At 53.9% G+C, this 459,140-nt stretch carries 442 protein-coding genes, 5 tRNA genes, 1 other RNA gene, 8 pseudogenes and 1 riboswitch (2 of these 457 cut by a window edge); of the genes and pseudogenes, 215 read left to right on the top strand and 241 right to left on the bottom strand.

The genetic code is table 11. The features are described from left to right. From RCA23_RS03835 to RCA23_RS03825, 3 genes and pseudogenes are all read right to left on the bottom strand, one after another. On the bottom strand, positions 1–66 hold the 5' end (the start) of the coding sequence (locus RCA23_RS03835) for an IS481 family transposase (protein WP_044048845.1). It extends 1,014 nt beyond the left edge of the window; the window shows 66 of its 1,080 coding nt (coding positions 1–66); the start codon lies at positions 64–66; the stop codon falls past the left edge of the window. Positions 67–126: 60 nt separating this feature from the next. Further along, positions 127–636: pseudogene (locus RCA23_RS03830) on the bottom strand (IS6 family transposase); the annotation flags it as partial. A gap of 31 nt (positions 637–667) precedes the next feature. After that, the gene (locus RCA23_RS03825; protein WP_236631390.1) at positions 668–1,576 is read right to left on the bottom strand and encodes an amidohydrolase; all 909 of its coding nucleotides are present in this window, start codon (positions 1,574–1,576) and stop codon (positions 668–670) included. 494 nt (positions 1,577–2,070) lie between these two features. Between RCA23_RS03825 and RCA23_RS03820 the strand changes: the two genes are divergently transcribed. Continuing rightward, complete coding sequence (locus RCA23_RS03820; protein ID WP_044049173.1) at positions 2,071–3,288, top strand: MFS transporter; 1,218 nt, start codon at positions 2,071–2,073, stop codon at positions 3,286–3,288. A gap of 865 nt (positions 3,289–4,153) precedes the next feature. On the opposite strand, the gene RCA23_RS03815 is transcribed toward RCA23_RS03820, so the two are convergent. The 11 genes and pseudogenes from RCA23_RS03815 to RCA23_RS03770 form a co-directional block, all read right to left on the bottom strand. Further along, the gene (locus tag RCA23_RS03815; protein ID WP_044049172.1) at positions 4,154–5,611 is read right to left on the bottom strand and encodes an amidase family protein; all 1,458 of its coding nucleotides are present in this window, start codon (positions 5,609–5,611) and stop codon (positions 4,154–4,156) included. A gap of 42 nt (positions 5,612–5,653) precedes the next feature. Beyond that, the gene (locus tag RCA23_RS03810) at positions 5,654–6,394 is read right to left on the bottom strand and encodes an SDR family oxidoreductase (protein WP_044049171.1); all 741 of its coding nucleotides are present in this window, start codon (positions 6,392–6,394) and stop codon (positions 5,654–5,656) included. An 8-nt stretch (positions 6,395–6,402) separates the two neighbouring features. Further along, entirely contained in the window at positions 6,403–7,857 is a 1,455-nt protein-coding gene (locus RCA23_RS03805; RefSeq protein WP_044049170.1) for an aldehyde dehydrogenase family protein, read from the bottom strand. Then, positions 7,854–8,876 (bottom strand): P1 family peptidase, encoded by a 1,023-nt coding sequence (locus RCA23_RS03800; protein ID WP_044049169.1) that lies wholly within the window; start codon positions 8,874–8,876, stop codon positions 7,854–7,856. Before RCA23_RS03800 ends, RCA23_RS03805 begins: the two co-directional genes overlap by 4 nt. Next, positions 8,873–10,444, bottom strand: coding sequence for a dipeptide ABC transporter ATP-binding protein (locus tag RCA23_RS03795; RefSeq protein WP_044051258.1), 1,572 nt, complete (start codon positions 10,442–10,444; stop codon positions 8,873–8,875). The genes RCA23_RS03800 and RCA23_RS03795 overlap by 4 nt, the downstream gene beginning before the upstream one ends. Next, positions 10,444–11,289, bottom strand: coding sequence for an ABC transporter permease (locus RCA23_RS03790; protein WP_052377014.1), 846 nt, complete (start codon positions 11,287–11,289; stop codon positions 10,444–10,446). Before RCA23_RS03790 ends, RCA23_RS03795 begins: the two co-directional genes overlap by 1 nt. Position 11,290: 1 nt before the next feature. Beyond that, complete coding sequence (locus RCA23_RS03785) at positions 11,291–12,238, bottom strand: ABC transporter permease subunit (protein WP_044049168.1); 948 nt, start codon at positions 12,236–12,238, stop codon at positions 11,291–11,293. A gap of 11 nt (positions 12,239–12,249) precedes the next feature. Beyond that, entirely contained in the window at positions 12,250–13,719 is a 1,470-nt protein-coding gene (locus tag RCA23_RS03780) for an ABC transporter substrate-binding protein (protein WP_236631389.1), read from the bottom strand. A gap of 495 nt (positions 13,720–14,214) precedes the next feature. Next, on the bottom strand, positions 14,215–15,381 hold the full coding sequence (locus RCA23_RS03775) for an amidohydrolase (RefSeq protein WP_044051256.1): 1,167 nt from the start codon (positions 15,379–15,381) through the stop codon (positions 14,215–14,217). 304 nt (positions 15,382–15,685) lie between these two features. Then, a pseudogene (locus RCA23_RS16720) lies at positions 15,686–15,772 on the bottom strand (IS6 family transposase); the annotation flags it as partial. A gap of 78 nt (positions 15,773–15,850) precedes the next feature. Further along, positions 15,851–16,549, bottom strand: a complete 699-nt coding sequence (locus RCA23_RS03770) for an IS6 family transposase (RefSeq protein WP_044049166.1) — start codon at positions 16,547–16,549, stop codon at positions 15,851–15,853. Positions 16,550–16,730: 181 nt separating this feature from the next. Between RCA23_RS03770 and RCA23_RS03765 the strand changes: the two genes are divergently transcribed. Continuing rightward, a complete protein-coding gene (locus RCA23_RS03765; RefSeq protein WP_044049165.1) occupies positions 16,731–18,338 on the top strand; it encodes an alpha-glucosidase in 1,608 nt (535 codons plus the stop codon). Position 18,339: 1 nt separating this feature from the next. Here the strand turns inward: RCA23_RS03765 and RCA23_RS03760 are convergent, their stop codons facing one another. The 7 genes and pseudogenes from RCA23_RS03760 to RCA23_RS03735 form a co-directional block, all read right to left on the bottom strand. Continuing rightward, positions 18,340–19,971: an alpha-D-glucose phosphate-specific phosphoglucomutase gene (locus tag RCA23_RS03760; protein ID WP_044049164.1), complete on the bottom strand. Its 1,632-nt coding sequence runs from the start codon at positions 19,969–19,971 to the stop codon at positions 18,340–18,342. Between the two features lie 35 nt (positions 19,972–20,006). Continuing rightward, positions 20,007–22,076 (bottom strand): glycogen debranching protein GlgX, encoded by a 2,070-nt coding sequence (gene glgX, locus RCA23_RS03755; RefSeq protein ID WP_081870883.1) that lies wholly within the window; start codon positions 22,074–22,076, stop codon positions 20,007–20,009. A gap of 14 nt (positions 22,077–22,090) precedes the next feature. Further along, positions 22,091–22,591 (bottom strand): annotated as a pseudogene (locus RCA23_RS03750) (glycosyltransferase); the annotation flags it as partial. Positions 22,592–22,644: 53 nt separating this feature from the next. Then, a complete protein-coding gene (locus tag RCA23_RS03745; protein WP_044049162.1) occupies positions 22,645–23,352 on the bottom strand; it encodes an IS6 family transposase in 708 nt (235 codons plus the stop codon). Positions 23,353–23,913: 561 nt separating this feature from the next. Next, a pseudogene (locus RCA23_RS16965) lies at positions 23,914–23,985 on the bottom strand (IS6 family transposase); the annotation flags it as partial. Positions 23,986–24,020: 35 nt separating this feature from the next. Beyond that, positions 24,021–24,551 carry a hypothetical protein gene (locus tag RCA23_RS03740; protein WP_052377012.1) on the bottom strand — a complete coding sequence of 177 codons (531 nt, stop codon included), beginning with the start codon at positions 24,549–24,551 and terminating at the stop codon, positions 24,021–24,023. 4 nt (positions 24,552–24,555) lie between these two features. Then, entirely contained in the window at positions 24,556–24,978 is a 423-nt protein-coding gene (locus tag RCA23_RS03735; RefSeq protein WP_044051253.1) for a hypothetical protein, read from the bottom strand. 197 nt (positions 24,979–25,175) lie between these two features. Here RCA23_RS03735 and RCA23_RS16715 point away from each other — a divergent pair, with 197 nt between their 5' ends. The 3 genes from RCA23_RS16715 to RCA23_RS16830 are packed head-to-tail and all read left to right on the top strand — an operon-like array spanning position 25,176 to position 26,241. Continuing rightward, positions 25,176–25,583 (top strand): transposase, encoded by a 408-nt coding sequence (locus RCA23_RS16715; RefSeq protein ID WP_044049161.1) that lies wholly within the window; start codon positions 25,176–25,178, stop codon positions 25,581–25,583. 21 nt (positions 25,584–25,604) lie between these two features. Then, positions 25,605–26,072, top strand: coding sequence for a transposase (locus tag RCA23_RS16710; RefSeq protein WP_268870336.1), 468 nt, complete (start codon positions 25,605–25,607; stop codon positions 26,070–26,072). Further along, the gene (locus RCA23_RS16830; protein WP_044049160.1) at positions 25,990–26,241 is read left to right on the top strand and encodes a transposase; all 252 of its coding nucleotides are present in this window, start codon (positions 25,990–25,992) and stop codon (positions 26,239–26,241) included. The genes RCA23_RS16710 and RCA23_RS16830 overlap by 83 nt, the downstream gene beginning before the upstream one ends. A 402-nt stretch (positions 26,242–26,643) precedes the next feature. Here the strand turns inward: RCA23_RS16830 and RCA23_RS03720 are convergent, their stop codons facing one another. Together RCA23_RS03720 and RCA23_RS03710 are read right to left on the bottom strand one after the other, a co-directional pair. After that, positions 26,644–27,135, bottom strand: a complete 492-nt coding sequence (locus tag RCA23_RS03720; protein ID WP_044049159.1) for a hypothetical protein — start codon at positions 27,133–27,135, stop codon at positions 26,644–26,646. A gap of 619 nt (positions 27,136–27,754) precedes the next feature. Beyond that, complete coding sequence (locus tag RCA23_RS03710) at positions 27,755–28,696, bottom strand: MraY family glycosyltransferase (protein WP_052377010.1); 942 nt, start codon at positions 28,694–28,696, stop codon at positions 27,755–27,757. A 1,152-nt stretch (positions 28,697–29,848) separates the two neighbouring features. On the opposite strand from RCA23_RS03710, the gene RCA23_RS03705 reads away from it, so the two are divergent. Then, on the top strand, positions 29,849–31,018 hold the full coding sequence (locus RCA23_RS03705; protein ID WP_081870882.1) for a glycosyltransferase family 4 protein: 1,170 nt from the start codon (positions 29,849–29,851) through the stop codon (positions 31,016–31,018). Next, positions 30,963–31,745 (top strand): ElyC/SanA/YdcF family protein, encoded by a 783-nt coding sequence (locus tag RCA23_RS03700; protein WP_044049157.1) that lies wholly within the window; start codon positions 30,963–30,965, stop codon positions 31,743–31,745. Before RCA23_RS03705 ends, RCA23_RS03700 begins: the two co-directional genes overlap by 56 nt. A 231-nt stretch (positions 31,746–31,976) precedes the next feature. Here the strand turns inward: RCA23_RS03700 and nusG are convergent, their stop codons facing one another. Then, complete coding sequence (gene nusG, locus RCA23_RS03695; protein WP_044049156.1) at positions 31,977–32,489, bottom strand: transcription termination/antitermination protein NusG; 513 nt, start codon at positions 32,487–32,489, stop codon at positions 31,977–31,979. Between the two features lie 399 nt (positions 32,490–32,888). Here nusG and RCA23_RS03690 point away from each other — a divergent pair, with 399 nt between their 5' ends. The 20 genes from RCA23_RS03690 to RCA23_RS03595 all read left to right on the top strand — a co-directional run bounded on the left by RCA23_RS03690 (position 32,889) and on the right by RCA23_RS03595 (position 54,789). Further along, a complete protein-coding gene (locus tag RCA23_RS03690) occupies positions 32,889–33,266 on the top strand; it encodes a MarR family EPS-associated transcriptional regulator (protein WP_044049155.1) in 378 nt (125 codons plus the stop codon). Between the two features lie 65 nt (positions 33,267–33,331). Further along, positions 33,332–34,345: an NAD-dependent epimerase/dehydratase family protein gene (locus tag RCA23_RS03685; protein ID WP_044051250.1), complete on the top strand. Its 1,014-nt coding sequence runs from the start codon at positions 33,332–33,334 to the stop codon at positions 34,343–34,345. After that, positions 34,342–35,073: a class I SAM-dependent methyltransferase gene (locus RCA23_RS03680; RefSeq protein ID WP_044049154.1), complete on the top strand. Its 732-nt coding sequence runs from the start codon at positions 34,342–34,344 to the stop codon at positions 35,071–35,073. Before RCA23_RS03685 ends, RCA23_RS03680 begins: the two co-directional genes overlap by 4 nt. Next, positions 35,066–36,331, top strand: a complete 1,266-nt coding sequence (tviB, locus tag RCA23_RS03675) for a Vi polysaccharide biosynthesis UDP-N-acetylglucosamine C-6 dehydrogenase TviB (RefSeq protein ID WP_044049153.1) — start codon at positions 35,066–35,068, stop codon at positions 36,329–36,331. The genes RCA23_RS03680 and tviB overlap by 8 nt, the downstream gene beginning before the upstream one ends. A gap of 5 nt (positions 36,332–36,336) precedes the next feature. Then, the gene (locus RCA23_RS03670; RefSeq protein WP_236631388.1) at positions 36,337–36,876 is read left to right on the top strand and encodes a GNAT family N-acetyltransferase; all 540 of its coding nucleotides are present in this window, start codon (positions 36,337–36,339) and stop codon (positions 36,874–36,876) included. A 3-nt stretch (positions 36,877–36,879) separates the two neighbouring features. Next, positions 36,880–37,119 carry a WxcM-like domain-containing protein gene (locus RCA23_RS03665; RefSeq protein ID WP_081870880.1) on the top strand — a complete coding sequence of 80 codons (240 nt, stop codon included), beginning with the start codon at positions 36,880–36,882 and terminating at the stop codon, positions 37,117–37,119. Then, positions 37,112–37,873 (top strand): WxcM-like domain-containing protein, encoded by a 762-nt coding sequence (locus RCA23_RS16645; RefSeq protein WP_201770474.1) that lies wholly within the window; start codon positions 37,112–37,114, stop codon positions 37,871–37,873. The genes RCA23_RS03665 and RCA23_RS16645 overlap by 8 nt, the downstream gene beginning before the upstream one ends. Then, the gene (locus RCA23_RS03655; RefSeq protein WP_044049152.1) at positions 37,870–38,964 is read left to right on the top strand and encodes a DegT/DnrJ/EryC1/StrS family aminotransferase; all 1,095 of its coding nucleotides are present in this window, start codon (positions 37,870–37,872) and stop codon (positions 38,962–38,964) included. The genes RCA23_RS16645 and RCA23_RS03655 overlap by 4 nt, the downstream gene beginning before the upstream one ends. 5 nt (positions 38,965–38,969) lie before the next feature. Continuing rightward, on the top strand, positions 38,970–40,487 hold the full coding sequence (locus RCA23_RS03650) for an O-antigen translocase (RefSeq protein WP_044049151.1): 1,518 nt from the start codon (positions 38,970–38,972) through the stop codon (positions 40,485–40,487). A 12-nt stretch (positions 40,488–40,499) separates the two neighbouring features. Beyond that, positions 40,500–41,549, top strand: coding sequence for a glycosyltransferase family protein (locus RCA23_RS16390; protein ID WP_169701320.1), 1,050 nt, complete (start codon positions 40,500–40,502; stop codon positions 41,547–41,549). 358 nt (positions 41,550–41,907) lie between these two features. Then, positions 41,908–43,074: a glycosyltransferase gene (locus RCA23_RS03640; RefSeq protein ID WP_044049149.1), complete on the top strand. Its 1,167-nt coding sequence runs from the start codon at positions 41,908–41,910 to the stop codon at positions 43,072–43,074. A gap of 320 nt (positions 43,075–43,394) precedes the next feature. Next, positions 43,395–44,474 (top strand): glycosyltransferase family 4 protein, encoded by a 1,080-nt coding sequence (locus RCA23_RS03635; RefSeq protein ID WP_044049148.1) that lies wholly within the window; start codon positions 43,395–43,397, stop codon positions 44,472–44,474. Beyond that, a complete protein-coding gene (locus tag RCA23_RS03630) occupies positions 44,474–45,544 on the top strand; it encodes an EpsG family protein (protein ID WP_044049147.1) in 1,071 nt (356 codons plus the stop codon). The genes RCA23_RS03635 and RCA23_RS03630 overlap by 1 nt, the downstream gene beginning before the upstream one ends. Positions 45,545–45,580: 36 nt before the next feature. After that, entirely contained in the window at positions 45,581–46,141 is a 561-nt protein-coding gene (rfbC, locus tag RCA23_RS03625; protein ID WP_044051246.1) for a dTDP-4-dehydrorhamnose 3,5-epimerase, read from the top strand. A 6-nt stretch (positions 46,142–46,147) separates the two neighbouring features. Continuing rightward, positions 46,148–47,209 carry a dTDP-glucose 4,6-dehydratase gene (rfbB, locus tag RCA23_RS03620; protein WP_044049146.1) on the top strand — a complete coding sequence of 354 codons (1,062 nt, stop codon included), beginning with the start codon at positions 46,148–46,150 and terminating at the stop codon, positions 47,207–47,209. Then, the gene (rfbD, locus tag RCA23_RS03615) at positions 47,206–48,060 is read left to right on the top strand and encodes a dTDP-4-dehydrorhamnose reductase (RefSeq protein ID WP_044049145.1); all 855 of its coding nucleotides are present in this window, start codon (positions 47,206–47,208) and stop codon (positions 48,058–48,060) included. The genes rfbB and rfbD overlap by 4 nt, the downstream gene beginning before the upstream one ends. Positions 48,061–48,260: 200 nt before the next feature. Beyond that, on the top strand, positions 48,261–50,024 hold the full coding sequence (locus RCA23_RS15910) for a hypothetical protein (protein WP_052377008.1): 1,764 nt from the start codon (positions 48,261–48,263) through the stop codon (positions 50,022–50,024). Between the two features lie 4 nt (positions 50,025–50,028). Then, the gene (locus RCA23_RS03605) at positions 50,029–51,384 is read left to right on the top strand and encodes a TolC family protein (RefSeq protein ID WP_044049144.1); all 1,356 of its coding nucleotides are present in this window, start codon (positions 50,029–50,031) and stop codon (positions 51,382–51,384) included. Then, positions 51,381–53,504, top strand: coding sequence for a peptidase domain-containing ABC transporter (locus RCA23_RS03600; RefSeq protein ID WP_052377007.1), 2,124 nt, complete (start codon positions 51,381–51,383; stop codon positions 53,502–53,504). Before RCA23_RS03605 ends, RCA23_RS03600 begins: the two co-directional genes overlap by 4 nt. A gap of 1 nt (position 53,505) precedes the next feature. Then, positions 53,506–54,789: an HlyD family type I secretion periplasmic adaptor subunit gene (locus RCA23_RS03595; RefSeq protein ID WP_044049143.1), complete on the top strand. Its 1,284-nt coding sequence runs from the start codon at positions 53,506–53,508 to the stop codon at positions 54,787–54,789. Positions 54,790–54,965: 176 nt separating this feature from the next. Here the strand turns inward: RCA23_RS03595 and RCA23_RS03590 are convergent, their stop codons facing one another. The 6 genes and pseudogenes from RCA23_RS03590 to RCA23_RS03560 all read right to left on the bottom strand — a co-directional run bounded on the left by RCA23_RS03590 (position 54,966) and on the right by RCA23_RS03560 (position 63,807). Continuing rightward, complete coding sequence (locus RCA23_RS03590) at positions 54,966–55,358, bottom strand: VanZ family protein (RefSeq protein ID WP_169701319.1); 393 nt, start codon at positions 55,356–55,358, stop codon at positions 54,966–54,968. A gap of 578 nt (positions 55,359–55,936) precedes the next feature. Further along, positions 55,937–57,388 (bottom strand): polysaccharide biosynthesis/export family protein, encoded by a 1,452-nt coding sequence (locus RCA23_RS03580; protein WP_169701318.1) that lies wholly within the window; start codon positions 57,386–57,388, stop codon positions 55,937–55,939. Continuing rightward, positions 57,348–59,477 (bottom strand): polysaccharide biosynthesis tyrosine autokinase, encoded by a 2,130-nt coding sequence (locus tag RCA23_RS03575; protein ID WP_052377004.1) that lies wholly within the window; start codon positions 59,475–59,477, stop codon positions 57,348–57,350. Before RCA23_RS03575 ends, RCA23_RS03580 begins: the two co-directional genes overlap by 41 nt. Positions 59,478–59,755: 278 nt before the next feature. Beyond that, a pseudogene (gene rfbA, locus RCA23_RS03570) lies at positions 59,756–60,559 on the bottom strand (glucose-1-phosphate thymidylyltransferase RfbA); the annotation flags it as partial. 203 nt (positions 60,560–60,762) lie between these two features. Then, positions 60,763–63,285 (bottom strand): ATP-binding protein, encoded by a 2,523-nt coding sequence (locus tag RCA23_RS03565; RefSeq protein WP_044049141.1) that lies wholly within the window; start codon positions 63,283–63,285, stop codon positions 60,763–60,765. Positions 63,286–63,327: 42 nt separating this feature from the next. Further along, a complete protein-coding gene (locus RCA23_RS03560) occupies positions 63,328–63,807 on the bottom strand; it encodes a putative pterin-binding protein (protein WP_052377003.1) in 480 nt (159 codons plus the stop codon). A 157-nt stretch (positions 63,808–63,964) separates the two neighbouring features. Here RCA23_RS03560 and RCA23_RS03555 point away from each other — a divergent pair, with 157 nt between their 5' ends. Next, positions 63,965–64,582: a response regulator transcription factor gene (locus RCA23_RS03555; RefSeq protein ID WP_044049140.1), complete on the top strand. Its 618-nt coding sequence runs from the start codon at positions 63,965–63,967 to the stop codon at positions 64,580–64,582. A 176-nt stretch (positions 64,583–64,758) separates the two neighbouring features. On the opposite strand, the gene RCA23_RS03550 is transcribed toward RCA23_RS03555, so the two are convergent. Then, the gene (locus RCA23_RS03550; RefSeq protein WP_044049139.1) at positions 64,759–65,457 is read right to left on the bottom strand and encodes an IS6 family transposase; all 699 of its coding nucleotides are present in this window, start codon (positions 65,455–65,457) and stop codon (positions 64,759–64,761) included. A gap of 135 nt (positions 65,458–65,592) precedes the next feature. Between RCA23_RS03550 and RCA23_RS03545 the strand changes: the two genes are divergently transcribed. Together RCA23_RS03545 and RCA23_RS03540 are read left to right on the top strand one after the other, a co-directional pair. Beyond that, a complete protein-coding gene (locus RCA23_RS03545) occupies positions 65,593–66,234 on the top strand; it encodes an ATP-binding protein (RefSeq protein ID WP_044049138.1) in 642 nt (213 codons plus the stop codon). 186 nt (positions 66,235–66,420) lie between these two features. Further along, complete coding sequence (locus RCA23_RS03540; protein ID WP_044049108.1) at positions 66,421–66,987, top strand: tyrosine-type recombinase/integrase; 567 nt, start codon at positions 66,421–66,423, stop codon at positions 66,985–66,987. Positions 66,988–67,181: 194 nt separating this feature from the next. Here the strand turns inward: RCA23_RS03540 and RCA23_RS03535 are convergent, their stop codons facing one another. From RCA23_RS03535 to dctP, 15 genes and pseudogenes are all read right to left on the bottom strand, one after another. Further along, entirely contained in the window at positions 67,182–68,609 is a 1,428-nt protein-coding gene (locus RCA23_RS03535) for an amidase (protein WP_044049137.1), read from the bottom strand. A gap of 272 nt (positions 68,610–68,881) precedes the next feature. After that, positions 68,882–70,420, bottom strand: coding sequence for a phage integrase SAM-like domain-containing protein (locus RCA23_RS03530; protein WP_169701317.1), 1,539 nt, complete (start codon positions 70,418–70,420; stop codon positions 68,882–68,884). Positions 70,421–71,089: 669 nt separating this feature from the next. After that, positions 71,090–71,254: pseudogene (locus RCA23_RS16700) on the bottom strand (IS6 family transposase); the annotation flags it as partial. Between the two features lie 462 nt (positions 71,255–71,716). Continuing rightward, positions 71,717–72,607 carry a DMT family transporter gene (locus RCA23_RS03525; RefSeq protein WP_044049136.1) on the bottom strand — a complete coding sequence of 297 codons (891 nt, stop codon included), beginning with the start codon at positions 72,605–72,607 and terminating at the stop codon, positions 71,717–71,719. 7 nt (positions 72,608–72,614) lie between these two features. After that, positions 72,615–73,178 (bottom strand): sarcosine oxidase subunit gamma, encoded by a 564-nt coding sequence (locus RCA23_RS03520; RefSeq protein WP_044049135.1) that lies wholly within the window; start codon positions 73,176–73,178, stop codon positions 72,615–72,617. Further along, positions 73,171–76,128 carry a sarcosine oxidase subunit alpha family protein gene (locus RCA23_RS03515; protein ID WP_044049134.1) on the bottom strand — a complete coding sequence of 986 codons (2,958 nt, stop codon included), beginning with the start codon at positions 76,126–76,128 and terminating at the stop codon, positions 73,171–73,173. The genes RCA23_RS03520 and RCA23_RS03515 overlap by 8 nt, the downstream gene beginning before the upstream one ends. Further along, the gene (locus tag RCA23_RS03510; protein WP_044049133.1) at positions 76,125–76,412 is read right to left on the bottom strand and encodes a sarcosine oxidase subunit delta; all 288 of its coding nucleotides are present in this window, start codon (positions 76,410–76,412) and stop codon (positions 76,125–76,127) included. The genes RCA23_RS03515 and RCA23_RS03510 overlap by 4 nt, the downstream gene beginning before the upstream one ends. 11 nt (positions 76,413–76,423) lie before the next feature. Then, a complete protein-coding gene (locus tag RCA23_RS03505) occupies positions 76,424–77,671 on the bottom strand; it encodes a sarcosine oxidase subunit beta family protein (RefSeq protein WP_044051237.1) in 1,248 nt (415 codons plus the stop codon). Positions 77,672–77,973: 302 nt separating this feature from the next. Beyond that, positions 77,974–78,984 carry an Ldh family oxidoreductase gene (locus RCA23_RS03500; RefSeq protein WP_044049132.1) on the bottom strand — a complete coding sequence of 337 codons (1,011 nt, stop codon included), beginning with the start codon at positions 78,982–78,984 and terminating at the stop codon, positions 77,974–77,976. Between the two features lie 120 nt (positions 78,985–79,104). Continuing rightward, positions 79,105–80,019 carry a dihydrodipicolinate synthase family protein gene (locus RCA23_RS03495; protein ID WP_052377002.1) on the bottom strand — a complete coding sequence of 305 codons (915 nt, stop codon included), beginning with the start codon at positions 80,017–80,019 and terminating at the stop codon, positions 79,105–79,107. Continuing rightward, positions 80,016–81,164, bottom strand: a complete 1,149-nt coding sequence (locus RCA23_RS03490; protein ID WP_052377001.1) for a mandelate racemase/muconate lactonizing enzyme family protein — start codon at positions 81,162–81,164, stop codon at positions 80,016–80,018. The genes RCA23_RS03495 and RCA23_RS03490 overlap by 4 nt, the downstream gene beginning before the upstream one ends. Positions 81,165–81,195: 31 nt before the next feature. Then, positions 81,196–82,464, bottom strand: coding sequence for an FAD-dependent oxidoreductase (locus RCA23_RS03485; protein WP_044049131.1), 1,269 nt, complete (start codon positions 82,462–82,464; stop codon positions 81,196–81,198). A gap of 145 nt (positions 82,465–82,609) precedes the next feature. Continuing rightward, positions 82,610–83,902, bottom strand: coding sequence for a TRAP transporter large permease (locus RCA23_RS03480; RefSeq protein ID WP_044049130.1), 1,293 nt, complete (start codon positions 83,900–83,902; stop codon positions 82,610–82,612). After that, positions 83,896–84,483, bottom strand: coding sequence for a TRAP transporter small permease (locus RCA23_RS03475; RefSeq protein ID WP_052377000.1), 588 nt, complete (start codon positions 84,481–84,483; stop codon positions 83,896–83,898). Before RCA23_RS03475 ends, RCA23_RS03480 begins: the two co-directional genes overlap by 7 nt. Positions 84,484–84,564: 81 nt before the next feature. Further along, complete coding sequence (dctP, locus tag RCA23_RS03470; protein WP_044049129.1) at positions 84,565–85,566, bottom strand: TRAP transporter substrate-binding protein DctP; 1,002 nt, start codon at positions 85,564–85,566, stop codon at positions 84,565–84,567. 198 nt (positions 85,567–85,764) lie between these two features. On the opposite strand from dctP, the gene RCA23_RS16960 reads away from it, so the two are divergent. Then, positions 85,765–85,932 carry a LacI family DNA-binding transcriptional regulator gene (locus tag RCA23_RS16960; RefSeq protein ID WP_081870876.1) on the top strand — a complete coding sequence of 56 codons (168 nt, stop codon included), beginning with the start codon at positions 85,765–85,767 and terminating at the stop codon, positions 85,930–85,932. A 20-nt stretch (positions 85,933–85,952) separates the two neighbouring features. Then, a complete protein-coding gene (locus tag RCA23_RS03465) occupies positions 85,953–86,774 on the top strand; it encodes a substrate-binding domain-containing protein (RefSeq protein WP_044049128.1) in 822 nt (273 codons plus the stop codon). A 318-nt stretch (positions 86,775–87,092) separates the two neighbouring features. On the opposite strand, the gene RCA23_RS03460 is transcribed toward RCA23_RS03465, so the two are convergent. Genes RCA23_RS03460 through RCA23_RS03425 form a run of 8 tightly spaced genes read right to left on the bottom strand, consistent with a single transcriptional unit; the run spans position 87,093 to position 94,972 of the window. Then, positions 87,093–87,998 (bottom strand): dihydrodipicolinate synthase family protein, encoded by a 906-nt coding sequence (locus RCA23_RS03460; protein WP_044049127.1) that lies wholly within the window; start codon positions 87,996–87,998, stop codon positions 87,093–87,095. 28 nt (positions 87,999–88,026) lie between these two features. After that, a complete protein-coding gene (locus RCA23_RS03455; protein ID WP_044049126.1) occupies positions 88,027–89,532 on the bottom strand; it encodes an aldehyde dehydrogenase (NADP(+)) in 1,506 nt (501 codons plus the stop codon). A gap of 12 nt (positions 89,533–89,544) precedes the next feature. Then, the gene (locus tag RCA23_RS03450) at positions 89,545–90,693 is read right to left on the bottom strand and encodes a fumarylacetoacetate hydrolase family protein (RefSeq protein WP_044049125.1); all 1,149 of its coding nucleotides are present in this window, start codon (positions 90,691–90,693) and stop codon (positions 89,545–89,547) included. Positions 90,694–90,731: 38 nt separating this feature from the next. Continuing rightward, complete coding sequence (locus RCA23_RS03445; protein ID WP_044049124.1) at positions 90,732–91,397, bottom strand: RraA family protein; 666 nt, start codon at positions 91,395–91,397, stop codon at positions 90,732–90,734. Positions 91,398–91,430: 33 nt separating this feature from the next. Then, entirely contained in the window at positions 91,431–92,159 is a 729-nt protein-coding gene (locus tag RCA23_RS03440; protein ID WP_044049123.1) for an SDR family NAD(P)-dependent oxidoreductase, read from the bottom strand. A 2-nt stretch (positions 92,160–92,161) separates the two neighbouring features. After that, entirely contained in the window at positions 92,162–93,016 is an 855-nt protein-coding gene (locus RCA23_RS03435; protein WP_044049122.1) for a fumarylacetoacetate hydrolase family protein, read from the bottom strand. 12 nt (positions 93,017–93,028) lie between these two features. Continuing rightward, positions 93,029–93,775 carry an SDR family oxidoreductase gene (locus RCA23_RS03430; RefSeq protein WP_044049121.1) on the bottom strand — a complete coding sequence of 249 codons (747 nt, stop codon included), beginning with the start codon at positions 93,773–93,775 and terminating at the stop codon, positions 93,029–93,031. 24 nt (positions 93,776–93,799) lie between these two features. After that, positions 93,800–94,972: a pyridoxal phosphate-dependent aminotransferase gene (locus tag RCA23_RS03425; protein WP_044049120.1), complete on the bottom strand. Its 1,173-nt coding sequence runs from the start codon at positions 94,970–94,972 to the stop codon at positions 93,800–93,802. 113 nt (positions 94,973–95,085) lie between these two features. Between RCA23_RS03425 and RCA23_RS03420 the strand changes: the two genes are divergently transcribed. Continuing rightward, on the top strand, positions 95,086–95,511 hold the full coding sequence (locus tag RCA23_RS03420) for an Lrp/AsnC family transcriptional regulator (RefSeq protein ID WP_044049119.1): 426 nt from the start codon (positions 95,086–95,088) through the stop codon (positions 95,509–95,511). On the opposite strand, the gene RCA23_RS16955 is transcribed toward RCA23_RS03420, so the two are convergent. From RCA23_RS16955 to RCA23_RS03400, 4 genes are all read right to left on the bottom strand, one after another. Further along, positions 95,508–95,723, bottom strand: coding sequence for an SDR family NAD(P)-dependent oxidoreductase (locus tag RCA23_RS16955; RefSeq protein WP_430903303.1), 216 nt, complete (start codon positions 95,721–95,723; stop codon positions 95,508–95,510). The genes RCA23_RS03420 and RCA23_RS16955 overlap by 4 nt on opposite strands. Then, entirely contained in the window at positions 95,720–96,238 is a 519-nt protein-coding gene (locus RCA23_RS16615) for a sterol desaturase family protein (protein WP_174422398.1), read from the bottom strand. The genes RCA23_RS16955 and RCA23_RS16615 overlap by 4 nt, the downstream gene beginning before the upstream one ends. Positions 96,239–96,679: 441 nt before the next feature. Continuing rightward, complete coding sequence (locus RCA23_RS03405) at positions 96,680–97,054, bottom strand: hypothetical protein (RefSeq protein WP_044049116.1); 375 nt, start codon at positions 97,052–97,054, stop codon at positions 96,680–96,682. 123 nt (positions 97,055–97,177) lie between these two features. Continuing rightward, complete coding sequence (locus RCA23_RS03400) at positions 97,178–97,504, bottom strand: DUF6626 family protein (RefSeq protein WP_044049115.1); 327 nt, start codon at positions 97,502–97,504, stop codon at positions 97,178–97,180. Positions 97,505–97,655: 151 nt separating this feature from the next. Between RCA23_RS03400 and RCA23_RS03395 the strand changes: the two genes are divergently transcribed. The 3 genes from RCA23_RS03395 (at position 97,656) to RCA23_RS03385 (ending at position 99,485) form a co-directional block, all read left to right on the top strand. After that, on the top strand, positions 97,656–98,282 hold the full coding sequence (locus RCA23_RS03395) for a hypothetical protein (RefSeq protein WP_044049114.1): 627 nt from the start codon (positions 97,656–97,658) through the stop codon (positions 98,280–98,282). Between the two features lie 419 nt (positions 98,283–98,701). Then, a complete protein-coding gene (locus tag RCA23_RS03390) occupies positions 98,702–99,160 on the top strand; it encodes a hypothetical protein (protein ID WP_044049113.1) in 459 nt (152 codons plus the stop codon). Further along, positions 99,153–99,485: a DUF3768 domain-containing protein gene (locus RCA23_RS03385; protein ID WP_044049112.1), complete on the top strand. Its 333-nt coding sequence runs from the start codon at positions 99,153–99,155 to the stop codon at positions 99,483–99,485. Before RCA23_RS03390 ends, RCA23_RS03385 begins: the two co-directional genes overlap by 8 nt. A gap of 222 nt (positions 99,486–99,707) precedes the next feature. On the opposite strand, the gene RCA23_RS03380 is transcribed toward RCA23_RS03385, so the two are convergent. Next, complete coding sequence (locus RCA23_RS03380; RefSeq protein WP_044049111.1) at positions 99,708–100,487, bottom strand: hypothetical protein; 780 nt, start codon at positions 100,485–100,487, stop codon at positions 99,708–99,710. Positions 100,488–100,668: 181 nt separating this feature from the next. Here RCA23_RS03380 and RCA23_RS03375 point away from each other — a divergent pair, with 181 nt between their 5' ends. The 15 genes from RCA23_RS03375 (at position 100,669) to RCA23_RS03305 (ending at position 114,178) form a co-directional block, all read left to right on the top strand. Further along, the gene (locus RCA23_RS03375; protein WP_044049110.1) at positions 100,669–101,487 is read left to right on the top strand and encodes a hypothetical protein; all 819 of its coding nucleotides are present in this window, start codon (positions 100,669–100,671) and stop codon (positions 101,485–101,487) included. 69 nt (positions 101,488–101,556) lie between these two features. Continuing rightward, on the top strand, positions 101,557–102,198 hold the full coding sequence (locus RCA23_RS03370) for an ATP-binding protein (protein ID WP_044049109.1): 642 nt from the start codon (positions 101,557–101,559) through the stop codon (positions 102,196–102,198). Between the two features lie 186 nt (positions 102,199–102,384). Further along, complete coding sequence (locus RCA23_RS03365; RefSeq protein ID WP_044049108.1) at positions 102,385–102,951, top strand: tyrosine-type recombinase/integrase; 567 nt, start codon at positions 102,385–102,387, stop codon at positions 102,949–102,951. Between the two features lie 618 nt (positions 102,952–103,569). Next, the gene (locus tag RCA23_RS03360; protein ID WP_044049107.1) at positions 103,570–104,226 is read left to right on the top strand and encodes an FCD domain-containing protein; all 657 of its coding nucleotides are present in this window, start codon (positions 103,570–103,572) and stop codon (positions 104,224–104,226) included. Beyond that, positions 104,187–105,686, top strand: a complete 1,500-nt coding sequence (locus RCA23_RS03355) for a sulfatase family protein (RefSeq protein ID WP_347721374.1) — start codon at positions 104,187–104,189, stop codon at positions 105,684–105,686. The genes RCA23_RS03360 and RCA23_RS03355 overlap by 40 nt, the downstream gene beginning before the upstream one ends. A 38-nt stretch (positions 105,687–105,724) precedes the next feature. After that, entirely contained in the window at positions 105,725–106,765 is a 1,041-nt protein-coding gene (locus tag RCA23_RS03350) for an ABC transporter substrate-binding protein (protein WP_044049105.1), read from the top strand. 11 nt (positions 106,766–106,776) lie between these two features. Then, positions 106,777–107,565 carry an ATP-binding cassette domain-containing protein gene (locus RCA23_RS03345; protein ID WP_044049104.1) on the top strand — a complete coding sequence of 263 codons (789 nt, stop codon included), beginning with the start codon at positions 106,777–106,779 and terminating at the stop codon, positions 107,563–107,565. A gap of 35 nt (positions 107,566–107,600) precedes the next feature. After that, positions 107,601–107,888: a hypothetical protein gene (locus RCA23_RS03340; RefSeq protein WP_201770473.1), complete on the top strand. Its 288-nt coding sequence runs from the start codon at positions 107,601–107,603 to the stop codon at positions 107,886–107,888. Continuing rightward, positions 107,885–108,706 (top strand): ABC transporter permease, encoded by an 822-nt coding sequence (locus RCA23_RS03335; protein WP_201770472.1) that lies wholly within the window; start codon positions 107,885–107,887, stop codon positions 108,704–108,706. The genes RCA23_RS03340 and RCA23_RS03335 overlap by 4 nt, the downstream gene beginning before the upstream one ends. Before the next feature lie 3 nt (positions 108,707–108,709). After that, the gene (locus tag RCA23_RS03330) at positions 108,710–109,504 is read left to right on the top strand and encodes an ABC transporter permease (protein WP_201770471.1); all 795 of its coding nucleotides are present in this window, start codon (positions 108,710–108,712) and stop codon (positions 109,502–109,504) included. Further along, positions 109,504–110,403 (top strand): aldo/keto reductase, encoded by a 900-nt coding sequence (locus RCA23_RS03325; protein ID WP_044049102.1) that lies wholly within the window; start codon positions 109,504–109,506, stop codon positions 110,401–110,403. The genes RCA23_RS03330 and RCA23_RS03325 overlap by 1 nt, the downstream gene beginning before the upstream one ends. After that, the gene (locus tag RCA23_RS03320) at positions 110,400–111,278 is read left to right on the top strand and encodes an amidohydrolase family protein (RefSeq protein ID WP_052376999.1); all 879 of its coding nucleotides are present in this window, start codon (positions 110,400–110,402) and stop codon (positions 111,276–111,278) included. Before RCA23_RS03325 ends, RCA23_RS03320 begins: the two co-directional genes overlap by 4 nt. Then, positions 111,271–112,002: an SDR family oxidoreductase gene (locus tag RCA23_RS03315; protein WP_044049101.1), complete on the top strand. Its 732-nt coding sequence runs from the start codon at positions 111,271–111,273 to the stop codon at positions 112,000–112,002. The genes RCA23_RS03320 and RCA23_RS03315 overlap by 8 nt, the downstream gene beginning before the upstream one ends. 43 nt (positions 112,003–112,045) lie before the next feature. Beyond that, positions 112,046–112,888: a fumarylacetoacetate hydrolase family protein gene (locus RCA23_RS03310; RefSeq protein ID WP_044051230.1), complete on the top strand. Its 843-nt coding sequence runs from the start codon at positions 112,046–112,048 to the stop codon at positions 112,886–112,888. Positions 112,889–112,900: 12 nt separating this feature from the next. Further along, positions 112,901–114,178, top strand: a complete 1,278-nt coding sequence (locus tag RCA23_RS03305) for an L-fuconate dehydratase (protein WP_044049100.1) — start codon at positions 112,901–112,903, stop codon at positions 114,176–114,178. 556 nt (positions 114,179–114,734) lie between these two features. Here the strand turns inward: RCA23_RS03305 and RCA23_RS03300 are convergent. Together RCA23_RS03300 and RCA23_RS03295 are read right to left on the bottom strand one after the other, a co-directional pair. Next, positions 114,735–116,273 carry a phage integrase SAM-like domain-containing protein gene (locus tag RCA23_RS03300; RefSeq protein ID WP_169701315.1) on the bottom strand — a complete coding sequence of 513 codons (1,539 nt, stop codon included), beginning with the start codon at positions 116,271–116,273 and terminating at the stop codon, positions 114,735–114,737. A 164-nt stretch (positions 116,274–116,437) separates the two neighbouring features. Further along, positions 116,438–116,514 (bottom strand) — tRNA-Met (locus tag RCA23_RS03295). A gap of 88 nt (positions 116,515–116,602) precedes the next feature. Here RCA23_RS03295 and RCA23_RS03290 point away from each other — a divergent pair. After that, on the top strand, positions 116,603–118,024 hold the full coding sequence (locus RCA23_RS03290) for an FAD-binding oxidoreductase (RefSeq protein WP_044049099.1): 1,422 nt from the start codon (positions 116,603–116,605) through the stop codon (positions 118,022–118,024). Positions 118,025–118,135: 111 nt separating this feature from the next. Here RCA23_RS03290 and RCA23_RS03285 read toward each other — a convergent pair whose 3' ends face one another. The 5 genes from RCA23_RS03285 to clpS form a co-directional block, all read right to left on the bottom strand. After that, entirely contained in the window at positions 118,136–119,464 is a 1,329-nt protein-coding gene (locus RCA23_RS03285; RefSeq protein WP_044049098.1) for a ferredoxin reductase family protein, read from the bottom strand. Positions 119,465–119,868: 404 nt separating this feature from the next. After that, positions 119,869–120,750 carry an oxygen-dependent coproporphyrinogen oxidase gene (gene hemF / locus RCA23_RS03280; protein WP_044049097.1) on the bottom strand — a complete coding sequence of 294 codons (882 nt, stop codon included), beginning with the start codon at positions 120,748–120,750 and terminating at the stop codon, positions 119,869–119,871. A gap of 8 nt (positions 120,751–120,758) precedes the next feature. Then, positions 120,759–121,562 carry an SDR family NAD(P)-dependent oxidoreductase gene (locus RCA23_RS03275; RefSeq protein ID WP_044049096.1) on the bottom strand — a complete coding sequence of 268 codons (804 nt, stop codon included), beginning with the start codon at positions 121,560–121,562 and terminating at the stop codon, positions 120,759–120,761. 39 nt (positions 121,563–121,601) lie between these two features. Next, complete coding sequence (locus tag RCA23_RS03270) at positions 121,602–122,552, bottom strand: class I SAM-dependent methyltransferase (protein WP_044049095.1); 951 nt, start codon at positions 122,550–122,552, stop codon at positions 121,602–121,604. A gap of 3 nt (positions 122,553–122,555) precedes the next feature. Next, positions 122,556–122,876, bottom strand: a complete 321-nt coding sequence (clpS, locus tag RCA23_RS03265) for an ATP-dependent Clp protease adapter ClpS (RefSeq protein WP_044051228.1) — start codon at positions 122,874–122,876, stop codon at positions 122,556–122,558. A 123-nt stretch (positions 122,877–122,999) separates the two neighbouring features. Between clpS and RCA23_RS03260 the strand changes: the two genes are divergently transcribed. From RCA23_RS03260 to RCA23_RS03250, 3 genes are all read left to right on the top strand, one after another. Next, positions 123,000–123,668, top strand: coding sequence for an HAD family hydrolase (locus tag RCA23_RS03260; RefSeq protein ID WP_236631386.1), 669 nt, complete (start codon positions 123,000–123,002; stop codon positions 123,666–123,668). 190 nt (positions 123,669–123,858) lie between these two features. Further along, complete coding sequence (locus RCA23_RS03255; protein ID WP_424452405.1) at positions 123,859–125,277, top strand: D-alanyl-D-alanine carboxypeptidase family protein; 1,419 nt, start codon at positions 123,859–123,861, stop codon at positions 125,275–125,277. A 68-nt stretch (positions 125,278–125,345) separates the two neighbouring features. Beyond that, positions 125,346–126,026, top strand: coding sequence for a fumarylacetoacetate hydrolase family protein (locus tag RCA23_RS03250; protein WP_044049094.1), 681 nt, complete (start codon positions 125,346–125,348; stop codon positions 126,024–126,026). Here the strand turns inward: RCA23_RS03250 and RCA23_RS03245 are convergent. The 5 genes from RCA23_RS03245 to RCA23_RS03225 all read right to left on the bottom strand — a co-directional run bounded on the left by RCA23_RS03245 (position 126,023) and on the right by RCA23_RS03225 (position 132,384). Beyond that, the gene (locus RCA23_RS03245; RefSeq protein ID WP_044049092.1) at positions 126,023–127,603 is read right to left on the bottom strand and encodes an ABC transporter ATP-binding protein; all 1,581 of its coding nucleotides are present in this window, start codon (positions 127,601–127,603) and stop codon (positions 126,023–126,025) included. The genes RCA23_RS03250 and RCA23_RS03245 overlap by 4 nt on opposite strands. Continuing rightward, positions 127,600–128,712, bottom strand: coding sequence for an ABC transporter permease subunit (locus RCA23_RS03240; protein WP_044051225.1), 1,113 nt, complete (start codon positions 128,710–128,712; stop codon positions 127,600–127,602). The genes RCA23_RS03245 and RCA23_RS03240 overlap by 4 nt, the downstream gene beginning before the upstream one ends. Further along, complete coding sequence (locus RCA23_RS03235) at positions 128,712–129,791, bottom strand: microcin C ABC transporter permease YejB (RefSeq protein WP_044049089.1); 1,080 nt, start codon at positions 129,789–129,791, stop codon at positions 128,712–128,714. Before RCA23_RS03235 ends, RCA23_RS03240 begins: the two co-directional genes overlap by 1 nt. A gap of 1 nt (position 129,792) precedes the next feature. Continuing rightward, on the bottom strand, positions 129,793–131,658 hold the full coding sequence (locus tag RCA23_RS03230) for an extracellular solute-binding protein (RefSeq protein WP_044049086.1): 1,866 nt from the start codon (positions 131,656–131,658) through the stop codon (positions 129,793–129,795). A gap of 207 nt (positions 131,659–131,865) precedes the next feature. Beyond that, positions 131,866–132,384, bottom strand: a complete 519-nt coding sequence (locus RCA23_RS03225; RefSeq protein ID WP_044051224.1) for a c-type cytochrome — start codon at positions 132,382–132,384, stop codon at positions 131,866–131,868. A gap of 119 nt (positions 132,385–132,503) precedes the next feature. On the opposite strand from RCA23_RS03225, the gene RCA23_RS03220 reads away from it, so the two are divergent. Beyond that, the gene (locus RCA23_RS03220) at positions 132,504–133,334 is read left to right on the top strand and encodes a prephenate dehydratase (protein ID WP_044049083.1); all 831 of its coding nucleotides are present in this window, start codon (positions 132,504–132,506) and stop codon (positions 133,332–133,334) included. On the opposite strand, the gene RCA23_RS03215 is transcribed toward RCA23_RS03220, so the two are convergent. Beyond that, positions 133,331–133,801, bottom strand: coding sequence for an SRPBCC family protein (locus RCA23_RS03215; RefSeq protein WP_044049081.1), 471 nt, complete (start codon positions 133,799–133,801; stop codon positions 133,331–133,333). The two genes, RCA23_RS03220 and RCA23_RS03215, sit on opposite strands and share 4 nt — an antisense overlap. 63 nt (positions 133,802–133,864) lie before the next feature. Then, the gene (gene nudC / locus RCA23_RS03210; protein WP_044049079.1) at positions 133,865–134,836 is read right to left on the bottom strand and encodes an NAD(+) diphosphatase; all 972 of its coding nucleotides are present in this window, start codon (positions 134,834–134,836) and stop codon (positions 133,865–133,867) included. Between the two features lie 88 nt (positions 134,837–134,924). Here nudC and ffs point away from each other — a divergent pair. The 5 genes from ffs (at position 134,925) to RCA23_RS16385 (ending at position 138,224) form a co-directional block, all read left to right on the top strand. Further along, positions 134,925–135,023: signal recognition particle sRNA small type (ffs, locus tag RCA23_RS16170), an RNA gene on the top strand. Positions 135,024–135,121: 98 nt separating this feature from the next. Next, a complete protein-coding gene (locus RCA23_RS03205) occupies positions 135,122–136,912 on the top strand; it encodes a DNA polymerase III subunit gamma/tau (protein WP_044049078.1) in 1,791 nt (596 codons plus the stop codon). A gap of 68 nt (positions 136,913–136,980) precedes the next feature. Next, entirely contained in the window at positions 136,981–137,325 is a 345-nt protein-coding gene (locus tag RCA23_RS03200; protein ID WP_044049076.1) for a YbaB/EbfC family nucleoid-associated protein, read from the top strand. A 16-nt stretch (positions 137,326–137,341) separates the two neighbouring features. After that, positions 137,342–137,935, top strand: coding sequence for a recombination mediator RecR (recR, locus tag RCA23_RS03195; RefSeq protein WP_044049074.1), 594 nt, complete (start codon positions 137,342–137,344; stop codon positions 137,933–137,935). 133 nt (positions 137,936–138,068) lie between these two features. Then, entirely contained in the window at positions 138,069–138,224 is a 156-nt protein-coding gene (locus RCA23_RS16385) for a hypothetical protein (protein WP_169701314.1), read from the top strand. A gap of 10 nt (positions 138,225–138,234) precedes the next feature. Here RCA23_RS16385 and RCA23_RS03190 read toward each other — a convergent pair whose 3' ends face one another. The 3 genes from RCA23_RS03190 to RCA23_RS03180 all read right to left on the bottom strand — a co-directional run bounded on the left by RCA23_RS03190 (position 138,235) and on the right by RCA23_RS03180 (position 140,857). Beyond that, positions 138,235–138,990: a cell cycle transcriptional regulator TrcR gene (locus RCA23_RS03190; RefSeq protein WP_044051223.1), complete on the bottom strand. Its 756-nt coding sequence runs from the start codon at positions 138,988–138,990 to the stop codon at positions 138,235–138,237. Between the two features lie 181 nt (positions 138,991–139,171). Further along, positions 139,172–140,140: an NAD(P)H-quinone oxidoreductase gene (locus RCA23_RS03185; protein WP_424450414.1), complete on the bottom strand. Its 969-nt coding sequence runs from the start codon at positions 140,138–140,140 to the stop codon at positions 139,172–139,174. Between the two features lie 36 nt (positions 140,141–140,176). Continuing rightward, positions 140,177–140,857, bottom strand: coding sequence for a COQ9 family protein (locus RCA23_RS03180; protein ID WP_044049068.1), 681 nt, complete (start codon positions 140,855–140,857; stop codon positions 140,177–140,179). A gap of 102 nt (positions 140,858–140,959) precedes the next feature. Between RCA23_RS03180 and rpsU the strand changes: the two genes are divergently transcribed. Further along, on the top strand, positions 140,960–141,160 hold the full coding sequence (gene rpsU / locus RCA23_RS03175) for a 30S ribosomal protein S21 (protein WP_044049067.1): 201 nt from the start codon (positions 140,960–140,962) through the stop codon (positions 141,158–141,160). 78 nt (positions 141,161–141,238) lie between these two features. Here rpsU and RCA23_RS03170 read toward each other — a convergent pair whose 3' ends face one another. From RCA23_RS03170 to pyk, 11 genes are all read right to left on the bottom strand, one after another. Continuing rightward, on the bottom strand, positions 141,239–141,697 hold the full coding sequence (locus RCA23_RS03170) for an Lrp/AsnC family transcriptional regulator (RefSeq protein ID WP_044049064.1): 459 nt from the start codon (positions 141,695–141,697) through the stop codon (positions 141,239–141,241). A 187-nt stretch (positions 141,698–141,884) separates the two neighbouring features. Then, positions 141,885–144,278, bottom strand: coding sequence for a phenylalanine--tRNA ligase subunit beta (gene pheT, locus RCA23_RS03165; RefSeq protein WP_044049062.1), 2,394 nt, complete (start codon positions 144,276–144,278; stop codon positions 141,885–141,887). Then, positions 144,278–145,003 carry a type 1 glutamine amidotransferase gene (locus RCA23_RS15905; RefSeq protein ID WP_052376997.1) on the bottom strand — a complete coding sequence of 242 codons (726 nt, stop codon included), beginning with the start codon at positions 145,001–145,003 and terminating at the stop codon, positions 144,278–144,280. Before RCA23_RS15905 ends, pheT begins: the two co-directional genes overlap by 1 nt. A 33-nt stretch (positions 145,004–145,036) precedes the next feature. Further along, positions 145,037–146,110 carry a phenylalanine--tRNA ligase subunit alpha gene (gene pheS, locus RCA23_RS03155; protein WP_044049061.1) on the bottom strand — a complete coding sequence of 358 codons (1,074 nt, stop codon included), beginning with the start codon at positions 146,108–146,110 and terminating at the stop codon, positions 145,037–145,039. A gap of 111 nt (positions 146,111–146,221) precedes the next feature. Then, positions 146,222–147,166: a lysophospholipid acyltransferase family protein gene (locus RCA23_RS03150; protein ID WP_430903283.1), complete on the bottom strand. Its 945-nt coding sequence runs from the start codon at positions 147,164–147,166 to the stop codon at positions 146,222–146,224. A gap of 97 nt (positions 147,167–147,263) precedes the next feature. Next, complete coding sequence (locus RCA23_RS03145; RefSeq protein ID WP_044049059.1) at positions 147,264–147,656, bottom strand: hypothetical protein; 393 nt, start codon at positions 147,654–147,656, stop codon at positions 147,264–147,266. A gap of 11 nt (positions 147,657–147,667) precedes the next feature. After that, positions 147,668–150,019 (bottom strand): S8 family serine peptidase, encoded by a 2,352-nt coding sequence (locus tag RCA23_RS03140; RefSeq protein ID WP_044049054.1) that lies wholly within the window; start codon positions 150,017–150,019, stop codon positions 147,668–147,670. Between the two features lie 206 nt (positions 150,020–150,225). Further along, positions 150,226–150,588: a 50S ribosomal protein L20 gene (gene rplT, locus RCA23_RS03135; RefSeq protein ID WP_044049052.1), complete on the bottom strand. Its 363-nt coding sequence runs from the start codon at positions 150,586–150,588 to the stop codon at positions 150,226–150,228. Positions 150,589–150,602: 14 nt separating this feature from the next. Continuing rightward, positions 150,603–150,803 (bottom strand): 50S ribosomal protein L35, encoded by a 201-nt coding sequence (rpmI, locus tag RCA23_RS03130; protein ID WP_044049050.1) that lies wholly within the window; start codon positions 150,801–150,803, stop codon positions 150,603–150,605. Between the two features lie 113 nt (positions 150,804–150,916). Then, positions 150,917–151,147, bottom strand: coding sequence for a hypothetical protein (locus tag RCA23_RS03125; protein WP_044049048.1), 231 nt, complete (start codon positions 151,145–151,147; stop codon positions 150,917–150,919). Continuing rightward, complete coding sequence (pyk, locus tag RCA23_RS03120) at positions 151,147–152,595, bottom strand: pyruvate kinase (RefSeq protein ID WP_044049046.1); 1,449 nt, start codon at positions 152,593–152,595, stop codon at positions 151,147–151,149. Before pyk ends, RCA23_RS03125 begins: the two co-directional genes overlap by 1 nt. Before the next feature lie 86 nt (positions 152,596–152,681). Between pyk and RCA23_RS03115 the strand changes: the two genes are divergently transcribed. Both RCA23_RS03115 and RCA23_RS03110 read left to right on the top strand, forming a co-directional pair. Then, positions 152,682–153,437: an N-formylglutamate amidohydrolase gene (locus RCA23_RS03115; RefSeq protein ID WP_044049044.1), complete on the top strand. Its 756-nt coding sequence runs from the start codon at positions 152,682–152,684 to the stop codon at positions 153,435–153,437. 5 nt (positions 153,438–153,442) lie between these two features. Further along, a complete protein-coding gene (locus tag RCA23_RS03110) occupies positions 153,443–153,736 on the top strand; it encodes a DUF1244 domain-containing protein (protein ID WP_044049043.1) in 294 nt (97 codons plus the stop codon). Here RCA23_RS03110 and RCA23_RS15900 read toward each other — a convergent pair. The 5 genes from RCA23_RS15900 to dgcN form a co-directional block, all read right to left on the bottom strand. Continuing rightward, on the bottom strand, positions 153,733–154,176 hold the full coding sequence (locus RCA23_RS15900; protein WP_052376996.1) for a hypothetical protein: 444 nt from the start codon (positions 154,174–154,176) through the stop codon (positions 153,733–153,735). The two genes, RCA23_RS03110 and RCA23_RS15900, sit on opposite strands and share 4 nt — an antisense overlap. 24 nt (positions 154,177–154,200) lie before the next feature. Beyond that, positions 154,201–156,348 carry an OmpA family protein gene (locus RCA23_RS03100; RefSeq protein WP_044049042.1) on the bottom strand — a complete coding sequence of 716 codons (2,148 nt, stop codon included), beginning with the start codon at positions 156,346–156,348 and terminating at the stop codon, positions 154,201–154,203. Positions 156,349–156,439: 91 nt separating this feature from the next. After that, the gene (locus RCA23_RS03095) at positions 156,440–157,300 is read right to left on the bottom strand and encodes a D-amino-acid transaminase (RefSeq protein ID WP_044049040.1); all 861 of its coding nucleotides are present in this window, start codon (positions 157,298–157,300) and stop codon (positions 156,440–156,442) included. Positions 157,301–157,304: 4 nt separating this feature from the next. Beyond that, entirely contained in the window at positions 157,305–158,267 is a 963-nt protein-coding gene (dgcA, locus tag RCA23_RS03090; RefSeq protein ID WP_044051219.1) for an N-acetyl-D-Glu racemase DgcA, read from the bottom strand. Positions 158,268–158,383: 116 nt separating this feature from the next. Continuing rightward, entirely contained in the window at positions 158,384–159,385 is a 1,002-nt protein-coding gene (dgcN, locus tag RCA23_RS03085) for an N-acetyltransferase DgcN (RefSeq protein WP_044049039.1), read from the bottom strand. Between the two features lie 286 nt (positions 159,386–159,671). Between dgcN and RCA23_RS03080 the strand changes: the two genes are divergently transcribed. Further along, the gene (locus tag RCA23_RS03080; protein ID WP_044049037.1) at positions 159,672–160,631 is read left to right on the top strand and encodes an L-malyl-CoA/beta-methylmalyl-CoA lyase; all 960 of its coding nucleotides are present in this window, start codon (positions 159,672–159,674) and stop codon (positions 160,629–160,631) included. Between the two features lie 101 nt (positions 160,632–160,732). Beyond that, positions 160,733–161,695, top strand: a complete 963-nt coding sequence (locus RCA23_RS03075; protein ID WP_044049036.1) for an acetyl-CoA carboxylase carboxyltransferase subunit alpha — start codon at positions 160,733–160,735, stop codon at positions 161,693–161,695. A gap of 14 nt (positions 161,696–161,709) precedes the next feature. Here the strand turns inward: RCA23_RS03075 and RCA23_RS03070 are convergent, their stop codons facing one another. From RCA23_RS03070 to RCA23_RS03060, 3 genes are all read right to left on the bottom strand, one after another. Then, on the bottom strand, positions 161,710–162,333 hold the full coding sequence (locus RCA23_RS03070; RefSeq protein ID WP_044049034.1) for an MSMEG_1061 family FMN-dependent PPOX-type flavoprotein: 624 nt from the start codon (positions 162,331–162,333) through the stop codon (positions 161,710–161,712). A 40-nt stretch (positions 162,334–162,373) separates the two neighbouring features. Further along, positions 162,374–162,763, bottom strand: a complete 390-nt coding sequence (locus RCA23_RS03065) for a VOC family protein (protein WP_044049033.1) — start codon at positions 162,761–162,763, stop codon at positions 162,374–162,376. A gap of 259 nt (positions 162,764–163,022) precedes the next feature. Continuing rightward, positions 163,023–163,751 carry a lysophospholipid acyltransferase family protein gene (locus tag RCA23_RS03060; protein ID WP_044049032.1) on the bottom strand — a complete coding sequence of 243 codons (729 nt, stop codon included), beginning with the start codon at positions 163,749–163,751 and terminating at the stop codon, positions 163,023–163,025. Between the two features lie 217 nt (positions 163,752–163,968). Here RCA23_RS03060 and RCA23_RS03055 point away from each other — a divergent pair, with 217 nt between their 5' ends. Further along, complete coding sequence (locus RCA23_RS03055; protein WP_169701313.1) at positions 163,969–164,631, top strand: zinc-ribbon domain-containing protein; 663 nt, start codon at positions 163,969–163,971, stop codon at positions 164,629–164,631. A 31-nt stretch (positions 164,632–164,662) separates the two neighbouring features. Here the strand turns inward: RCA23_RS03055 and RCA23_RS03050 are convergent, their stop codons facing one another. The 4 genes from RCA23_RS03050 to argH all read right to left on the bottom strand — a co-directional run bounded on the left by RCA23_RS03050 (position 164,663) and on the right by argH (position 170,337). Beyond that, positions 164,663–167,131: a DUF4175 domain-containing protein gene (locus tag RCA23_RS03050; protein WP_044049029.1), complete on the bottom strand. Its 2,469-nt coding sequence runs from the start codon at positions 167,129–167,131 to the stop codon at positions 164,663–164,665. 24 nt (positions 167,132–167,155) lie between these two features. Then, on the bottom strand, positions 167,156–168,421 hold the full coding sequence (gene lysA / locus RCA23_RS03045) for a diaminopimelate decarboxylase (protein ID WP_044049027.1): 1,266 nt from the start codon (positions 168,419–168,421) through the stop codon (positions 167,156–167,158). 85 nt (positions 168,422–168,506) lie between these two features. Further along, positions 168,507–168,824, bottom strand: coding sequence for a DUF2834 domain-containing protein (locus RCA23_RS03040; protein WP_044049026.1), 318 nt, complete (start codon positions 168,822–168,824; stop codon positions 168,507–168,509). A 124-nt stretch (positions 168,825–168,948) separates the two neighbouring features. Beyond that, a complete protein-coding gene (gene argH, locus RCA23_RS03035) occupies positions 168,949–170,337 on the bottom strand; it encodes an argininosuccinate lyase (RefSeq protein ID WP_044049025.1) in 1,389 nt (462 codons plus the stop codon). A 24-nt stretch (positions 170,338–170,361) separates the two neighbouring features. On the opposite strand from argH, the gene RCA23_RS03030 reads away from it, so the two are divergent. Continuing rightward, complete coding sequence (locus tag RCA23_RS03030; protein WP_044049024.1) at positions 170,362–170,913, top strand: TlpA disulfide reductase family protein; 552 nt, start codon at positions 170,362–170,364, stop codon at positions 170,911–170,913. On the opposite strand, the gene RCA23_RS03025 is transcribed toward RCA23_RS03030, so the two are convergent. Then, the gene (locus tag RCA23_RS03025) at positions 170,894–171,463 is read right to left on the bottom strand and encodes a DNA-3-methyladenine glycosylase I (RefSeq protein WP_044049023.1); all 570 of its coding nucleotides are present in this window, start codon (positions 171,461–171,463) and stop codon (positions 170,894–170,896) included. The two genes, RCA23_RS03030 and RCA23_RS03025, sit on opposite strands and share 20 nt — an antisense overlap. 90 nt (positions 171,464–171,553) lie before the next feature. Between RCA23_RS03025 and RCA23_RS03020 the strand changes: the two genes are divergently transcribed. The 3 genes from RCA23_RS03020 to phbB all read left to right on the top strand — a co-directional run bounded on the left by RCA23_RS03020 (position 171,554) and on the right by phbB (position 174,540). Beyond that, positions 171,554–172,339, top strand: coding sequence for an EAL domain-containing protein (locus RCA23_RS03020; RefSeq protein WP_044049022.1), 786 nt, complete (start codon positions 171,554–171,556; stop codon positions 172,337–172,339). Positions 172,340–172,533: 194 nt separating this feature from the next. Then, a complete protein-coding gene (locus RCA23_RS03015) occupies positions 172,534–173,712 on the top strand; it encodes an acetyl-CoA C-acyltransferase (protein WP_044049021.1) in 1,179 nt (392 codons plus the stop codon). A 105-nt stretch (positions 173,713–173,817) separates the two neighbouring features. Further along, a complete protein-coding gene (gene phbB / locus RCA23_RS03010; protein ID WP_044049020.1) occupies positions 173,818–174,540 on the top strand; it encodes an acetoacetyl-CoA reductase in 723 nt (240 codons plus the stop codon). 78 nt (positions 174,541–174,618) lie between these two features. Here the strand turns inward: phbB and RCA23_RS16165 are convergent, their stop codons facing one another. The 3 genes from RCA23_RS16165 to RCA23_RS03000 form a co-directional block, all read right to left on the bottom strand. Further along, positions 174,619–174,795 carry a DUF465 domain-containing protein gene (locus tag RCA23_RS16165; RefSeq protein WP_081870871.1) on the bottom strand — a complete coding sequence of 59 codons (177 nt, stop codon included), beginning with the start codon at positions 174,793–174,795 and terminating at the stop codon, positions 174,619–174,621. A gap of 117 nt (positions 174,796–174,912) precedes the next feature. Next, a complete protein-coding gene (locus RCA23_RS03005; RefSeq protein WP_347721373.1) occupies positions 174,913–175,662 on the bottom strand; it encodes a tRNA1(Val) (adenine(37)-N6)-methyltransferase in 750 nt (249 codons plus the stop codon). Beyond that, positions 175,662–175,877 (bottom strand): putative signal transducing protein, encoded by a 216-nt coding sequence (locus tag RCA23_RS03000; RefSeq protein WP_044049018.1) that lies wholly within the window; start codon positions 175,875–175,877, stop codon positions 175,662–175,664. The genes RCA23_RS03005 and RCA23_RS03000 overlap by 1 nt, the downstream gene beginning before the upstream one ends. A 58-nt stretch (positions 175,878–175,935) precedes the next feature. Here RCA23_RS03000 and RCA23_RS02995 point away from each other — a divergent pair, with 58 nt between their 5' ends. After that, positions 175,936–176,934 carry a polyprenyl synthetase family protein gene (locus tag RCA23_RS02995; protein WP_044049017.1) on the top strand — a complete coding sequence of 333 codons (999 nt, stop codon included), beginning with the start codon at positions 175,936–175,938 and terminating at the stop codon, positions 176,932–176,934. Positions 176,935–176,950: 16 nt separating this feature from the next. Here RCA23_RS02995 and RCA23_RS02990 read toward each other — a convergent pair whose 3' ends face one another. The 3 genes from RCA23_RS02990 to RCA23_RS02980 all read right to left on the bottom strand — a co-directional run bounded on the left by RCA23_RS02990 (position 176,951) and on the right by RCA23_RS02980 (position 181,234). Beyond that, positions 176,951–177,778: a 4-(cytidine 5'-diphospho)-2-C-methyl-D-erythritol kinase gene (locus RCA23_RS02990; RefSeq protein WP_044049016.1), complete on the bottom strand. Its 828-nt coding sequence runs from the start codon at positions 177,776–177,778 to the stop codon at positions 176,951–176,953. After that, positions 177,768–179,477, bottom strand: a complete 1,710-nt coding sequence (locus RCA23_RS02985) for a tetratricopeptide repeat protein (RefSeq protein WP_236631385.1) — start codon at positions 179,475–179,477, stop codon at positions 177,768–177,770. Before RCA23_RS02985 ends, RCA23_RS02990 begins: the two co-directional genes overlap by 11 nt. 104 nt (positions 179,478–179,581) lie before the next feature. Beyond that, positions 179,582–181,234 carry an electron transfer flavoprotein-ubiquinone oxidoreductase gene (locus RCA23_RS02980; protein ID WP_044049012.1) on the bottom strand — a complete coding sequence of 551 codons (1,653 nt, stop codon included), beginning with the start codon at positions 181,232–181,234 and terminating at the stop codon, positions 179,582–179,584. 309 nt (positions 181,235–181,543) lie between these two features. Between RCA23_RS02980 and greA the strand changes: the two genes are divergently transcribed. Next, positions 181,544–182,014, top strand: a complete 471-nt coding sequence (gene greA / locus RCA23_RS02975; RefSeq protein ID WP_044049010.1) for a transcription elongation factor GreA — start codon at positions 181,544–181,546, stop codon at positions 182,012–182,014. 34 nt (positions 182,015–182,048) lie between these two features. Here greA and RCA23_RS02970 read toward each other — a convergent pair whose 3' ends face one another. The 4 genes from RCA23_RS02970 to RCA23_RS02955 are packed head-to-tail and all read right to left on the bottom strand — an operon-like array spanning position 182,049 to position 185,267. Then, on the bottom strand, positions 182,049–183,305 hold the full coding sequence (locus RCA23_RS02970) for a molybdopterin-binding protein (protein WP_044049009.1): 1,257 nt from the start codon (positions 183,303–183,305) through the stop codon (positions 182,049–182,051). Continuing rightward, a complete protein-coding gene (mobB, locus tag RCA23_RS02965) occupies positions 183,302–183,799 on the bottom strand; it encodes a molybdopterin-guanine dinucleotide biosynthesis protein B (RefSeq protein WP_044049008.1) in 498 nt (165 codons plus the stop codon). The genes RCA23_RS02970 and mobB overlap by 4 nt, the downstream gene beginning before the upstream one ends. Further along, positions 183,796–184,401, bottom strand: a complete 606-nt coding sequence (gene mobA / locus RCA23_RS02960; protein WP_044049006.1) for a molybdenum cofactor guanylyltransferase MobA — start codon at positions 184,399–184,401, stop codon at positions 183,796–183,798. The genes mobB and mobA overlap by 4 nt, the downstream gene beginning before the upstream one ends. Next, positions 184,398–185,267 carry a formate dehydrogenase accessory sulfurtransferase FdhD gene (locus RCA23_RS02955; protein ID WP_044049005.1) on the bottom strand — a complete coding sequence of 290 codons (870 nt, stop codon included), beginning with the start codon at positions 185,265–185,267 and terminating at the stop codon, positions 184,398–184,400. The genes mobA and RCA23_RS02955 overlap by 4 nt, the downstream gene beginning before the upstream one ends. A gap of 54 nt (positions 185,268–185,321) precedes the next feature. Between RCA23_RS02955 and RCA23_RS02950 the strand changes: the two genes are divergently transcribed. Both RCA23_RS02950 and RCA23_RS02945 read left to right on the top strand, forming a co-directional pair. Beyond that, positions 185,322–186,023 carry an AzlC family ABC transporter permease gene (locus tag RCA23_RS02950; protein ID WP_044049004.1) on the top strand — a complete coding sequence of 234 codons (702 nt, stop codon included), beginning with the start codon at positions 185,322–185,324 and terminating at the stop codon, positions 186,021–186,023. Continuing rightward, a complete protein-coding gene (locus RCA23_RS02945) occupies positions 186,020–186,349 on the top strand; it encodes an AzlD domain-containing protein (RefSeq protein WP_044049003.1) in 330 nt (109 codons plus the stop codon). Before RCA23_RS02950 ends, RCA23_RS02945 begins: the two co-directional genes overlap by 4 nt. Here RCA23_RS02945 and RCA23_RS02940 read toward each other — a convergent pair. The 5 genes from RCA23_RS02940 to RCA23_RS02920 all read right to left on the bottom strand — a co-directional run bounded on the left by RCA23_RS02940 (position 186,322) and on the right by RCA23_RS02920 (position 190,628). Beyond that, on the bottom strand, positions 186,322–186,939 hold the full coding sequence (locus RCA23_RS02940; RefSeq protein ID WP_044049002.1) for a hypothetical protein: 618 nt from the start codon (positions 186,937–186,939) through the stop codon (positions 186,322–186,324). The genes RCA23_RS02945 and RCA23_RS02940 overlap by 28 nt on opposite strands. A gap of 4 nt (positions 186,940–186,943) precedes the next feature. After that, the gene (locus RCA23_RS02935) at positions 186,944–187,084 is read right to left on the bottom strand and encodes an aa3-type cytochrome c oxidase subunit IV (protein ID WP_044049001.1); all 141 of its coding nucleotides are present in this window, start codon (positions 187,082–187,084) and stop codon (positions 186,944–186,946) included. 102 nt (positions 187,085–187,186) lie between these two features. After that, on the bottom strand, positions 187,187–188,215 hold the full coding sequence (locus tag RCA23_RS02930; RefSeq protein WP_044049000.1) for an MBL fold metallo-hydrolase: 1,029 nt from the start codon (positions 188,213–188,215) through the stop codon (positions 187,187–187,189). A 9-nt stretch (positions 188,216–188,224) separates the two neighbouring features. Beyond that, a complete protein-coding gene (locus RCA23_RS02925) occupies positions 188,225–189,925 on the bottom strand; it encodes an acyl-CoA dehydrogenase family protein (RefSeq protein WP_044048999.1) in 1,701 nt (566 codons plus the stop codon). 88 nt (positions 189,926–190,013) lie between these two features. Then, positions 190,014–190,628, bottom strand: a complete 615-nt coding sequence (locus tag RCA23_RS02920) for a YqgE/AlgH family protein (RefSeq protein WP_347721372.1) — start codon at positions 190,626–190,628, stop codon at positions 190,014–190,016. Positions 190,629–190,761: 133 nt separating this feature from the next. Here RCA23_RS02920 and RCA23_RS02915 point away from each other — a divergent pair, with 133 nt between their 5' ends. Continuing rightward, positions 190,762–191,556 (top strand): protein-disulfide reductase DsbD domain-containing protein, encoded by a 795-nt coding sequence (locus tag RCA23_RS02915; RefSeq protein WP_052376994.1) that lies wholly within the window; start codon positions 190,762–190,764, stop codon positions 191,554–191,556. On the opposite strand, the gene RCA23_RS02910 is transcribed toward RCA23_RS02915, so the two are convergent. The 4 genes from RCA23_RS02910 to RCA23_RS02895 form a co-directional block, all read right to left on the bottom strand. Further along, positions 191,553–194,945 carry an efflux RND transporter permease subunit gene (locus tag RCA23_RS02910; protein WP_044048998.1) on the bottom strand — a complete coding sequence of 1,131 codons (3,393 nt, stop codon included), beginning with the start codon at positions 194,943–194,945 and terminating at the stop codon, positions 191,553–191,555. The genes RCA23_RS02915 and RCA23_RS02910 overlap by 4 nt on opposite strands. Positions 194,946–194,948: 3 nt before the next feature. Further along, positions 194,949–196,406: an efflux RND transporter periplasmic adaptor subunit gene (locus RCA23_RS02905; protein ID WP_044048996.1), complete on the bottom strand. Its 1,458-nt coding sequence runs from the start codon at positions 196,404–196,406 to the stop codon at positions 194,949–194,951. Between the two features lie 77 nt (positions 196,407–196,483). Then, complete coding sequence (moaB, locus tag RCA23_RS02900) at positions 196,484–197,026, bottom strand: molybdenum cofactor biosynthesis protein B (RefSeq protein WP_044048994.1); 543 nt, start codon at positions 197,024–197,026, stop codon at positions 196,484–196,486. Beyond that, complete coding sequence (locus RCA23_RS02895; protein ID WP_044048993.1) at positions 197,023–197,835, bottom strand: uracil-DNA glycosylase; 813 nt, start codon at positions 197,833–197,835, stop codon at positions 197,023–197,025. Before RCA23_RS02895 ends, moaB begins: the two co-directional genes overlap by 4 nt. Positions 197,836–197,994: 159 nt before the next feature. Here RCA23_RS02895 and RCA23_RS02890 point away from each other — a divergent pair, with 159 nt between their 5' ends. From RCA23_RS02890 to plsY, 3 genes are all read left to right on the top strand, one after another. Further along, a complete protein-coding gene (locus tag RCA23_RS02890; protein ID WP_044051216.1) occupies positions 197,995–198,939 on the top strand; it encodes an aspartate carbamoyltransferase catalytic subunit in 945 nt (314 codons plus the stop codon). A gap of 141 nt (positions 198,940–199,080) precedes the next feature. Beyond that, a complete protein-coding gene (gene pyrC, locus RCA23_RS02885) occupies positions 199,081–200,340 on the top strand; it encodes a dihydroorotase (RefSeq protein ID WP_044048992.1) in 1,260 nt (419 codons plus the stop codon). Continuing rightward, a complete protein-coding gene (gene plsY / locus RCA23_RS02880) occupies positions 200,337–200,945 on the top strand; it encodes a glycerol-3-phosphate 1-O-acyltransferase PlsY (protein ID WP_044048991.1) in 609 nt (202 codons plus the stop codon). Before pyrC ends, plsY begins: the two co-directional genes overlap by 4 nt. 32 nt (positions 200,946–200,977) lie before the next feature. On the opposite strand, the gene RCA23_RS02875 is transcribed toward plsY, so the two are convergent. The 3 genes from RCA23_RS02875 to RCA23_RS02865 all read right to left on the bottom strand — a co-directional run bounded on the left by RCA23_RS02875 (position 200,978) and on the right by RCA23_RS02865 (position 203,649). After that, a complete protein-coding gene (locus tag RCA23_RS02875; RefSeq protein WP_044048989.1) occupies positions 200,978–202,348 on the bottom strand; it encodes a glutamate--cysteine ligase in 1,371 nt (456 codons plus the stop codon). Between the two features lie 72 nt (positions 202,349–202,420). Continuing rightward, positions 202,421–202,933: a hypothetical protein gene (locus RCA23_RS02870; protein ID WP_044048988.1), complete on the bottom strand. Its 513-nt coding sequence runs from the start codon at positions 202,931–202,933 to the stop codon at positions 202,421–202,423. Continuing rightward, the gene (locus RCA23_RS02865) at positions 202,930–203,649 is read right to left on the bottom strand and encodes a 16S rRNA (uracil(1498)-N(3))-methyltransferase (protein ID WP_044048986.1); all 720 of its coding nucleotides are present in this window, start codon (positions 203,647–203,649) and stop codon (positions 202,930–202,932) included. The genes RCA23_RS02870 and RCA23_RS02865 overlap by 4 nt, the downstream gene beginning before the upstream one ends. Before the next feature lie 12 nt (positions 203,650–203,661). Between RCA23_RS02865 and ubiA the strand changes: the two genes are divergently transcribed. The 3 genes from ubiA to RCA23_RS02850 are packed head-to-tail and all read left to right on the top strand — an operon-like array spanning position 203,662 to position 206,883. Continuing rightward, positions 203,662–204,621 carry a 4-hydroxybenzoate octaprenyltransferase gene (gene ubiA / locus RCA23_RS02860; protein ID WP_044048984.1) on the top strand — a complete coding sequence of 320 codons (960 nt, stop codon included), beginning with the start codon at positions 203,662–203,664 and terminating at the stop codon, positions 204,619–204,621. 53 nt (positions 204,622–204,674) lie between these two features. After that, on the top strand, positions 204,675–206,561 hold the full coding sequence (locus tag RCA23_RS02855; protein WP_044048983.1) for an OmpA family protein: 1,887 nt from the start codon (positions 204,675–204,677) through the stop codon (positions 206,559–206,561). Next, the gene (locus tag RCA23_RS02850) at positions 206,554–206,883 is read left to right on the top strand and encodes a hypothetical protein (protein WP_044048981.1); all 330 of its coding nucleotides are present in this window, start codon (positions 206,554–206,556) and stop codon (positions 206,881–206,883) included. The genes RCA23_RS02855 and RCA23_RS02850 overlap by 8 nt, the downstream gene beginning before the upstream one ends. A gap of 9 nt (positions 206,884–206,892) precedes the next feature. On the opposite strand, the gene RCA23_RS02845 is transcribed toward RCA23_RS02850, so the two are convergent. The 12 genes from RCA23_RS02845 to RCA23_RS02785 form a co-directional block, all read right to left on the bottom strand. Continuing rightward, positions 206,893–207,360 (bottom strand): molybdenum cofactor biosynthesis protein MoaE, encoded by a 468-nt coding sequence (locus RCA23_RS02845; protein ID WP_044048980.1) that lies wholly within the window; start codon positions 207,358–207,360, stop codon positions 206,893–206,895. A 1-nt stretch (position 207,361) separates the two neighbouring features. Next, positions 207,362–207,607, bottom strand: a complete 246-nt coding sequence (gene moaD, locus RCA23_RS02840) for a molybdopterin converting factor subunit 1 (RefSeq protein WP_044051215.1) — start codon at positions 207,605–207,607, stop codon at positions 207,362–207,364. Between the two features lie 11 nt (positions 207,608–207,618). Then, the gene (gene pgsA, locus RCA23_RS02835) at positions 207,619–208,275 is read right to left on the bottom strand and encodes a CDP-diacylglycerol--glycerol-3-phosphate 3-phosphatidyltransferase (protein ID WP_044048979.1); all 657 of its coding nucleotides are present in this window, start codon (positions 208,273–208,275) and stop codon (positions 207,619–207,621) included. 128 nt (positions 208,276–208,403) lie between these two features. Continuing rightward, positions 208,404–210,260 (bottom strand): excinuclease ABC subunit UvrC, encoded by a 1,857-nt coding sequence (gene uvrC, locus RCA23_RS02830; RefSeq protein WP_044048977.1) that lies wholly within the window; start codon positions 210,258–210,260, stop codon positions 208,404–208,406. Between the two features lie 293 nt (positions 210,261–210,553). Further along, entirely contained in the window at positions 210,554–211,330 is a 777-nt protein-coding gene (locus RCA23_RS02825; RefSeq protein ID WP_044048976.1) for an SDR family oxidoreductase, read from the bottom strand. 11 nt (positions 211,331–211,341) lie between these two features. Next, a complete protein-coding gene (locus RCA23_RS02820; RefSeq protein ID WP_044048974.1) occupies positions 211,342–212,301 on the bottom strand; it encodes a calcium/sodium antiporter in 960 nt (319 codons plus the stop codon). A gap of 183 nt (positions 212,302–212,484) precedes the next feature. Beyond that, entirely contained in the window at positions 212,485–213,270 is a 786-nt protein-coding gene (locus tag RCA23_RS02810) for a S49 family peptidase (protein WP_044051214.1), read from the bottom strand. 50 nt (positions 213,271–213,320) lie between these two features. Continuing rightward, entirely contained in the window at positions 213,321–214,082 is a 762-nt protein-coding gene (locus RCA23_RS02805; RefSeq protein ID WP_044048971.1) for an ABC transporter permease, read from the bottom strand. Beyond that, on the bottom strand, positions 214,079–215,008 hold the full coding sequence (locus tag RCA23_RS02800) for an ABC transporter ATP-binding protein (RefSeq protein ID WP_044048970.1): 930 nt from the start codon (positions 215,006–215,008) through the stop codon (positions 214,079–214,081). The genes RCA23_RS02805 and RCA23_RS02800 overlap by 4 nt, the downstream gene beginning before the upstream one ends. Positions 215,009–215,108: 100 nt before the next feature. Continuing rightward, the gene (locus RCA23_RS02795; RefSeq protein WP_044048968.1) at positions 215,109–216,074 is read right to left on the bottom strand and encodes an ABC transporter permease; all 966 of its coding nucleotides are present in this window, start codon (positions 216,072–216,074) and stop codon (positions 215,109–215,111) included. Further along, entirely contained in the window at positions 216,067–217,074 is a 1,008-nt protein-coding gene (locus tag RCA23_RS02790) for an ABC transporter permease (protein WP_044048967.1), read from the bottom strand. The genes RCA23_RS02795 and RCA23_RS02790 overlap by 8 nt, the downstream gene beginning before the upstream one ends. 75 nt (positions 217,075–217,149) lie before the next feature. Next, a complete protein-coding gene (locus RCA23_RS02785; protein WP_044048965.1) occupies positions 217,150–218,859 on the bottom strand; it encodes a peptide ABC transporter substrate-binding protein in 1,710 nt (569 codons plus the stop codon). A gap of 271 nt (positions 218,860–219,130) precedes the next feature. Here RCA23_RS02785 and RCA23_RS02780 point away from each other — a divergent pair, with 271 nt between their 5' ends. The 3 genes from RCA23_RS02780 to RCA23_RS02770 all read left to right on the top strand — a co-directional run bounded on the left by RCA23_RS02780 (position 219,131) and on the right by RCA23_RS02770 (position 223,605). Next, complete coding sequence (locus RCA23_RS02780) at positions 219,131–220,942, top strand: dipeptide ABC transporter ATP-binding protein (RefSeq protein WP_044051213.1); 1,812 nt, start codon at positions 219,131–219,133, stop codon at positions 220,940–220,942. Positions 220,943–220,956: 14 nt separating this feature from the next. Further along, positions 220,957–222,123: a M20 aminoacylase family protein gene (locus RCA23_RS02775; RefSeq protein ID WP_044048964.1), complete on the top strand. Its 1,167-nt coding sequence runs from the start codon at positions 220,957–220,959 to the stop codon at positions 222,121–222,123. A gap of 156 nt (positions 222,124–222,279) precedes the next feature. Continuing rightward, a complete protein-coding gene (locus tag RCA23_RS02770; RefSeq protein WP_044048962.1) occupies positions 222,280–223,605 on the top strand; it encodes a surface lipoprotein assembly modifier in 1,326 nt (441 codons plus the stop codon). Between the two features lie 55 nt (positions 223,606–223,660). Here RCA23_RS02770 and RCA23_RS02765 read toward each other — a convergent pair. From RCA23_RS02765 to RCA23_RS02740, 6 genes are all read right to left on the bottom strand, one after another. Continuing rightward, positions 223,661–223,736: transfer RNA gene (locus RCA23_RS02765), tRNA-Trp, on the bottom strand. A 160-nt stretch (positions 223,737–223,896) separates the two neighbouring features. After that, positions 223,897–225,072, bottom strand: coding sequence for an elongation factor Tu (gene tuf / locus RCA23_RS02760; RefSeq protein WP_044048960.1), 1,176 nt, complete (start codon positions 225,070–225,072; stop codon positions 223,897–223,899). 119 nt (positions 225,073–225,191) lie between these two features. Beyond that, positions 225,192–225,788 carry a hypothetical protein gene (locus RCA23_RS02755; RefSeq protein ID WP_044051212.1) on the bottom strand — a complete coding sequence of 199 codons (597 nt, stop codon included), beginning with the start codon at positions 225,786–225,788 and terminating at the stop codon, positions 225,192–225,194. 73 nt (positions 225,789–225,861) lie between these two features. Then, positions 225,862–227,019 (bottom strand): M48 family metalloprotease, encoded by a 1,158-nt coding sequence (locus RCA23_RS02750; protein WP_169701312.1) that lies wholly within the window; start codon positions 227,017–227,019, stop codon positions 225,862–225,864. Then, the gene (locus RCA23_RS02745) at positions 226,979–228,217 is read right to left on the bottom strand and encodes a DUF898 family protein (RefSeq protein WP_044048959.1); all 1,239 of its coding nucleotides are present in this window, start codon (positions 228,215–228,217) and stop codon (positions 226,979–226,981) included. The genes RCA23_RS02750 and RCA23_RS02745 overlap by 41 nt, the downstream gene beginning before the upstream one ends. Before the next feature lie 94 nt (positions 228,218–228,311). Beyond that, a complete protein-coding gene (locus RCA23_RS02740; RefSeq protein ID WP_044048957.1) occupies positions 228,312–230,642 on the bottom strand; it encodes a DNA topoisomerase IV subunit A in 2,331 nt (776 codons plus the stop codon). Between the two features lie 182 nt (positions 230,643–230,824). Here RCA23_RS02740 and RCA23_RS02735 point away from each other — a divergent pair, with 182 nt between their 5' ends. The 5 genes from RCA23_RS02735 (at position 230,825) to RCA23_RS02715 (ending at position 234,357) form a co-directional block, all read left to right on the top strand. Beyond that, positions 230,825–231,655: an SDR family NAD(P)-dependent oxidoreductase gene (locus RCA23_RS02735; protein ID WP_044048955.1), complete on the top strand. Its 831-nt coding sequence runs from the start codon at positions 230,825–230,827 to the stop codon at positions 231,653–231,655. A 66-nt stretch (positions 231,656–231,721) separates the two neighbouring features. Next, a complete protein-coding gene (locus tag RCA23_RS02730) occupies positions 231,722–231,922 on the top strand; it encodes a twin transmembrane helix small protein (RefSeq protein ID WP_044048953.1) in 201 nt (66 codons plus the stop codon). Between the two features lie 2 nt (positions 231,923–231,924). Further along, complete coding sequence (locus RCA23_RS02725) at positions 231,925–232,497, top strand: cob(I)yrinic acid a,c-diamide adenosyltransferase (protein WP_044048951.1); 573 nt, start codon at positions 231,925–231,927, stop codon at positions 232,495–232,497. A 172-nt stretch (positions 232,498–232,669) separates the two neighbouring features. After that, positions 232,670–233,428: an electron transfer flavoprotein subunit beta/FixA family protein gene (locus RCA23_RS02720; RefSeq protein ID WP_044048949.1), complete on the top strand. Its 759-nt coding sequence runs from the start codon at positions 232,670–232,672 to the stop codon at positions 233,426–233,428. Continuing rightward, a complete protein-coding gene (locus tag RCA23_RS02715; RefSeq protein WP_044048948.1) occupies positions 233,428–234,357 on the top strand; it encodes an electron transfer flavoprotein subunit alpha/FixB family protein in 930 nt (309 codons plus the stop codon). The genes RCA23_RS02720 and RCA23_RS02715 overlap by 1 nt, the downstream gene beginning before the upstream one ends. 81 nt (positions 234,358–234,438) lie before the next feature. Here RCA23_RS02715 and RCA23_RS02710 read toward each other — a convergent pair whose 3' ends face one another. From RCA23_RS02710 to RCA23_RS02685, 6 genes are read right to left on the bottom strand one after another with little or no spacing between them, the layout of a single operon-like run. After that, positions 234,439–234,705, bottom strand: coding sequence for an HPr family phosphocarrier protein (locus RCA23_RS02710; RefSeq protein WP_044048946.1), 267 nt, complete (start codon positions 234,703–234,705; stop codon positions 234,439–234,441). A 9-nt stretch (positions 234,706–234,714) separates the two neighbouring features. Next, a complete protein-coding gene (locus RCA23_RS02705) occupies positions 234,715–235,104 on the bottom strand; it encodes a PTS sugar transporter subunit IIA (protein WP_044048945.1) in 390 nt (129 codons plus the stop codon). Continuing rightward, the gene (gene rapZ / locus RCA23_RS02700) at positions 235,101–236,012 is read right to left on the bottom strand and encodes an RNase adapter RapZ (RefSeq protein WP_044048943.1); all 912 of its coding nucleotides are present in this window, start codon (positions 236,010–236,012) and stop codon (positions 235,101–235,103) included. Before rapZ ends, RCA23_RS02705 begins: the two co-directional genes overlap by 4 nt. Next, positions 236,005–236,466, bottom strand: a complete 462-nt coding sequence (locus tag RCA23_RS02695; RefSeq protein WP_052376990.1) for an HPr kinase/phosphorylase — start codon at positions 236,464–236,466, stop codon at positions 236,005–236,007. The genes rapZ and RCA23_RS02695 overlap by 8 nt, the downstream gene beginning before the upstream one ends. A 4-nt stretch (positions 236,467–236,470) precedes the next feature. Beyond that, the gene (locus RCA23_RS02690) at positions 236,471–238,114 is read right to left on the bottom strand and encodes an ATP-binding protein (protein WP_169701311.1); all 1,644 of its coding nucleotides are present in this window, start codon (positions 238,112–238,114) and stop codon (positions 236,471–236,473) included. Positions 238,115–238,158: 44 nt separating this feature from the next. Continuing rightward, on the bottom strand, positions 238,159–238,860 hold the full coding sequence (locus RCA23_RS02685) for a response regulator transcription factor (RefSeq protein WP_044048939.1): 702 nt from the start codon (positions 238,858–238,860) through the stop codon (positions 238,159–238,161). 277 nt (positions 238,861–239,137) lie between these two features. Between RCA23_RS02685 and RCA23_RS02680 the strand changes: the two genes are divergently transcribed. Beyond that, positions 239,138–240,739, top strand: coding sequence for a phosphoenolpyruvate carboxykinase (locus tag RCA23_RS02680; RefSeq protein WP_044048937.1), 1,602 nt, complete (start codon positions 239,138–239,140; stop codon positions 240,737–240,739). 43 nt (positions 240,740–240,782) lie between these two features. On the opposite strand, the gene RCA23_RS02675 is transcribed toward RCA23_RS02680, so the two are convergent. Next, a complete protein-coding gene (locus RCA23_RS02675) occupies positions 240,783–241,598 on the bottom strand; it encodes a sulfite exporter TauE/SafE family protein (protein WP_236631384.1) in 816 nt (271 codons plus the stop codon). Positions 241,599–241,706: 108 nt separating this feature from the next. Here RCA23_RS02675 and RCA23_RS02670 point away from each other — a divergent pair, with 108 nt between their 5' ends. From RCA23_RS02670 to RCA23_RS02660, 3 genes are all read left to right on the top strand, one after another. After that, positions 241,707–243,365, top strand: coding sequence for an acyl-CoA dehydrogenase family protein (locus RCA23_RS02670; RefSeq protein WP_044048935.1), 1,659 nt, complete (start codon positions 241,707–241,709; stop codon positions 243,363–243,365). A 222-nt stretch (positions 243,366–243,587) separates the two neighbouring features. Then, on the top strand, positions 243,588–244,835 hold the full coding sequence (locus RCA23_RS02665) for a malonyl-CoA decarboxylase (protein WP_044048934.1): 1,248 nt from the start codon (positions 243,588–243,590) through the stop codon (positions 244,833–244,835). Position 244,836: 1 nt separating this feature from the next. Beyond that, positions 244,837–246,354, top strand: a complete 1,518-nt coding sequence (locus tag RCA23_RS02660) for a malonate--CoA ligase (RefSeq protein WP_044048933.1) — start codon at positions 244,837–244,839, stop codon at positions 246,352–246,354. A 7-nt stretch (positions 246,355–246,361) separates the two neighbouring features. Here the strand turns inward: RCA23_RS02660 and xylA are convergent, their stop codons facing one another. The 5 genes from xylA to RCA23_RS02635 form a co-directional block, all read right to left on the bottom strand. Further along, a complete protein-coding gene (gene xylA / locus RCA23_RS02655; RefSeq protein WP_044048932.1) occupies positions 246,362–247,663 on the bottom strand; it encodes a xylose isomerase in 1,302 nt (433 codons plus the stop codon). 81 nt (positions 247,664–247,744) lie between these two features. After that, the gene (xylB, locus tag RCA23_RS02650) at positions 247,745–249,199 is read right to left on the bottom strand and encodes a xylulokinase (RefSeq protein WP_044048931.1); all 1,455 of its coding nucleotides are present in this window, start codon (positions 249,197–249,199) and stop codon (positions 247,745–247,747) included. Positions 249,200–249,202: 3 nt separating this feature from the next. Then, positions 249,203–249,961, bottom strand: a complete 759-nt coding sequence (locus RCA23_RS02645) for an ATP-binding cassette domain-containing protein (RefSeq protein ID WP_044048930.1) — start codon at positions 249,959–249,961, stop codon at positions 249,203–249,205. 11 nt (positions 249,962–249,972) lie between these two features. Next, on the bottom strand, positions 249,973–251,286 hold the full coding sequence (locus RCA23_RS02640; RefSeq protein ID WP_044048929.1) for a sugar ABC transporter permease: 1,314 nt from the start codon (positions 251,284–251,286) through the stop codon (positions 249,973–249,975). Between the two features lie 160 nt (positions 251,287–251,446). Then, entirely contained in the window at positions 251,447–252,475 is a 1,029-nt protein-coding gene (locus RCA23_RS02635) for a substrate-binding domain-containing protein (RefSeq protein ID WP_044048928.1), read from the bottom strand. 218 nt (positions 252,476–252,693) lie between these two features. On the opposite strand from RCA23_RS02635, the gene RCA23_RS02630 reads away from it, so the two are divergent. From RCA23_RS02630 to RCA23_RS02615, 3 genes are all read left to right on the top strand, one after another. Continuing rightward, a complete protein-coding gene (locus RCA23_RS02630) occupies positions 252,694–253,968 on the top strand; it encodes an ROK family transcriptional regulator (RefSeq protein ID WP_052376989.1) in 1,275 nt (424 codons plus the stop codon). Further along, entirely contained in the window at positions 253,965–255,431 is a 1,467-nt protein-coding gene (locus tag RCA23_RS02625) for a CRTAC1 family protein (RefSeq protein ID WP_044048927.1), read from the top strand. Before RCA23_RS02630 ends, RCA23_RS02625 begins: the two co-directional genes overlap by 4 nt. A gap of 565 nt (positions 255,432–255,996) precedes the next feature. Further along, entirely contained in the window at positions 255,997–257,004 is a 1,008-nt protein-coding gene (locus RCA23_RS02615) for an alpha/beta hydrolase family protein (protein ID WP_169701310.1), read from the top strand. A 147-nt stretch (positions 257,005–257,151) separates the two neighbouring features. On the opposite strand, the gene RCA23_RS02610 is transcribed toward RCA23_RS02615, so the two are convergent. Next, positions 257,152–258,483, bottom strand: coding sequence for a cytochrome c peroxidase (locus RCA23_RS02610; protein WP_044051207.1), 1,332 nt, complete (start codon positions 258,481–258,483; stop codon positions 257,152–257,154). 144 nt (positions 258,484–258,627) lie between these two features. Beyond that, a riboswitch (cobalamin riboswitch) is annotated at positions 258,628–258,836 on the top strand. Between the two features lie 34 nt (positions 258,837–258,870). Here RCA23_RS02610 and RCA23_RS02605 point away from each other — a divergent pair. Both RCA23_RS02605 and RCA23_RS02600 read left to right on the top strand, forming a co-directional pair. Continuing rightward, positions 258,871–259,041 (top strand): CbtB domain-containing protein, encoded by a 171-nt coding sequence (locus RCA23_RS02605; protein WP_044048924.1) that lies wholly within the window; start codon positions 258,871–258,873, stop codon positions 259,039–259,041. Between the two features lie 9 nt (positions 259,042–259,050). Further along, on the top strand, positions 259,051–259,731 hold the full coding sequence (locus RCA23_RS02600) for a CbtA family protein (RefSeq protein ID WP_044048923.1): 681 nt from the start codon (positions 259,051–259,053) through the stop codon (positions 259,729–259,731). 7 nt (positions 259,732–259,738) lie between these two features. Here the strand turns inward: RCA23_RS02600 and RCA23_RS02595 are convergent, their stop codons facing one another. Beyond that, entirely contained in the window at positions 259,739–260,071 is a 333-nt protein-coding gene (locus tag RCA23_RS02595) for a DUF1636 family protein (RefSeq protein ID WP_052376988.1), read from the bottom strand. 80 nt (positions 260,072–260,151) lie between these two features. On the opposite strand from RCA23_RS02595, the gene cobW reads away from it, so the two are divergent. Together cobW and RCA23_RS02585 are read left to right on the top strand one after the other, a co-directional pair. After that, on the top strand, positions 260,152–261,243 hold the full coding sequence (cobW, locus tag RCA23_RS02590; RefSeq protein ID WP_044048921.1) for a cobalamin biosynthesis protein CobW: 1,092 nt from the start codon (positions 260,152–260,154) through the stop codon (positions 261,241–261,243). 3 nt (positions 261,244–261,246) lie between these two features. Further along, entirely contained in the window at positions 261,247–261,696 is a 450-nt protein-coding gene (locus RCA23_RS02585) for a GNAT family N-acetyltransferase (RefSeq protein WP_044048920.1), read from the top strand. A gap of 2 nt (positions 261,697–261,698) precedes the next feature. Here the strand turns inward: RCA23_RS02585 and RCA23_RS16380 are convergent, their stop codons facing one another. After that, positions 261,699–261,866, bottom strand: coding sequence for a hypothetical protein (locus RCA23_RS16380; RefSeq protein WP_044048919.1), 168 nt, complete (start codon positions 261,864–261,866; stop codon positions 261,699–261,701). Positions 261,867–261,946: 80 nt separating this feature from the next. On the opposite strand from RCA23_RS16380, the gene cobN reads away from it, so the two are divergent. Beyond that, positions 261,947–265,618, top strand: coding sequence for a cobaltochelatase subunit CobN (gene cobN, locus RCA23_RS02575; protein ID WP_044048918.1), 3,672 nt, complete (start codon positions 261,947–261,949; stop codon positions 265,616–265,618). Here the strand turns inward: cobN and RCA23_RS02570 are convergent. The 10 genes from RCA23_RS02570 to rsfS all read right to left on the bottom strand — a co-directional run bounded on the left by RCA23_RS02570 (position 265,580) and on the right by rsfS (position 274,135). Then, a complete protein-coding gene (locus RCA23_RS02570) occupies positions 265,580–266,527 on the bottom strand; it encodes an ornithine cyclodeaminase family protein (RefSeq protein WP_169701443.1) in 948 nt (315 codons plus the stop codon). The genes cobN and RCA23_RS02570 overlap by 39 nt on opposite strands. A gap of 8 nt (positions 266,528–266,535) precedes the next feature. Beyond that, positions 266,536–267,156, bottom strand: coding sequence for an HAD family hydrolase (locus RCA23_RS02565; protein ID WP_044048917.1), 621 nt, complete (start codon positions 267,154–267,156; stop codon positions 266,536–266,538). Between the two features lie 25 nt (positions 267,157–267,181). Next, on the bottom strand, positions 267,182–268,135 hold the full coding sequence (locus RCA23_RS02560; RefSeq protein WP_044048916.1) for a DMT family transporter: 954 nt from the start codon (positions 268,133–268,135) through the stop codon (positions 267,182–267,184). Between the two features lie 88 nt (positions 268,136–268,223). Continuing rightward, positions 268,224–268,658 carry a YaiI/YqxD family protein gene (locus RCA23_RS02555; RefSeq protein WP_044048915.1) on the bottom strand — a complete coding sequence of 145 codons (435 nt, stop codon included), beginning with the start codon at positions 268,656–268,658 and terminating at the stop codon, positions 268,224–268,226. Continuing rightward, positions 268,655–270,079 (bottom strand): Si-specific NAD(P)(+) transhydrogenase, encoded by a 1,425-nt coding sequence (gene sthA / locus RCA23_RS02550; protein ID WP_044048914.1) that lies wholly within the window; start codon positions 270,077–270,079, stop codon positions 268,655–268,657. Before sthA ends, RCA23_RS02555 begins: the two co-directional genes overlap by 4 nt. 3 nt (positions 270,080–270,082) lie before the next feature. Further along, positions 270,083–270,916: an S-formylglutathione hydrolase gene (gene fghA, locus RCA23_RS02545; RefSeq protein ID WP_044048913.1), complete on the bottom strand. Its 834-nt coding sequence runs from the start codon at positions 270,914–270,916 to the stop codon at positions 270,083–270,085. Positions 270,917–271,017: 101 nt separating this feature from the next. Continuing rightward, positions 271,018–271,953, bottom strand: coding sequence for an AEC family transporter (locus tag RCA23_RS02540; RefSeq protein WP_044048912.1), 936 nt, complete (start codon positions 271,951–271,953; stop codon positions 271,018–271,020). A gap of 114 nt (positions 271,954–272,067) precedes the next feature. Further along, positions 272,068–273,180, bottom strand: coding sequence for an S-(hydroxymethyl)glutathione dehydrogenase/class III alcohol dehydrogenase (locus RCA23_RS02535; RefSeq protein WP_044048911.1), 1,113 nt, complete (start codon positions 273,178–273,180; stop codon positions 272,068–272,070). 71 nt (positions 273,181–273,251) lie between these two features. Continuing rightward, positions 273,252–273,722, bottom strand: coding sequence for a 23S rRNA (pseudouridine(1915)-N(3))-methyltransferase RlmH (gene rlmH, locus RCA23_RS02530; RefSeq protein WP_044048910.1), 471 nt, complete (start codon positions 273,720–273,722; stop codon positions 273,252–273,254). Further along, positions 273,722–274,135, bottom strand: coding sequence for a ribosome silencing factor (gene rsfS / locus RCA23_RS02525; RefSeq protein ID WP_052376986.1), 414 nt, complete (start codon positions 274,133–274,135; stop codon positions 273,722–273,724). The genes rlmH and rsfS overlap by 1 nt, the downstream gene beginning before the upstream one ends. Positions 274,136–274,373: 238 nt before the next feature. Between rsfS and RCA23_RS02520 the strand changes: the two genes are divergently transcribed. The 12 genes from RCA23_RS02520 (at position 274,374) to RCA23_RS02465 (ending at position 286,753) form a co-directional block, all read left to right on the top strand. Next, the gene (locus RCA23_RS02520) at positions 274,374–274,907 is read left to right on the top strand and encodes a hypothetical protein (RefSeq protein ID WP_044048909.1); all 534 of its coding nucleotides are present in this window, start codon (positions 274,374–274,376) and stop codon (positions 274,905–274,907) included. Continuing rightward, positions 274,907–275,131 (top strand): helix-turn-helix domain-containing protein, encoded by a 225-nt coding sequence (locus tag RCA23_RS02515; protein ID WP_044048908.1) that lies wholly within the window; start codon positions 274,907–274,909, stop codon positions 275,129–275,131. Before RCA23_RS02520 ends, RCA23_RS02515 begins: the two co-directional genes overlap by 1 nt. Before the next feature lie 213 nt (positions 275,132–275,344). After that, positions 275,345–276,748, top strand: a complete 1,404-nt coding sequence (leuC, locus tag RCA23_RS02510; protein ID WP_044048907.1) for a 3-isopropylmalate dehydratase large subunit — start codon at positions 275,345–275,347, stop codon at positions 276,746–276,748. Then, complete coding sequence (gene leuD / locus RCA23_RS02505; protein ID WP_044048906.1) at positions 276,748–277,353, top strand: 3-isopropylmalate dehydratase small subunit; 606 nt, start codon at positions 276,748–276,750, stop codon at positions 277,351–277,353. Before leuC ends, leuD begins: the two co-directional genes overlap by 1 nt. 129 nt (positions 277,354–277,482) lie before the next feature. Next, a complete protein-coding gene (locus RCA23_RS02500; RefSeq protein WP_169701309.1) occupies positions 277,483–278,616 on the top strand; it encodes an endonuclease/exonuclease/phosphatase family protein in 1,134 nt (377 codons plus the stop codon). Positions 278,617–278,670: 54 nt separating this feature from the next. Continuing rightward, positions 278,671–279,777 (top strand): 3-isopropylmalate dehydrogenase, encoded by a 1,107-nt coding sequence (gene leuB / locus RCA23_RS02495; RefSeq protein WP_044048904.1) that lies wholly within the window; start codon positions 278,671–278,673, stop codon positions 279,775–279,777. Between the two features lie 83 nt (positions 279,778–279,860). Continuing rightward, positions 279,861–280,646, top strand: coding sequence for a HalD/BesD family halogenase (locus RCA23_RS02490; RefSeq protein WP_044048903.1), 786 nt, complete (start codon positions 279,861–279,863; stop codon positions 280,644–280,646). 91 nt (positions 280,647–280,737) lie between these two features. Further along, positions 280,738–281,442 carry a GntR family transcriptional regulator gene (locus tag RCA23_RS02485; RefSeq protein ID WP_052376985.1) on the top strand — a complete coding sequence of 235 codons (705 nt, stop codon included), beginning with the start codon at positions 280,738–280,740 and terminating at the stop codon, positions 281,440–281,442. After that, complete coding sequence (locus RCA23_RS02480; RefSeq protein WP_044048902.1) at positions 281,432–282,340, top strand: dihydrodipicolinate synthase family protein; 909 nt, start codon at positions 281,432–281,434, stop codon at positions 282,338–282,340. The genes RCA23_RS02485 and RCA23_RS02480 overlap by 11 nt, the downstream gene beginning before the upstream one ends. Then, entirely contained in the window at positions 282,337–283,827 is a 1,491-nt protein-coding gene (locus tag RCA23_RS02475) for an aldehyde dehydrogenase (protein ID WP_044048901.1), read from the top strand. Before RCA23_RS02480 ends, RCA23_RS02475 begins: the two co-directional genes overlap by 4 nt. Positions 283,828–283,868: 41 nt before the next feature. After that, a complete protein-coding gene (locus RCA23_RS02470) occupies positions 283,869–285,419 on the top strand; it encodes a trimethylamine methyltransferase family protein (RefSeq protein ID WP_044048900.1) in 1,551 nt (516 codons plus the stop codon). Between the two features lie 2 nt (positions 285,420–285,421). After that, positions 285,422–286,753: an NAD(P)/FAD-dependent oxidoreductase gene (locus tag RCA23_RS02465; RefSeq protein WP_044048899.1), complete on the top strand. Its 1,332-nt coding sequence runs from the start codon at positions 285,422–285,424 to the stop codon at positions 286,751–286,753. A 26-nt stretch (positions 286,754–286,779) separates the two neighbouring features. Here the strand turns inward: RCA23_RS02465 and RCA23_RS02460 are convergent, their stop codons facing one another. Next, the gene (locus RCA23_RS02460; RefSeq protein WP_044048898.1) at positions 286,780–287,535 is read right to left on the bottom strand and encodes an SDR family oxidoreductase; all 756 of its coding nucleotides are present in this window, start codon (positions 287,533–287,535) and stop codon (positions 286,780–286,782) included. 125 nt (positions 287,536–287,660) lie between these two features. On the opposite strand from RCA23_RS02460, the gene RCA23_RS02455 reads away from it, so the two are divergent. Together RCA23_RS02455 and RCA23_RS02450 are read left to right on the top strand one after the other, a co-directional pair. After that, entirely contained in the window at positions 287,661–288,839 is a 1,179-nt protein-coding gene (locus RCA23_RS02455) for an MFS transporter (RefSeq protein WP_044048897.1), read from the top strand. Between the two features lie 65 nt (positions 288,840–288,904). Next, positions 288,905–289,927, top strand: coding sequence for an aspartate-semialdehyde dehydrogenase (locus RCA23_RS02450; RefSeq protein ID WP_044048896.1), 1,023 nt, complete (start codon positions 288,905–288,907; stop codon positions 289,925–289,927). 81 nt (positions 289,928–290,008) lie between these two features. Here the strand turns inward: RCA23_RS02450 and RCA23_RS02445 are convergent, their stop codons facing one another. Then, the gene (locus RCA23_RS02445; protein ID WP_044048895.1) at positions 290,009–290,659 is read right to left on the bottom strand and encodes a carbonic anhydrase; all 651 of its coding nucleotides are present in this window, start codon (positions 290,657–290,659) and stop codon (positions 290,009–290,011) included. A gap of 148 nt (positions 290,660–290,807) precedes the next feature. On the opposite strand from RCA23_RS02445, the gene RCA23_RS02440 reads away from it, so the two are divergent. The 3 genes from RCA23_RS02440 (at position 290,808) to RCA23_RS02430 (ending at position 293,437) form a co-directional block, all read left to right on the top strand. Then, on the top strand, positions 290,808–291,197 hold the full coding sequence (locus RCA23_RS02440; RefSeq protein WP_044048894.1) for a hypothetical protein: 390 nt from the start codon (positions 290,808–290,810) through the stop codon (positions 291,195–291,197). A 114-nt stretch (positions 291,198–291,311) separates the two neighbouring features. Then, positions 291,312–292,691: a leucyl aminopeptidase family protein gene (locus RCA23_RS02435; RefSeq protein WP_044051203.1), complete on the top strand. Its 1,380-nt coding sequence runs from the start codon at positions 291,312–291,314 to the stop codon at positions 292,689–292,691. After that, entirely contained in the window at positions 292,688–293,437 is a 750-nt protein-coding gene (locus tag RCA23_RS02430; protein WP_044048893.1) for a C40 family peptidase, read from the top strand. The genes RCA23_RS02435 and RCA23_RS02430 overlap by 4 nt, the downstream gene beginning before the upstream one ends. Here the strand turns inward: RCA23_RS02430 and RCA23_RS02425 are convergent. Next, a complete protein-coding gene (locus RCA23_RS02425; protein WP_044048892.1) occupies positions 293,434–293,778 on the bottom strand; it encodes a DUF2794 domain-containing protein in 345 nt (114 codons plus the stop codon). The genes RCA23_RS02430 and RCA23_RS02425 overlap by 4 nt on opposite strands. Before the next feature lie 222 nt (positions 293,779–294,000). Continuing rightward, positions 294,001–295,584, bottom strand: a complete 1,584-nt coding sequence (locus tag RCA23_RS02420) for a Y-family DNA polymerase (protein ID WP_347721371.1) — start codon at positions 295,582–295,584, stop codon at positions 294,001–294,003. 212 nt (positions 295,585–295,796) lie between these two features. Here RCA23_RS02420 and gpmI point away from each other — a divergent pair, with 212 nt between their 5' ends. The 3 genes from gpmI to RCA23_RS02405 all read left to right on the top strand — a co-directional run bounded on the left by gpmI (position 295,797) and on the right by RCA23_RS02405 (position 299,338). Further along, positions 295,797–297,314, top strand: coding sequence for a 2,3-bisphosphoglycerate-independent phosphoglycerate mutase (gene gpmI, locus RCA23_RS02415; protein WP_044048890.1), 1,518 nt, complete (start codon positions 295,797–295,799; stop codon positions 297,312–297,314). A gap of 197 nt (positions 297,315–297,511) precedes the next feature. After that, a complete protein-coding gene (locus RCA23_RS02410; RefSeq protein ID WP_044048889.1) occupies positions 297,512–298,849 on the top strand; it encodes a S41 family peptidase in 1,338 nt (445 codons plus the stop codon). Between the two features lie 3 nt (positions 298,850–298,852). Continuing rightward, a complete protein-coding gene (locus RCA23_RS02405; RefSeq protein ID WP_044048888.1) occupies positions 298,853–299,338 on the top strand; it encodes an RNA pyrophosphohydrolase in 486 nt (161 codons plus the stop codon). Between the two features lie 11 nt (positions 299,339–299,349). On the opposite strand, the gene RCA23_RS02400 is transcribed toward RCA23_RS02405, so the two are convergent. The 4 genes from RCA23_RS02400 to RCA23_RS02385 form a co-directional block, all read right to left on the bottom strand. Beyond that, entirely contained in the window at positions 299,350–300,081 is a 732-nt protein-coding gene (locus RCA23_RS02400) for a metallophosphoesterase family protein (protein ID WP_044048887.1), read from the bottom strand. Next, positions 300,078–301,673: a phosphoglycerate dehydrogenase gene (serA, locus tag RCA23_RS02395; protein WP_044048886.1), complete on the bottom strand. Its 1,596-nt coding sequence runs from the start codon at positions 301,671–301,673 to the stop codon at positions 300,078–300,080. The genes RCA23_RS02400 and serA overlap by 4 nt, the downstream gene beginning before the upstream one ends. A 54-nt stretch (positions 301,674–301,727) precedes the next feature. Further along, a complete protein-coding gene (locus RCA23_RS02390; protein ID WP_044048885.1) occupies positions 301,728–302,870 on the bottom strand; it encodes a phosphoserine transaminase in 1,143 nt (380 codons plus the stop codon). A gap of 206 nt (positions 302,871–303,076) precedes the next feature. Continuing rightward, positions 303,077–303,574: a hypothetical protein gene (locus RCA23_RS02385; RefSeq protein WP_044048884.1), complete on the bottom strand. Its 498-nt coding sequence runs from the start codon at positions 303,572–303,574 to the stop codon at positions 303,077–303,079. 116 nt (positions 303,575–303,690) lie between these two features. On the opposite strand from RCA23_RS02385, the gene serB reads away from it, so the two are divergent. Then, positions 303,691–304,569: a phosphoserine phosphatase SerB gene (serB, locus tag RCA23_RS02380; RefSeq protein WP_044048883.1), complete on the top strand. Its 879-nt coding sequence runs from the start codon at positions 303,691–303,693 to the stop codon at positions 304,567–304,569. A gap of 60 nt (positions 304,570–304,629) precedes the next feature. On the opposite strand, the gene RCA23_RS02375 is transcribed toward serB, so the two are convergent. Next, positions 304,630–305,604, bottom strand: coding sequence for an asparaginase (locus RCA23_RS02375; protein ID WP_044051202.1), 975 nt, complete (start codon positions 305,602–305,604; stop codon positions 304,630–304,632). A gap of 162 nt (positions 305,605–305,766) precedes the next feature. Here RCA23_RS02375 and RCA23_RS02370 point away from each other — a divergent pair, with 162 nt between their 5' ends. The 7 genes from RCA23_RS02370 (at position 305,767) to RCA23_RS02340 (ending at position 311,533) form a co-directional block, all read left to right on the top strand. After that, on the top strand, positions 305,767–306,291 hold the full coding sequence (locus tag RCA23_RS02370) for an invasion associated locus B family protein (protein WP_044048882.1): 525 nt from the start codon (positions 305,767–305,769) through the stop codon (positions 306,289–306,291). Positions 306,292–306,361: 70 nt separating this feature from the next. Beyond that, positions 306,362–307,552: a dual-specificity RNA methyltransferase RlmN gene (gene rlmN, locus RCA23_RS02365; RefSeq protein ID WP_044048881.1), complete on the top strand. Its 1,191-nt coding sequence runs from the start codon at positions 306,362–306,364 to the stop codon at positions 307,550–307,552. Between the two features lie 15 nt (positions 307,553–307,567). Then, positions 307,568–308,497: a threonine/serine dehydratase gene (locus RCA23_RS02360; protein WP_044048880.1), complete on the top strand. Its 930-nt coding sequence runs from the start codon at positions 307,568–307,570 to the stop codon at positions 308,495–308,497. A gap of 63 nt (positions 308,498–308,560) precedes the next feature. Then, positions 308,561–309,388, top strand: a complete 828-nt coding sequence (gene dapD, locus RCA23_RS02355; protein ID WP_044048879.1) for a 2,3,4,5-tetrahydropyridine-2,6-dicarboxylate N-succinyltransferase — start codon at positions 308,561–308,563, stop codon at positions 309,386–309,388. A gap of 75 nt (positions 309,389–309,463) precedes the next feature. Next, positions 309,464–309,811 carry a hypothetical protein gene (locus RCA23_RS02350; RefSeq protein WP_044048878.1) on the top strand — a complete coding sequence of 116 codons (348 nt, stop codon included), beginning with the start codon at positions 309,464–309,466 and terminating at the stop codon, positions 309,809–309,811. Further along, on the top strand, positions 309,811–310,941 hold the full coding sequence (dapE, locus tag RCA23_RS02345; RefSeq protein WP_044048877.1) for a succinyl-diaminopimelate desuccinylase: 1,131 nt from the start codon (positions 309,811–309,813) through the stop codon (positions 310,939–310,941). Before RCA23_RS02350 ends, dapE begins: the two co-directional genes overlap by 1 nt. A 22-nt stretch (positions 310,942–310,963) precedes the next feature. Next, positions 310,964–311,533, top strand: coding sequence for a TIGR04282 family arsenosugar biosynthesis glycosyltransferase (locus RCA23_RS02340; RefSeq protein ID WP_044051201.1), 570 nt, complete (start codon positions 310,964–310,966; stop codon positions 311,531–311,533). Here the strand turns inward: RCA23_RS02340 and RCA23_RS02335 are convergent. From RCA23_RS02335 to ade, 6 genes are all read right to left on the bottom strand, one after another. Continuing rightward, positions 311,530–311,940 carry a thioredoxin family protein gene (locus RCA23_RS02335; RefSeq protein WP_044048876.1) on the bottom strand — a complete coding sequence of 137 codons (411 nt, stop codon included), beginning with the start codon at positions 311,938–311,940 and terminating at the stop codon, positions 311,530–311,532. The genes RCA23_RS02340 and RCA23_RS02335 overlap by 4 nt on opposite strands. 22 nt (positions 311,941–311,962) lie before the next feature. Beyond that, positions 311,963–312,694, bottom strand: coding sequence for a cytochrome c biogenesis CcdA family protein (locus tag RCA23_RS02330; protein WP_347721370.1), 732 nt, complete (start codon positions 312,692–312,694; stop codon positions 311,963–311,965). 55 nt (positions 312,695–312,749) lie between these two features. After that, complete coding sequence (locus RCA23_RS02325; RefSeq protein ID WP_044048874.1) at positions 312,750–313,619, bottom strand: DMT family transporter; 870 nt, start codon at positions 313,617–313,619, stop codon at positions 312,750–312,752. A gap of 145 nt (positions 313,620–313,764) precedes the next feature. Continuing rightward, a complete protein-coding gene (locus tag RCA23_RS02320) occupies positions 313,765–314,052 on the bottom strand; it encodes an HU family DNA-binding protein (protein ID WP_044048873.1) in 288 nt (95 codons plus the stop codon). A gap of 121 nt (positions 314,053–314,173) precedes the next feature. Beyond that, positions 314,174–315,649, bottom strand: coding sequence for an AMP nucleosidase (locus RCA23_RS02315; protein WP_044048872.1), 1,476 nt, complete (start codon positions 315,647–315,649; stop codon positions 314,174–314,176). After that, the gene (ade, locus tag RCA23_RS02310) at positions 315,636–317,450 is read right to left on the bottom strand and encodes an adenine deaminase (RefSeq protein ID WP_044048871.1); all 1,815 of its coding nucleotides are present in this window, start codon (positions 317,448–317,450) and stop codon (positions 315,636–315,638) included. The genes RCA23_RS02315 and ade overlap by 14 nt, the downstream gene beginning before the upstream one ends. An 86-nt stretch (positions 317,451–317,536) precedes the next feature. Between ade and arsC the strand changes: the two genes are divergently transcribed. After that, entirely contained in the window at positions 317,537–317,965 is a 429-nt protein-coding gene (gene arsC, locus RCA23_RS02305) for an arsenate reductase (glutaredoxin) (RefSeq protein WP_044048870.1), read from the top strand. 62 nt (positions 317,966–318,027) lie between these two features. After that, positions 318,028–318,783 carry a class II aldolase and adducin N-terminal domain-containing protein gene (locus tag RCA23_RS02300; RefSeq protein WP_044048869.1) on the top strand — a complete coding sequence of 252 codons (756 nt, stop codon included), beginning with the start codon at positions 318,028–318,030 and terminating at the stop codon, positions 318,781–318,783. A gap of 29 nt (positions 318,784–318,812) precedes the next feature. Here the strand turns inward: RCA23_RS02300 and RCA23_RS02295 are convergent, their stop codons facing one another. Further along, entirely contained in the window at positions 318,813–319,745 is a 933-nt protein-coding gene (locus RCA23_RS02295) for a GlxA family transcriptional regulator (RefSeq protein WP_044048868.1), read from the bottom strand. Between the two features lie 76 nt (positions 319,746–319,821). Between RCA23_RS02295 and RCA23_RS02290 the strand changes: the two genes are divergently transcribed. The 3 genes from RCA23_RS02290 to RCA23_RS02280 are packed head-to-tail and all read left to right on the top strand — an operon-like array spanning position 319,822 to position 323,837. Beyond that, complete coding sequence (locus RCA23_RS02290; RefSeq protein ID WP_044048867.1) at positions 319,822–320,982, top strand: acyl-CoA dehydrogenase family protein; 1,161 nt, start codon at positions 319,822–319,824, stop codon at positions 320,980–320,982. A 51-nt stretch (positions 320,983–321,033) separates the two neighbouring features. Continuing rightward, a complete protein-coding gene (locus RCA23_RS02285) occupies positions 321,034–323,061 on the top strand; it encodes an acetate--CoA ligase family protein (RefSeq protein ID WP_044048866.1) in 2,028 nt (675 codons plus the stop codon). Then, the gene (locus tag RCA23_RS02280) at positions 323,058–323,837 is read left to right on the top strand and encodes a carnitinyl-CoA dehydratase (protein ID WP_044048865.1); all 780 of its coding nucleotides are present in this window, start codon (positions 323,058–323,060) and stop codon (positions 323,835–323,837) included. Before RCA23_RS02285 ends, RCA23_RS02280 begins: the two co-directional genes overlap by 4 nt. A 62-nt stretch (positions 323,838–323,899) precedes the next feature. On the opposite strand, the gene RCA23_RS02275 is transcribed toward RCA23_RS02280, so the two are convergent. Next, positions 323,900–324,226: a hypothetical protein gene (locus RCA23_RS02275; RefSeq protein ID WP_052376984.1), complete on the bottom strand. Its 327-nt coding sequence runs from the start codon at positions 324,224–324,226 to the stop codon at positions 323,900–323,902. A gap of 95 nt (positions 324,227–324,321) precedes the next feature. Then, positions 324,322–324,747, bottom strand: a complete 426-nt coding sequence (locus RCA23_RS02270; RefSeq protein ID WP_044048864.1) for a hypothetical protein — start codon at positions 324,745–324,747, stop codon at positions 324,322–324,324. A 275-nt stretch (positions 324,748–325,022) separates the two neighbouring features. Here RCA23_RS02270 and RCA23_RS02265 point away from each other — a divergent pair, with 275 nt between their 5' ends. Then, a complete protein-coding gene (locus RCA23_RS02265) occupies positions 325,023–325,874 on the top strand; it encodes a Rossmann-fold NAD(P)-binding domain-containing protein (protein ID WP_044048863.1) in 852 nt (283 codons plus the stop codon). 3 nt (positions 325,875–325,877) lie between these two features. On the opposite strand, the gene dxs is transcribed toward RCA23_RS02265, so the two are convergent. From dxs to RCA23_RS02235, 6 genes are read right to left on the bottom strand one after another with little or no spacing between them, the layout of a single operon-like run. Beyond that, positions 325,878–327,806: a 1-deoxy-D-xylulose-5-phosphate synthase gene (dxs, locus tag RCA23_RS02260; protein WP_044051199.1), complete on the bottom strand. Its 1,929-nt coding sequence runs from the start codon at positions 327,804–327,806 to the stop codon at positions 325,878–325,880. A 13-nt stretch (positions 327,807–327,819) separates the two neighbouring features. Continuing rightward, positions 327,820–328,698 (bottom strand): polyprenyl synthetase family protein, encoded by an 879-nt coding sequence (locus tag RCA23_RS02255; protein ID WP_044048862.1) that lies wholly within the window; start codon positions 328,696–328,698, stop codon positions 327,820–327,822. A gap of 25 nt (positions 328,699–328,723) precedes the next feature. After that, on the bottom strand, positions 328,724–328,966 hold the full coding sequence (locus RCA23_RS02250; RefSeq protein ID WP_044048861.1) for an exodeoxyribonuclease VII small subunit: 243 nt from the start codon (positions 328,964–328,966) through the stop codon (positions 328,724–328,726). Further along, on the bottom strand, positions 328,959–329,888 hold the full coding sequence (locus RCA23_RS02245) for a histone deacetylase family protein (protein WP_044048860.1): 930 nt from the start codon (positions 329,886–329,888) through the stop codon (positions 328,959–328,961). Before RCA23_RS02245 ends, RCA23_RS02250 begins: the two co-directional genes overlap by 8 nt. Beyond that, on the bottom strand, positions 329,885–330,598 hold the full coding sequence (locus RCA23_RS02240) for a response regulator (protein ID WP_044048859.1): 714 nt from the start codon (positions 330,596–330,598) through the stop codon (positions 329,885–329,887). The genes RCA23_RS02245 and RCA23_RS02240 overlap by 4 nt, the downstream gene beginning before the upstream one ends. After that, entirely contained in the window at positions 330,595–331,107 is a 513-nt protein-coding gene (locus RCA23_RS02235; RefSeq protein ID WP_044048858.1) for a MarR family winged helix-turn-helix transcriptional regulator, read from the bottom strand. Before RCA23_RS02235 ends, RCA23_RS02240 begins: the two co-directional genes overlap by 4 nt. A 162-nt stretch (positions 331,108–331,269) precedes the next feature. Here RCA23_RS02235 and RCA23_RS02230 point away from each other — a divergent pair, with 162 nt between their 5' ends. Then, positions 331,270–332,139, top strand: a complete 870-nt coding sequence (locus RCA23_RS02230; RefSeq protein ID WP_044048857.1) for a branched-chain amino acid aminotransferase — start codon at positions 331,270–331,272, stop codon at positions 332,137–332,139. Positions 332,140–332,237: 98 nt separating this feature from the next. Here RCA23_RS02230 and RCA23_RS02225 read toward each other — a convergent pair whose 3' ends face one another. Further along, positions 332,238–333,395: a HupE/UreJ family protein gene (locus RCA23_RS02225; protein WP_236631383.1), complete on the bottom strand. Its 1,158-nt coding sequence runs from the start codon at positions 333,393–333,395 to the stop codon at positions 332,238–332,240. On the opposite strand from RCA23_RS02225, the gene RCA23_RS02220 reads away from it, so the two are divergent. Beyond that, a complete protein-coding gene (locus RCA23_RS02220; RefSeq protein WP_044048856.1) occupies positions 333,394–334,206 on the top strand; it encodes a DUF4198 domain-containing protein in 813 nt (270 codons plus the stop codon). The genes RCA23_RS02225 and RCA23_RS02220 overlap by 2 nt on opposite strands. On the opposite strand, the gene queG is transcribed toward RCA23_RS02220, so the two are convergent. From queG to RCA23_RS02195, 5 genes are all read right to left on the bottom strand, one after another. Continuing rightward, positions 334,203–335,246, bottom strand: a complete 1,044-nt coding sequence (queG, locus tag RCA23_RS02215; RefSeq protein WP_044048855.1) for a tRNA epoxyqueuosine(34) reductase QueG — start codon at positions 335,244–335,246, stop codon at positions 334,203–334,205. The genes RCA23_RS02220 and queG overlap by 4 nt on opposite strands. After that, positions 335,227–335,892, bottom strand: a complete 666-nt coding sequence (gene fzlA, locus RCA23_RS02210; protein WP_044048854.1) for an FtsZ-binding protein FzlA — start codon at positions 335,890–335,892, stop codon at positions 335,227–335,229. The genes queG and fzlA overlap by 20 nt, the downstream gene beginning before the upstream one ends. Positions 335,893–335,945: 53 nt before the next feature. Beyond that, a complete protein-coding gene (mtgA, locus tag RCA23_RS02205; protein WP_081870867.1) occupies positions 335,946–336,689 on the bottom strand; it encodes a monofunctional biosynthetic peptidoglycan transglycosylase in 744 nt (247 codons plus the stop codon). A gap of 103 nt (positions 336,690–336,792) precedes the next feature. Next, positions 336,793–341,334 (bottom strand): glutamate synthase large subunit, encoded by a 4,542-nt coding sequence (gltB, locus tag RCA23_RS02200; RefSeq protein WP_044048853.1) that lies wholly within the window; start codon positions 341,332–341,334, stop codon positions 336,793–336,795. A 66-nt stretch (positions 341,335–341,400) separates the two neighbouring features. Further along, on the bottom strand, positions 341,401–342,834 hold the full coding sequence (locus tag RCA23_RS02195; protein WP_044051196.1) for an FAD-dependent oxidoreductase: 1,434 nt from the start codon (positions 342,832–342,834) through the stop codon (positions 341,401–341,403). A gap of 208 nt (positions 342,835–343,042) precedes the next feature. Here RCA23_RS02195 and RCA23_RS02190 point away from each other — a divergent pair, with 208 nt between their 5' ends. Further along, a complete protein-coding gene (locus tag RCA23_RS02190) occupies positions 343,043–343,855 on the top strand; it encodes an undecaprenyl-diphosphate phosphatase (RefSeq protein ID WP_044048852.1) in 813 nt (270 codons plus the stop codon). Between the two features lie 4 nt (positions 343,856–343,859). On the opposite strand, the gene RCA23_RS02185 is transcribed toward RCA23_RS02190, so the two are convergent. Further along, positions 343,860–344,840, bottom strand: a complete 981-nt coding sequence (locus RCA23_RS02185; RefSeq protein WP_044048851.1) for a complex I NDUFA9 subunit family protein — start codon at positions 344,838–344,840, stop codon at positions 343,860–343,862. Between the two features lie 194 nt (positions 344,841–345,034). On the opposite strand from RCA23_RS02185, the gene RCA23_RS02180 reads away from it, so the two are divergent. The 3 genes from RCA23_RS02180 (at position 345,035) to RCA23_RS02170 (ending at position 346,820) form a co-directional block, all read left to right on the top strand. Beyond that, positions 345,035–345,120 (top strand) — tRNA-Leu (locus RCA23_RS02180). 61 nt (positions 345,121–345,181) lie between these two features. Then, complete coding sequence (locus tag RCA23_RS02175; protein ID WP_044048850.1) at positions 345,182–346,336, top strand: DUF6538 domain-containing protein; 1,155 nt, start codon at positions 345,182–345,184, stop codon at positions 346,334–346,336. An 85-nt stretch (positions 346,337–346,421) separates the two neighbouring features. Continuing rightward, positions 346,422–346,820 (top strand): DUF2306 domain-containing protein, encoded by a 399-nt coding sequence (locus tag RCA23_RS02170; protein WP_044048849.1) that lies wholly within the window; start codon positions 346,422–346,424, stop codon positions 346,818–346,820. Positions 346,821–347,140: 320 nt separating this feature from the next. On the opposite strand, the gene RCA23_RS02165 is transcribed toward RCA23_RS02170, so the two are convergent. Further along, complete coding sequence (locus RCA23_RS02165; RefSeq protein WP_044048848.1) at positions 347,141–347,854, bottom strand: GNAT family N-acetyltransferase; 714 nt, start codon at positions 347,852–347,854, stop codon at positions 347,141–347,143. Then, the gene (locus RCA23_RS16950) at positions 347,851–347,961 is read right to left on the bottom strand and encodes a DUF6538 domain-containing protein (protein ID WP_430903221.1); all 111 of its coding nucleotides are present in this window, start codon (positions 347,959–347,961) and stop codon (positions 347,851–347,853) included. Before RCA23_RS16950 ends, RCA23_RS02165 begins: the two co-directional genes overlap by 4 nt. A 297-nt stretch (positions 347,962–348,258) precedes the next feature. Between RCA23_RS16950 and RCA23_RS02160 the strand changes: the two genes are divergently transcribed. The 5 genes and pseudogenes from RCA23_RS02160 to RCA23_RS02140 all read left to right on the top strand — a co-directional run bounded on the left by RCA23_RS02160 (position 348,259) and on the right by RCA23_RS02140 (position 353,749). Beyond that, complete coding sequence (locus RCA23_RS02160; RefSeq protein WP_044051195.1) at positions 348,259–349,233, top strand: site-specific integrase; 975 nt, start codon at positions 348,259–348,261, stop codon at positions 349,231–349,233. A 289-nt stretch (positions 349,234–349,522) separates the two neighbouring features. Further along, a complete protein-coding gene (locus RCA23_RS02155) occupies positions 349,523–350,449 on the top strand; it encodes a potassium channel family protein (RefSeq protein WP_044048847.1) in 927 nt (308 codons plus the stop codon). Positions 350,450–350,592: 143 nt separating this feature from the next. After that, positions 350,593–350,685, top strand: a pseudogene (locus RCA23_RS16695) (IS6 family transposase); the annotation flags it as partial. 1,433 nt (positions 350,686–352,118) lie between these two features. Next, complete coding sequence (locus tag RCA23_RS02145; RefSeq protein ID WP_044048845.1) at positions 352,119–353,198, top strand: IS481 family transposase; 1,080 nt, start codon at positions 352,119–352,121, stop codon at positions 353,196–353,198. A gap of 314 nt (positions 353,199–353,512) precedes the next feature. Continuing rightward, positions 353,513–353,749, top strand: a complete 237-nt coding sequence (locus tag RCA23_RS02140; protein ID WP_044051194.1) for an Lrp/AsnC ligand binding domain-containing protein — start codon at positions 353,513–353,515, stop codon at positions 353,747–353,749. 42 nt (positions 353,750–353,791) lie between these two features. Here the strand turns inward: RCA23_RS02140 and RCA23_RS02135 are convergent, their stop codons facing one another. Then, the gene (locus RCA23_RS02135; RefSeq protein WP_169701308.1) at positions 353,792–355,435 is read right to left on the bottom strand and encodes a M10 family metallopeptidase C-terminal domain-containing protein; all 1,644 of its coding nucleotides are present in this window, start codon (positions 355,433–355,435) and stop codon (positions 353,792–353,794) included. A 544-nt stretch (positions 355,436–355,979) separates the two neighbouring features. On the opposite strand from RCA23_RS02135, the gene RCA23_RS02130 reads away from it, so the two are divergent. From RCA23_RS02130 to RCA23_RS02090, 10 genes are all read left to right on the top strand, one after another. After that, positions 355,980–356,276 carry a hypothetical protein gene (locus RCA23_RS02130; protein ID WP_044048843.1) on the top strand — a complete coding sequence of 99 codons (297 nt, stop codon included), beginning with the start codon at positions 355,980–355,982 and terminating at the stop codon, positions 356,274–356,276. Between the two features lie 61 nt (positions 356,277–356,337). Further along, the gene (locus tag RCA23_RS16945) at positions 356,338–356,541 is read left to right on the top strand and encodes a helix-turn-helix transcriptional regulator (RefSeq protein WP_430903218.1); all 204 of its coding nucleotides are present in this window, start codon (positions 356,338–356,340) and stop codon (positions 356,539–356,541) included. Then, positions 356,541–357,470 (top strand): AAA family ATPase, encoded by a 930-nt coding sequence (locus tag RCA23_RS02125; protein ID WP_044048842.1) that lies wholly within the window; start codon positions 356,541–356,543, stop codon positions 357,468–357,470. Before RCA23_RS16945 ends, RCA23_RS02125 begins: the two co-directional genes overlap by 1 nt. 204 nt (positions 357,471–357,674) lie before the next feature. Next, on the top strand, positions 357,675–358,061 hold the full coding sequence (locus RCA23_RS02120) for a DUF3127 domain-containing protein (RefSeq protein WP_052376983.1): 387 nt from the start codon (positions 357,675–357,677) through the stop codon (positions 358,059–358,061). A 193-nt stretch (positions 358,062–358,254) separates the two neighbouring features. Continuing rightward, positions 358,255–358,878, top strand: a complete 624-nt coding sequence (locus tag RCA23_RS02115; protein WP_044048841.1) for a DUF6854 domain-containing protein — start codon at positions 358,255–358,257, stop codon at positions 358,876–358,878. A gap of 501 nt (positions 358,879–359,379) precedes the next feature. Then, complete coding sequence (locus tag RCA23_RS02110; RefSeq protein ID WP_044048840.1) at positions 359,380–359,757, top strand: cupin domain-containing protein; 378 nt, start codon at positions 359,380–359,382, stop codon at positions 359,755–359,757. Positions 359,758–359,829: 72 nt separating this feature from the next. Then, complete coding sequence (locus tag RCA23_RS02105; RefSeq protein ID WP_044048839.1) at positions 359,830–360,150, top strand: RNA-binding protein; 321 nt, start codon at positions 359,830–359,832, stop codon at positions 360,148–360,150. Positions 360,151–360,190: 40 nt separating this feature from the next. Beyond that, positions 360,191–360,535, top strand: coding sequence for a nuclear transport factor 2 family protein (locus tag RCA23_RS02100; protein WP_044048838.1), 345 nt, complete (start codon positions 360,191–360,193; stop codon positions 360,533–360,535). Then, the gene (locus RCA23_RS02095) at positions 360,532–360,858 is read left to right on the top strand and encodes a hypothetical protein (protein WP_044048837.1); all 327 of its coding nucleotides are present in this window, start codon (positions 360,532–360,534) and stop codon (positions 360,856–360,858) included. The genes RCA23_RS02100 and RCA23_RS02095 overlap by 4 nt, the downstream gene beginning before the upstream one ends. Before the next feature lie 17 nt (positions 360,859–360,875). Beyond that, positions 360,876–361,301, top strand: coding sequence for a GFA family protein (locus RCA23_RS02090; protein ID WP_081870864.1), 426 nt, complete (start codon positions 360,876–360,878; stop codon positions 361,299–361,301). Positions 361,302–361,575: 274 nt separating this feature from the next. On the opposite strand, the gene RCA23_RS02085 is transcribed toward RCA23_RS02090, so the two are convergent. Next, entirely contained in the window at positions 361,576–361,950 is a 375-nt protein-coding gene (locus RCA23_RS02085) for a hypothetical protein (protein ID WP_044048835.1), read from the bottom strand. A gap of 372 nt (positions 361,951–362,322) precedes the next feature. Between RCA23_RS02085 and RCA23_RS02080 the strand changes: the two genes are divergently transcribed. Further along, a complete protein-coding gene (locus tag RCA23_RS02080) occupies positions 362,323–362,721 on the top strand; it encodes an MAPEG family protein (protein ID WP_044051192.1) in 399 nt (132 codons plus the stop codon). Positions 362,722–362,894: 173 nt separating this feature from the next. After that, positions 362,895–363,545, top strand: coding sequence for a GDSL-type esterase/lipase family protein (locus tag RCA23_RS02075; RefSeq protein WP_044048834.1), 651 nt, complete (start codon positions 362,895–362,897; stop codon positions 363,543–363,545). Positions 363,546–363,813: 268 nt separating this feature from the next. Here the strand turns inward: RCA23_RS02075 and RCA23_RS02070 are convergent, their stop codons facing one another. Both RCA23_RS02070 and RCA23_RS15895 read right to left on the bottom strand, forming a co-directional pair. Then, positions 363,814–364,347 carry a CIA30 family protein gene (locus tag RCA23_RS02070; RefSeq protein ID WP_044048833.1) on the bottom strand — a complete coding sequence of 178 codons (534 nt, stop codon included), beginning with the start codon at positions 364,345–364,347 and terminating at the stop codon, positions 363,814–363,816. A gap of 1,457 nt (positions 364,348–365,804) precedes the next feature. Next, on the bottom strand, positions 365,805–368,069 hold the full coding sequence (locus RCA23_RS15895) for a tetratricopeptide repeat protein (RefSeq protein ID WP_052376982.1): 2,265 nt from the start codon (positions 368,067–368,069) through the stop codon (positions 365,805–365,807). A gap of 64 nt (positions 368,070–368,133) precedes the next feature. Here RCA23_RS15895 and RCA23_RS02060 point away from each other — a divergent pair, with 64 nt between their 5' ends. Further along, positions 368,134–371,409 carry a hypothetical protein gene (locus RCA23_RS02060; RefSeq protein WP_044048832.1) on the top strand — a complete coding sequence of 1,092 codons (3,276 nt, stop codon included), beginning with the start codon at positions 368,134–368,136 and terminating at the stop codon, positions 371,407–371,409. A gap of 570 nt (positions 371,410–371,979) precedes the next feature. Next, complete coding sequence (locus tag RCA23_RS16940) at positions 371,980–372,150, top strand: DUF6538 domain-containing protein (protein WP_430903212.1); 171 nt, start codon at positions 371,980–371,982, stop codon at positions 372,148–372,150. 50 nt (positions 372,151–372,200) lie between these two features. Here the strand turns inward: RCA23_RS16940 and RCA23_RS02055 are convergent, their stop codons facing one another. The 4 genes from RCA23_RS02055 to RCA23_RS02040 all read right to left on the bottom strand — a co-directional run bounded on the left by RCA23_RS02055 (position 372,201) and on the right by RCA23_RS02040 (position 375,820). Next, on the bottom strand, positions 372,201–372,782 hold the full coding sequence (locus RCA23_RS02055) for a hemerythrin domain-containing protein (protein WP_044048831.1): 582 nt from the start codon (positions 372,780–372,782) through the stop codon (positions 372,201–372,203). Between the two features lie 72 nt (positions 372,783–372,854). Continuing rightward, on the bottom strand, positions 372,855–374,009 hold the full coding sequence (locus tag RCA23_RS02050; RefSeq protein ID WP_044048830.1) for a DUF6538 domain-containing protein: 1,155 nt from the start codon (positions 374,007–374,009) through the stop codon (positions 372,855–372,857). Positions 374,010–374,070: 61 nt separating this feature from the next. Further along, positions 374,071–374,146: transfer RNA gene (locus RCA23_RS02045), tRNA-Thr, on the bottom strand. A gap of 42 nt (positions 374,147–374,188) precedes the next feature. Then, positions 374,189–375,820, bottom strand: a complete 1,632-nt coding sequence (locus tag RCA23_RS02040; RefSeq protein ID WP_236631380.1) for an ABC transporter permease — start codon at positions 375,818–375,820, stop codon at positions 374,189–374,191. A 93-nt stretch (positions 375,821–375,913) separates the two neighbouring features. On the opposite strand from RCA23_RS02040, the gene RCA23_RS02035 reads away from it, so the two are divergent. Next, positions 375,914–376,795 carry a hypothetical protein gene (locus RCA23_RS02035; RefSeq protein WP_052376981.1) on the top strand — a complete coding sequence of 294 codons (882 nt, stop codon included), beginning with the start codon at positions 375,914–375,916 and terminating at the stop codon, positions 376,793–376,795. A 15-nt stretch (positions 376,796–376,810) separates the two neighbouring features. On the opposite strand, the gene RCA23_RS02030 is transcribed toward RCA23_RS02035, so the two are convergent. After that, the gene (locus RCA23_RS02030) at positions 376,811–377,062 is read right to left on the bottom strand and encodes a DUF2312 domain-containing protein (RefSeq protein WP_169701307.1); all 252 of its coding nucleotides are present in this window, start codon (positions 377,060–377,062) and stop codon (positions 376,811–376,813) included. A gap of 111 nt (positions 377,063–377,173) precedes the next feature. Between RCA23_RS02030 and RCA23_RS02025 the strand changes: the two genes are divergently transcribed. Continuing rightward, a complete protein-coding gene (locus RCA23_RS02025) occupies positions 377,174–377,386 on the top strand; it encodes a hypothetical protein (RefSeq protein ID WP_044048828.1) in 213 nt (70 codons plus the stop codon). A 46-nt stretch (positions 377,387–377,432) separates the two neighbouring features. After that, positions 377,433–377,870, top strand: a complete 438-nt coding sequence (locus tag RCA23_RS02020; RefSeq protein ID WP_044048827.1) for a protein tyrosine phosphatase family protein — start codon at positions 377,433–377,435, stop codon at positions 377,868–377,870. Here the strand turns inward: RCA23_RS02020 and RCA23_RS02015 are convergent. From RCA23_RS02015 to RCA23_RS02000, 4 genes are all read right to left on the bottom strand, one after another. After that, on the bottom strand, positions 377,851–380,505 hold the full coding sequence (locus tag RCA23_RS02015; RefSeq protein ID WP_044048826.1) for an ATP-binding protein: 2,655 nt from the start codon (positions 380,503–380,505) through the stop codon (positions 377,851–377,853). The two genes, RCA23_RS02020 and RCA23_RS02015, sit on opposite strands and share 20 nt — an antisense overlap. Then, positions 380,506–380,775, bottom strand: coding sequence for a hypothetical protein (locus RCA23_RS02010; RefSeq protein WP_052376980.1), 270 nt, complete (start codon positions 380,773–380,775; stop codon positions 380,506–380,508). Beyond that, positions 380,772–381,143: a response regulator transcription factor gene (locus tag RCA23_RS02005; RefSeq protein WP_044048825.1), complete on the bottom strand. Its 372-nt coding sequence runs from the start codon at positions 381,141–381,143 to the stop codon at positions 380,772–380,774. The genes RCA23_RS02010 and RCA23_RS02005 overlap by 4 nt, the downstream gene beginning before the upstream one ends. Before the next feature lie 62 nt (positions 381,144–381,205). Next, a complete protein-coding gene (locus tag RCA23_RS02000) occupies positions 381,206–382,522 on the bottom strand; it encodes a helix-turn-helix domain-containing protein (RefSeq protein WP_044048824.1) in 1,317 nt (438 codons plus the stop codon). Between the two features lie 225 nt (positions 382,523–382,747). On the opposite strand from RCA23_RS02000, the gene RCA23_RS01995 reads away from it, so the two are divergent. From RCA23_RS01995 to aat, 9 genes are all read left to right on the top strand, one after another. Continuing rightward, the gene (locus RCA23_RS01995; protein ID WP_044048823.1) at positions 382,748–384,094 is read left to right on the top strand and encodes a substrate-binding protein; all 1,347 of its coding nucleotides are present in this window, start codon (positions 382,748–382,750) and stop codon (positions 384,092–384,094) included. Positions 384,095–384,199: 105 nt separating this feature from the next. Then, the gene (locus RCA23_RS01990) at positions 384,200–385,231 is read left to right on the top strand and encodes a branched-chain amino acid ABC transporter permease (protein WP_044048822.1); all 1,032 of its coding nucleotides are present in this window, start codon (positions 384,200–384,202) and stop codon (positions 385,229–385,231) included. Between the two features lie 4 nt (positions 385,232–385,235). Then, entirely contained in the window at positions 385,236–386,438 is a 1,203-nt protein-coding gene (locus RCA23_RS01985; protein ID WP_044048821.1) for a branched-chain amino acid ABC transporter permease, read from the top strand. Between the two features lie 11 nt (positions 386,439–386,449). Beyond that, positions 386,450–387,208, top strand: a complete 759-nt coding sequence (locus tag RCA23_RS01980) for an ABC transporter ATP-binding protein (protein ID WP_044048820.1) — start codon at positions 386,450–386,452, stop codon at positions 387,206–387,208. An 11-nt stretch (positions 387,209–387,219) separates the two neighbouring features. After that, positions 387,220–387,942 (top strand): ATP-binding cassette domain-containing protein, encoded by a 723-nt coding sequence (locus RCA23_RS01975; protein WP_044048819.1) that lies wholly within the window; start codon positions 387,220–387,222, stop codon positions 387,940–387,942. A gap of 67 nt (positions 387,943–388,009) precedes the next feature. After that, positions 388,010–389,953 carry an acetate--CoA ligase gene (gene acs / locus RCA23_RS01970; RefSeq protein WP_169701306.1) on the top strand — a complete coding sequence of 648 codons (1,944 nt, stop codon included), beginning with the start codon at positions 388,010–388,012 and terminating at the stop codon, positions 389,951–389,953. A 187-nt stretch (positions 389,954–390,140) separates the two neighbouring features. Further along, positions 390,141–390,623 (top strand): acetyl-CoA carboxylase biotin carboxyl carrier protein, encoded by a 483-nt coding sequence (gene accB, locus RCA23_RS01965; RefSeq protein WP_044048817.1) that lies wholly within the window; start codon positions 390,141–390,143, stop codon positions 390,621–390,623. After that, positions 390,623–391,975 (top strand): acetyl-CoA carboxylase biotin carboxylase subunit, encoded by a 1,353-nt coding sequence (gene accC, locus RCA23_RS01960; RefSeq protein ID WP_044048816.1) that lies wholly within the window; start codon positions 390,623–390,625, stop codon positions 391,973–391,975. Before accB ends, accC begins: the two co-directional genes overlap by 1 nt. Beyond that, entirely contained in the window at positions 391,972–392,613 is a 642-nt protein-coding gene (gene aat / locus RCA23_RS01955; protein WP_044048815.1) for a leucyl/phenylalanyl-tRNA--protein transferase, read from the top strand. The genes accC and aat overlap by 4 nt, the downstream gene beginning before the upstream one ends. Here the strand turns inward: aat and RCA23_RS01950 are convergent. The 6 genes from RCA23_RS01950 to RCA23_RS01925 form a co-directional block, all read right to left on the bottom strand. Then, entirely contained in the window at positions 392,577–392,936 is a 360-nt protein-coding gene (locus RCA23_RS01950) for a DUF2155 domain-containing protein (RefSeq protein WP_044048814.1), read from the bottom strand. The two genes, aat and RCA23_RS01950, sit on opposite strands and share 37 nt — an antisense overlap. Next, complete coding sequence (mlaD, locus tag RCA23_RS01945; RefSeq protein WP_044048813.1) at positions 392,936–393,382, bottom strand: outer membrane lipid asymmetry maintenance protein MlaD; 447 nt, start codon at positions 393,380–393,382, stop codon at positions 392,936–392,938. The genes RCA23_RS01950 and mlaD overlap by 1 nt, the downstream gene beginning before the upstream one ends. Before the next feature lie 4 nt (positions 393,383–393,386). Then, a complete protein-coding gene (locus tag RCA23_RS01940; RefSeq protein ID WP_044048812.1) occupies positions 393,387–393,770 on the bottom strand; it encodes an NADH:ubiquinone oxidoreductase subunit NDUFA12 in 384 nt (127 codons plus the stop codon). Positions 393,771–393,901: 131 nt separating this feature from the next. Continuing rightward, a complete protein-coding gene (gene clpX, locus RCA23_RS01935; protein WP_044048811.1) occupies positions 393,902–395,167 on the bottom strand; it encodes an ATP-dependent Clp protease ATP-binding subunit ClpX in 1,266 nt (421 codons plus the stop codon). A gap of 124 nt (positions 395,168–395,291) precedes the next feature. Next, a complete protein-coding gene (locus RCA23_RS01930) occupies positions 395,292–395,912 on the bottom strand; it encodes an ATP-dependent Clp protease proteolytic subunit (protein ID WP_044048810.1) in 621 nt (206 codons plus the stop codon). A 117-nt stretch (positions 395,913–396,029) separates the two neighbouring features. After that, the gene (locus RCA23_RS01925) at positions 396,030–397,019 is read right to left on the bottom strand and encodes a glyceraldehyde 3-phosphate dehydrogenase NAD-binding domain-containing protein (RefSeq protein WP_044051187.1); all 990 of its coding nucleotides are present in this window, start codon (positions 397,017–397,019) and stop codon (positions 396,030–396,032) included. A gap of 127 nt (positions 397,020–397,146) precedes the next feature. Between RCA23_RS01925 and RCA23_RS01920 the strand changes: the two genes are divergently transcribed. Then, positions 397,147–398,262 carry a CaiB/BaiF CoA transferase family protein gene (locus RCA23_RS01920; RefSeq protein ID WP_044048809.1) on the top strand — a complete coding sequence of 372 codons (1,116 nt, stop codon included), beginning with the start codon at positions 397,147–397,149 and terminating at the stop codon, positions 398,260–398,262. An 8-nt stretch (positions 398,263–398,270) separates the two neighbouring features. On the opposite strand, the gene RCA23_RS01915 is transcribed toward RCA23_RS01920, so the two are convergent. Further along, positions 398,271–399,416, bottom strand: coding sequence for a fatty acid desaturase (locus tag RCA23_RS01915; protein WP_044048808.1), 1,146 nt, complete (start codon positions 399,414–399,416; stop codon positions 398,271–398,273). Positions 399,417–399,752: 336 nt separating this feature from the next. Here RCA23_RS01915 and RCA23_RS01910 point away from each other — a divergent pair, with 336 nt between their 5' ends. The 3 genes from RCA23_RS01910 (at position 399,753) to RCA23_RS01900 (ending at position 402,884) form a co-directional block, all read left to right on the top strand. Next, positions 399,753–400,721 carry an ABC transporter substrate-binding protein gene (locus RCA23_RS01910; RefSeq protein ID WP_044048807.1) on the top strand — a complete coding sequence of 323 codons (969 nt, stop codon included), beginning with the start codon at positions 399,753–399,755 and terminating at the stop codon, positions 400,719–400,721. 64 nt (positions 400,722–400,785) lie between these two features. Further along, entirely contained in the window at positions 400,786–401,817 is a 1,032-nt protein-coding gene (locus RCA23_RS01905) for an ABC transporter permease (protein WP_044048806.1), read from the top strand. 11 nt (positions 401,818–401,828) lie between these two features. Continuing rightward, on the top strand, positions 401,829–402,884 hold the full coding sequence (locus RCA23_RS01900; RefSeq protein WP_044048805.1) for a betaine/proline/choline family ABC transporter ATP-binding protein: 1,056 nt from the start codon (positions 401,829–401,831) through the stop codon (positions 402,882–402,884). A 59-nt stretch (positions 402,885–402,943) separates the two neighbouring features. Here RCA23_RS01900 and RCA23_RS01895 read toward each other — a convergent pair whose 3' ends face one another. From RCA23_RS01895 to RCA23_RS01885, 3 genes are all read right to left on the bottom strand, one after another. Next, complete coding sequence (locus RCA23_RS01895; protein ID WP_201770470.1) at positions 402,944–403,957, bottom strand: restriction endonuclease; 1,014 nt, start codon at positions 403,955–403,957, stop codon at positions 402,944–402,946. A gap of 140 nt (positions 403,958–404,097) precedes the next feature. Further along, positions 404,098–405,045 (bottom strand): GTP-binding protein, encoded by a 948-nt coding sequence (locus RCA23_RS01890; RefSeq protein WP_081870863.1) that lies wholly within the window; start codon positions 405,043–405,045, stop codon positions 404,098–404,100. Then, entirely contained in the window at positions 404,997–406,640 is a 1,644-nt protein-coding gene (locus tag RCA23_RS01885; RefSeq protein ID WP_044048803.1) for an amidohydrolase family protein, read from the bottom strand. The genes RCA23_RS01890 and RCA23_RS01885 overlap by 49 nt, the downstream gene beginning before the upstream one ends. A 107-nt stretch (positions 406,641–406,747) precedes the next feature. Here RCA23_RS01885 and RCA23_RS01880 point away from each other — a divergent pair, with 107 nt between their 5' ends. The 6 genes from RCA23_RS01880 (at position 406,748) to RCA23_RS01855 (ending at position 413,350) form a co-directional block, all read left to right on the top strand. Beyond that, positions 406,748–407,677 carry a LysR substrate-binding domain-containing protein gene (locus RCA23_RS01880; protein WP_044048802.1) on the top strand — a complete coding sequence of 310 codons (930 nt, stop codon included), beginning with the start codon at positions 406,748–406,750 and terminating at the stop codon, positions 407,675–407,677. A gap of 228 nt (positions 407,678–407,905) precedes the next feature. After that, on the top strand, positions 407,906–409,477 hold the full coding sequence (locus RCA23_RS01875) for an ABC transporter substrate-binding protein (protein WP_081870862.1): 1,572 nt from the start codon (positions 407,906–407,908) through the stop codon (positions 409,475–409,477). A gap of 60 nt (positions 409,478–409,537) precedes the next feature. Then, positions 409,538–410,515, top strand: coding sequence for an ABC transporter permease (locus RCA23_RS01870; RefSeq protein WP_044048801.1), 978 nt, complete (start codon positions 409,538–409,540; stop codon positions 410,513–410,515). Beyond that, entirely contained in the window at positions 410,512–411,393 is an 882-nt protein-coding gene (locus tag RCA23_RS01865) for an ABC transporter permease (protein WP_044048800.1), read from the top strand. The genes RCA23_RS01870 and RCA23_RS01865 overlap by 4 nt, the downstream gene beginning before the upstream one ends. Then, complete coding sequence (locus RCA23_RS01860) at positions 411,390–412,379, top strand: ABC transporter ATP-binding protein (RefSeq protein ID WP_044048799.1); 990 nt, start codon at positions 411,390–411,392, stop codon at positions 412,377–412,379. The genes RCA23_RS01865 and RCA23_RS01860 overlap by 4 nt, the downstream gene beginning before the upstream one ends. Further along, on the top strand, positions 412,379–413,350 hold the full coding sequence (locus tag RCA23_RS01855; protein WP_044048798.1) for an ABC transporter ATP-binding protein: 972 nt from the start codon (positions 412,379–412,381) through the stop codon (positions 413,348–413,350). Before RCA23_RS01860 ends, RCA23_RS01855 begins: the two co-directional genes overlap by 1 nt. Before the next feature lie 22 nt (positions 413,351–413,372). Here the strand turns inward: RCA23_RS01855 and RCA23_RS01850 are convergent, their stop codons facing one another. Further along, entirely contained in the window at positions 413,373–413,777 is a 405-nt protein-coding gene (locus tag RCA23_RS01850) for a hypothetical protein (RefSeq protein WP_052376978.1), read from the bottom strand. A 90-nt stretch (positions 413,778–413,867) separates the two neighbouring features. Between RCA23_RS01850 and cobO the strand changes: the two genes are divergently transcribed. From cobO to RCA23_RS01835, 3 genes are read left to right on the top strand one after another with little or no spacing between them, the layout of a single operon-like run. Beyond that, a complete protein-coding gene (gene cobO / locus RCA23_RS01845; RefSeq protein ID WP_044048797.1) occupies positions 413,868–414,476 on the top strand; it encodes a cob(I)yrinic acid a,c-diamide adenosyltransferase in 609 nt (202 codons plus the stop codon). 20 nt (positions 414,477–414,496) lie between these two features. Continuing rightward, positions 414,497–414,844, top strand: a complete 348-nt coding sequence (locus RCA23_RS01840; protein WP_044051183.1) for a Lin0512 family protein — start codon at positions 414,497–414,499, stop codon at positions 414,842–414,844. Further along, positions 414,841–415,206: a Lin0512 family protein gene (locus RCA23_RS01835; RefSeq protein ID WP_044048796.1), complete on the top strand. Its 366-nt coding sequence runs from the start codon at positions 414,841–414,843 to the stop codon at positions 415,204–415,206. Before RCA23_RS01840 ends, RCA23_RS01835 begins: the two co-directional genes overlap by 4 nt. 20 nt (positions 415,207–415,226) lie before the next feature. Here the strand turns inward: RCA23_RS01835 and RCA23_RS01830 are convergent, their stop codons facing one another. Then, complete coding sequence (locus tag RCA23_RS01830; RefSeq protein ID WP_044048795.1) at positions 415,227–415,637, bottom strand: VOC family protein; 411 nt, start codon at positions 415,635–415,637, stop codon at positions 415,227–415,229. Next, positions 415,627–416,691, bottom strand: a complete 1,065-nt coding sequence (locus RCA23_RS01825) for an NAD(P)/FAD-dependent oxidoreductase (RefSeq protein WP_347721369.1) — start codon at positions 416,689–416,691, stop codon at positions 415,627–415,629. The genes RCA23_RS01830 and RCA23_RS01825 overlap by 11 nt, the downstream gene beginning before the upstream one ends. Positions 416,692–416,730: 39 nt before the next feature. On the opposite strand from RCA23_RS01825, the gene mnmC2 reads away from it, so the two are divergent. Together mnmC2 and RCA23_RS01815 are read left to right on the top strand one after the other, a co-directional pair. After that, a complete protein-coding gene (gene mnmC2, locus RCA23_RS01820; RefSeq protein WP_044048794.1) occupies positions 416,731–417,393 on the top strand; it encodes a tRNA (5-methylaminomethyl-2-thiouridine)(34)-methyltransferase MnmC2 in 663 nt (220 codons plus the stop codon). After that, complete coding sequence (locus RCA23_RS01815) at positions 417,390–418,262, top strand: DMT family transporter (RefSeq protein WP_044048793.1); 873 nt, start codon at positions 417,390–417,392, stop codon at positions 418,260–418,262. Before mnmC2 ends, RCA23_RS01815 begins: the two co-directional genes overlap by 4 nt. A gap of 47 nt (positions 418,263–418,309) precedes the next feature. Here RCA23_RS01815 and RCA23_RS01810 read toward each other — a convergent pair whose 3' ends face one another. Continuing rightward, entirely contained in the window at positions 418,310–420,304 is a 1,995-nt protein-coding gene (locus tag RCA23_RS01810; protein WP_169701305.1) for a transglycosylase SLT domain-containing protein, read from the bottom strand. A 122-nt stretch (positions 420,305–420,426) separates the two neighbouring features. Here RCA23_RS01810 and dapA point away from each other — a divergent pair, with 122 nt between their 5' ends. The 5 genes from dapA to RCA23_RS01785 all read left to right on the top strand — a co-directional run bounded on the left by dapA (position 420,427) and on the right by RCA23_RS01785 (position 426,325). Next, on the top strand, positions 420,427–421,299 hold the full coding sequence (gene dapA / locus RCA23_RS01805) for a 4-hydroxy-tetrahydrodipicolinate synthase (protein ID WP_044048792.1): 873 nt from the start codon (positions 420,427–420,429) through the stop codon (positions 421,297–421,299). A gap of 103 nt (positions 421,300–421,402) precedes the next feature. Next, entirely contained in the window at positions 421,403–421,879 is a 477-nt protein-coding gene (smpB, locus tag RCA23_RS01800; protein WP_044048791.1) for an SsrA-binding protein SmpB, read from the top strand. Positions 421,880–421,966: 87 nt separating this feature from the next. Next, entirely contained in the window at positions 421,967–422,824 is an 858-nt protein-coding gene (gene sseA, locus RCA23_RS01795; protein WP_044048790.1) for a 3-mercaptopyruvate sulfurtransferase, read from the top strand. Next, positions 422,824–424,008, top strand: coding sequence for an amino acid aminotransferase (locus RCA23_RS01790; protein WP_044048789.1), 1,185 nt, complete (start codon positions 422,824–422,826; stop codon positions 424,006–424,008). The genes sseA and RCA23_RS01790 overlap by 1 nt, the downstream gene beginning before the upstream one ends. Positions 424,009–424,189: 181 nt before the next feature. Next, positions 424,190–426,325 (top strand): transglycosylase domain-containing protein, encoded by a 2,136-nt coding sequence (locus RCA23_RS01785; RefSeq protein ID WP_044048788.1) that lies wholly within the window; start codon positions 424,190–424,192, stop codon positions 426,323–426,325. Between the two features lie 64 nt (positions 426,326–426,389). On the opposite strand, the gene RCA23_RS01780 is transcribed toward RCA23_RS01785, so the two are convergent. Both RCA23_RS01780 and RCA23_RS01775 read right to left on the bottom strand, forming a co-directional pair. Next, a complete protein-coding gene (locus tag RCA23_RS01780) occupies positions 426,390–426,995 on the bottom strand; it encodes an MlaC/ttg2D family ABC transporter substrate-binding protein (protein WP_044048787.1) in 606 nt (201 codons plus the stop codon). Further along, entirely contained in the window at positions 426,979–427,710 is a 732-nt protein-coding gene (locus tag RCA23_RS01775; RefSeq protein WP_044048786.1) for an MlaA family lipoprotein, read from the bottom strand. The genes RCA23_RS01780 and RCA23_RS01775 overlap by 17 nt, the downstream gene beginning before the upstream one ends. A 131-nt stretch (positions 427,711–427,841) precedes the next feature. On the opposite strand from RCA23_RS01775, the gene RCA23_RS16375 reads away from it, so the two are divergent. The 7 genes from RCA23_RS16375 to RCA23_RS01745 all read left to right on the top strand — a co-directional run bounded on the left by RCA23_RS16375 (position 427,842) and on the right by RCA23_RS01745 (position 433,653). Beyond that, positions 427,842–428,105, top strand: coding sequence for a hypothetical protein (locus RCA23_RS16375; protein WP_052376976.1), 264 nt, complete (start codon positions 427,842–427,844; stop codon positions 428,103–428,105). 47 nt (positions 428,106–428,152) lie between these two features. Then, positions 428,153–429,568: an ATP-binding cassette domain-containing protein gene (locus tag RCA23_RS01770; RefSeq protein WP_169701304.1), complete on the top strand. Its 1,416-nt coding sequence runs from the start codon at positions 428,153–428,155 to the stop codon at positions 429,566–429,568. Next, positions 429,558–430,847, top strand: coding sequence for an HlyD family type I secretion periplasmic adaptor subunit (locus RCA23_RS01765; protein WP_044048785.1), 1,290 nt, complete (start codon positions 429,558–429,560; stop codon positions 430,845–430,847). The genes RCA23_RS01770 and RCA23_RS01765 overlap by 11 nt, the downstream gene beginning before the upstream one ends. Before the next feature lie 66 nt (positions 430,848–430,913). Next, positions 430,914–431,378 (top strand): RidA family protein, encoded by a 465-nt coding sequence (locus RCA23_RS01760; protein WP_044048784.1) that lies wholly within the window; start codon positions 430,914–430,916, stop codon positions 431,376–431,378. Further along, positions 431,375–432,130 (top strand): glycerophosphodiester phosphodiesterase family protein, encoded by a 756-nt coding sequence (locus RCA23_RS01755; RefSeq protein WP_044048783.1) that lies wholly within the window; start codon positions 431,375–431,377, stop codon positions 432,128–432,130. The genes RCA23_RS01760 and RCA23_RS01755 overlap by 4 nt, the downstream gene beginning before the upstream one ends. Before the next feature lie 51 nt (positions 432,131–432,181). Further along, the gene (locus RCA23_RS01750) at positions 432,182–433,369 is read left to right on the top strand and encodes a GNAT family N-acetyltransferase (protein WP_044048782.1); all 1,188 of its coding nucleotides are present in this window, start codon (positions 432,182–432,184) and stop codon (positions 433,367–433,369) included. Further along, positions 433,366–433,653 carry a 4a-hydroxytetrahydrobiopterin dehydratase gene (locus RCA23_RS01745; protein WP_044048781.1) on the top strand — a complete coding sequence of 96 codons (288 nt, stop codon included), beginning with the start codon at positions 433,366–433,368 and terminating at the stop codon, positions 433,651–433,653. Before RCA23_RS01750 ends, RCA23_RS01745 begins: the two co-directional genes overlap by 4 nt. A gap of 153 nt (positions 433,654–433,806) precedes the next feature. On the opposite strand, the gene RCA23_RS01740 is transcribed toward RCA23_RS01745, so the two are convergent. Further along, on the bottom strand, positions 433,807–434,298 hold the full coding sequence (locus RCA23_RS01740) for a peroxiredoxin (RefSeq protein ID WP_044048780.1): 492 nt from the start codon (positions 434,296–434,298) through the stop codon (positions 433,807–433,809). A gap of 80 nt (positions 434,299–434,378) precedes the next feature. Here RCA23_RS01740 and RCA23_RS01735 point away from each other — a divergent pair, with 80 nt between their 5' ends. From RCA23_RS01735 to RCA23_RS01725, 3 genes and pseudogenes are all read left to right on the top strand, one after another. Then, entirely contained in the window at positions 434,379–435,584 is a 1,206-nt protein-coding gene (locus RCA23_RS01735) for an NAD(P)/FAD-dependent oxidoreductase (protein WP_044048779.1), read from the top strand. Then, on the top strand, positions 435,581–436,150 hold the full coding sequence (gene rsmD, locus RCA23_RS01730) for a 16S rRNA (guanine(966)-N(2))-methyltransferase RsmD (protein WP_044048778.1): 570 nt from the start codon (positions 435,581–435,583) through the stop codon (positions 436,148–436,150). Before RCA23_RS01735 ends, rsmD begins: the two co-directional genes overlap by 4 nt. A gap of 227 nt (positions 436,151–436,377) precedes the next feature. Next, positions 436,378–437,649, top strand: a pseudogene (locus RCA23_RS01725) (DEAD/DEAH box helicase); the annotation flags it as partial. A 329-nt stretch (positions 437,650–437,978) separates the two neighbouring features. On the opposite strand, the gene map reads toward RCA23_RS01725, so the two are convergent. Then, on the bottom strand, positions 437,979–438,788 hold the full coding sequence (map, locus tag RCA23_RS01720; protein WP_044048777.1) for a type I methionyl aminopeptidase: 810 nt from the start codon (positions 438,786–438,788) through the stop codon (positions 437,979–437,981). 76 nt (positions 438,789–438,864) lie between these two features. After that, complete coding sequence (gene sfsA, locus RCA23_RS01715; RefSeq protein WP_044048776.1) at positions 438,865–439,587, bottom strand: DNA/RNA nuclease SfsA; 723 nt, start codon at positions 439,585–439,587, stop codon at positions 438,865–438,867. Positions 439,588–439,632: 45 nt separating this feature from the next. Between sfsA and RCA23_RS01710 the strand changes: the two genes are divergently transcribed. The 4 genes from RCA23_RS01710 to RCA23_RS01695 are packed head-to-tail and all read left to right on the top strand — an operon-like array spanning position 439,633 to position 442,553. Then, positions 439,633–440,355: a competence/damage-inducible protein A gene (locus tag RCA23_RS01710; protein ID WP_044048775.1), complete on the top strand. Its 723-nt coding sequence runs from the start codon at positions 439,633–439,635 to the stop codon at positions 440,353–440,355. Beyond that, positions 440,352–441,077, top strand: coding sequence for a GNAT family N-acetyltransferase (locus RCA23_RS01705; protein WP_044048774.1), 726 nt, complete (start codon positions 440,352–440,354; stop codon positions 441,075–441,077). The genes RCA23_RS01710 and RCA23_RS01705 overlap by 4 nt, the downstream gene beginning before the upstream one ends. After that, positions 441,074–441,640, top strand: coding sequence for a peroxidase-related enzyme (locus RCA23_RS01700; protein ID WP_044048773.1), 567 nt, complete (start codon positions 441,074–441,076; stop codon positions 441,638–441,640). Before RCA23_RS01705 ends, RCA23_RS01700 begins: the two co-directional genes overlap by 4 nt. Before the next feature lie 7 nt (positions 441,641–441,647). Next, on the top strand, positions 441,648–442,553 hold the full coding sequence (locus RCA23_RS01695; protein WP_044048772.1) for an OmpA family protein: 906 nt from the start codon (positions 441,648–441,650) through the stop codon (positions 442,551–442,553). 2 nt (positions 442,554–442,555) lie between these two features. On the opposite strand, the gene RCA23_RS01690 is transcribed toward RCA23_RS01695, so the two are convergent. The 4 genes from RCA23_RS01690 to ilvD form a co-directional block, all read right to left on the bottom strand. After that, the gene (locus tag RCA23_RS01690; protein WP_044048771.1) at positions 442,556–442,903 is read right to left on the bottom strand and encodes a hypothetical protein; all 348 of its coding nucleotides are present in this window, start codon (positions 442,901–442,903) and stop codon (positions 442,556–442,558) included. A gap of 17 nt (positions 442,904–442,920) precedes the next feature. Further along, entirely contained in the window at positions 442,921–443,700 is a 780-nt protein-coding gene (locus tag RCA23_RS01685; protein ID WP_044048770.1) for a DUF6478 family protein, read from the bottom strand. Positions 443,701–443,875: 175 nt separating this feature from the next. Then, positions 443,876–444,319, bottom strand: a complete 444-nt coding sequence (locus RCA23_RS01680; protein WP_044048769.1) for a hypothetical protein — start codon at positions 444,317–444,319, stop codon at positions 443,876–443,878. A gap of 135 nt (positions 444,320–444,454) precedes the next feature. Beyond that, positions 444,455–446,188, bottom strand: coding sequence for a dihydroxy-acid dehydratase (gene ilvD, locus RCA23_RS01675; RefSeq protein WP_044048768.1), 1,734 nt, complete (start codon positions 446,186–446,188; stop codon positions 444,455–444,457). A 136-nt stretch (positions 446,189–446,324) separates the two neighbouring features. Here ilvD and RCA23_RS01670 point away from each other — a divergent pair, with 136 nt between their 5' ends. The 3 genes from RCA23_RS01670 to RCA23_RS01660 all read left to right on the top strand — a co-directional run bounded on the left by RCA23_RS01670 (position 446,325) and on the right by RCA23_RS01660 (position 449,470). Then, positions 446,325–447,206, top strand: a complete 882-nt coding sequence (locus RCA23_RS01670) for a CPBP family glutamic-type intramembrane protease (protein WP_044051179.1) — start codon at positions 446,325–446,327, stop codon at positions 447,204–447,206. A gap of 63 nt (positions 447,207–447,269) precedes the next feature. After that, a complete protein-coding gene (accD, locus tag RCA23_RS01665; RefSeq protein WP_044048767.1) occupies positions 447,270–448,190 on the top strand; it encodes an acetyl-CoA carboxylase, carboxyltransferase subunit beta in 921 nt (306 codons plus the stop codon). Then, complete coding sequence (locus RCA23_RS01660; protein ID WP_044048766.1) at positions 448,187–449,470, top strand: bifunctional folylpolyglutamate synthase/dihydrofolate synthase; 1,284 nt, start codon at positions 448,187–448,189, stop codon at positions 449,468–449,470. The genes accD and RCA23_RS01660 overlap by 4 nt, the downstream gene beginning before the upstream one ends. On the opposite strand, the gene zapE is transcribed toward RCA23_RS01660, so the two are convergent. Next, positions 449,467–450,522, bottom strand: coding sequence for a cell division protein ZapE (zapE, locus tag RCA23_RS01655; protein ID WP_044048765.1), 1,056 nt, complete (start codon positions 450,520–450,522; stop codon positions 449,467–449,469). The genes RCA23_RS01660 and zapE overlap by 4 nt on opposite strands. A 92-nt stretch (positions 450,523–450,614) precedes the next feature. Here zapE and RCA23_RS01650 point away from each other — a divergent pair, with 92 nt between their 5' ends. Further along, positions 450,615–451,871 carry an MFS transporter gene (locus tag RCA23_RS01650; protein WP_044048764.1) on the top strand — a complete coding sequence of 419 codons (1,257 nt, stop codon included), beginning with the start codon at positions 450,615–450,617 and terminating at the stop codon, positions 451,869–451,871. Here RCA23_RS01650 and RCA23_RS01645 read toward each other — a convergent pair. The 6 genes from RCA23_RS01645 to RCA23_RS01620 form a co-directional block, all read right to left on the bottom strand. Then, positions 451,866–452,795 (bottom strand): XdhC family protein, encoded by a 930-nt coding sequence (locus tag RCA23_RS01645; RefSeq protein ID WP_052376973.1) that lies wholly within the window; start codon positions 452,793–452,795, stop codon positions 451,866–451,868. The genes RCA23_RS01650 and RCA23_RS01645 overlap by 6 nt on opposite strands. Next, positions 452,785–453,237: an SRPBCC family protein gene (locus tag RCA23_RS01640; RefSeq protein ID WP_044048763.1), complete on the bottom strand. Its 453-nt coding sequence runs from the start codon at positions 453,235–453,237 to the stop codon at positions 452,785–452,787. The genes RCA23_RS01645 and RCA23_RS01640 overlap by 11 nt, the downstream gene beginning before the upstream one ends. A 276-nt stretch (positions 453,238–453,513) precedes the next feature. Next, positions 453,514–454,158, bottom strand: a complete 645-nt coding sequence (locus tag RCA23_RS01635; protein ID WP_044048762.1) for a LysE family translocator — start codon at positions 454,156–454,158, stop codon at positions 453,514–453,516. Positions 454,159–454,161: 3 nt separating this feature from the next. Then, positions 454,162–455,220 carry an isopenicillin N synthase family dioxygenase gene (locus tag RCA23_RS01630; RefSeq protein WP_081870858.1) on the bottom strand — a complete coding sequence of 353 codons (1,059 nt, stop codon included), beginning with the start codon at positions 455,218–455,220 and terminating at the stop codon, positions 454,162–454,164. Positions 455,221–455,312: 92 nt separating this feature from the next. Continuing rightward, positions 455,313–456,650: an ATP-binding protein gene (locus tag RCA23_RS15885; RefSeq protein WP_052376972.1), complete on the bottom strand. Its 1,338-nt coding sequence runs from the start codon at positions 456,648–456,650 to the stop codon at positions 455,313–455,315. Between the two features lie 311 nt (positions 456,651–456,961). Then, positions 456,962–457,036, bottom strand: a tRNA-Thr gene (locus tag RCA23_RS01620). 137 nt (positions 457,037–457,173) lie between these two features. Here RCA23_RS01620 and RCA23_RS16370 point away from each other — a divergent pair. From RCA23_RS16370 to hisD, 4 genes are all read left to right on the top strand, one after another. Continuing rightward, on the top strand, positions 457,174–457,323 hold the full coding sequence (locus tag RCA23_RS16370; protein WP_169701303.1) for a hypothetical protein: 150 nt from the start codon (positions 457,174–457,176) through the stop codon (positions 457,321–457,323). Next, positions 457,324–458,592, top strand: coding sequence for a UDP-N-acetylglucosamine 1-carboxyvinyltransferase (gene murA / locus RCA23_RS01615; protein ID WP_044048761.1), 1,269 nt, complete (start codon positions 457,324–457,326; stop codon positions 458,590–458,592). Beyond that, positions 458,589–459,047, top strand: a complete 459-nt coding sequence (locus RCA23_RS01610) for a DUF2948 family protein (RefSeq protein WP_044048760.1) — start codon at positions 458,589–458,591, stop codon at positions 459,045–459,047. The genes murA and RCA23_RS01610 overlap by 4 nt, the downstream gene beginning before the upstream one ends. Positions 459,048–459,112: 65 nt before the next feature. Beyond that, positions 459,113–459,140, top strand: the beginning of a protein-coding gene (hisD, locus tag RCA23_RS01605) for a histidinol dehydrogenase (RefSeq protein ID WP_044048759.1). Its footprint extends 1,274 nt past the window's final position; only the first 28 of its 1,302 coding nucleotides appear in the window; the start codon lies at positions 459,113–459,115; the stop codon falls past the right edge of the window.

The following is a 459,140-nucleotide window of genomic DNA, read 5'->3' as shown; positions in this document are numbered from 1 at the left end:
AAGCTGCTTTGCCAATTCCAAAACGCCAAGCTTGGGCTTGATTAGTTTACTTTCGATGTTCGTCATCTCTCTGACTCCTTTTGTTCAAATATACAAAATTGTCAGATTAAATCTCGTTCTTTACATCTCAGCCCGATTATTTACCCAGCGACCCGTTTCCTGCCGATCCGCGTTGCCAACAACTTTCATTGCAGCGCCGTAGGAACGTAGTTTGTCCGTCACAACTACTTCTGGCCCGCCGTAGCGCTTCATTACTTTTCTGAGAAATTTCAATGCCGCTTTGCGGTCTCGGCGCTTGGTAACATAACTTTCCAGTACCTCACCTTCGTGATCAACGGCTCGCCAGAGATAATGTGTCTCTCCATTTATCTTTACGAAGACCTCGTCCAAGTGCCATTGCCAGTTCGAATAAGATCGCATCCTACTGACCCGGTTTCTTCGTATCTCAGCAGCAAACATCGGACCAAATCTATTCCACCAAAACCGAACTGTTTCGTGGCTGATCTCAATGCCTCGTTCGTGCAGAAGATCTTCCACGTTACGGAGTGAGAGCGGAAAACGAACATACAGCATCACAGCCAAGCGGATGATCTCAGGGCTCGTTTTAAAGTACCTGAATGGGGAGTGTTTTGTCATACGGAGAGGCTACGAAACAGCCCGCTCCGTCTCAAGCTCGTTTTGTCTGACAGTGCCCTGCAAAATTATCGCACACCTCAAAATCCACGCTAAGCCCAAATTCTTCCGCAAGCGTGATAGCCTGTTTGCGTGCCTTGGTCTCAAGACTTTCCATACCTTCGTCACGAATTGTCCGCAACGTGGCGAAAACCTCGCCCTCACCGGGCGCCACGCCAAATGATGGTTCGCCAATTTTTACATGGGTAATCGTCACCAGTCGGAAATCATCGTCAAGTGGTCCTCCTTGACCAAGTGCATCAAGGGACGGGATCAGCTTGGCTATTGCCTGCGCTGGAGAAACGCCATCTTCAGGGTCGGCTGCATGGGCAGTTTTGCCCGCAAGCCTAATCTTAAGTCCTAAAGAGGCGCAGTTAATTAGCCCCTCGCAGGTGGAGACGTACCCAAACGGTCGTCCGGGTTCGATATGAATGGCGAATGCCCAATCGGCTTGGATTTCTTGATACGCTGGATCGGCGACTACAGCTTTTGCACCGCTACCATCCTCTTCTGCCGGCTGGAACATGAGAATGACACGCCCTTGTCCAACGGGTTGACGAGCAATCATGCGCCCCAATCCAAGCAACATTGTCATATGGCCATCATGACCGCAAACGTGACTTTTCCCAGGGGTTTGCGACGACCAAGCAATATTATTGCGTTCTTCAATTGGCAGAGCATCAAGCTCAGCACGGAAAAGGACTGTCGGTCCAGCTTTTCCGCTGTCAAAAACCGCAGCGACACCATGACCACCTAATCCAGTCAAAATGCGAGTTGGCAACATCGATCTCAGCGCAGCGGTGATCTTACTGGCTGTCTCCACCTCTTCCCCCGACAATTCGGGATGGCGATGAAGTTCACGGCGAAATTCAGTAAGTTCCGTGAGGTCAAGATCTGTTAGCATGCTTGCTCTGCTTTCGAATTGAGTTAGAGCCAATCATGCGTTGATAATTTGCATCAGTGGGTGCTGTCAACGTGCTAAAAATTCGCATCGGATTTCTGGTTCAGCCTAAATCTATTCGCACATAAATTGGCCGTACTCATACAGAGCAGCGGCGCGCTTCAGCTAGAAATTGAGGCGAGAATAAAGATGGCGTTCACTTAGGGCTGTACAAGCAATCTAACCCCACACCCAGCCTGTGTAGCGCCTTCAGCGGACCTGAGTGACGTCAGCAGGCAAACAGCCGCCTAACCGTATGTCAAACCAAACATGTTTGCAGCGATGCGCAGGCGTGCGGGCGCGTGGCAGAGTTGGTCAGTTTTACGTCCCTTTTCATCGGTATAAGTTACAAATTAGCGCTGCCCACCTGAAGGCAGTTTGCACTGACAATAACGCTTTACACTTTTCAGCAGAAGGTAATACTTGCAATCTGGAAGTAGTGACGGACACAACAAGTCATGGATGATTTGATCACCGATAGCAGATATTCTTGGGTGCGTCTTGGCCTCACGCTTTTTGTAGCAACCGTAATTAATGCCGGAATGTGGGCAATCATTGTTATTATGCCTGCTATTGAAGCGGAGTACGGCGGCACGCGGGCAATGGTGTCGCTGCCTTATACCCTTACGATGGTTGGGTTCGCGTTTGGAAACTATGTTATTGGTCGAGCCGTGGACCATTTTGGTATAACCGCGTCCTTGATTGTCGCTGCTATTATGACTGCCATTGGTTTTATTTTAGCAACGCTCTCGAGCTCTTTACTCATACTTTCGTTCACCCAGCTAATGGTAGGCTTTGCGTCGGCCGTGGGGTTTGGTCCACTCATTGCCGACATTTCGCATTGGTTTGTACGTCGTCGGGGTATCGCTGTCGCTATTGCGGCATCGGGCAATTACCTATCAGGTGCCATTTGGCCAATATTGTTGGCAAAGGTTCTCGCAGAAAATGGCTGGCGTGCTGTCTACATCGTGATGGCGGCTGTCACACTATTTGCTGTGATCCCTTTGTCGCTTGCTCTTCGTCGTCGTCTGCCTCAACAAGTGCAGACAGCAGCGCAAAATACATCGCTGGCAAATGCAAAGACAGTTGGTCTGTCTCCTCGTGCGTTGCAGTATTTGCTGGGTTTTGCTGGGATAGGTTGCTGTGTGGCAATGTCGATGCCTCAAGTTCACATTGTTGCTTATTGTGTGGATTTGGGCTTCGGTCCCGCTGTAGGCGCGCAAATGCTCTCCTTAATGTTGCTTTTTGGAGTTGTATCAAGGATCATTTCAGGACTCGTTGCAGATATATTGGGCGGCGTGCAAACTTTGCTAATCGGCTCATCTTTGCAATGTTTGGCCTTATTTTTGTATCTACCGTCGGGTGGGATGGTTTCGCTCTATGTTGTCAGCCTCGTTTTTGGGCTGAGCCAAGGTGGCATCGTCCCCAGCTATGCGCTGGTTGTCCGCGAATATATGCCGGCGAAAGAAGCAGGCGCCCGCGTTGGCTTCGTTATGATGGCGACTATTTTGGGGATGGCTCTAGGAGGTTGGTTGTCCGGTCTAACCTATGATTTGAGCGGCTCCTATACACTAGCCTTCCTTAACGGAATAATTTGGAATAGTGCTAATATCGCAGTCATCATTTGGCTAATTTTACGTAGTCGCGCCAGTATGTCAGCATCCGCAGCAGCCTGAAACACCAGTTTATTAAATTCCATTGAGACCTTACATACGCCCCACACCCAGCCCCTTTTGCGCTTTAAGCGAGCCACAGTGGCGCCAGCAGGCAAACAGCCGCCTAACCGCATGCCAAAACAAACATGTTTGCAGCGATGCGCAGGCGTGCGGGCGCGTTACAAAAATAGCTGGTATGGTCAACCAAAGGGGGGACAAAATCACAGCCAGGTGGATGATCTCTGGGCTTGTTTTAAAGCACCTGAATGGAGAGCATTTTGTCATACGGAGAGGATATAAAGCCGCCCTTCCCTTCTTAAGTTAGTTTCTCATGACGGCACCCTTAGCGTCCAACCCAGACATCATACGTCCATTTATGCGCCAGGACGCATGATGAACTAGTATCGTTTTAATTAAGAGATTGATGTATATTTTGTCACCCCAAGCCGTTACAATGTGACAATACAGGTTTCCAAAAAATCTGCTTTTATCCACCATGCACCAATTCTCTAGGCTATTACCGTTCTCACACCGCCATCAGTCGCAATCGCGCATGAAGACACTCTTGCGCGTCGCGGGGACCTGAAAAATATGCGGAATCAGCGCGCGTCCAAAGAAATCATAACAACCTGTGTTATCGAAGTCGGAAACACTCTTCATATTGATGTGTCTTAGTATCTTCCACGGCCCTCAAGAACAGCAAGATGGCCTTTCAGCAATGTACCTTGCGCAAACTCCAACGATACATAGCTCTCATAAGCGTGGACACTACCGACACGGCTTTTCGGGGTGTCGGTTTCCAGCTCTAAAACAATCCCGACATACATTGGACGCGGATTGGCACGAGGCGCTTGTTTCAACAAATGTCAGAAAGGCGCATCTATAATTACGTGCAACACTCACTCATGACTTGAGCCCAGAGTGTCGTACACATTGGCGGAATTTCTCGCTCAATCGCTTGCATCGCGTCCACGATCAAATCCTCTCGCCATCTTTGACCAGCGATTTGAACACCTATGGGCACAGGGCCATACGGCAATTGAGCAACATGGGTTGGAATGTTGCCGGCGGGTAGACCAAGGTAGCTCATAACAAACGACCAATGGGCCTGCCCCAAAACCTCGGTCACGCCTTCAACACCTTCGGTATCTCTGGCGGGTGCGAAGAAGGGTTGCAGCAGGAACGGCGACAAAACCAATGAATAGGTTTCCATAAACTCTGCCCATGCCCGTGCGTATCGGGACCGTTGCCCCAACATCGAAACAAGCTCTGTACCTTCAAAAGGCGGAAAGACTTTATGGTAATCATCGAATATTCCTTGCAGGATGTCTGATCCATGTTCTTGGATATCCGGTCCAAGCAAGGTTTTCACTTCACCCAACAATGACCTATACCCAATTTCACCAGTTTCACGTACCAAGGGCGGTTCGATTTCTTCGACCACGTATCCAGCATTGGTGAGTGCGGACGCCGCTCGGTCGATGGCGAGTGAGACGTCTTGATGCAGGCCAAAGCCAAAGTCATTTTTGCTGACAGCAACCTTGATGGGCGTCTCTGGCGCCGTCCCAGTCCATGGGAATGGGACATGAAGGGGATCACGTATGTCTGCTGCAATCAGCGTTGGCATCGACAGGTGCAGGTCATCAGCGGTTCGTGCGATGACCCCCTGCACCGACATGGATTGCGCCAATAGGCCCCTTTCGCGGGTTTGGCTTGGGTTCCAAGCGGGCACACGACCAAGCCCAGGTTTGACCGTCACAGCCCCGTTTGCAGAGGCCGGAAACCGAAGAGAGCCACCAATGTCGTTTCCATGCGCCAATGCGCCGATGCCAGCCATCACAGAGGCACCTGCGCCGCCTGATGATCCGCCCGCCGAAACATGGCGGCCCCACGGATTGTGCGTGCGCCCGAATAGCGGATTGTCGGTGTCTGCTCGGAATGAAAATTCTGGTGTGTTGGTGCGCCCTATGATGACTGCACCGGCGGCCCTTAGGTTGGCCACAACGGGAGCATCATCTGGCGCGATTACATCTTTGAAGGCAGCGACGCCATTGCTTGTCGCATGGCCTTTCTGGTCGACATTGATCTTGATCGTGACCGGCACACCGTGCAGCGGCCCCTTGGGCGCGTCGCTGGCATCCAACGCTTTCGCTTCGGCACGGGCGGCGTCTACGCAGACCTCAACAACGGCATTCAAATCTGGGTTCACGGCATCCAGGCGATCCAAGGCAGCTTCCACAACTTCAGACGCGCTCAACGCACCTCTGTGTGTCGCGGTCGCAATCTCTGTCGCGCTCCATTGCCAAAGCGGACGAGGATCAGAAGACTTATCATTCTGTGTCATATTGCACCCTTGTTTGCGTTTTCTGGTCTTGTGCTGCGCGCATTAAATACAACGGCCGCCGTCCACCGCCATGCAGACGCCCGTGACCATGCTGGCCTCGTCCGAGCACAAGAAGCAAGCGGCATTGCCCATATCGCTTGGCTCAGAAAACCGGCCGATTGGAATTGTGGACAGGAACTTTGCGCGGATTTCCGGTGTGTCTTCACCCATAAAGACCTTGAGCAGAGGCGTTTCTCCAGCGACGGGATTGATCGCGTTCACTCGGATACCTTGCGGTGCCAATTCGACAGCCATCGCCTTGGTTGCCGTGTTCATCCAACCTTTTGATGCATTGTACCAATTCAGGCGCGGGCGTGGGCTGACCCCGGCTGTAGAGGCAACGTTCAAAATTGCGCCCTGGCCCTGCTTTTTCATCACGGGAACAATGTTCTGTGCTGTTAGGAAAACTGATTTGCAATTCACGGCAAAAACTTTGTCAAAGTCCTGCTCGGTCACTTCTTCCAATGGTGCCGGGTAATGCGTGATTCCTGCGTTGTTTACCAAGATGTCCAAACGGCCATAGGCGCCGAGCGTCACGTCCACCATCGCAGCCACCGAAGCGCCATCTGCGACGTCGACCTGTATCCCAAGGCCTTTGACCTCTGCCGCGATCTCATGTGCGCCATTAACGTTCAAATCCGCGACAACAACGCGTGCGCCTTCCTCTGCGAACTTGCGGACAATCCCGGCTCCGAACCCTGATGCGCCTCCGGTTACAACGGCTACTTTGTCTTGTAATCTCATGTTCTGTCCTAACCGTGATAAGTGGCAACTGTTTTGACCGTCGAGAAACTAAAGAGCGCCTCGAACCCTTTTTCGCGCCCATGCCCTGAATGGCCAGATCCACCGAAGGGGAGTTCAACGCCGCCACCCGCGCCGTAGTTGTTTACAAAGACCTGCCCCGCGCGCAGCTTTTTCGCCATACGCATCTGACGCGCGCCATCACGGCTCCAGCAAGAGGCGACAAGCCCGTAGTCGGTTCCGTTTGCGATTGCGATGGACTCGTTTTCGTCCTTGAACGGAATGATAACCTGAACCGGACCGAAGATTTCATCCTGCGCGAGGCTATGGTCGGGCGCGACATCCGCAAAAAGTGTGGGCGCCACATAGGCCCCTGTATCAGGCGCGCTGTCTGAAATCACGCCCTGTGCCGCGATAGTGAGATCGGCACCCTTCTCTAGGAAGCTATTAACGATAGCCTTTTGGCGATGGGACACCAAAGGCCCAACATGTTTGTCTTCTAACGCTGGCGCTGCAATTAGGGCTCCATAGGCCTCGGTCATTCTGGTTGTGACTTCGTCCAACAGGCTGTCTTGAACCAGTATCCGCGAAGATGCAGAGCACGTTTGCCCGGCGTTCTGGATACCTGCGTTGACAAGGAATGGCAGGGCCGCGTCCAAATCTGCGTCTGCGAAAACGACCTGCGGTGATTTCCCGCCAAGTTCGAGCGTGACTGGTACGATGTTTTCTGCGGCCGCTTTCTGGATAAGCTTTCCAACACCGACGGAGCCCGTGAAGGAAATATGATGGACATCTTTGTGCGTTGAGAGCGCTGCGCCTGCCTCTGCACCAAGCCCCGAAACAACGTTTAGTGCACCATCAGGCAAACCCGCGTCGCGCGCAATTTCGGCAAAAGCGAGTGCTGTCAGGCATGCCTCCTCCGCGGGTTTCAAAACGCAGGCGTTACCCATGGCCAACGCCGCGCCAACAGATCGGCCGATGATCTGCATTGGATAGTTCCAAGGGACGATATGGCCCGTAACCCCATGCGGCTCGCGCAGGGTATAGACGGTGTATCCCTCCATATATGGGATGGTCTGACCATGAACCTTGTCGGCTGCTCCACCGTAAAATTCCAAATAGCGCGCCAAGGCGATAGCATCGTTGCGCGCCTGCGTCAGGGGTTTACCAACGTCCTGCGCCTCAAGTGTCGCCAATAGATCGACATGCTTCAGGACATACTGGCCGATTTTAGTGAGGATGCGTCCACGCTCCACCGCCGTGGCCGCCCCCCAATCACCGTTCAATGCAGCCTTTGCTGAATCCACAGCTGCGTCGACGTCCGCAGACGTTCCGCGCGCAATAGCGCAGAGTGTTGATCCATCAGACGGGTTGAGCAGGTCGAGGTATTCTCCCCCCGCAGGCGGCCGCCACTGGCCACCAATGAGGCACTGATCTGGCGCAATCCCATTCGGCATTTCGATCATCTTTGGGCTTTCCTCTTTCTATCATTCCAAGTGGGCAACACATCACCGGGCCGAGGCGTCGCTTCAAAAACCCCGCGCGCGATGGCCCGGGCGACGCAGACAGATGCCGCATGGCCAAGTTCAAACAACGCCATATCATCCACGACCAGACCAGCACCAGTGGAAACCGCAAACAGCAAGTCGCCGTCAAAGGGTGAATGTGCCGGTTGTATGGCGCGTGCAATTCCGTCATGCGCGGCCACCGCTAGTCGGTGACACTGTGCTTTGGTGAGTGCGGCATCGGTGGCAATGACCCCGATTGTCGTGTTGGCTCGGTCTTGACCCACTGCTGCGATCATCGCCATTTTTTGGCTTGGATCTGGGGTGACCAGATTGCTTCTTGGGTCGGGACCAACGCCACCAAATTCATCGCCCATCTCATGTGGCGCGGCCCAGAAATGATTGCCACCTGGTGTTGTGACCGACCCAACAGGATTAACAGCCATCAAGGCCGCAACGGTCCGTCCGCTGTCCAACATCACAGAAGCAGATCCCAGACCACCCTTAAAACAGCTGTCCAACGCACCGGTTCCAACCCCTGTGGACCCAAGATTGAAGTCCACTCCGGCTGCGTCCAAGGCAGCCCGCCCGAGTTTCGGATAGGGGTTGTCGGCCCAACCTTTGTTCCCACCATTGACCATATCAAAGAGAATGGCACCGGGAACAATCGGTACGGTCACTGGTCCCACGGGGAACCCGCGTTTCGCGCGCCGCAAACCGTCCACAACCCCATCACAGGCGGCCAAACCAAAGGCGGACCCACCTGACAGCACCAAGGCATCAATGCCAGCGACGGTTTTATCCGGTGCCAAAAGATCCGTTTCGCGCGTGCCCGGTGCGCCGCCCATAACATGCACACTTGCGACGAAGGGTACATCACTCGTTACAACCGTCACGCCAGATTTCAGATCTTGATCCTCTGCGTTGCCCACCAAAAGGCCGGTCACGTCGGTCAAAAGGTTTCTTGGCCCAGGTTTCATGGTACCACCTCAAGTTCGGGCAGGTGCGGGGCTGATGCGATTAGCTTGCGGGTATAGTCTTGTTGGGGCGCGGCAAAGACGTTTGCGGTTACACCCTCTTCGATGATCTGCCCTGACTTCATGACCATTACCCGATCAGCGATTGCTTTTACAACGGTCAGGTCATGCGTGATGAACAAGTAGGTAAGCCCAAGACTTTTGGAAATTTCAGTCAATAAGTCAAGTATTTGCGCCCGAACGGAAACATCCAAAGCAGACACAGCTTCGTCCAAAATGATAAGTTCCGGTTTGACGATCAAGGCCCGCGCGATCGCAATTCGTTGACGCTGACCACCTGAGAATTCGTGAATGAATTTAAACTGATCCGCAGCGGTTAGGCCGACCGACACGAGTGCCTCTGCGATCTCATCCGGCATTGCTTTGCGGCCAAGGCTAAAGAAGGGTTCGGCGATCAGTCGACCCACTTTGTGGCGTGGGTTGAAGGACCCGTAGGGGTCTTGAAAGACGACTTGCATTTTGCGCCGCGCCTCAGCGGAATGGTGCACGCTCTCACCTGCGATTAGAACTTCGCCGCCTTGCAGGTCTTCTAGTCCCAAAATCGCGCGTGTCAGCGTTGACTTGCCGCACCCGCTTTCCCCGACAAGACCAAGGCATTCGCCGCGTTTGATCTGAAAACTCACTTGATCAACCGCCCGAAACACGCCCGGTTTTCCAAAGGGTGTTTTGCGGGGTAATGGGTAGTCGCGAATGGCGTTTTGCACGGAAAGCAGAACGTTGTCTTCATGCGTCGTACCACGTTCTGGTCGGTGGGCAGAGGCCGCAAACAGTGCCTTGGTGTAGGGATGTTGCATTGTCTGAAACAGCGTCTTGGCCATGCCGCGTTCGACAACCTTGCCTTTGTTCATAATGACGATGGTGTCCGCAATGTCCGTCACAACCGCCAGATCATGGGTTATGAGCATCAACCCCATGCCATCCTTTTTTACCAGCTGTTTCAACAGCACTAAAATTTCGGCCTGTGTGGTCACGTCTAACGCTGTTGTAGGCTCATCCGCGATCAGCAGTTTTGGGCGCAATGCGATGGCCATTGCGATCACCACCCGTTGTCGCTGCCCGCCTGACAACTCGTGCGGGTAACGCGTCAAAGGGAACTTATCTTGCGGCAGTTCGCACCGTTCTAGCGTCTCGGCCGCGCGTTTCAGCGCCTCAGACTTTGTGACGCGTTCATGAATACGGATCGTTTCAGCCACTTGCTGGCCAATCGTTTGCAAAGGGTTTAACGCGGTCATCGGCTCTTGGAATACCATGCCAACGCTTTTCCCTCGCATGGCGCAAAGCGATGCTTCGTCAGCGTCCAAGACGTTCAAGCCATCCAGCTCAATCGTGCCACGAGATGTTGCACCGTCTGGTAAAAGTTGCATCACAGAGAACGCAGTAAGCGATTTGCCTGAACCACTTTCACCGATTATTCCACAGACCTGGCCCGGTGAAATCTCAATTGACACGGCTTCAAGGATTGACGTTCCATTGATGGATAAATTCAAATCTTGGATACGTAGGATGCTCATCATCGCGCCCTCCGAATCTTGGGATCAAGCAGATCACGCAAGCCGTCACCTGCAAGGTTTAAGCCAAGGACAGTGAGTAGGATTGCGAAGCCGGGGAAAAACGCGAGATGTGGTGATGTGTAGATCAGGGTCTGGCTTTCGGCCAGCATGCGCCCCCAGCTCGGGATTGGTGGTTGCGCGCCAAGGCCCACATAGCTTAGCCCCGCTTCGGCCAGAATGCCGAGAGAGAATTGAATAGTCCCTTGAACGATCAGAAGGTTGGTGATGTTCGGCAAAATGTGTTCCGCCGAAATTCTGGGCTGTCCTTTGCCGGCCACTCGCGCAGATAAGATAAAGTCACGCTGCCAAAGCGGCAATGCCGCGGCACGGCTGAGTCGGGCAAATACGGGTATGTTAAAAATACCAATGGCGATGATCGCGTTCACAGCCGATGGCCCAAAAATCGCAGTGATCATGATAGCTATCAACAACGACGGAAATGCAAAAACCAGATCGTTGCCCCGCATGATGATTTCGTCCAGCCAACCGCCATGGCGCGCAGCAGCGGCAAGCCCGAGCGGCACGCCCAAGCCCATTCCAATCCCGACCGCAATAAATGCCACCGCGATAGAGGTTTGAGCCCCCACCATGATCATCGAGAACGTGTCTCGCCCGAAATGATCCGTGCCAAACCAATGTGCGGCCGAGGGTGTTTGCAGCTTGTTTCCGATTTCCAGCGCAGTGACGTCATGCGGCGTCCAAATCAGTGAAACAAGCGTGCCAATGACAAAGACCGCAGTCAACCCAAGGCCGATCACCATGTTGCGTGAGCGTAGTGCACTGTGAAGGAAGCCGTTCTCGGTCATATTAGCTCCGAACCCTTAGGCGTGGATCGACCCACGCATAGGCGATATCAACAAAGAAGTTCACCAGAATGACTGCAAAGACCAGCAGCATGACAACGCTTTCAACAACAATAAGATCGCGTTGCGTGATGGCCTGAAACACTAGCCGCCCGAGACCAGGCAAAAAGAAAACGTTTTCGATAATAATTGCACCGGCGAGCAGGAATGAAAATTGAAGGCCAATGATCGTCAAAACTGGGATCATTGCGTTGCGCAGCGCGTGGCGCCACAACACTTGCCGACGTGTTAGCCCCTTGGCGCGGGCTGTGCGCATGTAGTCTTCTGAAAGTGTGTCCAACAACGATGATCGCATCACGCGGGACAAGATCGAAGCCTGCGGCAAAGCCAACGCAATCGCAGGCAAGGTCAGGGCTTTCATCGCTGGGAAAATGCCTGCATCCCAGCCCGGGAACCCACCGGCTGAAAACCAACGTAGATTGATGGCAAACAGAATGACCATCAGGATCGCAAACCAGAAATTGGGTATTGCGACGCCTAACTGCGTCGCACCCATTACGGTAATGTCAGTGACTGATCCTCTGCGGGCCGCCGCCAAAATCCCAACCGGGAACGCGACAACAACCGTAAGCATCAATGCATACAATGCCAGCGGCAGCGACACCTGCAACCTGTCCGACACAATGTCAGACACCGGTGTACGGTAGGTGTAGGACGTGCCCATGTCGCCACCAAGGAGACCACCAACCCAACCTAGATACCGTTGAGCCAGCGATTGATCGAGCCCCAGTTCCACCCGCAGGGCCTGAATGGTGTCAGGCTGCGCATTAATGCCCAACATGAAACTAGCTGGATCACCAGGAACAATTTCAATGCAGGCAAAGATGACCAGGCTCGCCACGATCAGTGAGAGGCACAGCGAACCTAGTCGTTTCGTTACATACGTGAGCATTTAGACGCAGATCAATCGGACCAAGAAACCGCAGTCAGGTCAATGGCCTGCGTTGGCGCGTCTTCCCAAATGCCAGTGAGTTTGGCATTTACGACAGAGGTCAGGGCCAGCTGGAACAGGTAGCCATTCACGTAATCCTCAGAGATGATGGTTTGCGCCTGCCTCAACAATTCAGAGCGTGTTGCAGGATCATTTTCAACACCCAATGCTTCGATCAGATCTTGAAATTCCGCGTTGTCATACTGAAAATAGTATTCTGGACGCGCATAGATTCCAATATCCATCGGTTCTGTATGGCTTACGATGGTTAGGCCAAAGTCATACCCACGGAACGCCTGCTCCAACCACTGTGCCCATTCGAGGTTTGAAATTTCCGTCTCGATGCCAATCTCGCGCAACTGGGCTGCGATGATCTCACCGCCACGGCGTGCATATGAGGGCGGTGGCAATTTCAACGTCGTCGTGAAACCATCTGGATAACCTGCCTCAGCCAACAGCGCCTTGGCCGCTTCCGGATCAAACAGCGCGTTGCCAGTCAGATCAACGTAGTCTGGGTTATGCGGCGCAAAGTGCGTTCCGATTGGCGTGCCGTAGCCAAACATTGCGCCATCGATGATTGCCTGACGGTCAATCGCCATGGACACGGCTCTGCGTACACGGACGTCATCGAATGGCTCCAATTTGTTGTTGATCGCAAGTATGGTTTCACCCTCGGTGTTGCCTGACAAAACGGTAAAGCGAGGATCAGCTTCGAATTGGGCCAGGTTCTCTGGTGCTGGATAGCTGTAGAATGCGTCAACATCTTCGGCCATCACGGCCGCAAATGCAGCGGTCGGTTCTGAAATGTACTTAAACGTTGCGCTTTCCAGTGCGGCAGGTGTTCCCCAATAGCTATCGTTGCGGACCAAAGAGATGCTGTCGCCCTGACGCCATTCTGAGAACTTGAACGCGCCTGTTCCCACCGGGTTGTTTTTGATGTCTGCAATGCTTTCTGGCGCAACGATCACAGCATCGCCCCAAGCCATATTGAATAAGAAGTTACCCTGTGGCGCGGAAAGCGTGACCTTCACCGTGGTCGCGTCAACGGCTTCTACGCTTTCGATACCATTAAACAGTGCTTTTTGGGCATTGGTGGAATCCTCTGCGCGTGCACGGTCCAATGAGAAGACGACGTCGCTCGCTTCGAATGATGTTCCATCATGGAACGTAACGCCGCTATGCAGCTTAAAGGTGTAGACTGTGCCATCTTCAGAAATGTCCCAGCTTTTCGCCAGACCTGGAAGAACAGCGCCATCTGACCCGAAGCGTGTCAGCCCTTCGAAGATGTTTGAGTAGACCACTTGGTCAATAGCGCCTGCAGCAGCAGATGTTGGATCCAGATGCGGTGGTTCAAGCTGTAGACCAATGGTTACATCTGTTTTCGCCGCATAGGCTGACGTTGCGATGAGCAGCGCAGCGCTTGATAGCAAGATTGATTTCATTGTTTGGTTCCCCGTCATGTTTTTCCTGGCCTACGTTTTAGCGGCCTTCGTTAAATTTCTTGGCCTAAGCGCTTATGCTCAGAAGAGCTGTCTTAAGGCTCATCTCAGTGTACTTTTTTCAACTACTGTGGCAATACCGTAGCTCTACGGTATCATCCTGCAATGGAAAACTTGACCCAACTTGCATTTGACTCCGGGCCTACTGTCGTCGTTTTGACCAAAAACAGGATCATTCGGGGTGCTGTCAGAAAAATAAGACCACGCATCAAATTGTAAGCATAACATAAATGTACGTGTTCAACAATTGGCGCCACTTTGGTGGAGCGACAAGGTTCAGCTTGAAATTGAGGCGTGATTAGCAGACAGATCTATGTCTGTATCGCAATCCTAACCTCTAACTGGAACGCCATTTGGACTGGACTTTCGTTTTGCCGTAAGCCTACGTCTGATGCTGTCAGGCACGTACTCAACCAAGTTCATGATGACAGTTCCTTTTCAGGACAATGGCATACGGCGTTCGGCCATAGTTACAAACCAACTGCAGCCAACCGGGATTACATCGTCGTTAAATTCATAAGATGGATTATGGAGATCAGCGCTGTCTCCGTTTCCAACGAATAAATATGCTCCAGGCCGCTCAAGTAACATTTCAGAAAAATCCTCTCCACCCATCGATGGTTCAAAATTGCGGTGTGCTACCCCACAAACAGACAGAGCTATTTCCGCCGCAAAATCCGCTTGGCGCTCATGATTTACCAATGGTGGCGGACCAGACATGTGAGTTACCTCTGCCACAGCACCGTAACCATCTGCTGTAGACTTTGTCAGAGCATCTATCCGAGCGCGTACGAAGCTCTGAACATCTTTCTCAAAGGTTCTTACAGTGCCACGTAAACGAACTGTGTTGGGTATAACATTATATGTATCAGTTTCGGTACGAAAACCGCAAACAGATACCACGATATTTTCCAAAGGATTAATATTGCGAGATGCAATCGACTGAAGCGCAACCACGATCTGTGCCGCTACTAATGTGCTGTCCACACTTTTATGCGGCATTGCGCCATGCCCACCTTTTCCATGTACAATTATTTCAAATTTATCAGGACAGGCCATTTGCGGACCTGTACGCACAGCAAATTCACCAATAGGAAGTCCCGGCATATTATGCATTCCATAAATTTCTTCGACGTTCCACTTATCCATTAGTCCAGCATCAATCATTGCACGAGCGCCACCACCACCCTCCTCCGCAGGCTGGAATGCTAGCACAATCTTACCGTCGAAATTGCGGGTTTCTGCCAAATATTTTGCAGCGCCTAGCAGCATAGAGGTATGCCCGTCATGACCACAGGCATGCATTTTTCCCGGTATGGTTGACGCGTGTGGCAAATCATTGACTTCTTGAATGGGCAAGGCATCCATATCAGCGCGAAATCCTATGGAACGCCCAGAAGTATTATTTTGACCATGGATTACTCCAACTACACCCGTTCCACCAAAACCGGTCACTATTTCATCAACTCCAAATTCTTTGAGTTTGGAGGCAACGAAAGCTGCCGTACGATACTCTTCAAAGCGTAGCTCTGGATGCGCATGCAGATCACGGCGCCAAGTCGATATTTCCTCAAACATTTCGGAAAAGCGATTTAAAATTGCCACCATTTTCTCCATCGGCCCAACAATAAAAATCAGTTCAGCTGCCATCTAAGGTAACAGCAAACTAAGTTTGTGAAAGAGCAAAACTACAACCCTTGCCTTTTGCTATAATAATTGTGCAAGAATATGATAAAAAAAGGGTGCTGTCAGACGAATGAGAACTCGCATCGAAGTATTGGCGCTGCCTGAATCTATGCGCTCAATAATTGGCGCCACTAAACGAGCGTAGCGGCGTGATTGAGGTGAATTGCGAGGGTTTTTAATCCCTAAACGCCATAGACCAAGGTTATTCGCTTTAACGAAGCTAAAGTGGAAAACGAACACCAAGGGCCACAGCCAAGCGGATGATCTCAGGGCTTGTTTTAAAGTACCTGAATAGAGAGTGTTTTGTCATAGGGAGCGGCTACGAAACAGCCCGCTCGGTGTTGTCAGACAAACTTGAACACCCGAAAAAGGCACCTCAAGTCAATCATCATGCGGCACAGAAATTGAACCACTCTGTGAGAGCGGTTGTGCGTTTTTGCTTATAAGTCTGTCTGTTTTCGAGATGTCTTTCGTGATTGAAGTGGTTGTATATCTGGGCGTGATAACTGGTAAATTTCTGAAGCATTGCACAACTTTTAAACTTCTGCATCGCTCGTTCTCGTCGTCGAAATGGCAGGTGCGAATTTTCGCATCTGTTGTTGGACCGGCCTCCACAAAGCTGTCTATCCGCAACGCCAATTTCACGAAAAGCGGCACCGTAAGATGGTAACTTATCCGTTGTGATGATCTTAGGTGAGCCGTGTTTACGCATTGCTTTTATGAGGAACTTCTTCGCTGCAGCCTTGTTGCGTCGCCTCGTGACGTAACATTCAAGAACTTCGCCTTCGTGATCAACGGCGCGCCACAAGTAAAAGCGTTCTCCATTTATTTTCACAAAGACTTCATCCAGGCGCCATTGCCAGTTTGAGTGGTGCCCTGCCCTATTCTTACGGATTTCTCCCGCGAACTTTGACCCAAAACGTTCAACCCAAAACCGAACTGTTTCGTGACAGATATCGACGCCGCGTTCATGCAAGATGTCTTCTACCTGACGAAAACTCAGCGGGTAACGTATGTAATACATAACCGCCAATCGGATGATTTTGGGAGACGTTTTGAAATATTTGAATGGATTATGTACTGTCATTTACCAAAAATAGGGATCAACCGCAAAACCGTCAAGTTTGTCTGACAATGCCATTATCGGTCCTCCGTTTCCTAAACATAGCGCTGGACCAGTTCAGATGGGGAGGCTCAAGACAGCAAAATTGATCCATGTACCCTAAAGAATATTTTATTTATAAAAGAGAAAATAGAAGGAATTACTAATGGAAGAATGGTGGCGCAGCGCCGTTATATATCAAGTTTACCCCCGTTCGTATCAGGATAGCACTGGAAACGGGATAGGTGATCTTGCGGGTATCACTCATCGGTTGGACCATATTGCCAACCTAGGTGTGGATTGCATTTGGCTATCGCCAATCTTTGCATCCCCTCAAGCGGATATGGGGTACGATGTATCCGACTACTTGTCTGTCGATCCGTTGTTCGGAGATTTGGCGGCATTTGACAAACTGATTACCGGTGCCCATGCACATGGGTTGAAGGTGATTGTTGATCAGGTCCTATCACATACGTCAGAACAGCATGCCTGGTTCAAACAATCTCGTCGGAGCCGCCAAAATGACAGAGCGGACTGGTACGTTTGGGCTGATCCGCAGCCAGATGGTTCACCCCCTACAAACTGGCACAGCCATTTCGGTGGTCCAGCTTGGGAATTTGATCCGCAGCGGGGACAATATTATTTGCATAATTTCCTTGCCTCACAGCCTGATCTGAATTTTCACAACCCCGATGTAGTGGATGCCATTCTGGACACCTGTAAGTTTTGGTTGGATCGTGGATTGGACGGCTTCAGATTAGACACCGTAAACTACTATTTCCACGATGAGAAACTACGGTCCAACCCACCTGCACAGGCAGCACCTCAGGTCATGGCGACGGATTTGTACGGGATGCAAAACAATATCTACAATAAAACACGCCCCGAGAATTTAAACTTTTTGGAACGCCTGCGTGCGCTGACCGATCAGTACGAAGATATCATGATGGTCGGCGAAGTTGGTGAAATGGGACGACGATCAATCGAGATTATGGGCGAATACACGCAAGGTACCGACCGTCTGCACATGGCCTACAGCTTTGCGATGTTGGGGCCCGATTTCAACGCTGAGCATTTCCGCAATTGCATCGAAGGTTTTCAAGAAGGCGCACCCGACGGTCATCCCTATTGGTCGTTTAGCAACCATGATGTGCCACGGCATGTGTCCCGTTGGGGAGGTTATTCCGTTTCCGAAGACGCGATGGCACGTCTAGCCTGCGCAATGTTGATGTCGTTCGAAGGTACAATTGGAATCTATCAGGGCGAAGAGCTTGGGCAGACCGAGACTGAATTGGTGTTCGAAGAACTGACCGACCCCCCCGCCATTAGGTATTGGCCAGCTGTCAAAGGGCGTGACGGATGCCGCACACCGATGGTTTGGGACGCGAACGCCGCGAATGCCGGGTTTTCGGATAGCGTTCCATGGTTGCCGGTAAAGCCACCGCAAACCGCAAATGCAGTTAAACAACAACCCGATGACGGGATTATGGCATTCTACAAATCCATGATTGCGTTTCGCAAAAACAGCTCTGTTCTCTCGCATGGTTCGACGCGTTTTATCGCGTTGGCGGAACCCTTGTTGGCATTCACCCGTACGCAGGGTGCTGAACATATCACCTGTGTCTTCAACCTGTCCAAAGACAAGCACACCATTTCCTTGATTGGTGCGGCTAATATCATCTGTGGGTCAAGCGCATCCATCGATAGTTCCATCCTAACTTTGGATGGCAACGGGTTTGCTTATCTGACCCACAGTGACATGGCGGTTATTTAGGTCACGTTATCACATCGGGTTTCGTGCGGCCGGTGATTGCCGCCAGATCTGACAGTTCCAAAGCTGCATCCCGAACCGGGTGCAGCACCTGCGTCGGATCATCATCCAGGTGATTTGCATCCGTTTGCAGCTGTTCCAGATAAATGCGGATTGTGGCACCACTGGTTCCGGTACCAGACAGACGGAACACCGCGCGCGACTGCCCGATAAATGAAACGCGAAAGCCTTGGCCGGCTGACGTTGATCCGTCCACAGGATCCAAATATTCAAACTCGTCTGCATTTTCGACTTCAAGGTCACCAAAGTTTTGACCCGATAAACCGTCAAGTTTTGCTCGCAGAGAGCCGAATAACTGCGTGGCTTTATCGCTATCCACATTTTCATAATCCAAACGGGAATAATAACAACGTCCGTACGTCGCCCACAAATCCGTCATCAAACCGGCCACAGATGTCTTTGTTTCTGCCAAAATATTCAGCCAAAGTAGCACAGCCCACAGCCCGTCTTTTTCACGAACGTGATCAGACCCGGTGCCTGCACTTTCTTCGCCACACAGTGTGACCTTGCCTGCATCTAACAGATTTCCAAAAAATTTCCAACCGGTGGGTGTTTCAAAACAGGGAATGCCTAGCCCTTCGGCCACACGATCTACAGCGCGCGATGTGGGCATGGATCGCGCCACGCCCGATAACCCGGCTCGATAAGCAGGGGCCAAATGCGCCTTGAAAGTCAACAGTGCCAAGCTATCAGACGGTGTAATATAGGTGCCAGGTCCCACGATCATATTGCGATCGCCATCCCCATCGGACGCTGCCCCAAAATCTGGGGCAGCCCCACTATACATTGTGTCCATCAGTTCCTTTGCCCAAATTGGGTTGGGATCAGGATGACCGTTGCCGAAATCAGAACGAGGCAAACCATTGATTACAGTTCCTTTGTCTGCCCCCAACATGTCTTCCAGAATAGTATGCGCATAAGGTCCAGTGACGGCATGCATTGCATCAAAGCACATGGTAAACCCACCCGCGAACAACGCGCGAATTTTATCGAAATCAAAAATCGTTTCCATCAAGGCTGCATAATCGGAAACAGGGTCGACGATGTCCACCGCCATGCCTTCGATATGAAGCGTGCCAAGCGTTGACAGGTCGATATTGTCCGCGGCGACGATCTTGTAACAATCTATCGTTTGGGTTCGGGCGAAAATCTTGTCCGTTATGGCCTCCGACGCTGGTCCGCCATTTTTGCCATTATACTTTAACCCGAAGTCTGCGTTTGGCCCGCCAGGATTGTGACTGGCCGATAGGATTAGCCCACCGTCAGATTCCAGCAGGCGGATCAAATGAGACGCCGCGGGTGTAGAAAGGATGCCGTCTTGCCCAACAATACACCGAACGGCCCCATTGGCCGATGCCATCCGCAAAATGATCTGGATCGCATCGTCGTTAAAGAAGCGACCATCACCGCCCACGACCAACGTCTTTCCTTCGATCCCACCTATTCCATCAAAAATTGATTGAACATAATTTTCCAGAAAATGAGGCAATCGGAACACCGCCGTCTTTTTACGCAATCCACTAGTTCCGGGTTTCTGACCTTCAATGGGTGTCGTTCGAACAGTTTGCATTGGCATGGTGTAATCTCCGTTGGTCAAGGGTGAATTTTGCTTTATATGGCGTCGGCCTCATTGGTAAACACGACAACGCTGTCCGCATCAATATACGTGCCGTCTAAGGACTGATTGTGCGCAGTATCAAAACTACGCGTCCAGATATCCCCTTCACGCAAACCCGGCAGGATCACTTCAACCGCAGGGCCACGGTTCAGAACGACCAGCAATGCACGTTGGCGATTTACGTAAGTCGGCGATCCTGCAGCGGTGCGGAGTTCCGCAATCAAAGTTCCTAGATCAGAATTGTCCCAATCTGATTGCTGCATTAGTTTTCCATCAGCGCGTCGCCAGAACAGATCGGATTCTCCATCATATTTGCGTTGACGTGAATGCAGGAACCGCGTCTGGCGCAGGATCGGGTGTGACTTGCGTAAAACAATAGCCTGCTGGCAGAACTCCAAAAAATCTTTGTCGATGCCCGACCAATCAACCCAGCCGATTTCATTGTCCTGGCAATAGGCATTATTGTTACCCTGCTGCGAATTCCCCAACTCGTCACCGGCCAAGATCATCGGCGTGCCTTGCGACAGCATAAGTGTCGTGATCAGGTTTCGCTTGCGCTGTTGACGGGCCGCACGGATGGCGGGATCATCAGTCGGTCCTTCAACGCCCATATTGTCCGACTGGTTGTTGGAATGGCCATCGCGGTTGTCTTCGCCGTTGGCCAGATTATGTTTGCTATTATAGCTGACCGTATCTTGCAGCGTGAATCCATCGTGAGCAGTCACAAAGTTCAATGAACTGTTCGCGCGCCGCCCATCATGGTCAAAATAGGGTGCAGATCCTACCAAACGTTCAGCCATACGCGTAAACGTACCACTGCCCCTGCGCCAAAATTCTCGGGTGTCGTCGCGGTATTTATCATTCCATTCCAAAAACGGCGACGGATAGGCCCCCAATTGATACCCGCCCGGACCAATGTCCCACGGTTCAGCAATCAACTTGACCTTGTTGAGCACAGGGTCCTGCCCGATGGCACGAAAAAACGGGCCATCGCGTTCAAACCCGCGTGCGGTGCGTCCCAGGGTGGAACACAAATCAAACCGGAAACCATCGACCTTCATGACTTCGACCCAGTACCGCAAGCTGTCCATCACAAGACGGATGACAAACGGGTTTTCAAAATCCAGCGTGTTCCCGCAACCGGAATCATCAGTATAGTAGCGCGGGTTTTCGTGTAGGCGGTAATAGCTGGCATTGTCCAAACCACGGAACATCAGCGTCGGACCCAGTTCGGACCCTTCGGCAGTATGGTTGTAAACGACGTCCAGAATGACTTCGATATCAGCAGAATGAAAACGGCGGACCATTTGCTGAAACTCAGCAATATCGCCCCCCTTCATGTAACGCGGGTCAGGGGCAAAAAAGCCGTAAGTCATGTACCCCCAGTAATTCGTGAGCCCTCGATCCAGTAAAAACTTGTCGTTCATGAAAGCCTGAACAGGCAACAGCTCCACCGCCGTAATTCCCAATTTGTTCAGGTGTTCCAACATTGGATCAGACGCCATGGCCGCATAGGTTCCAGGATTTGGAATCCGTGGATGCCCTGCGGTCAACCCTTTGACATGAGCCTCGTAAACTATGGTGTCTTTCAAATGATGACCCGGGGCCGTCACTGTCCCCCAATCGAAATACGGATCAACAACTACGCTACGCGGCATATATGGTCCACTGTCCTGTTTGTTGAAACTGAGGTCTTTGTTCTTGTGGCCCGGTTGATAACTGAACAACGCATCATTCCACGTGGGGTGCCCGGTCAGTTGCTTAGCATAGGGATCAATCAGCAGTTTGTTATGATTGAACCTGTGACCTTGCTCTGGCTTATACGGGCCGTCCATCCGGAAACCGTACTGCTGCCCCTTTCTAAGTCCGGGGATGTAACCATGCCAGACATGACCTTGTCTTTCAGGCAAAGCAATCTGGCGAACCTCGATCCCCGCGTTATCGAATAGGCACAAAGTTACGGTTGTGGCATGGCGCGAAAACACGGCAAAGTTCACCCCATCGGGGTCTAGGGTGGCACCCAATGGGGATGCCTTTCCTGCAAGGATATTAGAAACTGTCATGTTGCCTATGGTGACTAAAGTACAGATTCATACAAATCTTTGTATGTTTGGGCGGCTGCTTCCCATCCTACCGGTTGCTTCATCGCATTGCGTTGAATGGAGCGCCATACATCTTTATCGGAATACAGCGTCAGCAACCGATTAAACGCATTAGCAAAGGCATGTGCATTGATTGGAAAAAACTGGATGCCGGTCGCAACTTTTCGCACCATAGCAGCGGGAGATGCATTAATCACCGTATCCGCCAATCCACCCGTCAACGCTACCAACGGCACAGTACCATAGCGCAAACCATAAAGTTGGGTCAGGCCACATGGTTCAAAACGTGACGGCACTAGGATTGCATCACCACCTGCCATCATCTGATGCGACAGCTTTTCATCATATCCGATTTTGACAGACAGGTTTTGATGTTTTGCGGCAGCTTTTAACAATGCAACTTCGAGCGCAGGATCACCGGATCCCAAAAGAGCCAACTGACCGCCATTATCTAACAACGCAGGTAATGCATCCAACGGTGCTGTCAGACTAATGAGAACTCACATCAGATTGCTGGCGCAGCTTTAATCTATGCGCTCAATAGTTGGCGCCACTCAGCAAGAGCGGCGGTTCGATTGATCTTGAAATTGTCTCGTGAGTAGAAGTGGCGCTCCTGATTGAAATGGTTGTGGACTGAAGAGTGGACGGCAGCGAACTTTTGCAAACATCGCATCTGTCGAAAGCGGAGCATAGCGCGTTCTCGTCGTCGAAACGGCAAGTGGGAATTCTCAGCCCGATTATTTACCCAGCGACCCGTTTCCTGCCGATCCGCATTGCCAACAACTTTCATTGCAGCGCCATAGGAACGTAGTTTGTCCGTCACAACTACTTCTGGCCCGCCGTAGCGCTTCATTGCTTTTCTGAGAAATTTCAAAGCCGCTTTGCGGTCTCGGCGCTTGGTTACATAACTTTCCAGCACCTCACCTTCGTGATCAACGGCGCGCCAGAGATAATGTGTCTCTCCATTTATCTTTACGAAGACCTCGTCCAAGTGCCATTGCCAGTTCGAATAAGATCGCATCCTACTGACCCGGTTTCTTCGTATCTCAGCAGCAAACATCGGACCAAATCTATTCCACCAAAACCGAACTGTTTCGTGGCTGACCTCAATGCCTCGTTCGTGCAGAAGATCTTCCACGTTACGGAGTGAGAGCGGAAAACGAACATACAGCATCACAGCCAAGCGGATGATCTCAGGGCTCGTTTTAAAGTACCTGAACGGGGAGTGTTTTGTCATACGGAGAGGCTACGAGACCACCCTGCCCGTCTCAAGCTCGTTTTGTCTGACAGTGCCGTATCACTAGCTTACGATAACTTCCGGCCTTTAAACGGGGGTACCCCCGGGGTGGGGTCGGCTATATAGCCAATTGCAAACGCACCACCCATCAATTTTCGGCTTTATAAGACTTAATTTTGTCACAATACTGTCACAACGTGTCACAAATATCCGGCAATTTCTGGTTGACCAATAAAAACCAATTCACCACAGTAAACCCCGCAAGGATTTGTAAAAATATGCAAAACTAAGAAGAAGTTTGGTAGCGGCACAGGGACTTGAACCCCGGACACGCGGATTATGATGGAATGCGGTATAATTTAAACATCTAAAAACATATGCTTACAACAGCATTATCATGATGTGCTAATAAATGTGCTAAACTCTAACGCACAGAGTGCAGAATCCCCCTGTTCAACACTCACAATCTGCCTCAAAATCTGTGAGGCGTCCAGCAAATCATGTTGCGATAACTACCTATAAGGAAGCCCTGCCCGTCTCAAGTGGTTTTATCTTATAGTGCCTAACGTACGTCATTACTGCAAGTCGGATGACTTCAGGGCTGGTTTTAAAGTAGCAGAATGGAGAGTGTTTTTATTATATCATGCGTTAACGTCGCTCGTGCGACGTTAAGTAGCTTTGCCTGACACTGCCACAGATGTTAGCGGGCTGGACGTCTCGAAATTGTCTTTGTAAATAATCATGAGCCCCGCTACGGCAATAACACACAACGGGATAGTGATCATAAACGCTAAAAAATATAACTCATCAAGCAAATCTTTTAGGCCCGAAAAAAGAATAGTATTATCAATTGTACTGTTAAGCATATAAACTAAAATAATAAGACAAACGGCCTTAAACCCAACATTAAAATAGGCGGTCATGTTGAGAGATACAAAAAGCCAAAACAGCACAAAAACCCTCCCTTCTAAGACAGTTAAGAACTCTTCGGTGAGTGAATTTGTATCTAGTGTAGCAAACTGGTTAATTTTCAGTATAAAATACAAAGCTATAAACAATAAAACATATAAATTGATAAAACAGAATAAAGCCCTAAACGATGATGACTGACCAGTACGATCGGTTACTATAGGCTGACTTTTGGAAAAGGCTTCCAGGATGGCTACAATTTCAAGATCAGTTATTTTCTTCTCTACCATACCGTCAATCCGTAAGGTGAGGGCTAAATGTGAGTTCAAAGCACATCCAAATTAAACTTATGATAAGAATTGGACGCAGGGACTGTACTAAGGAAATTACTCCCCCTTCGGGATATTCAACCATATTGTACAAAACGAAGTGGTCATCAAAGTACATGGCTATAGCCCATGCAGTTAATGCCACCGTTACGTACTTAGCGTACGTTAAGGAATATTTCAGCGTGAACAAGATGCTAACCAAACCAAACGTTAAAATCGCCAAACGAATACTAGTGAGCTTTGTTGTAGCATGATTATTTAATACATGATTGGGAGCAAGAGGGTCTAAGGTTGCAGTTACCAATACAAAAAATGACAATAAACAAAAGGCATAACCTATAATTATAGAGACCCAGAACGCTTTGGGGAGCTGCAAGCTTTCAAACATGTATTCCTCCCCTTTCATCCAATAAGATTAACTCCTACAAAATCTAAATCAAAAAGCTAAGCTATCCTTGAGAAGACTAACCTATCCAGGAGTGTAGTTCCCCCCAACAACCCCTCTAATAAATGGACCTAATGTCCGCAAAATTCTTAGTAAGTTATATGTCGAGACCTCAGCATAACTGGAAGATTCCCAATAGCATGGATATTTGGTATCCTTGTTTCATGCAGAAACCTTTTGTCACCCAAGCTGAACTTTTTGTCTCCAGCAGTGATTTAGAACACCCCGCTCTCCATGCGTTTGACGACACGGAAGCGGTTTTGGACTTGTCTAAAATAGAACCGATATTATCCTCGATTTATGCCTCCAAGACGGGCCGTCCAAGCTACCCGCTTTTGACCCTGTTTCGAGGGTTGTTGTTGGGCGTGTGGTATCGCCTATCTGATGTTGAACTATCTCAATGCTTGTATCGTGATTTATTGTTTCGCAAATTCTGCCACCTTGAGTTAGGCGGCGATGTTCCTGAAGCTTCTACACTGGGACGGTTCCGCAACCATCTTGTCGAACACGATCTGTGGGAACGGTTATTGGGAGAGATCAACCGTTAACTTGAAGCCAAGAACATCATTTTGACGGAAGGTCGCATTAACATCATCGATGCAACCCCGATTGAAGCAGCGCAATCTGGCTCGGGAAAGGGCAAAGACGGCAAGCCCAAACGCGACCCAGATGGAGGCTGGCATGTAAAGAAAGATAGCCGCGGCACTCTAAAATCCACATATGGCTACTCGGTTCATACGGGTGTTGACGAGGACGGCTTCATCCAACGCCAGACAGTAATGGCTGGCAATGTACACGACAGCCAAGAGCGCGATACGCTTTTGTTGGGTGATGAGACTGTCCTTTATGCGGATGCGGCCTACAGTTCAAAAGAGACGCGCGATAAGTTAGAACGTTTTGGCATTGCAGATCAGGTGCAACGTAAGGGCTACCCTCTGGCTGGCAGGGCATTACATGCCCGAGAAGCGCAACCAACCGCTCTCAGAGCAAGACAGCAGGCGCAACGATGCAATCGCCGTTATCCGTGCTGGCGGTGAACGCCCCTTTGCCACTTACAAAAGCCGCTATGGCCTCGCGCGAACCCGTTTTATGGGACTGGCCAAAAATATGACCGCTTACGGTATCGCCGCTATCGCGCATAACCGGCGCAAAGGGGCCAAGTTCTTGACCCTCTACGGCCTGCCTGACCCGAATTATGCTGGATAAGTGCGGCCAAAACCCAGAAATGGGGCAATGAACCACGCCAAATTATCCATATCTAACCCTTAAATACGCAAATAGCTGATTTTAATGGAAGTCTGTCGGGAACGTGGTAATATCAAGCTGAAAAGTAGACCTTATACTGAGGTCTCATGTAGTTTAAGACTCAAAGTTAATTATGTAATTTTGAGTTTTTCAGCAGCTTTTAATTTATAAATACCGTTCCCCTAAGATGAATTCAGAGCAGTACTGCCTCCAGCATAGATATTAGTTTTGGCGTTGTCTCTGACAACAGCAAAATTTCACTTCTTCAAGGTACCCAGAGTACTTTAGTATGCCATAGTTAGCGATGAGTTGATGACGCGGCTCTGCCTAAACTTTGATTAAATAGCTTACACGCTGATAGAATTAAGCATCCTTGATTTGATCTTTATGAACAATGGCGATCCATATAAGACAAATTAAGAACAAAGGCCTAGACAGTTGAAATGCCGAAAAATATGGCCTTTCAGCTATTTGCGAGAAGCCTGAGAAAAGAATAGCAATGTCAATTGCGCTATTAAGCATATAAATAAATAGAATTGTACTAAGATACTTAAATCCATAATTATAATAGGCAGATATATTCAAAATCATCAGAAACACCAACACCACAGTAGCGCGTGTATTTAGTATAGATAAATATCCTTGATCGAGGAAATCTGTATTAATACCTTCAACAAGACTTCCTTTTACTAAGAGATACAATAAGAAACCCATTAGTATGTATAGATTGATAACCCCAAGTAATACTTTGAACGTCAAAGACTGGACAGGACGATCTTTTACTTTGGACAGAACATTTGAGGCATCCCGCAATAAAAGCTCGATTTCAATATTAATTATTTTTTTTCGTGACATACCGTCACTCCCTAGGCTGAGCGATAAATATGAGTTCGAAGCACATCCATATTAGACTTATGATAAAAATTGGACGAAGCAAGTGTACTACGTCAATTGAACTCCCTTCGGGATATTCAATCATACTGTACAAAATGAAGTAATCTTCAATGTACATGATGAAAGCCCATGCAGTTAATGCCACTGTTACGTACTTGGCGTATTTTAAGAACCTGCTTAGGATTACTGGATACGCAATTAATGCAAAAACTATAAACACCAAACGAACAGTAGTGAGCTTAATAGCAAAATAATATTGTGTGGCAATCTCGAGGTTAAATACATCTCCCGGTGAGATCAAAAACACATACAATACAAATAAACAATAAGAATAAGCTATACTTATTGCGATCCAAAACGCTTTAGAGAGTTGTAAACTTTTAAACACAGGGCCACCCCTTTTAACCGTCAAGGATTTGTAGGAGGTATTAACAAATTAATTAAAAATCAATAGTCAACATAAATACGAATTTTCATAAAAGGAAAATTTTCGAAATGAACACTTCTAGGAAATATTAGGATGTTTTCCTTACACCTTGCCCAAATTTTGCTTCCAGCAGACCAGGGTCGCCCACAGGGATTAGCGACGGAAACGGCGAATTAGGCTGGGCGCAGCTGCGTAACCTACAAACAACAGCAAGCCAAAGGCCAATACCGCTAAAAATGCATTCCAGTTTTGGTTCCAGAGCAGGACCCCCGCGATCGGCGGCGTAATGACGAAAGGCGCCAGAACCAGCGTTGTCAGCGGGTTTGCAATTTGGCGGCGGTTTTGACCTAAGACACATATTTCGAGGCCACGCATTATTATTTGATGAACATGTAACCGATCCGGTGCCGAAACATCCGCATTCCTGCGCAAACGGCGATAGACAGCAAGCGACGTATCGGCAGCTGGCCAGAAAAAGGTTAACAGAATTGCCCAAGGTGAGACATCTGGCGCATTAACCAGCAGAGCGATACCAAACCAACTCAGCACAAATCCAATAGTATAGGCACCAGCATCACCGAGGAATATTAGACCAAACGGATAATTTATGAGGAAAAACCCGAATACCCCCGCCGCCACGAACATAGGGAGGTGAACCATCGTCGAGTAGCCGGATATTTCTGCGATTTGGCTTAGCGCCAAAGCTGCGACGATGGCCGTAAGAGAAGCTAAGCCATTCACCCCATCAATCAGATTAAAGCTGTTTGAAATTCCCGCCGTAACCAAAATGGTAAGAGGGATGCCAACAGCCGAATACTCCATCAAGGGATCCAATACCGGGATTCCAGTCCGAGGCAGCCAAACGCCGAAAAGCCAAATCGTCAACAAACTTGAACTAATCGCGGCTAGCATGCGCCGTCGGGGGGACATGTGGAAACCGAAGTCCTCGGCAAGCCCTACAAAAAAAAGGAGAGAAGTAACAAGAACGAAGGCAGAGTATGTCCCTGAAATTGGCCCCAATCCGAAAATGGAGAACAGGCCAAGGGCGCCGAAAACCGCTATGCCTCCAACACGCGGGGTCGGGCGTGTATGCATTGATTGAACCGCACTCAGGTCGCAAGTCCGACCGCTGAGCCACGGAAGCCGCGAGCACACAAAGACTATCCCTACGCAAAGACCAAACGAAAGTGAGGTCAGGGCATATTCATGCAAATTCGAGGGCGGTATGGCATGGTTAAACAAGGTCGTCCCAATCAGTCAAAAGAGCAGATTATCGATTTGATATCACTCCAATAGACTAATCGGTCTCACACCGGCGATGTGCAGAAGTATAGTCTCGAGCACAAAAGTACAGAGCCAAACTGGGGCGATTTCAATTAGTTAAAATTGCTGGAAAATCGGTTTCAGGGCTTGAAGTGGGTATAAAAAATTAAAATTGCAGACCCCACATTAGGCATCTGAACCATAAGCGAAGAGACTATTACTGTATCCGCTCCATCCTCAAAGGATGCGGATTTTATGTTCTTTTCACATGACAAAGGCTCAAAACTCGTGACAAGAAAGTCTTGCCAAGCATTTTCTGAAGCACGGTTCATCCCGCCAGTACTAATTTGAAACATCCGTTTCTTTGTGGCTGTGAATTTACCTTTAGCCTGATGTAGGGCGCTGATATTTTTTACGCCATAATATCCGGTTGGTTAAACTTGAGATTAACGAAGATTGTATGACTAACAGATAATTATCTCTAAGCTCGTCCAACCTAATAGTAGTGACACTTACAAAATTATCCCAACCCTCAACATATTCATCGAATGATTTAACTTCCGGTGGAAAGGAAAAAATACGAGGCATTATTCAGGGCATTGGAATAAAAATAGAAACCGCCTTCACCACGATCAGACATCGTACCAAGAGGTCACAGCGATGCCTTACACTCGATGGCATGCTGCACATAATATTTAAGCTGGGCCAATGCGCCAAGCAAAACAGGGGAGCTTCTATACTTTTGTGCGTGGGACTATTCTTCTGCGCAGTAGAGGTTTTAGACCGACTAGCCTACCAAATCTACGACAGCCATAGATCCACTTTTTGACCTTTTGTTGAGAGGTGCGTGGAGTGACAGGGCAATATTCAAATGAATGAACCGTTTGTAATTTCAATAAGTTTCGAGCTGTTTAGGGGTGTTTGCAATGATGCCGATTGGGACATTTGTACGCGCTCCAGGAAGGCGATACCTTGCACATAATAATGACGGCGAACGCCACCTGGAACATATGGAATTTTCGGCGACCCGTGGTTGAAGCGTTGCTGGCTGACGGCAACCGGGTCACGGTTCTCGCGCCGTTGGATGATGCTGTGCGCGACCTTGAGCATCTCGGTTGCCATGTGCGTCCTCTGACGATGGGCGTGAAGGGTCTCAACCCTCTCGAGGATTTGAAACTTCAGTGCAGATTCAAACGGATATTTCGCGAGGAAGAGCCAGACGTTGTACTGAGCTATACAATCAAGAATAATGTTTTTGGCGCGCAGGCCGCGCGATCAGTGGGCGTGCCGTTTCTACCAAATGTGACTGGACTGGGCACTGCATTTTTGTCTAGCAAGCTACTGCAAACCATAACCGAGCAGTTGTACCGACGATCTTTCAGCACACTGACGACCGTATTTCTCCAAAACAAGGATGACCGTGACTTGTTTCTCAAGCGCTCTTTGGTTCGCCTAGATCAGGCCCAACTGCTGCCTGGCTCGGGCATTGATCTAGTCCGCTTTGCGCCCGCAGCGATGCTTCCCGTGGATCGCGCGCCTGTCTTCTTGATGATCGCCCGGCTTTTGCGCGATAAAGGTGTTCTGGAATTTATCGACGCAGCCAAGAAGATCAAGGCGCGCCATCCGAAAGCGCGGTTCCAACTTCTTGGAGCCGCTGGATCGGAAAATCGCAGCGCTATTGATCATGCAACGGTCGATGCTTGGGTAAAAGAAGGCGTGGTGGAATATCTTGGTACAACCAAGGACGTGCGCCCAGCGATTGCGGCAGCTTCGTGTGTGCTTCTGCCATCATACCGGGAGGGCGCACCGAGGACCCTTATTGAGGCGGCCGCAATGGCCCGCCCCGTGATCAGCACGAACGTTCCGGGATGTCGAGCTGTAGTCGACCATAATGTCTCAGGCTTTCTCTGCGATGTACGCAGTGCTGAGAGCCTCGCTGCCGCGATCGAGCGGTTTCTGTCGCTGTCGCCTGAGGCACAACAGGCCATGGGGCAATCCGGTCGGGCCAAAATGGAACAAAAATATGACCAGAGCATCGTGGTGGACGCTTACCGTGATGCAATTTCACGCATTGTGAGGCCCGGGAAGGTAAGTGTAAATGGATACGGTTTTCCTACTCATCTCAAAGCTGATCAGTACGCTTCTGCGTCCTGATATGTGGATTGTTATTGCGCTGGCCAATGTGGTTCTGGCGCTCATCACGCAGCGGCGGCGGCTGGCGCTTTGGGTCGGTGGGCTTACGCTTTTTGGGCTTGTGACGCTGGCAATCCTGCCGCTGGGCAACGTACTTCTCCAGCCTATTGAGCTGACCTACCCCGTAAACCCACCTCTGTCACAGGTCGATGGCATAATTGTGCTTGGTGGCGGTGAAAATGTCCGCGCCAGTACCTATTGGGGCCAGATGCAGTTTAACGAAGGCGGCGATTGCTTTGCCGCTAGTGTTGCACTCGCGCAGCGGTTTTCAGATGCACAGCTGCTGTTCACCGGCGGTAGCGGAGCGCTGCGCGACCTCGCCGGTGCCGCTGTTTCCGAAGCTTCCGTAGCAGAGCGCTTTTTTCTGGACCAAGGCATTGATCGGGACCGGCTCCTTTTGGAGGGCCTATCCCGCAACACAGCTGAAAACGCACGCCTAAGCCTGGCACTCGCCAACCCAAGTGCCGATGAGACCTGGGTGCTGGTCACAAGCGCTTTCCATATGCCGCGCGCTATACGGAGTTTCGAGGTCGCCGGATGGGGAGGCCTAATAGCCTGGCCCGTCGATTATCGCACATCGAAGTTTACAGATGGCATCGGCTGGGATCTCACGCGGAATTTGGAGGTCCTGAATACGGGGATCAGCGAGCAAGTTACACAATTGTCGTACAGGCCGACCGGGCGATGAGACAGCCCCCAATTCTGAACTTACTGCAGGTTGATGGGAGTAGTCTTTCAACCAACCCAGCACTTTCAGCTTCAATTGAAATTGCACATGACAGAATTGTCCGCTGCTTCACGAATTATAGATCAGGACACTTCGCAACCAATATTGGATTAAATTTCTCATCGAATCTGAAAGATCTGATGATTGCCATCAGAAAACAGGTTGGCATAAAGCGTTTCTGGGCTTAGAGCCTCAAACAGTCCGCAGCTGATCAGCCCCGACCGCCACGCGCGTCTGCCCACCCATGATCTCCATCAGCACCCAAACGCGCCGGTCCGGGGCAATGTCGTCGATTGTTGCGACAAAATCCGCGAATGGGCCGCTGGCAATGCGCACCTGATCACCGGGTTTCAACAGCTTTGGCGGCAGCAGCTTTCCAGCGCTATCACAACGCAGCATAAGCTGGCTTACGATATCCAATGGCACCATTGCAGGCTCATTACCGAAGCTAACCAGCCGCGTAATGCCGTATGTGGAATAGATCTTTCGCCAGAGCCCACCCGCGATGTCAAAGAACACGAACACATATCCAGGAAACATCGGCCGAAGGGTCGGGATAAACCGGCCCTTGCGATTTTGCGAGCCCTCCTCCATCGGCAGGAAAGTCCGAAACCCCTGCCGCCTTAGGTTGCGGTCAGCAATATGCGCGCAGTTTGGTTTGAGCTGCGCCAGGAACCAGCTCTCACCGCGGTCGTGATAGGTCATCGCGTCCCCCGTCTGTTGTTGCGACCTGATACCGCTCAAATCTGAGTAGACGCAAGTTAAAGTTCCTGAAGATATTTGAAGTCTTGGGAACCGACATATCTATCGAATTTTTTAGTGCTCTGATATTAAGAGATAATTACTACATTTCAATTTTACCCAATCGAAACAGTCTACTCATTTAGCAGTGTAACCTATGCTAAATAGTATTTGGGCACATCCTTTTTTATCAACTTCTATCCAACTGCTTTCAGATGAAGGCGGTTGGTGATGGTACAAATCTATACAGACCTTCATTGCATAAAATTCAGTTCAATTTTTTAGGCACACTTGAAAAACGGATCACACGAGGCGCCCCACAGGCAGTCCTCGTGCGGCAGCCTGACACAGAGCCCTTCAATTATGACCACACAACGCGACAAGCTGCGTGAAGATGTGCAGTTCAGGATTCTGCGTCTTTTGCAGGACAACCCCGAAATGAGTCAGCGCGAATTGGCCAAGGCCGTTTGCGTCAGTACCGGCGGTATTCATTATGTGCTCAACGCACTCTTAGATAAGGGACTTCTCAAGATGGAAAATGTCACCGCAGCCAAAGACAAGCGGCGCTATGCCTACGTGCTCACGCGCAGGGGCAAGGCCGCAAAGGCCGATCTGACCACGCGGTTTCTAATGCGGAAGATGGCTGACTACGAGCGTCTAAAGGCTGAAATCGACGAGGTTTGTGAGGACCTGTCGGACACGGAGATGGCCGAACTTGAGACCGTCTTGAAGGATTGCTGAAATGAAAAGTGACAACCCAAAAATCGAAAATGAGATTTCTATAAATGGCTAAAGGCGCCTCAAAAATGCGTGTCTTGATCACTGGGACGGCCGGGTTCATCGGATTCCATCTTACCAAGCTGCTACTGGCAGAAGGGATCGTCGTCTACGGCTTTGACGGGATAACCGATTACTATGATGTCGCCCTCAAGAAGCGGCGGCATCAGATGCTGCTGCAGAACCCTAACTTCGCCGCAACCGAAGGGATGCTGGAAGATAGGGCGCTGTTCGAACGTGTCGCCGATGAATTTGAGCCTGATGTAATCATCCACCTCGCGGCACAGGCCGGTGTGCGCTACAGCCTCGAAAACCCACGCGCTTATCTCGACGCCAATGTCATCGGCACTTTAAACGTTATGGAAGCAGCGCGCCGCCTGAATGTGCAGCACCTGCTGATGGCCTCGACCTCATCGGTTTATGGCGCGAACACCGAAATGCCATTCATCGAGACCGAAAAGGCAGACACGCAGCTGACAATCTACGCTGCAACCAAGAAGGCAAACGAGAGCATGGGCCATGCCTATGCCCATCTTTACGATCTGCCGACCACAATGTTTCGGTTTTTTACCGTTTACGGTCCTTGGGGACGTCCAGATCTAGCGCTCTACAAATTTGTGGATGCGATCCTCAATGGGCGCCCAATCGACATATACAACAACGGCGACATGCATCGCGACTTTACCTATGTCGACGATCTGGTGCGCGCGATAGGTCTCTTGATTGATGTGGCGCCCGTACGCCCGAAGGATGGCGTGGTGCCCGAGGGAGACAGCCTGTCACCCGTCGCCCCTTACCGGGTCGTGAATATCGGCAATTCCGACAAGGTGCGACTGTTGGATTTTATCGACGCAATCGAGGACTGTCTCAGGCAGAAGGCTGAGCGGAATTACATGGGCATGCAGACAGGCGACGTGCCTGCAACATGGGCGAATGCGGATCTCTTGAAAACCTTGACGGGGTATCAGCCACAGACAGATTTCCGCCACGGCATTGCGAAATTTGTGGATTGGTATCTCGACTATCACGGAGTGAAAAAATGACCCAGAAAAGAAACATTGCCGATTATAACTCTAGACTTTTCAACACGGGAAGAATTCGTCGCTTTTACCATATGGCCAGATTCGATTTTGTTGCCGATCTGATTAAAAGAAGGAAAATAAATGTTGAGCAATTCTTAGAGCTGGGATGTTTTGACGGTCGGCTTCTGCAGCACATACCGCAGCCAGATCATTATGTCGGTATAGATGCCAATGTGGAGGGTGGTCTCGATCTCGCAAAAAAAAACTATATCGATGATTCATCAAAGGTTTTCATTGAGTCACTTAGCCCGGAAAATCTGTTGACTTTTGAAAGTGATAGCTTTTCCGCGTTTGCCTCTCTCGAAACTTTTGAACATATCGATCCAGATCAATTAGATGCTTACTTGGACGAAGTGTCACGGGTTTTAAATGGCGATTTAATAATTACCGTTCCAAACGAAAAAGGCCCAGTACTCTTAGTGAAGAAATTGGTTAAGCGTATTATAGGAAGTAGGAGCGATCCTTATTCCCTGGCTGAACTCTTTTATGCTTCCATTGGACGGATGGAACGCGTTGCTCGACGCGAGCACAAAGGATTTGATTACAGCCGATTGGTAGATCAAATTGATCATAGGTTTGAATTAATTTCTGTTAAAGGGATTCCATTTCAATGGCTTCCACCAGTCTTAAACCTAACCGTAGCAATTCACGCTCGATCCCGCATAACATCGGTGGAATTAGATGGGTAAAAACATCGCCGTGATCGGCCTCGGCTACGTAGGCCTGCCGCTTGCGGTAGAGTTCGGTAAGAACCGGTCGGTAATTGGTTTTGATATCAATGCAAGCCGGATTGATGCACTGCGTTTGGGGCATGACGCGACGCTGGAGGTCGCCAATGACGAATTGGCTACAGCCGATCAGCTTGCATTCACCAGCGACCCCGCTGATCTGGCTGCTGCCTCAATCTACATCGTGACCGTGCCGACCCCGATAAATGCACACAAGCGCCCCGACCTGACCCCCTTGCTCAAAGCCTCAGAAATGCTGGGGTGCGTATTGAAGCATGGCGACATCGTCATTTATGAAAGTACGGTCTACCCAGGCGCGACCGAAGAAGACTGCGTGCCAGTTCTGGAGCGTGCGTCCGGCCTTACCTTCAACGTCGACTTCTTTGCAGGGTACTCACCCGAGCGGATCAACCCCGGCGACAAGGCGCACCGCCTGCCCGACATTTGCAAGGTGACGTCTGGCTCCACACCCGAGATCGCAGAAGAAGTCGATCAACTCTATGGCAGCATCATCACCGCCGGCACCTACAAAGCCGAGAGTATTGGCATTGCAGAGGCCGCCAAGGTGATCGAAAACACTCAACGCGACCTAAACATTGCGCTCGTGAATGAACTAGCGATGATCTTCAACAGGATGGGGATCGACACCAATGCGGTTCTGAAAGCGGCAGGCACAAAATGGAATTTCCTGCCGTTCCAGCCTGGGCTGGTCGGCGGGCACTGCATCGGGGTGGACCCGTATTACCTGACCCACAAGGCCGAGGCGATAGGCTATCACCCGCAGATCATCTTGGCCGGGCGGCGTATCAATGACGGGATGGGCGCGTATGTGGCCAGTCAGTTGGTCAAGGCCATGCTGAAACGCCGTCTTCAGGTGGATGGCGCGAGGGTGTTGATCCTCGGGCTGACGTTCAAGGAAAACTGCCCCGATCTGCGCAACACCCGCGTGATCGATGTGATTGCGGAACTGCGCGAGTATGGTGTGCACGTGGACGTGCATGACCCATGGGTCGATGCAGCAGATGTGCAGCAGGAGTACGGGCTGGCATTGGTCACGACCCCAGAACCCGCGGCATATGACGGCGTGATCCTAGCCGTGGCGCATGACAGTTATCGAGAGGCAGGCGCAGCCGCACTGCGCGGCTATGGTAGCCCTGGTCACGTGTTCTGTGACTTGAAGAGTGTTTTTGGGCGCGAAGAAAGCGATTTGCGGCTGTGAGGGACTTGTCGTCAATTGCCCGGGTTGAAGGGCCTAGCCTGACACTACGTCTGATACAGCCTGAGGACGCGGCCTATGTTCACAGCCTGCGGAACAATCCAGCATACAACACCCACCTGTCGACAGTAACCGGGACGGTTGATGATCAGCGGACCTGGATTGAGGGCTACAGGTCCCGGGAGGCCCAGGGGCAGGAATTCTACTACGTGATCGAGCGGAAAGATGGCACGCGCTGCGGACTTGTCCGACTTTACGATATCGAGGCGGAGAGCTTTACGTGGGGCAGCTGGATCTTGGACGAAAACAAACCGCGTAAGGCGGCGCTGGAAAGCGCCATTTTGATTTATGAGGTTGGTTTTGATGGGTTGGGATGTGATCACGCCGTTTTCGAAGTGCGCAATGATAACTCTCATACCCTGGCGTTTCATCGGAGGCTCGGCGCCCGTGAAATCGCTTCGGATGAACTTAACGTCTATTTCAACTACGAACAAAGTCAGTTCGCAGCGGACCAAACGCATTACCTCAAGAAACTGAGCGATAATTGATCGATGAATGAAGAATTTACAGCTAAAGGCAACGTTCAGATCATTGACCTGCCACAGATCCAGGACTCACGCGGCGATCTGACTTTTGTCGAAGGTGGCAATCATATCCCCTTCTATATCGCGCGGGTCTACTATCTCTATAATGTCCCCGTCGACGCCGAACGCGGTGGTCATGCCCATAGAGATCTGGAACAAGTTGTATTCGCACTGTCTGGCAGTTTTCGTGAGAACCGTGATGCCTGATCAAACTCGTGGAAGTCTCCTGCCAGTGAATGCTAACATTGCCAAAACCGCCACCATCGATCCACGAGTCGTTTTGGCCGGTGACGGAATCTTTGTGCGCGATCATGTACGACTAGATGCGGCATGCATCATTGGTGAGGGCGTGACAATTGGCCAGGGTGCCTGGGTCCGCGCTGGTGCCGTCGTCCTGCGGTCCGTGCCCGCCAATGCCATTGTCGAAGGCAATCCTGCGCAGATTGTAGGATACCGTAGTGGAGCCAATTCGGACATGCGACCCGATCCAAAACTAATCGACATTCACTGCCACAAGCACTTGGACCGACCGACGCGTGTCCCGCTGGATGTTAGCGACTGCGAGTTGTATCTAATGCGGCGCATCGCCGACGCTCGCGGTACATTGACCGTGGGCGAAGTGCCGACGGAGGTGCCATTCGTGCCTGAACGCTACTTCGCCGTGTTCGACGTGCCTACAGTAGAACTGCGCGGGGAGCATGCCCATAAGCAATGTCAACAATTTATGATATGCCTGCATGGGTCGTGTCGAGTACTTCTGGATGACGGGCAACAGCGCTGTGAAGTCATATTGGATCGCCCAGACATGGGGATATTCATGCCAGCGATGATCTGGGGCACACAGTATCTTTACAGCCCTGATGCAGTGCTGCTTGTTTTAGCTTCGCGTCCCTACGAGGCTGAAGATTATTTGCGCACTTATGACGAATTCCTTGCCGAACTGGGAAGGCGCAAGAAATGAAAATTCCCTTTCTTGATCTCGGGGCTGCATACCGTGAACTCAAGCCAGAAATTGACACAGCACTTTCGCGCGTCCTCGAAAGTGGCTGGTACATCCTTGGCCCAGAAGTCGAGGCGTTCGAAACTGAGTGGGCGGCGTATTGCCACGCGAAACACGCGGTGGGGCTCGCTAACGGTCTTGATGCTCTAGTTTTGGCTTTGCGCGCGCTGAATGTAGGGCCGGGCGATGAGGTGATCGTGCCCTCCAACACATATATCGCAACTTGGCTAGCGGTTTCCGCAGTTGGCGCTAAGCCAGTGCCAATCGAACCTAATCCAACAACCCACAACATTAACACTAAGCGTATCGCCGCAGCGATTACGCCACAGACCAAGGTGTTGTTGCCAGTGCATCTTTATGGCCAACCCGCCGACATGGATCCGATCCTCGACATCGCACAACGTCACGGGCTACGGGTGATCGAGGATGCTGCGCAGGCCCACGGCGCGCAATATAAGGGAAAGCGCATCGGAGCGCATGGCGATATTGTTTGCTGGAGCTTCTATCCGGGCAAAAACCTCGGGGCGCTCGGCGATGCAGGTGCCATAACAACGAATGACTCCGCATTGGCAGAGCGTGTTGCCCTTTTGCGCAATTATGGTTCCCGCCAGAAGTACGTAAACAAAGAGCCTGGCGTGAACTCACGCCTCGATCCCATCCAAGCTGCGGTCTTACGGGTTAAGTTGAGGGTTCTAGATGAGTGGACTGAACGTCGCCGTGCTTTGGCCTCGGACTATACATTGGGTTTGGCGGAAAGTGGCCTCATTTTGCCCCATGTACCTGATTGGGCAGAGCCGGCTTGGCACCTCTACGTGGTGCGCACGCCTGATCGTGATAGGCTGCAGGGTCGTCTGTCAGAAGCTGGCATCAGCACGCTGATCCATTATCCAATCCCACCGCATATGCAGAAGGCTTATGCTGACATGGAAATCATACCAGAGGCACTACCTCTGGCCCTCGACTTGGCCAGCGAAGTACTCAGCCTGCCTATCGGTCCGCAGCTGGGTTTAGACCGCGTGCAAGATATTGTTAATGCGCTCAAGAATGCTTGATCAGCATGTCTGATCTGTCGAGCTCCCGCAGCCTGATCAAATCGATGTTGGTCATTGGGTCGGCACAGGTGGTCAACATCCTGATTTCCATTGTCAGGATGAAAGTGCTGGCCGTTTTGCTTGGGCCCAGCGGCGTTGGCCTACTCAGCATTTACACTAGCCTGCGGGGGATGGTCACACAAACCACAGGCCTCGGCATGGAATCCAGCGGCGTTCGAGAAATCGCGTCCTCGCGTGGTGACGAGGCAACGCTCAGTCGCGTGCGTCGCGTCCTCTTTGCTGCGCACCTTATACAAGGGACATTGGCGATGATCGCCGTCTGGCTCCTGCACGAGCGCATCGCGATCTGGCTTTTTGGTGACGTTCTACGGGCGACAGAGGTCGGATTGATTGGGATTGCTATCCTCATTGGCCTGCTCGCTTCCGCACAAACGACTCTCTTGCAAGGACTGCGGAAGATTGGTGATCTGGGGCGTGTGACGGTGATTGGCGCCTTCGTCGGGACCCTCGTGGGCCTTGCAGCTGTCTGGCTTCAAGGTGAGCGCGGCCTCATTTGGTTTATCCTCGTGCAGCCACTGGCTGTAGTTTTAATTGCCCTGCACTACACACGTCACCTGCCCAAACCCATCGCTGCACGCCTGTCGCTTGTCGAGTTGTGGGAAGTCTGGAAACCCATGGCCAAGCTCGGTGCTGCCTTCATGCTCGGCGGGCTGGCGACGGCGGCGACGCTGTTGCTTGTGCGCGGCCTCATCTCTAAGGAGCTGGGGCTCGATGCCGCAGGGTATTTCGCAGCAGCCTGGGGCATTACCATGACTTATGTGGGCTTTCTGCTTGGTGCGATGGGGGCAGACTACTACCCTCGCCTGACCGAGGTCATCCACGACAAGGTTGCAGCGGTCCGGCTCATGAATGACCAGGCCCAGCTGGGCCTCGCCATCGGCGGTCCGGTCTTGTTGCTTCTTATAGGTCTGGCACCTTGGGTGATCACCCTTCTTTATTCCAGTGCATTTGAGCCAGCGGTTTCGCTTCTGCAGTGGCAAATGGTTGGTAATGTCTTCAAGCTCGCAAGTTGGGCCCTGGCATTTTCCATCATCGCCGCAGCGCGTGGCAAGACGTTTTTTCTCATGGAGCTGAGCTTTAACATCGTCTTTCTCAGCATGGTCCTCATCTTTCTGCCTCACGTCGGTTTGGAGGTGACGGCCTATGCCTTCGTGCTGGGTTACCTTGTCTATCTGACCATCGTCTATGTGCTGGCGCGCAACATTCACGGTTTCCGCTGGCAGACACTCTCTCTCGGCCTGCTGGGTCTGCATACGAGCCTTGGTGTTGCGCTGCTGGTACTGGCACTGATTGCCCCCTTTGCGGCGGCCGTGGCATCACCGCTTCTTGCTGCGGCGACGGGTCTATTCAGCCTTCGGGTCATACTAATTAAAACGGGCCCCGGGGGACGCCTCACCGCGCGCCTCACCCGCATCTACGAAGTCATTGGCTGGCCAATAGTACACAAAAACGAAACCAGATAACGAAAGCACTAAATGAAAGTTCTTCTGCTACACGAAATGAGTGGAGTACACACTGAACTCAAAAAAGGTCTCACAGCGATTGGCGTTGAAGCAAAAATCGCTACATTTGGAGATGGATGGAAACAGTATGGAACTGATATTGCGCTCGGAAATTTAAATGGCTTCGCTCGTGGATCTATCAGTAAGACAATTTGCCAACTACGGCTGGTACGACACCTAAGTAATTTTGACGTAATTCAATGTATTTCACCTACCCCTTTTTTTCGACCGTTAAACCGTATTCTCGTCGACCAAATGCAGCAATCAGGCGCTGATCTATTTTACATTGCAGCAGGATCAGACGCAGTCTATCGAAAGCATGTTCGAGACTTACCATACTACCCTCCACATGATTGGTATGAAAACGAACGCCAATATTCAGATTTAGATTATTTACTCAAGCAAACGCGTGCCATAATACCAGTCTGTTATGAATATGAATTCTGCATGAAAAGAGATGGCCGGAATCCACATAAAGTAATACCATTTCCCATCGACGTTTTAAATCACACGCAGTCGAAACTGGCCCAAAATCGAAGGATACGAATTTTTCATCCACTTAACAGGCTAAACCCAAGAAATGATTTTAAGGGATCCAAAATGATAAAGGACGTCTTTGACCGTCTTTCCTCAAAATTTCATGATGTGGCTGAATTTATCATAGCAGGTGGGCTACCACATCAAGAGTATGACGAACTAACAAATAGCGTGGACATAATTGTCGATCAGACAAATGGTATGAGCTACGGGATGAGTGCGGCTTTAGGTTTAGCAAAAGGTAAAGTCGTTCTTTCTGGGAATGAAAATATAACAAAAGTTTACAATCACTACCAAGATTGTCCAGTTATCAATATTACTCCAGATCCTAAATATCTTGAAAGACAACTAGAGGAGCTTCTTCTAAACAGAAGCTCAATACGTGAACTGGGTGAAAAATCACGTTTATTTGCGGAACAGCATCATGACCATAAGAAAGTTGCTCGCAAATATCTTGAAGCCTACGTAATGCAGAGCGGGCGATAGTGCTGCGACAGCTACTTTCATATGAGGGTGAATGATGCGCCAACCAAAAATTGATACTGTTATAAACATAACTCCCACACTAGGTTTTGGTGGCGTTAAAACACGCATAAAAAATATTGGCACTCAACTCTCACATTTCACACTTTGAACATCAGTTTTGCGCGATCGCAAGTGGTGGTGTCGCAGATGAACTGATTGCAGCTGAATTTACTGTGCATTTATTAAATATACAGTCAAAGATCCCGCCATTTACTGCGGTTTGGGCGTTGATAAGGGAGATGCGTACGCAACGCCCATCAATATCGCATTGACACGGCGCAAAAGCAAACTTTCACGGCCTTGTATCAGGAAAACATTCATGACCCGTATCCTATTCATCACTTGGGACGGTCCACAAAGTAGCTATCTTGAAGGGCTGTTTTGCTCCATCTTCAAGGGCCTTGCTGAACATGGGCATCATTTTCATGTCTTGCAGTTCACTTGGGCCAACACAGAGGCTGTTTTGCGTACTAAAGCAATCTGTGAGGCTGCTGGTATACCCTACCAATCCGCACTTATTTGGCGAAAAGTAGGGAGTGCAGGGCCTCTTTCTTCTGCCATTTTGGGACGCAGTCACATCTGGAATGCAATAAGAAATTGGAATATTGATACGTTAATGCCAAGAAGCCTGATGCCCGCATTAGCAGTGCTGGCGATGGGCTCTCGCAGGGGATTGAAATTGGTCTTTGATGCGGATGGTTTTGCCGCAGATGAACGTGTGGATTTCGGAGGGCTTTCTCCGAAAAGCGCCACTTACCGGATCTTGCGGGCGGTCGAGGCCCGCACCGCTAAAGTCGCCGATCAGGTCCTGGTCCGAACGCCTAGCGCCATCGAATTACTGGTTGATCGTTCAGGTGCTGACAGAGCAAAGTTTTATGTTGTCGGTAACGGTCGTGACCCAACACCCTACCTTCGTGACTGGCCACAGCGGACCGATAACGAGTTCCGACTTTGTTATGCGGGCTCGCTTGGTGGAAAGTACTACATCGACCAAATGATAGAAGTGGCCAAAGGCTTGCGTGCACATATACCCAACTTGGTGTTTTGTATCTTCACTAGTGACAAAACCAACCTTGACGTCGCCCTTGATCGATCTGGGGTCACCGAACGACACTGGATCCAAGTTTCGCGATTGCCTCCAGAGGAAATGCCAGCCGCCTTAATACAATGCGATCTTGCGCTAGCGCTGTTTCAGCGAGCCTTTTCGATGCAATTCGTTTTACCAATCAAGCTTGGAGAATACCTGTTGGCGGGTCTGCCGATAATAGGAACAGCAGGCGTTGGCCCGGTTGAGCCCTTGATTGAGGCAGGCGTTATGCTTCCGTTAAACGAAGACCTTTCCGAAGTTTGGCCCTGGGTACGAGACAATGTAATTTCTCAACAGATAGCAATTAGTAAGCGATCACATGCAATAGGCTTGGCTCATTTTTCTCTTCAGGCGTCGGTTGATAGCTATTTGGCCGCGTTAGAACAGAATACGGCATGAACCTCTCTCACATTTTATCTTTATAGTGCGATACCATATCTGAAAACTTGAGCTCATTAACAGCAGTTACTGAAAGGTGTAGTGAGGGCTTTTGGCTCATTTTTAAAAAAGAAAGAAGCAGGGTGTTCCATCTAACTAACCTTATACGCTCCTCACTGAAAGGTGATTTCGTTGGTCAAGTTACCAAAAAAATTTCCACCCACCTGTCCATCGGCCACCAACGATCACGTACCCACGGCCGAGGGCGGTATGGGGCTCAGCCATGGGCGGATTTCATGGCTGGTTTTGATGTTTGATGTTAGCGCTGCCGTGGAGTACGCATGAATATCCTACTTTTATCACGGTACACTCGTTTGGGTGCGTCCAGCCGGTTGCGCTCCATGCAGTATCTGCATGCACTGACACGAGAAGGTCTGCACGTTCAGGTCGCCCCCTTTTTCGATGATGCGTACCTAGAAGCACTTTATTCGAGAAAGGGAGCGCCCGGTTCAACGATGGGATATATGCTTCGACGCGTTAGGCACATGCGGCGCCACCCGGCGCCAGATTTGATCTGGCTCGAGAAAGAGGCTTTGCCCTGGATCCCTTGGCTCATCGAACGCGCACTGCTACCACGTGGGGTTCCAATCGTCAGCGATTATGACGACGCCATCTTTCATCGTTATGACCAACACCAGCGAGTAGCGGTCCGGGTGGCGCTCGGCCGTAAAATTGAAGGGGTAATGGCAGCCTCAAATCTCGTGATGGTAGGAAATCAATATCTTGCCGACCATGCGTGGCGTTCCGGTGCAAAACGCGTTGAGACAATACCCACCGTTGTAGACCTAGAAGCCTATGACGTTCACCCAGCCAAAAAAAGCAGTGATACAACTCGCATCGGCTGGATAGGAACCCCGCACACGTGGAAAGAATTAGCTCATCCCATTCACACCGTTTTGGAACCCTTGCTTAAGCAAAATCAGGCGCTATTCCGCGCGGTCGGCGCAGCCATGCAGCCTGAAACCGTTGGGTCACTAGAAATCCTACCTTGGACGGAAGACACCGAAGTTTCGCTGATCCAAAATATGGATATTGGCGTCATGCCACTGCCTGAAACGCCTTGGACGCGCGGCAAATGCGGTTACAAGTTGATCCAATACATGGCGTGCGGGTTGCCAGTTGTGGCATCGCCAGTAGGCGTCAACTGTGAGATCGTTGAACATGGCGTGAACGGCTTTCTCGCCGAAACTAATGAAGAGTGGCGCTCGGCCGTCGAGACCCTTCTATCGGATGCCGATCTCCGCCGTCGCATGGGAGCTGCCGGGCGCAAAAAAGTGGAAGACAGTTATTCTTTGCAAGTCTGGGGGCCGCGCGTGGCTCAGATGTTGCGCCAGGTCGCAGATGAGGGCCAGAAAGTCTGATGCTTTACCTTGGGCTGACCAGTTTTCTATTTCTCCTGCGCTTCGCGCTTGCAGGGCAAGGGACCGCGCGTAATCAGCTTTATTTTATTGTGCTGGCTTTGCTCTTTGTGTTCTCAGCATTTCGCTACCAAGTCGGATGTGATTGGAGTGGATATTATTATCAGTATCTGGGTGCCGCTGACTTCGATTGGTCATCTGTTACCAAAATTCGCGAACCGATCTGGTGGGCAATACTTGGCTGGATCAAGAGCATGGGTTTATCCTACCCCGTTGCCAACATCGCCTCCAGTACAGTTTTCTTTCTGGGTGTCCATGTTCTCGCTCAGCGGCAGCCTGATCCATTGGGGTTCTTGGTGCTGCTGTTTCCCATTCTGATTATCAACATGCCAATGTCTGGTATCCGCCAAGGTGCGGCAATCGGGCTTTTGTGTATTGCCTTCGTGGCATTCATCGATCGGCGTCCTTTGTGGTTTGCGTTTTGGGTAGTGTTGGCTGCAGGCTTCCATATTAGCGTACTGATTTTCATGTTGCTTCTGCCTGTGGCAACAGGGAGGTACACACGGAACCGCTTGCTGCTTGCCGCATTCCTTGCAATCCCAGGCGCGTTTGCCCTTGCATCAGGAGAAGCGGCAGAAGTTGCAACAAGCCGATACATCGGAACCGGTACTGACGCCGCGGGCGCAATATTTCGTGTTGGAGTACTCGGCTTGTCAGCCATGCATTTCTTTTTGTTTCTGCGCAAAAAATGGCTACAGACATGTCCAAAAGATTACAGCCTTACGAGCATTGGCGCGATTGGGATGGCGCTGGCATTTCTTCTCATTCCGGTTTCCACAGTGATCGGCGACAGGTTAGGTTACTATCTGATCCCCATCCAAGCGATGATCTTTGCGCGAATTCCAATTTTACCGATCCAGACTAATGCTAGGCTCCACGCCACTTTGCCGTATCTCGGACTGGCGCTGGTCTTCGCAGTTTGGTCGCAGCTTTCGTGGCATTTTAAGCAATGCTACATTCCCTATCAAAGCTGGATTTTTGGCTTTCCAGGTGGCGGCCCCTTTCAGTTCTAATATCCATCCGTTGCAACAGCAAAAGAGTATTGAATGATGAACGTCAAGAAGACTGACTTGGTAGGGGTATTGCTTATCGAGCCTGATCGTTTTGGCGATCATCGTGGTTTTTTTGCTGAAGCCTATAATCAACGACTATATGTTGGGCTTGGGATCCATGCCAACTTCGTGCAGGACAATCACTCACTTTCGGCATCCGTGGGTACGTTGCGGGGGCTGCATTTTCAGGTATCACCTCACGCTCAAGCCAAGTTGGTGCGCTGCGGGCGGGGAGCGATTTTTGATGTGGCTGTTGATATACGAAGGGGAAGTCCAACTTACGGGCAATGGACAGGCTGCAAGCTCAGCGCCGCAAATGGCGTACAGATGTTCATTCCAGCAGGCTTTGCGCACGGGTTCGTAACGCTCCAGCCCGACAGCGAAATTGTTTACAAATGCTCAGATTATTACGCACCAGAGACCGAAGGCGCGCTTCGCTGGGATGACCCAACCATTGGCATAATCTGGCCTTTGCAGGGTGATCCGATCCTTAGCAGCAAGGACGTTGTTGCACCTTCTCTGGTTGATCTAGACAGCCCGTTTATTTTTGAAGGGTAGCGGCATATGAAAATTCTTGTAACTGGTGGTGCGGGTTTTATCGGCTCAGCCGTGATCCGTTTGGCCATGTCCCACGGCCATGCGGTCGTCAACCTTGATGCGCTGACATATGCCGCTTGCCTCACGAATTTGGCATCTGTGGCAGACAGCTCGCTGTATGCGTTCGAGCAGGCTGATATTCGCGACCAGGCTGCACTGGACAAAGTTTTTTCCGTCCATCAACCCGACATCGTTATGCACTTGGCTGCGGAGTCGCATGTCGACCGGTCGATCGACAGTCCGGGATATTTCATCGAGACCAATATCACTGGGACCTTCAACATGCTGGAGGCTGCGCGCAAATACTGGGTCGAGTTTGGCAAGCCAGAAAACTTCCGCTTTCACCATATATCGACAGACGAAGTCTTCGGCTCGCTGCCCAGCGATCCTGCAGTACTGTTCACGGAGGACACGCCCTATGATCCACGCAGCCCCTATTCAGCATCAAAGGCCGCCTCTGACCATCTGGTGCGGGCGTGGCACGCGACATATGGCCTGCCTGTCGTACTCAGCAATTGTTCCAACAATTATGGACCCTATCACTTCCCTGAAAAGTTAATACCAGTGGTTATTTTAAACGCGCTCGCGGGGATCGCTCTGCCGATTTATGGCGATGGTAGCAATATCCGCGATTGGCTTTATGTCGAAGATCACGCGGATGCGCTGCTACTTGTCGCCACCAGGGGCGCGCTGGGACGCAGCTATAATATCGGCGGCGAAAACGAGCGCACCAACCTGCAACTGGTGCAAAACCTCTGCGCTATTCTCGACCGGTTGCGGCCACGTGAAGCGGGCAATTATGCCGATCTCATCACCTTTGTCACCGACCGGCCCGGCCATGACGCGCGCTACGCGATCAATCCCAGTCGCATCCGCGAGGAATTGGGCTGGCGGCCTTCGGTTACTATAGAAGAGGGGCTGGAGCTTACCGTGCGATGGTATCTGGAAAATGAGGACTGGTGGTCCCCGCTGCTGGCACGCAATGGCGTGGGAAAGCGGCTGGGGACGGACAAGAAAGTCGGACAGTGACAGACATTCTGGTTTTTGGCCGCACCGGCCAAGTGGCGACAAAGATTCAGGCATTGGGCGATGTTGTAACGCTGGGACGCGTTGACGTGGATCTATCTGATCCAGCAGCCTGCGCTGCCGCTATTCACGCCTACCGGCCCCGCGCAGTGATCAACGCTGCCGCCTACACGGCCGTGGACCGCGCCGAGAAAGAAGAGGCGCTGGCCACCACCATCAATGGTGCGGCACCCACCGCCATGGCGGGGGCCTGTGCGTCACTTAACATTCCCTTTGTGCATATCTCAACCGATTATGTCTTTGCAGGTAACTGCACACGCGCTTGGCTACCTGATGATATGACTGAACCGCAAAACGCTTATGGCCGGTCCAAACTGGCGGGCGAAGTAGGCATCCGAGCCTCAGGTTGCACGCACGCTATACTGCGCACATCTTGGGTGTTTTCTGCGCATGGCGACAATTTTGCCAAAACCATGCTGCGCCTGTCAGAAAGCCGCGACGAGCTCAGCGTTGTTGACGACCAGATAGGTGGGCCTACCCCCGCCCGCGAAATTGCCGCGGCTTGCCTGTCGATTGCGCAGCAGCTGTGCTGCAACCCCACCAAGACCGGAACCTATCATTTCAGCGGTGCGCCAGACGTTAGCTGGTGTACGTTCGCCCGTGAGATTTTTGCACAAGCGGGTCGGTCAACGCACGTTTCCCCAATCGCCACGCGGGATTATCCCACTACTGCCGCCCGACCACTGAATTCGCAGCTAGATTGCCAGACCACAGAACAGGTCTTTGGCATCTCCCGCCCCAATTGGCGTGGGAACTTCGCTGAGATTATCACAGATTTAGGGATCACCACATAACGTAATAAAAGTGTGACCTATGCTAATTAGTATTTCTTCATATCCATTATTGATCATCTTTTAACCAAATACCTTTAGATGAAGGCGCTTGGTCATAGTAAAATAAATTGTTGAGAAAACTTCTGGCTGTTCTGAATTGCACAGAATTTAAAACAGTTATTCAAGAACAGCTGAAAAAATATAAATAACCGGAATAAAACATGAGCAGTGAAGAAATCGCAGCCGTTGAAAAAAACGGCAATTATTGGCTCTCAGCGAGTAATACTGCTTATCATATTATTAATCCTAATGCTACAAGTCTAAAACCTATAGAAAGCGATGGTTATTATAGCCTCGCCAGGGGTGGCGACACATTTTATGTCTTAGATGCTAGTGGTAACAGTATTAAGTTGGATTTAAATGGTCGAACTATGTTCGACGACTTTACTGGAGTTGTTTCACAAGCTGGAAGTACCAATACATACACTCCAACTCATGTTGAGGAAAGTCCGTTTGTTTGGTATTGGGAAGATAAAATATTAGGACCTCATCCTGACGCAGCTTTTCTAGTTCTGGCTTCTAGGAATGATGTATCAGCAAGTTGGGATACTTCGTCCTTTCATAATAATAATATATGGGGATTTTTCTTCGACGAAACAGGCACCTATCAAGGACAAAGTGATGTTATAAAGCTTGCTTGGTTTCCAGACGCTCTCCAACGACCTGGATCACAATATGAATCACTCTTCGGCGATGATCTGAATAATGATGGGCTGATAACCCCAGGAGCAAGTCCTACTAACTTGCTTAACATCAGCGGCAACCAACATCACATCGATGATGGACATGGCGGCGAAAGCGTCATCTTAAAAAACGATAATGTTATAATAGGCCCAAACTCCAATGCTGGCTGGAGTGCTACCCAAGTTGAGAAAAATGGGGGCCACCTTGAAGTACTTTGGAAACATCCCACTGGTAACAAATATGATGTCTGGCAGGTTGATACGTCTGGTAACTTCGTCTCGAGTATTAAAACTAAGTTATGGGAAGATGAACTAAAGTTTAATCAAGATCTCAATGGAGATGGTGACACCGGTTTAGTAACAGTAGAAGCAATCGGTAATGCGCATCTCAAACATGGCGACAACACAATCAATGGCGCCCCACAATACTACATCGTTGACGGCAGTAATGACCCAATTGGCTTAACAAACGGAGGGCAAAAGGGTCCAACCTCCTATGCCGGCTGGAGTGCCACCCAAGTTATTGCGAGCGAGAGCGGCGGCTATGAGGTACTTTGGTCTCATACTGGAGGGAAACATGATGTGTGGAAGGTTGATACGTCAGGCAACTTCGAATCCAGTATTAAAGCTAACTTATGGGAAGATGAACTAAAGTTTGGCGTTGATATTAATTTGGATGGTATCGATAGTGGAAAAAAAAATAACATTTATGGCAGTGTTGGAAACGATACTTTCGATGGTGGAGCTGGAGATGATATTATAAATGGTAGAGAAGGGCATGATACGCTAATAGGTGGCGAAGGGAACGATTGGTTAAGTGGAGACGGTGGTTCAGGTTACGCTGGTAATGATATCCTATTTGGTAATGCTGGGAATGATGACCTTCGTGGCCGTGATGGCAATGATCAAATTGACGGTGGTACTGGCAATGATCAAATTGATGGTGGTACTGGCTCCGATACCATAATAACGGGCACTGGTTCGGATACAATCATCCTACGCATTGGTGACGGCGGCAACACATCATCAAACGCTGATATAATCACTGACTTCACAGACGGTAGCGACAACTTCGGACTTGATGATGGTTTGCTATTTTCGCAACTCGTGATCGTTCAAGGTTCTGGTGCTTATGCCAGTGATACTATCATTTCCAAAGGATCAGAGTACCTCGCAATCTTGCAAGGGATCGATGCAACCCTACTTTCAGATGCCGACTTTGAAACAGTAGATATCGCATAATAGAATGACAGAAAACTATCTGATCACTTCACTAAAACTCAAAACAAGTTTCATTTTCTTAGTGTGCGTTGCCCTAGTCGGCTGCATTGGTAACAACAATCCCACAGTGGAACCTTTCCAGCCAAGTTCTGTGCTCACGTACGATAAACCAATAGCTCTTGAAGCCAATTCGTCGGCCTTAGTTCAGGCCATTGTCAGCAATCCTGCTGTCTCCAGAGCCTTAACTTCAGCGGCAGTGGCAAAAGAGCGTGTGCCGATTACCCGATCACAAAAAAAGATGACGATGAGTGCCAGTGGTTCCTCTGGTTTTGAAGCTGACACAGATGATGGTTCTGAGGGAGTATTAATCGTTGGTGTTACAGCTCAAAAGCTTCTCAATGATAACGGCAAAACAGATCGTGCAATTTACCTCAGCGAGTTACTTGCTGAAACAGCCAAATTGGAAAGCCAGATTGCTTTTGATCAGGCATTACAACAAATCTTGGACGCCTATATTGCTCGAAGCACAGCTTTAGAAGTTGATCGCATCATTACGTACTACGTGGCTTTGTTTAACGAACGCGAAGACTTGGTCCAAACCGCAGTTGATGCAGGTGTCCTATCAAATTCAGATTACCTTGAACTACAATCTTTGAAAAATGAAATTCTCTCAGAACAAGCTCAATCTGTGTTTCAGTCAAATACGTCTGCCAGCTTTCTGAGAACTTCCCTAGGTAGTAATTATGACGCGGCAGTGGCTGAACTCGTAAACCGTTATACAGCAACAAGTGGTTCCAAGTTATCGACAGAAAATTCCAATCAGATCACTCTTCTAGGGTTGAAGAAATCACAAATTCAGACTGAAATTGAACTTCAAAAATTGTCCAATACGCTGACTACCAATTGGCAATCTACGGTTAGCAGCCCAAAATCACGTGGGGCGGGTAGCACCCTGTTTGCTGGTATCACTATGAGTTTGCCGATTAACGATGGTGACAGGTCTTTGGCAACAATAGCGGCATTGCAAAAAGAGTTTGAGGTGAATGCCTTGGAGGTTTCGACATATGAGCAAGAGGTAACCCTTGCTCAGCAGGGCCTTGATAATTTCTTTGTATATTATGAGGACCAGAAAATCCTTCTAAATGAGCGAAAGCGCATTGCTGAAGACCGTGTTGTTGAACTTGAGTTGAAGCTAAAAACGGGGAGAGCAGGAGTAAGCGCGCTTGCAAAAGAGTTTCTGGCTCTTGCTCGGACTGAAATGGCTATTGAGCGACTTGATTTCGATCGTAAGTCGCAGACGTTATCTGCTCTGAGTGTGACGGGGCAGACTTGCGAACTGGTTCGCCTTTGCGATGCTATTGGCAATGGGAATTCTAGATGACGGCGGTTGAAGCTACCGAATTAGATGCTCCAACCAATGTGCGTGACGCTTTTGTTGTTCACGCCTTATTGCAACGTCTGGGATCAAAAAACACTTACAACGAAGTGAAAGAGGCTGTTTCATCCAGCCCGCGGGAAGCCACGATAGCGTGGGCCAGTGACGCGATAAGTGGCTTTGGGTTCATTTGTAATTCTGGAAGCGCGAAAGTTTCTGAGATTTCTGCTGGGTTATGCCCAGCACTCTTGCTGGGCAAGGAGGGTTACCTCGCCATTTTAGAAAATGTGCGTGGTGATGACTTTACAATATTCGACGGAAAGACACGCAAAAAGCGCAAGCTGAATAAAGCAGAGTTCAAGCAGTGGTATTCTGGACAACTTGTATACGCCCAGCCTGAACTTGAAGGGCACAAGACGGTAAAAGCGCGGCTGAAAGCTCTCAGTCCATTGAAGACATTGGGAACGGCACGGTTCTCTTGGATTGCGATCGCAGCGTTGCTTTCAAATATCTTAGGCTTGTCTACCTCACTTTTTGTGATGGTGGTTTACGACAGAGTTTTACCTAACCAAGCGACACAATCGCTTTATGCTCTGGCCATTGGGGTAGGTTTTGCTGTCCTGTTTGATACGCTTCTGAAGGGCGCACGCAGCCGTATTGTGGAGCGTGCATCTGTGGGTGCTGATATTGCCGTGAATGAAGACATATTTGAGCAGTTTATCGAAGTTTCCAATACCAAAGACCGTAAGTCCGTTGGTGAGCTAGCCTCAGTTATGCGTGACTTTGAAGTTTATCGAGACTTTATGAGTTCAGCCACAATCCTGACTTTGATTGATTTGCCCTTCGTTCTTGTTTTTGTGCTTGTGATCTACATCATTGGGGGACCTTTGTTCCTCATTCCATTGATATGTATTCCTGTCATTTTGATCCTAATATTAGCGGTTCAGCCATTACTGGTTCGTAATTCAGCTGCTGTTTCAGCATCCGCACAATCGCGCCAAAGTTTACTTGTTGAGGTCTTGGGGGGCTTGGACGCGCTTCGGGTCAACGGTGCTTTTGCGCTGATGAAACGAAAGTTCCTTACGCAATCCAACTTTTATGCGAAGGCATCTCATCAGGCTAAAAGCTACGCTCAAATTAATGGAAACACGATCACGATAATCCAACAAATATCCCAAGTTGCGATCATTGTTTATGGATTCCATTTGTTTGCTGACCAAGTGATTACAATGGGTGCCATCATTGCGACCGTCATCCTATCTGGTCGGGCACTTGGACCGCTTGCAAAAGTTGGGCAAACGCTTGGACGGGCGAATGCTGCATTTGTAGCACGGGGTAATTTGAAGAGGTTTTTGTCTGCGGCGCGCACACACAGTGGTGGGAGTGCGCCTGCAATCAGGAACACACAGGATGTTGCAGTTGAAATAAGCAGTGCAACTCTGCGCTTGTCGGAAATGGGCCGCCCACTGCTCAACGGTCTTAACCTTTCTATTAAGAAAGGTGAAAAAGTTGCAATTGTAGGGCGTACAGGCTCTGGAAAGACGTCTTTAGTTAAGATGATTGTTGGGCTGCTAAAGCCTGAGAGTGGTTCGGTCACAATCAACGGCTCAGATATAAGGCAATATCCACGTGCTGATCTGTTCAGAGCAATTGGGACGGTATTCCAAGAGCCTTGGCTGTTTGCAGGGTCATTGCGTGATAACGTTGGTTTAGGCCAAGATGATTGCTCTGAAGAGCATATTTTAGAATGTTTAAAAGCAGCTGGTGCTGACTTTGTTGGGGATGGAACAACGGCTGCTCTGGAATTTGCCATTCAAGACCAAGGCAGCAATTTGTCGGGCGGTCAAAAGCAAGCGGTTATGATGGCCCGTGCACTTGCATTTAAGCCAGCTCTTTTGCTGTTTGATGAACCTACGAGTGCGATGGATGGCTTGACTGAGAGCAATGTAATCAAACATTTGTCAGAGCATTTAGACGATCGAACGCTTGTTATTGTTACCCATAAAATGCCTGTCGTGGCTATGTGTGACCGTGTCATTGTTATGGATCAGGGTAAGATTGTTGGTGATGGCACGAAGGACGCGTATTTTGAGCTTCTGAAAAAACAATCAGAGAAGAAGAACTAAGATGCGTCTCTCTCAAAACAACACGTCCAGTGGTCGTGAATACCTTCTGATTACGTTGGTCACTACCATTTTTGCAGTGTTCATAGTGTGGGCCAATTACACTCAATTGGATTTGGTGACGCGCGGCAGTGGTCGCGTCATAGCTGATGGCCAAAATAAGAACGTACAGTCCCCTGAGCGCGGGACAATAGCCACCTACGTGGTCGAAGAGGGCAGTTCGGTCACTGCAGGGCAAATTATTGCGACCATCAGCCCAATCGAAGCTGAGGGCGTCTTAGAGGAGCTGGAAGCTCGCCTAAGCAATCTGAGACTAAAGATGATCCGTTTGGATGCTGAATTGAATGGGAACTCCATTGCCAGCGTTCGCGGCAAGGCTACTGATTATTCAGATGCTCTTTTAGATGCTGAGATTGAACTTATGGCATCTCGGCGCGAAAGCCTGAACGCAGAATTGAAGAATTTGAAACAAGACAAACAACGCAAGGGTAAAGCTCTACTTAGCCTAAAGGCCGAAATTGATGGCCAACGTGTACTTCAAACGCTTTTGAGCAAGGAAATGCTTGAGGTATTACCATTGGTCGATGCTGGGGTCTTGGGAAGCTCGGAACGCTTCAGGCTTGAGCGAGAAGAAGCATCAATCCGAACACAGCTTCAGGTTCTTTCAGAGAGGGTTGCTCAGACTGAGTTGGAGATTGAGCAGATTGATAGCCAGCTAGGCGCTGTCCAAATTAATTATAACACTGAAATTTATCAGGAGCGATCTCAAGTTACTGGTGAAATTGCTGAGCTGGAAGTACGTCTTCCTGCTATCCGCCAACGCCTTAATGAAACTGAAATCCGCTCTCCGATTGATGGCATTGTAAATCGCGTATTTTTTAACTCTGTGGGAGCTGTAGTTTCCAGTGGGGAAGTGGTTGCTGAAATTGTTCCAACAGGGGGGCAACTGCTTATTGAAGCTTTCGTTGATCCAAAGGACATAGCTACAATTGAACCAGGCCAAGCTGCCAAGATTAGTCTCACTGCCTATGATCCATCCAAATACGGGTTTTTACTTGGAACACTTACCAAAGTGTCAGCAGATACGGTGTTTCGTGAGGAAACTAAGTCATCAGCTTACTCAGTTAATGTTTCTATTGATACGGAAATTTATGAGAGTGAAGATATGCCAGTTTCAATCGTTCCTGGCATGATTGCACAAGTTGATATTATTCGTGGAGAGCGCACGATACTTGAATATTTTTGGCAACCGATAGCAAAGATGAAAGACACAGCGTTTCGTGAATAAGCCCTTTTTACCCAAGTGTATTTTAAATCTGACCTACGCCTTTGATCCCTATAAATATAAAAATATTTATTGGTCCATTAGCACTAATGGCCAGTGACCGTATGGAGATCTGTCTGCATCTCAACCAAAATCATCAGCTAAATGTCATCTTCAGCCAGTCAGGCGTCTTTCATGGGCTAATTATTAACGTTGTTAATTTCACCTGACCGGCAAAGCCAAAGCCCCAGCTGGCGCGCAATCACCGCACCGACGATTGCACCAATCCCGTTTGCTACAAAATCTCCCAATGAGGCCTCCCGACCGAATAAGTATTGGATCAATTCTATCGAGCCGCCGCAGGCTATAACTCCCAGAACGACCCATGTTGTCAGTCTTGGCCGCGTTAGCGGAAGAGGGAACACCAGGCAAAAATACGCCACGACATGGTAGACTTTATCAACGCCAAAAGGGCCAAAAGAACCACTCAGTTGGATAGGCGCCAACGATAGCAAGGTAATGATCGCTAAAAATACGATCGTCACTGTGCTGCCAATCACTATTGGTCTTAGTTTTTGCTGCCCTTTAGCCACCAATCACCCCTTGCTGCATATGGTCCGCTCTTGACCTGTTCCAACCACACCCCAGATTTGTCTGCCCACGATCTCCATGAGGACTTAGGCGCGCTGGTCTGGAACCTCTCGCAGTTAATGTTCATCTCAGCGATTTTGGCGCAGTTCGCCTTCATCTGCGTCAAAAACCAACTTGCACCTCGATCGTGGAATTTCATCTGGCGACCTCATTAGAACTTTGCTGTCCGTATATCACCAAAACTTAAAGTAATCGCGGTAAGCATACTCGAGGGAGTGACATGTAGAAACTGAGGTCCGCAGCCAACCCCACAAAAAAGCGACGTAACAAAAGTGAATTAAGTGGTCCCTACAATTGAGTGCAATGCAAAAATTACTATCAAACTCAGGGCACCAAGGACAGCCATGCCTCCCAAAAGCGCTGTGGCACCTTCCATTTTTTGAGTGATTTCCACCATTACAAAATGGCCTCTTGCAAACATATTGTCACTTAAATCTTGAACAAATAGGTGCAATTCTTCGACAAAACTTCTCTCTCTCAGTCTGTTACACGGCTTCCTCCATGCCAAGCATTGAAAGTATCATTTAGTAGCCGGTATATTTATGTTGGGAAGACCAAGAGAGGGTATAATCTGCTTAATCATGCGATTCCAGTTTGTGATGGGCTGCGTTCCCACGAAAACAACGTCCTTGGGCCTTAGTTCCAGGCGTGTCGCAAGAAGGAAGTTGGCCGCATTTGTCGTATCTAGATGCAGTGCCGTAATCGGTGCAAAGTTTTTTAGGTCTGCCGCCCCCCTTAGAACATAAATCTGTTTAGGGTTTCCCGTCAGAGATGACACCCCACCGCCACTCTCTAATAATGCATCTGCAAGGACGGCCTTATGCTCGAAGGGTAATGTATAACGAGACTGCTGAAGTACTTCACCAATGACGTAAACATATTCCCTGGCAATACTTCCATACTCCATCTTGGAAAGGATGGTTCTAGCATTATTTGCTTTGATCCTAGTTTGTATTTCAAGCTCTTCCAATCTGTTTGCCCTAGCCTCCTGGCGGAGACCTAAAATTCTGTCGTATTCATCCGCAACATCCACAACAATAGTGTCACCATCTTTAAGCAATATTCTGTTAGTATCATTCTGTTTATATATTTCAGGACCAAAAATTTGGTAGATAGACTCGTTTCGATAAAGCCTAACAATAATAAAGGATTCGTCGCTAATAGTGAAACCACCGCTCTCATATATGGCCTCATCCAAATATAGAGGTTGCAAAGTAAGTGGCAATATTCCTGGTGATTTTACGTTACCGCTGATAGAAATTTTTTGAGAGTTAAATTCATTAATTTCAATGCTGAACGATGGAGATACGCCCGCTTCTAGAAGTCGTTGATAGACAGCGGATTCAGCTTCCTGAAGTGTTGAACCGCCGATAACAACTCGACCAATGTCAGGAATGGAGATAGCTCCGTCATCCTGAACCCTGAACCCCCGTTGACTGGTTTGTGATTCCATAAGGCCATTCAACACATCGCCGAGGCTCTCCTTTAGCTGCATGTTCAGAGTTAAAACATCGCCAACACCGATCATATAGGTCAGAGGCTCCCGCTCAAGCATACGCCACTCCATAACGCCATCGAGCCTTTGGGAGGCAAAAAATGGATCCTGAAGTTTATGATTTTTTTCTTCCAAGTTATCAGTAGATACAAAAGCAGTTGGCCAACTCTGAGGTGTATAAGGCGAGCTATTCGCCTCCAGAACTGTCTCCGGTGTCAGGTGAACAACACGAATATTCGCGCTAGCGTCGTCGCGCACGGAGGTGGGCTGATACGCAATACCGCATCCAGTCAGTGTGAGTGCAATAAAGACTAATATTGCGCGTTTCATAGACCTTCCAACTAAATTCTGTGTTGATCCGTTATCCACGTATTTGTGTCGGTTAAAATCGACCACGAAAGCGCCAAGTGCCGCCCAACAGTTTTTCTGGATATATTCAGCTTTCATAATATTCAGATCCGTATGCGCCGTATCCATATGAGCCTGTATAGCCATAAGTCTTTGTCTTGTGTGGGTCGATTTGGTTCAGAACCAGCCCGATTGTGTTGACGCCAATGCTTGAAAGCATATCAAGGCCTTGATCCACCTGCGCGCAGGTGGTTTTGTTCCACTCAACAACGTAAATATTGGCGTCACTAATGGCACCGATCAAGCGAGCGTCTGGAACCGCCAGCACAGGGGGGGAATCTATTATTATATAATCATAATATTCACGGAGTTCAGTAAGAAGTTCGGAGAAGCGTTGAGAGGCGAAGATGTCAGCGGCGTTCTTATCGCTCTTCGTGGCAGTGAGAATATCAAATCCTAACTCTTCAACATAGAGGCTCACTTCCTTCCACTTCTTATCACCCGCCACGAGATCGAGGAGGGCAACTGTATTGTCCCTATCGATTTCGACTGAGTGGACGCGTCTCCTGATATCAGCTTCGATTAAAAGAATGCGTTTACCAAGGCCAACCATGTTCTGAGCGAGGGCAAAAGACAGTATTGTCTTGCCCTCTTTCGGAACCGAAGACGTTAACATGATGACTTGTTTAACTTGATTTAGGTTAGACATGAGAATGGATGTGCGGAGATTGCGAACGGCCTCCGAAACCATTGAGTCGGGCTTAGTCTTGAGGTAGGAAATGATATTCTTTCTATCCCGGACAGGAATGAGGGGCACGGCCGACAGAACGCTGTAGCCACTTTGGTCACGCAACTCGTTTACCGATCGATAGCCTGAAAAGCGCAATTCCCAAAAGAGCACAAGACTGGCACCCATCATCAACCCAATAGCGCCACCAAGAAATAGAATTTTGCTTTTTATTGGACTGGACGGAGCCCTTTGAATTGCGGTGGAAAGGAGGCGCCCGTCGGCAGTTTCAAGTCCCAGTTGAACATTCATTTCTAGTAGACGGGTGAAAAAGCTTTCATAGAGGAGGCGAGCAGCCTCTGTCTCACGCTCAAGCTGCTGGAGGACAATCAGTTCTTGGGACTGCCGCTCGATCTGTTTCGCGAGGATAGACTCAGATGCTTCAAGAGCTGACAACTGCTTCTGTTCTCGCTCTGCCTCCACCTCGTTGTCGAGCATAAAATGCTCTACTTGCAGATTGAGGCCGTCTAGAGATATCTTATTATTGCGATACTCAGAAATCGCACGGTTTAGTCGAAAGTCATCTGCATGTTTGATGAGGGCTTGCAGATTACCGGCTTCTCTAAATGATAGGAGAACTGTCCGGGTGTCCGTTTTCTCTACAACAATCTCAGCTTGCTCCCACAGGCGCGTGCGCAGATCACGAAGTTGAATTTCGTGTGACTTAAGAACAGTGGGATTGACAAGTTCTGACTGACTGGAAAAATTAGCCAGTTCGGCCTTCAACTTTTCGAAGTCGTGCTTCAATTCAGATGTACGCCTGGAGAGAAACTCTGTGGCGCTTGCGAGTGCGTCCAATTTAATCTGGATCTGGTTTTCAATGTACAGCATCGCCATTTTGTTAGCCATGAGAACAGACAGAGCGGCTTCAGTCGTCGTGACTGAAATATTGATTACCCGCGTGTTCTTAGTATTTGAGAATGCCATAGTATTGAGCACAGAATTGATCACAATTGAACGGACTACCTCAGGAGATCGAGGCGTTTTTGGTTTTTCTGACGCCAAACCAAGGAGAGTGAAGAGTTGCGTTTTAATTTGACTGGACAGTCGAGGCTCTCGCAAGAGTGGATTGAAGGCAGGTTGGTTGATGAGGTCAAGCGAATCCACAAGTTTTTCGACAAGATCGCGCGACCGTAAAACCTCGAGCTCAGTGTTGATACCCGAGTCTGTTATTGGTCCATTCGACATGAGGCTTTCGATGTCAGTGAGTATTTTTTCGGGCTGGTGCTCTTTTAGTGCAATCTTTGCGGTCGCAGGATATAAGGGAACGGCAACGTGCCTGACATAAAAGTCTGCAACGCCTACAAAAAAAAGAACAAATGCCAGTACTGTCCATTTACCCCGCCACAGTGAGGCGGCCAGTTTCACTAGGTCAATTTCACCATCAGAAATTCTTTGGTTTGGAGTGTGGTTGGGGTTGTAGAAATTCAACTAGAATCAGCCTTGTGCATTTCTTCCATGACACCTGCAACGCCACCAGATTTGCGGCGTAGCGCCGTTATCTTTCGAGGGCTGAGAATCAAGCCAGTCTGGTCTTTCTCTTTGGCCAAACAATTTGATATTAAATTGCTTGGCGTTAAGCCGCCAAGATCCATCTCTGCGGAGCTGTTGGATATGTTTTCAGCATTGGTTATATTGTCACTAGGCACTGAGAGATGTAATGTCGTTGGACGTTCAACAAGATTTTTTTTCTGGGCGCAGTTCTTTTGTTTGGCTTCACCGATCCAGCCCATATCGAGGGCCACCCGGTCTGGAGATCCCACCGGAATGCCCTGCCGTTCTGTGAGTGTGCGTACAAAATTTCCAGCGTCCAACAAGCTGTCATGGGTGCCAGCGTCCATCCAGGCAAAGCAACTGCCCATTGTCTGTACGCTGAGCGCGTCATCGCACAGATAGCTTTTCAATAGGCTGGTGATCTCCAGCTCACCACGGGCTGAAGGCCGCACATTCTTGGCACGTTCGGGTGCTGTCTCATCCACGAAATAAAGCCCGGTTACCGCAAGGTTTGAAGGCGGCACAGACGGTTTTTCGATGATGCTTTTCACCGAGCCGTCTTTGTCAAAATCCACTACGCCATAGCGCTCAGGATCGGCCACCTGGTAGGTGAAGATAGTGGCACCACTGGTGGTTTTATCCGCTTCTTGCAGGAGGTCCGGCAGGCCGTGTCCACAGAAGATATTATCGCCCAGCACCATTACCGATGGGGCGCCGGCCAGAAACTGCTCTGCCAGAATAAAGGCCTGCGCCAGACCGTCAGGGCTGGGTTGCACTTTATACTGCAGCGAGATGCCCCACTGGCTACCATCGCCCAAAACGCGTTTAAACTGATCTGCATCATTGGGAGTGGTGATAACCATGACCTCACGGATACCAGCCATCATCAGCACGGTCAGGGGGTAATAGACCATCGGCTTGTCGTAGATCGGCAGCAGCTGTTTCGACACGCCCATAGTAATGGGATAAAGCCGTGTACCGGAGCCGCCAGCAAGAATAATACCCTTTCGTTGTGTCATTCACAACGATCCAGAATAATTTCCGTTAAGTTTGCCATATTGCTTTGCTTGTCCTGGGCACCCTCACGTGGTGCTACATACACAAACAATGTCACTCCCAACCTTTGCAAGCCACGGTGCGGTCAGGTAGCAGATAACTAAAAAGAAGACGTCACAGTATCAGAAAGGATAGGTCGCGCTACCAAAGCGTACTTATTTTAAGATCATGGGGTAAAATCGAAGAACGCAGCTTTTGATTGCTGGGCAATATTCCGAAGGCTTTGAATGCTATTAGTCAAATCTGTCAAGTCGCCTTCAAGGGTATGGCATTCAAGTTGATCGAGTGGCGTTTCTAGCACGTTTTGTCCCAACAACACTGCGGCACCTTTCATTTTGTGAGTAGCCTCCACTAATGCGACATGATCCTCGGCGAACACACCGTCGATGGACTGTTGGATAAATACGTCCAATTCTTCGAAGAATTTTTCACCAATGCGCAAGACTTTCTCGCGACCAAGGGTTTCAAATAACTCCGTTAGCACCGGTGAAAACTCATCAATAACCGCAAATTGATCATTAGAAACAATATCATAAATAATTTTTCGCAAAGCCTCAAGGCGAATTGGTTTGGTAAAAAAATTATCCATACCAGCTTGTTGCGCTTCCTCACCAAACTCGTCGCTGCCGTGCGCTGTTAGCCCAACAATACATGCCTTTGAATTTAGTTTACTATCAGCACGAATTCTGTGGGTTGTTTCAATGCCGTCCATTACTGGCATATTAATATCCATGAAGATGATATCAAATGATTGAATGTTAGCACAGTCTAGGGCTTCCACCCCGTTAGTGGCTCTACTCACAGAATGCCCCAAGCCTTTAAGCATATCGCCAAGAACTTCTCTGTTAACATTGTTATCTTCAACTACCAAAATACTAAGATTTTGATTTTCTTTGTGAGGAAAAGATGCTGGTTCAGCAACCTTACCATCAATTTTCCTTACTCTTTCCAGCGGCAAACTCAGTGTAAACTCTGCCCCTTTTCCAATATCGCTTTTTACCATAATATCACCGCCCATAAGACGCGCAATTTTACGAGAAATATGAAGACCCAATCCATCGCCCCTAACTTGGCTTTGGTCGCCTTGAGTAATGGCTACAAATTCTTCAAAAATCTTTTGATGATTTTCCGGAGCTATACCCAAGCCCGTGTCACTGATTATAAAGTGCACAAATGAAGTTTCAGGGCCATCACTTCCAGTAATTGAAAAGTTGATATTACCTTGATCCGTAAACTTGATGGCATTGCCTAACAAGTTGATCAATATTTGTCTAATTCTATGGCTGTCGCCCATAAAGTTTGACTCTATATTGTTAGCTAATTGTAGTCTTAGATCTAAATTTTTCTTTTTAGACAGTGGTTCGAGAACCTCAACCAAAGTTTCGGCCAAGTCAGGCAAATTAAATTCTTGAGAAGATAATTCTAATTTACCAACATCGATACGTGTGATGTTTAGCGCTTCATTAATGTGGTCGAGCAAAACTGTACTGGAGGATGTTGCAATCTGAATATAACGATCCTGTTTTTGCGAAAGCTTGGTTGTCTTCAGCAAATCCATGATACCAATTATGCCAGCAAGAGGGGTACGCATTTCGTGGCTCATTACCGCCAAAAACTGAGACTTAGCTTTGTCTGCACTCTCAGCACGATCACGCGCTTCGATTAAGGCTTTCTCAGTAATTTTACGATCACTGACATCACGAATATAGGCCATAAATATTGCATCATCATTTCGTTTAACAAAGGTCATGTTCAATTCGACTGGAAATTCTTCACCATTTTTTCGCCGTCCAGACAATTCAAAACGGGTGGGGTAGATAGCCTCTGAACTATCTTGCAACAAGGGCTGGTTCATTGCATTTTTATACGTGTCTCTTAGACCTTCCGGGAGGAAAATGTCTTCCATAGTTCTCCCAATAATTTCCTTGCGGGTCCACCCAAATACACCTTCTGCGGAAGCATTATATTCGATAATTTTACTGAAGCTATCCGCTATCACGATTGCATCCAATGAGCCGGCTACGGTTGCCGCTAATTGCCTGGAGGAAGCAGTAAGCGCAGCCGCACGGCGTATAGCAGATAGCAGCATACGGTCCATTAAAAGCAACAAGCTCGCCAACATAATTAAAAAACCAATAGCAAAACCACCAGTCCATGTAAGTTGTCTTGCAAATTTCATCCTGCGTTTCGTCGATTGCGCCGCCGCCAATTCTACGCTACGAAGTGAAATTTTACGTACTACCGGCCGAGCCTTTCGAAGTATATCTCGCAAGTCCAATAGATCAGACGGAGTTATTTGAGCAGGCTTGTCTGCAATTGCAATTGCACGCGTCTCAAATTGAAATAATGGTATCAAACCAGAAGCCGCTTGGCCTGGGTTTTGCCAAAAATTCAATAGGTAAGGATCATTTTTTAGAACAAACAACTTGCTAAGTACAATATTGATTTTCTGTCGGATCGCATCTCTCTGCAAATCCACATTAGCTATATTTTCGGTCAAAATTGAATCTAAATCCGCGATTTGAGTTTCAAATTGAGAGCTATGCCACCGAGTTTGGGTATTACCTTTAGAAACTGATAAATCTTGCAAGTCCGAAAATAATTTGGATACCATTAGCGCGAGCAAGATGGTTAGCAGACCAAGACCTACTAAAACTACGAAACGATACCCTTTTAATTCAGCATTCATCTGGAAACTTTAAGTCATATCACAACGTGAGACAAACCCATATCAATCCACCACTCTAATATGCGTCAATTGCCAAATGCTGCGGGCGAAGTTAACTTCAGTTTGGTATTTAGGATCACTGTCATAGGGGAAAACTACCCAATAGGGCCCATTTCTGCGGATCGGCATTATTTCACCATTTAAACGAGTAGAAATTATTGGTGCATTATCTTCAAGATCGGCAATCGTCATAGAGACCGTATAACCATCAAGTGCTATCATCTCAATGTTAATTCCCCTAAATTGCAAATGCTTCAGTAAAGCTTTGAGTGAAACTCCTGAGAAATGTATCTCACCACTCGACCAAATAGTGCTTGTCGCAAATTCTGTTTGAGCTAAGGCATCAAGTTCTTCTAAATTTAAGTGAATAGTCTCCGATTGCAAACCAGTCACTTGCAACGCATGTCCGTCCTGACCAAACGCTGGACCAATCAAAGTCATAAGAAATACAAAAAATGTTAGGACCAAACGAATTTTTATCATCAATACTTTTCCAAAATCACTCCCCAGTTAAAATGTCCCAAAAAGAAATGTGATGGATCAGGCATAAGAATATAATTATATACCAAAGTATAGATTTTCGATTAATTTGGCAAAATTTATGTATTAATCAGGATACAAATCAATCAATATATCCACTATGAAAAACATATTAATCGCTGATGATCATTTTTTAGTTCGCGACACCATCGCAGCTTATTTAGACGCAGCAGGTGACTTTAAAGTATTCACAGCGCACGATTTGGGCACTGCACTTGAAATTATGGACGGATTGGAATCTATCGATCTTTTGATACTAGATTATAACATGCCAGGTATGAATGGGCTTCAAGGGCTCGAACGCGCATGCAAATCGTATCCGGCCTGCAAGGTTGCGCTAATGTCTGGGGTAGCTAACCGCGACGTGGCAAATAACGCAATGAAACAAAATGCTAGAGGATTTATCCCAAAATCTTTGTCTGCTTCCTCCTTCATTAACGCAATTAGGTTCATTTTAGCAGGAGAGACGTACTTTCCTTTTGACTATGGAACAACTTCCTCGGAGGAGAAAAATTATGGTGACTTTGCCAAGATCTCTACACGTGAGATGCAAACACTTGAACAACTATGCATCGGACTGTCAAACAAAGAAATAGCACGGAACCTTGACATACAAGAAGTCACGGTGAAACTTCATGTTAAGAATTTGTTTTCTAAATTGGGGGTGTCAAACAGAACTCAAGCAGCTTTATTGGCGAAAGAACGACACATATTTTGATCTAGTTCTTCCAAGAGTGCGTTCAGGTGTGGACGTATCCCTTTTTGTAAGGATTAAATTGAGTAACGTTGGTGGTTCCAGTGAAGTGGTCCTACTTTTCCGAACAGGTTTACGGCTAAGTTAAGGTGTTGTCAGACAAAGTCTAACACGTCTCAAAGTACAACGATCACACAAATCTATGAAGCGCGGATTTGAAACCACTCAATGAGAGCGGCACTGCGTTTTTGCTTATAAGTCTGTCTGTTTTGAAGATGTCTTTCATGATTGAAGTGGTTGTATATTTGGGCATGATAACTGGTAAATTTCTGAAGCATTGCACAACTTTTAAACTTCTGCATCGCCCTTTCTCGTCGTCGAAATGGCAGATGTGAATTTTCACATCTGTTGTTTGCCCGGCCGCCACATAATTGACGATCTACAACTCCAATCTCACGAAGTGCCGCGCCGTAGGACGCCAGTTTATCTGTGATGATAATCTTAGGTGAGCCGTGTTTTCGCATTGCTTTTATAAGGAACTTCTTCGCTGCAGCCTTATTGCGTCGCTTTGTAACAAAGCATTCCAGAACTTCCCCTTCATGATCAACGGCGCGCCAAAGGTAAAAGCGTTCTCCATTTATTTTGACGAAGACTTCATCTAAATGCCATTGCCAGTTCGAGTGGTGCCCTGCCCTATTCTTACGGATTTCTCCCGCGAACTTTGACCCAAAACGTTCAACCCAAAACCGAACTGTTTCGTGACAGATATCGATGCCACGTTCATACAAGATATCTTCAACTTGGCGGAAACTCAGCGGGTAACGCATGTAATACATAACCGCCAAGCGGATGATTTTGGGAGACGTTTTGAAATATTTGAATGGATTATGTGCTATCATCAACCAGAATTAAGGATTAGCCGCTTGCCCGTCAAGTTTGTCTGACAATGCCACGTGTATGGCTAATTTCTGCCAACCTATGGGGCAGCATTACGCTGTCCCATAGATCTGCAAACTCACTGAAAGGATCTGAGGATGTCATTTGACCTCAAACATCTCCCGCAGACTTTTGCCGATTTGGTCATTGCCAACCCGCTGAATGCGGCTGTGATAAAGTCTTACTGCGAGCAACCACCAGCTAAACCTTTGTTGTTGGCTGGACCACCCGGCGCGGGCAAAACAGAAGCAGCGCGCGTGATAGCCCAAAGTCATTTTTTGCGTGCACAGGACCACTACATGCATTGGGAACACAACGCCGCAAGTCTCGGCAAAAACTTTGAAGATAAGATTATGGCCGAAGTAAACTATCAGATGTTTGGCAACGCTGACAAAGCGATGATTGTCATCAATGAGATCGACGAGATGGATCTGCGTAGTATGCAGCCAAAGTTTCGTGAGTTTATGGACACCAAACGCCATCTGATCCGTTTTGTGGCAACGACCAACCATAAAAACCGAATGATGGGCGCGATGCTGTCACGCTTTCGAGTGCTAGACCTAGATCCACCCTCAAACACCGATTGGGTGCCACGTGTATTAAGTATGCTGCAGGCGGAAGGCCTAAATCCAACAATACAGGATGTGGCCCAAATGCTGCAAAGTTTTAATGGCACTGCGCGTGATTTAATCGATCTCGTCGAGGAGACAGTTATAGCCAGCAAAGTGGCAACGCTTTGACCGCTGATATTACCCTGAGCTCAATCACACAGCCCAAAACCTCATATAATACACATAGTATGAGGTTTTAGCTTAACTCATTGTAAAATATGATCTTCAGGCGAGGCGTCTTTTCGGTAGGAAGACCAATACCTCAGACTTTATACTCAAAGCTAACATAACGTTAGATTTTGAGGGGAGTTTGCAATGCGCCAGGCACAAACACTAAATGAGGCTCAACTGCGCAGGGTTATACACTACTGCCGCAGCAGACGTCATCCAATTCGTGATGAGACCATTATACTGGTTAGTTTCTACGCAGGGCTCCGAGCCAAGGAAATCGCAGCACTCACAGTGGGCAACATATTTGATGAGGACGGTGCTGTTCGCACACAGTTCATCCTAAGCGCACAGCAGAGCAAAGGTGGGCAAACACGCACGGTGTATCTCAATCAGCGATTACGTAAGGCTCTCCGCGAGTATGGTGATTATATACGCCTCGCAGATCCACAGCGTCCGCTGTTTGCCAGTCAAAAGGGCGGTCACTTCTCGGCCAACACAATGTGCCAGCTGTTTCTGGACATATACAAAGCAATTGGGCTCAAGGACGCGAGCAGTCATTCAGGTCGCAGGACATATATTACCCGTTTGGCCAATAAGGGTGTAGGCGTACGCTTGCTTGCAGCTCTTGCAGGGCATTCGCATATATCCACGACACAGAGATACATAGATGTGAATTCTGAGCAATTGAGTGAAGCTGTGGAGTTGCTTTAGCAATCAGGCCTTAGCGGACCTTTGGGCAAGGTGCAGAAAATGGCGGCTACGAGCCCAATGTAGCCATAACTGCACTTTTTGGTTGCGATACTGAAATGGGCGAATGCTCAACTTCGTTCCGAGCGGAACTACCTTGATCCATTAATTATTCTTTAATCCCAGAACGACTGGTTACCTCTTCCAACGCCTTCGATCTAGTTGCCTGTTCGAGGATCAATTGGCAACTGCGCAGAAATTCCAACAGCCTGTTCAAATCGCTTTGCTACCCGCAGGAGAGAAGCCTCCCCCCTAGGCTTACCCATGATCTGAACACCAACTGGCAGTCCTTTGGATGTAAATCCGCAAGGAACGCTTATGGTCGGACACGCCGTCATGGTCAGGGCAAAGGTGATAGAAAACCAATCGATGTAAGTCTCGCACGGCTTGCCATCGATTTCGGTCACATATCGCTGCTCAACTGGAAATGGGGCAATGGATGCAGCTGGACAGATAAGAAAGTCATGGGTCTCGAAAAATGCAATAACCTTCTTGTAGAGTTCGATACGTACGCGTTCTGCTTCGAATATTTGTGATGGCGTGATGTTCAACCCGCGCTCAATATTGCCAATGATCTCTGGCGCAATCTGGCCGCGATGCTGCGCCAAAATGGGTTCCATCAGAGTTGCGAACAAGACTGCCCGAAGTGTTTGAAAGGCCTCAAGCACACCTGTGAAATCAGGGATGTCATCGGTTACATCGGCACCAAGATCCGTAAACACAGATGTTGAACGACCACAGACCTGCGCGATTTCTTTTTCCATCGAGACAATCGACAGGTCAGGGCTAAAAGCAACACGGTTGGGCATGCCTGATGCTTGCAGTGCCTCCACAAAGGAAGGTCCAGCATGATCAAAAGATAATGGATCATCAATCTGTTGACCAACACCCGCATCCAGCATCAACGCTAAGTCGTCAACGTTTCGGGCCATCGGCCCCTCCACCCAAAGCGTGTCCATGGCTGGCAGCCGGGTCCCACGTGGCACGCGGCCCGGCCCCGGTCGCAAGCCGACGATGCCATTGAACGCGGCTGGAGTGCGCAAACTGCCGCCTAAGTCATTCCCAGTCGCCAGCCAAACCGATCCACTGGCGAGAGCTGCTGCTGAACCGCCTGACGAACCACCTGCGCTTTTGCGCATGTCCCATGGGTTTCGCGTCAATCCGTTGACTGGGTTGAACGTGTGACCACCAGCCCATTCCGGGACATTGGATTTGGCCACAGCAATAGCGCCGTTGCCCTCCAGCTGTCGAACCGTTGCGTCAGAGGATTTCGCGACACTGTCAGCAAAGATTGGAGAGCCGTAAGTTGTTACCACGCCGCCAAGATCGTTGTAGTCCTTTACAGCGATTGGCAGGCCGCATAGTGATTTTGGATTGTCCGCATGCGCCTTGATATCGATTGCTTTTGCTTTTGCTTGTGCTTGCTCAAAACAATGAATAGGCAATGCGTTAACTTCGGCATCAACAGTTTCAATTCGCTGAATGGATGCGTCGACCAGGTCAAGTGGAGACACTTCCTTGGAACGGAGACGGTCGACGGCTTCGGTTGCTGTCATTTTAATCAATTCATTGGCCGTGTCGCTCATCTTGAAGTCCTGACTTTGTTTGGTTCAACTCGGAATTTGCTTTTCCTAAAAAGTTGCCACTAAAGGTCGCATTAGTACACAACTATTAATCTTCGTAGCTTTCGAAGGTCTGGAAAGTCCCGCAAAACAGCCATCCATGCACAGTTCAACCAATGGCTGCAATCCATTCGTCATTCTGATATACTTACAACATCCAGGTACATAAATGTGGACTCTAAGAAGTTGAGTGAAGCGGCGCAGCGCTTTAAGCATTGGCCCCTGCATAAAGCTGCCTAAACACCCAGAATAGCAGTAAGCCCTCGTTCTGACAGCTTATCCTGCTCAACAAGTTCAAGGGCTTTGAGGCGTATGTCTGGCGCAACACTGTAGGCGTCTTGATGTGTGCCCATAGCTGCAAGGGCGGACTTTTCTGATAGAGCCCCCCTGCTGAGCATTTCCAGTGCCTTCAGGCTGGCTTGCGCGTTCTTGACGTTTTCCTCATCGCTTGTAGCCTCACTGCGCTTTGAGCCAGACTTGGCCACAGCTGTAACTTTTGGTTCGTTGGGAAGCTTTTCTTCAATCTCCACATCATCAATTGCGCGCTGTAAATCTTCATCTGTGACGGCAAAACCGTTGGAGAGGTCAGCGGTGAAGTCTTTATGAGGGGTGTCATACCTCTTACCTGTGAGCATCTCTTTCTTCAGGCGCGGCGTGAGATGACTGTAATGGCGCTCAATCATCAAAATAGACGTGCCCATTTGAACAGCAAGCGTATGTACGTCCATTCCATCATTAAGCAATGAGAACGTGGCATAGGTGTGGCGCAAACTATAAAGCGTGCGATCTTGGCCCGTGCGAGGACAGGTCAACAGTCCAGTGTCTTTCATAAATATCTTAAAGGTCTGACGCAGGTTTGCGCTCGCCGTGCCATCAGGCAACCGAAACACAGGTTGTTCTAATCGTGCCTTTATCAACTGCTCAAAGCTCATATCAGCTATATCAGGGCATCTGCTTTGAATGCGCTTGAGATAGTTTATGGTACCTGCCCTACAGATGATATCACGGCGCCCTGTTTTACCCGTTACGCTCATCTCAAGGTATTTGAGACCCTTGTCTTCAAATAGACTGATATGCTTCCAGCATAGGTTCTCTGCTTCTGTGCCGTGCCGCATGCCTGTGTTGGCAAGAATGAGAATGTAGTCACGCAGCAGATGCCGCATATCGCGAGATTTGCCCTCTCGCCCTGCATCAATCCAGCTGGGTAACTTGCGTATAAGCGTTGCATACTCTTCACGGGTAAAGTCAGGGCGGCGCACACTGTCACGACCCTTGTTTACCAACACAGGCACTTGTGACTTGTTCATGTAGCCACGGGCAACAGCTTCATCAAATATTCTGTTTAAGGCAGAGTTATGTGTGTTGAGCGTGGACGACCTTGGCTCTCGTCCCATCTTTGCCTCACGCCAGCGCGCAAACTTTTGCAGCATCTCATAATCAATACTGGTCACAAAAATATCACCAAAGAAGGGAACCAGATACTTATCAAGCACGATTATATAATCACGAAAGCTCTTCTTACCCACGCCATTATCTAGCTGCTGCTTCATGCTAGCACGGCACAACGCAGCCACATCTGCAAAGCGTTTGGAGATCACAGGCAGCCCGTTCTTTTGCCTAAATCTATAGTCTAAATAGATCTCACGCGCCGCTGCCACAGCATCATTTAAAATGCGTTTCTTTGAGCTCACACGAACCTGTCGTCCGTCCATTGTAAATGCAATTTGCCAGACTTTGCTGTGCTTGCGTTTAAAAAGACGAACCTCACCATCCATCAACGTGGGTGTGTTTGGGTTCAACTTAGGCACTATCAACACCGTGTTTAACACTCAGATTCTGCACTAGAAAAAGTCAGAAAGCTAGAAAAAACTGTGCTATAGGTGTGCTACGCACAATATGCGTCAACCGAAAAGTTAAGCCGTTGATTGTATTGAAAGTTTGGTAGCGGCACAGGGACTTGAACCCCGGACACGCGGATTATGATGGAATGCGGCATAATTTAAACATCTAAAAACATATGCTTATAACAGAATTATCATGATGTGCTAATAAATGCGCTAAACCCTAACGCACAGAGTGCAGAATCTCCCTGTTCAACACGCACAATCTGCCTCAAAATCTGTATGGCGTCCAGCAAATCATGTTGCGATAACTACCTATAAAGCCGCCCTGCCCGCTTCAAGTGGTTTTATCTGATCGTGCCTAAATGCAGAACTGATGATCAAATTATGCAAAAATGAAGGCAAGATGTGCAGTAGATTACGAGTTTAAGATTTTTTTTCGAAAGGCAAATAATTGCTTATTACCGAACGCAGAATTAAATTTATTGCCAACATTCGGAAAGTATCGCTTTCATAGCACAAGGCGGGCAAAAACACCGTCGAAACGAGCAGCAATCGACCTAAGGCTTTCCTTTCTCCCACGGGAAGCCTTTATTTTTGGTAACTCCACCAAAACCGAACCGTTACATGACTTACGCCAACGCACCGTTCATGAAGAAGGTCCTCCACATTACGAAGAGAAAGCGGAAATCGAACGTACATCATTACTGCAAGTCGGATCACTTCAGGGCTGGTTTTAATGTAGCGAAATGGGGAACGTTTTGTCATTCGGCATGGTTACAAATTAGCCCTGCCCGCTTCAAGCAAGTTTACTCTGACAAAGCCCTCTGGCCTGTTCCACTACAGCAAGAACGAAGGTTTTTGGGATAGATCATTACGGCAGCGAACAAAACATAAGCGGCACCTGAGTGGAGATGCGTCCCTAGATGCGTATGAGATGCCAAAACCCAAAGGCATGTGGCGGCGGACGTTCTATCGCCTTCAGAGGGCCGCTCAGGCGGCGGAGAACCGTGCGGCGGATGACTTTATTATTGCTGTTAGGCGGTTGGTGAAGGTGGGGTAATTGCACTCTTAAAATATTTGAATGGATTTTCTGTTGTCATTCATAAAAATTAAGGGGCAACCAATGGGGCGTCAAGTTTGTCTGACAATGCCTCTGGCGGCGCCATTTGCGGGCCAATCCAGCGGTAGGCTACAGGGTCGTTTGCGATATTTGCCACAGCCAATCCCTTAATTTTTTCTTGCTAATATAGCGTTGAAAACAATAGCAGATAACAAAACCAATCCACCGTATAATGTGTTTACTGAAATAGTTTCTCCTAAGAAAAGCCATACCCACAAAGGCGCCAAAAGAACTTCTGATAATGAAAACATAGCAAGCTGTGCAGCTGGTAGAGCCTTCGAGCCCAAAGTATATAAAACCAGCCCGGCTCCAACTTGAAATATCCCCATTCCAATCGCTATGGATAAATCATTCTGAGACAGGCTGAAAGATGAGTTTAACCCCAAGCACATAACACCAGTAATTATAACTCCAAAAACTCCAGATAAGAACACAGCAGGCAACATTTCCACCGATTTGCCCCATCTCAAGGCGACAGTGAAAACTGCAAATGCTATTGCTGATCCTATTGCTGCAAGACTTCCGCGCAATTCCACTCCAGTAAGATCATCCGATACCATTATTCCAACACCCAACAAGGCAAAGATAATCATAATGAAAGTAGATTTTCTAATGGTTTCCCAAAGAAAGACCCAGCCTAGTACTGCGGCAAAAAAGGGAGCCGTAGCAACTAGCAACATTGCATTCGCTACCGACGTGGATTGTATTGAGTAAATACCACCTGAGTAAGCACCCACTAGTGATAAACCGGCTATGATGGCAGGTATGCCCGCAATGCGAATTTGTCTAAAGAGATTGCCAAACCGCAGGTACATTACCCCAAATAAAAAACAACTCAAACTAAAAGATCTAAAAAACAATATCTGCCAGACACTGGCATCTTCAATAAGCCTTATTCCAATGCCGACAGTTGACCAGAGCACTCCCGCCGAAATGACCAAAATCACCCCACCTAGGTGACCTTCATTAGCTTTGAAATCCGGTTTGGAAGTTTGCATGCTTTTTTTAAAGAGCCGAACGGGCGGCAGTCACCAAAGCATGGTGCAGAGAGCGCGCGTAAGAGCGAGGGCCAAGAACCGAGTAGTGGCTGGCAGTTTCAAAGCAGATGACCATACAGCTGAGATGCTCCAGAAGAGCACGCGTAGCACTCCCAGCCTCCATAGCAGCCAAGTTTACTCCGCTCAAACGCTCGAACACACCCCGGCACATCCCCTCCAGGTCAAAACGGCACCAACCATCTGTTTGCTCTGTCACCGACGCCAGTCCGGCCACTGCATCAACGAGTTGGTAGGACATGAGTTCATGCTCTGAGGTCTCCGCCGAGATCAGCCACTGGTCCTGTGCGAACCAGCTTGCCGCGTATAAGCCCTCTGCGGCATGCCTCCCGACCTCAGGTAAAGCAAAGCCCAGCATTGCTTCGGCAGCTTTTCGGCCTTCGTCCTCGCGCCCCTTGCGCAGGGCAAGCGAGGCAAGCGCCTGGTTCGGAACCTCAGTGATTGTTAGCCCATTGAACCGGTCGACACGCGGAGTTTCGCCCCAAAGCGGCGTGATAGTTTGAAGATTAAGCACGCAAGCGCCCTCCTTCGGGGTCAAAAAAGTGAGTGGAAATGACCTGAACCTTTACATCGGTTCCCCGCACGGGATCGACCACGCGGATAATCTCGCCCATGCGCTGATCACCGCCTTTGAGATAGGCCATTCCGATGGAGTGCCCCAGATGCGGCGAGATACAGGCTGATGTCACATGCCCCTGTTCGCTGTCGATCTGAACAGGCGCAGTTTCATTCACCAACTGGGAACCGGCGGTTATCACTTCGCTTTGGTTCACGGGCTTCAGGCCGACAAGGCGCAATCCATTGGGATCAGTCAGCCCCTCCCGCTGGTCCAGTGTACTGCCGATGCTGTCTTTTTTGCGGGATACCATGCGCCCCATACCCAGCATCAGTGCGGTGGCCCTGCCGTCGAGTTCGCGACCCGTCGGGTGGCCTTTCTCAATGCGCATGATGTCGAGCGCCTCAAGACCATAGGGAGCTACTCCAAGATCTTGCCCCAACTCTAGCATTCGGCGCCACAGCGCATCACCATAACGGGTGGGAACAGCCAGCTCGTAGGCCAGCTCGCCCGAGAATGAGATCCGAAACAGGCGTGCCCTCAGGCCGCCGCACAGCGTCACGGAATCGCAGGCCATGAACGGGAATGCCTCGTTTGAGATATCAAACTCGGAATCCACAATCCTCTGCAGCAGTTCGCGCGATTTCGGTCCAGCGATGGCATACTGCGCCCAAGCCTCTGTGGTCGAGATCAGCTGTACGTCCATGTCCGGCCACAAGCATTGACGGGCAAATTCCATGTTTCTCAGAACCGCCCCGGCATTGGCTGTTGTGGTCGTGATGACGAAGTGTTCTTCCGCCAATCGTGCAGCGGTGCCGTCATCGTAACAGGCGCCATCTTCGCGCAGCATGATGCCATAGCGCACCTTACCAACTGCCAGCTTAGCAAAACCATTGGCATAGACCCTGTTCAAGAATGACGCGGCATCCGCGCCCTGAACGTCAATTTTTCCCAGTGTGGTCACATCGCAGATACCCACATTCTTTCGCACGTTACAGGCCTCTCGGTCAGCGGACTGTCGCCAATGGGTTTCGCCCGGTTGCGGAAACCAACGCGCCCGCATCCAGTCGCCGGCAATGTCAAAGGGCGCATTGTGTTCCCTGGCCCATTTGTCAGTCGGGGTTTCACGCGTCGGGTGGAAGTGTTTGCCCACCGTACGCCCGCCGATTGTGCCCAGTGTAACTGGTGTGTAGGGCGGCCGGAAAATTGTCGTTCCCGTTTCGGGGATCGATTTGCCGGTCAGCTCGGCCATTATTGCCAAAGCATTGACATTAGCAGTCTTGCCTTGGTCAGTGCCCATGCCGAGAGTAGTGTAGCGTTTGAGATGCTCGACCGATCGGTAGTTCTCCTGATGTGCCAGCTTAACGTCCTTGACGGTCACGTCGTTCTGCAGGTCCAGCCAGGCCCGGCCCTTGCCATGGGGCACATGGTAAAGTGGCTGGAGGTTATAGGCGCTGTTAACGGCGCGCGGCAGCTTCAATGCGCTGGCGGCGATACCCAGGATTTCCAGTGCAGCCAAGGCTTCTTCCGCCCCGCTGCGCAATGCGTCTTCAGTCGAAAACAGGCCTTTGGCCGCCCCCGCCACCGACATGCCAACTGGGATGTTCTGGCCGGGAACGAAAGCTGCAATACTCTCATTCCAGACAGGCCGGCCGCCCTGGTGGCAGGTCAGGTGGACGTTGGGATTCCAGCCGCCAGACACACCCAAGGCGCCACAGGCTAGCGTTTCCTCGCGGCCATCCGCTTGACGGACCCGGATGCTGCTCAGGCCATGCCGCCCCTTGGTGCCGATAACATGCGCGCCACTGATCAGTCGCACACCCGTCAGTGTCGGCGCATCCAGCCGGGCATCGACGATAGCTGTGACATCAACACCTTTTGCCATCAGGTCTACCGCAGTGCGATGGCCATCATCATTGTTGGTGAAGACCGCCACCATCCGCGCGGGCGTCGCAGCCCAGCGGTTGGCATAGGCCCGCATCGATCCTGCCAGCATCACCCCCGGACGGTCGTTGTCCGGGAAAACAATTGGACGCTCGGTTGCCCCGGCACAAAGGATCGCGCGCTTGGAATATACCCGCCACAATGTCTGCCGCGGCTTGCCTTCCACAGGGGTGTGCAGATGGTCCTGCACCCGTTCGACCACACCGTAAATCCCGTGGTCAAAGGCCCCCATCGCCGTGCTTCGCGGCATTAGGCGCACATTGTCCATCGCGGTTAGCTCGGCCACAGCCTGCTCAACCCATTCGACCGCAGGCTTTCCGTCGACATCTTCCTGTTCGACGTTCAGGCGCCCGCCAAAACGGCAATCTTCATCCGCGAGGATGACGTTTGCGCCTGCACGGCCCGCGGTCAGTGCTGCCATCAGGCCAGCGGGCCCACCCCCAATCACCAGCAGATCGCAATGGAGAAAGCCCTTTTCATATTCATCCGGGTCATCTTCCCCAGACAGGCGACCAAGGCCTGCAGCTGAGCGGATGATGGGTTCATAGACTTTCTCCCAGAAAGCCGCCGGCCACATGAACGTCTTGTAATAGAAACCGGCGCTCAGAATATCCGAGAACAAATCGTTCAGGGCAAGCAGGTCGTAACGTAAGCTGCCCTTGTAGTTCTGTGAGCAAGCAACCAGCCCTTCGTACAGCTCCGCTACTGTAGCGCGTGTGTTTGGTTCCTGCCGGGCTCCACTGCGCAATTCGACCAGCGCGTTTGGCTCCTCGGAACCAGCGGTGAAGATACCACGCGGACGGTGATACTTGAACGATCGACCCAGGAAACGCACGCCATTGGCCATCAGGGCAGACGCAAGCGTGTCGCCCTCATACCCCTGATAGGTACGCCCATCGAAATTAAAGTTCAGTGGCTTTCCACGGTTGATCAGGCCGCCATTCAAACGGTTGGATTGGGTCATTTGCTGCGCCCCTGCTTGCGGGCCACATCGCTGGCCAGTTCGACATTAGTGATTTCATGCGTCACCGTGTTGCGTGTTACGACCAGCCACGAGCGGTCGCCATGCTCGTGATACCAAAGCTCGCGGTGCTCCCCGGCTGGATCATCACGCAGGTAGACGTATTCGAAAAACTGATCCATCGCGTCCTCGGCCTGCCAGCCGGGGCGGTCAATCAGGCAAGCATCACCGAGATAGGTGAATTCCTGCCGGTCACGCGGCCCCAAAAGAGGGTGATTGATAATCATTTGACCGCTCCTTACTGCCGGTTCGGGTTCGGGCCTTGGCCCTTTTCATCAAGCAGGTAGCCGGTCCGGAACCGGTCAAGACGATAGGGCTTGGCAAGTTCATGCGGCTGTTCGGTGCTTAGAAGATGAGCAAAGCATTCGCCGGCTGCGGGTGTTGCTTTGAATCCGCCGTAGCACCAGCCGCCGTTCAAATAGAGACCCTTGATCGGCGTTTCGTCGATCACCGCATGGCCATCCATGGTCATATCCTGCAAACCGCCCCATGCCCGCAAAAGACGAGCGCGCGACAGCATTGGGAACAAGGTCACAGCGGCTTCAATCACCGATTCAAAGACCGGCAGGTTGCCCCGCTGCGCGCAGGAATTGTACTTATCCAGGTCGCCTCCCATAACCAGGCCGCCTTTGTCCGACTGCGAAATATAGAAGTGACCTGCGCCATAATTGACTTGGCCGGGAATGATGGGCTTCAGCCCTTCAGACACGAAAGCCTGAAGAACATGGCTTTCGATTGGGGTGCGAATGCCTGCCATGTCCATCACTCGGCTGGTATTTCCAGCTACCGAGACACCAACCTTCTTTGCGCCGATGAACCCGTGGGTTGTCTCAATCCCCAAGACCTTACCTTGCTCAATCCGGAACCCCGTCACTTCGCAATTTTGAAGGATATCTACTCCGCGCCTGTCGGCCGACCGCGCATATCCCCAGACCACTGCGTCATGGCGGGCGGTGCCGCCGCGCCGGTGAAGATAGGCACCCGTGATAGGGAAACGTCCGTCGAAATTCATCGAGGGGTACATCTTGCGCAGCTTCTCAGGCCCCAAAATCTCGCCATCTGTGCCTTGCATCCGCATGATGTTGGTTTTGCGATAGTGGTCGTCCCTCTCCGCGTCGTTGTGGTGCAGGAACAGCACGCCACGCTGTGAGTGCATGACATTGAAGTTCAACTCCCGCTCCATCTTTTCCCACAGGCCAACACTGTGATCATAGAAGCGGGTATTTGGAGGCAAAGTGTAGTCACCACGCACAATTGTCGTGTTACGCCCGGCATTGCCGGACCCAATCCAGCCTTTTTCGACCACTGCGATGCTTTTCTCGCCATATTTCGTCACCAGGTAATGTGCAGTGGCCAACCCGTGGCCTCCGCCGCCAATGACAATGATGTCGTAATTGGGCTTGGGTTCCGGATTGCGCCAAGCAGGCTTCCAACCTCTTTGGCCATTCAAGGCCTCTCTGATGACTCTTAGCCCTGAGTAGCTCATGGCATTCTTTTCCTTTATGGCACCCAGTTCGTGGAACCGGTCAGTTTCAACGCTGATGGGGGCAATGCCGAATCCCATGTTCTGGAACGCTTAATGCTGATAGTTAATCGATTAACTTTCAATTCGTCAATCGCCTTCAACGCCAATAGAAGTCGCAGTTCAAGTATCGCTTACAGTGCTGGGCGTTCGCCCGGGTGGGCGGACGCGTGCCCGATACTTGCGTATCGGGCGGGTGAACGCGATCAAACGCGACACGCTCTAAAAGGTAACTCAGGCAACCCAATGGCAATCTTGTGCCTGATTCACGAATCGGGACGACTACAAAGCTCTTGAATTGTGGCGATAAGTTTCGCGTCTATGGCACGGTTGGTTGTATCACTGCGGTTGTTGTGGCGCCTTGCGCCCGGCAGACGCGATCCCGGAATTGCCTCGTATTTGTCAAAAAACTTTTCGCAATGGTCCTCCCAACCTTCACCGGCCAGTAGTGATGGCGAAAATGCCAGGAAAAACTCTCCCCCACGGGGAGGGCCACCATCACCGTTGTCGGCATCTTGCGCTTCAAAGCTAAACCGTTCACCGGTCGCACCAGCCGCCAAGAGTTCAACCATCGTTGCAATAGCAGAACCCTTGTGCCCTCCGAAGGGAAGCAACACGCCTTTCAAGATTGCTGCCGGATCGGTGGTTTCATTGCCATTTTCATCCAATCCGGTTCCAAGGGGGACCGAATGGCCATCTCTTGCGGCAATTGCAACATCGCCGCCTGCCATTGCGGAGGTTGCCATGTCGAATACAAATGGTGGTTTGTTTTTCCGTGGCCAGGCAAAAGCGAGCGGATTGGTACCAAATAAAGGCTTGTTTGAACCATGTGGTGCGACATTTGGCATATAACTTACACAAGCCATCCCTGCCAAATTTTGTTCGGCCAATGCCTCAACTTCTGGCCAAAGGGCGGCAAAATGATGCGTGTGGGTAAGAGTCATTACTGCGATACCGAACTCACTCGCTGCTTTCGCCAGCGCTGGAATACCTCGCTCGATTGCCAAGGGGGCATACCCATCGTCGCCATTCGCGTTAACAATTACAGGTGATTTGTTGGAAATCTGCGGATCGGCGGCGCCGTTGACCTTCCCACTACGTAGGGATGCCACATATCCGGGCACCCTGAACAAGCCGTGGGAATGAGACCCGTCTCGCTCAGCAGCAACAACCGTCCGGGTCAGGGCCCCGGCGTTTTGAGGGTCGCATCCATTTTGGGTGAATGCTTCTAGTGCGAGATCATGTATCTCACTCAGCGATAGGTTTACGACGGTCATTAGAAAAGCCTCCTCAGCCGGGCACGGAACGAAATCGAATTGTGTAGCGCAGTATTATTCATGACTTTCTTCTTTTGGTGTCTGGGCCATTGTTTATGGCGGGTGATGTTGCGGAATATCTCAATTCAACGGTCCCAAGTGTTTCGAGAACCGGCGGATGCATGCTGCGCCGAAATCAGTCGTTGGCAATGAGGGTTCTCGGCTGCCGCCAAGCTCAATTCCCAAACGCGCTGCGGCCAGCATCTTTCCATAGGTCAAGAAATGTGGAATTCCCTGCATGATAAAGCAGAGAACCGGCAATAGGTCGGCATATAGCTTATCGGCCCGCTCTTCGGTCCCAGCAGTGAATTCAGCGAAAATTTCGCTGGTCTTATCTACCGTATCAATCGCCGGGATCAGCCCACTGGCACCCGCGCGCAGGTTGTCAGGTAATTCCAGTCCGCAGCGACCATTGAAAAGCATCACGCTATCCCCGAGCTCTGACGCGACAGACTCAAGATTGACGGCGTCGCATTCCAGTTTCGCGATGGTGAAATTTTCGTGGTCATTCGCAAGCGCGATCAAGCTCTGGTTGCTTAGTCCGAAGCCAAGGAACTCCGGCGCGTTCTGAATCCCAACCGGGCAATCGACCGCCGAGATAATCTCGGAGAAGAAGCCCACCAACTTTGCATCGTCCATTTTCTGCGAGGGAGGCTGAAGCATCAGTGCCGACGCGCCGCTTTGAATTGCTCGCTTCGAAAACTCAATCTGCTCGGTGATCGTATCGCCATAGACGGTCGCCAAGAGCGGTTTGCGTCCTTCAATGCGCTCCGCGACGACTTCAAGGACCTCGATGCGCTCATCGAATGTCAGCTTCGAGACCTCCGTACCCAGCCCCAGAATCGCCACCCCGGCGGCCTGGGTGCCCAAAGCCGCATCCACCTGACGCCAAAACGGATCCTGGCGCAATACACCGCGATCGTCAAAGAACGCATAGAGCATTGGATAAATGCCGGGCGATACGACCGCAGGTGAATTGTCTTGCAATGCTATCATGTTACCTCCAAACCATTCTTCTTGTCGTAGGCTTCTGCGGCCCGACCAACGGCGTCCTCGTTCAGGGTAAATCCAAGACCAGGGGCGGACATGACCGGAATTTTCCCGACATTTGGCGCCAGATCCGGGCTTTCGACGATGTCCTCTTGCAGGAGCTGCCACATGATCTGATTGCCATCATCCAAATTAGGAACACCCGACGCAGCTTGTATCGAGGCGCAGGTGGTAATTCCGGTCTCCCAAACACCGTGAATACACACGTTGATGTCGAACACCTGAGCTATCGCAGCAACGCGGCGGAACCCAAGAATACCTCCAGTTTCGTGCAGACCCACAGTCAGCAGGCTTACCGCACCGCTGGAGCACATCGAGTGAGCCTCCTCTAGTGTGAACACGGACTGGTCGGCAGCAATTGGGACTGCGCAGGATTGTTTCAATGCCTTCAATGCCGGAACGCCGGCAATCGCCGAGACCGGCTGTTCAACCATCTCGAGATCATACTTGGCGAGCTTATTGATCATCACCTGGGCCTCCATCAAGTCCCAGGCCTCATTCGGGTCGATGCGAAGTCGCTTGTTGCCAATTGCATTTCTAACAGCTTCGACATTGGCCATATCTTTCTCGTTGGTGTATCCGGCCTTGAGGTAAATCACTTCAAAGCCGTCCTGCGCCAACTGACCGGCATGTGCTGCAACCTCTTCCGTACTGTCTCCCTGGACAAACCCCATGAAACTCACCGTGTCATGGATCTTCCCACCCAACAGGGCATGAACTGGCAGGCCCACCGATTTGCCAAGTGCATCCCAAAGGGCCAATTCAACACCCGCAAACGCAATATTGCCTATTCTTGGATGAGATTGGCTGGCGTAGTGATGTCCAAAATTTTGCGTAAAGAGCTGCTTCATCAAATTGATGATTTGAGTGATGGGCTGCCCCAGCAGGACCGTTTTGGCGGTTAGTAAGAGCGTGTGGATCGCCTCTGGTGACGTCATCGTCGGGGCGGTTTCGCCGTAGCCGACGACGCCCGCATCCGTTTCGATCTCAACCAGGATTGTTGTTTGACCAAGATTCTTGCCCATGGCCCAGACATAGGGTGTCTTGAACTTGGAAAAGAGCGGCGTGAGGCGAATATCTTTTATTTTCATGATCTTGTCTTCCGGTAGGTTTATCTTCGGTCTAGTGTGATCGAGTTACTGCATAGCTGGATGCGTCCAAGGGTGTGGGCTTGCCCATGATGAGATCAGCAAGCAACTCTGCCGACCCGGTGGCGAGGGTCCAACCCAGATGGCCGTGCCCGGTATTGACCCAAAGCCCCTTGCTGGATGTTTCGCCGATATAGGGCAGACCGTCAGCACTCATCGGGCGGAATCCAGTCCACGGCTCTCGCTTGCAGCCGTCAAGCGTCTGCGCAAGGTTGGGGTAAACGGATTTGGTCAGGCGATCGAGTTGCCGGATAATTTTGGGGCTTAGAGTGTCGTCATGCCCGGCGAACTCGGCAATTCCAACAGCACGCAATTTGCCATTTATTGGAACAATCCCGACATGCCTCCCTTCGTCGATAACGGGATGCGAAGGCAGGTCGTTGACGCCGGTTGTATCGTATGTAACCGAGTACCCTTTCACGGGGCGCACCAAGATTGATCTTGCGTCTTTTGCAACCAATTTTCTTGTATTGGCTCCAAGGGCCAGAATGGTATTCTTCGCCCGAATATTTCCGATTGTTGTACGCGCGCCGATGACCCTGTCGCCTGACATCAGCAGTTCATTGGCTTGACAACTAACATGTATTATCTGACCAGAAGCGACGAGGTCATCGCGGAGGATTTGACAGAATTTTCGCGAGTCCGCCACCACATCAGCGGAAAAACGAATTCCGCCTGCCAGCTGCGGGGCCAGCGCTTGAAGGTGCGGCTCAGCCTCAACAGTTTGATCAGGCGTCAGTGCCTCCCAATCTAGCCCGACCTCACTTAGGTGACGATTGGATCTGATCTGGGCTTCCAGACTTGGTTGGTCGCGGTAGATTTTGATGGTGCCACATTTTTTGGCTGCGAATTGGTCTGCGTATCCATTGTAGTATTCCTCAAAGACATCCATGGAGAAGAGAGACAGTTCGAGCAATCGGCGCGTATGGAGTTCGTGCAGATGCGGCTTTGAGTTCTTGAGAAATTGCAGGCCCCATTTGAACAGGGACGGGATAGCTTTTGGCTTGATCCGCAGTGCGGAATTTTGTGTCACGATTGACCTCAAAAGCGTGGGTAATATCCCTGGCGAATTCCATGGCATGGTCTGTGAAGGCACCAGCATCGCACCGTTTGCAAAGTTGGCACCGAGACCGACATCTTCGTTGGCCTCCACCAACACGACCGAGCAGCCGCGTTTGGCCAATCGGTGGGCCGATGTGATGCCAATCAGCCCACCGCCGATTATGAGCGCGTCCGCTTTCACGGCTTGTCCGTGATATGCGCGTAGGCGACGATTTCAACTTTGGCTTCCGGTGCTAGAATTTCAGCAACGACGACCGTCGCCCAGTTTGCAGGAACAGAGTTTTGCATACCAACTTCTTTCTATTCTGGCTGGTGTTTTGGCGGCGCTAGGAGCCGAAGAACATGTTCGGCAACCAAAGAGCGATTCCAGGGATAAATGTGGTGATCAGCAAAGTTGGCAGCCAAGCAAACACGATGAAAATCAGTGTCGGCCAGATCAGTTTTCGAACCGGCACGCCTGTCACTTGCGATCCGAGATACAGAAGCGGTGCCGTTGGCGGCGTGATGTTGCCCATGCCAAGATTAACACCAAGAACTGCGGCAAAGTGGATTGGATCCATTCCAGCCCCCACGGCGATGGGCAACAGAAGCGATGCGCTCAGGATGATTCCACTGATATCGTCCATCAGCATACCAATCAAAAGCATGACCAGATTGAGCATCAGGAAAATCATTATTGGGTTATCTGAAATGGAATAGATCAGATCCTCGGCGAGGCTGGGAATATCTTCGAAAATCAGGAAGCGACTGGCGATTAAGACTGTGAAGATCATGACCATGACCACGCCGACCATAATCGCCGAATGTTTCATACTTTCATAGAAAGTTTTGAGTGTCAGGCCGCGGTAGACGAAGAAGCCCACCGGAATGGCATAAATTACGGCGACGCCAGCGGCTTCGGTGGGCGTCATGATGCCACCATAAATGCCGCCCAGAATGATCAGTGGCATCAGGATCGCCGGTGTTGCGATGGCTGTCTTACCAGCAAGTGCACGGAAGAAACGGTCCGGAACTTCGGTAACCAGAATCTCGGTATCCTTCCGAAGGATCACGAAATTCACGATGATCAACAGGGTCATAAGGATCAGTCCTGGTACGACCGTTGCGAGGAAACACTCAAGAACGTTCAACTGACCGACCCAAGCATAGAGCAACTGTGCTCCGCTTGGCGGAATCAATAGGCCTAGAGGACTCGCACTGATCACCAATGCGCCGGAAATGCCTGCGGGATACCGTGCCTTGCGCAGATGCGGCATGATGATCGAGCCGATGCAGGTCAGTGTGGCGGCACCGCTGCCCGAGATTGCGCCGAACATCGCACTGGCCACGACCGAGGCAGCACTTAGCCCGCCGCGGAGATGGCCGAACATAAGCTCTGCAATCTCGACAATCGGCTTTGCAATTTTGCCCCGCTGCATAATATCGCCAGCCATGATGAAAAGAGGAATGGCCAGCAGGATAACTGAATTCATCTTCCAGTGGCCCGTCGCGAAGAACCCAGAGACATCGTACCCTCCGGTATAGGCCAGAACGATCAACACACCGCCAAAGGCCAATGGAACCGAGACGCCGATTGCCAGCAGGACGCAGATAAGGATTATGGCGATGAGGATTACCATGTCACAATCTCCTGCTCATCAGGCTCCGCCTGTCGCGCTTTCGCCATGGCCTCGGCATATCGTTCGGGGCCCACGCGCAGCATCAGGAAGATCGACAAGGCGCTGTAGAACGTCATAAACACGAACCCCACGAAAATTCCAAAGCGTGGAACAATAAACGGAATCTTCAGGGCGATGGTGGTTTTCCATCCAGGATATGCCGCGATCTCATCCGCAATCATCAGCCAAGCCCAGTAAACAAGTACCAGCGTTATCGACAACTCGATGATCTGGATCACGAGCTTGCGAAGCCACAGCAGTGTTGAATTTTCGGTGACTGTATCAAGAAGATCGGCGTTGATCTGTTTGTCGTAATAAGTGCCAAGCGCACTGCCCAGGAAGAAGATCCAGAAGCAGATTGGCATGAGCCATTCTTCGTAGGCAAAAAGATCGCGTTCCAGAACATAGCGAAACAGCACTACGAAAAAGAATGTGATCGGCAGTATCGGGAGAGCGACGCTCACCAGGACCGACTTGATCCGAACCATCAGCCGAACGAACCGGCTCAGACCGGGTGGCAATGCATCTTCAAATAGTACCATTTAAAGTTCACTCCCCGTTAAGAGGGGGATGCCAGACAATCACGGCATCCCCAATTTATGAGCAACCTAAGAAAATCTTGGTTAATTGGCCGTCAGTTCGTCGATAAGGTCCTGCCCAACCACGTCAGCCAGTTCCGGCCAAACGTTTTCCTGGATGTGGGCGACCATCGCAGCGCGCTCTTCAGGGCTGTACTCAAGGATTTCCCAGCCGGCTTCTTTCAACTGCTCGACGAAGCCTTCATTGCGCTCCCAGGCTGTGTTGATCGCAACGCTGGCGGCTCTCTCGGCGGCGGCCCGGATAACGTCACGCTGTTCCTGGTTCAGCTTCTCCCAGGACTTGCCACTGGCATAGAATGATGACGCTTCGATAGCCGTGTTCACGGGAATAAAGTATTTCCCAACTCCGGCGGCCGCGAAGGTCGAATAGGCCCATTCCGGCGTACAGCAGATCGCTCCGTCGATGACGCCAGATTGGAGCGCTGGCAGAACCTCCGCCCAGTTCATCGTTGTCGTCCGGTACCCGAGGCTTTCGGTGGTCTTTTTGGCGACCTCTGAACTCCAGACGCGGATGTTCATGCCCTTATCACCGAAACCGGCATAATCGGTAGGTTTTTCGTTCGCTACAATACCGACCAACCCTTCGCCAGTATTGGCAAGATAGACCAGCCCCAGGTCGTCCATGATCCCGCCCAGAATCGTATTCAGCTTGGACTCCGGGTCTCCATAGACCGCTTTCAACTCGTCAAAAGTTGTCACCAACCCTGGCAGGTTCATGAGTTCCAGCCGAGGATCGGCCTGAGCGTAGATGAACGCTTGTACAAGGTCGATATTGCCGCGAATTGCATCTTCGATCAGCTCTTCGCCGGACCCCAACTGTGAGGCCGGGAAATAGGAGATTTTCACGCCTACGTCTGCGTCTTCAATCTCTTTGATCATGTTTTCGACAATCCCGTGGCCAAAGTGGTTGACTGGATAGGTCCCAGCCAATTTCAGCCTGACCGTGTCGGCAAGGGCTGTTGTTGCAAGGAGCCCTGACAACGCCAGACCCGAGACTATACCGAATGCATATTTTTTGAGTTTCATAGTTTTCCTCCTGTTAAAACTGCGCTTGCGCTCCGGAATGCGTAAACTGCGTTCCGTCGGTGTCACTACAAGTTAATCGATTAACTTCTACAAATCAAATTAAATCGATTAACTTGAATTCTTCATGAGGCGGCTTACATTAAAAAGCGTTGGAAATTACTACCCTAGGCAATCATAACCATAGGTAAAATAGCAAGAATGCAGAAGCCGTCCCTTAGTCAAATCGCAAAACAGTTAGGACTTTCCACTGCAACTGTCTCTTTAGCGATGAAGGAAAACAGCCGAATATCAGACCAGACGCGTGCCAGGGTCAAAGAAGCACTGCGCGAACAGGCTATGTCTATCAGCGTTCCGGGGCAGGGTTGAGGAAGTCAAAGACCGACACGGTGGGTATCGTGCTTAATAACGTGTCCGACCCGTCCTTCAGCGAGCTTCTGGGATCGATTGAAGGTGAACTTGCCAAAGAAGGGAAAACGGTCTTCCTGTGCAATACGGATGAAAAGGTGGAGAGACAATCCGAATTTATCAGGAAAATGTCTGAGTACAATGCAGATGGCATCGTCCTGGTTCCAGCGATGGGAACTCAGGCGACCGACCTGGAAGAGATGAAGAAATTCAGCCCCCCAATAGTGTGTGTCTCGCGAGAGATCAGTGGCTATCCCATCGATTCAGTCGTGGTTGATGAGACACTTGCGGGTTACACGGCGGCAAAACATCTGCTTAACCTTGGTCACAGACGCATTGCCGCTGTTGGCGGCACAGTCAATATTTCCCCATTTAACCGTCGCATGAAAGGCATCAGGCAAGCATTTGACGAAGCGGGTCAAGAGTTTGATCGTGCGCTTGTTTTCGAATGCCGCCCTGTTCGTGCTCAGGGATACGAAGCAGCGGCGAGAATTCTGGATGTCGAAGATCCGCCGACTGCTGCCATCGGATATAATGCTATCGTCACCCTTGGACTGAAAGCCGGTTTGCAGAGGTTGGGAAAAAAAATCGGAGAAGATTTCTCGTTGATCGCGAACGAGGGGATCGATGAGTTGCAACACACCAATCCGCCGCTGAGTACGACAAGCATTGATCTGCAAGAGATGGGGAGAGTTGTCATTCAACATCTGCTAAGCCGTATCTCGGATCCGACAGCGCCAACTAAACTCACTCTCGTCCCGACAGAATTGATCCTGACTGATAGCGTTAGCTCACATCGTTAAAGTATGTCGCGTTCTATCGGATTGATTTCGACCAAGTGCTGAGCGTTCGACCGCCATGGCACGGGCGGAAGCGTGCCCAATACCTGCGTATCGGGCGGGTGAATGCGATCAAACGCGACACGATACTTCCCTCAGATATCGTATGCGGTTTCGATAGGTTGATAAGAAAGTGGGAGCAGCCTATGTCGCGAACGCGATAATCACAGGCTCTTCTCGCAAGTCACCAATCCAAGAGCTGTTCTCATCATGCCGAGATGATCGAGCGGGGCAGTTGCGTGCTATGTTCTTGGTCGAACGATGCAACCGCCCAGTCTTACTTCACTTGCCCCAGGACAGGACGAGCGGATCAATCGGCCGAAGAACATCCAAGAGCCCCGCACGGGTCTCGGGATGCAAAGGTGCAATCGGGTGGCGGCAGTAGTCAGAATTGATCACCCCCCCCTCCATCATCGCGGTCTTTGAGGCGCGCCAAAGGCACTGGCGGTTTTCAAAGTTGATCACCGGCAGCACCTGACGGTAGACCTCAGAAGCACCTTCGCGGTTGCCTTGGGCGTGCAAAGCCAGGATGGGCTTGATCTTGTCGGGAATTGTGGCAGAGGTCATGGTGCCAGTAGCCCCTGCATCCAAGTCTGCCATCAAAGTGATACCTTCTTCACCGTCGAAGGGGCCTTGGATCGCCTCACCGCCTACAGCAATAAGCTCGCGCAGTTTACCGGTTGCCGGAATGCACTCGATCTTAAAGAGCTTCACCATCTCGATTTCGCGGGCGATCCTGACCAGAAGCGGCACAGTCAGATCATTGCCGGCCATCGGCGCATCCTGCACCATGATCGGGATGCCCACCTCGCCGACCGCTTTAAACTGCTCAAAAATTTGCTCCGGCGTCCCCCGCAGTGTTGCCCCGTGATAGGGGGGCATCAGCATCACCATGCTGGCGCCAAGCGATTTCGCGAGACGCGTGCGCTCCAAGGCAATCTGGGTTGCGAAGTGGCTGACTGTCACGATCACCGGCACCCGGTTCGCCACATGTTCCAGCGACAATCGGGTCAGCACCTCGCGCTCTTCATCAGACAGCACAAACTGCTCGGAGTAATTCGCAAGGATGCAGATGCCATCGACACCCGCATCGATCATGAAGTCGAGCACACGCTTCATACCCTCGAGGTCAAGTGTTCCATCGTCATGAAAAGGGGTCGGGGCAACCGGCCAGATGCCTTTGTACATTTTAACCACTATTATTCACCTTGGACGTTCATTTCAGATCTTGAGGCAGCAGTGCCTCTGGCATGTTTTGGAAGCACACAGGCCGAAGGAAACGTCGGATCGACAGAGTGCCCACCGAGGTCGCACCAAAATTTGTCGAGGCCGGATAGGGGCCGCCATGGACCATCGTGTCAGATACTTCGACGCCGGTCGGAAAGCCGTTGACCAAAACTCGCCCCGCCTTGCGCTCAAGGATTGGCATCAAGGCCTGCGCCTGGGCGGTGTCGTCTTCATTCATATGGACGGTGCAGGTCAGCTGCCCTTTAAGTCCCTTCGCGACAGCGGTCATTTCGGCCGCATCTTCTGCTTCGACAACCAGGCCCAGCGGACCGAAGACTTCCTCGGCCAACACATCATTTGCCAACCACTCACGCGCAGTGACGCGGAAAAGGTACGGCGTTGCATTGCGCAGGTCGCAGGTGGTGGTGAGGATTTCCTGCACGCTGGAATTGGCGCGGATCCGGTCGCGCCCATCGCGATAGGCTGCGGCGATCCCGTCAGTCAGCATTGTCTGCGCGCCAACCTGCTCCAATGCCTTGGTAGCTGCCGCGACAAAACGCTCGGCATCTGCACCCGACTGCACGACGGCAATACCCGGATTGGTGCAGAACTGTCCGGCTCCCATAGTCAAGGAGCTGGACCAGCCCTCGCCCATTGCCTCAGCACGGGAAGAGAGAGAATGTGGCAGCAGGAACATCGGATTGACTGAGCCAAGTTCGCCAAAGAACGGGATAGGCTCTTCGCGGGATGCGCACAGATCGAACAGTGCCCGCCCGCCGCCCAGCGAACCGGTAAAGCCAACCGCCCTAACCAATGGATGCTGAACCAGCGCGGCTCCTACGTCCCGCTTGCCTCCTTGGATCAGGTTGAACACGCCAGGGTGCAGATCCATCGCCTTCACGGCCTTCTCGATTGCTTGAGCCACCAGCTCCCCCGTTCCCGGGTGCGCTGAGTGGCCTTTGACCACTACAGGGCAGCCTGCGGCCAATGCTGCTGCTGTGTCACCCCCTGCGGTCGAGAAGGCAAGTGGAAAATTCGAAGCACCAAAGATCGCAACCGGGCCGATGGGCCGCTGAACCATATACAGCTCAGGCCGCGGCAGTGGCTGCCGGTCAGGCAAGGCGCTGTCATGGCGACGGTCCAGATAATCGCCTTTCAGAACATGCTCCGCGAACAAGCGCAGCTGGCCGACAGTCCGACCGCGTTCTCCGATCAACCGCGCTTCGGGCAGACCGGTTTCCTGACAGCCAATCTCAGTGATTTGGTCGCCAAACGCTTCGATCTCGTCGGCGATCCGGTTCAGGAAGGCCGCACGTGTTTCCCGACTGGAATAACCGTAGGACCAGAACGAGTCTTCAGCCGCTTCACAGGCGCGCTGCACGAGTTTCGCGGTTCCCGCGGTAAAATTATGAGCCGGACCATGTGCAGGCTGTGAAGAAAAGGTGCTGTCGCTGTCGAGCCATTCGCCGGCAATTAGATGTTTTCCGTTCAGCATGAGTGTCTCCGTTCAGAGCAGGCCACGGCGGGCCAGATTGCGCATCAGATGCGAAGCTGCGAAGTCCCAGGGCGGGCATTCGGTCGAAAGGCGCACGGTATTGACCAGAGCACCCAGATCAGAGTTTGAAATGGTCACGATATCACCCATTTTGTGCGTGAAACCACCCCCGGGGTGATCACGGTCCTCGGTTGGAGCGAAAAGGGTTCCCATCATCAGCATGAACCCATCGGGATACTGATGGTGCGTACCATAAGCCTGCCCGACCAGGTCCAGCGGGTCGCGGCTGATCTCGGCCATTGTGCTGTGACCGTCCATCACAAAGCCATCCTCCCCGGTAACCCGCAAATCAAGTTCCGCTTTACGCACATCCGCGATCGAATAGGTTCCATCAAAGAGGCGAATGGCAGGTCCTACCGAGCTGGCGGCATTGTTGTCTTTTGCCTTTCCAAGCAGCAGCGCCGAACGGCCTTCGACATCGCGAAGGTTCACGTCGTTTCCGAGTGTGGCCCCCTTGACCTCGCCCCGGCTGTTTACCGCCAGAACCACTTCTGGTTCCGGATTATTCCAGCGCGACATTGGATGCAGGCCAACGCTTGCACCCCAGCCAACCGAAGACAGCGCTTGAGCCTTGGAGAAAACTTCCGCATCCGGGCCAATTCCGACTTCGAGGTATTGCGACCAGGCTTCCTCGGCGAGAAGCGCGTTCTTCAACTCAATTGCCTGGTCTGACCCGGGAACAATCCCGGTCAGGCTATCGCCTAAAATAGTCTCGCAGCGCCCGCGGATCGCCTTGGCCTTGGTAGGATCACCGAGTGCCTGCTCTTCAATCACCCGCTCCAACATTGAGGATACAAAGGTCACGCCACATGCTTTAACTGGCTGCAGATCGCAGGGCGCCAGAAAATAGGGTAATTTAGGATCAGGCCGTTCGACGGAATTCTCCTCGAGCTCGCCCAGCGTGCAAATTGCTTCGCCTGAGGCAGACTTGATCCAGCCCGCCGGATCGTCCTGCTCAAGCAGGTCGCGTACTGTTGCCACTTCACGCGAGGTCACATCGACAATGCATCCGTCGCGCAAGTAGCAAACCGAAGGCCCTGAAACCGCTGGATTCCAGACCCGCAGAACAAAACAGCCCTGGTCAGGCAAACCGATATGCATATTCGTATCTCCAAGTTCCGTTACGCCAGTTTGACCGCTCAGAAGCGCCCGTAGGTCAAGTAGGCTTCCTTCGGATCCGTCCCGCTACGGATAGCCGAGCGGACCTTGTTCTCGGTGTTCATCACTTCCTCTACCTCAGCCACGATCTCTTCAGCGATTTCACCTGGGATAAGGATGGCCCCATCAATGTCGGCAATCAGAAAATCCCCGGGCTTAACGACAACGTCACCGATCTGCACAGGGACTTCCATTTTGTCGACCGACCATGCGCCCACCACATCGCGGGCGGTGTAGAAGCGATGGAAAACGGGGAAACCGATGTTACGAATGAAATTGCTGTCCCGACACCCGCCATTGGTCACATATCCGCGCACACCGCGCATCTGGAGCGTCTCGGCAGACAGTTCCCCCATCATCGCGATGTCGTCGGTGTGGCCATTGCAAACTACGACATGGCCAGACGGCGCTGTTGAAAGGAAACCCGTCCAAGCCAGCAGAGCATCATCAGCACTAATCCCAGGTTTTGGTGTTCCTGAAATTGTGAAAACGGGACCAGCAAGAACATGAGTATCGTCAATCGGCCGGATGTCTTTGGGCAGAACAGTATTGTCGATCCCTCTCTCGCGCAGGGCGTCATAAACTGCTCCGCTGTAGCATTTTGCAAGGCGTTCGGTGAGAGCGGCTTTTTTGTCATTATCTGTCATGGGTTTTCCTCCAAGTGACTTAATTTACAAGAGTTAGTAGGTGGACCGGCCGCCTGACAAATCGAACACAGCGCCCGTGGTGAACGAGTTTTCAGGTGATACCGCCCAAACCATCATCTCCGCGGCCTCTTCAACTTTCAGAAACCGACCACGGGGAATTTTGGAAAGCATGTAATCGATATGCTCTTGGGTCATTTGATCGAAAATCCGGGTCCGGGCGGCGGCGGGTGTTACGCAATTGACCGCGATGTCGTATCCAGCCAACTCCTTTCCCAAAGACTTGGTCAGACCAATTACCGCCGCTTTGGAAGCTGAATATGCAGAGGCATTGGGATTGCCCTCCTTGCCCGCAACGGAGGCCACATTCAGAATGCGACCATAACCCTGCTCTTTCATACCTGGAACGCAGACCCGGTTCACATAGAAAGTGCCGTTGAGATTGACATCAATGACTTGTTTCCAAGCCTCAGGGTCATAAGCATCCAGGTGCGCATTCGGCCCGGAAATTCCCGCACTGTTGATTAGAATAGAAGGAACACCGAATGCCTCACAGGTGCGCGCATAGGCGGCTTCCACTGTCGCCAAATCATTGATTTTGCAGTCAACTGCCATTGCATTGCTGCCGAGGTCAGCCATGGCGTCCTTGTTGCCTGGATCTATATCCCAGCTGGCAACAAGCACACCTTTTTGGATCAGCAGCCGGGCCACAGCCAAACCAATTCCCTGCGCGCCACCGGTGACCACCGCGATCTGGTTTTCCATCGCTATGCCCCTTTGATTGCTGCCATGACGTTCTGGTGCTGCACGCCCAGACCTTCGATGCCGAGCTCCATATTGTCGCCAACCTTGAGATAAACGGGTTCGGGTTTGATCCCCATGCCGACACCAGGAGGGGTGCCAGTGGAGATAATGTCGCCTGGCTGAAGGCTCATGAATTGCGAAAGGTAGGAGACGAGGTGAGCCACGCCAAACACCATAGTGTTGGTGCTGCCGTCCTGTCGGCGCTTTCCGTTCACGTCCAGATACATTGATAGATTCTGCGGGTCCGGCACTTCGTCGCGGGTAACCAACCACGGTCCGATGGGCCCGAAGGTGTCGGCTGATTTGCCCTTAGTCCATTGACCCGCGCGCTTGTTCTGGAAATCACGTTCGGAAATGTCGTTGATCACGCAGTAGCCCGCAACATGGTCGAGAGCGTCTGCCTCATCGATGTATTTTGCCTCTTTGCCGATCACCACTCCCAGTTCAACTTCCCAGTCGGTGGCCTTCGAGCCAAGGGGGATTTCAACCGCGTCGTTGGGACCGCAAATTGCCGAGGTCGCCTTGGCAAAGATCACCGGCTCCGGCGGCACCTCCAGCCCGCTCTCCTCGGCATGGTCTGAGTAGTTGAGTCCAATACAGACGAACTTGCCCACACCGCCGACGCATGGACCATATCGGTCGACTTCAACGGCAGGCAGCGACGACAGGTCAGCTTCGGCAATGCCGGCCAGGCCTTGATCCGTCAGAACGTCACCAGCAATGTCATACACCAAGCCGGACAGATCGCGCACAACGCCTTCGGCGTCAACGATACCGGGTTTTTCCTGCCCTTTCGGGCCGTAACGTAAAAGTTTCATGATAGTCTCCGTTTAGAGGGCCCAGCCGCCGTCGATGATATGGGCTTGGCCCGTGGTAAATCCGCTGGCATCCGAGGCTAGGTAAACTGCAAGCGCTGCAATTTCGTCTGCTGCGCCAACGCGTCCCATGGGCTGGCGCGCAATGAATTGCTCGTGCGCTACCTCATAGTCGCCAGTTGCGCGCAACCTGTCATGCAACGACGGGCTATCCACGGTACCAGGGCAAATTGCATTGCATCGGATGCCTTGGGTTACGTAGTCAGCAGCGATCGCTTTGGTCATGCCGATAACCGCCGCCTTGGACGCGCAATAGACAAAACGATTTGGCACGCCCTTCAATGAAGATGCCACCGAGGACATGTTAATGATCGAACCCTTGCCTTGTTCAAGCATGCCCGGCAGAACTGCTTTACACAGGCGGTACATGGCCTTGGCATTCAGGTCGAAGGCAAAGTCCCAGTCTTCCTCGGTGCTTTCCAGGATATTGCCCGCATGGACAAATCCAGCGCAGTTGAACAACACGTCCAGCCTACCAGCTTCTGCCAATACTCGCTTAATGTCTTCTGGATTGGTGGCATCCAGTTTCCATGCTGTAATGCCGTCAAGCCCTTCAAGCTCGGCCAGAGCAGTTTCATTGATGTCGGTGGCAATGACCGAGGCACCGGCCTTGGCGAAAGCCTCAGCGCTGGCGCGCCCGATGCCCTGCCCGGCGGCGGTTATCAAGGTGGTCTTGCCCTCAAGGCTAAATTCATATGTCATGATATTGATCCCAGTTTCTAGACGTCACTTTGAAAGAAATGGTTCGAGCCGCACGAAGGCTTCTTCGAGAACATCGGCAGGTTGCGCGTAGCAGAGCCGCAGATAACCTTCCCCCTGGGGGCCGAACGCCACCCCGGGCGCCAGCCCGACTTTGGTTTGCTCAAGGATTTCACCTGCCGCGGCGAAGCTATCGGTCAACCCCTCAACCCGAAAGAAGCAATAGAAGGCACCATCAGGCTCAATGAATTCCACCCGCGAGAAGGCGCTGAGGCGCTCAGCAGTCATTTCATACCCTGCCTGGATCTTGCTCAGCAGGCTGGTAATTTCCGCTTCGCCGTCGCGCAGGGCGGCAATACCCGCTTCCTGGACAAAACCGGCTGTGCAGGAGGTGTTGAACTCGGTCAGCTGACCCAGCTTCGCCTCGAACGCGGCTGGCGCCGTAATCCAGCCAAGCCGCCATCCGGTCATCGACCAGCATTTTGAAAACGAATTGACGGAGACCAGCAAATCCTCAGGCTCTGCCATCGACAGGAATGAGGGTGCGTGACGCCCATGGCGGTAGAGCCGGGAATAGACGTCATCGGCAACGATCCAGATGCCGTGCCGGCGGCAATGCTCCAGCACCAGACGCTGCTCCTCGGTCGGCATGGTCCAGCCGGTGGGGTTGTTGGGCGAGTTAATCACCACCGCTTTGGTGCCCGGTGTCAGCGCCGCGATCAGCTCTTCCACGTCGAGCGCCCAATGACCGCCCTTCGGCGCAATTGCCACGCTCGCAATCTCTGCGCCGGTCGCCTTGAAAGCACCGATGATATTGGGCCAGCCCGGCTCAACTGTGACAACCCGGTCGCCGGGAGTCACAAGAAATTCAGCCGTCAGCATGAGGCCTTGCATTCCGGAAGGGGTGACTGTGACCTGAGCCGGTTTCAGACGGCTGCCCAGAAGTTCGTTGCTATAAGCACAAATCGCTTGCCGCAGCGCCATCGCGCCATTGTTCGGCTGGTACATATGATTGCCAGCCTTGAGCGCGGCAATTGCAGCGTCCACAATCAGTGAATTGGTCGGCCAGGCGCCTTCACCGAACCAGAGTGGTAACACGCCGTCTTGCTTCATTCCAAGCTCTGCAACCTCGCGGATCTTGGATGCCTCCAAGGCCCGCGCACGGTAAGATATCGAGTTTAATAGTGTTGTGTTGTCCATAGAAAAACTGTCAGCCAAAATGACCTGTCATGTCTATTGTTTAATCGATTGAAATATTAGGCAATGTGCCTATAACGTAAGCAACGTGTAAGTTGGAGCGGACTTTTACAACAATGCGAGATGAAATCGACGAGCAAATACTTGAAGCACTGCGCAGGGACTCGCGTCTGCCTGTCACTAATCTTTCTAGGAAGGTTGGCCGTTCGCGCACCGCAGTGCAAGCAAGGCTTTCAAGACTGGAGCAAGATCAGCAGATTCTTGGCTACACAATCAAGGAACCTTCGACGCTTGAAACAGATGGCATAGGAGCAATTGTAATGATCACCATGGAAATCCGAAGCAAGGGAGAAGCAGCGGTACATGAATTTGCCACCATGCCAGAGGTAGCAAATTGTTTAAGGGTCGTAGGAGAGCACGACTTCTTGCTTCTGATCAAGCCCATCAAAAAACTAAAACTAAATATCGTTTTGGAGCAGATTTATAAAATCGATGGTGTCAAGCGTACCGAGACGGTAATAGCGCTCTCCAAAGAGTTCTAAGGGTGTTCACAGGGTGCTCTGCGACGGCGTTCACAGACAAAGCCAAAGGTGTTGTCAGACAAAGCCTCAGTTACAATCACTGTTGCGCCGTGCTGTGCCATTGCGATCGCACCTGCGCGCCCGATTCCGGACCCAGCTCCGGTGACCAGAGCAACTTTGTCTTTCAGTAGAGGAAAGGCGCGCCGATCCACCAGCATTTGACCCGGTGTCAATTATTTTTTCCTTCGCGTTGTATGTTCGCATACATACGCTTCTTGGTTTCCCGCACGCGTTCGGTCGCTTCATGACTTCCATCATGATAGCTGCCGAACCAGTTGTCCCACGGCATCTCGGCATTGCCGTAGTTACATTCGAAATACCGGTGATGCAGTTGGTGGTGGAACGACCCGACCTTAAGGTGCGCTTTGTCTCCCAGCACCAGGTTTTCAAAGCCGGCATGACTGGTGGCGGTCGCCAGCACCAGCCAGTAGCCCAAAAACATGAAACGGAATTGAACGGGCGCTACCAGATCGCAAACGCTGAGGACCTGTCCATTGGTAGTCTGGTCCGCAAAAATCCAGGGCGCAAAACTGCAGGGTTTAAAAGTACCATGCCTTTTGCGACTCACGGGTTTGTCAAAATCGTCAAGGCAGTTGGCGGTTTGATCCAGATCCAGACCAGCTATCCCACGGTGAATTGAATGGTAACTCAGCAAGCCTAGGTGTGAACTGGAGGTGTTGCCAGACAAAGTCTAACGGGTCTCAAAGTACCACGATCACACAAATCTATGAAGCGTAGATTTGAAACCACTCAATGAGAGCGGCACTGCGTTTTTGCTTATAAGTCTGTCTGCTTTCTAGATGTCTTTCATGATTGAAGTGGTTCTGGATTGGAGCCTTGATTGAAACGAATTTCTGCAAGGTTTGGGTCATCTTTAAAATATCAACGCAGGTGCCTAGCTGAATTAATTCAATTTCAGATTAAACAATCAGGACTAATTCCATCTAAACTATGCCTGTCGACATAAAGTTCAACGAGCAAATCAAACACCTTCGTTTAACCCCATACCGTGCAGTTGCACGCCAAAACCCTGTGTAATCCACCAACCCGCGTTAGCTGCCACACTTAGCGGCACGATTAAGGTCGAGCCCGTAAGCCGCAGCACAGACGGCAACAGACACCACTGCGATCAACTGGCTCCAACGGGTGGTTGCGAACTCTGAGGTTTTAGACGATCAAAGTCAGCCTGTGACGTAGCAATACTGGTCGCTGTTGGCATGCCGGATGTATTTGTAGAAGACGGATCGGGCGGCGAACTTGGTGACTTTGGTGACTTTGGTATATTAGGCTTGGGCACTGACGCTATTGCTTTTCCCAAGCGCGATTTGGGTTTACTCTTAGCGCTGACTTTTCCACTTTTAAGCTTCGTGTCCAGTTTGTTGGCTAGAAAGCTTGCGGTGTTGGCAAAGGTTTTGATGTCATCAACTGCCTGCTCAAGGCTGCCGCTACCCGAGGACTTTTCAATAACATCGATTAGACGACGTAGCTCTTCACGGTCATCCATTACCATACCCCCTACCCCACATCCTTGGGGCCTGCAAAAGATCGCCTCGGAATGATAAGTACTGGCCTATAAAAAACCGCAGCGCAGATTTTCGGGGCTGTAAAACCCATTTCGGACAGATGCTCATACTGCCATCCGTTCGGGTGCACGCCACACAGCTTCCGCCTGCCTAGCAATGGCACTGTCACATAGGGCTTTGAGGTTGATCAGCTTTGCAGCCCAAGCCTTATGCTCCTCAGCATCTGACCCATTTAAGCGCGCCGCATAATACCCCAGTTTGTTGGAACAGATTGTCAGTGTCTCAACACTAGGATCAATGCGGTTGTAGCGCAGCACACGGATATAGCCCTCACTGCGCCCAAGCCAGCTGCGACAAAACTCTGGTGTGTTCTGCACAATACCAGTGGCGATCAATTCGTCTCGTAGGTGTTCTAGTAATCTTATGCTCATATGCGTCCTCCAATGCGCTGCTTGCACTGGTATTTATCTCTCTTGAGCGAAGATGCGGTGTTTGTGAGCCGTTTGGCGCGCTGTTCATCGGTGCGTAGCCTTTTCTGCCGGGTTTTCTTGTCTCGTAGATAAATACACGAGGAGATGGACGATGACATTTGAACAGCGCAAACCAGAACGACAGGCTTTGATCGAGCACCTGCTGGCACAAGACTGGAATGTGTTTGGCACGCTCAAGTTTGTGAATGGCAGAACCATTGGACGTAGCAGCGCTGATAAACTCCTACGCAGCTACTGGAACAAAATGGACCGTTTGATGTTTGGCAAAGCTGCTGAACGCCAGAACAAGCGAGTGCCACGCTGGTGCTTTGCACACGAAGGCTCAGACAGCGAGAACTTCCACGTTCACTTTGCGCTGCAGGCCCCGATCCTTGACGTGGATCATATGTGCTGTGTCCTCAATGCCGTGTGGGCGCAGCACCATGCTCAAACAGCGTCTTTGGCGAAGAACTGGATCATGCCAGTGCAGGACCGTGCTGCAGCGGCCAGTTACGTAACACGCGAATACTGGCGCATGGGCAGTGGCACGCTGCTAGATGAACTGTGTTGGGACAGAACACCGGCTGATACGATGGCACAGTATCATCATGACCAACAGGCACATCGCATTACACGGGCAGCCAGCCCACTCTGGCTTAGGCAAGCGCAACAGGCATTAAACGCACAAAAGGCACAATATGAGGCAAGCGGTGATTTGCAGATGATGGAGCGTGGCTAAGCCCCTTCGCGCAGCAAACACCTAAGCAGTTTAAACAATGTAATGTCGTAGGTTCATAACCTTGGCACATCCTTGTTCACGAGCAATTGTTCGAACTAACGAAGGTTCAAAAGAACACAGAAGTTCAACAAAAGCTCAAACGAATTTGATCAAACAAACAGACAGAGAAGAGCTAAACACAGCGTCAGCGGAGCAAACCGTTAGACGCTTTTTTTATGAGCGTAGGGTCGGTGTACGTGCGCTTCTTTTTATACACCAATCATTAAGCGCGAACACATATGATCAACACTGCACGTATATACGCAATCAAACAAAATAAAATATTAATACACAAATACATATACTTGACTGTCTTTCTGGTAGCCCAAACATCAAAGTGAACATACGCTTTAGCTGTAAACAAACAGCAAGGAGCGAACATGACACATCTCACAAAACTTACATTTAAAACAGTTGATCGTAGTGTGAAGCGCGATCCCATTACAGCGCGACGTGACAAGCTCTTAGCAGGGCTTAAAGAACAAAAGCTGGTTCATGCCGCCACACTCAAGAAACAAGATCATCTCGTTGAACGACACAAGTGGATGACCAATGACATTGGAGAGCGTGTACTGGTCAAAACGCATCGCCGCATTCGTCCATGGTTCTTTGAACAAGATGGCGGTTGGTATGTGCAGTGTCGTTATGGGGCGCGCGTGATCACAGCTGATGGCACCAACAATGCCGTGTTTGTGAAGTCATTGGCTGACGTGCTTGGGGTTCTTGATGCCTTGCTTAATGCAGCGGCGGCTGGGGAATTGGATACAGCCATTATCCAAGTGGCAGAGCGCAAACCCGCAGTCAAACCAGGCACTGCCAAAGCTGCAGCACATGCCTGACGCTAACACAGCTAAAATAGCAGCACTTAATGATCACGCACGGCAGACATTCGGGGAGTATCGTGTGATCGTCACTCAAGCTGTTGCCCAGCTGGGCAAGTGTGATGTCGACCACATTCTGAACGAGGTACGCAACTACAACGACTTAACGCCCATCAACGACCCCTTCCTCGAGCATGACTTCGGTTCAATTCAACTCGGGGAAAACACCATCTTTTGGAAGATCGATTACTACGACATTGACCTGCACATGCATTCACCAGATCCAAGTGATCCAACAGTTACAGCACGCATACTCACTATTATGTTAGCGGAGGAATATTGAAGCCAAACGCAGACCATCTCGACACAAACACAGCAAAACTGCCCTCGTCAAAGTGAGAACGCTTGGATATTTGCAGGTCAAACACTGTGTTTGAACATGCAGTGTTAACACTGCACTTGGAAACACAGTGTTTGGCAAAAATGGCAAACAGTACTGTTGCAAACACAGTGTTTGGATTATTTAACAATTAAATCAGAGGTATAATATTTTAAGCACACTATTTTACCTATTTTGCGCTTTGGGAAACTCGCCACAGCCAACGTTATCTATATATTGTACCGCCGTTCTTAAGTAGCGATTAACTTGGTTTGAGATAGTGATGCGCACGCGTTTGTTATGAGCTTGCCTGTCCAGCGCCCTGCGTGTGCGGGTCTCTTTCATCGTTGGTGTCGATAAGAAATTTGCCTTGTAACCTGCAAGCAGGCCTAACTCATAGGCAGAAGCATCAGGATTGGTGCAGCGCAGATCCCAAATGTTCAAAACACGGTGCAAGGTGTGAGACGACACATTTGCAAATATCGGATATTTGGCTGTTGAAGAGGGTTTTGTTCGCTCACCCGGCATAATCGCATGTGCTTGCATGTGCAGTCTTTTGATCTCTTCTTGTATTTGGCTCAACGGTCTTCTTAGATCAATTTGATATAAAATTATATCATCACCTTTCAAAACATCTTCGTTTTGCGCAAGCGAACTACGTTCTGCAAAAAGACCCTTGTGGGATCTCCACCATGTTAAAAAATCGCTTTTAAATATATTTCCAAAATCATTGTAGAGTGCTGCTGATTTACCTCTACCTAATTGCTTGCAGGTTTTAGCATAATCAATGTTGCGCTTCAAAAACGCCCACCACCAATAATAAATCGAAGCTTTATAGGGTGCTGCATCACGATACGGCAGATTACGCTGCACGCGGAACCTTGTACATCTAGTTTGCTCTATATTGGGCGGCGCAGTTAAGAAGATCATAGGTCGCTCTTCGCCCTTGGTCGTTCCCACAACCATGACTCCATCTCCATCATGATGAACATGGAGTCAAAAACTAGGACGGTTCCTCAATTATACGAGTCTTAGCATGACACTTAAATGCTGTGGCCCATTACCTGTCGATGGCAATGTTCATTAGCGGCGGGCTTTTACTCAACGGTTTGCACAACCCTGCAGACCTTAATTGAAAGGAAGACCTATGTCTGTTCAAACTCAAATCAAAACTGACATCCACAAGCGCCTTAATGCTATGCACACAGCACGCGCAACTTGGGAAGAAGGCACACTGCGCGCATCCAATGACGAACTCTATGCAATCCTCGAAAGCGTGTATGCGCTCTATGCTGAGCTCAAAACGGAAGTTGGCAAGCGGCGAGCATTCGCTGCCCTACTCACAGACTTGGAAGTCAAAACTCAGGCAAATACTAGTCTTGCCCTAAAAGTGATCCGCTATGTTTTTGGAACGCAAGGTCGTCGTGAAGATGCTTATGCACGGGTAGTCGCAATAGCCCATGACATGAAAAGCCCTGATCAAAGCTTCACCAGTTATGTGCAAGAATGTGGCGGTATAGAAGAAGTGCGCCGTGTGTCCACGTCGACAAAATCAACTGCCATGTCCAAAGAAGACTTCAAAAAGCTTGCCCTAGAGGGGCTGCAAGAAGTGCAGGTTGGTGTGTCGACGTTTGATCTGCCGACTTTTATCCAACCAAACACCGACTACGAGGAGGACTATGCTGTTGCCCTGGTACGCTGCAATGACAACGGCACGGGTACTATTGTTTATGGTTGCAATGAAGCAGGCGTCATCGACGCTGTTCTTGTATCCTCCGGCAAAGACCTTGATGAGCGCGCTCAAGAAAGCCTCGCCAAGCTTGATGCAGGCGATCTTGCCAGTAAGCGCGCACGCGACGTAAAAGAGTTCGCCTCTAAGATGATCCGCGTAGGCCCTAACACCACGATATCGGCATCGGGTGACGCCACTTACACAAACGGCGCTGCAAGCCATGTCTATGGCTAATTTATGCCAACCTATGGGGCAGCATCACGCTGTCCCATAGATCTCCAAACTCACTGAAAGGATCTGAGGATGTCATTTGACCTCAAACATCTCCCGCATACTTTTGCCGATTTGGTCATTGCCAACCCGCTGAATGCGGCTGTGATCAAATCGTACTGCGATCAACCACCCGCAAAACCTTTATTGTTGGCTGGCCCACCCGGCGCAGGCAAAACAGAAGCCGCGCGCGTGATAGCGCAAAATCATTTTCTGCGCGCACAGGGCCACTGCATGCATTGGGAACACAATGCCGCAAGCCTCGGCAAAGACTTTGAAGATAAGATTATGGCCGAAGTGAACTATCAAATGTTTGGCAACTCTGACAAGGCGCTGATTGTCATCAATGAGATTGACGAGATGGATCTGCGCAGTGTGCAGCCAAAGTTTCGTGAATTTATGGATACCAAACGCCATCTGATCCGTTTTGTGGCAACGACCAACCATAAAAACCGAATGATGGGAGCGATGCTGTCACGTTTTCGAGTGCTGGCCATAGATCCTCCCTCAAACACCGATTGGGTGCCACGTGTATTAAGTATGCTGCAGGCGGAAGGCCTAAATCCAACAATACAGGATGTGGCCCAAATGCTGCAAAGTTTTAATGGCACTGCGCGTGATTTAATCGATCTCGTCGAGGAGACAGTTATTGCCAGCAAAGTGGCAACGCTTTGACCGCTGATATTACCCTGAGCTCAATCACACAGCGCAAAACCTCATATAACGTACATAGTATGAGGTTTTGGCATAACTCATTGAAAAATATAAGCTTCAGGCGAGGCGTCTTTTCGGTAGGAAGACCAGTACCTCAGACTTTATATTCAAAGCTAACACAACGTTAGGTTTTGAGGGGAGTTTGCAATGCGCCAGGCACAAACACTAAATGAAGCTCAACTGCGCAGGGTTATACATTACTGCCGCAGCAGACGTCATCCAATTCGTGATGAGACCATTATACTGGTTAGTTTCTACGCAGGGCTCCGAGCCAAGGAAATCGCAGCACTCACAGTGGGCAACATATTTGATGAGGACGGTGCTGTTCGCACACAGTTCATCCTAAGCGCACAGCAGAGCAAAGGTGGGCAAACACGCACGGTGTATCTCAATCAGCGATTACGTAAGGCTCTCCGCGAGTATGGTGATTATATACGCCTCGCAGATCCACAGCGTCCGCTGTTTGCCAGTCAAAAGGGCGGTCACTTCTCGGCCAACACAATGTGCCAGCTATTCTTAGACATATACAAAGCGATTGGGCTCAAGGACGCGAGCAGTCATTCAGGTCGCAGGACATATATTACCCGTTTGGCCAATAAGGGTGTAGGCGTACGCTTGCTTGCAGCTCTTGCAGGGCATTCGCATATATCCACGACACAGAGGTACATAGATGTGAATTCTGAGCAATTGAGCGAGGCGGTGGAGTTGCTTTAGCAATCAGGCCTTAGCGGACCTTTGGACAAGGTGCAGCGAATGGCGGCTACGAGCCCATAGTAACCAATGCTGCAGGATGCATAGATGACCGCAAGTTGCGCAAAGCCGATATTGCGTTTGGGAAGGTTGGCCCATCGCGGTCATTGACCTTGGGTCTCTACATTAACGCGCAGCTTCACCAGACCGGACGTTCGCGCCCCCAATTTTTGGTCACGCGGGAAAGCTTTTATTCAAACCGACTGCTTGTACCACCGCCAGGTAAACTAAGAACTGTTAGTCAATCGAATGTTAATAAAGACACTTGCGATATGTGCGCTCACGCCAAGGTCAACGATTGCGCGGCGTTTGAGCGAGTGGCAATTTCCCACATTGGACTAACAGACAACTCCGGAGCATTTGTCCTTCTTCCACACCCGCGAGCGGAGCGGAGAATCGCTCTATTCGGAGAAATCAGTTCTTCGTTTCTTTGAGCAACGGGGTATTTTCGTCGGCACCGCGGAGATAAAATAGCTAAGTAAAGCATTGCACTACGCAATTTTTTCCAGCAATATAAAGAGTAAATCAATTAGTATTTACTAAGTACTCACTGTGTGCTTAGTATTGACCATGGAGAACATCATGCCTGCACCATTGCGCCAAATAGCCTACACAAAATTTCGGGAAAGTCTCTTTGAGCAATCGCTGAAGCCTGGCCAGTTCGTATCGCAGCGCGAACTTTGCAATCTTTTGGATCTACCGATGGGTGCGGTGCGCGAAGCCCTCAAGCGGCTTGAAGCTGACGGGTTGATTAGCTTGATAGCACAGCGCGGGATACAGATCGCTGACGTAAACGTAAAATTCATCAATGAAGCGTTCGAGTTTCGTATCCTAATTGAATCCGAAGCCGCGCGACGTATGGCAACGGACCCTGATCGAGCGGCGTTAAACGATCTGCGCAGCCGCACCACCGACACTATTGAGCAGGCAGAAGACGATAGTTCTGCTGAACTTTTGCAAAAAGGTTTAGACGTGGATTTGGAGTTGCACGCCTTATTGATAGGGGTCTTTTCAAACGAGCTTATCCATGAATCCTACCGGCTTTTGGAAGATAAAATCAGGCTGATCCGCCTTAATGGCAAATACACCTCCAAGCGGCTTAAGGTCGCGATGCTGGAGCACATTGAAATCATTGACGCTATTCTAGAAGGCAATGAAGAGGCGGCTGTTAAAGCGCTTAGAAACCATTTGAGTACGTCATGGCGCCGGTCTTTGGGTCAACCAGAGGATTTCTCATGAAGCGACCCAATATCCTCTTTTTGTTCTCGGATCAACACAACCAAAAGATTTCGGGTTGTTACGGCGACAAGGTCGTACAAACGCCCAATATCGACCGGCTTGCGGCGGAAGGTGTGCGGTTTAACAATGCTTATTGCCCTTCTCCTATTTGTGTACCAAGCCGGATGGCGGCGCTGACAGCGCGTTGGCCAAGCCGTCAAGATTGCTGGGCAAATGATGACATGTTGCGATCAGACCTGCCAACTTGGCTGCATGGTGCCGGGGCAGCTGGGTATCAGCCCGTTCTAATTGGGCGTCTCCACGCTATTGGCCCTGATCAGTTGCACGGGTATGGGGATCGCTCTGTCGGTGACCACAGCCCAAATTGGGCGGGCGGAGAACGCCAATCATTGGGTGTGTTAGATGGCACAAACGACCCAACGCCGGAATCACTTGAAAAGGCGGGCCCCGGTTACAGCGCCTATCAAGAAAAAGATGAAGACGTGACAAACGCAGCCGTCGGTTGGCTCAAGAACGAGGCACCAGCCCTAAATGCCGCTGGCAAACCATTTTGTTTAACGGTTGGTTTGATGCTGCCGCACCCGCCTTACGTGGTCGACCGCGATGCCTATCAAGCCTACGAGGGCAAAGTGCCACCGCCTGTACAACAAGCAGATAGCGATGAGCACGCGTTTCACGCCTGGTGGCGAAAAGAGCGCGGCATTGATGCTGTGACACCAGAACAAACTGAAACCGCACGAACCGCGTATTGGGGTTTGGTTCATCGCATGGACGAGATGATCGGTCGCGTCTTGGATGCGCTTGAAGATGCTGGCATGCTGGACAATACCTTGATTGTTTATGCCTCTGATCATGGGGACCATTTGGGCGAACGCGGCCTGTGGTGGAAACACACTTTCTTTGATGAATCGGTAAAAGTACCGTTAATTATGCGGCTGCCGGGCGTATTGCCCGCCGGAGAGGTGCGCGACCAAGTTGTCAACCTAGTGGATCTAAGCCAGACCATGCTGGAGGCGATGCATGCGCCGCAACTTCCCTATGCCAATGGCAAAAGTTTTTGGGACGTGGCGAAAGATTCTTCAGCGCCTTGGCTTAACGAAACGTTTTCAGAATATTGCACTGATCCGGTGCCACATTGGACGGGGGGGCGCGCTGTTCAGCAGCGTATGATCCGCTCAGATAACTGGAAGCTATGTCTTTACGACAATGAGCCACCGCAATTATTTGATCTAAAAAATGACCCACTAGAAAAAACCAATCTAGCCGACATGCCAACCCACCGCGAATTGCGCGATGCTTTGATGCAAAAACTCACGGACGATTGGAACCCTCAAGACATTGCCGACCGGATGAAAACACGCCGCGTCGAAAAGAATATTCTGCTTGAATGGGCGAAGAACGTGCAACCCACTAGCAGTAATATCTGGAGATTTTCTCCAGAAATCAATCGGTTGGAATAGGGCCGATAAAACAAAAGTAAATCAAGGGAGGATCTACAATGTTTAAGAAACTACTTATCTCTGCAGTAGCAGCGGTGACGATGTCGGGGGCTGCATTTGCCCAAGACGATTTATCGAAAATCCGCATCGGGGCCGCAGGCGCCGTTGACCACTCGCCGGTGTTTGTCGGTGTAGAACGCGGCATTTTTGCCGAACACGGGCTAGATGCTGAAGTTGTCATGTACCAATCTGGTGTTGATATGGTGAATGGCCTTTTGAATGGCGCGCAAGAAGTAAACGTTATGGGCTCCGTGCCGTATCTTAGTGGCCTTGCTCGGGATTTCCCGCTTGTTCTCATCGGGCATTTGCATGGAGATCCGAACCGGGACTCATATTCAGACAACCAGTCGATTATCGCTTCTGCTGCGTCTGGCGTTGCTGCCGGAGACATCGCCGCGCTGAAAGGCTTGAGGATTGGCTTACCGCGTGGCACCGGCGCTGAAGGATTTTTGCTCGGCGTGCTTGGAGCAGCAGGTTTAAGTGAAGCCGATGTTGAGTTGATCAACGTTCCACCAGCAGAACTGACAACGGCGCTCAACCAAAACGATGTTGATGCGGTCGCAATATGGCAGCCATGGGGTGCCACTGCGGTAACTAAAGTCGAAGGTTCGGTATTGGTGCAAGCAGGCGGTTGCCCACAATGTTATGACCCAGGCACCATCCTGACAACGCAGTCAATTGTTGCAAGCGATGCAGCAATGCTTCAGAAATTTATGGCAGCCTTTGCTGAAAGTCAGCAATGGGTAAGGCAAAATCCTGAAGGTGCGGCTGAAATCAATATGCGCTGGATCCAGGGTGTTGATCTTGAAACAATGACACTTGCGCTGAGCAGCGTGAATATTGACCCACGTATGTCGACCTATACAGCTCAAATGTATCAGGAAAAGACCATTCCATTCTTGATGGGACTTGGCCGGATCGAAGAGAACTTTGACCCAACTGGTGCGATCGACACGCGGTTCTTAGCAGGGGTACAAGCGAACACACCAGACGTGTTCTCTGATCTTGATCCGATCCCAGTTGACCGCCAAGCATACTGAGGTCTATGAAAATGTCCGAAACCCGAGAAATAAAGATCGCGATTGATGATGTGACGCTTGTTCATGTCAATGAAGAACGGCGCGAATCCAACGTTGCAATTGAGAACTTGAGCCTCGACATCCACAGGAACGAGTTTCTGTGCGTCGTTGGCCCCTCGGGTTGCGGCAAATCCACCTTATTGTCGGCCATCGCGGGGTTCATGCAACCCCGCGATGGCACAATCATGATGGATGGAGAATCAATCACTCAGCCCGGCGCGGACCGCGGTGTCGTCTTTCAGGAATATGCTTTGCTGCCTTGGAAAACGGTTCTGGATAATGTCGCGATCGGGCTGAAGTACCGTGGGGCGCCAAAGGCCGAGCGCGAAGAAACAGCGATGAAATACCTTACAATGGCGCGGCTCAGCGAAGCGGCGGCAAAGTACCCACACGAATTATCCGGCGGCATGCGCCAACGCGTAGCAGTTGCCCGCACCTTGGCGAATACACCCGAAATAATGATGATGGACGAACCGTTTGCAGCCGTGGATGCGCAGACACGCCTTTCCCTGCAAGAGGAACTTCTGCGAGTTTGGGACACGCATCCCATTACCGTTTTGTTCATCACACACTCCGTCGAAGAGGCTGTGTTCTTGGCTGACCGTGTCGTGGTGTTGACCCCGGGGCCCGGCCGTCTACGTGAAATTGTCGATATCGACATCCCGCGCGAGGCCCGCCATTGGGATACGATCTCCAACGATTCCAGGTTTGTTGAGCTGCGCGATCAAGTCATGAAACTGGTCAGAGATCCAAGCCGATGATCCCGTCCATTCACTCTGCTTGGCGAACGCCGCTTATGACGCTTATTGGCCTTGTCGTCGTGCTGGCCCTCGTGGCCGTGTTGGGCCGTGTCACATCTGCGCGGACCCTTGCAGGGATCGACCTTACCGGTCGCCCTGACGTGGTGATCAGCCTGTCGTTCACGCCAGAGCGGTTCCATCTTGAAAAATTCCAAGACGTCGGGCGCTACCAAGGCTGGTCAGAGGGGCAAGCTGTGATCCTATCTTCCGATCCCGAAGAGCTGCGGGGTTTGGCGCGGAGTTATTGGATTGGCGCGATCGAACCCCATGAGGTAGCACAATGACAAACGCAACGAATGATTTATCCAAAATGCGCAGACGCCCGATGATCTCAACTGCGCAGTGGCGCGGCGTTCTTGGGGTGGCTAGCGTTCTATTTGCTTGGCAGGTTTCTGTGTGGGTTATTGATTTACCCGCATATTTTTATCCGGCCCCCCGCGACGTTTTTGCGGCATTCATCGATTTGACGCAAAAGGGTATTTTACCAGAATATGTGGCCGACAGTGCAGTCCGTTATTCGGTCAGTGTGGCCACGGGGTTGGGCCTTGGCTTGGCGTTTGGTTTGTTGATTGGGCTGTCACGCTTCTGGTCTCGCCTTTTGGGACCAATCATCAATTTTTTCTATGCCATCGTTGAGGTTGCATGGATCCCGCTACTGGTCATTTGGATTGGGTACGGTTTCAACACCATCGTGATTGCGATTGCCTATGTTGTTTTTTTTCCTGTTCTCTACAACACCCTTACAGGTGTGCAGACTGTGCAACATGTTTTGATCAACGCGATGCAAACACTCGGCGCGACACGCTGGCAGGTGCTTGTCACAGTGATCATTCCCTCCGCGCTGCCTAACATCATCACTGGCTTTCGTGTCGGCGCGGGGTTTGCGTTTCGTGGGCTTATTTTTGCCGAAATGATTGCTGCAGGATCCGGAATTGGATTCCTCATTTTTGATGGCGCGACTACACGCCAAACTGATCGGGTCGTCGTTGGCATGATTATGATGGGTGTTATGTGGTTGCTCATTGATCGGCTACTTTTACGCCCCGTCGAACAAGCAACGATCGTGCGTTGGGGCCTTGTCCGCAACCAAGGGGGCAACTGACTCATGAATAATGCAATCCAAATGCCACCAAAGCCGCGTATCAATCCGGCGTTGGTCACAGGGCTTCTACCATTCATCGTCGTTTTGGCAGCATGGGCAATGGCACCACTCATTTCCGATATTCCGGCCTATAAACTGCCATCACCGGCGAAAGTTTGGGGCACATTCCAAGATATGCTGCTTAACGGAAGCTTGCTATCAGAGGTCTGGGCAAGCTTACAGCGGCTTGCGACAGGTTATATATTGGGCAATCTGATCGCCATTCCAGTTGGGCTTGCGATCGCTCTAAACCGCGCTGTCGCTGAAACCCTGACACCAGTCCTTAGTTTTTTTCAATCGATTGCGGGTATTGCGTGGGTACCGCTGGCCATTATCTGGTTCGGCGTTGGCGGCGGGTCCGTGCTTTTTGTGATTGTAAACACGATCTTCTTTTCTTCAATCTATTCAACTGTGATTGGCGTGCAGTCAATTCCACTAGTCCTGTATCGCGCGGCGCAATCACACGGAGCAAGCCGATGGGATGTTATCACAACGGTCGTTGTTCCAGGTGCATTGGTGCAGATCCTTGTCGGTTTGCGTACTTCGATGGCTTACGGTTGGCGGGCCCTTGTGGCCGCTGAAATGATTGCCGGAACAAACGGGATCGGCTACATGACCCTCGAAGCGGTACAGTGGTATCAAACAGAAATTGTCGTGTTGGGTATGATCCTCATTGGCGTTTTGTGGTTGACCCTTGATCGGCTGCTATTTGTGCCAATTGAACGCGTAACGGTGCGGCGCTGGGGCCTTGTTTCCTAATGGGAAAGCTCCCTGATCTTGGTCTCGGCACAGCCGCCCTTGCGCTTATTGACGCGTCAGAGGCCCAGCGGGCGCTATGGACCGCATTGGATAAAGGGATCAAGTACTTTGATACCGCCGCGCTTTACGGTGGTGGGCAGGCCGAGATTCGGCTTGGAGAAGTCCTAAAATCGCAGGCGGTAAGTGACATTTTCGTGTCCACAAAGGTTGGCAGGTATCGCGAACTCGGCGCTGCTGCGCCGGGCTCAGCAGGCACGCCTGATATTTGGAACTTTTCGGAAGCGGCTACCCGTGCCTCCATTCGGCGGTCACAGGATCGATTGGGTCGTGATCATCTGGATTGCGTTTTCCTACATGACATCGAAATGGATCCCGAGGCTGCATTGACGGAGGCTCTACCTGTTTTAAAAGACCTGCAAAGAAAGGGCGAGATCGGCATGATCGGTGCTGGATGCAATTCCAATGCTGGATTGCTTGCGGCCATCAATGCAGGCGCTGCGGATGTTGTTTTGGTGGCCGGGCGTTGGACCTTGCTTGACCGAAGCGCGGCACAAGACCTGTTGCCGTTATGTGAACATAAAGGTACCGCCGTTGTGGCCGGTGGCGTGTTGAACTCAGGCTTGCTCGCGAAGCGGCCGGCTGAAGGGGCATCGTTTGATTATCGCGCCGCGACCGTGACTGAGCGCCAAGCTGCAACTAAAATACATGATCTTGCACAGGTAAGTGCCATCCCTTTGATTAGCGCTGCTTTGGCTTTCCCCACCCGCCATCCGGCGGTTGGCACCCTTTTATTGGGTGTTTCATCGACCAGCCAACTTGAAGACAACTTGACTGCATTGAAGACCAATATCCCAGCCGAGTTTTGGGAAAACGTCGCGCAAATGGGTCTGCAACCATGAGAAATGCAAATGCGATAGACGCCCATGTCCACATTTGGGATGCCCAGCGTCGGGACGACATATTGATTTGTGATGCTCACCCTGAACTGAACGATAGAGCGACAAGCGATGCATTGAGCGCGCATTTAACGGGCAGTAGATTTAGCCGCGCGATTCTGGTGCAATCTGCCCCTGATAATGCTCATTCCGACTGGTTGATCGAGCATACAGCACGGTTGAGCACGATTGCAGGCGTGGTCGCGTGGATTGACCCAACGGCAAACGATGCTTTGGATCGCGCTGAGTGTCTTATTGCGCAACCGCGTGTTTGTGGGGTGCGGTTGATGCTCAACAGAATGACCACGCCCGCACAATTGCTAGCTGTGAGACCGATGGCGGTCTTGTCATTGCTAGCCAAAAATGACGTCACAATTGAATTGTTGGCCCTCTCTGCTCAGCTTGATTTTGCTTATGACCTTGCCGGTGCGATCTCTGGCAAGATTGTGGTGGACCACTGCGGTCTACCACCCCAAAACGCTATGGCAGATCAGATATGGCGTGACCGGTTACAAAAACTGGCCACACGCCCAAATGTTGCAACCAAATTGTCTGGTTTGATCGAACCCTATGCGATGATGCCACCTGACCACACTTTATTTGCAGTGATGGATTTCGTACTTGCCCAGTTTGGTACAGACCGCTTGATGGCCGCCAGTAATTTCCCGGTCGTGCAATTGACCGCGCCGGAACAAACTTGGGAGGCAAGCCTTGCGTCTTGGGTTCAGGCACATGGTTTCAGCCCCCCTGAACAGGCTTCCCTTTGGCACAATTGTGCTGCCACTTGGTATCCACGGACTAAACAAAACGTCAAATTGGAAAGCCCCGAAAATGACTGATCTCACATCTAAAACTGCACTTATTACGGCTGCTGGGCAAGGGATCGGCAGGGCAGCTGCTATTGAGTTGGCCAAAGCCGGCGCGCGCGTAATTGCAACCGATATCAACGAGGACACCCTCGCAGAACTTTCCGGCCTGTATGGCATTGACTGTCAAAAACTGGATGTGCTGGACGCGTTGCAAGTCGCAGATTTTTGCGCATCTTTTGGCCCCTGTGATATTCTTTTTAATTGCGCCGGCGTGGTTCACTCGGGCTCTGTTCTTGAAATGCCCGAGGCGGATCTGGACTTTGCCCTCGACCTGAATGTGCGAGCGATGGTGCGAATGGTTCAGGCTATTCTACCCAAAATGCTGGAGCGCGGCGATGGCACGATCATCAACATGTCTTCCGTGGCCTCTAGTGTGAAAGGCGTGCCAAATCGTGCGGCCTATACAATTTCAAAAGCGGCCGTGATCGGATTGACAAAGTCCATTGCTGCAGATTTTGTCGCCCAAAGTATTCGGTGCAATGCGATCTGTCCCGGCACAGTCGAAAGCCCGTCATTGCAAGCGCGGCTAGGCGCCGATGGTAACTATAAAAAAAACCACGCGGAATTTGTCGCCCGTCAGCCTATTGGCCGTATCGGAACGCCGCAAGAGATTGCCGAGCTTGTCGTGTACTTAGCTGGCGCCACCTACACCACGGGCCAAGCTTATGCCATCGACGGTGGTTGGACGATATGACAAAGGCAAAGGCAAAGGCAAAGGCAAAGGCAAAGGCAATATTATGAGATTTTTACGGTTTGGAACCCCTGGCTCCGAGAAACCTGCCCTGATTGATACCGACGGTACACTGCGTGATCTGAGTGGAGAAATTGCGGACCTCAGCGGTGCAATGCTGGACCCGATGAAGCTGACAGAGCTTGCCAAACTTGACACAAACTTACTGCCCGCGGTGTCTGGCAACCCACGGTTGGGGCCACCTGTGGCGGGCACAGGAAAGTTCATTTGCATCGGCCTGAACTATTCCGACCACGCTGCCGAAACCGGTGCGATCGTTCCGCCAGAACCTATTATTTTTATGAAAGCGACTTCCGCGATCTGCGGCCCGAATGACGCGGTTCATATTCCACGCGGTTCAACCAAAACTGATTGGGAGGTAGAACTGGGCGTCGTGATCGGTCGCACTGCGAAATATGTCACCGAAGCTGAGGCTCCAGGTTACGTGGCTGGTTATTGCACCGTGCATGACGTGTCAGAACGAGCGTTTCAGATTGAACATGAAGGCCAATGGACCAAGGGCAAATCGGCTGACACTTTCGGCCCTATTGGTCCCTGGCTCGTGACTCCAGACGACGTACCGAACCCGCAAAATTTGCCTATGTGGCTAACGGTGAATGGCAAAAAAATGCAAGATGGGTCAACCAACACAATGATCTACAGCGTGGCATTTTTGGTGTCCTACCTGAGCCGCTTCATGTCGCTACAACCGGGCGACATCATTTCTACAGGAACGCCACCCGGTGTCGGTATGGGCATGTCCCCACCGCGCTACCTTGCGCCAGGAGACAAGGTGGAGTTGGAAGTCGAAGGTCTTGGTCGCCAGCAGCAAACCATAACACAAGACTGATTGGAATATATCATGACCACAATCACCGGCCTGCAGACCATTGATCTGCGCTTTCCGACATCCCAATCGCTTGACGGGTCAGACGCAATGAACCCAGATCCCGACTACTCTGCCGCCTATGTGATCCTAGAGACGGATACAGAAGGGTTGTCGGGCCACGGGCTTACATTTACGATTGGGCGCGGGAATGAAATTTGCTGTGCGGCCATCGCGGCCACGAAGCACCTCATCGTTGGCCTTACGCTTGAGGACTTAAAGCAAGATCCAGCTGGGGTTTGGCGACGCCTAACTGGAGACAGTCAGCTACGCTGGATTGGCCCCGACAAGGGTGCCATGCACCTCGCAACGGGTGCTGTCGTCAATGCCTTGTGGGATCTGTGGGCGCGGGCCGATGATAAACCAGTTTGGCAACTGGTCGCAGAAATGACGCCCGAGCAAGTCGTGGGCATTGTCGATTTTAGATACCTGACCGATCAACTAACACCCAATGAGGCGCTGGAAATTTTGCGCCGCGCACAAGACGGAAAAGAAAACCGAATCGCGGATTTGAAGCAAAATGGCTACCCCTGTTATACAACTTCCGCTGGCTGGTTGGGTTACCCCGACGACAAGTTGCGCCGGCTATGCGTTGAAGCCCGAGAAGCAGGTTTTACCCACGTTAAGATGAAGGTCGGCCGCGATCGCGCAGAAGATATCCGGCGGCTCACGATTGCACGTGAAGCCCTCGGTGATGATATGAAAATGATGATTGATGCCAATCAGGTTTGGGAGGTCGACGAGGCTATCTCATGGGTGAGTGATCTCGCGTTTTCCAACCCTTTCTTTATTGAAGAGCCAACAAGCCCTGATGACATTTTGGGCCATGCCGCTATCCGCAAAGCCGTCGCACCGATCAAGGTCGCGACAGGCGAAATGTGTCAAAATCGGATAATCTTTAAGCAACTCATCGCAAGCGGTGCCATCGATATTGTCCAGATCGACGCCTGTCGCATGGGTGGGTTGAACGAAGTATTAGCTGTACTGTTGCTTGCCGCCAAGTTCGATCTGCCAGTTTGGCCACATGCAGGGGGTGTAGGCTTGTGTGAATACGTACAGCACCTTTCAATGATCGACTATATTGCGGTTTCCGGCAAAAAAGATGGTCGCGTCATCGAATATGTCGATCACCTGCACGAACATTTTGTGTCACCCTGCAAGATCAAGAACGCCGCATATATGCCTCCGACCGGGGCAGGCTTTTCAATCGAAATTAAAGAGCAAACGTTGAAAGATTTCGCCTTTGAAACCTGATGACTGAACCGATTTAAAGCGGCCCAATTTGTCGTCATGTTTCATTTTTACCAACCGCAATGCAGTCCTTAGCTCAACAGGCAGAAACCTCAACACTTGGAATTTGGACGTCAAGATATGACGCTAACATTAGCGCGCTGATCCGATTTTTGACAAAAAATTGCGAGGAATCAAAAACGCGATGGGGACTGCGCCAGCAGAATGCAACTCATTATCCTGTCGCAAGCTCCTGTCTTGTGGAGAGCTTTGCCAGTGTCGAGACACCAATGTCGGCTACCACAAATAAATAGAGTCGATGCTGCGCTGGTAGCGGGAGCCTGCTACCCGCCATTGCAGTTTGTCGCTGCATACGCAATGCGCTGAATGCAGACTTTCGAACAAAAAAGTTGAATGGCGGTTTCGTCCGCAAAACAGCCATCCATGCACAGTTCAACCAATGGCTGCAATCCATTCGTCATTCTGATATACTTACAACATCCAGGTACATAAATGTGAACTCTAAGAAGTTGAGTGAAGCGGCGCAGCGCTTTAAGCATTGGCCTCTGCATAAAGCTGCCTAAACGCCCAAAATAGCAATAAGCCCTCTTTCTGACAGCTTACCCTCTTCAACCAGTTCAAGCGCCTTGATGCGTAGGTCTGGCGCAACACTGTAGGCGTCTTGGTGTGTGCCCATAACTGCCAGGGCAGACCTTTCTGATAAAGACCCCCTGCTGAGCATTTCCAACGCTTTTAAGCTGGCTTGCGTGTTCTTGTCGTTTGTATCACTGCTCGCATTTACACTGCGCTTTGAACCGCCTTCAGCCACAGCAGTTGCTTTTGGTTCGTTGGGAAGCTTTTCTTCAATCTCCACATCATCAATTGCGCGCTGCAAATCTTCATCTGTGACGGCAAAACCGTTGGAAAGGTCAGCGGTGTAGTCTTTATGAGGGGTGTCATACCGCTTGCCCGTGAGCATCTCTTTCTTCAGGCGCGGCGTGAGATGGCTGTAATGGCGCTCAATCATCAAAATAGACGTGCCCATTTGAACAGCAAGCGTATGTACGTCCATTCCATCATTAAGCAGTGAGAACGTCGCATAGGTGTGGCGCAAGCTATAAAGCGTGCGATCTTGGCCCGTGCGAGGACAGGTCAACAGTCCAGTGTCTTTCATAAATATCTTGAACGTCTGACGCAGGTTTGCGCTGGCTGTGCCATCAGGAAGTCTAAACACAGGCACATCTAGTTTTGATTTGATCAACTGCTCAAAGCTCATATCAGCTATATCAGGGCATCTACTTTGAATGCGCTTGAGATAGTTTATGGTACCTGCCCTACAGATGATATCACGGCGCCCTGTTTTACCCGTTACGCTCATCTCAAGGTATTTGAGACCCTTGTCTTCAAATAGACTGATATGCTTCCAGCATAGGTTCTCTGCTTCTGTGCCATGCCGCATGCCTGTATTGGCAAGAATGAGAATGTAGTCACGCAGCAGATGCCGCATGTCCCGTGACTTGCCCTCTCGCCCAGCATCAATCCAGCTGGGTAACTTGCGTATAAGCGTTGCATACTCTTCACGGGTAAAGTCAGGGCGGCGCACACTGTCACGACCCTTGTTTACCAACACAGGCACTTGTGACTTGTTCATGTAGCCACGGGCAACAGCTTCATCAAATATTCTGTTTAACGCAGAGTTATGTGTGTTGAGCGTGGACGACCTTGGCTCTCGTCCCATCTTTGCCTCACGCCAGCGCGCAAACTTTTGCAGCATCTCATAATCAATACTGGTCACAAAAATATCACCAAAGAAGGGAACCAGATACTTATCAATTACGATTATATAATCACGAAAGCTCTTCTTACCCAAGCCATTATCTAGCTGCTGCTTCATGGTGGCACGGCACAACGCAGCCACATCTACAAAGCGTTTGGAGATCACAGGCAGCCCGTTCTTTTGCCTAAATCTATAGTCTAAATAGATCTCACGCGCCGCTGCCACAGCATCATTTAAAATGCGTTTCTTTGAGCTCACGCGAACCTGTCGTCCGTCCAATGTAAATGCAATTTGCCAGACTTTGCTGTGCTTGCGTTTAAAAAGACGAACCTCACCATCCATCAGCGTGGGTGTATTTGGGTTCAATTTAGGCACTATCAACACCGTGTTTAACACTCAGATTCTGCACTAGAAAAAGTCAGAAAGCTAGAAAAAACTGTGCTATAGGTGTGCTACGCACAATATGCGTCAACCGAAAAGTTAAGTAATTGATAGTATTGGAAGTTTGGTAGCGGCACAGGGACTTGAACCCCGGACACGCGGATTATGATTCCGCTGCTCTAACCAACTGAGCTATACCGCCTCTGGAAGCGGGAAATAGGCAATGCGGCGGCCCTCGTCAAGCACTTATCTGACTTGCTATTTCCTATTTTTTTGCCCTAGCATCGCTTATGGAACTTTTGGATCAAATTCGTGCCAGTATTGGCGACAAATACGTGGTGACAGGGCAGGACGCGCAGGCTTGGACTCGCGATTGGACAGATGTCTATCACTGGCAACCTTTGGCTGTGACCCGACCGGCCAATACCGAAGAGGTGCAAGCAATTGCGCGTGCCTGTTCTGCCCAAAATATCGCTATGGTGCCGGTTGGAGGCAATACTGGCCTGACCGGAGCGACAAAGGCGCAAGATGCGATTATGATCAGCCTCGATCGGATGAATGCCATTCGCGAAATTAAGCCCAATGCTCAAGTCGCCATCGTGGAAAGCGGCGCTGTGTTGGACAGTATTCACCAGGCAGCCGATGCCCATGATCTGGTTTTTCCGCTCATTTTTGGGGCCCGTGGCTCCGCGATGATTGGTGGCAACCTGTCAACAAATGCAGGTGGCTCTAATGTGCTGCGCTATGGCAATACGCGCGATCTCTGCCTTGGGCTGGAGGTCGTTCTGGCCGATGGGCGGGTGATGAACTTGATGTCGGAGCTGCGCAAGGACAACACCGGGCTCAATCTCAAACATATGTTCATCGGCGCTGAGGGAACGTTGGGCATTATCACAGCTGCGGTTTTACGCCTGTACCGAAAGCCTCTGGCCTATGTCACAGCCATGGTCGGCTTGCGCGAATTGGAAGATGCTCTGCCGCTGCTCATCCGGTTGCAAAATGAAACCGGTGGCGGGGTTGAAGCCTTTGAATTCATGCCAAGGCGGTATATCGAGCGGCATATTGAAAGAATTTCTGGTGCTGATGAGCCGTTTGAGGGCGCTCATGAAGTGAATATTCTGGTGGAAGTGGCCAGCACGCGCGCATCCGATTTACAGCCTGACGAGAGCGGCACGCCTAAATTGCAAGCCATTTTAGAAACCGCTCTTATGGACATGATTTCAAACGATAAGGCGCAGGACGCCGTTATCGCACAAAATGAAGCCCAGCGGCGCAGCATGTGGGCCCGCAGAGAGGCCGCGGCTGAAATCACCGTAGGCTTTCCCGGCGCGGTGGACACGGATGTCGCCGTCCCTCTTGAGGCGGTGCCAAGCTTTTTGAAGCAGATCACCGCCCGCGTCCAAAAGATTGATCCAGAAGGTTACGAATTCTACCTGTCACACTTGGGCGATGGGAATTTGCATTATACATTCTACCCTTCAGACCGGAGTGGTCGGCTCAAAGAACCGATTACGGAGGCGATTGAGGACGTTGTCCTTGGGTTGCAAGGCAGCTTTTCAGCCGAACATGGCATCGGTCTTTCCAAACGAAACTCGATGGCGCGGCGCAAGGATCCGGTGGCTTTGGAGATGATGCAGGCCATCAAAACCGCTCTAGATCCGAAAAACCTGATGAACCCTGGGAAAGTCTACCCGGAGCCAGACACCCGTTAGCTGCGCAGCATGACCGGCAAGCGGTGAAATGCCCTGCAACAAGACCCAAAAGATGGCGCAGCCCGGCGTTTCCGCCGGGCACAGATTTCTAGGTTATATAGGCTGATATCGTTAAGAACTCATAAGTAGAGGTCTTTTTACCGCCAGCTTTACATGTCGCGCAGCATCTAGGATCGGCCCGAAAATGTAATTCACATGCTCCATCCCATAAGCACCCCGGAAGTCGAAGTGTTCGCTATAGATCCGCCCACTCATGCCTGCCATGGCCCATGCACGAACGATCATGTTCTTTAACCCCTGCGGCCCGCATAGATAGACCTGGGTATCTTCGTTCATATCACGGATGATCTGTGCCAATCGCGGCGCTGTCAGCCCTTCGTTGCGATCGTCAGACAGGACAATCAAATTGAGCTGTGGCAAGCGTCTTGCATGGCGCTCTACATCCTCAATCGCACCAGCAGAGGCACGCGACCGGATGCCGAAAATCAAAGTCACGCGGGCCGCCACATCGGGCTGCATACGCTCAAGGGCGGAAAGGAAAGGTGTGATACCAACGCCGTCGGCAACCCAAAATTGTTCCTTTCGCTGGCTGTCAATCTGCGGCAAGAACCGTCCCACGCCGCGACCGAGGCGGAAACGATCACCGACTTTGACTGTTTTAACAAAATTATCAGTCCAATCCCCTGCCGCACGGATGACAAAACGCCGGGTCATCTCATCTCCACCGGCTATGGTAAACGGATGCGCTTCGGCACGCATGCTTTTGTGACCAAGCATCGCAAATTGACCAGGTTGAAACTTGGGCATTGGCCTTTTGGAACGGAATGTGACGTCAACACCGCCTTCAAATGGCGTTGCCCGCTCGACCTCAACCAAACGTGCTGGAACCAATTTACGCAGCAACGTTTGGCACCATGCGATTACTCCAACGATTGAAACTCCCGCCATCAATGTCCAAGGGGCGGCGCCCAAGGCCAAGGGGCTGGCGACAAAGAAAGTATGAAAAGCCGCCAAGAGGAACAAAGGCCCCATCAACATATGGCTCGCTTTCCAGATGTGATATGGGATCACCCTCACCATGGCCGCGAGTGTCAAAACAATCAGGCCAAGCATCGCAATCAGCCCTGCATCGCTGCCGCGCCCTGCCAGCGCTGGCAAAGCACCCAACCCGACGGGTGAGGCCAATGCCCAATGCGCCAGCCCCCCACCGATGGCGAAGAGCCCAAGCCAACGGTGCGATCCATAGGATTTGTCCGGCCCGCCCAAGATCCGGTCGACAATGCGCCAACGGGCCGCAAGGACCAGCACAAGCGCCATTGAGGTCATAGATAGAGCCCCAAATCCAGCGGGCAAAATATTTTTTGAAGGCACAAAAGGGGCCACAAATGCAATATGTGCAAAAACAAATATCATGGCCAATGTGAGGGTCTTTTTAGTCATCGAACAATCCAATCATATTCCAGTAAGCTGTCTTAAATTTCCGTTGCGCCAGATGAAGTCGGTAAAACCTAAAGTTCTGTTAATGCGTGGAGAGAGCTTCGATTGAATTTAATGGAGTTTTTACAAAAGATGTGTGCGGTTGGGTGATGCGTCCCTGATAGTTCAGAATTATGTCAAAAAAATGATTTAAAAATATAGTCTTATAAGACTTCATGGCGCCGCACCCGCCATATCTAAATTATCTGTTACGTTAATGTTAATTAAAATAAACGTAATATCAGATTAATTTTGTGAGGGCGCTGTGCACCTGCTTTTGCAGATGCAGCGCGGGTTTTCTTAACAAAGGACTACCGATATCAGTCAAGATAACCCAATCATACCAACGATCAGGCGGCCCGAGACTGTTAGGTCCATTTGGCCAAAGGCGGCAAGCTCATTAAGACGGCATCTGGATCATGGCCAGTTTCGAGACCAAATTTCGTGCCGCGGTCATAAAGCAGGTTATATTCGGCGTATAACCCACGATGAATCAGTTGAGCGTCGCGTTCCGCCTCGCCCCATGGCTGATTAAGCCGCGCTTCGACCAGTGGCGCATAGGCCGGCAAAAATGCCCGCCCGACATCTTGGGTAAGCGCAAAGTCTTTCTCCCAATCGCCGGTGCAGTGATCATCATAGAAAATGCCGCCTACACCGCGCGCGCGCTTGCGGTGGGGAATATAGAAATATTCGTCCGCCCAAGCCTTGTAGCGCGGATAGATATCTGCCCCATGCGGCGCGCAATAGGAATTTAAAACCCCATGAAACTGCGCTGTATCTTCCGCATATTCAATGCACGGATTAAGATCAGACCCACCGCCAAACCACCAGGCATGCGGCGTCCAAAACATCCGGGTATTCATGTGCACTGCTGGGCAATGCGGATTTTGCATATGCGCCACAAGCGAAATGCCCGCCGCCCAAAATCTTGGATCATCGCGCATGCCGGGGATCCCTTTGCGCGCCGCCATTGCCTCCTGCGCCCGCGCGCCCAATGTACCGAAAACTGTCGAGACATTGACCCCAACTTTCTCAAACACCCGGCCACCGCGCATCACACTCATCAACCCGCCACCAGCATCCGAGCCATCTTCAGCCGTGCGCTGCGTCGGGGTGACGGTGAATGTACCGCAGGGCGCATCTATCTCATGCTGCGCTTCTATCGCTTCAAAACGCGAAACAATATCGTCACGCAATTGGCGGAACCATGCGCTTGCAGCGGCTTTTTCGGAATCAAATGTCTCTGTCATGGCTCTCTTCAATGCAGCGATGTGCTCACCGCGTCAACCAGGCTGCGGCCGCCATCTACGGTTAATATTTCGCCTGTGACAAAGGACGAACTGTCTGAGGCTAAAAATTGCACAGCTTCCGCAACCTCTGTCGGACCCGCAATGCGCCCTTGTGGCGTCGCCGCCAAAATCGCGTCACGGTGATCTGGGTGTTCGCGGAGATGATCTTGCAAAGATGCGGACATGACAGAGCCAAAAGCCACCGCATTGACCCGCACGCGATCGGGCGCAAGGCTGACCGCCAAACATCGGGTCATTTGATCGAGCGCCGCACAGCTGACTGAAAATCCCATCAGGTCCGATTGCGTTCTTTGAGCCGCGATGGACGAAAGGTTAATGATTGTGCCCACACAGGGACGATCGCTGTCCTTGCCCTGTTTGATCATCCGCCGGGCCACCAATTGCGAGAGTTTAAATCCCGCCATAAGATTTTGGTCCAACATGATCTCTATACTTTCATCCTCTTGTTCCAGAGGAGAGGTGCGCAAGATCTGCCGTGCGCCGTTGACCAGAATATCGACTTGATCAAAAGCATCCAAAGTGGCCGAAAGCAAATTGGCAATGGTCAATTTTTCCCGCAGATCTCCAGAAAAATAGCGGATATTGCTGGCCTCATCCGCCATATCGCCCACTTCAGCGCGCAACCGTGCCTCATCCTTATCGGCAAACATGACATTGGCGCCCGCATCGGCCAAATGCCGGGCAATGGCCAAGCCCACACCATTGGCAGCGCCTGTGACAATGGCCGTTTTACCGGTGACTGAAAAAGACATGGGCTCTCCAGAGGTTGCGAATCTTACGCAGTCTAGCGGTTATTTCCGCTTTGGGCGAGATGCCTGGAACAGCTTAAATCGACCGTTGCCCGGAATCTCCAACACCTTTGCAAAACACTGTTCTAGCGTCGTTTCATACGGCAGATGGCGATTGGCCACCATGTAAACCGTACCCTTTGGCCGTAAACAACGCCGGGCGGCGGTGATAAATGCGCGACCCAAATCGGGATCGCCCTCTCGCCCGGAGTGGAATGGCGGGTTCATCACGACCGCATCATAAGCGCCCTTCCAATCGCGCGCGTCAGCCCAATGAAACGCAGCCCGCGGATCGCTGACATTGCGTTTGGCGCAGTCCAAAGCAAAGTGATCGGCTTCAACCAAATCAAGCCGCGTGACCGCATTGCGCTTTACAATCTGCGCCGACAAATAGCCCCACCCCGCGCCCAAATCCAGCACATCGCCTGCCAAATGCTCTGGCAAAGCCTCCCCCAGCAAAGCAGATGCAGGATCCACGGCCCCGGCGGAAAACACCCCCGATTGCGTGACGAATTCGCCAAAATTTTGATCCACCGCACGCAGGCTGGGCAATTGCGTACCGGCAAACCAAAACAGGCGCCCATGGGCCTTGGTGATCGTGCCTTGAACGGCGGCCAACTTACGGAGCGTCTTATAGTGGCTGTCTATGCCATCGGTTTTTTGCCCATCCACCACCACAATATCAGCGCAAGCGGCGGCCTGTGCGATAAGATCTGCAGTCTGTTGCTTCGAGCGCGTGCAACAGACCACCGCAAGCGCAAAGCGCCGCGCTGGGAGGGCGACATCACAGGAAAAACCTTGATTGTGCCAAGCGGCATTGAGCGCAACATGTGGCTGAATGATTAAAGGGGCTGAAAGTCCCGCCACATCGAAACCAACCGGCGGGTGCAGCAGGGCCACCGGCCCATCGCTGCGCGCGAGCCCGGTGTCAAACGCAAGGGAGAGGCGCGCCACGGGTTATTCTTTTTCCATGGTGCATTGCAGCGGATGTTCATGGCGCTGCGCCATATCCAGGACCTGCGCCACTTTGGTTTCTGCGATCTCACGGCTATAAACCCCAACCACTGCCAGGCCTTTTTTATGCACTGTAAGCATCAGTTCAAAACTTTCTTGGTGAGTCAGACCAAAAAAACGCTCCAGAACCATAATCACAAATTCCATGGGCGTGTAATCATCATTTAGGATGAGCACCTTGTAAAGCGGCGGGCGTTTGGTTTTTGGACGGCTGTCCAAGGCCACGCCGAAATCGCCCTCATCTTCGGGAGTATCTGCTGCCATGGTCCAATGCGCCGTCACAATATTTACCCTCTTATGGCCGATTTGCAAAATCGCTGTCTGACCCTCTATATAAAACTATAGCAGTTAATGGAAAGGGCCAGCTTGCCGAGCAGTATCAAAATTTTGGGCCTCGATGCCGACGACACGCTTTGGCAGAATGAGGAATTCTTTCGCCTCACCCAGGACCGCTTTGCCGATATGCTCAGCGCATATATGCCCCCCGACCCTCTGCACGCAGAGCTATTGGCCGCCGAGCGACGCAACTTGGGACGATATGGCTATGGGATAAAGGGGTTTATGCTGTCCATGGTCGAAACAGCAATTGACGTGTCCAAGGGCCAGGTCCCTGCCCATGTGATCCACGACATACTGACGATGGGACGAGACATGTTGAACCATCCCATTCATCTGTTACCTGGCGTTGCCGAATGCCTGCCACGGCTGGCCCAAGAGTATGCGCTGGTGCTCGTGACCAAGGGCGATCTTTTGCATCAGGAACAAAAATTGGCGCAATCAGGTTTGGGAGACCTATTTGAGGACGTCCATATCGTCAGTGAAAAACATATCACGACTTATCAAAGAATTTTCGGGGCGCAGCTGGCTGCGACGGCTATGGTTGGCAATTCCATAAAATCTGACATTCTACCCGCGCTCGCAGCCGGAGCGGCGGCGATTCATATTCCGGGACGCTATGAATGGGAGATGGAAAAAGCAGATGCGCCGCCCGAAGGCCCAAGGTTTTTTAAAGCTTCCTCGTTTAATAAGGTCAGCGCGCTTTTGATGGAAATGTGACTATTTCAAGGCAAAACTCGCGCAGCATACAAGATTTAGTGGGGAAATTCTAAATTTGCGCAAATGAGCGATCTTCAGTCCTTAAAATAGCCTTATTTTAGCTATTTTTTCACTGATTCGTTTGTGCTAGACTTCTCCTGAGCAAAGCACGGGAAAAATCCCGGCACATATAAAGAGCGAGGCAGCAGGCGTGAAACACCGGCTCATTCCCTATTTCATCGCAACTTTTCTTGCGGTGACCCTACTTCCGCCCGTGGCGGTGCAGGCCGCGCCCTATGCAGCGGTGGTTATGGATGCGCGAAATGGCAAAATCTATCATTCCCGCAACGCAGATACCCGTCTGCATCCGGCGTCCCTAACCAAAATGATGACGCTCTATGTCGCGTTTCAGGCGATTGAGAAAAACGAAATCTCCTTGGACAGCTACGTCACCGTGTCGCGCAATGCCGCGGCCGAGCCCCCGTCAAAACTCTGGCTCAAACGCGGCCAGAAAATCAAACTGCGCTATCTCATTCGCGCTGCGGCCATCAAATCGGCCAATGACGCGGCCACCGCAATTGGTGAGGCCATTTCAGGCTCAGAGGCCGCATTTGCCAAACGCATGACCCGCACAGCCCGCGCCATGGGCATGTCCCGCACAACGTTTAAAAACGCCCATGGTCTCACACGCTCCGGCCATCTGTCGACCGCGCGCGATATGACCATTTTGGGCCGTCATATGATTTATGACTACCCGCAATATTATAACCTATTTTCGCGGCGCAGTGCCGATGCCAAGATTCGCAAAGTGAATAATACCAACCGGCGCTTTCTCGCAGCCTATAAGGGGGCCGACGGGATCAAGACGGGTTACACACGGGCCGCTGGCTTCAATTTGGTCGCCTCCGCCGAGCGCGGCGGGGAGCGCATTGTCGCCACAATGTTCGGCGGATCATCCACAGCGGCGCGCAACAAACGTGTCGCGCAACTTTTAGATATGGGCTTTGACCGCGCGCCCTCAACCGCCAAACTTCAGCGCCCCAGCCTGCCGCCCTATGATCAAAACGAAAACGAGAATGGCGGGAAAACTCTGCGTCTGGTGACTGCCGTCAAACGCTCGCTCCGGCCCAAAATGCGACCCTTTGGCGAGGCCAGCGCTCCCGAGGAGCCACTTTTGGCAGCACTGCCCGATGTGCAGGTGCAACCCGATGACATCCTAACAGCCGTTCAATCAGCGACATCCGGCGCCGTGGCCGTGCAGGTCTCGGCCTCGACCTATGACCCGGAAATGTCCACAACCGCGCCGCGCGCCCGGCCGCCACAATTCTCTTTTGTGGCCGCGCCCGTGGCCGAGCAAGAAACCGAAACCGTAGCGCGCCGCGACTCCTCCGGCAGCCGCAATTGGGGCATCAATATCGGAAAATTCAGCTCCCGCTATGAGGCAGAACGGGTTCTACTCCGCATGGCCTTGGCAGAGATGACCACGCTGGACGGCGCCGAACGCAAAGTCAAAGCCCGCGCCAGCGGCTATGAGGCCCTGTTCACCGGCTTGACGCAACACAGCGCAGACCTCGCCTGCCGCAGACTCCATGCGCAGGAAATTTCCTGCGTCTTGGTGGACCCAAGCTAAAGCGCAGCCCCCCGCCCGCCCGCATAGAGCGGCTTGCTCTTATCCCGAATTTGCCGCATCCATGGCGCATGACAGATTTTATTTTTCGCATCCCGGCGCCCAGCGTCGAAATCTCAGGCCGCACCGAGCGCTTTGCTGTGCGGCGCATTTTCTGCGTCGGGCGAAATTACGCCGAACATGCTCGGGAATTTGGCAATGATGAACGCGATCCACCGTTCTTTTTCACCAAACCCGCGGATGCCATGGTGCCCAGCGGCGCCGCTTTGGCCTACCCGAGCTTGACGCAAGACCTGCATCATGAGGCGGAATTGGTGGTCGCGATCGGCACCGGCGGGCGGGATATCGCCGCCAAGGACGCTGAATCCCATATTTTCGGCTTTGCCTGCGGCAATGATTTAACCCGCCGTGATTTACAAGCCGTCGCAAAATCTCAGCGCCGCCCTTGGGATATGTCCAAAGCATTTGACGAGAGCGCCGTGATTGGCCCGATTGTCCCCGGGCAAAGCATCGCCCCTGAAGCTGCGATCCGCTGCCACGTGGATGGGCAGCTGCGCCAGAATGCAAAAATTGGGGACATGACCTGGCCCATCGCAGATGTCATCGCGGCCCTATCAACCCATGTGACCCTCGCCCCGGGCGATTTGATTATGACAGGCACGCCGGCTGGGGTTGGGCCAGTGGCACGGGGTCAGAGCTGCCGCGTTGAAATTGATGGATTGCCCGACGCAGAGTTTCGCTACACAGTTTAACCCAGGGCCGCCGCCAAGAGCGTTTGGGTATAGGGGTGCTTCGGGTTCTCAAAAATGTCCTGCGCCATGCCATGCTCGACAATATCGCCGTCTTTCATGACCAACACGCGATGCGACAAAGCACGCACAACCTTCAAATCATGGCTGATGAAGAGAAATCCAAGCTGGTATTTTTGCTGCAAATCACGCAATAGATTGACAATTTGCACTTGGACCGTGCGATCAAGCGCCGAGGTCGGCTCATCAAGCACGACGAATTTTGGGTTTAAAATCATAGCCCGAGCAATAGCGATACGCTGACGCTGCCCGCCAGAAAATTCATGGGGATAACGGTCCATCGTGTCCGGATCCAGCCCCACCTCGCGCAGCATCGAAGCCACTGCCTCGCGATGGTGACTGCGATTGCCACGGCTGTGGATCTCAAGACCCTCGGAGATAATCTCCATCACCGACATGCGCGGGCTCAGGCTGCCAAACGGATCTTGAAATACGATCTGCATATCACTGCGCAATGGGCGCATTTGCCGCCGGTTGAGGGCATCGATATCCTGACCCAAAAAGGAAATTTTATTTTTTGACGCGATGAGCCGCATAACCGCAAGAGCAAGCGAGGTTTTCCCAGAGCCGGATTCTCCCACCACCCCCAAGGTCTCCCCAGCCCGCACCGAAAGGCTGGCGGCATTGACCGCCTTCACATGCCCAACCGTACGGCGCAAAATCCCGCGTTGAATGGGAAACCAAACCCGCAGCTGATCGGTGCAAAGCAGCTCTGGGGCATCTTCAGCCACCGGCGCAGGCACGCCTATGGTCTCTGCATCGAGCAGCATTTTGGTATAGGCATGGCCCGGCGCATCAAAAATCTGCGCGCAAGGTCCAGTTTCCACCACTTCCCCCTGGCGCATCACCACCACGCGATCTGCGATTTTTCGCACGACGCCCAAGTCATGCGTGATGAACAACAGGCTCAGGCCCTCGCTGCGCTGTAAATCGGCCAAAAGTTCTAAAATTTGCGCCTCTATTGTCACATCAAGAGCGGTTGTTGGCTCATCGGCAATCAACAATTGTGGCTCATTGGCCAAAGCCATGGCAATCATCACCCGCTGCCTTTGCCCCCCCGACAGCTGATGTGGATAGGATTTGAGCCGCATCATCGGATCAGGGATACCGACCTTGCCCAGCAATTCCACAATGCGGTCCTGCAACGGCTGGCCGCGCAACCCTTGATGAACCGAAAGACTCTCGCCCAACTGTTTTTCGATGGTGTGCAGCGGGTTTAAAGAGGTCATCGGCTCTTGAAAAATAAAGCTGATATCATTGCCCCGAATGCGTTGCAGCCGGTCCTCTGGCGCGCCAATCATCTCTTCACCTTGATAGAGCACTGAGCCGCGCGCCACAGCACTTTCGGGCAAGAGGTCAACAGTGGCCAAAGCGGTCACAGATTTGCCCGACCCAGATTCGCCCACCACAGCGACAGTCTCTCCGGCGCCCACGTGAAAAGACACATTGCGCACCGCGGGCATCTCGCGACCGTCTTGGCGAAAATCAACCGTGAGACCGCGGATTTCAAGCAGGCTCATTGAAACACCTTGCGCGGATCAAAGGCATCGCGCACCCCTTCAAAAATAAAGACCAAAAGCGACAACATGATGGTAAAAACAAAAAATGCGGTGAAGCCAAGATGCGGGGATTGCAAATTAAGCTTCGCCTGCTGGGTGAGTTCCCCCAAAGAGGGCGAAGAGGACGGCAAGCCAAAGCCTAGAAAATCAAGGCCCGCCAGGGTTGAAATCGCGCCGGTAACAATGAAAGGCAGAAAGGTCAGCGTGGCCACCATCGCATTGGGCAGAATATGGCGCATCATGATGGTCCAATTGCTCACCCCAAGCGCTTCGGCCGCGCGCACATATTCAAAATTCCGCGCGCGAAAAAACTCTGCCCGAATCAGGCCCGTAAGCGCCGGCCAGCCGAAGATGATGGACAGGGTCGCCAAAAGCCAAAAGCTGCGCCCCAAGATCGCTGTCATAATGATGATGACGTAAAGCGATGGCAGAGCCGAAAAAATTTCAAGGAACCTTTGGAACAAAAGATCCGTCCAGCCGCCAAAATACCCCTGCACCGCCCCGGCGATGATGCCGATGATCGACGCGAAAACGGTCACCACCAGCGCAAAAACGATTGACAGTCGGAAGCCATAAATCACCCGTGCCAGCACGTCGCGGGTGGTGTCATCTGTTCCCAGCCAATGAGACGTATCCGGCGGCGACGGGGCTGCGCGGCCCAAATCATTCGGTGTGTCGTAGCTATAGGGCACGGGTGGCCAGAGCATCCAACCTCGGGAAAACTCCGCCACCTGCGCCCCAAAATCCCCCGCATCAATGGCGGCCATGGTCCCTTCGGGATCGTCAAAACAGATTTCTAAACCGCCGGAACGGATCAAGCATTGCACCTCTGGATCGCGGTAAGTGGCTTCGGTCTGAAAGTCGCCCCCAAAGGCCGTTTCGGGGTAAAACTGCGTCACGGGCATGAACAGCTCACCGCGATAACTGACCAATATTGGTTTGTCATTGGCGATAAATTCGGCAAATAAGCTGAGGCCAAAGAGCAGAGAAAAGATCCAAAAAGACCAAACTGCGCGCCGGTTTTTCTTGAAGTTATTGAGGCGGCGCCGGTTGAGAGGAGAAAGATTGATCATCCGCGGGCCTCAAAATCAATCCGCGGGTCAATGATGACATACATTAGATCCGACAAAATTCCAACGATCAACCCAAGCAGGCCAAAGGCGAACAAGGTGCCAAACATCACCGGATAGTCGCGTGATATCGCCGCCTCAAACCCAAGACGGCCGAGGCCATCCAGAGAGAAAATCGTCTCAATGAACAGCGATCCCCCGAAGAATACGCCAATAAACAAGCTTGGAAACCCGGCAATCACGATCAACATCGCATTGCGAAAGATATGACCAAACAACACGCGGTTCTCGGTCAGCCCTTTCGCACGGGCGGTCACGACGTATTGCTTGCGAATTTCATCGAGGAATGAATTCTTGGTCAACAGCGTCAGCGTGGCAAAACCAGAGATCACAGAGGCGAAAATCGGCAGGGCCATATGCCAAAAATAATCGCCGATCTTGGCCAAAAGGCTCATCTCCTCAAAACCATTCGAGGTTAGGCCGCGCAGCGGGAAAATCTGCCAATAGGAGCCGCCGGCGAAGAGCACCAAAAGCATGATGGCAAAGAGAAACGACGGGATGCCGTAGCCAACAATCACCAAGGCGCTGGTCACTGTGTCAAATGTGCTGCCGTCACGCATGGCCTTGCGCACCCCAAGAGGTATGCTTACCAAGTAGATCAGCAAGGTGGACCAAAGGCCCAAAGAGATCGACACCGGCATTTTCTCCAGCACCAAATCCACCACCTTGATGGAACGGAAATAGCTCTCACCAAAATCGAACTGCATATATTTCCACATCATGCGGGTGAAGCGCTCTAAAGGGGGGCGATCGAGGCCGAATTCACGCTCCAATTGTTCAATATACTCCTGGGGCAAACCGCGCGCGCCAGCATATTGATCATTGCCCGCGCTTTCGCCAATGCCCGCGTCATCGCCGCCAGTGATAGCGGCAAAGACATCCCCTTCACCTTCCAACTGCGCCAAGACCTGTTCGACCGGGCCACCTGGGACAAATTGGATCAGGGCAAAGTTGACAATCATCACCCCCAGAAGTGTGGGGATGACCAGCAAAAGCCTGCGGATAATATATGCAACCATGTTAGTTTAACACACCTGCGGCCTTTAGCTTTGCGGCTTTATCTGCATCAAACCACCAAAAATCCAGCTCGCCGCGTGCGAAGGGCGGCAGCGGGTCGGGGTAGCCATATTGATCGTAATAGGCAACCGTATGCACCGCTTTGAACCATTGCGGGATCCAGAAGCGTTTCGCCCGCAACACGCGATCCAGCGCGCGTATATTTGTGTTTAGCTCGGCTTTGCTTTGCGCGCGCACGGTTTTTTCGATCAAAGCATCAACGGCAGGGTCAGAAAGCCCCATCAAATTGCGGCTGCTTTGGTCCATGGCCTTGGTGCCAAAATATTGCTCCAAACCCGAAGAAGGTTCAAAACTCATACGCATCGAATGGGTGGTGACATCGAAATCATAGGCACGGGTGCGTTCACTTTCCTGCGCCGTATCCACACGGTTGAGGCGCGCATCAATGCCCAGAGCTTTCATATTCTCAATCATAGGATTGGTGATACGGTCAAAGGCGGGCGAGCTGTCGAGCACCTCAAGAGTGAAGACCTGTCCGGCTTTTTCGCGCATCCCATCGCTGTTGACGCGCCAGCCCGCCTCATCCATCAGCTGCGACGCCCGGCGCAGGTTTTTGCGATCCAATTGCCGCGCGCCGGAAACCGGTGCCATGACCGCCTCATCGGTGAGGATATCGGCGCTCAACAGGCCCTGATCTACCAAAGGTTGCAGCACGGCCCGCTCGCCCTCGCTCGGCACCCCTTTGGCCTCAAGCTCAGAATTGCCCCAAAAGGACTGCACCCTCTCGTAAAGACCATAGAACAACTGGGCGTTTGACCATTCAAAATTAAACATCATTGCTAAAGCTTCGCGCACTCTCCGATCTTGGAACTTTTCGCGCCGCAGGTTAAACACATAGGCCTGCGCCATGGCCAGATTGCCATCGGGCAATTCCGTTTTCACCACATGCCCCGCCTCAATGGCCTCAAAATCATAGGAGGTCGCCCATTGTTTTGAGCTGTTTTCAGATCTAAACGTGTAGAGTCCCCCCTTGAACCCCTCAAAGGCCGCAGCTGAATCTGCAAAATATTCAACTCTAATGCGGTCAAAATTATTCCGGCCGATATTGGCGGGAAGAGCTTCGCCCCAGTAATCATCGCGGCGGACATAGATCACGCGCTGGTTCACCTCATAGCTGTCAAGCACATAAGGACCGGTGCCGATGAAAGGAATAAGCGAGGAATCGTCCAAACGCGCGCCAGTGCTTTCGAACCAGGTCTTTGAGAACACAGGAATGCCGCCAGCCAAATCGATCACATCGCGGCGCGGCGCATCCTCTGTGAAGGTAAATTTGATCTGCAGCGGGGAGAGGATCTCGATCTCGGCCACCATACCCGACACAGCCGCGCGGTAGGAGGGTAAACCCTGCTCCATGAACAAATTAAAGCTGAACTTCACATCTTCAGCCGTCAAAGCCGATCCGTCCGAAAACCGCACATCATCGCGCAGGGTGAAAATGGCCCAATCGAGACTTTCGGGGTATTCAACGGTGGTACACAGGAAACAATAGCTCGCGGTTGCATCATCTGCAAAAGAGGTCATGACTGTTTCAAACGGGATCGCCGATAGGGCAGCTTGATTGCCCTTGCGGGCATAGGGGTTGAAGCTGTCAAAGGCCCCAAAAAACCATTGCGAAATTTCACCGCCCTTGGGCGCCGCCGGGTTCACATAATCCAAATGCGCAAAATCCGCTGGATATTTCAAATCACCAAAATACGAATAGCCATGACTGACGGTAATCGGATCATGCGCCTCTGCAGCAAGCCCGCCTGCGCTCGTCACAACCAGAGCTGCGCCCAATACCAGACTGTCACAAAACCCTAAAGTCATCTGCTTACCCCACTGTTTTTATCAAACTCACCAACAAAGTTTAACTTAGAGGTTTTTTCGCAATTGCGAAGGGGGCAGCGCATTATTTTCCGGCAAATCTGCGCCGGTACGGGCCCTCACAGCGCCCGAAATGCACAAAGGGCCGCCGAAAGGCAGCCCTGTCGCAGTTTCGTGCAGAAAATTGCAGCGACAACATCTTCTTTGCGGTTAGTCGCTGATGGTCTCAAGATAGGCGATTAAATTCGCGCGATCTTCGGGCTTGGACAAGCCATTGAAACTCATCTTTGTGCCTGGCGCGTATTTGGAGGGCTTGGTCAGGAAACCATCAAGGTTCTCAGGGCTCCAAGTCTCGGCCACGGCCACAAGGCTGCCGGAGTAGCCAAAGCCGTCAACCGAACCCACGGCCCGATCAACAACTGCGTAAAGATGCGGCCCAACACCATTGGCGCCCGCTTCCAATTTATGGCAAGCGGCGCATTTCTTGAACACTTTCGCGCCTTTCTCAAGGTCAGCTGAGGCCAGGAGGTCTTCCAACATAGGGCCGTCTTCGGCCTCCGCCTCGTCGTCTTCTTCACCGCTATCGGTTTCGATCCAAGCAACGCCATGGTATTCCCCATGGTGCGCAGGGCTATAAATTTTGTCAGCAATCCAGCCGCCAAGAACAAAAACAAGCAGAGCCGAACAGAGGGCGGCTGCAATTTTGGTCAAAGTCATCGTGTCAAACATGTCGCGATCCATCATTACAATTGGGTTGTATCCCTCTAGTCCCTTCCCCCCCTGTCGTGCAAGGTGTAGATGGCGCGACGAAACGCCCTTTTTCGCGGAATTTGCTCAGGAGACACAAAATGGCCGAAAAAATAGCCTTCCAAGGAGAACTCGGCGCCTATTCTCATGAAGCCTGTGTCGCCTCCCGGCCCGATCATGAGCCCCTCCCCTGCGCCACATTCGAAGACGTCATCGCGGCGGTAAAAACCGGAGCGGCAGAATTTGCCATGCTTCCTGTGGAAAATACCACCTACGGACGCGTCGCCGATATGCACCGCCTGCTGCCCGAAAGCGGTCTATTCATTAATGACGAAGTCTTTGTCCGCGTGCGGATCAACCTCTTGGCCCTGCCCGGCGTCGCTTTGAGCGATATCAAAGTGGCGCGTGGGCATTTGGTAATTTTACCACAATGCCGGAAATTTCTGGACGCCCATGGCATCCGCGGTGAAGCGGCCGCGGATAATGCCGGGGCTGCCGCCGATATTGCCGCGCGCAATGAACGCACCGCCGCAGCGCTGGCCTCTGAATTGGCAGGCCGCATTCATGGCCTGGAGATCTTGCAAAAAGACGTTGAAGATCAATCTCATAACACCACTCGCTTTTTGGTCATGTCCGCGCAAGACCGACCTGAGCGGCGCAGAGGTAAGATGCTGACCAGCTTTGTTTTTCAAGTGCGCAACATCCCCGCCGCGCTTTATAAGGCCATGGGCGGCTTTGCGACCAATGGGGTCAACATGATCAAATTGGAAAGCTACATGCTGGGTGGCGCCTTTCGCGCAACGCAGTTTTATGCGGATATTGAAGGCCATCCCGATGACCCTGAGGTGAAACGCGCCTTCGATGAGCTGGCATTTTTCACCGATATGATTCGCGTGTTAGGAACCTATCCGGCCGATCCAGGCCGGCCTTAACCGCTGTTGACCTGACCGCTTCGGCACATCTGCACGGCCCAATCATGAAGTCGGGATTTGAATTTCCGATCCAATGAGCCTTTTGCAAAGCGCATGGATTGCAGCAAGAGCCGAGCCGATAGGTTTTTGGGCTTCATTTCAACTAATACCAACAATCGGGAGCGGTTTGGCGCCAAAGTCACAACCGAAATCGCCACATCCCCCGTCAGCCCATCTGATTCGTTTGATAGGCCCAAACGCTCCGGCGCTTGCACCTCCGTCACCAAACAGCGCAGTTTTCGCGCCCGGCCGCGGAATTTGAAATCGATCTCCCAAGCCATGCCCGGCCCCACCTCCGGGCGATCATCCACCCGACGCATAGCGATGCCGCGTTGCTGCATCACACGTTGAAACTGCTCATGATCGCACAGGGCGGCAAAAACCGCCTGCGCAGGTGCTTCTATATCTTCTTGGCTTGAAAACTTCATCTGCTGCCTTGGGATTAATAATTTTCACACATGTTATTAATTCAATTTATTCAAAACTTCGGGTTACTCTAAATGATCTGCCAGCCAATGTTCCAGTAGAAAATGCGCAATCGCACCCTTTCGGGCCGGTTTAATTTCAGGATGCACCCCCTCGAACACGTCCAACATCTCTTCGCGGCTGACCCAGAGCGCGTCTTCAATCTCTTTGGGATCGATGACTATATCCGCATTCAACGCCTCGCCGGCACAGCCAAACATCAAAGACGCAGGAAAGGGCCAAGGCTGGCTGGCCAGGTAACGGACCTGCCCGACACGAATACCCGATTCTTCAAAAACCTCCCGACGCACAGCCGCCTCCAATGTCTCACCTGGTTCAACAAAACCCGCCAAAAGCGAATACATCCCGTCCGGCCAGGCATGCGAACGCCCCATCAGAACCTTATTTCCATGCGTAATCAGCATGATCACAACCGGATCAGTGCGCGGGAAATGCGAACGATTGCAGGCTGGGCAATTGCGCTGCCATCCCGCCATCGCCATATCAGACGGCGCGCCACAGGTGGCGCAATACCCATGGGTGCGGTGCCATTCCAAAAGCCCGCGCCCGGTGGCCGCCAGTTCAGCATCACGCGCGGACAATTGCGTCATAATCGCCCGTAATTCAGCGAAATACTCGCCATTCGTCAAAGCCGGATGCACCTGCTGCGACGGATCCAGAAAGGTATTCAAGGTTTCAGGCAGCTCTTCAGGCTCCCAAATGGAGATATCCGCCAAAAACAACGGCTCTTTGGCCTCATTCAGCCCCAAAAAGACCAGAGAATCGGCCGCGCGGCCTAAAGCCGGGTGATCCAACTCCAGCCAAGCCAAGCCCAGCGCGCCCTCCGCCTGGAGCTGCACTAGGGGCTTTCCACGCCAAAACAAGGTGGTTTTGGCCGAACTCAGCGCCTGAAGGTCCGCCTGGGCCTCTGGGCCGCGCAATTCTGCGGCCCGGTTGAGCGCAGAGCCCCCAAAAGTAACTGTTTCCGCATGGCGCATGTGCTCAATCCCAACTTTTTATCACCCGTGCATTCAATTCGCCCCAGCGATGAATTGCAATGTCAATTTCAAAGCCCTATACGGGGCACGAGAGGTTGGCGCGGGCAAGTGCCTCGCCAACCTGGTCAGATCCGGAAGGAAGCAGCCACAACGAGCCCCACTTGGGTCGATGTCCAACCTCTCACCCTCCCATCTCACCGGTAAAAATTGCCAGCATCCCATGCGGGGTTTGCTGGACCAATGCCGGCGCGGCCTGTAGCATCCCAGCAGGATTCGAGGGATATCATGACCGACACCGCTGCATATCAAGTTTTGGCGCGCAAATACCGCCCAGAGACCTTTGCCGATTTGGTTGGGCAGGACGCTATGGTCCAAACCCTGCGCAATGCCTTTGAAGCCGACCGCATCGCCCAAGCCTTCATCATGACGGGCATTCGCGGAACCGGCAAAACCACCACTGCGCGCATCATTGCCAAGGGCATGAATTGCATCGGTCCCGATGGCACAAGCGGCCCAACCATCGACCCCTGTGGCAGCTGCGAGCATTGCACGGCCATCATGGAGGGGCGCCATGTCGACGTGATGGAGATGGATGCCGCCAGCCGCACCGGCGTTGGCGATATTCGCGAAATTATTGATTCGGTGGCCTATCGTGCCGCCTCTGCACGCTACAAGATCTATATCATCGATGAGGTCCACATGCTGTCGACCAACGCTTTCAACGCGTTGCTCAAGACCTTGGAGGAGCCGCCTGCGCATGTGAAATTTATCTTTGCCACCACAGAAATTCGCAAAGTCCCCGTGACAGTTCTGTCGCGCTGTCAAAGATTTGATCTGCGGCGCATTGAACCGGATGTCATGATTTCGATGCTGCAGAGAATCGCAAAAGCAGAGGGCGCCGAGATCACAGAAGAGGCGCTGGGTCTCATCACCCGCGCCGCTGAAGGCTCGGCCCGCGATGCGCAATCGCTTCTGGATCAGGCCATCTCCCACGGCGCTGGAGAAACCACAGCCGATCAGGTCCGCGCCATGCTGGGTCTTGCGGATCGAGGGCGGGTTTTGGATCTGTTCGATCTGATTTTGCGCGGGGATGCGGAAGGTGCCTTGGGCGAGCTGTCTGCGCAATATGCCGCCGGCGCCGATCCTATGGCGGTCTTGCGCGACCTGGCAGAGGTCAGCCATTGGGTCAGCGTCATCAAGATCACGCCCGTGGCCGCCGAAGATCCCACGGTCTCGCCCGATGAACGAAGCCGAGGGCTGGTCATGGCAGAGCGGTTGCAGATGCGCATGTTAAGCCGAATGTGGCAAATGCTGCTCACCGCCCTAGAAGAGGTCGGGCGGGCACCCAATGCGATGATGGCTGCAGAAATGGCGTTGATCCGCCTAACCCATGTGGCCGATCTGCCCACGCCAGATGAATTGATCCGAAAGCTGCAAAACACGCCCGTTCCCACACCAGAACCCCAAAACGCTGGCACCCCTCATGGAGCGGGCGGGGGACCGCGCCAAAGCGCCCCGGCCACCGCCCCACAAGCGACCAACCCATCAGCCTATGGCGCGGACACGATGGCCCCTCGGGCCCAACGATCCAGCGGGACCACAGCCTCAGCCGCGCAGGCAAAGGCCCCCGCGGCAGAGACGCTGGCGCATTTTGCTCGGTTTGAGGATGTGTTGGAGCTGATCCGCCATCACCGCGACGTCAAACTCTTGGTTGATGTGGAAACCAGTTTAAAATTGGTCAGCTATAGCCCCGGCCGGATTGAATTTGAGCCGACAGAAAAAGCCCCGCGTGATCTGGCTCAACGACTGGGCAGCCGGTTGCAAACCTGGACCGGGCAGAGATGGGCCGTCTCTATCGGCACCAATGGCGCAAGCACCATCGCAGAGCTGCGCGATGCGGCCGCCCTTGAGCTCAAAGAGCAAGCCAAGGCGCACCCTTTGGTGCAAGCAGTCCTTGTCGCCTTTCCCAAGGCACAGATCAGTGACATTCGCACCGCCAAAGATATCGCGGCGGAGGCGCAGATCGACGCCCTGCCTGAGGTCGAAGATGAATGGGATCCCTTTGACGACGAATAATCCACTGCCAATGCCCCAGCCCTGCGCTGCGGGCCGCTTTTACAACACGCACAAGAAGAGGTGACACAATGCTAAACGGTCTCGGCGGCCTAGGCGATATGGCCAAAATGATGAAGACAGCTCAGGAAATGCAGGGAAAAATGACCCAATTGCAGGATGATCTGGCAAATATTTCGGTCACAGGCGAAAGCGGCGCCGGGCTGGTGACTGCAACGGCAAATGCCAAGGGCGTTTTGACCGGCTTAAATATCGATGCCAGCATTTTTGATCCGAACGAAAAAGAAGTGGTCGAAGACCTCATCCTTGCCGCGATTAAAGACGCACAGGCCAAAGCGGCAGACAGATCCGCATCGGAAATGAAAGCTCTGCAGCAAAGCCTTGGCCTGCCGACGGATATGAAACTGCCCTTTTAACCCTTAGGCCCAATCCATGAGCAACAGCAGCAAAGATCTCGACCATTTGATCGAATTGATGGCCAAGCTGCCGGGGCTTGGACCGCGTTCGGCGCGGCGTGCGGTTCTGCATATGGTCAAGAAACGTGCACTGTTGATGACGCCTCTGGCGGATGTTTTGGCTGAGGTGGCCGTCACCGTCCGCGAATGCCTAAATTGCGGCAATATCGGCACTGCCGATACCTGCGACATTTGCCAAAATCCCAAACGCGAGAATGGCGAGATTTGTGTGGTAGAGGAAGTTTCTGACCTTTGGGCCATGGAGCGCAGCCATATGTTCAAGGGCCGCTACCATGTGCTGGGCGGAACCCTTTCGGCACTAGATGCCATTGGTCCCGATGAGTTGCGCATTCCTCGGCTGTTACGCCGGGTCCGCGATGAGAATGTCACCGAAGTGATTTTAGCCCTCAATGCCACCATCGACGGGCAAACCACCGCCCATTATATCGCCGATCAACTGGGCGATGTACGCGTCTCAACCCTCGCTCAGGGCGTGCCAATTGGCGGTGAGCTGGACTATTTGGACGATGGGACGATCACGGCGGCCCTCCGGGCACGCAAAACGCTTTAAGCAAGACCTCTGCATAACGCCAGTTCACCACGCAATGAGGGCTGCGCCGGCCTGGGCGGGCGCATATGAGCGATGGTGAAATTACCGGAAAATCTGAGCTATAGCCATATATGCCAGTATACCCAGATGGTGAATGCGCCTGCCGGGGGGCAGGCTGGCGCAGCCCGGTGTTGCCACCGGGCATAATGTTTTGGTTTGTCGGCTGGGTTATGCGGAGGTCTTTTTAAGCAAAACCTCTGCATCGGCAAAAAGAAAGGCGGCCGAAGCCGCCTTGATTTTTTGTATTTAAGAGTCTCAATTCAACCCGGCTGCTCTTCACCATCGCCGCTTGGCAGATTGAAGAAACTGTCGGCATCCAACAAATCACCATGCTGACGCTCGTCTTCCTCCTCCTCTGGCGCATCGGCCAGGGTGAAGGTTTCCAGCCCTGAAATAGCGGCTGGAATGCGCGGCTCTTCGGGCATTCCAAGGCTTTGCTCGGTGCTGACCAGGCGGCGGCGCTCATCGTCAGACATCGCCTCACCATCACGCAATTTCTTGGCATTTGCCTTTTGCACCAAAGCATCCAACTCTGACTGCTTACACAGGCCCAAGGCCACCGGATCAATCGGGTTGATGTTGGTAATATTCCAATGGGTCCGTTCGCGGATGGCCTGAATGGTGGGCTTTGTTGTCCCAACAAGTTTCGAAATTTGACTATCAGAAAGCTCCGGGTGGAACTTAACCAACCAAAGGATCGACGCTGGGCGGTCTTGACGCTTGGACAGCGGCGTGTAGCGCGGACCACGGCGTTTTTCTTCTCCGACAGCGGCGGCATAATACTTCAAAGTCAGCTTATGCGCTGGATCGGCCTGCGCCTTATCCAGCTCTTCTTGTGTCAACTGATTGTTGCCAATTGGATCGAAGCCTTTTACGCCCGCAGCCACATCCCCATCGGCAATGCCTTGAATTTCAAGCTCATGCATTTCAACGAAATCAGCAATTTGTTTGAAGCTGAGGGTTGTATTATCCACCAGCCAAACTGCGGTGGCCTTTGCCATAATTGGTTTTGCCATTTCGGCCTCCATCCTAAACTTTAATCCCAGACATAGCTTCCTCAACGCCTCGCGGCGGTCCCGGGTTTTGGCGGGACGAGTTACCATGTTTGGGGAACTTGAAAGCTGTATAATCCCTTGCGCAGGAAAGGGAAAGCCCCCGCAGGACCATCAGCCCTTATTTATGATCAATGCGCGGAGTTCAAATTTCCAAAACGATTTTACCGATATGCTGGCTGGCTTCCATATGCGCATGGGCCTTATGGGCCTCAGCCAGCGGAAATGTGCTGTCGAGGATCGGGGCAATGCGCCCAGCCGCCAGATGCGGCCAGACCTCATCATGCAAGGCCTGCGCAATTTTAGCCTTGGCCAGATCACTTTGCGGTCGCAGGGTTGAGCCCGTCAACGTCAAACGGCGGGTCATCATTTGCACCAAATTAAGCTCCACCTTCGGCCCTTGCAGAAAGGCGATCTGTACCAAACGCCCGTCATCGGCCAAGGATTTGAGATTGCGCTGAATATAGGATCCGCCGACCATATCAAGAATGAGGTTCATACCCCCATAGGCTTTAAGCACCTCCTCAAAGACCTCATGACGATAATTTATCGCCCGCTCTGCCCCAAGGTCCTTGCACGCTTGGCATTTTGCCTCTGATCCAGCGGTCGCAAAGACCCTAGCCCCGAATAAATGCGCCAATTGAATGGCCGTTGTTCCGATGCCTGATGAGCCGCCATGCACCAAAAATTTTTCTCCAGCCTGCAACGCGCCGCGCTGAAACACATTGGAATAGACGGTGAAATAGGTCTCCGGCAGGCAAGCGGCTTGCTTCAGGCTCAAGCCACGCGGAATAGGCAAGCAGTGGTGGGCCGAGGTGGCGACAAACTCTGCGTATCCGCCTCCGGGCAAGAGCGCACAAACCTCATCGCCGACGGCCCATTCGGTCACGCCCGCACCCACTTCGGCAATGATCCCTGCCCCCTCCAGCCCCGGCAGATCACTGGCACCTGCAGGTGGGTTATAAAGGCCGGCACGCTGTAGCGCATCGGGCCGATTGACCCCGGCATAAGCCAAGGCAATCACCACCTGCCCATGACCTGCGCGCGGACGGGGGCGCGTGGTGACTTGCAACACGTCAGCTGCGCCGGGCGCCGTTATTTCAACAGCCGTCATTTGGGACATAGGTGCCCTCCTTTACAAAATTGCAGACTAAAACTTAGACGCCCGGCCGGGCAAATCATCGCGCATTTGGGGGGCCTTGATTTTTCCCAAAAGCCATAGCGGCCCCGCCAAAGCGGCACTCAAAGGCTTGTTGTCGCGAATCTTTGCCTTGGCCAGTTCGATTTGCATGACATTTTCAATGCGCCGATCCAAAAACGCCCAGGTCGCCGCATGGCCCGGGCTCTCATCGCCCAGCCAAAACAACACCGTTGCACCATAGACAGCGCTTAAGGTCGCGCGCTTTGAATACCAATTCACATCACGCGAGCTGTCTTGCAAGACATCCCAAATGTCATCGGCCGTTCCCCATATCAACTTGGCTCCCTCGCCCGCATGTTGCGGCAAAGCAAAGAGCGAGGTGGCGCGCCTCACCGCCTCTTTATCCGCAATTGCCTCAAGTCGCAGGCGCACCGCCAATGTAATTTTTTCTCTTATTTTCAATGAGTCGGTCGATGAGCCCTGATAGGCCGCGCGCATCTGTGCATCGCCTTGACGATGATAGGCAACGGCCAAATCCAGCGCGCCGCGCGGCGCGAGCATGGCCGCAAAACCCGGGTCCATTTTCAAATCCGCCACTGCGCAATCAAAGCTGGTCTGCGACCAGCCATCAAACACCACATGGGGCAGGATCGCTGCAAGAAGTTCTGATAAGTGTTGTTCGACTTTCATGGATCCCCCAAATATCTGGCCGCTAGACAAAGCAACAAGCCTGCGCTATTCAGCAGCCTCCTGCGATTTTGCAATTTAAACTAGAAAGGTGGTGAAAACCACATGCAGGTTAGTGTTCGCGACAATAATGTCGATCAGGCCCTTCGGGCTTTGAAGAAAAAGCTACAACGCGAAGGTGTGTTTCGTGAAATGAAGCTCAAGCAACATTTCGAGAAACCATCCGAGAAAAATGCACGCGAGAAGGCCGAGTCCATCCGTCGCACCCGTAAGCTGGCGCGTAAGAAAGCTGAACGTGAAGGGTAAATGATGTAAATCATTGCTCTGGGCTACGCGCTCCGAAACACATGAAAACCCCCGCGTTACGTGGGGGTTTTTTGTTGCCTAAAGCGGAAGTGCGGTGGTTTTAAACACGGTGCGCAGCGCAAAGCTTGACTGCATTTGCGTGACACCGGGTAACTTGGCCAGAAAGGTACGATGAATTTTGGCGAAATCATCCGTGTCTTTCGCCACGACTTTAAGCAAATAATCCGCGCTGCCGGCCATCAAATGACACTCCAAGACATCGGGAATCAGCGCCACTGCCTTTTCGAAGGCCACCAAAACATCTTCCGTTTGCCCGCTTAAAGTAATCTCCACAAACACGGTCGTGCGGCGGTCCACTTTGCGCGGATCCACCAGCGCCACATAATCGCGGATATAGCCTTCAGCCTCCAGGCGGCCGACACGCCTATGACAGGCGGAAGCGGACATATTGACCTGATCGGCCAAATCCGAATTCGAAATGCGGCCTTTGACCTGCAAAACTGATAATAATCGACGATCTGTAGCGTCTAGTTTCATATCTTCGCCAAATCTCTCGAACTGTCGCCAAAAGGAGGGTATTTTTACCACCCTAGGCTCAAATGGGTATAATCACAACAGTTCAATAATGCCCAAGGCGCTATGGCTTGGGACTGGACACTGGAAAGGTCAAGTAGATGTGGTCAAGATCCCAAACCCGACGCTAAAGTCCAGGCTTGGGCAACGGTCACCCGCGAAGGCTGCCGCCGGTGGCTTTGGTCACTTTCTCAACAATTTTTTCTGCAACCGCCTCAATATCGGCATCTTTCAATGTCGCATCTTTGGGTTGCAACCGGACCGTCACCGCCAGAGACTTCAATCCTGCCGCCAAAGAGCCGCCAGAAAACTCATCAAAGACGCGCACATCGTCAATCAGCACCTTATCGGCCCCTTTGGCGGCATTCACCAAGGTGATCGCCTCGACCGATTGATCCACAACAAAGGCAAAATCACGCTCCACCGCTTGCAAATCAGAGATATTCAAGGCCGGGCGTGTCGCCGATTTGGACTTTGGAACCGGAATATTTTTTGTATGTACCGCAAAGGCCACGACCGGACCCTTAACATCCAAAGCCGCAAGGATTTTGGGATGAACTTCCCCAAAGCCGGCCAGAGAGGTCTTGCCCAATGCCATGCGTGCGGATCGGCCGGGATGCCACCAATCAGACAGGCCGCGCTGAAACTGCACCTTAGATGGGGCGCCAATCGCCTGCAGCACAGCTTCCACATCCGCTTTGGCATCATAGATATCAACCGCGCGGCGGGTGCCATGCACATCTTTGGGGCCGGTGTGGCCCACTAAGAGTCCGCAGGCCAAAGTTTCTTGATCTTCCGGCTCGCCGCCATGCCAGACCGGGCCCACTTCGAACAAAGCCATGTCGTAAATACCGCGCGCCTGATTGCGCGCTGCCGCTTGTAGCAGCCCGGGCAAAAGTGACGGGCGCATATGGCTCATCTCAGAGCTGATCGGATTAGACAGCATGGTCTCATCTGCGCCACCGCCGAACATTTCCGCCGATTTGCGGTCAATAAAGCTATAGGTCACGCATTCATTATAGCCCAATGCAGCAATCATGCGCCGGGCGGTTTGCTCGCGGGTTTGGGACAGGGACAACACCGGCTTTGGCACACCCAAATCCACGCGCGCAAAGGGCTTGCCCACCAGTTTGGTCAAGGAGGCCATGCGTGCGACCTCTTCCACCAAATCCGCCTCGCCCATCACATCTGGGCGCCAGCTTGGCACATGCGCCATATCGCCCTCAAGACGGAACCCAAGATCAGTCAATGTTGAGCGCTGCATCCGCTCTGGAATATCCATACCCACCAGAGACTTAACCCGCTCCACATCTAATTTGAAAGCCCGTTCGGTATTGGGCACAGCGCCCGCTTGGATCACCTGGGAGGCCTCACCACCGGCGTGATCTACGATCATCCGCACCGCATGCTCCAAGCCCTCAAGCGTGAAGGCGGGATCCACCCCGCGCTCGAACCGATAGCGTGCATCAGAATTAATCTGCAACGCACGGCCCGCATAGGCAATTTGCACCGGGTTCCAATAGGCCGATTCGACGAAGACGTTAACCGTATCGTCGGAGCATCCCGTGTCAGCCCCGCCCATAATCCCAGCAATGCTTTGCGCGCCAGCGTCATCGCTGATCACCATTTGACCTTCGGAAAACTGATAGGTTTTCTCGTCCAGCGCCGCAATTTCCTCGCCACCCGCGGCCCGGTGCACCCGTAAATTTCCAGCAATTTTATCGGCATCAAACACATGCAACGGCCGGTTGCGATCCATGGTGAAGAAATTGGTGACATCCACCAGAAAGCTGATCGGCCGCAGACCGATGGCCCGCAACGCCTGTTGCAACCAATCTGGGCTTGGGCCATTTTTAACCCCGCGAATGACGCGGCCGCAGAAAATTGGACAGCCGTCCAGCGTATCCTCATCAATTGAGACTGAGAAATCAGTGACAAATTCAGCCGGCACCGGCGTCACATCGCGATCTTTCAATTTGCCCAATCCACGCGCCGCCAGGTCTCGAGCAATGCCGCGCACGCCTAGGGCATCAGGGCGGTTTGGCGTGATGGCGATTTCAATCACCGGATCGACACGCGCCGGATCGTTCTGCGCCAGCCAATCGGCATAGCTTTGCCCGACCTCGCCATGCGCCAGCTCGATGATCCCATCATGCTCGTCGCTCAGCTCCATCTCGCGTTCGGAGCACATCATGCCAAAGCTCTCAATACCACGGATCTTGCCAACACCAATTGTGGTGTCAATGCCCGGAACATATACCCCTGGCGCCGCCACGACCACTGTGATGCCTTCGCGCGCATTTGGGGCGCCGCAGATTATTTGCGTCACACCATCCGTTGTCTCCACCTGACAGACGCGCAGCTTATCCGCATCCGGGTGCTTTTCCGCCTTTGTCACCTTGCCAATCGTAAAAGCCGCCAGCTTCGCTGCTGGGTTTTCAATCCCTTCGACTTCTAGACCAAGGTCGGTCAAAGCATATGTGATCTCATCCAAGCTCGCTTGGGTCTCTAAATGGTCTTTCAACCAAGACAGTGTGAATTTCATTACTTTGCCCCTGTGGTTCTCTGGCGCGATGTGACATGTGCCAGCCAGTTTTGCAATTCCAACGTCCGGGTTGCAAGAGCTAGATCGCCCTGCCCATCCTGCTCTTCGCTGTCGGGCAATGATTTGCCGCGATCCGCCAGCCAAGTTGCGACGTCTGCGCGTGAAAATTCGGGATGATACTGCGTGCCCCAAAAGCTGATGTCCGCGGTTTCATAGGCAAAGGCCTGCACCGGCGAATGGGCGTTTCCAGCAAGAAGAACCGCCCCATTGGGCAGGCGCTGCACCTCGTCGCGATGCACGCAAGGCACGCGAAACTGGCTGGCTCGGCCCTGCATCATAGGGTGTTCCCGCCCGATGTCAGTCAAAGTGATGGCCTCCGCCAGCCCCTCTTCATCGCCACGAGGCGAGGCGGCGCATATGCCACCCAGCATAAAAGCGGCCAGCTGCATGCCGTTGCAAGAGCCCCAAATCGGCACCTGCCAACGGGTCACTTGCCTCCAGATATCCCGCAGGGCCTGCCCCTCCGGCGCATCAACACACCAGGCCACAGCTGACCCGGTAAACACCACCCCGTCAAATACCTCGTCAGGCAGGGCCTGCCCCAAATAGGGCGCGCAAAGGCTGCAGGTGATGCTCCCCGAAAGCTTCTGCAAGACCGCAGCAAAGCCCGGCCCCAAAGCCGGCAATCCCGGCCCATTAGAATCGACAATCAAAATTCGGGTCATGAGGTCACGCCCACAACGCCCCCTGGATCGGCGTCATCGGCTCAGCCCGCTGACCAACCCCGGCTTATCCAGCGCCGCAAAACCATAATGGCGCAGCCAGCGCAGGTCGCTGTCAAAGAAGGCGCGCAAATCCGGAATGCCGTATTTCAGCATCGCGATCCGATCAATGCCCATGCCGAACGCAAAGCCTTGGTATTTCGACGCATCAATTCCACCGGCCGCCAATACTTTAGGATGCACCATGCCCGAGCCCAAAATCTCAAGCCAATCATCACCCTCGCCCACTTTGAGCTGCCCATCGGCCCACGAGCAACGAATATCCACCTCCGCGGAAGGTTCCGTAAAGGGGAAATGCGAGGCGCGGAACCGCAACTCCACATCATCCACTTCGAAGAAGGCTTTCACGAATTCTTCGAGGCACCACTTCAGATTGGCCATGGAAATATCTGTGTCCAGCGCCAAGCCTTCGACCTGATGAAACATTGGCGTATGGGTCTGATCATAGTCTGCCCGATACACCCGACCAGGGCAGATCACCCGCATCGGCGCGCCCATTTTTTCCATTGAGCGGATTTGAACCGGGCTGGTATGGGTGCGCAGCACATGCGGCGGGCGGTCATCGCCCTCGGCTCTGTGGGTATAGAAGGTGTCCATCTCTGCGCGGGCCGGGTGGTGCCCGGGCATGTTGAGTGCGTCAAAATTATACCAATCGGTTTCAATCTGCGGCCCTTCAGCCACGGAAAATCCCATATCGGCAAAAATTGCGGTGACTTCTTCCCAGACTTGGGAAATTGGGTGGATGGTCCCCACCGGCCTCTGGCGCCCTGGCAGCGTGACATCCAACCATTCGGACTTCAAACGCTCCTCCAAAGCCGCATCCGCCATGGAAAATTTGCGCGCCGTGAGGGCAGAATTAACCTCATCTTTCAGAGCATTGAGCGCCGGACCGGCCACCTGCCGCTCTTCGGGCGACATTTTACCCAATGATCGCATTTGCAGGCTGATCTCACCCTTCTTCCCAACAGCTTGAACGCGCAGCTCTTCCAGCGCAGCTTCATCGGCCGCCGCTGAAATGAGGGCTAAATATTTTTCGCGCAGATCATCCATCGGATCCTCCAAATTATATTGCGCCCCGTGCTAGCGAGATTATGCGGCGCGAGCAAGGGCGCTTGCGCAAAACTTCCGGTCTCGCCGTGGGTTAGAGCCCTGGGAGATGACTTAGGCGCCCTTCCAACGTCCGAGCAGCCAATACCATTGATCGGGGTTGGCCAAGATGCGCGCTGACAGATTGTCATTGAAGGCCTGGGTCATCGTGATGCTATCCGTGGCGGGAATAGGGGCATCAAATTCTACAGAGAATTTTGTGCCATCCTCCATACGGGTGCCGAAAGCAGGCACCAGCGGTACATCATATTTGATCGCCAATTGCGCCGCGACCAGAGCGGTGAGCGCCGGTTGTCCCAAAAACGGCAACCGTTCCCCATCGGGATATTTCTCATCCAGTAAAATTGCGATGAAACCGCCAGATTGCACATGGCGCACCAGGGCGCGGGTGCCAATTTTCCCAGTGGCCAGAATAGGCTGCCCGCCAGCTGCGATGCCCGAATAGAGGCGCCGCTCATAATGTCGATTGGTTTGCGGTCGATAGACAGCGCCTGTCTCTAGCCCCAATGACTTGAGTGTTGAGCGCACCGCCTCCCATTGGCCAAAATGGCCTGAGACGATGATGGCCCCCTTTCCCTCTGCATGAGCTTTTTGCAGGGCTTCAAGCCCCTGGCCGGACACGGTGTTGCGGTGGTGTAGGGTTTGAAATTCGCTGCAATGCAGGATTTCATACAGGGTGCGCCCCATGTTGCGGCCCATATTTCGGCACAGATCCAAGCGCTCCCGGCGCGGCATATCCGGATAAACACGCCGCAATTCAGCCTCAACGCGCCGGCGTGCCAAGGGAAAGAATCGGACCAAGAGACCAACCAACCCTCCAAAAGCCTGAGCTCGGCGGTCAAAAGCGCGACCACGGGAGATGGTTAAGGCTGACAGCAGCGGGATATAGCGGACGTGCTGCCACAGGGTTTTGACCAAACGCGAAATCATCACCGTCGTATGATGGAATTCGAGCGACCCGCCAAGGGTAAAAGCGCCGTAAGGCGCGATCTCCAACATCAAGAGCCCTGGAAAGCACAGCGCCCTGAGGAAAGGTTGAAGGGCAAAATATGCAGTGACCTTTGGAGTATTGCGAGCGCTTCGGGAAATCTTAGCGTCATTTTCTTCGCATAGTTTTTTTGACAGCAAGCGGCTCGGGATAGATGATTTTGAAGCTTTTAACCGACACATCCTTCGGCACGTTCAGCATGATCAAACGCTGGTTGAGCACCGTGGCCCCCATTCCCGAGCCCTGTTTGTAGGTCACAATGACCTCTGCGCCCTTGGCGTCCAAGTGCTCAATCGTCAATTCACCTTCCACAGCTGCGTTGCCAAGAATATTGCTGGCGTAGACCGTGGGTTCTCCCGAGATGGGCAAATCCAAGCAATCCTGCACATCCCGTATTTGCTCTGCGGTCAGACGTTGTCCCTCAGGAAGAAAATCAGATGTGATTGTCCATTCCACAAAGCCAAAATCATTGGCTTGCGGATCTGCGCTGCAATTGAGCAAAAAGGCAGACGTTAAAATTGACGCGAAAAGCTTAATTCGACCCCCTCCAAATCTGACCTGTCCCAAGAGCCAAAACGTGCCCCAAAATTCAGCGTCCCGCCGTATGTGTCATGCTGCACCGCCACGAAGGGGCGCAGCCGCACAGATCGGTCAAGGCCATATGATTTATGATCATATAGAATTGTCCCATCTTTCAACATGCTGGCCGGCGTCATGAGCGACACGGTCCCCTGTGACAATGCGTAGTCATTTCGCACACCCACCGTTAAATCCGCCTCCGGTAGCTGCGTTTCGACACCCATCATCCAACTGTCTGCCCGCGCCGCGGACATGCCAAAGTCAGACTCAGTGGCCGCCCTGTCGGAATATCGGCTTTGTTCATAGCGCAAGAAAAATCGATTGGCCGCGTTGAGAGTTGCGTTCACCCCGAATTCAGCTTTCACAAGCCCGATAAGATCGCTTTGATCGTCCAGACCGAAATTAATCGCCTGCTCGCCAACTGAAATCGAAGAGATCAGATCTATCGCCCCGCCAAGCCGAACCTTACTTGCCAAACCAATCTCAAGAGATCGATCCGACCCTTGCCCTAAAGCGCCGCTGCCAAAAGATAAAAACGGCATCAAAGATGATATGGAACCCTGGCGGCACTCCCAACTCATGCGCAGCTTAGCGGCCGGGACCACGAAGGGTTGCGGCGCGAATAAAGCCGCCATCCCCTGCCAATAATCCGCAGTGATTGGAGTATCTCCCTGCTGCAAAAAGCTGAAAATCAGCTGTTCTTTTGGCTGGCTGTGTAAGGCACGACGGGCCTTAACGCTGCCACCTATCGCATCAATTGTTGCGGAACCTGCACCGTAGCTCGGCACAAAGCCCGCAGCCGCTGCTTCAAAGACCTGGGATCCTGAAACGGTGAACATGGCATTATCAAAGGAATCAAACACTACAAAATCATCGGCCATGATTTGTTTGGCCAGATCGCGCCCCACGCCGGCCGGGAGCGCTAGTTTTGATTGGCTCAAGTCCTGACCCCGGCTCACGTCAGGTCCCAAAGCATAGGTTAAATTGCCAATCTGAGCGGCGGCAGCGCCAGAATCTACCAAACCGTGACCGAAAATTGCCTCCATAGCGGCGGTCCCGTCATTCGCCAATGTCTCGCCAAAAAAACCCTTAAGAGGCGCAAGTGAGGCGGTGGTTTTGATCCGTGTGGCAATCTGTTTTGGTGTGAGGTTTGGGAATTTTTCCATCAAAGCTGCCGCAAGTCCGCTGACGAAAGGCGCGGCCATAGACGTGCCACTCAAGGAGACATAGCCAGTGGTTCCCGCATCAGCCGCCAGAACTCGATTGCCCGGAGCCGTCACACAAAAAGCCGCCGCCACGCCGCAGCGATTGGTGAATCCGGTTTCCACTCCATTCTCATCTGATGCAACAACCACCAGCCAAGCATCAACAAGCTCAGGCGCATGATAAGGCAACCCGCCATCTATGGACACCTCAGAATTGCCAGAATTGCCCGCCGCAACAACGAAGAGCGTGCCAGCCGCCTGCGCATCAGCAAAAGCCGCAATACTAAGACGATAAGAGCTGCGCACTTGGCTGTTCGTATAGCTGGTCACGTCCCCTTTCCTGCCCCAGCTGTTGTTTGAGACTTGAATATTGTCCGTGATATGGCGGCGCGCAACAGCTGCAGTTCGAGAATCGGTGTTGAGCGCTTCAAAAGTTCCGTCCCCATCTGCATCTACCCGATAAGAATAAAGAGTGGCATCATAGGCCACCCCGCGCATTCCGGTACCATCCGCATCACCGGCAATAATCGACGCCACATGCGTTCCATGCCCATTTGGATCGCCACCATAGCCAGTTGCGCTATTGGAAAAATCATAGCCACGGATCGTCGAATTCAGAAATTCAGGGTGACTGGCGTCGATACCAGAATCCACCACCGCGACATTGATCCCAGTTCCGTCGTAACCATAATTGTTGAGCGGCAATACATTTAATTGCGCCAAATTGGCATTGTAGCGGTATTCGGTGCCATAGGCCCCTTGCGTCGTGTCGCGGTAATCGCCCGTGGGAAGCGCGTTTTGCGACAGGCTTCCCCCAGCGCCCGAGACTTGATCCGTTTGGCCCAGAGCAAGGGCGCCCACCACAGACAACCCAATGCCGGCCATTGCCGCATTGCCGATCACACTATTGAGACCAGAGGCAAGCGACACGGTGAACGGCGCCTGTCGAGTCTCAGTCGCTTGGGCCAATGCACTGTGCAGCCAGAATGAACGCTTAAAGTCTTGAGCTTCGGCGCTGATTGGAACAAGCACCGTAGAAACCATGCAGTATAAAATAGGAGCTGAAATAAAACGAACCATAGGAAATCCAAATTCTGAATAAAATTAGCGTCACAGCCTGATGGGTGACAAAATAAATCTTTAAAATATATAAGAGGTTAACCCTCCGGGACGCAGTTGTCAAAAATTTTAGTAAAATAATCTAACCGACTGGCACCGCCGGAATAAAAACGAAAACAGCCCCGGAGTCACTCCGAGGCTGCATCCAAATTCTGTTGAAGGCTGGTTTAAGCCAGCGCAGCCTGCGCTTTGGTCACGATTGCGCCAAAAGCGTCAGGTTCGTGTACGGCCAGATCAGCCAAAACTTTGCGATCCACTTCGATACCAGCCAAGGACAGACCGTTGATGAAACGGCTGTAAGACAAAGTCTCATCATGGCTCCGGCATGCTGCATTGATACGCTGGATCCACAGGCTACGGAAATTACGCTTGCGGGCCTTCCGGTCGCGCGTGGCGTATTGGTTGGCCTTATCGACGGCCTGGGTCGCTGTTTTGAACAGATTCTTCCGGCGGCCAGAATAGCCTTTGGCAGCTTTAATGATTTTCTTGTGACGGGCGTGGGTTACTGTCCCACCTTTAACACGTGACATCTCTGTGAACCTCCTTAGCGGTCGTAGGGCATGTAGCTCTTGACGATCTTCGCGTCAGGAGCAGACAGAGTGGTCGTGCCGCGGGCGTCACGAATGAATTTACGAGTACGTTTGATCATACCGTGGCGTTTGCCAGCTTGTGCCGCCATGACCTTACCGGTCGCTGACACCTTGAAGCGCTTTTTTGCGCTCGACTTGGTCTTCATTTTGGGCATTTCGATCTCCTATTTTAGAACGTGAGCGCGCGACTCGGCATGCCACTTTTGGCCGGTCCCGCGTTAGAGCTTGGCTTTTAGGCGCGAATGCCTGCAAGAGCAAGCGGTAAATGCTATTTCACCAAAGACACCAAAGCGATCAAAAAGGCCTGCGGAATATCAGAAAGTGTCAGCCCATCGGGCGCCATGATCCATGACCAAGCCACCATCCCGATCCCCAGGATAAACAGACCTTGCCCCAAACGTGCCGAGCGGTCCTCAATCGACGCATTGAGCGCACTAATGACACCAAATATGGATAAAATAATGCCACCGGCGATCATTAAAGCCAAATTTGAATCCATTAGCTGTCCGGTTCAGATCGGAAGATCAACCGCTCCTCACAAGGCGCAACGCGCAGAATATTCGTTGTTCCAGCTTGGTTAAACGGAACCCCAGCTGTCACGGTGATTTGATCGCTCTCTTCGGCAAAACCTTGGCTGACTGCGGCCCGTACGGCCGCCACAACCGCCGTCTTAAAGCGATCTACCGGCCCGGTGATCACGCAATTCGTGCCCCAGGTCAGGCTCAAACGCCGCGCGGTACTGATATTTGCCGTCAAAGCAATGATCGGCACCCGTGGACGTTCCCGCGCGGTTAAACTGGCAGTTGTGCCCGACGAGGTAAAGCATGCAATCGCTTTAACATCGGTCGTTTCGGCAATTTCCCGCGCAGCCGCCACAATGCTATCGGCCACAGATTTGCCCTGCACACTCCGACTGGCCTCTAAAATCGCCGTATAGGTTGGGTCACGCTCGACCTCGATGGCCACATTGTTCATCGTGGTGACCGCTTCAATGGGAAATAGACCGGCAGCCGATTCCGCCGAAAGCATGATCGCGTCTGTGCCTTCATAGATCGAATTGGCAACGTCGCTGACCTCAGCGCGGGTCGGCATGGGGCTTTCGATCATACTTTCCAGCATCTGCGTGGCGACAATCACGGGCTTTGCAGCCGCCCGGCATTTGCGCACCAATTGTTTTTGGATAGGCGGAACCGCCTGCACCGGAAGCTCGACCCCCAGATCGCCGCGTGCTACCATGATCCCGTCGCTAACGCGCAAAATCTCATCAAAGGCCGTCACTGCCGCAGGTTTTTCAATCTTCGACAAAACAGCAGCCCGACCATTGGCCAAAGCACGCGCCTCATAGACATCTTCAGGGCGCTGCACAAAGGACAGAGCCAGCCAATCGACGCCCAAATTGCAGGCAAACTCCAGATCTGCCCTATCCTTGGCAGAAAGGGCTTTGAGCGGCAAAACCACATCCGGCACGTTCACACCCTTGCGGTTTGAAATCATGCCGCCAGCTTCGACCACACATTCCGCAAAATCAGGGCCACAGCTTTGCACCTTCAGGCGAATCTTGCCATCATTGACCAAGAGCCGTGCACCCGGCTCCAACGCCTGAAAAATCTCAGGATGCGGGAGGGTCACGCGATTGATATCACCCGGAAGATCTTGCAAGTCTAAACGAAAAGCTGCTCCGGTGAGCAAATCTTCTTCGCCCTTTTCAAAGGTTCCAACCCGCAGCTTTGGTCCTTGCAGATCAGCCAAGATCGCGATTGGACTGTTCAGATCTTTCTCAACCTGCCGAATGATCGCATGGCGTGCGGCAATTTCCGAATGATCCCCATGGGACATATTCAGACGAAACACATCTGCACCCGCCTCGTGTAAAGCCCGGATCATGTCATAATCATTTGACGCCGGACCCAGTGTGGCGACGATTTTTACGTTTCTATCACGTTTCATGCAAAGAACTCTTTTATGTTACCGCTATCATGTTGAGCCCCTAATGCCCCAATTCACATCCCTGTGCAACTCAGCTAAGAGGGGGCATGAGCGACGAATACCCATTTTCCATTACAGGACCCGAACATAAAGGGCCATGGCTTATTACATGTGATCACGCAGCCAATCGCGTGCCGCCGGAGATAAACAACGGCAGCCTGGGATTGCCGGCCGATGATATGAACCGCCATATTGCTTACGACGTGGGGGCCAAAGGGCTTAGCCTTGCGCTGGGAAGGCACCTAAAAGCGCCCGTCTTATGCAGCAATTTCTCCCGCTTGGTGATTGATCCCAACCGTGGAGAAGATGATCCTACTTTGCTCATGAAGCTCTATGACGGCAGCCTAATTCCTGCAAATCGCAACGCCGATGCGGTTGAAATTACGCGCCGGCTCGAGGCCTATCACCGCCCCTATCATGCGGCCTATGCCAAGCTCGCTGCATCCGACCCTGCCATTGTTGCCATTCACTCCTTCACGCCGCAGCTTGTCGGCCGGCCAAAACGGCCTTGGGACATCGGCATCCTCTTTGCCGACGACCGCCGCCTGGCCGATCCGTTTATCGCACGATTGCAAGCGCGTGGAGATCTGACCGTTGGCATCAATGAGCCCTATGATGGGCATTTGCCCGGCGACAGCATCGATCGCCACGCCCTGCGTCAGGGACGGCTCAATATCTTGATTGAAGTCAGAAATGATTTAATCGAAACTTCCAAGGACCAAGAAGTTTGGGCCGCGCTTTTGGCGCCCCTCCTACAATCGGCCCTGGCAGAGGTGCAATCGCACCCCCCATCACAAGGATGACCCCTATGGACGCGCAACTAAAATTAGAACTTGAAGCCGCCGCCTTCCGCCGCCTGCAGCAACATCTCATCCAAGACCGCCCGGATGTGCAGAACATTGATATGATGAATCTTACAGGATTTTGCCGCAATTGCCTGTCGCGTTGGTATCAGGAAGCGGCACAAGAGGCTGGTGTTGAAATGAGCAAAGCAGAGGCGCGCGAAACTTTCTATGGTATGCCGTTTGAGCGCTGGAAAGACGCGCATCAAACCGAAGCCAGCCCAGACGCCCAGGCAAAATTTGCCAAGAGCCACGACTAGGACTGAGACTGGCCTTTCTCAACCATCAAGGCTTTTGCCTCAGACACCCAATCGTCTCGGCTGGCCCGGCCTTCAAATCCACGCAGCTGTGCATCAATATGGGCAATATCTTCAGCAGTCCAAGCGGCAATTTGCGCGTAGGAATAAATGCCGAGCCGATGACATTGCGCCTCGATTTTTGGACCAATACCTCTAATCCGCCGCAGATCATCGGGTGTATTGTCTAAATCAAAGCCCGGCGGTAAGGCAGGCGGGCCCGGCTCCGCTTGGGGCTCCAAAGGCGGGAGAGTTTTACCCGCGACGGCAGCATCCTCTGGGTTAAGCGCTCTGCCTTTCTTGCCAAATCCCCAGATGATCCAGCCACAAAACAACCCCAACAGACCCGCCAACACAAGCAGGACCCAAATTTCGGTCACAAGAAACATCCAACCTTCAAACATGCGCGCGCGCCCCCTGTGATCGTTTCATGGCTGCTCGTCCCAAATGAATTCAATGCGGTCCGCAGGCTGCGCAAAGGACAGCTGTTGCGTATCATGCGGCCTGCGATCTCCGAATCCCTTTGGCTGAATGCGCTCTTTGGTCAGGCCGCGCGAGGTTAATGCCGCGACCAAAGCCCTGGCCCGTGCCCGGCTGAGTTGGTCATTCTCCGCCTCGCTTTGCATCGAAAAACTATGATCGACCGCGTCAACACGCAGCGCAGAGTTTCGCAAACAATGACCAATCACCCCGGCCAAATGCGCCAATGCGGGCGCGGCGCTGACATCAAAGAGCGCAAGACCCTCCCCGAACCTGAGGTGTTCCTGCTCCAAAATAGTCGATGTGGCAGCGCTGCACCGCGCGGCTGTCGGCTCAAAACTATAGACCGGCACCCAGGCCCCAGGCTCTCGGCGCTCCAAAAGCCCGCTTCGGGCATGAATGCGCTCTGCGCCGATATCCGCGCTCGGCCCAGCCTCCGAAATTTCAGTGGCAATCACAAACCGCGACGACAAAGCTGCAGCCAAACCCTCAGCTGCCACACCCGGCGCAGCCACACCCTTTAGGGCCAGCTGCCCTGCAGAATACTGGAACTCAAACTGCTCAAAGTGCCGCAGCCAATCCGCCAGAACTCTTAAGACCTGCCGCGTAAAATCCGCCCGTCCGATCAAACCCACCTGGGCCGTATCCTCAATATAGGGCAGCTGCAAAATCTGAGTAATCTGCGCGGCATCCAAACCCTTGGGCAATTTCCCGGACAGGCGTGCGCCGCTTTGGGCATCATAGGCAAGTGTGAAATCCGGCGGCGTGCCATCATCCACCAGATCAAACCGGCGCGTGAGCAAAAATTCCGCTGGCTTTTGCGCCAAATGCGCCTCGATTTTCGCCTGTATTTCAGGCGTGGTTACGGTGCCCGACAGGTGAAGCGATCCCGGCGCCACCATCAAACGGCCATGTTGCATCTCGCGCAAACCAGCCAAACCCGCAACCAAGGCGCCTGTCCAATCGCGCGCGCCGTCCGTGATCTCCGCCTGCACCAAATTTTCGGAGCGCTGTGCCTCAAAGCGTGTGGCCAAAGCAGAGAGCTTCACCCCATAGGGGATCTTACCGCGAAACTGAACTTCGGCGCCGTCAAATTCCGCCAAGAGGTAGAACGGCTGGCCGTCATCGTAAATTTCCAGGCGGCGCATCAGCTCAGTGTTCGCAGGTCTTTTCCGCAAAGCGCGCTCAGCACGCAATAGCCCCGCACGGTTGACCAGGCCCGTGATCTCAATTCTCTCCTTTGACACTTCAAGCTGGCCTGATTGCACCTGTGCCATAGCCCTCAAAGCGGCCCGCAGGGCTTGGGTAAACTGGCCGTCAGCATCGTCAATTCTCGCCTGTTCAATGCGCAACGCCCGCGCTGGCCTGCCGATGTCTTCCGGTACAATTTGCGGCAATACGCCCGTCGGAAATTTTCCCATGGCCGTCAGCTGGCCCTGTGAGAGCTGCACCGACAGCGCAAAGGGCTGTCCGTCGTCAAGAACCTCAATCTCCACTTGGCTGTCATATCCCGCCGGCAAAGCCGCACGCGCCGCTTGCGCATCATCGGGCAATCGCGCCGTGGCGGTCAAATGAAGCTGGCTGTCTTCAAGCCGTAATGTAGCAGAGTGCAAATGCGAAAGGCTTTTGATGGCGCTTTCCATGGCCCCCCGCCACCGCGCTTGGGATATGCCAGAGGCCAATTGCAAATCGGCAGCGCCTGCCCCAATCTGCGCCGCGACCGCTTCAAGCGCCGCTTGGCTGGGGGCATAGCCTGACACCCGCAGCCCCTGCGCATCGCGGATGATTTGTGTCACATAGGGGCGGGCCTCCGCCAACACCGACATGCGATCTGCCACAGTGATATCTGGCCCATGGGGGTGCAAATGACGCAACACCCGGGCACGCTCTGCCTCAGAATTGACCCATCCTGACACTGTAACCACGCGACCATTGACCGAAATTTGCAACGGATGGTCCAGCTCAAGCCCGTCTAGCGTGACCCGTTGGGCAATGCGCGCTTCAATGCGGTTCAGCCAACTGGAGTAGGCCAACCATCCCAAAGCGCTCAATCCCACGCAAAACGCGATTAATCCAATTTTCGTTCTGAAAGCCACAACAATACCCTTGCTCGGCTAACAAACTGTATTTCATAGATTCGAGCAAGAGAAAGCGGGCGCACCGCCATCGGGCATCTAGGATATGCGATTAAATTGCCACTTTGCGCGACTCATCAAGATAGATTTCCCGCAACCGTGTGGCCACAGGCCCCGGTGCACCGGTCCCAATCGCCGCACCATCCAGCTCAACCACAGGCATCACAAAGGCCGAAGCCGATGTAAAAAAGGCCTCATCTGCATCCTGCGCTTCGGCCACTGTGAAGGCGCGCTCTTCCACTTCCATTTGCGCTTCACGGGCAAAGCGCAACACCGCGGCACGGGTGATGCCATGCAAAATGTCATTCGACAAATGCCGAGTGATGATCTTGCCACCTTTAACGATATAGGCGTTGTTCGAGGTGCCTTCTGTGACAGCACCATCCTCAACCATCCAAGCATCATCACAGCCGGCGGCCTTGGCCATCATCTTGCCCATGGAAGGATAGAGCAATTGCACGGTCTTGATGTCCCGGCGGGCCCAGCGCTGGTCCTCAATAGAGATCACCTTAATGCCTGTCTTCGCCATCGGGCTGTCCGCAAGACCTGGTTTATTTTGTGTGAACAAAACGATGGTCGGCGGCGTGTCTTCACTGGGATAGGCAAAATCGCGATCAGCAGCCGCGCCGCGAGTGATCTGCAAATAGATCAGCCCCTCAACGATGCCGTTCGCTCGGACCAACTCCCGGTGCACCTCAAGCAAATCTTCGGTCGCAATCGGATTGCGCATGCCCAGCTCGCCCAGTGAACGCGCCAAACGCCGCGCATGGCCATCAAAATCAATAAGCTTCCCATCCAAAACCGACGTCACCTCATAGACGCCATCGGCGAAAAGAAAGCCTCGATCGAAAATTGAAACCGTCGCTTCATTTTCCGGCAAATACTTGCCGTTTACATATACGGTGCGTGTCATTGGTCTATCCCCACAAGGCTGCGACGGGCGGGTGCACACCGTCTGCGTCAAATTTCAAAGCGTGATCTCGGTCTTCGGCCAAAAGCAGCGGCCCGTCAAGATCGGTGAACTGTGCGGCCTGCGCCAAAAGCACTGCTGGAGCCATCGCCAGCGAACTGCCAACCATACACCCCACCATCAAACCAAAACCCGCCTCCAACGCCGCATCGCGCAGGGCAAAGGCTTCGGTCAAGCCGCCTGTCTTATCCAATTTGATATTGGCATAATCATACTTCCCACGCATATGCGGCAAAGAGCTCCGATCATGGCAGCTCTCATCGGCACAAATCGGCAATGGGCGCTCAAGGCCCAAAAGCGCGTCATCTTCTGATGCTGGCAAAGGCTGTTCGACCAATTCGACCCCAAGGCGCAGCAAATGCGGCGCGAGATCTGAGTATACCTCAGCGCTCCATCCTTCATTGGCGTCCACAATGATCCGTGCCTTGGGCGCGCCGCGCCGTACCGCCTCAAGCCGAGGCATATCATCAGGCGTTCCCAGCTTGATTTTCAGCAAAGGCCGATGTGCATTGAGCCGGGCTTGACGCTCCATGGCCTCCGGACTGTCCAAAGACAGGGTATAGGCGGTGATTTGCGGCTGAAGATCTTGCAAGCCAACGCGCTGTGCCACCGAAACAGCGCTGGTCTTGGCCTCTAAATCCCAAAAAGCACAATCAACCGCGTTGCGCGCCGCACCCGCAGGCAGGGCCTCGCCCAGCTCCTCATGCGATATATGGCCCAGCGCGTTGATCTGCGCAGTCACCGAAGCCAGGCTCTCGCCATAGCGCGCATAGGGCACACATTCGCCCCAGCCAATAACCCCATCCTTCTCAATCCGAACGGTCAAGACCTCTGCTTGACTGCGCGAGCCCCGCGAAATTGTAAAAACCTGCGCCAATTGAAACGTCTCTGGCTGAACCGTGATCCGCATACCCATCCTTATGTCCTTTGCCGCGTAGGCTGTCGCGGCAGCCCGGGCCTGTCAAGCGGCGACGCCGCGCGACAGGCATAGAGTTGTGCGGCGCCGACAGGCGCCGCTCCTTTGGATCAAAGCGCCATCAACGCATCGACCAGGCGGCCGGATCCGATGCGAATGGGATCCACAGTTGGAAGCCCCATACGCTCTTCCACTTCCGCCAAGTAACTTTTTGCTTCGGCCTCAGACATATGCTGGGTATTGACCGATATCCCCACAACCTGGCACGCGGGATTGGCCACCCGCGCCAGAGCCAAAGCCATATCGCGCAGCTCTTCCAAGCTGGGCTGCTGATAGTCCGGCAAGCCGCGCATGTGGCTGCGCGTGGGCTCATGGCCCAAAATCAGCGCGTCAGGTTGACCGCCATGAATGAGTGCCATGGTCACGCCCGAATAAGACACGTGAAACAGGCTGCCCTGCCCTTCGATGTGATCCCAATGATCGGCGTCATTATCTGGTGTTAAATACTCCACGGAGCCCGCCATAAAATCGGCAATCACCGCATCCAAAGGCACACCGCCCCCGGTGATCAAAATCCCCGTCTGTCCCGTTGCGCGGAAGGTGGATTTCAACCCCCGTTGACGCATCTCCGCATCCATTGCCATCGCCGTATACATCTTGCCCACAGAGCAATCCGTCCCCACGGTCAAGCACCGCTTGCCGCTTCGCTTTTTGCCATTGGCGATGGGATATTGCACAGAGGGCACGCGCACATCATGCAGCTGACCGCCATATTTCGCGGCTGTTGCCACCAAATCGGCTTCATCGCGCAGCAAATTATGCAGGCCCGACGCAAGATCATAGCCCATCGCCAGAGCCTCTTTCAGAACAGTTTTCCAGGCCTCAGAAATCACCCCGCCACGATTGGCCACGCCGATGACCAAAGTCTTGGCCCCCGCGTGTTTTGCCTCTTGCAACGACATGTCAGCAATCCCAAGATCCGCGCCGCATCCCGACATGCGGAACTGCGCCACAGCATTCTCAGGGCGCCAATCTTTAATGCCGATGGCAACTTTGGCGGCGAGCTGATCTGGCGCATCGCCGAGGAACAATAGATAGGGGGTCTGGATCATGGCAATCTCCTAGTGCTGTTACGCGCAATCTACGTCACATATCGCGAAATTTCACCCATTGTTGGGCAGGAAATTACTGTTTGATGGACTTATATTCGATAAATTAGTATATTGTTAGAATATTAATGCTGATTATATTTTTTACTGGTTCTTCCTCTCGATCCAGCCAGCATTCGTCGCAGAATCATCCCCGCACTCCGGGTGACAGAATTGCGCTTGCGACTGCCTGCGCAAGATTATATTGCAAAGCCATCCAATCTTGAAATTTCCTTACTCGAGGTCCAATATGTCATTTCGTTTGCAACCCACCCCTGTCGCGCGCCCCAACCGCTGCCAATTGTTCGGCCCCGGTTCGCGCGTCGCCCTGTTTGAAAAAATGGCAGCCAGTGCAGCAGATGTGATCAATCTTGATCTCGAAGACAGCGTGGCGCCCAGCGACAAAGACAGCGCACGCGAAAACATCATTCAAGCGACCCATGACGTTGATTGGGGCAGCAAGACCCTCTCGGTACGAATTAACGGTCTCGACACCCCCTATTGGTACCGCGACGTTGTGGATCTTTTGGAGCGCGCCTCAGACCGGCTTGATCAAATCATGATCCCAAAGGTTGGCTGTGCCTCTGATGTCTACGCCGTCGATGCCTTGGCCACAGCCATTGAAACAGCCAAGGGACGCCGCAAGCCCATCACCTTTGAAGTCATTATCGAAAGCGCCGCAGGTCTGGCCCATGTCGAAGAGATTGCCGCCAGCTCACCGCGGCTTGTGGCCATGTCCTTGGGTGCGGCTGATTTTGCGGCCTCTATGGGCATGCAGACCACGGGCATCGGTGGCACGCAAGAGAATTACTATATGCAGCATGGCGAGAGCAAGCATTGGTCAGATCCTTGGCACTGGGCCCAGGCGGCTATCGTCGCGGCCTGTCGCACCCATGGGGTTTTGCCGGTTGATGGACCCTTTGGCGATTTCAGCGATGACGCGGGTTTCCGTGCCCAGGCCCGCCGTTCCGCCACCCTTGGCATGGTTGGCAAATGGGCGATCCATCCCAAGCAAATCGCACTGGCCAATGAGGTTTTCACCCCCTCTGAAGAGGCTGTTGCCGAGGCCCGCGACATTCTCGCTGCCATGCAACAGGCAAAAGAAAACGGCGAAGGTGCCACGGTCTATAAAGGCCGTTTGGTCGATATCGCCTCCATCAAACAAGCCGAAGTGATTGTTCGACAATATGAAATGATCAACAGCGCCTAAAGGGACGCGGTCGGGCAAAACTTGCCGATCTGACGCAGTTCTGTTGCACTTTGGTGCCACCGGGGTCATATAGGTTTCAAATCGTCATTTTGAGGCCAGACATGACCAACTATCTTGAATTTGAACGCCCCTTAGCAGAGATCGAAGGCAAGGCTGAAGAGCTGCGCGCTATGGGCCGTGATAATGAGGATATGGACATTGAGGCTGAGGCCAAAGCGCTGGACAAAAAAGCGCGTGCCTTGCTCGATGAGCTTTATGCCAAGCTCACCCCTTGGCGCAAATGCCAGGTGGCGCGCCATCCTGATCGGCCCCATTGTAAAGATTATATTCAAGAGCTGTTCCAAGAATACACCCCGCTGGCCGGGGATCGCAATTTTGCCGATGATCATTCCATCATGGGCGGGTTGGCCCGTTTGGGTGACCGGCCTGTTGTGGTCATTGGTCATGAAAAAGGGCATGATACCAAATCGCGCATCGCCCGCAATTTTGGCATGGCGCGGCCAGAAGGCTATCGCAAAGCCATCCGCTTGATGGATCTGGCCAACCGGTTTGGCCTGCCCGTCATCTCCCTGGTCGATACCCCCGGCGCCTTTCCCGGCAAGGGCGCAGAAGAGCGCGGTCAATCCGAAGCTATTGCCCGATCAACAGAAAAATGCTTGCAGCTGACAGTGCCTCTGATCTCTGTCATTATTGGCGAAGGCGGATCAGGTGGGGCGGTGGCCTTTGCTACGGCCAACCGTTTGGTGATGCTTGAGCATTCGATTTACTCGGTCATCAGCCCGGAGGGCTGCGCTTCCATCCTTTGGAAAGACGCCGAAAAAATGCGCGAAGCGGCTGAGGCGCTGCGTCTCACAGCGCAGGACCTCACGACATTAGGCATTTGCGATCAAATCATTGCAGAGCCAAAGGGCGGCGCGCATCGCGACCCGAAATCCACCATGCAAGCGGTTGGACAGACTTTGGCCAAATTGCTCGACGAGCTTGGCAAGAAAAAGCCAGACAGTTTGATGAAAGATCGGCGGCAAAAATTCCTAGATATGGGCACCAAGGGTTTGGCAAGCTAAGGGCCGACCCCAGCTCACCACATGGATTTTGTCACCCGGGCCTGCCAGTCTTTTTCATAGGTCGCACTGTCGATCCGTGCCGACTGCTCGGCCGCTGCGGCAGTTTGAGCTTGCAAAATATCGCCCATGCTCGGCAGATCAGGCGCAGCCTGCCCCTGCCAAAGCCCCGACCGCAAGATCGCCCGGGCGCATTGGCTGTAAACCTCCGATACGGATATCACGACCAGGCTGCGTGGGTGCTGGCCATTGCGCTCAAACCTTGCAAGATGCGCCGCCGACACCGAAAGATGCGCATCGCCATTGACGCGTACCACATTCGAATTTCCGGGCACCATGAACATGAGAGACACCCGGCCATCTTCGACGATATTGCGCAGGGAATCCAAACGGTTATTGCCGCGCCAGTCGGGCATAAGGAGGGTCTGCGGATCTTGGATATGCACAACTGGATCCGCATCCCCGCGCGGGCTGCCATCAGTACCGTCAGGGCCCACTGTGCTCAATACACAAAACCGCGCGGCCCCGATCCAAGCGCCATATTCCGGCGTAATATGTCGCGCGACTTTGAGCAAGCTGTTGCGCGAAGGCTCGTCATAAAGCGCCTCAAGCTGCGCCAAATTTAAAATCCGATCACTCATGGCGCCCCCAGTTGCTTTGAAATTTCGAAGGCAGCATCTGTCATCCCCCGACCGGCGAACAAATTTCGACAAGACACCCATTATTATCGCGCAGGTAACCTACAATTTGCCCCCAAGGCTTTGTTTGCGGTGCGGTCACAGCCACAGCGCCGGCACTCACGGCCTTGTCAAAAGCGCTTTCCGGGTCATCCGTGACCAAGGCAATCTCATAGCCCGCAGGTCTCTCATCAGCGCGATTGGGGCGCATAGGCAAGCCATTTACCTTTGCCATTTCATCGGCCGCAAAAGCCAGGGTTGTGGCACCGGTTTTGAGCTCTCCATAAAGTTCACTTTCATGGAGGAAACCCGTTTGCAATCCAAACGCCTTGTCATAGAAGGCCAGGGTTTCAGGAACACTTGCAACATATATAATGCTGTATCCAAAGTGCATTTTACGCTCCTCGTGATGTAGTGCGTTAAACCGTAGAAGCCAAAACACCCGATTTCAAGGCAAAACTCACGTCAATGAACTTCAGCGAAAACCATCGCGCATCGCCAGCTTGCCCGGCCTTTCACACATTATACGCGACGCTGATTTTCACACCATGCACTGAATCTGAGACGGGCGCAGCGATGCTACGCCATGTCCGATTTGAACCTTATTGTCTTAGAATTCCGCCACGGGTTCATCGCCAACCCGTGGCGCAGCCTCACTCGTAGAACCCCACTTCGGCCATCAATTCGCGTGAGCGCCCTTCCACGGCCGCTTCCATCAATTCCATGAACTCCGCCACAGGTTTGCCCTTTGGGATCGGCTCCATGAACTCGACGGTCGCGATGCCCGGCTTGCGGTAAATGCTGCGTTTTGGCCAAAAAATCCCCGTATTCAGAGCCACCGGCACGCAATCTTGCTGCAATTCGCGATACAAAACACCCGAGCCCATCTTATAGACTTTCTTGTCGCCTGGCGCGACGCGCGTGCCTTGCGGGTAGATCACCAATTGCCCTGGCGCCACGCGGCCGGAGGCAACATCGGCAAGCATTTTGCGTATGGCAGCCGCTCCCTTGCCACGATTCACAGGAATGCATCCGAGCCGATAGGCGTATTGGCCAACAATGGGCGTAAACAGCAGTTGTCGCTTCATGATGAACTTCGACCGCTCCAGGCAGTTGAAAATCACAATGATATCGAAAAAGGATTGGTGTTTGGCGGCGATCAAGACTTCGCCTTTTGGAACCGTGCCGCGCACTTGGACTTTGAGTCCAATCATCCAACGGGCTGACCATACCACCCACCAGCAATAGACATTGGCCGCAAGCGAGGCGCCTTTTTGGCTGAAGATCATGGGAATCAGAAAGACGATAGCCACGATGACCATTGCCACATACATCTGAATGTTGAACAGCAAAGAGCGAATCCATTGCACTGCATAGGCCATAACGGCTCCTTATCGGTTTCTTGCCCTTGGTATAGGAGCAAACGCGTTGCAAAACCAGCGTCATTGGGCGTATTTACTGCCGTGTGAAAACCCGTCTCGTGACATCGGCAGGAATCTGCAGGTGACGCATAAACAGTGGTATTTTAAGCACGTCAGCTGTAGCGTTATCGTATCGATATCGTCTACATCCTGGACACGAAATAGAATCGAGGCCTCGGTGCGTTTACTCTGCCCAAAATGCGATGCGGAATATGAAATCCCCGACGATGTAATTCCCGCAGAGGGACGGGACGTGCAATGCTCTGGTTGCCAAGAGACTTGGTTTGTTCCAGCCAACACTCCGCCCCCCGAGCGCACCACGATTGATCCCAAGGTCAGCAGCATCCTACAACAAGAGGTGCAGCGTGAAATGGAGGCGCGCAAGGCTGAAAAGCGCATGGCCCATGAAACAGAACCTGAGCAAGCCCCTGCAACGCGAGGGCTGGACAGACCGCCCCCCCCAGTCACGCCGCCTATAGAGCCGCGCCCACAACCAATGGCCGCGCCGACCTCTAAGAATTTGCCGCCGATTGATACGGTCAAAATTTCCTCAGTCGTCAGCGCAACTGATGATGCAGCACCCCTGACAAAGCCTGTGATGCCAAGCAAAGCACCAGAGGAAGTTGCACCGCTCGACAGCCGGCAACGCGGCACAGTCGCGGCGTTTTTGATTTTGGCCGTGTTGACCGCGATATATATCTTTGCGCCGCAAATCACAGAGAATTTTCCCAGCCAAACAGATCGGATTAACGCCTATGTGTTTTGGGTCGATGATATGCGCCAGCGGCTTCAGCATGGCTTGCAGGCCATTTTGGACTATCGCATGAGTTTCAGCCTTTAAGAGCGGCACCGCCTTTTGGGCAGGCCCCCAATTAAAAGCGATCCAGCAGCCGTTGGAGATAATTGCGCTCCTCTTTGGGACGTTCGAGCGACCCGGCCCGGCGACGAATTTCTTCCATCAATTCTTGTGAGCGCAAACGCAATTCTTCTTGCGGCACCATCTGCTCGCCAGCACCCAATTGGCCATTGCCCCCAACATCCCGTCCCAGAGGATCACGCGTGGATGGGCTTTGCGATTGCCCCGCGGCGCGGCGGTCATTGGGGGTGGCCCCCTGTCCGGGCGCGGCCTGCTCATCCAGTGTTTCGCCCAAACGGCGCATGCCTTCACGCAGCGCGTCGATGGCCTCCGATTGATTGTCCAATGCGCCCGGAAGATCTCCGGCGCGCAAATCTTCCGCGGCTTGATCCATGGCCTCAGCGGCCTCATCCAGCGCCCGGCGGGCCGCTTGCCCCGCTTCGGTGCCCGCGCCGGGCAAATTGCCCCTTTGCCGTTCAACGTCACGTTCCAATTGTTTTTGCTGCTCGGCTAAACTGTCTTGGGAGGATGGCCCCTCTTCGCCAGCGTCATTGCCGCCCTCGGCGCCGCCACCGCCGAGCTGATCGCCGGAGGTTTGGCCCTGCAAATCACGGAAGGTTTGGTCCGAGAGCTCCTGCTGCTGGCGCAAACTATCGGCGAGATCTTCCATCTGTTGCCCGCCGCCCTCTTGACCCTCCTGCCCTTCTCCACCCGATTGCCCGGGTGTCATTTGAAGATTTTGCATCAAACGGTTAATCTCTTCCAACAGCTCTTGCGCCTCGGCCATGCGACCCTCTTCCATGAGCTTTTGCAAACGGTCCATCATCTCTTGCAACTGATCCTCTGACACGGCCTCATCATCCGGCAGGCGCTCGGGTTGCTCGGAGGGCGGATTGCGTTCCGCGAATTCTTTGAAATATTCCCGCTGTGCTTGGCGCAATTCATCCATCAGCCGGGCAATTTCTTCTGGCGTGGCCCCGTTTTTAATCGCTTCGGCCAGTTTATCTTGCGCGCGCGCGAGCTTTTGTGCCGCCTGCTCCAAATCGCCGTCCTCGACCTCAAGCGCCAATATCCAAAGCAGCTCGGCTGCGGGCTCAAGATCCGTACCCGCCTCAAGATCGCGGATTATATTGGACAGGATTTCGGCATCCTGCGCGTCGCGGAACAGAGTTTCAGGGGCCTGTGATATCGCGCGCAATAGTTGCGACACGCGTCTGCGGTTATCGGGAGACCACAGCAAATCGCGGCGCTGCTCAACCAAAGCCTTGGCAAGGGGGTCAAAGAAATTGCGGGCTGGCAAAGCCAATTCCAACGCCGTCGATTGCCCCAATTGCCCGCGCATGTCTTCCACTTCGAGACGGAGCGAGACCGGCAAATGCGCCCAGACATGTTTGGACAGATCCTCGGTTAAGACCTCGGTGAACTCCGCGCGATCACCCGAAATGATCAATGGCAGGGTCAATTCGATATCGGGCTGCGGCGCAGGTTCAGCCGCCAGCCCATAGCGGCGATCCACCTCGTCTATATTCAGATACACCCATGCCCGGCCCGCAGTGACCGCGACATCGTCCCGCGCGGTGAAGCTCAGGGAAAAACTGCCCTCCGCATCGCGTGCAACCTCGCCTATGACCTCCACTTCTGGCGGCGCATCAGGCAACATGGACACCCACCATTCGGCGCCATCAGGCCCAGAAATGGCCAATCGACCCGACCGGGTCACGAGAAATTTCTGACTGGGCTCTGCCGCATCAAACGTGTCAGCGGGCCGGCTGGACAGCGTTTCCTCAATCGCGTGCAGGCCCGCATCCCCGTAAAGGCGCACCAGAACCACCGTGTCTTGCGGCACGCTTAACTCAACGCCCATCACATCATTGAGATATATCACCGGGCGGCGGGTATTGGCAGGCGGTTGCAACCAGACCTCCCATTGCGGGCCTGCCGCAATCGGCACTGAGGCATCCCCCAGCCCTGTGCGCATCGTCTGCACAGAGCCGAAAAGCCCGCCAATGACAAACACCAAAAGCGCGATATATCGAAGGGCAAACGGATCCCGCGGTGCCAAGTCCAACTGCGGCCCAACAGCCGATGCCTTGGCGGCAGCAGCGCGCATTTGCGCCAAATGCGCCCGCCACAACGCCGCCGAGGCCGGATCACCTTGACCGAGAGCCTGAATATCGCGCAGCGCCGCCAAGGGGCGGTCCGGTAGGTTCTGATCCAGACGCGCACGCGCCGCGCCGAGGGTCGGCGCTGCAAATCGCCGGAAAAAATACCATAGCCCGTAAAGCCCGCTGAGAAGCCAAATCCCCCCCGCCAGCTTAAGCACGACAAGCGGCCAGAGATCTGGCGCGGCCAAAAGCAGCACCCCAATCCCCAAAACCAGTGTTGAGAGCAGCGGCCAGGCTGCGCGCATAATGCGTTCCGCCCAAAGGCCGACAAAGGTCAACCAAAGAGCAAAAATTATCCTACGCGAGAACAGTTTGGCCATCAAAGCCCCTCATGACATGGCCTCTTAATGCCACTGAGGGATTATATCGCGGTTAATGATATCTTCCAAGCTCGGTCTTGGGCGGATCACCGCAAATTGATCCCCCTTCACCATGACCTCAGGCACCAGAGGGCGGGTGTTGTATTCGCTGGCCATCACAGCCCCATAGGCCCCAGCGCTGCGAAAGGCGATGAGATCGCCAGCCTTCAGCGGCGCCAAAGCACGCCCTTTGGCGAAAGTATCCCCGCTTTCACAAACAGGTCCCACCACATCATAGGCTTGATATTCGGTCCCAGCAGCCGGCGCCTTGATCGGCACGATGTCATGATGTGCATCATACATGGCCGGACGAATAAGATCGTTCATTGCCCCATCCACGATCAAAAACTCGCGATCTTCACCCTGTTTGACGTAGATGACTTCTGACACAAACACCCCGGCATTGCCGGCAATAAAGCGGCCCGGTTCGATCTCGATTTCACAGCCCAAATGGCCCACCTTCTCGGCGATCAAGGCGCAATAGTCCTCAGGGCTGGGCGGGTGGTGGTTGTTGCTCTCATAGGGGATACCAAGCCCGCCACCCAGGTCGAGGCGGCGGATGTCATGGCCATCGGCGCGCAGAAGTTCTGTGAGCTCGGCAACCTTTTCATAGGCCACCCCATAGGGCGCCAAATCCGTCAGCTGCGAGCCGATATGCACATCAATGCCCACAACCTCCAGCCCCGGCAGACGCGCCGCCATGGCATAGACCTCGCGGGCCCGCGAAATTGGGATGCCAAATTTGTCTTCTTTTTTACCCGTCGAAATTTTCGCATGGGTTTTGGCATCCACATCGGGATTGACCCGGATGGTGATGGGCGCGGTTTTGCCCAGCATGGATGCCACCTCCGACAGCGCGCGCATTTCCGGCTCGCTTTCCACATTGAATTGCCGCACGCCGCCCGTCAAAACCTCGGTCATTTCCGCCCGGGTTTTGCCGACACCGGAAAAGACAATGCGATCGCCCGGGATGCCGGCAGCGCGGGCGCGGGCATATTCACCGCCCGACACCACATCCATCCCAGCGCCTGCCGCGCCCAGAAGGGTCAAAATGGCTTGGTTCGAGGCCGCCTTCATCGCGTAGCAAATCAGGTGATCCATACCGGCCAAAGCGTCGTCAAACAGCTTAAAATGGCGCAGCAATGTGGCAGAGGAATAGAGATAGAACGGCGTGCCAACTTCTGCTGCAATCTGTGAAATCGCAACATCTTCGGCATGCAAACATCCGTCCCGGTATAAAAAGTGATCCATCTTTTCGCCTCACTCCCCAAAACTTGCGCATATCACGCTTACAAAAACAGGCAACACCCTTGCCCCATTATTCTTGCCGCTGGCGTCACCGGGGGTCACGATCGGGCGCGCTGCGCAGATAGAGGTAGAGCGGCAAACCGCAGCTCACGCCGATGCCAAAGGTGGCGGCAATGGCGACCAAATGGAAAAATTTTCGGTTTCTAATAACCTCTGCAATAATCCATAGGCTCAGGGCCGTGGCAGCAATGGTCAGATCCCAAACCAAGCCGCTACTGGCCGCATTCACATGCCAGGCCTGCACCATATCGCCCAAATTCCACCCCTCGGCTCGAAACCAAGTGATGAAATAATACATCGGGTGAATGGCGCCCCAGATGGTCAATCCCAGAAATACATGTCGCATGGCTATCTCTCCTCTTATGACGCAGCCTGAACGGCCAAAGCTGACGCCGCGCGTGCTGGCCGTTCTGGCGGCCCATCGGCTCCGCAGGCACAGAGAAGCGCAAAGATGAACAGGCACAGATATCTCATGACAAGATCGCCTCCCAGCGTGCAATTTGACTGCGCACCTGTGCGGGCGCTGTGCCGCCGTAGGACAGGCGCGAGGCTACTGAATTCTCGACGCCCAACACCTCAAAGACATTCGACGTGATCTGCGGGTGCACAGATTGCATCTGCGCCAAGGTCAAATCCGGCAGATCGCAGCCTTGCTCTTCGGCCATGGCAACCAGGCTGCCCGTAACATGATGGGCATCGCGAAACGGCATGCCCAGGGCACGCACCAGCCAATCGGCCAAATCGGTGGCGGTAGAGAACCCAGAGGCGGCAGCCGTTTTGAGGCTCTCTTGATTGGCAGTCATATCGCCAACCATGCCGCTCATCGCCGCCAATGCCAGCATTAAATTATCTGCGGCATCAAAGACTTGCTCTTTGTCTTCTTGCATGTCCTTGGAATAGGTCAGCGGCAAACCTTTCATCACCATCATCAAAGCCACATTGGCGCCGAAGATCCGGCCAATCTTTGCCCGAATCAATTCCGCGGCATCGGGGTTCTTCTTTTGCGGCATGATCGACGAGCCTGTTGAAAACCGATCCGAAAGGGTGACGAAGCGAAATTGCGCTGAGGACCAAATCACCAGCTCCTCGGCAAAGCGGCTGAGGTGCATGGCGCAGATGCTGGCGCAGCTGAGATATTCCAAAGCGAAATCACGATCCGAGACCGCATCTAAAGAGTTGGCGGCCGGACGGTCAAACCCCAAAGCCGCCGCGGTCATATCCCGGTCAATCGGAAAAGAGGTGCCCGCAAGCGCCGCCGCGCCCAGCGGGCTTTCATTCATCCGGCGGCGCGCATCTTCAAAGCGCGATTTGTCGCGGGCCAACATCTCTACATAGGCCATCATATGATGCCCCCAGGTCACCGGCTGCGCAGTTTGCAGATGGGTAAAACCCGGCATCACCCAATCGGCACCCGCCTTGGCTTGCTGCAAAAAGGCCTTCATCAGCGCCTCAATGCCTTCAATGGCTGCATCGGTTTGATCGCGGACCCAAAGACGAAAATCCGTCGCCACTTGGTCATTGCGGCTGCGGCCCGTGTGCAACCGGCCCGCAGGCGCGCCGATTACCTCTTTCAGGCGTTGCTCAACATTCATGTGAATATCTTCCAAATCCACCCGAAACGGAAAATTGCCCGACTTAATTTCTGACAAAACCGTGTGGAGCCCTTCCCGAATGGCCTCACTGTCGCTATTTGAAATGATACCGGCTGCCCCCAACATGGCGGCGTGGGCGCGGCTGCCTTGGATATCTTGAGCCGCCATCCGTTGGTCGAAACCAATCGAGGCATTGATCGCCTCCATGATGGCATCTGGTCCAGCGGCGAAGCGTCCGCCCCACATTTGATTTTGGGATTTGGTCATGAGTGAACCCTTTGGGAGTATGATATGCGTTACTTGCTTGCTGCTGTTCTCTATACGGCCCTCGCCGCCACTGCAAATGCAGACATGAGCGATCTTGAAGCGCTGCGCGCGGGAGATATGCGAAAATTGCAGATTCACAGCGCGGCGCGCCCTGCACCCGATACGGTTTTTCTGCATGCAGACGGGTCAGAGCTGCGCTTGTCCGATTATCGAGGCAAAGTCGTGGTTCTGAATTTCTGGGCCACCTGGTGCGCGCCCTGCCGCAAGGAAATGCCCGAGCTCTCCGCCCTGCAAAAGACCTTAGGCGGCGCTGATTTAACAGTGCTTACCGTTGCCACGGGCCCCAACCCACCGGCTAAAATGGCCGAATTTTTCGACCAAATCGGCGTGAGCAATCTGCCGGCTCATCGAGACCCGCGCCAAAGCCTGGCCCGCGCCATGAATGTCTTGGGCCTGCCGGTCACTGCGATCTTAGATCGCGATGGCGCGGAGATTGCGCGACTTTTGGGCGATGCCAATTGGCACAGCGACAGTGCCTTGGCGATACTCGAGGCCGTTATCGCGCAAGAGCCGTGACCGCATGGTGACGATGACAGCTTAAGATGTGATTGTTGAACAGACCACAAGCCTCCATCCAAGCATAAACGATGGTCGGGCCACAAAACTTGAACCCGGCTGCTTTGAGATCTTTTGAAATCTTTTGGCTCAGCGGTGATTGGGTGGGCACTTGTGCCAATGTCTCATAACCAGCGACAATCGGGCGCCCGTCCACATAGGCCCACATCCGGTCAGAAAAGGGCATCTCTTCGGCCAAGCGCAAATAGGCCTGCGCATTGCCGATGGTGGCTTCAATCTTGCCACGATGGCGCACAATACCAGGGTTTTGCAGCAAAACCTCCACCTCAGCTGCACCCCAGCCCGCAATTTGATGCGGATCAAATCCCGCAAAAGCCGAGCGGAAAGCCGGGCGTTTTTTTAGGATCGTGATCCAACTCAACCCCGCTTGGAAGCCATCTAAAATCAGTTTTTCCCATAGAGCCCGGCTGTCATATTCCGGCACGCCCCATTCCGTGTCATGATAGTCTTGATAAATTTTATCTATTCCAACCCAAGTACAGCGGTCCATTTCGCCTCCAATTTACCTCATATTAGGGCTCTGCGCCGATGCTGCCAAGCACTATGACCGAGACCTTCACACAAGGGCGAAGACATCCCGATGGACCAGAATTTCTCCGACTCATTGAGTGCTGCGGTGGCGAAACGGGACGCGAATGTCCTTGAGACCGTCCGTGATGCACTGAAATACGGACGAACGGCCTTGGCTTTCCAACCGGTCATTCAAGCCGGTGCGCCCCAAAATGTGGTGTTTTATGAGGGTTTGATCCGGATTATTGATCCCGCGGGACGCCATATCCCGGCGCGCGATTTCATTGCAGAGGTTGAAAATACCGAGCTGGGACGACTGATTGACTGCGCCACATTGCAGCTGGGCCTGGCAACATTGGCCGAGCAGCCCGACATGCGGCTATCAGTGAACATGTCGGCGCAATCTATTGGTTACCCCAAATGGGTGCGCACGCTTGAGGATGGTCTGCAAAGATCGCCAGATTTGGCAAGAAACCTCATTCTGGAAATGACTGAGAAAAGCGTCATGGCCGCGCCAGAAGTCGCGCGATATTTCATGAACGACATGCAAAAACTGGGGCTGTGTTTCGCCATAGACAACTTTGGCGCTGGACAAACGTCGCTGGTGCAGCTGCGCGATTTTTATTTTGACATTATCAAGATGGATGGGCAATTCACCAAGAACTTGGCGCAATCAGCTGACAATCAGGCATTAATTCAAGCTGTTATCGGGATAGCCAGAAGTTTTGAAATGTTTTGCGTGGCGCAAAATGTTGAAACGGCCTCGGATGCAGAGGTGTTAACCACACTGGGCGTTGACTGCCTTCAGGGCTACCATTTGGGCGTCCCAACCTTAACCCCACCCTGGCGGCAATAGCCGAAAAGGCCGCCGGTTTTCGCCCTCAAATTGCCGCACTGCAGCAATTATTTTCGCATTTGCAGCATTTTTCACCGCTATGGCATTGTCAATGGGTTAAATAATACATACAAACGCGCGGAAATGAGGACCAGACTGCGCATAGTGAAGGATTCCTATGCCGAAGGTTGACCTCATCAATGAGGAGAAACTTTGTGACAAATATCGTAATCGTATCCGCCGCCCGGACCGCTGTCGGCAGCTTTGGGGGCGCCTTCGCTAATACACCAGCCGATGCCCTTGGCACATCTGTCTTGAAAGCTATCGTGGAACGCGCAGGCATCGACCCTTCAGAAGTCAGCGAGACCATCCTCGGCCAAGTCCTGACAGCCGGCCAAGGCCAAAACCCGGCCCGCCAAGCCCATATTAATGCCGGTCTGCCAATCGAATCGGCGGCATGGAGCATCAACCAAGCCTGCGGGTCAGGATTGCGCGCCGTCGCTTTGGCCGCACAGCACATCCAACTGGGCGATGCAGATATCGTGGCCGCGGGTGGACAAGAGAATATGACCCTCTCTCCCCATGTTGCGCATCTGCGCAGCGGCACCAAAATGGGTGATGTCAAATACATCGACAGCATGATCCGTGACGGCTTGTGGGACGCATTCAACAACTACCACATGGGCCAAACCGCTGAAAACGTCGCAGCCCAATGGCAAATCAGCCGCGATGTACAAGATGAATTCGCCGTGGCCAGCCAGAACAAAGCGGAAGCTGCGCAAAAATCCGGTAAGTTTGCCGACGAAATCACCCCTTTCACTGTGTCCACCCGCAAGGGCGACATCATTGTTGAGGCCGATGAATATATCCGACATGGCGCCACTCTCGAGGCCATGCAAAAAATGCGGCCCGCCTTTCTGCGCGATGGCGGCACAGTCACCGCAGCCAATGCCTCCGGCCTCAACGACGGCGCCGCCGCAGTGTTGCTCATGACTGCAGAGGAGGCCGAAAAGCGTGGCCTTGAACCATTGGCCCGCATCGCCAGCTATGCCACGGCCGGGCTTGACCCAACGGTTATGGGGGTCGGCCCGATCTACGCCAGCCGCAAGGCCCTAGACAAAGCAGGTTGGTCTGTCGGCGATCTGGACTTGGTCGAAGCCAATGAAGCCTTCGCCGCTCAAGCCTGTGCGGTGAATAAAGACATGGGCTGGGATCCAGCTATTGTGAACGTCAACGGCGGCGCGATTGCCATCGGTCACCCCATCGGCGCCTCCGGCTGCCGGATCTTGAACACTTTGCTGTTTGAAATGCAGCGACGCCAAGCCAAACGCGGCCTGGCCACGCTGTGTATCGGTGGTGGAATGGGTGTCGCAATGTGCCTCGAGCGGCCCTAAGCTGCCCCTCTCCAAGCAAAGTATGAATTTTCGCACGAAACATTATTGCCAATTCAGATCACATCTTGTAATTTGATTGCGCAATAAAAACACATAGGAAGAAAAATGTCCCGTATCGCACTCGTCACTGGAGGCTCCCGAGGGATCGGTGCCGCCATTTCCACTGCCCTGCAAGCCGCAGGCTACACTGTCGCGGCCACCTATGCAGGTAATGATGAAAAGGCTGCCGCATTCACCGCCGAAACTGGCATCAAGACCTATAAATGGGATGTCTCTGACTATGACGCCTGCGCCGCCGGCATTGCCGCTGTGGAAGCCGACTTGGGTCCGGTTGACATTTTGGTCAACAATGCGGGCATCACCCGCGATGCGCCGTTTCACAAGATGTCCCGCGATCAGTGGACTGATGTGATGCGCACGAATCTCGACGGCGTATTCAACATGACCCATCCGCTTTGGAATGGCATGCGCGAGCGCAAATTTGGTCGCATTATCAATATCTCCTCGATCAATGGGCAAAAAGGCCAATTCGCACAGGCCAACTATTCCGCAGCCAAAGCTGGCGATATTGGGTTCACCAAGGCGCTGGCCCAAGAGGGCGCGCGGGCCGGCATTACCGTGAACGCGATTTGCCCGGGCTACATCGCAACAGAAATGGTGATGGCCGTGCCAGAGAAGGTACGCGATAGCATCATCGCACAAATCCCAGCGGGTCGCCTCGGCGAAGCCTCCGAAATCGCGCGCTGTGTGGTCTTTCTCGCCTCCGACGATGCCGGCTTCATCACAGGCTCCACAATGTCCGCCAATGGCGGGCAATATATGAGCTGATCGCCGCGATCATACGAATATTTCCCAGACGGCCATCCTATCGGGTGGCCGTTTTTAGTCCTAAAGCCGCCGCCGCCGCTATCCCCCTGAACCACCGGACAATCGGGAAATCTCTTCTTTTAGGAGGAGTTTTTTCTTTTTCAATTCCGCCACATGGAACTGATCTGACGCTGGGGATTTCTCTGCGATCTCCACGGCTTGAGATAGGCTCATATGCTTGCGTTGCAACTCGGCGATTCGGGAATTTAAGGTCATGGTTCCTCCTCTTGATTTGCCTATAACATCAGTCGAGCATATTCCTGACAGGCTGTCACGCATTGCTTTTCCTGGGGTGCTACCCGCGTAGTAAATGCGCAAAAGCTTGCTCAAAGGTTAATTGCGCCACGAAAAAGCCACGCCGTCGCGCAGTATCGCCGAGACCTCTGGCGCATAATCTGGCTGCCCCTGAATATGTTCGTCCCCCGAATGCAGGCTCTGCGCCGACAAGAGCTGAAAAGCGGCCCGTCCAGATTTCCGCGCCCGTAGGAGGATCAAATGCGCCGGCCGTCCGGCCCGCGGGGCAAGCGGCTGCACGACAATTGACCCCAAGCACCCTTCAAGCGCCGCCAGCAGATCCGGCAGACGCTCCGCCCTTTGAATGACGGTCAAATATCCCTTTGGGCGCAACCGCTTGGCGGCCATGTCCACCCAATGGGACAAGGCCACTTGCTCCGAACGTCCCGAGGCGCGCCCAGCTTCGGGTGATATGGAGGAGGCCTCCGCCGCAAAATAGGGGGGATTCATGATCACATGGTGAAAACTACGGTCGAAAAACGGCGTCGGCCGCGCAGACACATCCCCCTGACGCACGTCAAATTCGATGTCATTTCGAGCGGCGTTTTCACGCGCAATTTGCGCATATTCGCCCAAAATCTCGACCCCGTTGAGCGCAAGGCCCGGCACGCGCCGCCCCAAACAAAGGCTGGCCACGCCAACGCCGCAGCCCAGCTCTAACACCTCTTGCCCGCTTTGCGCCGGACAGGCGGCCGCAAGAAGCACCGGATCAATGCCCGCGCGATAGCCGGTTTTTGGCTGTGCCAAACGCAGCTGACCACCCAAAAATCCATCAACGGTGACCTGCACTATTGCCCCAAATCTACATCATTGTCGCGCATCACAGCGGCAGCGACAAAATGGTCTCTATCAGCCACCATCAGCCGGCGCGGCAAAATGCCAATGCTGCCTTCGATAATGCTGGTATTTACGTCAAATTCGAAGCAAGCTATGTCTTCCCCGCGAAGCAGCATTTGCGCGAAGGCCATAAGCGTCGGATCGGTGGTGCGTAATAATTCTTTCATGCCCTATGACATAGGGTCTGATATGCGGGTTTGTCGAGAGCCTTGAGGAAATTCGAACATGTCGTTGGACGATGCAGTATCAAAACCCCATGATCGCTTGGCAAAGGCCTTGGCCGAAGATCTGACCGCCGTCAATCATTTGATCCGCCAACGCATGGCCTCCGAGCATGCCCCCCGCATACCTGAGGTCACCGCCCATTTGGTTGAGGCCGGGGGCAAACGCCTGCGCCCAATGCTGACCTTGGCCACCGCACGTATGTGCGGCTATACCGGGCCTTATCACATCCATTTGGCGGCGACGGTTGAGTTCATCCATACCGCCACTTTGCTGCATGACGATGTGGTGGACGACAGCGCCCAACGCCGCGGCAGGCCCACCGCGAATTTGCTTTGGGACAACCAATCCAGCGTTTTGGTTGGCGATTATCTGTTTTCTCGCTCCTTTCAACTGATGGTGGAAACTGGAAGCCTGCGCGTTTTGGACATTTTGGCCAATGCCTCTGCCACCATTGCAGAGGGCGAGGTGCTGCAGCTCACGGCCGCGCAAGACATTACGACCAGCGAAGAGATCTATTTCAAAGTCATCCGTGGAAAAACCGCCGCACTCTTTGCAGCCGCCTGCGAAGTGGGCGCGGTCATTGCGGGCAAAGAAGATCAAACGGTCCGGGCCCTTGCAGCCTATGGTGACGCTTTGGGCATTTCCTTTCAAATCGTTGATGACCTCTTAGATTACACTGGCAGCACGGCGACCGGTAAAAACATTGGTGATGACTTCAGAGAGCGCAAACTGACCCTGCCTGTGATCAAAGCAATAGCTGCCGCAGATGACACTGAGCGGGCATTTTGGCATAAATGCATTGCCAAGGGCCAGCAGGAGGCGGGGGATTTACCCCATGCCATCGCCCTAATGACACGCCACGGCACGCTTGAGGCCACCCGGGCCCAAGCCCTTTATTGGGCTGAGCAAGCCAAATCCGCCCTTAGGGATTTGCCAGATCACCCGCTGAAGCCCGTACTCACGGACCTCAGCGATTACGTCGTGGCCCGCTTAAACTGACGCCCCGAAAGACCAGTCAGATCAGGAGCGCGCCGCTGGCCACCCACCAGTCGCGCTGATTGGCTTGAATAGTGGAGGCACAGTCTTGCGCGGCGGCCAAGCTCTCAAACAGAGCAAAACACGTGGCACCCGACCCGGACATGCGCGCCAAAAGCGGCGCCTGTGCAGCCAAAGCCTCCAGAACATCAGCAATCATCGGCTCCGCCGCCAGAGCTGGCGCTTGTAGATCATTGCGCTGCCGTTTGAGCCAGGCGCAAAATTCTGTGGCTGCGGGTGGTGGCGGTTCAAGCGGCGGGTTAGATTTGGACGCCAATTGTTCAAACACCCGCGCGGTGGACAAACCACGCCCTGGGTTGACCAAGCACGCAAATAGAGCCGGCACATCACCCAAGGGGGATATCTGCGCACCAATGCCCTGCATCAAAACCGGTGAACGCCCCATACAAACAGGCACATCAGCGCCCAATAGCACCTGCGCCGCCACATCGGGCAGAGGAAGATCCCAAAGCGCGGCCATCGCATGCAATGTCGCCGCCGCGTCCGCGCTGCCCCCACCAATACCAGAGGCAACCGGCATGGTTTTATGCAGCCGGATGTCGGTCTGACAGTGGCGCGGAAAGAGCGCAGCAGCCTTCAGGATCAAATTATCATCCGGCCGAGGAAGCTCTGCGGCCTTTGGGCCAAGGATGTTCAGCTGGGTGCAACCGGATTTTCTCACCTCCACCCATTCACCGCAATCGAGGAAGGCAACGGCACTTTGCAAGTCATGCAACCCGTCGTCACGCTGTCCCACGACATGCAGGCAGAGATTGATCTTTGCCGCAGCGCTGCGCCTAATCGCCATCAGCCACTTTCAGAGGCGCCGCCCCCTCCTCAGCCAAGACCTCCGCGAGACCCACCTCTAGCTTGCGTTGAATGCGCTTTGGATCAACCGCCTCTGGGCCAGAGTAATCGATGGCAAAGCTCAAGGCCCGTCGCCATTGAAATTGCGCCTCGGTTTTGCGCCCAACGGCCCAATAAACATCGCCCAGGTGGTCATTCACAATTGGATCTGTCGCCATTAACTCCGCCGCGCGCTCCATATGCACCACGGCCTCGTTGTAAAAGCCAAGCCGATACTGCGCCCATCCAAGACTGTCGATGATATAGCCTGCATCGGGCTGTGCCGCGACGGCCTTTTGGATCATCTCAAGCGCCTCATCGAGCTGTTCACCGCGATCCACCAGAGTATAGCCCACATAGTTAAGCACCTGAAATTGATCGGGCGCCAGCTCCAAGGCACGATCAAAATCACGCATCGCCGCCGCCCAATCTCCCAGCCGATCATGCGCTGTGCCTCTGACATAATGCAAATACCAATGCCCCCGCGCCGGTTGATCAATCAACGCAATCGCCCTGTCATAACTGCGCACCGCGCGCGCATATTGCTCATCTTGGCGTAAAAAATCGCCCAAGGTCATGTGAATAGAGCGCAGATTCTCAAAAGATCCAGCCAATTGTGTCAAAACCTCAATCGCAGTTGTGGCTTCGCCGATCTCTTGCAACGCCTGCGCCCGGCCCAATTCGGCCTGGACATAGGCCGGATGGCTGCGCGGCACCTGCGCATAGGTTTCAATCGCCAACTGCGGATTGCCAAGCTGTTCGAGCAGCTGTGCTGACAGCAAAACTGCCTGCATATTGCGCGGGGCCATATGGCTGGCCAGGCGCGTGTACAGCAGCAGCCCGTCTTGACCTTCGCCATTTTGCAAAGCCTGCGCCAAGAGGTGCAAAACTTCACCGGCGCCTTCGCTGGCGTTGCGCAGCAGATCAAACTCGACCAATGCCCCGGCCTCAATTTGTGCCATCAAACTGTTGACCGCGTGATCCGCACCAGATCCATGAAAATCACGCAAAAACGCCAGGGCGTCATCTGACCTGTCCAACTGCACCAATATCTGTGCCCAGACCAAACTGCCGCGATAATTCAAGGCGGGTGCTGCCTGCCCCTGGCCGCTAAAGCTTGCCGCTGCACCTTCAAAATCTCCCACCAAAGTCAGCGCGAGACCTTTTTGATACAGCGCAAAGCTGCGCATACCCTCCACCGGAATGACGGCATCAAAGCGGCGCAACGCCTCAGCCATTTGCCCCAAGCCGACGAGCGCCCAGCCTTCAAGCAACTCATCAATGGCCCGGCCAACGACGGTTGTCGCCTCCAGATGATCCAGCGCTGCCTGATAGTCATTGCGTTTGAAATGTTCCGACAGCACCAAAACCTCAGCCAAAGGATAGCTGCCCTCACCGGCCACCAACAGACGCGCCAAAGCATGGGCTTTTTTCACATCACCCGAGGCCAGAAAGGCCGTCATGGTTTGCGACACCAAGACAGAATCGCGTGGAGATTGCGCCAAAGCGCGGGCGAAATAATCTGCAGCGGGTTGGTAATCATGCGCAAGAGCCGCTTGGCGCGCCGCAATATAGGGACCAGAGGCCTGTTGCGCCGCTGCGCTGGCCCCGAGCGTCATGCTCAGCAGCATCACATAAATTATTTTTGCAGATCGTTTCAAAACCGGCCTCCCTGATAGGTCATTCTTAGGCTGAGCCTTGGGCAAAAACAATTGGGCCGCGCAGCTTTTTGCTGGCGGCCCTCGAAGATCACGCTTTGGCGTGGTTACATATTGGGATAATTCGGCCCATCCCCACCCTGCGGCGTCACCCATGTGATGTTTTGACTTGGGTCTTTGATGTCACAGGTTTTGCAATGCACGCAGTTTTGGAAGTTGACCACAAAGCGGGCCTCTTTGCCCTCTTCCTGCACCACCTCATAGACCCCGGCCGGGCAATAGCGCTGCGCAGGCTCAGCATAGTCCGGCAGGTTCACCAAGATCGGCACATCAGGGTCAGTCAGTTGCAAATGTGGCGGCTGGCTTTCCTCGTGGTTTGTCATGGCAAAGCTGACATTGGTCAACCGGTCAAAGGACAGTTTCCCATCGGGCTTCGGATAGTCAATCGGCGCATGATCTCCGGCTTTTCCGGTGGATTGCGCATCGGTTTTGCCATGTTTGACCGTGCCAAACAGGCTAAATTTGAAGATGGATTGGAACCACATATCAAAGCCGCCCAAGGCCAATCCGCCCAAAGGTCCAAAGCGCGCGGCGAGCGGGGCCACATTGCGTACAACCTTAAGATCTTTACCGACAGGACCCGAACGCAAAGCCGCGTCATAGCTCTCGAGCACATCGCCAGAACGCCCCGCGCTGATCGCGGCAAAAGCCGCCTCTGCCGCCGCCATGCCCGAATGCATCGCATTGTGATTGCCTTTAATACGCGGCAGGTTCACCAGCCCGACCGAACAGCCCAGCATCGCGCCCCCCGGGAAGGCCGCTTGCGGCATAGATTGAAATCCCCCTTTGGTGACCGCGCGCGCGCCATAGGCCACCCGCTTGCCGCCCTCTAAAACCTTCGCAATCCGCGGGTGATGCTTAAAGCGCTGGAATTCCATATAGGGGAAGAGATGCGGATTTTTGTAATTTAAATCAATAATGAAGCCGACATAGACTTGATTATTTTCTAAATGATACATGAAGGAGCCGCCAGATTGTTTGAAGCCCATCGGCCAGCCCATAGAATGGGTGACCTCGCCCTGGTTATGGTTTTCCGGCTTCACTTCCCAGATCTCTTTCATACCAAGGCCAAACTTTGGCACATCGCATGCTGCATCCAAATTGTACTTGGCAATGACCTGCTTGGACAGCGAGCCCCGCACTCCTTCGGAAAGGAATACATATTTGCCATTGAGTTCCATACCCGGCTCATAAGCCTCCGACGGGCTGCCATCGGCATTCTTGCCAAATTCACCGGCCACCACACCTTTCACCGCGCCATCTTCATGAAACAACAGCTCGGAACAGGCCATGCCGGGGAAAATTTCAACGCCCAACTCTTCGGCCTGTTCGGCGAGCCAACGGCACACATTGCCCATCGAAACGATGTAATTGCCGTGATTGTTCATCAAAGGTGGCATGATCGCATTGGGCAGACGTATTTGCCCCGCCTCGCCCAAGACATAGAAGTTGTCTTCCTTCACTTCGGTATTCAAGGGCGCGCCCTTGGCTTTCCAATCTGGGATCAATGCGTTGAGGGCCGCGGGATCCAGCACGGCGCCAGAGAGGATATGCGCACCCACTTCTGAGCCTTTCTCCAGCACCACAACCTCAAGGTCGGCATTCAACTGTTTCAAGCGGATCGCAGCAGACAATCCCGAAGGACCGGCGCCCACAATCACCACGTCATAGTCCATGGTCTCACGTTGAATATCTGACATATTACTTCCCTTGCTGCCGGCCCATCTCGTGAAAAAATGGGCAAAATTTTCAAACTCGCTGAAAGGTTTATGCCATGATTCAAACGCAGGTCAATCGTGACGCGGCTGTCCAAGGCCAAAGGCGACGTTATTTCGCATTTCTCACAGGCACCGGCCGAGCCAAAGGCCTCTATTTCTGAAGGAACTGTTTAAAATAAAATCAATTGGTGCGCAGTCACAAAAAAAACATGGCAATCGTAATCTAACCCCTTGCCAAACCGCGTCGCCTTCGGTCAGGTAGATCAACCTTCAATCATGAGTGTTGTTTCAATGGAAAAAATCCCGTTAACCAGATCAGGTGCCGTTCAGCTGGAGGCTGAAATGAAGACCTTGAAATCTGTAGAACGCCCAACCATCATCAAGGCGATTGCGGAAGCGCGGGAATTGGGCGATTTGAAAGAGAACGCCGAATATCACTCGGCGCGCGAAAAGCAGGGATTCATTGAAGGACGAATCAAAGAGCTGGAAGCCATCTTGGGCCGAGCCGATATCATTGATCCGGCCAAATTGTCCGGGTCGGTGAAATTCGGTGCGACGGTGACTTTGGTCGATGAGGACACCGATGAAGAGAAAATTTATCAAGTCGTGGGAGAGCCAGAGGCGGATATTGAGAGTGGCAAGCTCAACATGCGCTCGCCATTGGCCCGGGCTTTGATTGGCAAGGACGAAGGCGACAGCATTGAAGTGCGCACGCCTGGCGGTGCGCGCTCCTATGAAATCTTAAAAGTCGAATTCATCTGACACGGCAAGCCTGGCGCCCCGGCTCCCGGGGCTTTTATGGCAGGCCAAAACTGGCGTAGGGCAAAAAACATACCGTTTGGCCGGGTTTAATCTCGGCCGCCGCCTCTGGTAATTCTACAAGGCCTTCTGCCCAAGACAGGCCTGAGACCCGGCCCGATCCTTCAGACGCGAAGACATGGGCCGCGCCATCGCGCAAGCGTGCCCGCAGATATTCGCGACGCCCAGCTTTTTTCGTTTTTGAAAATGCAGCTGGCATATGCAGCGCTTGCGGGACTTGGAATCCGGCCCCCGCCAGTTGCAACAACGCGGGGCGGGCGAAAATCAACGTACAGACAAAGGCTGCCACCGGATTGCCCGGCAGGCCAAAAACCGGCACCCCGCCCCAAACGCCCAAAGCCAAAGGCCGTCCCGGCTTCACCGCAATCCGCCAAAGCGCCATACCGCCGCTCGCGCGCAACACCGCAGACATGTGATCCTGATCCCCGGCGCTCGCCCCTCCCGAGGTCATGATGACATCCGCGCAGTCTTTGGCCCGGTCAAGCGCCGCGCGCACAGCGGCGGCCTCATCGGGCACAATGCCAAGATCCACCACCTCCATACCCCAGCGTCGCAGCACCGCGCAGAGCATCGGTCGGTTGGCATCAAAAATTTGGTCCACACGCGCCGCCTGCCCTGGCGCGCGCAATTCCGCACCTGTGGAGATCACTGCGACCTTTAGGGGCTTGAATACAGAAACCTCGCCCAGACCCGCCGCGGCGATCACCCCAAGATCTTCCGGCCTGAGTTGATGGCCTGCCGGAAAAATCTGGGCCCCTTGTTGCATATCTTCGCCAGCCGCGCGGGCATTGGCCCCTGCTTTGAGCGGACCTGTAACCTGAAGCCGGCCGTCGTCTATCCGAACATCTTCTTGCAACACCACCGTATCGGCACCACCCGGCAAAGCCGCGCCTGTGAGTATGCGCAGGGCTTGGCCGGGCAAGAGCCGCCCTTTAAAGGCCTCTCCAGCCGCAGAGCGCCCGTCCCGCAGTTGCAAACTCTGCGCACCCGCCTGCAGACCGCCAGCGAAGGCATAGCCATCCACCGCTGAGTTGGCACAGGGCGGATGCGATCTCGCGGCGATGACTGCATGTGCCAAAATCCGCCCATCGCTGTCCTCAACGGCAGATTGCTCCACCGGAACACAGCACTGCAAGCGCTGTTCCAAAAGGCGGAGCGCCTCGCTCACCGGTGTCCAATGCACCCCGGCAGGCAGTGCAAAACAATCATTGCTAAGTTTGCTTGGCGCGCTCACCTGGCCATCTCCAAATGCGCTAGAATAAAATCGGCCACTGCCGCCGTGTCATCCAGATCAAACACCGGGCGATCAAGCTCTAGAGCGGTGTCACTGGCGACAGCTAAAATCGTTGGATCATTCGGCGCAATCAGCGGGTTGCCGGTTTCCGCCCGCCATGCCTCAACTTTTGGATGTTTATCGCGCTTCCAACCCTCGATCAGCACCAGGTCTACCGGGTCCAATTTGGCCAAAAGCGCGGCCAAGCTCGGCTCCGGCGCACCGCGATGCTCGTTCATTAAAGCCCAGCGCTCTGTTGAAGCCAGCAGAACCTGTGACGCGCCCGCCATACGATGCCGGTGGCTGTCCTTTCCGGGGTGATCCACGTCAAAGCTGTGATGGGCATGTTTGAGGGTTGAGACCCGCAAACCCCGGCCACAAAACTCCGCCACCAACCGTTCCATCAAGCCGGTTTTACCAGCATTTTTCCAGCCAGTTACGCCAAATACATTCATGCCATCGCCTCAGCCTGCGCCAGGTCTTCTGGCCGATTGATATTGAAGAAGGGATCATGGGGATCCACCGAGAACAGCGCCTCGGCGCAGCCATGTTGATCGGTCCAAAGCACCACTTTGCGCAGACCGCCCGTCAAAGCGCGCCGCAAATCCTCACGCAGCGCCACGGGCCAAAGTCCGAAGGTGGGGTGACGGTATATCCTATCGGGCCCGGGCGTTGCCGCCAAAGCAATCGGAACCCCCGCCGCCTCCCGAGCATCCGCCAAACGTGCCTGAAGATCCGCAGGGAAAAACGGCGTATCTGCCGCCACGGTCAGGATATGCTCTGCGCCCTGGTCGGCCGCCCAATCCATTCCGGCCAAGACCCCCGCCAGAGGCCCTGGAAATTCCGCCATAGAATCGGCAATCACAGGCAGATCAAGAGATTCAAAACGTGCCGGATCGCCATTGGCACTCAGCGCCATGTGAGCCACCTGCGGGCGCAATCGCTCGAGAACATGATCAATCACCCGTCGTCCGGCCAGAGGGCGTAGAGATTTATCCCCCCCGCCCATGCGGCTGGCCCGCCCGCCGGCGAGAATTACCCCAAGAGGCGCAGTCATTGCGCGGATTTCCGGCGGTGCTTGCGGTCCTCTTCTTCCGAGGAGGGATCCGCATCAAAAACGAGCCGCTCCTGGCCCGATAAGCATTGAAACCTTTGCCCGCGCATCCGTCCGATTAATGTCAGTCCGACCTGCCGCGCCAATTCGACGCCCCAGGCGGTAAACCCCGAGCGGCTCGCCAATACCGGAATGCCCATCAAAGCGCATTTGATCACCATCTCGGAGGTCAAGCGCCCGGTGGTATAGAGAATCTTATCGGCGCCTGAGGTTTGCGTCGCCCGCATCCATCCGGCCACCTTATCCACCGCATTGTGTCGCCCCACGTCTTCCATATAGACCAAGGGCGCGTCGCGGAGGCAAAGCACCGTGCCATGGATCGCGCCCGCGCTGAGATAGAGGCTCGGCATTTGGTTGATCTGGTGCGAAAGGCTATAGAGCCAAGAGGTCCGCAGCAGCGCTGGCGGCAAACATAGCCCCTCGATCCCCTCCATGATGTCGCCAAAAACAGTGCCCACCGCACAGCCAGAGGTGCGGGTCTTTTTCTTGAGTTTGGCCTCATAATTGGTTGGCCGATTGGTGCGTACCACCACGGTTTCCAACTCTGCGTCAAAATCAACCGCCTCAACGATCTCGTCTTTGGTCAACATGCCTTGATTGCTTAAAAAACCCTGCGCCAGATATTCGGGATAATCGCCAATCGTCATGGCGGTCACGATCTCTTGACCATTGAGCCAGATGGTAAGCGGCCGCTCCTCCACCACATTCAACGAAATTTCCGCGCCCAGGTGGTCCAGACCTGCGACCTGCCGCGTCAACCCTTTTGCCTGAGGGTTCGGGGCAATCAAACAAGGCTTGGCTTGGATCATGGAAATCTCCTATACAGCGCATACAATGACACTCCGGACAGATAGGTCAAGCATATGCAATCCTCCAGACATGACTTTTGGGCTGGGCTCTGGGGGGCTTTGCCATTTTGCATCGTTGTCGCCCCCTATGGGATGGTTTTCGGTGTCCTAGCCGCCGAATCTGGCCTGGATATTTTCACCGCAGTGGCCTTTTCCATGGCTGTGATCGCCGGTGCCGCGCAATTCACTGCTCTATCGCTCATGCAAGATCAAGCGCCGGTTTTCATTGTGATTATTGTCGGCCTGGCCGTCAATCTGCGCATGGCGCTCTATTCGGCGACGCTGGCCACCCATTTGGGCGCCACCCCATTTTGGACCCGCGCCTTCGTCGCCTATGCAATTTTAGATCACAGTTTCGCCCTCGCCGATCAGAAGTACCAAAATGAACCTGACATGAGCCTGCCCCGCAAATTGGCCTTTTATTTCGGCGCCACAAGTTTGGTGGCAGTGATCTGGGTTGTGGGTACAGGTTTTGGCGCCTGGCTGGGCACGCGCATTCCCGATTGGCTGGCCTTGGATTTCGCCATGCCCATCGCCTTCATAGCCTTAGTGGCCCCAGCGCTGCGCAGCTTACCGCATGTGGTTGCCGCTTTCACCGCAGCGACACTGTCCCTCCTCTTTGCGCCCGCACCCTATGGGCTTGGCTTGATCATTGCAGCATTGATCGCCCTCGCTTTGGGCGCTGAGGTGGAGCGACGCATGGGGGCGAGATCATGAGCATTTCGACCGCAACACTTTGGCTTGTGATTGCAGGGCTGGCCTTTGGTTCTTGGCTCCTGCGCTTTTCGTTTTTGGGTATCATCGGCAACAAAGAGCTGCCCGAATGGGTCAAACGCCATCTTCGCTATACGCTTGTGGCTGTCATGCCGGGCATTATCGCACCCCTGGTTTTCATGCCGCGCGCGACAGATGGGGCCTTTGATCTGCCGCGATTTTTAGCAGCGCTGGTGACGCTTTTGGTGGGCGTTTGGAAAGGTAATCTCTTGCTGGCGATCGCAGCCGGCGGCGTTACGCTTTATTCAATGTTAAACTTCGGCTTTTGACCGATCCAGCCGTAAAAATCCGTGCGTTTATCCCTGTCCTCTGGTTGCGAGAATCGCACCGTTCTCACACCGGGTAACGCCGCAAAACGCTCCATAAGCGTCTTGGGAAAAAACGTCGGACCTATGGCCTCAAAGCCCGGAGTGGCGCGCAAGAGCGCGCTCACATTCTGCGCACAGAAGGATTGCATCACCGGCCCATGATCCATCACGCGAGCAAGAAGATCGCCGGCCACCGCATCGGTGACATCTCGGGTTTGCGCCACTGTGTCATGGGTGTTGCGGGTGTGGTAATCGATATAACTGTCCACAACCGCCGGGTTGGCACCGTAAATCACATCGCCGCGCTCTGCCAAACTCGCATGTGACAGACTCCCAGCCGGATCAAAAATGACCCTCTGCGCGCCATTCACGATCAAAGCAGAATGTGCGCCGCTGCCGTCTTGCGTGCTCAGCACAGTGATCAAAGTCACTTTTGCGCCGCCAGGATGCCGATAACGCGGCAGATCAGCCTCGCGCATGGCATCGCCCCTAAAGGCCGCGCTGCATCCGACAAGGCACAAAAGCGCCAAGGTCAATGCAGCATATCTCATCGATTTAACCGTTTATGAGATACAAAAGCACCAGGGCCACGAGGATCACAACTGTGCTTTTCGACACGAGGCCCATAAAACCTGCAAAAGTCTTTTCTTGCACGTCTGTATTCATTGTGCCGTGTTCGTGTTTTTGGTCAGCCATAGCGACAACTCCGTTTTGTGTTTCGCACTCCCTAGCCTCCAACGCGGCATTTGTCACGCGCGCAGACCCGCCCAGCGGCAAAAAAGCGCGCGTCAGCCTGCGCTAATTCATCACCCAGCGATAAGCGCCGTCTTGGTGCAAACTGCGGGTCACCTCACCGGCATGCCACAGATAGTTGCAATGGGCCAAAGCCTCGACCAGACCAAGCCCATATTCTCCATCGCCGATTTGGCGCTTGAAGACGGCCATCATGACCTCTCCGGCGGTTTTTGGAGTTTTCAAATCGGCCCGCAGCCGCGTCAAAGCGCCGTGGTGGTTTTCCTCCAATTGCCGCAGCCGCAGGGGCATGCCGACAAAGGGCAATTTATGACCGGGCAATGCCAAATGATCAGCGCGGGCAAAGTTTTGCAATCGCGCACAGCTGTCAAGCCAGTCCGCCAAAGGATTCGCATCCGGCTCAGTGGGGTAGACCCCGATATTTGAGCTAATGGACGCAATGACCTGATCGCCGCAAAGCACCAAATTATCATCCCGGCTCCAGAACGTCGCATGATCGGGCGCATGCCCATGATCGACGCGAACATCCCAACTGCGCCCGCCCATTTCAATCACGTCACCCTCTTCAATGCGGGTAAACCCAATGGGAATGGGATGCACGATGTCAGAAAAATTGAAGGGGCGCTCATCCTGCCGGGCCGCGAGTAAATCAGCCCGCATCCCAGCGCGGCGGTAAAACTCAATCTGACCCTCGGTATAGCGCTCCTGAATATCCATTGTGAGCATACGTCCCATCAGATAGGCCACCTGCGTTGAGACATATTCCGCGCCAAATTCTTCAACAAACCAGCCGTGAAACCCAATATGATCAGGGTGGTGATGGGTTGCCACGACCCGCTTAACCGGCTTGCCGCGCAAAGGCCCGTCAAGCACGGCTTGCCACATCGCCTGCACCCTGCGCGATTTCATCCCCGTGTCGATCAGCGTCCAACCGTCACCGTCATCCAGCACATAGATGTTCACATGATCCAATTTCATCGGCAAAGGCAGCCGCAGCCAATGCACCCCCTCGGCAATTTCGATCATCTCGCCATTTTCAGGGGGCGTTTCCCAAGGGTATCTTATCGTTGTCATAGGCTGGGGTTACGCGGCAAAATCATCAAGCTCAAGCGCATAAAGATCTGCCGCGCCCGCCTGCGCCTGAGCACACAGAGAAGCAGCCTCCGGTAAAAGGCTGTTGATATAGACCCGCGCCAAACGCTGGCGCTTGGCTTGGCCAGACATAGACGCCACCAGATGAAAATATCCGCCCAACACCCGGGCAAAGGCTTTTTGATAGGCCACAGAGCCCGCAAACCGCTCATTGAGCTCCTGGGACACCACCCATTGCGTGGTGGCGCGTAACTGCGCAATAGCTGCCAAAACCGCTTTGGCCAAATCACTGTTTGAGGCGGAGGCCAGCGCTTCCATATCATCCATCAGAGCAAAGGCGGCGGCACCCCCATCCATCATCTTGCGCGCCACAAGATCCATAGATTGAATTCCATTTGTGCCTTCATAAATCGGGGTGATCCGCGCGTCGCGCAGATATTGCGCCGCTGCGGTTTCCTCGACAAAACCCATACCGCCGTGAATTTGCACCCCAAGATCGGCCACGGCGACGCCTGTGTCGCTGCCAAAGGATTTGGCAATGGGGGTCAAAAGCGCGGCACGTGCCTGCCAATCGGTATCGCCCGTGGCTTTGGCCATATCAATCGCAATCGCACAGGCCACTCCAATGGAACGCGCCGCAAAAATATCGGCCTTCATCTGCGCCAACATCCGCCGCACATCGGCGTGATCGATAATTGTTCCAGTGCCATCGGCAATGGGCGCGCGCCCCTGTTTGCGGTCCATCGCATAAGCCAGCGCGTGTTGATAGGCGCCCTCGGCCACCCCAACGCCCTGCATCCCCACAGCCAGGCGGGCGTTGTTCATCATGGTGAACATACAGGCCATGCCGTTGTGTTCTTCGCCCACTAGCCAACCAGTTGCGCCCGAAAACTCCATAACCGCGGTCGGACTGCCGTGAATGCCCAGCTTATGCTCCAAGCTGACACAGCGCAGATCATTGCGCGCGCCAAGACTGCCATCGGCATGGGGGATGAATTTTGGCACCAAAAACAGGCTGATCCCCTTGGGACCGGGCTTGGCACCCGGAAGCCGGGCCAAAACCAAATGGCAAATATTCTCTGCCACATCATGTTCACCCCAGGTGATAAAGATTTTCTGGCCTGAAATTTTATAGCTGCCATCGGCTTGCGGCTCGGCCTTACTGCTCAATGCGCCCACATCGGAGCCGGCATGGGGTTCTGTCAGATTCATCGTGCCGGTCCATTCACCAGAAATGAGCTTTGGCAAATACAGCGCCTGCAAATCAGCATTGGCGTGGTGTTCCAGCGCCTCAATCTGACCCTGCGACAAAAGTGGGCAGAGATTGAGAGAGATACAGGCGCCGCACATCATATCATGCATCGCCGTGTTCAAAGCCATCGGCAAGCCCATGCCACCATGCTCTGGCGTGGCAGAAATACCGACCCAGCCACTTTCGGCGATCGCCGCATAGCCATCGGCAAAGCCCGGCGGGGTGCGCACAACGCCGTTTTCCAATTTGGCAGGATGCAAATCCCCGGGCCGTTGCAGCGGCGCCATCACTGTATCGCACATCTTACCGCATTCATTTAAAACCGCATCCGTCAAATCCTGTGTCGCTTCCGAAAAACATTCATTGGCCACCACCGGCGCCAAGGGCACCACTTGGTCGAAAATGAACTGATATTCGCTGACAGGGGCTTGATAGGGCATGAGGAACTCCAAGGATGGCAGTAATCTATTAAAAGCGTCTTACCCAAGCCGCTGGCACAAGGAAATAGCTATCGGCCGAAACGCCGCGTCAGGCCCGGCCCGCTTGCCCCGATAATAGGGTTGGATCGACCCCGATTGAGGCCAGAGCCGCCGCCCATTTGGCACCATTGTCCGGGCTGAAAACCAAGTCAAACTCAGCCTCACAAATCAACCAGCCATTGGCCCGAATTTCCGCCTCCAGCTGCCCCGCCGCCCAGCCCGCATAGCCCAGCGCCAACAAACTGGTCTTCGGCCCCAAACCCCGCGACAGGTCTTTGATCGCATCGACCGTGGCCGTCACAGCAAAACGGTCGTCAATCCGCAGGGTATCAGGATCGCCAACATAATCTGCCGAATGCAGTAAAAACCCGCGCGAAGGTTCGACCGGTCCGCCAAAATGCACAGCAACCTGCGGGGTAAAAGCGCCGATGGGGATATCGAGATGCCCAAGAAGCGCTTTTAGATCTAAGGCCGCATTGGCCTTATTCACAATGAGCCCCATGGCGCCATCCTCGGAATGGGCGCTGATATAGACGACCGAATGCTCAAATCGCGGATCACCCATGCCCGGCATGGCCACCAAGAGTTTTCCAACAAGAGTCGTCTGCGCGTCAGTCATGCCAAGAACATGAATAGGAAAGAGCAAAACAACAAGTGCTGTCACTGAGATTTTTCTGTACCCTGGCGGCCTGCGCCAAATTGTGCCACCTGCCAGCTGGCGCGGACACTTGCGAAGACGGGCTTGCTCAATAAAAAGTGAGTTCGTATTTCAGCGTAAATACGTTAGAAGGAACCCCATGAAACACACTGTGCACCGCATCACCACATTCCTCCTCTGCGCTTTTTGCCTCGCCCCTGCCGCCCTCGCACAGGATCTGGACGATATTTTGCAGGCCGAATTGCGGCCAGGATGGCGCACTGAGGATGGCATCCATATGGCGGCGCTTCAACTCAATATGGCGCCGGGGTGGAAAACCTATTGGCGCCAGCCGGGAGACAGTGGCATCCCGCCGCGCTTTGATTTTTCTCAATCTGTGGGTGTTCAGGCCTTCGAGGTTTTTTACCCAACGCCAGAAATTTCGTGGCTCGGGAGCAGCCGCAACATCGGATATGAAGAGCAGGTCATTTTTCCGGTGCAACTCTCCGTGGACCGCGCTGCAGACATCACCTTGATCGGGCGTATTGAGATCGGTGTGTGCCGGGAGCTGTGCATCCCTGTTACGCTTGATCTGTCCGCGCAATTATCCGCACAGGCGCCTGTTGACCTTCTGATTAAAGCCGCACGCGCCGTTGTGCCAAAACCCGGCGCGGGTCAGATCACCTGCGCTTTTTCAGCAGCAGACGATGGCATGGAGCTAAAGATTGTTTTGCCATCCCCCGATCGCGCCTTTGACAATGCGGCCATTGAACTGGACAACCCGCGTCTTTGGGTCAAAACGCCCAAGCTTGAGCTGCGCGATGGGCGGTTGAATGTCACCGCCCAAATCATGACCCCCACGGGTCAGCCCGTGGCCATCGGGCGCGACGGGGTGACAACCACGCTCTTTGCGCCCGACGGAGCCACCGAATATCGTGGCTGCCTGGGCGCCTAGCGCCGCAAATTCCGCGCAAAGATCACGGCTGACACCGCGTAAAGCAACAACACAACGAGCGCTGAGCCGCTCAAAAATAGCGAAAGCCCAAATGGCAAGGGCGACAGATGGGCCGCCAATGGCAACCCCATCCAAAACTGCGGCACCCCTCCACTCACGATCACCGCCCCAAGGGTCGCGGCGAAAAGGGCGGTCAGGCTGATGAGCGCTGCAACAACGGGCAAGCGCGGTCCGCGGCCACGCCAGAGGCCGCGCAGGGCCCGTTTGACGCTCGCCACCTGCGCGCCCACATCCGCTTGCATCGCCATCAAGGCTGGCACGACGATCAATACTAAGATCACCCCAAACCCAAGCCCATAGACTAAGGTTATCACCGTTGGCTTGAGAAACTGCGCTTGTGACGAGGTTTCGTAAAGCAAAGGGGACAGGCCGAGCACCGTGGTCAATGTCGTCAACAACACCGGTCTTAACCGATCTGTTACCCCATCGACAATCGCTGGAAATAGGCCCCGCTCTTTGGAATATTCATCAATCGTCGTCACCAAAACAATGGAATCGTTGATGATAATCCCCACCATGCCAATCAACCCAACCACAGAAAACAGCGAAAGCGGGATGTCATACCACCAATGGCCATAAATCGTCCCGATCAAGCCAAACGGAATAATGGCCATCACCACCAAGGGGCGTGTCCAGCTGGAGAAAATCCAAGCCAAAGTCATGAAGATCCCGGCCAAGGTCAAAATCAAACCCCGTGTGGCGTCATTGCGGAAATCATCTTCCTGTTCCGCCAATCCAGCCAAGGTAAAGGCAACTTGAGTTTCCTCAGCGATTTTTGGCAAAACTGTTTCTTCCAATTCCGCCACAATCGCCTGCGCGCGCGCCGGGTCATCCTCAGAAATATCGCCCGTCACAGAAATCACCTGGATGCCATTCTCACGCCGCACCGTTGAAAAACCGGTGCGCTGCTGCACGGTGACAATATCTGCCAGCGGCACATAGCCCCCGTTCGGTGTGCGGATCAGCATGCGATCGGTGAAATCAGCCGTCAATTCACCGGCCGGCAATTCCACACGGATCGTGGCCGAGCGCGGCCCATCGGGGAAGCTCGCCGCCTCAATCCCATTGAGGCGATTGCGCAACACCCGGCCCAATGTGTCGATGGTAAGCCCCAAAGATTGCCCCTGCGGCGTCAACTCCAACACCAATTCCTCTTTGTCGTAGGAGAGCGTGTCTTCAACAGCTGAGACTTCTGGATATCGTGCCAAAGCGGTTTGCAAGGCCTCAGAGGCGGCTTTAAGTCGGCGCGCATCAGCCCCGGAAAATTGCACATCGAGCGCATCGCCGCCCGGACCGGAGCGCCAACCGCGAAAGCTAATCGTCTCCACCCGAGGATGCCTAATCACCGCATCTTGCAAATCCGCGACAAAGGCAAAGGACGAATAGGGCCGCAAATCCGCATCAATCAACTCAACGGCAATGGAGCCCAATTGATCGGCATCTTTGGTATCAGCGCCCGCCAAGCCACGGCCGGTATTGCCCCCAATTTCGGCCATGGAGAAATCCACTGGATTGCGGCCATATTTCTCCTCATATTGCGCGCCAACGGCTTCTACAGCCGTTTGAAACGCGCGCATTTGCTCAAGGGAATCTTCCCGCGTTGCCCCCGGGGCCATCGCGAAATTACCCGTCACCGAGCCGCGCTCAGGAGCGTTGAAAAACCGCCATTGCACATCCCCATTGATGAACAGCACCGCTTGACTGGCCAAGGCCACCACCACAGCTGCAAACACCGGATATCGCGCCCAAATGACAAATCTGATAAACGGGCGGAACAGGTAGAACTTAAATTGATCCAGCAGGTAGTTCATGAAGTGTGACGGCATGTCATACCAACGGATCCGTGAGCCGACGGAAATAGAATGCGCCATGTGATGGGGCAAAACCAAAAAGCATTCGGCTAGCGAGGCAATCAAAACCACGATGACGGTAAAAGGAATATCGGCAATCAAATCCCCAAACCGCCCACCAATCGCCACCAAGCCAAAAAAGGCGATGACGGTCGTCAGCGTTGCCGAAAATACCGGGGTGAACATGCGCTTGGCTGCATTCTCCGCCGCCACGACAGGGCTTTCCCCCAAAACACGCGCGCGAAAATCTGCGTGTTCCCCCACAACAATGGCATCATCGACCACAATCCCAAGGGTAATGATCAAAGCAAAAAGCGAGATCATATTGATCGTCAGCCCTGACAGATACATCAGCGCCAAAGCCGCCGCCATAGCCGCCGGAATTCCTGCGGCCACCCAAAAGGCCGTGCGCACATTCAAAAACAAAAATAACAGCAAAAGCACAAGCCCAAGCCCTTGAAGGCCATTTTCCAACAGCATGGCCAGCCGCGCAGAAATCGCCTCTGATCGGGTGCGGATCAATTCGACATTCACATCAGGGGGCAAGGATTCCATCATCGCAGCAGCGGTGGTTTGAACCTGCTCCTGGATTTCAATCGCGTCGCCCTGATCAGAGCGGTCAATGCGGATGGAAATGGCCGACGCCGCGCCCACGAAATAGGCGCGATCTCGGTCAACCCCCTCTTCCGTCACCCGCGCCACATCGCCCACGGTGAGCGACGAGCCATCGGCATTGGAACGCAAGACAATCTGCCTGATATCCCGGGCGCTGCGTTTGGCGATCCCTGTACGAATGCGCGCACTCCCGGCCACATCGCCTGCGGGATCCGCCTCAGCTTCCTCAGCGATGGCACTGGCGATCTGTGCCATGCTCACGTCATGACGAATAAGCGACAAGCTGTCGACTTCCACGATGGTTGAGCCCGCAGCCACGCCGCGAATAGTGGTGCGGGTCACGCCTGCGGCGAAAAGCCTTGTGACGAACTCATCGGCAAATAGAGCCAATTGCGCCACCCCAACCGGACCGGAGATCACCACATCTGTGACCCGGTCGCGCCAGACCCCACGGGTGACTTTTGGATCATCAGCATCATCGGGGAACTGGTTGGCGACGGAATCAACGGCGATTTGGGCATCATCGGTGCCACGGGCCATATCCCAGCCGGGCTCAAATTCCATGGTAATCCGCGCAGAGCCTTCCGAGGAGGTGGCAGAGGTGCTGTTCACCCCTTCAATCCCAAGCAACGCCGGTTCAACCACCTGCACAATTGCCCGGTCAACATCCTCCGGTCCAGCGCCATCCCACCGCACGCTGACCGTGACGCGGTCAATAATCACATCGGGAAAAAACTGCGCCCGCATTTGCGGAAAAGAAACAGCCCCGGCGACCAGCATAATAAGCAAGAAAAGGTTTGCCGCGGTGCGATGTCGGGTCATGTAAGATAAAATCCCGCCAGTGGCGGTGCGTATCACAGACATCCCTTATCCCCCCATCCGGCCTTCCAGCCGCTCAACCAATTCTTTGCGCACTTCGGGCTCTTGCAACTGCGCCAAGACCCGCTCCTTGGCCTGTTTGGGCATGCGTTTGTTGCCCTCGACAAAGGCAATCAACTTGGCCCGCCGCTCTGGATCAAGCGCGATGGTCTCTGGGGCCGCCTGTGGCGCTTTTCCCTCAGCGCTCAACACGCGCACCTTGATGCCCGCACCCAGCAATGGGGATCGTTCCGCTACAATTTGCGCTCCGTTCAGCTCACGCGAGCGCACCAAAACATCATCCCCCTGACGGCGCACAAGGGTCACATCGGCCTCCGACAGGCGCTCATCTTCGCCCACAACCAGAACCTTGTTATTCCCGCTCACGGCCGTGGCCGGCAGGCGGGCAACCCAATTCAAGGCGGGCTCCGTTATGTTTACAGTCACAAAATCACCCGGCCGCAGACCCTTGGAGGTTGCAAGGCTGGCAAAGAGCAACCGCCCAGTCAAACCTTCGCCCACGACAGCAGCTTCGCGGGTGATCTGGCCGCTGGAGCTCATCTCCGCGCCGAGCAGATCCAGCGTCACCGAGACCTCAGCAGCCCGCAACTTGCCCGCATCATCGAGCAGTCGCCGATGCTGGGAGGTACTCACACGAAAGGCCACTTCCAGAGCCAATGGATCCACCAATTGACCAATTTTTTCATTGTTGGTCACAGTTCCGCCCTGCAGAACAGTGACATTGGCCAGCAGCCCAGAAAAGGCCGCGCGTACAACGGTGTCACGCACATTGCGCTCCGCTTCCGCCAAAGAAATATCCACCCGCATGACCCGCGCACGCGCTTGATCCAAACGCGCCTCAGCGGCCTGCAAAGCTTGGCGCCGCGCCAGAACGGATTGGCGTGCCGAGGAAGCAGCCAGTTCCGCAGCCTCCACAGAGGCCGCAGTGCCGACCCCACGGGTCACGAGATCTTGTTGCCGGGCCAATGCTTTTTGGCGCAGGGCGGCTTGCTCTTGCGCGGCGCTGATCTCATCCTTGGCCAAGTCTAGCGCCCGCATCGCCTCTCGCAAATCCGCTTGAGCATCGGCCATATCGGCCTGTACCAAAGCCAAGGCGGTTTGTGCATTTGACGGATCAATTCTCAGGAGTACATCGCCCTCCAAAACAGAACCGCCATTTTGAAAATTCGGGTGCAACTCAATGACCGTTCCGCCAACCGCCGGCCGAATATCAAGGCTACGCTGGCTTTGCACCTCGCCAAAGACCTGTAGGACCGGAATATGCTGGCCCGGCTCAAAGGGCACGGCATTCACTGCAAAAACTCTCTCACGACCACCGCCACCGCGCCGCTGATCGTCACCTTTGTTCTCAATCGCGCCCCGAACCATCATGATGGCATAGGCAAACAGCGCCAGAGTCGCCGCCAGTAAGAACAACCCCATTAAACTTTTGCGTAGAAACCGCATACGACAGCCCTCTCGATCATCATTACAGTTGTTCTAGTACAAAACTTCTCCGCGTCACGCAGATTCGACAGCGGGGCTTATTTTCTTTGCAGATGCTCATCAAGCCGCGGCATGATTTCGACAAAATTGCAGGGTTTATGTCTTATATCCAATTGCTTGACGAGTATTTCGTCCCAAGCATCTTTGCAGGCGCCCGGACTGCCCGGCAATGCAAACATATAAGTGCCATTGGCCACACCGCCCGTTGCTCGGCTCTGAACCGCAGATGTGCCAATTTTTTGCATGGAAACAAAGGTGAAGAGAGTTGAGAACGCGTCAATCTCTTTTTCATAGACATCCCGATGTGCCTCGACGCTCACATCACGGCCCGTGAGCCCAGTGCCGCCCGTGCTCAGAACCACATCAATAGACGGATCGCGCGACCATTGACGCAATTTTTCGGCAATCGCTGCGCGATCATCGGGGAGAATGTCACGGTCGGCCAGGATATGTCCGGCCGCTTGCAAGCGCGCAACCAGCGTGTCGCCGGATTTATCATCACTCAAACTGCGGCTGTCGGACAGGGTTAAAACCGCGATGCGCACCGCGATAAACTCTGTTTTTGCTGGTGCATCGGTCATGTCTTGCCCCCTTCAGATTGCGCGCGCAGCCAAGCCTTGAGCATCAACAAATCCTGCCATGCCTGTTTCTTCCGATTAGGCTGGCGCAACAGGCCCTGCGGATGCACCATCGGCAAAACTGGCAGGGCAAAACCCTCTTGCCAGGCTCCGCGCAGCTTGCTCAGGCCGCGTTTGCCCAAAACCGCCTGACAACTGATATTGCCCATACATATGACAACCTGCGGCGCGGCCAAGATAATATGACGGCGCAAGAAAGGCTGCATCATGGCGATTTCAGCCGCGCTGGCCTCTCGGTCCTGCGGTGGGCGCCAAGGAATCACGGAGGCTGCATAGACCTCCTCGGCCCGATCCAAACCAATAGCGGCGCACATTTTGCCCAGCAATTGACCGGCCGGGCCGGCAAAAGGCAGACCTTGCAGATCCTCCGCCCGCCCGGGCGCATCTTCCAAGATCATCACCCGAGCCCCAGCCCTGCCCCCACCAAACACCAAATTGCGGGCTCCGCGGCGCAAATCACAATGCGAAAAATTTTGCAGCGCAAGTTTCAACGCCGGCAAATCCCCCGCCGCAGCTGCAGCCTCTTCGGCCAGTGCAACAGGGTCCACAGCCGGCGCGGCTGCCATCACAGCCGGAGGCCGCTCCGCAGCCTGTGGCGCCCCGGTGGGTGCCGCCGCTGCAGTGGATCGTTTGGGGTTTTGCGCCGGCACCTCATAGCGGTCAATGGGCACATCACCCACGGCATCGCTCACTCCGAGCTCTGCCTGCCACTGCAACGCGGCGCGTGCCATATGCCAATCCAATTGATCCATGGCCTCAAACTATGCCCTTCTGAGAGGAAGGTAAATCATTCAATCAGTGACGCAGCGCGTCAAAAATAACCCGCCTCAGGCTCAAATGACATTTCCTTGCCCCCTGCCCTTGCCGTGGGCGGCCACTCTTTCTATAAAACGCCAACCGGAGAGGTCTATATGCAGCTTCAGCATCTATTGGGGATAGAACCCCTACATCCCCAAAGCATCACCGAAATATTGGATTTGGCAGATGATTACGCCGATCAAAACAGATCCCGTGCGCGCGACAGTAAAGCCCTGGCTGGCTGCACTCAGATCAATATGTTTTTCGAAAACTCAACCCGCACTCAAGCCAGCTTTGAAATAGCAGGCAAGAGATTGGGGGCGGATGTGATGAATATGGCCATGCAAGCCAGCTCAATCAAAAAAGGTGAGACCCTCATTGATACAGCGCTGACACTCAATGCCATGCACCCCGATCTTCTGGTGGTGCGCCATCCGCATTCTGGCGCCGTCGATCTCTTGGCGCAGAAAGTCAATTGCGCGGTGCTCAACGCTGGGGACGGGCGGCATGAACACCCCACGCAAGCCCTGCTGGATGCGCTCACTATCCGCCGATCCAAAGGCCGCTTGCATCGCCTCAACATCGCCATTTGCGGCGATATTGCCCACAGCCGCGTGGCCCGCTCTAACCTCATTTTGCTGGGCAAAATGGAAAACCGCATTCGCCTTATCGGCCCAGCAACGCTGATGCCGGCGGGAATTGGCGAGTTTGGTGCGGAAGTCTTTCACGATATGCAAGAGGGTTTGAAGGATGTGGATGTGGTGATGATGCTGCGCCTGCAACGCGAGCGTATGGACGGCGGCTTCATCCCCTCCGAACGCGAATATTATCACCGCTATGGTTTGAATGCTGAGAAACTGAGCCACGCCAAGCCAGATGCCATTGTTATGCACCCAGGCCCAATGAACCGCGGCGTTGAAATCGACGGGGAAATCGCCGACGATTTGAACCGCAGCGTCATACAAGAACAGGTTGAGATGGGTGTGGCAGTGCGCATGGCGGCCATGGATATATTGATGCGCAACAGGCGCCAAGCTGCAAAAGAGGCGCAGGCATGACCCAAAGCCTCCTTTGCGTCCCCCTTGACAGGAGACTGTGCGAATGAACGAACCCAAAGATCCCCGCATGTCGGGAAAAATTGCCATGTATGTCCTGATTTTCAGTGCCGCTTTGGTGGCTTTGATGGTGTGGGTGGCCGGATGACCTCACTGCGCATTACAAATGTTCACCTGGTTGACCCAGAGAGACAGACCGTCGAGCTGGGCAATTTGAGCGTCAAAAACGGCCGCATTGCCGCCGATGATCCGACCCTGCCGAGCCGTGACGGCCAGGGCAAATATCTTGCGCCAGGCATTGTTGACATTGGCGCAAAGGTCTGCGAGCCGGGCGAGCGGCATAAGGAAAGCTTTCGCTCCGCTGGCCTGTCCGCTGCCGCTGGCGGGGTGACCACTTTGATCACGCGGCCAGACACAGAGCCGGCCATTGACAGCCCCGAAACCCTTGAATTTGCCAACCGCAGGGCGCAGGCCACCTGCGCCGTACGCAGCTATCAAATGGCGGCGCTCACAAAAGGGCGTTTGGGCAAGGAAATGACCGAGATCGGATTTTTGCAAGACGCAGGAGCAATTGCCTTTTCCGATTGTGACGCGGTTGTCACCAATACCAAAGTCCTGTCGCGCGCGCTTACCTATGCGCGGCAATTGGGGGCTTTGGTCATTGGACACCCGCAAGATCCAGGCCTGTCACAGGGGGCTGCGGCCACCTCTGGCAAATTTGCAACCCTGCGTGCGATCCCGGCGGTCTCGCCCATGGCTGAGCGTCTGGGGCTTGAGCGGGATTTGGCCATGGTAGAGATGACCGGCGCGAAATATCATGCCGATCAACTCTCCACCGCCCTCGCTCTACCCGCCTTAGAGCGGGCCAAACAACAAGGTCTGGATGTCACCGCCGGGGTCAGCATTCATCACCTAACGCTCAACGAGTTGGACGTCGCCGATTATCGCAGCTTTTTTAAAGTCAAACCCCCGTTGCGCTCCGAAGAGGATCGGCTGGCGATGGTTTCTGCGCTTGCAAGCGGGTTGATTGACATCATCAGCTCCATGCATACGCCGCAGGATGAAGAGTCCAAACGTCTGCCCTATGAGCAAGCCGCCTCTGGAGCTGTGGCATTGGAGACAGTTTTGCCGGCTGCCTTGCGCCTTTACCATGCCGAGCAGTTGAGCTTGCCACAGTTGTTCCGGGCCCTGTCCCTCAACCCCTCGCGGCGCTTGGGTCTGGACAGTGGTCGCCTGAGCCTGGGGGCTCCTGGGGATCTCATCTTATTTGACCCCGATGTGCCCTTCGTTCTGGATCGCTTTTCGCTCCGGTCTAAATCTAAAAACACCCCTTTTGATGGGCAACGCCTGCAGGGCCGTGTTTTGGCGACATTCGTCGGGGGCAGGGAAGTCTACGCAAGATGAATTTTGAACTGACCAGCGCAGCTGAACTCTTAGCCTTTTGGGCCATTACCGGATATTTACTCGGCGCAATCCCCTTTGGCATCGTCACGGCGCGCGTCTTGGGCCTTGGAGACTTACGGCAAATTGGCTCGGGCAATATCGGGGCCACGAACGTGCTGCGGACCGGCTCCAAACTCGGCGCGGCTTTAACTTTGATCGGTGATGCGGGCAAAGCGGGTGCCGCGGTGCTTTTGGCCCGCGCATTGGCCGCCGAGGATGCGGCGCAAATTGCCGGCTTCGCCGCCTTTCTGGGGCATTGCTATCCGATTTGGCTGAAATTCAAGGGCGGGAAAGGCGTGGCCACCTTCTTTGGCCTGCTCTTTGCCCTAGCCTGGCCGATTGGTGTCGCCGCCGGCGCCACATGGCTCGCCGCTGCAGCCATTTTTCGTTTTTCCAGCCTCGCCGCACTTCTCACCGCTGTGATGACGCCTCTTTGGATCATCCTTATGGGCTTCAATAGTTTATTTTTGCTGTCCCTCTGTCTCACCGGGGTGATTTATTGGCGCCATAGAGAGAATATTATCCGCTTGATCCGCGGGCAAGAGAGCAAAATCGGGCAAAAATAGAGGGGCTTCGCGGCTGGGTTATGCAGAGGTCTTCAGTAGGAATAATCTGCGTAAATCCGGGTCAAATCCCCTTGCCAATCGCTATGGTAGCGCGCCAAAAGCTCATCGGCAGGGGTTTGGCCGGTCTCAAGACTGTCTTGCAGCGCATTTAAAAAATGGGTTTCATCTGGCACAAGCCCACCTGCCCCACTGCGCCCACGCGCGGTGAGGCCTGCATGTGAAATCGCCACTGCTTGCCGGGCCAGATCCATCATTTTGACCCCGCCAGCCTCGGCTTGCAGCCCATCGACGGAGGCCGCAATCCGCAATTCATCACGGGTTTGCGCATCCATGCCTTTGACCAAATCCCAAGCCGCATCCAGCGCAGTTTGATCGTACAACAGCCCAACCCAAAAGGCTGGCAACGCGCAAAGACGTCGCCATGGCCCACCATCCGCGCCGCGCATTTCCATGAATTGCTTGATCCGCGCTTCCGGGAAGATGGTCGTCAGATGATCGGCCCAATCGCTGAGCGTGGGCACTTCGCCAGGCAGCGCAGGCAATTTACCTTTGAGGAAGTCGCGGAAAGATTGGCCTAAGGCATTGATATATTTTCCATCACGATAGACAAAATACATCGGCACATCTAAGGCATAGTCCACATAGCGCTGAAATCCCATCCCATCTTCAAACACAAAGGGCAGCATCCCTGTGCGGTCTGCATCCAAATCCCGCCAGACCCGCGCGCGCCAGGATTTATGGCCATTCAGCTGACCCTCAAAGAAGGGAGAATTGGCAAAAAGCGCGGTCGCGACCGGCTGCAGAGCCAGAGCCACGCGAAATTTTTGCACCATATCCGCCTCTGAGGCAAAATCGAGATTAACCTGCACTGTACAGGTGCGCCGCATCATCGTGCGGCCCATTGTGCCAACCTTGCCCATATAGGCGTCCATCAACTGATACCGGCCCTTTGGCATCAAGCTCACGTCTTCATGCTTCCAGATAGGCGCGGCGCCAAGGCCGATGAAGCCAACACCAATTTTATCGGCGATTTCCTTCACCTCACGCAGGTGCACATTCACCTCGTCACAGGTTTCATGAATGGTTTCAAGCGGAGCCCCCGAAAGCTCTAGCGCGCCGCCCGGCTCAAGGCTCACATTGGCGCCGTCTTTCGTCAATCCGATGAGATAGCCATTTTCCTCGACTGGCGCCCAGTTAAACTGATCGCGTAGCCCTTGCAAAATAGAGAGCACAGAGCGCTCGCCCTCATAGGGCAAGGGCGCCAGCGTGTCTTTGCAATAGCCAAATTTTTCATGTTCCGTGCCAATGCGCCAATCGCTTTTCGGTTTATTGCCCTTTTCAAGCAACAAGGCCAATTGGTCAAAGCTTTCGATCGGGCCTCCGCCAGATTGTGGAATAGACATAGGGGAGACTCCGCTTTTCGTAATGTTTACCCTTCACAGGTGGCCCCTCACACAGGGCAAGTCAAGACAGGGTTAATGAAGTTTCCGGCGATTGCGTTGCCAGATGAGAAATAAATCCGGGCCGCGCCCCTGACTGGCGGCCTCCGCTTGGGCATAATTCACCCCAGGCAGGGCCACCAAAGCATCAAAGAGCTTGCCCGTGCCCTCTGCATCTCCCGGCACAGACAGCATCCCCTCTGGGCCAAAAAAGACCCAAGTGGTGCGGCCGCGCATGTTGCGATGCAACTCAATGCGCTCCAGAGTGTCGAGTGATATGGAGCGGCCCGTACCAGCGGCCAAATAGCTCACTTGCCGTTCATCGACCTCCACCACCCCAGCCCCGCCTTGGCCTGCAGGGAATTTGAAGCGGCGATAGGCGTCATGGCCGATCAATGCGCCCATAACGGCGATCACCGCGCCTGCAAGCCGGGTCGTGCCAAAGCTGCTGACCACGATCATCAGCCCGGTCGTCAGGACCAATCCGGCAAAGATAAATCCCCGATATTTTCGCAAACTGCGAAGTGCTTCGGGACGGATAAAGCTCATTGCCAATCCCCCAAAGCACTCTGCCACAGGGTCAATGCCGCCACTGCGGCCGTATCCGCACGCAAAATCCTGGGACCGAGCGACACCCCATGCGCCTCGGGCATCTCATTGAGCCGCCGCCGTTCGGCTGGGCTAAATCCCCCCTCCGGTCCGATCAAAACCGCCCAAGGACCCGCGAGAGATGGCAAGGCCTCACCGGATCCCAAGCGGGTTTCATCACAAAACATGATCTGGCGCTGCACGTCCCACCCGTCCAGCAGCTTCGAGAGTTTTTGCAGCTCATGCACCACAGGCACATAGGTGCCACCGCATTGCTCGGCAGCCTCCACGGCATGATTTTGCAAGCGATCTTGGCGAATGCGCTCAGAATTGGTAAAATCACTCTGCACCGGCAGGATCTGCGCCGCGCCCATCTCTGTGGCTTTTTCGACGATGAAATCCGTGCGCGCCTTTTTGATGGGCGCGAAGATCAGCCACAGATCAGGCGGCAGCTGCATCGGCTTGGACTGGCGTTCACAAAGCAAGATGCCATTGCGTTTACCAGCCTGCACCACACGCCCCAACCACTCACCGTCGTGACCGTTGAACAGTTCAAGAACCTCGCCCACGCCTTTGCGCATCACACCGAAAAGGTAATGAGATTGCTCGCGGCTCAAAGGAACCGATTGCCCCGCCCCCAGCGGGTGATTTACATAGAGTCGAATAACTGAAGCCATGGAGCATAGGATATGACGCAATCGGGCAAATCACCAGAGGGGCAAGTTGCCGATGCGGTAAAAGATAATTGGGTCGATCGCCATGCGCCAGAGGCCAGCCGCCCCTATTTGCGCCTGTCCCGAGCCGACCGTCCCATCGGCACTTGGCTGCTATATATCCCCTGTATTTGGGGCATCCTTTTGGCGGCGCTCCAGGTGGGAGATTTCCAGAGCTGGGACTTGTGGTTGATCGTTGGCTGCGGCGCCGGCGCCTGGTTAATGCGCGGCGCGGGGTGCACATGGAATGACATCACCGACCGAAAATTTGATGCCCAGGTCGCCCGCACCCGCTCGCGCCCTCTTCCATCGGGGCAGGTTACGGTGCGCGGCGCGCTGCTTTGGATGGTGGCCCAGGCGCTCATTGCATTTTGCATTCTGATCAGCTTTGGCATGCCTGCAGTTCTGATTGGCGTTGCCAGTCTTGGCTTTGTTGCGATTTACCCCTTTGCCAAGCGGTTCACCTGGTGGCCGCAGGTGTTTCTCGGCCTGGCATTTAATTGGGGCGCTTTGCTGGGATGGGTGGCCCATAGTGGCCGATTGGATTGGCCCGCCGTGCTTCTATATCTTGCCGGCATTGCCTGGACCCTGTTTTATGACACGATCTATGCACATCAAGACACAGAGGATGACGCGCTGATTGGCGTGAAATCTACTGCGCGCCTGTTTGGGAAAAGCAGCCCGCAATGGCTGCGCGCCTTTGCCGTTCTGAGCGCTGGTTTGATGGCGCTGGCAATCTATGTCGCCCTCCGTGCCGCCAGCCCGGCACAAATGATCATCGCCCAAATGGGCACAGCAGGGTTTGCGGCCCATATGCTTTGGCAAATGCGTCAGCTCGATATCGACAATGTGCCCTTGCTGCTCCAGCTGTTTCGCGCGAATCGGGAGGCGGGCCTGATCCCTGTGCTGTTTTTCGCCGTCACTGTTATGCTGTGATTGATCCCACGGCGGTCCCGTTCTAGAAGGCTTCGGGAACGTAGGAAAAATTGATGCGCATTATTCCAGTGATTTTATCTGCACTTGCCTTCGCAGCTGCAGGCGTTGGGGCATATTTTGCCGCGGGCCTCACTGTGTCTTGGATTGAAAATAGCTCGGCCACGGCCGTCGAGAAACGCCTGGCCTTGGAAGGCTTTGACTGGGCCAGCGTACAAACCGATGGGTTAAAGGTCGTGTTGGAAGGCGAAGCCGCCTCTGAGGCCCTGCGTTTTAAGGCCTTGGCCGCAGCGGGGCAGATCGTTGAAGCCGCGCGGGTGATTGATAATTTCACCATCACCGACAGCCGCCCACCCGTTGCGCCCAAATTTTCTGTCGAAATATTGCGCAATGACAAAAGTATTTCTCTGATCGGATTGGTTCCCACCAAAGCTGATAATGCGAATTTCAAAGACCGAGTCGCGCGCATCGCCGGCGATTTACCCGTAGCCGATTTTCTCGAAACCGCAGATTATCCGGTGCCGGATGCCTGGTCCTCGGTCATATCCTATGGTCTTTTGGCTTTGGAGCGATTGGAACGCTCGAAGATTTCAATTGGCGAGACACAAGTTGAAATTGAAGCCATTGGCGAGTCCGAAGCGCAAAAATCCAAGCTTTTGGAGGAGCTGACCCGCCGCGCCCCTGCCGATATCACCTCAAAGATTGACATCAGTGCGCCGCGCCCGGTGATCACCCCCTTCACATTACGGTTTCGCATCACCGCCGATGGCGCTTCCTTCGACGCCTGCAGCGCAGACAGCCCGGAAGCCGCCGTGCAGATTCTGGCCGCGGCAAAGGCGGCGGGCCTGGCCGAAGAGGCCATCTGCCGGCAGGGTCTTGGTGTGCCGTCCCCGCTGTGGAGCAAGGCGGCAACACAGGCCATTGCGGCCCTTGCCAAACTGGGCGGCGGATCTGTAACCCTGAGCGATGCCGATGTAACGCTCACCGCCCCGGCCGGAACTGATCCAACCCTGTTTGACACGATCACCAGCCGGCTGGACGGCGATTTACCAGAGGTCTTTGCGCTCAATCCCATCCTATTGGTCGCCCCTGAAACCCCAGAAGATGACGCGGCCATCCCGGAAATGGTCGCCACCCTCTCACCCGAGGGCCAGGTACAAATTCGCGGGCCCGTCATCAGCCCCCGCGCGCAACGGACTCTGCAGACCTTTGCCTATGCGGTTTTTGGAAGTGAGGATGTTTACCTATCAACCAAGCTGCAAGACAATCTGCCCGAAGGTTGGATGGTGCGCAGCTTGGCAAGTTTGGCGGGTCTCAGCAAACTCAACTCTGGTATTGCCACAGTCTCTCCCAATGCCATTGACATCACTGGGTTGACAGGCCGCCGCTCGGCAAAAACCGATATTGCGCAAATTTTAATTGATCGCCTCGGCGATGGGGCGGAGTTTGAGCTCGAGGTGACCTACCTAGAAGAGCTGGACCCTCTGGCCCGGATGTTGAACGGTGCGGAATGTGTGGCCGAAATCACCGACTTGGCCAGTCAAAATAAAATCAAATTCGAGCCAGGCTCTGCCACCCTTGACGGCGACAGCCGCGACACGGTGCAAGCCATTGCAGAGGTGTTTGAGCGTTGCCTCGAAGCTCCCATTGAGATCGGCGGCCATACCGACAGCCAAGGGCGTGAGGAAATGAACCTCAACCTCAGCAAGGGCCGCGCGGAGGCCGTGCTCACGGCTTTGCGTGGCGCCCGTGTCAAACTCAAGTCCTTAACAGCAGAAGGCTATGGGGAAACCCAACCCATCGCCGATAACGGTACCGAAGAGGGCCGAGAAGCCAACCGGCGCATTGAGTTTAGCCTTGTGACGCCTGCCACTCTTGAGGCGCCAGAAACGCAGTCCGAAACATCCGATACGGCCACCGCTGAGGAGACCAGCAATGAATAGAACCGAGTTTATCGTCACAATCGCAATCATCCTCTTTGTAGCATTTTGCTTGGGATGGTTCGCGAATTGGCTGGTTCATCGCTTTAGCCGCGTCAGCCAATCCGATATTGGCGAATTGGATAAATTGGCCCAATCGGTGCATGAGGCCGAAGACATGCGCGACAAGGCCATCGCCTATATGGAGCAGCGTGAAGCCGAAATGAGCAATAAATTGTCACAAACCGAAGCGGAGCTCGGCGCGGCAATGGAAGGTCTGCGTGTCGCAAGGACGGAAGCCGAGGAATTGCGCAGTTATATTGAACGGCAAAACTCTGGCGGATAGCCCCCGCGCTCAGCTCTCTTTCGCGGCGCCCTCAGAGCTCCATGCGGCCAGGGCAGCTTCGTCTTGATCTTTGGCTGCCACCCAAGTGGCCGACTCTTTAGACAGTTCTTTTTTCCAAAATGGCGCGCGAGATTTGAGATAGTCCATGAGATAATCGGCACCCGCAAAGGCATCTTTACGGTGAGCTGCAGCTGTGGCCACCATCATGATCGCCTCACCGGGCTGCAACCGCCCATAGCGATGGATGACCAAAGCTTTTTCCAATCCAAACTTCTCAACTGCTTGATCGGCAAATTTTTGAAGCGCAGCATGGGTCATGCCAGGGTAGTGTTCAATGAACATATGATCGAGACTGCCCGTGTCATCACGCACCACACCAGTGAAGCTGACCACCGCCCCGGACCGGGTTAACGTCGATTGAAACGCGGTCACTTCCGCCGCAAAGTCAAACGCGGCCTCTTGCACCCGTGCCGACATCTCAACCTCCCGTCATGGGTGGAAAGAACGCCACTTCGCGGCAATCAACAAGCGGGGTGGTAAAATCACAAAGCTCTTGATCCACCGCAACACAAATCGCAGATAAATCTGCAAAGGCCGCGGCATATCCGGCATCCCGCGCCACAAGCTCGGCGATCAGATCGGCGACCGTTGCGGCAGAAGTCTCATAGGTCTCTTGGCTGTGGCCGACCCGTTCGCGCACCCAGGCAAAATAGAGAATATCCAATTTCATGACGTTCAATCTCGCAAATGCGGCAGGGCTTTGCGGAAATAATCAGCTCCTGTGATGATCGTCAAAGCAGCCGCGATCCAAAGCAAGGCCAGACCGCTGTACCAAGTGACATACATGCCATGGTAGATCAGCCGCAAATGCGACGGATCTTCGAGTGTGGCATCCAAAATTCCAGAGACAATCTCACCGTCCATGCCCGCTGTGCCCATCACCAGATAATGCTCAAAAATTCCCACGGCAAAAAGCAAAGCAATCGCCAACATCTGCACGGTGGTTTTCCACTTGGCGAGTTTTGTGACCTTCAAGGTACCGGCCACATCGCCCAAAAATTCACGCAAACCAGACACAAAAACTTCGCGGAACACGATCAATGCGGCGGGCAGAAGAATCACGGCATCCAAACCGAAGACGCTGGCCAAAACCAATAGTGCGATCACAACCATCGCCTTATCGGCAATCGGATCCAACATGGCGCCTATCTTGCTTTCTTGTTTCCAAGCACGCGCCAGGTAGCCATCAACCCAATCGGTCAGCGCCGCACCAACAAATAGCACCAGCGCGGCCCAATCGGCATAGGGACGCGTGAAATACAAAAACATCACAGCCACCATAGGCGCAGCGACCAATCGGATCACAGTCAATATATTTGGCAAACTCCACATACCGGGAAACTTAACCGGGTTCGAATCTGCGTGCCAGTGGTATCGAAGGGATTCTGCGCATTCCATCATAGTTTTTTGCACGCGCAAACCGTCCGAGGCATTGCGCGCACGGCGTTCGGAGCCTCAACCTAGGGTTGGAAATGGTTAAAGATCTGCTCCGCCATCGCATCTGACACCCCATCAACAGCTTTGAGATCCACCAAATTGGCCCGCATGACAGCCTTAGCCGAGCCAAAATGTGCCAGCAGCGCTTTTTTGCGTTTGGGACCGATGCCATCAATATCATCCAAGGGACTTTTCAAATTGGCTTTAGCGCGTTTGGCGCGGTGTGTGCCGATGGCAAAACGGTGTGCCTCATCGCGCAAACGCTGCACGAAATACAAAACAGGATCATTATGCCGCAGCGCCATGACAGGTTTGCCGGTGCGATAGAATTCTTCCTTGCCTGCATCGCGGTCAACGCCCTTGGCCACACCGATCATGGCGATATTTTCCACACCCCACTCCCGCATGATCTCGCGCACAGCGCTCACTTGTCCCGCCCCGCCGTCGATCAACAGCAAATCCGGCCAAGCCTCAGATTTGCGCTCGGGATCTTCTTTCAAAAGCCGTTTGAAGCGGCGGCCGAGAACTTCTTTCATCATGCCAAAATCATCACCAGGCGTGAGATCATCACCCTTGATATTAAATTTTCGGTACTGTGACTTGAGCAGACCTTCCGCACCCGCCACAATCATCGCCCCAACCGCGTGGGCGCCTTGGATGTGGCTGTTGTCATAGACCTCAATGCGGCGCGGTACCTCAGGCAGTTCAAATGCCTCTGCCAATCCTTGGAGCAACTTCATCTGCGAGGCTTTCTCCGACATGCGCCGCGCCAAGCTCTCACGAGCGTTACGCTGCGCACCTGCCACCAGATCCAGTTTTTCCCCGCGCTGCGGCACGGAAATCTGAACCCTTCGGCCCAGTTTTCCACTCAGCGCCTCGGCCATCAATTCAGGATCTTCAATTGCATCAGACAGTAAGATCACACGCGGCGGCTCACGATCCGAATAAAATTGCCCCACAAAGGCCTGCATCACCTCAGTGATCGAGACATCGCCCCCAACCCTTGGATAGTAATCGCGATTGCCCCAGTTTTGATTGCCCCGAATAAAGAAGACCTGAACGCAGGCCTGCCCGCCCTCCATATGCACCGCAATCACATCCGCCTCTGGCACGCTCTGCGGATTGATCCCTTGCGCTGTTTGCACTTGGGTCATCGCTTTGATGCGGTCGCGCAGGGCGGCGGCCCGTTCAAATTCCATAGACTCAGAGGCCGTCTGCATCTCTTGCGCAAGCTCTGCCTGAATATGCTTGGATTTTCCGCCTAAAAATCGCTCCGCATCTCTGACCAAAACCGCATAGTCCTCTGCGGTGACATAACCAACGCAGGGCGCACAGCAACGCTTGATTTGATATTGCAAACAGGGCCGCGTGCGTGTGTCAAACTGGCTGTCAGAACAATCGCGCAGCAAAAAGAAACGCTGCAATTGATTCAGCGTCCGGTTGACCGCGCCCGCGCTGGCGAAAGGGCCGTAATAAGTACCTTTCTCCGTTTTCGCCCCGCGATGTTTTTTGATTTGTGGAAACCCATGTTCCCGGCTGACCAAAATATTTGGAAAAGATTTATCATCTCGCAAAAGCACATTATATTTTGGCTTAAGCTGTTTGATCAAATTTTGTTCCAACAAGAGCGCTTCGGTTTCGGTCTTGGTGGTCAAAAACATCATACTGGTGGTTTCGCTGATCATGCGGCTGATGCGGGCCGAATGTCCCTGCGGTCTGGCATAACTCGACACGCGATTTTTGAGGCTTTTAGCCTTGCCAACATAAAGCACGCGGCTCTCTCGATCGAGCATGCGATAGACGCCCGGCGAGCCATCTAGGCGGGTCAAATAATCAGCAATCAGATCGTGGCCCGTCAAAGGCGGTGTATCATCTGTCATTACGACTTTAGCTCTATGCGATTCGCGAAGCGGCTGCATCGAAATAACGCTGGCTGCAAGAAATAACCCATCCACATTTTCTGTGGATAAGTCTGAGGGTAAATTGGAAATCAGTGCGTGAAACCCATGTTTCGAAGGTGAATCCCGAAACTGCACAATTTCCATGCACATAAATAATGGCTTGTAATTAAATGAAAAAAATTAGTATATTTGGCAAGTTTTTGTAATTATTTACTTTTTCCAATTTCCGGCCATCAAGCGGATCACAAGTGCACAACTTTACTCATAATTTCTCAATCAAGGCCCAAAACATCCGGCGTTTGCCAGGCCAAATGCTGCCCACCATCTACGCAAAGCAACTGTCCAGAAACCGCCGGCGCGTTCAAAAAATACCCCAAAGCGGCGGTAATATCGCTGGGATTCGAGCCACGCCCTAAAACCGTGGCCGCACGTTGCCGTGTAAAGTGTTGATCCGATTGCCGCACCCCTTGCATCGTGGGGCCAGGTCCAATTGCATTTACACGCACATGCGGCGCCAGCCCTCTTGCCGCAGTTTGGGTTAAGGCCCAAAGACCCATTTTTGCCACCGTATAGCTGGCAAAATCTGGCGTCAGTTTGCGCACTCTTTGATCGAGCATATTGATCACCAGCCCCGAGGCGATCGGCTCACCGGCCGCATCCTCTTGCGCCTGCGGCACTTGCTTGGCAAATTCCTGCGTCAGCACAAAGGGCGCGCGCAGATTGCTTTCAATATGCCGGTCCCAACTGGACCGGGTCGCGGTCTCAAGCGTGTCATGCTCAAAAATCGAAGCATTATTGACCAAGACAGTCAGCGGACCGCCAAGCGCCTCCGCGGCGCGCGCAACCAAGGGCTGTGAGCCGGCATCGCTCAATAAATCGGCCTGTAGTGCAACAGACTTACGTCCCAATGCTGTGATCTGCGCACAGGTCTGCAAGGCCGCCGCGTCAGATTGCGCGTAATGGACAGCCACGTCATAGCCTTGCTCCGCCAGATACAAGGCCATTTCGCGGCCCAACCGAATGGCCCCACCAGTTACCAATGCACGCATGTGATCCCTCCTCAGAGCAGTACCACAAAGAGATATGCCATATACAGCAGCGTCAAGCCCGCGCCCCACATCCGCGTGAAATTTATCTTGAAAAACACCATGGGGAACAACAGAAGTGACGCGGCAAGCATGATCCAAAGGTCAAACCGTAGGAAGGCCGCATCGACCGGGATCGGCGCAACAAAAGCTGCAATCCCGATGATTGCCAGCAAATTAAACATATTTGACCCGATGACATTCCCCAAAGCCACATCGCCTTGCCGCCGAAACGCCGCAATTGTGGTCGTGGCCAGCTCAGGCAAAGAAGTTCCAACGGCAATCAACGTCAAACCAATGGCGGTCTCTGGCACACCGTAATCTTTGGCGATAAGTTCCGCATTGACCACCAAAACCTGCGCACCAATGGGAAGCCCCACAAGGCCAAACATCAAATACAGCGCAATTTTCCATCCCGGCATTGTGGGATCCACGCCCTCGAGCCCGTCCTCCTCAACGGCCACCAGCGCTGCGGTTTTCGCCGCTTGTCTGTCTCGCTGCGCGCTGCGTCCCTGGTCCCATAGAATGCTCAACAAAACCGCCAATAAAATGCCGCCATGCCACCATGTAAACGGCCCAAAGAAGGCCAGCCCGATGAACAAAACCGTGGCCAGGATCATCAGCAAAAATGATTTCTTCGGGAAAAAATCGGCTGTATGCAGCCCGGCGATCAGAGCCGGCAGGCCCAAAACCAGCAAAATATTTGCGGTATTCGAGCCGATCACATTGCCCATCGCCAAGCCCGATGCGCCATCGGCCATAGCAGACAAAACAATCAAGAGCTCAGGCGCTGAAGTCCCAAACGCCACCACGGTCAAACTCACCAGCAGTGCAGAGATCCCAAGACGCAGCGCCAAATTGACAGCGCCGCGCACCAAAAAATCTCCAGCCAACAAGAGGGTGACCAGACCCAAAGCCACAAAAATCCAAGCCAATTTCTATCCTTTGCGATGACCAATATGGCCACAGGAACAGGGGCCTTTTCCAATAGAATAACGCCCACATTTGCCGCATTTTGCGTTCTTCAATCGCGTTTGTCCGGGAAACCGCAAGCGCCCAAACATCGCCAAAATGGCAATGGCGATCAAAAAGAAGGTGACAGCTTTAACCAACATTCCCTACATCCCAAAACGGGCAAAGGCGGCGCGTTCCTCAATGCTATGGGTGACATCGCTCAAAAGAGACATGCCAAATCGGGACAGCAGAGGCTTCTTTTGACCCAAAACCCGAAAGCGGGTTTTTTCGCCAAATTTTTCCTTCATCGTCGGCACCAGGTGACCAATGGCATCGGCAAGACCATCATCAATTGCCTTTTGTCCGATCCATATCTCACCGGTAAACAGATCACGCTCGGCCAGTTTTGCGCCGCGCCGGTCAATAATATGATCTTTAAAGGTCTGATGGACCCCATCAAGTATGGATTTCAACCGGGTCACATCCGCTTTTTTCTGCGGTTGGAAGGGATCGAGCATGGATTTCGAGCTGCCCGCCGTATGGACACGGCGTTCAATCCCATGTCTTTCGATAAATTGGTTCAAGCCAAATCCAGATGAAATCACGCCGATGGACCCAACCACGGAAGAGGCATCAATATAAATCTCATCGGCACTGGCCGCCAGCCAATAGCCACCAGAGGCGGCCACATCTTCCACAAAAGCATAGACCGGCGTTTCAAACTCTTGGGCCAATCGCCGGATGCGCGCGCCGATCAACGACGATTGCACCGGGCTGCCGCCTGGTGAATTGATCGACAAAGCCACTGCGGCGGGTTTCTTTGCAAAGGCTTTTTGCAACACAGGGGCCAGACCGGCATCATTAAGACCGCGGCCCGTGGAGATCATACCGTTCAAACGCACAACACAGACGGTATTGACGTCACAGCGAAAGGGATTTTTCAGTTTCATACATGCCAGATAAGACACCTCTCGCCCTGGAACAAGGCAAGCGGCAAAATTTAGCTGCGAATGCGCCATCCAGTTTTGAAAATCCACCAAATGAAGCCCATACAAGCGAGCGTAAACAGGCCAATTGCCCCAAGGCTGATGCCAATCGCCACATCCGCTGTTCCAAAGAACGCCCAGCGAAACCCAGATATGAGATAGACGACCGGGTTAAACAGGGTGACGGTTTGCCAAATTTCTGGAAGCATTGAGATCGAGTAAAAGGATCCGCCCAGAAATACCAAAGGTGTCACCACCAGCATTGGCACCAGATTGAGCTGCTCAAAGTTCCCCGCCCAAATTCCGATGATAAAACCCAAGAGCGAGAACGACAGGCAGGTTAGGAGCAAAAAGCTCATCATCGCGATGGGGTGTTGGATATCCAAATCGACAAAAAGATAGGCTGTTCCAAGAATGACCAACCCGATAAATAGGCTCTTTGTCGCCGCGGCCCCCACATAACCGATGACAATCTCCAGGAAATTCACCGGCGCTGACAGCAGCTCATAAATCGTCCCGATAAATTTTGGGAAATAAATTCCAAAACTGGCATTTGAAATTGATTGTGTCATGACCGAGAGCATGATCAGGCCCGGCACAATAAACGCCCCATAGTCCACGCCATCCACCGCCTCCATTCGGCTGCCAATGGCGGTACCGAAGACGACGAAATAGAGGCTGGTCGACAGCACGGGAGAGATGAAGGATTGCTTAAGCGTTCGAAAAAAGCGCGCCATCTCAAATGTGTAGATCGCCGCGATTGCTTGAAAATTCATGCCCCATCCTCCTGAACCAAATCGACGAAAATATCTTCCAGGCTCGATTGCTGGGTTTGCACATCTCGCATTTGCAGACCGGTGGCCTGCAAATCATTGAGCAAGCCGGTAATGCCAGTGCGCTCAGCGTTGACATCGTAGGTATAGGTGAGGCCACCGCCATCGGGCGCCAGCTCCAGCCCATAGGGGGCCAGCTTGATCGGGATCGCTTGCACAGGCTCCAGAAGTTCAATGCGAATTTGCTTTTTGCCCATACGCGCCATCAATGCGGCTTTATCTTCAACCAAGAGGATTTCACCCCCGTTGATCACGGCGATACGGTCAGCAATCGCCTCTGCCTCCTCGATGTAATGGGTGGTCAAAATGATGGTGACGCCCTGCCCTTTGAGCTTGGCCACCGTGTTCCACATATCTTTGCGCAGCTCCACATCCACGCCAGCGGTTGGCTCATCCAAAAACAGGACCTTTGGTTCATGGGCTAAGGCCTTGGCGATCAAGACCCGGCGCTTCATCCCACCGGAGAGCGCGATAACTTTGGAGTCTTTCTTGTCGAACAAGGAAAGCGTTTTGAGAATTTCATCAAGGTAGGCTTCATTCTTCGCCTTGCCGAATAACCCTCGTGAAAAGCGCACCGAATTGATCACAGTCTCAAACGGCTCAAGGGCGATTTCTTGCGGCACCAAGCCAATCATCGCGCGCACCTTGCGATAGCAAAGGCCGATATCCATGCCGGCAACTGTTATGCGTCCCGATGTCAGGCTAGAGATACCGCAAATCGTGGAAATCAAGGTCGTCTTCCCGGCCCCATTCGGGCCGAGCAGGGCGATGATTTCCCCCTCCTGAATATCCAGGCTCGCGCCCTTCAAGGCTTCAAACCCACCGTCATAGGTTTTGCGAACATTTTGAACGGAGACGATGGTCGACATATTTGATCCCTTATCACTTCGGCAGGTCTACACCCCATTTACCCAATGACACTGAATGACAACCCCTCACGGTGCGACGCAGGCGGCCTTTGCCAATAGTCTAGCGGCTGCGGCTGCGTGGATCCAGAGCATCCCTGAGGCCATCTCCAAGATAATTCACACTTAGAACCGTCAATGAGATTAATGTCCCCGGCCATATGACGCGTTCGGGATAGAGCGTCATCCGGTCCACCGCGTCATTGAGCAATTTGCCCCAGGTCGGGAAATCGGGGGGAAAACCGAAGCCCAAAAAGGACAAAGCACTTTCAGTAATGATGGCCGTGGCGATTCCCAGGGTGGCGGAGACTAAGATCGGTGACATGACATTGGGCAGGATGTGATTCAAAATCAGATTGCGCGGTGTGGTGCCAATCGAACGGGCCGCAAGGATGAATTCCCGCTCTTTGAGGGCCAAAACATCGCCCCGCACAATACGCGCCGTCTGCATCCAGCTGGTCAGGCCAATCAAACCGACGATCAACAGGAACGTGCCCATCTCGGGTCCAAGCGACAGCGCCAGGCTCTCTCGAAACAGCACAGAGGCCACCAAGATCAAAGGCAAAATGGGCAGGGCCAAAAACAGATCGGTCAGGCGCATCAAAGGGCCGTCAAAAAGCCGGAAGAAACCTGCAATCAGCCCAACGAAAGTGCCAAGAACAATCGACAAAATCATCGCGGTCAAGCCCACGGAAATTGACACCCGCCCCCCGGATAGAAACCGGGCCAAATTGTCCCGGCCCAGATTGTCTGTGCCCAGCACATAGTGCCAATTCACCTTCGCGCTCGGGTCCCAGAGCGCAACATAGATCGGCCGCGTGTCCCGCAGGGTGATAAAATCACGGCCAGAGGGCAGGTATTGCGGGTCATGCGGATAGATAAAAGGCCCGAGAAACACCCCGGCAATGATTAATCCAAAGATCACAGCTCCGGCCATCGCGCCCTTATGGGCGCGAAATTGCCGCCAAACCTCTGCCCAACGATTGGACGGCGGGCGGTCGATGTCGAGGGGATCGGATATCTCAGTCATAGCGGATCCTTGGGTCTAAAAGGCCATAGAGCACATCGGCAATCAAATTGAACAGCACGATTAAAATCGCGAAGATGAAGGTCAAAGTTTGCACCATCGGCAGGTCATTGGCCTGAATGGCCGTGATGAGCAATTGGCCAATGCCATTCACTTTGAAAACCTGTTCGGTGATGATCGCACCGCCAAAAATCGACGGCACCCCAAGGGCAATCACCGTCACCACTGGGATCATCGAATTGCGCAGAACATGCACCAAGACCACCGTGGCTTCGCTCAACCCTTTGGCGCGTGCGGTGCGCACATAGTCATGGCTGAGGTTGTCGAGCATGGAGGCGCGCATGAAGCGGCTGATCTGGCTGGTGATCTGCAAAGCAAGAACCATGACGGGCAGGAACATCTGCCAAATCTGCACTTTAAAACTGGCCCAATCATCGACCACATGCATCGTGTCATAGATCGACGGGAACCAGCCCAGCTGCACCGAAAAGATCACAATCACCAAGACACCGGAAAAAAATGGCGGCACGGAAAAGCCGATCATCGTGATGAATGTCCCGGCTTGGTCAAAGATGGAATATTGCCGGTAAGCCGAGATTATTCCAATCGGCAGGGCAATGAGAATGCCCACCACATAGGCCACACCCACAACCCAAAGCGTCTGGGGCAAGCGCTGGATCACGATGTCAATCACCGGCGAGCGGGTCTGCCAGGAGATCACTCTAAGCTGTCCTTCGGCCAAGCCCGTACCGAAAAGCGCATCAATCCCATTGAGCGGCTCTATCCAAAAAAACTGAATGATCCATTTGAAATACTGAATATGGATCGGCTGGCCGAGGCCAAGCGCCTCGCGCATCTGTTGCTTGACCTCGGGCGGCACGGTCAAAGGCACCTGCGCCATCGGATCTCCGGGGGCCAATTGCAGCAACAAAAAGATCACGAGGGAAATGAACAAAAGCGTCGGAATCGCTAGGACAAGACGTCGAATGGTAAATGTTAGCATCGGCGATTTAGCTCATTTTCTTGATGACAGTCTTCAAAATCGGCGCCCCACCCCTCGGGCAGGGCGCCGCAAAATTTACTTCAGACGATGCCAATCGGCAGCATTCCAAAGTTCGCTGTCCCAAACATTCAAGACAACACCACCCAGAGTGTTGGAATGGGCAGACAAGCGGCCCCGATGAACCAGTGGGATCATCGCGCCTTCGGAGACGGCCATATCGTTCAGCTGGCGGGCAATGGAGGCGCGCTCGCCGGCATCGGCCGTTGTGGCCAATTGCGCGTGCAAGGCGTCATACTCTGCCGAACAGAAGCGCGAGATATTCTCACCCTGCCATTGTGAGGCGGGCGATGGCGCTTTGTCACACAGAAGGTTCGCCAGATAGGACTGAGGATCTGTACCGTTGAAGGTATTGGCGTACATTTCCAAATCTGCATAGAATTTTTGGAATGTATCAGGTGACCCAGGGTCGCCGCCAAAGAAGACAGAGGCGCTGATATTGCGCAATTCTACGTCAACCCCAATCTCGCTCCACCACTGTTTGATCAGAGCTTGGAAGTCCTGACGCACAGCATTTGTGGAGGTTTGATAGGTCATGCGCAGCGGCACGCCGTCTTTTTCGCGCACACCATCGCCATCGGTATCTACAATACCAGCCGCATCAAGCATCGCATTTGCACCGGCGATATCTTGGGTCGAGCAATCGAAGGTGTCGGAATTCACCGCCGCTGGTGCCGGCACCCAGTTACAAGTCACTTTGCCCGCTTTGCCATAGCCGATTTCAACCAGAAGCTCCCGATCAATCGCCAAAGACAAGGCTTTATAGACCGCAGGATCTTGCAGGAATGGATGCGGACGGATCACCGCACGCTCATCCGGGCCTAGCGATGGATCTGGGTTGGTGTGGTTGAGCATGATGCGCTCGACCAAAGGACCAAAGCCAGCCACAGGCGTGCCTTTACCAGCAGCTTCCATTTGCGCAATCACATCCGGTGCCAATTGCAGGTTCCAAGCATAGTCATATTCGCCAGTTTCCATAACCGAGCGACCCGCGGCCGCCGCATCGCCGCCGCCTTTGAAGGTGACTTTGGCAAAGGCTGGCTTGCCCGCCTCGCGGTAGTTGTCATTCGCTGACAGAACAATCACGTCATTGGGACGGAATTCATCAACAACGTAAGCCCCGGTGCCGACGGGGTTAAAGTTCTCTTCCGTGCATTCTGATGCCTTTGCGCCCACACAATCGGCAAATTGCGCCGCTTGCAAAATTGGGCTTTCGCCGCCCACGAAGGGTCCGTAGGGGAAGGGTGTTTGCTGTTCAAAATTCACAACAACGGTCAGTGCATCCGGTGTTTCAACAGAGCTGACGCCATTGAATTTTGTCACCTGCGCACAGCCACCATCGGGATCAGTGCAATAGTCATAAGTGAACTTCACATCCGCAGAGGTGAAGGGCGTGCCGTCGGACCACATAATGCCGGGCGTGATGTTCCAGGTGATGGAGGTGAGATCTGCGCTCACGCCACCATTGGCTACGGTCGGAACACTGTCCGCGAGCCAAGGCACCAATTCGCCTTTCTCATTATAGCGCGCCAATGGCTCAATCACCAAAGATGCCGCTTCCACATCCTTTGTGCCACCAGACAAAAATGGATTAAGAATCGATGGCGCTTGCCAATAGATGATCTTAACTTCGCCGTCTCTTCCACGGGCTTCATGGCCACCGGCCACCGCCATTGTGCTCATCCCGACCAGCGCCGCTGATCCGAACATGAGTGCAATATGTTTCATGTTTCTCTCCCTGATTAATCGCATCTGCGGGAATTTTTTCAAAACGCATTTTCAAATCTTGAGCAAAATTCTTGTCGAACTTGGCTAGAAAACACACTCCGCATCCCCATCGTAGAGTCATGAACAACCGGCTTGACCGAAAAATCAAGTATTTTTTAACTAGACAAGTGACAGTGCCAAACGCAGAGTAACCCCAGTGGGAGCCAATACACAGCTGGCAAGTTTGTGTGTAATCCTTTGAAAATATAACCGATCACCTGAAGAGGCTATGATGCTAGATCATCCGATTGCGCGTTTTGAAAACTTGAAAGTGGAGTTTCAAACTCAAGATGGGCCGGTCGAAGCCGTAAAAGGGGTAAGCTTTGACATTGCCGCTGGCGAGACTGTGGCCATCGTAGGCGAAAGCGGTTCCGGCAAGTCTGTGTCATCCCTCAGCCTCATGCGCCTTGTGGAATATGGCGGCGGAGAAATTTCGGATGGGCGCTTATTGTTCGACCGCGGCGCCGCCGGGCAGGTTGATCTGCGGACGATGAACCCCAATGACATGCGCGCCATTCGGGGCCGCGAGATTGGCATGATTTTCCAAGAACCCATGACCTCCCTGAATCCGGTCTTCACCATTGGACGGCAACTCATGGAAGGTCTGCGGCTGCATATGGGTCTGAGCAAGGCCGCCGCCCGCAGCCGGGCAATTGACCTGTTGCGGCAAGTGCGAATCCCCGAACCAGAACGCCGGTTGGGCCAATATCCCCATGAATTATCCGGCGGTATGCGCCAAAGGGTGGTCATCGCCATGGCACTCGCCTGCGAGCCGCGGCTCTTGATTGCCGATGAGCCAACCACCGCCCTGGATGTGACCATCCAAGCGGAAATTCTTGGGTTGATGAACAAGTTGAAAAAGGACACCGGCACCGCCGTCATGTTCATAACCCATGATATGGCCGTGGTTGCACAGATGGCCGACCGCGTTGTGGTGATGTTTCGTGGTGAGAAGGTCGAAGAAGGCCTCGTCGAAGATATCTTCGAAAATCCACAACACCGCTACACACAAAACTTACTCGCCGCAGTGCCCAAGCTGGGCGAAATGCGCGGCCAGCCCACGCCGAAACCCTTGAGCTTGATTGGCCAGCCAGAAAAATCGCTCATCGGCTCTGTCCCACCCACCGAGGAGGTCTTGCTTGATGTGCGCAATTTAACCACGCGCTTTAACGTCAAAGGAGGCTTCTTTCGCCGCACTGTGGCGCGGGTACATGCTTTAGAGAATGTCTCGTTTTCGATCAAGAAAGGCGCCACCCTCAGCTTGGTTGGCGAGTCAGGATCCGGAAAATCGACCTGTGGCCGCTCAATTTTACGCCTAGAAGAGCCGCAATCAGGCTCCATCAAGCTCGGCGATAGGGATATTTTGGCGCTGGATTCGGCCGGCCTTCGCGAGGCAAGGCGGGATATGCAGATGGTCTTTCAGGATCCTTTTGCCTCATTGAATCCCCAAATGACCCTCGCCGATCAAGTCGCTGAACCGATGAAAAACTACAATATGGCTCAGGGCTCTGAACTGATGGACCGCGTGGCAGGGTTATTCGATAGGGTCGAATTGCCCCGCGCCTTCATGCGCCGCTTTCCCCATGAGCTTTCCGGCGGTCAACGCCAACGCATCGCCATTGCCCGCGCTTTGGCCCTCAACCCGAAACTGCTGATTGCCGATGAGGCCGTCAGTGCACTGGATGTCTCGGTTCAAGCGCAGGTCTTGAACCTTATGCTAGAGCTGCAGGCCGAGCTCGGCATCTCGATGCTCTTTATCAGCCATGATATGGCCGTAGTTGAGCGCGTGAGCCATCACGTTGCGGTCATGTATCTGGGGCGGATTGTCGAGATCGGCACGCGCCAAGAGGTCTTCGAAGACCCAAGACATGATTACACCAAAACACTTATGGCCGCGGTGCCGGTCGCAGACCCGCGGCAAAGAACCCTGCAGGCTGACTTTGAAAGTAAGCCAATCCCCTCCCCTATTCACCCGCTCGATTATGATCCCGGCCCAACAGAATACACGCATTTGGGCGGCGAGCATTATATTCTTAACTCGTAAACCAGAGGTGCCCTATGGCCATTCGCAACCGTTTTTCAGAACTGCTGCCCGAGATTACCGCTTGGCGGCGTGACATTCACGAAAATCCCGAGCTTTTGTTCGAGACCCACCGCACATCGCAATTTGTCGCCGATCGACTCGCAGAATTTGGCTGTGATGAGATCGTCACAGGCATCGGCCGCACGGGCGTTGTGGCGCTGATCAAAGGGCGCTCGGACAGCCAAGGGAAAGTTGTGGGCCTGCGCGCAGATATGGACGCGCTGCCGATAGAAGAGGCCACCGGATTGCCCTATGCCTCCAAAACCCCCGGTGTGATGCATGCCTGCGGCCATGATGGCCACACCGCCATGCTTCTGGGAGCTGCAAAATATCTCGCCGAAACACGCAATTTTGATGGAACCGTTGCGGTGATCTTTCAGCCGGCCGAAGAAGGCGGCGGCGGCGGGCTTGAAATGTGCAAAGACGGCATGATGGAGCGGTTTGGCATCGATGAAGTCTACGGCATGCACAATTGGCCCGGCCGGCCCATTGGCACTTTCGCCATTCGCCCCGGTCCGTTCTTTGCCGCAACTGACACGTTTGAAATTGTCATCGAGGGCAAGGGCGGCCATGCGGCCAAACCCAATGAAACAGTCGATTCTATCGTTATGGCCGCACAATGCGTCACCGCCTTACAAACCATAGCCGCCCGAAACGCCGATCCTGTGGAGCAAATCGTTGTGTCGGTGACGTCATTTGAAAGCTCGTCCAAAGCCTTCAACGTCATCCCGCAGTCGGTGACCTTGCGCGGCACTGTACGAACTTTGATCCCTGAAATGCGGGCATTGGGGCGCGACCGAATTCATGAAATTTGCACCCATACCGCAGCCGTCTTTGGCGGCATGGCGCATATTACCTATACCGAGGGCTACCCAGCCACAGTCAATCATGAAGCTGAAACCAAATTCGCCGCCGAGGCCGCCGCGAAGGTCGCAGGGGATTGCGATTTTGCGCCTCTGGTCATGGGGGGTGAAGACTTTTCCTATATGCTTGAAGAACGCCCTGGCGCATATATTCTTATGGGCAACGGCGATGGCGCCAGCGTGCATCATCCAGAATATAACTTCAATGACGAGGCCATTCCGGCTGGATGCTCCTGGTGGGTGGAAATGGCTGAAACCCGACTTGGCGCCGCACAATAGCCCGGCACAGGCCAACCATCGCACAAAAATTTGCCTTGGCCGGAAACTCTGGCCAAGGCATATAAATCTGATTTCAAATTCTGAAAAAATCGTTAGAATAACTTAATATCTTTCACAAACTACCATTTTACATTCGTTTTTATTTTAGGCCATTTCATGACGTTTTCCATTCTGCGCCGCTGCTGCGTCGTGACCATTTTTGCGACAGTGGTTTGCATGCTGTCCTCACCCCTGCTGGCGGATTTGACCACAGCACGCATTGCCCTTCAAACCCGTCAATTTGAGTTGGCTTTGGCGCAGGCCGAGGATCTTGCAGCAACCCATCCCTTCGACAGCGCTATGATCGCTGCTCGGGCTCATGTGGAGTTAAGGCAATTCCAAGACGCGCGCACAGCTGCCACGCGCGCGCAGAGATTGGCGCCCAAGCTGGCGGGTCCCCGCATCCTAAAGGCCCTCGCGCTGCACGGCCTGGGCCAACCGCGGCGGGCCATGTTTCACCTGCGCCGCGCCGTGGACCTCAGCACACAGCGCAACGAGCGGCTCATGGTCACCCGCCTTTTGCAACAGATCCAAGCGGGCTTAGCGGTTAAAATTTCTGGGGGTCTGGGCATTGCCCCCTCCAGCAATATCAACAAGATTTCCTATTCAACCACACATACCTCGATCAACCCACTCACGGGAACGTTGCAAACCATTCCTTGGACGGCAAGTGAACCACAACGCAGCGGGTCCGGCCTCCGGCTCTGGAGCGGATTGAGCTACACCCTGCCCAAGACCCAATTTGGCACGCAGAGCACGAGCCTCAATCTGTCCGCCGATGTTTATAATGAGCCGCGTTTCAATCGCAGCTCATTGAGCTTCAATCATAGGCTGACATTGACGCCTGCCGCGCAACACCAGACCACTTTGACGCAAGCCTTCACAGCCGTTCACCAATTCAACGCCCTCGAATCGCATATATTTTCTTCAACTTGGTCGCGCCGCTATGCTCTTCGAGATCCGCAAAACCCCCGGCAAACCGCCCTACGCGATTGGAACCTTGGCGCCGATATCATCACCCGACCAGATGGCAAAGACAGCCGGGTGCTGAAAACCAGCTTGCGCCACTATTGGCCGGCCAGCGCCTCTCATCAGTTCAATCTTGGGCTTGGCTATACAAACCGATTTTCCGATGCAGTGGATGTGGGCAATCAAGAGCTGAAAATCGATCTGGGATGGCGCCCAATTTTTCAAGCATCGCCCTACATTCTGAACGTTAATGTCTCACTTTCCTATGCAAAATGGAAAGAGCTGGAGATCACCTTCCCAGAAAAAAGGCGGGTCCACGAACGCAAAATTTCATTGAACCTGAGCAACCCGAATGTGAGCTATTTTGGCCTAACCCCTTCGCTCAATTACACATTTCTTGATCGTGACGCCAATATCGAAATGTTCCGCGTCCGCAGTCATGATATGTTCATTGGGCTGACAAATGCGTTTTAGAGCATGTTTTATACAGGCCTCACGTGAAGCAATATCTAAAACCTTGGTGGAAAACTGGCAGGGGCTGAGGGACTCGAACCCACGACCCTCGGTTTTGGAGACCGATGCTCTACCAACTGAGCTAAACCCCTGCAACTGAGAGGGTGATTACGCATAAATGCGCGCCATTGCAAGGGGCCGATTGCGGGATCTGAGCGTGAAATGTAGATTTTTCCACAATGTCTTGCACGCGAGGTGCCACCAAAAAGGGCGGCCCGAGGGCCGCCCTAATACCATAAATCCAAAACAGAATTACTCGTTGATTTTGGATACGACACCGGCGCCGACGGTGCGGCCGCCTTCGCGGATGGCGAAGCGCAGGCCGGTTTCCATGGCGATTGGGGCGATCAGCTCAACGTCGAATTTGAGGTTATCACCTGGCATCACCATTTCAGTACCCGAAGGCAGAACAACTGTGCCGGTCACATCGGTGGTCCGGAAGTAGAACTGTGGACGGTAGTTGGCGAAGAATGGCGTGTGACGGCCACCTTCTTCTTTGGTCAGAATATAGGCTTCGGCTTCAAACTTCGTGTGAGGCTTCACAGAACCTGGCTTACACAGGATCTGACCGCGCTCAACGCCATTGCGGTCGATGCCGCGCAGCAGAACACCTACGTTGTCGCCAGCTTCACCGCGATCGAGCAGTTTGCGGAACATTTCAACGCCTGTGCAGACAGTTTTCGATGTGTCACGGATGCCGACGATTTCAATCTCTTCGCCCACATTGATCACACCGCGCTCAATACGGCCAGTTACAACTGTACCACGGCCGGAGATTGAGAACACATCCTCGATCGGCAGCAAGAAAGGCTGGTCAACCGCACGCGCCGGTGTTGGGATATACTCATCCACAGCCGCCATCAATTTTGCGATGGACTCAGAGCCAATAGCCGCGTCGCGATCTTCCAAAGCGGCCAAAGCAGAGCCGGCAATCACAGGGATATCATCGCCAGGATATTCGTAGCTGGACAGCAGCTCACGGATTTCCATTTCAACCAATTCGAGCAACTCGTCGTCGTCAACTTGGTCAACTTTGTTCATGTAAACAACCATGTAAGGAATGCCAACCTGACGGCCGAGCAAAATGTGCTCACGGGTCTGTGGCATCGGGCCATCGGCCGCGTTCACAACCAAGATCGCACCATCCATCTGCGCCGCACCGGTGATCATGTTTTTCACATAGTCAGCGTGGCCAGGGCAATCAACATGCGCGTAGTGGCGGGTCTCTGTTTCATATTCAACATGCGCAGTCGAAATCGTAATACCACGGGCCTTCTCTTCCGGCGCGCCGTCAATCTCGTCATAGGCTTTAAAATCACCAAATTGCTTGGTGATCGCAGCTGTCAAGGTTGTCTTACCATGGTCAACGTGACCAATCGTGCCGATGTTAACGTGGGGTTTCGAGCGTTCAAACTTTTCCTTAGCCATGGGTGGGCAGCCTTATATGTTAAAGGGGGCACGGGGCCCGCGATTGTGATATGGCCGGGCAAATATTGGAGAGTGCGGCGAAAATCAAGACCCTTGTTGCAAAGCCGTCAAACCCGCGTTCACTCGCTGGTGATTTGACCCGAGCTCTCAGGCGCTTCATCGGGTAAAATGACAATGGTATCGGGTCCGTCAAACCAAGGCTGTGTGCGCAGCCATTCTTCGGTTTTTCTTGCGGCTTGCTCGGCGAGATCTTGCATTTGCTGCGCGCGGCTGCGGGTGAAGCCCGAACCCAAAATGGATCCACCGGTGAGCCGTTCAATCACCGTTATTTGATGCGGCTCCTCTGTGAGGACTTTGCCCGTATGATCCTCAACCACGATGACTGTGAAAATCAAGATAGACTTCGGCGCGGCAAAAAATGGAATGCCCGGCTTGGCCAAGACATATCCGCCCGCCGTGATGCCCAGGTGGTAATAGGATCCGCCTTCAAATCTGGAGAAGCGCTCTTTAAAGGCCAGGTCCAGGGCCTGCATCCATTCCTCACGGCTGGCGCTGCGTGACAGCGGGCCTTTGGCCAATTGCGCCTCGGCACGTGGCACCATTTGTCCCAATCTAAAATTCCCAATGGGCACAGTCTCTTCGGCCAGATCGCGCGTCGGGGCCGCACAGGCCGCAGACAAGAGCACCAAAACGACCGAAACAAAACGCATTAACATATCAGATCCTTTTATCGCCCAATCTGCTAACAAGCCCACACCTGCATGGCAATATAAAGACGGCAGTCCTGCCCTATTTGGCACAAATCTTTTGGATGGCTTGCCACTCTTGTGATGAGATACTCTTTTGGTAACTCCGCGCCGTCTGCACGGCTTCTCGGGCATGGGCGGCGCGCGCGGCACTGGGTGGATGGGAGCTGATCCACCCCATGTCATAGGCAGGATCCCCCATCTCCTCAAGCAACAGTTCGAAAAATTCCGCCAATGCCTCTGGGGACACACCCGCCTGGGCCAGTTGCGCCAGGGCGAAGTCATCCGCCCGAGCCTCAACAGCGCGAGAGTTTTTAGCCGTAATCAACGTCTCCCCAGCAAGGGCCAAAACGGTCCCGCCAGTGGCATCGCCGAGAACCAAAGACAGCAAACCCGCCGCACCTGCCGCGCGCAATGCTTGTTCAATTGGATCTCTTTGCGCCACATGGCCCAGCTCATGGGCCAAGACCGCAGCCAAGTGTTCTGGCGCCTCAGCCATTTCAATCAAACCGCGCATCACGATGATATGCCCGCCGGGTAGGGCAAAGGCGTTGATCATCTCATGATCCACCACGCCCACTTGTATGGGATAAGGGAACTCTTGCCCTTGCTGCAAGGCCTGCACCATCTGCTCCAAAGCCATTTGCCCCTCGAAATTGGTGCAGTACCAATCGCCAGCCTCTTGCTCTGAAAACAGGCGCTCGATTTGTCGTAAGACGGCACTGCCAACTTTGGCTTCCCGTTCCGGCGGGATCAAAACGGCCAATTGACCGGCCAGGGCCGGAACAATGACAAAGATCATAAGCGCAACCGCCGCCATGCTGGCCCCGATCCAAACCCAAATTTTCCCCCAGGTTCGGTCCGTGACTGTGGTCTTGGTGAGGTTCGGGCAAGCGGCTTTGATCGCTGAGATCGCACGCGTGTTGCTCAGAACAATGCGCGCCTCACCCGGATCCACTGCCCCCGAGCATAGAATCAACCCTCCCCCTGCATCATCGCGCAATTGTCGCAACGTCTCCAAAGGCCAATTGTCCAATTCTGCGCCGGAGCTGTCATGGATGGTCAAACGCTGGCTCTCAACATCAAGCGAGACTAAAACCTGCCGCCGCTGCGCTGAGAGCCCATCAAAATATCGCGCATCCACCCATGCGAAGGCCACCTTAGAAGGCCCCGCCAACATCCAACGCATCGGCGAAACCATCCGCGTCATCCATGAGATCCCCCGCGCGCTGACGTATCTGTTCGAGCTGTCCTGAATTCTCTACCCGCAGCGTGTCAACGATATGGCCAAGAATGGGCGCTGAGATAAACACGGTCGCAAGCGCGCCAATAAGCTCAAAGCACGCCAAAGAACCCAAGATGACAACCAGAAGAGCCCAAAGCAGGCCGCTGCCTCCAAAGATTTCCGCCCCAGCGCCGCCGCCAGGCATGCCATTGCTGCCCAACGCCGAGAAAACAAAATACAAAGCGACAAAAATCAAGATCAAGACAATAGTCAAAATCGTAATAAGAATAATGCCCTGTACGAAAATGCCAATCACCCGCTCACAGGACGCTTGAGAGGTGAAGCGCACCTGGCCGTCCAGGACTTTTTGGGCGGTTAGATATTTGAAACTTTCCACTTGGTAGTAGATAAATCCAAAGAGCAGCCAAATACAGCCAGCAAAGGATAAAATGGAGAGAAACCCCAAGAATAGAAAACCCAAGAATAGCCCCCAGTAGATGATGACGCCAGCCGGCAGCAACAAACCCACAGCGATAAACAGATGCTTCATTGCCCCATAGAGCGCCGTCCACTGCCCCTCCTGCTCAAAACTCGCATCACCATACCACATACGATCGGTCATGTATTTTTCCAGACGAAATGTCGTCAGGGGCATGAGCGCGCCGAGGGTCACAATAGACAGTCCAAAATAGAGCAGCGCGCGCCACGCATATCCCACGGCCGCGGCATCCATTGCAAATCGCAGGCCCCGCCAGCGGGTGCGCGACAGCATGTAGCGCCGCGCGCGGTATTGCGCGAAAAAGATCAAAGGCAGCACAGCGAGACCGGTCACATAAGTTGCCCCAAGCTGCGTCACCACATCCATAGGGCCGCGGGGCTCCGAGGTGATCGCGCCCCAAAGACTAAATCCTATGAAACTTAACACAACCTGCAACAGGCCTAAATAAACTGCGAGAACGACCAGGGCGATCAGAAAGCCCAGGAATTTTTCCAGCCCTGTGCCGGTATATTCAAAGGAATCCCCCCCCGGTCTAATCGACGACCAGATATACCGGCGCAGGCGTGTGCGGGCCCAAAATCGGTAGATGCCCAAGGTCACAATGGTCAAAGCGCCCGTCCAAGTGACAAGCCAAAAAAGTTTGGAATTTTCAGATAAAAAAAACGCCGTAAAGATGCGTGGGGGCGGAAGTCGCGCCCTCGCCTTGCAAAGTCGATGTGTCCGTCATAAATTTAATCCTGCAATTACATGGCAATATTATGCAGCGTAATCACTTCGTAAAGCAATTGTCACGCGGAAATCCGCGTGGCGCCATGCGGCCAGCACTGGCGCGTTTGCCCATCCATTCGGCCAGTTCCGCAGCCTCAACGACGCGTTTTCGCCCGGCGGGATCTTTCCAAGACAACCCCTCTTCGCGGGTAAACGTCGTGGCATCGGACAGGCCGCCGTCTTTATATTTTTGCAAGCGCACCCCTTTGCCTCGGCCCATTTCCGGCAGCTCATCGACGCCAAAAATCAAAACCTTGCGGTTTTCACCGACACAGGCCACATAATCTCCCACCACAGGACAAGACAGGAGTGCCTTCACATCTCCCTTGACGTTGAGCACCTGCCGACCGCTGCGCGTCTGTGCGACGATCTCGGTTTCAGGCACCACAAACCCGTCACCGGCCGTTGAGGCCACCAAGCGCTTCACCGACGGATCATGGATGAAGAAATCGACAATTTCGACATCATTGGGCAGATCCACCATCAAGCGCAGAGGCTCGCCCATGCCGCGCCCGCCCGGCAGATTGTCCGCCACCAGCGTATAGAAACGCCCGTTGCTGCCAAAAACGATCAGCTTATCTGTGGTTTGCGCATGGAAGACAAAACGGCCCTCATCACCATCTTTGTATTTCAGCGGCTTGTCCAAGGCCACATGCCCAGACATAGCCCTTATCCATCCCATTTTTGAGCAAACAACCGTCACCGGTTCACGCTCAATCATGGCCTCAAGCGGCACCTCTTCGACCTCGCCCGCAATGGCAAAGGCCGTGCGGCGGGCGCCGCCGGCATAGTCTTTGCCAAAGGCCTTGCGCGTGGCGCGCAATTGCTCGCTGATTTTCGCCCATTGCAGACCTTCATCCGCAATCAAATCGTCCAAAGTGGCCCGCTCTTGTTGCAAAGCATCGCGCTCACGGCGCAATTCCATCTCTTCCAAACGCCGCAAGCTGCGCAGGCGCATATTCAAAATAGCCTCCGCCTGAACTTCCGACAGCTCCTCTTGCCCCTCCACCGCCTTGCGATAGCTCAGCGGGCCGATATAATCGCTTTCGGACATAGCCCGCGGATGATCCCGGCCCCAGTCTTCAAACATCAGCGCGGTTTTTGGCTCCTCATCGTAGCGGATGATATCAATCACCCGATCGAGATTGAGGAACGCTAGAATAAAGCCCTCCAAGACCTCCAGGCGGTGATCGATTTTCGCCAAACGATGCTCAGAGCGCCGCACCAGAACCTCTTGCCGGTGGTCGAGAAAGGCGCGCAACACCTCTTTCATACTGCAGACCTTTGGGGTGAGCCCGTCAATCAGCACGTTCATATTCAGACTGAACCGCAGCTCAAGATCGCTGTTTCGATAGAGCATATTCATCAGCAATTCCGGTCCGACATTCTTGCTGCGCGGCTCCAATACAATCCGTAGATCTTCTGCCGATTCATCGCGCACATCGCCCAGGATGGGTACTTTTTTGGTTTGGATAACCTCAGCCAATTTCTCAATCAGCTTTGATTTTTGCACCTGATAGGGAATTTCCGTGACCACAATTTGCCAAAGCCCGCGGCCAAGATCCTCAACCTCCCATTTGCAGCGCAACCGAAAAGAACCGCGCCCCGTGCGATAGGCCTGCGCGATATTTTCTGGTGGCTCGACCAAAATACCGCCCGTCGGAAAATCGGGACCGGGCACATATTGCAACAATGTATCGTCACGGGCATCGGGGCTTTTGATCAAATGCAGACAGGCATCGATCAGCTCCGAGATGTTATGCGGCGGGATATTGGTGGCCATGCCCACGGCGATCCCGCTGCTGCCATTGGCCAAAAGATTGGGAAAGGTTGCGGGCAGAACCACGGGCTCGGTGAGCGTGCCGTCGTAGTTTTCCCGGAAATCCACTGCATTTTCCGACAGGCCCTCCAAAAGCGCCTCGGCGACAATGGTCATCCGCGCCTCAGTGTATCGGCTCGCGGCGGGATTGTCGCCGTCGATATTGCCAAAATTGCCCTGACCATCCACCAGCGGATAGCGCACGTTGAAATCCTGCGCCAAGCGGGCCATGGCATCATAGATCGCCGCATCCCCATGGGGATGATAATTGCCCATCACATCGCCGGAAATCTTCGCAGATTTGCGAAATCCGCCGTTGGCAGTCAGCTTCAGTTCGCGCATTGCATAAAGAATGCGGCGGTGAACCGGTTTCAAACCATCTCGTGCATCAGGCAAAGCGCGGTGCATGATCGTCGAAAGCGCATAGGTGAGATAACGCTCGCCAATGGCCCGGCGGAGCGGTTCAGTCGTTTCACTTGGAATGGGCGCGGTATCGTTCATCTGTTCTGACATGGGTTGGGTGTATCTGTCGAAAACTTGCAGGTCTAGCCCTACTCAGCCGCGATCCGCGCGAAAATCTCCTCGCGCGCTCAAAACCAATGCGCCGGAGCCCTGATACCCCAATCAACCGTTGACCCGCCTGCTGGAATGCAGGCAAGTGGGCGCTGAAACACAAGGGGCCAACGGGGGCGTTTATGCAAAAATCAATACTCATCACGGGGTGTTCTTCAGGCATCGGTTTGGACTGTGCCGAAACCCTGCATGCGATGGGCTGGAAAGTCTTTGCCAGTTGCCGCAAGCAGGCCGATTGTGACCGGCTTGAAGCCATGGGTCTCACCTCACCCCGCCTAGATCACGCGGATGCCGCCTCAATTCGTGATACGATTGAGCAGGTGACGCAAGCCACCGGCGGCACGCTTGATGCGGTATTTAACAATGGGGCCTTTGCGGTGCCCGGCGCGGTCGAGGATTTACCCACCGACGCGCTGCGCGCCATTTATGAAACCAATGTTTTTGGCTATCATGAGGTCATTCGACAGGTCCTGCCGATTATGCGGGCGCAAGGCCATGGGCGCATTCTCAATTGCTCCTCGATTTTGGGATTCATCACCCTGCGTTTTCGCGGCGCATATAACTCAACCAAATTCGCCCTCGAAGGCTTGAGCGACACTCTGCGCATTGAGATGCGAGGCACCGGGATCAAGGTCATCTTGATTGAGCCCGGCCCCATAGGCACAAAGATTCGTGAGAACTCCATTCCGCATTTTGAGAAATGGATTGATTGGAAAAACTCCCCACGCAGAGCGCAATATGAGCATGGGTTGATCAAGCGGCTCTATAACCCGCCTGAAGGCCCCGACGCCTTTGAGCTGCCCGCCTCAGCTGTCACAGCAAAGGTCGTGAAGGCCTTGAACAGCGCCAACCCAAAGCCGCGCTACTATGTCACGACGCCGACCTATGTCATGGGGTTCTTGCGCCGCATCTTGCCGACCCGTGCGCTCGATTGGCTTTTGGTGCGGATGTAATGTCGCATGGGATTGGTCTTTGACAGAAATTCCCCTAAGTGAAGCCTAACCATTAGGAGGTGCTCAATGGGCAACGATCCACTTTTTATCATCGCCACGCTCGCCTGCGTTGTTGTTCTGGCCATTTTGGCTTTGGGTATTGGCAGTTTCGCTAAGGGCGGCGAGTTTGCCCGCAAACATTCCAACCGCCTCATGCGCTACCGAATTGCGGCCCAATTCGTCGCCGTTGTTTTGATTCTCCTCGCTGTCTTCTTTGGAAAGGGCTAACCATGGTTGTGCTTAATAAAATCTACACAAAAACCGGAGACGCCGGCACCACCGCGCTTGGCAATGGCACGCGCGTTGAAAAACATGCCTTGCGGGTCAACGCTTATGGCACAGTGGACGAAACCAACGCCACGGTTGGCCTGGCACGGCAACATGCGACGGGTGACATGGATGCGCAATTGGCCGCCATACAAAACGACCTGTTCGATCTTGGCGCAGATCTCTGCCGGCCAGATATGGAAAAAGACGCTCAGGCAGAATATCAACCACTGCGCATGAGCGAGGCCCAGGTGGCGCGCCTGGAAGCAGAAATCGACGTGATGAATGACGCTTTGGAGCCGCTGCGCTCTTTCATTCTTCCCGGTGGCTCAGCGCTTGCAGCACAGCTGCACCTGTGCCGAACCGTCTCACGCCGCGCAGAACGGATGACCGTTGAATTGGCCGGGCAAGAGGCGATCAATGCCTCAGCCTTGCAATATCTCAATCGCCTTTCAGATTGGTTTTTCGTCGCCGGGCGCATCGCAAATGATGATGGGCGTGCCGATATTCTTTGGGTTCCCGGCGCCAATCGTTAAGGAAAGAAGCTGACCGAGTGTAACACTTTGGAAACAACCAATCACAATTTGGCCGCGGCAATGCGCCGAAATGTCGATTTCCCCCTGTTTCCCAAAGAAAAACGCAGGTAACACTGCGGCAACTGTGAACTGAGAGTCGCCTGCGGCTCACCTATGTACGGAGATATACACCATGAAGGTCTTAGTGCCGGTCAAACGTGTAATCGATTATAACGTGAAAGTCCGTGTAAAAGCGGATGGCAGCGGCGTCGATTTGGCCAATGTAAAAATGTCGATGAACCCTTTCGACGAAATTGCTGTCGAACAAGCAATCCGCTTAAAAGAGGCAGGGCAGGCCGATGAAGTGGTCGCAGTTTCCATCGGTGTGAAACAAAACCAAGAAACCCTGCGCACGGCCCTGGCTATGGGTGCGGATCGCGCAATCTTGGTTGTCGCAACCGAAGATGTGCACACCGACATTGAACCTCTGGCGGTTGCAAAAATCCTAAAGGCTGTCATCGACGAAGAGCAGCCCGGTATCGTGTTGGCCGGCAAGCAGGCGATCGATAATGATATGAACGCCACGGGCCAAATGCTGGCTGCTCTGACCGGTTGGTCACAGGCGACTTTCGTTTCCGAACTCGATATCCAAGGGGACAGCGCTTTGGTCACCCGCGAAGTGGACGGCGGCTTGCAGACGATCAAAGTCTCCATGCCGACCATTGTCACTGTGGACCTGCGTCTCAATGAACCACGCTACGCCTCATTGCCCAACATCATGAAGGCGAAGAAAAAGCCGATGGATGAGAAAACACCCGCGGATCTAGGCGTTGATATCGCGCCGCGCCTGACCATTGTCTCCACCGGCGAACCTGAAGCAAGAGCGGCGGGCATCAAAGTAGGCTCTGTCGATGAGCTGGTCGAGAAACTTAAAGAAGTGGGGGCTGTATAATGGCTGTACTCCTGATTGCTGAAGTGAACGGCGGCGAATTATCCGTTGATTCAACTGCAAAAGCGCTCACCGCTGCAAGGCAAATGGGCGACGTGACCGTTCTGTGCGTCGGATCCGGATGCTCATCCGCAGCTGAAGCGGCCGCGAAGCTCGAAGGCGTGTCCAAAGTGCTTTGCGCGCAAAATGACGCCTACGGCCACGACCTTGCTGAACCGGTCGCCGCTTTGATTGTATCGCTCGCCGGCGATTACAGCCACATTGTCGCGCCTTCCACCTCGGCCTCTAAGAATATTCTGCCGCGTGTTGCGGCGCTTTTGGATGTTATGGTCATATCCGAAGTGACAGCGGTTATTGACGCAGAGACATTCGAGCGTCCGATCTATGCGGGCAATGCGATCCAAACGGTGAAATCCACCGATGCCACCAAAGTCGCCACGATCCGCACCTCTACCTTCGATGCAACCGGTGAAGGCGGCGCAGCCTCGGTCACCAGCATTGATGCCGCCGGCGATCCTGGCTTGTCCTCTTGGGTGGAAGACAAGGTTGCCGAAAGCGACCGCCCTGAACTCACCTCAGCGGGCGTTGTGGTCTCTGGTGGCCGTGGAGTTGGCTCGCAGGAAGACTTCAAGATCATCGAAAATTTGGCCGACACATTGGGCGCCGCAGTGGGGGCCTCCCGCGCCGCGGTCGATTCTGGCTATGCTCCGAATGACTGGCAAGTCGGGCAAACTGGAAAGGTTGTGGCACCGGATCTCTATGTTGCGGTTGGCATTTCTGGTGCCATTCAACATTTGGCTGGCATGAAGGACTCCAAAGTCATCGTTGCGATCAACAAGGATGAAGAGGCACCTATCTTCCAAGTGGCGGATTTCGGTCTCGTGGGTGATTTGTTTGATGTCGTGCCGCAACTGACAGAGAAACTGGCCTAAGCCAGAACGCAACTATTATCAGATGCAGCAAGGGCCCGTCGCAATGGCGGGCCTTTGTCATTTGCGATACCAAGATCCGGCCTAGGCGGCTTCCCCAAAACGATTGGCCACCAAATCGCGCAAAGCCTCGGCCAAGGCCACTGCCTCCGCGCCGCGGGTTTCAACCTCGATGGAGGTGCCATTGGCCGCAGCCAGCATCAACAATCCCATGATGCTGTCCCCTTCAGCAGAAAGCCCATCTTTGCGCACAACAGCGCCCGCATCAAACTGCTCAACCGTTTCCACAAATTTCGCTGAGGCCCGCGCGTGGAGGCCTTTTTCGTTAATAATATTCAATATTTGCTGCACGTTTTCGTCCTATTGAGTCTCGGGAAGGCAATCCATGTATTTTCGCCCCGCATCTATGGCCCGCGAAATCGCCTCTGGCACGGTCTGACTGCGAGATTTGGCGAGTTTGACCAGAAGGGGCAGATTGGCGCCATAGAGCACCCGGCGATTGGCACAATTACAGGCAGAAAGTGATAGATTGGATGGCGAGCCGCCAAACATATCGGTCACAATCACCACGCCGCCGCCAATATCCACCCCATCTGCCGCTTGGCAAATTTCAATCCGCTTGGCTTCACGGTCACAATCTGCGCTGATGGCAACGGCCGCAATGCCCCGTTGAGCGCCCACAACATGCTCCACCGCCGCCTTATATTCGGTGGCCAGCCCGCCATGCGCTACGATAACGATACCTATCAACTGCTCAAAACCTTAGAGTCTGAAGTGTCCGACGGAGCCGCCTGTTCCAGCAGCTCTCTATGCCGTATGCTCACATGCCAGCCGCGCAATTGCAATTCTTTCTGTAACATTTCGACCATTGTGACGGATCGATGTTTGCCGCCCGTACAGCCAAAGCCAATGGCCAGATGCGACCGCCCCTCCGCCACATGGGCTGGGATCACAAGATCGATCAAATCGAGCACTTTTTGCTTGAAAGCCGGAAAATTACTATCCTCGGCCACATAGGCCTGCACCTTCGGGTTTCGTCCATCTTCTGCTCTGAGAGTCTCATCCCAATAAGGATTGCGCAGGAAGCGACAATCAAACATCATATCAATGCCCCGCGGTGTGCCACGTTTATACGAGAAGGACTGCACAGAAATCGCCATTGGATTGACTTTGTCCGGAGCAAAATAACGGGTGACCTCCGCGCGCAGGTCATGGGGCGACAATTGGGTGGTATCGATCAAAACATTGGCCCTGACCCGCGCCGGCTGCATCAAATCCAAATCCAGCTGTATCCCCGCAAGCGCCGCGCCATCTGGCGACAGATGGTGCCGACGTCGCGTTTCGGAGAAGCGGCGGATCAGAACATCCTCCGAACAATCCAAATACAGGACCTCAAGAGTCAAAGACGGATTGGCAGACAATGTCGCAATTGTATCCATCATTTGCGCGGTCGAGAAATCGCGATTTCGGGTATCAAGGCCTAGAGCCATTGGCCGACTTAAGCCCGGCTGTTCGAACAACCTCGGTGCAAGGCTCAAAGGCATATTATCAATAGATTCAAAGCCCGCATCTTCCAAAGCATTGATCGCAGTGGTTCGCCCGGCCCCAGATGGGCCGGTCACGAGCACAACATGCACCGGTTGCGTTTTGTCAGTCATAGGCTGCAAATCCATTTTGAAGCAAAAGCAGGAGCGCCGCAGCCCGCGGCACGTCCGGCCCACCGGGAATAACCGAAACTGTATGACCCAATCTTGTGACTTCTTGAACAAAAGGCAAGCGGCGATCACTATATTGTGACAGATCTATGCAGAATTTTAGGGACGCCTCGGACCTATGCGCGCAGGATATAAGGCCAAGACCGCGCGCCTCGATACGCCCTGCGATGGCGTCAGGCGCCTGAAGGAGCAACCCATTTTGCGAAGCGCGCAGCCAGACGCGATCATCTGAAACCAACTGCGCCCCAAGCGCCAGCATTTCAATCGCGAGGCTGGATTTGCCGGCGCCTGAAGGACCTAATATCAACAACCCGCTCCCGCCGACCGACACGGCGGAGCCATGCAACAGCAACGCCTCATCGTCATTGCTGTAATTTCTCCAAGCCTCAAAGCTCATGACATCACACCGGCAGGCCAAACAAAAAGCGCGCCCCAAACGCCTGCCCCGCGCCAGCAGGCTGAACCGGTTCTGCGCGAATGACCCCTGAATGGGCCGCAACGATCTGTGCCGCCTCCGCAAGACCCGCAGTAAACTCGGCCACGCCCTGATCGCCCAATGTGGGCAAGTTTCCGGTCCCAAATAGGGTTTGGCTCAAACCCTCCGGCAACGGTGGGCCTGTGTCTTCGACCACGACCAAAACCATGCCATCTTGAATCCGCGTCCAGATCCGAATCTCGTCCCCCCAGGCGCATCTTTGAATGGCATTCGACAGAAAAGCCGACAGGATCGAGCCCACACTCGTGGGCAGGCCCTCAATGATCACAGGCACTTTTGGTGTCGATTGCGTCAAGACAAGACCGCGAGTAACCGCGGAGGGGCGCAGCGCCGCCACCCGGGACGTAATCAGTGAAATCAGTTCAAACCTTTCCTTCTTGCCCATCTTGGGCCTTGGCACCTCTTTGGCAACTGCCGGTGCAGGCGCCGCCGCCTGGGTGAGCGGAGCGGTCACCCGCTCCAATCGCAGCAAATCATTGTCAATCACATCCAACAGTTTTGCCGATGCCGAAGGGTCCTTTTGAAGACGCAGAGCTTTGATCGCGGATTTCATCGAGGCCATCGGGTTGTTGATTTCGCCCGTCACCTCTGCGACAGCGGCCTCTGCCTCTCTAATGCGTATGAAAAGCGCGCCGATTGTATGGTGCAGCGCCTCGGACAGACGACCAATACTGTCTCTGCGCTGCGGCAAATTAGGCGCTGTGATATTTTTGGCGGCAACACCGTGGCGCAGCTGATTAGAAAACCGCTCCACAGAGTCCGCCATGCGGTTGACCGGTCCGAACATCACCCAAGCGCTCACCACCGAAAGAACAATCGCAAGAGCCACGGCTGTTAAAAGCAAGCGCAAGGCCAATTCCAGAACCATCTTCCGCCCCGCCGGATCGCCAGCCTTGCCTGGATATCCAAGAACAATGCCACCCACCATCTCCTGACGATGCAGGATCGGTACCGCCACCCAGATCTCGGACTCGCTGCTTTGACTCTGGATATGTCGCGGGAACCCTGGGCCATTTCGCACCGCCGCAATCATCGACGCCACCCCGTCCGACCGATCCAGCGCCTTGGTCACCTGCGGAGAGATTTGCCGATAAATTTCCGCCAAATGATCCAACAGTACAGGTGACGACGGTCCAAGCCAGACGGGCCAGGCGCGGGGGAGGGCCATGGCAGGTTGCGCCTTAAGGCTGTTTCCTGGCGTGAGGCTTCGCTGTTCCCCCAGCGGGCCGAAGGCGATCACCTCAGCACCGGCAGGCAAGGTGAGCTTGTCAAACAGCCCGTCAAGATCCACCCCGTCACCTTGCACAAAATCCACCGGCACGCGATGCGGCAATCGCCCCTCAACCACCTGCGCAAGCAAAAGCACCTCAGAAGTCAATTGCGCCCGTTTGACATCGCGGTCGTCAGGGTGGAGCTGCAGCAGCCAAAACGCGCCCACGGCTGGCAGCAAAAGCACCAGCAGATGGAAAAATGTGATCCGGCGGGTCATGGGCGATAGGAGAAGCCCCATAAACCATCGGTTTCGGCGGTAGACGATGAGATCATTCATTGCGACCATCCAAACCGCACAAAAATATGGGCAAAGATTGGGGCTTAGGCTTCATTATATCGGTAACCGATACCATAGAGTGTTTCAATTGCATCAAAGTCTCCGTCTACCCGTCGCATCTTTTTTCGCAGCCGTTTGATATGGCTGTCTATTGTTCGGTCATCGACATAGACCTGATCATCATAGGCCACATCCATCAGTTGATCGCGGCTTTTGACAAAGCCCGGCCTGACCGCCAGCGTCTTCAGCAAAGCAAATTCCGTCACGGTCAACGCAACGGCCATGCCGCGCCAAGTCACCCCGTGGCGCATCGGGTCCATCGACAAAGGACCACGCACCATGATGGTCGTCTCGTCCGCCTCTAAAGCTTGATCGCCCCCCAGCACGTCCCATCGTCGCAAAAGCGCGCGGATACGTTCGAGCAAGACCCTTGGTGAACTTGGTTTTTTCACATAATCATCGGCCCCCATGCGCAGGCCCAACACTTCGTCAATCTCATCCTCTTTTGTGGTGCAAAACATCACGGGGATGTTCGACACATGCCTCAGCCGCTGCACCACATCCATGCCATCGAGGCCTGGAAGCTTGACGTCCAGCACCAAAATATCGGGCAAGGACTTTGACAAAGACTCCCAAGCGGCAAGCCCATCGGAATGGCATTCAACTTCAAACCCTTCCGCTTCAAGCATCATGGAGAGAGACATCATGTGACTGCGATCATCATCGACAAGAACTATTCTTGGCATGGGTATCGTCCTCTGATCGGCTCAACATTTTAACACTGATATCTGCCACCACTTTCTTTAGTTTTGCCGATCTGTGCAACATGTAACTACGAATCAGCCTCAAACTCGCAGCACTATGATCGGCAATTCGCTTCCATGACGTTAATTTTGCCATCGTCAGAAAATTTATTGCGCCAAACTGCCACTGATTGCGCTAACGACCCCGGCCGATACTGTTGATGGTCCACCATGGCATGTTAAAGGCAGGGTGTACTATGCAAGCCTCAGGAGCAATGGCATGACCAATGGACGCGTAAACCCCCAATTCACCCTCGAAGATCAAGGCATCACTGGGCTGGGGACTGTCTATTATAACCTGCTGGAACCCACGCTCATCGAACAGGCTTTGGCACGCAAAGAAGGCGAGCTTGGTAAGGGCGGCGCCTTCTTGGTCTCCACTGGCAAATTCACGGGCCGATCTCCAAAAGACAAACATGTGGTCAAAACTGCCTCTGTGGCTGATAGCATTTGGTGGGAAAACAATGCCGAAATGTCAGAGGCGGGTTTTGAGGCCCTCTTTGAGGATATGATCGCTCATATGCAGGGGCGCGATTATTTTGTACAAGACCTCTTTGGCGGCGCAGATCCCGCCAACCGCCTCGATGTGCGCATGGTGACAGAGCTGGCCTGGCATGGGCTGTTTATTCGCCATATGTTGCGCCGGCCTGATGCGGAGGAGCTGGAAGAATTTACAGCCGATTGGACTGTAATCAATTGCCCCTCCTTCCAAGCAAATCCTGAGCGCCACAATTGCCGCTCTGAAACGGTTATCGCGATGAATTTCGACCGCCGGATCATCCTGATTGGCGGCACGGAATACGCGGGCGAAAACAAAAAATCTGTCTTCTCACTGCTCAATTACTTATTGCCTGAAAAAGGCATAATGCCGATGCATTGCTCGGCCAATCATGCCCCTGGAAACCCCGTGGATACGGCAGTTTTCTTTGGATTGTCGGGCACGGGTAAAACCACACTTTCAGCGGATCCCTCCCGCGTATTGATTGGCGATGATGAGCATGGATGGTCTGATCGCGGAACCTTCAATTTTGAAGGGGGGTGCTATGCCAAAACCATCAACCTCAGCGCAGAGGCCGAACCAGAAATCTTCGCCACCACCTCGAAATTTGGCACGGTCATTGAGAATATGGTCTATGATCCCGAAACCAAAGAGCTGGATTTCGATGATGACAGCCTAACGGCCAATATGCGATGCGCTTACCCTTTGGAATACATCTCAAACGCTTCACCAACGGCGCTTGGCGGGCATCCGAAGAATATCATCATGCTGACCTGTGACAGCTTTGGCGTTTTGCCACCGATTGCGCGGTTGACGCCGGCCCAGGCCATGTATCACTTTTTGTCGGGCTTCACCGCCAAAGTGGCCGGGACAGAGCGCGGGGTGACAGAACCGCAGCCGACCTTCTCAACCTGTTTCGGCGCCCCCTTCATGCCGCGCCGTCCTGAGGTTTATGGCAACCTCCTGCGCGAGAAAATCGCCAAACATGGCGCAACCTGCTGGTTGGTGAATACGGGTTGGACAGGTGGCGCATATGGAAAAGGCAGCCGTATGCCGATCCGCGCCACCCGCTCGTTGCTCAGCGCCGCGCTCGATGGCACGCTGGCCAATGGCACATTCCGCACTGATCCAAATTTTGGCTTTGAAGTGCCAACCTCAGTGCCAGGCGTGGCAGATCTCTTGCTCGAGCCCAGACGGACATGGGAAGACAAAGACGCCTATGACGCACAGGCCGAAAAGCTTGTCGCAATGTTCAGCGAAAACTTCCAGCAGTATCTGCCCTATATTGACGACGACGTGCGTGCGATTGCCTTGGGCGGTTAAATTCGACCATTTCGCTGCGGGCGTTTCGCTGCGGGAGTGCCGATCACATCACCCCGCGGCGGATCAAATTCAGGCCCGCCAAGATTAAAACGCTCAAGGTCGCGATGCGGAACATATTTTGGTTGATACGATCCTGGATTTGAAAGCCGATCCATATGCCAAAACAGGCCGGAACAATCGCAAAGCCGCCGAGGCCCAATGCCTGCGGTGTTGCGATACCAGAACCGAGGTGACCAAATAACAGCAGCACGGCACCAAGGCCATAAATCACACCCTGCGCCCGCATCTGTGCCTGCTTTTCCAGCTGATGGGTGGATAGATACATCACCGTTGGCGGGCCCCAAACTCCAGAAATCCCACCGCCAATGCCAGCAATCACCGCACAGGCAAAGGACAGGCTCGCCCCGCTGCGCCCCTGGGGCTTCCAGCCGCTCAGCATCAAACTGGCAAATCCCACAACCAAAACCCCAAGGCAGAGAAAGAACACATCCTGTGACAAAAGCGGGACAAGCTGGGTGGTCGCCAACAGCACCCCGTAACCCAGACCCAAAAACCACCGATGATCGTAGAGCGACTTGAGCGCCGCAGAAAACCCCTGTCGGCCCGCCTGCCAACCATTGGTGACAAGTGTGGGCAGAATCAAAATGCCCAAGGCCAAATCTGGAGCGACGAAAATGGTCATGCCGGTGATAAAGATCATCGGCATGGCAAATCCAACAATGCCCTTCACCATCCCGGCAATCACGGCTGTGACGGCAATCAAAAGAAGTAAGTCCAGCGTATACAGGCTCAATATATCGGTCATATGGGCAGCATAACGGCACTCATCGGGCGCCGCACTGCAATTCGACTGCGACATAATACTTCAAAATAGCATTTTCTTTTGAATGAAAGTTGTGCTGCGGTTGCAAACAACCTAGGTTTCCCTTTAAGCATAAACGCGCGATCGCAGAAATAGGATGTGAACATGACGGCTCCGGTAATTCTTCCAAATTTGCTCTCCCTCACCGCCGAGGCTCTGCCTGCGGCTCAAGCGGTCTGCGAGGCTGCACGCATGTGCCTGCGCGACATGGTCAGCGCTGATGGCCGGGTCCAAAACACGCTGATTGAAGAACATCAAACCGCAGCGCATGGCTTTGCGTGGCTGGCCACCTATGTGCAAAGTCTCGAGCAAATGCAAAGCTGGGCCGAGGCTTTGCAAGCGCAGCAAAAATTCGGTGAGACCGAACAGCTTATTCACCAAATCGCTTTTGGCGAATATCTTTGCCAATTGACCGGTGGCATTGCGATGAACCAGACCGAAGTCATTCGCCTGCAAGACATGGGCCTGACCGCTGAGGCGGCCGCTCCGCTGACAACCGGCGCTGCGGCCCAGCTGGCACGGGACGGCAATACACAAGCCGCGCGGTTGCGCCTGGTGGCCCTCATGCAGGAATTTGAAGCCAATACGATCCTCGGGGCCTCTGGCCTGGACGAAGAACTTGAGATGATCCGCGAACAATTCCGCCGCTATGCCATCGAAAAGGTCGAGCCCTTCGCCCATGAATGGCACCTAAAAGATGAGCTGATCCCGATGGAGGTCATTGATGAGCTGGCCGAAATGGGCGTCTTTGGCCTGACCATCCCGGAGGAATATGGTGGGTTTGGCCTGTCAAAAGCCTCAATGTGCGTGGTCAGCGAAGAATTGTCTCGGGGCTATATCGGTGTTGGCTCGCTCGGCACGCGGAGCGAAATTGCCGCGGAATTGATTATCGCCGGCGGGACAGAAGCGCAGAAAGAAAAATGGCTGCCCGCATTGGCCAGTGGGGAAAAACTGCCCACAGCGGTGTTCACCGAGCCAAATACCGGATCCGATCTTGGCGCCCTGCGCACCCGCGCCGTCAAATCAGGAGACGATTGGAGCGTGACCGGCAATAAGACTTGGATCACCCATGCCACGCGCACCCATGTCATGACGTTGCTGGCCCGGACGGATCCAGACACCACAGATTACAAGGGCCTGTCCATGTTCCTGGCCGAAAAAACGCCTGGCACCGACGAAGTTCCTTTCCCAAGTGACGGCATGACCGGTGGTGAGATTGAGGTTCTGGGCTATCGCGGTATGAAGGAATATGAGCTGGCCTTTGATGGGTTTCAGGTGAAGGGGGAAAACCTTTTGGGCGGGCAAACCGGCAAAGGGTTTAAGCAGTTGATGGAAACCTTCGAAAGCGCCCGTATTCAGACAGCCGCGCGGGCGGTGGGGGTGGCCCAATCGGCGCTTGATCTGGCCTATCGTTACGCCATGGATCGCAAACAATTTGGCAAATCTCTAATCGCCTTTCCCCGCGTGGCCAATAAATTGGCAATGATGGCGGTGGAGCTGACGGTGGCGCGGCAATTGACCTATTTCAGTGCCTTCGAAAAAGATGAGGGTCGGCGCTGCGACATAGAGGCGGGCATGGCCAAACTTCTGGGGGCGCGTGTCGCCTGGGCGGCCGCAGATAACGCGCTGCAAATCCATGGCGGCAACGGGTTCGCATTGGAATATAAGATCAGCCGTGTTCTGTGTGATGCGCGCATCTTAAACATCTTCGAAGGCGCAGGGGAAATTCAAGCGCAGGTCATCGCGCGGCGGCTCTTAGGCTAAGCAAGCCTCCAACACAGGAGATCTTGTAGAAAGATTATTGACCAAGGGCGCGATGCGTGGGACTAGTTTTTGAGGCTGCCAGAGTTCTGCGTGGCAAGATACGTCTGGAAAAGCTATGATCTTAAATGTTCTGACACTGCCCGCCGCGCGCGCAGCCCAAAGCTTGCCAAAACGCGGTGGTGATGTTTCCGGGCATCGCAACCCTCTGCGCGGGCCCGCACGATGAGTTTCTTCAGCGAGTTGGTCTCGACGCTTTTTGAACGCCGCTATCAAAAATTCCTGTCCAAAGAGGCTGAGGGGCGCAGCACCACCGATCTGGCCCGTGCGCTTTTGGGCAGTATTGGCGAGGTCTCTGGCGTGGCCATGGCCCATACTGTTCTCGATCGTTATGAGACGATGAATGCAAATGAAAAATTGGCCTTTTTCGAGTTCATGACCCATGAGCTTGAAATTGATCCCGAAGAGGTGATCGAAACCCTGAAAGCCTATAAAGCCGATCCCAACAAAGACAGCTATCGCAGCTTTGCCATCGCCAGCGAGCCAAAACGCCAAGAGCTGGCCCGGCGGCTCAATCAGGTGCCTGGTGCAACGGGGCAATTGGTGCAACTGCGCAAAGACCTCCTACAGGTCATCAAAGACCGGCCCGATTTGGGGCCCTTAGATGTGGATCTCAAGCACCTTTTCGCCTCCTGGTTTAACCGTGGTTTCTTGGTGCTACGCCCAATAAATTGGAGCAGCCCCGCCGATATTTTGGAAAAAATCATTGCCTATGAGGCCGTGCATGCCATCGACAGTTGGGATGATTTGCGCCGCAGACTTAAGCCTGAAGATCGGCGCTGCTTTGGATTTTTCCACCCATCCATGCCGAATGAACCGCTGATCTTTGTGGAGGTTGCGCTGACCAAAGGCATTCCCAATTCTATCCAAGACCTGCTGACAGATGAGCGCGAAGCCATCAGCGCCGGCGATGCAGATACGGCCGTTTTCTATTCCATCTCCAATTGCCAAGCGGGGTTGGCCGGCATTTCTTTTGGCAATTCCTTGATCAAACAAGTGGCCGCCGACTTGGCGCAGGATTTGCCGGGGCTGTCCACATTTGTCACCCTATCGCCGATCCCAAGCCTAAACCGCTGGTTGAAACAAGCGGATTTGGCCAAGGGCATCGAAAATCAAAGCGCCTCGCTCGCAGCCTATTATTTGCTGGAAGCCAAGACCGCCGATGGCAGCCCCTATGATCCCGTAGCACGGTTTCATCTGGGCAATGGTGCGCGCATTCACGCGGTGCACACCGGTGCGGACACCTCGGCCAATCGCTTGGCACAATCCAATGGAACCATGGTCAATTACCTTTACGATCTTGCAAAAATTTCCCACAATCACGAACAATTTGTTAAAGATAAAACAGTGGTGGCCTCGGCCCCCGTGCGCACGCTTTGCGCCTCAGTGAGGACCAAAATAACAGGGAAGTGACATGGCCAATCCACTTTATGACGCCTTATTCGGTCGACATTCGGGACAGGCGACTGTCTTTTTGCAGATGCAAGATGGCACGGCGCTCACCCATGGCCAATTTTTGCAGCAAGCGGCGCAATATGCCCATGTTTTAAACAGTTTTGGCCTGCACCCTGGTGACCGGGTGGCCGTACAGATTGAAAAATCTCCTCAATCCCTGGCCATCTATGCCGCCTGCGTACAAGCCGGCCTGATATTTTTGCCGCTGAACACAGCCTATACCGCCAGTGAGCTGTCCTATTTCCTGGAGGACAGCGGCGCGCGGGTGGTCATTTGTGATCCCAAATCTCAAGAAACCCTAGCCCCGATTGCCCAGGCCACTGGGGCGCAGCTGGAAACTATGGATGCCGCGGGAGAAGGCAGTTTTGCGCAAAAGGCGGCGGCGCAGCCTATGGAGTTTGCAACCGTTCCGCGTGAGGCAGAGGATTTGGCCGCCTTCCTCTACACGTCCGGCACGACAGGTCGATCAAAAGGCGCAATGCTGACGCAGAACAACCTTCTGTCCAATGCCGAGGTCCTAACCCGCCATTGGGCCTTCAGCGCCACGGATGCGCTCTTGCATGCTCTGCCGATTTTTCACACCCATGGGCTCTTTGTGGCGACCAATATTGCCCTATTGTCTGGCTGCAAAATCCTCTTTGTTCCAAAATTTGACCTCGAGGCGATCCTCGCTTTGATGCCGCAAGCAACCTGCATGATGGGCGTGCCGACCTTTTACACCAGATTGCTTGATGATCCGCGCTTCGACAGGGCGCTGTCCCAGCATATGCGGCTTTTCATCTCTGGCAGCGCGCCGCTTCTGGCGGAGACCCATAAGCTGTTTGAAGAGCGCAGCGGTCATCGCATCCTTGAGCGATACGGCATGACAGAAACCAATATGAGCACCTCGAACCCCTATGAGGGCGAGCGCCGCGCGGGCACGGTCGGATTTCCGCTCCCAGGAATAGAGCTGAAAATCACCGACAGCACCACCGGCGAGACAGTGGCACAGGGCGACATCGGCGAGATCGAAGTGCGCGGCCCGAATGTGTTCAAAGGCTATTGGAATATGCCTGAAAAAACTGCCGAAGAGCTGCGCAAGGATGGGTTTTTCATCACTGGAGATCTGGGCATGATTGATGCCGATGGCTACGTCCAGATTGTCGGACGCAATAAGGACCTGATTATTTCGGGCGGATTTAACATCTACCCCAAAGAAATTGAGACGGTGCTGGATGCGCAAGAGGGCGTGCTGGAAAGTGCCGTGATCGGTGTTCCCCACCCGGATTTTGGCGAAACCGTGCTGGCGCTCCTCGTGCCCGCAAAAGGCGTCACGCCCGATCTGGACGCGATACAAAGCCATATCTCCGAGAAGCTGGCTCGTTTCAAACTTCCCAAAAAACTAATCCTCTTGCCTCAGCTGCCGCGCAATACGATGGGCAAGGTGCAAAAAAATGCCCTGCGCGATCAGTTCCGCGATTTATTCACCAAATCCTAACCCGCGCCTACAAAAAGCGGTTCATCAGATTTTCCAAACGCTCTTGGCGGCCAGATTTTGGCTCTGGATTGATATCTTCGGCCACCACCCGCGCAGAAATTTGCTCCAAATCACTGTGCAAAAGCGCTTGACCCTCCGCACTGTCCCAGCCGGCATAGCGCTCTGTGCGCGCTGTCTCAAGCCGGCCGTCCTCGAGCATGGCCGCAGCCGCCTTTAACCCCGCCGCGCAAATGTCCATCGCCCCCACATGGGCGAGAATTAAATCCTGTGGATCAAGAGATTGCCGCCGCAGCTTCGCATCAAAATTGGTGCCACCGGTGGTGAACCCGCCGGCCTTTAGCACCTCATAGTAAGCCAAAGCCGTTTCCGGCACATTGTTTGGAAATTGATCCGTATCCCAACCCGATTGATAGTCATTTCGGTTCATATCAATGGAGCCAAAAATTCCCAAAGCGCGCGCCAGAGCCAGCTCGTGCTCAAAGGAATGACCCGCTAAGATCGCATGTCCCTGCTCAATATTGACTTTAACTTCCTCCTCCAGACCGAAGTCCTTAAGGAAACCATAGACCGTGGCGACATCATAATCATATTGGTGCTTTGTCGGCTCTTGAGGCTTGGGCTCGATCAAAATAGCGCCTTTAAAGCCGATTTTATGTTTATACTCGACCGCCATCTGAAGCATACGCCCAGCCTGTGCGCGCTCCCGTGCCAAATCCGTGTTCAGCAAGGTCTCATAGCCCTCGCGCCCCCCCCAAAGTACATAGTTTTCACCGCCGAGCTTTGCGGTCGCATCCATGCAGCTCTTAATTGTGGCAGCGCTAAAGGCAAAAACATCAGGATCCGGGTTTGTCGCCGCCCCCGACATAAAGCGCCGATGAGAAAACAAATTTGCAGTGCCCCAAAGCAAGCGGGTTTGTGAGGCCTCCATTTTTAGGGCAAAATAATCCACCATCTCTTCGAGATTGCGGGTATTTTCAGCAAAATTCTGCCCCTCTGGGCGCATATCGGCATCATGAAAGCAAAAATAGGGTACGCCAAGAATATCAAACATCTCAAAGGCCACATCGGCCTTGAGCTTGGCCAAAGCCATCTGTGAGCCGAACCAAGGGCGCTCAAAGGTGCGTCCTCCAAAAGGATCGCCGCCCTCCCAAGCGAAGGAATGCCAATAGGCCACGGCGAAGCGCAAATGCTCTTTGAGGCTTTTGCCCATCACCCTTTCATCTGGATTGTAATGACGAAAGGCGAACTCATTGTCCGTTTGCGGCCCTTCATATTGAATTTGGGGAATTCCTTGGAAGAAATCAGTCATCGAACACCTTTTTTAGACAGGTTAATACCCATGATAGGGCAAGAGTGGCACATCTTGAGATGGGCGCAAAGGCCCCAATGCTTAGCCAGCCGCAGATCCGCCAAGCCCTTTCAGGGCCTGATAGGCCGCGCGATAGGCGCTCAGACCTGCCATGAACTCATCGGTGAGCCCTGGGGCGGGATCAATCACCCGCGCGATTTTTGGCGCATAGGCCACATCGCTCACTTTGGCACCTGCGGCCATCATAGCCAGCCGCGCCGCGCCAAAGGCACCGCCAAAATCTCCTGAGACCGGCAACTCGATGGGCAGCCCCAAGATGGTCGCAATCGCCTGCACCCAATAGTCAGATTTCGAGCCGCCACCCACGGCGAGCAAGCGCTCAATCTTTGTTCCAGTCGAGGTCAGCGCATCAAAGCTGTCGCGCACCGCATAAGTCACCCCTTCCATCACCGCCCGCGTCATGGCGACATGATCCGTGCTGTGATCAAGGTTTAGGAAACTGGCGCGGATCACCGCATCATTATGCGGCGTGCGCTCCCCGCCCAGATAGGGCAGAAACAGCGTTGCGGAGGGCGCTTGCAGCGGTCCAAGCCCGGAGGTCATATCCTCTGGCGCCGCGCCCAGCACGCGGCCAAACCAACTCAAAGCATCAGAGGCCGCCAAAATTACCCCCATTTGGTGCCAGGTCTGCGGCACAGCATGGCAAAAACTATGCACCGCACTGGCCGGATCGGGTTGATAGGCGTCGCTGGCCGCGAATAAGACGCCCGAGGTGCCCAGGCTGACAAAGGCCTCACCACTGCGCACCACGCCCACACCGATTGCGCTGGCCGCATTGTCCCCACCGCCGCCAGCAATGACCACATCGGCCCGCATGCCCCAGCGCGCCGCGAGATCCCGGCGCAGCATGCCGGAGGGCTCGGAGCCCTCTACAAGATCCGGCATATGTGCCCGCTGCAACCCTGTCGCCTCAAGCAGCTCATCGGACCAAGCCCGCGCGCCCACATCCAGCCAAGAGGTGCCAGCCGCATCAGACATCTCTGCCACATGCGCAGCGGACAACCAAAGCCGCAGATAATCTTTCGGCAAAAGAACCTTGGCCACTTTGGCAAAAACCTCAGGTTCCCACCGCCGCACCCAGGCCAGCTTTGGGGCGGTAAAGCCCGGGAAGACGATATTGCCGGTCAGCTTGCGAAAGATTGGATTGCGATCCATCACGTCAGCCTCAGCCGCAGCGCGGGTGTCGTTCCACAAAATACAGGGGCGCACCACCCGATCTTGGTCATCCAGCAGCGTCGCCCCATGCATGTGAGCGGAAAGACCAATGGCGCGCACGGCGCTCAAATCGGCCTGCGCGGCCAAGGACGACAGAACCGCCTCTGCGGCCTCAAGCCAGTCTTGCGGCGCTTGCTCTGACCAGCCCGCCTTGGGCCGGGTGACCTGTAAGGGCGCCGTGGCTTCGGCACAAATAGTTTGGGCATCGTCAATGACGATGCCCTTTAAACCTGAAGTCCCAAGATCTAAACCAATATACATTCGCTAACCGGACTCTTTCGGATTTTTACCAAGAATGATCATCGACAGAATATCATCTTCGGTCACATCCGCAACACGCTCCGTGCCAACCAGCTGCCCATTCTTCATCACGCTGGCCCTGTCACAGAGCTTCATGACGTTGTGAATGTCATGCTCGATTAGAAAGATTCCCAAGCCTTGCTTTTTCAGTTCTTGAATAAGCTCCGCCACCATTTCACTTTCTTGCGGGCCAAGCGCCGCCGTGGGCTCGTCCATAATCAGGATTTTGGCATCAAAATAAACCGCTCTCGCAATGGCAACAGATTGACGCTGACCGCCAGACAGGGCGGACACGGGCTCGGCGAATTTGGTGAAATTCGGATTAAGACGGCCCATGATTTTGCGCGTCTCAGCTTCCATCTTGCTGTCGTCCAAAAACCCGCCCGGACCGACAATTTCACGCCCCAAAAACAGATTGGACGCCGCATCAAGGTTATCGGCCAAGGCCAGTGTTTGATAGATGGTTTCAATATTGTGCCCACGCGCATCACGGGGGTTATTGATCACCACTTTCTCGCCATTGATATAGACATCGCCAGAGTCGGCCTTATAGGCGCCAGAGAGGCATTTGATCAAAGTTGATTTGCCGGCGCCATTGTGGCCCAAAAGCCCCACGACTTCACCCGGATAGAGATCAACACTGACCCGGTCCACCGCTTTGATGCCGCCGAATGCGATCGAGATATCCTTCAACTCGACCAAAGGAGTGCCTGAATTGCTCATGATCTGTCTCCTCACTTCACGCGTTTATTGTAGAGAATATCGAGATAGACAGCGAGCACGAGAACCACACCCACGACGATCCGTTGAATGGCGCTGTCAAATCCGATGAGCACCATGCCCGATTGCAAGCTTTGCATCACCAAAGCCCCCAAAATCGCACCGTAAATTTTACCTACCCCGCCAGCCAGTGAGGTGCCGCCAATCACTGCGGCGGCAATCACATAAAGCTCGTCAAGCGTGCCCAATGCATTGGTTGCGGAATTGAGACGGGCCGAAGCGATGATTGCTGCAATGGCGGTCAATGTGCCCATCAAGGAGAACACCTTGAGCGTCACCCAACGGGTATCGATCCCCGCCAAAGCGGCGGCCTCCGGGTTGCCCCCGATGGCAAAAACATAGCGACCAAACCGCGTGCGTGTGACCAAAATAGTCATGGCAATGCCGACTGCAACCAAGATCAAAACTGGAATGGCAAAGCCGTGAGAGATGAAGGTGCCCTCTAGGTCTTGCCCAATCTTGGCACCATATTGGCGTACGATGCCCTTGGGCCAGGGGTATGAATTAACCAGCATTACAGCACCGATGATGGTCGCCCATCCAACAAGGGCTAAGAAGGCTTCGGCCCAGAGGGGGCGCAGGCGGAAATTGTGCAGCACGCGCGCCTTGCGGCCCGAGTAAATGATATAGGCCACGCCGATACAGGCCAATATCCCAACAATCCAACTGCCCATCGCACCAACAGCGCCATAGGGACCACCGCCCAGAAGCGCAAACTTGCTGTCCACGGGCGAGATCGTCCGGCCACCGGCCGATAAAAACGCCATGCCGCGCCAGACCATCAAACCGCCCAGGGTCACAATAAAAGCAGGAATTTCGCGATAGGCGATCAGCCACCCATGCAGAGCCCCAATCAATGTGCCAACGATCAGGCCACAAATCACGGCGAGAACCCAGATTGACCAATGACCAAGCCCGACAAAATGCGGCAGCACCTCCACCTGCAACAGCCCCATGGACATTGCAATCACCCCAATCATCGATCCCACCGAGAGGTCAATGTTACGCGTGACAATCACCAGCACCATGCCGGTTGCCATGATCCCAATGGAAGAGGTTTGAACCGATAGATTCCAAAGGTTGCGCGGCGTCAAAAAAGCTCCGAAATTATTGAAGATCACACCATAAAGGTGAAATCCTCCCCAAATCAGTGCCAACGCGCCCAGCATGCCCAGCAGGCGGGTATCTATCTCAGTGTCGCTCAAAAAGCGCGCAATCAAACCCTGTGGGCTTTTGGTTGCGGCCTTTGATGTCGAAGTATCAGTCATGGGGAATCCAAAATGGCTATAGGCTCAACTCTGATCAACAAGGAGCGGGCGCGCAGACCGAAGTCTGACAGAGCTACTCGAACATGTCCAAATCAAATGGCCAAAGAATAAGAAGAGGGGCGCCGACCCATCAATGGATCGGCGCCGCAGGTCTTAGGGCTTAGTTACAGCCGTCAACACCAGGCAAAGCACCGGCGCAGGCCTGCTCTTTGGTGATGTGACCACCATTGATTGCAACGCTCAGATTGTCGCGTGTCAAAGGTGTTGGTTCGAGAAGGATTGCATTGATTGCAATGCCTTTTTCGCCACCCGTAAACTTGGTCGCGCCCTCGATGGCATCCATGGATGTGCCAGCTGCCAGAGCAGAGGCAATCTCACCGGCCGCTTTGCCCAGATCGCGAGCATCTTTCCAAACGGACACAGTCTGCGTGCCACGTGCAACGCGGTTGATCGCTGCCAAGTCGCCATCTTGACCGCCCACTGGGATCACAAGACCCTGCGCGGAAAGCGCGGCAACAACACCGCCAGCCATGCCGTCATTTTCTGACAGAACCGCATCCACGTTGTTGTCATTGGCTGTCAGGATTTGCTCCATGTTTTTCTGAGCATTTTCTGGCTTCCATCCATCGGAGAAAGATTCACCAACGATTTTGATTTTGCCCGCGTCAACATCGGCGCCGATGACTTCCATCATACCTTGCAGCAGGAACATCGCGTTTGGATCGCCCGGATCGCCCTTGATGATCGCATAGTTGCCACTTGGCTGAACCGCCTGCACAGATTTCGCAATGATGCGGCCAACGCCGATATTGTCGAATGTCAGGTAGAATGTACGGTCATCTTCAATCAGGCGGTCATAGCCGATCACAGGGATGCCTTCGTTTGCAGCAGCTTCAATAGCAGGTGCAATTGCGTCTTTATCCCAAGCGTTGATAACCAAAGCGTCCACGCCCTGTGTGATCAGCGCTTCAATGTCGGTCAACTGTTTGGCGGAAGATGATTCCGCATCTGCGGAAACATAGGTGTTGCCAGCCGCTTCAATGGCAGCAACCATTGCCGCTTCGTCGATTTTCCAACGCTCCTCTTGGAAACTTGCCCAAGACACACCGATGGACATGCCCTCTGCCAAAGCAGCGGACCCTGTAAAACCAGCTGCCGCGACTGCGGCTGCGATGATTAGCTTATTCATTGTAGTCCTCCCAAAAATTTAGCCCGATCGAGCAGACGCCAGATCTGAGCCACTTGGACATACTGCGCGATTTAATTCAGTTGTCAAATTAAAATTTACTATTTTTAGCCGACAAAATGTGTAAAATGGCAAATATCAGCGGTGCCAATCGCAAATAAATACAGGTTTTGCGGCATAGCTGGAGAAATTCGGTAGCTTATAGTTCAAAGGGTGAATTTATGTTTGAGGATGGGTTTCATGAGGAAATCGAATCAGCTGCGCTGGCCACCGGCTATGGGCCTATTCTACGCACCTCGGCGCGCGAATCTTTCTCGCTGCGCCAGCAGATCTTTGAGCAGGTCCGCGCCAGTGGCCGTGTCGCCCGTGCAACCATAGCCCGAAGCCTTGATGTCAGCCCGGGCTCGGTCACCGCACTCACCGCTGAATTGATCGCAGATGGATTTTTGCGTGAGGTCGAGGGCGCCGCACGCGAAACCAGCCGGGGCCGCCCTCCGGTCGCTCTGGAGGTGGTGCCCGAAGCGCTGCGCGTGGTCGGCGTGAAACTCTCTGACGAAACACACACAGCGGTCTTGACCGATCTGGCCGGAAATCTACTGGCCAGTGCCGCCCTAGGAAGCAACACAGACAAGAAGACGGCAGAAGACCTGCTGAAAGACACAGAAAATCTAGTGACCCAGCTTTGTACCGCAGCCGAGATCCCCATGGATACGATTTCCGCCATTGGCGTCGGGATTGCTGGGATCGTGGATTTCGAATCCGGCATGGTCGCCTGGTCACCGCTGCTGCAAAACGCCGATGTACCGCTGGGCCAGATCTTTGCCGATCACTTCGAAACCCCGGTGCGCATCGACAATGACGCCAATGTTTTGACCCTTGCCGAATTATGGTTCGGCGCGGGGCGCGCTTTGAGCAACTTCGTTGTGGTGACGGTTGAAAATGGCGTCGGCATGGGCTTTGTCAGCGACAACCAATTGTTCCGCGGTGCCCATGGTATGGGGTTGGAACTTGGCCACACGAAAGTGCAGCTTGATGGCGCGCTGTGCCGATGCGGTCAGCGCGGATGTTTGGAGGCCTATTTGGCCGATTACGCCCTCGCCCGCGAGGCTTCCACGGTATTTGGATTGTCGCCAGAAAAGCCCCATAACCTGCCCGATGCGCTCAAATCGCTCTACGAAAAGGCCGCCAGCAGTGATCCGCATATTCGCACCATTTTCAAGCGCGCAGGCCGCTACCTCGCGGTGGCTTTATCAAATATTATCCATCTCTTAGATCCTGAATTGATTATTCTATCAGGCCAATTGATGCGCTATGATTTCCTCAATGCCAAAGAGATGCAGGCCGAAATGCGCGCGCTTGCACTCTATCACAGCCGCCATGAGACGCGGGTTGAGGTGCAAACTTGGGGGGATATGGTTTGGGCCCGCGGCGCAACGGCCCTTGCTTTGACCGAATTGACCCGCACTGTCATTGTCGAAGGGCGTCAAAAACTGTGAAATCTCTTTGGGTAATCTTGTGTCTTCTCGCCGGGGTTGGACAGGCCGAGCCGCTGTTTCGCGACCTCTCACATCGCCTGCCTGAGCACCGCTATTTGGGGGGGTGGAACCATTTTGTCGGCGGCGGTGTCGCGGTCCTGGACTGCAATGGCGACGCGCTGCCCGATATTTTCGCCGCTGGCGGCACCGGGCCGGCCGGCCTATTTGTCAATCAAGGCAATTTCACCTTCACCGCCCACCCCTTGCCCGACATCCGCGCCACCACAGGTGCCTATCCCATCGACATCAATGCCGATGGCTTCATGGATCTCTTCGTGCTGCGCATTGGGCAAAACATGATCCTTATGGGTGGCCCGGACTGCAGCTTTGCCCAGGCCACCCCCGATTTCCCCCTCCTGCCCGCCGATCAATGGTCGACAGCCTTTAGCGCTTGGTGGCTGGATGACGGACGCCCACATATGGCCGTGGGAAATTATGTGGATTTAAAGAACCCCGAGGGTCCGTTTTTCGCCTGTGACAGCCATGAAATACTCACGCCGCTTGCGGATGGGTATCACTCCACCCCGCTGGAACCGGGATTTTGCAGCCTATCCATGTTGGCCACAAAGGATGCCAGCGGTGCGCAGCGCCTGCGTATCTCAAATGACCGGCAATACTATGTGCGCGGCGGATATGAGCAAATGTGGGATCTCAAAGAAGGCCGGTTTCTGGGGGCTCCAGACGGCTGGGAAAAAATCTCTATCTGGGGCATGGGCATTGCCAGCCGCGATATCACTGGCGACCAGCGCGAAGAGGTCATGCTCACCTCCATGGGCGATCAGCTGATGCAAATAGCCCAGCCCGACGGCACCTATGCCAGTGCTCCGTTTTCCATCGGAACCTATGCGCATCGCCCCTATTTTGGCGATGATGGGCGCCCTTCAACCGGCTGGCATGCGCAATTTGGGGATATGGACAATGACGGGCGGGTTGATCTGTTCATCTCCAAAGGCAATGTGGATCAAATGCCGTCCAATGCGATCAAAGATCCCAATAATCTGTTGATGCAGCAAGCGGATGGGACCTTTAGAGAAATGGGCCAAAGTGCCGGCTTGGCCAGCACGGAACGCGGGCGCGGAGCTGCGCTGGCAGATTTCGATGGTGATGGCCGGCTGGATGTCGTGGTGCTGAACCGCCGCGCGCCATTGGAAATTTACCGCAACGAAACCCCAGATGCCGGTCACTGGCTGGCGGTTTCACTCCTACAACCGGGCGGCAATCGCCATGCGATCGGCGCGAGTATAACCGTCAACGGCGATATGCAGCGCACGATAATCGGTGGCGGACATGCCGGCGGACAAGCCGGGCCGCTGCATTTCGGCCTTGGCGCTGCGACCCAGGCCGAGATCACCGTCGCATGGCCCAGCGGGCGCATCACACATCACAATGCAGCGGCCAATCAAAGCGTCACTCTGACCCCTTAACTTCCTGTAACTGAAAGGCTCCAAACCAAAACACCGCCATGAGATGCCGCCCCTAAGGGGCCATCACCAACTTTTCGCTATTTCTCTCTATCGTTGGGGTCAAATCGACATTATTTAAGACCTCTGCATAACGCCATTTCAACATGAAATGAGGGCAGCGCCGGCCTGGGCGGGCGCCTGTGAGCGGTGGTGAAATCCCTGCAGAATTTGAGCAGTCACCATAGGTACCAGCATGCCCAGATGGTGAATGCGCCTGCCGGGGGGCAGGCAGGCGCAGCCCGGTGTTGCCACCGGGCACAGTGTTTTGGCTTGGCGGCTGGGGTATGCAGAGGTCTTTATTTGTGAATGGGCAGTTCAAGAAACGCTGGTTTGTCATACGGCGGCGGCACTGAATTCACACGGCAATTTTGTCTGTTTACGGTATCTGGAAATCAACCTATACATTTTGGCCATTAGATTGAATACTCAGACGGTTTTCCATGCTCATTGGCTTTGCACGCGTATCGACCGAAGATCAGAGCTTGGCTGTGCAGCATGATGCATTGCGCAGGGCGGGGCTGCCGATATGAGGTTTTTGCTTGTTGCAGTCCTGATGGTGCTGACCTGTGGCACTGCTCAGGCAGAAGAATACAATATCGGCGTGCGCCGCATCACCACAGAAGTTGCAGGTATCGAGGCACCGGTTCGGGTTTTCTACCCGACGCATGAGAGCGAAGCTGAAACAAGGTTCGGACCATGGGAACTCTCGGTTGCCAGAAATTCCGCGCCTGCGTCAGGCCACTTTCCATTAATTGCGATCTCGCATGGCCTTAGCGGAAACGATTGGAACCATCACCTGTTGGCAAGTCGCCTGGTGAAAGCTGGCTTTGTTGTTGCAGCGGTTCGACACCCTGATGATCTTCTGCGGGTTGGGCAACCAGAGATCACAGTTCTCAGACCTCGTGAATTGACAGCTGCAATAGATGCTGTGCTGACAGACAGTCGCTTTGGCCCAATAGTCGATGCCGAGAGAATAGGTGCATTCGGGTTCTCTTTGGGCGGGTTCACAGTTCTTGTCGTTGCTGGCGGGCGCATCGAGTACGAAAAAATTGCCCGGCATTGTTCGAACGCTGAGAAAGATCCCGAATATTGTATTGGCGAAGAGGGCGGTGAGCCGTTGCCAATGTGGTTGCGAGCGCGCCGCTTGATTTATTCAATCCCCCAAGTAGATTTGACCGAGGATGTGCTTGATCCGCGGATTGATGCTGTCGTTGCCGCCGCGCCGGTTGGCTTGCCGTTCAACGATATGTCCCGCGTTCAAATGCCCGTACTGTTGTATAGAGCTGGTTCCGATCATGCCCTTCGCGCCCCGTACCACGCCGAAAATGTTCACAAACTTCTCCCTGATGCTCACCGCTACGAGGTGATTGGCAACTTGCATCACTATGCATTCCTGTCACCCTTCCCCGACAGCATTGCCGCCGAAGTTGGTGAGCCAGCGCAAGATCCAAGCGGATTTGACAGGAGTTTGTTTCTTGATGAAATCAACGATGAAATCGTCGATTTCTTCCGCGAAAATCTCATTCGCAAGTAACGTGGTTTGGCCCGGATAATTGCAGTCGCGACAACCCAACCGCGAAGCCAAAACACTTTGCCCGGCGGCAACACCGGGCAGCACCTGCCTGCCCCCGGCAGGCGCTGCCCTCATTTCGTGTTGAAATGGCGCTGTCAGAGGTCTTCTCTAGGGGTTCGGCACTGGCAAGCCGCTTGGCACGGCTTTGGGCACTCCGAGCCGGCCAGCGGTCATCGCGGGGTCGGTTAGGCTGTTCAAAAAGGCGATGATATCGGCAACGTCTTGCGCCCCAAGCGCCACGGGCGCCACGGCAACCGCGGCTGAGATCGCTGCCACCTCTGCGGGGTCATCCATGATCCGCCAATCGGCCGCTTCAAACTCTGGCAAGACGACCCCGCTGCGGTCATAGCTCTCAAGGGCCGTGCGCGGATCGGCATGGGCCGCAACAAAGCTGGCGAGATCCCCATAGGCTCCGGAATGCCCCCAAGGGCCAGTCAGCGCGACATTGCGCAGGGAGGGCGTGCGAAAGGCAAATCTATCGGCTTCCCGCCCGGTCACGCGAAACCGCCCTTCATCCCGCGCATGGCGCTCAAACCGCGCCGCCTTGCCCGGTCCAAGCTGCGGTTGACCCATGGCATGAAACTCAAAATCGGTCAAAAGTGGCCCGCTGTGACAGGCCGCACATCCCGCCGCGCCATAAAACAGCTCAAGCCCGCGCTCTTGCGCGCCCGAAAAGCTGGCTTCACCGGCCAATAGCGCATCAAAAGGAGCCGTATCTGAGCGCCATTCAAATTCCATAAAAGCGGCAATGGCATTGGATATATCGGTAAAACCAATATCCTGCGGCCCGGCCAAATCAGGATAGACCGCCCCAAAACGCGCCGCATAGTCCGGCACGGCGGCCACCCGTTGGGCAATCAAATCCCAGGCCCCATCCTTGCCCGTAAGCGTGCCGCGCCGCACGGCTTGGGAAACTTCATTTTCCGAATAATGCCCCGCCATTTCATCACCTGAAAGCACCGGGAACATGGTTTGCGCCGAAATGATCGAAGCAAAGCCGCCGACCATTTCCTCTTCAAGAGGCGTGCGCAGACCGGACGGCCGGGTTGCGTCAACCTCCACCCGCCCATCATGAAACAATACGGTCATTTGCTTGGCGCCGAGGTTGAACAAGGGCTGCGCATTGCGCGGCACTCGTTGCTCAGGCAGGTTTTGCGGATCCACCACACGGTTCACGCCCAACCCCATGCCGCCATCTCCTAAAGACAAAGACAGGCCATCTCCCGTCCCAAAGGCGGGATGGTGACAGGTTGCGCAGGCCACCTCTTTATTGCCAGAGAGCAAGGGGTCATAGAACAGCAGCTGCCCCAACTGCGCTTCTTCAAAGCGCAGGGGCCGAAAATCAGCCTCCTTGAGGGGCGGCGGCAAATCCACTGCCCCAACTCCAGGCGCCACAGCAATGCCCATGCCAATCGCAAAACTCAAAAGGACTACACGCATTCCCACCTCTTCCAATCTTCCGCCGACAATGGAACAGTCCAACCAAAATGAAAACCCACCTGATGAAACCCCGGCCAAAATCACAAATGCCGATACTCTGCGCTGTGAGGTCGCAAACGATCTTGACGACTCCCATCAAGCAAGCCACAGATGTTCCTGTAAGGTGTTCATTGGATGCAAAGCATTCGGAACTGAAACGGGAATTTGGTGCGGGTGACCCATATCGGGACCCAAAACCAAAGCCGCCCCCGCGACTGTAAGCGGTTTGGGTCTGTCATATACCACTGGGAAACCGGGAAGGAGACAGATCATCATGCCGCCAGCCAGGAGACCGGCCTGCAAGACCAATAACCCCCTGTCGGGTGTGACAGGATTAGGAGAGACGAAATGACAACTCAAAGCAAAGCAATTGCAGCTTCCATGCCGGCCACTGCGGGCATCACTTTGGTCTTTATCACAGGGCTCGCCCTGCTGATGGCCTCCGGCTATGCTCAGGCCAATGCCCTGCATGATGCGGCCCATGACGGACGCCATGCCATGGCGTTTCCCTGCCATTAAGCTGATCTCATGGTGAAAAACCTGTTTGTCAGCGCGATCTGCGCCGGCATCGCCGCTGGGCTATTGGCCTCAGTGCTTCAGTTCACATTCGTGATTCCGGTGCTTTTGGAAGGTGAGCTCTATGAGACCGGAGCGCGCGTACATTTTAGCACGGACGGATCCCCTCAGAGCGACCGGGGTGCGCCCTCTTTGGGCAGTGATTGGACCCGCCATTCCATGACAGTGGCCTTTAACATCGTGACCTACACAGGCTACGGGCTGTTGCTGGCCGCGCTGATCAGCTTCGCGGCTCTCAAAGGTATCACGACCTCTGCCCGACAGGGTTTGATCTGGGGGCTCTGTGGCTTTATCGCAGTGCAACTGGCGCCGGCGATTGGCCTGCCTCCTGAGTTGCCGGGCACTATCGCGGCTGAAGTGGGACAGCGGCAACTGTGGTGGATCAGCACGATTTTGGCGAGCGCCACGGGGCTTGGTTTGATCGCCTTCGGCCGCAGCTATCTGCCGCTCGCGGGCGTGATCTTGATAGCGATCCCGCAGCTTTTGGGCGCGCCACATCTCGATATGTTTTTCGGTGTGGCACCTCCTGAGCTGGCTGCCGAATTTGCAACGCTGAGTTTGGGAGCCGCCGCGGCGGGATGGGTCATGCTGGGCTATGTGGTGGCAGCCACTCTGACGCGTTTGGAAACTTAGAGGGCGGCTAGAGCCTTGGAACCCGGCCCTGCAGGCAAAGCCGCAAACGCCCTGCGGCCTCCGCTTCGGTGATCCAGCCCTCCGGCGCATCTGCGTATAGCTTGAGCAGGCCCAGCATATCTTGCGTATCCTGCGCAGGATCTGCACCAGAAAAGAGGTAGGTTGCCTTCTGCGCCCCTTGCAGCGCAAAAGCCACGGGAGACTGACACATGTTGAGACAAGAGCAGGTCACAATCTCGACCTCCAAACCGCAGTCCTGTGCCGCTTTGCGAAGCGCTATCGCCCATTTGGCGCCGGGCGCCGTCCCGCCGGGCTCCGCACAGGTATCACATATGGTCACACGAGCTTTCAAAATCGCCCCTTTTGGCTGACATCTATTCGGCGTAAAGCACTCCAAGCCCGATCACAAGGAATACTGACATGGTTTCGAAAATCCCCGCAACAATCATTACCGGCTTTCTTGGCGCGGGTAAAACCACCCTCATCCGCCATATGTTGCAAAATGCACAAGGCCGCAGGATCGCCCTGATCATCAATGAGTTTGGCGATCTTGGCGTGGATGGCGATATATTGAAGGGCTGCGGTGATGAAACCTGCCGCGAAGAAGACGTGATGGAGCTGTCCAATGGCTGCATCTGTTGCACGGTCGCCGATGACTTCATCCCAACAATGGAAAAGCTATTGGCCCGGGAAGATAAGCCCGACCATATCGTGATAGAGACCAGCGGTCTGGCCCTGCCGCAACCTCTTGTGCGGGCCTTCAACTGGCCGGGCATTTCGACAAAGGTGACGGTCGACGGGGTTGTGACTGTGGTCGATGGCAAAGCCGTCACTGAGGGGCGATTTGCCCATTCGGTCGCCGCGGTTGATGCGCAACGCCAATTGGATGAAAATCTGGACCATGAAACGCCCCTATCGGAGCTTTTCGAAGATCAAATCGCCTGCGCCGATATGATTGTGGTGAACAAAACCGACCTGCTCGAGGAGGCCGAGGCCCAAGCTTTGGTCAATACTCTCAACGGCTCCTCGCGCGCCGGCGTGCAAGTGGTGACAACCTCCATGGGTAAATTGCCGGTTGATGTGCTGCTGGGACAGGGTATTGGCGCGGAGGGCGATCTTGAGGCCCGCCATGAGCTGCACCATCACCATCATGAGCACGACGATGACCACGATGACCATGACCATGACCATGATCACCACCACGATCATGACCACGATGCCTTTGAAAGCTTTGTCGTGACCCTGGGCGAGATCACAGATCCCAAGGCCTTTTCAGACCAGGTCAGCGCGATCATAGGCGCCCATGATATATTGCGGCTCAAAGGCTTCGCGGCTGTCTCAGGCAAACCTATGCGTCTGACTTTGCAAGCGGTCGGGCCACGGGTGGAGACCTATTTTGATCAACCCTTCGGTGATGGCGCGCGCGCCACGCGCCTGGTCGTGATCGGCCAGGCAGGTTTGGATCATGCTGCAATTGAAGCGGCATTGCGATCCTGCGCTGCGCTGCACTAAACCATGATCGTGATCGAGCGCAGTGATCCCAAAGAACCGCAGGCCACCGCATTGTTGCAGGCCAGTCACGCGCTTATGCAATCGCTCTTTCCGCCAGAGGACAACAGCTTTCTGTCCATTGAAGACCTCTGTGCGCCCAACATCTATTTTCACACCGCACGCCGGGGTGACAAGGTGCTTGGCACCGGCGCCTTGGCCGTCAAACCTGGCTATGGGGAGATCAAATCTATGTTCGTAGATCCAAGCGCAAGGGGCCAAGGGGTGGCCGATGCCCTTTTACGCGCGCTGCAGGATCTGGCCTTCGAGCAAGGGCTCAGCGCGTTAAAGCTTGAAACCGGAAATTCGCTGCAGGCCGCCCTGCGCCTCTATGCGCGGCACGGTTTTACAACCTGCGGTCCATTTGGCGATTACACCGCCAATGACAGCAGCATCTTCATGACCAAAACCCTATGAGTTTAAGAGGCGTCTTGACGGGCTTTCGCAGCCGCTTTCATCCGCGCCAAAAGCTCGGCCTTCCCTTCGCTTTTGCCAAAGGGGTTTTTACGACTGCCTTTCGCATTATGCTCGCTATGCCGCGGCTTGTTGCTGCCTTTCTTAATGGCGCCGGCGTCTTTATAATCCATAGTCTATCCTTTACATCGGCCCCAGGCCTCAGCGCTGCTGATGCCCCATTCGCAGGCCTTGAGCAAGACGGAACCGCATAATGCATCTTTTGGCCGCCACCCCCGGATCTGTAGATGAAGGTCAAGAGCCCGTTGACCTTGGTCAAAGCCCCGCGGATGTCGTGTTCATCTCTGCGGCCGATACGGAGCTGGCCGCCCTATCATCGGCCCGCGCGGACATGACAGATCCCCCAGGGTTGCGCCTGGCCAGCATGATGCACTTGCAACATCCGATGTCGGTTGATTTGCATATTGACGCCTGCGCCTCACGGGCAAAATTGGTGGTGGCCCGGGTGCTTGGCGGGGCGAGTTATTGGAAATATGGCTTCGAACAATATGCCGCGCGACTGGCCGATGCGGGCGTGGCCTTTGCCGCCCTTCCCGGAGATGACAAACCTGACCCTGATCTGCGCTTGTTTTCGACTGTCTCCGATGAAGACTATGACGCGCTTTGGGCCTATTTGGTGGAAGGCGGGCCGAAAAACGCGGTCAACTTCCTTGGCTATTGCCAGCATATGATTGCGCAAACCCCCATGCCACAGGCGGCCGAACCACTGCTGCGCGCCGGGGTCTATTGGCCGGGGGCTGGCATTTCGGATCTATCTGCCGCGCGCGTCCATTGGACAAAGGATGCACCCGTTGTTCCCGTGATTTTCTATCGCGCCTTGGTGCAGGGGGCTGGGCTCAACCCAATCAACCGGATGGTCAAAGCCTTGCTGCAGGCCGGGCTGAACCCCTTGCCGATCTTCGTCGCTTCCCTCAAAGATCCGATTTCTGTGGCCACTTTGGATCAACTCTTCCAAGCGGCCCCACCCGAGGTGATCTTGAACTGCACCTCATTTGCCGTTGGTAACCCGCATGGGGACAGCAGCCCCAATAACCCGCTCACCGCCGCCTCAGCCCGCCAAGCGCCTGTGCTGCAAGTCGTGCTGGCAGCCAGCACTGAGGCCAGTTGGGAGGAAGGCGCCAACGGCCTCTCTGCCCGTGACATCGCGATGAATGTGGCTCTGCCTGAGGTGGATGGCCGCATTCTGTCGCGCGCAATCAGCTTTAAGGGCGAGGCCTTTTTCGATGAGGCCACCGAATGCCCGATTGCGACCTATAAAGCCCGCGGAGATCGCGTCACCTTTGTCGCAGCCCTCGCGGCCAATTGGGCCCAGCTGCGCAGATGCGCACCGGCGCAACGCCAAGTCGCGCTGATTCTCGCCAATTACCCCAATAAAGATGGCCGCCTGGCCAATGGGGTGGGGCTCGATACCCCCGCCTCCGTGGTTCATACACTCGCCCTTTTGCAAGAGGCTGGGTATGGCGTGGGCAATGCGCCCGAGACAAGCGCCGAATTGATGGCGCAAATCATGGCCGGTCCAACCAATTGGCTGACCGATCGGGCCACGCGCACAGGTGGCGTGCTCTTGCCAATCGCCGATTACATGGATCACTATCAGACCCTGCCTTATGAGCTGCGCGCGCGGCTTGAAGAGCGTTGGGGCGCAGCTGAAAATGATCCGTTTTTCGACCCAAAGGAGGGCGGATTTAAGCTTTCAATTTTGCGTTTCGGAAAGATCACCTTGGGCCTGCAGCCGGCGCGCGGTTACAATATTGATCCGGTGGAAACCTATCATTCCCCCGATCTTATCCCGCCGCACAACTATTTGGCCTTCTATTTCTGGATCAGGCATCACCAAAAAGCCCAAGCGATTGTGCATATGGGCAAACATGGCAATCTTGAATGGCTGCCGGGCAAGGCTTTGGCTCTAAGTGCCAGCTGCCTGCCCGAGGCAATTTTGGGACCCATGCCGCATATCTACCCTTTCATCGTCAACGATCCCGGCGAAGGCACCCAGGCCAAGCGGCGCGCGCAGGCGGTGATCATCGATCACCTCACCCCACCCCTGACCCGCGCGGAAACCTATGGCCCGCTGCGAGACCTCGAAGCTTTGGTGGATGAATACTATGAAGCTGCCGGAATAGATCCGCGGCGCATTGAACACCTCAGACGCGAGATTCTCACCCTCACCGCCACCAGCGGCTTGGACAAAGATATCGGTTTTGAGGGTCATGAAGCCGGAGATCTGGCCAAACTCGATGCCTATCTCTGCGAGCTGAAAGAGGCGCAAATTCGCGACGGGTTGCATATTTTTGGCCAAACCCCCGAAGGGGTGCAGCTGCGTGATCTGACCATCGCCCTGGCGCGCATTCCCCGCGGCTCTGGGCTGGGCGCGGATGCCTCCTTGCTGCGGGCCATGGCAGGCGACCTTGCTTTGGGTTTCGACCCGTTGGATTGTGATCTCGCCGCAGCTTGGCAGGGCGACAAGCTTGGCCCTCTGTCTGATATCAGCGCGGACATTTGGCGCACCACCGGCGATACGGTTGAGCGGCTGGAGCTCTTGGCGCAGGCGCTCATGGACGGCACGCGCGACGCGCCCGGCACCCAATCGGCGCAGGTTATGGATCATATCCGCCAGACGATCTCTCCCACCGTGGCGGCTTGCGGTCCGATGGAGGCGCAGGGATTGCTCACGGCGCTGGATGGGAAATTCGTCCCCCCCGCCCCCTCAGGCGCGCCAACACGCGGGCGGCTCGATGTGTTGCCCACAGGGCGAAATTTCTACTCCGTGGACAGCCGTGCCGTGCCCACGCCCACGGCCTGGGCCTTGGGATGGAAATCGGCCAATCTGCTGATTGACAAACACCTACAAGACCATGGCGATTGGCCACGCGCCCTGTTGCTCACGGCTTGGGGCACGGCCAATATGCGCACGGGCGGTGATGATATTGCGCAATGTCTGGCCCTTATGGGTGTCAAACCGAAATGGGACAGCGCCAATCGGAGGGTCACCGGCTTTGAGGTGATCCCGGCCAGCACCCTCGGACGGCCAAGGGTCGATGTCACATTGCGCATTTCTGGATTTTTCCGCGATGCCTTTCCCGGTTTGATAGATCTTGTGGACAGCGCCGCGCGGGCGGTTTTGGCCCTTGATGAATCTGAGGAGGTCAATCCGGCCAAAGCCAATGGGGCTGGCGCCAGGGTCTATGGCTCAAAACCCGGTGCCTACGGCGCGGGACTACAGGCATTGATTGATGAGCGCATTTGGGACAGCCAAGCGGACTTTGGCGAGGCCTATTTACAATGGGGAAGCTATGCCTATGGCAAAGGCCGCCAAGGCGCGCGCGACCGCAGCGGTTTCGAAACGCGGCTAGGTCAGGTGGAGGCGATTGTGCAAAACCAAGACAATCGCGAGCATGATCTGCTCGACAGCGATGATTACTACCAATTCGAAGGCGGGGCGGCCGCTGCGGTGCAAAGCCTGCAAGGGCAAGCCCGACCGATTTACCACAATGACCACTCTCGCCCGGAACGGCCCCTCATCCGCAGCTTAGACGATGAGATGGCGCGCGTGATCCGGTCGCGCGTTCTCAATCCCAAATGGATCGATGGGGTGAAGCGCCACGGCTATAAAGGCGCCTTTGAGATTGCCGCAACCGTCGACTACATGTTTGCCTTCGCCGCAACCACCGGTGCTGTCAAATCCCACCATTTTGACGCCGTTGAAGCGGCCTTTTTAGAGGATGACGACACCCGAGACTTCATCGCTGAGGCCAATGCGCCCGCCCTGCGTGAGATTGCCCAGCGCCTTCAAGAGGCGATTGATCGTGACCTGTGGCAGCCCCGGTCAAACTCGGCCCGCGCGCGCATTGCCGGGCTTGTCTAGCGCGGCGGCTCCGGCCGGCGCGGGCCATTGGTCCAAAACATAGCGCGCGGTCATCAGGTCTAAATGCGCGCCACCGCCGTTTTTGAATACGGTGATGTCATCCGGACCGGCCTCAAAGGCCTCCAGATCATAGTAATCTGCCCGCAGATGACTGCGGTCAATTGCGCCGCTCTCTAAGGGAATTTTCAGCTCGCCAATATGCCCCAATGTGGTGTCATAGCTGTCAACGAAGAGCTTAGATTTTTGCAAAGCCGCATCATCCGCTTCACGCATATCCGGCCTATAAGCACCAATCATATTAAGATGTTGCCCCGGACGCAGCCAGTCCCCCTGAATGATCGGAGCCGTGGTCATGGTGCAGGTTAAGATAATATCGGCAGCTGCAACGGCGCTTTGCAGATCGCGCACCACCTGCGCACCTGTCTCTTGCGCAAAAACCTCCGCCGCCTTGGGGCTCCGGTTCCAGATGCTGAACCGGGCTTCAGGAAATCCGGCGCCAAAGGCCTCCACCAAAGAGCGCCCAACCGTGCCGGCACCGACAATCAATATCTCCCGCGCCCCCGCCGGGGCCAGCGCCAGCGCCGCCATCAAACTGTCGCCGGCGGTTTTCCATTTGGTGATCAGGTGAAAATCAATCACCGCCGCAAGCGCCCCTGTGGCATCATCAAACAACATCACACCGCCGCCGATCATCGGCTGGCCGCTCTTGGGGTTGTTCGGGAAAACCGTGGCGGTTTTGGTCAAAAGACCCATCCCATCAATCCAAGCGGAGCGGCTCAAGAGCGTGTCGGATCCGCGATATAAAAACAGATCCTCAATTTCTGCCTTTGGTGCCTGATGCCCCCTCTTCAAAGCGGCGACCAAATCCAGCCAGTCCAGACGCTCTTGGCCGGCGTCAAACGGAATCATCGCGGGGGTCACTGGGCCTGCTCCGGCGCCAACAGCCCAGCGGCCACCAAACAGTCCGCCCAACCCTGAGGCGTGATAAAGTGATGGGTTTGCCAACCGCGGCTCGCCGCCATGGCGATATTGTCCGCGCGATCATCAGCAAAGAGCAACCGCTCGGGCGGCACGCCGCAATCTTGCTCCAACATCTGATAAATCATCGGATCGGGTTTGATGACCCGCATACGGCCCGAGACATATTCACGATCAAATTCGGTCAAAAAATCATAGTGGCTTTGCGCATAGGCAAAGCTCTCCACTCCGAAATTGGTCAGAGTAAAAACCGGCACGCCCGCAATTTTCAGCGCCCGCAGCAAACGCACAGAATGATCAATCGGCGGTGCTGCCAGCTCTATCCAATTGTCGTACCAATCGCGGATTTCCGCGCGCCAAGCGGGGTAGGCTTCTGCCGTGGCATAGATCACATCTTTGAACCCTTCGCCCAAATCAATGCGATCGTTCATTGCATGCAGATCTACATCGGCAAACATCGCTTTGCGGCGTTCAGGGCCGATGGTGCGGTCAAAATAGCGCTCCGGATGCCATTCCAGCAGCACATTTCCAATATCAAAAACAACGGCCTCTACGGTCATAAGATCTCCTCACTTTGCACAAGTGCTAACGTGGAGAATTGGGCGGCGCAACCCTTGGGCGGGCATTCACCCGCTCGCGCCAGACTGTGACCAAGCCCGAGATCAAGACAAGGCTCATCCCGGCCCATTCATAAGAATCCGGCCATTCCGCAAAGAGCAGATAGCCAAATGCCGTGGCATAGATTAGGCCTGTATATTCAAAAGGCGCCACAAGCGCCGCCTCTGCCACCCGATAGGCTTGGCTAATCGCCGCGCCGCCAACGGTGACCCCGACGCCGATAAATACCATGATGGATAAATCCGCCCAACTGGGCCATTGCCACGCGCGCAGCAAAAATTCGACCGAAGGATGCCCACCACCTGCAAAACCACCCTGCCCAAGGGTCAAGCCGATCACCGTGGTCACGGCCAAAAACACCAGCGGGACATAGAAAGTCAGTGAAATCAAAGTCTCGGTCTGACCGATTTTGCGGGTTAAAATATGAAAGGCCGCATAGCACAGCGCCGCCAGGGCGGGCAGTATCGTTGTCAGGGTAAAGGCTTCCGTGCCCGGCCGCACGATGAGCAAGACGCCGATGAGCCCCACCACAACCGCCAACCAGCGCCATTTACCCACGGTCTCCCCAAGGAAAATAACCGAAAAAATCGTGATTAGAAACGGGGCAATAAAAAAGATCGCCACGACAATCGCCAGGGGCAAATCCGCCAGCGCCATATAGAAAAACAGATTGGCCGCCACCACAAAAAGTGCTCGGATCAGATGCAGCCCAAGCTTTTGAGTGCGCAGCGCGCCGTAGCCGCCGGTTAAGGGAACAATGACGATCATCAACAGCAAGACGCCCGTCAAAGAGCGGGTGAACACGATTTGATGCAATGCATAACCGTCGGATAGAAATTTGATCAACATATCATTGACCGAAAATGTCAAAGAAGCGAGAAGCGCCCAAAGCGCACCGATTGGCGTTTTTGTCTGTCCCATGCCTCACCGCTACGCCGGGTTTGGTTACAGGTCTGATCCAAATACGACCCGGCCGATGACGCGAAAGGCCTGTCGAAATCCAAAGCGCTCAGCGCCGCAAGGCCTGGTCCAACGCATTGAGAAACCGCGAGCGATCAGATTTTGCAAATCCTTTCCCGCCTCCCTGGCGAAAAGGATCAGCGGCGCGTAGATCATACATGAGGTCGCGCGTGGCCAGTGCGTTGCCAATATTGGCCTGGGTCAATGGCTCACCATTGGGCTTGAGCACCTGCGCTCCGGCCTCAACAACTTTGGCGGCCAAGGGAATATCTGTGGTGATCACAACATCACCGGGCCCTGCCCGCTCTGCGATCCACATATCAGCCACATCTGGCCCGGCATCCACAACCACCAATTCAACAAGCGGGTTGGCAGAGGGGCGAATACCACCATTGCAAACAAGCTTCACAGAGACCTTGTGACGCGTGGCCACCTGCTCCACCTCAGCCTTGACCGGGCAGGCATCCGCATCCACATAAATCACAAGCTCTGCCCTTTGCTGACTTTCAACTCTTCAGGAATGGGCATCCGGTTAAACGCGTCCAGCCCAGCGATTTTGTAAGCCTCCGCCAATGTCGGATAATTGAAGGTATTTTGCACAAAGTAATCAACCGTGCCCTTCAGGTTCAGCACCGCTTGCGCGATATGGATCAGCTCGGTTGCCCCTTCGCCAACGATTTGCACCCCCAAAACCCGGCGGGTTTTGAGCGAAAACAGCATCTTTAACATCCCATGCTCCAGCCCCATGATATGCCCGCGCGAGGTTTCACGAAACCGCGCAATGCCGACTTCATAGGGAATGCCGCGCGATTGAGTCTCCTCTTCGCTCATGCCGCAAGTCGAGATTTCCGGCACGGAATAGATCCCATAAGGAAACCATGGGCTTTCCGGCAGGCTTGGGGTGTCCAGCGCATGACAGGCCGCCACGCGTCCCTGCTGCAAGCTGGTTGAGGCCAGCGACGGGTGCCCAATCACGTCCCCCACCGCATAGATATGCGGCACATCTGTTTGATAGCTCTTACGATCCACATTCAACCGTCCGCGGTGATCGGTCTTGAGCCCAGCGGCGTCCAGCCCCAAGCGCTGCGTCGCCCCCATGCGTCCGGCTGCAAAGAGCAGCATTTCTGCGCGCACATGACGGCCATTTTCAAGCGCAACTTCCACATGGCTGTCGCAATCTTCGATCTTAACCACCGCCGAGCCCAGCCTCAGATCAACACCGTTTTCGCGGATCTCATGCGTAAATTCCTGGATCAACGTCTTATCAATAAAGTCCAGGAAAGTTTCCCGAGGCTCAATCAAAGTCACTTTCACATCGAGAGCAGAAAACATCGTGGCGTACTCCACACCGATCACCCCGGCACCGATCACAATCAAAGATCGCGGAATTTGCGCCATTTCCAAGAACTCATCGCTGTCCAGAATGGTGGTGCCATTGAATGGCACGTTGTCAGGCCGATAGGTATAGGTGCCGGTGGCAATCAGAAAATGCGCACCGGCAACCGTGGTCACTTCGCCATTTTCGGCGGTGACCTCCACCTCATTCGGGCTGATGAACCGGGCCAAACCGCTCATGGTTTCCACATGATTGCGGTTGAATTGATGCTCCAGCACATCCACCTCATAATCGAGTGTCTTGTGCAGGCGCATCTTGAGATCATCGGCGCCAATCTCATCTTTCACGCGATACGACCGGCCATAAAAACTCCTCTCCCGCCATCCCGAGAGGTTGAGCACGGTCTCACGCAGAGTTTTGGAGGGGATTGTGCCCGTGTGGACCGAAACGCCACCAAAGCGATCCTTGCGATCGATCACCAAAACCCGCCGCTTGAGCTTGCCCGCCTGTATCGCCGCCGCGCGCCCTCCGGGGCCCGAGCCAATAATCACCAAATCATATTGCGTCATAGCTCACTCCGCATAGAGGGCTTCGGCATGGAAAGCGATGTGATCTTCCATAAAACTCGAAACGAAAAAATAGGAATGATCATAGCCCTTTTGCATCCGCAGATGCCCGTCTTGGCGCCGCTTGGCTATGGCAAAGGCCAGGGTTTCGGGTTTGAGGAGATCCAAAAATTGATCTTGCGTGCCTGTGTCGATCAGCACCGGCCCATCAAAGCCAACCTCTTGCATTTGATGGCTGGCGTCATGCGGCTTCCAGAGGCTTTGATCATCCCCCAGATAGCTGGTGAACTGCTTTTGCCCCCAATCTGACCCCATTGGATTGCAAATGGGAGAAAAGGCCGAAACGCTGCGGTATTGCCCCGGCCGGCCCATGGCGAGGGTCAAGGCCCCATGCCCGCCCATGGAATGGCCTGTGATGGATTGGCGTTCCAAATCAACGGCAAATGCGCGCCCGAGCAGCGCCGGAAGCTCTTCGGCAATGTAATCCCACATGCGAAAATGCCTGTCCCATGGCGGCTGTATGGCGTTGACATAAAACCCAGCGCCTTGCCCCAGGTCATAGGCCGCATCATCGACAACATCGGCGCCGCGCGGGGATGTGTCTGGAAAAACCAAGGCAATCCCCTCTTGCGCCGCCCAAGCCTGCGCACCCGCTTTGGTCATGGCATTTTCATGGGTGCAGGTCAGTCCTGACAGATACCACAGCACAGGCACCGGGCCGAGCTTGGCCTCTTCGGGCAAAAACAAACCGAAGGTCATCTCGCCCCCACAGGCCTCCGACGCATGGGCATAAACCCCCTGCGCTCCACCGAAACACGCGTTCTCAGATTTGATTTCCATGGAAAACCCCTTTGCAAATGTCACTTGGTGAAAACTCAATTCGCTCCGGTTTGCAAGGGCCAAGCCCCCAGATCACACCGTAGCACAGCCAAAAGGGGCGATTAGCTGTACAGGGCGCTGACCCATGCGATGATCAAAGACACCGTAACCACAGAGGCGACGGTCGAGAGGAAAATTGACGCCGAGACCCGCTGCGGCGCCACCTCATAATGCGTCGCCAAAATAAAGATATTGCCCGCCACAGGCAAAGCCGTCGCCGCAATCAAAACCGCAGCGGGATAGGCGGCAACCGGAAAGATAAAAAGCGCGGCAATCGCCACAGCCGCCGGATGTAAGATCAACTTACAAAAGGCCAGCCAACTGGCCACAGAGAGCCGCTCAGCCGATTTGCTGGCCAAAGAGGCGCCGATGGCAAAAAGCGCACCGGGCGTTGCGGCCGCGCCCAAAATGTCGAAGAATTCTGTCGCGGGGGCGGGCAGGACGACCCCCGATGAGGAACAGAGCAAACCCACAATCATCGCCATGATCATCGGATTTTTGATCAACCCAAGTCCGACCGTGCGCAGCACCCCAAAGCTCATGCGCCCATCGCGCGAGCCGACAATTAAGATCACAATCAAACTGCCAAACACCAGTTGATCAATGGCCAGCACCAACATGACCCACAGCACAGCCTCCGGTCCCATCAGCATGGCCAACATCGGAATGCCCAAAAAACCCACATTGCCAATCGTGGCACATTGCGCCTCCACCGCCGCCTCAGCCACATTGCGTCGTCGCAGCATCGCAACCCCCGTGGCCAGCAAATAGATCAGCAGTGAGGCGGATAGATAGGCAGATATAAAGGGAATATTGATCAAATCCGCAAAGGATAGATTGGCAGAAAACCGGATAATCATCGCCGGCAAAGCAAAATAAAACACGAATTTCGTCAGATAGGCCGTAGCCACTTCAGGAAAGAACGCCATCCGCGCCGCGCCATAGCCAAGACCCACAATGGCGAAAAAGGGCAATGTTTTGAGAAGAACGTCAATCATCGAGGGATACACTTCATGCGAAAAGGGCGCATAGCGCGCGCCCTCACATTAGCTCTAATTTCACCGGGCGAAAGCCCGAAAAGCGCATATCCTGGCGCGCGGCGAGCTCTGGCGTTAAAATTCAACCACTGCGCGGATGGATTTGCCCGCATGCATCAGATCAAAGCCTTTGTTGATATCCTCCAAAGGCATGGTGTGGGTAATCATGGGGTCAATCTCAATTTTGCCGTCCATGTACCAATCGACAATCTTTGGCACATCCGTGCGCCCACGGGCGCCGCCAAAAGCCGTGCCGCGCCAAACGCGGCCCGTAACCAGCTGGAACGGACGGGTGCTGATTTCAGCTCCAGCAGGCGCCACCCCAATAATCACGCTTTCCCCCCACCCCTTATGGGCCGATTCCAAAGCGCTGCGCATCACATCAACATTGCCTGTTGCATCAAATGTGTAATCCGCCCCGCCGCCGGTCAGCGCGACCAAATGGGCGACCAAATCACCGCTCACCTCGGCCGGATTGACAAAATCAGTCATCCCAAAGCGGCGGGCCATCTCAATCTTGCCGGGATTTAGATCCACACCAACAATCTGATCGGCCCCAGCCAATCGCAAACCTTGGATCACATTCAAGCCAATACCGCCCAAACCAAAGACAATCGCCGTACTGCCAATCTCGACCTTGGCCGTATTGATCACCGCGCCAATGCCCGTGGTCACACCGCAGCCGATATAGCAAATCTTGTCAAAGGGCGCATCGGGGCGCACTTTGGCCAAAGCAATCTCTGGCAAAACCGTGTGATTGGCGAAGGTGGAACAGCCCATGTAGTGCAAAATTGGCGTACCATCGAGCATGGAAAACCGACTGGTGCCATCTGGCATCAGGCCTTGCCCCTGGGTGCTGCGGATGGCTTGGCACAGGTTGGTTTTTGGATTGAGGCAATAGTCACAGCTGCGGCACTCTGGCGTGTAAAGCGGAATGACATGATCGCCGGGCTTCAAGCTGGTCACACCCGGGCCGCATTCCACCACGACCCCTGCGCCCTCATGGCCCAAAATCGCAGGGAACAACCCCTCGGGATCAGCGCCAGAAAGGGTGAACTCATCCGTGTGGCAAATACCGGTGGCTTTGATTTCCACCAAAACCTCGCCGGCCTTTGGGCCCTCGAGATTGACCTCCATGATTTCAAGTGGTTTGCCGGCTTCCATGGCCACCGCAGCGCGTGTTCGCATCCTGTAACTCCTCGTATTTTCTTTGACACTAGGGCAGTCGAGCACCGTCTGACAACCACTTTTACACCTGTTTATACCCGGTGATAGGGGCCGCCTGCGAGGATGGAGGCCGCGCGGTAGAGCTGTTCGGTCAGCATAACGCGCACCAGCATATGCGGCCAAACCATCGCCCCAAAACTCAGCGCAAAATCTGCGCGTTGCAGAACTGCGGGGTCCAGACCATCTGCACCCCCGATGACAAAGACCAACTCGCTGGGTGCGGTATCGCGAATTTGGGCAAGATGCGCCGCAAAATCTGGAGAGCTCTGCAGCTTGCCCCGCTCATCCAATGCAATCACCGTCGCGCTTGGCCCAAGGGCCTTGAGCAACAAAGCCGCTTCCGCCGCCTTGCCACCACCTTTTTTATCTTCCAATTCGGTCAGCTCAACAGGTCCAAGCCCCAACGGGCGACCGCTGCGGTTGAACCGAGAGATGTAATCTTCAATGAGATCTTTTTCAGGCCCGTTGCGCAGGCGTCCAATGGCGAGAATACGCAGGCGCATTAAGCCTCAGTCGGGCTTGGCGCTCCAGGCTCGAGCCACATTTGGTCCAACTGATAAAATTCGCGCACTTCCGGGCGGAACACATGCACAATCACATCGCCCGTATCCACAAGCACCCAATCGCCCGTGCCCTTGCCTTCGACCTTTGACAGAATACCAAGATCATCTTTCAAGCGGCTCTTCAACTTTTCGGAGATGGCCGCAACTTGGCGCGTAGAGCGCCCTGAACAGATCACCATATGATCGCCAATCTCAGAGATGCCCCGCAAATCTATTTGCACGACATCTTCGGCTTTATCATCGTCTAGGGATTTTAACACGGCGGCCAAGATAGCATCGCTCGTAACACTCGATTGGCCTTTGGCCAATTTGCGCGCGGATCCTTCCGCGTCAGACGTCAAAGACAGGACCATGTCCTCCAAAAAAATCGCCGCAACATCCCGGCGCCGGGTGGTTCACCCTTAGCAGCCTCATTTAGATTCCTCAATCACCTGCTTTGATCGGCCGTAAAACTGTGGCCATCCGGCCCCAAAACGGAAAAATACCGCATTTCGTGCCGTTGATGTCGCCTCAATATTGACAAATTAGAAAATTAATTATTAATAAACGATAATTAATTTCCTTCACAAGGCATTTCTCAGGAGTCTCATCATGTCTCGCAAAATTAGAATTATATCTTCGGGGTATATTCTCTTCTCAACCCTCTTGGCAGTGTTCTTGGTTGCGCATTATGGGCATTTTCATTGGGTTCATAACTGGCGCGATCCAGCCGCACTCGCCCAGCTCTTGCAGTTTTCAGATCCCCCGATCGAAATCCCGCGCAGCTCACGGATCTTTATTGCCATTCTGGACATGCTTCCTCTCGTGCCTAGCCTATGTGCACTCTATTTTGGAGCGCGCGTGATGGCCGATTTTCGATCCGGGCGCTATTTCACTGTCACTGTAACCCGCTCAATGTCCCGCGGCGGGTTGAGCCTTATTGCCCTCGCATCATTGAAGTTTCTTTCCCTCAACATCATGATCCCCTATGTTTTTCGCTACGATCCTATGGCTGACGTGCCCATCCGGTTTATGTTTGAACCCACCGACGCCGGTTTCCTTCTAGCTGGGGTGATGATCTGGATCATCGGATGGGTTCTGACCCAGGCGCTTGTGCTCAAGGCCGAACATGAGAGTATTGTGTGATGGCGATTATCATTCGGTTAGATGTCATGTTGGCACTGCGCAAAATGCGCTCAAAAGATCTCGCCGCTGAAATTGGCTTAACAGAGGCCAATCTCAGCCTGCTTAAATCTGGCAAAGCCAAAGGGGTGCGATTCGACACTTTGGGGAAAATTTGCCGCGCATTGGACTGCCAGCCTGGCGATTTGCTGGAATTCGCAGAAGCGCCCACTTCGGCAGGGAAATAGGCGTAAACCTGCAACATCTGGAGGCTTGTGCCGGGCCTTGGGCCGGGGTATTCAGCGGCATGAGCATGAGTATGGTCTTTGATATCGCCGATAGAGCGCGCCTGCCTTGGCGCTTCTTTGGTGTGGCAAAATCCAACCTACGGCCGCGTCTTCACGGCTAATCCCCTCTGTAAGACACGACACATTCGACGAACAACAAAAGGAACGCCTCACATGGCCCCTAAAACACTCTATGATAAAATCTGGGACGCGCATGTCGCCCATGAAGCCGAAGATGGCACCTGCCTGCTCTATATCGACCGCCATTTGGTCCACGAAGTGACCAGCCCCCAAGCCTTTGAAGGCTTGCGGATGAATGGCCGGACGGTGCGCGCGCCAGAAAAAACCATCGCTGTGCCCGATCACAACGTGCCCACAACCCTGGACCGTCTGAAGGGCATTGAAAACGAAGAAAGCCGCATCCAAGTGGAAGCTCTGGACACCAACGCGCGCGAATTCGGGCTTGTCTATTACCCGGTGGATGACGTGCGCCAGGGTATTGTGCACATCATCGGCCCTGAGCAGGGTTGGACCCTGCCCGGCATGACAATTGTCTGCGGCGACAGCCACACTGCCACCCATGGCGCCTTTGGCGCGCTGGCCCATGGCATTGGCACCTCTGAGGTGGAGCATGTTCTGGCCACGCAAACTTTGATCCAGAAAAAATCAAAAAACATGAAGGTCGAAATTACCGGCAAATTGAGCCCGGGCGTGACGGCGAAAGACATCACCTTGGCAGTGATCGGTGAGACCGGCACGGCCGGTGGCACAGGCTATGTGATTGAGTATTGCGGCGAGGCCATTCGCAGCCTCTCTATGGAAGGGCGCATGACTGTGTGCAACATGGCCATCGAAGGCGGCGCACGCGCAGGTCTCATCGCGCCGGATGAGACCACATTCGAATATTGCAAAGGCCGCCCCAATGCGCCCAGCGGCGACACATGGGAGGCCGCGCTGGCCTATTGGAAAACGCTCTACACCGACGATGATGCGCATTTCGACAAGGTCTTAACCTTGAAGGGTGAGGATATCGCCCCTGTGGTCACTTGGGGCACCAGCCCAGAGGATGTCTTGCCGATCACCGCAAGCGTGCCTTCGGCGCAGGATTTCTCTGGCGGCAAAGTCGAGGCGGCCCAGCGCAGCCTAGACTATATGGGCCTCACAGCGGGCACACCCCTGTGTGACATTGAGATTGATACAGTCTTCATCGGCTCTTGCACCAACGGGCGGATCGAGGATCTGCGCGCGGCGGCGAAAATTTTGAAGGGTCGTAAGATCAAAGAGGGTATGCGCGCGATGATCGTGCCAGGCTCGGGTTTGGTGCGTGCGCAGGCCGAAGAAGAAGGGCTGGCGGACATCTTCAAGGAGGCCGGCTTCGAATGGCGCCTGGCGGGATGCTCAATGTGTCTGGCGATGAACCCCGACCAATTGCAACCGGGCGAACGCTGCGCGGCCACGTCAAACCGCAACTTTGAAGGCCGCCAAGGCCGCGGCGGGCGTACGCATTTGATGAGCCCTGCCATGGCTGCCGCTGCGGCCCTTACCGGAAAACTGACTGATGTGCGGGAGATGCTCTAATGGAAAAATTCGAAAAACTCACCGCCATTGCGGCCCCCATGCCGTTGATCAATATCGACACCGATATGATCATTCCAAAGCAGTTTTTGAAAACCATCAAACGCTCCGGGCTTGGCGTCAGCGCCTTTCATGAGATGCGCTATAATCTCGATGGCAGCGACAACCCCGATTTCGTGCTCAACAAAGACGCCTATAGAGGCGCCAATATTTTGGTTGCCGGTGACAATTTCGGTTGTGGCTCCTCACGCGAACATGCGCCTTGGGCTTTGCTCGATTTTGGCATCCGCTGCGTGATCTCAACCAGCTTTGCGGATATCTTCTACAACAACTGCTTCAAGAATGGTATTTTGCCTGTGGTTGTCACTGAAGACCAGCTGCAACTTCTGATGAAAGATGCCGAAAAAGGCAGCAATGCGCGCATGGTGGTTGATCTGGAAAACCAGCAGATTGAGACCTCTGATGGCGAGGTCATCGCCTTCGATTTGGATCAACACCGCAAGCATTGCTTGATTAATGGACTCGACGACATCGGCCTATCGATGGAAAAAATTGCTTCTGTCGACGCCTTTGAAGCGCAAATGGCGCAGAGCGCTCCTTGGGTCTGATCGCTTTGGCCAGCCAAAGATCGGCTGGCCAAAACACCCCCCCGCGCGACAGGGGATTTGAAAAACGTCGCGTAATTCACTTAATAATTGATCGAATATTAAGAGTTTTGATCTCCACTCAGGCTCGCCATGAGCCAGACATTCGACCCAAATGCCATTTTGTTCATCCACCCGTCGCATCCATCGATGCGCCGGCGACGATATCTGCGCAGGTTTCGGGCCTGGATGCGCGCGCTCGCTCTTTTGATCCTTTTATGTCTGATCTACCCTGCGCCAGCCGTCAGTGAAACACTGCGATTGGCCAGCTACACCGCCGCGCTTGAGCGTAATGCGCCGGGGCTCTTATACCGCGACATCCTATACGGAAAATCATCCCAAATTCGCGCAGCGCTCCGGCTTATAGCCACAATCAAACCGGATGTTTTGGCGCTGCAACGCTTTGATTGGGATGCAGAGCTGCGCGCGGCGCGCGCCTTTCAATCGGCGCTCAAAGCGCAGGGTTGGGAGATGCAAAATCTTTTGGCACCACGGCCCAACACCGGGGTGGCAACCGGCGTCGATATTGATGGAAATGGGCAGATCGGTGGGCCCGGGGATGCGCAAAGCTATGGCATTTTCGCCGGGCAAAGAGGGCTTTTGCTTCTATCGCGCCTGCCATTCGACGTGCAAAATAGCCAAGATCACAGCCAAGTTCTTTGGGCGGAGGTGCCGCAAACGCAAAGTACAGACCCGCCTGAAATTGCCAAGGTGCAAAGGCTGGCCTATGTGGCGATGCTGCAGACCTCGATCACCTGGCGGCAGCACCCCATTTCCCTCCTCACATTTCACGCCAGCCCACCAGTCTTTGACGGGCCAGAGGACCGCAACGGCCGCCGCAATGCATGTGAGATTGCCTATGCCGCCGCCCTGATAGATCAACTCCCCACACCCTTCGTGCTGCTGGCCAATACCAATCTTGATCCTTTTGATGGCGAGGGGCACAATGAGGTGATGCGGCAGCTTCTGGCCCATCCCAAGCTGCAAGACCCGACGCCTGCCAGCCCAGGCGGGCAAGCATCTGCCAACCCGCGGCATCGCGGTCCGGCGCAGCTCGACACGGTGGATTGGCCCGATCCGCGGCCCGGAAATCTGCGGGTCAATTATATCCTACCCTCTCGGGACTTTGCCTTGCACGACGGCAGGGTTCATTGGCCAACCAAGGATTTTCCTGACCCCCATGGAAATTCGCACAGATTGGTCTGGCAGGATGTCTCACTTCCTTGACCCCATAGGCCCATGGGGCTAGTCAGCAAGTTGACACAAACGAAAGGGCTATCCATGAGCACTCACTCCCTCCTAATTTTGCCCGGCGACGGGATTGGACCTGAAGTCATGACCGAAGTGCGCAAAGTCATTGCCTGGCTGGCCGAACATCGGGACGTCCATTTCGACGTGTCCGAAGATCTGGTTGGCGGCGCGGCCTATGATGTGCACGGCGTGCCTTTGCATGATGACACAATGGCAAAAGCACAGGCCGCGGATGCGGTATTGCTTGGCGCTGTTGGCGGACCAAAATATGACACTCTTGATTTTTCCTTGAAACCAGAACGCGGCCTGCTGCGCCTGCGCAAGGAGATGGATCTCTTCGCAAACCTACGTCCTGCGCAATGTTTTGACGCGCTGGCCGATTTCTCCTCGCTCAAACGCGATGTGGTTGCGGGCCTCGATATCGTTATCGTGCGCGAATTGACCTCCGGCAGCTATTTTGGCGAGCCACGCGGCATCTTCAAAGAAGGCAACGAGCGCGTCGGCATCAACACCCACCGCTATACTGAATCCGAAATTGAACGCGCCGCGCGCGCGGCCTTTGAGCTGGCCCGCCGCCGCAGCAATCGGGTTTGCTCAATGGAAAAAGCCAATGTGATGGAAGCAGGCGTTTTGTGGCGCGATGTGGTGACAGAAGTGCATCAGGCCGACTACGCCGATGTCGAACTGTCGCATATGTACGCGGATAATGGCGCGATGCAGCTGGTGCGTGCACCGAAGCAATTTGACGTGATCCTCACCGACAATTTATTCGGCGATATCCTCTCCGATTGCGCCGCGATGTTGACAGGCTCGCTGGGCATGTTGCCCTCTGCCAGCCTTGGCGCGCCAATGGAAAATGGCCGTCCGAAAGCACTCTATGAGCCGGTGCATGGCTCCGCACCAGATATTGCCGGACAGGGCAAAGCCAATCCAACGGCCTGCGTTTTGTCTTTCGCCATGGCGCTGCGCTATTCTTTTGATCTGGGCGCGGAAGCGACACGGATTGAAACTGCGGTCGAAAAAGTCCTCGCCGATGGGGTCCGCACGGCCGATCTGTTGCAGGCCGAAGGCGATACCGCTGTTTCCACAACACAGATGGGTGATGCCATCGTGGCCGCTTTGACCGCGAGCCTGTAAAAAGGTCCTCAAAAAACAAAAAACGCTGGGTCCGCCTGGCGTTTTTTTTTGACAAAGCCAGTGAAAACCGGTGCACTGCGGATATGGATATTATTGACACCGACCGCTACCCGATTGACCAACCTGACAGTGCCGAGTTCCGCGCGCTTTGTGCGCGATGCCAGGCCGATCTTGACACTCAAGGACTTTTCAACTTGCCTGGCTTCCTACGCCCCGAGGCCATAGAACGCACGCTCGATTGGGTCAAACCAGTCATCGCGCGAGATGCTTTTGTGCATAAGCGGGCCCATAACATCTATTTCAAAAAAGAGATTCCCGGCCTCGCGCCCGGTCATCCAGCCTTGCAAGAGCTGCAAACGATCAATCATACAATTTGTGCCGATCAAATTGAGGGCAGCCCCATAACCCGGCTTTATGACTGGCCTGCTTTTGCCAGTTTTTTGGCCCATGTCATGAATAAGCCCGCGCTTTACACAATGGATGATCGAATCGCCGGGGCCAATGTCATGACCTATTACCATGGCGAGGCGCTGAATTGGCATTTTGACCGCTCAGAATTTACCACAACGCTGCTTCTACAAGCCCCAAAGGCCGGCGGAGAGTTCGAGTATCTGCGCGATCTGCGCACCGCAGAGGATCCCAACTATGCCGGGGTGGCAGAGCTTTTGATGGGCAAGCGCCAGACGCAGATTTGCCCGCAAGACGCCGGAACCTTGAACGTGTTTCGCGGCGTGAATACCGCGCACCGGGTCACGCCGGTGGAGGGAGACCGGCCGAGAATCAATGCGGTTTTAACCTATTACGAAACCCCCGGCCGGCGATTCTCAGAGCAAGAGCATCTCGGATTTTATGGCAGAACATTGGCCTAACGGCCCATTCTGTCGCAGATAGACCTCTCTAGGGTCGTCTTTGTAAAATTATTGTATGCAATATGTATACAATATAAGGCAAGGAGACCCTATGACGACTAGCCGCAAATCTCAATGTCTGGGCGCGATCCGTCACCAAATCCTTTCGCTCGCGCTGCCACCGGGCAGTGATTTGGACGAGGCCAAACTCGGTGCAGAATTTGGCATGTCACGCACCCCACTGCGCGAAGTTTTGCAAAAACTCGCGGGAGAAGGCTTTGTCGATATCACCCAAAATAAGGGGGCAAAGGTCGTCTCGATGGACATGGCCGTGATGCGCAGTTTTTTTCAAACGGCGCCACTGATCTATGCCAATATCGCGCGTCTTGCCTGTGAAAATCGTAGCCTGCCACAGCTGAAGGCGCTTAAAGTCAGCCAGCAACACTTTAAAAAGGCCACCCTCAACAATGAGCCTGCACAAGCGGCGATGTACAATCATCAATTTCATCACATCATTGGGGATATGTCGCAAAATTGCTACTTGATCCCAAGCCTCCAGCGCATGCTCATTGATCATACGCGCCTGAGCCAAACCTTCTATCGACCCGCGTCACCGGCTGAAAGCGCGCTGGTCAGACAGGCCTGCGAACAACATGACCAGATGATCGCCGTCATTGAAAACCGGCATGCAGAGGGCGCAGTTGATCTGACTTTGCAGCATTGGGCCCTGTCGCAAGACCGCATGGAGCGTTTCGTGCGCCCTGATCCATTGCCCGTTGAACTGGCCAGCCCGAAGGAGACAGCCAATGCAATTTGAAGGCATCTATACCCCCGTGATCACCCCTTATCACAATGATTTTTCGTTAAATCAGGATGCATTGGAGGCCACGATCAACCGTCTGATCGAGGCTGGAGTTCATGGTTTGATTATCGCGGGCACAACCGGCGAGTATTACGCTCAGAGCACCGATGAGCGGGTTGAAATGATGTCTGTTGCGCATGAAATCATTGCCGGAAGGCGGCCGATGATTGTGGGCACGGGCGCTATTCGTACGGAGGATTCAATTCTCTATGCCAAGGCGGCCAAAAAAGCGGGTGCAGATGCGCTTTTGATTGCCACCCCGCCCTATGCCTATCCGACAGGTCGCGAGATTGCCCTGCATGCTTTGGCGATCGACCGCGCGGCAGATCTGCCGGCCATGCTCTACAATTATCCCGGCCGTATGTGCGTCAATATGGATGAGGAGACCCTCGACCGTCTGGGCCGCAGCCCAAATTTCTGCGCCATTAAGGAAAGCTCGGGCGATCCCAATCGGCTGCATATGCTGGCCCGCGATTATCCGCATATTGCCCTGTCTTGCGGCATGGATGATCAGGCGTTGGAATTCTTCGCCTGGGGCGCGCGCAGCTGGGTCTGCGCCGGGTCCAATTTTGCCCCCGAGGCGCATATTGCTCTGTACCAAAGCTGCGCTGTGGAGGGAAATTTCACCAAAGGGCGCGCGATCATGTCGGCCATGCTGCCCTTGATGCGGGTGCTCGAGCAGGGTGGGAAATTTGTTCAATGTATCAAATACGGCCTGACCCTACGCGGCATTGACGCAGGCCCGCCCCGCAAGCCGCTGCAACCGCTCAACAAAGACGACAAACGCCAACTGGCTGAGGTCATCGCAACGATGGACATCGCCATTGCACATATCATGGGAGAAGGCGCATGAGCGACTTACTAACAACCGCAGAGTATAAGGCGCTGGCCGCAGATCTCGACCTCCCGCGCACCGCTTTTATTGACGGCAAATACCGCGCCGGCCATGGCGCCGCTTTTACCACTTTCAACCCTGCCACCGGGCTGCCGCTGGCCGAAATTTCCGGCTGTGATGCGACCGATGTGGATCTGGCAGTGTCCAGAGCCCGCGAGGCCTTCGATCAAGGCCATTGGGCCAAACGCGCACCATCGCAACGCAAAGAGGTGCTGGTCCGCCTGTGCAAGTTGATCACACGCAACCGCCGGGAATTGGCGGTGATGGAAAGTCTCGACAGCGGCAAGCCGATCTTAGATTGCGAAACCATCGACATTCCCGAGACCATCGAAACCTTGAAATGGCACGCGGAGTTGATCGATAAAATTTATGACCAAATGGCCCCGGCGCAAGAGGATGCCATCGCCATGATCCTGCGCGAACCCATTGGTGTCGTCGCCGCTATTTTGCCCTGGAACTTCCCACTGCTCATGATGGCGTGGAAAATCGGGCCCGCTTTGGCTGCGGGCAATTCTGTCATCGTAAAGCCCGCGGAGCAAACCAGCCTCACCGCCTTGCGCTTGGCCGAATTGGCCGCAGAGGCCGGCCTGCCCCGCGGGGTCTTGCAGGTCTTGCCCGGTGATGGGCCGACTGTCGGCGCGCCGCTTGGGCTTCACATGGATGTGGATATGGTCAGTTTCACAGGCTCGACCGAGACCGGGCGGCATTTCCTGCGCTACGCCGCTGACAGCAATTTAAAGAAAGTTGTGCTGGAATGTGGCGGCAAAAACCCCTGCGTGGTGTTTGATGATGCTGAAAATCTCGATGCAGTGGCCAGTCATGTGGTCAATGCTGCCTTTTGGAACATGGGAGAGAATTGTTCCGCCGCCTCGCGTCTGATTGTCCATCACGCCGTGAAAGAGCCCCTCTTGGAGCGGATCTTGGCGCGGTTGCGAGATTGGAAAACAGGCGATCCGCTCAACCCCGCTCATCACCTGGGCGCGCTTATTGATGCAGAGCATTGCGCCAAAGTGGCCAGCTATCTGACAGGGACCGCATTGGCTGGTGGCACGGCAGAGGGGCCCTTTGTGCAGCCAACAATTTACGAGATCAGCCCAAAAGATGCCAAAGCCATTGATGAAATTTTTGGACCAATCTTGAGCGTGCTCACCGTGGCCAGCAATGATGAGGCCATTGCGCTGGCCAATGACACCAACTACGGCTTGGCCGCCTCCGTCTTCACCGCCAATACCCGCAACGCCATTCGCGCTGCCCGCGACATCAAGGCCGGAACCGTGACCGTCAACACCTATGGCGAAGGGTCCATCGCCACGCCCTTTGGCGGTTATAAACAATCGGGCTTCGGCGGGCGCGAAAATGGTATTCATGCCCATGACCAATTCACCGAAATCAAAACCATTTGGATTGATCTCACCGATCCAGCCGATGGCGACAATGTCGGGTAACGGGAACGGGCCGCAAGTCTTGCCAAAGAGGAGGAACACTCATGGCTGATGCCGTTGGCACCACGCGGCGCGGCCGCGGCGCGCGAAAAACCATAAGACAAACCCGCGATGTTACGATGTTGCCCGCGCTGAAACGCCGCCTGCCCTTGACCGAACCCATGGATCAAGACCAGATCGAGAAGATCGATGCGGCCTCAATGAGCGTGCTTGAGGATGTCGGAGTGGTGTTTCGCGACCCCATCGCCATTGCAGATTGGCGTGCCGCGGGGGCCGATATTCGCGATGGCGACCGGGTGCATTTGGACCGCGGTCTTGTGCGTGAGCTGATCTCCTCCATCCCCTCAAGCTTCACCTACCACGCGCGAAACCCCGCCAATAACCTGCCGTTCGGTCACGATCACTCCATCTTTGTGCCGATGACCGGCGCGCCCTATCTGCGAGACCTCGAAGATACCAGGCGCAATCCAACCCTGGAAGACTTGGCAAATTTTCACAAGTTATCTCATATGCTGCCCGCGATGCACTCTTCCGCTCACCACATTGTAGAACCCTATGATCACCCGATCAGCCAAAGGCATTTGCGCATTACCTATTCGTCGATGAAACATTCCGACAAGACCTTCATGGGCATGACCACCAGTCCCAAAAATGCCGAGGATGTCATGGAGATGTGTGTCCTGCTCTTTGGTGCGGATTATATGCAAAGCCATCCGGTCGTCACAGGAAATTGCAATGGAAACAGCCCGCTGGTTTGGGATGAAACAATGCTGGGCGCGCTGCGGGCCTTTGCCAAATACAACCAACCCATCCTATGCAGCCCCTTTGTTCTGGGCGGCGCCAATACACCCGCATCCGTCGCCCCAACCGTGGCGCAGCTCAATGCCGAAGCCCTCAGCTGTCTGGCCTATACGCAGGTTGTCCGCAAAGGCATGCCTGCGATCTATGGCCATTATTTGGCCACCGTCAGTATGCGATCCGGCGCCCCTATGGCCGGCACGCCAGAAATCAGTTTGATGAATTTCATGATTGGCCAAATGGCGCGCCACTATAACGTACCCTGGCGGACTTCAAATACTTTGGGCGGGGCGAAAACCCTTGACGCGCAGGCGGGATATGAAAGTGCCATGACCTTGAATGCCGTGCTCATGGCCGGGGCGAATTACATCTGGCACAGCGCCGGATGGAACGAAGCCGGTATGCATTGCTCGATGTCAAAATTCGTGGTGGACGCGGAGCTTTGCGCCATGGGCTATCGTATGGCCGAGGGCATACGCTGGGATGATTTTGATGCAGCCATGCAGGCGGTGCGCGACATTGGGCCGGGCGGGCATTACCTTGGCCATTCCCATACGCTTGAAAATTTCCAACGCGCCTTTTTCATGCCAGAGATGTTTGACAATAATTCGATTGAACAATGGCAGGCGGATGGCGCTCTGGACACAAACACCCGCGGGTTGATACGCGCGCGTCAGATGCTCGACGAATATGAGGAACCAAAATTGGATCCTGGCATTGATGAAGCCCTAGGCGACTATATCGCGCGGCGTGAGCGGGAGATCCCGGCTGCCGACGCGCTGAACCAAGAGTATTGACCATGAAAGTCTCGCGCCTGCCCATAGATCCCGGCCCGGCCGCTTGGGCGGATCTTCTGCCGCCCGCCGCAGCGGCCCAAAGGCTGGAAGGCAGGCACACCGCCGATTGGTTGGTGATTGGCGGCGGCTTTGCTGGCCTGGCGGCACTGGCGCGGCTCAAGCAGCTGCACCCGGCAGATAAAATCATTCTGCTTGAGGCCAGCCGGATTGCCGATGGCCCTGCCGGGCGCAATTCGGGGTTTATGATTGATCTGCCCCATGATCTGGCGTCAGAGGATTACGGCGGCGCGCTTAACGAAGACCGGCGCCAGATCGCAGCCAATCGCGCCGCAATTGCTTTCGCCCGCCAGATGGCCGAGGAATTTGAGCTGCCCTACGAAGCGTTTAACCCTTGCGGCAAGTTCAATGCGGCTGCCAGCGCAAAGGGTCATCGCCACAATCAAGACTATGCCCGCCATTTGACCCGGATGGGCGAGCCTTGGGAGATGTATGATGCGGCGCAAATGGCGGAATTGACCGGAACCGGCTATTATCAATCTGGCCTCTTCACCCCCGGCACGGTCATGCTGCAACCGGCCATGTATATCCGCGGCATTGCCCGCGGCTTGGCATCACATCATGCTCTGATTCTCGAAAATTCGCCCGTGACAGCGCTTGACCACAATGGTGACTGGTCAGCCACCACCCCATCGGGCCAGGTAACAGCGCCGCGGGTTATTCTGGCCGTCAATGGCCACGCCAATTCCTTCGGGCTTTACCCGCAACAACTTATTCATGTGTTCACCTATGCCAGCATGACCCGCGCCTTGACCGCTCAAGAGGTGAAAACCTTGGGCGGGGCGCGCAATTGGGGCGCCACACCCGCCGACCCTTTAGGAACAACCGTGCGGCGCATATCTGGGATGGGCGGCGACCGCATCATCATCCGAAATCGCGCCACTTTCGATCCGTCCATGCAGGTCTCTGAGCGGCGCATTCGCGCTGTGTCGCGCAGTCATGACGCAAGTTTTTCCGCCCGTTTTCCCGCGCTGCGCCATGTATCCATGCAATATCGCTGGGGCGGGCGCCTGTGTCTTTCGCGCAATAATGTCGCCGCGTTTGGTGAGGTCATGCCGGGGCTCTATTCGGCCTGCTGCCAAAACGGTTTGGGAACGGCCAAGGGCACATTGCATGGCATGCTGGCCGCGGACCTGGCCAGTGGGCATGACAGCCCACTGTTGCAACAGGTCCAAGAGCAAGCCGCCCCGCGCCGCCTGCCCCCGCCGCCTTTGGCCTGGCTTGGGGCCAATGCGCTGATGAAATGGGGCGAGTGGACCGCCGGAGCGGAGCTCTAAACCTGCGCCCCTACCTCATAAGCGACCTATCTGGGTGGCAGTCCAACCAAAGCGCGCGAGGCGGGTTCACGCAGATGGAAATCTTCCCCCGCATAGTCCGCGCCGCCGGGCCCGCAGAGATAGGCAATCGCCTGCGCCACATCGGAGGCCGCAATGTGGTCAGACAGCTCCAATTGGCTGACCGGATTAACCCCGGTGGCTTTGATCTCAACCTGCATCTGCGTCGCCACAGTGCCAGGGCTCAACCCCAAACAGCGAATGCCTTGATCGCCATATTCAGCATGGCCAGAGCGGGTCAATTGCAGCACCGCAGCCTTAGAGGCGCAGTAATGGCTCCAGCCTTCCAGCACCCCATAGGCCGCACCGGACGAAATATTGAGGATCGTCCCGCCCCCCTGTGCCGTCATGATCGGCAGGGCCGCCTTCATCATGTAAAAGACACCTTTAACATTCACATCAATCACCCGGTCCCAATCGGCGGCTTCGAAATCCGCCATTCGATGCACAGGCAAGAGCATTCCTGCGTTGTTGACGACAATATCAAGACGACCGAAGCGCGCCACGGTCTGATCAACAGCCGCCTGCACCTGTGCAAAATCGGCAATATCGCAGGCGATCGCCAGCGCTTTTGACCCAATTTTCTCTGCCAATTTCGCCAGTTCAGCCTCAGAACGAGCCGTCAAAACCACCTGCGCCCCAAGGGTTGCAAAATGTTCAGCCGCCGCCGCTCCAATGCCGCGGCTAGCGCCGGTTATCAACACTGTTTGCCCTGAAAAATCCATTCTTGTTACGCCTTTTGCTGTGTCTGACCAAAGGCTAGCTCTGCCGGCCAATCTACACAAGTCATCACTTCTGGCTTTACCCAGCCGGCAAGCCATGGCACCACAGCTTCAGATTGGAGATTGCCATGCGCGCGACATTGATAATTTTGACTTTTGCCTATGTCTTGTCCCAATTTTATCGGGCATTTCTGGCCGTTTTGGCAGCCCCCTTGCAGGCAGATATTGGCGCCACCGCTGCGCAGCTCTCGGCGGCCTCTGGCTATTGGTTTTTAACCTTCGCTCTGATGCAATTACCCGTCGGCTGGGCCTTGGACACTTTGGGTCCACGGCGGACCAATGCCGCGCTTCTCGCTCTGGGAGCCGGTGGCGGCGCTTTGGTTTTCGCAGCCGCAACCGAACCGTGGCATATTTCCGCCGCGATGACGATGATCGGCATCGGTTGCTCATCGGTTTTAATGGCCGCATACTATGTGATCGCCCGCAGTTTTCTTGCCGCGGCCTTCGCCACGATGGCCGCCTTCATCTTGGGTATCGGCTCGGTCGGCAATATCGGCGCAGCCTTCCCGCTCACGCTGCTTGTTGACGTCCTAGGTTGGCGCTTGTCGATCGTCATCATCGCGCTCATCACCCTTGCAATTGCCGCCCTATGCTACGTGATCGTCAAGGATCCACCAAAGGTTGTAACCGATGAAAAGGGCAGCTTGCTCGACCTGCTCCGGATGCGCGCCATCTGGCTCATCTTGCCGCTGGTGCTTGTCAGCTATGCCCCCTCTGCCGGGTTGCGCGGCCTTTGGGTGGGTCCCTATTTCACCGATGTATTCGGCGCCTCCACAGCCCAGGTTGGCACAGTGACCACGCTGATGGCTCTGGCGATGATTGCCGGCACTTTTTGCTATGGTCCGCTTGACCGCTTATTGGGAACGCGTAAATGGGTGATTTTCACAGGCAATCTCATCGGCGGCCTGTTGTGCTTTGCCCTTTATCTCTATGGCGACGCGGGGTTCTGGAGCACCGCCGCCCTGATGGCCGGAATTGGTTTTTTCGGTGCTTCATTCCCGATTTTGGTCGCCCATGGCCGCAGTTTTTTCCCAGATCATCTGATGGGGCGCGGCGTGACTTTGATCAACCTGTTTGGAATCGGAGGCGTTGGCATCATGCAAAATGTCACTGCGCGGGTTTTTGATGCCAAGATAACACAAAGTCAGGCGCCGATTGTCTCATATAACGCGGTCATTTTGGTATTTTGTGTGACATTACTGCTGGGATTGATAATTTATATCTTCTCACAGGATAGAACTGACTAGCTGCCTCTTTCCATTGGAGACCTGGCGCGATACACAAGCCCGTCTTTGAAACAAGGAAGAGACCTATGTCTTATAAAGTTGTTGTTGTCGGCGCTACTGGAAATGTGGGCCGTGAAATGCTGAACATTTTGGACGAACGTGAATTTCCAATCGCGGAAATTGCTGTTCTGGCCAGCCGTAAATCCCTCGGCACGGAAGTGAGCTTTGGCGACAAAACTTTGAAAACCACCGATCTGGCGAGTTTTGATTTCGCCGGTTGGGATATGGCGCTCTTTGCGGTGGGCTCTGAAGCCACCAAAGAATATGCCCCGAAAGCGGCGGCGGCGGGCTGTATTGTGATCGATAATTCGAGCCTTTACCGCTACGATCCGGATGTGCCTTTGATCGTGCCAGAGGTGAATGCCGATGCAATTTTCGAATGCCACAAAAAGAACATCATCGCCAATCCCAATTGTTCAACCGCGCAGATGGTTGTGGCGCTCAAACCCTTGCATGATCGCGCGAAGATCAAACGGGTGGTGGTCAGCACCTATCAATCCGTTTCGGGCGCAGGCAAAGAAGGGATTGATGAACTTTGGGATCAAACCAAATCGATTTACAACCCGGTAGACAACAAACCACCCACCAAGTTTACCAAGCAAATCGCCTTTAACGTGATCCCGCATATTGATGTTTTCCTCGACAGCGGCGACACGAAAGAGGAATGGAAAATGGTCGCAGAGACCAAAAAGATTCTCGACCCCGCGATCAAGGTTACCGCCACCTGTGTGCGCGTGCCAGTTTTCGTGGGCCATTCCGAATCGATCAATATCGAGTTTGAAGACTTCCTCGATGAGGATGAAGCCCGCGATATCCTGCGCGAGTCACCTGGCATTATGGTGATCGATAAGCGCGAAGATGGCGGCTATGTCAGCCCAGTGGAATGCGTCGGCGATTACGCCACATTCATCAGCCGCATTCGGCAAGATGTCACGGTCGACAATGGCATCAACCTGTGGTGCGTGTCCGACAATCTGCGCAAGGGGGCGGCGTTGAATGCCGTTCAAATCGCGGAAGTCCTGGGCAATAAAGTCCTGAAAAAGGGCTAAAATCCTGAATATGGAATGAAAAGGCCTCGCTAAAATGCGGGGCCTTTTCATTGGCTCTTGGTATTGCCGGTTGAACCGGCTCTAAATCCGCACAAAATCCTTCAAGTTTGAATCAAACTGCTCCAAAGAACCCTCGGCGATGTCCGTCCACAGGCCATGCAGGGTCAGCTCGTTCTTTTCGACTGCGGCTTTCACAAATGGGAAGGTCATGAGGTTTTCAACGGAAACCAAAACAGCCTCACGTTCCAATCGCGCCACACGCGCCGCCTCATCCTTGATATCTTTGACCCGTTCATAGCCTGGGCGCAAAATATCCATCCAGCGGCCAACAAAGCTGCTGCTTTTTTCCAAATCTGGCGCATGTCCGGTGCACATATCGTGACAGCCCCGCACCCCGCCACAGCTGGAATGACCCAAGACGATAATATGAGATACTTTTAACGCGGTGACCGCATATTCAACCGCAGCAGAGGTGCCATGCGGCTCGCCATCCGGAAGATAGGCCGGCACCAGATTGGCGATATTGCGATGAATGAAAAACTCCCCCTGCTCTGCACCAAAAATCGCCGTCACATGAACGCGACTGTCACAGCATGAAATGACCATGGCGCGCGGGCGCTGCCCTTCACTGGCCAATCGGCGATACCAAGCATGATTGTCTTCAAACGTCGTCGCTTTCCAGCCATGATAACGTTGAATTAAATAGTTTGGCAGCGGTTTCACGTAGACCATCGGCACCCCCTTATACATAAATATTGAATTGAACTTACCAAATAGTTACAAAAAACTCGAGAGGTAATCCTCATTTTGGCTTAGAGTTTGGTAAACTTTTTTGGGCAAAAAGCAGCCAGCTGTGGGGGCGTAGTAAATAGGTGAGTTCATGGCTCAAATTAGCATGCTTTTACATGACGAACATCTTCCCTTTTGCAGCAGCAAAATTGACGAGATCTATTGTGAGTTTGAGCCCCAACGGGCGAAAGCAATTATTAACGGCGCCTTAGATGAATTCGCCATCCGCCTTTCCGTTCTGGAATGCGCCGGCAAGCAAAACAATCGCTCTGCCGTACGCAAGGCCGTTGATGCTTTGATGAGCATCGGACATCAAATTGGACTGGGCGGGTTGACCAATGCCGCCCATAATGTGCGTGCGTTAACCGCAGCATCCGATGATCCCGCTCTGGCCGCCGCGGTGGCGCGGTTGGTGCGGCTGGGCGACATGTGCCTGGCATCGCTTTGGGCGATACAGGACCAAAAGAACAGACAGCTTTAGTCAGCCCCCCGCATTCACGGATCCACGCAGGTTTTTGCCCGCCAAAGACCGCGCCGCATTGCATTCGCCACAGGGCAATGTTTACCTATGATAAAGCCATTCGAGGGATCTGCCATGTCAGCGAGTTTTGCCGCACCCACACCCAACGCCGTACCCTTGCACCTCATTGCCCGCGCGGAGGCGGAGAACTGGCTGGCCGCAAGGGGCGTCGCGGCGCAAAACGCCGCCAAAACCCAAAATTGGTCGGGTAAATTGGGCCAGATCTTGTGCCTCAATGAGCAGGGTCTGCCGGTGCGGCTGGCCATTGGCTATGGCGATACCACAGAGCGCAAACGCAAACGCTTCGGTGTGGTTGCCGGATTGTCCACAATGCCGGCACAGGTGTTTGACCTGGTCGAGAGCGATCAAGACCGAACCAGGGACTTCGCTTTGGCCTTTGCTTTGGGCAAATATCGATACGATCGCTATGCCGCCAATGCCGCCCCAAAAGCCGAGTTGATCTGCCCAGAAGGAGTAGATGCTGAAAAAATTGAGGCGATTGTTTCCGGTGAATTTCTCACCCGAGATTTGGTCAACACACCGTCCAACGACATGGGCCCGGCAGAGCTTGAAGCGGCGGCCCGCGACTTGGCCAAAACTTATGCGGCAGATATATCAGTCGTGACGGGTGCAGAGCTGCTCGCGCAAAACTTCCCCCTGATTCACACGGTGGGCCGCGCCTCGCCGCGGGCGCCACGTCTCATTGATCTGTGCTGGGGCACGGCAGGTCCGCGGCTCACTTTGGTGGGCAAGGGCGTGTGTTTCGACACAGGTGGCCTGAACCTCAAACCCGGCGCCTCTATGGGGTTGATGAAAAAAGATATGGGCGGGGCAGCGCATGTTCTGGGGCTGGCCAAAATGATTATGGCCAGCAATATGCCAGTGAGGCTAAGGGTTCTGGTGCCCGCCGTTGAAAATGCAATCGGTGGTTCGGCCTTCCGTCCGCAAGACATTCTGAAGAGCCGTAAGGGTCTGACGGTCGAGATCAACAATACCGATGCCGAGGGCCGGTTGGTGCTCGCCGATGCCCTCACCTTAGCCGATGAAAGCCCCTGTGACGTGATGATTTGCATGGCAACACTGACCGGTGCTGCGCGGGTCGCGGTGGGGCCTGACATTGCACCCTATTTCACGCAGGATAATGGCTTGAGCCATGAGATCGCAACCGCCGCCGCTGAGGTTAACGATCCAGTATGGCAATTGCCCTTGCATGCGCCCTATGAGGCCATGATTGAGCCCGGCATTGCAGATTTGGACAATGCCCCTGCCGGTGGTTTTGCCGGTGCCATTACTGCTGCGCTTTTTCTACAGCGCTTTGTCACCCAAACCCAAAAGTTTGTGCATTTTGATTGCTATGGTTGGCAGCCCAGCGCCGCCCCAGCCCGCCCCAAAGGCGGCGTGGGTCAGGGCACGCGCGCCTTGTTTCACGCCTTGCCGCGCATTTTGAATCTATGAGCGCGCAGTCTCAAATCATCCAAAGCCTCAGCGATCTGTGCCGCAAGCCGCAAGGACCACGCGACCGTCAATTGCTGTTTGGCGATGGCTTTACGATCTTAGAGCGCGCGGGCGACTGGTGTTTTGGCAAGGCGACGAAAGACGGCTATCAAGGCTATATAAAAACCGCAGATTTAGCCCCCTACACACCCGCAACACATTGGGTGAGTGCCTTATCCACCCATGCCTATGCGGCACCCAATCTTAAATCACACGATCAGATCCCCCTGCCCTTCGGCGCGCGGGTGACAGTGAGCGCAGAGCACGGCAATTTTTATCAAACCCCCGCCGGCTTCATCCCCCGCCAACATTTGCGCGCAACGGGCGATTTTCTGACCGATCCGCGAGAGGTGGCCAAGATGTTCCTTGGCTGCCCCTATTTATGGGGAGGCAATTCAGCGGCAGGCATTGATTGTTCGGGTCTGATACAGGCCGCCTGCCATGCCACGGGGCGCGCTTGTCCAGGAGATTCAGGCCCACAACAGAAATTTTTTCCTGCAACCGAGGGGGATTGGGCGCCTGGGCAATTGATTTTCTGGCCCGGCCATGTGGCTTTGACCCTCAGCGCCACCCATCTGATCCACGCCAATGCGCATGCAATGGCCGTTGGCATTGAAGCGATTGACGTTGCAATGGCCCGCATAGAGGCGGCCGGGGATGGGCCCATGCTTCAACGCTCGCAACTGACCCAAAGTGCAAGCCCCTAATCAACCGCCCGGATCAACCGCCGCTCCAAGACCCCCAAAACAGATCCGAGATCATGGCCGCGTTTGAGAATTTGCCCCTGCGCCCCGATCAAAGCATACATGCCCTGTTTGGTGCGCAGCTTGGGGCGTTTTTCGATGCGGTAGAGCGGGTTTTCCGCTGTACGCTTGAAAATCGAAAAGACAGCCACATCGCGCAGGCAAGAAATACCATAGTCACGCCATTCGCCCGCAGCGACCATACGCCCATATAGCGTAAGGATGGGAGCCAATTCCAACCGATGAAAGGCAATTTTTTCGGGAATTTTCCGCAGAGACTCAGATCTAATATTTACAACATTCATGAGCGTAGAGTTGCGCCGAATTCACCAATAATCAACCCTGTCGTATTCCTGCCCTGAAATGGTCCCGCAACTTTCCGTTTCAGGTCATCACATGGCCTTTGTAACTTGCAATATGGGCGTCAAGCAAACGGGAGATTGGCTTTAAGTGTCATTCCTGCCCCCACTCGGATACGCGATGCTGATCTTTCGTTTGCTTGCTTCCAACGTCAGGGCTGCTTTGTCCTAAGCAAAGCGGCCCTGGCAAAACCACCCGCCCGAGATGGCACCACCATGGGCGAAATAAAGCCAAAACCGGTCTCCGGTTTTGGTGACCACTTGCCAATAATCACGCGTCCCGCTGCGCCAGGCTCTTTCAGCCAGCCACCACTCCGGGGCAATCCGCTCTGGCCCCTGAGCGCTGTGCACCTCATGAAGCTGACCGCGCCATTTGAATGTCAGTGGCAATGCCGCCTCGCTATGGGTCTGCAGGGCCTCTGGTGAAAAATGCACCAAAGGTCGCGCGCGCGGCGGGGCCGGCCAGTGCAAATGTGGCACTGACCAGGCAGCGGCCTGCACCTGCGCGGCTTTTTCCGGTATATGGCTGTCACCGGGATGTAAGCGGGTCAGGGCCTCCAGTCCGATGCGGGCACCCAATGTGCCAATCAAATCATCCAGCTTGGTATTTTCCAACACGCGCGCCGCAACCGCTTGACCAGCATCAATATGCCCTTTGTGCTGATGGGCATGGATTGGCTCTGTTTGCGCCGCGACCAAGCGCAGCACATCAATGCCAAATTCTGCTTTGATATCCCCTAATTTTGATGCCAAAAGTGGCCGCATTCGCGCAATATCGGCGGAAGGTCGGGCCAATCCCACCTCAAGCGATTGCATGGTTTGATCTGTGCGATAGGCTTCCAGTCGCAATCGCCGTACACCCTGACCTTTCTCGTTCAAACGCACCGCCAAGCGCGGCAGCAGCTTGTCCAAAGCGGCCAACAGATCTTCAGCCAGACCAATTGGCTCCGGCAGGCTCAAACGGCAGGCGAAATGTGGCGCTTGTTTCGCCGGGCTAATGGGTTCGGGGGCCACGCCCAAGGCTTGATCCATCCGATAGACCGTCCCCTTGCCAAACCGCCGTGCAAGGGCGGCGCGGGGCTGAGCCATCAAATCTTCCACCCGCCGAAGCCCAAGCCTGCTGAGCGCTGTAACAACATGCCCCTCCAATCGCAGAGCTGCCACAGGCAAAGGCGCAAGGGCTTGGCGCGTCAAGCCAGGCTGGGCAATACGGCCCGATGCGCCTCGATTGCTGCGCAGCTGCGGCGCGGCGCCTCCACGCTCCCAATTGCGGCGTTTGACAGCGCGCGACCGGGTGGCTGGGGCCTCCTGATCAATCGCATCGCCCGTGCGGCTCACCCCCAAGGGCTGACCTGCATAGCGCGCCAAGGCCCATGCGGCGCCTTTTGTATCCGCCAGGCCGATATGCACAGAAAGGCCAAGATCCAGGCAATCTTGCTCCACCTGCTCGATAACCCCTTCCTCACCCCCAAATAAATGTGCACAACCCGTCAAATCAATGACCAAAGAATGAGGCGGTTCTTCCGCCACCCAGGGCGAAAACTTAGAGGCCCAGCGGCGCAGACTGTTTAAAAACCGCGCTTCACTCTGAGGATTTCGAAGCCGTGTGATAAGATCGGGGCACATGGCCATAGCGTCGCGCAAGGGTTGATCCAAGCGCAGCCCCCGCTCCTCCGCCATTTGTGACAGGGAGGAGATCACCTGCATCTGCCCACGATCTTGCACCACGGCAAAAGGCAACTCTTGCGTCATACGGGCCTGTCGCAACAGCCGCTCTGCACCCATCCGAGGAAACCATAATGATAAAACACGTCGATGTGACATAACCGCAGACTTTGTTCACTATATGTTCTATATGCCAAAGCCTATCTCAGAGTCGAGTCCTGCCCAGAAGGGCCTGTGCAAAAACGGTGGAATACCGCCAGCGATCAGGTAAACAGAGGCGCGTCGAAAAGGAGATTGTCATGACCAAACCCGTGGTACTTTGCATTTTGGATGGATGGGGTTTGAGCGACACCAAGGAAGGCAATGCCCCTGCCCTGGCGCATACGCCAAATTTTGATCGCCTCATGGCGCGCTGCCCAAATGCGCGTTTAATCACCCATGGGCCTGATGCCGGTCTGCCCAGCGGACAGATGGGCAATTCCGAAGTTGGCCATACCAATATTGGAGCAGGCCGGGTGGTGGCTATGGATTTGGGGCAGATTGATCTGGCGATTGAGGACAAAACTTTCTTCCAAAACCCTGCTATTTTGGACTTTGCCGCCAAACTCAAGGCCAGCGGTGGCGCGGCGCATCTCATGGGGGTGATTTCCGACGGCGGGGTGCATGGGCATCTTGACCATCTTCTGGCCGCCAGCAGGTTACTTTGTGACATGGGCATTCCCGTCCTCATCCATGCCATTGCCGACGGGCGCGATGTCGGCCCCAGCTCAGCTCCGGGCTATTTCGCCAGCCTGCAAGAGCAGCTGCCACAGGGCGCGCAGATTGGCACAGTCATTGGCCGCTACTATGCTTTGGACCGCGATAACCGTTGGGAGCGGGTGCAAACCGCCTATAACGCCATCGCCCATGGCACAGGCGTCAAAGCTGCCACCGCCCAAGAGATGATTGCCCGCGCCTATGCGGAGGGCCAGACCGATGAGTTCATCCCCGCCAGCGTGATTGGCGATTACGCGGGACTGCGGCCGCAAGATGGCCTATTTTGCCTAAATTTCCGCGCCGACCGGGCGCGTGAAATTCTAGCCGCCCTTTGCCAACCCAATTTTGACGCATTTGACACAGCGCCCCGGGTCACATTAAGCGCACAAATGGGGATGGTGTCTTATTCCGATGACCATGACACCTATCTCACAGCCGCCTTCCCAAAGCGCGATATCCCCAACACGCTGGGCGCCTGGGTGGCGCACCATGGCAAGCGCCAATTTCGCCTCGCGGAGACAGAAAAATATCCCCATGTGACATTTTTCATGAATGGCGGTCTGGAAGTGCCCGCCGCTGGCGAGGATCGTTTCATGCCCAGCTCACCCAAGGTCGCCACCTATGATATGCAACCTGAAATGTCAGCCGCAGAGGTCACAAAGCGCTTTGTTGCCGCCATTGAGCAAGGCTATGATCTGATCATCACCAATTATGCCAATCCTGATATGGTTGGGCATACGGGCGACTTAGCGGCGGCCATCGCCGCTTGCGAAGCGGTGGATCACGGACTTGGCCAGGTGGTGGAGGCATTGGAGCGCTGCGGTGGCAAGATGATTGTCACCGCCGATCACGGCAATTGCGAGATGATGATTGATCCCATCACCGGCGGGCCACATACGGCCCATACGACAAATCTGGTGCCGGTCATCGGGGTGGGCTTGCCGCAGGGTTGCCGATTGCGCGTCGGCCGATTGGCCGATCTCGCACCCACGGTTCTTAAGCTGATGGATCTGCCCAAACCTGAAGAAATGACAGGTCACTCTTTGATCACCCACCCCTAACGGCAAAATCTCGCCCATTCTCGCCTATATCTGCCCATAGACGCGCCGAGCTGCCATCTTGGGCCGAGAATAACGGGTTTCGGCGCGCGATTGGCGCAGTAGGGGCTGGAAAGCCGGGGCAAGACAGGCTTTATATAGGCAAAGACGCAAGTCGGGTGGCGCAGGGTGCAGTGCCCCTATGCAAAAAGGATTGTAACATGAAAAAGTTTTTGATTGCAGCGATGCTCGGCGGGCTCCTCGGGGTGGTGGTCGCCCCGCAATTGGCTGGACCGCTTTTGGCCAAGGAAACCGACCAAGCAGAAACCTATAAACAGCTTGAGCTTTTTGGTGATATTTTTGACCGCATCCGCGCGGAATATGTGGAAGAAGTGGATGACAAGAAGCTGATTGAAGCGGCAATCAATGGCATGCTGACCTCTTTGGATCCACATTCAAGCTACCTCTCGCCCGATGATGCCAGCGATATGCGCATTCAAACCCGGGGCGCCTTTGGTGGGCTGGGGATTGAGGTGACCCAAGAGGATGGGTTTGTAAAAGTCATCACCCCAATTGATGACACCCCCGCGGCCGAGGCTGGGGTCGAACCTGGCGATTTCATCACCCATGTGGACGGGGAGAGTCTTTTGGGCCTGACATTGGATGAGGCGGTGCAATTGATGCGCGGTCCGGTCGGTTCGGAAATCGTGATCACCGTGGTGCGCGAAAGTGAATCTGAGCCTTTTGACATCAAAATCATCCGCGACACCATCAAACTGACCGCCGTGCGTGACAAGACAATTGGCCAGTCCATTGTGATGCGGGTCAGCACATTTAATGACCAAACCTACCCAAATCTTGAAGACGGAATCGCCAAGCAAATTGAGGCGGCAGGCGGTATTGAGAATATCAACGGCTTTGTCATTGATCTACGCAATAATCCCGGCGGATTGCTGAACCAAGCGATCAAAGTCTCGGATGCGTTTCTTGAAAAGGGTGAGATCGTTTCAACCCGTGGACGCGCGCCCGAAGATGGCGACCGTTGGAATGCGCGGGCCGGCGATTTGGCCCAAGGAAAACCGATTGTGGTTTTGATCAATGGCGGCTCGGCCTCTGCCTCTGAAATTGTCGCAGGCGCATTGCAAGATCACCGCCGGGCGATTGTTGTGGGCACCAAGAGCTTTGGAAAGGGCTCTGTTCAGACCATCATGCCCGTGGCCGGCGATGGGGCGATGCGCTTGACCACTGCGCGCTACTACACCCCATCAGGCCGGTCCATCCAAGCGCTTGGAGTCTCGCCCGACATCATTGTCCAGCAGCCCCGCAAAGACCCCAACAGCACCGAGGATGAAGCCGCTGAGGACGAAGGCAGCACGCGCACTGAAGCTGATTTGCGCGGGTCACTCGACAACGACAGCCTGTCAGACGCGGACCGCGATCAAATTGAGCAAGAGCGCGCCCGCGCCGAGGAGGCCGCGAAGCTGCGCGATGAAGATTTCCAGCTGTCCTATGCGATCGATCTGCTCAAAGGCCTATCGGCCATCCAACCGGCACAATAGCAGATGCGCCACTCTGATATTGAACAGCTGCCCTATAGACCCAATGTTGGCGTCATGCTCATCAATCGGGCGGGCCTGGTCTTTGTCGCCCAAAGGCTCGAGCATTATTCTGAGGCTTGGCAAATGCCCCAGGGGGGCATTGATCCGGGCGAGGATGCCCGGGTGGCTGCCCTGCGTGAACTGGAAGAAGAAACCGGCGTTCCAGCGCAAAAAGTGCAAATCCTTGCAGAAACCCCGGGCTGGATTCCCTATGAGCTGCCCGCGGATTTGATCCCACAGCTTTGGGGCGGCAAATACCGCGGCCAGGAACAAAAATGGTTTTTGATGCGTTTTCTAGGCGAAGATTCAGATGTGAATATTGACACAGATGAGCCTGAATTCTCCGCCTGGAAATGGATCGCCCCCGCCGATCTGCCCGAGGCGATTGTGTCTTTCAAGCGCGATGTCTACCGCTCCGTGCTCGCCGCATTTAAAGAGCATCTACCGTAAAGGCGGCGGATCTATGCAGCCATAGATATTTTGCGCCGGCCCTGCGCGGTCAAAATGCTGCACCTCAGCTCTTCAAAGACCGCAGCCGTAAGTGGATGGCCATAACCGGCGCCGCTGTCGAGATTGACTCTGTTGCCATAATGGCAGGCCCGCTCGATCGGCGAATGGCCATGCACGATAATCTTTGGATGCCGACCGTCAAAATCCAGGAACTCTTCGCGAATCCACAAAAGATCTTCTTCATTCTGATCGCACAATGCGACACCGGGGCGGATACCTGCGTGACAAAAGAACAAATCCTCTGTCTCAAAGGTCAAAGGGCACCCCTCAAGAAAATCAAGGTGCGCCTTTGGCACCGCGCGCAACGCCTCGTCATGCACCGCGGAGAGCCGCCGGCGCGCGCTGAAATCCAGACCGTAAGAGCGCAGCGTGTCTTGCCCGCCCAATCGCTCATGCAGCCAACTCAAATCGGTAAACAGATGCGGATCTGCCCGGCTTGGAGTTTGCAAAAACCACTCAAACATCCGGTCATGATTGCCCTTTAAAAATGTCCAATTGCGCCCCGCATCGCGGCCCTGGATCAAAAAATCCAAAACGCCACGACTGTCAGGCCCCCGATCGATATAATCGCCAAGAAAGACGATGGGGGCCTCGGGCCCACCATCTTTTTCAATCCATTCAATCGCTTGGGTCAGCCCGGCCAATTGGCCATGGATGTCACCAATCGCATAGAGCGCCGTCATGAGACATCAAACTCTAAACGACTGACTTGGTTGAATTTTCCAGTCGCCTGCAAATCGGCCAATACCAGATCAGAGACCGGCGCATCCACATACAGCAAGGCAATCGCCTGCCCACCTTCCGCTGCGCGCCCCAATGTAAAATTCGCAATATTCACTTCATTTTTCCCCATGGTCGAGCCCAATACACCGATAATGCCCGGCACGTCATTATTGGTGGTATAGAGCATGTGACGCCCAATTTCCGCATCTACATTGATGCCCTTGATCTGGATAAAGCGCGGCTTGCCATCGCTGAACACTGTGCCCGCGACAGAGCGTTCCCGGGTTTGGGTAACCACTGTGACTTTAATGTAGGCATCAAAGACACCAGATTTATTTTGATTGGTCGTGCTGATCTTAATGCCGCGCTCTTCTGCAATCACTGGAGCGCTCACCATATTCACATCAGGATTACCCGCTTTCATGATCCCGGCCACAACGCCGCAGTTGAGCGCTGCGAGATTCATCGAAGCGACCGTGCCATCATATAAAATATTAATCGCCTTAATGGGCTCGGAGGTCATTTGCCCGATAAAGGCCCCCAAATGCCCAGCCAATGCCAACCATGGCCCCATGGTCTTAGCCTCTTCAGCTGTCACCGATGGCATATTCAGCGCATTGGTCACAGCGCCCGTCAGCAGATAGTCAGACATTTGTTCAGCCACTTGCACGGCCACGTTTTCCTGCGCTTCCGTTGTGGCAGCGCCCAAATGGGGGGTGCAAACCACATTGGGCAAGTTGAACAAAGGGCTGTCTGTTGCCGGCTCCACTTCGAACACATCGAAGGCTGCCCCGGCCACATGACCCGATTTCAGCGCCTCGGCCAAAGCGACCTCATCGACCAAACCACCACGGGCGCAGTTGATGACCCGCACACCGGGTTTCATCTTGGCAATCGCCTCAGCATTCAAAATATTGCTGGTCTGCTCGGTTTTGGGCACATGCAATGTGATGAAATCGGCCCGCGCCAAAAGCTCGTCCAGGTCCACTTTTTGCACGCCCAATTTTTCGGCCCGCTCTTGGGAGAGGAAGGGATCATAGGCCACAACCTTCATCTTGAGGCCCAAGGCACGCTCACAGACGATGCCGCCAATATTACCCGCGCCAATCACGCCAAGGGTCTTGCCCGTAAGCTCTACCCCCATGAATTTGGATTTTTCCCATTTCCCCGCGTGGGTAGAGGCGCTGGCCTCAGGAATTTGCCGCGCCACAGCGAACATCATCGCAATGGCGTGTTCTGCGGTGGTGATCATATTGCCAAAGGGCGTGTTCATCACGATCACACCTTTTTTGGAGGCAGCGGCCCGGTCGATATTATCCACACCGATGCCAGCCCGGCCAATCACCTTTAGATTGCTGGCCGCATTGATAATTTTTTCTGTGGCCTTGGTCGCAGAACGAATGGCCAAGCCATCATATTGATCAATGACAGAGAGCAATTTGTCTTTGTCCTTGCCAATGCTGGGATCAAAATCCACCTCAATGCCACGATCGCGGAAGATTTGAACAGCAGTTTCAGAGAGTTTGTCAGATACGAGTACTTTCGGGGCCATATCGGCGCTCCTTATTTTATGAGGGAAGAAAGTGGGGCTAGCCCCACCTAAAAATTATTCTGCGTCAAGCTCGCAGCGGTAAGCCCATTCCAGCCAGGGCAACATCGCCAGGACATCTGCCGTTTCAACCGTCGCCCCGCACCAAATGCGTAGGCCTGCTGGCGCGTCGCGATAGGCACCGATATCCAGGGCCGCGCCCTCCGCCTCTAGGCGTTTGGCGACCGCTTTGGCAAAACCTGCCGGATCTTGAATGCGCGGATCGGTGAATTTCAAACACACTGAGGTGACCGAGCGCGTCGCCGGATCCACAGCAAGATTGTCAATCCAATCCCGGGTGTCGCAAAAATCCCCAACCGCTTTGGCATTGGCCTGCGCGCGGGCGATCAACCCTGCGAGACCACCAAGGCTTTCAGCCCAATCCAACGCAAACAAATAATCCTCAACGCAGAGCATCGACGGGGTGTTGATCGTCTCGCCTCGGAAAATGCCTTCGATCAGCTTGCCGCCCTTGGTGAGGCGAAAAATTTTCGGCATGGGCCAGGCCGGGGTGTAGCTTTCCAGCCGCTCCACCGCACGGGGTGAGAGAATAAGCACCCCATGCGCCGCTTCCCCGCCGAGCACTTTTTGCCAGCTGAAGGTTGTCACATCAAGTTTGTCCCAAGGCAGGTCCACGGCAAAGGCCGCAGAGGTTGCGTCGCAAAGTGTCAAACCCGCGCGATCGGCCGCAATAGCAGAGCCATCAGGCATACACACGCCGGAGGTCGTGCCGTTCCAAGTGAAGCAAACGTCATTGTCATAATTCAGCGCCGCCATGTCGAAAATTTCGCCATAGGGCGCGATATGTTCGGAGGCCTCGATCTTCAACTGTTTCACAACATCGCTGACCCAGCCAGCGCCAAAGCTTTCCCAGGCCACCATCTGCGCCGGGCGTTCGCCCAGCAAAGACCACATGGCCATCTCAAAAGCGCCAGTATCGGAGGCCGGTACGATGCCGATTTTATAATCTGCCGGGATTTTTAGAACGCGGCGGGTTTGCTCTATGGCCTCAGCCAATTTTGCCTTGCCGCCTGCTGCGCGATGCGAACGGCCAAGCCAAGCATCACTCAAAGCGCTCTGGGTCCATGTGGGGGGTTTGGCGCAAGGGCCAGAAGAAAAACGCGGATTAGCCGGCCGCGATGCCGGATGTTCAATAGCCATCAATGCTATCCTCTCAGATATGCGCCCTTCGTTGGGGAAGGGTGTCCCATCTGCTGAGCTACCCAATTGCCCATTCAGCCACAAGAGCAGAAATGTCGGATTTTACACAAATTGCATCGCAGCCGGGCCACATTCTGAGCCGATCGGAAACTTCGCCATCCGGGCAAAGTGTTGTGGCTTGGCGGTTGGGGTATGCAGAGGTCTTTTTAAGGATAGGCAGCGCGCAGTTGAGCTATTTTTTCATCGGTGACGTCACCCTCGATGAGCACATGCACTTGGCCGTCTCGGCCCACCAAAGCGGTATAAATCTCGTTGCGCCCATCGATGCCCAATGCCTTATTGAACGCACGCTGGCTCGAATAAATCGTAATCGTCCGACCGCGCATCGCCGTTGAGGTGATGCCGGAGCGCATGCCATTATCGACGAAGCTTCGAAACAGAGCCGCGCCGCGCCCGACCACGGGCAGCTCAACCCAGGCCGGTCCCCCACGCTCTTGCAACCCCAAACGCGCCACCCAGGCGTTGATGCTCGGCTGTTGGTTCCGTTTATAGGCAATGAAAACAATCGTGGGATCACCCGGAAAATCTTGCGGCAGGCTGACAGCGCGCCCGTTCAAATCATCGGCATCCAGCGAAGGAAACTGTAACTCCGCTATCGCCATATTCGCCCAAAACACCACGACCAACGCCACGAGTATCCGCATTGTCCTATCCCTTTGCCCAAATGTCTTTCAAGGTTGTTTCGCCCGGCAGGCGGCTTTGGATCACTTGCAACTGTGCAAACTTCTTGGCACATGGCATCAAAGAAGGAATATCGCGGATGTTTGTAACCACTTTATTGTGCCAGCCAGGCCAAACGGCCATCACCCCCAATCTGGCGCAATCGCTCTGCAATGCCTGGGGCGGGCGGGACCTCACTTGGTTAGCACCGCGCGAGGCCGTGGAATTTGAATGCCTGCAAAGCCCCGACACCCTCTGGCAGGTGTGGCAAGAGATGCAGGCGCAGAACATTGATCTGGTGATGCAGCCCAGCGCCGGGCGACGCAAGAAAATGTTGCTGGCCGATATGGACAGCACCATGATTGAGCAAGAGTGCATCGATGAACTGGCCGTGGAAGCCGGCGTTGGCGATGAGGTCTCACAGATCACCGCAAGAGCGATGAATGGCGAATTGGATTTCGAACAAGCCCTGCAAGAGCGCACCGGGCTGCTCAAAGGCCTGGCGGTTGAGATCATCGACAAAGTCTATCAAACACGCATCACCTATATGCCCGGTGGCGCGCAGCTTTTGGCAACGATGAAAGCGAATGGCGCCTATGCGGATCTTGTCAGCGGCGGCTTTACGGACTTCACAGCCAAGGTTGCCAGCACGCTTGGGTTTGATAGCCACAGGGCCAACCGGCTGTTGCAGGCGGATCACTCTTTGACCGGTGAGGTGGGACTGCCCATATTGGGCCGTGAAGCAAAGGTGACAGCGCTCAACGAGCTTACAGCCGCGCGCGGCCTCACGCCTCAAGATGTCCTGGCCGTTGGAGATGGCGCCAATGATTTAGGCATGTTGCAGCTGGCCGGGACCGGCGTGGCGCTTCATGCCAAACCCATGGTGCAAGAGCAGGTGTCGGTGCGCATCAATCACGGAGATTTGACCGCGCTGCTCTACCTGCAAGGCTATTCATCTTCGCAATTTGTCACACCCTAGCGCTTGATCGACCAAAGTGGACGCCGCTTTGGCCGGTTGAACATATCCCAATTCAATACCTTAGAGGAGCGCCGAAATCTGTCCCGTCTGCAGCCCATCCCAATTGTGGATCGGGCCCAAGCGTTTGAGAGCGGCGGGATGATCCGCCTCCAGCACCCCAAGACGGATCAGCAAAGCCGCGATCAGCGCCTCACTGGCGCGGGTCGCCCCATCTTCAATCTTCACCGCGATCCCCGCCCGCAGACCTGGGATAATCGCGATAAACACAGCCTCTGCCCCCGTCTTCAGTGCAACGCCAGGAGCCGCGCGCATCAATTCCGTGCAGGCACGGGTCTCGCCCGCCACCAATTCCGGATGCGCCATCATGGCATCGCGCAACTGTGAAGCGGCCTTTCCAAGCGGATCGGCGCCGCCGGCGGCACAGCGCGCCATAGCCCGGGCCAAACCGGCTATACTGCAGGCCCAATTGGGCGCAGAGCAGCCGTCAATGCCATAGCCAGGGCTGGTCTCGCCCGTCATCTCTTCAAAGGCCGCCCGCACGGCAATTTGAACCGGGTGATCCACCTCGTGATACTCGGGCCCGGCCCGCAAATGTTGCGCCAAGGTCAAAAATCCGCAGTGTTTTCCGGAGCAATTATTGTGGTAACGGCAGGCGGATTGATCGGTTTTCACCAGGTGATTACTGGCCGGTATATCCCGGGGCCACTGGGTCCCACAGCGAAAATCCGCATCGGTCTTGCCGAGCTGCCCCAACCAGTCCAGCACAAGCTGCGAATGGATATCAGCCCCCTGATGTGAGGCGCAGGCCAATGCCAGATGCCGCGCCGTCAAGCCTTGGGCCGCGGCCGCGCCAGAGGTCACGAGGGGAAGGGCTTGCAATATTTTGCACGATGACCGGGGCAGGATCACATGCTCAGGATCACCCCAAGCCTCTATAATTTCGCCTTCGAAATTGCACACCACCGCATGACCGCGATGCTGACTTTCTAAAAATTCGCCCCGCCAAACTTCGATCAAGGGAGTTGCGTTTAACATTTCGGTCTCCAAATAAGCATTTTTTTGCCAAGAGTACCCTTTGAGGGCTTCCCCCACAGGTCTCTGGTGCGTTAGGTTCCCCATACCAAAGGACGACCTCTACGGCCAGATGAAACCTCTGCGCCCATGGGGCGACCGGCGAAATTAATAAAGGCGTATCTAATGTTAAAGACAGTGATTTCTTCTGTGGCATGTGTTTTGGCACTTCTTTGTTCGGCCGCTTCCGCGCAAGAAACCTCAAACCGGGTGGCCGCCAAAACCGATTGGTCGGTTTTCGTAGAAAGTGACCCAAAAGAATGCTGGGCCGTGACGGCTCCCAAAGAAACTGTCAACACCAAGGGCGGCAAGGTCGTTTCGGTGCGCCGTGGCCAGATCCTTCTGTTTGTATTTCACCGCCCCGGGAATGATGTGAAAGGCCAAGTGGCCTTCACCGGTGGTTATCCTTTCGCCAAGGATCGCCCGATCATTTTGAACATCGACGGCGCCGATTTTGAGCTCTCAATCGATGGCGAATGGGCCTGGCCGCCCAGCCCAAGCGATGACGCTAAGATTGTTGCAGCCATGAAACGCGGCGCAAAGGCCGTGATTACAGCGCAATCAGAGCGCGGCACGGTGACAAAAGACACATTCAGCCTGAAAGGCTTCACCGCCGCAGTCACCGATTCTGAAAAACGCTGCACCGGCTAAAATGCTCCGTACGATTGGCAAACACCCCGGGCCCTGCTAAAGCAGGGCCTTCTTCATATGGATAACAGCCATGACCTCTGCCTCCGCTCCCATCACCCAAGATCTCGTGACCCTGCCACGCAAGTTGCCAGAAGGGCCCATCAATCTGGTTGGCCTGACGCGGGATGCGCTGCAGGAGGCTTTGATCACAGCGGGCACCCCTTCGAAGCAGGTGAAAATGCGGCTGGGGCAGCTCTGGCAATGGATCTACGAAAAAGGCGTGCGCGATTTTGAGCAGATGACAAATCTGTCCAAAGACTACCGCGCGCTTTTGGCGGACCATTTTGTGATCGCAATTCCCGAAGTGGTCTCAAAGCAAGTGTCAACTGATGGCACACGCAAATATCTGGTGCGCATTGCGGGCGGGCATGAGGTGGAAACGGTCTACATTCCTGAATCTGATCGCGGCACGCTCTGCATCAGCAGTCAAGTTGGCTGTACCCTCACCTGTTCGTTTTGCCACACGGGGACGCAAAAACTGGTGCGCAACCTCACCGCAGGGGAAATTATTGGCCAGGTGATGCTGGCTCGGGATGATCTGGGCGAATGGCCCGCTCCGGGGCGCAATCCGGCCACCTCCGCAAGGCTTCTATCGAACATCGTCCTTATGGGCATGGGCGAGCCGCTTTACAATTTTGGAAATGTCCGCGATGCGATGAAAATCGCCATGGACCCTGAAGGCATTCAACTGTCGCGGCGGCGCATCACCCTCTCGACATCCGGCGTCGTGCCAGAGATCGCGCGAACAGCGACAGAAATTGGCTGCCTTTTGGCCGTCTCCTTTCATGCCACCACAGACGAGGTCCGCGACAAGCTTGTCCCCATCAACAAGCGCTGGAACATCGAGGCTCTTCTGGAGGCCCTGCGCGACTACCCAAAGGCGAGCAATTCAGAGCGGATCACCTTTGAATATGTGATGCTCAAAGGCATTAACGATAGCGACGCCGACGCGCATCGCTTGGTTGACCTGATCAAAGGGATACCCGCCAAAGTTAATCTCATCCCCTTCAACCCTTGGCCCGGCGCGCCCTATGAGCGCTCTTCTAACAATCGTATCAATGCGTTTTCAGAAATCGTCTATCAAGCTGGCTATGCCAGCCCCGTCCGCAAGCCGCGCGGCGAGGATATCTTTGCCGCCTGCGGACAGCTCAAATCAGCCACCGAACGCGCCCGCAAGAGCCGCAAGGACATCGCAGCAGAGACCGGCATTCATTCAACCTAGCGAGGGAGACAAACTATGGTGACAGCAAAGGATGTGTCCCACGCCTGGACGCGGATCAAACCCCATGTGCTGCGCACCCCCGTCCTCGAAACCGATGTCTTTGGTATGCCCCTCACCCTCAAACTCGAACAGCTGCAGCATACGGGCAGCTTCAAAGCCCGCGGCGCAATGAATTCTTTGCTCTCGATGGACGTACCCAAAGCCGGCCTGGTCGCTGCCAGCGGCGGCAATCACGGTGCCGCAGTCGCTTGGGCCGCAGCACGCTTGGGTCACAGAGCCCGCATTTACGTGCCCGAACTGGCGGGTGACGCAAAAATTAATCTGATCCAAAGCCTTGGCGCTGATTTGGTCGTTGTGCCCGGTGCCTATGCCAATGCATTGGAGCAGGCCTTGAGTTATGAAAAAGACAGCGGGGCGGCGCAGATCCATGCCTTCGATGCCCCCGGCACGGTGGCTGGGCAAGGCACGGTCATGGCAGAATGGGAAGAGCAAGGCCTCATGGCCGATACCGTGTTGATCGCCGTAGGCGGTGGCGGTTTGATCGGCGGCGCCATGGCCTGGCTTGAAGGGCGGCGTAAATTGGTTGGGGTCGAGCCATTCAATGCCCCGACGCTGACCCAAGCATTAGAACACGGGCCGCAGACCACGGTCGAAGTCTCCGGACTGGCCGCCAATGCCTTGGGCGCGAAACAGGCCGGGCGCATTTGTTATGATTTGGCGCGCGCGACCGGCACAAATTGTGTCAATGTGGAAGATGAGGCCATCGCAGACGCGCAAAAGCGGCTTTGGACCGCGCTGCGGCTTGTGGTTGAGCCAGCCGGGGCCGCGGCCCTCGCGGCCCTGCTCAGCGGAGCCTACCGCCCCCAAAAGGACGAGCGCCTGGCGGTACTTCTCTGCGGGGCCAACCCGGCCGCCTCGCCCTTTGGACCCGCAAAGCTGCAATAGGCCGTGGACCTGCGGCGCAAGTTTCAGTATGAGGCAGTAAATTTACATCAACCGGAGGCCTTTATGTCCAACGCACAGCTAGAAATTGCCATTGAGGCCGCGTGGGATACACGCGACACCATCACCCCCGCCACCACCGGCGAAACCCGCGACGCGATTGAAACAACGCTCAATGCGCTCGACAGCGGCAAGCTGCGGGTTGCTGAAAAGCAAGAAACAGGCGATTGGCATGTCAATCAATGGGCCAAAAAAGCGGTTCTCTTGGGCTTTCGTCTGAAAGATATGGAATTACAGGCCGGCAGCGCCCAGGGCGGCAGCTGGTGGGATAAAGTCGACAGCAAATGGGCCGGTTGGGGCACGGACGATTGGACCTCCGCAGGCTTCCGCGCTGTGCCCAACTGCGTTGTGCGTAAATCGGCCTATATTGCCCCCGGCGTTGTTTTAATGCCTTCTTTTGTAAACCTGGGCGCCTATGTGGACAGCGGCACTATGGTCGACACTTGGGCCACTGTCGGCAGCTGCGCGCAGATTGGTAAGAATGTGCATCTCTCCGGCGGCGTGGGCATCGGCGGCGTTTTGGAGCCCATGCAAGCGGGGCCGACCATCATTGAAGACAATTGCTTCATAGGCGCACGCTCGGAAGTCGTTGAAGGCTGCATCGTGCGCGAAGGCGCGGTCTTGGGCATGGGGGTCTTTATCGGCAAATCCACCAAAATTGTAGACCGGGAAACCGGCGAAGTGATGTATGGGGAAGTGCCGCCTTACTCGGTTGTGGTGGCGGGCTCGATGCCCTCCAAAAACAACATCAATCTTTATTGCGCAGTGATCGTGAAACGGGTGGACGCCCAAACGCGCTCCAAGACAGCCATCAATGAGCTTTTGCGCGACTAAACCCTTCATCTGCATGGCCGCGCGCGGAGCGGGGCCATGCAGACGGGTCACGGCAACCAACAAAGCAGCAGGGTCATGACTGAAAAAATTAAGCGCACCCACCATGTCTATACTTTGCTTGTCGAAGTCGGACGCAAAGAAGGCGACGGTCTGCCTGAGGCGGCCACAGGCGGCGCATTGATGATCTATGCCAGCGGCGTCGATGAGCCCGAAGCCGTGCGCGAAACGGTCGCCATTCTCAAACAAGCCGATCTCGCGCCCTTGGATGTGACTGGCTATGGGAGTTTGGAAGAACGGCTTGAAGAGGGCCATGATATCACAGACGACGAACGCGCCTTGATGCAACGAGCTTTGGATGAGAACAGCGTTGTTGTGGCACAGATGACACCCTTCTTCGAAAATGCCCCAAAAGGAGCACATTGATGATTGATCCGGCCGCCCTTACCGAAGATCTCATTCGCTGCGCCAGCGTCACCCCGCAAGAGGGCGGCGCCTTGCAACTGTTAGAGCGGCTTTTGACCGCCCATGGGTTTCAGTGCACACGGGTGGATCGCGGCGATGTGTCCAATCTCTTTGCCCGCTGGGGACAAGGCAAAACCTTTGGCTTCAATGGTCACACCGATGTTGTACCGGTCGGAGATCTCAAGGCTTGGAGTGTCGATCCCTTTGGCGCAGAAATTCGTGATGGGTTTCTCTATGGCCGCGGGGCCACTGATATGAAATCTGGTGTTGCAGCTTTCACCGCCGCCGCGATCGATTTTGTCACCGAAAGCCCGCCGGATGGCTCGGTTGTTCTGGCCATTACCGGCGATGAAGAAGGCCCGGCCAAAGATGGCACCGTCGCACTTCTTGATTGGATGCAAACGCAGGGCGAAAGGATGGATCATTGCTTGGTCGGCGAGCCGACCTGCCCTGACGTCATGGGAGATATGATGAAAATCGGGCGTCGCGGCTCGATGAACGGCTATTTCACCATCACAGGTGTTCAGGGGCACGCGGCCTATCCGCATCGGGCCAATAACCCACTGCCAGCTATGGCACGCCTCATGGACCAACTCGGCACGGCCACGTTGGACACGGGCACAGCGCATTTTGACGCCTCAACCCTGGCGGTGGTCACCATTGACACGGGCAACCCGGCCACAAATGTCATTCCAGCGCAATGTCGCGCCACGGTTAACATTCGGTTCAATGACGCCCATTCCGGTGCCAGCCTGACCGATTGGCTGCAAGAGCATGCCGACGAAGTGTCGAAGGACTTCAATCTGCGCGTTGACCTCGACGTCAGTATTTCGGGCGAAAGTTTCATGACGCCACCTGGGGAATTGTCGGACCTTGTCGCGCGCGCGGTACAGGTGGAAACAAACCGGACCCCGGTGCTCTCAACCAGCGGCGGCACGTCTGATGCCCGCTTTGTGCAGCATCATTGCCCCGTGGTCGAATTTGGCCTGGTCGGCAAAACCATGCATCAAGTCGATGAGCGGGTGGAAATCGCGCAAATCCATCAACTCAAATCGATCTATACTCGGATCTTGCGTGACTATTTCGCCTAAATACCGACGACGTTTGGTGGTCATGGTCAAGGAACCACGGCCAGGGCGGGTCAAAACCCGGCTCGGGCGTGATATTGGTATGACCGCCGCTGCATGGTGGTTTCGTCACCAAACGCGCCGGCTGCTGCGGCGCCTGCAAGATCCCCGCTGGGAGCTCATTTTGAGCGTCGCGCCCGATCATGAAGGTCTGCAAAGCCGCATTTGGCCGGCGCATTTGCCGCGCATTCCGCAAGGCTCGGGAGATCTTGGCCAGCGGATGAAACAGGTGTTCGACAGCCTGCCGCCCGGCCCGGTTTGCATTATTGGCGCCGATATCCCCGAGATTTCGCGGCGCCATATCTGGAAGGCCTTCGCCAGCCTCGGCCCCCATGAGGCCACGCTCGGCCCCGCCCCAGATGGCGGTTATTGGCTGATCGGGCTCAAACGCTGCCGCCCCAGCCCCAAAGGCTTGTTTGAGCAGTTGCGCTGGTCAACAGCCCATGCATTGCAAGACACGCTGACCAGCTTGTCAGATTTCACGGTCGCCCGCGTCGACGTGCTGCGCGATATTGACAGCGCGAAGGACCTCAAAGATCTGGGGTCTGTGCCCTAAGCGGCCATGGCTGCGGATAACGCCGTGTCCAAGAGCGCTTTGATTTGTTTTCTGGAGGTTCCGGCAACAATACGGCCAAGCTCTTGATCCCCATGCAGAACAACCAACGTCGAGCGGCGTGGAATACCAAGCTCTTTGGCCAGTTCTGCGCGGCCAAATTGATCATAGTCAATGGTAACAAATTCGATCTTCTCACCATAGGCCGGGTTGTCCTTCAAAAGTCGGGCCAGCGTTCGTTTTTGAGCGGCACAGGTGGTGCACCATTCGGTGGTGTAATCCACAAATACGGTCTTACCTTCCGATAGCAATTGCTTAACCAGCCCCGGCTCATAGGCTTGGGCGGCCAGCGCGACAGCCGGGGTTGCCAGAAAACAGCTGGAAGCCATTAAAAATTCACGACGGTTCATGACACGATCTCCTCAAAAGGTTTTAAAATCGAACAGACAAATCTTGCAGCCAATAGGGTAGGTTTTGCACGGCCCAAACTTCAATCCGGTGGTGCACACCAAATAGAATGGCCCCCCCCACCAGAACGAAAACCACCCCCAAAATAGGACGGGCGCGATGGGACAAAGCCCGCATCCACTGTACCCGGCGTTGCAACAGGTTACGCGCCCCATAGGCCAATACACAGATGATGCTAGAAACGCCCAGAGCAAACCCTGTCATGATTGCTCCGGCCCAAAGAAGTGAGCCACCCCCGCTGGCCAGAGCAATCGCCCCACCCAGGGTCGGGCCAATGCAGGGTGACCAGACCATACCCAATAACAAGCCACCGATGAATTGCCCGGACAGCCGGCCACGATCAACCTCGTCCAGCTGCGCGTCTGCTCTGGAGGCAAGCCCATTGGTCAGCCGGGTGAAGACCACGCCCAGGCCAGGCGACATTAACGCCAAGCCAAAGAGCACCATGACCCCAGCCGCAACCTGCGCCACAACCTGATCATTGATCCCCAACGCCGGACCGAAGGCTGAAATGCCGATGCCCAGCACGATAAACATCACGCTCATCCCCGCCGCCAAGGCCAGGGGGCCCCATTTGCTGGCCTGCAAGGCCGTCGCCAGAACGATGGGCAGGACCGGCAACACACAGGGGTTGATCAAGGTCAGCACCCCCGCGAGATATGCAAAAACGATCTCCATGGAGCCATTATGCGTCACAGCAAAGCCCCTGTCACGCAGATACGCAGTCCGATGCGATCACATTATCGTGCCGTTATTGCAATGTTTGCCGGGCCATTTGCACCGCCAAAATACCAAACATGATGATGACAACCCCAACAATATCCCAAATCCGCAGGGTCTCACCCAACAATACCGCTGCAATCATCACCCCAAAAAATGGATTCAAGAAGTGGAAAGTGGCCGCCTTCACCGCACCGATCCGCTGGACCAGCCAGAACCAGATAAAGGTGGCCACGAGACCGGGCATCAAGACCGTATAAGAAAAGGCGAGCACCAATTTCATCGACCAATTGACCACGGGCTGATCAAGAATAAGGCCCGGAATGACCAGAAAAGCCGACCCCACCAGCATTTGCAATCCGACGATCATCAACAAGTTGCCCCCCGATGAGGCGCCGCGCACCATCAAAGTCGCCACGGTCAGCGAAGCCACCGCGATGAAGCAGAGAGCAATACCATAAAAATCTGCCCCCGCCTGCATCCGAGCCCCCATGATGAGCGCAACGCCACCCGCACCAGCGCAAAGCCCCAGGACGCCCAGCGCAGAGAGGCGTTCTCGAAAGATCACCCAGCCAGCAAAGCCCACCGCCAAGGGCATCGTCGAGGCGATGATCGAGGCCAAAGAGGCTTCCACAGTCTGCATCGCCACGAAATTCAAACCTAAATACAAAGCATTTTGGCAAAGTCCAAAAATAATCGTGGCGCGCCACTGCCCGGGTGTGAGGCGCCATGTTTGCCCCAAAAACCGCGCAAGAGCGATGCCAATCAATCCTGAAATCAGAAACCGAAGGGAAAGGGACAGAATCGGCGGCGCGTCTGCCACAATGATCCGCGCAGAGGTGAATGCAGAAGACCAGATCAACGCGAACGCCAAGCCAGCCAAAATAGCGCGTATGTCCATCGGTATGTATCCTTAACCTACCGGCAGGAGCTTTGCGCAGTATTGCGCCCTGGGCAAGGCCATTTTGCGCAACCCAGACCAGTTGCAAATACAAAAGCCCGCGCCAGAGATCCGGCGCGGGCTTTCATAAAAAACTTATTTTTATTTAACCGTTTACGCTGTCTTTGAGCGCTTTCGCAATGGTCATTTTGACAACTTTATCCGCATCTTTTTTGAAGCTTTCACCAGTGGCGGGGTTGCGCACCATCCGCTCTGGACGCTCACGGCAATAGATTTTGCCAACACCTGGCAAAGTCACAGCGCCGCCGCCGGAAACTTCGCTGGTGATCAACTCACAGATCGCATCCAACGAGGCCGCTGCGGATTTTTTATCCGTGCCCATTTTCTCTGCCAATGCGGCAACCAATTGTGTTTTCGTCATAGGTTTCGACATATATTTTCTCCTAACAAGCCCAACACCTTGGGCACCAATCTCCAACAGTTAACTGCATATTGTAGAAAGACACAACAAATTGTATCGTATAAATTGAAAAAAATGACCAAAAGTCTCAATTTTATAGAAATGCTGTCTCCTCAAAACTTCTTAACTTACGCGAATGTATTCTCTCAAGCGGCATTTCGCGCAAAAGCTCCATTGCGCGAATACCTATTCGAAGATGACGCGAAACTTGAGTTTTGTAAAAGCTTGTCGCCATGCCGGGCAATTTCAACTCCCCATGCAGCGGTTTATCGCTGACGCACAGCAGGGTCCCATAGGGCACGCGGAATCGATAGCCATTGGCAGCGATCGTGGCACTTTCCATGTCTAGGGCAATGGCACGCGATTGGCTGAGCCGGTGCACCGGGCCGGATTGGTCTCGCAGCTCCCAGTTGCGATTGTCGATGGTTGCCACCGTTCCTGTGCGCATAATTTGCTTCAAATCATATCCCTGCAGGGCTGTGATCTCAGCCACAGCCTGCTCCAGGCTGGTTTGGATTTCGGCCAAAGCTGGAATCGGCACCCAGACCGGCAAATCGTCATCCAAGACATGATCTTCGCGCAAATAGGCATGGGCCAGGACAAAATCGCCCAGGCTTTGCGAATTGCGCAGACCGGCACAGTGCCCCACCATGATCCAAGCGTGCGGGCGCAGCACCGCTATATGATCGGTAGCGGTTTTGGCATTTGACGGGCCAACGCCGATATTCACCAATGTGATGCCACTGCCATCTGCGCGGGTCAGGTGATAGGTCGGCATCTGCGGCATTTTTTGCGGCGCTTGCAAAGGGGCAGCCGCGGTTGTGATGCGATGATTGTCCGGTCCAACAAAGGCCAGATAGCCACTGTTTGGATCTTCCATTTGCTCACGGGCGAAGGCCTCAAATTCCTCCACATAGAATTGGTAGTTGGTAAACAATACATGGTTCTGGAAAAATTTCGGATCTGTGGCGGTGTAATGGCGCAAACGGGCCAAGGAATAATCCACCCGCTGCGCATCAAATAAGGCCAAGGGTTGCGTGCCATCCGGCTGCACAACATCCGTTCCGTTGACAATATTATCATTGGTTGTGGCCAAATCAGGCACATCGAAAACATCACGCAGCACAAATCCAGCCGCATCCGCTGGAACCACGAGGCTTGGATCATGCGCCACGGCAAAATGGACCGGTATGGGCGTGTTCGAATAGCCAACCTGCACAGTGCAGCCATGATTTACGATCAACAACTCCAACTGTTGCTCTAGATAGTTCTGGAACAAGACCGGTTGGGTGATGGTCGTGGCAAAGACGCCCGGCCCATAGACATGACCAAAAGACAGGCGGCTATCCACCGACGCATAGCTTGAGGTTGTGATCCGCACCTCCGGGTAAAAGGCCCGATAGCGGGTGCTGCTATCGCCTGAGCCCAGAACCGATACGAATTTTTCGCATAAAAAATCAGAGGCCTTTTGGTACAGGGCAATCAAATGTGCAACAGCCTCTGGCGCTTGCGCAAAACTCTGCGGGGCCGCGTCATCAGGCAGGGTGAAAACAGGATCAAGCGTCCGCATCTTCTTGCCCCCCCTCTTGCACCACGGGCACAAGTTCAAATTTGCGCACATCCACCAGCCCGAGATCCGAAATGCGCAGATCTGGAATCACCACAAGCGCCAAAAGGGAGTGCTGCATATATGCATTGTTCAAGTTACAGCCACAGTCAGCCATGGCCTGCACCATGGCCGCAGCCTTGGCCGCAACCTCTTCAGCTGGCGCATCAGACATGAGGCCGGCAATGGGAAGTTCCACCAAGGCCAATTCCCGCCCGTCTTTCCATACGCTCACACCGCCGCCCACCTCTGCCAAGCGATTGGCGGCAAGGGCCATATGCTCGGCACAGGTGCCCACCACAATCATATGATGGCTGTCATGGGCCACGGTAGAGGCGATGGCCATCTCGCCCTGATAGCCAAAACCCGACACGAAGCCATTGGTCACACTGCCCCGTGCCCGGTGCCGCTCAACCAGGGCAATTTGGCAAATATCACCCTGCCCGCAAATGCGCCCGCCCCGCACCGGAAGCTCCGCCTCCAGCGCCTGCGTCGGCGCTTGGTTTTCCACCACGCCAATTACGCGCACTTTCGCCACCTCAGCGCCGTCATCTGGCGCAGGAATGGTAAACTCAGCGGCAGATTTTTCTGCCCCCATGTGAACCGTATTGCGCGCCTCGGCCGGCCAGGCGATATGCGGGCATTCTGTGGTGATCTTCCCCGCCAGCGCCACGGTTTTGCCCCTTGCAATCACCCGTTGAATCGGCAGCTCTCGCAAGTCAGAGGTGAAAATCACATCCGCCCGCCGGCCTGGTGCAATACTGCCCAATTCCCGCTCAAGACCGAAATGCGTTGCCGTGTTGATTGTGGCCATTTGCAGCGCGACCAAGGGATCACAGCCGCAAGCAATGGCATGACGCACCACACGGTTCATATGCCCGTCCTGCACCAGAGTTCCGGAATGGCAATCATCGGTGCATAAAATGAAGTTGCGCGGATCCAGCCCTTTCTCGGTGATCGCGGTGATTTGCGTTTCCACATCATACCACGCACTGCCCAGGCGCATCATCGAGCGCATTCCTTGACGCACCCGCATGACAGCATCCGCCTCACAGGTGCCTTCGTGATCATCCGCCGGGCCGCCTGCGGCATAGGCATGAAACGCCGGCCCCAGATCGGGGCTGGCGTAATGGCCGCCAATTGTTTTGCCCGCGCGGGCTGTGGCCGCCATCTCGGCCAACATCTGTGCATCGCCGTTGACCACACCGGGAAAATTCATCATCTCCCCAAGCCCGATGATCCCGGGCCATTGCATCGCCTCTGCCACATCCTCGGCGCTAATCTCATAGCCGGTGGTCTCCAGACCGGGCGCCGATGGCGCGCAGCTTGGCATTTGGGTGAAGATATTCACCGGCTGCATCAACCCCTCGTCATGCATCAGCTTCACCCCGGGCAGGCCCATAACATTGGCGATCTCGTGAGGGTCGGTGAACATCGTAGTGGTGCCATGCGGGATCACCGCGCGGGCAAATTCCGCTGGGGTCAGCATACCACTTTCCACATGCATATGCCCGTCACAAAGGCCGGGAATCACATAGCCACTCCAGCGCAACACCTCTGTCTTGGGCCCGATGCAATGGCTGGCATCCGGGCCAACATAGGCAAATCGCCCCGCCGCAATTGCCACATCCCATCGCAAAATTTCGCGTGTGTGCACATTGGCCAATTGGCCGCCTAAAATAACCAAATCTGCTGGCCTGCGCCCCGCGGCCACCGCAACCAGATCGGCCGCGCATTCAGACCAAGCCCTAAATGAATTGTCCATAAGGTAGATTTTCCGATCTAGACGGGCTGCGCAAGTCCCATTACAGTTTTTTTCACAGTAAAATACCTTTGGGTAAAGGGTTTAGTATGAATATTGTTATTTTCCACAATCCCAATTGCGGCACATCGCGTAATGTGGTGCAAATTGTTAAAGATGCGGGATTCAGCCCAACCGTGGTTGAATATCTCGATACCGGCTGGACAAAGCCACAGCTGCAAGCGCTATTTGCCACCGCAGGCCTGAACGCCCGGGATGCCTTGCGCACGTCAAAATCACCAGCGCAGGAGCTGGGATTGATGGGCTCTGATGTGACCGAAGAGCAATTGCTCGACGCTATGGTTGCCCATCCCATCTTGGTGAACCGCCCCTTTGTCGCCTGCAAAGGGCAGGTGCGACTCTGCCGTCCCTCGGGGCAAGTGCTCGATATGTTGCCACACTGGCCCGCCGCCCCCTATGCCAAAGAAGATGGCAGCCCGCTCATCACGGCCGATGGCGCTGTGGTGCCGGGCGCCTAGACGGGAATAGCTTATCTCAACGACACCAGCCTATCTGGCCGCAACCGACAAAGGACACTTCCATGACAGCCCCCGATCTGCGCCCCAATATGGACAATTGGCAAGAACGTGTCGATCTCGCCGCCGCCTTTCGCTGGACGGTCCGATTAAACATGCACGAGGCGGTGGCCAATCACTTTAGCTTGGCCATTAATCCCGAGGGGACCAAATTCTTGATGAACCCCAATCAAATGCATTTCTCTCGCATCAAGGCTTCCGATCTCATCGTTGTGGATGCCAATGATCCGGCCAGTATGGAAGGCCCCGATGCGCCAGATCCCACCGCCTGGGGCCTACATGGCGGGCTCCATCGCTATTGCAAACACGCGCGCTGCGCCATGCATGTGCATTCCCCCTATGCCACGGCCTTGGCGTCTCTCGCGGACAGCACGCTGCCGCCTGTGGATCAAAATGCCTGCATGTTTTTCAACCGCTATGTCATCGACAACAATTACGGTGGCTTGGCCTTCGAGGAGGAAGGCGCGCGTTGCGCCAGCCTATTTGAAGATCCCAAAAAGAAGGTCATGATCATGGGCAACCATGGCATTTTGATCATCGGCGAAACCGTCGCTGAAACCTTTAATCGCATGTTTTATTTTGAGAGGGCCTGCCAGACTTATCTCCTGGCTCTGCAAACCGGCCGGCCGCTGCGCATTCTTGATGCCGAAATTGCGGAAAAAACCGCGCAGGAGCTGGAAACTTATCCCGAGCAAGACGCCAGACATTTGGCCGAACTCAAGGCCATCTTGGATGAAGAGGGCTGCAATTACGCCGCATAGACCACCGGGCGCACAGGCGACAATTGCGCCTAGCCCAACTCCCGGCGCAAAGCCTGTGGCGTGGTGCCATATTCTGAGCGAAACGCACGGGTCATCGCACTGGCGTCTTGATAGCCGCAACGCACAGCAATCTCCACCACTGAGATGGAGGTTTCAAGCGCCAATCCCCGCGCCCGCTCGAGCCTGATCCGCCGGTAAATGACCTGCGGCGCGGCGCCAAGCCGGGCCAGGGTTTGCCGTTCCAAGTGCTTTTGACTGCGCCCAAGCTGCTGCGCCAATTGGGCAATCGGCAAAGGCTCCTCAATGTTGGCCCGCATCAGATCCACCGCCCGTGCCGCAATCCCGCCGCGCCGATCCGGCCGCTGCGCATAGGCGCCAGAAAACAGATTTTCAACCCGCAAGCGCAGGGCCGCCCCCTGTTGCTTTTCGATCAATTGCATCGCCAGAGCAAAGGCTGTGGACGCACCGCCGCAAGTGATCCGATTGCGATCATAGATGACGGCCTCTTTTTGCACATCGACCTCCGAAAACCGCTCCGAAAACCGATCAAGCTCGTCCCAATGTATTGTCGCCCGATGCCCGTCCAACAGACCGGCTTGCGCCAACAGCCAACTGCCCGTGTCGAGCCCCGCAAGCGTGTCAAACCGCCGTGCCGCCGCGCGCAAAGCCCGGCTGCTTGTCACATTGGCATGGGTCAAAAACCCATAAGACGGCATGACCATCAATATATCTCCGCGCATATCGACAAGCTGGGCATCCGCTTCCAGACGCAGACCCGAAGACGAGTGCACCCCCTGTCCGGCGAGGACCACAATATTCCAGTCAAAGACCTGTTGCCCCGACAAATCATTGGCCGCACGCAGCGGTTCGAGAACATTGGCCAAACAATGATTTGAAAAGCGATCAAACAGCAGGATCGAAATCTGAAGGGGCGCGGCAGAAGGATTTTTCGAATAGGGCATGATTTAGTCTATTACCGCATGATATAGCCTGGCAATAGCCCTAGCCTCACATCAAACAGCCGTGAAGGAGGCCCCCATGCTTTATGGATTATCTGCCGAACAAGATATGATCGCACAAACTGTACGCTCATTTGTTGAAAAAGAAATTTACCCTCATGAAGAGCTGGTGGAACGCACGGGCGAAGTGCCCAATGAAATTGCCCAACACATCAAAGAGAAAACGCTGGAGCTGGGCTTTTATGCCTGCAATTTTCCTGAAAGCGTGGGATGCGCGGGCCTGTCGCATGTAGATTTTGCATTGGTCGAGCGTGAATTGGGGCGCGGATCTATGGCGCTCAATCATTTCTTTGGTCGACCACAAAATATTCTCATGGCCTGTGAAGGCGATCAGATTGACCGCTATCTCATGCCCGCCGTGCGCGGCGAGCGCATGGATGCTCTGGCGATGACGGAACCGGGCGCCGGCTCTGACATCCGCGGCATGAAATGCAGCGCCCAGCGCGATGGTGGCGATTGGGTGGTCAATGGCAGCAAACATTTCATCAGCGGCGCAGATCATGCAGATTTCTTCATTGTCTTCATCGCCACAGGCGAAGACCAAACGGACAAAGGCCCCAAGAAACGGATCACGGCCTTTCTGGTCGATCGCGGCACAGCGGGATTTTCTGTGCGTAATGGTTATAAATCCGTCAGCCACCGTGGATATAAGAATATGATCCTAGAATTCGATGACTGCCGCCTGCCACAGGCACAGGTGCTTGGCGAGGTGGATGGCGGCTTTGAGGTTATGAATACTTGGCTCTATGCCACACGGATCACTGTGGCCACCATGAGCGTTGGCCGCGCGCGACGGGTCTTTGACTATGCCCTGCACTATGCGGCCGAGCGCGAACAATTTGGTCAGAAAATCGGAAAATTCCAAGGCGTCAGCTTTCAATTGGCCGATATGATTACCGAAATTGATGCGGCAGATCTTCTCACCCTAGCCGCCGCTGACCGCTTAGATAAGGCGCTGCCGGCCAACCGCGAGATTGCCTCCGCCAAGCTCTATGCCAGTGAGATGCTGGCGCGTGTGACCGATGCGGCCATTCAAATCCATGGCGGCATGGGCCTTATGAGCGACTACCCGCTTGAACGCTTCTGGCGGGATGCGCGGGTCGAGCGCATATGGGACGGAACATCCGAAATCCAGCGCCATATTATCAGCCGCGACCTGCTGCGGGCTTTGGGGGCATGATAACCCGGTGCCCTGCCGCCTGCAAAGCGCAGCTTGTTGCGTAGGTAAGACATGCGAGACCTAACAAGACTTCTTAAACCCAAGTCTATCGCTGTCATCGGCGGTGGCGCTTGGTGTGCCTCAATTGTCTCAGCGGCCGAGCAGATTGGGTTTGACGGTGTTTTGCATCCGGTGCACCCCAGCGGAAAACAGATCGCAGGCCGTAAATCATTGCCCAGCCTAGAGGCGTTTCCCGGCCACATTGACGCCGCCTTCATCGGCGTGAACCGTCATGCCACCCTAGAGGTCGTGGCACAGCTGCGCAGTTTAAAGGCCGGGGGAGCCACCTGTTTTGCCTCGGGTTTTTCCGAAGCGGCTGCCGAAGATTCCGCGGCGCAAGATCTTCAAGCGCAGCTGATTAAGGCCGCCGGGGATATGCCAATATTGGGGCCCAATTGCTATGGTTTTGTGAATGCTTTTGATGGCTGCGCTATTTGGCCTGATCAACATGGGTGCCGCAGAGTGGACAAGGGCGTCGCGATTTTGACCCAAAGCTCGAACATCGCCATCAACCTCACGATGCAGAACCGCGGTCTTCCAATTGGCTATATGCTCACCTGTGGCAACCAAGCTCAAACCTCCCAAACCGATATCGCGTTGCAGCTGTTGGACGATGCGCGTGTCACAGCGATTGGCCTGCACATCGAAGGATTTGGCAATCTGCGCGGGTGGGAGACCCTCGCCGAGAAAGCCCGCAGCAAGGGCATCGCCTTGATTGCCTTGAAGTCTGGAGTGTCGCAGCAAGCCCAAGCGGCAGCTGTGTCCCATACCGCCTCCTTGACCGGCAGTGATACCGGGGCTGACGCCTTTCTCCACCGTTTGGGCATTCGCCGGGCGCGGAGCCTGCCGGTATTTCTAGAGGCCCTTAAACTTGCCCATCAATTTGGGCATTTATCCAGCAACCGCATTGCCTCAATTTCCTGTTCAGGGGGAGAGGCCGCCTTGGCTGCCGATACTGCGCAGGGCACTGGGTTGGTTTTTCCACCGCTCAACCCGCGGCAAGTCAAGGATCTCGGTGCGGCCTTGGGGCCGATGGTGGCCCTGGCCAACCCGCTGGATTATCACACGTATATTTGGCGCAACCCCGCGGCCATGACACAGGCTTGGGCGGCGATGGCAGATGATGATATTGCCATGACCTTGCTGATCAGTGACTACCCACGGGCGGATCTTTGCGATGCCAGCGATTGGGAGTGTGTCACGCAGGCCGCGATAGAGGCCACGCGGCGCACCGGGCGGCCCTATGCGGTGGTGGCGAGCCTGGCGGAACTGTTGCCAGAACACATTGCCAAAACCCTGATGGACCATGGCGTTGGTGCCATTCACGGGCTGGATCATGGGCTGGACGCTTTGGATCTTTTGTCCCGCCCCATGACGCCGCCGGCCGACCCTGTGCTTTTGCCGGGCAGCGACCGCGACGCGGGGCTCCTCGATGAGCAAAGCGCCAAACTGGCACTGGCGGCCTGTGGTCTGAAGATCCCGAAATCCGTCGCCGTCACCGATCGCAGCACGGCCGGGCCGGCTGCAGCTGAGGTCGGCTTTCCTGTCGCGCTGAAAACTCTGGGGCTTGCGCATAAGACCGGAGCCAATGGGTTGGCTTTGGGCTTGACCACTCCGGCGGAGGTCGAAGCCGCAGCACAAAGCTTGGCCGATGGGCCGCTCTTGGTCGAGCGCATGGTGGCCGGGTCTTTGGTTGAAGTTTTGGTCGGCGTCACGCGCGATCCGGCGCATGGGTTTGTTTTGACCCTTGGCGCAGGCGGTACGATGACCGAAGTGTTGCGCGATCGTGCAAGCCTGCTCATTCCTGCAAGCCGCAAGGAGGTGAAAGCGCGGCTCATGGGATTGAAAATCGCGCCGCTCCTAAAGGGGTTTCGCGGCAAGCCGCCCGTTAATCTAGACGCACTCCTCGACTCCATTGACGCGGTGCAGGCCTATGTGCTTGCCAATGCAGAGCAGGTGGAGGAAGTTGAGATCAACCCGCTGATCTGTACACAGGAGGCGGCAATTGCCGCCGATGCCTTGATAAGGAAAGCCCAATGAGCCCGATTAAAACCTATGTTGAAGATGCAATCTTGCACGTCACGCTGGACCGTCCAAAAGCCAATGCGATTGATTTGGCCACCAGCAAGATCATGGGCGAAACATTTGCCGCCTTCCGCGATGATCCAAGCCTCCGGGTGGCGATCATCACGGGCGCGGGGGACAAGTTTTTCTGTCCCGGTTGGGATCTCAAGGCTGCCGCCGACGGGGATGCGGTGGATGGCGATTACGGGGTCGGCGGTTTTGGCGGCTTGCAGGAGCTGCGTGACCTCAACAAGCCGGTCATTGCTGCGGTGAATGGTATCTGCTGCGGCGGCGGTTTAGAATGGGCGCTCTCAGCAGATATTATCCTCGCCGCAGATCACGCCAGCTTCGCCTTGCCTGAAATTCGCTCTGGGACAGTGGCCGATGCGGCCTCCATCAAAGTGCCCAAGCGCATTCCCTACCATATCGCGATGGAATTGCTCCTCACCGGGCGGTGGTTTGACGTGCAGGAAGCAAAATCATGGGGGCTCGTCAACCATTCCTACCCCGCGGAAGATTTGATGGCAAAGGCTTGGGACATGGCGCGATTGCTGGCAAGCGGTCCCCCTCTCGTCTATGCGGCGATCAAAGAGATCGTGCGCGATGCCGAGGACAGTAAATTTCAAGACAGCATGAATCGCATCACCCAAAGGCAATTGGCCTCAGTCGATATTCTCTATGCCTCGGAAGATCAGCTAGAGGGCGCCAAAGCCTTTGCCGAGAAACGCGACCCAATCTGGAAGGGCAAGTAACGAAATTGATCTACCCAGCCAGCTGGGTAGATCGCGCAATACCTTCAGAATGCAAACTCAGATCACATGCTGCAGCCTTTTTTCGTGCTCAATGCAACCAAATGTTCTTTGCGCTCTTTTGCGGCTTTAATCGCGTCATTTGCATTGGAATATGTCCCAATAATCGCCGGCCAGAAGATCACCGCCGCGGCCACATTTGTGCCGGTAATGCCCTTTTCCTTCTGCGCTTTGCTCTCAAACTCGTTCGCTTCTTGAATTTCAGCGGCCAGTTGTTTGCAGCTGAGCTTGTCATCGCCCATTTGCTTTGTGTCGACCACCTCAGGCGATGCACAGGCTGTCAAAGATGCCGCGATACCGGCGAATACAATCCATTTAAAAGTCTTTATCATAGGGTCTCTCTCTTTTCCCATTAAGAATGCCCTCACCTACCGAGAATTAGTTTACAATTGTTCAAGCCCAAAATAACAAAAATATCGGCTCAATTTTACGATTGGGCCCAACCCAATTCGCGCAGCGCCCAGCTGGAATTCCAAATTTTCGTGACATGCGCCACCTTCCCTGCATCATTCATTTTAATGACATAGACATAATGGGAATTGGTCTCTTTTCCGGTTGGCGCAACCGGGCCGCCGTCGCCTGTATGCGCGGCAATAAAGGTGCTAAAAAACAATGCACAGTTACTTTCCGCATCCCACGCTGAGCTGTGCAACTTATAGCGTGCGCCCGCCAAAGCCGTCGTGCCCAAACCGGCCAACCATCCGGCATAGTCTTGGACCGTTGCTATCCCAGAAAGCGCCTGAGCCTGGCACTCAAAGCTTGCACCTTCGGCAACATAGGGCGCCGTGCCGCTGGGGCCCTCGAGCCCTTCGCAGGCGTGAAAAAATTTGGTCGCGTTGTTAAATGCAGACATTGATATCTCCCTAAATCACTTTGGCAGGAAACTGCGCCACCCAAACGAAAACTTGAAAACCGAAACATCCCTCAAGAATTGGGCTTTGTGGTCACCAATTAAAAAAATTGAAACTAATTATGTAAATCATATACTTATAAGAGATCCTGTCAAGGTGGAATCCCGTGAGACGGTCCAAATCATAGCGCCGCCTTATCTGTAAACCGGCGGGGTTTGGGCGGGCCTTGACAAAATCACCCCTTCTCGCAGCCGCCTTTTGCCCCTATGACCCCCCTATGACCAAGACACTTCTTTGCATCGGCTATGGGTTTTCCGCCCGCGCCTTGACCCCTCTGCTTCACCCCCTGGGTTGGACCATCACCGGCACCACGCGCAGCGCCGAAAGGGCGGAGGCTATGCGCGCCGAAGGGGTTATCCCGATCATCTGGCCGGGCACTGATCTCGATGGCGCGCTCAAGGCGGCGTCGCATCTTTTGATCTCTGCCGCACCAAGCCCAGATGCTGGTGATCCTCTGCTGGCCCAAATGGACCTCAGCGCCTATAGGTTTGACTGGGTGGGATATCTGTCAACCACGGGTGTCTATGGCAATCACGATGGTGCCTGGGTCGATGAAGCCACCCCTCTCACCCCCAGCACCCGGCGTGGCAGATTGCGGGTTGCAGCTGAATCCGCTTGGCAAGCCACTGGCCTGCCGCTGCATATCTTCCGCTTGGCCGGCATTTACGGGCCAGGCCGTGGTCCATTTTCCAAAGTCCGCAATGGCACCGCACGCAGGATTATCAAGGCAGGGCAGATGTTCAGCCGCATTCATGCCGATGACATCGCCCAAGTCGTCGCCGCGTCAATCGCGCAACCACGCCCGGGAGCGGTCTATAATCTCTGCGATGATGATCCAGCCCCGCCGCAAGACGTGCTGGCCTATGCAGCCGAGCTCTTGGGCCTGCCGCTGCCGCCCGAGGTGGATTTTGACGCCGCTGATATGACCCCCATGGCCCGAAGTTTTTATGCGGAGAACAAGCGCGTGCGCAATGATTTGATCAAATCAGAGCTTGGGGTGCGCTTAAAATATCCAAGCTACAAGGAAGGGCTGCAAAGCCTCCTGAAATTGGAAACCCCTCAATCCTAGGCGTTAGGCTCGGACTTTGAGAGAGGCGATGCCGAGCGTTTGCAAAACTTTGTCGTGAATATCCTGCGCAGACAGTTTGGCTTCGCGGTACATATCCGCCGGGCTGGCGTGATCGATGAAACTGTCCGGCAGAACCATGGAGCGATATTTCAGCCCGCGATCAAACACCGCCTCCTCTGCCAAAAGCTGGGCCACATGGCTGCCAAAACCACCGATGGCGCCCTCTTCGATGGTGATTAACACCTCATGATCGGCCGCCAATTTAAGGATCATCTCCCGATCCAAGGGTTTGGCGAAGCGGGCATCGGCGATGGTGGGGACAATCCCTTGGGCCGCCAGAGTTTCCGCCGCAATACGCACCTCTCCCAAGCGGGTGCCAAATGACAAGATCGCAACCTGACTGCCCTTTTGCACGATGCGGCCCTTGCCGATGTCCAGCGGTGCCGGATTTTGTGGCAGGTCACAGCCAATGCCCTCACCGCGCGGGAACCGGAAGGCAATCGGCCCATCGTCATAGGCCGCTGCTGTTGCCACCATATGACACAGCTCTGCCTCATCGGCCGCAGCCATGACGACAAAACCCGGCAGATTGGCCAGAAACGCAATATCAAACGATCCCGCATGGGTCGCCCCATCGGCGCCCACCAAACCCGCCCGATCAATCGCAAAACGCACGGGCAAGCGTTGAATCGCCACGTCATGCACAACCTGATCATAGCCGCGCTGCAAAAAAGTGGAATACATGGCGCAAAATGGCTTCATGCCACCCGCGGCCAGGGCAGCTGCAAAAGTCACCCCGTGCTGCTCGGCAATCCCCACGTCAAAACATCGGCTGGGATAGCGTTCGGCAAAAAGATTAAGCCCCGTGCCATCAGGCATGGCGGCCGTCACCGCGCAGATTTTTGGATCTTGTTGCGCCTGCTCAAGCAAAGACTTGGCAAAAACAGATGTATAGGAAGGTGCATTGGGGATGGATTTGGCCTGTGTGCCGGTCACCACGTCAAATTTTCCGACCCCATGACCTTTATCACGCGCAGCTTCCGCCGGGCCGTACCCCTTACCCTTTTGGGTGATGACATGGATCAACATCGGACCGGTTGCGCGGTCGCGCACCATGCGCAGCACCGGCAGCAATTGCTCAAGATCATGCCCATCAATGGGGCCGAGATAGCTAAAGCCCAGCTGCTCAAACATCGTGCCGCCAACGGTCATATGTTTCAGCATTTCCCGCGCACGCTTTGCCCCTTCCTGAAATGGACCAGGCAAAAGCGACACCGCCCCTTTGGCTGCCGCCTTAAACTCTTGGAAGGGCGCGCCGGTATACAGCTGGCTGAGATAAGACGACAAGGCGCCAACAGGCGGGGCAATCGACATTTCATTGTCATTTAGAATGACAATCATGCGTTTTTTCAAATGGCCCGCGTTGTTCATCGCCTCAAAGGCCATGCCGGCACTCATGGACCCGTCACCAATCACGGCAATGGCATCACCAATCCCATGTTCGGGCGCACCACCCAAATCACGCGCCACAGCAAAGCCGAGTGCCGCCGAAATGGAGGTTGAGGAATGTGCGGCCCCGAAAGGATCATAGGGGCTTTCGCTGCGTTTGGTGAAGCCGCTGAGCCCGCCTTTTTGCCGCAGAGTTCGAATGCGATCGCGCCGCCCTGTCAAAATTTTATGCGGATAGGTTTGGTGCGACACATCCCAAATCAAATGATCTTTTGGCGTATCAAAAACCGCATGCAGCGCAACAGTCAGCTCAACCACCCCGAGCCCCGCCCCAAGATGCCCGCCGGTTTCAGAGACCGCAGACACCATCTCCGCCCGCAGCTCATCTGCCAAGAGCCGCAACTCTTTGTCGCTCATGATCTTCAAATCCGCAGGCGTGGAGACCCGATCAAGCAAGGGAGTGTGGGGAGGTGTTTGTGTCACGCGCGCTGCCTTTTCATAGATCTCGCGACACAACAAATCGCGCCGCTGCTTTTAAGATATTGGCGCGATCACCAAAATCGTCCAATGCCACACAGGCTTCATCCACCAAGTCTTGCGCCCGCAGCTTGGCCCCCTCAAGCCCCAATAAGGAGACAAAAGTGGCCTTGCCAGACGCGCTGTCTTTCCCGGTGGCTTTGCCCACCACATCAATCGTGCCTTCCACATCTAATATGTCATCAGCAATTTGAAAGGCCAGACCCAGAGATTGCGCATAGCGGCGCAGCAGCGCTGGGTCAGCGCCCATCATGACAGCGCCCGCTGTGGCGGACCATTCAATCAGCGCGCCGGTCTTATTGTTTTGCAAATGTGCAATTTCGGTCAAGGTCAAAGGCACGGCGGAGGTCTCGGCCGCCATATCCTGCGCTTGCCCCAGAACCATGCCCTCTGCCCCGCTGGCCTTTGCTAAACCTGTGATCAGATCCAATTGTCGCTGTGCACCCAAGCACGAAGCAGGCCGGGCCAGCAGCTCAAAGGCCAGGGTTTGCAACGCATCGCCGACCAATACCGCAGTGGCCTCATCCCATTTCTTGTGCACGGTCGGCTGACCGCGCCGAAGATCATCGTCATCCATACAGGGCAGATCGTCATGCACCAAAGAATAGGCATGCAAAGCTTCTACCGCCGCGCCAGCATAGACTGCTTCTTGCTCTGGTGCGCCCATGAGCCGGGCGCTCTCAATCACCAAAAATCCGCGCAGGCCTTTGCCACCCGTCACCGCATGGCGCATGCCTTGAGCGATCGGCAAATCACCAAAGGGGCGCATGGCCGTTGCAAGACAGGACTGCGTTGCATCGGCCGCGGCCTTGAGATGGGTGGAAAAATCAGACAGCATAAGTGGCCTTGGCGCGCCCAAAGGCTCAACCCGCGTCCAACGGAGCAACGCCCGCGGGCTGCCCATCGCCAGTCAAGGTTATGGCTGCGACCTTCTCCTCGGCAGATTTCAACTTGGCTTCGCAATGCGCTTTGAGAGCCGCGCCCCGTTCATAAAGGGTAATGGAGTCATCTAAAGCCACATCACCCCGTTCCAATTGCGTCACAACCTGCTCCAACTCGGCCATTGCGGTTTCAAAGCTCATTTGCGCAATCTGTGCATCAGCCATGGGTTTGCTCCTTCAAAATACTCACATGCGCCGCAGCACTCGCGGCCAGCGCCTCCAGATCGTACCCGCCTTCGAGGCAGGATACCACCCGACCTTTGCAATGTTTGGCCGCCAAGTCGCACAAACGCTGGGTGATCCACGAAAAATCATCTTCCGTCAAATTCATCCCCGCCAGCGGATCGTCAACATGGGCATCGAACCCGGCTGAAATGAACACAAATTCAGGGGCAAACCGCTCCACCGCTGGCAGAACCTCTGCTTCCATCACTGCGCGAAACGCCGCACTGCCCGCCCCATCCGGCAAGGGACAATTCAACACATTGCCATAGCCGCCCGTCTCATGGGCATGGCCTGTTCCGGGATAGAGCGGCATCTGATGGGTGCTGGCGAAAAAAATACGGCCATCCCCTTCCACCAAGTCCTGCGTGCCATTGCCATGGTGCACGTCAAAATCCACAATCGCCACACGCGACAGCCCATGGTGCTCCAGCGCATGTTTGGCCGCCAAGGCCACATTGCCAAAAAAACAAAAACCCATCGGTGTTTCGCGCTCGCAGTGATGGCCCGGAGGCCGGGTTGCAACAAAGACATTGCCCGCTTCACCGCTCATCACCATATCCACCGCCCGAATCGCACCACCCGCCGCGCGCAAAGCCGCTGTAAGCGTACCTGGCGACATATGGGTATCCGCATCCAAACGGCTCCACCCCTCTTGCGGCGCCGCGGCGCGCAGAGCGGTAATATGACTTTGTGGATGACACCGAAGCAGATCATCATCAGGAGCCAGGGGCGCAGACACCGTCTCCAAACCCAAAGGCGCGAGTGCCATCAAAACATACTCCAAACGCACCACTTGTTCGGGATGACCCTGCGGGTTCACATGGTCCAAGCAGTCATCATGGGTGATTATTTTTGTGCTCACAACGCATACCTCTGTTCCAGAACCAACATATATCCCGCACCGCGCACTGTCTGTAAATAGCGCGGCTGCTTCGGATCCGTTTCGATTTTCCGCCGCAACCTTGTGATTTGCACATCCACAGCGCGCTCCTGCGCTTGGCCGCCATCACGCCCAAGCTGTTCCACGAGTTTACTGCGGCTGAACGGCACGCCCGGCGCGCTGGAAAAAATTCGCATCAACTGGCTCTCGGTTGCGGTCAAGCGTACCCGCGCCTCACCTTGCCACATCTCGCCTCGGTCGACATCATAATGCACCTGACCCAGATGCATGACCTTCGGCAAGGGGGCGACCTCTTCTTGCACGGGAACTCTGCGCAAAATCGCATTGAGACGCAGCAACAGCTCCTTGGGCTCGAAGGGTTTGGCCAGATAGTCATCCGCCCCAGCCTCAAGCCCCAAGATCCGATCTTCGGTCTCACCCTTGGCGGTCAACAGCAAAATGGGCGTGTCGCTGTTCCGCCGCACCTCTTTGGTCAAAGAAATGCCATCTTCGCCGGGCATCATCACATCCAAAACGATCAAATCGAAATCGAGACCCGCTAATATGCGCCGTGCATGAGCGGCATCACGGGCGGCGGATACTAAAAAACCATTCCTAATAAGAAATTTTTGCAACAAAGTCCGAATACGCTCATCATCGTCGACGATAAGCAAATGGGCATCTGGAGTCATACTATATCTCCGCCAGTGAGCTGATCATAATGTTTTTTCAATTCTGGATCCATCATAGCCTCAAGCACGGTGCAAAAGCCATAGACAGCCTCCGCCCCCGCTTGGCGATAGGCCGCGCGCATACGATCACGTTGAGCGTTCGACAGCGCTTGCTCCAATTCTCTGCCTGCATCGGTCAAAGACAAATGCCGCTGGCGCTTGTCTTTGGTGCCGACTTCGTTGAGCACCAAACCATCGCAAATCAAGGTCCGTAGCACGCGGTTGAGGCTTTGTTTGGTCACGCCGAGCGTGGACAGTAAGTTATTGACGGTTGTGCCAGGGCTGCGCTGAATGAAATGCAGCGCCCGGTGATGCGCTCGGCCATAGGATTTTTCAGCCAATATGCGGTCTGGATCCGCCGTAAACCCACGATAGGCAAAAAACATAGCCTCAATGCCTTTGCGCAGCTGCTCATCGGTTAAAAACAGCAAACCATGGGTATGTTCTGATCTATTTTGCCCCTGCGCCATGATATGCCTTTCTGTTTAAATCGATTTCAACAATATGTCAGTGTTGTTGACATTCCAAGAATAAATTGTTAGCGATTATCACATTTTGCGCAATATTATGTCCGAAACGGACGTAATTTGCGACACAATTGGAAACTTGGCCGACCAAAGGGAGAACTACACATGGCTGGCGCATATGACGACCGTGACGGTGTCATCTGGATGGATGGCGAATTGGTGAACTGGCGCGACGCTAAGGTTCACATTCTGACCCATGGCTTGCATTACGGCAGCTCTGTGTTTGAAGGTGAACGCGCCTATAACGGAAAGATTTTCAAGTCTCGTGAACATTCCGAGCGGCTTTTGAAATCTGGCGAATATATGGACATTCCAATTCCATATTCCGTGGACGAAATTGAGGCCGCGAAAGAGGAGGTCTTGACCGCCTCTGGTCTGCAGAATGCCTATGTACGGGCGGTTTGCTGGCGCGGTTCAGGTGACGATATGGGGGTCGCCTCCGCGCGCAACCCAGTGCGCATGGCCGTGGCGGCTTGGGAATGGGGCGCCTACTATGGGGACGCCAAATTCAAAGGCGCAAAGCTCGATATCGCCAAATGGAAACGCCCAAGCCCAGAAACAATCCCATGCTTTGCCAAGGCCGCCGGGCTTTATATGATCTGCACCATGTCCAAACATGCAGCCGAAGCCAAAGGCTGTTCAGATGCGATGATGCTTGATTATCGCGGCTATGTGGCTGAGGCCACTGGCGCCAACCTGTTCTTTGTCAAAGACGGTGAAGTGCACACGCCGAAACCCGATTGCTTCCTCAATGGCATCACGCGCCAGACCGTGGTGGGCATGTTGCAAGAGCGCGGCGTCACTGTGATCGAACGGCACATCATGCCCGAGGAGCTGGAAGGCTTTGAACAATGTTGGTTGACCGGCACCGCGGCGGAAGTCACACCTGTGGGTCAAATCGGCGATTACACATTTGAGGTGGGCGCTCTGGCGCGAGACATCGCCGAAAGCTACGAAAAACTCGTCCGCGCATAAGCACGCGACGGCACGGCAGAAACATCGGCCTCAACCCTTTGGGTTGAGGCTTTTTTATTATCAACACTGCTGGCCGCAGCCAGAGTAGCGCTTGGGCTTTACATAAAGCTGCGCTCAAATGCCCACCACAGGCCCACGAAAGCAATGGCCACAGATCCAGGGATCACCACCACACGGCGATAGATAGCGCTGCGCCCAAAGGGCAGCGCAAAGAGAGCAAAGGCGGCTGCAATCACCGCCAATTGGCCAAGTTCGACACCGATGTTGAAGGCAATAAGAGAAAGAATAAATTGCCCCTGCGCCAGGCCAAGATCTCCCAATACGGAGGCAAACCCCAGCCCATGTAAAAGGCCAAACCCGAAGACCACAAGGATCCGCCACCACCCCAGTTTCGGGCGCAGAATATTCTCAATCGCCACATAGGCAATGGAGATGGCAATCAAAGCCTCTACCAGCCACATCTGCGCCGGTGGAATGGTGATAATGCTCAAAGTTGCAAGCCCAAGCGTGACCGTATGGGCCAGTGTAAAGGCCGTGACCTGCGCCAAGAGCGGGCGCCAAGCGAGAGAGAAGAGGAACAAACCTAGGACAAAGAGAATGTGATCCAGACCCTTTGGAATAATGTGCTCGAAGCCTTCGACAACAAATCGAAGGAACACAGCGCCCGTGCTTTCGTCAACAGCACCCGACCGAGGCAGCGGTGCGCTGACCTCGCCGCCCTGCAGAAAGGCCGCATAGGCGTTTGGACCCTCCCCATGGCGCACCACCAGCCCGCCATTGCGCGCGGCCCAGCCCAAAGAGACCGGAGCCGTCCCGGGCGGCAGCTCCGCAGACATGGAAACCACCGTATCGCGGGGCAGTTCGAGATCTGGCTCTGCGATCACATCCACCGATGCCAAGCGCAAGGGTCCAGCCCCCTCAAGCAAAATCCCTGCGGAAATATCGGAAAATCGCTTTTCAACCATTTGCGCCAATGCGCGATCCGGCAGGCCGCGCAACCGGTCATAGACCTCTGCTTCGGGCGCCTCATCGGTATCTGCGACTTGAGACTGATCTATGCCCGCCAAAAGAGTTTCTACGGCAAGGCGCAGGGAGATTTCAATTCTGTCCTCGTTAACAGAAACTTCCGCCACTGCCGGCCGCAACTCATGGGCGCGGGCCTGTCCTGGCAAACTGAGAAACCCCAGAAGTGCACTTGACATCAATAGGAAACACCACACCATCAACAGCTGAATTTTCGGGAAAGGTCTCAACATGTTTAAGCGCTCCTTTAAATTACTTTTCGCTCTTGTTTTTGCTGGGCCTATCTATGCACATGAATTTTGGATTTCGCCAGTGGATTTTGAGGTTGACGTCCAAAGCCCAATAGCTGCGCATTTCCGGGTTGGGCAGGAGTTCAAAGGGGGCAGCCATTCCTACCTCAGCCGCTATACAACCCGCCATGAGCTGCATCAGGGCGGCGCAATCCTTGAGATGAGCCCGCGGGAAGGTGACCGGCCCGCCATGCAATATCCCGGGCTCGAAGACGGGTTGGCTGTTTTGGTGCATGAGACCACCGACAGCACCCTCACCTATCGGGAATTTGACAAGTTCGTGAACTTCATCAAACACAAAGATTTTGAAGGACTGCCTGAGGCGCATCTGGCGCGTGGCCTGCCAGAGGTTGGTTTCGTCGAGAGTTATCGCCGCTTTGCAAAATCCCTCATTGCTGTGGGCAGCGGGGTGGGGCAAGATCGGCCAGTCGGGCTGGAGATTGAGATCGTCGCGCTCTCCAACCCCTATACCGAAGATCTCTCAGAGGGCATGGCGGTTCAAGTGTTGTTGAATGCCGCGCCCCGCGCTGATGTTCAGGTCGAAGTCTTCTCACGCCCTGCGGGCACGAAAGAGCCGGCCGGGATCCAACTGTATCGCACGGACGCCGATGGAATTGCGCGGTTCCCGGTGCGCACCGGTCACGACTATATGATCGACAATGTTGCGCTGCGCCCTGTGGAGCCCACCAATACAGATGACCCAGTCTGGCACAGCCTTTGGGCCAATCTCACCTTTGCCGTTCCAGCAGATTAGGGCGTAATGCGCGCCAAGGCCCAGCCAGCAGCCTCTGCCACTGCCGGATCGGCATCCGCCATCAAAGGCTGCACCAACGGCTTATAGGATGGGTTGCCCGAATTTCCAATGGCATAGAGCACGTTGCGGATAAAACGATCGCGGCCAATGCGTTTGATGGGAGAGCCTGCGAATTTCGCGCGAAACCCGGCATCATCCAAGACCACGAGATCACGCAGCGGCGGCGCCGCCAAATCCCCCTGAGCGGCGTAGCGCATATCAGAGGCCACAACAGCGAATTTATTCCACGGGCAAACGGCCAAGCAATCATCACAGCCATATATATGGTTGCCGAGGCCCGGCCGCAGCGCCAGATCAATCGGGCCCTTGTGCTCAATGGTCAGATAGGAAATGCAGCGCCGCGCATCCATTTTGTACGGCGCAACAAAAGCCTCGGTCGGGCAAATGTCCAAACATTTCCGGCATGACCCGCAGTGATCCACCTCCGGCGCATCCGGCTCCAGCTCCAGCGTGGTAAATATCGCGCCCAGAAACATCCAATTTCCAGTGGTGCGGCTCACCAGATTGGTATGCTTGCCTTGCCAGCCCAAACCAGCGGCCTGCCCCAAGGGCTTTTCCGCAACCGGGGCCGTATCGACAAAGACTTTCACCTCACCGCCCCCTTCGGCAATCAACCAGCGGGCCAAGCGTTTCAGCCGTTTTTTGACAATGTCGTGATAGTCTTTGCCCTGGGCATAGACGCTGATATTGCCAATATCAGGCCTGTCGAGATTGGCCACAGGATCGCTTTGTGGGCCATAGCTTTCGGCCAGCATCACCACAGATCGCGCCTCAGGCCACAAAACCTGCGGCGCGGCGCGCCAGTCTTTGCGCGCCTCCATCCATGTCATTTGTCCGTGATAGCCGGCCTGCAAAAACGCCTCCAACTGCGCCGGTACCTGCGGCACGGCATCGGGCGTTGTGATCTTGGCATTGCTAAAGCCCTCGGCCAAGGCCTGCGCCAGAAGCCTGGATTTCAGATCAGAAGTCAAGATTGGCATAATGGTGCGGAGGGGGGAAGCCCGGCACATTATCGGCGAGTATCGACCGGAACGCCGGGCGCGACTTCATCGTGGCATACCAATCTTTCACCGCCGCGGATCGGTTCCAATCCACATCACAAATGTAGTCCAGCGCCGACAGCTGCGCGGCGGCGGCGAAATCTGCAAGGCTCATCTCATCCCCCGCAAGCCAGCGGCGATTGTCCAAGAGCCAGTTCATGTAATCGAGATGAAATTTAATGGCCTTTGCTCCAGCCTTCACATTGGCAGCAACCGGATATCCCGACCCATGGATTTTTCGATTAACCCGCTCATACAGAAGATTTGCCGTCACCTCATGGTGGAACTTATCATCAAACCAAGAGACCAAACGGCGCACCTCATAGCGGGCCTGTGCATCTTGGGGCAATAACCGTGGCTCGGGGAAGCGCTCTTCGAGATATTCACAGATGGCGGAGGATTCCGTATAGATCTCCCCACCCATCTTGAGCACCGGGACTTTTCCTGCGGGATTGCGGCGCAAAAAATCCGCATCCCCTACCCAATAGCGCTCTTCCACCAGTTGCACTTCGATTTTCTTTTCTGCCAGGCTCAGACGCACTTTACGGCAAAAAGGAGACAGGGGGACGTGATACAGGATATTCATTGGGTTTCACTTTACTCGGGTCATCTTGTCATAACCGCCCTTTGTCGGTGCAATCAATCCTCAAAACACCCCGCGCGACCATCCTTTCGGATCAAGTCGGCTCCAGCTATCACCGATGCCGCGCGTTTCTTTGTCTCTTTGCTCGGACGAATTGCACTGCGGCCTTTGGGATCGGGCAAGACAACCGCAAGGCGACCGGCCTGAACGCGGCTCAAATCTTTGGCCGCAACCTCAAAGTGATGCCAGGCTGCCGCCTCAATCCCAAACACCCCGGTGTCAAATTCGGCGATGTTAAGATAAATTTCCAACAGGCGCCGTTTGCTCCACACCATTTCAATATAGGGGGTCAACAGTGCTTCAACAGCTTTACGCAGCCAATTGCGCCCAGGCCAGAGAAAGGCATTTTTGACCGTTTGCTGGCTGATGGTTGAACCGCCGCGCATAGCCCCTTCGCGCAACGCTTGACGCACTGCCGCACTGTCAATTCCCCAATGGGTGCAGAAATTAGCATCTTCCGCCGCCACCACCGCACGGCGCACCATCGGGGCAACCTCTTCAATATCGACCCATTGATATTGGATTTCACCAAGCCGGGCGCGCTCTTGCATCATGTAAAACGTGATCGGCGGATTGACCCATCGGTAGATCAATCCCCAAGCCAAAAAGGCCAACGCCGCCGCAAGCAGGCTCCAAAGCAGAACCCGCCGCGCGCCGCGCAGCAAAGGCCCCAATCGCCCAGGCCATCGCCGGCGGGGGCCATCAGGGCTATCAAGATGATCCTCAATTGGCTCAATCATAGGTATGCCACACCATATCAGAGGCGCTTCGTCAACTTATCGGAGGCCAGGCCTGAGCCCTCCTTAGCAACTGGTCCTGCGAAATCACCAATCCCATGCCGAGCTATTCTGCCGGCATGGATTGAGATTGACCATCTTGCAAAGGCGCTGGCAAATGCACCAGCATTTCTTTGGGGCAGACTTGCACAAAATTGTGCATTTCTTCTTCCCAATGCTGCAAAATATCCGCAGCTTTGACTGAATTGGTCTCCGCGACATGGCGGGAGATCAGAGCCTTCAGCTCCTCTTGCCAATGGGCAACCGACACAGGGCAGGTCACCAGAGTCTCCATATTCATCATCGGGGCCGTTTTTCCAGCCGGATCATAAAGATAGGCCATGCCGCCCGTCATCCCGGCGCCGAAGTTGGCCCCAATGGAGCCCAGAACCACGGCAACACCGCCCGTCATATATTCACAGCCATTCGAACCGCAGCCTTCGATCACGGTTTTTGCGCCTGAGTTGCGCACCGCAAAACGCTCACCGGCGCGGCCGGAAGCGAAGAGGAACCCATCGGTCGCGCCATAAAGCACGGTATTGCCGATAATTGTGTTCTCCGAAGCCACCAAAGGGCTGATCTGCGCTGGGCGCACAACGATCACGCCACCCGAGAGACCTTTGCCGACATAGTCATTGGCCTCACCGGCCACTTCCAGCTTCAACCCGGGTGCTGCAAAAGCGCCAAGCGCCTGACCGGCCGAACCTTGCAGCTTAATGGTCAAGTGATCCGATTGCAGGCTATTGCGCATGCCGAATTTGGTCACAATATGGCTCGACACCCTTGTGCCAATGGAGCGCGATGTGTTTTGCACCGCATATTGCAGCTGCATCTTCTCACCATCTTGTAAGAAGCGCGCGGCGTCTGTGACGATCTGCGCATCCAATGTATCAGGCACCGCGTTGCGCGGCTTATTGCGATCATAGGTTATCTCATCGGCACCATCGACCGTAATCAAAAGCGGGTTGAGATCCAAATCATCCAAATGCGCAGACCCGCGCGACACCTGGCTGAGCAAATCTGCACGGCCAATCACCTCATCCATGGAGCGCGCGCCAATACTGGCCAAAATCTCACGGACTTCTTGCGCATAGAAGGTGATCAGATTGACGACCTTATCTGCCGACCCGGTGAACTTGTCTCGCAGCGCCTCATCTTGCGTGCAAACACCCACAGGGCAGGTGTTAGATTGGCACTGCCGCACCATGATGCAGCCCATCGCGATCAGAGCGGCGGTACCGATGCCATATTCTTCCGCACCCATCATGGCCGCCATCACGATGTCGCGGCCCGTGCGCAATCCGCCATCGGTGCGCAATGTCACCCGTTCACGCAGATTGTTCATGGCCAGAACCTGATGCGCCTCGGTCAGACCCATTTCCCAAGGCAGGCCGGCAAATTTGATCGACGTCGCAGGCGAAGCGCCCGTGCCGCCATTATGGCCGGAGATCAAAATCACATCGGCCTCAGCCTTCGCCACGCCGGCGGCAATCGTGCCCACCCCAGAGGCCGCCACCAATTTCACCGTCACCTTACAGCGCGGGTTGATCTGCTTGAGATCGTAAATCAACTGCGCCAAATCTTCGATGGAATAGATATCATGATGTGGCGGTGGGCTGATCAAGGTCACACCTTTGGTCGAATGACGCAGGCGGGCAATGAGGTCCGTAACCTTCATACCGGGCAGTTGTCCTCCCTCGCCGGGCTTGGCCCCCTGCGCCACTTTGATTTCCAATTCCTCACAGTGATTGAGATATTCCGCCGTGACGCCAAAGCGGCCTGAGGCCACCTGTTTGATCTTCGCAGAGGGATTGTCTCCATTAGGTTCGGGCACGAAATGCGCCGGATCTTCTCCGCCCTCACCACTGTCAGACTTGGCTCCAATCCGGTTCATCGCCACGTTGAGCGTCTTATGCGCCTCCGGGCTCAGAGCGCCAAGGGACATGCCGGGGGTGACAAAGCGCTTACGGATTGAGGTGATGCTTTCCACCTCATCCACAGAAATTGCCGCGCCCAAAGGTTTAATCGCCAGTAGATCGCGCAGGTGGATCGGCGGGTTGGCTTGCAATTTCGCCGAATAGTTTTTCCACATCTCAAAACTGCCGCGGTCACAGGCCGATTGCAGCAAATGCATGGTTTGCGCTTCCCAAGCGTGTTTTTCACCAGAGCGGCGCGCTTTATAAAAACCGCCAATCGGCAGAACATCCGAGGCAGCAGTATAAGCCGAGGCGTGAATGGATTCAGCCTTGCGCTGAATGCCGACCACACCAATACCAGAAATCCGCGATGTCATGCCGGGGAAATACTCAGCGCACATGGCGCGTGACAGGCCAACAGCCTCAAAGTTCAAGCCGCCGCGATAGGACGAGATGACCGAAATCCCCATCTTCGCCATGATTTTCAACAGCCCCTGATCAATCGCGGAGCGATACCGCGCCACAGCTTCCGTCAATGAGCAATCGAGCAGGCCGCGATCAATGCGATCGGCCAGGCTGTCTTCGGCCAAATAGGCATTCACGACCGTTGCGCCGCAGCCGATCAACACAGCAAAATAATGCGGATCAATACACTCCGCAGACCGTACATTGAGCGAGGTGAATGTGCGCAACCCCTTACGGGTCAGCCAAGAATGCACCGCGCTGGTGGCCAAAATCATCGGCATGGCGACGGAGGTCTCGGAGGCATGTTGATCCGTCAATACCAAATGCCCTGCGCCCGAGCGCACCGCATCTTCGGCTTCCGAGCGAATGCGATTGAGCGCCTTTTGCAAGTCCCCAGGTGCACCACCGGTTGGGAAGGTACAATCGATCTCCACCATCGGCGCGTTGAAATTCTCCAACAAGCGCTCAAATTGCACATTGCCGACAAAGGGCGAATCCAGAACCAAAATTTCGGTCTGGGCACTGCTCTCATCCAGCACATTTTTCAGATTGCCAAAACGGGTCTTCAAACTCATGACCCGAAATTCGCGCAGGCTGTCAATCGGGGGATTGGTCACCTGGCTAAAGTTTTGCCTAAAGAAATGTGACAAGGGGCGATATTTTTCGCTCAAGACCGCAGAGGGCGTGTCATCGCCCATCGAGGCCAAGGTCTCTTTGCCATCCTCGGCCATCGGCGCCAAGATTTGCTCGAGCTCCTCAATCGTGTAGCCCGCTGCAATCTGACGTTGGCGCAAATCTGCGCCTTTAAACATCGGTTTTTCAACCGCTTTAGCCAGATCGTCGTCAAGCTCATTGATCTTACCAACCCAGGCGCTGAAGTCTTGGCTTGCGGCCAGCATATCTTTCATTTCAGTGTCGTGATACAAGCGGCCCTCGGCGATATCGACCGCCAAAAGTTGCCCGGGGCCCAGCGCGCCTTTTTCTTTTACATTGGCCTCATCGACCGTGACCATGCCGGCTTCCGATCCAGCGATGAGCAAGCCGTCACCTGTCACCACATAGCGCATGGGCCTTAGACCATTGCGGTCCAAGCCCGCACAGACCCAGCGCCCATCGGTCATGGCCAAGGCTGCCGGACCATCCCATGGCTCCATCACGGAGTTGCAGTAAGAATACATATCCCGCCAAGATTTCGGCAAATCCACTGCCTGCTTTGACCAGCTTTCCGGCACCAGCATGGTCTTGGCCATCGGCGCATTGCGCCCGGCACGCACCAACATTTCAAACACCGCATCCAAGGCTGCCGAATCTGACGATCCGCCTGGGATCACTGGTTTGATGTCTTCGGCCATATCTCCAAAAGCATCCGAAGACATGCGAATTTCATGACTCTTCATCCAATTGGTATTGCCTTTCAGCGTATTTATTTCGCCGTTGTGGGCCAACATACGGAAGGGCTGCGCCAGCCACCATTGAGGGAAGGTATTGGTCGAATAGCGTTGGTGATACAAAGCAAAGGCGGACTCGAAGCGTTCATCTTTCAAATCTGGATAGAATTCCGACATATCCTCTGCCAGGAACATGCCTTTATAGATAATCGACCGACAGGACAGGCTGGCCAAGTAAAGGCCGTGAATTCCGGCAGATTGCGCGGCTTTTTCGATCCGGCGGCGAATGACGTAAAGCTCGCGCTCAAATGTCTCCTCGTCTACGCCTTTGGAATTGGACACCAAGAGTTGCTCAATTTCAGGTCGTGTGGCATTGGCCTTTTCCCCCAAACAGGAGACATTGACCGGCACATGGCGCCAGCCGTAGATATAATAGCCCATGCGCAGAACTTCGGTTTCCACAATCGTCCGGCAAGTTTCTTGGGCTCCGAAATCCGTGCGCGGCAGGAACACCTGCCCCACGGCCATCAGCTCATCCATTCGCGGCGTATGGCCGGTGCGTTCGATTTGATCATAGAAGAATGGCACAGGAATTTGCACATGGATGCCAGCCCCGTCACCTGTTTTGCCATCTGCATCGACCGCGCCGCGGTGCCAAACCGCTTTGAGCGCATCAATACCGGCCTGAACCACCTTGCGGCTTGGCGACCCATCGATGGACACCACAAGCCCCACACCACAGCTGGCGTGCTCTTCAGCCTCAGAGTAAAGGCCATTTTCAGCCATATACTTGCGCTTGGCTTCTTCCGCTTTCACCCAGTTCGCATCAAATTTTGTCATGCTCATCTCCTAAAATGCCCACGCGGGACATTGTTATGTCGCAAAGGTCCAGATCCACGCAGGCGCTTATTCAGCGGCGATGGATCGGGCCTCGTCAAACTGTGCTAAAATTGCAGCGGCGCAGTCGCGACCGTCGCGAATGGCCCAAACCACGAGCGAGGCACCGCGGACAATATCACCGACGGCATAAACGCCCGGCAGCCGGGTTTGGCCGGTTTCAAAATCCGCCCGGATCGTGCCCCAGCGCGTCACCTCGAGACCTTCAGCGCCCCAAAGCTGCGGCAAATCTTCGGGTTCAAACCCCAAAGCCTTGATCACCAAATCCGCAGGTTCCACATAATCTGCCCCGTCAATCAACTCTGGGCTTTGGCGTCCGGTCGCATCGGGCAGACCCAAACGCATTTTCTGGACGTTAACCCCGGTGACAGGATTGCCAACAAACCCATTGGGCGCGGTCAGCCAGACGAATTCAACACCCTCTTCCTCAGCGTTTTGGGTCTCACGCAGAGATCCAGGCATATTTGCTTTGTCGCGGCGGTAAAGGCATTTGACGGAGGTGGCGCCTTGCCGGATCGCTGTGCGCACGCAATCCATTGCCGTGTCGCCGCCGCCAATGACCACAACCCGCTTGCTGGCCGCATTCAAGCTGCCATCTTCGAATTCAGGCACAGTGTCGCCAAAACCATGGCGATTGCTGGCGGTCAAATAGTCAATGGCTTTTACAATGCCATCCGCTCCTGATCCCGGCCCCGCCAGATCGCGGGATTTATAAACGCCCGTGGCGATAATCACTGCATCATGTTTACTGCGGATCTCATCAAAGCTTATGTCCACGCCCACATTGCAGTTGGTGACAATTTCTATGCCGCCCTCTTCAAGCTGGGTCACACGCTGCATCACCACATCTTTTTCAAGCTTAAATCCGGGAATTCCATAGGTCAAAAGCCCTCCCGCGCGATCATAACGATCATAGACCGTGACCTGCACACCGGCCCGGCGCAGCATATCGGCCGCAGCCAATCCCCCTGGGCCCGCGCCGATGATGCCGACGGATTCCCCGCGGGTCGCGGCGGGCTTAATGGGTTGCACCCATCCCTCAGCCCAGGCGGTATCGGTGATATATTTCTCAACTGACCCAATGGTCACCGTTTCATGGCCCGACTGTTCGATGACGCAATTGCCTTCGCACAAGCGATCCTGCGGACAAATACGGCCGCAAATCTCAGGGAATGTATTCGTGGCCTGGCTGATGTCATAGGCCTCTCGAAGCCGCCCCTCTGCCGTCAGGCGCAGCCAATCGGGGATATTATTGTGCAGCGGGCAGTGGGTTTGGCAATAAGGCACGCCGCATTGGCTACAGCGGCTGGCTTGCTCTGCGGCCTTATCCTCCGAAAATTCTGCATAGATCTCGCCAAAATCATGCGCGCGATCTGACGCTTCACGCTTTTGAGGCATGAGCCGTGGAATTTTCACAAACTTCAGCATCGGATTTTCAGCCATAACATCCTCGATTCGCAACATCGCTATATTTTTAAGTACTTCTGACAAATTAATGTCAGCACAGATGACCTATATAATAGGGAATTCGATATGGCGACACTTTCATGAAATTTTCAAGCTCTTTTTAACTCCGGTTCGGACCTATATTTTTGCTGGCGCTTATACGCCATGGGTATATGGTCCCCTGGATTGCAGAGGATCCCAACACATGCCGCTTTATCATCTGGTAATAATTGCGCTTATTCAGGGCATAACAGAATTTCTACCGGTCTCCTCATCGGGGCATTTGATCCTCTTGCCCGGGCTGACCGGCCTCACCGATCAAGGCCCCGTGATTGATGTTGCCGCCCATGTCGGAACTTTATTGGCGGTCATCGTCTACTTCTGGTCAGATGTGCGCCACATAGTGCAAGGTGTTCCGCAGGTCCTGCGCGGCCAGTTTGATACCCCCTCCGCGCGGCTGCTCATCGCCATGAGCTTGGCCACGCTGCCTGTCATGGTGCTGGGCTTGATTTTGAAACTCACTGGCCTGTCAGACGCCCTGCGCTCCATCACCGTGATCGGCTGGAGCATGCTGGTATTCGGCATTTTACTCTATTGGATGGATCAACGTGCCCAATCCACGCGCCAACTCCAAGACCTGACATTGCGAGACGCGTGGATCCTTGGGCTGTGGCAAGCACTGGCGCTTATCCCAGGCACCTCGCGTTCCGGCATCACCATCACCGGCGCCCTCAATGCGGGCTTCACGCGCAAAGAGGCCGCCCGCATCGCCATGCTGATGTCGATCCCGACCATTATCGCCTCTGGCGCGCTTACCTCTTTAGATTTGATCGGCGGCACCGTGCCCCTGCGCGATACATCTATCGTCGTTGCCCTCAGCTTCGCAGCAGCGCTCTTGGCTCTCAGTCTGATGATGCGCTTGCTAAACAGCCTGACCTATACGCCTTATGTGGTTTACCGCATAGGACTCGGCCTCACGCTGCTCACCATAGGCTACAGCGGCGGCCTCGGGTCGTGACGCCCTAGGCTTTTAGATTTTTTGCAGAGGCTTTGATATCGGCATATTGGCCTGACACACGGAAGGGCCATAGATAATCTGGCAATACGCTTTCCAATGCCGTTGGCTCAATCTGTAGATCCGCCAAGCCCATACAGTCGCCGCTCGGCACATTGTCCACGCTCAGACTGTGGATCTGGTCACGGGTGATCGGCATCGGCGCCAAGCCAAAACTCAGTTTATTGGCAAGCGTAAAGCCCGTGGCCATGAGACGCGCAACAAACATCGGCAAGCCGATGATCAACCGCCGACGCTGGATGACATCCAACATGCGCTGCATCAGACCGCGGAAACTATCCCGCTCGGGTCCAGCCAACTCATAAATGCCGCCCGCCGCGACACCTGTCGCACCCAGCACTACGGCCCGTGCGACGTCATCTACAAACACCGGCTGAAATTGCGTCTCAGCCCCGACGATCGGCAAAATAGGACCAAAGCGCGCCATACTCGCAAATCTGTTGAAAAATTGATCCTCTGCCCCAAAGACGATGGACGGTCGCACAATCATTGCGCCCGGCATATGCGCCAAGACCTCCGCCTCACCCGCCGCCTTTGAGCGGGAATAGGCGCTGTCGCTCGTCAGATCCGCACCCATGGCCGAGATATGCACCATTTGCGCGATACCACCTTCAGCTGCCAAGCGCGCAATGCGGCCGGCGCCATGAGTTTGCACGGCGTCGAAACGATTGCGCCCTGATTCTTGTAATATGCCAACGCAATTGATCACAGCATCGGCGCCGCGCAAAGCCCGCTTTACCGATGCGTCATCGCGAATGTTGCAAAAGACCGGCTCAACCTGACCTACAACCCCATAAGGCTTGACAAATATCGCCTCATTGGGCCGCCGAACAGCCACCCGAACCCGCCAACCAGCCTTTGCCATGCGCCGCGCGACATAGCGCCCAACGAAACCTGACCCACCGAATATAGTTACAAGCTTAGACATGATGACATCCCAAGTATTTCTCTGTGGAAGGGAGGTACTCCGTGCACCGCCTCATGACAAGTCCATTCCCCATTCGACAGCCGCCGCACCCCGATAAGCGGCGCGCGAAACCTGGCGCCTAAGGGGGCCGCCCAAAGGCATTTACCCTCTTGACCCGCCCCGCCCAGAAGCTTAAACGCCCCTCTACGACATCAGCCCAGATGGCGGAATGGTAGACGCGCTAGCTTCAGGTGCTAGTGTCCGTATGGACGTGGAGGTTCGAGTCCTCTTCTGGGCACCAATAAATCACCCAAAGCATTGTAATACCTCACTAATTAGACTTAGCAAGTGAGCCGTAGACCATGCTGGCAACCAAATCTAATAGCTATACGTTCCAAAAGGACGGGATCTGGTATTTCTCCCGTAGAGTGCCCGCTGATTTACGGCGGCATTATCGGACGGGCAGAATTGCTTACTCGCTGAGGACTAAATCAGTCAGGGATGCTCGTGTGAGGGCGATGAATGATGCCGCTAAGTTGGATCGGCATTGGCACATTCTGCGGATTTCCTCGGATGATTTGCCAGGCAAGCATTTACTAGCAGATGCAGTTCAGGAATCACCCGCTGTAACTTCAATCGATGACCATTCTTTCAAGGCTGCTGTGGCAGTGTACTTGCGGTTAAAGGGCAATGACCGTCCTGCGACTTTTGCAGCCGCTGTGAGGCGTTCCTGTGGCTACCTGATTGATTGCTGTGGGATGAAAGACCTCCATGATTATGTTAGGTCTGATGCTACCAAGTTCCGTGATTACCTGTTTGCTAAGGGGCTTAATGGAGCCTCTGTGGCAAGGATATTTGGGACTGTGAGGGCCGTTATAAACTTGGCCCTGAGTGAGTTTGGGCTAGCAATCGTCAACCCTTTTTCAAACGTCTATTTTGATCACAGTGTTGGGGTGAAGAAACGCCACCCTGTAAAGCCTCAAGACATCAAAAAGGTACAAGCTGAGTGCTGTAAGGCTGATGATGAGAAGCGATGGCTGATCGCCATGATAGCGGACACAGGGATGCGTTTAGCAGAGGGCGCTGGGCTTCTACGTTCGGATTTTATTGAGCAGGATGGCATCCTATGCGTGAACATCAGGCCTCATCCTTGGCGATCCTTGAAGACTGCAAGTAGTGAAAGGGTAATACCTCTGGTTGGATCAGCTAAGTGGGCAGCAGAACGCATATTAGCACAGCCTGACAGTAGTCAGTTTGCATTCCCAAATTACAATGATGGTCAACGCACCAATGCAAACTCAGCTAGTGCTGCTTTGAACAAGTGGCTGAAAACCAAGATTGGGCAGGGGTACACCATTCACAGCTTCAGGCATTCGATGCGGGACAGGCTCAGGGCAGTTGAATGTCCCAGCGATGTCATTGATCAGATTGGTGGTTGGCTAACGCAGGGAGTAGGGGCGTCCTATGGCGAGGGGTATTCAGTTGGAGTGCTGCAAAAATGGATGCACTACCTTTGAGCAAGAATTGCTTTTGGACAACGTAAATGAAAGAACATCTCGACCCGACTTTATCCGTGACGGTTAAAGCAGTATTGAAGACAACATGGATTTAAATATTCTCAATTCAGCAGACCAACCTATACCGTTCCATGCTTATGCCGCATTCTTGGCAGTCATCTTGGGTGGTATCCAGTTAACAAGGCCAAAGGGAACAGGCTCACATAAGTACCTTGGATATATTTGGGTTCTGCTGATGTTGTGGGTCAGTATTAGCAGTTTTTGGATTCAAACCATCAAGATTATTGGACCATTTAGTCCAATTCACTTTCTATCCATCTTCACTATTTGGTCTGTTTTTGAAGCCATTAGATCAGTTCGAAATGGCAATATCAGGCGACACAAAACAATGATGAAACTGCTTTACTTGCTGGCACTTATTGTAACAGGTTTGTTCACATTACTTCCTGAGCGCACAATGAATGCGGTACTCTTTGGTCTTTAATTTAGCCGCAACACTTGTAGCCCGAATACGAGCATCCCTGTTGGGCAGGGCTACACCATGCATAGCTTCCGTCACTCCATGCGGGATAGGTTAAGGGAAGTTGAATGTCCAAGCGATGTTATTGATCAGATTGGTGGTTGGCTGACGCACGGCGTTGGGCATGGCTATGGCAAGGGTTTCCAGAAGAAAACGTTGTTAAAATGGATGCTGTTTATGGCGGACGAATGTATCTGAGATTTCGTTAAGCGTTTTGTGCGGCAATTAGCTTCAGGCAATCTTAATTGATTTGGCAGAGATAAGGCCAAAATTGCTACATAACATCAACTAAATTCTTTATTATCAATCTTATAAAGAATTGGTTTGGTAAGTGATGAAAGTGAAATTATAGGTTTCTGTTGATAATTAAAGTTATCGTCAGACAAGTAAGACTCGAATGCCGCTTTAATTCTGGGCCACTCGTTATCTATCACTGCAAACCATGCCGTGTTTCTATTTCTTCCTTTAGTTATAGACATTTGCCTGAAGACTCCTTCGTAAGAAAAACCCAGTCTTTGAGCCGCATATCTACTTTTCAAATTTAGGGCATTGCACTTCCACTCATAACGCCGGTAGCCATTTTCGAATGCCCACCTCATCATGAGGTACATTGCTTCTGTTCCTTCTTTTGTTTTTTGAAGCAGTGGAGAGTAATTTATGTGGCCAACTTCAATTGATCCATCAGGCCTGTTTATTCGAAGAAAACTAGCAACACCAACAGCCTTACCATCAGTGAGATTAATAATCGCAAAGAAGGTTGGGTCGTCATTAGCAGCTTCAGTTTCTAGCCATTTTTGGTATTCATCTAATCTTTCAAAGGGGCCATAGGGTAGATAAAGCCAATTCACTCCTTCGAGATCGATTAAATTAGCATTGTGTAAATCTTCGGAGTGTTTTTGAACATTTAATGGCTCCAATTGCACGGATTTTCCGACTAAAGTAATGCCTTTTGGGTGTGGTGGAGTTGAAAAGCCCTCTACGAAAAAGTCGTATTTCATTTGCTGCCCGTCCGATAATGCCGCCGTAAATCAGCGGGCACTCTACGGGAGAAATACCAGATCCCGTCCTTTTGGAACGTATAGCTATTAGATTTGGTTGCCAGCATGGTCTACGGCTCACTTGCTAAGTCTAATTAGTGAGGTATTACAATGCTTTGGGTGATTTATTGGTGCCCAGAAGAGGGGATGACTCCGCCTACAGGCACCAACGCTTAGCATTAACCTAACAAAACAAGGCTACTGTCTCATTCTGGTTCCTGCAACAGGCGTAAAATGGTCTACGGTTTGGTCTACGATAGCGAGGGGCGAGTGGTAGGCCGCCATAGGGCGGTATCATGTACAAGCCTGACCTGAGAGGCTCTTTTGACTTGAACTGAGGCACGTTAGGCGCACAATCCACAACCATGAGTGATGATGTGCCCCTACAACTCCCCCGCTATGTTTTTCGCAGAGCCAACGGCAGCTTTCGCTACAAGAGGAATGTTCCAGAGCGGCTTAGGCCCCTCATTGGAAAGGCGACCCTGTATCGCCAGCTCGGGGACAGCTACCGAGAGGCCATGCAGGCCCTGCCCCTGGTGCATGCCAGAATCGAAGCTTTGCTGAACGATGAGGCCAACAAGTCAGCCAGAGAACGCAGCTTGGAGATAATCCGCGGAGCACTGGGCGATGAGGTTGCTGAAATGGTACTGGCCGAGACAGTCCCGGAGTACTCTCCTATTGAGGATGCTTTGAATGAGCTGGGCAAAGACCTGCACAAGCAAAAGATGCCAACAGAAGTGGTCCAGCAAGTCTACACCGGTAAGCTGAAGCCTGACGTCCTGACCCTCGCCATGACCCTGGACCAGTATGAGGCCTACAAGTCAGACACCCCTAAGGCTGCCAGGGAGATTGGACAGCGGGTAGAACGACTGCGCACAGACATGAAGAGCGTCTTCGGCAAGCAGAAGCTGAAGTACACGCCCCTGACAGACATCACGAGACAGGATGCCAATGACCTGCGGGACCACCTCCTGAGCAGGGTCTCAGCCAACAGCGCAGTAAGAATGCTTGGTGTTGTGCGGACAGCCATCAACCATGTGATTGTGGAACACTCCCTGACCATCCCGAATGTGTTCACGAACCTGAAGATCAAAGGGGCGGGGGCCAGCAAGCACGACAGACTTCCCCTGACAGACAGTCAGCTCACCCTCCTTGAACCAGCCTTCTCGGGTGATGCCATAGCCTGGGCTCTGTATGTCACGCTGAGAGATACTGGAGCGAGGGTGTCAGAGATATCTGGCCTGAGGGTCAAAGACTGTGACCTCGTGGCCAAGTGCCTGGACATAAGCCCCACCCCTTGGAGAAGCCTGAAGACCACCAACTCGCAGCGCTCTGTCTGAATTAGTGGCGCCAACTATTGAGCGCATAGATTAAAGCTGCGCCAGCAATCCGATGCGAGTTCTCATTTGTCTGACATCACCATTACGATCCATAAGGATACTATTAGAAAAGTTAAACAGGCTGAACGCCTGCCTAAGCCCCGCCTGCCTAGCACATCTCATTGGCTTATGGTCGCATAACATTTGACCGATCTGGGATGATAACCGAGAGTATAACCTCAGATAATCTTGCCAAAGCGCGCTTTGGCAATCATGGTAAGCGCATCGTTGCATAAAGTAGGGGGTGTGCATGTCAAAATACCGCGAGGTGCAAAACCGGCTCAATCAGATTTTAGAGCGAGCAGATGTGGGCGACAGGGTCAGCCGAAGTATCGACTTGTTCCTCACTGCTTTGGTCATCATCAACATCATCTCCATCACCTTGGAATCTGTGCCTCGGTTCTACGCCGCCTATAAATTACTGTTTATATGGATAGAAATAATCAGTGTAGGGATCTTCACAGTCGAATATCTCTGCCGTGTTTGGGTCGCACCGAGCAAGGTCCCTGGCCAGTATAGCTTTGCTGTCACGTGCAAAGCGCGTGCCAAATACATGCTCAGTTTCAGTGGCCTTGTGGATCTTTTGTCCATCCTGCCCTTCTATCTACGCGCATTTTTCCCCTATTTAGATTTGCGGATTTTGCGCGCTTTGCGGCTGCTTCGCATTCTGAAATTATCTCATTATAATTCGGCTATGGAAGATCTGTTTGAGGCTATTAATGAGGAAAAGCGTTCGTTTTACGCTGCCAGTTACCTTTTCGCGATCTTGTTCATCCTCTCGTCGACATTGATGTATTTTGCTGAATATAGAACCCATCCAACGGGCTTTCAGTCAATTCCAGACTCAATGTATTGGGCGTTGATTACGCTTACCACAGTTGGCTATGGCGACATCACCCCCATCACCGCGGCAGGGAAACTTATCGCTGTTGGATCGGCAATTTTAGGGGTGATTGTGGTCGCTCTGGTCACCGGTATTGTCGCCTCTTCTTTTAATTCACAGATGGAGCGGCGGAATATCATTTTTGAAGATCAGGTGCGCAAAGCGCTTTTAGATGGAATTTTAGATCATACGGAAAAAGCGGATCTCGAGCGGTTGCGCAAAGAATTTGGCATGACCAAACGCAGAGCCGATGCGCTCATTAAACAGGTGCAAAGCATGCGTGCAAAGAAATAGCCCGAACCGATGAAGAGCCTGGGTAAGACCAGAGTAGCCGCTATTGGTAACATTCTATTTAATACCCACTGAACGGCACTGTCAGATTAAACTCGGTTGAAGCGAGCAGGGTGTATTTGTAGTCTCGCCGTATGACATAATACTCTCCATTCAGGTACTTTAAAACTAGCCGAGAGATCATCCGCCTGGCTGTGATGCTGTACGTTCGGTTTCCGCTGTCACTATGTAATGTGGAATGACCGCTTTACGAGCAAATCGAAGTAATGCCCAACTGAACATAAGCCCGAACAAAAGAGGCTGAGCCGCTACAGCCCAGCCCTAAAGTTTGTACATTTGCTTCGGGAAAAGAAATGTTACTCTCTTTACGCTGCAGCTGAGCAGGTGGATTACTTTAAGTTTAAGCGTGGTCATATTCTGTAAACGTACTAGCTCAACAGCAATGAAGGTAGATGGTGTTTACATGCACTGAGACCATGGCGAAGAGTTCAGTAGTCCCATCCCCCGTCTGCCTAAAGCTTTGATGTGGGATTCCTTGCAGGGGGAGTGTTGAGATTATGAATAAGCCAATCTTTACTTACAATGTCCCCAATGCGTCATGCACTTTCTGTGACCGAATTCAAAACCCGCATCCTGATTATAGCGATGAACCCATCGTTATTACACGGTTAAAGCTCCATCAATGCGATCATGAAGTGTGCATTAACTGTTACTGGGATATGGTGGCAGTCGCCAATGCCTCTAGTGCAAGCATCATGGATATTGCTACTGAGAAACTCAATGTGATGCGATTGTTAAGCAAGCAAGCCTCACCTAATGCTCGAAGCAGTTAAGCTTTAACGTGGTCTGTAAGCCCATTAACGCCAAAACTTCACCAGACTGCCTAAATGAGTGAAACCACGATACAGACCACCTTAAAATGGCTATCCAGCTACACTGGGTGCAACAATCACGTAGACCTTAGCCAACAAAGCGGCGGCTATGATGATTAGGCAGACTTGTTTTGTTCGGTTTTGCATGGACGGAGTTTAACACCGATGAAACCTCAGCCAACCAGCAAGAAAGCTTTGCTGTACTTATTAGTAAAGTATCGTTAGCGTTAATAAATAACTTTCTTACTATTAGTACATTGATCTAAATACCGCATTTACCCGTATCACGAAAAAGACCAATAACTGGGATAATAAACGATGGATACGCATGAAGAGTTTCTGAGGTTCTCAGCAGTTCTTAGCCACTGTTACCAAAAAGCTAAGGCTCAAAAGCTTGGCCTCACCGTTGAGTATGGAAAAAAGGCAGGCTTGCTGAACAGTCATAACAGGCTGTCGCCACTGGGCGTTCTAGTGGGCAATGTCCTAATGCTCAAGCAATCATAAGCCCTGCAGGTAAGCTGCCAATACAAGCCCAGCGCTCAACCAAACTATCATACTCCACGTGATAGCTCAGATGCCGCCACTTTGGATTGCGCCACTGTTGAAAGATGTACTGTATATCGTCACAGCAGCGGATGATGCGATACGTGCCACACTCTGATTGCCACAGACATGGGGAATGCTCGTGATGCTCTGGGAGGGTTATGACTTGATGCTTCACGACTGCACCGCAAACTTATCTGTAAAGAACGAGATTTAATCTGACAATTTTGTATATTTGAACAAAAGGAGTCAGAGAGATGACGAACATCGAAAGTAAACTAATCAAGCCCAAGCTTGGCGTTTTGGAATTGGCAAAGCAGCTTGGCAGCGTCAGCGCGGCTTGCAAAACCATGGGCTATTCGCGTGACAGTTTTTACCGCTTCAAGAAGCTTTATGAGAACGGTGGCGAAGAAGCCTTGCGCGAGATCAGCCGTAAGAAGCCGATCATCCGCAACCGTGTACCGGAACATGTCGAACGCGCGGTGATTGAGCTTGCGATTGAAAATCCTGCCTTGGGCCAGCTGCGTGTCGCCCAAGAATTGTTGCAGCGGGGCATCGTGGTCTCCAGTGGTGGGGTGCGGTCGATTTGGTTGCGCAACGAGCTGGAAACCATGAAAAAACGCCTGAAAGCCTTGGAAACGCGGTCCGCGCAAGAAGGGTTTGTTCTGACCGAAGCGCAGATTGTGGCGCTGGAAAAAGCCAAGTCACAACGTGAAGCGGCTGGTGAGATTGAGACCTACCATCCCGGCTATCTTGGCAGCCAGGATACCTATTTTGTCGGCACAATGAAGGGGGTTGGACGGATTTACCAACAAACCTTCGTCGATACATATAGCCGCGTGGCAATGGCAAAACTGTACATTGAGAAAACGGCGATCACTGCCGCCGATATGTTGAATGACCAAGTCGTACCCTTCTTTGACGAACAAGAGGTGCCCCTGCTGCGCATCTTAACAGATCGGGGCACGGAATATTGCGGCACCGTTGAGCGTCACAGCTATCAACTGTATCTGGCCATGGAAGATATTGATCACAGCAAGACAAAAGCCAACCATCCCCAAACAAACGGGATCTGTGAACGCTTTCATCGCACCATGAAAAATGAGTTCTATGACATAGCGTTCCGCAAGAAAATCTACGGATCGCTGGAAGAGCTGCAAACAGACGTTGATCATTGGTTGGCAAAATACAACGAACAGCGACCCCATTCGGGAAAACATTGCTACGGAAAAACGCCCATGCAAACATTCCGTGAAGCTCGACATTTGGTAGGCGAAAAGACTATCCCTATCACAAACCAATCTGACAGCATGTACGAAATGACACACGCTGGATGATAACAATGTCAGATTAAATAATGTCTTTTACAAAATTAATACCTCGTATTTACTCTGTTTATATGACGATTATTAAAAAATAAATTTTCCCAACCACACACATTTAACTTTGCCTAACCCCAGCCCATCCATCGCAATGTCAAAGTTACCTGTATTGGAGGGTCCCAAAGCGGCTAAGACGCTCTTTTGGGGACGCCGGTCAGAAATTGTCAGATCAATTCTCATCCTTTACAGCTAAGCACAATTGGCTGCTTGTGCAGTTTGGTGAAATGGGTATGGTTTTTAGTGGGATCTTGAAAGGTAAAGGAATTGCGATGACTTGTCTTTTTGTACAAATACGCTGTCGGCCCGGTACGGCCTATGACGTCGCCGCGCAAATAGTGATGCGTGAAATTCACTCTGAGCTTTATTCCACCAGTGGTGATTTTGACTTAATGATGAAACTTTATCTGCCAAATGATGAGGATATTGGGTTGTTTATAAATGACAATTTACTCAATATTGATGGCATCGAGCGCACTTACACGATTCAAACTTTCAAAGCGTTTTAACAGGTTGGATCCTCTTGGTCGGTGATTGCCAATACATCGCAGCTAAACCACACTTACAAAATTTGCACTGCTCCACATATCAATATCCAGATAATTACCTTGGAATACTGCGAGCTGATCAACTGTTAGCTCTCCGGTCATAGTCGAAGCTGTATACAATCGCTGTTCTGCTCCAGTTTCTTGACTGTCCGCGCACACTAAGATCGAGTTTAATTGTCCAGATAGATCCAAACTCGTGAGGCTCCCCGTATTGAGCTCCCGCACCACATCATCTGAGGTATCGAGATTTGCACCTACAACACGCACAACAGCTGCGGCGATGTTTAACTCAGGCACATTGGTCACAGAAATCAACGGCAAAAAATCAAAACTAAGGTGCAGGAGATCCCCAAGATCAAGGCAATCACCGCTAACGCCCTGCGTGAAACCGTATATTATGTCCGGCCTATCCGCTGTGCTTTCGCCATTAAACTTCACGGTATCCCGCGCCTGAACGTACTCCGACAGATCGATGACGTCCGCACCCCTGCCAGAAATGACCGTATCACGTCCTTCACCGGCAAAAATACGATCGTCACCACCCCCGCTGCTCAGCGTATTGTTGAGTGCGTTGCCAATAATAGTGTCGTTGCCGGACCCTGTTGTCGCGTTCTCAATCAATGAACCATTAGAAATCGTAAGCTGATTTGCCGAAGTGATATAAGCGGACTTTGAACCAATAAAGCTGTGACCACCGGACCGCAAATCTACAAATACGTTTTGACTGCCTTGATATGCGACTGTGTCTCGCCCACCACCATCGACAATAAAAACACCCGAAGAGTTTGAAAATTCATAGGTGTCGTCTTCCAAGCGGTATGACGGGTTCACACCATAAAGCTCTGTTAACGCCATGAGATCCAACACCCGTGCATCACCTGCAAAAGTGGATGGGTCGAGGTTGTAGGACATAACAGTGTAAGGGCTTGTATCTTCGCGAGAGCCAAGCACATTCGTATTATCGCCATCGGCTTCAAACGGATGTTTGAGACCAAGCGCATGATAAATCTCATGCAACATGATTTCATAATCGAAATTAGTGGTCTCAGACCCAACAAAACGAGGGGCCACATAATCATCGGATATAAAAACATCCATACCGACTTCAAAGTCTGGATTCGGGAAATAAGCAAAACCAACTGCTTCAGTTTGGTTACTTACGCCTATTGCAATAACGTTCATGTCTAATGGGTCGGTAACCTCAATAAATGAAACATTTAGATAGGCCTCTAATCGATCAAAGATTTCCCTTCCAGCAGTTTGCACTACCGCGTTTGCCGTCTGCCAACCTATGACGCCCGGCTGCTCATAGGACGGTTGCACGACTGGAAATGAATACTCAATTACACGCGAATATCGTTCCAAAATCGGATCAACCGAGCGTTCAGGAGCATCCATAAGCAATGACGCCGTCCAATATGGTTGCACCAGTTCAGCTTCTAATACCTTGAAGTTTAGATCAACCGAAACAGGGGGGTCGTAATTTGCAGGTGGTGGGACATAGGACCCCAAGGACCCGTCGCCTCCCTGCTCACCACCTCCTCCGCAGCCCGCAAGGCCAAATAGCGTTACGCTGGAATAGGTCGACTGTTTAACTGCCGGCCGAAGGCGCTTATGCTTTGAACCAGGTCGTGAGGGGTTCGTCATAAGCGGTATCATTTCATTACAGTCCTCACCGGGATTACACAGAGACATAGCCCGTCAAATCTACTTGAACAAGCCTACGCCGACAAGAGCTGCACCGAGTATGAGCTGTTTCATTGGATGGCTTACTTTGGGCGTGGGTGTTCGACAACCTTTGCATCACCCACGGAAAAAGCCCCCCAACTATCTCTAGTTAGAAGGCCTTCCGTTGCCGTGAGCAAGTGTACGACTGGAGATCATTAAGTTAAACCCACAGCGTGTTCCTTAGGTGAGCAGCCCAAGTTTCCAAGGGGGGCTCAAGTTTTAGTTTTTAGGCGATAACGAAGTTGTCTGTTGTCAGCGTATCCAGATCAAAATCCAAAACTGTCTGTCCAACCAGTGTTACTTCATTAGTGTCTGCAACGTCACCATCACCATTCGCATCATGTAAGAAGATGTAGAGGTTTTCATCGTCTGCAGTACCGGTATCTACGGCAGTATCACCTGATACGACGACAGCGGTGCCGGCAAGCCTAGGGATCTTTCTGTATGGCTTTCTGACGTTCTCATGGACATAAAAAAAGAACCTAAGAATGGTAGAACTGGCCCAAATAAATCACAAACTGAACATCTCTTTCTGCTGGGTCTGGTGGCTACAATTGCCACCGTTTATTCCAAACCTGTTTATCCAAGCGTCTCAACAGGTGACAATGGCAGTGTTCTGGACGTAGTAGCAGTGGCTAGCAGTCGAGCAAAAAAGGAAACTGGTAAAACCATTTTTCCGGCTGGCTCCTCCGCAATGAAGAATCGATTTATAAAATCGAAGAAGATTTTATCCTTCTTGCCCAAAATTTCTGCGAAATAAACTAATTTTGTGACCAAGCCAGAGCCATAGTGACTACGTAAATTATGCACATCTTAACAAGATGGAGCAGACTATGCGTATTCTAAAAGCCCAACAAGTATCAGACCTCACATCCATATCGCGATCACACCTACATCGCATGGCTCGTGAAGGTAACTTTCCCAAATCCATAAAAATCAGTCAGTGCAGAAGCGGCTGGTTAGAAGAAGACGTTCAAGCATGGATTTCCGAATGCGTACGTAAGCACCGCAGTGGAGGTAACTAATGATGACCGCCGTGGATTTTGAAGTTGATGATCCGTGGGATACTCCACGGATCGGACGGCCGTTAATGAGCCTGCTCACTGAAACACTCGAAGAGCGAGAGCAGCCGCATAGCTGGCTGCCACCCGGCTTAACGCTGCTGAGTGGTAAAACAAAATCAGGAAAATCTACGCTCGCTGAGCAAATCGCTGAGGAGGTATCAACTGAAAAGAAAGTTCTTTACTTAGCGCTAGAATATAACAAGCGGATGGCTAAAGGCCGTTTCGAACGCTTCAATGAAAGCCATCAGATACACCTTGTACTCGAAGGTGAAATTGATCGAATAGGCCAAGGCGGTGAAAAAGGACTGGAAGACCTATTACTCACTTACAATCCAGAGCTAATGATCATTGATATTTTAGCGAAGCTGAAGCGACTGAACACAGGTCACTATGACGCTGAGTATAAAGCCATGACAGAGATTAAAGAACTAATCGATAAGTACGACAAAGATTGCTTGGTACTCACACACTCGGGGAAACCTACTGGCAATGATAGTGATGACCCCTTCGATAAGATAATCGGTTCGACAGCCTTACAGGGGGTGCCGGATAACCTTATGGTGCTTACTCAAAACGGTGGACAAACCAAGCTTCAAGCTAAAGGACGTCTCATATTTCCAAGCGAAAAAATTCTTACCTTTGACAGCGGAAAATATAGTGAGAGAGCTGGAGTTGGGGCTGAATATGAAGACAAGGCGCCCGTACAGGCAGAAGTATTGAAACTACTGAAGGCCAGCCAAAAATTGACAGTGAATGAATTGGCCAACACACTCGGAAAAGACAAAGGCCAGGTAAGTATTATATGCAGGAAGCTTTCTGAAGATGGGAAGATTAAACGCAAAAATCGCAAGGAGCCTTGGGAATATGTTCAGCAAATACCAGACTACTAAAGCCTATCTCAACTGTCTCAACTCTATCAACTACTGAACTAATTGTTGAGAGAGTTGATAGAGTTGAGTTGATAACTTTAGCTCTAATGAGAGACCAAGCCGATGCACCTAATGCGTAGCTTCAACTCAATCCACAAGAGTCAGAGGAATACGCTTGGCCTTTTATTCAGATCGCGTAGTTTGATACGAAAGTAATCAGTTACAGTGAATGCAGAAAAGGTGGTAACTTTGGAAATTTCGGGAAAAATTGTAGAGATATTGGAAGTTAAATCTGGGAAATCAGCAAATGGAGAGTGGCGTAAGCAAGAGTATGTTATGGAGACTGAAGCCCAATATCCCAAGAAAGTCTGCTTCATGGCTTGGGGCGATAAGATTGATCAGTTTAATATCCAGAAGGGAGAAACCGTTGCGGTTTCAATCGATCTGGAAAGCCGAGAGTATAACGGTCGTTGGTATACGGATGTAAAGGCTTGGAAGGTTTCACGGGACGATGCTACCGCGGGTAGTCCACCACCATTTGCCGATCAAGGTCGTTACGAACCGTCAAGCATGGATAGCTCGCCGATAGGTAACGACGATATTCCTTTCTGAGAACGTATAGAGATTGAGCGAGCCTTAGGGCAGAATATGTACCTATAGCGTTGCTGCTGGTTTTACCGCCCGCACCTCGCATAATGCTCCACTAGGCCAAAATTATTCCAACCACTTCAAGATTTAGACTTGAACGAAAGTAATGCGCAGGGTTTTTTGTACGTAGCGGGATATTAATCTTAGGAGCTAAAAAATGTCGGAAAATTTCTACGTCAATACAGTTGGAGCTGTACCAGCTGGCAAACTATCAGAAGCTGTTTCGCTAGGTGTAACGCTTGCCGAGGAGTCCAAGGCAGCTGGATCAACTAGAGCTAGCGTTGGTACCATAATGACCGGCGACAACGCAGGCAGCGTAGTCTTTCAGCAATTCTTCCAGTCTCTGAACGATTTTGCAAATGTGATGGATGCCTTCGCTACATCAGACACTTACGGAAAAATAATGGGAACTGGATTAACAGTCACGATGCGCAATATAGCAAAATTTTGCGACGTACCTTTTGATGCACCGACTAACCCTCAAAGAAAATACGTAATTTTAACACGTGGTAAATCTCATATCTCACAACCAGAGTTAATGGAATTGATGGCAGAAGCATCCCCTATGTTTGCAGAGACTGGGGCGCAAACTTTTAGGTTTGCTAGAATAATGACAGGCAATAATGCTGGTGATTTTTTATTGGGTGTAACATATCCCTCAATGTCAGAAATCGAGGCTACTTATGACGCAATCGCTAGTAACCCTATTGCTGCAAAAATATATAATGCACTTGATGTAAACTTACGTACCATCATCAAAGTTCATAGTACGGCAACGTAGAATACTTGGTATCAAAATCGGCCACTACTTCGCCTTTCACTAATTATTAACTCGGTCAGCCGGTCAAAAGTTTTAATGCTGGCTGATCCGACCTAATAAATTTCACAGCAGAGTACATTTTCTGTAATGGATGCTCAAAATATTACTTCTGCGCTTCCCGAATTATGAAAAAGAATGAACCTTTTTTACAAAAAATGTGAGAGCAGGACATATCACTGTAAAAGAGTGGCTGTTTTTCGCCCCCCCCTCACCTATTGAGGGTTATGCAAAGTGATTTTCCTTAACGAATACCAGTTCCATCCATAGCAGCATCTGAAGCACCCTTGTGGACGATCTGATACGTGTTGTTACACTTCACGCCACAGTTGTTGCATCTGGCTATCTGACCTACCTCGTGGGCTATGGTGTTTATGGAGCAAAAACCACTCCCGAATTTGATATAGATTTTCACTAAAAGTTGCCTTACGATAATCACATTAATAGAAAGTTTGGAGAACAGTAATGTCAAAATCCTTATCAAGTAAGTCATTCACCAATCCCGATGTTTTGAAAGAGCCGGACAAAACACATTCAGCTTCGGTTGACTTAGGTGTGGCGACAGCCACCAAATTAGTGCTGCAACCGGGCTGGAAATGGTCAGAGTGCGTCAAACCTTTGGTGGGTGGTCATAGCTGTCAAGCAGCGCATGTTGGCGTTGTAATTCAAGGTTCAATGACCGTTGCACACGACGACGGGTCTGAAATAACGGTTCATGCGGGTGACGCATACACCTTCGCACCGGGCCATGATGGTTGGGTAAATGGAGATATTGAGTTTATTGGCTATGAAGTCACCGTATCCGCCAAGAATTTCGGAGCGTGGAGTACGGCTAATACGTGAGCCACGTCACTAACCACTGCGTGGAGCATCGCTGAATTAGCCACGCGTGGGACCAACAAAAAAGATGACAAAATGACAACCATTAAAAGACTAAATGTAAACACCTTTACTTCTGAAGCGGACAACGACTCGTTTATCGCCGAATTATCCGAGCTTTGGCAAACTTGGTCTGGGCCAACAAGTTCTTCTCGAATAACTGTGGATATCAACAAAGATCGAAATAACCCCGCTAGAATGACTGCATTTGTAACGGTTGAAAGCGAGGAAGCTTTAGAGGACGCTCTAGTGGATATGAATAAATGGAGCTTAAAGTTCGTTGTACCCATACGTAGTAAATACAAGCACGATAACTTAATGATTGATGCCGACTTGATTGCCTCGATCTCAAAGTAGTTCCGTAAAGCCAACAAAATAATAATGAGGGTACGAAATAATGATTTATGATAAATATGCTGAGGCATGGGATACACAAAACATAAAAATGCTGGCTAGCCTTTGTCATCCCAATTTTGAGATGGTCATGCATTCCTCCGGCACTATCGTTCAAAAAGCAGACTATATCGAACGCCTCGAACCGCTAATCCAAAAGTTCAAACCAGAAAACAGGCGGTGTCTTTATGAAAATGAAGATGTTTTGCTTATGCACTTCATAATGCCTTTTCCAAATGGAACGAAAGATGCTGTTCTATACTATATCCAAAAAGAAGATGGCTTAATGCGAAGAATAGAGACTGGCTCAACACCAATAAAAATAAATTTGAGTGAGGTAGATCAATGATCAAAGCAGAAACAGTTTTAACTGCGTGGGATAAAACTCTCGAAACCCGCGACTTCAGCCATTTATCTGTATTTTTGTCGGATGATTTTCAGTTCGAAGACACAACTGGCGAAGTTGAAGATTTAGCAACTACCAAGAGCTGGTGTATTTTGGGTGAAATACGCATAAAAAACTTTAACATAATACGGGAAAATGAAGATTATATAGTGGCAACGCATGATGTCGTTCAAGATGGGAAACCCCGCTCAAACGTAATGGTTTACGCTGAAAAAGCGAACGGAAAATTCATTTACTGGAAAATTCAGCGCGCCTTTGAAATGTGATGTGAAAGGAATATTTGATGTCAGTCTATAGCGGTAGTTGTTTGTGTGGTTCTGTTACATTCAAAGCTAAGGGTGAACCACGGCGTGTATTCGAGTGCTACTGTACTTGGTGCCAAAAAATTTCCGGTGGGTCCTCCAGAGCCTACGCTGTGTTTGATATGGGTAAGGTCACATATGAGGGTGGAAAAGTTTCTGAATTCGTGGACACCAAAACCGAACATGGCTTTAAAATGACTAATCGCTTTTGTTCGAAATGTGCCTCACCGGTAGAAATGCTCGTTGAGAGAGTGCCTGATGGTCAGTTTGTTCCCCTTGGTACGATAGACCAAAGACAAAATTTTGACATTCATGAGGGTCTATGGGGGCAAGAAGCCTTACCACATGTCGCGTTTAAAGACGGGCGTGAAGTGCGAAAGCAAGGTGGTGCTAGCGCATTGGTCTAAAACGTGCTGTGAGACAAAGCAGAACACCCAAAACATTATTGGCACAGCCTAAGTATATATAAGATCATCAATTCAGACCACAGTTATGACATCTGGCTCTCTGACGTACCTCATGGGCTGTCGTATCGCCTCCTACGACAGCGATCAGGTTTGCTACCTCTAGCATCGTATGGTGCTTACAGAGGCCGCAGGTGATGCTGAGTTGGTGCTGCGGCATAAATCCTACGATAGTGGCAGCCACCCTAAATGTCTGCAGCCTTTTCGCATTGTGTAATTAATCGCACTTTTCGTACTGGCTTGATAGGCAAGTCGTTGCCTTGGCTTCTATTCCCTTAAGCTCCTCTTCGTTAAATACAAATGCAGCGCCATTATACAGTCCTTCAATAGCAGTATTTCCGTTTGCCATACTGACCGAATACCAAATGACAGCTAGTTCGCTACTTTTAGGCAGGCCACCTTGTCCAAAATGATAAAGTTGCCCTAACAGTCCCTGCGAGTTAGCGTTGCCTTTTATAGCTTCTGCCCTTGCAAGTTTTGCAGCCGCTTCCCAAGCTCTTGCGTCAAAAGCATCCTGTGCAGTTTCATAAGATTGTGCTGAAACGCTTGAGCCAAAAAGTGCAAGCACGCATAAAGTCATAAGTTGTTTCATTTAATTCTCCAAATAACTATCCAATGACCGATTAGAAAAGCCTAGCACGAACGGCACCTAATACCACACCATATCTTAAAGCGGTTTTATGATGCTGTTTGGATTGCTAACACCGTCTATTTTTGAGGTTTATAGGAAAATTTATCCGACCTAACCCCAGCCCCATCCATCGCAACGTCAGAATTACCCGTGTAAACGATCTGATACGTGTTGTTACCCTTCACGCCACAGTTATGGCATCTGGCCCTCTGGGGTAATTCTTAGACTTCTCGCTCACCGCTTCAACATACAGACTAGACGGCCTGTGCGATTCCAATGGTAGAAGGGATTAAGACGCATTTCTTCATCACTCGAGGCAAAAGGAAAGCTCAAATGTCATCACTAGAATTTTATACAAGTCTCTCTGCTATCTGGATCGCAATAGCATGGGTTCCTTATATTTTGGATAGGATCATGGTTCACGGTCTTGCTGGCACAATGGCAAATCCAACTCCCAGTTTGGCGCAACAATCTAATTGGGCGATGCGAGCCAAGGCAGCCCATGGTGTGGCAATACAAGCATTCGCAGCATATGCGCCTTTAGCAATTCTTGCTATGATACGTATTCCTGAGGATGGCTATCCAGGTATTTTGGCTATGACATTCTTTATTGGTATATTTGCTCACTACATCATCTATGCAATCGGAATAACTGTTTTGCGTACTTTGAGTTTTGCGCTTGCTTCATTATCCACACTGGCACTGGGTTTAAGGATAATTGGTATCATTTAACCTTTAGTTAATATGCTTGAAGCGGCATCGCCTCCAACGACAGCTATAAGGTTTGCTACTTCTAGCCTCTTATGGTGCTTACATAGGCCGCAGGTGATGCTGAGTTGGTGCTGTGGGTCTAGATTATAAACGAACCTCATCAAAGGTGAAAATTTTCCATAAGGTAAAAGACCATGAATGAACCTAAAACTCTTCTCCTTTTTGGCGACTCAAACACACACTGCACAATGCCTATGCGAGAATTAGGTGAGCGCAACCGTCATCCCTTGAATATCCGTTGGACGTCCCTTCTTGCACGCAAACTTGGAGACAATTGGAGAGTAATTGATGAAGGCTTACCTGGCAGAACTACAGTTCACAACGATCCTATTGAAGGCGAACACAAAAACGGAGCAAGCGTTTTACCCGCTATCCTAGAAACACACCAATGTATTAGCGTTATTGCTATAATGCTCGGTACTAATGATCTTAAATTTAGGTTCGGAGTAAATGCATTTGATATCGCGCAATCCATAGGAAAATTAATACGGATTATTCGCGCATCAGGTTGTGGGCCGAAAGGGGAATCGCCCAAAATTATAGTCATCGCTCCGCCTCCAATCAAAGAGGTCGGTGCCTTAGCAAAAATATTCAAAGAAGGTGAGAGACTATCATTAGACCTAGGAAACGAGATCAAAATAGTAGCTGAATGTGAAAATGTATTGTTCGCAGATCTCAATAGTCACGTATGCGTTTCAAATATTGATGGCGTTCACTATGACTCCGTAGCTATGGAGCCAATTGCTACTCTCATGTTTGAGTCTGTTAGGAAGTTGAGCTTTTGAATATTTTCGTAGGCAAGAGATTTTTGGCTCCTACAAAATCAAACACAGCCATCTCATCGGGCGTGGGTCGAGAGTTTGGTCAGCCTCTCTTATATCCAAAAGCCAAGTTATGGTCTGTATCACAGGTATCACCAGAGCAGCACTCAAAGATATTAGACTTACAGATTACACACTGCTCATGCCCATGCACTACGACAGTGTTCAGAGGTGACTGGCATCTGGGGCAACGCTGCTGGTGTGCGTTGGCTGGGTTCAAGAGGTTATCCAATCAGTAAAACTCCAAACTCTGCACCGATACATCAGCCGTATAATCCTTACCGTATGCGACAATGCCTATAGTTTTGATCTTGCTTTGGTTGAGTGTAGTTCTCATAAGGGATGACGACTTTACAAAAGTCTCAAACGGAAGCCTTACCTCACTCCATGAGCCGTTTGTTTGAAAACTATGATGATAATAGTGCCAAGGTAAGCGAGTGTTGGTACTCCTGATGTTCAAATAATAAAGATCACCGTTACCTTTAACCGTCAGTTTGATACCTGTTTTTCCCTTCGCCGCCTCCCATTCCACTGGTGACCGAACCTGAATAAAACCACCATTATTAGCTGTAGAAACTTCACCGCTCAGCCGAATGACTTGGGATGTTCCTTGATCTTCAAACTGTGCAGTTCCCTCAGAAATACCACCCATAACTGTGTCTGCCAAATAAGCCCATTGTCCTGTTTTGATGAGGTTATCAGCCATTGCGCTACCATTTGTGAGGAGCAGTATCAGAGTAAATAAAGATGCCGCAATAGTCTTCATAGCTTTCTCCTTTTGCTGGTATTGACGACATATTGTGAGTTGCCCGTGAATTAAGACTTACTTAGTAAGCCGTTCCGTAATGTGATCCTAATAGTCGCTCTTCTTTTTGAACATATCTATCATCATCATAATTCTCATCACGAAGCCTTTGAAGGATTGTTTAGCGAACTCAGGCTTATCTGCATCAGGCATATCATATTTCCGATCTTCTCAGCTTAATAGATGTTTCTGTAAGCCTAACTCCGCACGCTGTAACAGGTAAATCGTTACCTTGGATTCCCACCTGTAAAACGGGCCAACCCAATTCATTTGGTTATGAGTCTAAGGGACCTGCAGGCTCCTACCGGTTATCTTAGACGCCCAATGACGTAGCCAAAAGGGAGCATGTCAGTCAGGAGGATCTTTCCAATGGCTGCAATTAGCCTGTTCAAAGCATGGATACCCTTCAGTGCAAATAAATGGTGAGCAGGGATCAAGGTCAAAAAGCCATATTTCCAGCAGCATGTATGCGGTAGCCAATACAATAGGGGTCAAAAGAACCCAGCCTATCATTCGTAGCGTGGACGCTCTGAACATTGTACAATCCGGGTATAGGTTGAAGTTTCATAGCCAAACTACATGAATCAACGGACAAGAACAGCAGCTACACAAACTTATCACAGGACACGACTTCGCGTGCAAAAGTATTGCTATAATGTTTCCCCTGAGTTTCCCCAGCAGGCACCATTGCTAGCTGATTATATGTAAGTTATTGATTTAATGGTGCCCCCACACGGGGATGGTTCCGCCAGTAGGCACCAACGCTTAGCATTAACCTTACAAAACAAGGCTACTGTCTCATTCTGGTTCCTGCAACAGGCGTAAAATGGTCTACGGTTTGGTCTACGGTAAGAACCCCGGGCATGTGCCACCCCGCCCCCTAGGGGATACCGTACATAGCTCTGACCTGCGATTGGGTTTTGGGTATCGTCAACCAGCAGCATCAGCCTGTTTAGGTCCGACTTGGCGGTTTCATCTGTGCGGTAGGGTGCAGGCTGTATGTATGCCTCTGACACTTCGTAGGGAGCTTATGCACGATGCCTGCGGTTGTTACCCAGTATCCCAGAATACCGTTACAGTAACACTAGAGGGCCTGTGCATGGGCCACAGGGGGGCTATGGGGTAAGTATATATGGCCTCTGACAGTGATCAGCCCTGTAGTGATGTAAACCACTATTGGTTCAGTTTCGGGTTAGATGACCGTGATTGAGTTCTTATTGTAACAAGGTCCTATATAGTCTTATAGCACTTCGTTACATTAACGGTGTCACTCCCCCGAAACTTCAGGCTCTGGCCCGTAGAGATACTCCAGCTTTAGCTCACTGATAGCACCTTCACCCCAGCCTGCTGTTAGATGGGACAGTACTTCTGCTTCAGTCCAAGGCGTGTAGAGGCTGGCGGTAGGATTTAATTTTAAATTACTGGTATATTGCTGATTTAAATTTTTGTGCATAATGTTCTCGAAAGGGGCTAATTCGTTTTTTAGTAGAATATTGTTCCGCATTATCCAATATCAAGTTCTCTCTGGTAAATTGGCTGATCTGGTCTAACACTTCGTGTGGCTTTAATAAAATGTCTTCATATTCTATTTCGAGGGTACGTTGTGGAGTTTTACGTTTTATCTCTTCCCAGATAACGGAATAAGTATTTAAATATTCCTGAATGCTCAAATGAGTATAAAAAAAGAAGTTTCCTTTTCTGTATTCCCGTGTGAAAATCTCCGATGCAACATCGGTTTGGTCTCTTTTTACCAGAACACAAAAAGAATTAACGAAACCATCAAGTAATTGGTCAATATGGAAGATACTTTCTGGTAAAGTGGAGGTTACAAACCTATGCCCATCATTTAACAAACACTTTTCATCATGATAAAACATTTCCGTCATATTGAGGCTTTTGACTTTACTGCTCCCCAAGTCCGATTCCTGTAAGGTATTTAAGTTAATATTTTCGTACATAGGGTAAATTTGTGGGATGCGCATCAGTAGGTTTTCTAGGCTAGATTTGCCTGACCGTGACGGGCCTAAAAGAAATAATTTCTTTAATGAAGGTTCAGTCCACTTTAGTGAATGGGGTGACCAATTTTGTATACGTTTAACATTCTGATAATATTTTTGAGACAGATTTTCCAGAGCGGAAGCAATTTCATTTGCCTTTATGTTATTTGCTTCCACAAACCTTTTAAAGGCCTCGTCGTACTCACCGTTATGGGTAAACAAGTTTGCCTCAAAAAATAGCCTTTTGCTTTGATCTTGTATATTTGAAGATAAAATTGAAATCTTTTTATTCAATCTCAAAATTGTTTTCTCATCGATATTACCAATTGGGAGTTTTACTAAGTTTTGTGCTGCCTCAGCATAATCAGGCTTGATGACTAGAGCTTTGTTGTAAGCCTCTATAGCCTCATCCAGCTTATCTTGGTCTTTGAGGGCATTGCCCATGTTGTTGTAGGCTTCAGCGTAATCAGGCTTGATGGCTAGAGCTTTGTTGTAAGCCTCTATAGCCTTTTCCAGCTTACCTTGCTCTCGGAGAGCATTGCCCATGTTGTTGTAGGCCTCAGCATAATCAGGCTTGAGTGATAGAGCTTTGTTGTAAGCCTCTATAGCCTCTTCCAGCTTACCTTGCTCTTTGAGAGCATTGCCCATGTTGTAGTAGGCGTCAGCATTATCAGGCTTGATGGCTAGAGCTTTGTTGTGAGCCTCTATAGCCTCTTCCAGCTTACCTTGCTCTTTGAGAGCATTGCCCATGTTGTTGTAGGCCTCAGCATAATCAGGCTTGAGTGATAGAGCCTTGTTGTAGGCCTCAATAGCTTCTTCCAGCTTACCTTGCTCTTGGAGAGCATTGCCCATGTTGTAGTAGGCGTCAGCATTATCAGGCTTGATAGCTAGAGCTTTGTTGTAAGCCTCTATGGAAGCATCAAGTTGTCTAAGGCCTTGCAGTACAGCCCCTTGGATATTGAACAAGATGGCTGACTGTGGGAACTGTTGAACTAAGGTTTCAGCCTGTTTTAGAGCCAGCTGAAGCTGCCCTTGGCTGTAGAGGTTAACCAATGATTGCAATTGATCTTGTGGTGGGTCCTGAACTTTGGATGCTTCACCAACAGTCTTACCGGCTGACCTTTTCATCCCATCACTAGCCCGTTTGTTTTTGGGGAACTTAGTCAGAATATCCTGGTAAACACGTTTAGCTTCTTCAGTAGAGCCTGCCTTTGCTTTCTTCTTCGCAAGACTGATCGCTTGATCCAGTTTTAGGCTGTCCAGGATGTTCGGCTGCTTAGGCTGTGGTTCAGATGCTATCTGCTTGGCCAGTAGAGGCTCTTGTCCAGCATCCTGCAGCCTTTGCTCCAGTTTATTAAAGCCATCACCCTTAGCACCTTTGCTCTTGGCTTGATCCAGCACAGCCTTTGCATCGGTTAATTGATCTAGCTTAATCAAAGCGTCAATGTAGCTCAGCCAGAACTGTGCTGTGGCTGGATTAGCTTCCAGCGCTGTCTTTAAGAACGGCAAAGCTTCCTGAACCTTACCAACACCAACCGCCAGTACACCCATATTGTGGTTCGCATCAGGATGCTTGGGCTGGGCTTTTAAAATGGCGGTATAAAGGCGATCAGCCTCTTGAACCCGACCAGCTTTATGCGCCTCGATAGCCTGCTGTAGGGCTTGATCAATTGTAAGTTCTGCCACTGCTATCCCAGCCTCTAGTTAATCTCATTTTGAGATCATCACTTATTGGTACTTCTCAGTTTCCATGTTTAGGTTCTCTGACCAAGTTTGGAAAGGGATGCAAATGGGCGAAGTAATGACACTCCTGACATCTGCTACTGGTCATGCCCTTGTTAAAAGCTTCAGCGGCACAGATGAAACTCAACAGCCATTTTCCACTGGTAAACTGTTCAACGTATCTGAAGAGCCAGTGTCTGATCTTCAAAGCCTGTCTGTACTGCTACAAAGACTTGAGGACTATCCCACACATACGATCATCAGAGGGTCACTTCCGGAGAACAAAAGCAGCCAAGTGCCTCGCAACAAGGAAACCTTCACCGCATTATCCCGCCAGTGGTGCATGATCGACATTGATAGCCTTTCTTGGGATGGTGATATGTCTGACCAACAGGCAATGGTATCATATGCAATCCAGCAGCTTCCTGCTGAGTTCCAAGCTACCGACTGCTGGTATCATTTGTCATCCAGCATGGGCATCAAGGCTGGTATCAGAGTGCATCTCTGGTTCTGGCTAGATCGTCCATGTTCTGATGATGAAATGAAAGCGTGGCTGTCTGGCTGTCCAGTGGATATGCGGATGTTCAATCCCATCCAAATACATCTGACGGCTAACCCTCTATTTAATGATGGTGCTGTTGATCCATACCCCAATCGATCTGGCTTGTTTAAAGCTGGCACTGGAGTATCAACCGTAACGGTTCCATCTGATTTAGCCTTCAGAAGTGCTGTCGCTTCAAGGTCTTCAAAGCAACGAACAAGTGGTAAATCAGGACTGCTTGATCCTGCCGATATTATCCGTGATCCAGATACTGGTCTTGCCGTCGATGGTAGGGAACAACTTATGTTCTTGCTGTCCACCCAGGTCATGCAGCAGTTGGTCACCCTAGAACACGCTCCCAGCGAAGAACAAGTGACTGCGGCCCTCTGGAACCGTTTCTGTGAAGAAGCAGATATAAGCGTGGTATCTGACCGTGGCGCTTGGACGATTGCTGATGCTGCTTCAAAGGCCAGAGGAAGACTGCAGGAACTTGATAGCGGTACGTATGGCTTTGTATCTCGCTCAGACAGAACGATACTTGTAGCAGGTGCAGGCAAGGTGGAACCCCCAAAGCTTGTCGGAGCCGTGGAAGCACAATCAAAACTTGATGCCATTCTAAGCGGCTTCTTCGAGAACTTGGCTGAAGGCGCTAACCCAAGAGCCGCTATCCGTCTGACTATGGGAGCAGGTAAAACCAAACAAACAATAAGCCACTTGAAGTCTTATCTTGAGGATAAATTCCAGCAGACCATAGAAGTCTATGTGCCAAGGCATGATCTAGCTGACGAATGGGAACAAAGCCTAGAAGGCATCAATGCCAAGGTCATTCACGTTTATCCTCGTACAGGCGGTGAATGGGACGAAGAACAGAACTCATACCCCAACCCGATCATGTGTCAGAGGGCTGATTATGTCAGGGACTTGGAGGAAAAGGGTCACAGCATATATGGCAATGCCTGTCTAAGCCGTACCTCAGGAGAGCAATGCAGCTTCTTTGGCAATTGCAGCTATTTGGATCAGTTCAGGCAATCGGGCAATGATCTGGGCGTTGAAAATACGATCCGTATTTACACTCATGCGTCCTTGTTTCTGAGCAGGAATGAATTTGAACGCCAATCAGAGCCTGATCTGGTAATAATAGATGAGGCGTTTATGTCCTCTGCCGTTAGCAATATGCCATCCATGCCAGTGGGTGATGTGACACAGCATATTCGTTTGGAAGGCCTTCCCAGTTTAGGCTTTGATCTGGTAGAGTGCCTAACCAAACATCAAGGTGATCTATCCTACCTACGGGACAAAGACATTGGAGCCTTTGAGTTCAACGCCGTGTCGGTTGAAGGGCTAAATCCAGCTACTCCCTTCAGTGCTGATACTACGCAAAGCCGCAATGTGAGATCCGCCAAGCAATATAAGGCCCTGACCAAACTGCTTGAGATCGCAGCACGGGAGATTGAGGATCAGGGTAGGTACAGCTTTGGGCAGTTGGTTCACGACAACAGAAAAACTCCCAACAACAACCGTAAGAACGATATTGTGATCTGTGAGCACAAACCCATTCGAGTGACACGGTCTGCGCCAGTGCTTTACTTAGATGCTACGGCTGATCCCATAATCACAGAAGCGTATCTACCAGCCCTGCAATATCATCGGATTGATGTTCACCAATTAGCTGTGGTCAGTCAGGTACATGATCGTACTGGCAGTAAAAACTTCTGGAACAGTAAGATCGGACCAGAACAAGAGAACCTGTCAGAACCAACCTATGATGCTCGCCACAATGACTTAGCCAGCTTAATCTCAATCCTAAATGAATGGGTGTCGGCAGGCGACAGCCCCCTAGTGGTGGGAAATAAAGATTTATGTGAGTTCCTACGAGATCACCCTAGACTTGATGCAGGTGTAGCTGTGGCACACTTCATGTCCCTGCGTGGTTCTAATGCTTACGAGGACAGATCAGTTGTATTTATTACGGGCCGCAACCAGCCACCAATCGATGGCATCGAACAACAAGCGAGGGCAATCTTTGGTAACTCAGGCAATCCACTAAGCTATGATGATAAAGAGAACCTACCTTTAGATCAGGTTGATTATTGGTTGTCTGCACGTAGCCCTCATGCTCCAGCAGCTATGACAGTTCCATCATTTAGTGATCCCCGCATTGAAGCAGTTCAAAAGCAAATCAGGGAGGCTGAGACTGTACAAGCTATAGCCAGACTGAGGTTAGTTTGGGCTGATTATCAGAAGCGAGTATTCTTGCTATCGAACCTACCTGTCGAGATGCCAGTAGATCACCTGATTGAGTTCAACGACTTGATGCCTGACCGACTAGAAATGGAACTAATCAAAACAGGTGACTTACCTCTGACACCATTAGGATTGGAGAAGATGAGGTCTGATTTAGGGTATGCTGGGGCTAAAGCACGTATGCTCTTTCAGCCTGACCGTTCCAAAGCCTCTGATCCCAAGCGGCTATTAACTCAACTGCCCACACTCGTCAGAACAGCCACCCAAATAGCCACCTTCAAAGCCAAAGTAAAACGCAAGACCACCCACCGTCACCTCTACCTCCCGAAGGATTACTCCGGCAGTCCCACCACCAGCATCTACACCCCTTGGTCTGAGGCAGAAGTACTGGCGCATCTAACAGCAGGCTGGGGTGAAGGTGCTATCAGTGAGCTAAAGCTGGAGTATCATACGGGCCAGAGCCTTAAGTTTCGAGTGAGTGATACCGTTAATGTAACGAAGTGCTATAAGACTATATAGGACCTTGTTACAATAAGAACTCAATCACGGTCATCTAACCCGAAACTGAACCAATAGTGGTTTACATCACTACAGGGCTGATCACTGTCAGAGGCCATATATACTTACCCCATAGCCCCCCTGTGGCCCATGCACAGGCCCTCTAGTGTTACTGTAACGGTATTCTGGGATACTGGGTAACAACCGCAGGCATCGTGCATAAGCTCCCTACGAAGTGTCAGAGGCATACATACAGCCTGCACCCTACCGCACAGATGAAACCGCCAAGTCGGACCTAAACAGGCTGATGCTGCTGGTTGACGATACCCAAAACCCAATCGCAGGTCAGAGCTATGTACGGTATCCCCTAGGGGGCGGGGTGGCACATGCCCGGGGTTCTTACCGTAGACCAAACCGTAGACCATTTTACGCCTGTTGCAGGAACCAGAATGAGACAGTAGCCTTGTTTTGTAAGGTTAATGCTAAGCGTTGGTGCCTACTGGCGGAGCCATCCCCGTGTGGGGGCACCATAATCCAAGCCAATGTATTGTAATACCTTACTAAACTGAAGTTTTTAGTGAGCCGTAGACCATGCTGGCAACCAAATCTAATAGTTATACGTTCCAAAAAGATGGAATCTGGTATTTCTCCCGTAGAGTACCTGCTGATTTACGGCGGCATTATAGAACAGGCAGAATTGCTTATTCTTTGAGGACTAAGTCTGTCAGGGATGCCCGTATTAGGGCGATGAGTGATGCGTAGTGAATTCAAACAAGTCGTTCTACATCTTGTAAAAGGGTCAGCCTTCGCCGTTAAATGCCCCCGAGGTAATACCCAATCGCTTCTTCTAATTCCGCTTCCTCGTAGCCAAAATGAGAACGCACAACCTCTTCTAGCTTTCGATATACCTGCGAGGCACCGATGAAGTTAGCTTCGCTTGGATTTGTCGCCAACTTGTCTGCGGCTCGGCCAAGGCGAATGATCAATTCATGCACTACCTCGTGCTCTGAAATCAGCTTGGCTACAATCTGCTGGAACATGCCTCCTCCTGCTGCCTCGATTCGAGGAAACATGTCTGAACTTTCGATGTCATGATGAAACTTCAGGACTTTGCATTCACGCCCACAAAGTGATCCAAACGCTCGAAAGTTTTCGGCCATATCAAGTGCAAGCACAATCTTCTTTAGGTGCTCAGGTGGTGTATCTTTCGCTTCGATCCTTTCCAATACCGCACCAATCTGAGCCATTTCCATCAGATAATGACGATGAATTGCCGCAAGCTGTCGACCTTGGCGGCGGTGCATATCTGTGGCGGCTGCAACCTTAGGCGCTTTAGGCCGTGAGGCCTCATCAATTGTTAGGTCATGTAAGGGCAGGATTGAGAGATCAGTCATGCTGACTAAGAAAGCCCTTACTGTTGCTAAGTCAAGAATATCGTCACTGCGCAGTAGCCTCTAATGGATCATTCAACTAAGCAGCAGCCACTTTTGCATATTCGTTGGACTGTAGCCTTCTCCATACGATGCTCCTACTCCTTGGGTAAGCCATCCACCAATCTGATCTATGATGTCGCTAGGACACTCAACCGCCCTTAGCCTGTCTCGCATGGAGTGACGGAAGCTGTGCATAGTATAGCCCTCGCCAATCTTACCTTTCAGCCACTTGTTCAGGGCAGCGCTGGCAGAGTTAGCACTCGTTCTCTGACCGTTGTTGTATTTAGGGAATGCAAACTGACTGCTATTGGGTTGTTCAAGCATTCGTTCTGCGGCCCACTTAGCTGAGCCTACCAAAGGTATTACTCGCTCACTGCTAGCTGTCTTTAATGAGCGCCAAGGGTGAGGTTTGATGCTTACGCATAGGATATCGTCCTTAGTGATGAAGTCGGAGCGTAAGAGCCCAGCACCCTCAGCCAACCTGATGCCAGTGTCTGCGACTAAGGCTACCAGCCAGCGCATTTCATCATCAGCCTTATAACACTCAGCTTGTACCCTCTTGATATCATCAGGCTTCACAGGCAGCCGCTTCTTTACCCCTTCTCTTTGGTTGAAGTAGACGTTTGAGAACGGGTTGACGATTGCTAGCCCAAACTCACTCAGGGCTAAGTTTATAACAGCCCTGACTGTACCAAAGATCCTTGCCACAGAAGCCCCATTTAATCCCTTAGCGAATAGATAATCACGGAACTTGGTAGCATCGGATCGAAGGTAATCTTTCAAGGCCTTCATGCCGCAGCAATCAATCAGGTAGCCGCAGGAACGCCGTACAGCAGCTTCAAAGGTAGGCGGGCGATCATCCCCCTTTAAACGTAGATAGACAGCCACAGCGTCTTTTAGGGAATGCTCTTTGGCAGCAAGCTCAGCGACGGGCGCCTGCACAGCGTCAGTGAGCAAATGCTTGCCTGGTAAATCATCAGAAGAGATCCGCAGGATATGCCAATGCCTATCTAACTTAGCAGCATCACTCATCGCCCTAATACGGGCATCCCTGACAGACTTAGTCCTCAAAGAATAAGCAATTCTGCCTGTTCTATAATGCCGCCGTAAATCAGCAGGTACTCTACGGGAGAAATACCAGATTCCATCTTTTTGGAACGTATAACTATTAGATTTGGTTGCCAGCATGGTCTACGGCTCACTAAAAACTTCAGTTTAGTAAGGTATTACAATACATTGGCTTGGATTATGGTGCCCCCACACGGACTCGAACCGCGGACCTACTGATTACAAATCAGTTGCTCTACCAGCTGAGCTATAGGGGCACTGAGCGAGGATTTAGGACAAAAAAACTGCCTATGCAAGCCCTACCTATGCGCTTTTGCCAAAAGAAATATCGCTCCGAGGGAAAGTGTGATGATGAGCAATGCGGCGGGGGTGGAGCCGTGGAAATTTTCCAGGCTGGCTTGTGCGTAGACATGGGTGGACAGCGTGTCGAAATTAAACGGGCGCAGCAGAAGCGTTGCGGGCAGTTCTTTAACCGTATCCACAAAGACAAGCACCATAGCAGATGCCAGACTTCCCCGCATAAGCGGTTGATATATATTTACTAAAACATCTTTTGGCCCGCGCCCCAATGTGCTTGCGGCCAGTGGGATATTGGTTGAGATCGCGGCCAAGCCGGCCTCAGCAGCCCCAACACCAATCGCGAAAAAGCGGACGCAATAGGCAACGATCAATGCGCCCGCACTCCCGGTGAGAAGGAGGCCGGGATCGCGACGGAAGGTCGCAAAAACGAGGTCTGCCAGCCAATTGTCAAACGTAGCCAAGGGAATCAATATCCCCAAACCGAGGACGGCACCAGGAAAGGCGTAGCCCACAGTCGTCAGGGTCAGCAAAGATTTTCTCCATGCCGCCGGGGTTTTCTGCAATCCCAAAACCATAACAGTGGCGAGCGTTACGACCAATCCAGCGCTTGCGCCACCCAAAGCCAAGCTGTGCGCCGCCGCGCGCCAAAGGCCGGTGTCGCTCCAAAGGCTCAGATCCGACACGACAGGCGCCACCAGAACCATCAATGGAATTAAAAATCCCAACCCCATAGGAACCAAGCAATAGAGCAGCACGGCGGCCCCCTGCCGCGAGGACAGAGGTTGCGGCTGGATCGGGGCCAATTGACGACCCGATTTGTGAAAGCGCGCGCGGCGGCGGCCAATTTTCTCGACCCCAAGCAAGCCCGCCACAATCAAGGCGGCCAGCACTGCCAATTGCGCCGCGCCCCCCGGGTCATAGCTTTCCAACCAAATCGAAAAAATGCCCGTGGTGAGAGTCTGCACGGCAAAATAATCTACTGTCCCGAAATCGTTTAAGGTTTCCATCATGACTATGGCTGTTCCAGCGGCAATGGCAGGGCGCGCTTGTGGGAGGCTCACGCGCAAAAATTGCCGCATATGCCCCAAGCCAAGTGAACGGGCGACATCCTGACCGCTGGCCGGCAGCTCGCGGAATGCCGCTCGGGCCAGAAGATACACGTAAGGGTAGAGTGTCAAAGACAGCACGAATATTGCGCCAGGCAACGAGCGAATATTGGGAAACCAATAGTCCCGAACCGAAGACCATCCAGCCAGATCACGCAAAGTTGTTTGCAGCGGACCGGCATATTCCAAGACATCTACCCAAGCGTATGCGGCCACGAAAGAGGGCATCGCCAGCGGGAGAAACAACCCGTATTGCACCCATTTGCGCCCTGGAAACTCGAGATGCGTAATCAAATAAGCCAAAGATGTGCCGAGGAGCAGACTAACAGCACCAACGCCCAACATCAGCGAGAGGCTATTGCTCAAATACCGCGGAAACACCGTGGCCAAAAGATGCGCCCAGCGCGCGCCATCGCTGCCAAAGCCCATCCAAGCAATCGAAACAATCGGCAAGAGCACACAGCCAGCAATGGCCAATGCAAGCCATCTGCCCAATCCCGCGCGTTTCTTTAATTTTTCTGCCACGAAGCCCTCATTTTTGATTTCGGCTGTTTTATATTTATAAACGGTTGCCTATACTCTGTCCGCTCAGACTTATTTCCAAGGCAGCATATTTCGATGCAAATTGTTTATCATATTGGCGCCCATTGCACAGACCAAGATGCCCTGCACGCTTCGCTTGTGAAGAACAAAGCCGCGCTTGTCCAGAATCAGGTCGCCCTGCCCCACCCGCGCAAATATCGAAATGTCATTCGAGAAAACCTGCAAGCCATGGCCAAGGGCGCACGCCCGGATATGTCGGGAGAGGAACTTTTGGCCGATATTCTGGGCGATTCAGATGCTGAGCGGGTGATTTTGACCAATGCAAATTTCATCTGCGTGCCAAACCGAATTTTCGAGGGCGGAGATTTCTATGCTTTGGTGGTGGAAAAGCTCCAGGCCTTTGGCAGTTTGTTCCAAGGCCATGACATTGAACTGTCACTGTGCATGCGTGATCCCGGCACCTTTATTCCAGCGGCTTATGGCAAATCTCACGGACGGTCGTTTCAGCGCTTTATGGCGGGGGCCGCGCCCACTGTGGTTCAATGGTCCGGTTTGATCCATCGCATGCGCACTGTCTTGCCAAATGCGCAGATCACAGCTTGGTGCAACGAGGATACACCCTTTATTTGGCCCAAAATCCTGCGTCACCTAATTGGAATAGATGCAGAAGAACCGTTAAAGGCTGGCTATGATCTGATTGGGTCTTTGTTGACGGAAATTGGCACTCAAAAAATGCAAAACTATTTCAAGGCCAATCCGCCCAACTCAGAAAAAGAACGGCAACGAGTCTTAGCGGCTTTTTTGGAGCATTATGCCAATCCGGCGGCGGTGGAGGAAGAAATCACCCTGCCCGGCTGGACGGATGATCTGCTCAACCGCCTGTCTGACCTATATGATGAAGATGTGAATGCCATCATCTCACGCGGAGATGTTGAAGTGATTGAGCCGGCCCTTTGAGGGCCAGCCGCGCACTCACATGCCCAAGGCTTCTTTATACATTTCCAAAATAGCTTCTTCTTCGGCAATATCATTTTGGTCCCGCTTGCGCAGGGTGATGAGTTTGCGCATGACTTTGGTGTCATACCCACGGCCCTTGGCCTCTGCCATCACTTCTTTTTGTTGTTCTGCCAGATCTTTTTTTTCGGCATCCAAACGCTCAATACGTTCTATGAACTGCCGCAATTCATCGGCCGTGACGCGATAGCTGCTGTCGATTTCTAACATGGGGGACTCCATTGTAATAAGTGATTGTGCAGCGATACCCTTCGTTTTCGACTTGCACAAGCCGCCTTCCTTCGCGACTGTGGCGCAAATTTAAAGTTTTCGGAGTAGACTATGGATTGGCTCATCATCCCGGGGATTGTCGTGACCTTTATCGGACTTGGCCTGCTATTTTACACCATCGCACGGATAATGCGGGCGAAGAAACAAGGTCTCAGCGACGAACAAATGAAACTGCAGCTTCAATCGGCCGTAGCTTGGAACCTGGGCGCCATGGGGTGCTCTGCAATTGGGCTGATGATGGTGGTGATTGGCATCATGCTGTGACTCCCCGCGCCCTTTAAGACATACCAAAAACGAGGACCCCACAGCCATGCAGATTAACACCCTTTCCGACGATTATTCCGTATCACCACAAATAGAGGTCTCGGATGTGCCAAGCATCATGCAGGCAGGTTTCAAATCTGTGATATGCAATCGCCCAGATCAAGAAAATCCTGAACCCCGCCAAATCGAGGCCATTAAGGCCGCCGTCGAAGCCGCCGGCATGGAATTTGCGGAAAATGTTTTCGATCCGTCAAGCTTCGGCCCCGATAAGATAGAGCGGCAAGCGGAGCTTTTGGCGCAACTGCCAAGCCCCGTCTTTGCCTATTGCGCCTCGGGCAATCGTTGCAGCATTGTTTGGGCCTTTGCCCAAGCCGGGCGCATCGCGACCGATACCATTTTGGACGCCACCACCCAAGCCGGGTATCAATTGGCCCATCTGCGGCCACAGCTGGAGATGCTGGCGCTTAATCGCGCGGAAGACTGACCCGAAACGCCGCGCCGCGCTGGCCCGGCAGATAGGAAATCTGCCCTCCCAAGTTGCTGACAATCTCCCGGCAAATCGCCAGACCAAGCCCCGCGCCGCCAGCTTTTGAATGATCTGAGGCGCGGGCAAATTTCTCGAAAATCATATCCTGATTGGCCTTATCGACCCCGGCGCCATTGTCGATAAAGTCCACGGTTATGGCCGCGGGCGTCTCGCTGACACTGACGATCAACTCTGGCCGCTGCGCCTCGCAATATTTCGCGGCATTTGACATGAGGTTGATAAATACTTGGGTCAAACGATCGGGGTCTGTGAGGATCGAAATGTCCTCACGCCCAGCGCTTCGGCGGATCCTTATATGCTGCTCCACATTGGCCGAGGCCTCCGCACGATCCAATATATCGCGCAACCGTGCTTGGCGAAGCTCCAGTGAGACCTGACCATTCTCCAGCACAGAAAGGTCCAAAAGATCATCCAACAACCGGGTCAATCTTTGGGTTTCATCCTCGATGATCCGCGCATATTTTGGCCGGTCACCATCCGAGAGATCTGGATCTTGCAGAATTTCCGAAAACGCTCGAATCGATGTCATGGGCGTGCGCAGCTCATGGCTGATTTGACTGAGGAACGCATCCTTTTGGATCGAAAGCTTTGTGAGTTTGTCGTTGGCATCGCGCAGTTTGCGCGCGGTTGTGGTCAATTCGCCGGACTTGGCCTCTAACTGGTTGGAATATTCCATGATCTGCGCGGTTTCATCCGCCACTGCCATCAAGTCCTCGACCGTGACAGAAGACCCACCGGCCATTTGCCCCAACATCGCATGGGCTGTGGCCGCTCCAACACTGCCGGCCAAGCCTCGCTCAAGGGTTTCAAGAAATTGCGGCGTCGGATCAGGCAGATAGCCCTGTTTTCCCTGCCGTTGTGCCGCCGTGCGAAACAAGTTTTGTGCTTGAGCCGCGCCAATAATGCGCTGGGCCATGCTCAAGAGATCCTCTGCGTCTGTCGCCCCTCTTTGCCAGCCGCGTGCCGAAGGGCCGCTGTCAAAAGCGCTGATAAATTGCACCGCTTGCACCCGCTCCAAGGGAGATGGTCTCGATAAAATAGAGCCGGCCACAAAGGCGAAGCTGTTCAGCAAAATCGACCACAAGACCGCATGGACCACCGGATCAAGACCTTGGATGCCAAATAGCGCGGTAGGGCGCAGCCATTGCAGCCCCCAAAGCCCGTGGTCGATTGTCTCCTGGGAAATCAACACTTCGGGACCAAAGGACGGCAGGAACATGGTGTAGCTCCATACCACCAACCCGCAAATCAACCCAGCCAAGGCCCCAATTTTGGTCGCCCCTTGCCAAAAGATCCCCCCCAGCATCACAGGCAAGATTTGCGCGACACCGGCGAAGGATATCAAGCCAATGGACGCCAAGGCCGCCCCACCGCCAGAAATGCGATAATAGAGATAGCCCAGCGTCAAAATGCCGATGATCGAAATGCGCCGCGACGTCAAAACCACACTGCGCACATCGCCGGAAATGGTCGCCCCCTGACCGCGCGCGCGCAACCAAATCGGGGTGACGATATGGTTTGAAATCATAGTTGATAGGGCAATCGCCGCCACAATCACCATCGAGGTCGCCGAAGAAAACCCACCCAGAAAGGCCAGCATCGCCAGGCCATTTTGCTCAGCAGAGAGCGGCAGGGTGAGTACGAAAAGATCCGGGTTGGACCCTGCAGGTAAAATATCCAACCCCACCACCGCGATGGGGATCACAAATAGTGACATGAGCAGGAGATAAAGTGGAAAGGCCCAACTGGCTGTCGCGAGATGGCTTTCTTCAGAGTTTTCCACCACCATCACCTGAAACATGCGCGGCAGACACAAAAATGCGGCGGCCGAAAGGAAGGTGACACCAATCCAGCGCCCGGTACTGACCTCCCATTGTGAGATCGGCGAGGCATCAATGCGCGCCAAAACATCACCCGCGCCACCGGCCAACCCCCAGACGACAAAGACTCCAACCGCCAGCAGCGCTAAGAGCTTAACAATCGCTTCAACAGCAATGGCCATGACAACGCCGCTGTGCCGCTCGTTCACATCAAGATTGCGGGTGCCAAACACAATCGTAAACACTGCAAGGCCTGCTGCGGTCCACAAGGCGATATTTGTTGAGCTGAGAATGTTCTGCGTGCCCTTTGCGAAGACCGAGATCGACAAGGTCACCGATTGCAGCTGCAGGGCAATATAGGGCGTTGTGCCGACCACCGCCATCACCGTCACGAACCCGCCCAAAAGCGCATTTTTTCCAAACCGCGAGGACACCAGATCCGCAATGGAGGTGATCCGCTCAGCCCGGGCAATCCGCACCAAACGGCGCAGGATCAACCACCAACCGATGAGCACCACCGTGGGACCGAGATAGATGGTCAAAAACTCCAGCCCCGACCGCGCTGCAAATCCCACAGCGCCATAAAAGGTCCAAGCAGTGCAGTAGATTGACAATGACAGGGTATAAATGAGCGGCGTGCGCATCCAACCGCCGCGCCCGGCATCACTCGCCCGTTCAGCCCAAAAGGCAACGCCGAACAGGAAGGCCACATAAATAAGCGAAACAAAAATCAGAAGATCGAGAGACAGCATTCAGCTCCGTCCCACGCCAAATCGTTTGATCACAAGCGCCAGCCCCAGGGTGAAACAGATCAACCCTGCCCAGACGATAAACAGATAGATCAAAGCGGTCGAGGTCGAGGTTCCCGCATCTGCGCCAACCTCGGAGCTGCGCGGCCACATGATCGGAAACAAAAAAAGGATCATCCCCACGAAAGGTAGGATCAGGGCGGACTCTTTCACGCGCTGCCCGCGGGCGGCATTGGCAACTCTTTTCAGAGTTTGATCGCGCTTGCCGCTCACGGTGCGTGTCCGACCAACGCATTCATGGTTTTCAACACCTCTGCATTGGAAAAAGGCTTTGTCATATATTGGGATGCACCGCGGGCTATGGCGATGTCGCGATCTTTTGTTTGGCCTCTTGCGGTGAGCATCAAGATTGGAATGTCTTTGTAGTCGGGCAGGCTGCGCAACTCTTCGAGAATTTCAAAACCGGAGCGATTGGGCAGCATGACGTCTAAGATAATAGCATTGGGGGCCGTTTGCACGGCTGTGGCCACAGCATTGGCCCCGTCGGAATGCGCATCAACTTTCCAACCGTCGCGCAAAAATATGAAACTGAGGGCTTCAATGATATTCGGTTCATCTTCGATCAGCAAAACATGCCGCATTTTAGCCTCCCTTCGTTCAAATTTACCATCTTTGGCACTAGAGCCGAATTAAACCTGCTTTGTCAAAACCCATCTGAAAAAATTGACGGCTCACGCCGCGCTGGGCAGGCGTCGATATTGCACAAGCGGCACGTGCTGCCAATTGGCAAAGGCTGGTTGTACGTCGGCGTTTCCGCGCGCAAGATCAACATGGTAGAGCGCAGAACCGGCACGCCCTCAAAACTGGCTGAGGTCACGCGCTCTGCAATAGAAAAGGTGTCAAAGAGATTTTCTTCGCCCAAAGTTCCTGGCCGGCCGCTGTGCAAAATCTGATGACGCGCTGCAACACCAATCTGCGTCAGCGCGCCATAAAGCGGCCAGAGCGCGCAGGCCGACCCAACCCGTGGCGCTTGGAAATCATCGCAGGGCTGCTTGAACAACAAGCCGCCACTGCCATCGCAAATCATCAACCCAACAGGTGGGCGGTTGGGATCAGGAGGTAGGCTGGCCAAGCGCCGAAAGATAAGGGGCAATGACAGCTCTGTCTCTCTGGCGATTCGCACGGGATCCAGTCCAAACTCTGCCACCAGCTGTAGCAATTTCGGCAGGCGGAAGTTCTGCGCATCGCGCCAATACTGTCGAAAATACGCTAACCCCAAGGTTTTTACCGCCGCCGAAGCCTCTGCCAACAGGCCCTCCGCAACGGGGGCGCTCCATTGGCGCATGTCTTCCAGCTCGGCAAAATGATAGCCATTTTTTGCCAATAGGCTATCGAGCTCATCCAGTGGCGACAGCGTATCAAGCACCCGATCCGAATCGCCATCCAGATAGTCCGCAAGAGATTGGCTGGCGGTGGCCAGGCGAATACTGTCCTGAAACACGTTGGTTTGGAATCTGCGCTGCCAATTTTGATCCATCTCCCCCGGCTCCGCCAAAATACTCGCGGTAGATCGAATGGCAGACACCGTTGAGAGCACCTCATGCAACGCCTCAGACAGAAATGGGTCATGCGCGAGACGGTCCGATAGGCTACTGACTGTTTGTTGCAGCGCGGTAATTTGGCTCTGCTGGGCCGAAATTAGGCGCGCCCAATCGGTAAAGCGATCCGCAAAATCCTCTGTCTGGCTGAGGTCAACCTCCACATCTGGCCGCGCAATGGCCGCGTCGCGCAGGCTGGTCAGGAGGCTTTTTTCAGCCCCTTGTGCCAGCGCGCCGGGTTCTGTTTCCAAGGCCGCAGCGATATTCAAAAGAACTTTGCCGCCAATTCGGCGCCTATTGTGCTCAATGAGGTTGAGGTAGGATCCAGAAATTCCCGCGCGCAGGGCGACCTCGGCCTGACGGAGCCCAAGCGCTACACGTCTTTCGCGTATTCGACTGCCGGCAAAAGCGCTGCGCTCCATCTCGTGAGTCCTTGACGGTTTTTTTTATGGGCCTTGAGGTTTTGTAAATTTATTTACATTTTTTATCAAGCATTCGTGCAATAATTTACAAAATATTTGAATCAAACAAGACCACCGTTGCACAACAATCCATCAAAGAGCGACACTAAGACAACACTGTGAAGTGTGTTTTCGGGGGAACCGCATAATAAAAGCGGGCCCCTTTATTCAATCGGGAGGACTTCAATGTCTAAATCAATTCTGACCCGTCGTAACGTGTTGCAAACCGGAGCCGCTGCTGGCGCTGGATTGGCACTGCCGACAATTTTGACCGCAGGAAGCCACAGCGGTTACACCAATGCGCCAACTGGCAGCACAGTCACCTTGGGCTTCAACGTTCCCCAGACCGGCGCCTATGCTGACGAAGGTGCCGACGAGCTGCGCGCTTACATGCTGGCTGTTGAGCACCTCAATGGTGAAGGCGACGGCGGCATGCTCAACACCTTCTCTTCCAAAACTCTGGAAGGTAACGGCATCCTGGGCAAGAAAGTTGAATATGTAACAGGTGACACGCAAACCAAATCCGACGCGGCGCGTGCCTCTGCCAAATCCATGATCGAAAAAGACGGCGCCGTGATGATCACAGGCGGTTCGTCTTCTGGTGTTGCGATTGCCGTACAGGGTCTGTGCCAAGAAGCTGGCGTGATCTTCATGGCGGGTCTCACCCACTCCAATGACACGACAGGTAAAGACAAAAAAGCAAATGGCTTCCGTCACTTCTTCAACGGTTACATGTCTGCGGCAGCTTTGGCACCTGTGCTTCAAGCGCGTTACGGCAGCGACCGGAACGCCTATCACCTGACCGCTGACTATACTTGGGGTTGGACACAAGAAGAATCCATCGCTGCAGCCACTGAGGCTATGGGCTGGAACACTGTCAACAAAGTGCGCACACCGCTCAAAGCGACAGACTTCTCCTCTTACATTGCCCCAGTGCTGAATTCTGGTGCGGATGTTTTGGTTCTGAACCACTACGGCGGGAACATGGTGAACTCTTTGACGAACGCTGTTCAGTTTGGCCTGCGTGACAAAGTTGTGAACAACAAGAACTTTGAAATCATCGTTCCGCTGTACTCTCGCTTGATGGCGAAGGGTGCGGGCGCCAACGTGAAGGGCATCTTTGGCTCGACAAACTGGCACTGGTCCTTGCAGGATGAAGGCTCCAAAGCCTTTGTTAAATCCTTCGGCACAAAATACGGCTTCCCTCCTTCACAGGCGGCACACACCGTATATTGTCAAACTCTGCTCTATGCAGATGCGTGTAACCGCGCTGGCACATTCAATCCATGTGGTGTTGGCGAGGCCTTGGAAGGCTTTGAGTTCGACGGTCTGGGCAATGGGAAAACATTGTACCGCGCCGACGATCATCAGTGCTTCAAAGACGTGCTGGTTGTGAAGGGTAAAGAGAACCCAACATCCGAGTTTGACCTTCTGGAAATCGTTGAAGTGACACCAATGGAGCAAGTAAAATACGCTCCAGATCACCCAATGTTTGCCGGTGGCGACTTGGGCGCATGTAACCCAGGTGCTTAAGTAAAAGCGTGCAGAGGTGCCTGTCATCTCTGCACAACCACGCAATTAGGGTGCGCAAAAGCGTACCCTATTTTCCAATAAATAGATAACCCGCAGGTGGGGACCATGGACGCCATCATTCTTCAAATCCTGAACGGCTTAGATAAAGGTTCAGCCTATGCGCTTATCGCACTTGGCCTGACTTTGATCTTCGGCACGCTCGGTGTTGTGAACTTCGCGCACGGTGCGCTATTTGTAATCGGGGCGTTCTGCGCCGTTACATTGAACCGAATTTTTTCGATCAGCTTTGAGACCATCGATCCGACAAAAGTGGATTTTCTGGGCAATCCGGCCACGATCAAAACCACGTATTTGGAACATTGGTTCGGCGCAGGTCCGGCCGCTTGGATGACCGATTGGTCAGTGCCTTTGGCAATCTTACTGGCCATTCCCGTCATGCTTTTGGTCGGCGTGATTATGGAACGTGGCTTGATTAAGCATTTCTACAAACGGCCTCATGCGGATCAAATCCTGGTGACATTCGGCTTGGCCATTGTGTTGCAGGAAATTATCAAGTTTTTCTACGGCGCAAACCCCATCCAAACCGCCCCGCCTGATGTTTTTATCGGGACAATGGATCTCGGAGTCTGGCTGGGATTTGAGGCCAATGCTATTGCCTATCCCTATTGGCGAATGGTCTATTTCCTCTTCTCGACCGTGATCATCGGCGGCGTGTTTGCCTTCTTGCAATTCACCACCTTTGGGATGGTTGTGCGCGCTGGTATGGCCGATCGCGAAACCGTCGGCCTGCTGGGCATTGATATCGACAAACGTTTTACCATCACCTTCGCCATAGCCGCCACGGTGGCTGGACTTGCGGGCGTGATGTACACGCCGATCACCCCTCCGACCTATGATATCGGTGTGGAACTGTTGGTCCTGTCCTTTGTGGTTGTGGTTGTGGGCGGCATGGGTTCGCTGCCAGGCGCGGTTCTGGCCGGCTTCTTGCTGGGAATTGTAGAGAGCTTTGCCTCGATGAACGAAGTGAAAAACATCCTTCCGGGCATCGACCAAATCATTGTCTACTTAATGGCGATCATTGTTATCCTAGTACGTCCGCGCGGCCTTATGGGGCGCAAAGGCGTGATGGAGGATTGAGAATATGCTTGGTTTAGAAAAAAAAGACTTCACCCTATTGCTGATCGTAACAGTGATGGTGATTTTCGCGCCCTTCGTGCTCAATCCCTTCCCCGAGGGCACAGCCATGGCGCAAATGTTCAACGCAGGATATCCCGACCTGATGCAGCGCTTCGCTATTTTCGGCATCTTGGTCATTGGGTTTAACATCCTTTTTGGCCTGACGGGCTACCTCTCTTTCGGTCATGCGGCCTTTCTGGGCGCAGGATCCTATGCCGCGGTCTGGATGTTTAAATTGCTCGGCTATGACATCATCCCGGCCATTTTGATGTCCATCGCAGTCAGCGGGCTTTTCTCACTGGCCGTGGGATACGTCAGCCTGCGGCGCTCTGGGATCTATTTTTCGATCCTCACGCTCGCGCTGGCGCAGATGATGTTCAATATGGCCTATTCGGTCTTGGGCAACCCATCTTCGAGCTACAACCTCACCAATGGGGAAACAGGTTTGCAGGTTTATAACTCTGACCCGCAGGTTCTCTTGAGCGCCACGGATCCGAATTTCCCACATCTGTTCGGCCTGTCCATGCGGTCAGAAACCCACCTGTTGATCGGGAATTGGGATTTCACGCTGAATGCTGGCTATTACCTGTCTGGATTGTTCTTACTGCTGGCCTTTTATATTTCCATTCGCATCTTTCGCTCTCCTTTCGGGCTGATGCTGCGGGCCGTCAAATCGAACCAACAGCGGCTCAACTACACAGGTCTGAACACACGGCCCTATACATTGATGGCCTTTGTCATCTCCGGCATGTACGCCGGGCTTGCTGGCGGATTGCTGGCATGTATGGACCCATTGGCTGGCGCGGAGCGTATGCACTGGACCGCCTCGGGAGAGATCGTCATCATGTCAATCCTGGGTGGCATCGGCACCTTGATCGGTCCCATCTTGGGCGCCGGGTTCAACGAATATTTCAAAAATATCCTGTCCAAAATCAACGACAGCGTTCTGCATGAGTGGCTGTCCTTCCTGCCTGATGGCTTTGAAGACATTATGGTTACGCTGATCCACCCTTTCGTAGGCAAGGGCTGGCATCTGACTTTGGGCTTGTTGTTCATGATGGTGATCATCTTCCTTCCAGGCGGATTGGTCGAAGGTGGGCAGCGCATTGGCAAGCTGTTTCGTCGCAAGAAGGCCGATACGCCTTCCGATGAAACGCCGGCAGAATAGGAGACAGACGAATGGGTATCCTTGAAGTCAAAGGCGTCAACAAACGCTTCGGAGGCCTTCAGGCCTTGGGGGATGTAAACCTCAGCGTGCAGGAACAAACAGTTCATGCCATTATCGGTCCAAATGGCGCCGGCAAATCCACCTTGCTCAATTGTTTGGTAGGCAAGCTGATCCCAGATACGGGATCAGTGATGTTTGATGGGCAATCCGTGCTCGGCCGCACGCCCTATGAAATTAACCAAATGGGCATTTCACGGGTGTTTCAAACCCCTGAAATCTTCGGCGATCTGACCGTTATGGAAAATATGATGATCCCCTGCTTTGCCAAACGCGATGGGTCATTCTCCATGACGGCCATCGCCGCGGTGCGCAACCAAAAGGACATTATTGAGCACGCGATGCATGCGCTGGAAGACATGAATATGGCCGACAAACGCCATATGCATTCAGCCAGCCTGTCGCGCGGCGACAAGCGTCGGCTTGAGATCGGAATGTGTCTTGCGCAAGAACCACGACTGTTGTTGCTAGATGAGCCAACCGCAGGCATGGCCCGCGCCGATACAAACAACACCATCGATCTTCTCAAGCAGATCCGCGACACGCGCGACATCACCATTGCCATCATCGAGCATGATATGCATGTGGTCTTCTCGCTGGCGGAACGCATCACCGTTTTGGCGCAGGGCACACCTTTGGTTGAAGAAACGCCAGAAAATATCAAAGGCCACCCGAAAGTGCGCGAAGCGTACCTCGGCGAAGCCCAAGTATAGGAGTGGCCGCGATGACACTTTCAGACACACCCGCCTACTTCTCGGTCCGTGACATTCATGCCTATTATGGCGAAAGCTATATCGTGCAAGGCGTGAGCTTTGAGATCAATGAGGGCGAAATTCTCGCTCTGCTGGGCCGAAACGGCGCTGGCAAAACCTCGACATTGCGGGCGATTGCGCGCACGGGCGATCCACAGGTGACACGGGGCGAAATCTGGCTTGATGGGGATCCACTGCACGCAATGGCCAGTTTCGAAGCCTCGCGCGCGGGGCTTGGTCTCGTGCCAGAAGATCGTCGTATCATCCAAGGCCTGACAGTTGAGGAAAACCTCAAACTGGCCCAAATCGCCCCTCCCGTTGGTTGGTCTTTAGATCAGATTTACGAGCTCTTCCCAAGGCTTGAAGAGCGCCGCAAACAAGAGGGCGTCACCCTGTCGGGCGGCGAGCAACAAATGTTGGCCATCGCACGCGCCTTGGCCCGTCAGGTCAAGATCCTGCTGCTAGATGAACCCTATGAGGGGCTGGCCCCGGTGATTGTGCAAGAGATTGCCAAAACATTGAGCCACATCCGCGAGCAGGGTATCACCACGGTGATTGTGGAGCAAAATGCCGTGGCAGCCTTGAAGCTGGCAGATCGTGCCGTCATTCTAGACACCGGAACAGTTGTCTATGACGGCTCTGCGCAGGCTGTTTTGGACGATGAAAAATTGCGCGCTGAATATTTGGCCATCTAATGGCCCCGGCGGAGGGGCTTACCCCCCTCTGCCCCCTTAGACGCTATATTACAGAGAGATTGCACCTATGGCTGATACTATTTACCCCCCCGCAGCTGCATTTGCGGCATCTGCCCATGCGGACAAAGCAACCTATGAGGCCATGTATGCCGCCTCAATCGCAGATCCAGACGCCTTCTGGGACGCGCAGGGCAAACGCCTTGATTGGATGACCCCTTACACAAAGGTGAAAGACACCACCTTCGAGCATTCGGGCGTCTCGATTAAATGGTATGACGATGGCGTGTTAAATGTCAGCGCCAATTGCATTGACCGCCACCTGGCCACACGCGGCACGCAAACCGCCATCATATGGGAAGGCGACAACCCGGAGGACAGCGCGCATATCACCTATGCGCAGCTGCACACAGAGGTTTGCAAACTAGCCAATGTCTATAAATCACTGGGGGTGCGCAAGGGCGACCGCGTCGTGCTCTATATGCCCATGATACCAGAAGCCGCCTACGCGATGTTGGCCTGTAACCGGATCGGCGCCGTGCATTCCATCGTCTTCGGCGGCTTCTCCCCGGAAGCCTTGGCAGCCCGGATCACCGCTTGCGACGCCAAATTGATCGTCACCGCAGATCAAGCACCGCGCGGCGGTAAGGCGACACCGCTCAAAGCCAATGTCGACAAAGCGCTGGAAATTTCCGGTGATGTCCCGACCTTGGTGGTTGAGCGCACCGGCGCGGATCTTCCAAACAAAGCTGGCCGTGATCACAGCTATACGGCCGCCATGGCGCAGGCCTCGGCGGACTGTGCGCCAGAGCCGATGAATGCTGAGGATCCGCTGTTTATTCTCTACACTTCCGGCTCAACCGGCGCGCCGAAAGGCGTGGTACATACGACGGGCGGCTATCTGGTTTATGCCTCCATGACCCATCAATACACCTTCGATTATAAAGACGGGGATGTCTTTTGGTGCACCGCAGATGTGGGCTGGGTCACCGGCCACAGCTATATCGTCTATGGCCCCTTGGCCAACGGCGCGACAACCTTGATGTTCGAAGGTGTGCCCACCTATCCAGACGCAGGAAGGTTTTGGGCGGTTTGCGAGAAACACAAGGTCAATCAATTCTACACTGCCCCAACGGCCATTCGTGCGCTGATGGGTCAGGGGGAGGCATTTGTTGAGAAATATGACCTCTCTTCCATCAAAGTGCTCGGCACAGTGGGCGAGCCAATCAACCCAGAGGCTTGGAACTGGTACAACGATGTGGTTGGCAAAGGCAAAGCGCCAATCGTCGACACATGGTGGCAAACCGAAACAGGCGGGCATTTGATGACCCCACTGCCCGGCGCCATCTCCACCAAGCCCGGCTCGTGCACCCTGCCATTTTTTGGCGTGCAGCCAGTCATATTGGAGCCCACAACTGGCCAAGAAATTCTGGAGACCGAAGCTGAGGGCGTTTTGTGCATCAAGGACAGCTGGCCTGGTCAAATGCGCACGGTCTGGGGCGATCATGATCGCTTCGTTTCCGCCTATTTCAGCGATTACAAAGGCTACTACTTTACAGGTGACGGCTGCCGCCGCGATGCGGATGGCTATTACTGGATCACAGGCCGCGTGGATGATGTCATCAACGTCTCTGGCCATAGAATGGGCACCGCAGAAGTGGAAAGCGCTTTGGTCGCTCATCCAAAGGTCGCAGAGGCCGCGGTGGTTGGCTATCCTCATGATATCAAAGGTCAGGGGATCTACTGCTATGTCACCTTGATGAGCGGCGAAGCGCCCTCCGACGAGCTGCGCGTCGAGCTGCGCAATTGGGTGCGCAAAGAAATTGGCCCCATTGCCTCACCAGATCTGATCCAATGGGCCCCAGGCCTGCCGAAAACGCGCTCAGGCAAGATTATGCGCCGCATTCTGCGCAAAGTGGCCGAGGATGATTTCGGCGCCCTGGGCGATACTTCCACTCTGGCGGATCCCTCTGTCGTAGATGATTTGATCGAAAATCGGATGAATCGCAGCTAAACAGACAAAGCAAGACAAATTATAGTAAAATTTTAACTCTTTGGCCGGCCAATATAACAATTGGCTGGCCTTTGAACTTTTGAGAGCGGGTTTTCGCGGGTCTGAGATAAGGATCTTCTTCCACTTTGTCCCAAGTTCCCATATATGAAGAGGTATCAGGCGCCCAACCGACGCGAAAAGGGATAAAATGACTAAGAAACCGAATGAGAATGATGTTGTGTTTATTCAAGCCTTGGCAGAATTGCTGTCGGCGCAGGATTTGACGGAAATCGAAGTCAATCGTCTTTATGGCGAAGACAACAGTCTCAATGTCCGTATTTCCAAGACGCAAAACGTCGTGCATATGGCTGCCGCGCCCGCAGCTCCCCTTGCCGCAGCAGCGCCTGCCGCCGCCCCTGCCGAAGCGCCAGCCGCGATCGAAGATCCCGCCGCCCATCCGGGCGCGGTGACATCGCCCATGGTTGGCACCGTCTACCTTCAGGCCGAGCCGGGCAGCCCACCTTTCATCACCGTCGGCGCCAAAGTGTCAGAAGGTGACACGATTTTGATCATCGAAGCGATGAAAACTATGAATCAAATCCCCGCACCCAAGGCCGGAACCGTGACGCGTATTTTGGTCGAAGACAGCGCCGCTGTTGAATTTGGGTCTCCTTTGGTAATTATCGAATAATGTTCAAGAAAATCCTTGTCGCCAATCGGGGTGAAATTGCCCTTCGCGTGATCCGCGCCGCCCGTGAGATGGGAATTGGCAGTGTTGCTGTGCATTCCACCGCAGACAGCGATGCCATGCATGTGCGTATGGCCGATGAATCCGTTTGCATTGGCCCAGCCTCAAGCACGGAAAGCTATTTGAGCATTCCGGCCATCATCGCAGCCGCAGAAATCACCGGTGCAGATGCCATTCACCCGGGCTATGGCTTCCTGTCTGAAAACGCGACCTTCGTGCAGGCTCTGCAAGATCATGACATCAATTTTATTGGCCCAACCGCTGAGCATATCCGCGTTATGGGCGATAAAATCAGCGCGAAAGACACGATGCGCGCCCTTGGTGTGCCCTGCGTGCCAGGCTCTGAGGGCGGCGTTCCCGATTTGGATGCGGCCTTGAAAATCGGTGAAGAATTTGGCTATCCCGTCATCATCAAAGCGACCGCCGGCGGTGGTGGACGCGGGATGAAAGTGGCCAATTCCGCTGAGGAAATGCCGACGGCCTTTAGCTCCGCCCGCTCCGAGGGGAAGGCGGCCTTTGGCAATGACGAAGTCTATATCGAAAAATACCTCACCACGCCGCGCCACATCGAAATTCAAGTATTTGGCGATGGCAAAGGCCGCGCTGTGCATTTGGGCGAGCGAGATTGCTCTTTGCAACGCCGCCACCAAAAAGTGTTCGAAGAGGCGCCAGGCCCCGCAATCAGCGCAGAGGAGCGCGCACGCATCGGGGAAGTCTGTGCCAATGCGGTGGCGAAGATCAATTACATTGGCGCCGGCACGATCGAATTTCTGTATGAGAAGGGTGAGTTTTATTTCATCGAAATGAACACCCGCCTGCAGGTGGAACATCCGGTCACCGAGGCCATCTTTGGTGTCGATCTGGTGCGCGAACAAATTCGCGTTGCCGAAGGCCATGACCTGTCCTTCACTCAAGATGACCTCATAATCAACGGCCACGCGATTGAAGTGCGGATCAACGCAGAGACTTTTCCTGGTTTCGCTCCGCGCCCGGGTAAAATTAACGCCTATCATGCCCCTGGTGGGCTTGGGGTGCGCATGGATTCCGCGCTTTATGACGGCTATTCGATCCCGCCTCATTATGACAGTTTGATCGGCAAATTGATTGTCCACGCCCCCGACCGCAAGGCCGCTCTGGCGCGTTTGGAACGCGCTTTGGGAGAATTGATCATCGATGGGATTGAAACGACCATTCCGCTGTTTCACGCCCTGCTACAAGAACCGGAAGTGCACTCAGGCGACTACAATATCCATTGGCTTGAGCATTGGTTGGAGCAAAAGTTCGACGATAAATGAGCTTTGCGGCTGTGAGTCCGCAGTTGATGCTGCATGCCTACGCCCAGGGTATTTTTCCCATGGCGGAGAATGCCGAGGATCACGACCTGTTTTGGGTCGATCCCAAGCGGCGCGGGATCTTGCCGCTGGACGGCTTCCATATCTCGCGCTCTCTGCGACGATTCCTGCATGGTCACAAGATTACGGCAACGTTGAACCAGGCTTTTGACAGCGTTTTGCAACATTGCGCTGACCGTGAGGAGACTTGGATCAACCCAACCCTCCACGCCAATTACACAGCGCTAAACGAAATGGGATGCTGTCACAGTCTGGAGGTCTGGGACGATGGCGCACTCCTCGGCGGGGTGTTTGGCATCGCAATAGGCGGGGTGTTTTGCGGGGAGAGTATGTTTTCACATCGCACCAATGGCTCCAAAGCTGCCCTGGCTTTTTTAACCACCCATCTGCGCAATTGCGGCTTTGCCCTGTTTGACACGCAATTTATCACCGATCACTTGCAAACTCTGGGGGCGCTTGAGATCAGCCGGGCACAGTATCGCAGTCGATTGGCAGAAGCGCTTGCCTTGCCCGCCACCATCACCGCTCAGCCCCTGCCCGATGTTCACAACGTCTTGCAGCGCAGAACCCAAACATCGTAGCGCGGATGCTCCAGGGCGTTAAGCGCGGGAGAGGATGCCACCATCCAGCCTTCAAAGATAGTCTCATCGCGTTGCCAATCGGTGATTTGCACAAGCGCAAAGGCGTCGGGGCTCACCTCACCGAGCGGAGAGCGACAGCTGTGCACATGAATTTCGAGCGGGCCCTGCTTGACGGGGGCCTCCTGCGCCACGATGATATTTTGCAATGCGCCTGTGGTCCGGTCCAGCCAGCGTAATTCCGCAGCACCGTTTTCACGCGCCTGCTGCGCCGCGCTAAAAGCTGGGATAAGAAAAAACAGAATAGCCGCAAAGTGGCGTCGCATTAATTATTGCCGCCGGACGCAAATTTCATCAACAGATTCAATAGGCTAACCGATCCCTGCGTATCTGTAATTATATCTCCAGAGGCATAGTTGAAAGGCGACCCACCCGGCTGCAGCTCAACAAAATTGCCACCCAGCAAACCCTCCGAGGCAATAATGATGGCAGTGTCATCGGGCAATTCCACGCCCAAATCCAAAGAAATCTGCATATCCGCGCGAAAACTATCCGGGTTCAGAGAAATGGCAGACACTTTGCCCACATTCACACCCGCCAAGCGCACGTCCGTGCCGACCGTGACCCCCTCGATAGATCTAAAGCTGGCGTTCAACACATATGATTCGTCAGAGGCTCCAAAGCCACCGCGCTGAAATCCAACCACGGCAAAGCCGATTGCCAAGACCAAGACACAGGTTCCAGTGATAAATTCTGCCCAAGCACCGCGCATCAGATCACTCCGGAACCCATGCCTCGTAGTCAGACGTCGACTGCGGCGTGGCATTGCGCAGAGAGCCTGCAGGGGCATGGGCCATTACTGTGCCCGTCAGGTTGGCTTGATGCGGTTTTTCCCATGTTTTATGGGCCAATGGTGTCTGGGTCGGTGGTTCATCCCATGTGTGATGCAACCATCCGTGCCAATCAGGGCTCACCCGAGAAGCCTCAGCCTCCCCGTTGAAAATCACCCAACGTTTGACCCGATCCTTGGTTTCATAAAACATGTTGCCCGCATCATCTTCCCCCACCTTCACGCCGCGGCGCCAAGTGAACAGCTGCGTGTTTAATGTTTGCCCATTCCACCAAGTTGCGGCACGTAATAGGGTTGAGACGATGCCCATAGGATCCTCCAAAACAAATTTGAATTAGCTATGCCCCAGAAGTGGTCGATGGTCCAGTACTACTGGCCTTTGAAACGAAAAGCGGCAGGATTTTCAACAAAATCCTGCCGTTTATGCGATTTTCTGTTCACTCAACCCGCTGTCGCGGGTTCACGTTTCTTGTCGGCGTGTATCATCAATGGCGCCGCATCGGATGTGACAGCCTCTTCATTCACGACCACTTCCTCAACACTGTCCATCCCCGGCAGGTCAAACATCGTATCGAGTAGAATATCTTCCAAAATCGAGCGCAGCCCCCGCGCGCCGGTTTTGCGATCAATCGCCCGTTTGGCAATGGCCGCCAGCGCCTCAGGCGTGAAGGTCAAAGTCACGTCTTCCAACTCGAACAGCCGTTGATATTGTTTGATCAACGCATTCTTCGGCTGTGTCAGAATGATCACCAAAGAGTCCTCATCCAGATCCGTCAGGGTCGCGATAACTGGCAAACGGCCCACAAATTCCGGGATCAGTCCGAATTTCAGCAGATCTTCCGGCTCCAACTCGCCAAACATTTCGCCCACACCGCGGCTGTCATTCTCTTTCACATCCGCCCCAAAGCCGATCGAGGTGCCCTTGCCGCGCGCAGCAATAATTTTTTCCAGCCCGGCAAAAGCCCCGCCACAGATGAATAGGATATTGGTCGTATCCACCTGCAAGAATTCCTGCTGCGGATGTTTGCGCCCGCCCTGAGGCGGCACGCTGGCCACAGTGCCTTCCATGATTTTCAGCAAAGCCTGCTGCACCCCTTCGCCCGAGACATCGCGGGTGATGGAGGGATTGTCGGACTTGCGGGTAATCTTATCGACCTCGTCAATATAGACGATGCCGCGCTGCGCCCGTTCGACGTTATATTCACTGGCCTGCAGCAATTTTAGGATAATGTTTTCAACATCCTCACCCACATAGCCAGCCTCGGTCAATGTGGTAGCATCGGCCATGGTGAACGGCACATCCAAGATCCGCGCCAAGGTTTGCGCCAGCAAAGTTTTACCACAACCGGTTGGACCAATCAGCATGATATTGGATTTTGCCAGCTCAATATCACCAGATTTCTCTGCAACGTTGAGACGCTTATAGTGATTGTGCACCGCAACAGAGAGCACCCGTTTGGCGTGGCTCTGGCCAATGACATAATCATCCAAAACCTGACAAATTTCCAAAGGCGTCGGAACACCCTCAGAGGTTTTCAATCCGCTGGCTTTGGTTTCCTCACGGATAATATCCATGCACAATTCAACACATTCATCGCAGATGAAGACGGTGGGGCCCGCAATCAGTTTGCGCACCTCATGCTGACTTTTACCGCAAAAACTGCAATATAGGGTATTCTTCCCGTCGCCGCTTGCTTTATCAGCCATGTCTCACCTTCAATATTGTTGGGTCGTCTCTGTGGAGGCAATCCCAAACGCAGTGTCTATAAATCACGATGAGCTTATGGCAGCTAAGATTGAGCCACAACCGCGATTTTGGGGTCATTCTTGCCTATTCGGCCTCTTTTTCACGATTGGTGACGATTTTGTCGATCAAGCCCCAGGCCTGTGCCTCCTCAGGGGACATGAAATTATCCCGCTCCAAAGCGGCCTCAACCGTATCATAGTCCTGCCCGGTGTGGGTGACATAGATCTCATTCAAACGGCGCTTAAGCTTTTGCGTAAATTCCGCGTGAATCATGATGTCGGTCGCTTGGCCTTGGTAACCACCAGAGGGCTGATGCACCATGATCGAGGAATTGGGCAGAGAAAACCGCATGTCCTTGGCGCCCGCGGTCAAAAGCAATGAGCCCATAGAGGCCGCCTGACCCACGCAGAGTGTGCTCACCTTTGGTTTGATATATTGCATGGTGTCGTAGATCGACAGGCCCGCCGTCACAACACCGCCGGGGGAATTGATATACATGCTGATCTCTTTGGTTGGGTTCTCGGCCTCAAGATGCAAAAGCTGAGCGATCACCAAAGTGCTCATCCCATCGTGGACCGGGCCATTCACAAAAATGATCCGTTCTTTCAGCAGGCGCGAGAAGATATCATAGGCTCGCTCGCCCCGGCTTGTCTGTTCAACGACCATGGGGACGAGGTTCATATAAGTTTCGATTGGATCTTTCATGAGGTGCCCCCGCTAGTGTCTCTTTTGGCATAATGCCGTTTTGCTAATTGAGTCTTAGTATTGCGCCCGGGGTAGAACAAGGGGCGCAGAAATTTTAGATACATTTTGAAGCGACTCTTACGTTATTTTTGCAGCCACATCGAACATTCGGGCTGAAAACCCCCATTCATTGTCATACCACCCAAATATGCGCAGCAAGTCTTGTCCCATCACCGCGACCTGCGGGGCGGCAATGACCAAACTTTCGCGGCGCGCCCGGAGATCTGAGGAGACCAACGGACGATCAGTCATGCCCAAGATGTCCGGCCGCGCTTGCCGCAAAAGCTCTATCAGCGCTTCTTGCTCCACCGGATGCGCCACCTGGCAGGTGAGATCAACGGCAGAGACGCTGGCCGTCGGCACACGCACCGCACAGCCTTTCACGCGCCCGGCCAAGTCAGGCAAAATTTTATCAATCAACACGGCCGCAGAGGTGCTTGTCGGCACCATCGACAGCGCCGCCGCGCGATTGCGCTCAAGCGCCGCGCCGCGGGGGGCGTCGACGGTGGGTTGGCTGCCAGTGTAACAATGGATCGTCGTCATATGACCGGCCAGAACCCCATAGGCCTCATGCAACACCCGCAACAAAGGCGCCAGCGCATTGGTGGTGCACGAGGCGTTTGAGACAATGCGTTGCCCGCTTAAAACATGGTCATTCGCGCCTAAGACCACAGTCACATCGGCACATTCAGAAGGGCCAGAAATCAAAACACGCTGAGCACCGGCGCGCAGTCCCGCACTGGCAAATTGCGCGGTCACAGCCTTACCCGTGCATTCAAACACCACATCAACATCTGACAGATCCACCGCCGCCAAATCCGATTTCTGGCTAAACCGCACCGCATGGCCGTTGACAATCAAACGATCAGAACTGCTCTCAATCGAGCCCACAATAGGGCCATAGACACTGTCGAATTCCAGCAGATAGGCGCAGGTCTCCAAGGGGGCGATGTCATTTATCGCCACCAGATCGAAACGACCCTCTGCCTGCTGCTCCACCCATTGCCGCGCCACAGCTCGGCCAATCCGACCAAATCCGTTAATGGCAAAGCGTATTGGACGGCCCATTGTCTCTTCCTTTCCGAGCATTCGCCTCCAAAATTGAAAAAATGGATGCGCTGGGGCTGAAACCATGCCAAATACTTCGGAAAGTCCAGCGCCAAATTGCACATTGTGAAAGTCCAAAGGAAGCCAAATGTATCCGCTTGAAGGTTTGAAAGTCGTTGAATTGGCCCGAGTCCTGGCCGGCCCTTGGATCGGGCAAACTTTGGCGGATTTGGGCGCAGAGGTCATCAAAGTGGAAAGCCCGGAGGGCGATGACACGCGCAAATGGGGTCCAAACTATGTCACAAAAGGCACGGACAGCTCTGCGGCCTATTTCCACAGCGCCAACCGCGGCAAACAGGGCATCACGGTTGACTTCAATGATCCCGCCCGGCTGACCTATCTCAAAGATCTGATCGCCTCAGCAGATGTCTTGATTGAGAATTTCAAAGTCGGCGGGCTGGCGAAATTCGGTCTCGACTACGCATCCTTGGCGCCGCAAAATCCTCAGCTGGTGTATTGCTCTGTCACCGGCTTTGGTCAGGACGGCCCGCGCGCCCAGAAGGCAGGCTATGACTTTATGATCCAAGGCATGACCGGCATCATGGAGATCACCGGTGAGCCCGACGGGATGCCGCAAAAGGTCGGCGTAGCTTTTGCCGATGTCTTCACCGGGCTTTACGGGGTCATCGGCATACAAGCCGCCCTGGCCCAACGCGCTCGGACGGGCAAGGGGCAGCACATCGATATGGCATTGTTTGACTGCATGTTGGCCGCGCAGGCCAATCAAAACCTCAATTACCTCACCACCGGGAAAAGCCCACAGCGGATGGGCAATGCCCATACCAGCATCGTGCCCTATCAAGTGTTTCCTGTGTCTGATGGCCATATCGTCATCGCTTGCGGCAACAATCGACAGTTTCACAATCTCGCACGCGCGTTAAAGCGTGACGATTGGATCACCGATCCAAGATTCGCCGACAATGCCGCTCGGCTGGACCATCGCGCCGAAGCGGTTGGGCAAATTACTGAAGTTTTGAGCCACTGGCGCAAATTGGACGTCTTGCCGGTGTTGGAAAGCGCCGGCGTGCCCTCCGGCCCCATCAATACGATCGCCGAAGCGCTGGAAGATCCACAAACGCTGCACCGGCAGATGCGCATCAAACCCGAAGGCATCCCCGGCGTACGCACCCCGATCAAATTTTCAGATGCCCAGCTGCAACTGCTGCGCGCGGCGCCCGGTTTGGGCGAGCATGACGAGACTTAGATCATGACCTAGCGCAGGCCCTCTGGCGCCAAATCCCCGATGGAGGCTTCTTCGGCGACAGCTGCACGTTTGCGTTGGGTTTGCGCCGTCGTTGGAAGCGGTGTGTCGAATTGGTAGCTCGGGTCACGTTTCTGCCGCTCCCAAATCTCCAGCATCTCGCGCCAAGCGCCGGTCAAACTCCGTGGCTCTGGCATATCATCTTTGACCGCCTGATGCAGCTGTTTAAGATTATAACAAGGCACGCCTGCATACATATGATGCTCGGTATGCCAATTCATGTGCCAATACAAAAACTCCAGAACCGGGTGCAGGCGCATAGAGCGCACTGTTTTTCGAAAGTCCGGTACATTTTCACGCAGGCCGCAATGTTGCGGCAGACCCAAAAAATAGCCCAGCCAATTGCCAATAAAGTTGAACAGACTCAGAACAATCGGCAAGATCCAAAGGCCTGTCGCCCAAGCCAGAACGAGCAGACCGCCATGAAACACAAGCAATAGGCGTGACCATTGAACCGACCGCCTGTGCTGGTCGGGTTGATCTTTGTGCAGGCTCTCAAGCCATTCATTGCTTGCGATATCGGTCGAACCCACCCGACCGAGCGCATGTAAAATGGTCTCCCGCAGAGTGGAAATGAGCCCGCCCTTGCCAAAAGTGCGGCCCGGCTGCGTCATAAGATTGATGGTGAAAAGCTGCAGGAGGAACACCTTGTCGGTATTGGGATGCAGCGGCAAAAGATTCTCGCGATCCCCCTCAGGGTGCAGGGTAAACCTGTGATGGTAGGTATGGCTGGCCGCATAATCAAATGGGTTCCACCAACTCAATAGACTAAAAACATACAAGAAAATTTTATTTAGCGCCTTGGTTCGGAACACCGTGCCATGGCCCAGCTCATGGGGCGCCGTGCCAGAGAAAAAGCTGCCAACAGTGCCATGTAAAAACAATGCAAGGGCAAAAGCCGCCCATTGCCCCTGCGCCCAAAACAACCATACCAAACTGCCGGTCGCCGCAAAGAGCGCCAAATGACCACCGGCCTGTTTCCATCCCTTCAGATCGCTGCGTTGCGACAGGGCGCGAAAAACCTCCGGCGGCATGGGCGATCGGTACCACTGCACATTCAGAGTGTCTCGGGCCTGTGATAAAGGAGGATATGTCATGTCTCGCCGCCGCTTATTAGGAAATGATACGCACCTGCCCAATATTCACCAACGAATGCCTTCAGAGTCAAATGCCATGCGCGCCGCTTTGTCTTCACATGACACATGGCGGCAAAACGACGGCTATGCACGGTCCCGCGAAGGACATTCATCACATTAGTTGAAGATTATGCCGAATTTGGGCTTGGATGTGTCGCTTGCCTATGTTCCACTGCGCAAGTTAGGTCCATGTTGATGGCGATGACACGCCACAGCAATAGGCCAGTAAGGCTGCTGCATGGGTCAAAAGGCTGGAGAACCGGCTGATACGTAAAGAAAGATAATAGGGAGACACAAATGAAACTCAAAATGTTGACGGCAACAGCCGCATTCGCACTGTCACTAGGCGCCACATCGGCCACGGCAAGCTGCGGGAAAGTATCTATCACCGAAATGGACTGGGCCTCATCTGCGGTTGTCACTGCGGTTGCGAATTTCTTAATGACCCAAGGCTATGGCTGCGATGTGCAAGTCGTGCCCTCCTCGACGGTGCCGGCGCTCACCTCTTTGGCCGAAACGGGCGAGCCCGATATTTTGACCGAAGTCTGGGCCAACTCGACGCCAGCCTACGAAGGCCTGCTGGCCGAGGGTAAATTGGTTGAGCTGACCAATGTTCTGTCCGATGGCGGCGTTGAGGCCTGGTGGATTCCAGCCTACCTTGCAGAGTCAAATCCAGAGCTGACCACATGGGACGGCATCATGGCCAATCCAGCGGCCGTTGGCGGCAAATTCCATGACTGCCCAGCTGGTTGGGCCTGTGACATCATCAACAACAACAACCTCAAAGCTGCCGGTGCTGAAGCTGGCGGGCTGGAGCGTTTTCAACACGGTTCCGGCGAAACGCTGCAAACCTCCATCGCTGCGGCCTATGCAGATAAGGCGCCTTGGTTTGGTTACTACTGGGCACCAACCGCCGTGCTTGGCAAATACCCAATGGTCCGGGTTGAAGTGCCGGCCTATAATGCGGATGCGCATACTTGTAATGGCGACGTAGATTGCGCCAACCCTGAATTTTCAGCCTATCCTTCCGCCAAAGTTGTCACAGCGGTCTCCGGCGCCTTTATGGACCGTGAACCAGATGTTGCGGCATTGCTGAAAAATATTGCGTTCACAAACGCACAGATGGGTGACGTTTTGGCCTGGCGTTTGGATAACAACGCGTCCTATGACGAAGCTGCTGTTTACTTCCTGACCACATATAAAGACGTATGGGGCGATTGGTTGAGCGATGATGCAAAAGGCAAATTGGCCGCAATCCTTAACTAATTAAAAAATCGATCCCGCGGACCAAAACCAGTCCGCGGGATTTTGACCTCAGGGAGACAAATCTATGGCCACTTACGATTGGCTTTTCAACATGCTTGGCTTGCGCAAATGGTGCGATGCAGGCGCCTCCGACGGCCCGATGTCCATGGCGCAACTGCTCGCCAAAACCGGAAATGCAGCCCCCGAGTCAGGCTTCAGTTTTGCCTTTCCGTCGCTGGACGAGTTGAACAAAGCTTGCGGTCAAATCAGCCAGACCCGCGATGTGGTTAAAGGCCTGGAAAATGGATTTCTCGCCATTCGCCCCGCGCTGCGAACGGTTTTAGACCCGATCACTCAGCCACTGTCATGGATGCTCGATGGCACACTCTATCTGTTCATGACCGCCCCTTGGTTCCTGATTATGGCCGTCATCTTGGTGGCGGTGTGGTTCTCCACGCGCTCTCTTTCTGTATTGCTTTTTAATGGGTTCTGCCTTTCGTTTTTCGCCTTTGTTGATCATTTTGAACCGGCGATGCAAACCTTCGCGGTCATATTGGTCTGTACCATCATATCCGCGCTCTTCGGCATTCCAATTGGCATTGCCATGTCCAAACACAACCGATTGCAAAAGGCGATCATCCCAATTTTGGATCTGCTGCAAACCCTGCCAACCTTCGTTTATCTGATCCCGCTGATCTTCCTCTTTCCCATCGGTGAGTCGCGGCTCTACGGCATTGCGATTATCCTCTATGCCATTGTGCCGGTGATCCGTCTGACCGATCTTGGCGTCCGGTTGGTCGACAAAGATGTGGTGGAAGCTGGCAATGCCTTTGGCATGAGTCCGGGACAAAAACTCACCAAAGTTGAGCTGCCCTTGGCGCTGCCCAACATCATGGCGGGCCTCAATCAAACCATCATGATGAGCCTTGCCATGGTCGTCATTGCCTCCATGGTCACGGCTCCAGGTCTCGGGGTTCTCGTCTTACGCGGCATTCGCAATCTGGAGCTTGGCGTCGGGTTGATGGCCGGGGTCTGTATCGTATTGCTGGCGGTCATGTTGGACCGCACCTCAAAGGCGGCGCTCTCGCGCATCGACCGCACTAAGAACGAAATGTGAGGGGTGAGGATATGACACAAACAACAAAAGTCAGCCTGCGCGGCCTGTACAAAATATTCGGCAATGATGACAAATCTGTATTGCCGCATGTCAAAGCCGGCATGGGCAAAGAAGAGCTGCTGACCACCCACAAACATGTTTTGGGTCTGCGAGACATCAATGTCGAAATGCAATCTGGTGAAATCACAGTGGTGATGGGCCTGTCAGGCTCGGGCAAGTCCACCTTGATCCGCCACCTCAACCGTCTCATCGAACCCACCGATGGCGAGATTTTGGTGGATGGGGTTGATGTCATGAACCTCTCGACAACCGATCTGCGGCAAATGCGCCAAAACAAAATGTCGATGGTGTTCCAAAAATTCGCACTTCTCCCGCATCGGACGGTGTTGCAGAACGCCGCCATGGCCCTTGATATCAAAGGTCTGCCAACGGAAGAGCAAGAACAAGAAGCCAAAAATTGGCTGGCCCGTGTCGGGCTTGGCGGATTCGAAAACCATTATCCGGCGCAATTGTCAGGTGGGATGCAACAGCGGGTGGGCATTGCCCGCGCGCTGACCTCAAACTCTGATATCATGCTCATGGATGAAGCATTCTCCGCGCTCGATCCACTCATCCGCACCGACATGCAAGATTTGCTTCTGGAGCTGCAAGTGGAGTTGAAAAAGACCATCATTTTCATCACCCATGATCTTGATGAGGCGCTGAAACTGGCCGATCATCTGGTGATCTTGAAAGATGGGGCGGTGGTGCAACAGGGCGAGCCACAGGGCATTTTGATGAACCCAACCGATCCTTATATCGAAGATTTCGTCTCTGATATTAACCGGGCGCGGGTGTTGCGTGTAAGGTCAGTCATGCAGCCCTTATCCGAGGGGCAATTTGCCGGCGATGTGCAGGCCAATGATAACCTCGAAAGCCTCATCGCCGCATCCGGTGGCGACACGGCCCTGCGCTACCGGGTCTTGGATGACACCAACAAACCCGTCGGCACGCTCGATATGCGCGATTTGGTCAAAGCTCTGGTGCCGCGCATCTCCAGCTCCGAAGCCGGCACCCGGTATCATTGAAAAGACCGCCGGCACCCCAGGCGCCTGCCCGATGAGGGCGGGCGATTAATCTGCCGATATCAACGATCCAACGGCCCAGAATCGGGGACAAATATTTGTTTTAAAGGGAGTAGAGACCGATACTGTGGGGAGAGCTTTGCATAGTGCTCAAAAATCAAGTCAACAACTTGGTCTCCGCCCAAAAGTCTTAACTTCGCTCTGTTGCGCTCCAATTCAATGGCCCCTCTCGCAAAAGAACCCAGGTTGATGAACAGCCCATATTCCCCATCCCCTAAAGTACCCAGCAGTTGATCCACCTCAGGTCTCTGGGTCTTTCCCGTGGTTATTTTACACTGGACTTTCACGATCGGTGGTTGAAATCCCAACGGGTCCATATGCGCAACCACATCGACGCCCCCATCGCCGGATTTTGAGGTGACCCGTGCTTTATACCCCATGCACTCCATTAAATGCGCAACAAAGAACTCGAATTCATGCCCCGATAGCTGTGTCGTTAATCTACGAATGACAAAATCTCGCGCACTTGTTTCGGCCAGCGCTCCTGCGACCCCAATTGCCGTTTCGTCATCCGTGAATTCCTCCGATTGGTCAGCAAGTTGCGGCGCCCTGTCCTGAACACCCTGCTCAGGATTCACACCAATCTTCCCCAAAAATTCAGCTGCATGACGCTGAACACGAAACAAAGATATAAAACTGCCAATCTCATTTAAAGCGCTTTGGCTAAACTCGTCACGCGGAAAGTGGCCAAGCCATTCAACGTCATGCTTATTTGGATACTCATCCTGATCCCCAACATCATGGCGCAGCTTCCCTTTCAACCGCCCAATGTTAACCATACGATCCCCTTTGGACGGATAAATAACGATATCGCCCGCTTTGAGCTCATGAGCGAACTTAAATAATGTTCCTGCATCGACTGGGATCGCACCCGGCTTTTTGTTTGGGTAGGTTTGGTCAAGGCACTTTTTAAAGGCGTCGCGCGTGCTCTCAATAGTGGCCAAGTCTCCCAATTCAGGCCAGCCGACCGCAATATACCCACCCTCAATTGGCCGATCCGAAACATGCACGCCCATATGAACGCCCCAAACTTTGTAATTTGTCATAAAATTTCTCAAAATGTTGATTTAAATATTGTTTCATTAAATTTTATGCAACAAATGATCTTTGTTGACAAGAAGTGTTGCTCGATGGTTCGTCCGCTGCAGCAGCACCCCTAACCGGCGAGACCAAGCAGCGCCTCAAGCGCTGCGGTATCCAAGGCGCCACGGCGGCCGATACACACCAAACCAGCAGGGTCTAGCTTTTGACTGCGCTGCGCCTCAAAACGCTGTCCGACCGTTTGAATGACCCAACTGGCCTCTTCACAGTCGCGCAAAAAGCCTTTCGCGCGGATCACGCCGTAAGGACCGGTCGCCAGTTTTTGCGCCAAATCCCCTGGAACACAGGGTGGTATGTGTCTGAAGGCCCGGCTTTCATAGCCCGCATCCGCATGGGGACTGGCCTGCGGTTTGGCGTTAGGGCCTGTGAGGCCGAGTATAATGTCAGGGGGTACGCGCCCCTGAGTGGTGGGCACGATCTTGGCCTGTGGCGCCATCGCTTGAAGCCAGGACTCTACCGCCTCAACGGCGCCGTCATCAGGCTGCAAATCGGTTTTACTGTGCACAATCACATCCGCATCCGACAATTGCCGTAAGATCGTATCACCGATGTAATCATCCTCCGCCTGCGCCTGTACCCTTTCACCATCGGCCAAGACCACGACCCCGGCCAAAGCAAACCCAGGCAGGATCGAAATGCTGAGTGCCACAGTCCCCGGCATCGCCACGCCCGAGGCTTCAATCACCACATGGTCTGGCGGCGGCGCAAGCTCGGACAATTTGATCAAAGCGGCCGTGAGATCCGAGCCAAAAGAGCAACAGATACAGCCGCCTGAAATGGCGATCATATCCTCCCCTTCCGCTTCAATTAAATCTTCGTCAATCGGCAGATCGCCGAATTCATTGACCAAAATTGCAATTCGGCGCCCTGCGGCATGGCGCAGAAGATGGTTGACCAACGTGGTCTTGCCAGCGCCCAAATAGCCCCCAATTACAGCGACCGGAATATGTGCCTTCAAAGCTCTGCCGCCGGGAAAATACGGCCGCCCTGCACGGTGCCCCACACTGGGATGTCCTTAAGTTCCATCGGGTCACAGGCGGTCGGGTCTGCCTCCAACACGGCAAAATCCGCTTTTTTGCCGGTTTCAATTGAGCCGATTTCCCCATCCAGATGCAGCGTATAGGCCGCGCCCATGGTGACGGCATAAAGTGCTTCTGACACGTCGATCCGCTCTTCTTCCCCCTGCACCCGGCCCGAGGCGGTGATGCGATTGACAGCAGCCCATGCGGTGAAGAGCGGGCCCAGCGGGGTCACGGGCGCGTCGGAATGGATCGCCATGGGCACGCCGCTGTCCAGCGCCGTGCGGCAGGCATTCATGCGCGTGGCCCGGTCCGGCCCTACGGTGAGGTTATAATGCTCATCTCCCCAATAGTAATGATGGTTGGCAAAGAGGTTAACACACATCCCAAGTTTTGCCGCCAAACGGAACTGCGCAGCATCTGCCAATTGGCAATGCTGCAACGTGAAACGGTGATCCGGATTGGGATGCGCTTGCAAAGCCGTCGCCAATTTTTCCAAAACCAATTGCGTGGCCTGATCGCCGTTGGTGTGGGTATGCACCTGCACCCCAGCCTCCAAGGCCAAATGCAATAGCTCTGACAGATGCTCCGGTGCGATATACCAAAGCCCGTTCGGCGCACCGTTGTGATAACCGGGCCAGCGCAACCGAGCGGAAAACCCTTGGATCGAACCATCCGCCACAATTTTAATTTGCCCCAAACGCAACCGATCCGTGGCTCTTTTTTTCATCGCCAAGACGGTCTCAACCAGCTCCGGCGCAGACAGGCCGAGAAAAAAGCGAAACGGCATGAGACGTATGGGATAGTGCGGCTCACTGGTGACACGCAGCATCATATCAACAGTGTCCTCATCCATACGCGAGGCAAGGTCTGTGATCGTGGTTGTGCCTGTACGCACGCAGAGTTTCGCGAAATTGCGCAGGCCAGCCTCATCGGCGTCCAGAAGATTGCGCTCAAAACCAACAAAGGGGCCAACGGGTGTCATCACCTCGGGTCCTTTGAGCTCGCCCGTGGGTAAACCATCGGCGCCCAAGGGGATGCCGGGGTGATTATGCCCAGTCTTCATCATGCCGGCCAGTTCAAGCGCTTTGGTATTCACATTCATAATATGGCCAGAGGCATGCAGGACCCCAACAGGCCGGGTGGTTGAGACCCGATCAAGATCAGCACGGGTCACGGTGATATTGTCCATATAGATCGGGTCCAACTGCCACCCCGAGACGGCCGCGGCGGGATCCTCAAGCGCGGCTTCCGCCGCCCGCAAACGTTCAACGACCGCATCGACGCTTTTCACCCCAGACCAGAGTTTACCATCGGGGTCGGCGCGATCAAACCAGCCACAATAGACTTTGCTCCACAAAGACCCTTCCATAACATGTGCATGACCCTCTACGAATCCAGGCATCAACACCTTGTCTTTGAAACGCTCATCGAGCCTGACGTCGCCCCAAGTCTGTAATTCAGAGAGGCTGCCCGCTCCCAAAATACGCCCATCACGCACGGCCACATGAGTGGCCTCCGGGCGACTGGGGTTCATGGTGATGATTTTTTTGGCACTGTAAACGATCGTTTCGGACATGGGTCACCTTGCAATTTGACGGTCACGGAAAAAGGTAAAGAGGTTTTATTATTTGGAAAAATAGATTTAACTGTCCTCAATGAACTTTTTTTTGGGGGAATGGTCGGTTGAATTTCACACTCAAACAATTGCGCTATGTCGAGGCAGCAGGGCGGCTTGGATCCATCGCCAAGGCCGCCGTTGAAGTTTCGATATCGCAATCCTCGATCACCGCGTCGATTGATGCATTGGAAGCCTCGTTGGACTATGCATTATTCGTCCGCACCCCTGCCAAGGGCATCACCCCAACATCTGCGGGCCGCGAGGCTTTGCAGCTGATCCGCACCTATTTAAACCAAACCCGGCAGTTCGAGTCCGAATTGCAATCGCAAGGCGGAGATGACGCCGGTTTGGTGCGTATTGCCTGCTACGCCACCGCTGCACCGACGTTTTTGCCGCCAATCTTGAAATCGATCACCGAAAATTTTCCTGGTATTTCCGTGAAAGTGATGGAGGGCAATATGATGGCAATCTTAGATTATCTGGACAACGGCGAAGTTGATTTGGTCTTCACCTATGACCGGCATGTGCCTCCGGCACAGGCCTTTGAGCCGCTTTTCCCTGCTCCACCCTATGCCCTAATCTCCAAATCAGATACGGCCAGCCAGCTGCCGGCAATTTCCTTTGAGCAATTGAGCAAAAGACCCATGATCATGCTCGACCTGCCCTATACGCGCGACTATTTTCTGGGGTTGTTCCGGACCCGCGGCTTGGAACCTGACCTGGCCCATTCCACAAGATCCTCAGAAATTGCCCAAGCCTTGGTTGAAGGAGATTTTGGCTATACTTTGTTAAACATCCGGCCACGCACCTATAGCGCAAAAGACAGCCGATTTAGCGCCGTGCCCATATCAGACTCCTCTCACGTGCCGGTTTTCGGCATCGCGACGCTCAGCAATCTGCGCCAACCTAAAAACGTACGCTCCTTTATCAAGATCTGCACGCAGCTGCGCGACGAGGGGGTATTTGACAGCTGCACAGTCTCTGCACCCACCTAGGGCAGATCTAAACATAACCCACCGCTTGGCGCGACAGCTGGGCGGGTTGCTTTGCAGAGGTTTATTAAAGCTTAAAATCAGAGATCTGGAGGCTTGGCTCATGATGGCACCGCCACCATAAACCTCTAAAAATTGTAGTAAGGAAGACCAATTAATCTGTTTTCTGTAAAAAACACCTTGGTCTAGGCTTGGCTCAATAAAAAGCAAAAATAACTCGGAGGTCCAACAATGAAACATATCTTAAAATCCATGCTCACGGCGACCGCCGCTGTCGCCATATTGGCCAGTGGAGCCATTGCAGAGGATGCCCCACGCAAGGGCGGCACCTTGATCACAGTCATGGCAACCAATGTGCGCAACCTCAATCCTGCGGTGCAATCGGGCATCGTGACCGGCTACCCTGGTGCACAATTGTTTGCCGCGCCCCTGCGCTATGACGAAGATTGGACCCCACAGCCCTATCTTGCCAAAAGCTGGGACGTGAGCGAGGATGGTCTGACCGTCACTCTCAACCTCGTCGATAATGCGGTGTTCCATGATGGCACGCCGATCACATCTGAAGATGTGGCCTTTTCCGTCGATACGATCAAAGCCCATCACCCGTTCAAATCTATGTTTGCTCCAGTCGTGTCCGTTGATACGCCCGATGCCCATACGGCAGTGCTGAACCTCAGCAAGCCGCATCCGGCGCTGATGCTCGCCATGTCCGGACAATTGATGGCCATTATTCCAAAGCATATCTATGGCGATGGACAAGACCCGAAAACCCACCCCCGCAACACCGAAAACGTTGTTGGCTCTGGCCCATTCAAACTGGTTGAGTATAAATCTGGCGAACATGTGATCCTGGAAAGATTTGATGACTTTTTCATTGAAGGCCGGCCCTATCTCGACAAGGTGGTCATGCGGATCATCACCGACCCGGCCGCGCGGGCCATCGCTTATGAGAATGGCGAGGTTCATATGGGCGCCTTCGAGTCTCTGCCCCGCATCATCAACCGCCTTAAGAAAGTCGACAGCCTGACCGTAACCGATGAAGGTTATGGCGGCATTGGTCCGCTTGATTGGCTGGCGATGAACACCACAAAAGGTCCATTAGCCGATGTTAATGTGCGCAAGGCCATTGCCTATGCGGTCGACAAGAACTTCATCCACAAGGCTTTGATGCAGGGCACGGCCTCGGATTCCAAAACTGGCATCCATCCCGACAGCCCATTTTACAATGCCAATGTGGAAGGCTACGATCTCGACCTGGATAAATCACGGGCCTTGCTCGATGCCGCGGGCTATCCAATGCAGGGCGACTCGCGCTTTAGCCTGACAATTGATTTTGGCTGGCCCGGCGTAAAGCCACAGGTTGAATATGTCAAAGCAGCCTTGAAGAAGGTCGGCATCGATGTAGAAGTCCGCGCCTCTGCTGATTTCCCCACCTGGGCGGCCCGCATGGGAGAAATGGACTTCGATATGTCCTGGGATACAGTGTTTAACTGGGGTGATCCTGTGATTGGCGTCCACCGGACCTATTCCTCCGACAATATTGCCAAAGGTGTTTGGTCCAATACGCAGGGCTATTCCAACGCCCGTGTCGATGAGCTGATCGCCATGGCAGCGGTGGAAACAGACCCCGCCAAGCGCACGGCACTATATGCAGAGTTCCAAGAGATCATCGCAGATGAGGTGCCTGTTTATCACACAAACACCCTGCCCTATCACACCGTCTATAACGACAATGTGGGCAATCCACCGCTGGGCATTTGGGGCACATCAACACCGATTGATATGACCTACCTCAAAAAGTAACCTCCCCCGCGCGGGCCGCGCAAAACCGGCCCGCGCATCTTTTCAAGTAAGGCGAAGACTTTGGGCATTTTACGCACCATTATCATCCGCGTTCTCTATGCCGCCGCATTGCTGTTTGCGGTCTTGGTGCTGAATTTCTCACTCATGCATCTGGCGCCTGGCGATGTGGCCGATACCATCAGCCAATCTATGGGCGGGGCAGATCAAGAAATTCTTGATGAGATCCGCGTGAGCTACGGGCTTGATCAACCCTTCATCGTGCAGCTGGGAAAATACATTGCCAATGTGGCTCAGTTTGATTTGGGCTATTCGTTCTTTTACAATCAACCAGTCAGCCGATTGATCCTTGAACGCCTGCCAGCCACGTTGCTCTTGGTCCTTACGGCGCAGATTGCCGCCCTAATCATCGGCGTTGTTCTGGGTGTCATCTCAGCGCGCAAGCCCAAAGGCATCTCCAACTATGTCGTGACATTCCTGGCGCTGTTTGGCTATTCCGCCCCCGTCTTTTGGACCGGTATTTTGCTGCTCATCACTTTTTCGCTCAACGTGCATTGGTTCCCGGTCGCTGGCATGCGTGACGTGACCGTGGAAGGTGGATTTTGGACCCATTTTGTGGATGTTGCGCGGCATTTGGTTCTGCCCGCCGTCACACTTGGCTCCATCTTTCTCGCGCTCTATTCGCGCCTATCGCGCGCCTCAATGATGGAAGTCTTGGGCTCCGACTACATTCGCACCGCCAAGGCCAAAGGCCTAAGCGATCATCAGGTGGTCTATAAACATGCGCTGAAAAATGCGCTCTCACCGGTGATAACCTTGGCGGGCCTGCAGTTTTCCGCAGTGCTCTCGGGCGCGGTGCTGGTCGAGGCTGTATTCAGCTGGCCAGGCCTTGGCACCCTCGCCTTCCAATCCATCATCGCCCGCGATACGCCCACAATTCTTGGCATTCTTTTCTTCTCAGCTTTGGTGGTGATTGTCGGAAATTTGCTCACCGATCTGGCGCTGCGGCTTGTCGATCCACGCGTGGGAGGCCGCAAATGACCCGTCCAGAAATCCACGAAGAAGAAACGCCGCAGGCCCAGCACCCTGTTACAGAAAGCTGGGCGATGTTTCGCAAGAATACGGCCGCTGTTGCCGCTTTGGCGCTTCTCATCCTGATCACCTTCGGCGCGATCTTTGGCCCTGCGCTCTATCCCACAGATCCCTTCGAAATGGTCTGGGCGCCGTTCTCCCCTCCCGGCGAGGAAGGGTTCTTGCTGGGCACCGACTATCTCGGACGCGATCTGTTGGCGATGATCATCAATGGCGCCAAAGTATCCCTGATGATCGGCCTTTCGGCGGCGCTGATGACTGTGATCATTGGCGTCACAGTGGGCGCCCTTGCCGGGTTTTATCGCGGAATTGTGGAAGAGGTGCTCATGCGGATCACGGAATTTTTCCAAGTGTTGCCAACCTTGCTGTTTTCGATGGTCTTGGTGGCGCTCTTCGGAGCCTCGCTGCCGATGATCACCTTTGCCATAGGCATCGTCAGCTGGACCGCCGTGGCTCGGATCACGCGCTCAGAATTTCTGCGCATCCGCGAGCTGGAATATGTTATGGCCTCGCGGGCCTCGGGCGCGTCCAACATGAAACTGATGTTTCGCGTGATCCTGCCCAACGCCCTTCCGCCGATCATCGTGCAATCGGCGCTTATGGTCGGATCGGCAATCCTTTTTGAAGCGGGCCTGTCTTTCCTTGGCCTGACCGATCCCAATGTCGTCAGCTGGGGGCAAATCATTGGCTCCAATCGCCAATATATTCTGGATGCAGGCTATACGGTCACCATCCCCGGCGTTGCTATTTTTGTGACGGTGCTGGCGATTTCTTTGGTTGGAGATGGGTTGAACGACGCGCTGAACCCAAAGTTGAGGCAAAGATGATGCGCCCACTTTTAGACGTTCAAAACCTCACCATTGAATTGACCACACGCGACGGGGTTGCCCCTGTCATCGATGATCTCTCCTTCAGCTTAAACGCGGGCGAAACCCTAAGCTTTGTCGGCGAAAGCGGCTGCGGCAAGTCGATGACGGCATTGGCGCTCATGGGGCTTTTACCCGCCAATGTTGGCCGTATTGCCAGCGGGCATATTTTGTTTGAAGACGAGGACCTGGCACAGGCCAGCGATGCCCGACTGCGCAAAATTCGCGGCAATGACATCTCTATGATTTTCCAAGAGCCAATGACCTCCCTCAATCCGGTACTGACCATCGGGGAGCAAATTGCAGAAGTGCTGCGCGCGCATCAAGGACTCTCACGCAAAGCGGCCTGGGAACAGGCCATCGCGCTATTGGATGCGGTGCGCATCCCCAACCCCAAGGGCCGCGCCGGCGATTACCCGTTTCAAATGTCCGGCGGGCAACGGCAAAGGGCGATGATCGCAATGGCTCTGGCCTGTGCCCCCAAAATTTTGATCGCGGACGAGCCGACAACGGCGCTGGATGTCACCGTTCAGGCGCAAATTTTTGATCTGCTGGGCGATTTGCGCAAGCAAACCGGTGCGGCCATTATTTTGATCACCCATGACATGGGCGCGGTTGCGGAAATGGCGGAGCGGATGATCGTCATGTATGCGGGACGCAAGGCTGAGTTGGGACCGGTCGATCAGATCATCGATCACCCCCGTCACCCTTATACCAAAGGGTTGATTGAATGCGTGCCGCATATTCAAAGCGAATTGAGCTCAACCCGTCATGATTTGGTAGAGGTGCCCGGTATTGTGCCCAGCCTGCGAGAATTTGGCAAAGACCAATGCCTCTTTGCCTCCCGCTGTCGCTATCTCACAGAGGCCTGTTTGGCCGGCCGGCCAAAGCCGAAGGAATTCGCCAATGCGCAATCCGCCGATTGCTGGCATGCGGAGGAGCTGTGATGTCTGATCTTTTGAATGTCGACAATCTCACCGTCAGATTTGAAGTCAAGCGCGGCGGCGGCTGGGGCAAGAAATCCTATCTCTATGCGGTCGATGACATCTCCTTTGCCGTCAAAAAAGGCGAAACCCTCGCCATTGTTGGCGAAAGCGGATCGGGCAAAACGACGGCTGCGCTGGCTGTTGCGCGCTTGGTTAAAGCGCATAGTGGCTCAGTGTGCCTTGGCGGTGAAGATGTGCTACAAACCCAAGACGAGGACCTACGCGCCTTCCGCCAAAAAGTGCAATTCATCTTCCAAGACCCCTATTCCAGCCTCAATCCGCGCCAGCGGGCGGAGGCGATTGTACGCGAGCCTTTAGACAGCCTATCCAACAAGTCGGCGGCAGAGAAAACCCAGATTGTTGAGGGTTTATTCCAAGCGGTGGGTCTGCGGCCCGAACAACAACGGCTTTTCCCGCATCAATTCTCAGGCGGTCAACGCCAACGCATTGGCATTGCACGCGCTCTGGCCACCCAGCCCGAGTTAATTATCTGCGATGAGCCCGTATCCGCCTTGGATGTGGCGGTGCAGGCGCAAATATTGAACCTGCTGCGCAAACTGCAAAAAGACTTTGGCTTGACCTATTTATTTATCAGCCATGATCTCGGCGTGGTGCAGCACATGAGTGACAGCATCGCGGTGATGTATATGGGCCGGATCGTTGAGCATGCAGACCGCATGAGTTTGTTCACAGCGCCGCGCCATCCCTATACGCAAGCGCTGCTCTCTGCGGTTCCCACCGTCGACCGGGTGAAACGGGCCAGCCAAAAACGCATTTTGATCCCAGGCGATCCACCGGACCCGGTAAACCTGCCCAAAGGCTGCCGCTTCGCCAATCGCTGCCCAGTGGCGCAAGAGCTCTGCCATCAGCAGGAGCCCGCGTTGATATCAGACGACAATGGGCATCGCACCGCCTGCCATTTGGTGTCCTGACTACGCAGCACAAAAGCGCGCATTACCCGCCCGGCACCGCCACCGGATAAATTTCGTCACAAATCATAACCCCCGGCGTGGTCTCAAAGATGCTGCAATCCAGTGAGCGCCGTTGCGGCAAAGGGTTGCTGCGCCGCGGGATGTCGCACTTCAGCCGTGCCTGCATTACAACCTGGTCGCCCTGCATGGAATAGGGACGCAGTTTGCAACCGCTGGCCGCTTCAAATGCGCGGGCGAACCGAGCGGCTGTATAGTTCAAACTTGGCGCCCATTCGCGATTGATACGGATCGCTTCGGCCCGATCCCCAACCATGCGCACATCGAAAACCGATTTACCGACGATCACCCGCTGCGCCGGCACACCGGAAAACTCAAAGGAAGGCGTATTGCAGGCCAAAAGCGGCAGGAGCATCCAAAGAAAGCGCATAAACCGACACTGCCAAGACATGGTTAACAAAGCCTTGCTTGCGTCCCTCCCCCAAGGCGATAAACTGACGCAAAATTACAGGAGCCCACCATGAGTGAAGATGTTGATCGCCATGCCATGAAAATGGCTAAGAAAAAAGCCGCGCGTGACAAGATCATGGCAACCAAGACGGATGAAAAAGGCTTGGTGATCGTCCATACCGGCAAGGGCAAGGGCAAATCCTCCGCAGCCTTCAATATGATTTTCCGCCACATTGCTCATAAGCGTAAATGTGCCGTGGTGCAGTTCATCAAAGGCGGAATGAGCACGGGCGAGCGGGATCTAATCTTAGAGCATTTCACCGATCTTTGCGCCTTTCATACCATGGGCGAGGGATTCACTTGGGAAACCCAAGACAAAACCCGCGACACCGAAATGGCGCAGGCCGCTTGGGCCAAAGCCAAAGAGCTGATCAGGGATGAAAGCAATCACATGGTGCTTTTGGATGAGATCAATATCGCTCTGCGTTATGACTATCTTGATATCCAGGAGGTCATCGCCTTTTTGCGCGATGAAAAACCGCCCATGACCCATGTGGTGCTCACTGGGCGCAACGCCCATGCAGATTTGATTGAAGCGGCCGATTTGGTGACGGAAATGGAGCTGATCAAACACCCCTTCCGTTCAGGCATCAAGGCGCAAATCGGCGTTGAATTTTAAAATAAAGTGAGGGCATGACCATGGCCGTAAAACGATTGCTGACAGAGTTTGGCATGGGCGCCTCCCTGCGCCGGCAAGATTACACACAAGCGGCAGTGCGCGGCGTCAAGGACGCGCTGTGGCACAATTCGATCAACCTGGCAGAATTATTCGGCAAGGCCAAAAAGGATATGCTGATTGATGTGGAAGTGGCCGTTCAAAATCCCGCTTCAGTAGATGTCAACGCCGTGGCAGAGATCTTCCCCTATGGGCAAGTGCAGGTCACAGTCGTCCCGGGTGGTCTTGATGTGCCGCGGCCAGATGGGCTGCCCACGGTGATGGCAAATGTCGCGATTTCTGTTTCCTTAGATTTGAAGGTGGCCTCATGAGCGATCAAAGATTCATTATCGAAATGGGCATAGGCAATGATCAATATGGTCAGGATTATACCAAAGCCGCAGGCCGCGCGATTGAAGACGCTTTTCGCCATTCCGCTATTCCGATGTTCCAAGCCCTGGAACCCACGCTTGGCCTTACCCCGCAAGAGATGCGTGTTCAGGTGACCATAGGTGTCCAAGACCCGGCGCAAGTGGACACAAAAGCGCTGGCAGAAACCCTGCCACGCGGTCGCGCCGAGGTGCGCGCCGTTTTTGGGGGGCAAAATGTGACCAATCCAGATACCGGCAATGTCATCGTCATTGCCACTGCAGCGATTGAGGCTTTCCTGCCCTACCAAGGCGACCGCACATAGGGGCCACTCCAGGAATTCTTCTAAATCTGGTTGGCAATTTCCAGAAGATTTCCATCCGGGTCACGGATATAAAGCGAGACAATTGGACCAAGCGCCCCACTGCGCTGGACAGGCCCATCTAGCACCCTTTGCCCACAGGCTTCGAAATATGCGGACCATTCATCCAGTGGGATTGGCGACAAAAAGCACAGATCCGCCGCCCCGGCCCGCGGCTCTGCCGCATGGGGCGCAAAAGGGGCTTGTGCCGGATGCAAATTGATTTTTTGCGCGCCAAAGGCCAAGGCCCAACGCCGGCTGCCATCAGCCGCTTGAAATTCAAGCGGCTGCAGTCCCAAGATGTCGCGATAAAACGCGACGCTTGCAGCCACATCCGTCACCGTCAAGACCAGGTGATCTAGGCTGGCAACTATGGGGGGAGTTTTATGTATCATTTTTGCGCCTCAAACTTGCCGCCGCTCTAAAATCATCCGGGATCTGATCCTCACCATCCAAGATAAGCGCGGTCATCACTTGCGCAATCTTTGGAGCCATCCCAAAGCCAATTTTAAACCCGCCATTGGCGATAAACCAATCCGAATGAACCGGATGCTGGCCCAACATAGGCGCGCGGGAAAAAGCCCGGGGCCTCACCCCGGCCCAGCGTTCGATAACAGGGGCGCAGCGCAACTCAGGAAATAATCGCTTGGCCTTGGCAATCAAGTCATCAAGCTGGCCGTCGGTCTGATCTGGAGACTTAAAATACCGCTCACTGGTCGATCCAATGGCCACTGTGCCATCCAAATGCGGCACCACATGCAGCCCCTCTGCAAAGAGCTGCGCCGCACCGGGGCGGGCCAGATCTAACAAGGCCGCTTGCCCCTTAACCCCATTGCCGATCTCTGTGCCAAGAACTTGTGACAACTCGAGCAAGCCGCGCCAGCCACGCGCATCCACAATCGCACCTTGGCGTGCACCCGCGGCTGTGATCACCCCGCCAAGCTCCAACACCGCCTGCCCCAGAGCTTTGGTGGCCTGACGCGGGTGAATATGGGCCGAAAGCGTATCACGCACCAGCTGCCCCGATGCAGAAGGGGGCGCCCAAGGCCCGGCTTTGCTGGCTGAAATGACCTCCCAAACCGCCGCATCACCCCAATTTGTCTCAGCATCTCCAATGCGTGATAGCGCAAGAGCAATCAATCTTTCTTCATTGATCGGTTGCAGCCGCCCATGATTGGCATAGCCGGTCGGCAGACCCGATATCCGCTCCACCTCAGGCCAAAATTCACGGGCAAGCAGCAGGCTTTCCAGCTGGAATTGCTTTTTGGGCAGCCATAGATCGGGCGTATGGGGCGCCAAAGCTCCAACCAGCCCGCCACTGGCCCCCTGCGCCACACCATTGGGATCAATCACCCGCACCCGCGCCCCCCGTTGCGCGGCACAGAACGCAATCGACAGACCAAACACTCCGGCCCCGAGAATCGTTACATCAGCAGTTGCCAAAATCATCGCCCTTCTGCATGGTCGTGAAAATACTTAGGGTAGACCATGCTCAACCACCAGCCCCATAGCATAGAATGGCGCGCAGACACGCCCTTCTCCACAAAATTTGATGACCCTTACTTCTCGCTCGACGATGGGCTGGCGGAAACCGAGCATGTGTTTCTCGCAGGCAATCATCTGCCCGAGCGCTATTGCGATGGATTCCATATCGCCGAATTGGGGTTTGGCACGGGGTTGAACCTGTTAGTCTCCTTGGCCGCTTGGCGACGATCAGGGCAGTTCGGTGTTTTGCACTACACGAGCTTTGAAGCCTTCCCTTTGTCGCCAGATCAAATGATCGCAGCCCATAAAGCCTTTGCCCCGCTACAAGAGCTCGCCAGAGAATTGGCCCCCCTGTGGGGCAGCCGCATCACCCTGCCTGATCTGCACTTTGAGTTGATTTTGGGAGACGCCCGCGACACCCTGCCCGAATGGTCAGGCCAGGCAGATGCTTGGTTTTTAGATGGGTTTTCTCCTGCCAAAAACCCAGAGCTTTGGGAAGCCAGCCTCATGGCCGAGGTCGCCGCACATACCAAAACGGGCGGAAGCTGCGCCACCTATACGGCCGCAGGCTTTGTCCGCCGCGGGTTGCAAGCGGGTGGATTTGAGGTCACCCGTTGCCCTGGCTTTGGCCGCAAAAGACACATGACGCAGGGATTTAAACCGTGAGTGCCGGCACCAATACACGGCTTGGCGTTCTGCTCATGGTTGCGACCACCATGATCTTCGCGCTGCAAGATGGTTTGAGCCTGCACCTCTCCTCGACCTACAACGTCTATATGGTTGTCATGGTGCGCTACTGGTTCTTTGCCGCTTTCGTCATGACTGTTTCGGCCAAACAAGCCGGGGGATTGCGCAATGCGGCGCGCACCAAACAGCCCGCACTTCAGGCCTTCCGCGGGGTGCTCTTGGCCGCAGAAATCTGCGTGATGGTCACCGGCTTTACCCTGCTCGGTATGGTGGAAAGCCTGGCAATTTTCTCAGCCTATACGCTCATCGTCGCAGCGCTCTCGGGCCCCATTCTCGGCGAGACAGTCGGTTGGCGGCGTTGGCTCGCGATTGCCGTGGGGTTTTGCGGGGTTTTGGTGATCTTAAAGCCGGGCTTCGGGGTCTTCTCCCCCTATGCGATCATTCCTTTTTTCGCGGCTTTCATGTTCGCCCTTTATAGCCTGCTCACGCGCTATGTCGCTCGCCTCGACAGCACCGCAACCAGTTTCTTTTGGACCGGCGTCATGGGGTGCCTGTTGATGAGTGTCATTGGCGCTTTTCATTTTGAGAATATGAGCCCCAGCGACTGGGGCTTGATGCTCTGCCTGTGCTGCACTGGGTCCGTGGGGCATTGGCTGCTCATTCGCTGCTATGAGGTGGCCGAGGCCAGCGCCGTACAACCCTTCACCTATCTGCAATTGGTGTTCGGCGCCTCCATCGGCGTTTTGGTTTTTGGTGAGGTGGTGCGTCCGAATGTGGCCATCGGCGCTCTTTTGGTTGTCGCTGCCGGACTGTTCACCCTCTGGCGCGCAAGAGTGGCCAAAAGCTAAGCCGCGCGCTGCTAAGGCAGCACCTGGGCGGTTGTGGGGCGACGGCGTTACCGGCTGACCGGGCGCAGAGAAACCGCGGGAGCGGCAAAAATCGGCTCTGGGTTATAGGCACCTTTCAGTTCCTGCAAAAACTGCAAAGGCACCGCCTGCCCCGCCAGACGCGCACGATAATTGGGCAGGCTTTCCGTCACCCGCATGACGTAATTGCGAGTCTCGCTAAACGGAATTTGCTCAATCCAATCGATCACATCTACCTCTGGCGACCGCGGATCTCCAAGTTTGGCCGTCCAAGCATGGGCGCGGCTGGGGCCTGCATTATAGGCGGCGGCAATATGGACGGGGCTGTTGCCGAATTCTTCGGTCAGCTCCTCAAGATACCGAATGCCGATTGTCGCATTGTAATCTGGATCTTTGAGCATCCTGCTGCGCGAATAGCCTATCCCCAGCTTGCCCGCCATTTCCTTGGCTGTTCGAGGCATGACCTGCATCAAGCCCAGCGCCCCAACCCCTGAGATTGCACCGGCAAAAAATTCGCTTTCCCGACGCGCAATCGCCAAAGCCAACTCGGGCGCGATTGTGTCGGGCCGCATCAGTCGGGAGGTGAGCGGATAGAAATGCCGCTCCATCATCGTGCCATAGCGCGAGGCGCGCTTGCCCAGCATGAGCTCCAGATAAGGGTGGCCCAGCTCTTCGGCCATGCGCCCCATTTGCGCGAGCCCCTGCGGGCTTTGACTTTCGGCCAAATGGGTCAAAAATCGCACGCCAAACCGCGAACGATCGACCTGAATCAACAAGATCCCAGCCTCATAGACGCTGGACTTCACAAACTCTACCCGCCGCCACTCTGTTACCAGCTCATTTCCGGCTAAACTGGATTGCATCGGCAGGCGCGCCTCTTGGGCGGCCAGCAATCCATAAAACGAGGTTTGATAGCCCGCGCCTTGGACAAAGGCCTGCTGCGCCTTGTCCGCTTGGCCCATGGCCCTCAAGGCCCGACCTTGCCAATAATAGGTGCGGCCCAGTGAAATTTCGCTGCCCACAGCTGATCCATGGTTTTTGAAATGCACCAAAGCCGTCTCAGGGCGCTTCAATTTTCGCAAAGCGATAAAGCCCGCCAGCCACTCTAGGGCCGCATAGTCATCTCCCGGCGCCAAATGGTGATTTGCGGCCAGATCATAGGCCTTTGCATAATCCCCATCCCACAGGAAATCCCGCGCAAAGGACATGCGCCGGCTGGCCCATTTCGCCGGTCGTCCCAAAGCCAGGGCGGAGGAGGATCGTTGCAACATCAGATCGATGGCGCCATCCCTTAGCCCGCGCGCAAGGCGCCATTGAAACCGGTCATAGGCCAACCCGGGATCGGATTTCAGGGGTTTGGGCACATTGGCCAGCAGAGGCGTGACGCCGTTTTCTTTCTTTTGCAGCGCTATTCGAGCCTTGGCCAAATGCGCCTGCCCAGCGTTGACGCGCTCAAGCAATCGTTCAGCACCGGTCACATCGCCCTGCCAGAGCAACTGATCCAAGCGTGAGTCATGCAGGCTTTCCAAATGCGGCCCAAACATCTCGAGATACTCGTCCTCGAGGCTCCTCAGCATGCTGAAACTGCTCCAGCCCCATTGGGCCGCTGTAATTGCTGCCGCCTTCTGCCCCGTTTTATGGAGCGCCTGCGCCAGTCGCAAAGAGCCCTTCGCGGTCTTCGGCGGAGTGTCCGAGAAAAAGGCAATCACATCCTGCGGCGCGGCATCGGCCTCAATAGTGGCCTCAGAGCGCTTTCGCAAATAGGGTAGACCCGGCCAATCGGGGCGGCGGTGCAAAAACTCAATGGCTTGTGAAAATTGACCACGCCCAGCGCGCAGACGATCCCATTGAATGAGATCAACAGCCACCTGCCCTGCCGGCGCCGCCAGACGCAGCGCCTCGTCCCATTTGCCCTTCGCTTGCGCCGCATAGGCCGCACGCACAGAGGCCAGCGCCGCCGCGTCTTGTGCCGAGGCCGAGGTTGCAAAACACAAAGTGACCACAAGAAAAAGGATAATACGCATAGCGCCCAACTTGCGCTCTGAGACAAAAACTTTCAATCGCAAATCTTGGCAAATCCGGCGCGGCAAGCTAGTGTCCGCCGACGACTGCCCGGGCACTCATGCCCCAGATGAAAGGAAGCGCTATGATTACAGGATCTCTGCCTGCACTTGTCACGCCGTTTGCAAACGGCAAAGTGGATATTGATGCGCTCAAGAAGCTGGTCGATTGGCATATTGACCAAGGCAGCCATGGGTTGGTGCCAGTGGGCACAACCGGGGAAAGCCCGACCTTGACCCATGAAGAGCATGACAGGGTTGTGGAAGTTGTGGTTGCCCAGGCGGCCGGACGGGTTCCGGTGATTGCCGGTGCAGGCTCCAACAATACCGCCGAAACCGTGCGCCTGGTCAAAGCGGCCAAAGAGGCGGGCGCCACTGCGGCTTTGGTGGTAACCCCCTATTACAACAAACCCACGCAGGCCGGGTTGAAGGCACATTTTCTGGCCGCGGCCGACTGCGGCATGGATATAATCATCTACAATATCCCCGGCCGTTCCGCGGTGGATATGAGTGTTGAAACCATGGGCGAGCTGGCCGCTCACAAACATATCATTGGCGTCAAAGATGCCACAGGGGATCTGTCGCGCGTTCCAAAACAGCGCCTTACCTGCGGTGAAGATTTTGTCCAACTCTCGGGCGAAGATGCAACGGCCCTAGGCTTCAACGCCCATGGCGGCATCGGGTGTATCTCGGTGACGGCCAATATGGCCCCGGCGCTTTGCGCGCAAATGCAAGAGGCCACTTTGGCTGGCGATTATGAAACCGCGCTCAAAATTACCGATAATTTGATGCCGCTGCATCTCGCCACATTCCAAGAACCCGGTCTGGTCAGCGCCAAATACGGTCTGTCCAAGTTGGGGCTGTGCACGCAAGAGGTGCGCTCACCTTTGGTTGGCTTGAGCGATGACGCCAAATCCGCCATGGACGCCGCCCTGCGCTATGCGGGTTTGATCGACTAAGCCCACTGCCCCCAAGCCATTAACGTGGTTTGGGGATCTTGCTTGCGCAATACTCGGCTGGCCCATTGGCAAGCCGATCTGCCCTACCTATATAGGCGGCATCATGGCCCAAACGAAATCAGATCCCAATTATCGAATCATCGCTGAATACCGCCGCGCGCGGTACGACTATGCGATTGAGAGCGATATCGAATGCGGCGTCATGCTCATGGGGTCGGAGGTGAAATCTCTGCGGGAGAAATCTGGCAACATCGCCGAAAGCTACGCGGCGGTTGAAGAGGGGGAGCTGTGGTTGGTGAACTCCTATATCGCCCCCTATGAGCAAGCACAGACCTGGGGTCATGTGGAAAAGCGTCGTCGCAAATTGCTGGTTTCCAAACGCGAGCTGTCGCGGCTTTGGAATGCCACGCAACGCGAGGGAATGACGCTTGTGCCATTGGTGATGTATTTCAACCATGTGGGCCGGGTGAAAATCAAATTGGGCATCGCCAAGGGCAAAAAGAACCATGATAAACGCGCCACTGAGGCCAAACGCGACTGGGGCCGGCAAAAACAACGTCTCTTGAAGCAAGGCATCTAAAGCGCCGCAGCTGCAAACTATAGGCCTTGCCCCTCTTGTTTTGTTGCCCCGCAGCCGTTAAATCCAAAGCCATCCCAAGGGGGCTGCATGGCACAAGACGATCCCAAGACACTTGTCTCGACACAATGGCTCAAGAACAATTTGAAACATCCCGACCTGCGCGTTCTGGATGCAAGCTGGCATTTGCCAAACGAAGACCGCAATGGTTTCGCTGAATTTGAAATAGGCCATATTCCGGGCGCACGGTTCTTTGACATCGATGATATTTCCGATCATCGCTCCAGCCTGCCGCATATGGTGCCGCCGGTTGAAAAATTCATGTCTCGTGTGCGCGCCCTGGGTGTTGGCGATGGGCATCAAATCGTGGTCTATGATTCTAAGGGCCTGTTTTCAGCCGCGCGGGTCTGGTGGCTCTTTCGCATGATGGGGCATGATTCAATTGCCGTTCTGGATGGCGGCCTGCCAAAATGGATTGCAGATGGCAATCCGGTCGACACAGGCGCCCCAATCATTCGCGATCGCCACATGACCGTGCAACCGCGCCCCCATATGGTGCGCGACGTCACACAGGTCGCCCATGCCGCCAAATTGCGCGATCATGAGATTATTGACGCCCGCGCCGCCGCAAGGTTTCGCGGAGATGCGCCGGAACCGCGCCAAGGCTTGCGGGCCGGCCATATTCCAGGCTCAAAAAATCTTCCCTTCACCCAAGTTCTCAACGGTGATCATACGATGAAAACCACAGCCGAGCTGAACGAAGAGTTTCGCAAAGCTGGGGTGGATTTATCCAAGCCTGCGATTACAACCTGCGGATCTGGTGTCACGGCTGCCGTGTTATCGCTGGCCCTCGAACGCATCGGCAAGACCGATCACGCGCTTTATGACGGGAGCTGGACCGAATGGGGCCAGTTCCCAACCCTCAATGTTGCCACTGGAGATAGCTGATGCTCAGCAACCTAACCGCCCAACCACAAGATAAAATCTTGGCCCTCATGGCCGCTTACCGCGCCGATCCACGGGAGACCAAGATCGACCTCGGCGTTGGGGTTTATAAAGACGCCACAGGCGCAACTCCGGTGATGCGCGCGATCAAATCTGCAGAAGAGCTCTTGTGGAAAACTCAGGAGACCAAAGCCTACGTCGGATTGGCCGGAGATCCCGCATTTTCTGCGGCGATGATAGATTTGGTTCTGGGTGGAACAGTGGACGCAGATCGCCTTTCAGCCGTCGCCACTCCAGGCGGCACAGGGGCCGTGCGCCAAGCTCTTGAGCTGGTGAAAATCGCAGCGCCAAGGGCTACGGTTTGGCTGTCCAATCCGACTTGGCCCAACCATCCTTCCATCGTCAAATATCTTGGTATGCCCCTGGCAGAGTATCGCTATTTTGACTCGCAAACGGGCGATGTGGATTTTGACGCCATGCTGGCGGATATCAAAGCCATTCCCGCCGGCGATATCGTCTTGCTGCATGGGTGTTGCCATAATCCAACCGGGGCAAACCTAAGCGCAGAGCAAGAAGATCAGATCATCGCAGCCCTAGCGGCCAATGGCGCTATTCCATTTGTTGACATCGCCTATCAAGGCTTCGGAGATGGGCTCGAAGACGATGCGCGCTTCACCCGCAAGATTGCCAGCCAATTGCCCGAGTGCCTGATTGCAGCCAGCTGCTCAAAGAATTTTGGCATCTACCGCGAGCGCACTGGAATTTTAATGGCCATCTCGCCATCCGCCTCACTTCAGGCAGTCACCCAAGGCAATATGGCCTTTTTGAACCGTCAAAACTTCTCCTTTCCACCCGATCACGGCGCGCGGCTGGTTACGATGATTTTGGGCGATACCGGGCTACGCAGCACCTGGTCCAGCGAGCTGGAAGATACCCGCCTAAGCATGCTCAACCTGCGCCAACAGCTGGCCGATGAGCTGCGCCAGCGGACAAATTCAGACCGTTTCGATTTCATCGCAAAGCATCGCGGCATGTTCTCGCGCTTGGGGGTTTCTCCTGAAGTGGTCGAAACCATTCGCGCGGATAATGGCGTGTATATGGTCGTTGACAGCCGGATCAATATTGCCGGGCTCAACGCGCATACCGTGCCAATTTTGGCACAGGCTTTGGCCACGGCCCTCAAGTAAAAGTCATAAAATGACGCGCTTCTGGCGGCATTGCGGCTGCCAGAAGGTTTAAATTTCCAAACCTCATTGAAAGCCAAGACAGCCGGCGATGGTCAATTATCGCCGAGCGTGCCAAACTGGGCTCAACAAATTCATTCCAGCGCAGTAAACTGCGTTAAAAGAGCAAATAACGAACAGGCATATGGCAAAAAAACATTCAGGGCCAAGCAAGCCCCTCGTCGCAGATCGCAGAGGACCGCCGCCAGCCCGCAAGCAAAAACAGGAACAAACCCCGCAAAAGCCCCCCGCCAAGGGAGGGTTTGGGCGGCTCCGCGCGCTCCTCTGGCGCGCCTTTTTGCTGCCCTTTCGCATGCTCTGGGCCTTAATCTGGCGGCTTGGGCTGGTGGTTTGTTTGTTGCTCGGCCTTGGCGTGGCCTATTTCGCGTCCACCCTGCCGGAGGCTGGCGAGATGATTGACGGGCGCGCGGCCGGGTCGGTCACGCTCATGGACCGCAAAGGGGCGGTCTTCGCATGGCGCGGCGATCAATTTGGCGGCATGATCACCGCTCAAACGATTTCCCCATTTTTGAAGGCCGCGGTCGTAGCCACGGAAGATCGGCGTTTTTATCGCCATTTTGGCATCAGCCCCCGCGGCATGGCCTCCGCAATTCGCATCAACTTGAGTGAAGGGCGGGGTCCCCTATCTGGTCATGGCGGCTCAACCATCACACAACAAACTGCAAAGCTGCTCTGCCTGGGTGTTGCTTTCGACACAGATGAATGGCCCTCTGAGCGCGAATATGAGCGTCAATGCCGCCGAACCACGCTCTGGCGCAAGATCAAAGAGGCAAGTTTCTCGCTCGCGATGGAGCTGCGCTACTCCAAAGATGAGATCCTGACAATCTACCTCAACCGCGTCTCATTGGGCGCCGGGGCCCGCGGCTTTGAAGCCGCAGCTCAAAGGTATTTCGGAAAATCTGCCAATCAAGTGAATGCGGCGGAGGCCGCCATGCTGGCCGGCTTGCTCAAAGCCCCATCCCGGCTGGCACCTACCCATAATCTGAAGGGCGCACAGGCCCGTGCGGAAGTGGTCCTTGGCCTCATGCGGCGGGAAAATTATCTCTCCTCGGCCGAGGCCAGTTTCGCGATAGCCAATCCCGCAACCCTCAGCCCTGCGGCCACTGCCCGCGCGGGGGGATATTTTGCCGATTGGATCATGACGACAGGCCCAAGATATTTCACCCGCAACACCACGGAAGATGTGCTGATCCAAACCACTTTGGATCAAACCATTCAAACCGCGACAGAGCAGGCTGTACGCCGGGTGTTTGATGACAAGATCTCAAAGAGCTCCAAGGCGGAAGTCGCCGTTGTTGTGATGAACAAAGAGGGCGCCGTTCGGGCCATGATCGGCGGGCGCGACACGCGCACGACCGGGGCGTTCAACCGCGCCACCCAGGCGCGGCGACAAACCGGATCTGCCTTCAAACCTTTCGTCTATGCCGCTGCGCTTGAGCTTGGACATACGCCCTTCGATCGCATCCGTGATGAGCCGATCACTCTCAATATCCCCGGATCCGGCGCTTGGAGCCCCTCCAATTACAGCAAAACTTTCGCCGGAGAGGTGAGTTATACCCAAGCTTTAGCCCAATCGCTCAATATTCCAGCTGTGAAGATTTCCGAACACATCGGCCGCGATATCGTTCAGAAAATTGCCTGGGATTTCGGCCTGCAAGATGCGCTGGCGGATGGGCCCGCTCTGGCCCTTGGCACCTCCGAAAGCACCTTGATCGAAATGACCGGTGCCTATGCGGGCATCCTCAACGGCGGCATATCGGTTCAACCCTATGGCATCACGTCGCTCAGGCTTTTGGGAGAAAGTGAGCCCCTAGCGGGCCGCACAGGTGGCATTGGCGAACGCGTTATTCGCACTCAAACCGCCCAAGAGCTCACATTTATGATGCATGAGGTGATCCAATCGGGCACCGGGCAGCGCGCTCAAATTGACGGCATTGAAATTGCCGGTAAAACCGGAACCACCCAAGCGGCAAGGGATGCCTGGTTTATTGGCTTTACCTCTGATTTCGTCATTGGCGTCTGGATGGGCTATGACGACAACCGACCTCTCAAAGGCGTGACCGGCGGCAGTATCCCGGCCGATATTTGGCGAGAAACCATGCTGGCCATAACAGATCAATCCAAACCCGGCCCGCTGCCCATGTTGCGCGATCGCATCCCGCCCGAAGCTGGGCGCTCACCAATCGACAGCTCTCCAGAAAAGCCGGAAACAAAATCCCTCACGCAGCTTCTTTTCGGACTGTTCTCAAGGCAAAATTAGGCTGCCCAAAGGCCTTGGGGTCGATCATATCCGCCAATCGTCACGGTCTAGAGCGCGGAGCCCTCTAGCCTAGCCGCGCCAAATCTCGGGTCAATTTCGCAATATTGCCTTTGCGCGCATCCAGCAGAGCGCCGATCTCCACGCGTTCCGAGGACAACAGGCTGATGCCTTCAACAATGATATCGAAAAACAAGTTCCGGCCAGAACGATCAGACACCCGGAAGGCCACATCAAATGGCGCAGAACCGCGCAATTCGGTCACGGTCATCACTTCAAAAAATTTGCCGCGATCCGTGGTTCCAGTCACCACGATTTTACCACCGATAAATTCATGAAACCGCTTGCCGTACTTTCGAGCAATATATCCGCGGAACGATGCGATATAGGCCTCCAACTCGGCAGGTTTGGCCGAGCGAGCCGCTGGGCCAAGCGCCGAGCGCGCGATGATATTCACATCGGCATAGTCGGAGAAAATGCGTTCAAACCGGCCAATCATTTTGGTTTCAGACATGCCCGAGTCTATCGCCGCATTAATCTCTCCCACCAGTTGATCAACCAATCGGGTCGCAGTGCGCTTGTCCAAAGCAAAGACAGGGCCGGCCAGGGCGCAGGATGCAAGTCCAGATAACACAGTACGGCGGGCAATATTTATTTTATTCAAATTCGGCATAGGGGTCGATATAGGCATCGTTAGCAATGTCTTTCAATTCAAAACGGCGGCTTTGGAGATATACGAGCCGCGCTTGGGCGTAACTGTCGGCGCTACCATAGAGAACTTCGTCAATCTGGGCACCATAAATTTGTCTTTTTTGTAAAATCGCACCTATGTTAGAAACGGTACGGTACTTAGAAACAGGCGGTTTTAGGATTTGACCGGCCGGGTCCAACAGGAGCATGTCTACAAAGCGCGCGAAACCATCACGCAGGTTCGAGGGGCCGAACACAGGCAATTCCAAATAAGCGCCCTCAGCCACGCCCCATCCTTGCAACGTCTCGCCAAAATCAGTGTCTTTTTCTGTAAACCCAATTTTTTGGGAGGGATCAAACAGACCGGCCACACCGACCGTACTGTTGAGCACAAACCTTGTCGTATTGCGCGCCGCAGACGGTAAATCCAGCTGCAACACGTTGTTGACGACCTTCCCCGGCAAGCTGAGGTTGCTGGCGAAATTTGACACACTGTCCTCAACAGGATCTGGAACGACATCTGCATAGGTTTTGGAAAGCGGCGACAGGATCTTGCGGTCCAAGTCTTTGTTAAACGCATGGTTGTCACGATTCGCCCGCTCGAACGGATCACCCGCCACAGCACCCGGACGGGGGCTACAGGCAGAAACAACCATCACGAGAGATGCGACCGCAAAAATTGACAACCGTTCGATCATGGACTCACCTTTGATTTCAAACTCGTAATAGTTTCTCGTGCTCTATTGGGCAAACGTTAAGCACACGTCCCTTATAAGTTGTGGCAAACCGGTTACAGCCGGCGACACCGTCGCACCTCTAGGTCTAGGGCATGAATGACATATATCAATATGAGAGAAGTGAGTTGGCACAGGTTCGTGCCCAATTACTGCATCTCTTTTTTATCGTGGGCATCTTTAGTTTTCTCGTCAATCTCTTGCTGCTGACCGGCCCACTTTACATGTTGCATATCTATGACCGAGTTCTGCCCTCTGGCGCGGTGCAAACGCTCGTGGCCTTGTCTCTGATGGCCTGTCTCGCCTATGCCGTCATGGGGGTTTGGACCATACGCGCGCGCGCATCACCGCCCGAATAGCTGTGCGATTTTTGACGCAGCTCGATCAGCGGGTTTTTTCGCTCGCCATGCAGAGCGCCCAATCCGGGCGGCGCAAAGAGCCGCAAGCCGCGCTGAAAGATCTCACGTCCATTGAAAAGTTCATCGCCTCACCCGCCCTGCTGGCCCTGTTCGATCTGCCCTGGATCCCGGTATTTTTTGTCGGCATATATCTATTTCACCCCCTGCTTGGCGCCATGACCCTGATCAGCGGCGTGGCCCTCATTGCCCTGTCATTGGGAAATCAATGGGCCAGCCGATCGGCCTTTGCTGCCGCGATGCTCTGCACGGAAGATCTCGAGGTTCAGACGCAGCAGTATTTGAACCGCGCAATGCTCATTCGGGCCTTGGGCATGCAAAGCACCACCCTGACCCGGCAGCACCGACTCCAACACGCCGCTCAAGTCGCGCAGCTTCGTGCCAGCGATATTGCTGGATTATTTACGACCATTATCAGGACCCTACGCATGGCCATGCAATCGGCCATGCTGGGACTGGGCGCTTGGCTGGTCCTGCAAGAGCAGTTGAGCGCGGGCGGCATGATCGCCACATCCATTCTCTTTGGCCGGCTCCTTAACCCTCTTGAGGTCCTGATCGGTTCTTGGGTCGTGCCCCAACGGGCGCTCCTGGGTTGGGCGCGTTTGCGCAGCCAGCTCAGCCAGATGCCGGCCCGCCACAGGCCTTTGGCCTTGCCCCGCCCGGCGGCGCAACTCACCATGCAAAAAGCCACGATCGTGCCACCGGGCGGGCAAATTGCCACCTTAAAACTGGCCTCCTTTTCCCTTCAAGCCGGCAGTGCCTGCGGCATCATCGGCGCCGCGGGATCGGGCAAATCCACCCTGGCCCTGGCCGCCATGGGTGTGCTGCCGCTGGCCAATGGAACGGTGCAATTGGGTAGAACAGCCCTCGCCGCCTATGACGCCGACAACCTCGGACAGTATATCGGGTATTTACCGCAAGAAATGCAGCTATTGCCGGGCACGGTGGCCGAAAACATCACCAGATATCAAGCAGACGCGCCGCAAGACTTGCTCTTCGCAGCCGCCCGCAATGCTGGCGCCTTTGACATGATAACCCAATTGCCAAAGGGATTTGATACGGATGTGCGCCAACTGTCTGGCGGCCAAGCACAGCGCATCGGTTTGGCGCGGGCCCTTTTTGGCGATCCGGTGCTTTTGGTTTTGGACGAACCCAACTCCAATTTGGACAATGAGGGCGTCGCGGCGCTCAACGCTGCGGTGCGGCGCTTCAAACGAAAAGGCAATACGGTTCTGATCATCGCGCATCGTCCGGCAGCCATTCAAGAATGCGATACACTCATGGTGATTGAAAGCGGCCAGATCACAGCCTTTGGCCCCAAAGAAGACATCCTGCGAAAAATGGTGAAAAACCATGCTGATATTTCCACACTACCGGCCGGTGGGAGTGCGCCGCATGGCGTTTAGTGTCACAAAATATGTCGCCATAGGGAGCTTATACGCCATAGTCTTTTTGGGTGGTTTCGCGCTTTGGTCTGTCTGCGTCACCCTGTCGGGCGCGGTGATTGCCTGGGGGCATGTCGCCCTCATGGGTCACAACCATGCGGTCCAACACCCTACCGGCGGCCAGGTGGCCGATCTATGGGTCAAAGAGGGTGACATTGTACAAATGGGCGCGCCCCTGCTGCGGCTGGATGGGCATGCACAAAACGTGCAACTTGATCTCACGGAGGGGCACTTGTTCGAAATCATGGCTCGGCGCGCACGTTTGGTGGCCGAACGTGATGATCGCCTATCCATCGAATTTGATCAGGTTTTGAAGACCACAGCCGCCGTGGATCCAGAAGTTCGGCGCATGTTGCAAGGGCAAGTGCAACTCTTCAAAACCCATCTCGCCTATCGCCGTCAAACGGAAAAAAAGTTGCAAAATCAAGCAGAGCAAATTGCCCTGCAGATTGAGGGTTTGAGCGCCCAAGCCCAGGCCGCAGAGCGGCAGCTTGCGCTGCTGGGCGACGAGCTGGAAACCCAACTGTCCTTGCGCGCCAAAGGGCTTGCCGACCGCGCAGAGCTCTCTGCGCTTCAACAGCAGGAGGCTGCTCTGCTCGGAAAGATCGCGCAACTGAGCGCCAGGCAAGCCGAAGCACAAACGCAGCTTCACGAAATTGAAATCGACAGGTTGCGACAGGCCGCCGCCGATCACGAGGCAGCCATCTCGGCCCTGCGCGACCTGCACCCGCAAGAGCTCCGGCTGCGCGCAGATCGCCGCCGGCTGAAACAAGAGCTGGAGGGCCTCACCCTTACCGCGCCCATCAGCGGGTTTGTCCATGGGTTGACCATTTCCGGCGCACAAGCGGTCGTACAACCGGCCAAGCCAATCTTGCATCTTGTGCCCAATAATCAGCCATTTGTTATCACGGCCAAAATCGCGCCCGATCAGATCAATCATCTCTTTGTGGGGCAGACCAGTATGATAAAATTCCTGCACAAAGGCGCGGCGCAAGATTTACAAGGCAGGCTCCAAAAAATTTCGGCAGATACCTTCCAAAGCAGGCCAGACAGCCCACCCTTTTATGTGGTTGAGATTGCGTTGAACCTCCCCCAAAGCACCGCCCTCGACCAGGGGGCGCCGCTGTTACGCCCGGGCATGCCGGCACAGGTATTTATCCGCAAACAAAACCGCCGCCCTTTGGACTATCTGCTGGAACCCATCCGCAACTATTTCGCGCAAGCGCTACGCGAATATTAATTTTCGCTTTTCTCACCGCATGTTTCCGCCTATCGCTGGGGTCGAACAGTTCAAAGGAGTGACGATATGACCGGAAAATTTGAAACCCGCCTGGCAGAATTGGGCGTGACCCTGGCCGATGCTCCGGCACCTGCGGCCAATTATGTGCCCTTTGTGCAGGTGGGCGATTTGGTCTTTGTTTCTGGCCAAATTAGCCAAGACGCCAATGGCTTCATCACCGGCAAACTGGGAGACACGATGAGCACCGAAGCGGGCGCTGTCGCCGCACGCACCTGCGCGATTTCTCTTTTGGCACAGGTTAAAGCTGCCTGCGGCGGTGATCTCGACCGGCTGGTCCGCGTGGTCAAACTATCCGGTTTTGTGAATTCCACACAAGATTACACCGAGCAGCCAAAAGTCATCAACGGCGCCTCTGATTTCTTGGTCGAAGCCCTCGGCGATGCGGGCCGTCATGCCCGCGCAGCGGTCTCTGCCCCCTCCTTGCCTTTGGGTGTTGCGGTTGAAATTGAAGGTATTTTTCAAATCGCATGACAGCCCTTCCCGCCTGTTTTTTGACCCGCACTATTGCGCATCGCGGCTTACATGACGCATCCTGCGGGCGGCCAGAAAATTCTCTAGCGGCGTTTCGCGCAGCCATAGCGGCGGGATACGGGATAGAGTTGGACGTGCAAATGAGTCTCGACGGGGCGGCGATGGTGTTTCACGACTATCACCTTGGCCGCCTCACCGACCAAACCGGCCCCATCGCGCAAAGGCGTGCCGCAGATCTAGCGGGCATCACTCTCAGCGGTGGGCAGGACAGCATTGCAGATCTCACACAGGTCTTGGATTTGATCGCAGGCCAAGTCCCGCTGTTAATTGAAATCAAAGATCAAGACGGCAACATGGGGCCGGCTGTTGGCCCGCTTGAAGCGGCGGTGGCAGAGGCTTTGAGCCCCTATCGCGGTGAGGTGGCTGTCATGTCATTCAACCCGAATTCAGTTGTTGCCTTCGGCAACATCCGAGCAGATATCCCATTGGGATTGGTCACAGATCGGTTTGAGCCAGACGATTGGCCAAGCCTCAGCGCCGAAAGGCGCAAATATCTCGCTCAAATCTCAGATTTTGGCACCTCGGGCGTGGGGTTTATTTCTCACAATCAAACACAATTAACCGATCCCCCGGTCAGCGCCCTAAAAGCACAAGGGGTTCCCGTGCTGTGTTGGACCGTCAGGTCACCAGATGAAGAGCGCCGCGCGCGCCGCATCGCGGACAATATCACTTTTGAGGGATATCTGCCTTGACCTTTCGCTCACATGACGCATCTTGAGTTTAGGCAATAAATTGAGAGCCCCGTGAGCCAAGAGACGCAAATTGAGATCAATGTGCTCACCAGCCTGTCTCAAATATCTGAGACCGAATGGGACCGCTGCGCCTGCCCAGAGGCCCTGGGCCGGCCGCCAATTGACCCGTTCACCACACACCGCTTTTTGAAAGCTCTGGAAGATAGTCAGTCGGTGGGGGCGGGTACCGGCTGGACACCGCAGTACCTCCAAGCCAAACTCGGTGATGACACCATCGGCGTGGCGCCACTCTATGGCAAATCTCACAGCCAGGGCGAATATATTTTCGACCATAATTTCGCGCAGGCCTTTGAAAATTCTGGTGGGCACTATTACCCAAAATTGCAGATGGCCGTGCCCCATACCCCAGCCACGGGACGCAGGCTGCTGGTGCACCCTGAGCATCAAGCGGTCGCGCAATCGGCCTTGGTGCAAGCCGCAGTGCAGCTGGCTGCGGAAAATGAGCTCTCCTCGTTACACGTCACGTTTTGCACAGCCGAAGAAGCAGAGGCGGGTGCGCAGATGGGCCTCATGCCGCGCCGCTCACAACAGTTTCACTGGATCAATAACGGCTACAAGACCTTTGACGATTTTCTGGCCGACCTCAGCAGCCGAAAGCGCAAAAACATCCGCAAAGAGCGCGCCCAAGCGCAGAGTTTTGGCGGGCAAATCGAAGTGCTGACCGGCGATGAGATCGAGCCACACCATTGGGACGCCTTTTGGGTTTTTTACCAAGACACCGGCGCGCGCAAATGGGGCACACCCTATCTCACGCGGCAGTTTTTTGAGCAAGCCCATGCGCATCTGCGCCACGATATGCTGCTGGTGCTGGCCAAACGCGACGGGCGTTATATCGCGGGGGCTCTGAATTTTATCGGCCAAAACACGCTTTTTGGCCGCTATTGGGGCTTCACCCAAGATTTCCCCTGCCTGCATTTTGAGCTGTGCTATTATCAAGCCATCGATTTCGCCATCGCGCAGGGATTGCAGCGGGTAGAAGCCGGCGCCCAGGGTGCGCATAAATTGGCCAGAGGCTATTTGCCCGTGGCCACCCATTCCCTGCATTGGTTTGGCGATGCAGGGTTTTCACAAGCCGTCGCCCGCTATCTTGAAGCGGAACGCGAGGCGGTGGATGATGAAATCAATGTGCTCACAAGCTATGGGCCGTTCAAAACTATAACCGTAGAGGAACAACAATGACCCAAGCCCTCAAAGACCGCAGCGCTCTGACCGCCCTTTTCGCCTCCGGGTGGGAGATGGTCGAGGGGCGCGATGCGTTGCACAAGAATTTTAAATTCAAATCCTTCCGCTCCGCCTGGGGCTGGATGAGCGAAATGGCACTTTGGGCCGAACAGCTGGATCACCATCCCGAATGGTCCAATACCTACAACCGCGTTTCTGTGGTTTTGACCACACATGACTGCGGCGGCCTGTCGGAACTCGACATCAAACTGGCCCAGCAAATGGATGCTGCGGCCAGTTGATTTAGATTCCTCAAGACCTCTGCATAACCCAACCTCCAAGCCACAACACTTTGCCCGGTGGCAACACCGGGCTGCGCCTGCCTGCCACCCGGGCAGGCACTGCCCTCATTTTATGTTGAAATGACGTTATGCAGAGGGCTTTCCTCAGTGGATCTAGCCGAGACTCTCCAACAGCGTCTCACCGCCGGAGATATCACACACCCCACGCTCGGTTTCCTGATTGAGCTGTGTCACAACACCGTTTTCCACGATCATCGCATAACGCGACGAGCGACCGTAAAAACCCAGCACCTCCACGTCAAAATTCATGCCGATGGCGGTGGTAAATTCACTGGCCGGATCTGCCCACATGCTCAAACCCGCAGCCGTGGCCCCGGTGGCCTCGCCCCACTGGCGCATGATATGCACATCATTGACGGACACACAGATAATCTCTTCGATACCTTTTTCGAGGAAAGCATCTTTCGTGCGCATAAAGGATGGAACATGCGCCGATGAACAGGTCGGAGTGAAGGCGCCCGGCAGGCCAAACAAGACGATTTTTCGGCCTGCGGTCAATGCATCAATGGTGATCTCTTCGGGCCCGTTATCTCCCATCCGCCGCAGCACTGCATCCGGCAGTTTGTCACCTTGCGATATTGCCATTTTGGTATTCCTTCATCGGTTGAAAATCACGAGACCTTAGTTATAGGTTACTTGAAACAACTTACCAGAGGTCGTGCGCAATGTCGGGAATTGTTATTATCGGAGCAGGGCAAGCCGGATCCTCTCTCGCGATTAAGTTGCGGACCTTGGGATATGAGGGCGCGGTCACTTTGATCGGCGAGGAACCCTATGCGCCCTACCAACGCCCGCCTCTGTCGAAGACCTATCTTTTGGGGGAAATGGCGCTGGAGCGCCTCTATTTGCGGCCCCAAGAGCTTTACCGCGATCAGAATATTGAGCTGCGCCTCGCCGCGCAAGTCACCGCCATTGATCCGGTCGCAGGGGTGGTTTCCCTGGGCCATGAAACATTAGCCTATGACCAGCTGGCGCTGACCACCGGCTCAACGCCGCGCCTGCTGCCCGAGGCAATTGGCGGCGGATTGAAAAATGTTTTTGCGGTGCGCGGGCTGGCAGATGTTGATGCCATGCGTCCAGCGTTTGAGCGCGGCGGCCATGTGTTGATTATTGGCGGCGGGTATATTGGCCTCGAAGCCGCTGCCGTGGCGGCAAAACGCGGCCTGAAGGTCACATTGGTTGAAATGGCAGAACGCATTTTGCAGCGGGTCGCCTGCAAAGAGACCTCGGATTATTTCCGCGATCTGCATCAAAGCCATGGGGTGACCCTCCTAGAAGGGGTTGGCTTGAGCCGCTTGACCGGAACAGATCAAGTCACGGGCGCGATCTTAAGCAATGGCGAGACCTTAGATATTGACTTTGCCCTCGTTGGCGTCGGTATCCAACCCAATACAGGGCTGGCCGAAGCCGCGGGTCTCACGCTCAATAACGGCATTGAAACCAATGCGCTGGGTCAAACCTCAGAGGCCAGAATTTGGGCTGCCGGCGATTGTGCGAGTTTCCCCTACGAAGGCGGGCGCATTCGCTTGGAAAGCGTGCCCAATGCCATCGATCAAGCCGAGGTGGTGGCGGAAAATATGCTGGGCGCTAAAAAAGAATATCATGCCACCCCGTGGTTTTGGTCCGATCAATATGACGTAAAATTGCAAATCGCCGGGCTCAATCAAGGGTTCGACAATGTTGTCGCACGAAAGGGAGACGCGGGACGCTCGCATTGGTATTATAAGGCCAGGCAATTGTTGGCGGTTGATGCGATGAATGATCCGCGTGCCTATATGGTGGCCAAACGCCTGATTGAAGAGGGCAAAACTGTGGATCCCGCCCTTGCGGCGGATCCCAGCAGTGACCTCAAAGCCCTGCTGAGCGGATGAGGATCATCGCCGGTCAAAACCGCGGTTTGCGCTTGGCTGAGATTGGCGCGGGCGATCCCGCAGCGCATTTGCGCCCGACCACGGACCGTGTACGCGAGACATTGTTTAACGTGTTGCGCAATTGGATCGATTTCCAAGGTCTTCGGGTCCTAGATCTCTTCGCAGGGACCGGCGCGCTCGGCTTAGAGGCCTTATCGCGTGGTGCCCAGCATGTCACTTTTGTGGAGAACGGCCGGGTTGGGCAAAAGCTGATCGGCGAGAATATCGCAAGAATGCGCGCCCAAGACCGCTGTCAACTCCTAGCCCAAGACGCCACAAAATTGCCGCCCGGCACCCCCTGCGATTTGGTATTTTTAGACCCCCCCTATGGCAAATCCCTAGGGCAACAGGCCTTGCGCAGCGCTTGGGCTCAGGGCTGGATCGCGGCCGATGCATTGGTCATATTTGAAGAGGCCAGCGCCGTGACGCCCGAAGGATTTGTGCTGCGTGACAGCCGGAAATTTGGCGGCACGACGATGACATTTCTTCAACCCATCCAAGCGCCCGCCGAAAGCGATGAGCGCTAGGGCGTGCCCTTGGGTGATGAGCACATCACCTGTGGGATTGACTTCCGCCGCATGAGCGCCTAGCTGCGGCCCTGTCCGGTTGGCAATTATGACTGCACCTGCAGCACTTTGACCTAACCGACCCTAGGGGCTGTCCTTAGGGGTGCGTGTTACAGTCAAAGGGCAATCCCGCCCAAATGATCGAAGTGATCCGCTACAACTGCGCCGTCTGGCGCAAGGGATAAATTATGACGTTTGAAGAACTGGGCCTGATGCCCCGCCTTGTGGAACAACTCAAAGAACAAGGCATTGTTGATCCAACTCCAATCCAAATCCAAGCCATCCCACCTGCTCTTGCTGGGCGTGACGTGATGGGGTTGGCTCAAACTGGGACCGGCAAAACCGCCGCCTTTGGATTGCCGATCATGAATCATCTGCTGAAAGTTGGCAAAAAACCAGCGCCAAAGACCGTGCGCGGTTTGATTCTAGCGCCTACGCGGGAACTGGCTGGGCAAATCAAAGACAATCTCACAGCCTATTCGCAGGGCACGCATATCAAAGTTGGCCTGGTTGTTGGCGGCATGTCGATCAGCGCTCAGGTCAACCGTCTGGCCCGAGGCACAGATTTGTTGATAGCCACCCCCGGCCGTCTCATTGACCTGATCGAGCGCAAGGCCGTTGATCTGTCCGAGACCCAATTTTTGATCTTGGATGAGGCCGATCAAATGCTTGATCTTGGTTTCATACATGCCCTGCGCCAGATCGCGCCTTTACTGGCGGCCGAGCGCCAAACCATGTTGTTCTCGGCGACAATGCCGAAACATATGAACGAATTGGCCGCAACCTATCTGAAAAACCCCGAACGCGTGGCGGTCTCTCGTCCAGGCGAGGTGGCTGACAAAATCACCCAAGAGGTGCATTTCGTGGCCGGGGCTGCCAAGACCGATTTCTTGATTGAGAAACTCGCAGAACACCGCAGCGATGCGGCCATCGTCTTTGCCCGGACCAAACACGGCTCTGAGCGTCTGATGAAGACCTTGAGCAAAGCGGGCTATGCCACCGATTCGGTCCATGGCAACAAATCCCAAGGCCAAAGACAGCGCGCCATTGATGCGCTGCGGGGCGGGACGATCAAAGTTTTGGTTGCCACTGATGTTGCAGCCCGCGGTCTCGACATTCCTGATGTGCGGTTCGTCTACAATTACGATCTGCCCAATGTGCCAGAGAATTATGTGCATCGCATTGGCCGCACCGCGCGCGCCGGACGCGATGGCCGCGCGATTGCCTTTGTGGCACCCGATGAGATGGGTGAATTGAAGGATGTTGAAAAAGTGTTGAAAATGGAAATCCCAATTGCCTCCGGTCGGCGTTGGGATCTTGTGCCCGGCGTCGACACCCGCAAACCGAAGCGCAAACAACCCAGCGGACGTGGCGGCGGCGGTGGCGGCGCTGGCGGTGGCCGGCGGAATAACGACAATTGGGGCAAAGAGCAGCCGCGCGGCGGTCGCGGCGGCGCCCCAAAGGCCCATACGGCGCGCGCTGAAGCCAAGCCAGCGCTCGAAGGGCGCTGGGATCCAACCAATGACGGACCGGCCCTAGAGGCGCCAAAGCCCAAAGGCCGCAAATCAAAAGGCCAGGCGTCTGACCAGGCGCAGGGACCCGTTGGCAATGGCGGACGCCCGCAGCGTGGTCCTTCAGGCGCCAAATTCGCCGGTAAACCAAAGGGGCGCGGCGGCAAGCCAAAGGGCAAACCAAACATGGGCGGCAACGCAAAACCAAGACGCCCACAAGCCTAGGGCGCTGATCTGTCACATATCTGGGCTACATAGGGGATAACCCCTATGTAGACCTAGCCGTAAGTTGGGTGAAAAAGACCCTTTGGCGACAGTGTAAAAATTTCCACGCCCCTCTCAGTCACGCCCACCGAATGCTCAAATTGCGCAGATAGCGATTTGTCACGGGTCACAGCGGTCCAATCATCAGCCAGAACCTTCGTTTCGGGCCGTCCGAGATTGACCATCGGCTCAATGGTAAAGAACATGCCCTCTTCCAAAACAGGACCCGTGCCGGCACGGCCATAATGCAAGACATTGGGCGGCGCGTGAAACACTTGCCCCAAGCCGTGACCACAGAAGTCTTTGACCACGCTCATGCGATGGGCTTCCACATAGGTTTGAATGGCATGACCGATATCGCCAAAGGTATTGCCGGGTTTGACCGCCTCAATCCCTTTGAACAAAGCGTCATGGGTCACTTGGATTAACCGTTCGGATTTGCGCGGCAGTTTTCCAGCCACATACATCCGGCTGGTGTCCCCATACCAACCATCGACGATCACGGTCACATCAATGTTGAGAATATCGCCATCTTTGATGCGCTTGTCCCCGGGAATTCCATGGCAGACCACATGATTGACCGAAATACAGCTGGCGTGCAAATAGCCCTTATAGCCAATCGTGGCCGAGATTGCCCCATGCGCGGTCACCATATCGGTGATGACCCGGTCAATCTCGCCCGTGGTTTGTCCAACGGTGATATAGGGGATGATGTCATCCAAAATGGTCGCTGCGACGCGGCCAGCCTTTTTCATGCCCGCAAAGTCACCGGGCTCATAAATTCGGATACCATCTTTGGTCAGTCGTCCACGGGCTGAGGTCACGTGAATGCTCCTAAATCAAATCTTCATCCTGTATAGGCCAAGGCCAATCACTCGGCCAGACCATGACAGGAAAAATTCACCCCTGCCCCGGCGCGGGCAAATCAAGCGGTAACGCCCGCTCAAGAGTGATTTGCTCATGGCTCACCGCACAGCTGTAGCACAGCATCTCAACCCCACGCTGCAGGGCGCGTTTGCACGCCTCCGCGTAGGCTGGATCCAAATCTTCCGCCAGGCGGAACCGTGCGCAGCCCGTGTGCTGAACACAGTAGATCAGCACCGCAAGATGACCCGCCTCCGCCATATCGCCCAGAACGCCCAAATGTTTTAGCCCGCGCGCCGTGACGGTATCGGGAAACTCAGCCCAATCTCCGCTGCGCCAAAGATGCACATTCTTCACCTCAACATAGGCCTCCGGCAAAGCTGGCGCGCTGAGCAAGAAATCCACTCGCGAGTTTGCCCCATATTTCTGCTCGGGCCGGATGGTGTCATACTCTGCAAGTTCCGCGATTTTTTGGTCGCGCAGGGCCTCATGAATGATTTTATTCGGCAAGCTTGTGTCAATCCCAACCCATGCACCGGTGTCCAGTTGCGCCACCCGCCAGCCAAATTTGAGCTTTTTCTTGGGATCATCATTGGGCTCAAGCCAAACACGCAGGCCCGGTTCCTTGAGGCCAATCATGGCGCCAGGATTGGCACAATGAGCGGTCACCTGCCGACCATCATCCAAAATTACGTCGGCTAAAAAGCGTTTATAACGTTTGATCAGCCGACCTGGCACAAGAGGGGTTTGAAAGCGCATAGAGCAGGCCTATACCTAACAGATATTCGAACGCAAGGATGCCCAATGCCAAATCCAACAGCCGCGATGCTCGTCATTGGCGATGAAATTTTGTCTGGACGGACCCGCGATGCCAATATGTATCATCTGGCCGGCCAACTGACCAGGCAGGGCATTGATCTCAAAGAAGTGCGTGTGGTGAGCGATGATCCAGAGGCGATTGTGAGTGCGACGCGCGCCCTTAGCACCGCCTATACCCATGTGTTCACCAGCGGCGGCATTGGCCCCACGCATGATGACATCACCGCCGATTGCATTGCCGCTGCCTTCGGCGTCTCAATAGGCGTGCGCGCCGATGCCCGCGCCATTCTGCAAGCCCATTATGACGCCAATGGCCAAGAGCTCAATGACGCACGTCTGCGCATGGCACGGATCCCAGACGGGGCGTGCCTGATCGACAATCCGGTGAGCAAAGCGCCCGGTTTTACGTTGCAAAATGTGCATGTGATGGCGGGAGTGCCCTCAATTTTTCAGGCCATGCTTGCCAGCATTCTTCCCAGCCTCACCGGGGGCAAGCCATTGCTCAGTGTCACCTATCGGGTCGATCGCGGCGAGGGGGATATCGCGGCACCGCTTGGCGCCTTGGCCGCTGCTTTCCCGCAGTTATCCATCGGCTGCTATCCATTCCAAAAAGACGGGCTATTTGGCGCGAATATCGTCATGCGCGGCACAGATGACAGCCAGCTGCAAAAAGCAATGACAGCATTAAAGGGCGAATTTCCGCAATGACCCTGCCCTCTGCTCAGCGATTGTATCAAGCCACAAACACCACTTGGCCCGCGCGCAGGACCCGCCAAGAGGCCGGCTGGGAGATTCGCGATGGGGCGGGTGGCGGCAAGCGCGTGTCAGCTGTCACATTGGCCCAAAAAGAACTGCCCGATATTGATTGGATCGAAGCCACCCTAACGGAGCAGGGGCAAGAGCATCTGTTTATGATCCGCGACGGCGATGAAGCCCTCGACGCATCACTTGCAGCCCGCGGCTATGAGATCATCGACCCGGTGACCCTTTATCTTTGTGAGACCGCGCATCTGCAGCCCGCGTCCCTGCCTCGGGCGCAAAGCTATTGCATTTGGGAGCCCTTGCACATCATGCGTGAAATTTGGGCCGCGGGCGGCATTCAGGAGCCGCGCATCGCTCTGATGCACCGGGTGCAGACGCCAAAGACCGCCCTGCTCGCCCGCAGCGGAGACACGCCCGCCGGGGTGGGATTTCTGGCGCTTGATGGCGAGATTGCAATGCTGCATGCGGTTGAGGTCCTGCCATCCTACCGCCGCAGGGGCGTGGCAAAAAAACTGATGGCACAGGCTGCAAAATGGGCGGAAGATCACGGCGCAAAATACATGGCCCTGATGACCACCCGCGACAATCAAGCCGCCAATGGTCTTTACAGCTCTTTGGGAATGCGTCCCGTCGGGCATTATCATTACCGCATAAAGGACACAGCATGACCTCTTCTCCCACCGCTTTGGACCTGCCCATGGTTTCACCGTTACCTGAAGCCACGCAAAAATATTTTGACATCTGCCAAGACAAGCTGGGCATGGTGCCGAATGTGTTGCAAGCCTATGCTTTTGACATCGATAAATTAAATGCGTTCACCACGCTCTACAATGATGTCATGTTGGCAGACAGCGGCCTGTCGAAACTGGAACGGGAGATGATTGCCGTGGTCGTGTCCTCGATAAACAAATGCTTTTATTGCCTCACCGCCCATGGGGCAGCGGTCCGCGCCCTATCCGGAGATCCTATCTTGGGAGAGCAATTGGTGATGAATTACCGGACCGCCGATTTGGATGCCCGGCAAAAAGCCATGCTTGATTTCGCCGCCCTAATGACCGAAAGCAGCCAGCACATAGAAGAAGCAGACCGCGCCGCCCTGCGCGCTGTGGGGTTTTCGGACCGCGATATTTGGGATATTTCAGCGGTGGCGGGATTTTTTAACATGACCAACCGGATTGCCAGCGCCACCGATATGCGCCCAAATGCTCAATACCACGCACAACACCGTTAGGACCCAGATGCTACGCCGCTTCGCCCTCTTGCTGCTCCTTCCATGTCAAGCTCAAGCACTTGAGCTGGACATGCCCATCGGTCTGGTGCAAAGCAGCCAAACTGAGCAGAGCTTGGCGACCCTGAATGTACCCACCGGCGTTTGGAATGGCTCCGAGGTGCCCAGCGTCACCCTCACAGGACAGGTCACAAAAACCACATTTCAGTCCAGCGAGATCCGAAAACCCGATGCGGTGGCGGCTGCAATTTGGCCACAACTGGACGCACAGGGCTATGACTTGGCCTTGCAATGCGCAGATCAAACCTGCGGCGGTTATGATTTCCGCTTTACCCTGCCGGTCGTGCCTCCCCCGCACATGTTTGTGGATCTTGGCGACTATGTCTTTTTATCTGGACTAAAGGACGGCACCCAGGGCCTATGGCTATTGATCAGCCGTTCTTTGGGTCAAACCCATGTGCAACTCACCCAGGTCAGACCAGCGGACGTACCGCCGATTGAGCTGTCTTCGGCATCGCTGACATCAGCCAGCGGCGTCTTGGAGACAGATCTCATCGCCACCGGGCGTTATGTGCTTGCAGATCTCACGTTCGACGCGGGATCGGCACGGTTGGACAAGGCGAGTTTCGCCTCGCTACAGGCACTCGGTGACTATTTGATACGCCACAGCGATCAATCCATCGCCCTCGTAGGTCACACGGATTCCAGCGGATCACATGAGGCCAATCTTGATCTGTCCAAACAAAGAGCCGAGGCGGTGCGGACAATGTTGCTCGATCAATTCCCTCTGATTTCGCCAACACGGGTGGGTTGTGAAGGGATCGGATATTTCTCACCCTTGGCCAGCAACGCCGCGCCAGAGGACCGCGAGATCAATCGGCGAGTCGAAGTGATCTTGGTGCCGACGCGCCCCTAGTTTCACGCCAACCCGCGCCGCACAACAGTTTTGAGCAGATCCAATTCCGCCCGCAACCGCGCGATTTCAGCACGTAAATCACCGGCCAATACTTCACCTGCGATCACCGTGAAATCACCGATTTTCTCACCCGTCTCCAAAGAGATGAGACAGCTGTGAACACCGTCAGACAGCATCTCAAGCGGCAGGGGGAGCTCCAAGCTCCAAATATTACCCGAAATGGGCGTCACGGACATATCCGCAATCTCAACCCCTTGGTAGGTCGCGATCACATTTGGCGCATCCGCGCTGCCTTCCAGCCGCCCTGACCAAATCCCATTTCTCAGCTCACAATGCGTGAGTTTACTCATGTTGCGGTCCTTTTCAATTAAATCTCAACCCGCGGTCGCTTGCTAAACGCCAGATCTACAAGTGAAATGCGGTTAAAATTCGGGGTCTCAAACACCAGATCCAGCCAAATTTTTTCCACGCGGTTCACATTGATTTTCAGATGTTCAGGATCAAACTCCAATCCAAACTCCGTATTGCTGAGGTCATGCACCTGAATGAGTTGCTCAGTATTGGGCCCGTGTTTGATGTTCAAGCGCACCGTAAATCCCGTTGGACGCTCCGCAACGATTGCCCCGGACAGACCAATCAACTCGTCTTTGGCAAAAGTCTGGTACAGCTCATCGGGCAGATCAATGGCGAGGGACAGAAAACTGCCCTCAAATTGAAACAGCTCCAAAGCCACCCCATAGGGTGCGAAGGCTTCTGACATGTCGTTGCGAAATTGCTGTGTAATAACTGCGCAATCCGCGTCATCAAAAAATACTTTGGTATTTAACTCAAGGCGCGCGCCGCTTTGGGGAACGGGGCCGGCCGCCGAGGGGCATGGCGCGGCCCAGAGCTCGGGGCGCCACGACCAAAGCATATTGGAGCCATGCCGATATGCCTTGGACCCACGCAGCCTGTGGTGCAATTCATCATTGATGCGGGGCAAGACGTCACCCAGCTCGCGCTGAAGCGCCAAGGCCTCGCGCCGCTGCTGACGGAGCTTAGCGGTCTTCTCCCCCGCAGCGCGCTGCAGGCGATTGCGCCAAAACTTAAGGTATACAGCCGATAGTGCCCGCCCTAAATAGCCAAAATAAATCAATTCAATGCCCAAAGTACTTCACAATATACTCCTGCTTATAGGGGAGGCAGGCGCGGAATTCTACAAATAGTTAAATATTATTCTGTTAAATTTACAGACTATTTACGACTCCTGCATATACTCGTCGAGGACGAAGGAAGAGCTGCGGGACAGCGGTGTTGACGTCACGTTTGGCTGTGCTGGCGGTTTACTTCGCTGGGTTTTCTGCGGTGAGCGTCGCTTGAGCAAAGGCGCGGAGGAGCTCTTCACCGTCAATTCCTGAAACGCTCGGGCCCAGTCCAGAATAGACCCCTAAGACCACCAGCTGATCTGCGACATTCACAAAGGCTTTCCAGCCCCGCGCGCCAAGATAGCCCGGGCGCGACCGATCTGTGAGCTCGACATAAAGCGCATTGCGGCTTCGTTTTACCACGTGAATCGACACGTCGTCGGCTTTTTCGCTCGCCGCAAGCCACCCTTTGCCCGCGTCCTTGCGGATAAATCCTGCGAGCGCCTGTAAATCACTTTTCGCACCAGCCGCTGCACCCGTTAAAAGATGTGCATAAGTGGGGTCGAACGCATCACTGCCGCGCAGCCTGACGCAGCTGGCAAAGACCACCGCACCGCGCGCCCGCTGCGGCCATCGCGGCAATAGCCTTTCGGCGCCCCAATTGTGAGCCCGCTGGGCAAGGATACGCGAGCACCGGGAGCGCCGGCGGGTTGTGTGTTTTCAAATAGATATGTTTGGCAGCCAGCCAGTGCAAAAATGCCAGCTGCCAAAAGAAGCTTAGAGATCAAAATACGCGTGACGCTCTGCTTTGCCGCCGGGATGGGTCACCGCCCCTTGGTAGGTTGGACCCACCAATTGCGAATATTTCCAAAGCGCGCCGCTGGCGTAGATGGTCTCACGCGGGCCTTTCCAATTGGCTTTGCGTTCGGCCAATTCTTCGTCGGTCAAATCAACATTCAGCTCACCAGAAATAGCATTGATCGTGACCACGTCACCCGTTTCAATCAAAGCGATCGGGCCACCGGCCGCCGCCTCAGGCCCCACGTGACCCACACAAAAACCGCGTGTCGCGCCGGAGAACCGCCCATCGGTGATGAGGGCAACTTTTTTGCCCATGCCTTGGCCAGAAAGCGCCGCTGTGGTGGAGAGCATTTCACGCATGCCGGGGCCCCCTGATGGGCCTTCATTGCGGATCACCAAGACCTCACCTTCTTCATAGGCACGCTCTTTCACAGCTTCAAAAGCGTCTTCTTCGCACTCAAACACCCGAGCAGGACCTGTGAAAATCTGATGCTGTGCGGCGATGCCCGCCACTTTCACAATAGCGCCTTCCGGAGCAAGATTGCCTTTGAGGCCCACAACGCCACCCGTTTTTGTGATGGGGGTTTCGACCGGATAGATCACCCGGCCATCGGCTTCACGTTCGATCAAGTCCAGCTCTTCGCCCATGGAGCGCCCGGTGGCGGTCATGCAATCTTCGTGCATCAAACCCGCTTTGCGCAGCTCCTTCATCACAACCGGAACACCACCAACCTCAAAGAGGTCTTTGGCGACATATTGCCCGCCAGGCTTCAAATCGACAAAATAGGGCGTATCGCGGAAAATGTCACAGACATCATCAAGATAAAATTCCAAGCCTGCCTCATGGGCAATTGCTGGCAGGTGCAAGCCGGCGTTGGTCGACCCGCCCGTACAGGCCACAACCCGCGCCGCATTCTCCAAAGATTTCAATGTCACGATATCGCGGGCGCGAATGTTTTTCTCCAGCAAGTTCATCACCGCTTCACCGGAGGCAACAGCATATTGGTCGCGCGATTCGTAAGGTGCTGGGGCGCCTGTGGAGTTTGGCAAGGCCAGGCCAATCGCTTCAGAGACACAGGCCATTGTATTGGCCGTAAACTGTCCACCGCAGGCACCTGCTGAGGGGCAAGCCACTGCTTCCAGTTTTTCAAGCTCACAGGTTGAAAGTTGACCGGCTTGGTGCTGGCCCACGGCTTCAAACACATCTTGAACCGTCACGTCTTTGCCGTTCATCGTACCGGGCAGGATGGATCCGCCATAGACAAAAACCGATGGCACATTGAGCCGCACCATGGCCATCATCATACCTGGCAAGGATTTGTCGCAACCGGCAAGACCGACCAGCGCGTCATAGCAATGCCCGCGCACGGTCAGCTCAACGGAATCGGCAATCGCCTCGCGGCTGGCCAAGGAGGAGCGCATCCCCTCATGACCCATAGCAATGCCATCCGTCACGGTGATTGTGGTAAACTCCCGCGGGGTTCCGGCGGCATGTTTCACACCGATCTTAGCGGCCTGAGCCTGGCGGTTGAGCGAAATATTACAAGGAGCTGCCTCGTTCCAACAGGTGGCGACGCCCACAAAAGGCTGTGCGATTTCTTCGGCGGTCATGCCCATCGCATAATAAAAGGAGCGGTGCGGCGCACGCGCGGGACCGACCGACACATGTCGGCTGGGCAGATTGGATTTATCGAAGGCAGGCTTATTCATTGCAGGACCCTTTATATATAGCTTTGCGGTTGTTTAAGCGCTTCACGAGCTTGGGACAAGGGTGAAGGTCAGCCAAGTTTTGCGCATAATTGCGTTTCACGCTGGCCAGCACAGCGCGCGCGCAGTATCTTATCTTATGTCTTACGAACCCTATGAAGCCCTCATCGCCCCGGCACGGGCAAAGGCGAGCCTTCTGAGGCTCATCCTCGGACTTGTGATCACAGCCCTACTCTACATGCTGCTCGTAAGTCTCAGTTGGCAGGTGCTTTTGTCTGTTATGGGTGAGGCTTGGTTTGAGCAAACCCTGCAACTGCCTGGCCCCAGCAGCCCAAGTCAAATGTTTGTCATATTGGGCAGTTTCGTGTTCATGACTGCTGCCGTCAGTTTCACGGTCTGGAGCCTGCATCACCACAGCCCGCTTTTGCTCATCGGCGATTTCGCCCGCGCAAGAGGGCAATTTTTCAGAACCATAGGCAGTTTATTCGTTATGGCCACGGTCGTGGCTGTCATCGCAAGTTATGGCACCACGTTCGTGCAAAACCTCCCGCTCAGCCAATGGCTCGGCCTGCTGCCCCTCACATTAGCGTTCCTGCTCATTCAGGTCAGTGCCGAAGAATTGGTATTTCGCGGATATTTGCAAAGCCAATTGGCAGCGCTTGGCCTGCATCGATTTATCTGGATCATGATCCCTTCGGCAATTTTTGGCCTTTTGCATTATGATCCCGCCGTCATGGGGGCGGCGGCGCCATGGATCGTTCTGTCGACAACCCTCTTTGGTGTGATCGCCGCCGACCTCACCGCGCGCAGTGGCACGCTGGGCCCGGCCATTGCGTTTCATTTTGTTTGGAACTTCTATGCCATTGTTCTCTGTGGGTTTCCAGACTACCTCGGAGGGCTGGCGTTTTTTACCTATGATTTTTCAATCATGGATGAGGAGCGGTTGATCTCACTCATGCCATATGATGCTGCCTTCCTCCTGCTGGCCTATCTCACTGTCCGCATCGCACTGCGCAGGTGAGTTGCAATTTTGCCCGTAGATGATTAACTGACCCCAAGTCGTATAAAACAGGAAACACACCCGTTGAATTGGATTTCTAATTACGTCAGGCCAAAGATTAATTCGCTGTTTTCACGCCGCGAAGTTCCCGAAAATCTTTGGACCAAATGCGCCGAATGCGGCACGATGTTGTTTCACCGCGAGCTGTCGGAGAATTTGAACGTCTGCACCCATTGCGATCACCATATGGGCATCAGCCCGCGCGCGCGCATGGAAGCTTTGTTTGACGGTGGCATCTTTGTTGAAGTGGATGTGCCAAAACCCATCACCGACCCGCTGCATTTCCGCGATCAAAAGAAATATCCCGACCGAATGAGAGCCGCGCAAAAGAAAACCGGCGAGGCAGAAGCCATGCTGGTCGTGGAAGGCGAAATGGGCCGCACAGGCATTGTCGCCGCGTGCCAGGATTTTGCTTTCATGGGTGGATCTATGGGCATGTATGTTGGAAACGCCATCATCGCCGCAGCCCAGCGCGCAGTTGAGCTCAAACGCCCGCTGATATTGTTCTCAGCTGCCGGCGGCGCGCGGATGCAGGAGGGGATTTTGTCCTTGATGCAAATGCCCCGCACCACCGTTGCCGTGCAAATGCTCAAAGAGGCTGGCCTTCCCTATATCGTCGTACTGACCCACCCGACCACAGGCGGGGTCACGGCCTCCTATGCGATGTTGGGTGATGTGCATATCGCCGAGCCCAATGCATTGATCTGCTTTGCAGGCCAAAGGGTCATTGAACAAACCATTCGTGAAAAATTACCCGAAGGGTTCCAGCGTGCTGAATATCTGCTGGATCACGGGATGTTGGACCGGGTGACACATCGCACCCATATGCGCGATGAATTGATCACCATCACCCGGATGCTGTTGAAACAATCCCCTGCTATCAAAGGGGATTTGCCGAAACCCTCGGCCGATGAGCCCTCTGCCGAAACGAATAGCGCGAAATGACATCAAGAAATTCTGACATCATCCTCGAGCGGATGATGGCCCTTCATCCTAAGGTCATTGATTTGACTTTGGACCGGGTGTGGCGGCTTCTGCGTGCTTTGGGCAATCCGCAAGATCGGCTGCCAAGCGTCATTCATCTGGCCGGCACCAATGGCAAAGGCAGCACGCAGGCCATGATCCGCGCAGGTCTCGAAGGGGCGGGGCGAACTGTTCATGCCTATACCTCGCCGCATCTCGCGAAATTCCATGAACGCATCCGCATTGCCGGTGAATTGATCAGCGAAGCGGCGCTCACAGAGCTGCTTGATCGCTGCTACAGCGCCAATGGCGGTGAGACGATCACCTATTTTGAAATTACCACATGCGCGGCATTGCAGGGCTTTGCCGAACATGCGGCAGATTATACCTTGCTGGAAACCGGCATGGGGGGGCGTTTGGATGTGACCAATGTGGTCGACAAGCCGGCGGCCTGTGTCCTCACACCCATTGATCTCGATCACCAACAATTCCTTGGCGACACGCTGGCCAAGATTGCCTTTGAAAAAGCGGGCATCCTAAAGCGCGGCGTCACCGCCATTGTGGGGCCGCAACCAGAGGAAGCCCTCGAGGTGATCGAACGTCAGGCGGCCAAAATTGGCGCAGATTTGCGCATCCATGGGCAGCATTGGCATGTCACCACCGAAGCGGGGCGCTTGGTCTATCAAGACGAAACCGGGCTTTTGGATCTGCCCCTGCCCTGCCTACCAGGTCCGCATCAAATACAAAACGCCGGCGCGGCCATCGCCACCCTTCGGCATCTTGGACAGGGCGAGGACGCCTGCACCGCGGCCATGTTGCAAGCCTATTGGCCCGCACGCATGCAACGGTTGCGCCAAGGCCGGCTCATAGACAGCCTTCCCGGCCATGAGATTTGGCTCGATGGCGGGCATAATCCCGCAGCCGGACGCGCCATTGCCGCCACTCTCGCCACCCTGCCCAAACGCGACACCCATATCATCTGCGGCATGCTCAATACCAAAGATGTGACAGGGTTTTTAGCGCCCATTGCAGCGCATTGCGCCTCGCTCACCACCGTGACGATTCCAAATGAAATCAACGCGGTTTCCAGTGCGGATCTGGCTGAAGTGGGCCGGAGCTGTGCCATTCCCTCCCGCGAGGCAAGCGATGTGCACGCAGCCGTTCAGGACCTGTCCCAAAGCCACCCGCAGGCGCGAATTTTGATCTGCGGATCACTGTATCTGGCAGGGCATGTCTTGCGCGAGAATGACGCGGGCCCCTAGCCTCGCCCCCATCCATCAGCCTGCATTTCGACCAAGCGCGAGGCGGTGCGTTCAAATTCAAAACTGCCTGTGCCACTGGGATAGAGCGCCTCTGGCATGGCCGCGGCAGAGGCGATAAACCCAATTTGCGCTTCATAGACCGCATCAATGAGCGTAACAAAGCGTTTGGCCTCGCTGGCATTTGCGCGCCCGAGCAATGGGATATCATCGAGCATCAGAACCTTGGCCTCTCTTACCAAAGCGAGATAATCCGCCGCCCCCAAGGCGGCACCACAGAGCTGTGCAAAAGACATTCGGGCAATTCCATTGCGAAATTCTGGAACCATCACCCGGCGGGATTTCACCTCAAGGGCAAAGGCTTGCCCCGGCCCCCCGGCCAGATCCATCCAGATTTGATCCATACGAGCCCGCGCAGCCGCGTCGTTGGGCGTAAAATAACAGCCCTGCCCCGCCATCCTGTCTTGGCGATAATCCGTAGGAGAGGCCAGCTCATGCACCACCATTTTTTGTTGCAACAGCGCGATGAAGGGCAAAAAAAGTTGCCGGTTTAACCCGTTTTTATAGAGATCATCCGGGTGACGGTTTGACGTGGCAACAATGACAATGCCCGCCGAAAAGAGCGCTTCGAACAAACGCCCCACCAGCATCGCATCGGTGATATCGGTGATTTGCATCTCATCAAACGCCAGACAGCGGATGCCGCTGGCCATCTCTTCGGCCACCGGTTGAATGGCATCCACTGCGCCTTGCGCCTTGGCCCGGGCGATCCCGGCATGAACCTCTTGCATAAATCCATGAAAATGCACGCGCCGGACAGAGGGGCCAAGACTGCGGGCAAACATATCCATCAGCATCGACTTACCGCGCCCCACACCGCCCCAAAGGTAGATCCCATCGGGCGCTGGCGCGGCCTTGCGAAACCACCCCCGTTTGCGCGGTTGGCTCAGCGCGAGCCGCAATCGCTCAAGCTCGTACAGCGCGGCTTCCTGCGCCGGGTCATGCTGGAACGCTCCAGAGGCGACGGCGTTTTGATAGGTGTCAGGCAAATTCATGCCCCTCCAATAGCTGCGCGCCGCGCCGGGTGCAATCGCGCGCCCATCGCTATTGCTCTTGCGAATACCATTTTACGCAGTACGGTCCGAGCATGAAATCAACTTCCCTCGTCACCCCCGTTTTAATCGCCGGCTGCATTATTGTGATGTTGAGCTTTGCGGTGCGCGCCTCCTTTGGTATTTTCCAAATTCCAGTGGCGGAGGAATTCGGCTGGCTGCGCACAGAGTTTTCCATGGCTATTGCCATTCAGAACTTGTTTTGGGGGATAGGTCAGCCCATTTTTGGGGCGATTGCAGAAAAGGTAACCGATCGCAAAGCCATTACGCTGGGCGGCCTGGTCTATGCGCTCGGGTTGATTCTATCGTCCTATGCGGTCACCCCCGGCGCAATGCAGGCCTATGGAATTTTGGTTGGCTTCGGCATCGCCGGTACAGGCTTTGGTGTGATTTTGGCCGTGGTGGGTCGAGCGGCCTCTGATGAGCACAGATCCATGGCACTGGCCATCGCCACCGCCGCCGGCTCAGCCGGACAGGTGATCGGCGCGCCTTTGGCAGAATATCTGCTGGGTTTCATGTCGTGGCAGCATGTTTTCATCACCTTCGCGGCTGTTATCATAGGCTCGCTGATCTTCTTGCCGATGATGAAGACCGAGCGCGTGGCCAGTAAGTCCGAACTGGAGGAAAGCATCGGTGAGGTGTTGATCAAGGCGTTCAAGGACCCAAGCTACACGCTAATTTTTCTGGGCTTCTTTTCCTGTGGCTATCAATTGGCCTTCATCACCGCACATTTCCCGGCCTTCGTCACCGAACTCTGCGGCCCCATCATGCCCGGTGGTGCGCTCTATTCCGTAGGTATCACCACCACCTCCCGCCTTAGCGCGCTAGCCATTTCTTTGATCGGACTGGCCAATATCGTCGGCACGCTTGCTGCCGGCTATCTGGGGAAACACTATTCAAAAAAATACCTCTTGGCGGGGATCTATTTGGCCCGGACGATTGTTGCGGCACTTTTTATCGCCCTGCCCATCACACCGATCTCTGTGATTTTATTTTCAGTGGCCATGGGGTCTCTCTGGCTGGCCACAGTGCCCCTAACCTCAGGCTTGGTCGCCCATATTTATGGGTTGCGCTATATGGGCACGCTTTACGGAATTGTCTTTTTCTCCCACCAGCTCGGCAGTTTCCTTGGGGTTTGGCTGGGGGGCAAGATGTATGACATCTATGGCACCTATACAGTTGTTTGGTGGTTTGGGGTGGGCGTGGGTCTGTTCAGCGCCATCGTACACCTGCCCATCAAAGAACGCGCCCTGCCACTCAATTCTACCAATCGGGCCACATCGGTTTTATGATGAGGACGAGCGGACCTGCGATGGTGGCAGTTTCGCAGTGATTTCAGCCAGCGCTGATACAGCAATCAGCGAGGCATTGCGCAGCGAGGGCACCAAGCCAATTGGTCCTTGGATTTGAGCACAGTCTGCCGCGCTCAACCCAACATGTCTGAGCCGCTCGATCCGCATGGCGTGGGTTTTGCGGCTGCCCAAAGCGCCAATGAAAAAGGGATGCTGCCGCGCCGCCTGCATCAAAATAGCCTGCTCCCATTCATGATCGTGAAAGACGAGAAGCACCGCCGAATATGAGTCTATCGGCAATTCAATCGCAGCCTTCGGTGTGGTCATAGACTGGCGTGTTGCCGGGTTCAGCTCCTCCAAGCTGGCAAGATCCTCAAGATCAGGGGAAGCAAGATGCAGCTCAAAATCCATATGCGCCGCCAGCTGGGCGGTGGTGCGTAAAATTGCCCCCCGGCCGGCAAGGATCAACGCAGGTTTTGGCGCATATTCGATCTGCACAGGCCCGTCGCGACCCGCAAAAGATAGCACAGTTTTCTGGCGACCGAGTAGGCGCGCCAAAGCCGCTTCAAGCGCGGCTATATCTGGCGCCGGATCAATCACCAGCTCCAAAGCGCCACCGCAGGGCAGTTTGAGATCCAAATAGGGCGAGCCTGCGCCATAGCGCAGATGTTTGAGCTGACCGGTGTCAATCGCGGCTAGGCCGTGATTGATGATATCGCGATCAATACAGCCATTGGAGAGGTACCCAATCATGTCTCCCCTGCCACTGATAACGGCCAAAGAGCCAAGCTCCCGCGCCGCGCCGCCTTCAATATTCAGACTGGTCACAAGGGCGCATGGGTCACCTGAGTGCAGCAAATTAAGGGTGGCGGCTAGAATATCCTGCGCATGTTCGGCATAAAGGATTCGCCCTTCAGCCGGCATTCTCGCCCCCAACCTGTTCGGCAAAACTGCTGAAGAACTTCGCTGCAAGTTTTTTCGCAGTGCCCTGAACCAACCGGCTGCCCAATTGCGCCAATTTACCGCCAATTTCAGCCTTGGCTGTATAGCGCAGCAGCGTACCTTCCGGATGGGCTTCCAAATGCACTTCTGCCCCGCCTTTGGCATAACCGGCCGCGCCGCCATTGCCCGCGCCTGTCAATGAAAACCGAGCCGGCGGTGCATCGGGGCTTAAGGTCACGGTGCCGCTAAATTTCGCTTTTACCGGGCCGACTTTCAGCACGACCTTGGCCTCCAATTCCGTATCAGAATGTTTGACCAACTCCTCGCAGCCAGGAATACAATGCTTCAAAATGTCCACATCATTCAATGCAGCATAAACCACGTCCTGCGGCGCATTGATGATGATGTCGTCTTTCAATTCCATTACTGTCACCCCACTGTTAACCACACATCACTATAATCAAAGCCCATACTGCAGCCGCCTGATCACGGGTTATACGAGCCACCAATGCCCGCAGGGCACTTGCGGCCCCTGTCTCACCCTGTGCAAGACTTTGTTAACCTTTGGTGTGCGCGTTGTGAACGAAATTGTCAAACCGCGTGATCCAAAAGACCTCTGCATAGGCAAGGCGCGCCCATCTGACCGACAGGCGCGTCAAGCGAGGTTTCAATGGCGGCCCCATGGGTTAGGGCGCAACACTTAGATAAATTGCAGATGCAAATTCACAGCAATGGCCATCAACAAGAGCCCAGAAAGCCAGGCCATAATCAGCCGCGCACGGGTGTTTTCATTGATGGATTTGGTCACAGTGCGCCCCAGTAATGCCATGACAATATCCGACGGAATAGCGGTCAGCGGCACCAAAATACCTAAGATCAACAACTGTGCTTGTACACTGGCCTCCCCCGCGCCTGCAGAGACAAAGGGCGGGAGGAACAGCGCGAAAAACAATACGGTTTTGGGATTCAAAAGCTCCACCCAGACCCCCTGCCAGACTATGGAGGAAAACGACAGGTTCTCCACAGCATGGACTTTTAGGATAACTTTGGAGCTCTTACTGGCGTTTAGTATCATCCCCGCCCCCAGCCAAATGAGATAGGCTGATCCTGCGTAGCGCAATGTGACCACAATCCACTCATAGCGTTCAAATATCGCGGCAAGGCCAAGTGCTGTGGCCACAGCCAATAAAATGCCCCCAAGACTGAGCCCCAAAGCAGAGGCCAGCCCCGCATAGCGATTTTGGCCCATACTGCGCGATAGAACATAAAGCATGGAGGGGCCGGGCGTGGCACTCAAGGCAAATCCCGCTAGTGCTACAGCTAAGATTGTTTCAATAGGTGGCATTTCTTAACTCTTTTTCTTGTTCAAGCGTTGTTCAAAGGGGTTTTGGATCGGGTTCATCTGCGCGGCCCTTCGGCTCGCTTTCAGTCGCCTCAGATAAGGAAAGTCTCGCATCAACATGCGCTCCAAGTGGGCACCGGCCATAAAGGGCTGATAAAGCTCCGGGCGCTCTTCGTTCACAAGCGCATCAAAGGGTTGAATGATCGTGCTATAATTTGCCGCGACGAAATAGGGCAGCGAGAACCGTTCCGGGCTGAGGTTGAGCACCCGATGCGGTGTTGAAAGCAACAACCCGTTGCTCCATGCTTCCAGCATATCGCCGATATTGACAACGAGCGCCGCAGGATCCACCGGAACATCCATCCAAGTGTCATCCTTGCGGAGAACCTGAAGCCCTTGATTTCGGGTGTGCAGAAGGGTCAAACATTCATAATCAGTATGGGCCCCCATATTAACCGATTGATGATCCTTGATATGCGGCTGACGCACATAATGCAGCAGTCTGAGCTGTGAAATGGGCTTGGTCATATGCTGTGTCATCGTGCCCGGAGCAAGTTTGAGGTGCATCTCTAAGGCACCGCAAATGATCCGACCCAAAGCCGAAATTTCATTGTAATATTGCGAAACCGTTTCTTGAAACCCTGGCACGTCGGGCCAAACATTCGGCCCGAGCAAACGGTTACCGGCAAGATAATCGGGATCATCCGCCGGCAGATCCAGCCCCAGATCAAAGGCCTCATAGCTTCGGTTCACCTCATCGGCATAATCCCCCTTTTCTGTGAAGGGAACGTAGCCACGGTGGTTTGAACTCTTGCCGATGTAATAGTCCAATTTCTGTGCGTCGCGCTGCGCAAAAAAGCGCCGCCCGGCTTCATATGTGGCCTCAATGAGATCCAGATCAATGCCGTGGTCACAAATTCTAAAAAACCCAAAATTGCGCGCCGCCTGTCCAATTTCTTCGGCAACTTCCAATTTACGGTTCTGGTCATCACCACGTAAATCACGGACACTGATCAATGGAATTTTTTCAGTGCTGCGCAACGATCCGTCCGTTTCAATGTTCATTTAACTTCCCCGATCTCTGTGTAACACCTTGTTAACCTTTATTCGTTAACAAGGTGTTAACCGTTACAGCTGCACGGGAAGAAACGAACCGGCTAGGATGTGGGAAAGTAAAGCTCGAAAGTTGCGCCCTGCGACACTTCAGGCTTGGCAATCACCGCGCCGCCAGATTGTTGCATGAAGCCCAAAACCATCGACAGCCCAAGCCCCGTTCCGGCTCCGACAGGTTTCGTCGTGAAGAACGGGTCAAAAATTTGATCCAATGCCTCCGGCGGGATGCCCTCGCCCTCGTCACTGACGGTCAGCTTAACGTAAGATCCTGGAACAATATTCTTTGAAAGACTCTCGTTATCGGCAACCCCATGCTGGATATTTTCAGTTTTGATATACAACGTCCCGCCATGTGGCATAGCATCTCGGGCGTTAATCATGAGATTCACAAGCGCAATTTCTGCCGCCGTGGGATCCACTTGCACAGGTAAGATATCCTCCACCAAATCCATCTGGATATCCCCTGGCAATCTCTGCCGATTTTGTGCGCAGATGGTCGTGATCATTGTGTTCAAATTGGTCCTGACCGGCCGCAAATGCATCCGTTGCGAGAAGGCGAGCAGGTCTTGAATAAGCTTGGCAGCCCGGCCGGCCGCTGTGCGGGCTTCATCCAAATATTCTTGCCGCTGCGCCTCATTTTCCGCCAATCCGACAAACTCCAGATTGCCGGAAATGACGGTTAAAAGATTATTAAAATCATGGGCAAACCCACCGGTGAGTTGCCCAACAGCCTCCATTTTGCGAACATTGAAAAATTCCGCCTCAAGCGCAGTGCGGTTCTGGATTTCCTCAGAGAGCTGCCTATGAGATTCCTTCAATGCAAGATATTGTGAATGCGATCGATCCACCTCAGCCAACAGTTCCAACTTCGCGGAGGTCATTGCCGCCACCGTGGTCAGAACCTCCAAATCGGCCGCATCAAACGCCCCTATTTCCGGGTGTTCGCTGTCAATCACGCCAACAACCCGCCCGTGTGACACCAAAGGCACGCAGATTTCAGATCGTGCAGGTTCGGAGTCCGCGATATAGGTCTGATCTTTCAGCAAATCATCGATGATGACCGCCGTTTTACTTTGCGCAACCCCCCCGGTAATCCCCTGACCAAATGGGATTTTCAGCGGATTCAAAATCTCCCGATCATGGGGATTTTTCGCACCCAACGCCGCCACCTGGATCAACTCAGTTCCGGCCTCATCCGCTTTATAAATCACGCAGTCCAAAAACTGGAGCCGCCCGACCACATTTTGCGCCACATACCAAAACAACTCATCTTCATCTGGCAGTGTGATCACATCCACCGCAAATGTATTCAGAGTTTTCAGGGTCAAAACATCTCCACCCTTATGGGCGGGGGGATTTTGTGCGCTTTCAAAATTATTCATTAATAAAATTCTCTATAAAAACCATTACTTAAACGCTATATATACCCATTTCTAGAGTATAGATAAAATTTTAACCTTTTTCATTTCACGCGACACGCTACGAAAACCAATGCCGTTTTATCGTATCAATACTAAAATATCATTTATATCCGATACTTAAAGGATCAGTCTATAGATAGCGTGATTTATTTGTCAACAAAAGCACCGCAACTCTCCCGTGCGATCGCATGTACAATATTACAATACGATCCCTTCACGCAGATCCAACGCCGCGCATTTCGACCGAAAGGCATATTGAACATAAAGAAGGATGGTGCTGTGAGAGAGGATTGAACTCTCGACCTCACCCTTACCAAGGGTGTGCTCTGCCACTGAGCTACCACAGCATCTGATGGGCGATTTAGACAGTCTTGGGCCCGGGCGCAAGTCCAAGAATGGGCAAAATCTGCAGAATATCGCCCGAAGCCCCGGCAAAGCGTTCCGGCGGCTGGACCGCGCGCAAAGCTTGAGTTAAGCCATCGAAATGGCAGACAAACACAAATCGACCCCTAAGTCAGCCCAGTCTGAGCGTGAAGCGCGCTTGAAGGCGGCACTGAAGGCGAATATGGGCCGCCGTAAGGCGCAGGCGCGGGCGCGGGCTCGCGACGATGGAACCGACAAAAAGGACAGCTGAATGGATTCGATTTTGGTAACTGGCGGCAATGCGCTGCATGGAGAAATCCCCATTGCTGGCGCAAAAAACGCCTGCCTGACCTTGATGCCCGCCACGTTACTCAGTGAAGAGCCCATCACTTTGACCAATGCGCCACGCTTATCGGACATTAAAACCATGGGCGCTCTGCTTGAGAGCCTGGGGACAGAAGTCACCTCCATGCAGGATGGCAAGGTTTTAACCATGTCTTCCCACAGCCTCGACAATTTGACGGCCGACTATGATATTGTGCGCAAAATGCGCGCATCTATTCTCGTACTCGGGCCAATGTTGGCGCGCGCGGGGCAAGCGGTCGTCTCTTTACCCGGCGGATGTGCCATTGGCGCGCGCCCGGTTGACCTGCACCTCAAGGCAATGGAGGCGCTGGGGGCGCAGATTGAGTTGCGCGACGGCTATGTCCACGCAAAAGCGCCGAAGGGTTTGAAAGGCGCGACCATCGAATTTCCCTTCGTCTCTGTGGGTGCCACGGAAAATGCGCTTTTGGCCGCAACACTGGCTAAAGGCACGACCGTATTGAAACAGGCGGCGCGTGAACCTGAAATTGTTGATCTCGCCGAATGCCTGATTGCTATGGGCGCACAGATTGACGGTCATGGCACCTCTACCATCACCATCGCGGGGGTGGACCGGCTGCATGGGGCCACCCATCCGGTTGTGACAGACCGAATTGAGCTTGGCACCTATATGCTGGCCCCGGCAATAACCGGCGGCGAAGTGGAATGTCTTGGTGGAAAAATTGAACTTCTGGCCGCGTTTTGTGAGAAATTGGACGAAGCTGGTATTAGCATTGAGCAAACTCAGCGGGGCCTCAAAGTGAAACGCACAAATGCAGATATCAAAGCCATCAACGTGACCACTGAACCCTTTCCGGGCTTTCCAACGGATTTACAAGCCCAGATGATGGCATTGCTTTGCACGGCCAAGGGGACCTCTGTTTTAGAAGAGAAAATATTTGAAAATCGCTTCATGCATGCGCCCGAACTCAGCCGTATGGGCGCGCAGATTGAGGTGAATGGTGGCATGGCGACGGTCACCGGCGTGGAGCGCCTAAAAGGGGCACCAGTTATGGCCACGGATCTGCGCGCCTCAGTCTCTTTGATCCTGGCCGGCCTTGCAGCTGAAGGCGAGACCCTGGTGAACCGCGTCTATCATCTTGACCGTGGCTATGAGCGGGTGGAAGAAAAACTTGGCAATTGTGGCGCTAAAATTGAGCGGATCACAGGCCAATGAGTGATGCCCGCTTTGAAGACGGTATGGACAAGCCTTTACGCTTGATCGCCTTTGATGCGGAAGATCTCCAAGTGCTCTCTGCCATGACCCAAGATGCAGTCTGGCCCGCGGCGCAGATGGTCCGGCACACCAAAGAGCGTCGTTTTGCAGTGCTGCTCAACCGCTTTCGCTGGGAGGCGCGTGGCACCTCCCAGGCCGAACGCGTGCAATCTGTTCTGAGCTTTGAGGATGTTAAAGCGGTTCAAACCCAAGGGTTCGACCGCACAGATCCAGATCTGATCCTAAGCTTGCTCAGCATCACATTCACCCCGGCGACGGATGGAACAGGCGCTTGCCTGCTCACTTTGGCGGGCGATGGCGCGATACGGCTTGAGGTGGAAGCGCTGGAAGCCGGCCTGCGGGATGTAACGCGTCCCTATGCCTCTCCCACCAACCGCGCGCCCAGCCACGATTAACCCACACAGATCGGCTTGAGGCTTGGGCGACATCGCGCTAAGTCAGGGCAATCTTGGGGGATCGAATGCCACAAACTTTGAATATCAATCAGG

This window comes from Planktomarina temperata RCA23, from assembly GCF_000738435.1.
Lineage (GTDB): Bacteria > Pseudomonadota > Alphaproteobacteria > Rhodobacterales > Rhodobacteraceae > Planktomarina > Planktomarina temperata.
This window is presented reverse-complemented; position numbering and strand designations above follow the sequence as displayed.

Excerpts from the sequence above, each read along its gene's own strand:
- RCA23_RS03825 (WP_236631390.1), bottom strand. The coding sequence starts at position 1,576 with ATGCTAACAGATCTTGACCTCACGGAACTTACTGAATTTCGCCGTGAA.
- RCA23_RS03820 (WP_044049173.1), top strand. The coding sequence starts at position 2,071 with ATGGATGATTTGATCACCGATAGCAGATATTCTTGGGTGCGTCTTGGC.
- RCA23_RS03815 (WP_044049172.1), bottom strand. The coding sequence starts at position 5,611 with ATGACACAGAATGATAAGTCTTCTGATCCTCGTCCGCTTTGGCAATGG.
- RCA23_RS03810 (WP_044049171.1), bottom strand. The coding sequence starts at position 6,394 with ATGAGATTACAAGACAAAGTAGCCGTTGTAACCGGAGGCGCATCAGGG.
- RCA23_RS03805 (WP_044049170.1), bottom strand. The coding sequence starts at position 7,857 with ATGATCGAAATGCCGAATGGGATTGCGCCAGATCAGTGCCTCATTGGT.
- RCA23_RS03800 (WP_044049169.1), bottom strand. The coding sequence starts at position 8,876 with ATGAAACCTGGGCCAAGAAACCTTTTGACCGACGTGACCGGCCTTTTG.
- RCA23_RS03795 (WP_044051258.1), bottom strand. The coding sequence starts at position 10,444 with ATGAGCATCCTACGTATCCAAGATTTGAATTTATCCATCAATGGAACG.
- RCA23_RS03790 (WP_052377014.1), bottom strand. The coding sequence starts at position 11,289 with ATGACCGAGAACGGCTTCCTTCACAGTGCACTACGCTCACGCAACATG.
- RCA23_RS03785 (WP_044049168.1), bottom strand. The coding sequence starts at position 12,238 with ATGCTCACGTATGTAACGAAACGACTAGGTTCGCTGTGCCTCTCACTG.
- RCA23_RS03780 (WP_236631389.1), bottom strand. The coding sequence starts at position 13,719 with ATGAAATCAATCTTGCTATCAAGCGCTGCGCTGCTCATCGCAACGTCA.
- RCA23_RS03770 (WP_044049166.1), bottom strand. The coding sequence starts at position 16,549 with ATGACAGTACATAATCCATTCAAATATTTCAAAACGTCTCCCAAAATC.
- RCA23_RS03765 (WP_044049165.1), top strand. The coding sequence starts at position 16,731 with ATGGAAGAATGGTGGCGCAGCGCCGTTATATATCAAGTTTACCCCCGT.
- RCA23_RS03760 (WP_044049164.1), bottom strand. The coding sequence starts at position 19,971 with ATGCCAATGCAAACTGTTCGAACGACACCCATTGAAGGTCAGAAACCC.
- glgX (WP_081870883.1), bottom strand. The coding sequence starts at position 22,076 with ATGACAGTTTCTAATATCCTTGCAGGAAAGGCATCCCCATTGGGTGCC.
- RCA23_RS03745 (WP_044049162.1), bottom strand. The coding sequence starts at position 23,352 with ATGACAAAACACTCCCCGTTCAGGTACTTTAAAACGAGCCCTGAGATC.
- RCA23_RS03740 (WP_052377012.1), bottom strand. The coding sequence starts at position 24,551 with ATGGTAGAGAAGAAAATAACTGATCTTGAAATTGTAGCCATCCTGGAA.
- RCA23_RS03735 (WP_044051253.1), bottom strand. The coding sequence starts at position 24,978 with ATGTTTGAAAGCTTGCAGCTCCCCAAAGCGTTCTGGGTCTCTATAATT.
- RCA23_RS16715 (WP_044049161.1), top strand. The coding sequence starts at position 25,176 with ATGGATATTTGGTATCCTTGTTTCATGCAGAAACCTTTTGTCACCCAA.
- RCA23_RS16830 (WP_044049160.1), top strand. The coding sequence starts at position 25,990 with ATGCCCGAGAAGCGCAACCAACCGCTCTCAGAGCAAGACAGCAGGCGC.
- RCA23_RS03720 (WP_044049159.1), bottom strand. The coding sequence starts at position 27,135 with ATGTCACGAAAAAAAATAATTAATATTGAAATCGAGCTTTTATTGCGG.
- RCA23_RS03710 (WP_052377010.1), bottom strand. The coding sequence starts at position 28,696 with ATGCATACACGCCCGACCCCGCGTGTTGGAGGCATAGCGGTTTTCGGC.
- RCA23_RS03705 (WP_081870882.1), top strand. The coding sequence starts at position 29,849 with ATGACGGCGAACGCCACCTGGAACATATGGAATTTTCGGCGACCCGTG.
- RCA23_RS03700 (WP_044049157.1), top strand. The coding sequence starts at position 30,963 with ATGGATACGGTTTTCCTACTCATCTCAAAGCTGATCAGTACGCTTCTG.
- nusG (WP_044049156.1), bottom strand. The coding sequence starts at position 32,489 with ATGACCTATCACGACCGCGGTGAGAGCTGGTTCCTGGCGCAGCTCAAA.
- RCA23_RS03690 (WP_044049155.1), top strand. The coding sequence starts at position 32,889 with ATGACCACACAACGCGACAAGCTGCGTGAAGATGTGCAGTTCAGGATT.
- RCA23_RS03685 (WP_044051250.1), top strand. The coding sequence starts at position 33,332 with ATGCGTGTCTTGATCACTGGGACGGCCGGGTTCATCGGATTCCATCTT.
- RCA23_RS03680 (WP_044049154.1), top strand. The coding sequence starts at position 34,342 with ATGACCCAGAAAAGAAACATTGCCGATTATAACTCTAGACTTTTCAAC.
- tviB (WP_044049153.1), top strand. The coding sequence starts at position 35,066 with ATGGGTAAAAACATCGCCGTGATCGGCCTCGGCTACGTAGGCCTGCCG.
- RCA23_RS03665 (WP_081870880.1), top strand. The coding sequence starts at position 36,880 with ATGAATGAAGAATTTACAGCTAAAGGCAACGTTCAGATCATTGACCTG.
- RCA23_RS16645 (WP_201770474.1), top strand. The coding sequence starts at position 37,112 with ATGCCTGATCAAACTCGTGGAAGTCTCCTGCCAGTGAATGCTAACATT.
- RCA23_RS03655 (WP_044049152.1), top strand. The coding sequence starts at position 37,870 with ATGAAAATTCCCTTTCTTGATCTCGGGGCTGCATACCGTGAACTCAAG.
- RCA23_RS03650 (WP_044049151.1), top strand. The coding sequence starts at position 38,970 with ATGTCTGATCTGTCGAGCTCCCGCAGCCTGATCAAATCGATGTTGGTC.
- RCA23_RS16390 (WP_169701320.1), top strand. The coding sequence starts at position 40,500 with ATGAAAGTTCTTCTGCTACACGAAATGAGTGGAGTACACACTGAACTC.
- RCA23_RS03640 (WP_044049149.1), top strand. The coding sequence starts at position 41,908 with ATGACCCGTATCCTATTCATCACTTGGGACGGTCCACAAAGTAGCTAT.
- RCA23_RS03635 (WP_044049148.1), top strand. The coding sequence starts at position 43,395 with ATGAATATCCTACTTTTATCACGGTACACTCGTTTGGGTGCGTCCAGC.
- RCA23_RS03630 (WP_044049147.1), top strand. The coding sequence starts at position 44,474 with ATGCTTTACCTTGGGCTGACCAGTTTTCTATTTCTCCTGCGCTTCGCG.
- rfbC (WP_044051246.1), top strand. The coding sequence starts at position 45,581 with ATGAACGTCAAGAAGACTGACTTGGTAGGGGTATTGCTTATCGAGCCT.
- rfbB (WP_044049146.1), top strand. The coding sequence starts at position 46,148 with ATGAAAATTCTTGTAACTGGTGGTGCGGGTTTTATCGGCTCAGCCGTG.
- RCA23_RS15910 (WP_052377008.1), top strand. The coding sequence starts at position 48,261 with ATGAGCAGTGAAGAAATCGCAGCCGTTGAAAAAAACGGCAATTATTGG.
- RCA23_RS03605 (WP_044049144.1), top strand. The coding sequence starts at position 50,029 with ATGACAGAAAACTATCTGATCACTTCACTAAAACTCAAAACAAGTTTC.
- RCA23_RS03600 (WP_052377007.1), top strand. The coding sequence starts at position 51,381 with ATGACGGCGGTTGAAGCTACCGAATTAGATGCTCCAACCAATGTGCGT.
- RCA23_RS03595 (WP_044049143.1), top strand. The coding sequence starts at position 53,506 with ATGCGTCTCTCTCAAAACAACACGTCCAGTGGTCGTGAATACCTTCTG.
- RCA23_RS03580 (WP_169701318.1), bottom strand. The coding sequence starts at position 57,388 with ATGGATACGGCGCATACGGATCTGAATATTATGAAAGCTGAATATATC.
- RCA23_RS03565 (WP_044049141.1), bottom strand. The coding sequence starts at position 63,285 with ATGAATGCTGAATTAAAAGGGTATCGTTTCGTAGTTTTAGTAGGTCTT.
- RCA23_RS03560 (WP_052377003.1), bottom strand. The coding sequence starts at position 63,807 with ATGATAAAAATTCGTTTGGTCCTAACATTTTTTGTATTTCTTATGACT.
- RCA23_RS03555 (WP_044049140.1), top strand. The coding sequence starts at position 63,965 with ATGAAAAACATATTAATCGCTGATGATCATTTTTTAGTTCGCGACACC.
- RCA23_RS03550 (WP_044049139.1), bottom strand. The coding sequence starts at position 65,457 with ATGATAGCACATAATCCATTCAAATATTTCAAAACGTCTCCCAAAATC.
- RCA23_RS03545 (WP_044049138.1), top strand. The coding sequence starts at position 65,593 with ATGTCATTTGACCTCAAACATCTCCCGCAGACTTTTGCCGATTTGGTC.
- RCA23_RS03540 (WP_044049108.1), top strand. The coding sequence starts at position 66,421 with ATGCGCCAGGCACAAACACTAAATGAGGCTCAACTGCGCAGGGTTATA.
- RCA23_RS03535 (WP_044049137.1), bottom strand. The coding sequence starts at position 68,609 with ATGAGCGACACGGCCAATGAATTGATTAAAATGACAGCAACCGAAGCC.
- RCA23_RS03530 (WP_169701317.1), bottom strand. The coding sequence starts at position 70,420 with ATGGATGGTGAGGTTCGTCTTTTTAAACGCAAGCACAGCAAAGTCTGG.
- RCA23_RS03525 (WP_044049136.1), bottom strand. The coding sequence starts at position 72,607 with ATGCAAACTTCCAAACCGGATTTCAAAGCTAATGAAGGTCACCTAGGT.
- RCA23_RS03515 (WP_044049134.1), bottom strand. The coding sequence starts at position 76,128 with ATGACCCAATCCAACCGTTTGAATGGCGGCCTGATCAACCGTGGAAAG.
- RCA23_RS03510 (WP_044049133.1), bottom strand. The coding sequence starts at position 76,412 with ATGATTATCAATCACCCTCTTTTGGGGCCGCGTGACCGGCAGGAATTC.
- RCA23_RS03505 (WP_044051237.1), bottom strand. The coding sequence starts at position 77,671 with ATGAGCTACTCAGGGCTAAGAGTCATCAGAGAGGCCTTGAATGGCCAA.
- RCA23_RS03500 (WP_044049132.1), bottom strand. The coding sequence starts at position 78,984 with ATGACCGTCGTAAACCTATCGCTGAGTGAGATACATGATCTCGCACTA.
- RCA23_RS03495 (WP_052377002.1), bottom strand. The coding sequence starts at position 80,019 with ATGATAGCATTGCAAGACAATTCACCTGCGGTCGTATCGCCCGGCATT.
- RCA23_RS03490 (WP_052377001.1), bottom strand. The coding sequence starts at position 81,164 with ATGAAAATAAAAGATATTCGCCTCACGCCGCTCTTTTCCAAGTTCAAG.
- RCA23_RS03480 (WP_044049130.1), bottom strand. The coding sequence starts at position 83,902 with ATGGTAATCCTCATCGCCATAATCCTTATCTGCGTCCTGCTGGCAATC.
- RCA23_RS03475 (WP_052377000.1), bottom strand. The coding sequence starts at position 84,483 with ATGGTACTATTTGAAGATGCATTGCCACCCGGTCTGAGCCGGTTCGTT.
- dctP (WP_044049129.1), bottom strand. The coding sequence starts at position 85,566 with ATGAAACTCAAAAAATATGCATTCGGTATAGTCTCGGGTCTGGCGTTG.
- RCA23_RS16960 (WP_081870876.1), top strand. The coding sequence starts at position 85,765 with ATGCAGAAGCCGTCCCTTAGTCAAATCGCAAAACAGTTAGGACTTTCC.
- RCA23_RS03460 (WP_044049127.1), bottom strand. The coding sequence starts at position 87,998 with ATGTACAAAGGCATCTGGCCGGTTGCCCCGACCCCTTTTCATGACGAT.
- RCA23_RS03455 (WP_044049126.1), bottom strand. The coding sequence starts at position 89,532 with ATGCTGAACGGAAAACATCTAATTGCCGGCGAATGGCTCGACAGCGAC.
- RCA23_RS03450 (WP_044049125.1), bottom strand. The coding sequence starts at position 90,693 with ATGCATATCGGTTTGCCTGACCAGGGCTGTTTTGTTCTGCGGGTCTGG.
- RCA23_RS03445 (WP_044049124.1), bottom strand. The coding sequence starts at position 91,397 with ATGACAGATAATGACAAAAAAGCCGCTCTCACCGAACGCCTTGCAAAA.
- RCA23_RS03440 (WP_044049123.1), bottom strand. The coding sequence starts at position 92,159 with ATGGAAAACCAGATCGCGGTGGTCACCGGTGGCGCGCAGGGAATTGGT.
- RCA23_RS03435 (WP_044049122.1), bottom strand. The coding sequence starts at position 93,016 with ATGAAACTTTTACGTTACGGCCCGAAAGGGCAGGAAAAACCCGGTATC.
- RCA23_RS03430 (WP_044049121.1), bottom strand. The coding sequence starts at position 93,775 with ATGACATATGAATTTAGCCTTGAGGGCAAGACCACCTTGATAACCGCC.
- RCA23_RS03425 (WP_044049120.1), bottom strand. The coding sequence starts at position 94,972 with ATGGACAACACAACACTATTAAACTCGATATCTTACCGTGCGCGGGCC.
- RCA23_RS03420 (WP_044049119.1), top strand. The coding sequence starts at position 95,086 with ATGCGAGATGAAATCGACGAGCAAATACTTGAAGCACTGCGCAGGGAC.
- RCA23_RS03405 (WP_044049116.1), bottom strand. The coding sequence starts at position 97,054 with ATGGATGACCGTGAAGAGCTACGTCGTCTAATCGATGTTATTGAAAAG.
- RCA23_RS03400 (WP_044049115.1), bottom strand. The coding sequence starts at position 97,504 with ATGAGCATAAGATTACTAGAACACCTACGAGACGAATTGATCGCCACT.
- RCA23_RS03395 (WP_044049114.1), top strand. The coding sequence starts at position 97,656 with ATGACATTTGAACAGCGCAAACCAGAACGACAGGCTTTGATCGAGCAC.
- RCA23_RS03390 (WP_044049113.1), top strand. The coding sequence starts at position 98,702 with ATGACACATCTCACAAAACTTACATTTAAAACAGTTGATCGTAGTGTG.
- RCA23_RS03385 (WP_044049112.1), top strand. The coding sequence starts at position 99,153 with ATGCCTGACGCTAACACAGCTAAAATAGCAGCACTTAATGATCACGCA.
- RCA23_RS03380 (WP_044049111.1), bottom strand. The coding sequence starts at position 100,487 with ATGGTTGTGGGAACGACCAAGGGCGAAGAGCGACCTATGATCTTCTTA.
- RCA23_RS03375 (WP_044049110.1), top strand. The coding sequence starts at position 100,669 with ATGTCTGTTCAAACTCAAATCAAAACTGACATCCACAAGCGCCTTAAT.
- RCA23_RS03370 (WP_044049109.1), top strand. The coding sequence starts at position 101,557 with ATGTCATTTGACCTCAAACATCTCCCGCATACTTTTGCCGATTTGGTC.
- RCA23_RS03365 (WP_044049108.1), top strand. The coding sequence starts at position 102,385 with ATGCGCCAGGCACAAACACTAAATGAAGCTCAACTGCGCAGGGTTATA.
- RCA23_RS03360 (WP_044049107.1), top strand. The coding sequence starts at position 103,570 with ATGCCTGCACCATTGCGCCAAATAGCCTACACAAAATTTCGGGAAAGT.
- RCA23_RS03355 (WP_347721374.1), top strand. The coding sequence starts at position 104,187 with ATGGCGCCGGTCTTTGGGTCAACCAGAGGATTTCTCATGAAGCGACCC.
- RCA23_RS03350 (WP_044049105.1), top strand. The coding sequence starts at position 105,725 with ATGTTTAAGAAACTACTTATCTCTGCAGTAGCAGCGGTGACGATGTCG.
- RCA23_RS03345 (WP_044049104.1), top strand. The coding sequence starts at position 106,777 with ATGTCCGAAACCCGAGAAATAAAGATCGCGATTGATGATGTGACGCTT.
- RCA23_RS03340 (WP_201770473.1), top strand. The coding sequence starts at position 107,601 with ATGACGCTTATTGGCCTTGTCGTCGTGCTGGCCCTCGTGGCCGTGTTG.
- RCA23_RS03335 (WP_201770472.1), top strand. The coding sequence starts at position 107,885 with ATGACAAACGCAACGAATGATTTATCCAAAATGCGCAGACGCCCGATG.
- RCA23_RS03330 (WP_201770471.1), top strand. The coding sequence starts at position 108,710 with ATGAATAATGCAATCCAAATGCCACCAAAGCCGCGTATCAATCCGGCG.
- RCA23_RS03325 (WP_044049102.1), top strand. The coding sequence starts at position 109,504 with ATGGGAAAGCTCCCTGATCTTGGTCTCGGCACAGCCGCCCTTGCGCTT.
- RCA23_RS03320 (WP_052376999.1), top strand. The coding sequence starts at position 110,400 with ATGAGAAATGCAAATGCGATAGACGCCCATGTCCACATTTGGGATGCC.
- RCA23_RS03315 (WP_044049101.1), top strand. The coding sequence starts at position 111,271 with ATGACTGATCTCACATCTAAAACTGCACTTATTACGGCTGCTGGGCAA.
- RCA23_RS03310 (WP_044051230.1), top strand. The coding sequence starts at position 112,046 with ATGAGATTTTTACGGTTTGGAACCCCTGGCTCCGAGAAACCTGCCCTG.
- RCA23_RS03305 (WP_044049100.1), top strand. The coding sequence starts at position 112,901 with ATGACCACAATCACCGGCCTGCAGACCATTGATCTGCGCTTTCCGACA.
- RCA23_RS03300 (WP_169701315.1), bottom strand. The coding sequence starts at position 116,273 with ATGGATGGTGAGGTTCGTCTTTTTAAACGCAAGCACAGCAAAGTCTGG.
- RCA23_RS03290 (WP_044049099.1), top strand. The coding sequence starts at position 116,603 with ATGGAACTTTTGGATCAAATTCGTGCCAGTATTGGCGACAAATACGTG.
- RCA23_RS03285 (WP_044049098.1), bottom strand. The coding sequence starts at position 119,464 with ATGACTAAAAAGACCCTCACATTGGCCATGATATTTGTTTTTGCACAT.
- hemF (WP_044049097.1), bottom strand. The coding sequence starts at position 120,750 with ATGACAGAGACATTTGATTCCGAAAAAGCCGCTGCAAGCGCATGGTTC.
- RCA23_RS03275 (WP_044049096.1), bottom strand. The coding sequence starts at position 121,562 with ATGTCTTTTTCAGTCACCGGTAAAACGGCCATTGTCACAGGCGCTGCC.
- clpS (WP_044051228.1), bottom strand. The coding sequence starts at position 122,876 with ATGGCAGCAGATACTCCCGAAGATGAGGGCGATTTCGGCGTGGCCTTG.
- RCA23_RS03250 (WP_044049094.1), top strand. The coding sequence starts at position 125,346 with ATGACAGATTTTATTTTTCGCATCCCGGCGCCCAGCGTCGAAATCTCA.
- RCA23_RS03245 (WP_044049092.1), bottom strand. The coding sequence starts at position 127,603 with ATGAGCCTGCTTGAAATCCGCGGTCTCACGGTTGATTTTCGCCAAGAC.
- RCA23_RS03235 (WP_044049089.1), bottom strand. The coding sequence starts at position 129,791 with ATGGTTGCATATATTATCCGCAGGCTTTTGCTGGTCATCCCCACACTT.
- RCA23_RS03230 (WP_044049086.1), bottom strand. The coding sequence starts at position 131,658 with ATGACTTTAGGGTTTTGTGACAGTCTGGTATTGGGCGCAGCTCTGGTT.
- RCA23_RS03225 (WP_044051224.1), bottom strand. The coding sequence starts at position 132,384 with ATGTTTGACACGATGACTTTGACCAAAATTGCAGCCGCCCTCTGTTCG.
- RCA23_RS03220 (WP_044049083.1), top strand. The coding sequence starts at position 132,504 with ATGGCCGAAAAAATAGCCTTCCAAGGAGAACTCGGCGCCTATTCTCAT.
- RCA23_RS03215 (WP_044049081.1), bottom strand. The coding sequence starts at position 133,801 with ATGAAGTTTTCAAGCCAAGAAGATATAGAAGCACCTGCGCAGGCGGTT.
- nudC (WP_044049079.1), bottom strand. The coding sequence starts at position 134,836 with ATGCGCCATGCGGAAACAGTTACTTTTGGGGGCTCTGCGCTCAACCGG.
- RCA23_RS03205 (WP_044049078.1), top strand. The coding sequence starts at position 135,122 with ATGACCGACACCGCTGCATATCAAGTTTTGGCGCGCAAATACCGCCCA.
- RCA23_RS03200 (WP_044049076.1), top strand. The coding sequence starts at position 136,981 with ATGCTAAACGGTCTCGGCGGCCTAGGCGATATGGCCAAAATGATGAAG.
- recR (WP_044049074.1), top strand. The coding sequence starts at position 137,342 with ATGAGCAACAGCAGCAAAGATCTCGACCATTTGATCGAATTGATGGCC.
- RCA23_RS16385 (WP_169701314.1), top strand. The coding sequence starts at position 138,069 with ATGCGCCTGCCGGGGGGCAGGCTGGCGCAGCCCGGTGTTGCCACCGGG.
- RCA23_RS03190 (WP_044051223.1), bottom strand. The coding sequence starts at position 138,990 with ATGGCAAAACCAATTATGGCAAAGGCCACCGCAGTTTGGCTGGTGGAT.
- RCA23_RS03185 (WP_424450414.1), bottom strand. The coding sequence starts at position 140,140 with ATGACGGCTGTTGAAATAACGGCGCCCGGCGCAGCTGACGTGTTGCAA.
- RCA23_RS03180 (WP_044049068.1), bottom strand. The coding sequence starts at position 140,857 with ATGAAAGTCGAACAACACTTATCAGAACTTCTTGCAGCGATCCTGCCC.
- rpsU (WP_044049067.1), top strand. The coding sequence starts at position 140,960 with ATGCAGGTTAGTGTTCGCGACAATAATGTCGATCAGGCCCTTCGGGCT.
- RCA23_RS03170 (WP_044049064.1), bottom strand. The coding sequence starts at position 141,697 with ATGAAACTAGACGCTACAGATCGTCGATTATTATCAGTTTTGCAGGTC.
- pheT (WP_044049062.1), bottom strand. The coding sequence starts at position 144,278 with ATGAAATTCACACTGTCTTGGTTGAAAGACCATTTAGAGACCCAAGCG.
- RCA23_RS15905 (WP_052376997.1), bottom strand. The coding sequence starts at position 145,003 with ATGACCCGAATTTTGATTGTCGATTCTAATGGGCCGGGATTGCCGGCT.
- pheS (WP_044049061.1), bottom strand. The coding sequence starts at position 146,110 with ATGGATGATCTGCGCGAAAAATATTTAGCCCTCATTTCAGCGGCGGCC.
- RCA23_RS03150 (WP_430903283.1), bottom strand. The coding sequence starts at position 147,166 with ATGTTGGAGATCGCGCCTTACGGCGCTTTTACCCTTGGCGGGTCGCTC.
- RCA23_RS03140 (WP_044049054.1), bottom strand. The coding sequence starts at position 150,019 with ATGGTTCGTTTTATTTCAGCTCCTATTTTATACTGCATGGTTTCTACG.
- rplT (WP_044049052.1), bottom strand. The coding sequence starts at position 150,588 with ATGTCACGTGTTAAAGGTGGGACAGTAACCCACGCCCGTCACAAGAAA.
- rpmI (WP_044049050.1), bottom strand. The coding sequence starts at position 150,803 with ATGCCCAAAATGAAGACCAAGTCGAGCGCAAAAAAGCGCTTCAAGGTG.
- RCA23_RS03125 (WP_044049048.1), bottom strand. The coding sequence starts at position 151,147 with ATGGATTCAAATTTGGCTTTAATGATCGCCGGTGGCATTATTTTATCC.
- pyk (WP_044049046.1), bottom strand. The coding sequence starts at position 152,595 with ATGAAACGTGATAGAAACGTAAAAATCGTCGCCACACTGGGTCCGGCG.
- RCA23_RS03115 (WP_044049044.1), top strand. The coding sequence starts at position 152,682 with ATGAGCGACGAATACCCATTTTCCATTACAGGACCCGAACATAAAGGG.
- RCA23_RS03110 (WP_044049043.1), top strand. The coding sequence starts at position 153,443 with ATGGACGCGCAACTAAAATTAGAACTTGAAGCCGCCGCCTTCCGCCGC.
- RCA23_RS15900 (WP_052376996.1), bottom strand. The coding sequence starts at position 154,176 with ATGTTTGAAGGTTGGATGTTTCTTGTGACCGAAATTTGGGTCCTGCTT.
- RCA23_RS03095 (WP_044049040.1), bottom strand. The coding sequence starts at position 157,300 with ATGACACGCACCGTATATGTAAACGGCAAGTATTTGCCGGAAAATGAA.
- dgcA (WP_044051219.1), bottom strand. The coding sequence starts at position 158,267 with ATGCGGATCACGGTTCAGCCAGAGACGTTTCAATTGGCGCAGGTTTTT.
- dgcN (WP_044049039.1), bottom strand. The coding sequence starts at position 159,385 with ATGATCCAGACCCCCTATCTATTGTTCCTCGGCGATGCGCCAGATCAG.
- RCA23_RS03080 (WP_044049037.1), top strand. The coding sequence starts at position 159,672 with ATGTCATTTCGTTTGCAACCCACCCCTGTCGCGCGCCCCAACCGCTGC.
- RCA23_RS03075 (WP_044049036.1), top strand. The coding sequence starts at position 160,733 with ATGACCAACTATCTTGAATTTGAACGCCCCTTAGCAGAGATCGAAGGC.
- RCA23_RS03070 (WP_044049034.1), bottom strand. The coding sequence starts at position 162,333 with ATGAGTGATCGGATTTTAAATTTGGCGCAGCTTGAGGCGCTTTATGAC.
- RCA23_RS03065 (WP_044049033.1), bottom strand. The coding sequence starts at position 162,763 with ATGCACTTTGGATACAGCATTATATATGTTGCAAGTGTTCCTGAAACC.
- RCA23_RS03060 (WP_044049032.1), bottom strand. The coding sequence starts at position 163,751 with ATGGCCTATGCAGTGCAATGGATTCGCTCTTTGCTGTTCAACATTCAG.
- RCA23_RS03050 (WP_044049029.1), bottom strand. The coding sequence starts at position 167,131 with ATGGCCAAACTGTTCTCGCGTAGGATAATTTTTGCTCTTTGGTTGACC.
- lysA (WP_044049027.1), bottom strand. The coding sequence starts at position 168,421 with ATGGATCACTTTTTATACCGGGACGGATGTTTGCATGCCGAAGATGTT.
- RCA23_RS03040 (WP_044049026.1), bottom strand. The coding sequence starts at position 168,824 with ATGCGACATGTATTTCTGGGATTGACCATCTGGGGCGCCATTCACCCG.
- argH (WP_044049025.1), bottom strand. The coding sequence starts at position 170,337 with ATGACCAAATCCCAAAATCAAATGTGGGGCGGACGCTTCGCCGCTGGA.
- RCA23_RS03030 (WP_044049024.1), top strand. The coding sequence starts at position 170,362 with ATGCGTTACTTGCTTGCTGCTGTTCTCTATACGGCCCTCGCCGCCACT.
- RCA23_RS03025 (WP_044049023.1), bottom strand. The coding sequence starts at position 171,463 with ATGGACCGCTGTACTTGGGTTGGAATAGATAAAATTTATCAAGACTAT.
- RCA23_RS03020 (WP_044049022.1), top strand. The coding sequence starts at position 171,554 with ATGGACCAGAATTTCTCCGACTCATTGAGTGCTGCGGTGGCGAAACGG.
- phbB (WP_044049020.1), top strand. The coding sequence starts at position 173,818 with ATGTCCCGTATCGCACTCGTCACTGGAGGCTCCCGAGGGATCGGTGCC.
- RCA23_RS16165 (WP_081870871.1), bottom strand. The coding sequence starts at position 174,795 with ATGACCTTAAATTCCCGAATCGCCGAGTTGCAACGCAAGCATATGAGC.
- RCA23_RS03000 (WP_044049018.1), bottom strand. The coding sequence starts at position 175,877 with ATGAAAGAATTATTACGCACCACCGATCCGACGCTTATGGCCTTCGCG.
- RCA23_RS02995 (WP_044049017.1), top strand. The coding sequence starts at position 175,936 with ATGTCGTTGGACGATGCAGTATCAAAACCCCATGATCGCTTGGCAAAG.
- RCA23_RS02990 (WP_044049016.1), bottom strand. The coding sequence starts at position 177,778 with ATGGCGATTAGGCGCAGCGCTGCGGCAAAGATCAATCTCTGCCTGCAT.
- RCA23_RS02980 (WP_044049012.1), bottom strand. The coding sequence starts at position 181,234 with ATGTCAGATATTCAACGTGAGACCATGGACTATGACGTGGTGATTGTG.
- greA (WP_044049010.1), top strand. The coding sequence starts at position 181,544 with ATGGAAAAAATCCCGTTAACCAGATCAGGTGCCGTTCAGCTGGAGGCT.
- mobB (WP_044049008.1), bottom strand. The coding sequence starts at position 183,799 with ATGAATGTATTTGGCGTAACTGGCTGGAAAAATGCTGGTAAAACCGGC.
- mobA (WP_044049006.1), bottom strand. The coding sequence starts at position 184,401 with ATGACTGCGCCTCTTGGGGTAATTCTCGCCGGCGGGCGGGCCAGCCGC.
- RCA23_RS02955 (WP_044049005.1), bottom strand. The coding sequence starts at position 185,267 with ATGATCCAAGCCAAGCCTTGTTTGATTGCCCCGAACCCTCAGGCAAAA.
- RCA23_RS02950 (WP_044049004.1), top strand. The coding sequence starts at position 185,322 with ATGCAATCCTCCAGACATGACTTTTGGGCTGGGCTCTGGGGGGCTTTG.
- RCA23_RS02945 (WP_044049003.1), top strand. The coding sequence starts at position 186,020 with ATGAGCATTTCGACCGCAACACTTTGGCTTGTGATTGCAGGGCTGGCC.
- RCA23_RS02940 (WP_044049002.1), bottom strand. The coding sequence starts at position 186,939 with ATGAGATATGCTGCATTGACCTTGGCGCTTTTGTGCCTTGTCGGATGC.
- RCA23_RS02935 (WP_044049001.1), bottom strand. The coding sequence starts at position 187,084 with ATGGCTGACCAAAAACACGAACACGGCACAATGAATACAGACGTGCAA.
- RCA23_RS02930 (WP_044049000.1), bottom strand. The coding sequence starts at position 188,215 with ATGACAACGATAAGATACCCTTGGGAAACGCCCCCTGAAAATGGCGAG.
- RCA23_RS02925 (WP_044048999.1), bottom strand. The coding sequence starts at position 189,925 with ATGCCCTATCAAGCCCCTGTCAGCGAATATCAGTTCATTTTCGACCAA.
- RCA23_RS02915 (WP_052376994.1), top strand. The coding sequence starts at position 190,762 with ATGAAACACACTGTGCACCGCATCACCACATTCCTCCTCTGCGCTTTT.
- RCA23_RS02910 (WP_044048998.1), bottom strand. The coding sequence starts at position 194,945 with ATGTCTGTGATACGCACCGCCACTGGCGGGATTTTATCTTACATGACC.
- RCA23_RS02905 (WP_044048996.1), bottom strand. The coding sequence starts at position 196,406 with ATGCGGTTTCTACGCAAAAGTTTAATGGGGTTGTTCTTACTGGCGGCG.
- moaB (WP_044048994.1), bottom strand. The coding sequence starts at position 197,026 with ATGACCGATGCACCAGCAAAAACAGAGTTTATCGCGGTGCGCATCGCG.
- RCA23_RS02895 (WP_044048993.1), bottom strand. The coding sequence starts at position 197,835 with ATGGATCAATTGGATTGGCATATGGCACGCGCCGCGTTGCAGTGGCAG.
- RCA23_RS02890 (WP_044051216.1), top strand. The coding sequence starts at position 197,995 with ATGCAGCTTCAGCATCTATTGGGGATAGAACCCCTACATCCCCAAAGC.
- pyrC (WP_044048992.1), top strand. The coding sequence starts at position 199,081 with ATGACCTCACTGCGCATTACAAATGTTCACCTGGTTGACCCAGAGAGA.
- plsY (WP_044048991.1), top strand. The coding sequence starts at position 200,337 with ATGAATTTTGAACTGACCAGCGCAGCTGAACTCTTAGCCTTTTGGGCC.
- RCA23_RS02875 (WP_044048989.1), bottom strand. The coding sequence starts at position 202,348 with ATGTCTATTCCACAATCTGGCGGAGGCCCGATCGAAAGCTTTGACCAA.
- RCA23_RS02870 (WP_044048988.1), bottom strand. The coding sequence starts at position 202,933 with ATGAGCTTTATCCGTCCCGAAGCACTTCGCAGTTTGCGAAAATATCGG.
- RCA23_RS02865 (WP_044048986.1), bottom strand. The coding sequence starts at position 203,649 with ATGGCTTCAGTTATTCGACTCTATGTAAATCACCCGCTGGGGGCGGGG.
- ubiA (WP_044048984.1), top strand. The coding sequence starts at position 203,662 with ATGACGCAATCGGGCAAATCACCAGAGGGGCAAGTTGCCGATGCGGTA.
- RCA23_RS02855 (WP_044048983.1), top strand. The coding sequence starts at position 204,675 with ATGCGCATTATTCCAGTGATTTTATCTGCACTTGCCTTCGCAGCTGCA.
- RCA23_RS02850 (WP_044048981.1), top strand. The coding sequence starts at position 206,554 with ATGAATAGAACCGAGTTTATCGTCACAATCGCAATCATCCTCTTTGTA.
- RCA23_RS02845 (WP_044048980.1), bottom strand. The coding sequence starts at position 207,360 with ATGTCGGCACGGGTGCAAGAGGCCGCGTTTGACTTTGCGGCGGAAGTG.
- pgsA (WP_044048979.1), bottom strand. The coding sequence starts at position 208,275 with ATGTGGAGTTTGCCAAATATATTGACTGTGATCCGATTGGTCGCTGCG.
- uvrC (WP_044048977.1), bottom strand. The coding sequence starts at position 210,260 with ATGACAGATGATACACCGCCTTTGACGGGCCACGATCTGATTGCTGAT.
- RCA23_RS02825 (WP_044048976.1), bottom strand. The coding sequence starts at position 211,330 with ATGCGTGCATTGGTAACTGGTGGGGCCATTCGGTTGGGCCGCGAAATG.
- RCA23_RS02810 (WP_044051214.1), bottom strand. The coding sequence starts at position 213,270 with ATGAAACTGAAAAATCCCTTTCGCTGTGACGTCAATACCGTCTGTGTT.
- RCA23_RS02805 (WP_044048971.1), bottom strand. The coding sequence starts at position 214,082 with ATGAATTTTCAAGCAATCGCGGCGATCTACACATTTGAGATGGCGCGC.
- RCA23_RS02800 (WP_044048970.1), bottom strand. The coding sequence starts at position 215,008 with ATGTCGACCATCGTCTCCGTTCAAAATGTTCGCAAAACCTATGACGGT.
- RCA23_RS02795 (WP_044048968.1), bottom strand. The coding sequence starts at position 216,074 with ATGACTGAGATATCCGATCCCCTCGACATCGACCGCCCGCCGTCCAAT.
- RCA23_RS02790 (WP_044048967.1), bottom strand. The coding sequence starts at position 217,074 with ATGCTAACATTTACCATTCGACGTCTTGTCCTAGCGATTCCGACGCTT.
- RCA23_RS02785 (WP_044048965.1), bottom strand. The coding sequence starts at position 218,859 with ATGAAACATATTGCACTCATGTTCGGATCAGCGGCGCTGGTCGGGATG.
- RCA23_RS02780 (WP_044051213.1), top strand. The coding sequence starts at position 219,131 with ATGCTAGATCATCCGATTGCGCGTTTTGAAAACTTGAAAGTGGAGTTT.
- RCA23_RS02775 (WP_044048964.1), top strand. The coding sequence starts at position 220,957 with ATGGCCATTCGCAACCGTTTTTCAGAACTGCTGCCCGAGATTACCGCT.
- RCA23_RS02770 (WP_044048962.1), top strand. The coding sequence starts at position 222,280 with ATGACGTTTTCCATTCTGCGCCGCTGCTGCGTCGTGACCATTTTTGCG.
- tuf (WP_044048960.1), bottom strand. The coding sequence starts at position 225,072 with ATGGCTAAGGAAAAGTTTGAACGCTCGAAACCCCACGTTAACATCGGC.
- RCA23_RS02755 (WP_044051212.1), bottom strand. The coding sequence starts at position 225,788 with ATGTTAATGCGTTTTGTTTCGGTCGTTTTGGTGCTCTTGTCTGCGGCC.
- RCA23_RS02750 (WP_169701312.1), bottom strand. The coding sequence starts at position 227,019 with ATGGTTTCGCCGATGCGTTGGATGTTGGCGGGGCCTTCTAAGGTGGCC.
- RCA23_RS02740 (WP_044048957.1), bottom strand. The coding sequence starts at position 230,642 with ATGTCAGAACAGATGAACGATACCGCGCCCATTCCAAGTGAAACGACT.
- RCA23_RS02735 (WP_044048955.1), top strand. The coding sequence starts at position 230,825 with ATGCAAAAATCAATACTCATCACGGGGTGTTCTTCAGGCATCGGTTTG.
- RCA23_RS02730 (WP_044048953.1), top strand. The coding sequence starts at position 231,722 with ATGGGCAACGATCCACTTTTTATCATCGCCACGCTCGCCTGCGTTGTT.
- RCA23_RS02725 (WP_044048951.1), top strand. The coding sequence starts at position 231,925 with ATGGTTGTGCTTAATAAAATCTACACAAAAACCGGAGACGCCGGCACC.
- RCA23_RS02720 (WP_044048949.1), top strand. The coding sequence starts at position 232,670 with ATGAAGGTCTTAGTGCCGGTCAAACGTGTAATCGATTATAACGTGAAA.
- RCA23_RS02715 (WP_044048948.1), top strand. The coding sequence starts at position 233,428 with ATGGCTGTACTCCTGATTGCTGAAGTGAACGGCGGCGAATTATCCGTT.
- rapZ (WP_044048943.1), bottom strand. The coding sequence starts at position 236,012 with ATGACTGACAAAACGCAACCGGTGCATGTTGTGCTCGTGACCGGCCCA.
- RCA23_RS02695 (WP_052376990.1), bottom strand. The coding sequence starts at position 236,466 with ATGAGCTTTGAGGCTTGGAGAAATTACAGCAATGACGATGAGGCGTTG.
- RCA23_RS02690 (WP_169701311.1), bottom strand. The coding sequence starts at position 238,114 with ATGAATGATCTCATCGTCTACCGCCGAAACCGATGGTTTATGGGGCTT.
- RCA23_RS02685 (WP_044048939.1), bottom strand. The coding sequence starts at position 238,860 with ATGCCAAGAATAGTTCTTGTCGATGATGATCGCAGTCACATGATGTCT.
- RCA23_RS02680 (WP_044048937.1), top strand. The coding sequence starts at position 239,138 with ATGACCAATGGACGCGTAAACCCCCAATTCACCCTCGAAGATCAAGGC.
- RCA23_RS02675 (WP_236631384.1), bottom strand. The coding sequence starts at position 241,598 with ATGTCGCAGTCGAATTGCAGTGCGGCGCCCGATGAGTGCCGTTATGCT.
- RCA23_RS02670 (WP_044048935.1), top strand. The coding sequence starts at position 241,707 with ATGACGGCTCCGGTAATTCTTCCAAATTTGCTCTCCCTCACCGCCGAG.
- RCA23_RS02665 (WP_044048934.1), top strand. The coding sequence starts at position 243,588 with ATGAGTTTCTTCAGCGAGTTGGTCTCGACGCTTTTTGAACGCCGCTAT.
- RCA23_RS02660 (WP_044048933.1), top strand. The coding sequence starts at position 244,837 with ATGGCCAATCCACTTTATGACGCCTTATTCGGTCGACATTCGGGACAG.
- xylA (WP_044048932.1), bottom strand. The coding sequence starts at position 247,663 with ATGACTGATTTCTTCCAAGGAATTCCCCAAATTCAATATGAAGGGCCG.
- xylB (WP_044048931.1), bottom strand. The coding sequence starts at position 249,199 with ATGTATATTGGTTTAGATCTTGGGACTTCAGGTTTAAAGGGCATCGTC.
- RCA23_RS02645 (WP_044048930.1), bottom strand. The coding sequence starts at position 249,961 with ATGAGCAATTCAGGCACTCCTTTGGTCGAGTTGAAGGATATCTCGATC.
- RCA23_RS02640 (WP_044048929.1), bottom strand. The coding sequence starts at position 251,286 with ATGACTGATACTTCGACATCAAAGGCCGCAACCAAAAGCCCACAGGGT.
- RCA23_RS02635 (WP_044048928.1), bottom strand. The coding sequence starts at position 252,475 with ATGAATAAGCTAATCATCGCAGCCGCAGTCGCGGCAGCTGGTTTTACA.
- RCA23_RS02630 (WP_052376989.1), top strand. The coding sequence starts at position 252,694 with ATGTTTGAGGATGGGTTTCATGAGGAAATCGAATCAGCTGCGCTGGCC.
- RCA23_RS02615 (WP_169701310.1), top strand. The coding sequence starts at position 255,997 with ATGAGGTTTTTGCTTGTTGCAGTCCTGATGGTGCTGACCTGTGGCACT.
- RCA23_RS02610 (WP_044051207.1), bottom strand. The coding sequence starts at position 258,483 with ATGCGTGTAGTCCTTTTGAGTTTTGCGATTGGCATGGGCATTGCTGTG.
- RCA23_RS02605 (WP_044048924.1), top strand. The coding sequence starts at position 258,871 with ATGACAACTCAAAGCAAAGCAATTGCAGCTTCCATGCCGGCCACTGCG.
- RCA23_RS02600 (WP_044048923.1), top strand. The coding sequence starts at position 259,051 with ATGGTGAAAAACCTGTTTGTCAGCGCGATCTGCGCCGGCATCGCCGCT.
- cobW (WP_044048921.1), top strand. The coding sequence starts at position 260,152 with ATGGTTTCGAAAATCCCCGCAACAATCATTACCGGCTTTCTTGGCGCG.
- RCA23_RS02585 (WP_044048920.1), top strand. The coding sequence starts at position 261,247 with ATGATCGTGATCGAGCGCAGTGATCCCAAAGAACCGCAGGCCACCGCA.
- RCA23_RS16380 (WP_044048919.1), bottom strand. The coding sequence starts at position 261,866 with ATGGATTATAAAGACGCCGGCGCCATTAAGAAAGGCAGCAACAAGCCG.
- cobN (WP_044048918.1), top strand. The coding sequence starts at position 261,947 with ATGCATCTTTTGGCCGCCACCCCCGGATCTGTAGATGAAGGTCAAGAG.
- RCA23_RS02570 (WP_169701443.1), bottom strand. The coding sequence starts at position 266,527 with ATGATTCCGTTTGACGCCGGCCAAGAGCGTCTGGACTGGCTGGATTTG.
- RCA23_RS02565 (WP_044048917.1), bottom strand. The coding sequence starts at position 267,156 with ATGACCGTAGAGGCCGTTGTTTTTGATATTGGAAATGTGCTGCTGGAA.
- RCA23_RS02560 (WP_044048916.1), bottom strand. The coding sequence starts at position 268,135 with ATGGGACAGACAAAAACGCCAATCGGTGCGCTTTGGGCGCTTCTCGCT.
- sthA (WP_044048914.1), bottom strand. The coding sequence starts at position 270,079 with ATGACGCAATATGATTTGGTGATTATTGGCTCGGGCCCCGGAGGGCGC.
- fghA (WP_044048913.1), bottom strand. The coding sequence starts at position 270,916 with ATGGAAATCAAATCTGAGAACGCGTGTTTCGGTGGAGCGCAGGGGGTT.
- RCA23_RS02540 (WP_044048912.1), bottom strand. The coding sequence starts at position 271,953 with ATGATTGACGTTCTTCTCAAAACATTGCCCTTTTTCGCCATTGTGGGT.
- RCA23_RS02535 (WP_044048911.1), bottom strand. The coding sequence starts at position 273,180 with ATGCGAACACGCGCTGCGGTGGCCATGGAAGCCGGCAAACCACTTGAA.
- rlmH (WP_044048910.1), bottom strand. The coding sequence starts at position 273,722 with ATGCGCCTGCGTATTCTCGCCATTGGACGCCTGCGCAACGGGCCTGAA.
- rsfS (WP_052376986.1), bottom strand. The coding sequence starts at position 274,135 with ATGGTCCTGTCTTTGACGTCTGACGCGGAAGGATCCGCGCGCAAATTG.
- RCA23_RS02520 (WP_044048909.1), top strand. The coding sequence starts at position 274,374 with ATGTCTCGCAAAATTAGAATTATATCTTCGGGGTATATTCTCTTCTCA.
- RCA23_RS02515 (WP_044048908.1), top strand. The coding sequence starts at position 274,907 with ATGGCGATTATCATTCGGTTAGATGTCATGTTGGCACTGCGCAAAATG.
- leuC (WP_044048907.1), top strand. The coding sequence starts at position 275,345 with ATGGCCCCTAAAACACTCTATGATAAAATCTGGGACGCGCATGTCGCC.
- leuD (WP_044048906.1), top strand. The coding sequence starts at position 276,748 with ATGGAAAAATTCGAAAAACTCACCGCCATTGCGGCCCCCATGCCGTTG.
- RCA23_RS02500 (WP_169701309.1), top strand. The coding sequence starts at position 277,483 with ATGAGCCAGACATTCGACCCAAATGCCATTTTGTTCATCCACCCGTCG.
- leuB (WP_044048904.1), top strand. The coding sequence starts at position 278,671 with ATGAGCACTCACTCCCTCCTAATTTTGCCCGGCGACGGGATTGGACCT.
- RCA23_RS02490 (WP_044048903.1), top strand. The coding sequence starts at position 279,861 with ATGGATATTATTGACACCGACCGCTACCCGATTGACCAACCTGACAGT.
- RCA23_RS02485 (WP_052376985.1), top strand. The coding sequence starts at position 280,738 with ATGACGACTAGCCGCAAATCTCAATGTCTGGGCGCGATCCGTCACCAA.
- RCA23_RS02480 (WP_044048902.1), top strand. The coding sequence starts at position 281,432 with ATGCAATTTGAAGGCATCTATACCCCCGTGATCACCCCTTATCACAAT.
- RCA23_RS02475 (WP_044048901.1), top strand. The coding sequence starts at position 282,337 with ATGAGCGACTTACTAACAACCGCAGAGTATAAGGCGCTGGCCGCAGAT.
- RCA23_RS02470 (WP_044048900.1), top strand. The coding sequence starts at position 283,869 with ATGGCTGATGCCGTTGGCACCACGCGGCGCGGCCGCGGCGCGCGAAAA.
- RCA23_RS02465 (WP_044048899.1), top strand. The coding sequence starts at position 285,422 with ATGAAAGTCTCGCGCCTGCCCATAGATCCCGGCCCGGCCGCTTGGGCG.
- RCA23_RS02460 (WP_044048898.1), bottom strand. The coding sequence starts at position 287,535 with ATGGATTTTTCAGGGCAAACAGTGTTGATAACCGGCGCTAGCCGCGGC.
- RCA23_RS02455 (WP_044048897.1), top strand. The coding sequence starts at position 287,661 with ATGCGCGCGACATTGATAATTTTGACTTTTGCCTATGTCTTGTCCCAA.
- RCA23_RS02450 (WP_044048896.1), top strand. The coding sequence starts at position 288,905 with ATGTCTTATAAAGTTGTTGTTGTCGGCGCTACTGGAAATGTGGGCCGT.
- RCA23_RS02445 (WP_044048895.1), bottom strand. The coding sequence starts at position 290,659 with ATGGTCTACGTGAAACCGCTGCCAAACTATTTAATTCAACGTTATCAT.
- RCA23_RS02440 (WP_044048894.1), top strand. The coding sequence starts at position 290,808 with ATGGCTCAAATTAGCATGCTTTTACATGACGAACATCTTCCCTTTTGC.
- RCA23_RS02435 (WP_044051203.1), top strand. The coding sequence starts at position 291,312 with ATGTCAGCGAGTTTTGCCGCACCCACACCCAACGCCGTACCCTTGCAC.
- RCA23_RS02430 (WP_044048893.1), top strand. The coding sequence starts at position 292,688 with ATGAGCGCGCAGTCTCAAATCATCCAAAGCCTCAGCGATCTGTGCCGC.
- RCA23_RS02425 (WP_044048892.1), bottom strand. The coding sequence starts at position 293,778 with ATGAATGTTGTAAATATTAGATCTGAGTCTCTGCGGAAAATTCCCGAA.
- RCA23_RS02420 (WP_347721371.1), bottom strand. The coding sequence starts at position 295,584 with ATGACGCAAGAGTTGCCTTTTGCCGTGGTGCAAGATCGTGGGCAGATG.
- gpmI (WP_044048890.1), top strand. The coding sequence starts at position 295,797 with ATGACCAAACCCGTGGTACTTTGCATTTTGGATGGATGGGGTTTGAGC.
- RCA23_RS02410 (WP_044048889.1), top strand. The coding sequence starts at position 297,512 with ATGAAAAAGTTTTTGATTGCAGCGATGCTCGGCGGGCTCCTCGGGGTG.
- RCA23_RS02405 (WP_044048888.1), top strand. The coding sequence starts at position 298,853 with ATGCGCCACTCTGATATTGAACAGCTGCCCTATAGACCCAATGTTGGC.
- RCA23_RS02400 (WP_044048887.1), bottom strand. The coding sequence starts at position 300,081 with ATGACGGCGCTCTATGCGATTGGTGACATCCATGGCCAATTGGCCGGG.
- serA (WP_044048886.1), bottom strand. The coding sequence starts at position 301,673 with ATGGCCCCGAAAGTACTCGTATCTGACAAACTCTCTGAAACTGCTGTT.
- RCA23_RS02390 (WP_044048885.1), bottom strand. The coding sequence starts at position 302,870 with ATGGCTATTGAACATCCGGCATCGCGGCCGGCTAATCCGCGTTTTTCT.
- RCA23_RS02385 (WP_044048884.1), bottom strand. The coding sequence starts at position 303,574 with ATGCGGATACTCGTGGCGTTGGTCGTGGTGTTTTGGGCGAATATGGCG.
- serB (WP_044048883.1), top strand. The coding sequence starts at position 303,691 with ATGTTTGTAACCACTTTATTGTGCCAGCCAGGCCAAACGGCCATCACC.
- RCA23_RS02375 (WP_044051202.1), bottom strand. The coding sequence starts at position 305,604 with ATGTTAAACGCAACTCCCTTGATCGAAGTTTGGCGGGGCGAATTTTTA.
- RCA23_RS02370 (WP_044048882.1), top strand. The coding sequence starts at position 305,767 with ATGTTAAAGACAGTGATTTCTTCTGTGGCATGTGTTTTGGCACTTCTT.
- rlmN (WP_044048881.1), top strand. The coding sequence starts at position 306,362 with ATGACCTCTGCCTCCGCTCCCATCACCCAAGATCTCGTGACCCTGCCA.
- RCA23_RS02360 (WP_044048880.1), top strand. The coding sequence starts at position 307,568 with ATGGTGACAGCAAAGGATGTGTCCCACGCCTGGACGCGGATCAAACCC.
- dapD (WP_044048879.1), top strand. The coding sequence starts at position 308,561 with ATGTCCAACGCACAGCTAGAAATTGCCATTGAGGCCGCGTGGGATACA.
- RCA23_RS02350 (WP_044048878.1), top strand. The coding sequence starts at position 309,464 with ATGACTGAAAAAATTAAGCGCACCCACCATGTCTATACTTTGCTTGTC.
- dapE (WP_044048877.1), top strand. The coding sequence starts at position 309,811 with ATGATTGATCCGGCCGCCCTTACCGAAGATCTCATTCGCTGCGCCAGC.
- RCA23_RS02340 (WP_044051201.1), top strand. The coding sequence starts at position 310,964 with ATGGTCAAGGAACCACGGCCAGGGCGGGTCAAAACCCGGCTCGGGCGT.
- RCA23_RS02335 (WP_044048876.1), bottom strand. The coding sequence starts at position 311,940 with ATGAACCGTCGTGAATTTTTAATGGCTTCCAGCTGTTTTCTGGCAACC.
- RCA23_RS02325 (WP_044048874.1), bottom strand. The coding sequence starts at position 313,619 with ATGGACATACGCGCTATTTTGGCTGGCTTGGCGTTCGCGTTGATCTGG.
- RCA23_RS02320 (WP_044048873.1), bottom strand. The coding sequence starts at position 314,052 with ATGTCGAAACCTATGACGAAAACACAATTGGTTGCCGCATTGGCAGAG.
- RCA23_RS02315 (WP_044048872.1), bottom strand. The coding sequence starts at position 315,649 with ATGCGGACGCTTGATCCTGTTTTCACCCTGCCTGATGACGCGGCCCCG.
- ade (WP_044048871.1), bottom strand. The coding sequence starts at position 317,450 with ATGGACAATTCATTTAGGGCTTGGTCTGAATGCGCGGCCGATCTGGTT.
- arsC (WP_044048870.1), top strand. The coding sequence starts at position 317,537 with ATGAATATTGTTATTTTCCACAATCCCAATTGCGGCACATCGCGTAAT.
- RCA23_RS02300 (WP_044048869.1), top strand. The coding sequence starts at position 318,028 with ATGACAGCCCCCGATCTGCGCCCCAATATGGACAATTGGCAAGAACGT.
- RCA23_RS02295 (WP_044048868.1), bottom strand. The coding sequence starts at position 319,745 with ATGCCCTATTCGAAAAATCCTTCTGCCGCGCCCCTTCAGATTTCGATC.
- RCA23_RS02290 (WP_044048867.1), top strand. The coding sequence starts at position 319,822 with ATGCTTTATGGATTATCTGCCGAACAAGATATGATCGCACAAACTGTA.
- RCA23_RS02285 (WP_044048866.1), top strand. The coding sequence starts at position 321,034 with ATGCGAGACCTAACAAGACTTCTTAAACCCAAGTCTATCGCTGTCATC.
- RCA23_RS02280 (WP_044048865.1), top strand. The coding sequence starts at position 323,058 with ATGAGCCCGATTAAAACCTATGTTGAAGATGCAATCTTGCACGTCACG.
- RCA23_RS02275 (WP_052376984.1), bottom strand. The coding sequence starts at position 324,226 with ATGATAAAGACTTTTAAATGGATTGTATTCGCCGGTATCGCGGCATCT.
- RCA23_RS02270 (WP_044048864.1), bottom strand. The coding sequence starts at position 324,747 with ATGTCTGCATTTAACAACGCGACCAAATTTTTTCACGCCTGCGAAGGG.
- RCA23_RS02265 (WP_044048863.1), top strand. The coding sequence starts at position 325,023 with ATGACCAAGACACTTCTTTGCATCGGCTATGGGTTTTCCGCCCGCGCC.
- RCA23_RS02255 (WP_044048862.1), bottom strand. The coding sequence starts at position 328,698 with ATGCTGTCTGATTTTTCCACCCATCTCAAGGCCGCGGCCGATGCAACG.
- RCA23_RS02250 (WP_044048861.1), bottom strand. The coding sequence starts at position 328,966 with ATGGCTGATGCACAGATTGCGCAAATGAGCTTTGAAACCGCAATGGCC.
- RCA23_RS02240 (WP_044048859.1), bottom strand. The coding sequence starts at position 330,598 with ATGACTCCAGATGCCCATTTGCTTATCGTCGACGATGATGAGCGTATT.
- RCA23_RS02235 (WP_044048858.1), bottom strand. The coding sequence starts at position 331,107 with ATGGCGCAGGGGCAAAATAGATCAGAACATACCCATGGTTTGCTGTTT.
- RCA23_RS02230 (WP_044048857.1), top strand. The coding sequence starts at position 331,270 with ATGGCTGGCGCATATGACGACCGTGACGGTGTCATCTGGATGGATGGC.
- RCA23_RS02220 (WP_044048856.1), top strand. The coding sequence starts at position 333,394 with ATGTTTAAGCGCTCCTTTAAATTACTTTTCGCTCTTGTTTTTGCTGGG.
- RCA23_RS02225 (WP_236631383.1), bottom strand. The coding sequence starts at position 333,395 with ATGTTGAGACCTTTCCCGAAAATTCAGCTGTTGATGGTGTGGTGTTTC.
- queG (WP_044048855.1), bottom strand. The coding sequence starts at position 335,246 with ATGCCAATCTTGACTTCTGATCTGAAATCCAGGCTTCTGGCGCAGGCC.
- fzlA (WP_044048854.1), bottom strand. The coding sequence starts at position 335,892 with ATGAATATCCTGTATCACGTCCCCCTGTCTCCTTTTTGCCGTAAAGTG.
- mtgA (WP_081870867.1), bottom strand. The coding sequence starts at position 336,689 with ATGATTGAGCCAATTGAGGATCATCTTGATAGCCCTGATGGCCCCCGC.
- gltB (WP_044048853.1), bottom strand. The coding sequence starts at position 341,334 with ATGACAAAATTTGATGCGAACTGGGTGAAAGCGGAAGAAGCCAAGCGC.
- RCA23_RS02195 (WP_044051196.1), bottom strand. The coding sequence starts at position 342,834 with ATGGCTGAAAATCCGATGCTGAAGTTTGTGAAAATTCCACGGCTCATG.
- RCA23_RS02190 (WP_044048852.1), top strand. The coding sequence starts at position 343,043 with ATGCCGCTTTATCATCTGGTAATAATTGCGCTTATTCAGGGCATAACA.
- RCA23_RS02185 (WP_044048851.1), bottom strand. The coding sequence starts at position 344,840 with ATGTCTAAGCTTGTAACTATATTCGGTGGGTCAGGTTTCGTTGGGCGC.
- RCA23_RS02175 (WP_044048850.1), top strand. The coding sequence starts at position 345,182 with ATGCTGGCAACCAAATCTAATAGCTATACGTTCCAAAAGGACGGGATC.
- RCA23_RS02170 (WP_044048849.1), top strand. The coding sequence starts at position 346,422 with ATGGATTTAAATATTCTCAATTCAGCAGACCAACCTATACCGTTCCAT.
- RCA23_RS02165 (WP_044048848.1), bottom strand. The coding sequence starts at position 347,854 with ATGAAATACGACTTTTTCGTAGAGGGCTTTTCAACTCCACCACACCCA.
- RCA23_RS16950 (WP_430903221.1), bottom strand. The coding sequence starts at position 347,961 with ATGCTGGCAACCAAATCTAATAGCTATACGTTCCAAAAGGACGGGATC.
- RCA23_RS02160 (WP_044051195.1), top strand. The coding sequence starts at position 348,259 with ATGAGTGATGATGTGCCCCTACAACTCCCCCGCTATGTTTTTCGCAGA.
- RCA23_RS02155 (WP_044048847.1), top strand. The coding sequence starts at position 349,523 with ATGTCAAAATACCGCGAGGTGCAAAACCGGCTCAATCAGATTTTAGAG.
- RCA23_RS02145 (WP_044048845.1), top strand. The coding sequence starts at position 352,119 with ATGACGAACATCGAAAGTAAACTAATCAAGCCCAAGCTTGGCGTTTTG.
- RCA23_RS02140 (WP_044051194.1), top strand. The coding sequence starts at position 353,513 with ATGACTTGTCTTTTTGTACAAATACGCTGTCGGCCCGGTACGGCCTAT.
- RCA23_RS02135 (WP_169701308.1), bottom strand. The coding sequence starts at position 355,435 with ATGACGAACCCCTCACGACCTGGTTCAAAGCATAAGCGCCTTCGGCCG.
- RCA23_RS02130 (WP_044048843.1), top strand. The coding sequence starts at position 355,980 with ATGGACATAAAAAAAGAACCTAAGAATGGTAGAACTGGCCCAAATAAA.
- RCA23_RS16945 (WP_430903218.1), top strand. The coding sequence starts at position 356,338 with ATGGAGCAGACTATGCGTATTCTAAAAGCCCAACAAGTATCAGACCTC.
- RCA23_RS02125 (WP_044048842.1), top strand. The coding sequence starts at position 356,541 with ATGATGACCGCCGTGGATTTTGAAGTTGATGATCCGTGGGATACTCCA.
- RCA23_RS02115 (WP_044048841.1), top strand. The coding sequence starts at position 358,255 with ATGTCGGAAAATTTCTACGTCAATACAGTTGGAGCTGTACCAGCTGGC.
- RCA23_RS02110 (WP_044048840.1), top strand. The coding sequence starts at position 359,380 with ATGTCAAAATCCTTATCAAGTAAGTCATTCACCAATCCCGATGTTTTG.
- RCA23_RS02105 (WP_044048839.1), top strand. The coding sequence starts at position 359,830 with ATGACAACCATTAAAAGACTAAATGTAAACACCTTTACTTCTGAAGCG.
- RCA23_RS02100 (WP_044048838.1), top strand. The coding sequence starts at position 360,191 with ATGATTTATGATAAATATGCTGAGGCATGGGATACACAAAACATAAAA.
- RCA23_RS02095 (WP_044048837.1), top strand. The coding sequence starts at position 360,532 with ATGATCAAAGCAGAAACAGTTTTAACTGCGTGGGATAAAACTCTCGAA.
- RCA23_RS02090 (WP_081870864.1), top strand. The coding sequence starts at position 360,876 with ATGTCAGTCTATAGCGGTAGTTGTTTGTGTGGTTCTGTTACATTCAAA.
- RCA23_RS02085 (WP_044048835.1), bottom strand. The coding sequence starts at position 361,950 with ATGAAACAACTTATGACTTTATGCGTGCTTGCACTTTTTGGCTCAAGC.
- RCA23_RS02080 (WP_044051192.1), top strand. The coding sequence starts at position 362,323 with ATGTCATCACTAGAATTTTATACAAGTCTCTCTGCTATCTGGATCGCA.
- RCA23_RS02075 (WP_044048834.1), top strand. The coding sequence starts at position 362,895 with ATGAATGAACCTAAAACTCTTCTCCTTTTTGGCGACTCAAACACACAC.
- RCA23_RS02070 (WP_044048833.1), bottom strand. The coding sequence starts at position 364,347 with ATGAAGACTATTGCGGCATCTTTATTTACTCTGATACTGCTCCTCACA.
- RCA23_RS02060 (WP_044048832.1), top strand. The coding sequence starts at position 368,134 with ATGTTTAGGTTCTCTGACCAAGTTTGGAAAGGGATGCAAATGGGCGAA.
- RCA23_RS16940 (WP_430903212.1), top strand. The coding sequence starts at position 371,980 with ATGCTGGCAACCAAATCTAATAGTTATACGTTCCAAAAAGATGGAATC.
- RCA23_RS02055 (WP_044048831.1), bottom strand. The coding sequence starts at position 372,782 with ATGACTGATCTCTCAATCCTGCCCTTACATGACCTAACAATTGATGAG.
- RCA23_RS02050 (WP_044048830.1), bottom strand. The coding sequence starts at position 374,009 with ATGCTGGCAACCAAATCTAATAGTTATACGTTCCAAAAAGATGGAATC.
- RCA23_RS02035 (WP_052376981.1), top strand. The coding sequence starts at position 375,914 with ATGCAAATTGTTTATCATATTGGCGCCCATTGCACAGACCAAGATGCC.
- RCA23_RS02030 (WP_169701307.1), bottom strand. The coding sequence starts at position 377,062 with ATGTTAGAAATCGACAGCAGCTATCGCGTCACGGCCGATGAATTGCGG.
- RCA23_RS02025 (WP_044048828.1), top strand. The coding sequence starts at position 377,174 with ATGGATTGGCTCATCATCCCGGGGATTGTCGTGACCTTTATCGGACTT.
- RCA23_RS02020 (WP_044048827.1), top strand. The coding sequence starts at position 377,433 with ATGCAGATTAACACCCTTTCCGACGATTATTCCGTATCACCACAAATA.
- RCA23_RS02015 (WP_044048826.1), bottom strand. The coding sequence starts at position 380,505 with ATGCTGTCTCTCGATCTTCTGATTTTTGTTTCGCTTATTTATGTGGCC.
- RCA23_RS02005 (WP_044048825.1), bottom strand. The coding sequence starts at position 381,143 with ATGCGGCATGTTTTGCTGATCGAAGATGAACCGAATATCATTGAAGCC.
- RCA23_RS02000 (WP_044048824.1), bottom strand. The coding sequence starts at position 382,522 with ATGGAGCGCAGCGCTTTTGCCGGCAGTCGAATACGCGAAAGACGTGTA.
- RCA23_RS01995 (WP_044048823.1), top strand. The coding sequence starts at position 382,748 with ATGTCTAAATCAATTCTGACCCGTCGTAACGTGTTGCAAACCGGAGCC.
- RCA23_RS01990 (WP_044048822.1), top strand. The coding sequence starts at position 384,200 with ATGGACGCCATCATTCTTCAAATCCTGAACGGCTTAGATAAAGGTTCA.
- RCA23_RS01985 (WP_044048821.1), top strand. The coding sequence starts at position 385,236 with ATGCTTGGTTTAGAAAAAAAAGACTTCACCCTATTGCTGATCGTAACA.
- RCA23_RS01980 (WP_044048820.1), top strand. The coding sequence starts at position 386,450 with ATGGGTATCCTTGAAGTCAAAGGCGTCAACAAACGCTTCGGAGGCCTT.
- RCA23_RS01975 (WP_044048819.1), top strand. The coding sequence starts at position 387,220 with ATGACACTTTCAGACACACCCGCCTACTTCTCGGTCCGTGACATTCAT.
- acs (WP_169701306.1), top strand. The coding sequence starts at position 388,010 with ATGGCTGATACTATTTACCCCCCCGCAGCTGCATTTGCGGCATCTGCC.
- accB (WP_044048817.1), top strand. The coding sequence starts at position 390,141 with ATGACTAAGAAACCGAATGAGAATGATGTTGTGTTTATTCAAGCCTTG.
- accC (WP_044048816.1), top strand. The coding sequence starts at position 390,623 with ATGTTCAAGAAAATCCTTGTCGCCAATCGGGGTGAAATTGCCCTTCGC.
- aat (WP_044048815.1), top strand. The coding sequence starts at position 391,972 with ATGAGCTTTGCGGCTGTGAGTCCGCAGTTGATGCTGCATGCCTACGCC.
- RCA23_RS01950 (WP_044048814.1), bottom strand. The coding sequence starts at position 392,936 with ATGCGACGCCACTTTGCGGCTATTCTGTTTTTTCTTATCCCAGCTTTT.
- mlaD (WP_044048813.1), bottom strand. The coding sequence starts at position 393,382 with ATGCGCGGTGCTTGGGCAGAATTTATCACTGGAACCTGTGTCTTGGTC.
- RCA23_RS01940 (WP_044048812.1), bottom strand. The coding sequence starts at position 393,770 with ATGGGCATCGTCTCAACCCTATTACGTGCCGCAACTTGGTGGAATGGG.
- clpX (WP_044048811.1), bottom strand. The coding sequence starts at position 395,167 with ATGGCTGATAAAGCAAGCGGCGACGGGAAGAATACCCTATATTGCAGT.
- RCA23_RS01930 (WP_044048810.1), bottom strand. The coding sequence starts at position 395,912 with ATGAAAGATCCAATCGAAACTTATATGAACCTCGTCCCCATGGTCGTT.
- RCA23_RS01925 (WP_044051187.1), bottom strand. The coding sequence starts at position 397,019 with ATGGGCCGTCCAATACGCTTTGCCATTAACGGATTTGGTCGGATTGGC.
- RCA23_RS01920 (WP_044048809.1), top strand. The coding sequence starts at position 397,147 with ATGTATCCGCTTGAAGGTTTGAAAGTCGTTGAATTGGCCCGAGTCCTG.
- RCA23_RS01915 (WP_044048808.1), bottom strand. The coding sequence starts at position 399,416 with ATGACATATCCTCCTTTATCACAGGCCCGAGACACTCTGAATGTGCAG.
- RCA23_RS01910 (WP_044048807.1), top strand. The coding sequence starts at position 399,753 with ATGAAACTCAAAATGTTGACGGCAACAGCCGCATTCGCACTGTCACTA.
- RCA23_RS01905 (WP_044048806.1), top strand. The coding sequence starts at position 400,786 with ATGGCCACTTACGATTGGCTTTTCAACATGCTTGGCTTGCGCAAATGG.
- RCA23_RS01900 (WP_044048805.1), top strand. The coding sequence starts at position 401,829 with ATGACACAAACAACAAAAGTCAGCCTGCGCGGCCTGTACAAAATATTC.
- RCA23_RS01895 (WP_201770470.1), bottom strand. The coding sequence starts at position 403,957 with ATGGGCGTGCATGTTTCGGATCGGCCAATTGAGGGTGGGTATATTGCG.
- RCA23_RS01885 (WP_044048803.1), bottom strand. The coding sequence starts at position 406,640 with ATGTCCGAAACGATCGTTTACAGTGCCAAAAAAATCATCACCATGAAC.
- RCA23_RS01875 (WP_081870862.1), top strand. The coding sequence starts at position 407,906 with ATGAAACATATCTTAAAATCCATGCTCACGGCGACCGCCGCTGTCGCC.
- RCA23_RS01865 (WP_044048800.1), top strand. The coding sequence starts at position 410,512 with ATGACCCGTCCAGAAATCCACGAAGAAGAAACGCCGCAGGCCCAGCAC.
- RCA23_RS01860 (WP_044048799.1), top strand. The coding sequence starts at position 411,390 with ATGATGCGCCCACTTTTAGACGTTCAAAACCTCACCATTGAATTGACC.
- RCA23_RS01855 (WP_044048798.1), top strand. The coding sequence starts at position 412,379 with ATGTCTGATCTTTTGAATGTCGACAATCTCACCGTCAGATTTGAAGTC.
- RCA23_RS01850 (WP_052376978.1), bottom strand. The coding sequence starts at position 413,777 with ATGCGCTTTCTTTGGATGCTCCTGCCGCTTTTGGCCTGCAATACGCCT.
- cobO (WP_044048797.1), top strand. The coding sequence starts at position 413,868 with ATGAGTGAAGATGTTGATCGCCATGCCATGAAAATGGCTAAGAAAAAA.
- RCA23_RS01840 (WP_044051183.1), top strand. The coding sequence starts at position 414,497 with ATGGCCGTAAAACGATTGCTGACAGAGTTTGGCATGGGCGCCTCCCTG.
- RCA23_RS01835 (WP_044048796.1), top strand. The coding sequence starts at position 414,841 with ATGAGCGATCAAAGATTCATTATCGAAATGGGCATAGGCAATGATCAA.
- RCA23_RS01830 (WP_044048795.1), bottom strand. The coding sequence starts at position 415,637 with ATGATACATAAAACTCCCCCCATAGTTGCCAGCCTAGATCACCTGGTC.
- RCA23_RS01825 (WP_347721369.1), bottom strand. The coding sequence starts at position 416,691 with ATGATTTTGGCAACTGCTGATGTAACGATTCTCGGGGCCGGAGTGTTT.
- mnmC2 (WP_044048794.1), top strand. The coding sequence starts at position 416,731 with ATGCTCAACCACCAGCCCCATAGCATAGAATGGCGCGCAGACACGCCC.
- RCA23_RS01810 (WP_169701305.1), bottom strand. The coding sequence starts at position 420,304 with ATGCGTATTATCCTTTTTCTTGTGGTCACTTTGTGTTTTGCAACCTCG.
- dapA (WP_044048792.1), top strand. The coding sequence starts at position 420,427 with ATGATTACAGGATCTCTGCCTGCACTTGTCACGCCGTTTGCAAACGGC.
- smpB (WP_044048791.1), top strand. The coding sequence starts at position 421,403 with ATGGCCCAAACGAAATCAGATCCCAATTATCGAATCATCGCTGAATAC.
- sseA (WP_044048790.1), top strand. The coding sequence starts at position 421,967 with ATGGCACAAGACGATCCCAAGACACTTGTCTCGACACAATGGCTCAAG.
- RCA23_RS01790 (WP_044048789.1), top strand. The coding sequence starts at position 422,824 with ATGCTCAGCAACCTAACCGCCCAACCACAAGATAAAATCTTGGCCCTC.
- RCA23_RS01785 (WP_044048788.1), top strand. The coding sequence starts at position 424,190 with ATGGCAAAAAAACATTCAGGGCCAAGCAAGCCCCTCGTCGCAGATCGC.
- RCA23_RS01780 (WP_044048787.1), bottom strand. The coding sequence starts at position 426,995 with ATGCCGAATTTGAATAAAATAAATATTGCCCGCCGTACTGTGTTATCT.
- RCA23_RS01775 (WP_044048786.1), bottom strand. The coding sequence starts at position 427,710 with ATGATCGAACGGTTGTCAATTTTTGCGGTCGCATCTCTCGTGATGGTT.
- RCA23_RS16375 (WP_052376976.1), top strand. The coding sequence starts at position 427,842 with ATGAATGACATATATCAATATGAGAGAAGTGAGTTGGCACAGGTTCGT.
- RCA23_RS01770 (WP_169701304.1), top strand. The coding sequence starts at position 428,153 with ATGCAGAGCGCCCAATCCGGGCGGCGCAAAGAGCCGCAAGCCGCGCTG.
- RCA23_RS01765 (WP_044048785.1), top strand. The coding sequence starts at position 429,558 with ATGGCGTTTAGTGTCACAAAATATGTCGCCATAGGGAGCTTATACGCC.
- RCA23_RS01760 (WP_044048784.1), top strand. The coding sequence starts at position 430,914 with ATGACCGGAAAATTTGAAACCCGCCTGGCAGAATTGGGCGTGACCCTG.
- RCA23_RS01755 (WP_044048783.1), top strand. The coding sequence starts at position 431,375 with ATGACAGCCCTTCCCGCCTGTTTTTTGACCCGCACTATTGCGCATCGC.
- RCA23_RS01745 (WP_044048781.1), top strand. The coding sequence starts at position 433,366 with ATGACCCAAGCCCTCAAAGACCGCAGCGCTCTGACCGCCCTTTTCGCC.
- RCA23_RS01740 (WP_044048780.1), bottom strand. The coding sequence starts at position 434,298 with ATGGCAATATCGCAAGGTGACAAACTGCCGGATGCAGTGCTGCGGCGG.
- RCA23_RS01735 (WP_044048779.1), top strand. The coding sequence starts at position 434,379 with ATGTCGGGAATTGTTATTATCGGAGCAGGGCAAGCCGGATCCTCTCTC.
- rsmD (WP_044048778.1), top strand. The coding sequence starts at position 435,581 with ATGAGGATCATCGCCGGTCAAAACCGCGGTTTGCGCTTGGCTGAGATT.
- sfsA (WP_044048776.1), bottom strand. The coding sequence starts at position 439,587 with ATGCGCTTTCAAACCCCTCTTGTGCCAGGTCGGCTGATCAAACGTTAT.
- RCA23_RS01710 (WP_044048775.1), top strand. The coding sequence starts at position 439,633 with ATGCCAAATCCAACAGCCGCGATGCTCGTCATTGGCGATGAAATTTTG.
- RCA23_RS01705 (WP_044048774.1), top strand. The coding sequence starts at position 440,352 with ATGACCCTGCCCTCTGCTCAGCGATTGTATCAAGCCACAAACACCACT.
- RCA23_RS01700 (WP_044048773.1), top strand. The coding sequence starts at position 441,074 with ATGACCTCTTCTCCCACCGCTTTGGACCTGCCCATGGTTTCACCGTTA.
- RCA23_RS01695 (WP_044048772.1), top strand. The coding sequence starts at position 441,648 with ATGCTACGCCGCTTCGCCCTCTTGCTGCTCCTTCCATGTCAAGCTCAA.
- RCA23_RS01690 (WP_044048771.1), bottom strand. The coding sequence starts at position 442,903 with ATGAGTAAACTCACGCATTGTGAGCTGAGAAATGGGATTTGGTCAGGG.
- ilvD (WP_044048768.1), bottom strand. The coding sequence starts at position 446,188 with ATGAATAAGCCTGCCTTCGATAAATCCAATCTGCCCAGCCGACATGTG.
- RCA23_RS01670 (WP_044051179.1), top strand. The coding sequence starts at position 446,325 with ATGTCTTACGAACCCTATGAAGCCCTCATCGCCCCGGCACGGGCAAAG.
- RCA23_RS01660 (WP_044048766.1), top strand. The coding sequence starts at position 448,187 with ATGACATCAAGAAATTCTGACATCATCCTCGAGCGGATGATGGCCCTT.
- zapE (WP_044048765.1), bottom strand. The coding sequence starts at position 450,522 with ATGAATTTGCCTGACACCTATCAAAACGCCGTCGCCTCTGGAGCGTTC.
- RCA23_RS01650 (WP_044048764.1), top strand. The coding sequence starts at position 450,615 with ATGAAATCAACTTCCCTCGTCACCCCCGTTTTAATCGCCGGCTGCATT.
- RCA23_RS01645 (WP_052376973.1), bottom strand. The coding sequence starts at position 452,795 with ATGCCGGCTGAAGGGCGAATCCTTTATGCCGAACATGCGCAGGATATT.
- RCA23_RS01640 (WP_044048763.1), bottom strand. The coding sequence starts at position 453,237 with ATGGAATTGAAAGACGACATCATCATCAATGCGCCGCAGGACGTGGTT.
- RCA23_RS01635 (WP_044048762.1), bottom strand. The coding sequence starts at position 454,158 with ATGCCACCTATTGAAACAATCTTAGCTGTAGCACTAGCGGGATTTGCC.
- RCA23_RS01630 (WP_081870858.1), bottom strand. The coding sequence starts at position 455,220 with ATGAACATTGAAACGGACGGATCGTTGCGCAGCACTGAAAAAATTCCA.
- RCA23_RS15885 (WP_052376972.1), bottom strand. The coding sequence starts at position 456,650 with ATGAATAATTTTGAAAGCGCACAAAATCCCCCCGCCCATAAGGGTGGA.
- RCA23_RS16370 (WP_169701303.1), top strand. The coding sequence starts at position 457,174 with ATGGCAGACAAACACAAATCGACCCCTAAGTCAGCCCAGTCTGAGCGT.
- murA (WP_044048761.1), top strand. The coding sequence starts at position 457,324 with ATGGATTCGATTTTGGTAACTGGCGGCAATGCGCTGCATGGAGAAATC.
- RCA23_RS01610 (WP_044048760.1), top strand. The coding sequence starts at position 458,589 with ATGAGTGATGCCCGCTTTGAAGACGGTATGGACAAGCCTTTACGCTTG.